Annotated in this window: 406 protein-coding genes, 12 tRNA genes, 1 other RNA gene and 1 pseudogene (2 of these 420 only partly in view); 161 read left to right on the forward strand and 259 right to left on the reverse strand. The window is 44.2% G+C overall.

Features of this window, described 5'->3' with window-relative positions; all coding sequences use genetic code 11:
* The 9 genes from AQUSIP_RS04275 to AQUSIP_RS04315 all read left to right on the forward strand — a co-directional run.
* Window positions 1-454, forward strand: the 3' end of a protein-coding gene (locus AQUSIP_RS04275; RefSeq protein ID WP_114835205.1) for a DUF2066 domain-containing protein. Its footprint begins 590 nt before the window's first position; only the last 454 of its 1,044 coding nucleotides appear in the window; the start codon falls outside the window, past its left edge; the stop codon is at window positions 452-454.
* A 19-nt stretch (window positions 455-473) separates the two neighbouring features.
* Window positions 474-1,178 (forward strand): DnaA regulatory inactivator Hda, encoded by a 705-nt coding sequence (gene hda / locus AQUSIP_RS04280; RefSeq protein ID WP_114835204.1) that lies wholly within the window; start codon window positions 474-476, stop codon window positions 1,176-1,178.
* A 94-nt stretch (window positions 1,179-1,272) separates the two neighbouring features.
* The gene (gene eno / locus AQUSIP_RS04285) at window positions 1,273-2,583 is read left to right on the forward strand and encodes a phosphopyruvate hydratase (RefSeq protein WP_114835203.1); all 1,311 of its coding nucleotides are present in this window, start codon (window positions 1,273-1,275) and stop codon (window positions 2,581-2,583) included.
* Window positions 2,583-2,867, forward strand: a complete 285-nt coding sequence (locus AQUSIP_RS04290; protein ID WP_114835202.1) for a septum formation initiator family protein — start codon at window positions 2,583-2,585, stop codon at window positions 2,865-2,867. Before eno ends, AQUSIP_RS04290 begins: the two co-directional genes overlap by 1 nt.
* 17 nt (window positions 2,868-2,884) lie before the next feature.
* Complete coding sequence (gene surE / locus AQUSIP_RS04295) at window positions 2,885-3,640, forward strand: 5'/3'-nucleotidase SurE (protein WP_114835212.1); 756 nt, start codon at window positions 2,885-2,887, stop codon at window positions 3,638-3,640.
* Between the two features lie 18 nt (window positions 3,641-3,658).
* Window positions 3,659-4,459, forward strand: coding sequence for a peptidoglycan DD-metalloendopeptidase family protein (locus tag AQUSIP_RS04300; protein WP_197737825.1), 801 nt, complete (start codon window positions 3,659-3,661; stop codon window positions 4,457-4,459).
* 73 nt (window positions 4,460-4,532) lie between these two features.
* Window positions 4,533-5,582 carry an RNA polymerase sigma factor RpoS gene (gene rpoS, locus AQUSIP_RS04305; RefSeq protein WP_114835201.1) on the forward strand — a complete coding sequence of 350 codons (1,050 nt, stop codon included), beginning with the start codon at window positions 4,533-4,535 and terminating at the stop codon, window positions 5,580-5,582.
* Window positions 5,583-5,730: 148 nt separating this feature from the next.
* Complete coding sequence (locus AQUSIP_RS04310) at window positions 5,731-7,509, forward strand: hypothetical protein (RefSeq protein WP_114835200.1); 1,779 nt, start codon at window positions 5,731-5,733, stop codon at window positions 7,507-7,509.
* 43 nt (window positions 7,510-7,552) lie between these two features.
* The gene (locus AQUSIP_RS04315; protein ID WP_114835199.1) at window positions 7,553-8,089 is read left to right on the forward strand and encodes a hypothetical protein; all 537 of its coding nucleotides are present in this window, start codon (window positions 7,553-7,555) and stop codon (window positions 8,087-8,089) included.
* 147 nt (window positions 8,090-8,236) lie between these two features.
* Here the strand turns inward: AQUSIP_RS04315 and AQUSIP_RS04320 are convergent, their stop codons facing one another.
* Window positions 8,237-9,502: a 6-phosphofructokinase gene (locus tag AQUSIP_RS04320; protein WP_114835198.1), complete on the reverse strand. Its 1,266-nt coding sequence runs from the start codon at window positions 9,500-9,502 to the stop codon at window positions 8,237-8,239.
* A 359-nt stretch (window positions 9,503-9,861) separates the two neighbouring features.
* Here AQUSIP_RS04320 and AQUSIP_RS04325 point away from each other — a divergent pair, with 359 nt between their 5' ends.
* The gene (locus AQUSIP_RS04325) at window positions 9,862-10,932 is read left to right on the forward strand and encodes a glycosyl hydrolase family 18 protein (protein WP_147277505.1); all 1,071 of its coding nucleotides are present in this window, start codon (window positions 9,862-9,864) and stop codon (window positions 10,930-10,932) included.
* Between the two features lie 199 nt (window positions 10,933-11,131).
* On the opposite strand, the gene AQUSIP_RS04330 is transcribed toward AQUSIP_RS04325, so the two are convergent.
* The 3 genes from AQUSIP_RS04330 to AQUSIP_RS04340 form a co-directional block, all read right to left on the reverse strand.
* The gene (locus AQUSIP_RS04330; RefSeq protein ID WP_114835196.1) at window positions 11,132-11,560 is read right to left on the reverse strand and encodes a hypothetical protein; all 429 of its coding nucleotides are present in this window, start codon (window positions 11,558-11,560) and stop codon (window positions 11,132-11,134) included.
* Between the two features lie 192 nt (window positions 11,561-11,752).
* The gene (locus AQUSIP_RS04335; protein WP_114835195.1) at window positions 11,753-12,391 is read right to left on the reverse strand and encodes a response regulator transcription factor; all 639 of its coding nucleotides are present in this window, start codon (window positions 12,389-12,391) and stop codon (window positions 11,753-11,755) included.
* A gap of 63 nt (window positions 12,392-12,454) precedes the next feature.
* Window positions 12,455-14,026, reverse strand: a complete 1,572-nt coding sequence (locus AQUSIP_RS04340) for a PAS domain-containing sensor histidine kinase (protein ID WP_170131871.1) — start codon at window positions 14,024-14,026, stop codon at window positions 12,455-12,457.
* Window positions 14,027-14,276: 250 nt separating this feature from the next.
* Between AQUSIP_RS04340 and mpl the strand changes: the two genes are divergently transcribed.
* From mpl to AQUSIP_RS04360, 4 genes are all read left to right on the forward strand, one after another.
* Complete coding sequence (gene mpl, locus AQUSIP_RS04345) at window positions 14,277-15,635, forward strand: UDP-N-acetylmuramate:L-alanyl-gamma-D-glutamyl-meso-diaminopimelate ligase (RefSeq protein ID WP_114835193.1); 1,359 nt, start codon at window positions 14,277-14,279, stop codon at window positions 15,633-15,635.
* A 261-nt stretch (window positions 15,636-15,896) separates the two neighbouring features.
* On the forward strand, window positions 15,897-16,298 hold the full coding sequence (gene apaG, locus AQUSIP_RS04350; protein ID WP_114835192.1) for a Co2+/Mg2+ efflux protein ApaG: 402 nt from the start codon (window positions 15,897-15,899) through the stop codon (window positions 16,296-16,298).
* Entirely contained in the window at window positions 16,298-17,212 is a 915-nt protein-coding gene (locus AQUSIP_RS04355) for a hydrogen peroxide-inducible genes activator (RefSeq protein WP_114835191.1), read from the forward strand. Before apaG ends, AQUSIP_RS04355 begins: the two co-directional genes overlap by 1 nt.
* A 146-nt stretch (window positions 17,213-17,358) precedes the next feature.
* Window positions 17,359-18,240, forward strand: coding sequence for a hypothetical protein (locus AQUSIP_RS04360; RefSeq protein ID WP_114835190.1), 882 nt, complete (start codon window positions 17,359-17,361; stop codon window positions 18,238-18,240).
* Between the two features lie 98 nt (window positions 18,241-18,338).
* On the opposite strand, the gene AQUSIP_RS04365 is transcribed toward AQUSIP_RS04360, so the two are convergent.
* Window positions 18,339-20,351 carry a thioredoxin domain-containing protein gene (locus tag AQUSIP_RS04365; protein ID WP_114835189.1) on the reverse strand — a complete coding sequence of 671 codons (2,013 nt, stop codon included), beginning with the start codon at window positions 20,349-20,351 and terminating at the stop codon, window positions 18,339-18,341.
* Window positions 20,352-20,540: 189 nt separating this feature from the next.
* Here AQUSIP_RS04365 and AQUSIP_RS04370 point away from each other — a divergent pair, with 189 nt between their 5' ends.
* Window positions 20,541-21,626 carry an IS110 family RNA-guided transposase gene (locus AQUSIP_RS04370; protein ID WP_197737807.1) on the forward strand — a complete coding sequence of 362 codons (1,086 nt, stop codon included), beginning with the start codon at window positions 20,541-20,543 and terminating at the stop codon, window positions 21,624-21,626.
* A 490-nt stretch (window positions 21,627-22,116) separates the two neighbouring features.
* Window positions 22,117-22,521: a hypothetical protein gene (locus AQUSIP_RS04375; RefSeq protein ID WP_114833243.1), complete on the forward strand. Its 405-nt coding sequence runs from the start codon at window positions 22,117-22,119 to the stop codon at window positions 22,519-22,521.
* A gap of 3 nt (window positions 22,522-22,524) precedes the next feature.
* Here AQUSIP_RS04375 and AQUSIP_RS04380 read toward each other — a convergent pair whose 3' ends face one another.
* Window positions 22,525-23,451 carry a M20/M25/M40 family metallo-hydrolase gene (locus AQUSIP_RS04380; protein WP_114833378.1) on the reverse strand — a complete coding sequence of 309 codons (927 nt, stop codon included), beginning with the start codon at window positions 23,449-23,451 and terminating at the stop codon, window positions 22,525-22,527.
* Window positions 23,452-23,642: 191 nt separating this feature from the next.
* On the opposite strand from AQUSIP_RS04380, the gene rtcA reads away from it, so the two are divergent.
* Complete coding sequence (gene rtcA / locus AQUSIP_RS04385) at window positions 23,643-24,614, forward strand: RNA 3'-terminal phosphate cyclase (protein WP_114833244.1); 972 nt, start codon at window positions 23,643-23,645, stop codon at window positions 24,612-24,614.
* 82 nt (window positions 24,615-24,696) lie between these two features.
* Here the strand turns inward: rtcA and AQUSIP_RS04390 are convergent, their stop codons facing one another.
* Together AQUSIP_RS04390 and recR are read right to left on the reverse strand one after the other, a co-directional pair.
* Window positions 24,697-25,629, reverse strand: a complete 933-nt coding sequence (locus AQUSIP_RS04390; RefSeq protein ID WP_170131708.1) for a phospholipase D-like domain-containing protein — start codon at window positions 25,627-25,629, stop codon at window positions 24,697-24,699.
* A gap of 95 nt (window positions 25,630-25,724) precedes the next feature.
* Window positions 25,725-26,321 carry a recombination mediator RecR gene (gene recR / locus AQUSIP_RS04395; RefSeq protein ID WP_114833246.1) on the reverse strand — a complete coding sequence of 199 codons (597 nt, stop codon included), beginning with the start codon at window positions 26,319-26,321 and terminating at the stop codon, window positions 25,725-25,727.
* A 31-nt stretch (window positions 26,322-26,352) separates the two neighbouring features.
* Here recR and AQUSIP_RS12555 point away from each other — a divergent pair, with 31 nt between their 5' ends.
* The gene (locus AQUSIP_RS12555; protein ID WP_267896337.1) at window positions 26,353-26,475 is read left to right on the forward strand and encodes a hypothetical protein; all 123 of its coding nucleotides are present in this window, start codon (window positions 26,353-26,355) and stop codon (window positions 26,473-26,475) included.
* Here AQUSIP_RS12555 and AQUSIP_RS04400 read toward each other — a convergent pair.
* The 8 genes from AQUSIP_RS04400 to dapD form a co-directional block, all read right to left on the reverse strand.
* Window positions 26,468-26,809 carry a YbaB/EbfC family nucleoid-associated protein gene (locus AQUSIP_RS04400; RefSeq protein ID WP_114833247.1) on the reverse strand — a complete coding sequence of 114 codons (342 nt, stop codon included), beginning with the start codon at window positions 26,807-26,809 and terminating at the stop codon, window positions 26,468-26,470. The two genes, AQUSIP_RS12555 and AQUSIP_RS04400, sit on opposite strands and share 8 nt — an antisense overlap.
* Window positions 26,810-26,867: 58 nt before the next feature.
* Window positions 26,868-28,433 carry a DNA polymerase III subunit gamma/tau gene (gene dnaX, locus AQUSIP_RS04405; RefSeq protein ID WP_114833248.1) on the reverse strand — a complete coding sequence of 522 codons (1,566 nt, stop codon included), beginning with the start codon at window positions 28,431-28,433 and terminating at the stop codon, window positions 26,868-26,870.
* Window positions 28,434-28,564: 131 nt separating this feature from the next.
* An RNA gene (gene ffs, locus AQUSIP_RS04410) (signal recognition particle sRNA small type) lies at window positions 28,565-28,661 on the reverse strand.
* A 33-nt stretch (window positions 28,662-28,694) separates the two neighbouring features.
* Window positions 28,695-28,783 (reverse strand) — tRNA-Ser (locus AQUSIP_RS04415).
* 69 nt (window positions 28,784-28,852) lie between these two features.
* Entirely contained in the window at window positions 28,853-30,697 is a 1,845-nt protein-coding gene (locus AQUSIP_RS04420) for a glycosyltransferase family 2 protein (RefSeq protein ID WP_114833249.1), read from the reverse strand.
* A gap of 9 nt (window positions 30,698-30,706) precedes the next feature.
* On the reverse strand, window positions 30,707-31,492 hold the full coding sequence (locus AQUSIP_RS04425; RefSeq protein ID WP_114833250.1) for a hypothetical protein: 786 nt from the start codon (window positions 31,490-31,492) through the stop codon (window positions 30,707-30,709).
* A 123-nt stretch (window positions 31,493-31,615) separates the two neighbouring features.
* Entirely contained in the window at window positions 31,616-32,743 is a 1,128-nt protein-coding gene (gene dapE, locus AQUSIP_RS04430) for a succinyl-diaminopimelate desuccinylase (RefSeq protein ID WP_197737826.1), read from the reverse strand.
* Window positions 32,744-32,747: 4 nt separating this feature from the next.
* On the reverse strand, window positions 32,748-33,572 hold the full coding sequence (gene dapD / locus AQUSIP_RS04435) for a 2,3,4,5-tetrahydropyridine-2,6-dicarboxylate N-succinyltransferase (RefSeq protein WP_114833252.1): 825 nt from the start codon (window positions 33,570-33,572) through the stop codon (window positions 32,748-32,750).
* A gap of 109 nt (window positions 33,573-33,681) precedes the next feature.
* Here dapD and msbA point away from each other — a divergent pair, with 109 nt between their 5' ends.
* The 6 genes from msbA to AQUSIP_RS04465 all read left to right on the forward strand — a co-directional run bounded on the left by msbA (window position 33,682) and on the right by AQUSIP_RS04465 (window position 39,607).
* Window positions 33,682-35,484, forward strand: a complete 1,803-nt coding sequence (gene msbA, locus AQUSIP_RS04440) for a lipid A export permease/ATP-binding protein MsbA (RefSeq protein ID WP_114833253.1) — start codon at window positions 33,682-33,684, stop codon at window positions 35,482-35,484.
* Entirely contained in the window at window positions 35,474-36,541 is a 1,068-nt protein-coding gene (gene lpxK, locus AQUSIP_RS04445) for a tetraacyldisaccharide 4'-kinase (protein WP_114833254.1), read from the forward strand. The genes msbA and lpxK overlap by 11 nt, the downstream gene beginning before the upstream one ends.
* Window positions 36,465-36,902 (forward strand): protease inhibitor I42 family protein, encoded by a 438-nt coding sequence (locus tag AQUSIP_RS04450; RefSeq protein WP_114833255.1) that lies wholly within the window; start codon window positions 36,465-36,467, stop codon window positions 36,900-36,902. Before lpxK ends, AQUSIP_RS04450 begins: the two co-directional genes overlap by 77 nt.
* A gap of 207 nt (window positions 36,903-37,109) precedes the next feature.
* Complete coding sequence (locus tag AQUSIP_RS04455) at window positions 37,110-37,391, forward strand: IQ calmodulin-binding motif-containing protein (protein WP_114833256.1); 282 nt, start codon at window positions 37,110-37,112, stop codon at window positions 37,389-37,391.
* A 34-nt stretch (window positions 37,392-37,425) separates the two neighbouring features.
* A complete protein-coding gene (locus tag AQUSIP_RS04460) occupies window positions 37,426-38,076 on the forward strand; it encodes a hypothetical protein (RefSeq protein ID WP_114833257.1) in 651 nt (216 codons plus the stop codon).
* A gap of 226 nt (window positions 38,077-38,302) precedes the next feature.
* Entirely contained in the window at window positions 38,303-39,607 is a 1,305-nt protein-coding gene (locus AQUSIP_RS04465; RefSeq protein ID WP_114833258.1) for a hypothetical protein, read from the forward strand.
* A gap of 32 nt (window positions 39,608-39,639) precedes the next feature.
* On the opposite strand, the gene AQUSIP_RS04470 is transcribed toward AQUSIP_RS04465, so the two are convergent.
* The 5 genes from AQUSIP_RS04470 to AQUSIP_RS04490 all read right to left on the reverse strand — a co-directional run bounded on the left by AQUSIP_RS04470 (window position 39,640) and on the right by AQUSIP_RS04490 (window position 44,414).
* Window positions 39,640-40,173 carry a DUF2845 domain-containing protein gene (locus AQUSIP_RS04470; RefSeq protein ID WP_114833259.1) on the reverse strand — a complete coding sequence of 178 codons (534 nt, stop codon included), beginning with the start codon at window positions 40,171-40,173 and terminating at the stop codon, window positions 39,640-39,642.
* A 3-nt stretch (window positions 40,174-40,176) separates the two neighbouring features.
* A complete protein-coding gene (locus tag AQUSIP_RS04475; protein WP_114833260.1) occupies window positions 40,177-41,118 on the reverse strand; it encodes a C40 family peptidase in 942 nt (313 codons plus the stop codon).
* A gap of 167 nt (window positions 41,119-41,285) precedes the next feature.
* Window positions 41,286-42,653, reverse strand: a complete 1,368-nt coding sequence (purB, locus tag AQUSIP_RS04480) for an adenylosuccinate lyase (protein ID WP_114833261.1) — start codon at window positions 42,651-42,653, stop codon at window positions 41,286-41,288.
* Window positions 42,654-42,707: 54 nt separating this feature from the next.
* Complete coding sequence (gene mnmA, locus AQUSIP_RS04485; protein ID WP_114833262.1) at window positions 42,708-43,796, reverse strand: tRNA 2-thiouridine(34) synthase MnmA; 1,089 nt, start codon at window positions 43,794-43,796, stop codon at window positions 42,708-42,710.
* A 60-nt stretch (window positions 43,797-43,856) separates the two neighbouring features.
* Window positions 43,857-44,414, reverse strand: coding sequence for a hypothetical protein (locus AQUSIP_RS04490; RefSeq protein ID WP_114833263.1), 558 nt, complete (start codon window positions 44,412-44,414; stop codon window positions 43,857-43,859).
* A gap of 153 nt (window positions 44,415-44,567) precedes the next feature.
* Here AQUSIP_RS04490 and icd point away from each other — a divergent pair, with 153 nt between their 5' ends.
* The 3 genes from icd (at window position 44,568) to clpA (ending at window position 48,835) form a co-directional block, all read left to right on the forward strand.
* Window positions 44,568-45,857 (forward strand): NADP-dependent isocitrate dehydrogenase, encoded by a 1,290-nt coding sequence (gene icd / locus AQUSIP_RS04495; RefSeq protein ID WP_114833264.1) that lies wholly within the window; start codon window positions 44,568-44,570, stop codon window positions 45,855-45,857.
* Window positions 45,858-46,210: 353 nt separating this feature from the next.
* Window positions 46,211-46,522, forward strand: a complete 312-nt coding sequence (locus tag AQUSIP_RS04500; RefSeq protein WP_114833265.1) for an ATP-dependent Clp protease adaptor ClpS — start codon at window positions 46,211-46,213, stop codon at window positions 46,520-46,522.
* Between the two features lie 27 nt (window positions 46,523-46,549).
* Window positions 46,550-48,835 carry an ATP-dependent Clp protease ATP-binding subunit ClpA gene (gene clpA / locus AQUSIP_RS04505; protein WP_114833266.1) on the forward strand — a complete coding sequence of 762 codons (2,286 nt, stop codon included), beginning with the start codon at window positions 46,550-46,552 and terminating at the stop codon, window positions 48,833-48,835.
* Between the two features lie 170 nt (window positions 48,836-49,005).
* Here clpA and infA read toward each other — a convergent pair whose 3' ends face one another.
* Window positions 49,006-49,260: a translation initiation factor IF-1 gene (gene infA / locus AQUSIP_RS04510; RefSeq protein WP_114833267.1), complete on the reverse strand. Its 255-nt coding sequence runs from the start codon at window positions 49,258-49,260 to the stop codon at window positions 49,006-49,008.
* A 33-nt stretch (window positions 49,261-49,293) separates the two neighbouring features.
* Window positions 49,294-50,268, reverse strand: coding sequence for a thioredoxin-disulfide reductase (trxB, locus tag AQUSIP_RS04515; RefSeq protein ID WP_114833268.1), 975 nt, complete (start codon window positions 50,266-50,268; stop codon window positions 49,294-49,296).
* 157 nt (window positions 50,269-50,425) lie between these two features.
* Here trxB and AQUSIP_RS04520 point away from each other — a divergent pair, with 157 nt between their 5' ends.
* The 5 genes from AQUSIP_RS04520 to AQUSIP_RS04540 all read left to right on the forward strand — a co-directional run bounded on the left by AQUSIP_RS04520 (window position 50,426) and on the right by AQUSIP_RS04540 (window position 56,717).
* On the forward strand, window positions 50,426-52,693 hold the full coding sequence (locus AQUSIP_RS04520; protein ID WP_232058634.1) for a DNA translocase FtsK: 2,268 nt from the start codon (window positions 50,426-50,428) through the stop codon (window positions 52,691-52,693).
* A 58-nt stretch (window positions 52,694-52,751) separates the two neighbouring features.
* Window positions 52,752-53,396, forward strand: a complete 645-nt coding sequence (gene lolA / locus AQUSIP_RS04525; RefSeq protein WP_170131709.1) for an outer membrane lipoprotein periplasmic chaperone LolA — start codon at window positions 52,752-52,754, stop codon at window positions 53,394-53,396.
* A complete protein-coding gene (locus tag AQUSIP_RS04530) occupies window positions 53,374-54,708 on the forward strand; it encodes a replication-associated recombination protein A (protein ID WP_114833270.1) in 1,335 nt (444 codons plus the stop codon). The genes lolA and AQUSIP_RS04530 overlap by 23 nt, the downstream gene beginning before the upstream one ends.
* A 134-nt stretch (window positions 54,709-54,842) precedes the next feature.
* Window positions 54,843-55,859: a hypothetical protein gene (locus tag AQUSIP_RS04535; RefSeq protein ID WP_114833271.1), complete on the forward strand. Its 1,017-nt coding sequence runs from the start codon at window positions 54,843-54,845 to the stop codon at window positions 55,857-55,859.
* Between the two features lie 63 nt (window positions 55,860-55,922).
* Window positions 55,923-56,717: a hypothetical protein gene (locus AQUSIP_RS04540; protein ID WP_114833272.1), complete on the forward strand. Its 795-nt coding sequence runs from the start codon at window positions 55,923-55,925 to the stop codon at window positions 56,715-56,717.
* Window positions 56,718-56,752: 35 nt separating this feature from the next.
* On the opposite strand, the gene AQUSIP_RS04545 is transcribed toward AQUSIP_RS04540, so the two are convergent.
* Both AQUSIP_RS04545 and AQUSIP_RS04550 read right to left on the reverse strand, forming a co-directional pair.
* The gene (locus tag AQUSIP_RS04545; RefSeq protein WP_170131711.1) at window positions 56,753-57,598 is read right to left on the reverse strand and encodes an F-box-like domain-containing protein; all 846 of its coding nucleotides are present in this window, start codon (window positions 57,596-57,598) and stop codon (window positions 56,753-56,755) included.
* Between the two features lie 117 nt (window positions 57,599-57,715).
* Entirely contained in the window at window positions 57,716-59,905 is a 2,190-nt protein-coding gene (locus tag AQUSIP_RS04550; RefSeq protein ID WP_114833274.1) for a RelA/SpoT family protein, read from the reverse strand.
* Window positions 59,906-60,086: 181 nt separating this feature from the next.
* Here AQUSIP_RS04550 and AQUSIP_RS04555 point away from each other — a divergent pair, with 181 nt between their 5' ends.
* Together AQUSIP_RS04555 and AQUSIP_RS04560 are read left to right on the forward strand one after the other, a co-directional pair.
* Entirely contained in the window at window positions 60,087-61,187 is a 1,101-nt protein-coding gene (locus AQUSIP_RS04555) for a hypothetical protein (protein WP_114833275.1), read from the forward strand.
* 72 nt (window positions 61,188-61,259) lie between these two features.
* Entirely contained in the window at window positions 61,260-62,597 is a 1,338-nt protein-coding gene (locus AQUSIP_RS04560) for a hypothetical protein (protein WP_148326085.1), read from the forward strand.
* Window positions 62,598-62,610: 13 nt separating this feature from the next.
* On the opposite strand, the gene AQUSIP_RS04565 is transcribed toward AQUSIP_RS04560, so the two are convergent.
* The 5 genes from AQUSIP_RS04565 to AQUSIP_RS04585 form a co-directional block, all read right to left on the reverse strand.
* Window positions 62,611-63,657 (reverse strand): inorganic phosphate transporter, encoded by a 1,047-nt coding sequence (locus AQUSIP_RS04565; protein ID WP_114833277.1) that lies wholly within the window; start codon window positions 63,655-63,657, stop codon window positions 62,611-62,613.
* A 1-nt stretch (window position 63,658) separates the two neighbouring features.
* Window positions 63,659-64,285, reverse strand: a complete 627-nt coding sequence (locus AQUSIP_RS04570; RefSeq protein ID WP_114833278.1) for a DUF47 domain-containing protein — start codon at window positions 64,283-64,285, stop codon at window positions 63,659-63,661.
* Between the two features lie 104 nt (window positions 64,286-64,389).
* Window positions 64,390-65,748, reverse strand: a complete 1,359-nt coding sequence (locus tag AQUSIP_RS04575) for an ATP-binding protein (RefSeq protein ID WP_114833279.1) — start codon at window positions 65,746-65,748, stop codon at window positions 64,390-64,392.
* Window positions 65,745-66,416 carry a response regulator gene (locus AQUSIP_RS04580; RefSeq protein WP_114833280.1) on the reverse strand — a complete coding sequence of 224 codons (672 nt, stop codon included), beginning with the start codon at window positions 66,414-66,416 and terminating at the stop codon, window positions 65,745-65,747. The genes AQUSIP_RS04575 and AQUSIP_RS04580 overlap by 4 nt, the downstream gene beginning before the upstream one ends.
* Before the next feature lie 96 nt (window positions 66,417-66,512).
* Complete coding sequence (locus AQUSIP_RS04585; protein WP_114833281.1) at window positions 66,513-67,253, reverse strand: uracil-DNA glycosylase family protein; 741 nt, start codon at window positions 67,251-67,253, stop codon at window positions 66,513-66,515.
* Between the two features lie 60 nt (window positions 67,254-67,313).
* Here AQUSIP_RS04585 and AQUSIP_RS04590 point away from each other — a divergent pair, with 60 nt between their 5' ends.
* Entirely contained in the window at window positions 67,314-67,490 is a 177-nt protein-coding gene (locus AQUSIP_RS04590) for a Trm112 family protein (protein WP_197737828.1), read from the forward strand.
* Between the two features lie 251 nt (window positions 67,491-67,741).
* Here the strand turns inward: AQUSIP_RS04590 and AQUSIP_RS04595 are convergent, their stop codons facing one another.
* Entirely contained in the window at window positions 67,742-70,090 is a 2,349-nt protein-coding gene (locus tag AQUSIP_RS04595; protein ID WP_114833283.1) for an Rne/Rng family ribonuclease, read from the reverse strand.
* A gap of 424 nt (window positions 70,091-70,514) precedes the next feature.
* On the opposite strand from AQUSIP_RS04595, the gene AQUSIP_RS04600 reads away from it, so the two are divergent.
* Window positions 70,515-71,483 carry an RluA family pseudouridine synthase gene (locus AQUSIP_RS04600; protein WP_114833284.1) on the forward strand — a complete coding sequence of 323 codons (969 nt, stop codon included), beginning with the start codon at window positions 70,515-70,517 and terminating at the stop codon, window positions 71,481-71,483.
* Window positions 71,484-71,492: 9 nt separating this feature from the next.
* The gene (gene pssA / locus AQUSIP_RS04605; RefSeq protein WP_114833285.1) at window positions 71,493-72,272 is read left to right on the forward strand and encodes a CDP-diacylglycerol--serine O-phosphatidyltransferase; all 780 of its coding nucleotides are present in this window, start codon (window positions 71,493-71,495) and stop codon (window positions 72,270-72,272) included.
* Window positions 72,273-72,304: 32 nt separating this feature from the next.
* Here pssA and AQUSIP_RS04610 read toward each other — a convergent pair whose 3' ends face one another.
* The 3 genes from AQUSIP_RS04610 to AQUSIP_RS04620 all read right to left on the reverse strand — a co-directional run bounded on the left by AQUSIP_RS04610 (window position 72,305) and on the right by AQUSIP_RS04620 (window position 75,243).
* Complete coding sequence (locus tag AQUSIP_RS04610) at window positions 72,305-73,057, reverse strand: F-box-like domain-containing protein (RefSeq protein WP_114833286.1); 753 nt, start codon at window positions 73,055-73,057, stop codon at window positions 72,305-72,307.
* Between the two features lie 15 nt (window positions 73,058-73,072).
* Window positions 73,073-73,789 (reverse strand): F-box protein, encoded by a 717-nt coding sequence (locus AQUSIP_RS04615; RefSeq protein ID WP_114833287.1) that lies wholly within the window; start codon window positions 73,787-73,789, stop codon window positions 73,073-73,075.
* A 77-nt stretch (window positions 73,790-73,866) separates the two neighbouring features.
* Window positions 73,867-75,243, reverse strand: coding sequence for an L-serine ammonia-lyase (locus tag AQUSIP_RS04620; RefSeq protein ID WP_114833288.1), 1,377 nt, complete (start codon window positions 75,241-75,243; stop codon window positions 73,867-73,869).
* A 189-nt stretch (window positions 75,244-75,432) separates the two neighbouring features.
* Between AQUSIP_RS04620 and AQUSIP_RS04625 the strand changes: the two genes are divergently transcribed.
* Both AQUSIP_RS04625 and AQUSIP_RS04630 read left to right on the forward strand, forming a co-directional pair.
* On the forward strand, window positions 75,433-76,674 hold the full coding sequence (locus AQUSIP_RS04625; RefSeq protein WP_114833289.1) for an AmpG family muropeptide MFS transporter: 1,242 nt from the start codon (window positions 75,433-75,435) through the stop codon (window positions 76,672-76,674).
* Entirely contained in the window at window positions 76,658-79,705 is a 3,048-nt protein-coding gene (locus AQUSIP_RS04630) for a mechanosensitive ion channel domain-containing protein (protein ID WP_170131712.1), read from the forward strand. The genes AQUSIP_RS04625 and AQUSIP_RS04630 overlap by 17 nt, the downstream gene beginning before the upstream one ends.
* Window positions 79,706-79,931: 226 nt before the next feature.
* On the opposite strand, the gene AQUSIP_RS04635 is transcribed toward AQUSIP_RS04630, so the two are convergent.
* Window positions 79,932-80,327 carry a YajG family lipoprotein gene (locus tag AQUSIP_RS04635; protein WP_114833291.1) on the reverse strand — a complete coding sequence of 132 codons (396 nt, stop codon included), beginning with the start codon at window positions 80,325-80,327 and terminating at the stop codon, window positions 79,932-79,934.
* 226 nt (window positions 80,328-80,553) lie between these two features.
* Between AQUSIP_RS04635 and tldD the strand changes: the two genes are divergently transcribed.
* Both tldD and pmbA read left to right on the forward strand, forming a co-directional pair.
* Window positions 80,554-81,996, forward strand: a complete 1,443-nt coding sequence (gene tldD, locus AQUSIP_RS04640) for a metalloprotease TldD (protein ID WP_114833292.1) — start codon at window positions 80,554-80,556, stop codon at window positions 81,994-81,996.
* Between the two features lie 53 nt (window positions 81,997-82,049).
* Window positions 82,050-83,393 (forward strand): metalloprotease PmbA, encoded by a 1,344-nt coding sequence (pmbA, locus tag AQUSIP_RS04645; RefSeq protein WP_232058635.1) that lies wholly within the window; start codon window positions 82,050-82,052, stop codon window positions 83,391-83,393.
* A 144-nt stretch (window positions 83,394-83,537) separates the two neighbouring features.
* On the opposite strand, the gene AQUSIP_RS04650 is transcribed toward pmbA, so the two are convergent.
* The 7 genes from AQUSIP_RS04650 to AQUSIP_RS04680 form a co-directional block, all read right to left on the reverse strand.
* A complete protein-coding gene (locus AQUSIP_RS04650; protein ID WP_114833380.1) occupies window positions 83,538-83,804 on the reverse strand; it encodes an HPr family phosphocarrier protein in 267 nt (88 codons plus the stop codon).
* A gap of 4 nt (window positions 83,805-83,808) precedes the next feature.
* Window positions 83,809-84,099, reverse strand: coding sequence for a ribosome hibernation-promoting factor, HPF/YfiA family (gene hpf, locus AQUSIP_RS04655; protein WP_114833294.1), 291 nt, complete (start codon window positions 84,097-84,099; stop codon window positions 83,809-83,811).
* 63 nt (window positions 84,100-84,162) lie between these two features.
* Entirely contained in the window at window positions 84,163-84,891 is a 729-nt protein-coding gene (lptB, locus tag AQUSIP_RS04660) for an LPS export ABC transporter ATP-binding protein (RefSeq protein ID WP_114833295.1), read from the reverse strand.
* 3 nt (window positions 84,892-84,894) lie between these two features.
* Entirely contained in the window at window positions 84,895-85,431 is a 537-nt protein-coding gene (gene lptA / locus AQUSIP_RS04665; protein WP_170131713.1) for a lipopolysaccharide transport periplasmic protein LptA, read from the reverse strand.
* 220 nt (window positions 85,432-85,651) lie between these two features.
* Window positions 85,652-86,221, reverse strand: coding sequence for an LPS export ABC transporter periplasmic protein LptC (gene lptC, locus AQUSIP_RS04670; RefSeq protein WP_114833297.1), 570 nt, complete (start codon window positions 86,219-86,221; stop codon window positions 85,652-85,654).
* A 15-nt stretch (window positions 86,222-86,236) separates the two neighbouring features.
* A complete protein-coding gene (locus tag AQUSIP_RS04675; protein WP_114833298.1) occupies window positions 86,237-86,761 on the reverse strand; it encodes a KdsC family phosphatase in 525 nt (174 codons plus the stop codon).
* Window positions 86,761-87,732, reverse strand: coding sequence for a KpsF/GutQ family sugar-phosphate isomerase (locus AQUSIP_RS04680; RefSeq protein ID WP_197737829.1), 972 nt, complete (start codon window positions 87,730-87,732; stop codon window positions 86,761-86,763). The genes AQUSIP_RS04675 and AQUSIP_RS04680 overlap by 1 nt, the downstream gene beginning before the upstream one ends.
* Window positions 87,733-87,913: 181 nt before the next feature.
* Here AQUSIP_RS04680 and AQUSIP_RS04685 point away from each other — a divergent pair, with 181 nt between their 5' ends.
* Genes AQUSIP_RS04685 through AQUSIP_RS04710 form a run of 6 tightly spaced genes read left to right on the forward strand, consistent with a single transcriptional unit; the run spans window position 87,914 to window position 91,286 of the window.
* Window positions 87,914-88,723 carry an ABC transporter ATP-binding protein gene (locus AQUSIP_RS04685; RefSeq protein ID WP_114833300.1) on the forward strand — a complete coding sequence of 270 codons (810 nt, stop codon included), beginning with the start codon at window positions 87,914-87,916 and terminating at the stop codon, window positions 88,721-88,723.
* Entirely contained in the window at window positions 88,720-89,502 is a 783-nt protein-coding gene (gene mlaE / locus AQUSIP_RS04690; protein ID WP_114833301.1) for a lipid asymmetry maintenance ABC transporter permease subunit MlaE, read from the forward strand. Before AQUSIP_RS04685 ends, mlaE begins: the two co-directional genes overlap by 4 nt.
* 2 nt (window positions 89,503-89,504) lie before the next feature.
* On the forward strand, window positions 89,505-90,023 hold the full coding sequence (gene mlaD / locus AQUSIP_RS04695) for an outer membrane lipid asymmetry maintenance protein MlaD (RefSeq protein ID WP_114833302.1): 519 nt from the start codon (window positions 89,505-89,507) through the stop codon (window positions 90,021-90,023).
* A complete protein-coding gene (locus tag AQUSIP_RS04700; RefSeq protein ID WP_170131714.1) occupies window positions 90,010-90,642 on the forward strand; it encodes an MlaC/ttg2D family ABC transporter substrate-binding protein in 633 nt (210 codons plus the stop codon). The genes mlaD and AQUSIP_RS04700 overlap by 14 nt, the downstream gene beginning before the upstream one ends.
* Window positions 90,643-90,647: 5 nt before the next feature.
* Window positions 90,648-90,962 carry an STAS domain-containing protein gene (locus AQUSIP_RS04705; protein WP_114833304.1) on the forward strand — a complete coding sequence of 105 codons (315 nt, stop codon included), beginning with the start codon at window positions 90,648-90,650 and terminating at the stop codon, window positions 90,960-90,962.
* A 33-nt stretch (window positions 90,963-90,995) separates the two neighbouring features.
* A complete protein-coding gene (locus AQUSIP_RS04710; RefSeq protein ID WP_114833305.1) occupies window positions 90,996-91,286 on the forward strand; it encodes a hypothetical protein in 291 nt (96 codons plus the stop codon).
* Between the two features lie 51 nt (window positions 91,287-91,337).
* Here the strand turns inward: AQUSIP_RS04710 and AQUSIP_RS04715 are convergent, their stop codons facing one another.
* From AQUSIP_RS04715 to rluD, 5 genes are all read right to left on the reverse strand, one after another.
* A complete protein-coding gene (locus AQUSIP_RS04715; protein ID WP_114833306.1) occupies window positions 91,338-92,876 on the reverse strand; it encodes an MFS transporter in 1,539 nt (512 codons plus the stop codon).
* 180 nt (window positions 92,877-93,056) lie between these two features.
* Window positions 93,057-94,484: an amino acid permease gene (locus AQUSIP_RS04720; protein ID WP_114833307.1), complete on the reverse strand. Its 1,428-nt coding sequence runs from the start codon at window positions 94,482-94,484 to the stop codon at window positions 93,057-93,059.
* Window positions 94,485-94,761: 277 nt separating this feature from the next.
* The gene (locus tag AQUSIP_RS04725; RefSeq protein ID WP_114833308.1) at window positions 94,762-96,138 is read right to left on the reverse strand and encodes a Do family serine endopeptidase; all 1,377 of its coding nucleotides are present in this window, start codon (window positions 96,136-96,138) and stop codon (window positions 94,762-94,764) included.
* A gap of 168 nt (window positions 96,139-96,306) precedes the next feature.
* Window positions 96,307-97,023, reverse strand: a complete 717-nt coding sequence (pgeF, locus tag AQUSIP_RS04730) for a peptidoglycan editing factor PgeF (RefSeq protein ID WP_114833309.1) — start codon at window positions 97,021-97,023, stop codon at window positions 96,307-96,309.
* Window positions 97,020-97,970: a 23S rRNA pseudouridine(1911/1915/1917) synthase RluD gene (rluD, locus tag AQUSIP_RS04735; RefSeq protein ID WP_114833310.1), complete on the reverse strand. Its 951-nt coding sequence runs from the start codon at window positions 97,968-97,970 to the stop codon at window positions 97,020-97,022. Before rluD ends, pgeF begins: the two co-directional genes overlap by 4 nt.
* Window positions 97,971-98,090: 120 nt before the next feature.
* Here rluD and AQUSIP_RS04740 point away from each other — a divergent pair, with 120 nt between their 5' ends.
* On the forward strand, window positions 98,091-98,858 hold the full coding sequence (locus AQUSIP_RS04740; RefSeq protein ID WP_114833311.1) for an outer membrane protein assembly factor BamD: 768 nt from the start codon (window positions 98,091-98,093) through the stop codon (window positions 98,856-98,858).
* Between the two features lie 115 nt (window positions 98,859-98,973).
* Here the strand turns inward: AQUSIP_RS04740 and AQUSIP_RS04745 are convergent, their stop codons facing one another.
* From AQUSIP_RS04745 to ygfZ, 3 genes are read right to left on the reverse strand one after another with little or no spacing between them, the layout of a single operon-like run.
* Window positions 98,974-100,101 carry a phosphotransferase gene (locus AQUSIP_RS04745; protein ID WP_114833312.1) on the reverse strand — a complete coding sequence of 376 codons (1,128 nt, stop codon included), beginning with the start codon at window positions 100,099-100,101 and terminating at the stop codon, window positions 98,974-98,976.
* 6 nt (window positions 100,102-100,107) lie between these two features.
* On the reverse strand, window positions 100,108-101,727 hold the full coding sequence (locus AQUSIP_RS04750; RefSeq protein WP_114833313.1) for an NAD+ synthase: 1,620 nt from the start codon (window positions 101,725-101,727) through the stop codon (window positions 100,108-100,110).
* A 15-nt stretch (window positions 101,728-101,742) separates the two neighbouring features.
* On the reverse strand, window positions 101,743-102,627 hold the full coding sequence (ygfZ, locus tag AQUSIP_RS04755) for a CAF17-like 4Fe-4S cluster assembly/insertion protein YgfZ (RefSeq protein ID WP_114833314.1): 885 nt from the start codon (window positions 102,625-102,627) through the stop codon (window positions 101,743-101,745).
* A 346-nt stretch (window positions 102,628-102,973) separates the two neighbouring features.
* On the opposite strand from ygfZ, the gene pncA reads away from it, so the two are divergent.
* Window positions 102,974-103,627 carry a bifunctional nicotinamidase/pyrazinamidase gene (gene pncA, locus AQUSIP_RS04760; RefSeq protein ID WP_114833315.1) on the forward strand — a complete coding sequence of 218 codons (654 nt, stop codon included), beginning with the start codon at window positions 102,974-102,976 and terminating at the stop codon, window positions 103,625-103,627.
* Here pncA and AQUSIP_RS04765 read toward each other — a convergent pair.
* Together AQUSIP_RS04765 and ubiG are read right to left on the reverse strand one after the other, a co-directional pair.
* Window positions 103,624-104,283, reverse strand: coding sequence for an HAD family hydrolase (locus AQUSIP_RS04765; RefSeq protein ID WP_114833316.1), 660 nt, complete (start codon window positions 104,281-104,283; stop codon window positions 103,624-103,626). The genes pncA and AQUSIP_RS04765 overlap by 4 nt on opposite strands.
* A complete protein-coding gene (gene ubiG, locus AQUSIP_RS04770; RefSeq protein WP_114833317.1) occupies window positions 104,280-104,981 on the reverse strand; it encodes a bifunctional 2-polyprenyl-6-hydroxyphenol methylase/3-demethylubiquinol 3-O-methyltransferase UbiG in 702 nt (233 codons plus the stop codon). Before ubiG ends, AQUSIP_RS04765 begins: the two co-directional genes overlap by 4 nt.
* A gap of 227 nt (window positions 104,982-105,208) precedes the next feature.
* Between ubiG and AQUSIP_RS12560 the strand changes: the two genes are divergently transcribed.
* The 3 genes from AQUSIP_RS12560 (at window position 105,209) to fumC (ending at window position 109,973) form a co-directional block, all read left to right on the forward strand.
* On the forward strand, window positions 105,209-105,805 hold the full coding sequence (locus AQUSIP_RS12560) for a hypothetical protein (protein ID WP_114833318.1): 597 nt from the start codon (window positions 105,209-105,211) through the stop codon (window positions 105,803-105,805).
* Window positions 105,806-105,893: 88 nt separating this feature from the next.
* Complete coding sequence (gene pepN / locus AQUSIP_RS04780; RefSeq protein ID WP_114833319.1) at window positions 105,894-108,560, forward strand: aminopeptidase N; 2,667 nt, start codon at window positions 105,894-105,896, stop codon at window positions 108,558-108,560.
* A 9-nt stretch (window positions 108,561-108,569) separates the two neighbouring features.
* Complete coding sequence (gene fumC, locus AQUSIP_RS04785) at window positions 108,570-109,973, forward strand: class II fumarate hydratase (protein ID WP_114833320.1); 1,404 nt, start codon at window positions 108,570-108,572, stop codon at window positions 109,971-109,973.
* Window positions 109,974-110,047: 74 nt separating this feature from the next.
* On the opposite strand, the gene AQUSIP_RS04790 is transcribed toward fumC, so the two are convergent.
* Complete coding sequence (locus AQUSIP_RS04790; RefSeq protein WP_114833321.1) at window positions 110,048-110,677, reverse strand: MarC family protein; 630 nt, start codon at window positions 110,675-110,677, stop codon at window positions 110,048-110,050.
* Window positions 110,678-110,930: 253 nt separating this feature from the next.
* Here AQUSIP_RS04790 and serC point away from each other — a divergent pair, with 253 nt between their 5' ends.
* From serC to AQUSIP_RS04825, 7 genes are all read left to right on the forward strand, one after another.
* Complete coding sequence (gene serC, locus AQUSIP_RS04795; RefSeq protein WP_114833322.1) at window positions 110,931-112,034, forward strand: 3-phosphoserine/phosphohydroxythreonine transaminase; 1,104 nt, start codon at window positions 110,931-110,933, stop codon at window positions 112,032-112,034.
* 65 nt (window positions 112,035-112,099) lie between these two features.
* Window positions 112,100-112,591, forward strand: coding sequence for a hypothetical protein (locus AQUSIP_RS04800; RefSeq protein ID WP_114833323.1), 492 nt, complete (start codon window positions 112,100-112,102; stop codon window positions 112,589-112,591).
* 267 nt (window positions 112,592-112,858) lie between these two features.
* A complete protein-coding gene (locus AQUSIP_RS04805; RefSeq protein WP_170131715.1) occupies window positions 112,859-113,227 on the forward strand; it encodes a type IV pilus modification PilV family protein in 369 nt (122 codons plus the stop codon).
* Window positions 113,206-114,057, forward strand: a complete 852-nt coding sequence (locus AQUSIP_RS04810) for a PilW family protein (RefSeq protein ID WP_114833325.1) — start codon at window positions 113,206-113,208, stop codon at window positions 114,055-114,057. The genes AQUSIP_RS04805 and AQUSIP_RS04810 overlap by 22 nt, the downstream gene beginning before the upstream one ends.
* Window positions 114,054-114,593, forward strand: a complete 540-nt coding sequence (locus AQUSIP_RS04815; protein WP_114833326.1) for a hypothetical protein — start codon at window positions 114,054-114,056, stop codon at window positions 114,591-114,593. The genes AQUSIP_RS04810 and AQUSIP_RS04815 overlap by 4 nt, the downstream gene beginning before the upstream one ends.
* Before the next feature lie 12 nt (window positions 114,594-114,605).
* Complete coding sequence (locus AQUSIP_RS04820; RefSeq protein WP_170131716.1) at window positions 114,606-115,391, forward strand: enoyl-CoA hydratase/isomerase family protein; 786 nt, start codon at window positions 114,606-114,608, stop codon at window positions 115,389-115,391.
* 2 nt (window positions 115,392-115,393) lie between these two features.
* Window positions 115,394-116,221, forward strand: coding sequence for an SDR family oxidoreductase (locus tag AQUSIP_RS04825; protein WP_172621968.1), 828 nt, complete (start codon window positions 115,394-115,396; stop codon window positions 116,219-116,221).
* A 111-nt stretch (window positions 116,222-116,332) separates the two neighbouring features.
* Here AQUSIP_RS04825 and AQUSIP_RS04830 read toward each other — a convergent pair whose 3' ends face one another.
* The 3 genes from AQUSIP_RS04830 to AQUSIP_RS04840 all read right to left on the reverse strand — a co-directional run bounded on the left by AQUSIP_RS04830 (window position 116,333) and on the right by AQUSIP_RS04840 (window position 123,437).
* On the reverse strand, window positions 116,333-119,725 hold the full coding sequence (locus tag AQUSIP_RS04830; protein WP_170131717.1) for a UvrD-helicase domain-containing protein: 3,393 nt from the start codon (window positions 119,723-119,725) through the stop codon (window positions 116,333-116,335).
* Entirely contained in the window at window positions 119,706-122,426 is a 2,721-nt protein-coding gene (locus AQUSIP_RS04835; protein WP_170131718.1) for a PD-(D/E)XK nuclease family protein, read from the reverse strand. The genes AQUSIP_RS04830 and AQUSIP_RS04835 overlap by 20 nt, the downstream gene beginning before the upstream one ends.
* A 69-nt stretch (window positions 122,427-122,495) precedes the next feature.
* Window positions 122,496-123,437, reverse strand: coding sequence for a DMT family transporter (locus AQUSIP_RS04840; RefSeq protein WP_170131719.1), 942 nt, complete (start codon window positions 123,435-123,437; stop codon window positions 122,496-122,498).
* 325 nt (window positions 123,438-123,762) lie between these two features.
* Here AQUSIP_RS04840 and AQUSIP_RS04845 point away from each other — a divergent pair, with 325 nt between their 5' ends.
* The 3 genes from AQUSIP_RS04845 (at window position 123,763) to AQUSIP_RS04855 (ending at window position 129,959) form a co-directional block, all read left to right on the forward strand.
* Window positions 123,763-126,069: a phospholipase D-like domain-containing protein gene (locus AQUSIP_RS04845; RefSeq protein WP_147277446.1), complete on the forward strand. Its 2,307-nt coding sequence runs from the start codon at window positions 123,763-123,765 to the stop codon at window positions 126,067-126,069.
* 293 nt (window positions 126,070-126,362) lie between these two features.
* Window positions 126,363-129,095, forward strand: coding sequence for a hypothetical protein (locus tag AQUSIP_RS04850; protein WP_114833332.1), 2,733 nt, complete (start codon window positions 126,363-126,365; stop codon window positions 129,093-129,095).
* 66 nt (window positions 129,096-129,161) lie between these two features.
* Window positions 129,162-129,959, forward strand: a complete 798-nt coding sequence (locus tag AQUSIP_RS04855; RefSeq protein WP_114833333.1) for a hypothetical protein — start codon at window positions 129,162-129,164, stop codon at window positions 129,957-129,959.
* 196 nt (window positions 129,960-130,155) lie between these two features.
* Here AQUSIP_RS04855 and mfd read toward each other — a convergent pair whose 3' ends face one another.
* Entirely contained in the window at window positions 130,156-133,599 is a 3,444-nt protein-coding gene (mfd, locus tag AQUSIP_RS04860; RefSeq protein WP_114833334.1) for a transcription-repair coupling factor, read from the reverse strand.
* Between the two features lie 215 nt (window positions 133,600-133,814).
* Here mfd and AQUSIP_RS04865 point away from each other — a divergent pair, with 215 nt between their 5' ends.
* The 6 genes from AQUSIP_RS04865 to AQUSIP_RS04890 all read left to right on the forward strand — a co-directional run bounded on the left by AQUSIP_RS04865 (window position 133,815) and on the right by AQUSIP_RS04890 (window position 138,620).
* Window positions 133,815-135,677, forward strand: a complete 1,863-nt coding sequence (locus AQUSIP_RS04865; RefSeq protein WP_114833335.1) for a hypothetical protein — start codon at window positions 133,815-133,817, stop codon at window positions 135,675-135,677.
* An 88-nt stretch (window positions 135,678-135,765) separates the two neighbouring features.
* A complete protein-coding gene (locus AQUSIP_RS04870; RefSeq protein WP_114833336.1) occupies window positions 135,766-136,485 on the forward strand; it encodes a hypothetical protein in 720 nt (239 codons plus the stop codon).
* Window positions 136,486-136,489: 4 nt separating this feature from the next.
* A complete protein-coding gene (locus AQUSIP_RS04875; RefSeq protein WP_114833337.1) occupies window positions 136,490-136,813 on the forward strand; it encodes a DMT family transporter in 324 nt (107 codons plus the stop codon).
* Window positions 136,810-137,151, forward strand: a complete 342-nt coding sequence (locus AQUSIP_RS04880; RefSeq protein WP_114833338.1) for a DMT family transporter — start codon at window positions 136,810-136,812, stop codon at window positions 137,149-137,151. The genes AQUSIP_RS04875 and AQUSIP_RS04880 overlap by 4 nt, the downstream gene beginning before the upstream one ends.
* Complete coding sequence (locus AQUSIP_RS04885; RefSeq protein ID WP_170131720.1) at window positions 137,135-137,893, forward strand: glycerophosphoryl diester phosphodiesterase; 759 nt, start codon at window positions 137,135-137,137, stop codon at window positions 137,891-137,893. Before AQUSIP_RS04880 ends, AQUSIP_RS04885 begins: the two co-directional genes overlap by 17 nt.
* Before the next feature lie 106 nt (window positions 137,894-137,999).
* A complete protein-coding gene (locus AQUSIP_RS04890) occupies window positions 138,000-138,620 on the forward strand; it encodes a CvpA family protein (protein WP_114833340.1) in 621 nt (206 codons plus the stop codon).
* Window positions 138,621-138,652: 32 nt separating this feature from the next.
* On the opposite strand, the gene AQUSIP_RS04895 is transcribed toward AQUSIP_RS04890, so the two are convergent.
* The 6 genes from AQUSIP_RS04895 to AQUSIP_RS04915 all read right to left on the reverse strand — a co-directional run bounded on the left by AQUSIP_RS04895 (window position 138,653) and on the right by AQUSIP_RS04915 (window position 143,946).
* Window positions 138,653-140,101 (reverse strand): bifunctional 2-methylcitrate dehydratase/aconitate hydratase, encoded by a 1,449-nt coding sequence (locus AQUSIP_RS04895; protein WP_114833341.1) that lies wholly within the window; start codon window positions 140,099-140,101, stop codon window positions 138,653-138,655.
* Between the two features lie 3 nt (window positions 140,102-140,104).
* The gene (prpC, locus tag AQUSIP_RS04900) at window positions 140,105-141,229 is read right to left on the reverse strand and encodes a bifunctional 2-methylcitrate synthase/citrate synthase (RefSeq protein WP_114833342.1); all 1,125 of its coding nucleotides are present in this window, start codon (window positions 141,227-141,229) and stop codon (window positions 140,105-140,107) included.
* Window positions 141,226-142,101, reverse strand: a complete 876-nt coding sequence (gene prpB / locus AQUSIP_RS04905) for a methylisocitrate lyase (RefSeq protein ID WP_114833343.1) — start codon at window positions 142,099-142,101, stop codon at window positions 141,226-141,228. The genes prpC and prpB overlap by 4 nt, the downstream gene beginning before the upstream one ends.
* A gap of 83 nt (window positions 142,102-142,184) precedes the next feature.
* A tRNA-Asn gene (locus AQUSIP_RS04910) sits at window positions 142,185-142,257 on the reverse strand.
* Between the two features lie 98 nt (window positions 142,258-142,355).
* A complete protein-coding gene (locus tag AQUSIP_RS12325) occupies window positions 142,356-142,523 on the reverse strand; it encodes a hypothetical protein (RefSeq protein WP_170131721.1) in 168 nt (55 codons plus the stop codon).
* Between the two features lie 181 nt (window positions 142,524-142,704).
* Window positions 142,705-143,946, reverse strand: a complete 1,242-nt coding sequence (locus AQUSIP_RS04915; RefSeq protein WP_232058636.1) for a pyridoxal phosphate-dependent aminotransferase — start codon at window positions 143,944-143,946, stop codon at window positions 142,705-142,707.
* Window positions 143,947-144,060: 114 nt separating this feature from the next.
* Between AQUSIP_RS04915 and uvrB the strand changes: the two genes are divergently transcribed.
* The 18 genes from uvrB to AQUSIP_RS05005 all read left to right on the forward strand — a co-directional run bounded on the left by uvrB (window position 144,061) and on the right by AQUSIP_RS05005 (window position 163,856).
* On the forward strand, window positions 144,061-146,073 hold the full coding sequence (uvrB, locus tag AQUSIP_RS04920; protein ID WP_114833344.1) for an excinuclease ABC subunit UvrB: 2,013 nt from the start codon (window positions 144,061-144,063) through the stop codon (window positions 146,071-146,073).
* A 168-nt stretch (window positions 146,074-146,241) separates the two neighbouring features.
* Window positions 146,242-146,316 (forward strand) — tRNA-Val (locus AQUSIP_RS04925).
* Window positions 146,317-146,408: 92 nt separating this feature from the next.
* Window positions 146,409-148,331 (forward strand): threonine--tRNA ligase, encoded by a 1,923-nt coding sequence (gene thrS / locus AQUSIP_RS04930; protein WP_114833345.1) that lies wholly within the window; start codon window positions 146,409-146,411, stop codon window positions 148,329-148,331.
* A 27-nt stretch (window positions 148,332-148,358) separates the two neighbouring features.
* Complete coding sequence (infC, locus tag AQUSIP_RS04935; protein ID WP_197737865.1) at window positions 148,359-148,892, forward strand: translation initiation factor IF-3; 534 nt, start codon at window positions 148,359-148,361, stop codon at window positions 148,890-148,892.
* Between the two features lie 35 nt (window positions 148,893-148,927).
* Window positions 148,928-149,152 carry a 50S ribosomal protein L35 gene (rpmI, locus tag AQUSIP_RS04940; protein ID WP_114833347.1) on the forward strand — a complete coding sequence of 75 codons (225 nt, stop codon included), beginning with the start codon at window positions 148,928-148,930 and terminating at the stop codon, window positions 149,150-149,152.
* Between the two features lie 89 nt (window positions 149,153-149,241).
* Window positions 149,242-149,607 carry a 50S ribosomal protein L20 gene (gene rplT, locus AQUSIP_RS04945; RefSeq protein WP_114833348.1) on the forward strand — a complete coding sequence of 122 codons (366 nt, stop codon included), beginning with the start codon at window positions 149,242-149,244 and terminating at the stop codon, window positions 149,605-149,607.
* Between the two features lie 189 nt (window positions 149,608-149,796).
* The gene (pheS, locus tag AQUSIP_RS04950) at window positions 149,797-150,810 is read left to right on the forward strand and encodes a phenylalanine--tRNA ligase subunit alpha (RefSeq protein ID WP_114833349.1); all 1,014 of its coding nucleotides are present in this window, start codon (window positions 149,797-149,799) and stop codon (window positions 150,808-150,810) included.
* 92 nt (window positions 150,811-150,902) lie between these two features.
* Window positions 150,903-153,281, forward strand: a complete 2,379-nt coding sequence (pheT, locus tag AQUSIP_RS04955; protein ID WP_114833350.1) for a phenylalanine--tRNA ligase subunit beta — start codon at window positions 150,903-150,905, stop codon at window positions 153,279-153,281.
* A 1-nt stretch (window position 153,282) separates the two neighbouring features.
* Window positions 153,283-153,615 (forward strand): integration host factor subunit alpha, encoded by a 333-nt coding sequence (locus AQUSIP_RS04960; RefSeq protein ID WP_114833351.1) that lies wholly within the window; start codon window positions 153,283-153,285, stop codon window positions 153,613-153,615.
* Complete coding sequence (locus tag AQUSIP_RS04965; protein ID WP_114833352.1) at window positions 153,605-153,985, forward strand: MerR family transcriptional regulator; 381 nt, start codon at window positions 153,605-153,607, stop codon at window positions 153,983-153,985. Before AQUSIP_RS04960 ends, AQUSIP_RS04965 begins: the two co-directional genes overlap by 11 nt.
* 125 nt (window positions 153,986-154,110) lie before the next feature.
* Window positions 154,111-154,184: transfer RNA gene (locus AQUSIP_RS04970), tRNA-Pro, on the forward strand.
* A gap of 82 nt (window positions 154,185-154,266) precedes the next feature.
* The gene (locus tag AQUSIP_RS04975; protein WP_147277450.1) at window positions 154,267-155,943 is read left to right on the forward strand and encodes an AMP-binding protein; all 1,677 of its coding nucleotides are present in this window, start codon (window positions 154,267-154,269) and stop codon (window positions 155,941-155,943) included.
* A 205-nt stretch (window positions 155,944-156,148) separates the two neighbouring features.
* On the forward strand, window positions 156,149-158,695 hold the full coding sequence (gene gyrA / locus AQUSIP_RS04980; protein WP_114833354.1) for a DNA gyrase subunit A: 2,547 nt from the start codon (window positions 156,149-156,151) through the stop codon (window positions 158,693-158,695).
* Window positions 158,692-159,429: a (d)CMP kinase gene (gene cmk / locus AQUSIP_RS04985; RefSeq protein ID WP_114833355.1), complete on the forward strand. Its 738-nt coding sequence runs from the start codon at window positions 158,692-158,694 to the stop codon at window positions 159,427-159,429. Before gyrA ends, cmk begins: the two co-directional genes overlap by 4 nt.
* An 89-nt stretch (window positions 159,430-159,518) precedes the next feature.
* Window positions 159,519-161,258, forward strand: a complete 1,740-nt coding sequence (rpsA, locus tag AQUSIP_RS04990) for a 30S ribosomal protein S1 (RefSeq protein WP_114833356.1) — start codon at window positions 159,519-159,521, stop codon at window positions 161,256-161,258.
* Between the two features lie 206 nt (window positions 161,259-161,464).
* Window positions 161,465-162,355 (forward strand): hypothetical protein, encoded by an 891-nt coding sequence (locus AQUSIP_RS04995; protein ID WP_114833357.1) that lies wholly within the window; start codon window positions 161,465-161,467, stop codon window positions 162,353-162,355.
* A 20-nt stretch (window positions 162,356-162,375) separates the two neighbouring features.
* A complete protein-coding gene (locus AQUSIP_RS05000; protein WP_114833358.1) occupies window positions 162,376-162,882 on the forward strand; it encodes a GNAT family N-acetyltransferase in 507 nt (168 codons plus the stop codon).
* Window positions 162,882-163,856, forward strand: coding sequence for a tRNA dihydrouridine synthase (locus AQUSIP_RS05005; RefSeq protein ID WP_170131722.1), 975 nt, complete (start codon window positions 162,882-162,884; stop codon window positions 163,854-163,856). Before AQUSIP_RS05000 ends, AQUSIP_RS05005 begins: the two co-directional genes overlap by 1 nt.
* On the opposite strand, the gene AQUSIP_RS05010 is transcribed toward AQUSIP_RS05005, so the two are convergent.
* The 3 genes from AQUSIP_RS05010 to AQUSIP_RS05015 all read right to left on the reverse strand — a co-directional run bounded on the left by AQUSIP_RS05010 (window position 163,824) and on the right by AQUSIP_RS05015 (window position 166,824).
* Window positions 163,824-165,518, reverse strand: coding sequence for a glycosyltransferase family 39 protein (locus AQUSIP_RS05010; RefSeq protein WP_114833360.1), 1,695 nt, complete (start codon window positions 165,516-165,518; stop codon window positions 163,824-163,826). The two genes, AQUSIP_RS05005 and AQUSIP_RS05010, sit on opposite strands and share 33 nt — an antisense overlap.
* On the reverse strand, window positions 165,518-165,757 hold the full coding sequence (locus AQUSIP_RS12480) for a hypothetical protein (RefSeq protein ID WP_232058637.1): 240 nt from the start codon (window positions 165,755-165,757) through the stop codon (window positions 165,518-165,520). Before AQUSIP_RS12480 ends, AQUSIP_RS05010 begins: the two co-directional genes overlap by 1 nt.
* A 92-nt stretch (window positions 165,758-165,849) precedes the next feature.
* Complete coding sequence (locus AQUSIP_RS05015) at window positions 165,850-166,824, reverse strand: MFS transporter (RefSeq protein ID WP_232058638.1); 975 nt, start codon at window positions 166,822-166,824, stop codon at window positions 165,850-165,852.
* A 182-nt stretch (window positions 166,825-167,006) separates the two neighbouring features.
* Here AQUSIP_RS05015 and AQUSIP_RS05020 point away from each other — a divergent pair, with 182 nt between their 5' ends.
* Window positions 167,007-169,001 carry a hypothetical protein gene (locus tag AQUSIP_RS05020; protein WP_114833361.1) on the forward strand — a complete coding sequence of 665 codons (1,995 nt, stop codon included), beginning with the start codon at window positions 167,007-167,009 and terminating at the stop codon, window positions 168,999-169,001.
* A gap of 201 nt (window positions 169,002-169,202) precedes the next feature.
* A complete protein-coding gene (locus AQUSIP_RS05025; RefSeq protein ID WP_114833362.1) occupies window positions 169,203-169,847 on the forward strand; it encodes a hypothetical protein in 645 nt (214 codons plus the stop codon).
* Between the two features lie 21 nt (window positions 169,848-169,868).
* Here AQUSIP_RS05025 and AQUSIP_RS05030 read toward each other — a convergent pair whose 3' ends face one another.
* The 4 genes from AQUSIP_RS05030 to AQUSIP_RS05040 all read right to left on the reverse strand — a co-directional run bounded on the left by AQUSIP_RS05030 (window position 169,869) and on the right by AQUSIP_RS05040 (window position 172,904).
* Window positions 169,869-171,143, reverse strand: a complete 1,275-nt coding sequence (locus tag AQUSIP_RS05030; RefSeq protein ID WP_114833363.1) for an acetyl-CoA C-acetyltransferase — start codon at window positions 171,141-171,143, stop codon at window positions 169,869-169,871.
* 28 nt (window positions 171,144-171,171) lie between these two features.
* A complete protein-coding gene (locus AQUSIP_RS05035; RefSeq protein ID WP_114833364.1) occupies window positions 171,172-171,744 on the reverse strand; it encodes a disulfide bond formation protein B in 573 nt (190 codons plus the stop codon).
* Between the two features lie 20 nt (window positions 171,745-171,764).
* Window positions 171,765-171,920: a DUF5993 family protein gene (locus AQUSIP_RS12330; protein WP_170131723.1), complete on the reverse strand. Its 156-nt coding sequence runs from the start codon at window positions 171,918-171,920 to the stop codon at window positions 171,765-171,767.
* 90 nt (window positions 171,921-172,010) lie between these two features.
* A complete protein-coding gene (locus tag AQUSIP_RS05040; protein ID WP_170131724.1) occupies window positions 172,011-172,904 on the reverse strand; it encodes a transglycosylase SLT domain-containing protein in 894 nt (297 codons plus the stop codon).
* Window positions 172,905-173,349: 445 nt separating this feature from the next.
* Between AQUSIP_RS05040 and AQUSIP_RS05045 the strand changes: the two genes are divergently transcribed.
* The gene (locus tag AQUSIP_RS05045) at window positions 173,350-174,654 is read left to right on the forward strand and encodes an APC family permease (protein WP_114833366.1); all 1,305 of its coding nucleotides are present in this window, start codon (window positions 173,350-173,352) and stop codon (window positions 174,652-174,654) included.
* A 29-nt stretch (window positions 174,655-174,683) separates the two neighbouring features.
* Here AQUSIP_RS05045 and AQUSIP_RS05050 read toward each other — a convergent pair whose 3' ends face one another.
* From AQUSIP_RS05050 to AQUSIP_RS05065, 4 genes are all read right to left on the reverse strand, one after another.
* Complete coding sequence (locus AQUSIP_RS05050) at window positions 174,684-175,844, reverse strand: CapA family protein (RefSeq protein ID WP_232058684.1); 1,161 nt, start codon at window positions 175,842-175,844, stop codon at window positions 174,684-174,686.
* Window positions 175,845-175,873: 29 nt separating this feature from the next.
* Window positions 175,874-176,140: a hypothetical protein gene (locus AQUSIP_RS05055; RefSeq protein ID WP_114833368.1), complete on the reverse strand. Its 267-nt coding sequence runs from the start codon at window positions 176,138-176,140 to the stop codon at window positions 175,874-175,876.
* Between the two features lie 407 nt (window positions 176,141-176,547).
* Complete coding sequence (locus tag AQUSIP_RS05060; protein WP_114833369.1) at window positions 176,548-178,599, reverse strand: spermidine synthase; 2,052 nt, start codon at window positions 178,597-178,599, stop codon at window positions 176,548-176,550.
* 101 nt (window positions 178,600-178,700) lie between these two features.
* Complete coding sequence (locus tag AQUSIP_RS05065) at window positions 178,701-180,227, reverse strand: FAD-dependent monooxygenase (RefSeq protein ID WP_114833370.1); 1,527 nt, start codon at window positions 180,225-180,227, stop codon at window positions 178,701-178,703.
* A 188-nt stretch (window positions 180,228-180,415) separates the two neighbouring features.
* Between AQUSIP_RS05065 and AQUSIP_RS05070 the strand changes: the two genes are divergently transcribed.
* On the forward strand, window positions 180,416-181,714 hold the full coding sequence (locus tag AQUSIP_RS05070) for an MFS transporter (RefSeq protein WP_114833371.1): 1,299 nt from the start codon (window positions 180,416-180,418) through the stop codon (window positions 181,712-181,714).
* Window positions 181,715-181,813: 99 nt separating this feature from the next.
* Here AQUSIP_RS05070 and AQUSIP_RS05075 read toward each other — a convergent pair whose 3' ends face one another.
* From AQUSIP_RS05075 to AQUSIP_RS05105, 7 genes and pseudogenes are all read right to left on the reverse strand, one after another.
* Window positions 181,814-183,064, reverse strand: coding sequence for a tyrosine-type recombinase/integrase (locus AQUSIP_RS05075; protein WP_114833372.1), 1,251 nt, complete (start codon window positions 183,062-183,064; stop codon window positions 181,814-181,816).
* Window positions 183,065-183,274: 210 nt separating this feature from the next.
* Window positions 183,275-185,293, reverse strand: a complete 2,019-nt coding sequence (locus AQUSIP_RS05080) for a thaumatin family protein (RefSeq protein WP_114833373.1) — start codon at window positions 185,291-185,293, stop codon at window positions 183,275-183,277.
* A gap of 6 nt (window positions 185,294-185,299) precedes the next feature.
* Complete coding sequence (locus AQUSIP_RS05085; RefSeq protein WP_147277449.1) at window positions 185,300-186,004, reverse strand: outer membrane protein; 705 nt, start codon at window positions 186,002-186,004, stop codon at window positions 185,300-185,302.
* 355 nt (window positions 186,005-186,359) lie between these two features.
* Window positions 186,360-187,658 (reverse strand): metal-dependent hydrolase family protein, encoded by a 1,299-nt coding sequence (locus tag AQUSIP_RS05090; protein ID WP_197737830.1) that lies wholly within the window; start codon window positions 187,656-187,658, stop codon window positions 186,360-186,362.
* A pseudogene (locus AQUSIP_RS12485) lies at window positions 187,655-188,216 on the reverse strand (DNA alkylation repair protein). Before AQUSIP_RS12485 ends, AQUSIP_RS05090 begins: the two are co-directional and overlap by 4 nt.
* 34 nt (window positions 188,217-188,250) lie before the next feature.
* On the reverse strand, window positions 188,251-188,619 hold the full coding sequence (locus AQUSIP_RS05100; protein WP_170131725.1) for a nuclear transport factor 2 family protein: 369 nt from the start codon (window positions 188,617-188,619) through the stop codon (window positions 188,251-188,253).
* On the reverse strand, window positions 188,606-189,229 hold the full coding sequence (locus AQUSIP_RS05105) for a cysteine hydrolase family protein (RefSeq protein WP_114833376.1): 624 nt from the start codon (window positions 189,227-189,229) through the stop codon (window positions 188,606-188,608). The genes AQUSIP_RS05100 and AQUSIP_RS05105 overlap by 14 nt, the downstream gene beginning before the upstream one ends.
* A 140-nt stretch (window positions 189,230-189,369) precedes the next feature.
* On the opposite strand from AQUSIP_RS05105, the gene AQUSIP_RS05110 reads away from it, so the two are divergent.
* The 3 genes from AQUSIP_RS05110 (at window position 189,370) to istB (ending at window position 192,329) form a co-directional block, all read left to right on the forward strand.
* Window positions 189,370-189,708, forward strand: a complete 339-nt coding sequence (locus AQUSIP_RS05110) for a MerR family transcriptional regulator (protein ID WP_114833377.1) — start codon at window positions 189,370-189,372, stop codon at window positions 189,706-189,708.
* A 340-nt stretch (window positions 189,709-190,048) separates the two neighbouring features.
* The gene (gene istA, locus AQUSIP_RS05115) at window positions 190,049-191,566 is read left to right on the forward strand and encodes an IS21 family transposase (RefSeq protein ID WP_170131899.1); all 1,518 of its coding nucleotides are present in this window, start codon (window positions 190,049-190,051) and stop codon (window positions 191,564-191,566) included.
* A gap of 16 nt (window positions 191,567-191,582) precedes the next feature.
* Complete coding sequence (gene istB, locus AQUSIP_RS05120) at window positions 191,583-192,329, forward strand: IS21-like element helper ATPase IstB (protein ID WP_114835531.1); 747 nt, start codon at window positions 191,583-191,585, stop codon at window positions 192,327-192,329.
* Window positions 192,330-192,386: 57 nt separating this feature from the next.
* Here the strand turns inward: istB and AQUSIP_RS05125 are convergent, their stop codons facing one another.
* Window positions 192,387-193,493, reverse strand: a complete 1,107-nt coding sequence (locus AQUSIP_RS05125; protein ID WP_114833995.1) for an MFS transporter — start codon at window positions 193,491-193,493, stop codon at window positions 192,387-192,389.
* Between the two features lie 110 nt (window positions 193,494-193,603).
* On the opposite strand from AQUSIP_RS05125, the gene AQUSIP_RS05130 reads away from it, so the two are divergent.
* Complete coding sequence (locus AQUSIP_RS05130) at window positions 193,604-194,467, forward strand: LysR family transcriptional regulator (protein WP_114833994.1); 864 nt, start codon at window positions 193,604-193,606, stop codon at window positions 194,465-194,467.
* A gap of 441 nt (window positions 194,468-194,908) precedes the next feature.
* Here AQUSIP_RS05130 and AQUSIP_RS05135 read toward each other — a convergent pair whose 3' ends face one another.
* The 3 genes from AQUSIP_RS05135 to AQUSIP_RS05145 form a co-directional block, all read right to left on the reverse strand.
* Window positions 194,909-196,081, reverse strand: coding sequence for an ankyrin repeat domain-containing protein (locus tag AQUSIP_RS05135; RefSeq protein ID WP_114833993.1), 1,173 nt, complete (start codon window positions 196,079-196,081; stop codon window positions 194,909-194,911).
* Window positions 196,082-196,274: 193 nt separating this feature from the next.
* On the reverse strand, window positions 196,275-196,859 hold the full coding sequence (locus tag AQUSIP_RS05140; RefSeq protein WP_147277469.1) for a hypothetical protein: 585 nt from the start codon (window positions 196,857-196,859) through the stop codon (window positions 196,275-196,277).
* Between the two features lie 52 nt (window positions 196,860-196,911).
* Window positions 196,912-197,418: a cupin domain-containing protein gene (locus AQUSIP_RS05145; protein ID WP_170131767.1), complete on the reverse strand. Its 507-nt coding sequence runs from the start codon at window positions 197,416-197,418 to the stop codon at window positions 196,912-196,914.
* Between the two features lie 228 nt (window positions 197,419-197,646).
* Here AQUSIP_RS05145 and zapE point away from each other — a divergent pair, with 228 nt between their 5' ends.
* The gene (gene zapE, locus AQUSIP_RS05150) at window positions 197,647-198,720 is read left to right on the forward strand and encodes a cell division protein ZapE (RefSeq protein ID WP_170131766.1); all 1,074 of its coding nucleotides are present in this window, start codon (window positions 197,647-197,649) and stop codon (window positions 198,718-198,720) included.
* 20 nt (window positions 198,721-198,740) lie between these two features.
* Here zapE and AQUSIP_RS05155 read toward each other — a convergent pair whose 3' ends face one another.
* Window positions 198,741-199,787: a type IV pilus twitching motility protein PilT gene (locus tag AQUSIP_RS05155; protein WP_114833989.1), complete on the reverse strand. Its 1,047-nt coding sequence runs from the start codon at window positions 199,785-199,787 to the stop codon at window positions 198,741-198,743.
* Window positions 199,788-199,926: 139 nt separating this feature from the next.
* Complete coding sequence (locus tag AQUSIP_RS12335) at window positions 199,927-200,127, reverse strand: hypothetical protein (protein WP_170131756.1); 201 nt, start codon at window positions 200,125-200,127, stop codon at window positions 199,927-199,929.
* Between AQUSIP_RS12335 and AQUSIP_RS05160 the strand changes: the two genes are divergently transcribed.
* Window positions 200,073-201,176, forward strand: a complete 1,104-nt coding sequence (locus tag AQUSIP_RS05160) for a PQQ-dependent sugar dehydrogenase (protein WP_114833988.1) — start codon at window positions 200,073-200,075, stop codon at window positions 201,174-201,176. The genes AQUSIP_RS12335 and AQUSIP_RS05160 overlap by 55 nt on opposite strands.
* Here the strand turns inward: AQUSIP_RS05160 and speD are convergent.
* The 12 genes from speD to AQUSIP_RS05220 form a co-directional block, all read right to left on the reverse strand.
* Window positions 201,168-202,196, reverse strand: coding sequence for an adenosylmethionine decarboxylase (gene speD / locus AQUSIP_RS05165; protein ID WP_114833987.1), 1,029 nt, complete (start codon window positions 202,194-202,196; stop codon window positions 201,168-201,170). The two genes, AQUSIP_RS05160 and speD, sit on opposite strands and share 9 nt — an antisense overlap.
* Before the next feature lie 210 nt (window positions 202,197-202,406).
* The gene (locus tag AQUSIP_RS05170; RefSeq protein WP_114833986.1) at window positions 202,407-203,207 is read right to left on the reverse strand and encodes a sulfurtransferase; all 801 of its coding nucleotides are present in this window, start codon (window positions 203,205-203,207) and stop codon (window positions 202,407-202,409) included.
* Window positions 203,208-203,360: 153 nt separating this feature from the next.
* Complete coding sequence (locus tag AQUSIP_RS05175) at window positions 203,361-203,762, reverse strand: hypothetical protein (RefSeq protein WP_114833985.1); 402 nt, start codon at window positions 203,760-203,762, stop codon at window positions 203,361-203,363.
* 74 nt (window positions 203,763-203,836) lie between these two features.
* The gene (locus AQUSIP_RS05180; protein WP_114833984.1) at window positions 203,837-204,448 is read right to left on the reverse strand and encodes an ABC-type transport auxiliary lipoprotein family protein; all 612 of its coding nucleotides are present in this window, start codon (window positions 204,446-204,448) and stop codon (window positions 203,837-203,839) included.
* Window positions 204,445-205,269, reverse strand: coding sequence for an MlaD family protein (locus AQUSIP_RS05185; RefSeq protein ID WP_170131765.1), 825 nt, complete (start codon window positions 205,267-205,269; stop codon window positions 204,445-204,447). Before AQUSIP_RS05185 ends, AQUSIP_RS05180 begins: the two co-directional genes overlap by 4 nt.
* A complete protein-coding gene (locus AQUSIP_RS05190) occupies window positions 205,253-206,005 on the reverse strand; it encodes an ABC transporter ATP-binding protein (RefSeq protein ID WP_232058640.1) in 753 nt (250 codons plus the stop codon). The genes AQUSIP_RS05185 and AQUSIP_RS05190 overlap by 17 nt, the downstream gene beginning before the upstream one ends.
* Before the next feature lie 32 nt (window positions 206,006-206,037).
* On the reverse strand, window positions 206,038-207,156 hold the full coding sequence (locus AQUSIP_RS05195) for an ABC transporter permease (RefSeq protein ID WP_114833981.1): 1,119 nt from the start codon (window positions 207,154-207,156) through the stop codon (window positions 206,038-206,040).
* A 204-nt stretch (window positions 207,157-207,360) separates the two neighbouring features.
* A complete protein-coding gene (locus AQUSIP_RS05200) occupies window positions 207,361-207,618 on the reverse strand; it encodes a peptidase associated/transthyretin-like domain-containing protein (RefSeq protein WP_114833980.1) in 258 nt (85 codons plus the stop codon).
* Window positions 207,619-207,841: 223 nt separating this feature from the next.
* A complete protein-coding gene (locus tag AQUSIP_RS05205; protein ID WP_197737833.1) occupies window positions 207,842-208,336 on the reverse strand; it encodes a DUF2147 domain-containing protein in 495 nt (164 codons plus the stop codon).
* Window positions 208,337-208,354: 18 nt separating this feature from the next.
* A complete protein-coding gene (adk, locus tag AQUSIP_RS05210) occupies window positions 208,355-209,026 on the reverse strand; it encodes an adenylate kinase (RefSeq protein ID WP_114833979.1) in 672 nt (223 codons plus the stop codon).
* Between the two features lie 110 nt (window positions 209,027-209,136).
* On the reverse strand, window positions 209,137-209,901 hold the full coding sequence (locus AQUSIP_RS05215; protein ID WP_114833978.1) for a hypothetical protein: 765 nt from the start codon (window positions 209,899-209,901) through the stop codon (window positions 209,137-209,139).
* Window positions 209,902-209,997: 96 nt separating this feature from the next.
* Window positions 209,998-210,534 (reverse strand): hypothetical protein, encoded by a 537-nt coding sequence (locus AQUSIP_RS05220; protein WP_114833977.1) that lies wholly within the window; start codon window positions 210,532-210,534, stop codon window positions 209,998-210,000.
* A 99-nt stretch (window positions 210,535-210,633) separates the two neighbouring features.
* On the opposite strand from AQUSIP_RS05220, the gene lpxH reads away from it, so the two are divergent.
* The gene (lpxH, locus tag AQUSIP_RS05225) at window positions 210,634-211,392 is read left to right on the forward strand and encodes a UDP-2,3-diacylglucosamine diphosphatase (RefSeq protein WP_114833976.1); all 759 of its coding nucleotides are present in this window, start codon (window positions 210,634-210,636) and stop codon (window positions 211,390-211,392) included.
* A gap of 71 nt (window positions 211,393-211,463) precedes the next feature.
* Here lpxH and AQUSIP_RS05230 read toward each other — a convergent pair whose 3' ends face one another.
* Entirely contained in the window at window positions 211,464-212,207 is a 744-nt protein-coding gene (locus AQUSIP_RS05230) for a murein L,D-transpeptidase catalytic domain family protein (protein WP_114833975.1), read from the reverse strand.
* Window positions 212,208-212,549: 342 nt separating this feature from the next.
* On the opposite strand from AQUSIP_RS05230, the gene AQUSIP_RS05235 reads away from it, so the two are divergent.
* Window positions 212,550-213,722 (forward strand): hypothetical protein, encoded by a 1,173-nt coding sequence (locus AQUSIP_RS05235; protein ID WP_114833974.1) that lies wholly within the window; start codon window positions 212,550-212,552, stop codon window positions 213,720-213,722.
* Window position 213,723: 1 nt separating this feature from the next.
* On the opposite strand, the gene AQUSIP_RS05240 is transcribed toward AQUSIP_RS05235, so the two are convergent.
* The 20 genes from AQUSIP_RS05240 to AQUSIP_RS05335 all read right to left on the reverse strand — a co-directional run bounded on the left by AQUSIP_RS05240 (window position 213,724) and on the right by AQUSIP_RS05335 (window position 231,777).
* Window positions 213,724-214,140, reverse strand: a complete 417-nt coding sequence (locus AQUSIP_RS05240; protein ID WP_114833973.1) for a secondary thiamine-phosphate synthase enzyme YjbQ — start codon at window positions 214,138-214,140, stop codon at window positions 213,724-213,726.
* 10 nt (window positions 214,141-214,150) lie between these two features.
* Window positions 214,151-215,089: an SPOR domain-containing protein gene (locus tag AQUSIP_RS05245; protein ID WP_114833972.1), complete on the reverse strand. Its 939-nt coding sequence runs from the start codon at window positions 215,087-215,089 to the stop codon at window positions 214,151-214,153.
* Between the two features lie 65 nt (window positions 215,090-215,154).
* Window positions 215,155-216,021 (reverse strand): acetyl-CoA carboxylase, carboxyltransferase subunit beta, encoded by an 867-nt coding sequence (gene accD, locus AQUSIP_RS05250; protein ID WP_114833971.1) that lies wholly within the window; start codon window positions 216,019-216,021, stop codon window positions 215,155-215,157.
* Between the two features lie 176 nt (window positions 216,022-216,197).
* Entirely contained in the window at window positions 216,198-216,974 is a 777-nt protein-coding gene (gene truA, locus AQUSIP_RS05255) for a tRNA pseudouridine(38-40) synthase TruA (protein WP_114833970.1), read from the reverse strand.
* Between the two features lie 3 nt (window positions 216,975-216,977).
* The gene (locus AQUSIP_RS05260; protein WP_114833969.1) at window positions 216,978-217,391 is read right to left on the reverse strand and encodes a FimV/HubP family polar landmark protein; all 414 of its coding nucleotides are present in this window, start codon (window positions 217,389-217,391) and stop codon (window positions 216,978-216,980) included.
* On the reverse strand, window positions 217,388-218,407 hold the full coding sequence (locus AQUSIP_RS05265; RefSeq protein WP_114833968.1) for an aspartate-semialdehyde dehydrogenase: 1,020 nt from the start codon (window positions 218,405-218,407) through the stop codon (window positions 217,388-217,390). The genes AQUSIP_RS05260 and AQUSIP_RS05265 overlap by 4 nt, the downstream gene beginning before the upstream one ends.
* A 49-nt stretch (window positions 218,408-218,456) precedes the next feature.
* On the reverse strand, window positions 218,457-219,353 hold the full coding sequence (locus AQUSIP_RS05270; protein WP_114833967.1) for a haloalkane dehalogenase: 897 nt from the start codon (window positions 219,351-219,353) through the stop codon (window positions 218,457-218,459).
* 12 nt (window positions 219,354-219,365) lie between these two features.
* Window positions 219,366-224,210, reverse strand: a complete 4,845-nt coding sequence (locus tag AQUSIP_RS05275) for an NAD-glutamate dehydrogenase (RefSeq protein ID WP_114833966.1) — start codon at window positions 224,208-224,210, stop codon at window positions 219,366-219,368.
* A 216-nt stretch (window positions 224,211-224,426) separates the two neighbouring features.
* Window positions 224,427-225,089: a tRNA (adenosine(37)-N6)-threonylcarbamoyltransferase complex dimerization subunit type 1 TsaB gene (gene tsaB, locus AQUSIP_RS05280; RefSeq protein ID WP_170131764.1), complete on the reverse strand. Its 663-nt coding sequence runs from the start codon at window positions 225,087-225,089 to the stop codon at window positions 224,427-224,429.
* A 75-nt stretch (window positions 225,090-225,164) separates the two neighbouring features.
* Window positions 225,165-225,503: a ferredoxin FdxA gene (gene fdxA, locus AQUSIP_RS05285; protein ID WP_114833964.1), complete on the reverse strand. Its 339-nt coding sequence runs from the start codon at window positions 225,501-225,503 to the stop codon at window positions 225,165-225,167.
* A 115-nt stretch (window positions 225,504-225,618) separates the two neighbouring features.
* A tRNA-Leu gene (locus AQUSIP_RS05290) sits at window positions 225,619-225,703 on the reverse strand.
* A 70-nt stretch (window positions 225,704-225,773) separates the two neighbouring features.
* Window positions 225,774-225,844, reverse strand: a tRNA-Cys gene (locus AQUSIP_RS05295).
* Window positions 225,845-225,889: 45 nt separating this feature from the next.
* Window positions 225,890-225,965: transfer RNA gene (locus tag AQUSIP_RS05300), tRNA-Gly, on the reverse strand.
* A gap of 281 nt (window positions 225,966-226,246) precedes the next feature.
* Complete coding sequence (gene pgsA, locus AQUSIP_RS05305; protein WP_232058641.1) at window positions 226,247-226,864, reverse strand: CDP-diacylglycerol--glycerol-3-phosphate 3-phosphatidyltransferase; 618 nt, start codon at window positions 226,862-226,864, stop codon at window positions 226,247-226,249.
* The gene (uvrC, locus tag AQUSIP_RS05310) at window positions 226,848-228,671 is read right to left on the reverse strand and encodes an excinuclease ABC subunit UvrC (protein ID WP_114833962.1); all 1,824 of its coding nucleotides are present in this window, start codon (window positions 228,669-228,671) and stop codon (window positions 226,848-226,850) included. The genes pgsA and uvrC overlap by 17 nt, the downstream gene beginning before the upstream one ends.
* A gap of 173 nt (window positions 228,672-228,844) precedes the next feature.
* Complete coding sequence (gene uvrY / locus AQUSIP_RS05315) at window positions 228,845-229,498, reverse strand: UvrY/SirA/GacA family response regulator transcription factor (RefSeq protein ID WP_114833961.1); 654 nt, start codon at window positions 229,496-229,498, stop codon at window positions 228,845-228,847.
* Window positions 229,499-229,532: 34 nt separating this feature from the next.
* A tRNA-Ser gene (locus AQUSIP_RS05320) sits at window positions 229,533-229,622 on the reverse strand.
* 244 nt (window positions 229,623-229,866) lie between these two features.
* Entirely contained in the window at window positions 229,867-230,574 is a 708-nt protein-coding gene (gene dnaQ, locus AQUSIP_RS05325; protein WP_114833960.1) for a DNA polymerase III subunit epsilon, read from the reverse strand.
* A 1-nt stretch (window position 230,575) separates the two neighbouring features.
* Entirely contained in the window at window positions 230,576-231,025 is a 450-nt protein-coding gene (gene rnhA, locus AQUSIP_RS05330; protein ID WP_114833959.1) for a ribonuclease HI, read from the reverse strand.
* Entirely contained in the window at window positions 231,022-231,777 is a 756-nt protein-coding gene (locus AQUSIP_RS05335) for a class I SAM-dependent methyltransferase (protein ID WP_114833958.1), read from the reverse strand. The genes rnhA and AQUSIP_RS05335 overlap by 4 nt, the downstream gene beginning before the upstream one ends.
* Window positions 231,778-232,024: 247 nt before the next feature.
* Between AQUSIP_RS05335 and AQUSIP_RS05340 the strand changes: the two genes are divergently transcribed.
* The 3 genes from AQUSIP_RS05340 (at window position 232,025) to AQUSIP_RS05350 (ending at window position 234,825) form a co-directional block, all read left to right on the forward strand.
* The gene (locus AQUSIP_RS05340) at window positions 232,025-233,743 is read left to right on the forward strand and encodes a lytic transglycosylase (RefSeq protein ID WP_114833957.1); all 1,719 of its coding nucleotides are present in this window, start codon (window positions 232,025-232,027) and stop codon (window positions 233,741-233,743) included.
* 47 nt (window positions 233,744-233,790) lie between these two features.
* On the forward strand, window positions 233,791-234,210 hold the full coding sequence (locus AQUSIP_RS05345; protein WP_114833956.1) for a hypothetical protein: 420 nt from the start codon (window positions 233,791-233,793) through the stop codon (window positions 234,208-234,210).
* 207 nt (window positions 234,211-234,417) lie between these two features.
* Window positions 234,418-234,825: a hypothetical protein gene (locus AQUSIP_RS05350; RefSeq protein WP_114833955.1), complete on the forward strand. Its 408-nt coding sequence runs from the start codon at window positions 234,418-234,420 to the stop codon at window positions 234,823-234,825.
* Window positions 234,826-234,902: 77 nt separating this feature from the next.
* Here the strand turns inward: AQUSIP_RS05350 and AQUSIP_RS05355 are convergent, their stop codons facing one another.
* Complete coding sequence (locus tag AQUSIP_RS05355; protein WP_114833954.1) at window positions 234,903-236,231, reverse strand: OmpP1/FadL family transporter; 1,329 nt, start codon at window positions 236,229-236,231, stop codon at window positions 234,903-234,905.
* Between the two features lie 188 nt (window positions 236,232-236,419).
* Between AQUSIP_RS05355 and AQUSIP_RS05360 the strand changes: the two genes are divergently transcribed.
* Window positions 236,420-236,980: a thioredoxin family protein gene (locus tag AQUSIP_RS05360; RefSeq protein ID WP_114833953.1), complete on the forward strand. Its 561-nt coding sequence runs from the start codon at window positions 236,420-236,422 to the stop codon at window positions 236,978-236,980.
* 298 nt (window positions 236,981-237,278) lie between these two features.
* Window positions 237,279-238,550, forward strand: coding sequence for an MFS transporter (locus tag AQUSIP_RS05365; protein WP_114833952.1), 1,272 nt, complete (start codon window positions 237,279-237,281; stop codon window positions 238,548-238,550).
* A gap of 40 nt (window positions 238,551-238,590) precedes the next feature.
* On the opposite strand, the gene AQUSIP_RS05370 is transcribed toward AQUSIP_RS05365, so the two are convergent.
* The 4 genes from AQUSIP_RS05370 to AQUSIP_RS05385 form a co-directional block, all read right to left on the reverse strand.
* Complete coding sequence (locus tag AQUSIP_RS05370; protein ID WP_114833951.1) at window positions 238,591-239,541, reverse strand: protein kinase; 951 nt, start codon at window positions 239,539-239,541, stop codon at window positions 238,591-238,593.
* Window positions 239,542-240,132: 591 nt separating this feature from the next.
* Entirely contained in the window at window positions 240,133-242,181 is a 2,049-nt protein-coding gene (locus AQUSIP_RS05375) for a 3-hydroxyacyl-CoA dehydrogenase NAD-binding domain-containing protein (RefSeq protein ID WP_114833949.1), read from the reverse strand.
* A 1-nt stretch (window position 242,182) separates the two neighbouring features.
* A complete protein-coding gene (locus AQUSIP_RS05380; RefSeq protein WP_114833948.1) occupies window positions 242,183-243,499 on the reverse strand; it encodes an acetyl-CoA C-acetyltransferase in 1,317 nt (438 codons plus the stop codon).
* Window positions 243,500-243,581: 82 nt separating this feature from the next.
* Window positions 243,582-246,023 (reverse strand): acyl-CoA dehydrogenase, encoded by a 2,442-nt coding sequence (locus AQUSIP_RS05385; protein ID WP_114833947.1) that lies wholly within the window; start codon window positions 246,021-246,023, stop codon window positions 243,582-243,584.
* A gap of 185 nt (window positions 246,024-246,208) precedes the next feature.
* Between AQUSIP_RS05385 and AQUSIP_RS05390 the strand changes: the two genes are divergently transcribed.
* On the forward strand, window positions 246,209-246,652 hold the full coding sequence (locus tag AQUSIP_RS05390; protein WP_114833946.1) for a SecDF P1 head subdomain-containing protein: 444 nt from the start codon (window positions 246,209-246,211) through the stop codon (window positions 246,650-246,652).
* A gap of 7 nt (window positions 246,653-246,659) precedes the next feature.
* On the opposite strand, the gene AQUSIP_RS05395 is transcribed toward AQUSIP_RS05390, so the two are convergent.
* On the reverse strand, window positions 246,660-247,055 hold the full coding sequence (locus tag AQUSIP_RS05395) for a hypothetical protein (RefSeq protein ID WP_114833945.1): 396 nt from the start codon (window positions 247,053-247,055) through the stop codon (window positions 246,660-246,662).
* A 469-nt stretch (window positions 247,056-247,524) separates the two neighbouring features.
* Window positions 247,525-248,349, reverse strand: a complete 825-nt coding sequence (locus AQUSIP_RS05400; RefSeq protein WP_114833944.1) for a carbon-nitrogen hydrolase family protein — start codon at window positions 248,347-248,349, stop codon at window positions 247,525-247,527.
* Between the two features lie 188 nt (window positions 248,350-248,537).
* On the opposite strand from AQUSIP_RS05400, the gene AQUSIP_RS05405 reads away from it, so the two are divergent.
* A complete protein-coding gene (locus AQUSIP_RS05405; protein WP_114833943.1) occupies window positions 248,538-249,509 on the forward strand; it encodes a hypothetical protein in 972 nt (323 codons plus the stop codon).
* A gap of 312 nt (window positions 249,510-249,821) precedes the next feature.
* Here AQUSIP_RS05405 and AQUSIP_RS05410 read toward each other — a convergent pair whose 3' ends face one another.
* The 5 genes from AQUSIP_RS05410 to nagZ all read right to left on the reverse strand — a co-directional run bounded on the left by AQUSIP_RS05410 (window position 249,822) and on the right by nagZ (window position 256,912).
* The gene (locus AQUSIP_RS05410) at window positions 249,822-251,939 is read right to left on the reverse strand and encodes a sulfatase-like hydrolase/transferase (protein ID WP_114833942.1); all 2,118 of its coding nucleotides are present in this window, start codon (window positions 251,937-251,939) and stop codon (window positions 249,822-249,824) included.
* Window positions 251,911-254,391, reverse strand: a complete 2,481-nt coding sequence (locus AQUSIP_RS05415; protein ID WP_114833941.1) for an acyl-CoA dehydrogenase — start codon at window positions 254,389-254,391, stop codon at window positions 251,911-251,913. Before AQUSIP_RS05415 ends, AQUSIP_RS05410 begins: the two co-directional genes overlap by 29 nt.
* A gap of 44 nt (window positions 254,392-254,435) precedes the next feature.
* Window positions 254,436-255,200, reverse strand: coding sequence for a DUF1189 domain-containing protein (locus AQUSIP_RS05420; RefSeq protein WP_114833940.1), 765 nt, complete (start codon window positions 255,198-255,200; stop codon window positions 254,436-254,438).
* A gap of 23 nt (window positions 255,201-255,223) precedes the next feature.
* Window positions 255,224-255,781: a hypoxanthine-guanine phosphoribosyltransferase gene (locus AQUSIP_RS05425; RefSeq protein ID WP_114833939.1), complete on the reverse strand. Its 558-nt coding sequence runs from the start codon at window positions 255,779-255,781 to the stop codon at window positions 255,224-255,226.
* 84 nt (window positions 255,782-255,865) lie between these two features.
* Complete coding sequence (nagZ, locus tag AQUSIP_RS05430) at window positions 255,866-256,912, reverse strand: beta-N-acetylhexosaminidase (protein ID WP_114833938.1); 1,047 nt, start codon at window positions 256,910-256,912, stop codon at window positions 255,866-255,868.
* Between the two features lie 119 nt (window positions 256,913-257,031).
* Here nagZ and prmB point away from each other — a divergent pair, with 119 nt between their 5' ends.
* The gene (gene prmB, locus AQUSIP_RS05435; RefSeq protein ID WP_114833937.1) at window positions 257,032-257,958 is read left to right on the forward strand and encodes a 50S ribosomal protein L3 N(5)-glutamine methyltransferase; all 927 of its coding nucleotides are present in this window, start codon (window positions 257,032-257,034) and stop codon (window positions 257,956-257,958) included.
* 24 nt (window positions 257,959-257,982) lie between these two features.
* Here the strand turns inward: prmB and AQUSIP_RS05440 are convergent, their stop codons facing one another.
* From AQUSIP_RS05440 to hslO, 5 genes are read right to left on the reverse strand one after another with little or no spacing between them, the layout of a single operon-like run.
* Entirely contained in the window at window positions 257,983-258,240 is a 258-nt protein-coding gene (locus AQUSIP_RS05440; protein ID WP_114833936.1) for a BolA family protein, read from the reverse strand.
* A 4-nt stretch (window positions 258,241-258,244) separates the two neighbouring features.
* Window positions 258,245-258,796: a septation protein A gene (locus AQUSIP_RS05445; RefSeq protein WP_114833935.1), complete on the reverse strand. Its 552-nt coding sequence runs from the start codon at window positions 258,794-258,796 to the stop codon at window positions 258,245-258,247.
* Window positions 258,780-261,854, reverse strand: coding sequence for an efflux RND transporter permease subunit (locus AQUSIP_RS05450; RefSeq protein WP_170131762.1), 3,075 nt, complete (start codon window positions 261,852-261,854; stop codon window positions 258,780-258,782). The genes AQUSIP_RS05445 and AQUSIP_RS05450 overlap by 17 nt, the downstream gene beginning before the upstream one ends.
* A 14-nt stretch (window positions 261,855-261,868) precedes the next feature.
* Window positions 261,869-262,903, reverse strand: a complete 1,035-nt coding sequence (locus AQUSIP_RS05455; protein ID WP_170131761.1) for an efflux RND transporter periplasmic adaptor subunit — start codon at window positions 262,901-262,903, stop codon at window positions 261,869-261,871.
* Between the two features lie 8 nt (window positions 262,904-262,911).
* A complete protein-coding gene (gene hslO, locus AQUSIP_RS05460) occupies window positions 262,912-263,811 on the reverse strand; it encodes an Hsp33 family molecular chaperone HslO (RefSeq protein WP_114833932.1) in 900 nt (299 codons plus the stop codon).
* 224 nt (window positions 263,812-264,035) lie between these two features.
* On the opposite strand from hslO, the gene AQUSIP_RS05465 reads away from it, so the two are divergent.
* The 5 genes from AQUSIP_RS05465 (at window position 264,036) to AQUSIP_RS05485 (ending at window position 272,952) form a co-directional block, all read left to right on the forward strand.
* Window positions 264,036-264,566 carry a Smr/MutS family protein gene (locus AQUSIP_RS05465; RefSeq protein ID WP_114833931.1) on the forward strand — a complete coding sequence of 177 codons (531 nt, stop codon included), beginning with the start codon at window positions 264,036-264,038 and terminating at the stop codon, window positions 264,564-264,566.
* A 10-nt stretch (window positions 264,567-264,576) separates the two neighbouring features.
* A complete protein-coding gene (udk, locus tag AQUSIP_RS05470; protein ID WP_267896346.1) occupies window positions 264,577-265,215 on the forward strand; it encodes a uridine kinase in 639 nt (212 codons plus the stop codon).
* A gap of 155 nt (window positions 265,216-265,370) precedes the next feature.
* Window positions 265,371-267,869 carry a bifunctional diguanylate cyclase/phosphodiesterase gene (locus AQUSIP_RS05475; protein ID WP_170131760.1) on the forward strand — a complete coding sequence of 833 codons (2,499 nt, stop codon included), beginning with the start codon at window positions 265,371-265,373 and terminating at the stop codon, window positions 267,867-267,869.
* Window positions 267,870-267,906: 37 nt separating this feature from the next.
* On the forward strand, window positions 267,907-268,755 hold the full coding sequence (locus tag AQUSIP_RS05480) for a TorF family putative porin (protein WP_114833929.1): 849 nt from the start codon (window positions 267,907-267,909) through the stop codon (window positions 268,753-268,755).
* A 138-nt stretch (window positions 268,756-268,893) separates the two neighbouring features.
* Window positions 268,894-272,952 (forward strand): non-ribosomal peptide synthetase, encoded by a 4,059-nt coding sequence (locus tag AQUSIP_RS05485; protein ID WP_114833928.1) that lies wholly within the window; start codon window positions 268,894-268,896, stop codon window positions 272,950-272,952.
* Window position 272,953: 1 nt separating this feature from the next.
* Here the strand turns inward: AQUSIP_RS05485 and AQUSIP_RS05490 are convergent, their stop codons facing one another.
* The 3 genes from AQUSIP_RS05490 to smc form a co-directional block, all read right to left on the reverse strand.
* Window positions 272,954-273,361, reverse strand: coding sequence for an SET domain-containing protein (locus AQUSIP_RS05490; RefSeq protein ID WP_114833927.1), 408 nt, complete (start codon window positions 273,359-273,361; stop codon window positions 272,954-272,956).
* A 228-nt stretch (window positions 273,362-273,589) separates the two neighbouring features.
* Window positions 273,590-275,617, reverse strand: coding sequence for an NAD-dependent DNA ligase LigA (gene ligA / locus AQUSIP_RS05495; RefSeq protein ID WP_407641500.1), 2,028 nt, complete (start codon window positions 275,615-275,617; stop codon window positions 273,590-273,592).
* Between the two features lie 16 nt (window positions 275,618-275,633).
* The gene (smc, locus tag AQUSIP_RS05500; RefSeq protein WP_114833925.1) at window positions 275,634-279,146 is read right to left on the reverse strand and encodes a chromosome segregation protein SMC; all 3,513 of its coding nucleotides are present in this window, start codon (window positions 279,144-279,146) and stop codon (window positions 275,634-275,636) included.
* Between the two features lie 218 nt (window positions 279,147-279,364).
* On the opposite strand from smc, the gene AQUSIP_RS05505 reads away from it, so the two are divergent.
* Window positions 279,365-280,402 carry a sensor histidine kinase gene (locus AQUSIP_RS05505; RefSeq protein WP_170131759.1) on the forward strand — a complete coding sequence of 346 codons (1,038 nt, stop codon included), beginning with the start codon at window positions 279,365-279,367 and terminating at the stop codon, window positions 280,400-280,402.
* 9 nt (window positions 280,403-280,411) lie between these two features.
* On the forward strand, window positions 280,412-280,813 hold the full coding sequence (locus tag AQUSIP_RS05510) for a response regulator (RefSeq protein WP_114833923.1): 402 nt from the start codon (window positions 280,412-280,414) through the stop codon (window positions 280,811-280,813).
* Window positions 280,814-280,821: 8 nt separating this feature from the next.
* Here the strand turns inward: AQUSIP_RS05510 and AQUSIP_RS05515 are convergent, their stop codons facing one another.
* From AQUSIP_RS05515 to AQUSIP_RS05600, 18 genes are all read right to left on the reverse strand, one after another.
* Window positions 280,822-283,155 (reverse strand): DNA internalization-related competence protein ComEC/Rec2, encoded by a 2,334-nt coding sequence (locus tag AQUSIP_RS05515; protein ID WP_170131758.1) that lies wholly within the window; start codon window positions 283,153-283,155, stop codon window positions 280,822-280,824.
* 201 nt (window positions 283,156-283,356) lie between these two features.
* Window positions 283,357-283,722: a hypothetical protein gene (locus tag AQUSIP_RS05520; RefSeq protein ID WP_114833921.1), complete on the reverse strand. Its 366-nt coding sequence runs from the start codon at window positions 283,720-283,722 to the stop codon at window positions 283,357-283,359.
* A 10-nt stretch (window positions 283,723-283,732) separates the two neighbouring features.
* Entirely contained in the window at window positions 283,733-284,413 is a 681-nt protein-coding gene (gene lolD, locus AQUSIP_RS05525) for a lipoprotein-releasing ABC transporter ATP-binding protein LolD (RefSeq protein ID WP_114833920.1), read from the reverse strand.
* Window positions 284,406-285,659 (reverse strand): lipoprotein-releasing ABC transporter permease subunit, encoded by a 1,254-nt coding sequence (locus tag AQUSIP_RS05530; protein WP_114833919.1) that lies wholly within the window; start codon window positions 285,657-285,659, stop codon window positions 284,406-284,408. Before AQUSIP_RS05530 ends, lolD begins: the two co-directional genes overlap by 8 nt.
* Complete coding sequence (locus tag AQUSIP_RS05535; protein ID WP_114833918.1) at window positions 285,652-286,461, reverse strand: TatD family hydrolase; 810 nt, start codon at window positions 286,459-286,461, stop codon at window positions 285,652-285,654. The genes AQUSIP_RS05530 and AQUSIP_RS05535 overlap by 8 nt, the downstream gene beginning before the upstream one ends.
* Before the next feature lie 10 nt (window positions 286,462-286,471).
* A complete protein-coding gene (locus AQUSIP_RS05540; protein ID WP_114833917.1) occupies window positions 286,472-287,341 on the reverse strand; it encodes a phosphosulfolactate synthase in 870 nt (289 codons plus the stop codon).
* A gap of 14 nt (window positions 287,342-287,355) precedes the next feature.
* Window positions 287,356-288,360 carry a DNA polymerase III subunit delta' gene (locus AQUSIP_RS05545; protein WP_114833916.1) on the reverse strand — a complete coding sequence of 335 codons (1,005 nt, stop codon included), beginning with the start codon at window positions 288,358-288,360 and terminating at the stop codon, window positions 287,356-287,358.
* A complete protein-coding gene (gene tmk, locus AQUSIP_RS05550; RefSeq protein ID WP_114833915.1) occupies window positions 288,338-288,973 on the reverse strand; it encodes a dTMP kinase in 636 nt (211 codons plus the stop codon). The genes AQUSIP_RS05545 and tmk overlap by 23 nt, the downstream gene beginning before the upstream one ends.
* Window positions 288,970-290,094: an endolytic transglycosylase MltG gene (gene mltG / locus AQUSIP_RS05555; protein ID WP_114833914.1), complete on the reverse strand. Its 1,125-nt coding sequence runs from the start codon at window positions 290,092-290,094 to the stop codon at window positions 288,970-288,972. The genes tmk and mltG overlap by 4 nt, the downstream gene beginning before the upstream one ends.
* Before the next feature lie 194 nt (window positions 290,095-290,288).
* Entirely contained in the window at window positions 290,289-290,681 is a 393-nt protein-coding gene (locus AQUSIP_RS05560) for a hypothetical protein (RefSeq protein WP_147277468.1), read from the reverse strand.
* Window positions 290,682-290,764: 83 nt separating this feature from the next.
* Window positions 290,765-292,006, reverse strand: a complete 1,242-nt coding sequence (fabF, locus tag AQUSIP_RS05565; RefSeq protein WP_114833912.1) for a beta-ketoacyl-ACP synthase II — start codon at window positions 292,004-292,006, stop codon at window positions 290,765-290,767.
* 56 nt (window positions 292,007-292,062) lie between these two features.
* Window positions 292,063-292,323, reverse strand: a complete 261-nt coding sequence (gene acpP / locus AQUSIP_RS05570; protein WP_114833996.1) for an acyl carrier protein — start codon at window positions 292,321-292,323, stop codon at window positions 292,063-292,065.
* 199 nt (window positions 292,324-292,522) lie between these two features.
* The gene (fabG, locus tag AQUSIP_RS05575; RefSeq protein WP_114833911.1) at window positions 292,523-293,278 is read right to left on the reverse strand and encodes a 3-oxoacyl-ACP reductase FabG; all 756 of its coding nucleotides are present in this window, start codon (window positions 293,276-293,278) and stop codon (window positions 292,523-292,525) included.
* A 9-nt stretch (window positions 293,279-293,287) separates the two neighbouring features.
* Window positions 293,288-294,238, reverse strand: coding sequence for an ACP S-malonyltransferase (fabD, locus tag AQUSIP_RS05580; RefSeq protein ID WP_114833910.1), 951 nt, complete (start codon window positions 294,236-294,238; stop codon window positions 293,288-293,290).
* 22 nt (window positions 294,239-294,260) lie between these two features.
* Complete coding sequence (locus tag AQUSIP_RS05585) at window positions 294,261-295,217, reverse strand: beta-ketoacyl-ACP synthase III (protein ID WP_114833909.1); 957 nt, start codon at window positions 295,215-295,217, stop codon at window positions 294,261-294,263.
* A gap of 5 nt (window positions 295,218-295,222) precedes the next feature.
* Complete coding sequence (plsX, locus tag AQUSIP_RS05590) at window positions 295,223-296,266, reverse strand: phosphate acyltransferase PlsX (RefSeq protein ID WP_114833908.1); 1,044 nt, start codon at window positions 296,264-296,266, stop codon at window positions 295,223-295,225.
* Window positions 296,267-296,271: 5 nt separating this feature from the next.
* Window positions 296,272-296,475 carry a 50S ribosomal protein L32 gene (gene rpmF / locus AQUSIP_RS05595; RefSeq protein WP_114833907.1) on the reverse strand — a complete coding sequence of 68 codons (204 nt, stop codon included), beginning with the start codon at window positions 296,473-296,475 and terminating at the stop codon, window positions 296,272-296,274.
* Between the two features lie 151 nt (window positions 296,476-296,626).
* Window positions 296,627-297,145 carry a YceD family protein gene (locus AQUSIP_RS05600; RefSeq protein WP_114833906.1) on the reverse strand — a complete coding sequence of 173 codons (519 nt, stop codon included), beginning with the start codon at window positions 297,143-297,145 and terminating at the stop codon, window positions 296,627-296,629.
* Between the two features lie 234 nt (window positions 297,146-297,379).
* Between AQUSIP_RS05600 and AQUSIP_RS05605 the strand changes: the two genes are divergently transcribed.
* The 5 genes from AQUSIP_RS05605 (at window position 297,380) to AQUSIP_RS05625 (ending at window position 306,234) form a co-directional block, all read left to right on the forward strand.
* A complete protein-coding gene (locus AQUSIP_RS05605; RefSeq protein WP_114833905.1) occupies window positions 297,380-298,933 on the forward strand; it encodes a hypothetical protein in 1,554 nt (517 codons plus the stop codon).
* 383 nt (window positions 298,934-299,316) lie between these two features.
* Window positions 299,317-302,154 carry a ribonucleoside-diphosphate reductase subunit alpha gene (locus AQUSIP_RS05610; RefSeq protein ID WP_114833904.1) on the forward strand — a complete coding sequence of 946 codons (2,838 nt, stop codon included), beginning with the start codon at window positions 299,317-299,319 and terminating at the stop codon, window positions 302,152-302,154.
* A gap of 118 nt (window positions 302,155-302,272) precedes the next feature.
* A complete protein-coding gene (locus tag AQUSIP_RS05615; RefSeq protein WP_114833903.1) occupies window positions 302,273-303,349 on the forward strand; it encodes a ribonucleotide-diphosphate reductase subunit beta in 1,077 nt (358 codons plus the stop codon).
* Between the two features lie 96 nt (window positions 303,350-303,445).
* Entirely contained in the window at window positions 303,446-304,246 is an 801-nt protein-coding gene (locus tag AQUSIP_RS05620) for a DUF5630 domain-containing protein (RefSeq protein ID WP_147277467.1), read from the forward strand.
* Between the two features lie 122 nt (window positions 304,247-304,368).
* The gene (locus tag AQUSIP_RS05625; RefSeq protein ID WP_114833901.1) at window positions 304,369-306,234 is read left to right on the forward strand and encodes a hypothetical protein; all 1,866 of its coding nucleotides are present in this window, start codon (window positions 304,369-304,371) and stop codon (window positions 306,232-306,234) included.
* 50 nt (window positions 306,235-306,284) lie between these two features.
* Here AQUSIP_RS05625 and AQUSIP_RS05630 read toward each other — a convergent pair whose 3' ends face one another.
* A complete protein-coding gene (locus tag AQUSIP_RS05630) occupies window positions 306,285-306,590 on the reverse strand; it encodes a CBU_0592 family membrane protein (RefSeq protein WP_114833900.1) in 306 nt (101 codons plus the stop codon).
* 18 nt (window positions 306,591-306,608) lie between these two features.
* The gene (gene dusA / locus AQUSIP_RS05635) at window positions 306,609-307,604 is read right to left on the reverse strand and encodes a tRNA dihydrouridine(20/20a) synthase DusA (RefSeq protein ID WP_114833899.1); all 996 of its coding nucleotides are present in this window, start codon (window positions 307,602-307,604) and stop codon (window positions 306,609-306,611) included.
* Between the two features lie 114 nt (window positions 307,605-307,718).
* On the opposite strand from dusA, the gene AQUSIP_RS05640 reads away from it, so the two are divergent.
* Entirely contained in the window at window positions 307,719-308,969 is a 1,251-nt protein-coding gene (locus AQUSIP_RS05640; protein WP_114833898.1) for a hypothetical protein, read from the forward strand.
* A 169-nt stretch (window positions 308,970-309,138) separates the two neighbouring features.
* On the opposite strand, the gene AQUSIP_RS12340 is transcribed toward AQUSIP_RS05640, so the two are convergent.
* The gene (locus tag AQUSIP_RS12340) at window positions 309,139-309,312 is read right to left on the reverse strand and encodes a hypothetical protein (RefSeq protein WP_170131757.1); all 174 of its coding nucleotides are present in this window, start codon (window positions 309,310-309,312) and stop codon (window positions 309,139-309,141) included.
* Window positions 309,313-309,413: 101 nt separating this feature from the next.
* Here AQUSIP_RS12340 and AQUSIP_RS05645 point away from each other — a divergent pair, with 101 nt between their 5' ends.
* Both AQUSIP_RS05645 and AQUSIP_RS05650 read left to right on the forward strand, forming a co-directional pair.
* Complete coding sequence (locus AQUSIP_RS05645) at window positions 309,414-311,651, forward strand: bifunctional SulP family inorganic anion transporter/carbonic anhydrase (protein ID WP_114833897.1); 2,238 nt, start codon at window positions 309,414-309,416, stop codon at window positions 311,649-311,651.
* A gap of 287 nt (window positions 311,652-311,938) precedes the next feature.
* Window positions 311,939-312,985 carry an IS481 family transposase gene (locus AQUSIP_RS05650; RefSeq protein WP_114835537.1) on the forward strand — a complete coding sequence of 349 codons (1,047 nt, stop codon included), beginning with the start codon at window positions 311,939-311,941 and terminating at the stop codon, window positions 312,983-312,985.
* Window positions 312,986-313,102: 117 nt separating this feature from the next.
* Here the strand turns inward: AQUSIP_RS05650 and AQUSIP_RS05655 are convergent, their stop codons facing one another.
* From AQUSIP_RS05655 to sdhC, 12 genes are all read right to left on the reverse strand, one after another.
* Window positions 313,103-313,792: a hypothetical protein gene (locus AQUSIP_RS05655; RefSeq protein WP_114834598.1), complete on the reverse strand. Its 690-nt coding sequence runs from the start codon at window positions 313,790-313,792 to the stop codon at window positions 313,103-313,105.
* Between the two features lie 235 nt (window positions 313,793-314,027).
* Window positions 314,028-315,200 (reverse strand): lipopolysaccharide assembly protein LapB, encoded by a 1,173-nt coding sequence (gene lapB, locus AQUSIP_RS05660; RefSeq protein ID WP_114834597.1) that lies wholly within the window; start codon window positions 315,198-315,200, stop codon window positions 314,028-314,030.
* Complete coding sequence (locus tag AQUSIP_RS05665; protein WP_114834596.1) at window positions 315,200-315,490, reverse strand: lipopolysaccharide assembly protein LapA domain-containing protein; 291 nt, start codon at window positions 315,488-315,490, stop codon at window positions 315,200-315,202. Before AQUSIP_RS05665 ends, lapB begins: the two co-directional genes overlap by 1 nt.
* 254 nt (window positions 315,491-315,744) lie before the next feature.
* Entirely contained in the window at window positions 315,745-317,016 is a 1,272-nt protein-coding gene (gene serS, locus AQUSIP_RS05670; RefSeq protein WP_114834595.1) for a serine--tRNA ligase, read from the reverse strand.
* Between the two features lie 3 nt (window positions 317,017-317,019).
* Complete coding sequence (gene sucD / locus AQUSIP_RS05675) at window positions 317,020-317,904, reverse strand: succinate--CoA ligase subunit alpha (RefSeq protein ID WP_114834594.1); 885 nt, start codon at window positions 317,902-317,904, stop codon at window positions 317,020-317,022.
* A gap of 5 nt (window positions 317,905-317,909) precedes the next feature.
* On the reverse strand, window positions 317,910-319,094 hold the full coding sequence (gene sucC / locus AQUSIP_RS05680) for an ADP-forming succinate--CoA ligase subunit beta (RefSeq protein WP_114834593.1): 1,185 nt from the start codon (window positions 319,092-319,094) through the stop codon (window positions 317,910-317,912).
* A gap of 6 nt (window positions 319,095-319,100) precedes the next feature.
* On the reverse strand, window positions 319,101-320,297 hold the full coding sequence (odhB, locus tag AQUSIP_RS05685) for a 2-oxoglutarate dehydrogenase complex dihydrolipoyllysine-residue succinyltransferase (protein WP_114834592.1): 1,197 nt from the start codon (window positions 320,295-320,297) through the stop codon (window positions 319,101-319,103).
* 10 nt (window positions 320,298-320,307) lie between these two features.
* On the reverse strand, window positions 320,308-323,136 hold the full coding sequence (locus tag AQUSIP_RS05690) for a 2-oxoglutarate dehydrogenase E1 component (RefSeq protein ID WP_114834591.1): 2,829 nt from the start codon (window positions 323,134-323,136) through the stop codon (window positions 320,308-320,310).
* A gap of 37 nt (window positions 323,137-323,173) precedes the next feature.
* Window positions 323,174-323,875, reverse strand: coding sequence for a succinate dehydrogenase iron-sulfur subunit (locus AQUSIP_RS05695; protein ID WP_114834590.1), 702 nt, complete (start codon window positions 323,873-323,875; stop codon window positions 323,174-323,176).
* A gap of 21 nt (window positions 323,876-323,896) precedes the next feature.
* Window positions 323,897-325,660 (reverse strand): succinate dehydrogenase flavoprotein subunit, encoded by a 1,764-nt coding sequence (gene sdhA / locus AQUSIP_RS05700; protein ID WP_114834589.1) that lies wholly within the window; start codon window positions 325,658-325,660, stop codon window positions 323,897-323,899.
* 3 nt (window positions 325,661-325,663) lie between these two features.
* Window positions 325,664-326,011: a succinate dehydrogenase, hydrophobic membrane anchor protein gene (sdhD, locus tag AQUSIP_RS05705; protein ID WP_114834588.1), complete on the reverse strand. Its 348-nt coding sequence runs from the start codon at window positions 326,009-326,011 to the stop codon at window positions 325,664-325,666.
* On the reverse strand, window positions 326,005-326,376 hold the full coding sequence (sdhC, locus tag AQUSIP_RS05710; protein WP_197737835.1) for a succinate dehydrogenase, cytochrome b556 subunit: 372 nt from the start codon (window positions 326,374-326,376) through the stop codon (window positions 326,005-326,007). Before sdhC ends, sdhD begins: the two co-directional genes overlap by 7 nt.
* Window positions 326,377-326,627: 251 nt before the next feature.
* Here sdhC and gltA point away from each other — a divergent pair, with 251 nt between their 5' ends.
* Entirely contained in the window at window positions 326,628-327,911 is a 1,284-nt protein-coding gene (gene gltA, locus AQUSIP_RS05715; RefSeq protein ID WP_114834586.1) for a citrate synthase, read from the forward strand.
* A gap of 831 nt (window positions 327,912-328,742) precedes the next feature.
* Here the strand turns inward: gltA and AQUSIP_RS05720 are convergent.
* The 7 genes from AQUSIP_RS05720 to AQUSIP_RS05750 all read right to left on the reverse strand — a co-directional run bounded on the left by AQUSIP_RS05720 (window position 328,743) and on the right by AQUSIP_RS05750 (window position 335,399).
* On the reverse strand, window positions 328,743-329,288 hold the full coding sequence (locus tag AQUSIP_RS05720; protein WP_114834585.1) for an OmpA family protein: 546 nt from the start codon (window positions 329,286-329,288) through the stop codon (window positions 328,743-328,745).
* A 123-nt stretch (window positions 329,289-329,411) separates the two neighbouring features.
* A complete protein-coding gene (locus AQUSIP_RS05725) occupies window positions 329,412-330,836 on the reverse strand; it encodes a hypothetical protein (protein ID WP_147277492.1) in 1,425 nt (474 codons plus the stop codon).
* 141 nt (window positions 330,837-330,977) lie between these two features.
* Window positions 330,978-331,050: transfer RNA gene (locus AQUSIP_RS05730), tRNA-Ala, on the reverse strand.
* 32 nt (window positions 331,051-331,082) lie between these two features.
* Window positions 331,083-331,673: a DUF924 family protein gene (locus AQUSIP_RS05735; RefSeq protein ID WP_170131818.1), complete on the reverse strand. Its 591-nt coding sequence runs from the start codon at window positions 331,671-331,673 to the stop codon at window positions 331,083-331,085.
* 112 nt (window positions 331,674-331,785) lie between these two features.
* Complete coding sequence (locus tag AQUSIP_RS05740) at window positions 331,786-332,265, reverse strand: L,D-transpeptidase (RefSeq protein WP_114834582.1); 480 nt, start codon at window positions 332,263-332,265, stop codon at window positions 331,786-331,788.
* A 6-nt stretch (window positions 332,266-332,271) separates the two neighbouring features.
* Window positions 332,272-333,165 (reverse strand): arginase, encoded by an 894-nt coding sequence (locus AQUSIP_RS05745; protein ID WP_170131817.1) that lies wholly within the window; start codon window positions 333,163-333,165, stop codon window positions 332,272-332,274.
* 95 nt (window positions 333,166-333,260) lie between these two features.
* Window positions 333,261-335,399: a hypothetical protein gene (locus AQUSIP_RS05750; RefSeq protein WP_147277491.1), complete on the reverse strand. Its 2,139-nt coding sequence runs from the start codon at window positions 335,397-335,399 to the stop codon at window positions 333,261-333,263.
* Between the two features lie 100 nt (window positions 335,400-335,499).
* Between AQUSIP_RS05750 and AQUSIP_RS05755 the strand changes: the two genes are divergently transcribed.
* Entirely contained in the window at window positions 335,500-336,918 is a 1,419-nt protein-coding gene (locus AQUSIP_RS05755; protein WP_114834579.1) for a M20 family metallopeptidase, read from the forward strand.
* A 37-nt stretch (window positions 336,919-336,955) separates the two neighbouring features.
* Here AQUSIP_RS05755 and AQUSIP_RS05760 read toward each other — a convergent pair whose 3' ends face one another.
* The 3 genes from AQUSIP_RS05760 to AQUSIP_RS05770 form a co-directional block, all read right to left on the reverse strand.
* On the reverse strand, window positions 336,956-337,837 hold the full coding sequence (locus tag AQUSIP_RS05760; RefSeq protein ID WP_114834578.1) for a DMT family transporter: 882 nt from the start codon (window positions 337,835-337,837) through the stop codon (window positions 336,956-336,958).
* Window positions 337,838-337,851: 14 nt separating this feature from the next.
* Window positions 337,852-338,649 carry a putative bifunctional diguanylate cyclase/phosphodiesterase gene (locus AQUSIP_RS05765; RefSeq protein ID WP_114834577.1) on the reverse strand — a complete coding sequence of 266 codons (798 nt, stop codon included), beginning with the start codon at window positions 338,647-338,649 and terminating at the stop codon, window positions 337,852-337,854.
* A 238-nt stretch (window positions 338,650-338,887) separates the two neighbouring features.
* Window positions 338,888-339,130 (reverse strand): hypothetical protein, encoded by a 243-nt coding sequence (locus AQUSIP_RS05770; protein WP_114834576.1) that lies wholly within the window; start codon window positions 339,128-339,130, stop codon window positions 338,888-338,890.
* Window positions 339,131-339,553: 423 nt separating this feature from the next.
* Here AQUSIP_RS05770 and AQUSIP_RS05775 point away from each other — a divergent pair, with 423 nt between their 5' ends.
* Window positions 339,554-340,921 carry an MFS transporter gene (locus AQUSIP_RS05775; protein WP_114834575.1) on the forward strand — a complete coding sequence of 456 codons (1,368 nt, stop codon included), beginning with the start codon at window positions 339,554-339,556 and terminating at the stop codon, window positions 340,919-340,921.
* 71 nt (window positions 340,922-340,992) lie between these two features.
* Here the strand turns inward: AQUSIP_RS05775 and AQUSIP_RS05780 are convergent, their stop codons facing one another.
* The 5 genes from AQUSIP_RS05780 to AQUSIP_RS05800 form a co-directional block, all read right to left on the reverse strand.
* The gene (locus AQUSIP_RS05780; protein WP_114834574.1) at window positions 340,993-342,165 is read right to left on the reverse strand and encodes a hypothetical protein; all 1,173 of its coding nucleotides are present in this window, start codon (window positions 342,163-342,165) and stop codon (window positions 340,993-340,995) included.
* Window positions 342,166-342,220: 55 nt separating this feature from the next.
* Window positions 342,221-343,162: an oxygen-dependent coproporphyrinogen oxidase gene (hemF, locus tag AQUSIP_RS05785; protein ID WP_170131816.1), complete on the reverse strand. Its 942-nt coding sequence runs from the start codon at window positions 343,160-343,162 to the stop codon at window positions 342,221-342,223.
* Entirely contained in the window at window positions 343,140-343,247 is a 108-nt protein-coding gene (cydX, locus tag AQUSIP_RS05790) for a cytochrome bd-I oxidase subunit CydX (protein WP_114834572.1), read from the reverse strand. Before cydX ends, hemF begins: the two co-directional genes overlap by 23 nt.
* A 62-nt stretch (window positions 343,248-343,309) precedes the next feature.
* On the reverse strand, window positions 343,310-344,455 hold the full coding sequence (gene cydB, locus AQUSIP_RS05795; protein WP_114834571.1) for a cytochrome d ubiquinol oxidase subunit II: 1,146 nt from the start codon (window positions 344,453-344,455) through the stop codon (window positions 343,310-343,312).
* Between the two features lies 1 nt (window position 344,456).
* On the reverse strand, window positions 344,457-346,055 hold the full coding sequence (locus tag AQUSIP_RS05800; RefSeq protein WP_114834570.1) for a cytochrome ubiquinol oxidase subunit I: 1,599 nt from the start codon (window positions 346,053-346,055) through the stop codon (window positions 344,457-344,459).
* A 205-nt stretch (window positions 346,056-346,260) separates the two neighbouring features.
* Here AQUSIP_RS05800 and acnA point away from each other — a divergent pair, with 205 nt between their 5' ends.
* A complete protein-coding gene (gene acnA, locus AQUSIP_RS05805; RefSeq protein ID WP_114834569.1) occupies window positions 346,261-348,942 on the forward strand; it encodes an aconitate hydratase AcnA in 2,682 nt (893 codons plus the stop codon).
* A gap of 71 nt (window positions 348,943-349,013) precedes the next feature.
* On the opposite strand, the gene AQUSIP_RS05810 is transcribed toward acnA, so the two are convergent.
* Window positions 349,014-349,427 carry a hypothetical protein gene (locus tag AQUSIP_RS05810; protein WP_114834568.1) on the reverse strand — a complete coding sequence of 138 codons (414 nt, stop codon included), beginning with the start codon at window positions 349,425-349,427 and terminating at the stop codon, window positions 349,014-349,016.
* Window positions 349,428-349,748: 321 nt separating this feature from the next.
* On the opposite strand from AQUSIP_RS05810, the gene AQUSIP_RS05815 reads away from it, so the two are divergent.
* Window positions 349,749-350,252 (forward strand): hypothetical protein, encoded by a 504-nt coding sequence (locus AQUSIP_RS05815; RefSeq protein ID WP_114834567.1) that lies wholly within the window; start codon window positions 349,749-349,751, stop codon window positions 350,250-350,252.
* An 86-nt stretch (window positions 350,253-350,338) separates the two neighbouring features.
* Here AQUSIP_RS05815 and AQUSIP_RS05820 read toward each other — a convergent pair whose 3' ends face one another.
* The 5 genes from AQUSIP_RS05820 to pdxJ all read right to left on the reverse strand — a co-directional run bounded on the left by AQUSIP_RS05820 (window position 350,339) and on the right by pdxJ (window position 355,101).
* Window positions 350,339-350,785, reverse strand: a complete 447-nt coding sequence (locus tag AQUSIP_RS05820) for a hypothetical protein (protein ID WP_147277490.1) — start codon at window positions 350,783-350,785, stop codon at window positions 350,339-350,341.
* A 25-nt stretch (window positions 350,786-350,810) separates the two neighbouring features.
* Window positions 350,811-351,410, reverse strand: coding sequence for a hypothetical protein (locus tag AQUSIP_RS05825; protein ID WP_232058643.1), 600 nt, complete (start codon window positions 351,408-351,410; stop codon window positions 350,811-350,813).
* Between the two features lie 22 nt (window positions 351,411-351,432).
* Window positions 351,433-352,809, reverse strand: coding sequence for a cysteine--tRNA ligase (gene cysS / locus AQUSIP_RS05830; protein WP_114834565.1), 1,377 nt, complete (start codon window positions 352,807-352,809; stop codon window positions 351,433-351,435).
* 59 nt (window positions 352,810-352,868) lie between these two features.
* Window positions 352,869-354,287 carry a glutamate--tRNA ligase gene (gene gltX / locus AQUSIP_RS05835; protein WP_114834564.1) on the reverse strand — a complete coding sequence of 473 codons (1,419 nt, stop codon included), beginning with the start codon at window positions 354,285-354,287 and terminating at the stop codon, window positions 352,869-352,871.
* 67 nt (window positions 354,288-354,354) lie between these two features.
* Window positions 354,355-355,101: a pyridoxine 5'-phosphate synthase gene (pdxJ, locus tag AQUSIP_RS05840; protein WP_114834563.1), complete on the reverse strand. Its 747-nt coding sequence runs from the start codon at window positions 355,099-355,101 to the stop codon at window positions 354,355-354,357.
* A gap of 283 nt (window positions 355,102-355,384) precedes the next feature.
* Between pdxJ and AQUSIP_RS05845 the strand changes: the two genes are divergently transcribed.
* Complete coding sequence (locus AQUSIP_RS05845; RefSeq protein ID WP_114834562.1) at window positions 355,385-355,771, forward strand: hypothetical protein; 387 nt, start codon at window positions 355,385-355,387, stop codon at window positions 355,769-355,771.
* 251 nt (window positions 355,772-356,022) lie between these two features.
* On the opposite strand, the gene recO is transcribed toward AQUSIP_RS05845, so the two are convergent.
* Genes recO through lepA form a run of 5 tightly spaced genes read right to left on the reverse strand, consistent with a single transcriptional unit; the run spans window position 356,023 to window position 360,973 of the window.
* Window positions 356,023-356,757, reverse strand: coding sequence for a DNA repair protein RecO (recO, locus tag AQUSIP_RS05850; RefSeq protein ID WP_114834561.1), 735 nt, complete (start codon window positions 356,755-356,757; stop codon window positions 356,023-356,025).
* A gap of 15 nt (window positions 356,758-356,772) precedes the next feature.
* A complete protein-coding gene (gene era / locus AQUSIP_RS05855; protein WP_114834560.1) occupies window positions 356,773-357,666 on the reverse strand; it encodes a GTPase Era in 894 nt (297 codons plus the stop codon).
* A 16-nt stretch (window positions 357,667-357,682) separates the two neighbouring features.
* Window positions 357,683-358,348 carry a ribonuclease III gene (rnc, locus tag AQUSIP_RS05860; RefSeq protein ID WP_114834559.1) on the reverse strand — a complete coding sequence of 222 codons (666 nt, stop codon included), beginning with the start codon at window positions 358,346-358,348 and terminating at the stop codon, window positions 357,683-357,685.
* 10 nt (window positions 358,349-358,358) lie between these two features.
* Window positions 358,359-359,150: a signal peptidase I gene (lepB, locus tag AQUSIP_RS05865; RefSeq protein WP_114834558.1), complete on the reverse strand. Its 792-nt coding sequence runs from the start codon at window positions 359,148-359,150 to the stop codon at window positions 358,359-358,361.
* Window positions 359,151-359,170: 20 nt separating this feature from the next.
* Window positions 359,171-360,973 (reverse strand): translation elongation factor 4, encoded by a 1,803-nt coding sequence (gene lepA / locus AQUSIP_RS05870; protein WP_407641508.1) that lies wholly within the window; start codon window positions 360,971-360,973, stop codon window positions 359,171-359,173.
* A 214-nt stretch (window positions 360,974-361,187) separates the two neighbouring features.
* Between lepA and AQUSIP_RS05875 the strand changes: the two genes are divergently transcribed.
* Complete coding sequence (locus AQUSIP_RS05875; RefSeq protein WP_114834557.1) at window positions 361,188-361,577, forward strand: acyl-CoA thioesterase; 390 nt, start codon at window positions 361,188-361,190, stop codon at window positions 361,575-361,577.
* Here AQUSIP_RS05875 and AQUSIP_RS05880 read toward each other — a convergent pair whose 3' ends face one another.
* Window positions 361,578-362,021 carry a protein YgfX gene (locus tag AQUSIP_RS05880; protein WP_114834556.1) on the reverse strand — a complete coding sequence of 148 codons (444 nt, stop codon included), beginning with the start codon at window positions 362,019-362,021 and terminating at the stop codon, window positions 361,578-361,580. It lies immediately after the preceding gene.
* On the reverse strand, window positions 362,002-362,277 hold the full coding sequence (locus AQUSIP_RS05885; protein ID WP_114834555.1) for an FAD assembly factor SdhE: 276 nt from the start codon (window positions 362,275-362,277) through the stop codon (window positions 362,002-362,004). The genes AQUSIP_RS05880 and AQUSIP_RS05885 overlap by 20 nt, the downstream gene beginning before the upstream one ends.
* 65 nt (window positions 362,278-362,342) lie before the next feature.
* Between AQUSIP_RS05885 and AQUSIP_RS05890 the strand changes: the two genes are divergently transcribed.
* Complete coding sequence (locus AQUSIP_RS05890; protein ID WP_114834554.1) at window positions 362,343-362,585, forward strand: hypothetical protein; 243 nt, start codon at window positions 362,343-362,345, stop codon at window positions 362,583-362,585.
* A 51-nt stretch (window positions 362,586-362,636) separates the two neighbouring features.
* Here the strand turns inward: AQUSIP_RS05890 and AQUSIP_RS05895 are convergent, their stop codons facing one another.
* Window positions 362,637-363,128 carry a VirK family protein gene (locus tag AQUSIP_RS05895; protein ID WP_170131815.1) on the reverse strand — a complete coding sequence of 164 codons (492 nt, stop codon included), beginning with the start codon at window positions 363,126-363,128 and terminating at the stop codon, window positions 362,637-362,639.
* Window positions 363,129-363,247: 119 nt separating this feature from the next.
* Here AQUSIP_RS05895 and AQUSIP_RS05900 point away from each other — a divergent pair, with 119 nt between their 5' ends.
* From AQUSIP_RS05900 to tdh, 3 genes are all read left to right on the forward strand, one after another.
* A complete protein-coding gene (locus tag AQUSIP_RS05900; RefSeq protein WP_170131814.1) occupies window positions 363,248-363,964 on the forward strand; it encodes a ferredoxin--NADP reductase in 717 nt (238 codons plus the stop codon).
* Window positions 363,965-364,116: 152 nt separating this feature from the next.
* Window positions 364,117-365,310 (forward strand): glycine C-acetyltransferase, encoded by a 1,194-nt coding sequence (locus AQUSIP_RS05905; protein WP_114834551.1) that lies wholly within the window; start codon window positions 364,117-364,119, stop codon window positions 365,308-365,310.
* A 91-nt stretch (window positions 365,311-365,401) separates the two neighbouring features.
* Complete coding sequence (tdh, locus tag AQUSIP_RS05910) at window positions 365,402-366,430, forward strand: L-threonine 3-dehydrogenase (protein WP_114834550.1); 1,029 nt, start codon at window positions 365,402-365,404, stop codon at window positions 366,428-366,430.
* Window positions 366,431-366,472: 42 nt separating this feature from the next.
* On the opposite strand, the gene AQUSIP_RS05915 is transcribed toward tdh, so the two are convergent.
* Window positions 366,473-367,516, reverse strand: a complete 1,044-nt coding sequence (locus tag AQUSIP_RS05915; protein WP_114834549.1) for a hypothetical protein — start codon at window positions 367,514-367,516, stop codon at window positions 366,473-366,475.
* 313 nt (window positions 367,517-367,829) lie between these two features.
* Here AQUSIP_RS05915 and AQUSIP_RS05920 point away from each other — a divergent pair, with 313 nt between their 5' ends.
* Window positions 367,830-369,071: a hypothetical protein gene (locus AQUSIP_RS05920; RefSeq protein ID WP_114834548.1), complete on the forward strand. Its 1,242-nt coding sequence runs from the start codon at window positions 367,830-367,832 to the stop codon at window positions 369,069-369,071.
* Window positions 369,072-369,085: 14 nt separating this feature from the next.
* A complete protein-coding gene (locus tag AQUSIP_RS05925) occupies window positions 369,086-370,132 on the forward strand; it encodes a hypothetical protein (protein WP_114834547.1) in 1,047 nt (348 codons plus the stop codon).
* 52 nt (window positions 370,133-370,184) lie between these two features.
* Here the strand turns inward: AQUSIP_RS05925 and AQUSIP_RS05930 are convergent, their stop codons facing one another.
* From AQUSIP_RS05930 to htpG, 3 genes are all read right to left on the reverse strand, one after another.
* Window positions 370,185-371,552, reverse strand: coding sequence for a leucyl aminopeptidase family protein (locus tag AQUSIP_RS05930; RefSeq protein ID WP_114834546.1), 1,368 nt, complete (start codon window positions 371,550-371,552; stop codon window positions 370,185-370,187).
* Window position 371,553: 1 nt separating this feature from the next.
* Window positions 371,554-372,672, reverse strand: coding sequence for an alanine dehydrogenase (ald, locus tag AQUSIP_RS05935; RefSeq protein ID WP_114834545.1), 1,119 nt, complete (start codon window positions 372,670-372,672; stop codon window positions 371,554-371,556).
* An 81-nt stretch (window positions 372,673-372,753) separates the two neighbouring features.
* On the reverse strand, window positions 372,754-374,670 hold the full coding sequence (htpG, locus tag AQUSIP_RS05940; RefSeq protein ID WP_114834544.1) for a molecular chaperone HtpG: 1,917 nt from the start codon (window positions 374,668-374,670) through the stop codon (window positions 372,754-372,756).
* Between the two features lie 221 nt (window positions 374,671-374,891).
* Between htpG and AQUSIP_RS05945 the strand changes: the two genes are divergently transcribed.
* Complete coding sequence (locus AQUSIP_RS05945) at window positions 374,892-375,101, forward strand: hypothetical protein (RefSeq protein WP_114834543.1); 210 nt, start codon at window positions 374,892-374,894, stop codon at window positions 375,099-375,101.
* Window positions 375,102-375,209: 108 nt separating this feature from the next.
* Here the strand turns inward: AQUSIP_RS05945 and AQUSIP_RS05950 are convergent, their stop codons facing one another.
* The 3 genes from AQUSIP_RS05950 to lptF all read right to left on the reverse strand — a co-directional run bounded on the left by AQUSIP_RS05950 (window position 375,210) and on the right by lptF (window position 378,877).
* Entirely contained in the window at window positions 375,210-376,595 is a 1,386-nt protein-coding gene (locus AQUSIP_RS05950; RefSeq protein ID WP_114834542.1) for a hypothetical protein, read from the reverse strand.
* A 99-nt stretch (window positions 376,596-376,694) separates the two neighbouring features.
* The gene (lptG, locus tag AQUSIP_RS05955) at window positions 376,695-377,768 is read right to left on the reverse strand and encodes an LPS export ABC transporter permease LptG (protein ID WP_114834541.1); all 1,074 of its coding nucleotides are present in this window, start codon (window positions 377,766-377,768) and stop codon (window positions 376,695-376,697) included.
* A gap of 2 nt (window positions 377,769-377,770) precedes the next feature.
* Window positions 377,771-378,877 carry an LPS export ABC transporter permease LptF gene (gene lptF, locus AQUSIP_RS05960; protein ID WP_114834540.1) on the reverse strand — a complete coding sequence of 369 codons (1,107 nt, stop codon included), beginning with the start codon at window positions 378,875-378,877 and terminating at the stop codon, window positions 377,771-377,773.
* A 178-nt stretch (window positions 378,878-379,055) separates the two neighbouring features.
* On the opposite strand from lptF, the gene AQUSIP_RS05965 reads away from it, so the two are divergent.
* The 4 genes from AQUSIP_RS05965 to AQUSIP_RS05980 all read left to right on the forward strand — a co-directional run bounded on the left by AQUSIP_RS05965 (window position 379,056) and on the right by AQUSIP_RS05980 (window position 386,184).
* The gene (locus AQUSIP_RS05965; protein WP_114834539.1) at window positions 379,056-380,549 is read left to right on the forward strand and encodes a leucyl aminopeptidase; all 1,494 of its coding nucleotides are present in this window, start codon (window positions 379,056-379,058) and stop codon (window positions 380,547-380,549) included.
* Window positions 380,550-380,552: 3 nt separating this feature from the next.
* Complete coding sequence (locus AQUSIP_RS05970; protein WP_114834538.1) at window positions 380,553-380,999, forward strand: DNA polymerase III subunit chi; 447 nt, start codon at window positions 380,553-380,555, stop codon at window positions 380,997-380,999.
* 2 nt (window positions 381,000-381,001) lie between these two features.
* Window positions 381,002-383,770 (forward strand): valine--tRNA ligase, encoded by a 2,769-nt coding sequence (locus tag AQUSIP_RS05975; RefSeq protein WP_114834599.1) that lies wholly within the window; start codon window positions 381,002-381,004, stop codon window positions 383,768-383,770.
* 203 nt (window positions 383,771-383,973) lie between these two features.
* On the forward strand, window positions 383,974-386,184 hold the full coding sequence (locus AQUSIP_RS05980; protein WP_114834537.1) for a hypothetical protein: 2,211 nt from the start codon (window positions 383,974-383,976) through the stop codon (window positions 386,182-386,184).
* Between the two features lie 110 nt (window positions 386,185-386,294).
* On the opposite strand, the gene AQUSIP_RS05985 is transcribed toward AQUSIP_RS05980, so the two are convergent.
* The 4 genes from AQUSIP_RS05985 to AQUSIP_RS06000 form a co-directional block, all read right to left on the reverse strand.
* Window positions 386,295-387,341, reverse strand: a complete 1,047-nt coding sequence (locus AQUSIP_RS05985) for an IS481 family transposase (protein WP_114835537.1) — start codon at window positions 387,339-387,341, stop codon at window positions 386,295-386,297.
* A gap of 396 nt (window positions 387,342-387,737) precedes the next feature.
* The gene (locus AQUSIP_RS05990) at window positions 387,738-389,729 is read right to left on the reverse strand and encodes a RasGEF domain-containing protein (RefSeq protein ID WP_170131874.1); all 1,992 of its coding nucleotides are present in this window, start codon (window positions 389,727-389,729) and stop codon (window positions 387,738-387,740) included.
* Window positions 389,730-389,964: 235 nt separating this feature from the next.
* Window positions 389,965-390,795 carry a 3-deoxy-8-phosphooctulonate synthase gene (gene kdsA / locus AQUSIP_RS05995; RefSeq protein WP_114835235.1) on the reverse strand — a complete coding sequence of 277 codons (831 nt, stop codon included), beginning with the start codon at window positions 390,793-390,795 and terminating at the stop codon, window positions 389,965-389,967.
* A complete protein-coding gene (locus AQUSIP_RS06000; RefSeq protein ID WP_114835236.1) occupies window positions 390,792-392,447 on the reverse strand; it encodes a CTP synthase in 1,656 nt (551 codons plus the stop codon). Before AQUSIP_RS06000 ends, kdsA begins: the two co-directional genes overlap by 4 nt.
* 211 nt (window positions 392,448-392,658) lie before the next feature.
* On the opposite strand from AQUSIP_RS06000, the gene AQUSIP_RS06005 reads away from it, so the two are divergent.
* Window positions 392,659-392,871, forward strand: coding sequence for a hypothetical protein (locus AQUSIP_RS06005; RefSeq protein ID WP_114835237.1), 213 nt, complete (start codon window positions 392,659-392,661; stop codon window positions 392,869-392,871).
* A gap of 88 nt (window positions 392,872-392,959) precedes the next feature.
* Here AQUSIP_RS06005 and tilS read toward each other — a convergent pair whose 3' ends face one another.
* From tilS to AQUSIP_RS06020, 3 genes are all read right to left on the reverse strand, one after another.
* Complete coding sequence (gene tilS, locus AQUSIP_RS06010; RefSeq protein ID WP_114835238.1) at window positions 392,960-394,270, reverse strand: tRNA lysidine(34) synthetase TilS; 1,311 nt, start codon at window positions 394,268-394,270, stop codon at window positions 392,960-392,962.
* Window positions 394,267-395,220, reverse strand: a complete 954-nt coding sequence (locus tag AQUSIP_RS06015; RefSeq protein WP_114835239.1) for an acetyl-CoA carboxylase carboxyltransferase subunit alpha — start codon at window positions 395,218-395,220, stop codon at window positions 394,267-394,269. Before AQUSIP_RS06015 ends, tilS begins: the two co-directional genes overlap by 4 nt.
* 286 nt (window positions 395,221-395,506) lie before the next feature.
* A complete protein-coding gene (locus AQUSIP_RS06020) occupies window positions 395,507-396,424 on the reverse strand; it encodes a hypothetical protein (RefSeq protein WP_114835240.1) in 918 nt (305 codons plus the stop codon).
* A 154-nt stretch (window positions 396,425-396,578) separates the two neighbouring features.
* On the opposite strand from AQUSIP_RS06020, the gene dnaE reads away from it, so the two are divergent.
* The 4 genes from dnaE (at window position 396,579) to AQUSIP_RS06040 (ending at window position 403,020) form a co-directional block, all read left to right on the forward strand.
* Window positions 396,579-400,028, forward strand: a complete 3,450-nt coding sequence (dnaE, locus tag AQUSIP_RS06025; protein ID WP_114835241.1) for a DNA polymerase III subunit alpha — start codon at window positions 396,579-396,581, stop codon at window positions 400,026-400,028.
* A 115-nt stretch (window positions 400,029-400,143) separates the two neighbouring features.
* Complete coding sequence (locus AQUSIP_RS06030) at window positions 400,144-401,922, forward strand: zeta toxin family protein (protein ID WP_114835242.1); 1,779 nt, start codon at window positions 400,144-400,146, stop codon at window positions 401,920-401,922.
* Between the two features lie 70 nt (window positions 401,923-401,992).
* Entirely contained in the window at window positions 401,993-402,244 is a 252-nt protein-coding gene (locus AQUSIP_RS06035) for a hypothetical protein (RefSeq protein ID WP_114835243.1), read from the forward strand.
* A 92-nt stretch (window positions 402,245-402,336) separates the two neighbouring features.
* Complete coding sequence (locus AQUSIP_RS06040) at window positions 402,337-403,020, forward strand: F-box protein (protein ID WP_147277506.1); 684 nt, start codon at window positions 402,337-402,339, stop codon at window positions 403,018-403,020.
* 127 nt (window positions 403,021-403,147) lie between these two features.
* Here AQUSIP_RS06040 and AQUSIP_RS06045 read toward each other — a convergent pair whose 3' ends face one another.
* The 9 genes from AQUSIP_RS06045 to AQUSIP_RS06085 form a co-directional block, all read right to left on the reverse strand.
* The gene (locus AQUSIP_RS06045) at window positions 403,148-405,028 is read right to left on the reverse strand and encodes a SurA N-terminal domain-containing protein (RefSeq protein WP_114835245.1); all 1,881 of its coding nucleotides are present in this window, start codon (window positions 405,026-405,028) and stop codon (window positions 403,148-403,150) included.
* A gap of 80 nt (window positions 405,029-405,108) precedes the next feature.
* A tRNA-Asp gene (locus AQUSIP_RS06050) sits at window positions 405,109-405,182 on the reverse strand.
* A gap of 43 nt (window positions 405,183-405,225) precedes the next feature.
* Window positions 405,226-405,298 (reverse strand) — tRNA-Val (locus AQUSIP_RS06055).
* A 42-nt stretch (window positions 405,299-405,340) separates the two neighbouring features.
* Window positions 405,341-405,628, reverse strand: coding sequence for an HU family DNA-binding protein (locus AQUSIP_RS06060; protein WP_114835246.1), 288 nt, complete (start codon window positions 405,626-405,628; stop codon window positions 405,341-405,343).
* 471 nt (window positions 405,629-406,099) lie between these two features.
* Entirely contained in the window at window positions 406,100-408,538 is a 2,439-nt protein-coding gene (lon, locus tag AQUSIP_RS06065; RefSeq protein ID WP_114835247.1) for an endopeptidase La, read from the reverse strand.
* A gap of 99 nt (window positions 408,539-408,637) precedes the next feature.
* On the reverse strand, window positions 408,638-409,921 hold the full coding sequence (gene clpX / locus AQUSIP_RS06070; protein WP_114835248.1) for an ATP-dependent Clp protease ATP-binding subunit ClpX: 1,284 nt from the start codon (window positions 409,919-409,921) through the stop codon (window positions 408,638-408,640).
* A gap of 75 nt (window positions 409,922-409,996) precedes the next feature.
* Window positions 409,997-410,620 carry an ATP-dependent Clp endopeptidase proteolytic subunit ClpP gene (clpP, locus tag AQUSIP_RS06075; protein ID WP_114835249.1) on the reverse strand — a complete coding sequence of 208 codons (624 nt, stop codon included), beginning with the start codon at window positions 410,618-410,620 and terminating at the stop codon, window positions 409,997-409,999.
* Between the two features lie 22 nt (window positions 410,621-410,642).
* The gene (gene tig, locus AQUSIP_RS06080; RefSeq protein ID WP_170131875.1) at window positions 410,643-411,941 is read right to left on the reverse strand and encodes a trigger factor; all 1,299 of its coding nucleotides are present in this window, start codon (window positions 411,939-411,941) and stop codon (window positions 410,643-410,645) included.
* Between the two features lie 139 nt (window positions 411,942-412,080).
* Window positions 412,081-412,162 (reverse strand) — tRNA-Leu (locus tag AQUSIP_RS06085).
* A 221-nt stretch (window positions 412,163-412,383) separates the two neighbouring features.
* Here AQUSIP_RS06085 and AQUSIP_RS06090 point away from each other — a divergent pair.
* A complete protein-coding gene (locus AQUSIP_RS06090) occupies window positions 412,384-413,739 on the forward strand; it encodes a phosphatidylinositol-specific phospholipase C domain-containing protein (protein WP_114835251.1) in 1,356 nt (451 codons plus the stop codon).
* Between the two features lie 92 nt (window positions 413,740-413,831).
* Window positions 413,832-415,439, forward strand: coding sequence for a RasGEF domain-containing protein (locus tag AQUSIP_RS06095; RefSeq protein WP_114835252.1), 1,608 nt, complete (start codon window positions 413,832-413,834; stop codon window positions 415,437-415,439).
* 77 nt (window positions 415,440-415,516) lie between these two features.
* Here AQUSIP_RS06095 and AQUSIP_RS06100 read toward each other — a convergent pair whose 3' ends face one another.
* The 5 genes from AQUSIP_RS06100 to AQUSIP_RS06120 all read right to left on the reverse strand — a co-directional run bounded on the left by AQUSIP_RS06100 (window position 415,517) and on the right by AQUSIP_RS06120 (window position 420,793).
* Complete coding sequence (locus AQUSIP_RS06100; RefSeq protein WP_114835537.1) at window positions 415,517-416,563, reverse strand: IS481 family transposase; 1,047 nt, start codon at window positions 416,561-416,563, stop codon at window positions 415,517-415,519.
* A gap of 218 nt (window positions 416,564-416,781) precedes the next feature.
* Window positions 416,782-417,369, reverse strand: a complete 588-nt coding sequence (locus AQUSIP_RS06105; RefSeq protein WP_114834381.1) for a peptide deformylase — start codon at window positions 417,367-417,369, stop codon at window positions 416,782-416,784.
* On the reverse strand, window positions 417,366-418,814 hold the full coding sequence (locus AQUSIP_RS06110) for a glycoside hydrolase family 15 protein (RefSeq protein ID WP_170131798.1): 1,449 nt from the start codon (window positions 418,812-418,814) through the stop codon (window positions 417,366-417,368). The genes AQUSIP_RS06105 and AQUSIP_RS06110 overlap by 4 nt, the downstream gene beginning before the upstream one ends.
* A 268-nt stretch (window positions 418,815-419,082) precedes the next feature.
* Window positions 419,083-420,222, reverse strand: coding sequence for an SGNH/GDSL hydrolase family protein (locus tag AQUSIP_RS06115; RefSeq protein ID WP_170131799.1), 1,140 nt, complete (start codon window positions 420,220-420,222; stop codon window positions 419,083-419,085).
* 82 nt (window positions 420,223-420,304) lie between these two features.
* The gene (locus tag AQUSIP_RS06120; protein ID WP_114834384.1) at window positions 420,305-420,793 is read right to left on the reverse strand and encodes a hypothetical protein; all 489 of its coding nucleotides are present in this window, start codon (window positions 420,791-420,793) and stop codon (window positions 420,305-420,307) included.
* Between the two features lie 146 nt (window positions 420,794-420,939).
* Between AQUSIP_RS06120 and AQUSIP_RS06125 the strand changes: the two genes are divergently transcribed.
* Window positions 420,940-421,515 carry an HdeD family acid-resistance protein gene (locus AQUSIP_RS06125; RefSeq protein WP_114834385.1) on the forward strand — a complete coding sequence of 192 codons (576 nt, stop codon included), beginning with the start codon at window positions 420,940-420,942 and terminating at the stop codon, window positions 421,513-421,515.
* Between the two features lie 105 nt (window positions 421,516-421,620).
* Here the strand turns inward: AQUSIP_RS06125 and AQUSIP_RS06130 are convergent, their stop codons facing one another.
* The gene (locus AQUSIP_RS06130) at window positions 421,621-422,568 is read right to left on the reverse strand and encodes an alkaline phosphatase family protein (RefSeq protein ID WP_170131800.1); all 948 of its coding nucleotides are present in this window, start codon (window positions 422,566-422,568) and stop codon (window positions 421,621-421,623) included.
* 114 nt (window positions 422,569-422,682) lie between these two features.
* Here AQUSIP_RS06130 and AQUSIP_RS06135 point away from each other — a divergent pair, with 114 nt between their 5' ends.
* On the forward strand, window positions 422,683-423,387 hold the full coding sequence (locus AQUSIP_RS06135) for a DJ-1/PfpI family protein (protein ID WP_114834387.1): 705 nt from the start codon (window positions 422,683-422,685) through the stop codon (window positions 423,385-423,387).
* A 38-nt stretch (window positions 423,388-423,425) separates the two neighbouring features.
* On the opposite strand, the gene AQUSIP_RS06140 is transcribed toward AQUSIP_RS06135, so the two are convergent.
* Window positions 423,426-423,866 (reverse strand): RT0821/Lpp0805 family surface protein, encoded by a 441-nt coding sequence (locus AQUSIP_RS06140; RefSeq protein WP_114834388.1) that lies wholly within the window; start codon window positions 423,864-423,866, stop codon window positions 423,426-423,428.
* 255 nt (window positions 423,867-424,121) lie between these two features.
* Here AQUSIP_RS06140 and AQUSIP_RS06145 point away from each other — a divergent pair, with 255 nt between their 5' ends.
* The gene (locus AQUSIP_RS06145) at window positions 424,122-424,664 is read left to right on the forward strand and encodes a hypothetical protein (protein ID WP_114834389.1); all 543 of its coding nucleotides are present in this window, start codon (window positions 424,122-424,124) and stop codon (window positions 424,662-424,664) included.
* Between the two features lie 15 nt (window positions 424,665-424,679).
* Here AQUSIP_RS06145 and AQUSIP_RS06150 read toward each other — a convergent pair whose 3' ends face one another.
* Entirely contained in the window at window positions 424,680-425,045 is a 366-nt protein-coding gene (locus AQUSIP_RS06150; RefSeq protein ID WP_114834390.1) for an RT0821/Lpp0805 family surface protein, read from the reverse strand.
* 287 nt (window positions 425,046-425,332) lie between these two features.
* On the opposite strand from AQUSIP_RS06150, the gene coxB reads away from it, so the two are divergent.
* The 3 genes from coxB to AQUSIP_RS06165 all read left to right on the forward strand — a co-directional run bounded on the left by coxB (window position 425,333) and on the right by AQUSIP_RS06165 (window position 429,745).
* A complete protein-coding gene (coxB, locus tag AQUSIP_RS06155) occupies window positions 425,333-426,490 on the forward strand; it encodes a cytochrome c oxidase subunit II (protein ID WP_114834391.1) in 1,158 nt (385 codons plus the stop codon).
* A 16-nt stretch (window positions 426,491-426,506) separates the two neighbouring features.
* A complete protein-coding gene (ctaD, locus tag AQUSIP_RS06160) occupies window positions 426,507-428,093 on the forward strand; it encodes a cytochrome c oxidase subunit I (RefSeq protein ID WP_114834467.1) in 1,587 nt (528 codons plus the stop codon).
* A gap of 83 nt (window positions 428,094-428,176) precedes the next feature.
* A complete protein-coding gene (locus AQUSIP_RS06165) occupies window positions 428,177-429,745 on the forward strand; it encodes a c-type cytochrome (protein ID WP_114834392.1) in 1,569 nt (522 codons plus the stop codon).
* Window positions 429,746-429,748: 3 nt separating this feature from the next.
* Here the strand turns inward: AQUSIP_RS06165 and AQUSIP_RS06170 are convergent, their stop codons facing one another.
* From AQUSIP_RS06170 to AQUSIP_RS06180, 3 genes are read right to left on the reverse strand one after another with little or no spacing between them, the layout of a single operon-like run.
* Window positions 429,749-430,177 carry a c-type cytochrome gene (locus AQUSIP_RS06170; RefSeq protein ID WP_114834393.1) on the reverse strand — a complete coding sequence of 143 codons (429 nt, stop codon included), beginning with the start codon at window positions 430,175-430,177 and terminating at the stop codon, window positions 429,749-429,751.
* Window positions 430,161-430,706, reverse strand: a complete 546-nt coding sequence (locus AQUSIP_RS06175; RefSeq protein ID WP_114834394.1) for a TlpA disulfide reductase family protein — start codon at window positions 430,704-430,706, stop codon at window positions 430,161-430,163. The genes AQUSIP_RS06170 and AQUSIP_RS06175 overlap by 17 nt, the downstream gene beginning before the upstream one ends.
* Before the next feature lie 38 nt (window positions 430,707-430,744).
* Window positions 430,745-431,227 (reverse strand): SCO family protein, encoded by a 483-nt coding sequence (locus tag AQUSIP_RS06180; protein ID WP_325048282.1) that lies wholly within the window; start codon window positions 431,225-431,227, stop codon window positions 430,745-430,747.
* Between AQUSIP_RS06180 and AQUSIP_RS06185 the strand changes: the two genes are divergently transcribed.
* Window positions 431,210-431,389, forward strand: a complete 180-nt coding sequence (locus AQUSIP_RS06185; protein WP_114834396.1) for a hypothetical protein — start codon at window positions 431,210-431,212, stop codon at window positions 431,387-431,389. The two genes, AQUSIP_RS06180 and AQUSIP_RS06185, sit on opposite strands and share 18 nt — an antisense overlap.
* Here AQUSIP_RS06185 and AQUSIP_RS06190 read toward each other — a convergent pair.
* Window positions 431,386-431,943, reverse strand: a complete 558-nt coding sequence (locus AQUSIP_RS06190; protein ID WP_147277486.1) for a hypothetical protein — start codon at window positions 431,941-431,943, stop codon at window positions 431,386-431,388. The two genes, AQUSIP_RS06185 and AQUSIP_RS06190, sit on opposite strands and share 4 nt — an antisense overlap.
* Window positions 431,944-431,958: 15 nt before the next feature.
* Window positions 431,959-432,552, reverse strand: a complete 594-nt coding sequence (locus tag AQUSIP_RS06195; protein ID WP_114834398.1) for a cytochrome c oxidase assembly protein — start codon at window positions 432,550-432,552, stop codon at window positions 431,959-431,961.
* 179 nt (window positions 432,553-432,731) lie between these two features.
* Between AQUSIP_RS06195 and AQUSIP_RS06200 the strand changes: the two genes are divergently transcribed.
* Window positions 432,732-433,604: a cytochrome c oxidase subunit 3 gene (locus AQUSIP_RS06200; protein ID WP_114834399.1), complete on the forward strand. Its 873-nt coding sequence runs from the start codon at window positions 432,732-432,734 to the stop codon at window positions 433,602-433,604.
* 15 nt (window positions 433,605-433,619) lie between these two features.
* On the opposite strand, the gene AQUSIP_RS06205 is transcribed toward AQUSIP_RS06200, so the two are convergent.
* From AQUSIP_RS06205 to AQUSIP_RS06245, 11 genes are all read right to left on the reverse strand, one after another.
* Window positions 433,620-433,808 (reverse strand): DUF6496 domain-containing protein, encoded by a 189-nt coding sequence (locus tag AQUSIP_RS06205; RefSeq protein ID WP_114834400.1) that lies wholly within the window; start codon window positions 433,806-433,808, stop codon window positions 433,620-433,622.
* Between the two features lie 105 nt (window positions 433,809-433,913).
* Entirely contained in the window at window positions 433,914-434,453 is a 540-nt protein-coding gene (locus AQUSIP_RS06210) for a type 1 glutamine amidotransferase domain-containing protein (RefSeq protein ID WP_114834401.1), read from the reverse strand.
* A gap of 154 nt (window positions 434,454-434,607) precedes the next feature.
* Complete coding sequence (locus AQUSIP_RS12345) at window positions 434,608-434,754, reverse strand: hypothetical protein (RefSeq protein WP_170131803.1); 147 nt, start codon at window positions 434,752-434,754, stop codon at window positions 434,608-434,610.
* Window positions 434,755-434,846: 92 nt separating this feature from the next.
* Window positions 434,847-435,062: a hypothetical protein gene (locus tag AQUSIP_RS06215; protein WP_114834402.1), complete on the reverse strand. Its 216-nt coding sequence runs from the start codon at window positions 435,060-435,062 to the stop codon at window positions 434,847-434,849.
* Between the two features lie 149 nt (window positions 435,063-435,211).
* Window positions 435,212-436,648, reverse strand: coding sequence for a protein-glutamine glutaminase family protein (locus tag AQUSIP_RS06220; RefSeq protein ID WP_114834403.1), 1,437 nt, complete (start codon window positions 436,646-436,648; stop codon window positions 435,212-435,214).
* Between the two features lie 220 nt (window positions 436,649-436,868).
* Complete coding sequence (locus AQUSIP_RS06225) at window positions 436,869-437,957, reverse strand: choline/ethanolamine kinase family protein (RefSeq protein ID WP_114834404.1); 1,089 nt, start codon at window positions 437,955-437,957, stop codon at window positions 436,869-436,871.
* A 255-nt stretch (window positions 437,958-438,212) separates the two neighbouring features.
* On the reverse strand, window positions 438,213-439,793 hold the full coding sequence (locus AQUSIP_RS06230) for an FAD-dependent monooxygenase (RefSeq protein WP_114834405.1): 1,581 nt from the start codon (window positions 439,791-439,793) through the stop codon (window positions 438,213-438,215).
* 123 nt (window positions 439,794-439,916) lie between these two features.
* The gene (locus AQUSIP_RS06235; RefSeq protein WP_114834406.1) at window positions 439,917-442,613 is read right to left on the reverse strand and encodes a cation-translocating P-type ATPase; all 2,697 of its coding nucleotides are present in this window, start codon (window positions 442,611-442,613) and stop codon (window positions 439,917-439,919) included.
* Window positions 442,614-442,632: 19 nt separating this feature from the next.
* Window positions 442,633-443,469 carry a universal stress protein gene (locus AQUSIP_RS06240; protein WP_170131804.1) on the reverse strand — a complete coding sequence of 279 codons (837 nt, stop codon included), beginning with the start codon at window positions 443,467-443,469 and terminating at the stop codon, window positions 442,633-442,635.
* Window positions 443,470-443,862: 393 nt separating this feature from the next.
* Window positions 443,863-444,021 carry a hypothetical protein gene (locus AQUSIP_RS12350; protein ID WP_170131805.1) on the reverse strand — a complete coding sequence of 53 codons (159 nt, stop codon included), beginning with the start codon at window positions 444,019-444,021 and terminating at the stop codon, window positions 443,863-443,865.
* Between the two features lie 195 nt (window positions 444,022-444,216).
* Window positions 444,217-445,128: a DUF5996 family protein gene (locus AQUSIP_RS06245; RefSeq protein ID WP_114834408.1), complete on the reverse strand. Its 912-nt coding sequence runs from the start codon at window positions 445,126-445,128 to the stop codon at window positions 444,217-444,219.
* A 177-nt stretch (window positions 445,129-445,305) separates the two neighbouring features.
* On the opposite strand from AQUSIP_RS06245, the gene AQUSIP_RS06250 reads away from it, so the two are divergent.
* Window positions 445,306-446,922, forward strand: coding sequence for a Na+/H+ antiporter (locus AQUSIP_RS06250; RefSeq protein ID WP_114834409.1), 1,617 nt, complete (start codon window positions 445,306-445,308; stop codon window positions 446,920-446,922).
* 48 nt (window positions 446,923-446,970) lie between these two features.
* On the opposite strand, the gene AQUSIP_RS06255 is transcribed toward AQUSIP_RS06250, so the two are convergent.
* Together AQUSIP_RS06255 and AQUSIP_RS06260 are read right to left on the reverse strand one after the other, a co-directional pair.
* Window positions 446,971-447,264: a putative signal transducing protein gene (locus AQUSIP_RS06255; RefSeq protein WP_114834410.1), complete on the reverse strand. Its 294-nt coding sequence runs from the start codon at window positions 447,262-447,264 to the stop codon at window positions 446,971-446,973.
* A 65-nt stretch (window positions 447,265-447,329) separates the two neighbouring features.
* Window positions 447,330-448,724 carry a M64 family metallopeptidase gene (locus AQUSIP_RS06260; protein ID WP_232058645.1) on the reverse strand — a complete coding sequence of 465 codons (1,395 nt, stop codon included), beginning with the start codon at window positions 448,722-448,724 and terminating at the stop codon, window positions 447,330-447,332.
* 152 nt (window positions 448,725-448,876) lie between these two features.
* Here AQUSIP_RS06260 and ligD point away from each other — a divergent pair, with 152 nt between their 5' ends.
* Entirely contained in the window at window positions 448,877-451,408 is a 2,532-nt protein-coding gene (gene ligD / locus AQUSIP_RS06265) for a DNA ligase D (RefSeq protein WP_232058646.1), read from the forward strand.
* Window positions 451,409-451,481: 73 nt separating this feature from the next.
* On the opposite strand, the gene ku is transcribed toward ligD, so the two are convergent.
* The 3 genes from ku to AQUSIP_RS06280 all read right to left on the reverse strand — a co-directional run bounded on the left by ku (window position 451,482) and on the right by AQUSIP_RS06280 (window position 453,207).
* Window positions 451,482-452,327, reverse strand: a complete 846-nt coding sequence (ku, locus tag AQUSIP_RS06270; RefSeq protein ID WP_170131806.1) for a non-homologous end joining protein Ku — start codon at window positions 452,325-452,327, stop codon at window positions 451,482-451,484.
* A gap of 182 nt (window positions 452,328-452,509) precedes the next feature.
* Window positions 452,510-452,794, reverse strand: coding sequence for a DUF3175 domain-containing protein (locus AQUSIP_RS06275; RefSeq protein WP_114834412.1), 285 nt, complete (start codon window positions 452,792-452,794; stop codon window positions 452,510-452,512).
* Between the two features lie 8 nt (window positions 452,795-452,802).
* Window positions 452,803-453,207: a DUF3775 domain-containing protein gene (locus AQUSIP_RS06280; protein WP_114834413.1), complete on the reverse strand. Its 405-nt coding sequence runs from the start codon at window positions 453,205-453,207 to the stop codon at window positions 452,803-452,805.
* Between the two features lie 224 nt (window positions 453,208-453,431).
* On the opposite strand from AQUSIP_RS06280, the gene AQUSIP_RS06285 reads away from it, so the two are divergent.
* From AQUSIP_RS06285 to AQUSIP_RS06300, 4 genes are all read left to right on the forward strand, one after another.
* Window positions 453,432-454,667 carry an MgtC/SapB family protein gene (locus tag AQUSIP_RS06285; protein ID WP_114834414.1) on the forward strand — a complete coding sequence of 412 codons (1,236 nt, stop codon included), beginning with the start codon at window positions 453,432-453,434 and terminating at the stop codon, window positions 454,665-454,667.
* An 87-nt stretch (window positions 454,668-454,754) separates the two neighbouring features.
* The gene (locus tag AQUSIP_RS06290) at window positions 454,755-455,168 is read left to right on the forward strand and encodes an acyl-CoA thioesterase (protein WP_114834415.1); all 414 of its coding nucleotides are present in this window, start codon (window positions 454,755-454,757) and stop codon (window positions 455,166-455,168) included.
* Between the two features lie 89 nt (window positions 455,169-455,257).
* Window positions 455,258-456,124, forward strand: a complete 867-nt coding sequence (locus AQUSIP_RS06295) for a nucleoside phosphorylase (protein ID WP_114834416.1) — start codon at window positions 455,258-455,260, stop codon at window positions 456,122-456,124.
* Window positions 456,125-456,409: 285 nt separating this feature from the next.
* Window positions 456,410-457,825, forward strand: coding sequence for a hypothetical protein (locus AQUSIP_RS06300; protein ID WP_114834417.1), 1,416 nt, complete (start codon window positions 456,410-456,412; stop codon window positions 457,823-457,825).
* Between the two features lie 11 nt (window positions 457,826-457,836).
* Here AQUSIP_RS06300 and AQUSIP_RS06305 read toward each other — a convergent pair whose 3' ends face one another.
* From AQUSIP_RS06305 to AQUSIP_RS06325, 5 genes are all read right to left on the reverse strand, one after another.
* Entirely contained in the window at window positions 457,837-458,592 is a 756-nt protein-coding gene (locus AQUSIP_RS06305) for a hypothetical protein (RefSeq protein WP_325048281.1), read from the reverse strand.
* A gap of 2 nt (window positions 458,593-458,594) precedes the next feature.
* Entirely contained in the window at window positions 458,595-459,260 is a 666-nt protein-coding gene (locus AQUSIP_RS06310; RefSeq protein WP_114834419.1) for a hypothetical protein, read from the reverse strand.
* Window positions 459,261-459,379: 119 nt separating this feature from the next.
* Window positions 459,380-459,910, reverse strand: coding sequence for a DUF488 domain-containing protein (locus AQUSIP_RS06315; RefSeq protein WP_114834420.1), 531 nt, complete (start codon window positions 459,908-459,910; stop codon window positions 459,380-459,382).
* Between the two features lie 4 nt (window positions 459,911-459,914).
* Entirely contained in the window at window positions 459,915-460,274 is a 360-nt protein-coding gene (locus tag AQUSIP_RS06320) for a hypothetical protein (protein WP_114834421.1), read from the reverse strand.
* Window positions 460,275-460,307: 33 nt separating this feature from the next.
* Entirely contained in the window at window positions 460,308-460,499 is a 192-nt protein-coding gene (locus AQUSIP_RS06325) for a hypothetical protein (RefSeq protein ID WP_114834422.1), read from the reverse strand.
* 561 nt (window positions 460,500-461,060) lie between these two features.
* Here AQUSIP_RS06325 and AQUSIP_RS06330 point away from each other — a divergent pair.
* Window positions 461,061-461,373: the 5' portion of an SGNH/GDSL hydrolase family protein gene (locus AQUSIP_RS06330; protein WP_114834423.1), read on the forward strand. The gene runs 890 nt beyond the window's last position; only the first 313 of its 1,203 coding nucleotides appear in the window; the start codon lies at window positions 461,061-461,063; its stop codon lies off the right edge, out of view.

A 461,373-nucleotide genomic window follows, 5' to 3' on the forward strand; every position in this document is an offset into this window, starting at 1 on the left:
TTCGCCGGATGCATTGCTCATTGGCAATCTCGAACAGTCAGAGACAGGAGCAAAAAGCCAGTGGCAGCTGGTGTTGGGAGAAGATCAGTGGAACTGGACGATTACCGGTAAAACCAGCCATGACATGATTGCCGAGCTGTTTAATCAGATTAGCCAAACCCTTGCCAAACGCTATGTCGTGAAGAGCGCGAATGCGTCACAGCGCTGGGTGAAGCTGGAAATTTCCAACGTGAATCGCCGCAACGATCTTTCACAACTGATGCAATACCTCAAACAGCTAACGCCAGTGCAGCAAGTGCAACTTTCACAGGTATCGGGGGATAGGGTGGAATTATCTGTTTTAATCACAGGATCCCTTTCCGCTTTTCAACAAAATGCTTCTATAGGCCAGCGTCTCATTCTTAAAGAACAGGACGAAACCGATAGCAAGTTAATTTACGAGTGGCTGCACTAAGATTTTCGTAGGGTTTCGCATGATACACAAATCATCCGCGCAATTAACGCTGGGTCTCAGCTTAAAAGATGAAGCCACATTTGATAATTTTTATGCGGGTAAAAACGCAGAAATGATTTCAGCGCTAAAAAAAACATCTGTGGGTGAAGGGGAGCGTGTTGTTTATTTATGCGGGAGTCGTGGCCAGGGATTGAGCCACCTTTTGCAGGCTTGTTGCCACTATGCCCACCAGCAACAGCGTAGTTCAGTTTATCTTCCCTTGGCACAGTTATTACCGCTTTCACCTGAAGTATTAAGCGGCCTTGAAATGCTCTCTCTTATTTGCCTGGACGATGTTCACGTCGTGGCGGGATTGCCTGAATGGGAAGAGGCTATTTTTCATCTTTATAATCGAATTTATGACGCGGGCGGCAGTGTGGTGATTACGGGGAATGAATTACCCAAATCCATTCCAATGCGTTTGCCGGATCTGGTTTCACGCTTATCATGGGGAGTAGTTTATCAGCTTTATCCATTGTCGGATGAAGAAAAACGTATTGTGTTAACGATGAGTGCCATGAGACGCGGTATTAGTTTGCCGGAAGAAGTAGGCAAATATATTTTAACCCATTGTCCGCGGCACATGGGCACCTTGGTGGCGGCGCTGGATGCTTTGGATAAAGCGTCATTGGCAGCGCAGCGTCGGCTGACCATTCCATTTGTGAAAGAAGTACTGGAAATTTAGTAGAGTATTAAGAAATGGCTGTGATCCTGAGTGCGCGCTTTGCGTTCGGGATCACAAGTTCGTGAGTACCTGTTTGACCGTTTAAGGAGTAAGCATGTCACAGATTAGAGAAATCAAGGCGCGTGAAATTCTTGATTCGCGCGGCAATCCCACGGTGGAAGCGGAAGTTATGTTGACGAGCGGTGAGATCGGCCGCGCAGCTGTTCCGTCCGGTGCGTCGACGGGATCGCGTGAAGCAATTGAGCGGCGCGACCAGGATGCAAAACGCTATCTGGGAAAAGGCGTACGTCAGGCGGTTTCATTTATACAGCAGGATTTGAATAAGGCGCTGAAGGGCTTTGATGTCACCCGCCAACAAGAATTGGATGATGCCATGATCGCACTGGATGGAACGGCTAATAAGGCAAAATTGGGCGCAAACGCATTGCTGGCTGTTTCACTGGCGGCGGCAAAGGCAGCAGCAAAAAGCCGGCGGGAACCCCTTTATCAATATTTGGGTGGTCATGCCCATTATGTATTGCCCGTGCCGATGATGAACATTATCAATGGTGGTGCGCATGCGGATAATAACATTGATTTCCAGGAATTTATGATTTTGCCGGCGGGTTTTGCTACTTTCTCTGATGCGCTGCGCGCAGGCACGGAAGTTTTTCATCATTTAAAACAGTTGCTGAAAACAAAAAACTTCAACACCAATGTGGGTGATGAAGGTGGGTTTGCGCCTGATTTGCCGAGCCAGGAAGCGGCGCTGGAATTCATTCTCGAGGCGATTACGCGCGCCGGTTATCAACCTGAAAAAGAAATTTATCTGGGACTGGATGTAGCCAGCAACGAATTATACCGCGATGGACAATACCATTTGCAGGGGGAAAAGCGCACACTCTCAGCGGAGGGCTTTATCGATTATCTCGCTCGTTTAGTAGATCAGTATCCCATTATCAGTATTGAAGACGGCATGGCTGAAGATGACTGGAAGGGCTGGCAAGCATTAACGAAGCAGTTAGGTCAGCGCGTTCAACTGGTCGGGGACGATCTTTTTGTGACAAACACGAGCCTCTTGCAGAAAGGCATTGAGCAGCATGTCGCGAACGCCATTCTGATTAAGCCTAACCAGATTGGTACGCTCACTGAAACGCTTGCTGCCATCGAGCTGGCCAAAAACGCGCAATATAACACGGTGATTTCGCATCGTTCCGGCGAAACAGAAGACACAACCATTGCGGATCTTGCGGTGGCGACCAATGCGGGACAGATCAAGACGGGTTCATTATGTCGCACGGATCGCGTTGCCAAGTATAACCAGCTGCTGCGCATTGAAGAACAGCTCGGCAGCAAAGGCCAGTACGCCGCTCGCCGCGTTTTTGACAGATTAACCCAGGGATCCAGAAGCAGAGTGCCGGGCTGATGTCACGTTTACATTGGAACATATTATTTGCGACACTGACCATTCTATTGATTTTTCTTCAATACCGACTATGGTTCGAATCGGGTGGTATTCGCGACATGCTGCGTCTTAGGCAAACACTGGCTTCACAAACCATGGAGAATGAAAAATTAAAAAAGCGCAATGAGGAACTTTTATTTCAGATCCAGCGTCTTCAGAATAGCAAAGATGCAACGGAATCACGTGCGCGCAATGAATTGGGCATGATCAAGAAAGGCGAAAAATTTTATCAGATCATAAAATGACGATGCTAGGAAAACGTATGAAAATTTTAATTAGCAATGATGATGGTGTGCATGCGCCTGGCTTGGCTTATCTTGCCAATGCATTAGGTAAAATCGCAGATATTACAGTGGTTGCGCCTGACCGCAATCGAAGCGGTGTTAGCAATTCGTTGACACTGGAGCATCCTTTGCGTGTTGTCACCGCTGCAAATGGTTTTTATAGCGTGAATGGCACACCTACTGATTGTGTCCACCTTGCTGTGACAGGGCTGCTGAAAGAAATGCCGGATATGGTGGTATCCGGTATCAACGAAGGATCGAATCTGTCTGATGACGTACTTTACTCTGGCACCGTTGCGGCTGCTACCGAAGGGCGTTTTCTTGGATTGCCTTCCATCGCCATTTCGTTGGCGGGACCCCGCTGCGAACATTATGATACAGCGGCGAAAATTGCGAAAATTCTGGTTGAGCGTTTGCGCGAAACGCCGCTGACTTCAGATACCATCATGAATGTAAACGTGCCCGATATGCCGTTTTCTGAATTGCGGGGCATCCAGGTGACACGACTCGGTACACGTCATAAAGCGGAACCCACGATCAAGGCCGTAGATCCACGCGGCAGAAAAATTTATTGGGTAGGTGCGCCGGGACCTGAACAGGATGCTGGGCCAGGCACAGATTTCTATGCGGTGAATACCGGTTATGTATCGATCACTCCTCTGCATCTTGATCTGACACATTATAAGGTTCTGGATGAATTATCAGGTTGGGTTCAACCTTTAGCGATAGGATAAGAGAAAGGGATTTTGATAATGTCTGTATTTTGCCGATTACGGATCATGCTCGTGTTTTGTTTTTTACTGGCTGCCTGTGATAGCGGAAACCATTATGCTCCCGTTACCGAAATTAATACGATTGAATCTATTCCCAAAACGGGCCAGTACCATGTCAGGCATGAGGAGACCTTATATGAAATTGCCTGGCGTTATGGACTGGATTATCGTTACCTCGCGGCGCGCAATCGTATTAAGGTTCCGTATCGAGTTCATCCAGGCCAGATCATTTATTTGCGTGATGCCGAAGCAGCGGTTGTCACGCCTGTGAAAATTAAAACACCGATTGCAGAACCTGTCAGTATGACCGCAGCGATAGAGGACAGTGCTGGCGAACCGGAAGAAAAACCACAACCTGTGCTTGTTTCATTGCCAGCATCTAAGCAAGTCGTCCAAAAGAAGAAAGAGCCCGACTTTTCCGTTTCAGTTTGGCAGTGGCCTGCCCGAGGAAAAATCATCAGAAGTTTTTCTGGCTTAAATAAAGGGATAGGGATTGCTGGCCAGAAGGGTGATCCTGTTTATGCAACCGCGCCAGGAAAAGTAGTATATGCAGGTGATGGATTACGGGGTTACGGTAATTTGCTTATTATTAAACACAACAGTACTTATTTGTCAGCTTATGCACACAACCAGCGGCTGCTGGTAAAAGAAGGCGATTGGGTCAGTCAGGGGCAAAAAATTGCCGAAATGGGAAATACAGGCACGGATCGAGTCATGCTGCATTTTGAAATCCGCCGTGCAGGCAAACCAGTGAATCCCGCTTCATTATTGCGTTCTTAAGGGCTGTCCTTAGGTATAATAGGAAGAAAGGCAGCTAATTTGTTATAATGAGCTTCTTCTGCTGAGGTTAGTTATGCCAAGGAAGAAAAAAGACAAAGCGCATCCATCAAAAGAAATCCTTGATGATAAGGAAAAAGATATTGCGCTAGAAGAAAATGAGCCTACCGAAGAAGACCTTCATGAAGATATCAAAGTAGAAGATTCTGATCAAACTGAACCAGCGTCGGAAGAGCCAGAAGTACCAGCGGAAGCAAGCCGTCCTGTCTTCGCAAAATCCAGGGAACGTGAGCAGGCATTGGATGCAACACAGTTATACCTGAAGGAGATCGGTTTTTCGCCTTTGTTAACCGCAGAAGAAGAAGTCTACTACGGCCGGCGTGCGCTAAAGGGGGATCCGCAGGCACGCCGTAAAATGATAGAAAGCAATTTACGATTGGTCGTTAAAATAGCGCGCCGTTATTATAATCGCGGTCTGGAATTTTCAGACCTGATTGAAGAAGGCAATCTGGGTTTATTGCGTGCGGTCGAAAAATTTGATCCTGAACGAGGCTTTCGCTTTTCAACCTATGCTACCTGGTGGATTCGCCAAACCATCGAGCGCGCTATCATGAATCAGACACGTACGATCCGTCTACCTATTCATGTACTGCGCGAATTAAATTTGTATTTGTCGACTGCGCGCGAATTAATGAAAAAACAGGATCACGAACCAACTTATCATGAGATTGCAGAGGCGCTGGATAAATCCATTGATGATGTTAAAAGCATGATGGAGCTCAATGAGCACATGATTTCGTTGGACATGCAGGTGCCCAGCGAAAATGCTGCGGGCAAACCATTGATTGAAGCGCTGCCGGATAAAAGCGCAACTGATCCGGCAGATGTACTTGAGACCGAGCGGCTTCATGAAAGCCTCACAGCATGTCTCAACGAATTAAATGACAAACAGCGTGAAGTATTATGCCGCCGATTTGGATTGGAAGGTTATGATCGCCAGACATTGGAAGAGGTTGGAAAAGCGGTGGGTCTGACACGCGAACGCGTGCGCCAAATTCAAATGACTGCCTTAAAAGCGCTGCGTGAAATCATGGTAAAACATGGTGTGGAAGGGGATATTTTTTAATCGCGCCAACAATTCCCTTATCTTAATAATCGAATGATTTTATGCATAAATTACATTGAATGCAGGCTGTTCTTTTGCTAATAAAAAATTATTTCATGATATTATAAATTAAAATAGATCAATTTCCTTCTTGATCGAAGGGGGAAATATGAAAAGTGATCATGAAGATATTCTTGATAAAAAGATCCTGGACCAAGAATCGATTAATCTTGTATATGAAGCCTATCAGAAAAACACTGATAAAATTGCACGAATTTTAAAAGAAAATATCCAATATGAAAATTTTAATGGATTAGTCAGTGCTGCTGTTAGTCGCATATTAAATATGCCTTATAATAGGCTATTCCAGGGTGAAGCTTCGCTTGATTTTTTAAGCCTGAAATTAAAAGCGCTTACAGTTTTTCTGGCAGAAGTCAGTTGTAATTATTCAACACCAGAGATAGTTGAAATGGTTCGAAGTGCATTTAGTCAATTCGTAAATCAGCTTTATACAGAGAGAAACAAGCTTGATCCAAATGATGAAAACTATATAGAGTGTAAAAATTATTTAAACAACCTTATTCGTGCAGCAGAGCCTGCCCAAGCTTATGTTTTATTGAAAAACAAAAAATTAATAGTCAAAAATAATTTTTTAATTTTCGATGGCCCTCCGAGTGAAATTGAAAAGCTGCGCAAATGTGTATCATGTGTTGGCGCATTTTGTAAAAACAATGACATCGAATTCAAGGAAGAAAAGCTTTCTCTATTCAAGATTACAACGAAGTCGACAAATATAGAAAATTACACAAAAAATCACAATGTGTTTAAGGGGTTGGATATAATTTATACTGGAATTATGGTGGATCCATTCATTAACCAATCATCCTTGATTAAAAAATTCAAGCAAGCTTTAAGGTTGGGATTAGTTAATTTGGATATAGAGATAGATGAGAAAGGTATTTGTAACTTTATAGCAATGCTGGATATTGCTTACGTTGCACAAAATAATTTTGGCTATCTTAGGGATATTTACAATAATCTCCTTATGACCGATTTAGATAATTTATCACTGCAGGAGCGGGAGAAGATTGCTAATTCTCTTTCTGAACTGCTAACCAAATTTAACCAATATGAATCCTTGACCAATAAAAATCACCCTGGTTATGGTTATGCTTCCTACCGCTATAATGATCTTAAAAAATTGTATCTTGCCATGGGTCTGGGTGAAGTTAAGAGTTTAGGCGGGCTGACATTTAGGTTTGATGTTGATCGAATCGCAAGATTAATTGACAGATTCCCAAGGGAAAATATTATTCTTCACTGCACTTGCTTTAATCATGCCATGTCGATATATATTAATGGAGATGTTATATCCATGCGTGATCCGAACGACGGTACACTCAAAGAATTTACACGAGAACAATTGAGTGAATCATCCAAATATATTTATGCAATTATGGGAGAAATTTTATCGTTTGATGCGTTTTCCTATGACATGAATATGACTTCATGCCAGTTAAACTTAAATGATTTTATAGTCGAAGAATTAAATTTATTAAATCCAGAAAATAGATCTGTATTTCTGAATGCACCACCTCAAAGATGTGCTTACGGCTATCCTATTGCTAAAGGATCTCTGGTTAACATGGCTTCAGATGCTGGCCACATGGACATTATTTATTTATTGAGCGACTATGGGCTGGATGAGAATGAAATTAGAACTAATTTAATTCAGTATAATAAGAATGTCATATTGAATTTAATTAATAGTGACGATGAAAATAAGCTTTCTGCCATTTTGCGCGACAATTCCAATCATGGCTACATTCAGGATGTGATGGCTTTATCGGGCGATGAAATTTTACAAGCGTGTACCGAACATAACATGCAAAGCGTGCTTTCTATACTTAATGAAAGCTACAAAGGTACGTTATTTCTTACCAAATAACAGCTTATAATAATAGAGTAGGCCATATAGGGGGGTAATAGTCATGGCATTTGAACGTGGAAAAATGGATAAAGAAACTCAAGAATACATTGAGCAGAGAATAGGTTATTTTAATGCCATACTGGAAGAATTAATCAAGCAGAACACCAAGTTGGCGAAACAAACGGCGCAAGTTTATGTTGATAATTTTCAGCGCATTAATTCCGTCCTGGATGGAAAAACAAAACCAGACAATCCTCATCAGGTCATCCTTGAGAACTTTAAAATATGCCTTTCAAAGCTTGCAGAAATATTTACCAAGCATGGAAAAGAGGCAGATAAAAAAGATCCTATCACTTTCCTAAATAAGAAACCGAATAAAAATCAAGACTTGCGTTTATTGGGTTTTCTGTTGAAAGAAGCGTTAGATGATACCAAACTTTGTCTGTTGCTTGAGTTGCATACATTGAGAGGGTTTGATTTTTTAAAATTCAAAACGGAGCACTTAACGCTGCCCAAGCAGCAATTTTATATGGATCTTGCTGCGCTTCAGGCGCCCGATGATTTGGAAAAAAATGATTTGTTTAAGTATAAAAAATAATGAGCAGTGCCCATTTCCATGCCGGCATGGAATATTCTTTTTGATACGATAAGAGGGTTCCGATTCAATAAGAGATTTATTAGCCTTCATTAGAAGGATAAGGCAAGCAAGGGCGAGCGGTTGAAGCATGCCCACCCTTGCTGTCATTTATGCTACCTGAAAAATGGTATCCAGCTTCTTTTGCACGGGCAGATTTTTCAGTTTTACATATACCGGCAATCCATGACGATAAGGTGGATAATCTTCGCCTTGAATGAGCGGGGACAGATAGCGTTTGCACGCTTCGGTAATGCCAAAGCCATCTTCCGTGATATAGTCGCGCGGCATTTTCACTTCAACATTGGCTATTTTTTCCAGTGGTGCTTCACCAATGGACCAGCGATAAGTGTCGCCTTTTTCCCGCACAATAATGGGCATCACCGCATTTTTGCCAGCGAGCGCCATTTCAACCGCTGCCTTGCCCACGGCGTAAGCCTGCTCAACATCGGTTTTTGATGCGATGTGTCTCGCAGCGCGCTGCAAGTAATCAGCGAGCGCCCAGTGATATTTATAGCCGAGATTTTCCTTGATTAATTTTGCAATGACAGGCGCCACGCCGCCTAATTGTTTGTGTCCAAATGCATCGACCAGCCCTTGTTCTGAAATGAAAGCGCCTTCCGGATTTTTCACGCCTTCGGAAACGACAATAGAGCAATGATCATATTTTTTTACGCATTCCTGTACGCGTTTTAAAAACGCTTCGGTATGGAGCGGAATTTCGGGAAAAAGAATAATGTGAGGTGAATCGCCTTCTTTTTCGGCGGCAAGGCCACCGGCAGCAGCAATCCAGCCGGCATGACGACCCATTACTTCCAGAATAAATACTTTTGTCGAAGTCAGTGCCATGGAGGCGACATCCATGCCTGCTTCCCGAATGGAAACGGCAACATATTTTGCAACCGAGCCAAATCCGGGAGAGTTATCAGTAAAGGGAAGATCATTGTCCACGGTTTTTGGAATACCGATACAGGTAATAGGATAGCCGAGTTCTTTACTGATTAATGACACTTTATGCGCCGTATCCTGCGAATCGCCGCCGCCGTTATAAAAGAAATAGCGGATATTGTGCGCAGAGAATACTTCCACCAGCCGTTCATACTGTTTTCGGTGTTTTTCAATGGTGCCCAATTTATGACGGCAGGAACCGAATGCACCCGCAGGCGTATAACGTAGAGCAGCAATATCTTCATCCGATTCGAAACTGGTATCAATCAGATCTTCCGTGAGCGCGCCGATAATTCCGTTACGGGCAGCATAAACTTTAGCGATTTTATCGCTATGTTTGCGTGCAGTTTCAATTACACCGCAGGCGGAGGCGTTAATCACCGAAGTAACGCCGCCCGATTGTGCATAAAGGGCATTGAATTTTTCCATTGACGATTGCTCCAATTTTAAAGTCATAAAATGGTTTAAAAGTATACTGATTCTGAAGCGAGATCAACAGATACTATATTCTTACTTTTTACTCTCTTACTGTCTTATCGCTCCGTCTTGTTTTCCCACGAGGGCAAGGAAGATGATTTTGATGATTGTTCCCTCTGTACACAACAAAATTTCTAACCGTTCACCCTTCGGGCCGGCCGCTTCGCGGCCTCCTCAGGGCGAACGGTTAGAAATTTTGTCGTGTACAGAGGATTGTTCCATATGATTGTCCATAACTTGAACTTTACTTTCTAAGAGGGCATAATGGTGCAAATTTTATACATTAATTGCTTTTTTTTATAAATTATCTTATGAATTATACGCTTCGAATTCTGATTGCCACTTTGCTATGCGGTTTTTTTCCCTTGTCATATGGCATGGAGAATGTCTTTTATACCTTGCGCAGCAAAGACCAATTGCAAAATACGCTTAACCACATTCGCCAGCATCCGCAGGCAATTCAAATTATTGTAACCCAGGCATTTCAGGTGAATGAAAAGGGCACCGTAGCAGGTTTTGTCTACCATGAAATGGTGGATGCCGCTAAATCAAAATCTGTGAAGTTAATGGCAATGATTACCAACGCAGGATTTGATCAGGCCAGAATTCATCAATTCTTGTCATCCGCTGAGGCGCAAAACAAGGCGCTGGATTTCATCCTGTCAGCTTGCCGGGAAAATCATCTGTATGGCGTGCAATTTGATTTTGAAATGGTATCAGTCAAAGACAAAGATGCCCTCACGCATTTTTTTAAGCTGGCGTCAGAAAAGCTGCACAAGGCGGGATTCTCTGTCAGTTTTGCAGTCGTGCCGGCACTCTCCGATGATCCGGGACCTTCGGCTTTTTTGAAAAAAACATATCAAAACTGGTCCGGCGCCTATGATTTAAAAGCGCTTGGTAAGATCAGTGATTTTATTACCATCATGTCCTATAACCAGCACCCTGAAGGCACAACTCCCGGACCAGTTGCGAGCGTACCCTGGGTGGAAAAAACCATTGTGCATGCGTTGAAATATGTCCCTGCGCGTAAAATTTCATTGGGCGTACCCGCTTATTCATTGTATTGGTATACCGGAACGAACCCTGCTGCTCACTCAACACGTATTACAACGCGGCGGCTTGAAATCAGTTATAAACATGCACGCGATATCGTTCAGCAGTCGCAGACGCATTTAAAGTGGGATGCTAGAGAAAAGATGAATTATTCCGTTTATGAACGAAACTGGCTCAATGAATACGTCTATGTCGAGGACGCTGCTTCCTTTAAGGCGAAATTGCAGCTTGCCAAAAAATATCATCTGCGTGGTATCTCAGTTTTCCGTATTGGCACAGAGGATGAACGCATCTGGGCGCTGTTAAATAAAAAGTCAGCGCATGGTTAATAGCTAGGCCTAGTGTGGGATGATATGGAAGGGGACACATTAAGAGCCAGTGGCGTCTGCACGAATGCGGAACACACTGCGCATGGTCTTTTTAGTGAAGCATAAAAAGAACCCGTATTGATGGGAGGTTTCAATACGGGTGAGTCTCAAGTTCGTCCGGTTTTCTCTCGAGGAGATAGTAACTTGAGTATGACACTTATTATTGTTTTAACTGGTTAATATTCTTGATCACTGCGTATTGGTGAATATTTTTGAAAAACAGGGAGCGCTGCAATTCCTGAATTTGTTCAGCACTTGCCAAGATGAAACTGGCACCCAGCTTGTTAGCTAAACGCAGCACTTCAGTGCGTATTTTGCCAGAGATGAGCCATTGGTCTTTTTTGGCAATGCCAAGATGCTTGCCCACCTGGAACAGCGATTGTTTGGCTTCGTCGTAATATTTTTCAATCAGCAGGCCCATGGAAGGGATATTAAAATAGCATGTAGGGAGGCGTGGAATAACATGAACAAGACTAAGCTTAATGTCCATTTTTGATTCGTTTTCGGCGTTGAAAGCTTTTCTTATCTGTAAAACTTCATCATCCGTAATCGCATTCGTCACAATCAGAACCTGCTTTCTTTTATTCATGGCTGCATTCTCCTTAACGCTTTTTTATCCATATAATTTAGTGAGGGATACCAATCATCTCACTAAATTACGCTAATAAAAATTAGGACAAAGCCATAAGAAACTACTTGAATGTACCTAGCTAACTCAGGGTTACTACCATCAGGAAAGCCCTAATTTGACTGCGATATACCCTTATTCAGATAATGTGGTTTATTCTTCTTCAGTTACCTCTTCCTGGATACTATTGGTGAGAACCAGTTTGACCAGCTCGGGAACCGACTTGACCCCCATTTTTTTCATGACCGAGGCGCGATGTGCCTCAACAGTTTTAAGAGAAATTTTCAATTCCGCGGAAATGACCTTGTTCGGTTTGCCAGCGACAATTCCCTGCAGTACCTGAACCTCGCGGGGGGAAAGCAGGGCGAATTTGGCACGGGCCTGTGCGTTTTCCTGGCGCTTTTCCCGGTTGGCTTTATCAAGCCGCAGGGCTTTATTGATGCTTTCCAGCAGTACCTGGTCATTAAATGGTTTGGCCAGAAAATCAATGGCGCCTGCTTTCATGACACGGACGGCGAGGGGTACGTCCCCGTGGCCGCTAATAAAAATGATGGGCAAGGTGGGTAACCCCTGTTCATTCAGCTTGAGCTGCAGCTCGGGCCCGCTCATCCCCGGCATGCGCACGTCCAGCAATAGGCAGCCATGTTGCTGAGGATCGTACTCATCCAGAAAATCCTGCGCGCGCAAATAGGTTTTGACTTTTAGCCCGATGGATTCAATGATCCATGTCAGTGATTCAACCATGGCCTGATCATCATCAATGATATACACAATTGGCTCAAGCGTTGACATATCTCTCTCCCTTCTTCCTTTTCCATTTTCCCTTTATTGTCTCACACTACATGTAAACCTTGCTCAAATCGAAATAGGTAAAGAAAAACGTATCCAGCTGCTCGATGTGGTATTCGGATTAATCATAAACTGACCGCCGTGTGCCTCAATAATCGAGCGGCAGATAGCGAGTCCCATTCCGCGTCCATGTGCCTTCGTCGTGAAGAAGGGCATAAAGGCTTTATGCATGATTTCCTTGGGAAAGCCCGGGCCTGTATCCATAATAGTGATTTCGATCATTTCCGGATTGGCCTGCTTGGTCTGGATGTAAATGCGTTTTTCCTTGGTATGGCTTTGCTGCATGGCTTCAATGGCGTTTTGAATTAAGTTCAGCAGTACTTGTTGTATTTGGATTTTATCTATAAAAATATAGGGAATGTCCTTGTCGAATTCAAAATCGATCTTTGTCTTCGAGGACGAAAGCTCACTCTTTATAAAGCTGACAGTTTCCCGAATGACATTGTTAATCTTGCAGGACGTTTTTACCAACTGGCCCTTGCAGAAAAAGTTTTTTAGCCGGTGCACAATCTCGCCAGCGCGCTCCGCCTGCGCCACAGCTTTTTCCATGACATGACGCAGCTGATCACGGTCGTGTGTGCCGTTTTCCAAGTGACGCACGCAGCCGCGCGTATAATTGACAATAGCGGCAAGCGGCTGGCTGATTTCATGCGCCATGCCGGAAGCCATTTCTTCCATTGTGCTCAAGCGAAACACATGCGCCAACTGTTGTCCGCGCAGGCGTGCTTTTTTATCCAGTACACGGTCGGTGATGTCACGTGAAGACAATTGTATTTCACTGATGATGCGTGATGGCTCATCAATGATTAAACGAATCGTACTCTCAAACCAGCGAAATTCACCTTCCTTTTTTTTGAGGCGGTAAATAATCGGCTTGTTATGGGCATCTTCACGCCGACGAGTGAAGGCTTTTCTGACTTTGGGCTGATCATCGTGATGGATTAATTTATAAATATTTTTACCGATCAAATCATCTGGATTGTACCCAATGGCGCTTTTGGAAGCAGGCGATACATAAAGGTAAGTGCCATCAGGGGTGTGCCGGGAAATAATATCCGTTGCATTTTCGGCAAGCAAATGAAAACGCAGCTCGCTCTCCCGAAGTTTTTTTTCCGTCTGATCGAGGTTGTTAAGCGTTTCAACCAGTAGCGTGCTAGCGTTCCAGAATCCTTTCAGCGAAAGCTGTAATTGATCAAGAATAGTATTACGCAATTTGTGCAGCTCATCTTCCGCTTTTTTGTATGTAGAAATGTTTTGATGAATAAGCAGCGCGATAGCCTTGTTTTGCTCGTTGGGCTGCAACGGGCACAGATGGGATTTGCAATGCCCCTTGATGCCATTTTTACGAATAAAAATGGTGTCTTCCTGCCATTTTTTCTGATGCGTAAGGATTTCCTGTATCAGTTTGGGGAAGGGATAATTGCGGTCATAAATGGTATTAATAGACCGGCCCAGCACTTCTCGTTTGGCGTAACCAAAAAGCGAGGAAGCGCCTGAATTCCAGTTTATGATGCGGCCTGCCTTGTCCAGCAGTACGGCACTATCCGTGATTGTTTCAAATAATCCTTGATGGTCCATCCTGGCATTATCCTTTGCGGGATTCCCTAATTTTGATAATAATATCACATCCATAAACGAAAGGGATGTGGTTCGCTGCAAGGACATTTCCCCAGATGAAATTCAATTTAATTTCGTCACGTGGGGAATGAATTCCCGTGTGACGACCAAAAGGGGAGAATCGCGACTCTCTCCTTTGGAAACCCCATCGCGTAAGGACCCGTGGCTTGCCACGGGTATTCAGGTTTAATAATGAGGTGAGGTTGTAAGAATGCGTTTACATATTTTAGGTATCTGCGGGACGTTCATGAGCGGGCTTGCCGTGCTTGCCAAACAATGCGGTCATGAAGTGACAGGATCAGACATGAATGTCTATCCACCCATGAGTACACAATTAAGAGAGCAGGGCATTGAGTTAAGAGAAGGTTATGACCCGTCGCATATTGATGCCCGTGTTGATGCCGTGATCGTAGGTAACGTGATTAAACGGGGTAACCCGGCGATTGAACATGTCCTTTCACAAGGCATTCCTTATTTTTCAGGCCCGGCCTGGCTCGCCGAAAATATCCTTCAGAAGCGCTGGGTGCTGGCTGTTTCGGGGACGCACGGTAAAACAACGACCACAAGTCTTTTAACATGGATTCTGGAACAGGCGGGCTTGTCGCCTGGATTCCTGATTGGCGGGGTGCCGGAAAATTTTGGTGTCTCCGCGCGTCTTGGTAAAGACCCTTATTTTGTGATTGAAGCGGATGAGTATGATAGTGCGTTTTTCGATAAGCGTCCCAAGTTTATTCATTACCGCCCCAAAACCGTTATCCTGAATAACCTCGAATACGATCACGCTGATATTTTTCCTGATCTTGCCACGATTAAACAGCAATTCCAGTATCTGGTACGTACCATTCCAGGGAATGGGCGTATTGTTCGCCATGCGCAGGATGCGAATCTGACCGAGGTGCTGGGCATGGGCTGCTGGACGCCAGTGACAACTTTTAGCGAATCAGGCGGCGACTGGCAGGCTGATTTGATAGAGCAGGATGGTAGCGCGTTTACCGTACTCCACCACCAAGTGCCGGTTGGTGAAGTGCGCTGGTCATTGCTTGGCAAACACAATGTGGAAAATGCGCTTGCTGCCATTGCGGCTGCGCACCATGCACAGGTAGCGCCGGCACTTGCCGTGCAAGCTTTGTCTACTTTCAAAAATGTGAAACGCCGCCTTGAAGTCAAAGGGAAAGTGAATGAAATCGTTGTTTATGACGATTTCGCGCACCATCCCACAGCCATTGCAACGACACTAGCGGGCCTGCGCGCCAGAATAGGAAAAAAAGCGCGGATGGTGGCTGTGGTCGAGTTTGGTTCCTACACCATGCGTTCTGGCGTGCATAAAGACCATATCCAGGCTGCTTTTAGCGATGCAGACATGGTCATTTGTAAAAATACCGAGACAGACTGGGGACTAAAAGCGACCTTAGCTCAGTTCACACAGCCTACCGCTCTCTATGATGATGTTGACACACTGGTATCGCAGCTGGCGCCGCAGCTACGTGCGGGAGATCATGTTATCATTATGAGTAATTCCGGTTTTGGCGGTATTCATAAAAAACTGCTGGACGCCATAGAAAGAGGTTGAAAATCCGCATGGAACATGATGATAATCAAAATAAATTAATTTTTACTGCGGCAGGTGCATGGCTGGGTGTCGGCGCCTATCTCACGCTCAGCCTCATTATAGCCGCGATTTACTTATTTGGATAAAATTCAATTTAATTTCGTCACACGGGAATGAATCCCTGTGTGATAACCAAAAGGGGAAAATCGCGATTCTCCCCTTTGGAAACCCATTGCGTAAGGACCCCGTGCTTGTCACGGGGTATTGAGGTTTAATAACGTTATGAAGAAGACAGATAAAATAAAAGTTAAAGCAGTTACCAGTTATATCGCAGCCCAGTCCGATCCAGCTCATCACAAATTTGTCTGGTCATATGATATTACGATTACCAACGAGGGCAGTGAAATCGTGCAATTGCTGCACCGTTATTGGCGTATTACAGACATGACGGGCAAGGTGGAAGAAGTGCATGGTGCGGGCGTGGTAGGACTACAGCCGCTGATTAAACCAGGTAGGGAGTTTACCTATACCAGTTACTGTCAATTGACTACGCCGCAGGGGACCATGGAAGGCCATTATGAAATTCAGAATCTGGAAGAAGAGCATTTTAGCGTTGCCATACCCAAATTCATTTTGAGTGCGCCGTCGTCTATCACCAAAACTTTTCGCTCAAGGCTGCATTGATGACCCTCACTGAGTTGCGTTATGCAATCATGCTGGCACAGGAAAAACATTTCGGAAAGGCAGCCAAGGCATGTCATGTGAGCCAGCCTACGCTCAGCGTTGCCATTAATAAACTGGAATCTGAACTGGGTGTTGCTCTATTTGAACGTGACCGCAATGACGTTCGCGTGACGGAAATAGGCAAGCAGATCATCGCGCAGGCCCAGCGCGTACTGGATGAAGCAAGTCAGATCCGCGATTTGGCGCAGGGAGGCAAATCGCAACTCAATACGCCGCTCAAAGTCGGTGCCATTTACACGCTGGGGCCTTATCTTTTTCCCAGTCTGATTCCACAGCTCAAAAAAATTGCGCCTGATATGCCGCTTTTAATCCAGGAAGACTTTACGGCTAATTTGCGAGTCAAATTGCAGCGCGGCGAACTGGATGCGATTTTTGTTTCCCTTCCCTTTTCCGAGCCCGGTGTGGTAACGCAGGGTTTGTATGATGAGCCTTTTGTGGTGCTGATGCGCAAAGATCATCCTTTAAGCAAAAAAGATAGTATCAAAACGAGCGAGCTTAAAGCAGAGGAGATATTATTATTGGGTGAAGGTCACTGCTTCCGCAATCAGGTGATCGAAGCCTGTCCCAACTGTTATATCGAAGGCGCTATCCAGAAAACCGTTGAAGGCACTTCACTTGAAACCTTGAGGCATATGGTTGCATCCGGCATGGGCATGACGGTCCTGCCGAGTACGGCGACGCAGATTCAATATTACAAGTCGATATTATGCACACGGCCATTTGCTGGCAAAATTCCTCAACGCCGTATCGCGCTTGCCTGGCGTGTCAGCTTTACGCGGCCGAAGGCGATAGGTGCGCTGATTCATGCTTTGCATGCTAGCACGATGCAGGGAATTTGCCTGCTGCCGGAATAAGCGCGGAACTTTCCTTAAGATTTCCTTAAGTATTTATCCATACAATGTTATTCCGAAGTTCATTTAGCGATGCCTCACTGTAGAATCAATCTACATGAAATGAATTTTCAAATGGATCTACTTAATTAACAAGGGAGTAACCTTTCATGCCATTTCAATTTTTGTCCTTTCAAAAAATTCAGGAAAATTATATTGCCTTAGGATCAGCGGTTTTAAAGAAGCACGGTGCCGAGGAAGATCTTTCGAAGTTGCCAAAGGCGCGGCTGGATCAGTTAAAGATGCTTGATGCTATTTTTAAAGTGCTTGAAGAAGCAAACGCGAATACGCTGAAAGATGAGGAAAAAGCTAAAATCGCAACGGGTGCGTTGCTTTATGTAAGAAAACAAGTGAGAAATGAACACAGCCGGTTAAGACCTGAGCTATTAATTACAAGTGCTTTATTTAACGGCTTACATCCTGCGATCGGCGTTAGCACTAATAATGCGCTGGACAAGGAAGCAGAAAAAGATGCTCTGATTGCATTTCAACGTTTCGCTGTCGCACAACAGTTTAAAGAATTCAACTTCCCACACCTTAAGGAAGGTCATACTAAAAAGCGTTTGGTTGCGGATATCGAAGAGTTTGACCGTAGTAAATTGAAGAAAACTAAACTTGAGGAAAAACCAGTCAAACTTAAACATCGAGACATTGAGGCCCCGGAACATTATCTGGATGAAGAGGCAAAGAAAAAATTTCAGACATACAGCAAGCTTGCTCAATCATTCACAGCGATCCAAGGATCTACTCAGCTAGGCCTTAAAGAGACAGAAACTGTAGTAAAACAAGCTGATCTGGAATTATCCCCTGAAAATGCAGCGGATATGACCCCAGCAGGAAAGCAAATGTATGCTGACGTTGTCCAAAAGAGAGAAGCGGCTAAAACAAGTGTAAGGAATATTTTTAATTCTCAGGTACGGCCGCAAATTGAAGCGCGTCGCAAGCTCGATGAAGAAGAGGTTAAACATACTGTTTCCATGATGAAAGCTTAAAATACTTTAATATGTAATTGAATATTTTTCTGAATCGATAGACTGAGGACACGCAAAGTGTCCTCTTTTTTTTGAGCTGGATTAAGCGCCTTAAGTTTTCAAGTTTGATGAATCTGAGATAACAACAGGTCCAAGCTCTCAATTGGTTTTTGACATTGCATCCCCTGGCAAATATAGGCGCGGGTTTTTTCCTGATTCCTTTTCTCAGCCAAGGCATCAGGCAGTTGCTGTGCATCTGAAGGAATGGCAAATACCTGATGATGCGGATTTCTACATGCTACCCGCCATCTCTCAATGTCCGATTCTGGTCCGCGAATGATAATGATTTTTGGCGGGTCGAGCAGTGTTCGCAGCGCTGACAGGAGTGTACAGTGCTCGGCTGGAAATTGTGATAAAACAGGCCAGGCTGAGCGCAGCGTCTTTTCTGCGGCATCAATATAACGCGGTTCTGCCAGCAGCCAGCCTAAACGCAGCAGCACCTGCGCAGCAATGCCGTTGCCGGAGGGTGTCGCTTCATCCATCATGGTTTTGGGTCGATACAGTAATTGCTCATGATCGTCAGCTGTAAAAAAGAACCCGCCTTGTTCGTCCATGAAGTGTTCCAGGAGAGTATCGGCCAGTTCCACAGCGAAGTGCAATTGCTTTGAATCCCACGAGGTTTCAAGTGCACAGAGCAGCGCATCAATCAGGAACGCGTAATCGTCCAGGTAACCGGCAAGATGGGTGTTGTAGCTTGCCAGCAAGCGGTTATTTTGCCAAAGATGCTCGCGTATAAATGACAGAGCTCGCTCGGCAGCATCAATCAATGTTTTTTTCTGCAAAATTGTCCCGGCTGTCAGCATGCCTTTAATCATTAAACTGTTCCAGGAAGTTAACATTTTTTGATCCAGGGCTGGTGGCACGCGGGTATTGCGGGCGGATAATAATTTTGTTTTAGCAGCGAGTAATAGTGCATCCGCGGCGGTGAGTGATAATCCTAGCTCCTCTGCGACGACACTTAATGGTTTGGCTTGATATAAGTGCCAGTGCTTTTCAAAATTCGGCGGGTGATCCAGTCCAAGATACTGTTGTGCAACTGCATATTCATCCTGATTTAGGATGGATTGAACTTCAGTTTTGTCCCATATATAAAATTTACCTTCATGGCCTTCCGAATCCGCATCAATACTGGCGAAATAACCGCCTTCCTCAGATTGCATTCTGCCTAATGTCCACTGGGCAATTTCATGGGCAATCAAGGCGAAAGAAGATTCTGAATAACGCTCCGATGCGAGAGCGTAAATTGTTAATAGCTGTGCATTGTCATATAACATTTTTTCGAAGTGAGGAATGTGCCAGTGATTGTCGACAGAATACCGATAGAATCCACTCTCCAGTTGATCATAAATGCCACCTGCCATCATATGGTGCAAAGTATTTGCAACGATGATGGGATTCTCGTCCAGTAAGAACGCAAGCTTAGGTGCCTGGGGAAATTTGGGCGCACCATTGAAACCACCATGCTGCGGATCATAATGCTGTTCCAGGATTTTGAGCGCAGCACGTACCGGCGCATGATCAAGGCAAATGGTCTCATCAGCCGATATGCGTTCAGATTGATGAAGGATGTTTCGTAGCGAAGTATTTTGCTGTTGTATATCTTCTCGCCGTTGTTGATAAAGCTGGGCAATTGCACGTAATACGTCTTTAAAAGCAGGCAATTGATACCGCTGTTCGCGCGGGAAATAAGTGCCGCTGAAAAAAGGGGTGAGATCACCTGGCGTTAAAAAAATAGTAAGCGGCCAGCCGCCGTTCTGTTGTGTTAGCAAATAATGAGCGGTTTGATAAATTTTATCGAGGTCAGGACGTTCTTCACGATCCACTTTGATATTAATGAATAATTGATTCATGAGATCTGCAGTCACCGGGTCTTCAAAGGATTCATGCGCCATCACATGGCACCAATGACAAGCAGCGTAACCAATGGAAAGCAAGATAGGTTTATTTTCGCGTCGCGCTGTTTCGAGTGCTTCCTCTCCCCAGGGATACCACTCAACCGGATTCTGTGCGTGCTGCCTAAGATAAGGACTGGATGCTTGCGCAAGCCGATTGATTTTAATAATGTTAGTCATGATGTGTACGTCCCTTTACTAAATTATTAGTATATTCCGATTGCACTTCGAAATGCGAAGGCGTCATTTCTCGCCGCCTCGCGGCGTCTTGGATCCCGCTGACAAGCAGCGAGTTGCTATGCTGTATTAAGAAAGACCCCACCAGTTAAAATAGTTTGCGACCAACAAACTAAACAACGGAGGGGTCTCATGAAACAGTACGATTATACAGGGAAAGAGGTATACGTTGGTATAGATGTTCATAAAAAGACCTATTCTTGCGTTATTATTTGCGAAGGAGAAGTAGTGAAACGAGATACAATGCCAGCCAAAGCTGAGATATTGGTAAGTTATCTAAAAAATACGTTTTCTGGAGCGGTCATCAAAACTGCTTACGAAGCTGGATTTTCTGGATTTCATCTGCATCGCTATTTGGTCTCCCATGGAATAAATAACATAGTGGTCCATCCTGGTTCTATTGAAGTAGCCTCCCGAGATCGGGTCAAGACAGATAAACGCGATGCATTAAAAATAGCCCTACAATTATCTGCTGGGCGATTGCATGGGATCTTTGTGCCAAGCCAAGAGCGAGAAGAGAAACGTAGCATGACGCGATTACGGACAAATATATTGAAACTACGGCATCAAGTTGGTCAGCAATTTAAAGGACTATTATTTACTCAAGGATTAATAGAAGTAGAAGATGATACGGTGATTTGTCCAAGATGGTTATCTCAAAAGTTAAGTGAAGTGGAACAGGGGAATTATTCAAACGATTTTTGTTATAGCGTTCATCAATATGCTGAGCAATGGATGCAATTGACGAAACGAATGAAAGAAATAGAAGCAAGGCTTGAAATTCAGGCAAATGATGAAAAAAGTCTGCAAATGATTTATGAAAGCGTCCCAGGGATTGGCCCAATTCATGCAAGACAATTAGCCAATGAGCTGGGTAATATGATTCAGTTTAAAAATGAAAAACAGTTATTTAGTTTTACAGGACTAACGCCGAGTGAGCATTCATCGGGTGAGCATACTCGACAGGGTCATATTACACGACAAGGAAATTCAGTATTACGCAGAATTTTTATAGAAGCAGCATGGATAGCCATTACAAAAGACCCGAGCCTGAAAGAAATATTTAATCGTCTCTCGAATAATCGAGGAAAAAAGCGTGCAATCGTTGGTGTTGCACGACGATTAGCAGGCCGTATTCGATCTTGTGTATTAACAGGAGCATTATATGAAATAAAACCAACTCAAGAAGCTTGTTCGCTTCAGGAAAAGGTTGCCTGACCTCGTTCAGTCATCCTGTGAGTCTGTAATTTTTAGGGACCACGTTCGCGAGTTTGGGGCAGGCATTATAAGACCGAATGAACAACTTGTGCGCGTTTTTACGGAAACGACCACGAATAGCAGATTGGCCTACAAGGTCTAGTGATAGGATCGGTATAAGAGCTGGCTTCTGAGTTGGTTTTAAATTGAAAAATAAGTGCTTTTATTAGCAGGAGATGCCGCTATGCGCAAACTTGAAAATACACATAGCGGACGACGACGGGCGGAAATTCAGCGAACAGTAGTGGAGCGAAGCATCTTAGGAATGTTTAAGCGATCCTTCACTTCGTTCAGGATGACAAAATCGCATCTTGAGGTGCAATACGTATATAACATAATGCCACTAACTTTATGAAAAAATATAATAATCTTTTTAACTTGCAATGGAGTAAAATAAACGTTTAAATTTACTCATACCTACAACTTACATCAGTGCTAAACGAGGCAGTCTATGCTAACCCGATTAATGAACCAGTTTTTTTCTGCCGGTGCAATAATATTAAGCATGATATTAGTAAATGCAGTTTATGCAAGTGATTCAACTCAACTGGTGGTTCCTCGACTTGCTGCGCAAACACTAAAACCTACTACTACGGATCAGTCAGCACCTGTCACCATGGATCCTTCATCGAATGCTTCACTGTCATGTCCTCAAGGCTATGCACTGACTAATATCAGTGCTACTGCGCAAACAAAAGAATCCGTCAAGGTTTACCGTGAGTGTAACGGCGTATCAGCAGCGGGCTATGTCCATACATGGTGTAAAAATAATCTTCAAACGTATAATCCCGTAAAAAGCGCTCCCAAGGGCACCTACGTTTGCCGTAAAATTATAAACAAGTGGGAACCTGTATAAGCTTTATTTTTGATTCGCCAAATCCTGGATAACATGCATTAAACCATTGACGACCCGCGCCATACGATCATAATCAAGCGTCTCAGGTGTATCGTATTCTGTGTGATAGTGAGGATTACGAAAAAGCGCTGTCCCTGTTACCATGACGGCGCGGTATCCTTGTTTCCAGAAAGACCATTGATCTGACCAGCCCACGCCCATAATCCAACTGGGTGCCGCAATGCCTTCCGAAGGAAATGACGCATGTTGTCTGAATGATGCCACAATGGCCCGTGTTAATGTGCGTGAGGAGAGGTTTCCTACGAAGCCGATAAAGTTCGCTGTATGCGGATAGAAAAAACTGAAAGGGAAGGGATAATACTGACTGTGTGGTTTATCGGAATAATAACCGATACTTTCGATGGAAAGCATGGCGACGATATTTTCCTGCTTTTGTTTCGCCGCTTGTGCATAGCGATAGCTACCCATTTGATCAGTGTAAAAAAAAGGCGGTTCTTCATTTACAAAAGCAATAAAACGCACCGTGCGTTTTGGTTCTATCGTTGCCAGTAACCTTGCACATTCGAGAATGGTGGCGACACCTGAAGCATTATCATCAGCGCCGGGTGAGCCGATGATGCTGTCATAATGAGCGCCAATCACGATAATTTCTTCTGGATGTAAGACGCCGCGGCGTTCGGCAATAATATTTTTTACAGAAGAATCATGGACGCGATAATCCTGTTCTGAAACAGAATAACCGAGTTTTTTAAATGCTGAAGTAATGTATTCTGCTGCCAGCTGTAGATTGCGATCATGCCATATATTGCGCTCGCCAATCTTGCCGGCAAGATGATTGACATGCACGACAAGCCGATCGCGTATTCTTATTTCTTCCTGTGATAAGGGCGGTAAAGCACCACGATAAGAATGACCTGGCATGTTAAACATATACCAACCGGCTCCTGCGGCAATAAAGAGGATTAATAAAAGTTGAAAAACAAAACTAGTCCATCTTTTTTTTAACAATTGAAGCTGCATCCTAATTTTTTTGCCTACTAAAATCATATCATAACTTGAATTCGAACAAGGTTAGTGATGAGTGATATAATGAATAAACACAGGGGCAGGCCAAGGAAATAATGGGAAAATTAATCACGATCGACGGTTCATATGGAGAAGGCGGGGGACAAATGGTCAGGACATCGCTGACGCTCTCTGCTATCACCGGCCAGCCGTTTATCTTGAAAGCCGTTCGATCCAAACGCGGAAAGCCGGGTTTGTTGCCACAACACATGATGGCTTGTGTTGCAGTCAATACGATTAGCCAGGGAAGACTGGAGGGCGCTGCTTTAGGAAGTGATGCGTTTCGTTTTGAACCAGGCACGATCAAAGGCGGAACGTATCATTTTGATATAGGAACAGCCGGATCACTCATTCTGCTAGCCCAGGCGATTATACCTATCTGCTTACATGCAACAGATTCAAGCCGTATTTGCCTCACGGGCGGCACGCATGTACTTCAATCACCCGGCTATGATTATTTTGCGCAGGTGTTCCTTCCTGCGTTGCAACGGTTTGGAGCTAACGTACAAATACGGCAATATAAAACCGGTTATTATCCCAAGGGCGGCGGCCTGCTCGAGTTTGAAATCCAGCCACAGGTGTTACAGGGATGTACTAATTGGTCATCGTCAAACGAGACACATGCGGTTATTCGCTTATCACGATTGGCGCATCATATCGCAGAAAGAGAAAAACAGGTTTTAATGCAACAGGGCATTGAAGATATTCAGCTTTATGAAGAAGCCGCATTTTCGCCGGGGAATGCTGTCACACTGTGGCAAGGATTTAGGGGAGCTTATGTGCTTGGCAAGGTAGGCAAAAAAGCGGAACAGGTAGCAGAGGAAGCTTTCTTGTTGTTGCAACAGGAGGAGGGAGAAGTAGATCGTTATCTCAGCGATCAATTACTCATTTATGCAGCACTGGCAAGGGGTGAAACGCGTTATATAACGAGTGAAATAACCGGTCATTTACGTACCAATGCGTTTGTGATTTCAAAGTTTGTTCAAAGAGATATTGATTTCTCTGATCATTGTATCCGTATTCGTTAGTTTCACTCCTGATTCCCCATTACAATGTTTTAGTGCCTGTCACAAGTAATTGAGGCTCGCTCAATATGCATTGCTAGTGAAATCAGAGAGATTTGAGGGAGTGGTGGATGAATCGAATGACTTGCCGAACCACGGCTTTATTCAGCGAAAGCCCTGAGTGATTTTGCGTGTGTGTTTTCTCCGTATCGCGAAAATCCTGATCAAAGGTAGCCGTTAATTGTTGAATCACCGCGCTATCTTTGGTAATAACAGCCAGTTCACGGTTATCATCCAATGATGCACGTGTCAGATTGACTGAGCCTAACACGGCTTTTTGATTGTCAACAATCATGACCTTGGCATGAATATAATAGCGATTACTGCGACGCACCACCACGCCAGCGCGCGCTAAATAATCAGCCTGTTTGTCACGCAATCGATTGGAGGTTAGTATCTGAACGTTGACACCTTTGCGCGCTGCTTTGGCCAATGCACCAACGATTTTGTAATCACTGATGGTTTGCGCATAGATTTTAAGCGACTGTTTGGCGCCACTGATTATTTTTAGAAATTGCTTGCGACTATTATCAGGACTCCACACCAGTTGATCAGCATGATTCGCTGTGGGTTGATGGTTCCAATCAGAAGTAAATGTGGCCGCAATTTCATTTACACGCTGCGGATCGTCAATGATTAAGGCGAAATTACGGTCATTCTTGAAGGCCGAGCGTGTAAAGTTAAATGTCATCACAATCGCTTTATTGCCATCGATCACTAGCGTTTTTTGATGAATCAGACGAAAAGGGGGAATGTGGCCTTGCCAGGCAACCTCATTCTGGTTGAATGTCCGTATCGTTTTATTATTTTCGTTTTCAGCTTTATAAGGTTGTTCCTCGAGAATGACTTTTACGGTTTTGCCTTGTTTCTGCTGTCTGATGAGTGCATCCAGCAAGCTTTCGTCGGTGAAGCCATACATCACAAGACTCAGGGTATGGCGGGTATTTTTAATCGCATTGATGATCGGCTTACGTCCCATGTCAGGCTCCACAATGAGTTGGTCTGCCAAAGCTGGGAACGCTGTGAGGAGGAAAATCAGGAAGCTAAAACAGACATGAGCAAAACGTATAGACATTAAATCACGTCTCTACCAGCTAACGCATGCGCGAGCGTGCTGCTGTCTATGTATTCCAGTTCACTGCCAATAGGTACGCCATGCGCGATGCGTGTGACCTTGATACGGTATTGTTTGGCCAGTTCGGAAATATAATGCGCAGTTGCTTCTCCTTCCACTGTTGGGTTAGTGGCGAGAATGACTTCGCGGATATCGCCACGCTCAAAATGTGTTCTTAACTGGGCAATCCCGATTTCCTCAGGTCCAATCCCATCCAACGGTGATAAATGACCAAGCAGCACAAAATATTTTCCTCTGTAACTGCTGGTTTGTTCAATCGCACTGACATCAATAGGGTTTTCGACAATACAGAGCGATGTAGCATCACGATGCGTGGAGGCGCAAATTTCACAGAGTTCTGTCTCGCTGAAAATACGACAGGATTGGCAATGACGTATTTGTTCCATGGCTTCAGTCAGGCTTTTTGCCAGTCGTTTGCCATTTTCGCGTCCGCGGGTCAACAGTTGCAGGGCCATGCGCTGCGCAGTTTTGGGGCCGACGCCAGGAAGGCAGCGAAATGCTTCAATTAACTGATCAAGTAGCGGACTAAAGCGCATAGGGTCCAAATGTTTTTGCTAGGAATATTGAGTGTTATCTAGCCCCGGTTTAAAACGCCCCGCGGCGAATGATACGAGTGCGTTAGATACGGTTGTCATGCCAGCTTTCGCTGGCATGATGGTTTCCATGATACAGTTAGCCATTGTTATTTAGGCAAATCACCCAACCCTTCGGGCAGCTTAATGCCTGCCAGTCCACCCATCTTGTCACGCAAATTTCGCTCAATCTTATCTGTCGCGTCATTAATCGCCGCTGCGATTAAATCTTCAATGATGGATTTTTCTTCTTTCAATAAATTGGGATCCAGGGTGACTTTTTTAGCATAGTGCTGACCGGTCATGACGATTTTGACGACGCCGCCACCAGATTGGCCGGTGACTTCCATTTCAGCAACCTGTTTTTGAATATCCTGAAGTTTCTTCTGCATTTCCTGGGCACGTTTCATGATCTCATTGAGACCAATTTTGTCATTGGATGATTTGTTCATTAAAAAAACTCCATAAAATGAATGGTTGCATTTTAGCAAATCTAACAGTTTGAATCCATCATGAGACGAGTGATACTTCTACCGTCGCATCATACATTTCAATTAATTGTTTCACTTTTGGATCCTGCAGTAACGCCTCTTTAGCACTTGCGAGCTGCTCGGATTGTTCCTGCTGCTGCTGTTTGTGCGGTGTCACAAGCGGGGCGGATGTGACTTTAATCTCCAATTGAATTTCCTGCTTAAGCAGTCTGCTCAAGGCCTCTGCGATGCGCTCTTTGAGCTTGAGATTCAGCATGGGCTTATGATTTTCCGATAGGAGCAGTTCTATCTTGTTACCCGTCATGCTTTCCAGTACGCAATTGGAAGCGAGAGCAAGGGCCATGCCAGCGAGCTCCAGCTTGGGAACCATGTCGCGCCACGCCGGCAGTGAGTTCAGGGTGGGGGCGGGTTCAGTTTTTTTTTCAAGAGCAGGGGCTGGAGCTGTCTTTGGTTGGACGGCAGATATCACCGCTGTTGCGCCGGGCGCAGGCTCGGTCTGACGGTCACCGCTCAAGACAGGTTTGAAGGCCAGCATGCGAAGCAGCGTCATTTCAAATCCCTGCTGGGGCGTCGGTGCGAGTGGCAAATCACGTTTACCCAATAGGGCGATTTGATAATAAAGTTGTATGTCTTCCGGGGTGAAACGCCCGGCGAGCTGCATAATCGCCTCTTCTGTCGCGATGGCTTCAGGCACAATTTGTACCAAGGCTATTTGATGAAAAATACGGGTGAGTTCTTCCAGCATTTGCTGAAAATCGGGCGCACGTTCAGCCAGATGCTGTATCACGTCAAAAACTTGCTTCCCATTCCGCGCAGCAAGCGCATCGAGGAGTGGCAGCAGATCATCATAAGCCATGCTGCCCAGCATCGTGTTGACATCCAGGCTGGTGACGCTGCCCTGCCCGTAAGCGATTGCCTGGTCAAGCAGACTCAGGGCATCACGCATACTGCCATCTGCTGCTTTGGCCAGTTTATCCAGCGCAGGTAGCTCATGGGTAATGGTTTCCTTTTCGCAGATGTGCTGCAAATGTTTGGCGATCTGCTGCGGCGTAATCTGTTTTAGGTGAAATTGCAAACAGCGCGAGAGGATCGTAATGGGCAGGCGTTTGGGATCAGTCGTCGCCAACAGGAATTTAACGTGTTCCGGGGGCTCTTCCAGTGTTTTAAGCAGGGCATTAAAGCTGTGGTTGGAGAGCATATGGACTTCATCGATCAGATAAATTTTATACCGGCCCTGGGTTGGCGGGTAGAGCACATTGTCGAGCAGTTCACGTGTATCTTCTACTTTAGTACGAGAAGCGGCGTCTACTTCGTATAAATCCAGAAACTGGCCCGCGTCAATGGCGCGGCATGCATGGCAGGTGCCGCAAGGCTGAGCTGTCACGCCGGTTTCGCAATTCAGGCATTTGGCAAGAATACGGCCCAGGGTGGTTTTGCCGACACCGCGGGTGCCAGTGAACAAATAAGCATGATGGATGCGTTTCTGCTCAAGTGCATTGGATAACATGCGCAAGATAGGCGTTTGTCCTACCATGTCTTGAAACGTTTTGGGGCGCCATTTGCGGGCAAGTACTTGATAGCTCATATCCGTGATCACTTTTTATCTGATAAAACCAGAAGTGATTATCATACGATTTTTTTTATGTGTCACTTGTTTATAAGGAGGATCGGATGGGAAAATGAGTCACAGCAGGAAGGGTCTAAACCCATTGTAGCGAGCACCAGCCTGACTCCGGCACCCGAATCAGCCGCTACCGTTGCTTCCTTCCGGACCTGGCGGGGTTCACGGCCTATCGTCGCGGAGAGACCAATACTCGCTACGATGGGTTCACAAAAACCTTAACTACGGAGAGAGAGGGATTCGAACCCTCGATACGTCGTTAAACGTATACACGCTTTCCAGGCGTGCTCCTTCGACCGCTCGGACATCTCTCCCAATCTGCGCGCGTAAGAGTAAACCAGATTGGAAAAGAGTGCAAACGGTTTTTAACTCTATGAAAATTCTTACTTATTTGACCGGCGCTCACCATATTTCAATACTTGACTGATGCCATGTTCCGTTTTGTCCCAATAGCTGGGATAAAAGAACAATTGATAAAGCGCCCGATAACTCGCGAGAGAAATCAATAACCAGTAAAAAGGAGAAGTGAGGGATGCCAGAAGGAGTGAATATTGACGCCGTTGTAAAACGCCAAGAAAATTTAATATGACAATGCCGACTGAGCCGGCCAAGAAATTAAAGCAGGAAATTTTTATAAGGCTTTGAGGAAAAAAATATTGGTTTTGCTCGGGTGTTAATAAAAGAGAAATCAAAAAGATTAGCCATAAAACAAGATAGCATAAATTGCTTAATACTGTTCCGCCTACAAATAGCTGAAATCCAATAAAACCACGTGTTCCCGTTGCCTGCCATAACTTGAAAGGGTTACGCATGTGCACGATATAGGTTTGCATATACCCTTTGATCCATCGGGTCCGCTGTTTTATCCAGTTTATCAGGCGGCAATTGGCTTCTTCATATGTCGTTGACGGGATAACTTTGGTGGTATATCCCAATCGTTCCAAACGTATACCAATATCAGCATCTTCAGCAACATTATAAGGATCCCAGGCGTCAATTTTTCTCAAGATGGCGGTTTTAAAATGATTGCTGGTGCCGCCTAAGGGGATGGGCGTGTCTAAATATTCGAGGGCTGGCAACAATAAATTAAACCAGTAGGTATATTCGATAGTGAACATGCGCGTGAGCCAATTTTCATTGCTATTGTAAAAATTCAGCCTGCCTTGTACGCACCCAAGGTTGGCGCTTTTAGCATTTAAAAAAGTATGAAGCGCTATCTTTAGCTGATAAGGATCAGGTTTGTCTTCCGCGTCATACAAAGTGAGATATTCTCCTCTCGCAAACCTGAGACCATAGTTACAGGCTTTTGCTTTTGTTCGCGGTAGACCGGGCGGTACATAAATAAATTCATAATAGCTGGGTAAATTCAGTTTCTTCAAAATGGCAATAGTGGGTGTATCATCTTCTTCCAGCAGAATCTTGATATCCAGTTTATGCTTTGGGTAGTGAATTTTTTTTAGATTGATAAAAAGATTGTTGAGCGTTATTTCATTTTCTTTATAAAGTGGAACAAGAATAGTATAAATGGGCAGGTTTTTTTTAGGAAGTTCGTGCAGGTTGATTTTTTTATACTTGCGATTAATCAAAAGAGCGATAACGGAAAGCGTGATCTTATAGAAAAGAATAATTGACACGGATAGGGTCAATAAGGCGTTTAGAAGAATAAAAAACCAGTGAGGGTGAAATATTAATAAATAGGTGCTCATGCCAAAAATGAAGGCCATGAAAATAATCTGCCAGGTACAAAATGTTTTTTTTGCGCTGAAGGCAGCATTGTTATCAACCAGGTGATTGATGGAGTCATGCAAATAATCATCATGGAATCTTGTTTGCAGCGTGAAGAGAATATCAGATTTTGCTGTGCATACGATATCTGTCTCTTCACCCCAATGTTGTTTAATAAACGCAATCATTTCCCAGGAAGGATTGGCTGTTGCCACGGTAAAACCGGCATTTTCTTTTTTGATAGGCAAGGTTAATTTGGATAAATAAAGATCCTTATCTTTATCCGTCAGTAGCGTGATATCCGGCTTGCTTGCCAGTAGATCAACAAATGCCATGCCATGATGTTCTGCCAATGCTTTATAATAGTCGAGTGAGCGGATAGTAGTCGTGGTTAATAAAATTTCGCCTAAAAGGCCACCCGTCCGTTGCTGCAGTTGCAATGCTTTTTTAATCTGCTGAGCTTGCGCTAGCTCGTTTTTAATAAATCGTTCGCCCAATTTCATTGCTCATCCTTAAAATTGAATCCAGCCAGCCATAAACGGAGCCCTTCCTTTACCAACATTCTGTCCATAAATGTCTTGCGCAATGCCCAATTGTAGACCAAGGGTTTTAGTGACCCAATAAACCACACTGGGTGCAATCGTTATCAAATTATAGCCTGTGCCTTGTGGGTAGGTGGGGTGGTCAAGATTGAAGGTGTTGTAGTTCTGCAATAAGAGCACAACATTGCTATCCGGAAACTTCAACCCACCTTCCAGATTGAACTGAATCTGATTGCCCGCACTATAACGTTGTACAAGTCCCAGTAGTGTACCGATAAACCAATATCGATTTTCGGCGCGACCCAGCCTTCCGCCAGTGCCAAACAAGATCGCTTCACCCGTATTAAATCTGTTGTTGGGAGGAATATTAAATTTAGCAGCCCTGCCCAATGCATCTGCAAAAAACTGTGCCGAAAAAGCACTCCAGTTGCTTTTCCATAATAAATACCGTCCAAAAAACTGATTGTTGTTGCTACCGCCCTGGGTGCCGGCTGCGGCTGTATGACTGCGTAATGCGGAAAGGTATAAGCCAAGGGTGAGTTTTTCAGTTAATCCGTATTCAATATAATCATCCATTTCATTTTTAGCGTAAGTAGGGCTGCCTTGCAGCCTGCCGCCGCTTGTCCAAAACTGTGTGCTGATATAACGCCGAACAGTAAAAATGTTGAGACCATGCCCTTTTTCTTGTACCCAGGCACCAGCATGCGCGATTACGCAATAAAAAATTGAAATGATAATGAGAGCTATCCTGGCCATGCTTTTAAATCCATTTAAATAAGCATTCTTCTACCGTGTCTGCTAGAAAGATAGGTTCATTATCCAATAAAAGCCAGGAAGATAATAGAACTAAGGTAGGGCAAAGAGAGTAAAAACTTTCCGTTATCGCAGCAGAATCTTCAATAAACGCTCATAAATTTTCACTAATATTTTGACATCTTCCACTCGTACACATTCATTGACTTGATGAGCAGTGGCGTGAGATACGCCGAGTTCGACAACTTTTGCGCCGGTTGGCGCGATAAAACGGCCATCGGATGTGCCGCCGCCGGTAGAGAGGCGGGTATCGAGGCCTGCTACTTCCTGGATGGCAAGCTGTGTCGCTGCAATCAACACCCCTTTTTGTGTCAGAAAAGGCTCACCACCAACGTTCCATTTGAGGTCAAAGGTAAGGCCATGTTTATGCAGAATGTCTTGTGTGCGTTGCTGTAATTCTTGAACAGTCACTGCTGTCGAAAAGCGGAAGTTGAACATTACCTCCAGATGGCCTGGAATCACATTGGCAGCGCCTGTACCGCTGTGAATATTGGTTATTTGAAAAGTAGTAAATGGAAAACTTTCATTGCCTTTATCCCATTCAGTCTGGGCGATTTCATGAAGCGCGGGAAGGCACAGGTGAATGGGATTTTTTGCAAGATGAGGATGCGCTACGTGGCCTTGCTTACCATGTATGGTCAAATGGCCATGCAGGGAACCACGGCGGCCAATACGAATCTGATCACCGACATGCGTTTCACTGCTGGGCTCACCTACAATGCAATAATCTATTTTCTCGCCACGCGCTTGTAGTACTTCGATGACTTTCCGCGTGCCATGAATGGCGGCTGCTTCTTCGTCGCTGGTGATGAGAAAAGCCAGCGAGCCGGTAAAACGAGGGTTCTGTTGCACAAATTTTTCGGCGGCTATGACCATTGCTGCCACCGCACTTTTCATATCGCAGGCACCGCGGCCATATAAAAAGCCTTCGCGTATGTCAGGTTGAAAGGGTAGAGAAGTCCAGTCTTCTATTGGACCAGGAGGAACCACATCAGTGTGACCTGCGAATACCACTAGTGGAGCATGCTTGCCATAACGTGCCCAAAGGTTGTCCACGTCGCCAAAGCGCATGGATTCACACTCAAATCCCAGGCGTGCTAACCGTTCGGCGATGATCTTTTGACAGTCTGCATCGTCAGGACTGACAGAAGGGCAGGCAATCAGTTCTTTTAATAAATGAATTAGGTCGCTCATGGCGTTATTCAATATTCCGTAACAATTCATTCAGCGTGACTTTACTGCGCGTTTTTGCATCTACTTGTTTGACGATCACCGCACAATAAAGGCTATATTTGCCATCGGCGCTGGGTAGATTACCGGGGACGACAACGGAACCGGCGGGCACGCGTCCGTATAGGATTTCACCCGTTTCACGGTGGTAAATGCGGGTGCTTTGACCGATAAAAACTCCCATAGAAATCACAGAGCCTTCTTCAATGATGACACCTTCCACGATTTCGGAACGAGCGCCGATAAAGCAATTGTCTTCAATAATGGTGGGGCTCGCCTGTAGTGGTTCCAATACGCCGCCTATACCCGCGCCGCCTGAAAGGTGGACATGCTTGCCAATCTGAGCACAGGAACCGACAGTTGCCCAGGTATCAATCATGGTTCCACTGTCGATATAGGCGCCAATATTGACATACGAAGGCATGAGAATGGTATTGGGGGCGATATAAGCACCTTTGCGGGCTACGGCAGGCGGCACGACGCGAACGCCCGCGCTCATAAAGTCCTCTTGGTGTAATTGGTTGAATTTTAATGGAACTTTATCAAAAAACTGAGTGAAACCTGCCTGCATCACTTCATTGTCGTGAATGCGAAAATAGAGAAGGACGGCTTTTTTAAGCCATTGATGAATATGCCATTCACCGCCTTTTTTTTCAGCTACGCGGACTTTTCCCGCATCCAGCAGATTAATGACTTCATGGATGGCATTTTGGATTTCGGCGCTAACGTGCTGGGGAGTCAGCGCAGTGCGTTCTTCGTAGGCGCCGTTTATGATTGATTGCAATTTTTCCATGAAGTGAATCCTGTTTATTGTTTTTTCTGGCTGGGGTGTCAATTTGTGACTTTACAGCTTCTATGGTAGGATACATGCCCTTGAAAATTCAATAGAAATAAGACCCTTTATGGCAAAAGCAAAATTAAAATCCCAGCCTAAACAAGTCGCTAACGCATATTTAATTTACAAACGGCTGCTCGCTTATGTACGCCGCTACTGGCTTGCATTGGTGGTGGCGGGTGCGGCAAGTATGTTTTATTCGGGGATTGATGCCTGGTTTGTGTATTTTCTGAAACCCTTGCTTAATCAGGGCCTGGTTGCAAGAGACCACCATTTTCTTTCTTGGGCGCCGATACTGGTAATGGTTGTCTTCATGATGCGTGGTGTCATGAGCTTCTTTTCGAATTATTACATTGCATCCGCTTCGCGCGGCGTGATCATGAACCTGAGGCAGGATCTTTTTGCGCATTTACAGCGGTTGCCTGCACGATTTTATGACCACACCACCTCAGGGCAGGTGCTGTCCGTTATTTTGTATGGCGTCGACCAGGTGGCGAATGCCAGCGCCGATGTCCTGACCACAGCAATTCAAGCCTCTTTTCTGATCATCGGATTGATTATTGTGATGCTAACCATTAGCTGGAAGCTCACGCTGCTTTATTTTGTCATGCTGCCGATGGTAATGGCGATCATGCGTTTTTCAAGCGTACGTATTCGACGCCTAAGCCTCAGCATTCAAGACTCCATTGCAGAATTAAGTCACCGTGCGGAAGAAAATATCGAAGGGTACAAAGTAGTGCGCGCCTTTGAAGGCCAGGAATACGAAGCGGAGCAATTCAACAAGGCCACGCGTGTTAACCGTCAGCGTGAAATGAAAGTCGTTGTAACGCGCTCCGTCAGTGTTTCAGCCGTGCAGTTTATTACAGCCGCAGCGCTTGCCTTCACGCTTTACATCGCCACGCTGGATATTGCCGATTCGCTTTTATCACCTGGCGGATTTGTGGCCATGATTGCAGCCATGCTGGCTTTATTAAAGCCCATGAAAGACTTGGCCTTCGTGCAAAACAAATTATATCGCGGTCTTGCCGGTGCGCAGAAGGTCTTTGAACTGATGGATCAGAAACCGGAAGAAGATACCGGCACACGGACATTGACGCGTGCCAAAGGTAAAATTCAATTTTCGCACGTTCACTTTACTTACGATGATAATAAAAAGGTATTACACGATATTTCGCTCACCATTGAGCCCGGACAAGTTATTGCCTTGGTAGGCCGTTCAGGCAGCGGCAAATCAACTTTGGTTAGTCTTCTGCCGCGTTTTTATAATAATTACACCGGCGATATTTACCTGGATGACGTATCCGTTCGTGATTATCAGCTCAAAGATTTACGACGGCAGTTTGCGCTGGTTTCGCAACATGTTACTTTGTTTCACGACACCATTGCGAACAATATCGCCTATGGCCGATTTGATAAAGTAAGTGAAGCAGAAATTATTTCTGCGGCACGTGCCTCTCATGCCATGGAGTTTATTGAACGGTTGCCGAATGGATTGAACACCCTGATCGGTGAAAACGGCGTGCTGCTTTCTGGTGGCCAGCGCCAGCGCTTGGCGATTGCCCGTGCTATTTTAAAAGATGCGCCCATTTTAATTTTGGACGAGGCGACGTCCGCATTGGATACCGAATCAGAGCGTTATATACAGGCGGCGTTGGAAGAACTTATGAAGAGTCGAACGACTTTGGTGATTGCACACCGGTTATCGACGATTGAACATGCCGATAAAATTATTGTCATGGAAGAAGGCAAGGTTATGGAAGTGGGTCATCATAATGAATTGCTAGCGCACGATGGTCACTATGCCAAGCTTTATCGAATGCAATTCAAGGATTCGGCACCTTTAGTGGAAGTCTCCGCCAATGCCGTTTGATTTGGCACGTTACTGGTATCGCGAATCACTGCACCCGATCACGTTTTTTTTGTGGCCGTTTTCAAAATTGTTTGGCTTATGCGTGGCGGTGCGGCGCAGTTTATATCGTTTACGTATACTCAAAACACATCATTTTGCGACACCGGTTATTGTGGTAGGAAATATCACCGTAGGTGGTACTGGTAAAACGCCCTTTGTGCTTTGGCTCGTGGATTTTTTGCGTGCGAATGGTTTTAAGCCTGGTATTGTCAGCCGTGGTGTGGGCGGAAAAAAACACGTTAAACCTTATCGGGTAAAGCAGCATGATTCAGCGGAAATAGTGGGTGATGAAGCCATTCTGTTATTGCAATCTGGCTGTCCCGTGGTGATCAGTGTTGATCGGGTTGCAGCAGTGCGCGATTTGTTGGAGCACAATCAATGCAATATTGTGATCAGTGATGACGGATTGCAGCACTATCGTTTGGGACGTGATATCGAGATTGCAATAGTGGACGGGGTGCGCCGTTTTGGTAATCGTCTTTTGCTGCCTGCAGGCCCCCTGCGGGAACCAGTGGCTCGTCTGAATAGCGTGGATTTTACCGTGGAGAATGGCAGCAAGACAGATCATGGCGCCTATGGCATGATGCTGGAACCGGTTGAGTTCGTGTCACTTGTGGATGAGAAGAAAAGTATGCCATTTGAAGCCTTTGTTCAAAGGCAAGTGCACGCAGTTGCGGGAATTGGCCATCCCGAGCGTTTTTTTCTTTTACTGAAGAACGCCGGTTTTAATGTAATTGCACATTCTTTTCCTGACCACCATCCTTATCAACCCCATGAGCTTGATTTTAATGATACTCTTCCCATTCTGATGACAGAAAAAGACGCTGTTAAATGCAGATCTTTCGCTGATGAGCGCTATTGGTATTTACGTATTACTGCTAAAATAAATAATATATTCGAACAAAAATTATTAGAAAAAATCGCATTACTGGAGGTGCATCATGTGGTTGAAGAGGATTTTTCAAAGCATTCTTGTCGCTTGTCTCGTGATGGGAAGCGCGACAATATTTGCGAGTAATAACAACAAAACGGATCAAAAAAATACGGTTTATACAGAAGATAAACAGAATATAACAGTTGATCGCGCACATCCTGAATTTACCATCAAATTAAAATCCAATCCAACAACTGGCTATGCATGGTTCTTGCGTGAATACGATGCGAATCTAATTTCGCCAGTTAAACACAGTTTTCAAAAACCTGAACAGAATTTAATGGGTGCGCCGGGTTATGAAATCTGGACTTTTCGCGTGAAGCCGCAAGGCTTTCTCGTCCCGCAACAAACTACCATACGCATGATTTATGCGCGACCCTGGCAAGGCGCCGATAGTTCTACGCAATTAGTGTTTAGGGTGACGACGCAGGGTAAAACAGAGTAATGCGCGTAAAGCAGGATTGAGCTGCTTATGTCCAGCACATAGGCAGGTAAATTTAACCAAAAATTAATGTATGTTTTTAATTCTAATCAAAATTACCTTCGTCGATTTTTTTATCAAAATTAATACTAATTTAATGTTTTTAATTTATATTAGAAATAAATTATTTTTAATGAAATATAAAATACATACAAGACGAGGCGGTTTATTATGTTGCGCATTACACCTGAACAGGCTGCTACTACCATTCAGAAAAATGTTCGCGGCTTTTTAGCGAGGAGAAAATATGGAATTAAGCATCTCAGCAAAGATCAGCAAGATTCCTACCCTGCATTTGTTGTTGGTAATGATCCAGTTATGCCAGCTTCTTTGGATAAATATAATGAGCCGACTAAGAAAATAGCTCTCATTGGAACGTCTGGTATGAGAGTAGTATCAATTGCGTGCAAACTAGGTAACCCAAAAAAACATACCAAAAATTATCTTAATTGACAATAGTAAAGAAGTATATGAATTTTGGTATGCGATGAGAGAATTTGTAAAAGACGATATTAAAGCTGCAACAGAACAATTATTTTTGAAAAATCTACCATCATTTCTAGGGTCACATATCCATTTATACAGGGATTTACCAGATGATTGTTATGCTTCGGAAGCGCCTCCAGGGGTTAAATATCTCAATCAAAATGTACATACCTACTTTATCGCATTAATTAAAAAATATGGATATGATTATGTGCGCTCAGTTATATGTCATACCTCTTTAATAAAGCAATCATGGGCAGATTCCAGCGTTTTTGTTAAAGTAAAAAATATATTAAGCTATTTAGGAATAGATAAAATATATATGTATCCTTCAAATATTGCTGCATGCATCGACAATGCTCAAATAAGAACACAAGTTTTAGAAAATATATCAAAAACAAACCCTATACTTTCTATCCATACGGATTGTTGCAGTGTTCATGGCTTTCCAGAAAAAGTATATTTGCTGGAAAATAACAACCCTGCATATGTATCAAATACTATTTTTTCACCGAGTACATGTAAGCCAAAACATAATCATGTTGATCTAAATGAATTTATATTTCTATTAAGAATGTTGCAAAATTCCTTAAATACTGAACAGGACATTGATGTAAAATTTTTGTCAGAAAAAATTATTAAAAAGTTTTAAGTGGATCGGGCTCACGAATTTTTTTGGCTGATCAGAGATACCCATGGATAACAATATCAAGATCGTTTCTGGATCTTTTTGTCTCCGGCGCAATATTTGCCTGCGATCTTGTCAAAAACATGGGCGCCTCCGCAAGATGACGACGACGGTAAAATGATATTGATTTTATTAACGTCTAAATCCATTGCGAATGCTATAATGAAAGGAGAAATAGGGGAATATTCCGATGGTATTTGAATTATTATCCCTTAAGGAATTAAAAGAAAAACTGGATGATTCAAATATTGACCCCGATGCCAAGTCTCAATTAGTTGAGGCCTTGAGCGCTGTTTATGCAGCTAAGACGCTGGCAGACCGATTTGATCAATTAACAAAACTTTATTTTATCTGTGAGCATCTTTCAAAAAAAAGCGATGATGAATTGACGCATTCGCTTCAAGCGCAGGCTTTGAATTTTATTAAGGGAATGTCTAACGCATCTGATACATCTGAAGCATTAAAAGCAGTAGAACAACGAAAAAAACGGCAAGCAATAAATCCTGATTATATTCCAAATAAATATTTAACCGATGCTGTTCCCGATTCACGTAACGCCTACTTGATCAATGTATTTAAAAAAGGTGCAAAAGGCATAGCAAGTAAAAAAATAAAACCGATGGGGAAGGCTTACCAACACGAAGCGGAGACTACGGAAGTAGAGTATCTAGACCCTGTAGAGCGCGAACGATACCGCGTGTTTCCTGTAGGTTCCAAATTATGCCACTTTGTCCAAACCGGCACAGGAGAGAGCGCCAAGCTCGCTCTGAATGAATTTTCATCCAGCGGGAAATATATTTACGTAATTAATTCAAAAGGAGAAATGTTTGTTGGTGAGCCTGAAATATTTAAATTTCACCATTCCAGCTTTACATCAGGCGGGTTTGTTTTGTGTGCGGGTGAGATTAAAGTTAATAATGGCACGATTGAGCTTATAAACAATAATAGCGGCCATTACAAGCCAACATTGCCTAATTTATTGCAAGCCATGAAATTTATTCTGCAGAATGGACTAATGCATGACAAAATAAAAGTTACGATGGTGAATCCTGAGAGCCCTCTTTTGCCACAAATAGAACTGAATGTTCAAACATTTTTAAAGCAGGCAGAAAAAAATTTGCAATTACAATCAAAGCAGTTGAAGGAGGATACAGGCGAGCTTATCTATAAACAGGGAAAACAAAAAATTATTTTAGAAAAAATAGCAATTGCACCTAAAAAGTTTTTTAATTTTTTTACAAGGCCAAAGCCAATTAAATCATATTCTGATGCTGAGTTAAGTAAGATGAGTTATAAGGAATTGTCAAAATTGAATATAAAATTGAGGGAATTTGCATCTAAATGCCAAGAAAAAGTGGAAATGCTAAAGGGAACAGATCAGATCCTGGAAAAAGCGCGTTATGTGGATCATTATCAACGTGCGCTTTATGACATTCAAAGGATTGAAGCAGTCCAGAAGGGGCAGGCAAATCTTGTTGTGCCGAAGAAAAAATGATAATGAAATCCTCGCTGTTTATTTACCGGGCATTATTGTTTTTCCTTTAAAATGCCATCTTCAAAAATCAATTTGACGGGCGGCTGTGTGTTATAAGTAAATTCAGTAATTTTTTTGCTGACTTGTGGTGCACCGGATGGGCTTGGCGGCGGATCACCTTTGGTAATAAAAGTGGGTTCGCCGCAGGCGGCTTTGACTTTGTCCTGGCTGTCGCCGAGATTGACCGTGGTGCCACAAAGCGAGGTAGAACCTACCCCGATCCCATTCACGCTGATATTAATCAGTTTCCCGCTGCTATCGAATGCAACTTGTGTCTTGAGTGTGCCTTTTGCCTGGGAAGAAATTCCTTGTGTACCCACTGTTTGCGGGACGTAATAACTCCATTCCTGAGGCCCTTCAGGTTTTTTTTCACGGGTTTCTTCTTTATCGGGCGCGCCGCATGCTTCAGTAACCTGCTCGATGGTGTAACCAAAATCAATTTGTTTAAAATTCGTGGGACAGAAGAAAGCGAAACTTGTGCTGGGGGTAAGGATAAGTGCGAGCAACCATAGTTTGGTGTGGTTCATATTTTATTCCTTTTCATGATGCGTTTCATCATTTGCGGAGGGTTCATCTCTATTATTTTCTTTTTTTTGCCCGGCTTCGTCCAGCGTGCTTCTACCAAAAATTTTCAATTTCCTTTTCTGCTTTGGTGCAGTCAGGATGCCGTTATCCTGATGCAGGAATCCGGTTTTGGTCCAGGGCAACCGACGATAATAAGGCAGCGGTTCATCCGGATTAAACAACGGATATTTTATAATTTCAAAATAGGGTGAATAATCGAAATCCTTTGGCGTATAAAGATAGGGATTGCGATGAAATACTTCCACGCCTTCTTCTTCATGGGGCTTAACAAACGGTAAAATGGGGAATTGTACAGAAGAAAACGCTTCTGCAATTAGTGAGGAACAAATACCGCTTTCGGGTTCGCCGGATGAAGTGCGAAATAAAGATGATCCCCATCGGCGCGGCAGAATAGTCCATGGCAAGAGAAAGCGGGCAAGGTCCAGTAATTGGCGCACATTATAAGGCTGACCCAGCGATTTCGCGGCATAATGAATGACCAGATAAACATCAGCGGGCGTAATGCCAATCGGCCGACAAATGCGGATGTGATGATGACGATAGGTGCTAAGTGGTGCTACCACCGTACCTTTATTCAGCAGGTCTTCAATAATGAGTCGGGCATTATCTTTCACGTCGGCATGCTGGCGGATGAGGTTAGGGATCTCATCGTCTTCGAAGTCAATAAGACGGCCAATATAGAGGGCAGCGTGCGTCCAGGGACTTTGGGTGAGCGTGCGAGTCACTACGCTGATGCGGCTGCGTCCTTCAATAAGCAGAACATCGCCAGGGCGGATTTCATACTTGAGCCGGTTGTAATCATAGGGTATAAAATCCGTCGATGGCGGCTCATAAGTTAGCCATTTGTAAAGTTTTTGCCGTATTTTTCGATAAATCGATTTGAACATGAAGGTATTTCCCTGATTCTCTCTTGAGTATATAACATTCTGTGTCGGGCTGGCTTGAAACAGGGGAAAGATGGAAGTTTTAATTCAATAAGATGGTACGCGCTTTGATACATTTATGTCGTTCCCGCTCAAGGCGGGAACCCATTCATTCCTTCGCTGCAGTTTTCTCAAATCCGTTTAGCGAGCTCCTCTGCGAAACCAGTATAATTTTCAGGCGTTAAATTAAGCAGCTGCTGCTTTACTTCATCGGGAAGTGGCAAGTCGGTAATGAACTGATGCAGCATGGCTTTATCTATCTGCTTGCCGCGCGTAAATGATTTTAATTTTTCGTATGGTTGTTCCAGCTTGTAACGACGCATGACGGTTTGTACCGCTTCTGCCAATACTTCCCAATGCCGGTCAAGATCCGCATGGATAATCGCATGATTCGGTTCCAGCTTTTCGATGCCTTTGCTGGTTGATTGATAAGCGAGAATAGAATGTCCGATGGCCACGCCCACATTGCGCAAAACAGTGGAATCAGAAAGGTCACGCTGCCAGCGTGAAATGGGAAGCTTCATTATCATGTGTTCAAACAAGGTGTTCGCAATACCCAAATTTCCTTCCGAATTTTCGAAGTCAATGGGGTTCACTTTATGCGGCATGGTTGAGGAACCCACTTCATTGGAGAAAGAGCGCTGTTTAAAATAATTGAGTGCGATATAACCCCATGTGTCGCGATTAAAATCGATCAGGATGGTATTGATGCGAATCATGACCGCAAAAAACTCAGCCATGGCGTCATGCGGTTCGATCTGTGTGGTATAGGGGTTCCAGGTGAGACCCAGTTTGGTAACAAAGTTTTTGCTAAACGTCTGCCAGTCTATATCCGGATAAGCAGCGGCCAAGGCATTATAATTGCCGGAAGCGCCATTCATTTTTCCCAGAATGTGCGTGTTGACCAACTGCTCAATTTGTCTTTGGAGGCGTGCGATCACATTCGCCATTTCTTTACCCACCGTAGTCGGTGTGGCAGGCTGGCCGTGTGTACGTGACAGCATGGCTAAATCTGCGTTTTGATGGGCCAGTTGTTTTAGCAGCGACAGGATGTCGTCAATGGCAGGCAGAATACATTGGTGGCGCGCGGTTAGCAGCATTAAACCATAAGCCAGGTTATTAATATCTTCCGATGTGCAGCCAAAATGAATGAATTCACTGACTACGGCTAATTCCTGATTGCCGGCAATGCGCTCTTTAATGAAGTACTCCACCGCTTTGACGTCATGGTTGATTCCGGATTCAATGTGTTTGATGCGCATCGCATCCTGCAACGAAAAGTTTTCAATCATCTCATCCAGAATTTTTTTGGCGTGCGGGCTTAAACGGGGAATTTCAGGCAGATTGGCAAATTCTGCCAGCATTTGCAGCCAGCGGATTTCGACAGTAACGCGAAATTTAATTAAACCGTATTCGCTGAAGATAGCACGTAATTGATTCATTTTATCTTGATAACGGCCATCCAGCGGGGAAATGGCCATTAAAGCTGACGTATCCATTCATGACTCCTGGCTAAATTAAACGTTTTTTTACGCACATATTGTTAAGGCGTATTAGCCCTCAATGATACCACCACCGAGGCAAATCGCATCCTGATAAAATACCACCGACTGGCCGGGCGTGACGGCTCGTTGCGGTGTGTCAAATGTGATCTCATAATGGCCTTGATCAATTTCCTCAATGAGGCAGGGCTGATCAGGCTGCCGATATCGGGTTTTGGCGGCCGCTCTGAGCGGCAGGCGTGGTGGTGGGGAATTAATCCAGTGCAGCGCTGTGGTGCGCAGTACTTGTTTGAAAAGCGCAGGATGTTGTTCACCCTGAACCACCACGAGCACATTTCGCCGGATGTCCTTGGCCGCTACATACCAAGGCAATTCTGCCTTGTTTTTTTTGCCGCCGATCTGCAACCCCTGGCGCTGGCCAATAGTATAGAACATCAAGCCGTCATGGGTCCCGATCGCTTCGCCTTCGAGTGTTTCGATGAAGCCCGGTTGCGCTGGCAGATAGTCGTTCAAAAAAGTCTTGAACTTGCGCTCGCCTATAAAACAGATACCCGTACTATCTTTTTTTGCATGGTTTTGGAGCCCTAATTCCCGGGCGATAGTACGCACGTTTGTTTTGGGCAAATCACCGACAGGAAAGAGGCTTTGTGCGAGCTGCGTTTCATCCAGCGCGTATAGAAAATAACTTTGGTCTTTCTGGCTATCGCTTCCTTTCAGCAAGCGGACGTTGCCATTCTCGTCTCGGGCGGAACGCACATAGTGCCCAGTCGCAATATAGTCGGCGCCGCGCTGTTTTGCGTAATCCAGAAATGCCTTAAATTTGATTTCTCGATTACACAGAATATCTGGGTTGGGCGTACGGCCAGCGCGATATTCCTGCAGAAAATGGCTAAATACACTTTCCCAATATCGATCGGCAAAATTCACCATGTGCAAATCAATCTTAAGCTGATCGCAAACAGCCTGCGCATCTGCCATATCTTGAGCCGCAGGACAGAAAGCATCCGTGTCATCGCCTTCCCAGTTTTTCATGAAAATGGCTTCGACGTGATGTCCCTCCGCTTTCAGCAGATAAGCAGTAACAGAGGAATCCACACCGCCTGACAGGCCAACGATAATATGTTTAGGGGACTGGGCCATCTTTTGAATAATATTTGCAATGCGTTCTTATATTGGTTTGAGAGAGTATACCAGAATTTATTATCTTGTTGGTCCCGATTTTATATCCGGTTTTTTTGTTTCAGTGAAATTAAATTCATCATAACCCGGTCTTTTGGGGACATTAAGCTGGCAAAGTGTTTCGTAGAGTGCTTCGCTGACGGGGAAGTATTGAACAAGAGCTTTATGCTGGTAATTTTCCCTTAAAATGAGTCCCAGCATGCGGGTGTAGTGGTGTTTTTTCAGTTTGGTATTGAGTTCTTCATAAAAAGGAATGATTTGAGTATTCGACGAGTTCGAAGTACGCAGCAAATTGGTAAAAGAGGAAGACGCATTATCTTTTTGTTTCTTTATCTTATAAATCGCCTCTTGGGCAGTAAATAAATTTGCTAAAAGTTGAATCATTTGTCGGAATTTTTCTTCCGGACTTAGTTGAAGTGACGCTATCTCGCCTATCTTTGTATTTAACGTGCTTATATCATCCTGATAGTTTTTTTTGGAAATAGACCCTGACAAGGTTAAATAACTCTTTTTCATTTGGCGAATATCATTCATTAATTTCTGTATGGCAACGTTCAAAAGATTGGCTCGTGAGTCCATGGTGCTCCTCGTTTTTTATGAAATGCTTTTAATGGGTAAATTATAACAGAGATAAGGTCCGGTTTGAAAAATATCAGATTACTCATGTTGTTTCGCCTATGCCGGCCTGTTACTATGGCGGCCATCTTGAGGTGAAAATAAAGGAGTATGAGTATGGCCTACCAACATATTAAAACCCCCGCAAACGGTAAAAAAATAACAGTCAATCAAGACCTTAGTTTAAACGTCCCTGATCATCCCATTATTCCCTTCATCGAAGGCGACGGTATTGGTGTAGATATCACGCCTGTCATGAAAAAAGTGGTGGATGCGGCTGTGAAAAAAGCTTATGGGGGCAAGCGGGAAATCCAGTGGATGGAGATTTATGCCGGTGAAAAAGCGACCAATATCTACGGCAAGGACACCTGGCTGCCAGAGGAGAGCATTGAGGCGGTTCGCGAATTTGTAGTATCCATCAAGGGCCCCCTGACAACGCCCGTAGGCGGTGGTATACGCTCGCTTAACGTGACGCTGAGGCAGACACTTGATCTCTATGTCTGTTTGCGTCCTGTCCGTTATTTTAAAGGCGTGCCGAGCCCGGTGAAAGAACCCTGGCATACCGATATGGTGATATTTCGTGAAAATTCAGAAGATATCTATGCAGGTATCGAGTGGCAGGCGGATAGTGCGGAAGCCAAAAAAGTTATCCAGTTTTTACAAAATGAGATGAAGGTGAAAAAAATCCGCTTTCCCGAACATTGCGGGATTGGGGTCAAACCGGTTTCCAAAGAAGGCACTTCCCGTCTTGTAAAACGGGCTATCCAATACGCGATCGATCATGAACGGGATTCCGTCACATTGGTGCACAAAGGCAATATCATGAAATTTACCGAAGGTGCTTTCCGTGACTGGGGATATGAAGTGGCGCGCAACGAATTTGGTGCAGTGCTCCTGGATGGTGGTCCCTGGCAGGTCATGAAGAACCCTAAAACCGGTAAGGAAATTATCATCAAGGATGTGATTGCAGACGCCTTCCTCCAGCAGATATTGCTGCGTCCGGCTGACTACAGCGTCATTGCAACATTAAATCTGAATGGCGACTACATTTCGGATGCGCTGGCCGCACAGGTAGGCGGTATTGGCATTGCGCCGGGTGCGAACATGAGCGATACCGTTGCTATGTTTGAAGCAACGCACGGTACTGCGCCTAAATATGCGGGTAAGGACAAAGTGAATCCCGGTTCTATTATTCTCTCTGCCGAAATGATGTTACGGCATATGGGCTGGAATGAAGCGGCAGATTTGATTGTCATGGGTATGGAAGGAGCGATTTCCGCCAAGACAGTAACATACGATTTTGCCCGCCTTATGGCTGACGCAAAAGAAGTCAGTTGCTCTGGCTTTGGTGAAGCCCTGATTAATCATATGGATAACAGGGTGTTTGCAAAGAGCCAAGCCATGTAAATGAAACAGCCATGCCTGTAAACACGGGCATGGCTTTTTCAAAGGAGCAGCACGGCATCACCTGATGATTGAAGATTCGTTTTTAACTAATTTATTAATATAGATTTTTTCCCTCTGAAGCTGGCGGTTTCTTCATTTTTTCATCGAAAGCAGAAATTGATTTTCTGTTGCTTCAAGCACACTTTTGTATAATAATTGCCCATCAAACATGTATCTAGTGGAATTTCTATCAAAATTTAAGCGGGTTTATCTTTTCAGTATAGATGTATTTTTCCTTTTTAGGTCATACTTTAAAAAAAATTTTTAAAGATAAGGAAAATCTAAATTTCATAGACTATAAGTAGGGTAAGAACATGAAAAATGAGGTGAATAAAGAATATACAATCGGTCTGGGAGCGGAAGTTGAAACAACCGAACCCGCATTATACCAGGTGGTTGTACATAACGATGATTTTACACCAATGGAGTTTGTAGTGAATTTGCTGGAGAAACTTTTTTATATGGATAGACGCAGAGCAATAGAGATTATGTTGGAAGCACATACAAAAGGAATGGCTGCATTCGGTCGTTATACGAAGGATGTAGCGGAAACCAAAGTCTCTGAAGTGCTTGAACACGCGAGGATGCACGAGCATCCATTCATTTGCAGCATGGAGGCCGCATAATGAAAAAGAGAAGAGGAGGGGGTTGCAATGTTAGACAAAGAATTGGAGTACACATTAAATGTAGCCTTTAAAGAGGCGCGTAACAAACGCCATGAGTTTGTTACGGTCGAACATCTGTTGCTGGCTTTATTAGACAACACGTCGGCCTTGGAAGTCTTGAAAGCCTGCGGTGCTAATATTAATCGGCTACGCAGCAACCTGACTGAATTCATTGATCGCACAACTCCTGTCATCCCGCTGAATATTCATGATAGGGATACCCAACCTACTTTAGGTTTCCAACGCGTGATTCAACGCGCCGTCTTTCAAGTACAGTCTTCGGGCAAAACTGAAGTATCCGGCGCCAATATTCTGGCAGCCATTTTTAGCGAACAGGAAAGCCAGAGTGTCTATTTTATACGGCAAGAAAATATCAGTCGGCTCGATGTGATCAATTTCATCGCTCACGGCATTGCAAAACCGAAAACGCCGGCGAGAGAAGATCATCCTTTTACAAGCTATTCAGAAGAATCAGAAGGTGGTGGCGAGGAAGGCGGCACCAGTCCGCTAGAACTTTATACGACGAATCTGAATGCGCGTTCAAAAATGGGATTAATTGATCCGCTGATTGGCCGTGAAGAAGAGATTGAGCGGACGATTCAAGTCCTGTGCCGCCGGCGCAAAAATAATCCACTGTTGGTAGGTGAAGCAGGCGTGGGTAAAACCGCTATCGCCGAAGGATTGGCAAAACTCATTGTTGATAAAAAAGTACCGACTGTGCTGCATGACAGCGTTATCTACTCCCTTGATTTGGGCAGTTTGCTTGCCGGAACCAAATACCGCGGCGATTTTGAAAAACGATTAAAGAGCGTACTCCATCAATTGAAGGAACAAAAAGGCGCTATCCTTTTTATCGATGAAATTCATACCATTATCGGTGCAGGTGCCGCATCCGGTGGATTGATGGATGTTTCCAACTTAATCAAGCCGCTACTTGCTTCAGGTGAATTGACTTGTATTGGGTCAACAACATACAAGGAGTACCGCAGCATCTTTGAAAAAGATCATGCGCTCGATAGACGATTCCAGAAGATCGATATTAAAGAGCCGTCTATTGAGCAGACAATTGAAGTGTTGAAAGGATTGCGTACACGATTTGAGGCACACCATAATGTGAAATATTCTGATGCAGCACTGGAAGCTTCCGCACGCTTGTCCGCGCGCTATATCAGTGACCGTCATCTGCCTGACAAGGCCATTGATCTTGTTGATGAAGTCGGTGCGTATCAGTATCTGCTTCCCGAGGAAGAACGCAAAAAAACCATTGAAGTCACTGATATTGAAAAAATGGTTGCCAAGATTGCACGTGTACCGGAAAGAAATGTTTCTGCTTCTGACCGCGAAGTCTTGAAGAATTTAGTACGCGATCTCAAGATGATGATCTACGGACAAGATGAATCCATTGAAACATTAGGGGCAGCCGTGAAGCTGGCACGCTCCGGTTTGCGTGATCCCAATAAACCCATAGGTTCATTCCTTTTTGTGGGCCCCACTGGTGTCGGTAAAACTGAAGTCAGTAAACAGCTTGCGCGGGTCCTCGGTGTGGAATTAATTCGTTTCGATATGTCCGAATATATGGAGCGGCATTCCGTGTCCCGATTAATTGGCGCGCCGCCTGGCTATGTTGGTTATGATGAAGGCGGGCTGTTAACGGAAGCAGTGAATAAAACACCGCATTCCATCGTTCTACTGGATGAAATCGAGAAAGCACATCCAGATGTATATAATCTGTTGTTGCAGATTATGGACCACGGGACATTGACGGACATGAATGGACGAAAAACCGATTTTCGCCATACGATCCTTATTATGACCTCTAACGCAGGCGCGGATATTATTGATAAAGCGAACATTGGCTTTACAACGCAGGACAATGCAAGCGATGTGATGTCAGCCGTCAATCGGGTGTTTTCACCCGAGTTCCGTAATCGCCTGGATGCCATTATTCAATTCAAGGCACTGGATTCCAAAACCATCCTGTCCGTGGTCAACAAGTTTGTCGCAGAACTGGAAGGTCAATTGGAAATGCGCAATGTCATATTGGAAGTCGACGAAGAAGCGCGCGCATGGCTTGCCAAAAACGGCTACGATAAAAAAATGGGCGCACGCCCTATGGCCCGATTGATTCAGGAGCAGCTTAAGAAACCACTGGCTGAAGAATTACTCTTTGGAAAATTGAGCGCAGGCGGTCACGTTAAAGTGACGACAGAAAAGGGTAAGATCAAGTTTCTTATTGAAGACACGTTTGATACAGCTGTGACTAAAGTTAATTAAATACAATTCAGTCTGCCGAAAAACAGTACTGCTAAGTCTATTGTGAGCCAATCCTTGCATTCACGTTCTGTTTGCTCATTTGAGCAAAGATAAATCCATCTATTCCCCTGGTGGAGAATAGATGGGATGTAATCTTCAGGAACAGATAAAGAGAAAGAAAAGAGTGAATCTTATTCCGCTTCTGCCGCTGGTTTGCTCGGTCCACCTTCTTTATGACGGAAAGTGATACGGCCTTTGGTTAAATCATAAGGCGTCATTTCAACAGTGACACGGTCGCCTTTCAGAATGCGGATATAATTTTTACGCATTTTACCGGATATATGCGCTAATACGACATGACCATTATCGAGTTCAACCCGAAACATTGTGTTAGGTAAGGCATCAATAACCGTGCCTTCCATTTCTATTTGTTCTTCTTTCGCCATTTGACTCCGCTCAATTTAATAAAATGATGTAAATTATACCCGTTTCTTTTCCATTTCCAAACTATCCAAATATTTCTCTGCATCAAGGGCAGCCATACAGCCGGTGCCAGCAGAAGTGATTGCCTGCCGGTAAATGGGGTCAGAGACATCGCCTGCCGCAAACACGCCCGGTATGTTCGTAGCGGTTGCGCTGGCGCCTGTGCCGTTTTTTATTTTGATATAGCCAGTTTCATCCATATCGATCTGGCCGGCAAAAATATCGGTATTGGGTTTATGGCCAATCGCGATAAACACGCCAGTTACATCCAGGACCTTCGTTTCGCCACTTAAGACATCTTTGATGCGTACAGCAGTAACACCCTGGTCATTGCCAATGATTTCATCTACTACACTGTTCCAGGCGAAATCAATTTTTCCGGTTTGTTCTTTTTTCTGCATCAGCTGCTCGGTGAGCATTTTTTCCGCACGCAGTTTGTCGCGTCGATGAATCAGCGTGACATGATTCACCAGATTGGAAAGGTACATGGTTTCTTCCACCGCGGTATTGCCGCCGCCTATGACAACGACATCGTGGCCCCGATAGAAAAATCCGTCACAAGTGGCGCAGGCGGAAACGCCTTTGCCTTTGAATTTTTCTTCGGAAGCAAGTCCCAGGTATTTTGCGCTTGCACCGGTTGCAATAATCAGTGCATCACAAGAGTAGGTTGACTCGCCTTTGAGAATAAAGGGTTTTTGCGAGAGATCGGCAGAAGTGATTTCATCAAAAATAACTTCGGTATTAAGCCGTTCTGCATGGTTTTTCAAGTTTTCCATTAACTCCGGGCCTTGCAAGCCTTCTTTGCCGCCTGGCCAGTTGTCTACATCGGTTGTCAGGCTAAGCTGCCCGCCAGGCACGAGCCCCGTAATCAGAAGAGGCTTTAAATTTGCACGCGCGGCATAAATAGCCGCAGTCCATCCTGCGGGGCCTGAGCCCAGAATAATTAATCGATGATGTTGTGCAGTTGTCATATCACTTTGATTCTCATTTGTTTTGTAAGGTATTGTCTCTATTTCTCATTCAGAGTAGGTGGTATATAGTACGAGAAGGACTAATTCAGGTAAACCATTACTTACAATTATGAAAAATCGTTATAAACAGGCCGTAGACAATAAAAAGCGGCGACCCATGTCTGTTCAGATGCGCCACCGTCTGCGTGAGGGCTTGTTTCTTGTCCTTGTAGCCTGTGCGGTGTTTTTGTTAATTTCGCTTGCGACTTATCATGCAGGTGACCCTGGCTGGTCAAGCACAGGCGTAGGTAGCCGCGTGGTGAATTGGGGAGGCCGTGTGGGCGCATGGCTGGCCGATGTTTTCCTCTCCCTGTTTGGAATGGTAGCCTATCTTTTTCCTTTTCTGATTGTCTTGTCGAGCTGGCTGGGTCTGCAGGAGCAGAATGAGGACAACCAGAAGAAGTCGCGCGAATGGATATTTAAAACGGGCGGTTGGTTATTGCTCATCGGCAGCAGCTGTGGATTAGTCAGTTTTTATTTGCAGGCCAAGGGCCGCTTGCCAGCGGATGCGGGCGGTATTTTCGGTGATTTATTGGGCAGTGGGCTCTCGCTGCTCTTTAATCAGACAGGCAGCACGCTTTTATTTATTACCTTTCTCCTTTGCGGTATCACGTTGGTCACAGGATTGTCATGGCTTGGCGTGATAGACAGGGTCGGAGAGCGTGCTTACCAGGGTTGGCAGTATTTACGTGCACGTCAACAAGCCGCTGCGGCAGAAACGGGAAAAACGTCTTTGCGTGCCGAGCCGGTGATTGAAAAACTGAAGCCATCTCGGCGCGAAGAACCCAAACTGATCGATAACGTCATGCCACCGCCCGTCGCACCTAAGACGGTAGTGCCTAAAGTGGAAGCGCCCTCGCGTGAAAAAAAGAAGATCGATACGAATCCAGGTATCAAGCTGGCGCCGGGTGCATTGCCGCCTTATACCTTGTTAAATCCGCCAGCACCGGCGGCAGAAAAAGCCTTTGCGAATATTTCTTTTGAAGAACTTTCCATACTGGTTGAGCACCGCCTTTCTGATTTTGGCGTGGAAGCCAAAGTAGTTGCCGTTCATCCTGGTCCGGTCATCACGCGATTTGAGCTTGAATTAGCACCAGGTATTAAAGTGAGCAAAATTACCGGACTTGCCAAGGATATTGCACGTTCTTTATCCACTATTAGTGTACGGGTGGTTGAAGTGATTCCAGGCAAATCCGTTATCGGACTTGAAATACCCAATGAGAACCGTGAACTGGTGAGCTTGCGCGATATCCTGGAATCGCAGCGATATTCCCAGTCGCGTTCGCCGGTCAGTCTGGTGCTGGGTAAGGATATCTCCGGTAATCCAGTGGTGGTTGATCTCACAAAGATGCCGCATCTGTTAGTTGCAGGGACAACTGGCTCAGGTAAGTCAGTCAGTTTGAATGCCATGTTACTCAGCATGCTGTTTAAGGCAACGCCTGAGCAATTGCGCTTTATTCTGATTGACCCCAAGATGCTGGAACTTTCTGTTTACGACGGTATTCCCCATTTGTTGACGCCAGTCATTACTGACATGAAAGATGCGGCGAATGCGCTGCGTTGGTGTGTGGCAGAGATGGATAAGCGTTACCGACTGATGGCTTCGCTCGGCGTGCGTAATATTGCTAACTACAATCAGAAAGTGAATGACGCCATTAAGCAGGGACAGCCTATTCCCCTGCCAGGGACACTGGTAACGGATGAAGAGTCGGCAAAGATTACCCTTGAGCCTTTACCGCTGATTGTAGTGATTGTAGATGAGCTGGCGGACATGATGATGGTTGTGGGCAAAAAAGTCGAAGACTTGATTGCCCGTATTGCCCAGAAGGCGAGGGCAGCGGGTATTCATCTTATTCTGGCTACGCAGCGTCCCTCTGTCGATGTGATTACAGGCTTAATCAAGGCGAATATTCCCACTCGGGTTGCCTTTCAGGTATCGTCGCGTATCGATTCACGCACTATTCTGGACCAGCAGGGCGCAGAACAGCTGCTGGGGCATGGCGATATGCTTTATCTGCCGCCAGGCGCAGGCGTGCCTATACGCGTCCATGGCGCTTATGTGGCAGATGAAGAAGTTCACCGGGTCGTAGCAGCCTGGCGTTCTAGCGGCCAGCCTACGTATCTACAGGAAGTCACAGATGATGCAGTGGGTAGCGGCGGGGGTGATCAGGCCGGGAGCGGTGAACAGGATCCTTTATATGACGAAGCGGTGCGCATTGTAACGGAAAGCCGCCGCGCTTCTATTTCGCTGGTACAACGCCGTCTGCGTATCGGGTATAATCGGGCGGCGCGCATGATGGAAGAGATGGAGCTGGCTGGTGTGGTCAGCTCAATGGACAATAGTGGTTCGCGTGAAGTGCTGGCGGCAGCACCGCCGGGCGATTGAGAATAAACAATCTCCTTTGCTTAACCGAATGTCAAATTCTTTACTCATCGAGGTTGATATGAAAACCGTATTTTTGCGTTTCTTCTTTCTCACTCTTTTTTTGATGGCGGGCGCTGCTCGGGCGCAAACGGCTGCAGCTGAATTAAGTGCACTTCTCAGTGGAACACAATCCATGCGGGCCGATTTTTCGCAGGTTGTTTATGATAACCGCGGCAAAGGCGGTCAGCGTTCCTACGGACGAATGGCTTTGCAGCGGCCGGGTAAATTTCGCTGGGAAGTGACAAGGCCCATACCGCAAGTGATTATTGCCAATGGCAAAAGATTATGGATTTATGATCCCGATCTTGAGCAGGTGACCATTCGCGCACTGAATCAAACAGCGGGGGAAACACCTGCTCTTTTGTTAAGTCATGTCGGGGGTGTGCTGGAAAAAGACTATGTCGTTAAATCTCTATCTAAAAAATCATCCGGTTTGCAGTGGTATCAGCTGACGCCGCGAAGCGGAGATAATATGTTTGCTTCTGTCCAAATGGGGTTTATGAATAATCAAATCCGCGAAATGCTGCTGCGTGACCACTTGGGGCATACAACTGGCATTCAATTTAAAAATATCAAAACCAATGTTTCTCTTTCCGCCTCTTTATTTACATTCAGGCCGCCTGCGAACGTAGATGTCATTGATGAAACGCGAAGAAACAGATAATCACTTACAGGAATCATTCCAGCCGCTTGCAACGCGCATGCGGCCGCGATTACTGGACGAGTTTATAGGCCAACCGCATTTACTGGGGCCAGGCAAACCGCTGCGACGCGCGATTGAACAAGGTATTTTGCATTCCATGATTTTGTGGGGGCCGCCTGGTACAGGCAAAACGACCCTCGCGCAGCTGATGGCCGAAAAAACCCATGCCCGATTTGAGCGCTTGTCTGCTATTTTTTCGGGTGTAAAAGACATTCGCAAAGCTGTGGAAGAAGCAAAGGCTGCAAGACTTGAAAACCAGCAATCGACGATTTTATTTATTGATGAAGTGCATCGATTTAATAAAGCGCAGCAGGATGTTTTTCTTCCTTTTATCGAAGATGGTAGCTTTATTTTTATTGGCGCAACCACTGAAAATCCTTCATTTGAATTAAACAGTGCATTGTTGTCACGCACCCGTGTCTATATTTTAAAAGCATTGACTGAAGCAGAACTGCTTCAGGTCTTGCAATCAGCATTAAAAGACAAGGCGAGGGGGCTTGGAAAAATCGCCTTGACCTTTCCCGAGGAATTGCAGCGTACGCTGGTACAGGCGGCAGATGGCGATGCGCGGCAGTTATTGAATCTGCTCGCCATTATTGCTGATCTCGCGCAAGCGCAGGGCGGTAAACTCGAAGTGACACCCGCTCTATTGGCAGAAGTAGTGCAGGTGAATTTGCGGCGTTTCGACAAACAAGGAGAGGCGTTTTACGATCAGATTTCTGCTCTGCACAAAGCCGTGCGGGGATCCTCGCCTGATGCTGCTTTATACTGGCTGTGCCGCATGCTGGATGGCGGATGTGATCCACTTTATATCGCCCGCCGTGCAGTTCGCATGGCGAACGAAGACATTGGCCTTGCGGATCCACGGGCGCTTGAAATGACTTTGCAAGCCTGCGCCGTGTATGAACGCCTAGGATCTCCTGAAGGAGAACTCGCTATCGCACAAGCAGTGGTATATCTCGCCTGCGCGCCTAAAAGTAATGCGCTTTACACCGCCTTTGGAGAGGCGATGCGTGATGCAAAAGCGCAAGGATCATTGGAAGTGCCGCTACATTTACGCAATGCGCCTACTCGGCTAATGAAAGAACTGGGTTATGGCAAGGCTTATCGTTACGCACATGATGAACCGGAAGCTTACGCGGCGGGTGAAAATTATTTTCCTGAAGCGATCGCTCCCCGCGTTTATTATTACCCTACACCGCGTGGGCTTGAAGCTAAAATCGCTGAACGGCTGGCCTATTTTCGGGAATTGGATAAACGCAATAAAAAGTAATCCCCTTTTACCACCTTCCTGCACGGTAACTTTTCTTTCCCGTTGATTCAGCGTAGTAATGCTATAATCTGAATAATAAGATTTTGTTCACTATTGCGTCCCTATCCTGTTGAATAAGAAACAAAAGAGGTACCATGCTAGAACGCTCTGAAGGAAGCCTGGAATCATTATTTGAAAATGACGAGGTATATAATACTTTCCTTCTTCTTGGTGAAGATAGAGAGGCAGCACTTAACTATTTATATGATCTATATAACATCAAATCAAAAGAAAAACCTCTCTCTATTAAAGATCAATTAAAAGAGTTGGCCCAGTTATCGGATCCGTTGCTTTTATATCTCGTAGTGGAAATACAGCTCGTCCGAAAAGAGAACGGCTGTTTTAAATTTGAAAAGCGCGAACCAGGTTGTATTGAGGCCGAGTTCCAGGCTTTTGCAGAAGCGTTTAAAATGATACTGGAAGCGTCTTCCAATCAGCTAAAAGAACTCGATGAGGAAGATGCTTTTCTGCCCGCGTCTCATTCCTTATTTCAGATGCTTCACAAGATCGTGACTGATACGAAAAAAGTAAAGATGGAGACTGTCAAGGCTGAAACATCAGGCAAATACCGCAGCAATAATGAAGAATGTCTTGTTTTGCCAACGAATGAAGTGTCTGACGGCGGAGTCGCTCACCTTGTTGAATTAATCCAGAATAAAAAAATTCAAACAATAATGCTGTGCGGGAATAAAGATTATAAAAATTATCAGAATTTTATTAATAAGAGCAGAATCCTCAAGGAACTGGCGGATATTTTTCAAGCTATTCAAAAAATTGAAGGCGCAGACGAAAATACTATTCTTGGGTCTATTAATGCGCTTCATCATAAAGCTTATACCAAAGAGCAGCTTAACCAGTATTTTAAGTATTTTTTGATCGTTGTAATGATCAAAAATCAGTTAAGATCAAAACTAGATCAATCTGTTGAATTAAAAGATCGGGCGATTATTGAGACCGCATTAAAAGAGTTAGCGCTTGGCGATGATTTTCATACCGTTATTGCTTTAATCAGAAAAAACGCTGAAAACAGCGTGTTTCAATCCGTGATACATTCCTTTACCAGCGAATTGTTAATGAAAGCTGAAGAAATGACTAGCGATGCGGCAGAGTAAAAAAAATATCTGGTTTGCCTTGACTGCCTGGATAAAAACAAGCTGGCCTTCAATGCGACCGATATGGCTACGCTTGCTAAAGAATTAATGATCCATATTGAAGGAACAGACCAGGAGTTTCTGATTCAATTCCCTGATGTGGCTGAGATGAATGATTTATTGACAGAAACAATCAGGCAGTTTCATTTGGGCGCGAAAGGGATTTTGAATAAAAGTTTGGATGAAAGATATACCTTTTTATATGAACATTTACAGTTATTTTTGCTTATTCATCCTTTTATTGATGCCAATAATCGTGTTTTTTTGAATACATTGACACCCCTTTGGCATATTATGCTGAAGCTTCCTGATATGCCGCTGTTTTATAATCCATTTGTATTCTATGGACACACGATTCCCGAGATAGTTGCGACAGCAAAGCTTTCGACGGCAAATATGATGGCTATAAAGGAGTATAGCAACATGCGTAAATCAAGTTATTTTAATTTCTTGGATCAAACTCTAACAGAAGATCAATTAACCCTGCTTGCGCAATGGGTCATGCCTTTTAGGAAATTGATGAATAAAGTGTTATTGCAGGAATGGATCGATGTCATAGAGAAAAATATCACTTCAAAGTTATCTGCTCCCGCATCTGTATCTCCAACGGTTTTGTTTGGGCCAATTTCACCGGAGCAGATTGCGCTTGGCAACGACCTCGCTCAAATGAAACAATGCCAAGGCGTGCCCGAGCTTTCGCAATTTTTGGAAACTAAAGCGCAGGAATACCAGTCAATACATTCGCGGATTGCCAATTTATATAACGGCATCCTTGCCGAAATGAAAATGAAAAATCAAAAAAATGTAAAACCTTTTTAATGGCGAGTGTTCTGATAACGGTAATTCAGCAGTTATTAAAATCCTTTTTTATGCGTTGGCTGTTGTTTAATAGTGGCAGCCAAAGCCATCAAGTCACTTGCTCTGGCTGGTCCTGCATCGATCTGATTGAGCCGCTGAATCATCAGATCAATGATGTCAGGCAGTTGAGCATGCCTTGCCAAATCAGTCGTGACGAGAACATTAAGTAGCGTTTTGATTTGTTCCAGGCTGGCAGCTGATTGTAAATAATGGTTTATTTTACGTAAGCATTCTGGCTTGATAAGCGTAATACTATTACCATGTTTTTCGAACGTCTCAAGTAGCGCACTATAAAATAAATGCATTGGTCTGCCATCGCTAAAAATGCTTTTGCATTTCGACAATATCGAAAAAAATTGATTAAGCTCAGTTAAAGTTCCGTAAATTTCTAGCGTTAAAACAGGTGATTTGTTTTTTTCTATTTTTTCCAATTGTTTTTTGAGATATGTTGCAAGTACCGTTTTCTTTTTGTTATAAAATTTAATTTCGTTTGTTTCCAATTGGGCGAGCAAATTTCCTAAACGATTCATTTTTGCGAATAAACTGAACTGGGCATATTCGTCACGAATAAGCTGAGGTTTGACGATAAATGCATTTTTATACGAAGAGTCTCCTAGACCCAGGCCTACCCCTTCTTTAAAAAACAATCGCCACAAATCGTTATTATTCGCCAGCTCATAAAACACTTTTGAAAGCTTGCTGACGATGCACAGTTCCTTTGGATTTAAAAAGCTGAGGACATAAAGCATTAATTCATTCGGAAAAGATGCAAAATTACCTAATTGCATTTCCGTTGACGGGATAATTGAAATCTTGTTCGGTGTTTTATTTTTGCGAAACATGCCAGCCCTCATTATAACTTTATAATTAGAATGGGGGAAATTGTATACAATAAATATTAAGAGAATATTAGGTTTTAAGGCCTGAACCCTCACGAATGTTTTTAGCATGCTGTCCGGCTATTTCATTCGTGTTACCTCAATAACGCCGGGCAATTGTTGTATACGGTTCAATAGGTTATGCAATTGCTGCAGGTCCTGGACTTGTACGGTGACCCGAATGAATATTTTGTTCTGGTTTTTATTAAACGTGGAATGAAAGCTCAGCAGGCTGATTTTTTCATTGGCAAACAGCGAAGTTAAATCCGATAAAATATCATCCTGATCTTGCGACACGATTTTTAAATCCGTGCTAAACACGCCTATTTTTTGCTTATCCCAGTCTATGTGGATAAAACGCCTGGGATCGGATAACTGTTTGGCGTTTTGGCAGGTTTTTTTGTGAATAGAAATGCCGCGACCATGGGTAATATAGCCAATAATCGCATCACCCGGAATAGGTTTGCAGCATTTGGCAAAGCGGGTGAGCAAATCGGCTGCGCCCGCAATGGCGTTGCTACTTTCGCGCACCGGTTTGACAAGTGTTGCCGCCATGCTTGTCGGTGCGGCTTTCTCATGCTCTTTAGGTTGTATTAATTGCATGATTTGGCCTATGCGCACATTGCCGCGTCCCAGCGAAGCTAATAAGGCATTTTCATCTTTTAGATTAAAATAACGCGCAATTGTGCTAAGCGAAGTTGTTTTGGCTAACCCGTGCCTTGCAAGCTCCCGCTCAAAGACCTGCCTCCCTGATGCGATATCTTCATTTAATGCCTGCTGTTTAAACCAGTGAGAAATTTTACTTCGAGCACGTGAAGTTTTGACGTAATTTAGTTCCGGATTCAGCCAGTCGCGGCTGGGATTGCCTTGCAACACAGTGATGATTTCCACCTTATCGCCCGTATGTAGTGAATAGGTCAAAGGCACAATTTGTCCATTAATTTTGGCGCCGCGGCAACGGTGTCCCAATTCACTGTGAATGTGATAGGCAAAATCAAGCGGTGTTGCGCCGTGAGGCAAATCCAAAATATCACCTGCAGGTGTAATCACATATACCCGATCATCCGTATGGGTTGCTTGTGCAACATCCGCTATTTGATCTGATTGGGCGATTTCCTTGTGCCAATCAAGCAATTGGCGCAGATACGAGATTTTGGTTGAATCGTCTAAAGGATTCGCTTTATTTTCCTTATATAACCAGTGCGCAGCAACGCCGCGTTCTGCTTCTTCATGCATGGTATAAGTGCGAATCTGAATTTCAAAGTGCTTGCCATTTTCACCCAACACGGCGGTATGAATAGAACGATAACCGTTGGGTTTGGGATGAGCGATGTAATCGTCAAATTCTTCCATGATGGGTGGCCACGAGCTATGAACGATGCTTAAGGCTTCATAGCAATCTTGAATGGTAGGAACAAGAATACGCACGGCACTTTGGTCGTAAATATCCTGGTAATCCACATGCTTGCGCTGCGCTTTTAAATAAATGCTATAAATGTGTTTAGCGCGGCCATTAACATCGGCCCGGATGTGTGCAGCTTGCAATTTATCCTGCAGGCGATGAATGATTTCGTTAATACGTTTTTCACGATCAATGCGCCGTTCGGCGAGAAAGCTTGCAATCGTCTTATAAGTTACCGGATCGAGATAATGAAAGGCTAAATCTTCCAGCTCCCATTTGACTTGACCGATACCTAAGCGGTTGGCGAGCGGAGCATAAATATCAAGTACTTCCTGAGCGAACTGTTTGCGTTCCTCAGGTGCAATGGCTTTGATTCCACGCATGAAACTCAAACGATCAGCCAATTTGATGATGACGGCACGTATATCTTTGGCCATGCCCAGCAGCATTTTCCGTATTTTATCTACTTGTAATTGATTGCGTGTCTGCTGCTGTTTTTGTATGGCGGGAATGATATCCATTTGCTGAACACTCAGCATCAGCGACGCAATCTCATCTCCCATTGCTTTTTTAATTTGCTCGATCACCTGTGGTGTCAATGACAAAGCGCTGCTGATAATGCCGGCAGCCGCTGTTTCCTGGTCCAATTTAAGGTCCAGTATCACTTCCGCAACATCAAGTCCATGTTCAAGGCGGGGTTGGCCATAGAAAGTAGTGAGTCCCTGCGTCAGTTTTTGCGTCATTTCGCAGGCATTTTGTAACTGTGTTACCTGGCTTAGCGCATGTTTGTTTTGAATGGATGCTAACCATAATGGGATATCCAGTGTTCCGTCTGGCAGATAGTGGAATTTTTGCTTGGCTTTAACCATGTTTAATCTCAATCTTATTTTATAATTATAGTTATGATTTTTTACGCAGCTGAATTCGCTCGATCAAGCAAAATTTTACCATATTATCCTGCCATTGGAACAATTTAAGAAAACCTTAAGAAATAATCTTTATCTTGATGTGGATGGTTTCAACTAACCTTTCTCAAGGAGGAGACAAGTTATGGGCAAAAATAGCAAATCAACGAAGCAAGTAGTCAATCATCCTATACATCCAGTGCCTGATATAGATAGATTACCACCCGATGATAACCAACCCAAGCACCGGCGTAAAAACCAAGTTAGGCTCCAGTTAAAAGATTATTTACAATCCAGTGAAGCGCAAATTTTAAAAATGATGCAGGCTAAATCGGGTATGAAAGCTGGCAAGCCCGATCTCTCGTCGCAGGTGATGCACAGCGTCCCGGAAACGGAAATGCCTAAAGCGGATTGGGAATTCGCCACGTTTCCAATGGTGGAAGAGTCCTCACCCAAAAAAACTGCTTTTGACAAGGCGCAGAAACTGGTGGATTACTATAATGCGCTTACGCCGCGGCTTGCAAAAGAAGTGGGCGAAACCGAGCAGGTAATGGCTTCGGTGGAAAAGACTCAGCGTGAAATAGATGAAACCGAAGTCAGCAAGCGGCCGACGACTCCCGTAGAAAATACAAAGATTGAATCAGATCTCACTGAAACCTGGAAAGGCGTCGAGACACAGCAACACTTTATTGAAAAATTTTTATCATTTAAATCCCGATACGAGGATGATCAGCAGGGGTTGAAAGCCTTAAAAGATTCGCTTGTCAATGTCAGTACGGCGGAGATAGTGAAATGGGTTACCAATGGCGATATAAAACTCGATACGCTTTTTAAAGATAAAAGTCAGTATCCTGCCGATGATGAATATAAAAAGGCGGTTTTAATTGCTGTGTTGGAAATATATTGCAAAGAGCGAGCAAAGGGCAGTCATATCAAATCCTGGACAGGCACGTTGCTAAACTTTTTTGTCAGTGCTATTTATATGAATAACGCAGACGAGTCTAAAATTGTTTTTACAGGTGAATTTAAAATCAAGAGTGCAGCGGCATTGCAGCTGTGGCTAATGGGACCAGGAAAGTTGGCTGATTTAAGAGAAGTGTTTAAAAATCCGCAGTCAAAATTAAGTCCTTTTAGCGGAGCCTTGTTAGAAAACAAAAGTGACTTAAAGATGTTTGCAGAGCAGGCATTGCAGTTTTCAACCCCGGATGTGGAGTTGAATTCGACTGTACGAAAGACAATGGTTTGAAATGAATGTTTCATTGTACCTCGTGATGAGCGAGGTACAATGACTAAATCTGAATCCTTACTGAGGGCGAATATGCATACACGGATTAAGGAGGTGGTAGAAGATGTTTTAAAAGCATTCCAGCTGTTAGAAGAATGTCCTCATCTTAAACCGTTGGTTCGTATTGAATCGGATCTGGCTTTCCGGGAATTAAACCTAGTTTTGGAACAGTTTGTGCGGTCGGAAGCGCAGATTAATCAGATTTTGAAAAATTATCCCGGTCCTGAAATGGGTGCAATCCAGTGCTGTCTTGAAACCATTCTGATTTTTTTGAATGATCGCTGGGAGTGCATACAGGGTACTGATGCTGTTTATTTCCATTATCCTAATAGCCGTATCAATCGTGCCTGTCTGTTGCTTGCGCAGCATCTGGCGACTTTGTTAGAAACGCATCCTTATCTGTTGCTGATGCCATCGATAAAAAATCTCTATAAAGGGGAATTGCTGGAGCGGCTGCTTTCACTCAACTTTAATGAGTTTATCATGAGCGATGATACACACACATTCATCGAAGTAGGGCCTTGCTTAAATGCGGCTGATAAATCCCGAACAACAACGCTGTTTCATACGGATGGAAGTGAAAAAAAATTAACTGAAAATGAAACCCAGCGAATTATTAATCATTCGCTTGAAGCGCTTTATTATTATGATGTGATTGAATATTCGACCCAGAGACTCCAGATGCCTATTCCGCCTAATTCGAGTAATGAATTATTCAAAGCGCTTAAAGAACAAAAGTGTCATATGAAAGTGAGTTATGGCAGGAAGGGGAATCAAAAACTCGCGGAAACTATTTTAAGGAAAATCAAGGATCCCCATGAGCTCGTTGATATCATGACAAGTGTTCTGTCTAAAAATGAATGGAGAGATTTTATTGGTTGCATCAGCACTGAGACGCTTGCCCGCATTATGCTGGAAGGTGATGCGTTGGCTTACTGTATCCAGAAATCGAAAAATTACACAGGAGATGCAGATCACGACAGGGCAATTTTATTCTGTTTTAGTGAAATTTACTGGCGTCAGCGTGAGAAAGAAGGTGAACATACGACATCAGCAGGCTGGTTGCCGAATTACAGCAAAAAATGGCTGAGTTATAATTATACCCATTCATTAGTGGATTATGGTAAAAAATGGATGGGGGGGTATAACAAAGATGAGAAAAAAGCGGCAGTGGAAGTGCTGCAGTCGTTTCTTATCAGTGATGTGGAGCTCGGCGGGTTGCCTGATTATCTTAAAATAAAGAAAAAAGAAGCCGTAGAAGGAGCGCTATTTGAAGGAGATCTGGGCATGATCGCTTCCCAAGCCGGCTTGATTGCGGATCCGGCTTATTTTCAGAAGCGCACAACAGGATTACTGAGCTATTTCAATTAGGGTCAACCGTCAATTATCCTCTCATTAACAAATTCGCTGCATACATCGGGATCCCATTATCTGAATTGAAAAATTGGGCGATGCCCCAAACTGCTGCGGCAACGCAGCCTGAAGCCGGGATAGTTAATACCCAGGCCCAAACGATACTTCTTGCCACTCCCCAGCGTACTGCTGAAAACCCGTTTAATGAGCCGACGCCAATAATCGCACCAGTTACTGTATGCGTGGTCGATACGGGAATGCCCAGGGTGGTTGCAAGTGCGAGAGTAGTTGCACTGGCGGTATCAGAGCAAAATCCACTGAGCGGCCTTAGTTTGGTAATTTTCATGCCCATGGTTTTGACAATACGCCAGCCCCCGCAGACAGTACCAAATGCAATAACGAAATTACAAAGTATGACGACCCACGCTGGCACGTAAAAATGGCTGCCTAGCATACCCGAGGAATAGAGCAGAATGGCGATAATACCCATGGTTTTTTGTGCATCGTTGCTCCCATGGCCAAGACTGATGAAAGCGGAAGATAAAAATTGAAAGTGTCGAAACCAGCCTTCAACGCGCTGCGGATTAGTATAAAAAAAGATGCGCGCGGTCAGGACGATGAGGATCATGCTTATCACCATGCCGAGCAGGGGCGAGATGACAATGGCTGCTAACACTTTGGAAATGCCCACCCATTTAAGCGGGTGTATGCCGGCATAAGCAACTGATGCACCCAGTAATCCACCAATCAGTGCGTGCGAAGAGCTGGATGGCAAGCCATAAAACCAGGTAAAAATATTCCAGAAAATGGCGCCCAGCAGAGCGGAAAAAATCACCTGTGTGGTAATCACATGTGGATCAACCAGTCCTGTACCGATGGTCGTTGCCACGTGTACGCCAAAGAATAAAAAAGCAATAAAGTTAAAAAAAGCAGCCCAAAGAACAGCCCAGTGAGGTTTCATGACGCGGGTTGAGACAATTGCGGCAATGGAGTTGGCAGCGTCATGAAAACCATTCAGAAAATCAAACAGAAGCGCGAAACCAATAGTGATAATAACGATAGACATGGATGATTCCATATTATGAATACTCGAGTACGATGCCTTTTAGGATGTTGGCAACGTCCTGGCAGCGGTTAATAACTAATTTGGAGTGAGCATAGATTTCTTTCAGTTTGAAAAAGGTTTTAAAGTCTTCCTCATCCATAAATAGTTTTTTTTCACCGGCTAAAACGACTTGATGAGCTCTGCTTTCGACACGTTCTATTTCATTGCAATGGTGAAATATTTCAGCGGAATTTTTAAGAGAATGCAGGCAGTAAATAGCTTTTTTAAGATGCTCTGTTGCTTCTGCGCTAAGCCGCGATAACTGGATTGTTTCTTCAGGAACGCTGCTCAGTTGATAAAATGGAAAGCGCTGCGCAATGCGATTAATGAGATCAATAATGTCATCCAGTGCGCTTGTCAGCTGATGGATATCGTTACGGTCAAAAGGGGTAATAAATGTTTTATGCAGCAATTCAAAATTAGTATATGCGATCTGATCCGCTTCTTCTTCATGTTTTGCGATGGCATCGACATAATATTGCTGGTTGTCCAGATGCTGTAAGAGGTTTGAAAATTCAGTGGTAGCCAAAAGTAGTTTGTCCGCTGCCTGTTGAAAGAGTTGAAAAAAAGCATCCTGACGTGGCAATAAACGTTTTAGCATAGGCTGGTCTACTATTCCTGTTGATGTTAACAAAAAGGCTGCGTCACACTACCAAAGCCTGGCGGTACAGCCAAAGATTCATGGATCTGCATGGCATGCTAATTTTAAGCATGATATTTAGGAAATGCTACATCGAATTGCAGTCCTATCCCATTTGGAGGCGTTGCAAGGTTAATTTCCGCATGGTGCAGCGAGGTGATTTGGCTCACAATGGCAAGCCCAAGACCGCTTCCCGAGGCTTTAGTGCCTAAAACCCGATAAAAGCGCTCAAATACACGTTCCCTCAGTTCTGGCGGTATGCCTGACCCTGTGTCGGTCACGCGGAAAATAACCTTTGTGCCTGTGTCAATGATGGCAACCTTAATTTCGCCGCCCGACGGGGTATAGCGAATAGCATTGTCTACAATATTGCGTATGAGAATACCTAGAGCGGTGTCATTTCCGAGGATGATGCCCTCCCTGGGCGCAGGCGCAAGTTCAAGCTCAATATTTTTTTCCAGCGCGTGGGGGGCCAGAAAAGCAATAATTTCGATGGCTAGCTTGTGAAGGTCCACGGGCTTGATATCTGTCAAAGCTTCTTCTTCACCCAGGCGGCTTAGTGTGAGTAGCTGGGCCACCACGTGTGAACTACGATCCACGCTTTCAATGACTTTTTTTAAGGCTTTTGTGCGGTCTGCGTCGTTGTCTGCCTTGAGGGCAACCTGTACATGGGTTTTGAGCGCAGCGAGCGGCGTGCGCAATTCGTGGGCCGCATCAGCAGCAAAACGTTTATTACGTTCAAAAGCGAGCTTAAGCCGGATGAATAGCTGATTTAATTCGGCGACCAGCGGTTTGATTTCGTTAGGAATCTCCGTTAACTGAACAGGCTCAAGGAAGGTGGAGGCACGATTCGAGATTTCAGTCGTCACTCGGGTGATAGAGCGGAGTGCAACACTGATAATGAACCAGACCAGGATACCAAACACTGGATAAGTGATAAGCAGGATATTGGCGTTGCTTCGGGCAATATCATCAGCAAGCTCACGGCGCAGATTATAGAGTTCCGCTACCACGATTTTCACGCCCTGGTTTTTGTCATAGGTCCCGTATATACGCCAGTCGTTGCCCTGTATTTCGCGGTCACTAAAGCCAATGGGGGCGTCTTTGAGGGATATTTCAGGATAGTTGGGCGAGTGCATGAGCCGCTTCCCGTCTTTGTCCCAGACTTGAAAAAGGAATTTCTGTCCGGTAATGGACTGGGTGCGAAGCAGATAAGCAATAATTTCATTTTTAATTTTTTCAGTTGATGTCGTGGAGCGGTTGAGTATGCCGATCAGGTCAGAAGCCCTGATAAGTTGCGCGTCAAGATAGGGTTGAATGACTTGTTCATCGAGCAGATAGTTACCAATCCCATTAATCGCTGAGGCAACAGTGATGCTCAGCAGTAGACTGATTAATAAGAAGTATCTGATCGATCGGATCATTTTTGATCTTTGCTTTTTTCTATAGTGTAACCGATGCCGCGCACGGTTCGAATAAAGTCTTGACCAAAACGTTTGCGAAGATTATGGACATGTACTTCAAGCGCGTTGCTATCCACTTCTTCACCCCAGCCGTAGAGGGATTGGGTCAGATGCTCGCGAGATAATACCCGGCCTGCATTTTCAAGCAAGACATGCAGCAAGGCAAACTCTCTGCGTGACAGGTTAACCGGCTCGCCCTTATACGAGACAGTATGGGAAGCGGGATCCAGAATAATTTCGTTGTGTACCAGAAGGGGTGCGGCACGGGACGCAAAGCGTCTTTGTAAGGAACGCAGGCGAGCAAGCAGCTCGTCCAGATTAAAGGGCTTGGTTAGGTAATCGTCTGCGCCGGTGTCCAGTCCCTTAACTCGGTCTTCGACGGATTCTCGTGCAGTCAGGATCAGCACAGGGGTAGTATCGCCGCGATCGCGTAAATTTTGCAAAACCGTAATGCCCGGCATTTTGGGCAAGCCTAAATCAAGAACGACCAGATCAAATTTTTCTGTTTTTAAAGCCTGGTCTGCAAGGGCGCCATCTTTTACCCAGTCAACGGTATAACCGTCTTGAATCAACCCCTTACGCGTCCCTTCGCCCAGCAGTTCATCGTCCTCGACCAGAAGTATGCGCATAAATTATCCCCTTACGGTTTATGTATATAACTTTATCTTTTTTAACAAAGTATAGCAAATGTTCAGGCTTTTCATTTATCTGCCAAGCACTCCTGCCTATGCGGAGGTGACATTTTTTCTCAGCAATTGCAGCGGCTTGAAAAAAGCCAATACTTTAGGGTTAGCAATAAAGGAATAGTTATAAGGGTGCTCTGCATACAATTTGTTTATATGATTATCGGGGATTAACGCATCAATGGTATTAGCAATGCGGCCAAATAGAATAAACGTGGCTTGCGGTCGCTTTTCCAGCAGACAGGCCAAGAGCTCTTTGACGAACGGATGCCAGGCGCGCGCATCTTTTTGAGGTGACCCTGATTGTAGTACGGGTGTCGCATTTAATAATAAAAAACCATGGCGGAGAAAATTATTGAATAACTCTTCATTCGTCTGCACGAAAGCATCTTTATTGATCTGTGCTATTTTTTCCTGAGCCGGATTACGTTTATCAAGTGACCCTTCCGCGATGAGCAGCATTTTTAAAATATTTCTTAATGAAGTGGCCCGATTGACTTTCTTGCTTAATCCAGTCGGCGACCATAACTCCTTCACACTTGCATCCCAGAAGGCATAACCATTTGCCGATTCACGTCGAGGATAAGGGGATTCGCCAAATAATACATGATTGACTTTATCAAGCGGCAGAGAGAACGCGTTAAAAATTTTTTCATGACCCGGAAGCCAGTCAGCAGAGTGATCCAATTTTTTCAGATAATCAGGATCAATTTTTGCTAGGCCTCTTTGCAGGCATTCTTTCCAGGAAGGATGAACAACGTCAAGATTAAGATGTCGCGTCATTATTTTTTTCCAGCCATGATGCGTGTATGATAGCTTTGTTAATTTAATTGATGAATTGCCATGGATAAAACATTACTCGAAATACTAGCATGCCCCGTATGTAAAGGGGAATTGTTGTATGACCAGCCTGGCCAGGAACTTGTTTGCCGCTTTGACCGCCTTGCTTTTCCCATTATCCATGATATTCCCGTGATGCTTGAATCCCGAGCCCGTCGACTGGGCAGTGATGAAGAATAGTGAGAGTGTTCATTGCACCTGTCATTGCGAGCGTAGCGAAGCAATCCAGAATGTTGTCATCCTGAGCGAAGCGAAGGATCTTCCGATGTACAAAAGGAGATCCTTCGCTTCGCTCAGGATGACAGCATTGTGAAGTGTGTCCATAAGGAGGTCTGAATTGCTTTGCTACGCTCGCAATGACAAGTGCAGTTTCTTAGATTAACAGAGGTTCTGGGTTTTTATCAGCCCAGAACCTCTGCTAGTAAAATGGATTAATCCTCTCCTTCCGTACGGCCGCCACTGCCACCCGTTTTATAAATGTCTTCGCCTTCGAGGTTATGTCGAGGTGATTCTCCTTGATCATGTTTCGCCGCGTGACCCTTATGATGATGCTTATGGCGATGCGGTTTGAAACGTGGTCTTGGTCTTCTTTCAGCTCTTTCGCCCGGCTGGGTTGAACCTTCTTTTGCTACAGGTTCAAAAGGTCTGATATTGGAAGATTCAGTAGGGATATCATTTTTTGGCGTTTTGGCACGCTGTTCTTCCGGTAAATGCTGCTGCGGTTCGATAACCTGTGGCAGGTTAGTGCTGCTGTCTGGTCTTGTATCCGGCGTGCGGGAGAATTCACGTGTTTCCCGGCTGCCCTGATCACGGGTGTCGCGGAAATCCTGATGATCTTTGGTTTCCCGTTGATCCTTGTGTTCATGAGTTTCCCGGTCTTTGTGTCTGGTTTCACCGCGCTGCTCATAATTTCTGTAGCCACCGCCACCTTGTCTTCCACGGTCACGATGGTCTCTGCGTCCTCCTCGATGATGGTGACGTCCGCCTTTGCGTTTCCCAGTTGGACGCATGGGTCTGCCGTGTTTCTTGAATCGATCTTCTTGAACCGGCGCTTCAGGTTCTTCCTCTTTTTTCTCAAAGAGGTAGGTGAACAGTTTTTTCAATAAACCGGGCTCGCCCTTTTCTTTGGAAGCTGCGGCAGAAGGCGGGAAGTGGCCAGAGGGTGCTGGCATTTCTTCCATCGGCATGCTTTTGATAGCCGGTTCCTGATGGGTTTTTTGTACCGGGGCTGTGATCTGGCTGGAAATTTCTGGCTTGATGGCAAGCTTGTAGCTTGCCAGTTTTTCATCTTTCTCAGTGATGTCAGAAAGCCGAATCCGTTCCACCTCATATTGAGGCGTTAACAGATGGTTGCTGGGTACAACGATGATGGATACACCCTGGCGCTTTTCAATATCGATAATCGCCTGGCGCTTTTCATTCAAAAGATAGGCAGCAATCTCAGTAGGCAGAATAGTGCGGACCTGCGCCGTATTTTCCTTGAGTGCTTCCTCTTCGATAATGCGTATCACAGATAAGCCTAATGACTCGATACCGCGTATGGTTCCCTGACCCAGGCAGCGCGGGCAGGTAACACGGCTGGATTCACCCAGCGATGGCCGAAGCCGCTGGCGTGACATTTCGAGCAAGCCGAAGCGGGATATCCTGCCCACTTGGACGCGTGCACGGTCCATGATTAGCGCCTTACGTAACCGGTCTTCTACTTCGCGTTGATTGCGAATAGGCGTCATGTCAATAAAGTCGATAACAATGAGTCCGCCAATATCGCGCAAGCGTAATTGCCGGGCGATTTCGTTGGCAGCTTCCAGATTAGTCATGAGAGCTGTTTCTTCAATATCTCCACCCTTGGTCGATTTTGCCGAGTTGATATCAATCGAAACCAGCGCTTCAGTATGGTCAATGATAATAGAGCCGCCAGAAGGCAGACGCACATCACGCTGGAAAGCTGATTCAATCTGGCTTTCGATCTGGAACCGGGTAAAGAGCGGTGTGGGATCCTTATAAAGCTTCACGCGGTTGACGAAGTCGGGGCGGATCAGTTTAAGGTGATTGACCACGTCTTCATAGACATCAGGATGGTCAATAAGGATTTCATCAATATCTTTGCGCAAGTAGTCCCGCAGGGCCCGGATAACGGCATTCCCTTCCTGATAAATAAGGAAAGGCGCGGGGCGGTCTTGGGCAGCTTTCTGTACCACGTCCCAGAGGCGAAACAGGATTTCCAAATCCCACTGTAATTCTTCTAGCGACCTACCGCCCCCCGCAGTGCGGATGATAAGACCCATGCCTTCCGGCACTTGCAGCGAGCTCAGGATACCGTGCAGTTCATCTCGCTCATCCCCTTCGATGCGGCGGGAAACGCCGCCTGCGCGTGGGTTATTGGGCATGAGAACGAGGTAGCAGCCTGGGAGGGTAATGAAGGTGGTGAGCGCAGCGCCTTTGTTGCCGCGCTCTTCTTTTTCGACCTGGACAACGAGCTCCTGGCCTTCTTCCAACACTTCTGTAATGGAAGGGCGTCTGCCGCTGTCGACAAAGCTTTTCTTGAAACAGGCCCTGGCCACTTCTTTGAGGGGCAGGAAGCCATGGCGTTCCTCTCCGTAGTCTACAAAAGCTGCCTCGAGGCTGGGCTCGATGCGTGTCACTTTACCCTTGTAAATATTGGATTGTTTCTGTTCTCGGGAGGTGGATTCAATAATCAGATCATACAGATACTGGCCACTTGCAAGCGCGATTCGCAACTCTTCTTCTTTATGAGTTGCATTAATTAACATTCTATTCATTTATAAATCATCCACTTAGTATAATTATGTGCTTCTTGTCATGGATGAGAATCAGTCGTTTCTTCTAGAGTAGAACGGATAAGGTACTGTTCACAATATAAAGAGCTTATCTTATCGCTGTCATTCATGCATCGATATCAGGTTTTTGGATAACCTAGCCAGCCTTTTATCTGTTTTAGCTTCAATATTTCAGTCAATCCCAAAGAATTCATCGCTCTCTAATGCGTAAACTCTATAAAAAACTCTTATTCTCGCCATCAGTGCTTCAAAGCACGCTTAAATTCAACTTTAACGTTCTCAAAACGTTGTCAACTTTAGTATATATGACTGTAGAATATCAGTCGGCGTCAGAATACCTATATAGGCTAGATGAATATTATCAATTTCCTAATTTTATATCAATTAAAAACCAAGGCGGCGAGGCATGAGTCAGTCAAATCAATCAGATAAGAAAAAATCTAGCGTCAAGTACATCATAGTGTCAGGCGAGGAGGAAGGTCAGCGTATCGATAATTTTTTAATTAGCCGTCTTAAGGGAGTGCCGAAATCGCATGTATATCGGATAGTAAGAAAAGGCGAAGTTCGTGTAAATAAGAAACGAATATCGCCATTTTATCGTTTGATCGCAGGAGATAGCGTAAGATTGCCACCTGTTTTTTTGGCAGAGAAGGCTAAAGAAGCTCCTCCCAGCCAGCGTACGGAAGATCTCTTGTCCGGTCGAATACTCTATGAAGACGATAATTTACTAATTATTAATAAGCCCTCAGGGATGTCTGTGCACGCGGGCAGTACTGTCAGGGTGGGCGTAGTTGAAGCGTTGCGCCATATGTATCCCAAGCTGGTCAATCTGGAGCTCGCTCATCGCCTCGACTCGGAAACATCGGGCTGTTTGATCCTGGCCAAGCGTAAACGTATTTTGCGGGAAGTCCACGCCTTATTGCGGGAAGGTCAGGTGACTAAGCTTTATTGGGCCTTGACCAGAGGGCAGTGGAAAAAAAATGAACTGCGAGTCGATCTACCTCTACAGAAGGATTATCGGGATGGCGGTAAACACGTTGTGGAGGTGCACCATGAAGGTAAATCGGCACTGACGCTTTTTCAGCCTTTACAGACTTTTGAGGATGCTACACTGATGGAGGTAAAATTATTTACAGGGCGTACCCACCAAATACGCGTACATGCAGCACATCAGGGACACCCTATTGCTGGCGATGATCGCTATGGGGAGGCGGAGTTTAACAAACTGACGCGAAAGCGCGGGTTAAAACGCATGTTCTTGCATGCCCGATCCGTTGATTTTATTTTGCCTTCATTAAAACAACGTATTACAGTAGTAGCCCCCCTGGACCCGGAACTGGAAGCTTGTATTAAGGCTTTCGAAACAAAACGCTAGGAGAACCGAATGAAAGATAAACAGGAACTATCCGGACCTGAGCAATCTGAAAACATAACACGTGGTATTTATCTATTGCCGAACTTATTAACGACGGCCGCCCTGTTTGCAGGATTTTATTCCATCGTAGCGGCCATGAAAGGACATTTTGAGACCGCGGCTATTGCTATCTTTGTAGCCATGATCGCAGATGGTCTGGATGGCCGGGTGGCTCGTTTAACTAACACTCAAACCGCATTTGGTGCGCAATATGACAGCTTGTCTGATATGGTGGCATTTGGGCTCGCGCCTTCCTTGGTCTGTTTTAGCTGGTCATTATTTTATTTGGGTAAACTCGGCTGGCTGGCAGCTTTTATCTATACCGCAGCTACCGCGCTTCGGTTGGCACGCTTCAATACCCAAGTTAGCGATAAACGCTATTTTCAGGGCTTGCCCAGTCCTTCCGCTGCAGGTGTTCTAGCGAGTCTCGTCTGGATGGTCAGCGGTTACGAAATTGACGGTACAGCAATTGCTTTCCCCGTTGCGGCGCTCACTATCTTTGTTGCTGCGTTGATGGTAAGCCAGGTTCGCTATTCCAGTTTCAAGCATGTTGATTTCAAAGGTCGTGTGCCATTTTTTACGGTAGTGATCATGGTGTTCATTATTGCCGCTGTTGCATTGGAGCCGCCTGAAGTCTTGTTTACTGTCTTCATGATTTATCTTGTTTCAGGTCCCGTGATTACCTTATGGCAGCTTCGTAAAATGCGTAAACAGCGCATTGCAGAGCATAAAGACAATAAAACGAAATGAAAGCACGGCCGCTTCAGGCGGCCGTTTACTTTTTAAATAATCCGGCAGAAACTGTTTGAATTGAGCAGCTTGGTTTCCTGCGCTGCGATTTCTTCCACTGTATTCATGACCCGCTTGCAAAATGCTTCCAGCGAATCTCCCTCTTCGACTGGAACCGTATAAAGAGGATGAAGATGCAGGTTTTTGGCGGATTCTTCTTTTTTCACAGCAAAAAGGTAGAAAAGATCAGAACGGCTGCATTGTTCTATCATCGACAAAAACCGGCAGTATTCATTCTGGGTGGATGCAAAAATAATCGCAATATCAGCCAGGCGACCCATGCTGGCTTGGACATTCGGTCTTAATTTTGCCGGAGTGGCGGCGTTGGTAAGACGTAATGCGTAGCCATTAACATTCAACCATTTTTCTATATTTACGCCAAACATGGTTGGGCCAGGGTGATGTTCTCTGCCTGAATTATAAAGCGCAGTGGAGAATGCTTTTTCATTGCCAAGCAGGTAAATTTTGATATGCTTGCCTGGCTGATTTTTCCGTTGACAGAAAAGAGTGGCAGCATAATCTTGAGATGAATTTATTTGCTGCAGTCTTTTTTCACGTTCGGGATCATAACCCAGTTTTTTAATATAGGCTTCGCGTGAAGCTGCTTCAAATGGTTTCCACAAGGTTGATGTCTCAGATATCCTTTTTGACGTCTTAGACACTTGCGCAATCATCAGCAGACTTTGGATGTCCAAAAAGGAAAAAATATACAACTGTAACTCTTCTGGTAAATCGTTTAAGCGCATAAACTCCTCGCGATTTTATAATGGTTTGTGTTGGTTTGCTGGAGCGATTGCTTGAATTCGTTGTATGACGCGTTCGAAAAAGGTGGATAAACTATCATCCGCTTTGATTGCGATCTTATTGAGTGCACTCAGCTTCAGGCTATCAAAATCCTTTTCTTTGATGGCAAAGAGAAAGCAAGTGCGTGGGAATTTTTCTTTTATCATCGTGAGATATTCATTACATTTTTCTAGACCCGACGCGCAAATAATGGTGATATCAGCTTTATTCATATTGTGAAGGGCAAGCCCACTGATTTTTGCAGACCCTGAATTGTTAATGCGTAACTTGCATTTGCTCAGTTGCAACGTTTTTTCAATACTCGCACCCAGTCGATTGGGATGGAATAATGTTCCCGAGGGTAGGTTTGTTGCCGGTCTCCTATAAATATCAAGGGAAAGTGCAGGATCTCCAATGAGGTGGATTTGAATGACCAAACCATCGTTTATCTTATCGCAAACGAGATCAGCGGCGGCTTTTTGGAGGGATTCCATTTCTTGCAGCCCGATTTTAACTTTACGATAAATTCTAATATAGTCTTCGCGTGAAGCTGCCTCAAAAGGTTTCCACAACGCGGGAGCAAGCGATATTTGCTTGGTCTTCTTGCATACGGCCGCAACCATTAATAAGCTTTTAATATCCAAAAAGGAAAAAATATAAAGCTGTAATTCGATAGGAAAATCGATAAAATTCATACACTCCCCGCGATTTATTTATAAATTATGGTGGTGGTATTTTAAACAAATACACGGGGTGATTTATTAAAGCCAGATTAACACTCAGGCAAATTGGCGGCGAGACCGCCCAGCGATGTTTCCTTATAAATAGCCATCATGTCCTTGCCAGTCTGTTTCATGGTGGCGATGACCTTATCCAGTGAAACATAGTGCTGGCCGTCACCCAGCAGGGCGAGCCTTGCGGCATTGACGGCTTTAACAGCGCCCATGGCATTGCGCTCTATGCAGGGGATTTGCACCAATCCGTTAATAGGATCGCAGGTGAGGCCCAGATGATGCTCCATGGCGATTTCTGCTGCGTTTTCAATCTGATAGAGGCTGCCGCCTAGCACGGCTGTTAAAGCGCCAGCGGCCATTGAGCAGGCGACGCCGACTTCTCCTTGACAGCCTACTTCAGCGCCTGAAATCGACGCGCCTTTTTTGTAGAGCACGGCGATCGCGCCCGCTGTTAACAGGAAAGCAATGATGTCTTCTGTTTTGGCCTGGGGATAGAAGTTCAGGTAATAATGCAGCACGGCAGGAATGATACCGGCAGCACCATTTGTCGGGGCAGTGACCACGCGTCCGCCACCTGCGTTTTCTTCATTGACGGCGATTGCATATAAATTCAGCCATTCCATGCTGTCTGTATGATCATATCCGCGCGGTTTCCCTTTTGTCAGTAGCTTTTGATAAAGCAGGGGAGCGCGACGTTTAATGTTTAAACCACCGGGTAAAATGCCCGGCGTGCTACATCCCTTGTCGATGCATTCGCGCATCACATTTGCAATCTGCAACAGTTGTGCGCTGACTTCTGAGGCCGGGCGCAGGGTCGATTCATTCGCCATCATCAGTTCATGAATACTGAGTTGGTGTTTTTCACACTGGGCCAATAGTGTTTTGGCAGAAGTGAAAGAATAAGGGATATCTGTCGTATCGATGGGTTGGGGGTGCGCAGCCTGGTCTTCGTCTAAAATAAATCCTCCGCCTATCGAGTAATAAATGGCGGAGTAAATAACTGTTTCATCCTGGGCATGGGCCGTAAAACGCATGCCGTTGGTATGTGCAGGCAGGAGGTCATTTATATTAAAAATAAAGTCGGTTTGATAGTCAAAAGGAACGGCGTGAGAGCCTAATAGACAAATCAGCCTGGTTTCAATGATTTCCTGGGCGCGTGGCAGCAGAGAGTCGGGGATAACGGTATCGGGTGACTTGCCTTCCAAACCTGACAGGATAGCATTATCGGTTCCGTGGCCTTTGCCTGTAAAAGCGAGCGAGCCAAATAGTTCAACCTTGATTTGTTTAACCTGTCGAAGGCGGCTTTGATCTTCCAGTTTATCGACGAATGCTTTTGCTGCCTTCATTGGGCCAACCGTATGAGAGCTTGAAGGGCCTATGCCGATGGAAAAAAGATTGAAAACGCTAATTGTCATTGTATGAATCCTCAGATTCAGATCTTGTGTGTGGCGCCTATTAAAGTACTTTCACTCTGTTTTAACAAGCATTTTATCCATTGTACCATCATCACCAATCAGCCAGTCTCGCGGCAAAATTTACTATCAAAAACAGCCTGCCAATGATAAAATTTCAACCAGTTTTGGCCCTCACCGGGATTTTTTGCCATGCCGCCAACAAAAACAAACATATTTATTAACTCCCGTCTCATTGCTATGCTGGCACTTGGATTTTCTTCAGGCTTGCCGTTTGCGCTAACCAGTTCCACACTGCAGACCTGGTTTACTGATGCAAATGTCAGCCTTATTATCATTGGTTCACTTTCTCTGCTTGGTATTCCTTATACGTTGAAATTTCTCTGGGCGCCGCTGATGGATTACTACGGGTTTAACCGCCTGGGAAAGCGTCAGGGCTGGATATTACTGACCCAGTTAGGACTTGCCATTACACTATTTTCCCTGGCGCGAATGGACCCTGTGTCGCAGACGACCAGCATGTGTATCATTGCGCTGCTGGTGGCATTTTTTTCGGCTTCACAGGATGTGGCGGTGGATGCTTACAGGACCGATATACTCGCACCGGAAGAACGCGGTCTGGGCTCGGCGTATTTTGTTTTTGCTTATCGTGTTGCGGCACTCCTCTCGGGTGGTTTTGCACTGGTTTGTGCGGATTATTTCGGGTGGCAAGTCACCTATAATTTAATGGCCGTTCTGTTGCTGCTTTGCATGATTCCTGCCTATAAAGCGCCGCATGCAGTTGAATATGCTCCTGCTGCTTCGAGTCTGTTCCGAAGCATCCTCGCGGGCATACTTGACCTGATGCAGCGAGACCGTATTCTGTTGCTGGTCTTGTTTGTGATTTTTTACAAATTTGGTACGGCGCTTGCCATGTCATTAATGTCCAATTTTTTGTTACACGGACTGGGTTTTTCCAAGACGGAAATTGGTCTTGCTTATAAGGTCGTCAGCTTCATCGCAACGGTGCTGGGCGCTTTGGTGGGCGGCGCGCTTTTAATAAGGTGGCAGGTTTATCGCGCATTGCTTGTTTTTGGCCTGGCACAAGCCTTTTCCAATCTCACGTTTGTTGCACTTGCCATGGCAGGCAAACAATTTTGGTTAATGACGGTTTCCATTTTCGTTGAAAATTTTTGCACCGGATTAAGCACAGCTGCATTTTTGGCGTTTCTGATGTCGCTTTGCAATCACCGTTATTCAGCGAGCCAATTTGCCTTATTGTCCGCTATTGATTCGCTGGGCAGAGTCCTGCTGGGACCTGCTGCCGCGCTGATTGTTGAGGGAGTAGGGTGGGTCCAGTTTTATTTCTGGTCATTTGTTTTATGCTTCCCCGGTATTATTTTTTTGCTGCTATTAAAAGAAAAGGTGTCTTATGCGCATGCTGCAGCCGATTAAAAAAGTGTGGGTGGTTTTCTCACTGGTACTGCTTGTTTGCGTTTTTTCTTGCGGAGCCTTTGCTGAAAACTCTGATTCGGATGAAACGATTGATCGTATTCAACTCGTCACGCAACAAATCAATTTGCTAAAAGAACGTCTGGCGCAGCAGGAACATGAGTTTGCAGATCTGCAGCAACAGCATGATAAGCAAATTTCACAATTGATCATTGAAAAAGCCAGTAAAAACCTGCTGGATAAGGCGTCACTGGATATTTCGGTTTCGAAGTCCAATCTGGACAGTATTACAATTGAGCTGGCAGATACTCAGCAAACCATTAACTGGCTGGAAAAAAATATTCAGGAGATTGAAAATCAGCTGAATGTGTTAAATATCTTTGGCCTTAAAGTTGCTGCGAATGATTTCTCCAACAGCCAGGAATTACGATCTGACCTTAATTATCAGCAAAAACTTCTGCAACTGGAAAAAGTACGCGTGAAGTATCTGCAGGATATGCAGTCCACGGCAAGTAACCTCTTACAGCTAAAAAAAGAAAATTACAATTGGCTTAACACTCTGTTGAAATCTCGTAAAATGCTGCATGTAAAGCAGCAGCAAGTCAAAGACGAACTTGCTTTCCAGGAGCAGCAAAATCGCTGGTTGCAGCAGCTGAATGTGCTGTATGACCGATTGGCGAAGGTGGATCCTACCAAATCCCGTGACACTTATTCCGGGCTTGAGCGGGATATTTTTTACGCGAACGAAAGTGCGAATTTTGCTTATGTGCAGTCGTTAATTGCGCGCTATAAAGACCAAATTCAGCAAATGAAATTGGGCGTGCTAAAGAGCAATTCGATCAGTCTCCTGACTGAAACTAGCAATCAGGTGCAATTGCTTAATAAGCAAATCAACCGGCTTGATACTGTTTTAAAATCAAGAATGAGTGTTCTGCAAAAGCATATCAGCTATCTGTATCCTAAGCGAAGAAGCAGCCAATCCATGCAGATTTATCTCAAAAGGCTGGCGACGCTGGATGGCCAATATAAGACGGCAAGCGCTGCACTCAGTAAGCTGAATGAGAATCTGGCTGCTTTTCGTAAGACGCTCGACCAAGCGTTACAGAACGAATTATCTTCCCGCCAAGGTTTCCCCAGTTTCGGATTGAAGACGCTGATGGATCTTGGCAAGGAAATGCTGTTGGTGCCGGCGCTCGCCTTTCAGGTAGGAAAGAGTCTTTCTTCCAACCTGGTTAAGGCTTTTCATTCAACCAGCATGTTGGCCTGGACCCTGTTTGCGCTTATAGAATGCATGTTCTTATTTTCTCTTTTCTTTGTTTATAAATTACTGGGCAGACTGCTTGAACGCCCATCGCAATGGCGTGATCAGATTAATTCCAAATGGCTGAGTTTGCAGTGGCTTTACCGCAATTTTATTGACCTTGCACTCGTTGGTAACATGCTGGGTATTTTGTCTTTCTTTAAAATACCGTTGCAGAATTATATCTTTATTGTTTACTTAGCGTTGGTCTGGTTTATTTTTAAGGCGATACTGACTCTTTCCCGTTTGTGTCTGGTGGAAACGACGCACCACACAGCAGGGCATGATGTTAAATTGTATCGCCGTCTGAAGTGGATAAGCCTGATTGGCGGTACCATCATTGCTCTGACTGTTTTTGTGCACCAGTTGCCTTTGATTTATGAATTGAAAACATTATGTGACCGATTGTTTCTGCTTTTCCTGATGGTTGTTTCTTTGCTGCTGCTGCGTTCCTGGGATGTCGTCCCCAGCCTTATTCTTTCACATATGGAAGGGCGTCATCCTTATTTCCAAAACAGTATACGGCTGATAGGTATTCTGATTCCGCTACTGATGTTTGGCAACTCCCTGATCGGCCTAGTAGGTTATATGAATTTGGTCATGACTATTTCCTGGTATGAAGGCGTGTTTTTGATTGTGCTGATCGGTTACCTGATATTGCGCGGCTTATTATCAGACGGCATGGAGCAGCTTTCTCAGCTGATGATTCAATATGTGAATAATGGATGGTTATGGACAGAGGCTTTTCTGAAACCTATCGATAAAGTTTTGCGTATTACTTTGTTTTTAATAGCATGGGCTGTGTTGTTTTTATTGTACGGGTGGGACAAGCAATCACCTATCGTCGAACGCCTCACAGGCTTGCTGCATTATCAGTTGGCGCACGTACTCAATACCACGATTACGCCTATACGCATTATTGCGCTTTTTGTGGTGATTTCCGTATTCTACTGGACGGCAAAATGGACGCGTGAGTTTATTTATCGCTTGTTGTTATCCCGTACTAAAGACATGGGTATACGAAACAGCATCGCAATCCTAAGCCAATACAGCGTGGTGGTTCTGGGTATTTTTATCTGCTTACGGGTATTGGGCATCGACATGCAAGCGCTTGCTGTGGTTGCGGGTATGTTTGCCTTCGGTATCGGCCTGGGACTCCGGGATCTTGCCAACAATTTTGCCTGTGGATTTCTGATCTTGCTGGAACGCCCTCTGCGTGTGGGTGACATTGTCAATATCAATGGAACCGAAGGAGATGTCATTCATATTGGCAGCCGTGCGGTGACCATCAGGACATGGGACCATATGGAATTGATGGTGCCCAATACTGAAATATTTAATAAATCCTTTACCAATTTAACGGCCAGAGACAATATCGTGCGTTCCATTCTGCATATCAAGATCCATCGTCATGATAATCCGCATGAAGTGCAAATCATCATCCAAAATGTGCTGGCTGGACAAAAGGATATTCTCAAAGATCCCGCGCCGGAAGTGTTTCTGAAGGAGATGCGCGATACAGTCATGGATTTTGAAGTGCGCTACTACGTTAATATTCGCCAGATCAAATCCAGGGTGGGGGTCATGTCTGTTGTGCACATGGCGGTCTGGGATGAATTCAGGCGGCAAGGGATTAAACCTGCATACGCGCAGCATGAAATATTTTTGCGAAATGAAACGCCGTCATTGCCTATATTGAGTTCAGAAGAATTAAGTGATCAGAGGCTAAGTTAACTGCGTTATTTCCGGCAGATAAGCCGGCGTTGTTGGATAAAAATATTTCGTCGTCTCAAGCGAAGGTGTGGAATCCAGACGCCGCGTAGCGGCGGAAAGAAACTGTTATGCACAAAAGGCTTGTTGAATACTGGCAGGATCCCACGCCTTCGCGTGGGACAACGATAGCTGGAGCTAAATCTACAACAACACCGGACAAGCCGCGAGGTGACAGTTAAATCCGGTGCTAGATTAAAATCTTTTGAAACGCAATGATATTGGCTTTCATTGATTCGTGGTTACTGCTTACATCGATAATGCCATCGCCACCGATGGAGGCAGCAAGGTTTTTCATCATTGTATGGATGGTTTCATCTTCGCGCTTCATGCCCAAGATATTGTATTTGGATACGGTCGCAACACCAATGACACGATAAGGGGCGTGCGGTGTTTTATGTTCTGAAAAAAGCGCCACGTTCTTTGCGTTTTTTGCAGGATAAGTGTCCTTTGTTGTGGCGACAACATGTTGCCGGTTGATAAAATTGGATGCGACCTGGGTGGGATCCGTTGTCTGTCCCTTTGTCGCACAGCCACCGAGAAAAGCAACAGCAATTACGGCCATGATCGGATATGACATTTTCATTGCTTTATCCTTTATATGATTGTCCTTAAACTGATTTATCGTATTCGATTAGCCCGTTTAAAACAAGATTGACAATGGACTTTATTATCACGCCACGATCTGCCGCTTGTGGCGGAGTTTTTATCTAAAATCTTTATTGCCATTCTTCTGCTATCCGGCATAATTGAAAGCATTATTCAGGCTCAGACATTCTGTTGCTAAATTACTTTAAACAGGTTTTTTTATTATGACCGATGTGCTCAAGATAGTTCGCCATGATTTGTTGGATCCTGCCGGGCTGACTGACAGGGAATTGCAAAATGTTATCCATCAGCTGGCAGGGCGTAATGTGGATTACGCAGACCTTTATTTTCAATCAACTTATTCGGAATCCTGGATGCTGGAAGACGGCATTATTAAAGGCGGCAGCTTCGACATTGATCGAGGCGTAGGCGTGCGCGCCATGAGCGGTGAAAAAACAGGGTTTGCCTATGCTGATGATATCGTGATGCCTGCCCTTTTGCAGGCGGCATCCGCGGCGCGTAGTATCGTCAAGCAAGGCGGCGAGCAGGCAGTTCAGGCATTTCATAAATTACCCGGCCATCAGCTTTATCAGCCTGTCAATCCCCTTCATTCGCTTTCTGAAAATGAAAAAGTGAATCTGCTGCAGCGAGTTGATCGTTACATACGCCAGAAAGATCCCCGCATCGTTCGAGTGAGCGTGAGTCTTGCAGGTGAATATGAAACCATTCTAGTGATGGCAAGCGACGGTCATCTGGCTGCGGATGTGAGACCGCTGGTCCGTCTGAACATCAGTCTGGTAGTTGAGCAAGAAGGCCGACGTGAATCAGGTTATGCGGGCGGTGGCGGGCGTTTTAATTATCAGCATTTTCTTGAAGGCGATTTGGCTTTTCAATATGCGGATGAAGCATTGCGTCAGGCGCTGGTTAATCTGGAAGCTGTCGATGCACCAGCGGGTCCTATGACGGTCGTGCTTGGCCCGGGTTGGCCGGGTGTGCTGCTGCATGAAGCAGTGGGCCATGGCTTAGAAGGTGACTTTAACCGTAAAGGTATTTCAGCTTACAGCGGCAGTATGGGGAAAAAAGTAGCGAGTGATTTATGCACTATCGTGGATAACGGCACACTGGAACATCGCCGCGGCTCGCTCAATGTAGATGATGAGGGCATACCCACCCAGAATAATGTACTCATTGAAAACGGTATCTTACGCAATTATATGATGGATAAGCGTAATGCGCGTCTGATGGGTGTGAAGTCAACTGGTAATGGCAGGCGCGAGTCTTATGCGCACCTACCGCTGCCGCGCATGACAAACACTTATATGCTGCCAGGTAAGTCAGCGCCGGAAGAAATTATTGCTTCCGTCAAAAAAGGTATCTATGCCGTTAATTTTGGCGGTGGTCAGGTGGATATTACCTCCGGAAAATTTGTGTTTTCAGCGAGTGAGGCTTATCTCATTGAAAACGGCAAGCTGGGTGCGCCGGTTAAAGGCGCAACCTTGATAGGAAACGGTCCGGATGCGCTAACAAAGGTTTCTATGGTAGGTAATGACCTTAAACTGGATACGGGCGTTGGCGTTTGCGGAAAGGATGGGCAAAGCGTGCCTGTCGGTGTAGGTCAGCCAACCTTACGTGTGGATGAGCTGACAGTGGGCGGGACGAAAGCATAAGGTCATCAGATTTTAGGAATACCCGAATCAGTTTTGTTTAAATGGAAAATACGATGAAAGAAGTTGCACGATCAGGATTAACGCTGGATCAGTTACAATCCATTTCTCAGGAAATTCTTCAACAAGCTGCGCGACTTGGCGCTCACGAAGCAGAAGTGGCTATTACGGCCAATAAAGGATTTTCTGTCAACGCGCGTCAGGGCGACGTGGAGACAGTTGAGTATAATCAGGACAAAGCAATTGAAATTACCGTGTTTTTCGGGAAGCGCTCCGGCTCGTCCAGTTTATCGGATATACGCAGTGAAGCTGTGCGCGCAGCGGTGGAAGCGGCTTGCCATATTGCCAAATTTACCGATGAAGATCCGGCCGCTGGCCTTGCGGATAAAGAAGAGCTGGCCTTGCAATATCCCCAGCTGGACCTTGCTCATCCGTGGTCTCTTACCGTTGAACAGGCCATTGAGCTTGCCTGCCAATGTGAACGCGAAGCGGTTGCTTACGATAAACGTATTATGAGCGCAGAAGAAGTAACAGTCGCGACGGTGGATGCATTTAACCTGTACGCTAACAGCTTGGGTTTTACTGGCTATTTTCCACTGAGCCGCCACGATATTAGCTGTGTGCTGGTTGCAAAAGAAGGGGATGAGATGCAGCGTGATTTTAGCTACACCCTCGCTGTTGATCCCGCGCAGCTGGAATCCGTATCGCAAGTAGCAAGACATGCTGCAGAGCGAACCATCAATCGCCTGGGAGCAAGACGTTTGCGTACAACCAAAGCGCCTATCGTTTTTCTGGCGGAGGAAGCGCGAGGATTGCTAGGTTCATTTACGGCAGCCATACAAGGCGGAAATATTTATCGTAAATCATCTTTCCTGCTGGATCAGCTGGACAAACAGATTTTCCCTTCGTTTATTTCTATCCAGGAACAGCCACATCTGCCACGCGCATTAGGCAGTGCGCCTTTTGACGATGATGGTGTTATTACTCGACCTAATGTATTTATCGAAAACGGTATCCTTCGTACTTATGCGCTGGGAACTTACGCAGCACGCAAATTAGGCATGAAAACCACGGGAAATGCGGGTGGGGTACATAACTTGACAATACAGCCCGGCGGTCTTGACTTGCCTGCCTTATTGAAAAAAATGGGTACAGGCTTGTTAATTACGGAATTAATGGGGCAAGGCGTTAATCTGGTAACAGGCGATTACTCACGTGGGGCCAGCGGTTTCTGGGTGGAAAACGGCGAGATTCAATATCCGGTCCATGAGATTACTGTAGCAGGCCGTTTGCAGGATATGTATGCACATATTGTGGAAGTCGGTAATGATGTGGATGTGCGTGGGAATATTCGTACGGGCTCTATTTTAATCGAAGAAATGATGATTGCAGGAAGCTGATCAATGAAAATAGTGCAATGATCGAAGCTGGCTCGAGCGTGGCTTATGAAGGCTTGGTAGTGATTGAGAGCGGCAGCAAGCGGCAGCGAGAGAAGTCGATTGCTGTGTTTGTATTATCATTTAATATCAATAATAAGCCTAGATTTATTCTTCACCAAATTTATCGTTAATCAATTTTAAAATCGCCTCCAGCGCTTCTTTTTCATCTTCACCGGTAATCACCACGTCAAGCACATTATCCTTTTGTGCGCCCAAAGTGATAACGCCCATGATGCTTTTGCAATCCACAACACGGTCACGGTAAACCAGTTCAATGCGGCTTTGGAATTGTTTGGCGATGTCTACCAGCTTGGCGGCTGCACGTGTGTGCAGGCCAAGCTTGTTTTGTATGGTGACTTGTTGTCTTATCATTTTATCAATGCTGCTCACTGATTTTCTCTTTATGTTTAGTCAATTGAGTTGATAATTTATCGATCATGGCTTCGATGGCCTTGTACATATCTTCATTTTCTGCCCGTGCGTGAATTTCGGCGCCTTTGATGTGAGCGGTTGCTTCTGCAATATGAGTGATGTTTTCGATATGCAGAACCAAATTGATTTGCATGATAAAGTCGAAGCGCTTTTGAAGCGGTTGTAATTTTTCAGTGGCAAACGCTTTGAGGGCAGGGGTGATGTCTATGTTTTTGCCTACGAATTGTAATTGCATTGCTGTTTTCCTCTTTTCTTTAACTTGAAATTTATTCTCTCCGCGGCTTGCCATGGGGACTTTCTATAAATCAAAATCTTCGCCCAGGTAAACGGTGCGGACTTCGTTATTTGTCAGGATGGCTTCGGGATTACCTTCACAAATGATTTTGCCCTGATTGACGATATAGGCGCGTTCACAAATCGTCAATGTATCACGCACATTGTGATCGGTGATTAAAATGCCAATCCCGCGTTTGCGCAAATGATTAATGATGCGTTTGACATCCAGTACGGAAATAGGATCAATTCCCGCAAAGGGCTCGTCCAGCAGGATAAATTTGGGCTCTGTTGCCAGCGCTCTTGCTATTTCCGTGCGTCGCCGTTCACCGCCGGATAAACTCATGCCCAGGGTGTCACGAATATGCGAAATGCGAAACTCTTCCAGTAACTGATCGAGCTTCATCCTGCGTTCTGATCTGGTTAAATCAGAACGCAATTCAAGAATAGCCATAATATTTTGCGCGACCGTTAATTTGCGGAAGATAGAAGCCTCCTGCGGCAGATAACTGATGCCCAATTGCGCGCGTAAATGCACAGGCAGCTTTGTGATGTCTTTATCACCCAGCATGATGCTGCCGCCGTCCGTAGGGATCAGGCCAACAATCATGTAGAAAGACGTGGTTTTGCCGGCGCCATTTGGTCCCAGCAAGCCGACGACTTCACCTTGGTGAATGCGCAGCGAAACGTCTTTCACCACGTCACGTGATTTATATTTTTTTCTCAGATGTTCAGCGTTTAGTATATGTGACATAAATTAATTATCTGGATTATACACAAGCACAGCGCGTGCGTTTTTAGAGGCGGGCACCGTGACTGTTTGATCGTTCATATTATAGAGAATAACCTGGCCTTGAAAACTATTTTCTCCCTGCGTAACAACCGCATCCTTTTCCAATACCACATTAGCGGTAGTGGGATAATATTTAATGATCTTTGCATAAGCGTGCATGACAGCGTCGCCTTCCTTGGGAATGGTCCAGTAATGTGCCTGTTTCGTAAAACCATAGGCGATAGCTTCCTGGATTTTGTGTTTGATATTGTCTTTTGTCACGAGCTTGTCTGCCGTGAGATGTGTTGTTCCCTGGTCGACTTTCACATTGCCTTCAAATATCTTAATGCCGGTTTTGTAATTATAAGAAGAACGTTCGGAGACAATGTAAACTTTTTCCAGTTTATCTTCTGGTAGCGCCATGGCCTGCGAGTTGATTAAGAGTGCCAGCAATATCAGGCCGGACAATGACTTTGTGATGGAGCCTGTTTGAAAGGCTTGGTTAAATTTCGTGGGTGTCATCCCGCACTTGTTGCGGGGTCTGGTGTATAAAAATAATGTATTTATGATTTTTTTGATACCGGATTCCGCAACAAGTGCGGGATGACAAAATCCAAGCACAGGATGACAAAGCCTTGCAGGATGACAAAACCTCAGTACGGGGTGACAAAACTTAAGTATGAGTTGACAAAACCGTATTGCAATTTTGTTACACTGCCGATTAACTTTCATCATTATCCATTTAAGAAGTAGGTACATATTCCCCTCTTGCCTGCGATAATAGATTAATATTGCCAGTATTCATATCTGCGTGCATGCCCACCGCTTTAACGATGGTGTTCGGTTGTATCATGGTAATGTGATCTTTGGTGTCGGCGGTCTGTTCATTGGGATGCACGGTTAGTGTGGGCGTTTTGATGAGTGTTGCAGGATTATCGGTGTCCGCGGAATGGTGAATAACAACATCTTCCCAAAAATCCACCGTATCAATTCCCTGTGTTGATTTGGCGTATTTGGAAGTGATATACCAGGGTTGCGGCGATTTGCGGTAAAGCGTTAATTGCGGCGCCAATAATTGCGTTGTGTCATTTTCAGAATAGTGGACCATCTTGGGCGTGACGATCTTCATTTTGGGTTTGCCCTGTTTGCCCATGATAACAGCCACCACATCTTCCATAAAAGCATCAGGAATATGCCGGCTTTGTGTGGGCGTGATTGTTTGTGGGCGGTAATAGGATAAAAGCGCGGTCCAGGCAGCAAAACCCATGGCGGCGATAAAGCCAAGACTGATAATCGTATTTTTATATCGCATGAAGAATGCCAGCCATTATTTTGTGAGATAGGATTGTATCACAGATTGATACTGGCCCTGCGCTTCCATAATGAATTCGCAAATTTCCCGTACTGCGCCTTTTCCGGCTTTTGTTTTAGTAATTAAATCAGCATGTTGCTTGATGATAGTGGGCGCCTTGGGCACAGTGATTGCGAATCCCGCCCGGCGCAGCAAAGGGAGATCCGGTAAGTCATCGCCCATGTAGGCAATTTCTTGGTCATTTAGCTGTAATTTTTCTTTTAGTTCTTCATAAGCGGGTAATTTGTCATCTTGGCCGAGATAAGCATATTCGATATTTAGTTCCCGCATCCGACGCAGGACCGCTTCGGATGTCTTGCCAGAAATCACTGCAACCTGAACGCCCGTTTTCTGCAGCAGTTTGATACCCAGGCCATCATAAATGCTAAAGCCTTTTACCTCGATGCCCTGATTGCCATAATAAAGGATACCCGTGGTTAATATACCGTCAATATCCAGAATTAAAAGGCGAATACTCTTCGCTTTTTCAACCAGCTCCATTAAACGACTCCTGCCCGAAGAATATCGTGAATATGAATAATGCCATCTGGTTTATTCTGCTCATCAACAACGACCAGCGAAGTGATTTTGTAAGTTTCCATGATGTTGAGTGCTTCGGCTGCAAGAAAATGGCGTGTAATGGTTTTAGGATTTCTGGACATGACTTGTTGAATTTGTGTATTGTGAATATCCGCATTTTTGTCAAAAGCGCGGCGCACGTCGCCATCCGTGAAGATACCGATCAGCTCGCCCGCGTCATTAATGACGGTTGTCATACCCAGTTTTTTGCGTGTCATTTCCACGAGTGCTTCTTTGAGCGAATGATGCTGGCTGACAAGGGGAATTTCATCGCCTTGGTGCATGATTTCATCTACGCGCAGCAATAACCGGCGGCCGAGTGTGCCGCCAGGATGAGATAGGGCAAAATCAGTTTCTGTAAAGCCGCGCTTTTCCAAGAGCGCCATCGCAAGCGCATCACCCATGACGAGTGCTGCGGTGGTACTGGAGGTGGGAGCGAGTCCCAAGGGGCAGGCTTCTTTTTCTACGCTGACATCGATGTTGATCGTTGCGGCCCTGGCCAGAGTGGAATGGGGTTTGCCTGTCAGGGTAATTAGCGGAATATTAAGCCGCTTTACAAAAGGAAGAATGGAGATAATTTCTTCCGATTCGCCCGAATTGGATAACGCTAGCAAGACATCACGCTTGGTAATCATGCCAATATCACCATGCTTTGCTTCACTGGGGTGAATGAAAAAAGCCGGGCTTCCTGTGCTAGCAAAGGTGGCAGCGATTTTTTTGCTGATATGACCGGACTTTCCCACGCCGGTTACGGCAATGCGGCCTTCGCAGCTATGCAGGAACTGGCAGGCTTTGGCAAAGTTCTGATCAATGCGGTCCATCAGTGAGCTGATCATTTTTGCTTCAGTCTCAACGACGGCTCGGCCGAGGTTACAAATTCTTTCAATATCCATCAGCAAATCCTGAATTGACATTTAGTTAGGATGCATTATCTTAGCGTTGCTTGAGGAAGGGGACAAGCTTATTGTCTCCGGCTCCGCAGCCGATGGGGATGAGAAAAATAAGATAGGTTTAGGATGGCTGCTGGGACTTTACCTACTAGCTATTTAAACGTTCATTTGCGAAACTTAGGGTATGCCAGAAAATATAGTTGAAATCAGCAAGATGTCTTTTGCACATGAAAACGGCAATGTCGTTTTCCAAGATGTGGACATCGTCATTCCCCGCGGGAAAATAACGGCCATTATGGGACCGAGCGGAACAGGAAAAACCACTTTATTGCGGCTGATTGGTGGGCAGCTGACCCCTACTAAAGGTGAAATTACTGTTGCGGGCAAAAAAATCCACCAATTATCCTGGAAAGAGTTATACCGACTGCGAAAGCGGATGGGTATGCTGTTCCAGAGCGGCGGTCTTTTTACCCATCTCAATGTCTTTGAGAATGTGGCCTTTCCTCTCCGTGAACATACCAAGTTATCAGAGTCCATGGTGCACACATTAGTGCTAATGAAATTGCAGATGGTGGGTTTACGCGGTGCCGCCTATCTGATGCCAAGTGAACTATCGGGCGGTATGGCAAGACGTGTTGCACTTGCCCGCGCAATTGCACTCGATCCCGAGATTATCATGTATGACGAACCTTTTACCGGCCAAGATCCTATCTCCATGGGTGTGCTGGTAAAACTGATACGTACCCTAAACGGTGCTCTCAATATGACTAGCATTATCGTTTCCCATGATGTGCAGGAAACCTTGAGTATTTCAGACTATGTCTATGTTATTTCAGGCAATAAAATAATAGGGCAGGGTACGCCAGAGGAAATCACACACAAACCTTCAGCGCAGTTGCAGCAGTTTATCCAGGGACTGCCGGATGGTCCTGTGCCTTTTGATTACCCCGCCAAACCATTGCAGCAGGATTTTCTGGAAGGATTAGCCACATGATAAATAAACTCGCCCTGGTTGGGGCATGGGGGATTGATAACCTCCGCCAGCTTGGGAAAGCAGGTATATTGCTTCAGCGCGTGCTTTTTTTTCCGCCCAATTTTAGAAAAGGGTTCCCGCTGGTGATTCAGCAGATTTATGCGGAAGGGGTCTTATCACTGGTCATTATTGTGGTTTCAAGCTTGTTCATCGGCATGGTGCTTGCTTTGCAGGGCTACCATACCCTTTCCAAGTTTGGTGCAGCGCAACAATTGGGGCCCCTGGTGGCCTTGAGCGTAGTGCGTGAATTGGGCCCAGTAGTGACGGCGATCTTATTCGCAGGACGTGCAGGCTCAGCCGTGACAGCCGAGATTGGCCTGATGAAGGCGACCGCGCAGTTGTCCAGTATGGAAATGATGGCAGTTGATCCGCTGCGACGTGTGATCTCTCCCCGTTTTTGGGGTGGTTTTATTTCAATGCCCTTGTTGACCATCATCTTTAATGTCACTGCCATTTATGGTGCTTATCTTGTGGGGGTTAAATGGCTTGGCCTGGACGCCGGGGTCTTCTGGTCAAATATGCAGTCTTCTGTGGATTTTCGTTCAGATGTTGTAAACGGTCTCATCAAAAGCCTCGTCTTTGGCGTAGCCGTAATATGGATAGCTGTCTCTCAAGGTTATGAGTCTCAACCCACGTCAGCGGGCATTGCCAGTGCAACGACCCGTTCCGTTGTTTATTCTTCACTTGCCGTATTAGGGCTTGATTTTGTATTAACCGCCATGATGATAGGGGAATGGTAATCATGTTGCCTCAACGTTTAATTGAAAGTTTAGTCGGTTTGTTTTTATTGTTTGCTATCATTGCATTGACGGTACTGGCTTTTAAAGTCAGTGGTCTGACCAGTCTTTTTCCTTCAAAAACCTATACTGTTATCGCTTCTTTTGACGATATTGGCGGCCTTAAAGTTCGTTCTTCTGTTAAAATAGGTGGAGTACAGATAGGTGAAGTTTCTGACATTACCCTTGATCCTGTTACTTTCAGGGCGATAGTGAAGATGCGCATTGAAGACCAGTTCAATGATATTCCGGATGATTCCTCTGCAGGTATTTTTACTGCTGGATTATTAGGCGACAATTATATTTCCATCACGCCAATGTATAGTAAAACTTTCCTGAAAGAGGGCAGTCAGATCGAAATAACACGCTCTGCGATGGTGCTCGAAAAACTGATCGGCCAGCTTATCTACAAGATCGGAAACAGCGGAACCGATGGAACCAAACAAAATACTACAGGAAACGGAGACCAACATGCGAATCAATAAACTTGTTGCCACTTTTTTACTCGTTTCATTGGGATGGCTAGTCTCGATGAATGCTTATGCGCAGTCGCGTGCAGTTCAAAGCGATCCCGTGGCGCTGCTGCAATACATTGCAAATAACATGATTGCAGGTTTAAAAGCGAATAAGGCTACGCTTAAGACCAAACCGCAAATCGTTTTTCGTCTGGCCAACCGCTATGTCGTGCCTTACGCAGACCTGCCCGAAATGTCAAGGCGTGTGCTGCCTCCGCAAATATGGAACAGTGCAACACCGTCTCAACGCATGCAGTTCCAAAAAGAGTTTACTACCACACTGATTCGTACTTACGCTTCTGCCTTAACGTCTTATCAAGACCAGACGGTACAGTTTTACCCTATTCGCGGCGGTTATCAGGGATTGCGTACTGTGGAAGTGAGAAGTGAAATTACCGGTTCTGAAACACAACCCATCCAGGTAACTTATCGTCTGATGCGTGTCGGCAGTGTATGGCGTTTGTATGATCTTTCCGTGGAAGGAGTTAGTATGCTTGAAAGCTTTAGATCTCAATATGCCGAGATTTTATCAAGCGGCTCGATGGAACAGCTTTTACAACGCATGTCGCAGCACAATCGCGGACGCTAATCGTTATGGAAAAAAAAATCGCTGACATTCGCATGCAAGGTAACGAGGTTCTCGTTTTGGGAAACCTTAGCTTTTATAATGTTATGTCAGTGTATGAAAAGAGTTTATCTCAACTGGATGCCTGCCCTGAGCTGAATTTTAATTTTTCAGAGCTTAAATCAAGTGATAGCTCAGGGCTTGCGTTAATCATGGAATGGATCAGGCTCGCCAAACAGCGCAATAAGCCTATACGGTTTTCGCATCTTTCCGATGATTTACTATCAATCGCAAGCGTTTCTGGCCTCATCAAACTGATTCCCAAGGCGGAAACAAAAGCTTGATCGTTATGCATACACTCTTTGAGGGAAAATAGCATGATAGAAAAATCTCAAGATGAATCCATTGCTGATGCAATTAATACGATTACCGAGAAACTGGGTTCACTCCTATTGCAGGAATTTTTGAAGTTACCCCAAGACTTGCAGATCAATCTTGTTTTAATAAAATCAGCACAACTGTTGTTAGCAAATATTCTTTGTCAGGTCGCGGCTAATAACGAGGAGCTGGAGAAAATCGCCGATGATCAGGGTGCTGAAATGAAAGAACTTACCTATACCTGTGCGGTGACAGGGTTTTCGAATAAGTTCGACATTAACAAGCATTAAAAAATTCTATTGCACAAGGTTTGATATCGTATACAAGTAAATAAACAAATCCTATATTTCTGGCAAGTAGTTGTCGTTTTTCTTCGTTGAAAGTCGAATGTTTTTCAGAGAGAAGGCGGCGATAAACATCGCGCTCACGGCTAATGATATACAAATAACGATTATCCAGGTGAACCCAAAAACGAATGCTTTTTGCGTAACGAAAGCCATTTGCTTTGCAACGGCTGTGGGGAATGCGTCAAATAATGAAGTTAAAGCTTGTGCTCCTGATGCGGTGTTGTGGACAAGATTGGCTTGTATTGGCGTTAATGTTAGTTTTGATGCGGCGAGTAATTGCGTCAATTTAAGTTTGCTCAAAGTGTTTAACAATGCGCTCGAGAGGGTGATGCCAGCTGAAGCGCCTGCAAATGCCATCGTGAACAGCATACCGGTTACCAGGGCGGATTGATCAGGCGGTGCTATTTGCAAGACGGCGAAATTGGTGGTGGGGAAATGAATAGCATAAGCAATCCCGAATAACATGAGTGAGACAATCAAAAAGACCATGGAGTGGGCTTGAGCTGCACCGATTAATCCTATTAATGACAAGGCAAGAATAAAACAACTGCTAATGATTAAAGATCTTAGGGAAAAATAATTCATTAAGTGTCCGGAAAATGGCGAGAATATTCCCAGAAGAATGGTTGCGGTTAATAATAAGAATCCAGCCTTGTCTGCGCTGAATCCCAAGATATTTTGCATATATAAGCTGATAAAAAACATAAAGACAAAGAACACGTATTGAGCGCAGGTTCTAAGCGAAATGATGCCTATCAAGGCTTTGTGTGTTAATAAATCCAGATGAATCAGAGGATGCTGGCTTCTGGTTTCAATGATAATAAAAATGCTTAATAAAATGAGAGTGAGAAGGAATAATCCCCAAAATTCAACCGACACTATTCCCCATTGAGGAATTTTGTTCAATGTCATTAACAGACAGAATAAGCCTGCAGAAAGCGTAATAATGCCTGGAAAATCAATTCGTACTGATTTTTTTTCGGTCGTTTCGGGGACTAAGATAAGCGCCATCAGGATGGCGAATAATCCGATTGGGATGTTTATGAAAAAAACCCATCGCCAGTTGAGGGAGGAGATTAATAGCCCGCCGACTGTGGGGCCAATGGCCATGGATACCCCTGTTGTTCCTGTTAAAAATCCCAGTGCTAATCCCTTTTGTCTTTGATCAAAGATTAAATAAACCAGCGCCGTTGTAATAGGCACAACCATCGCTATGCCTATCCCTTGACCTACTCGGCTCATGATTAATAATAGGGCGGTTGAAGCAAGTCCTGCGAGAGCAGAAGAAATAACGAAAATGAGTGTGCCAATAATAAATAGGCGGCGATGTCCATACATATCACCCAGGCGGCCGCCAATGGCCATCAATGAAGCCGAGCATAATGTATAGGCGGTGATCACCCACTGTAATGTTCCCAAATTAGTATTAAGATCATTCGCAATGGGTGCCAAGGCCACGTTAACAGCGGTAAAATCAATCCACATCAGCGACCAATCCAGGCAGATCGTAAAAAGAATTAACCATTTTTTCATAAGATATTTATCTGTTATTAAAGGCTAGATAACAATTTATCCCATGCGCTCTCTATAGTGCAAAGGAAAAGATTCGCTTAATGGAAATACGTGCTGGAGATGTTGCTTAGAGAAACCTTATTGACCGAAGTGGCACAGAACGAGCGCTTCAAATTGATAGGTTAACTGGCACTCCCTTATTTAACCCGTTTCCTTTTTCAAGGTGTATTGGCGAAAAAAAACTTTAATTTTCGCTGGGAGATCAAGTTTCTTAATAAGGTAAAAAAACAAAAATAACCAGATAGAAGAATAGACAACAAAAAAGTCAGTCACATGGTGGCTTCCCTCGCTGACGAGAGGTATACACTGCGCGATAATGACAAAGCCCAGAACGAACATCGACAGAATCTGCGCATACGGATAGAATTTTGCCTGGTAGCGCAGAATGCTTGTTCCGCCATGCTGTGGCAAATATTTCCTGCGGAATTGGTAATGACTTAAGGCGATACCAAACCAAGCAATAAAACCGGAAAGTGAGGATATCTGTACTAGATAACCAAAAAGCACACCATTGCCAACGATAGAGGAAACAAAAACCAGCGAGCCGATCAGTGCTGTTGCTATCAGTGCGGCCGTGGGGATCGCATACGGATTGACTTTACTGAAAACGTTGGGCGCTTGCTTGGTTTTCCCGAGATACCACAAAATGCGGGTTGCTGAATACATGCTAGCATTCGCTGCGGAAAGTACAGCGACGAGAATAACAAAATTAATCAGGTCTGCTGCATAGCGTGAAGTGTAGCGGCTAAATATCAGTGTATAAGGACTCATACTGACATTATCCTGATAGCTTAAACGTGGATCGTTGTAAGCGATCAACAGGGTGATAATGCCAATGGATAATACGTAAAACAAGGTTAAGCGCCAGAACACATATTTGATCGAGCGGGGAATAGATGTTTCGGGATTTTGCGCTTCACCCGATGCAACGCCAATCAACTCCGTTCCCTGGAAGGAAAATCCTGCAAAAAGAAACACAGCAATAAACCCGAATGCACCTTGATGGAAAGGAGCATCACCAACTTTCCAGTGCTGAATGCCAAATTGAGGCTGCTGAAATAAGGTAAATAAACCAAGAACAATAAAAATAAGAATGACAGATACTTTGACAAATGACATCAGATATTCAATTTCGCCGAATAACCGGACTGAAAAAATATTACAAAGAAAAATACCGGCAAAGAATACAATGGAGAAGAGGATGCTATTTACTTGGGGAAACCAATATCCCATGATTAACGAAGCGGCGGAAATTTCAGCGGCAATCGTGATGGCCCAATTTAGCCAGTAATTATAGCCCATTGCCGTACCAAAGGATCTGCCTACGTATTGAGAGGAATACTCACAAAAAGTACCTGAAGTCGGTTTGAATACACTCATTTCAGCAAGGCTGGTCATTAAAAAGTAAACGATAATGGCCATCAAACTATAAGCGAGCAGGGCGCCGCCGGGGCCACCAATGGAAATGGCATACCCACTTGCTAAAAAAATCCCGGTGCCAATCGATCCGCCTATGGCAATCATATTAAGATGCCGGGTTTGCAACCCGCGTGAAAGCTCAGTACTCATAGTGTGAATCCATACGCGCTGTGTCGGTATTTAAGTATTAGATTAGTTATACCGTTGAAATATTAAGGATCTATTAATATGCGGCCATTGCTTCTTGGCCATCAAACCTTTATCGACTCTACTTCAGATTGATGTCAGTCGCAATCGAAAAATGGGTAGTAAAAACAGTGTTTACTATTTATGATCCAATGGCTCTACCCTAAGGAAAATAATTTTTAAAAATTCATTCGCAGATATCATTTCTGCAACTTGGTGCCATCCCTATGAACTGACAAATTTAAGCCTCTTCTTTGTTGATTACCAAAAAGATCGCACTGGGTCCGCGCAATACATTCAGCAATAATGGCTTGTCTGTCTTGGCAACAGCCATTTTAAGTTCGTCAATATTTTTGACTTTCTGCTGATTCACGGAGGTGATCACATCACCAGCTCGTAAGTCGGAATGCCAGGCATTACTGTCTTGTTCAACGGACACAACCAATACGCCAAGCACATTGCCATGAATGGGGCTTAACAGGCTGAAATCCTTTAATCCCACGCCATATAAAAAGGGATTGGCGCGTTCAATGAACTGTTTGCGTTTTTTAGGATCGGAAAGCTGTACGTTTATCGTCATATGTTTTTTGTGACGAATGATGTCAATATTCGTTTTGGAATCCACACGCAAAAATCCGATGGTGTTCACCACATCGCTCGCGTTTTTGATAGGACTGCCATTGACGGCTGTGATGATATCACCGATCTCAATGCCTGCTTGCTGGGCGGGGGAATCCGGTAAAACTTGCGTGACGGCGGCGCCTTTTTCAATCTCAAGATTGAATGCATTGGCGAGTTCCGGCGTGATATCCTGTGCGCCAATACCCAATACACCGCGTTTAACATTGCCGTATTCGATCAGCTGATCCATCACACTTTTGGCCATGTTGACCGGGATGGCAAAGCCAATGCCGATACTGCCGCGATCTGGCGAAAGAATAGCTGTGTTGATGCCGACCAGCTCACCTTGCATATTAATCAGCGCGCCACCCGAATTGCCCGGGTTGATAGGCGCATCCGTTTGAATAAAGTTTTCATAACCTTCTATGCCTAGGGTGGTACGACCCAGCGCACTGACAATGCCGGAGGTAACGGTTTGATTGAGCAGGCCAAAAGGGTTACCGATCGCAGCAACAAAATCACCTACTTTCAGCTTGTTTGAATCCGCGATAGGTACTGCTATCAGGTTTTTGGCTTTTATCTGCAGCAAAGCGATATCGGAAGGCTTGTCGAGCCCGATGATTTTGCCGGTATAGTGGCGGCCATCGCTTAACGTCACTGTGACAGACTGGGCATCGTTAATAACGTGGGCATTGGTAAGAATATATCCTTTTTGTGCATCAACAATGACTCCGGACGCAACCGAAGTAAACGTGCCAGGCAACGCCTGTTCACCTTCCGCGCCTTTGCTGCGCCGCTGTTTTTGAATCTCGCGTAGTGTTTCAAAATCTGTGACCTTGATAAGCGCTTTAACGCTCACCACGGCGGGCAGGACTTTTTGCAGCATTGGTGCAAGGCTGGTATCGATTGGCGTAGCCGAAAAGCTGGCCGTGCTCATGACCGGAACACAGGCAAGGAAAAAGAAGAAACTCAAGATAGCATGTCCAAGTCTTTTCATACGACGTTCTCTCTCAATGATGCGGTTTTATTAAAGATCGCCAGTTAACTTGATCTTTTTTCTAGGATTTCCACAACCCGTTATACTAGCATGTCTTATGGAGTATGTGTCGATTTTTTTCTCTTGGCAACCCTGCAGATGAATGGGTTGTCGCAGCGTAAAAGCAGTTTACAGACGCCATATCAGGCTGGCCATGCGGCCTGTTTTGCCTTTGTCTCGGCGGTAGGAAAAGAATAAATCCGCCTGCGTGTAAGTGCAAAAGTCTCCCCCATAAATCTGGGTAACGCCCTGATGGCGAAGCCGTATCCGGGCGAGTGTATAGAGATCAGCCAGCCATTTTCCCGGCCGTTGGGGCAGGAAGGCCGCCGCTGACTCAGGGTGTTTTTGTACAAAGGCATCATACACGTCCTGACCCACTTCAAATTTTTGAGGGCCAATAGCGGGGCCAAGCCAAACTAGCAGGTCGGCCGCTGGCTGCCGCATGGCTTTCAGGGTCGCCTCGATGATACCGCTTGCAAGGCCTCGCCAACCGGCATGAATTGCGGCGACATGCGAGCCCTGTTTATTACAGACAAGCACAGGCAGACAATCCGCAGTCAGAATAGCGCATACCTGTCCTGGTTGGTCGGTGAAAGTAGCATCAGCCTCTTTTTTACTGTTTTCTGGCGTTGCCGCAATAGCGACATTGCTGTGCGTCTGCGTTATCCAGACAGGTTCACTGGGCAATTGTAATAAGGTTTTTAACCGTTGATTTTCATTCTCGCTGCCGGCATAAAAACCAGGATGCATATCATGATAAGGTTGGCGCTCGCCCCAGCTGTCACGTACTGTTGTATAAGCTTTTACAGAGGCAGGAACAGGCCAGTCGGGCTGTATAAACTTCATTGGCGACTCCTCTTCATATCTTCTCTCAATGCGCTGATTAACGCCTTCATATCACTCGGTAACTCAATTTCCCACCGTATAAATTCACCTGTTTCCGGGTGGGTCAGGCCTAATGCGTAAGCATGGAGTGCCTGGCGCTTAAATTGACGTAGTTGTTGAATGAGTTCGGGCTGCATGCCTTTGGCTAGTTGCACACGTCCGCCATAAGTGGCATCACCTACAATGGGATGATGAATATGCGCCATGTGAACTCGAATCTGGTGGGTGCGACCGGTTTCCAGTCGCAGCTTAAGGCGGGTGTGTGCGCGGAATTTTTCAGCGACCCGATAATGGGTAACGGATTGCTTCCCTGACTCTGTCACCGCCATGCGTTTACGCTGGAGGCCGTGGCGGCCAATAGGTGCATCTACCGTCCCGCCGCTGATCAATGTGCCCCATACGATCGCCTGGTATTCTCTTAGCAGCGTACGTTTTTTGAGCTGATGTGACAAATCTTTTAACGCTGCAGGCGTTTTAGCGATTACCAGTAGACCTGATGTATCCTTGTCCAGACGATGCAAGATACCCGCGCGCGGCAAGGCCTGTAAGGCAGGGGCATGATGCAGTAGCGCATTTAAGAGCGTACGATCTGCGTTCCCCGCGCCGGGATGAACGACGAGTCCGGCAGGTTTGTTAATCACAATGAGTGCTTCATCTTCATAAACAATGGAGAGTGGGATTGCCTGAGCTTCCCATACGGGTTGTGGCTTGATCACCACTTCTACCGATATCATTTCACCGCCTTTCACGCGTGTTTTGGCTTTGACAGGCTGGCCATTCATCAGGATGGTCCCTGCCTCAATCCATTCTTTTATTTGTGTGCGCGAAAAATCAGGCAGCAACTTGGCTAAAGTCTGATCGAGTCTCTCATCTTTATGTGTTTCTGGAATAATAAGGGTCTGTTTCATAACTTCGTGAATGATGACAGAATTTAGTTTACAATGCACCTCTTTAAGGAGACAGTGGCCGATATACCGTGGTCATAAGATACCAGAATAAAAAATTTTAGTGTCGTAGGTGCTTTATTCATGAAAAGAATTCTCAGTTTGCTATGCTTGACAGGCGTAACAGTGGCCTTGCTTGCTTCGTGCTCGACGGCGACCGATCCTTCCGAAGCTTATAAAGACGAAACCCCGCAGCAAATTTTTCAATATGGCAAATCCGCTTTGCAAAATAAAAGCTATGGCGAAGCGATCAAGCGTTTTGAAGCGCTGGATGTGCAGTATCCTTTTGGCCCGCAAACAGAGCAGGCGCAGCTTTATCTTATCTATGCCTATTACATGAAAGAAGAATATGCGCTAGCACAAGCGGAGGCGGATCGCTTTATACGCATACATCCTGCCAATCCGAATGTTGATTATGCTTACTACATGAGAGGACTCTCAAGTTATTATCAGAACATGGGTTTTCTTGAGCGCTTTTTCTCTGTTGATCTTGCGACACGCGATTTGACCCAAATTCAGAAATCATATAATGATTTTAATGAACTGGTCACGCGATTCCCCAATAGCAGATACACACCCGCTGCCTATCAATATCTAATTTATCTGCGCAATGTGATGGCGAATCATGAGCTGCAGATTGCGCAATATTATTATAGCCGTAAGGCTTATGTGGCTGCAGTCAATCGCGCAAGCAGTGTGGTTGCCCACTATCAGGGCGCGCCTGCCGTAGTAGATGCGCTTATCGTGATGGCGAAAGCCTATAACAAACTGGGGATGACTAAACTCGAGCAAGATACGCTGACTGTGCTGCGGTATAATTACCCGAATGTTACGGTAGACATGGGTTCATAACGTAAGAAGATCAAAAAAAAAACAGTTATCAATCGTTAAGCGGTTTTAAATCGTTTCCTCATGCCGTCGTCCCGCTGCTAGTCAGCGGGAGCGATGCTTACAAGCTTACAATAAGTCAGCATATTGGCTGAATGGTTATCACGTTATTCTCAGAATGATGGATGGTTGGCGCAGTGAGTTTGCTTACATAATCATATGCGTTTTTAAACATAGCCTCATTTAATAATTTTTTACAATTTTCAAAGCGTCTTTGCTCATATTGCCGCAAATTTTCAAGGCTATCCTGCATATTGTTGTTGGCAATCTGTACCCATGTCCACAAGGCGGCCCAAAGTTCAACGACTGGTTTGTAGAGTAGGAAACGTTGATAAGCTTCATTTGCCCAGGTACCAAAATAGTAGAGAAATAACTGGTGATCCTGAGATTCAGTAAACTCGCCTTCACATGAAGTATTGGCAAGGTCCCACACGGGATCGTTATTGCCGGAATATTCCCAGTCAATCAACTTCATTTCACCGTTAGATTTGATAAAATTACCCGGTGTGGTGTCATTATGACAGGGAACTTTCTTGATATTCAGTGCACAAAAAAGTCTTTCCAGTTTGTTCATGGTCTCCATGACTATTTCGTATGCCGGGGGAAGGGCAACTTGTTTTTCTTTGAGCAGCGCGAGCATTTTTCTGTTTCTCGCAAAGACGTCGATATCATTGCTGAATTGCTTACTGCACCCGTGAACGATCTTAAGGACATGCGCTGCTTTTTGGAGATTTTTGGCATCCTTGAATAACTCAGGCGTCATGGGTTTAGGATTGGGAAGGTAGTGCGTAATCTGATTACCTTTTTTACCTGCATAGGCGACTGGCGCTGCAATGCCTAAGCGTACAGCGATGGCAACATTATATGCTTCAGCCTCGCGATCAATAAAACGATCAGAATGGATGCCTGGCCGTCTCCCGACGAAAGCCTTTCCTGCTGTTGCAAAAAAAATGGAGGTATTCGTCAGGCCACCACCGAGTTTTTTAATTTCCATGATTTGATTGGGCGCTTTATTAGCAAAATCACTCGCCTGGCTTAGTACACTGAACAGCGTTTTTTTGATTGGGTCTTGATTGATAACTCTGTTCCAGTCTTTATTCACAGCGGGCGCGACTGTGATGAATGTCTTGATATCAATATAGCTGAATAATTTAACAGCAAGATCATCAGGAAAATCAGGATTTAGTTTGCCAAAGAAATTAGCCATGCTAGTTCAACCTTTAAAGCCACTTGTTATTGGATAGCGCCAGTCTTTACCAAATGATTTATGATTAATGCGGGGTCCGATGGCGGCTTGTCGTCGTTTATATTCATTTTTATGAATCAGGTTAACTACCTTTTTTACCGTTCCGGGGTTGAAGCCCTGACCTATGATTTCGTCAATGCTCTGTCCCTGATTGAGATAACATTCGAGTATTTTGTCTAAAAGCGGATAGGGCGGAAGGCTGTCCTCATCTTTCTGATTGGGTGCCAATTCGGCTGTGGGCGCTCGCACAATGGTACGTTCAGGAATCACCGGATGAAGCGTATTGCGGTATTTCGCCAGATCATACACGCGGGTTTTGGGAATGTCTTTTAGCACTGCAAAGCCGCCTGCCATATCACCATAGAGCGTGCAGTAACCAACCGCGATTTCACTGCGGTTGCCAGTGGTAAGGACCATGTGACCGTATTTATTGGAAAGCGCCATAAGAATAATGGCACGGCAGCGCGCCTGAATATTTTCTTCTGTCACATCTGGGTTCCGTCCTGTAAATGCAGGGGCAAGCGATGTCAAAAAACTTTTATAAACAGGCTCGATGGAAATGGTTTCAAGCTTAACGCCTAAATGTTGTGCCACATTTTCTGCATCTTCCCGGCTGATGTCGGCAGAAAAACGGGACGGCATAAAAATGGCTCGGACCCGATCTTTGCCCAATGCGTCTACTGCAATTGCTAATGTAAGCGCTGAATCAATACCACCGGAGACGCCTACCAGCACGCCGGGAAAATAATTTTTTTCAATATAATCGCGTAATCCCAGCACGAGTGCCTGATAAATTTTTTCATTCTGCTCCGAAAGAGTGATGGCTGCGGAAGCCATGCGCGATTGGTCACTTGTAAAATCAATATCGACAGGTAAAAGCGTTTCATTGAAAAAGCCTGCAAATTGGCATAGCTTGCCTTCCTGATCTATTGTCATGGAGCCGCCGTCAAATATGAGTTCATCCTGTCCGCCCGTATTATTAACATAAATAATCGGTATCCTGTTTTCTTTAGCGCGTCCGGATAAAACAGCCATGCGCTGTTCGTGTTTATTGACTTCAAAGGGTGATGCGTTGGGAGAAAGAATCAGTCGGGCACCTTTTGCGGCGGCGAGCTGTACAGGTTCCGGGAACCAGATGTCTTCGCAAATAACCAAGCCGGTTGGAATACCTTTTATGGGTACCACGCAAGGTGTATCACCAGGCGTAAAATAACGGTACTCGTCAAATACGCCATAATTGGGAAGGTGTCTTTTTGCATAGGTTCCTAATATTTCGCCATTATAAATTAACGTGCAAGCATTATATAAACCTCGGGCAGTGGATTGCGGATGACTAACAAGACAATAGATGCCGCGGATTTCTGCAATGAAAGTTTGCAGGGCTGTCTCGGCTTGTTGAATAAATGCTTTTCGTAGCAACAAATCTTCGGGTGGATAACCCGTGATACTTAATTCAGGAAAGACGATGATGTCGGCCGACAGTGCATCGCGTGCAGTTACTGCTGCTTTGATATGTTTTTGCAGGTTTCCCTCTATATCGCCGACCTTCAAATTAAGCTGAGCAAGCACAATACGTAATTTAGCCATTTTATTCTCGCTTTTTTAGTCTTGTATTACAAAATAATGGTGATGATTATGATCCAGAAAAAGATGATTATTTTTGGCATTGGATTCATCTGTCACAATCAAGACACTGCAATGATTATAGTCCTTTAGGCAACTATCAACGATTATGCCACAAGGTTTTATGTCATTCTGGTGCTGGTAATAAATAGTTGCGCCGGGTTTGGGAGGATCCTGGCTGATCAGCTCGGCATGGTAAAGATGATTCTTGAGCTTTCCTTTGTAGTGCATACGGGCGATGATTTCTTGCCCTGTATAACAGCCCTTTTCAAAGCTGACAGCTTGTAACGCGGGCAGGTTAATTTCGTGCGGAAGCAATTTGGCTGTCGTTTCAGGATAAATCGCAGGAAGATGGTCAGCAATATCAAGACATTTCCAGGCATTGGCTGAGGCAGGTTCCGCTTGGCTGCTTAAAAATGCGAGATGTGTTTTTATCGCTTCAGCCGGGCCAAAGATAATATGTCTTAAAGGTGAAGAAGGCATGTTTATACACATCAGATCGTTGAAAGAAGCAATGGTTTTTATCGAGCCTGCATAACCGTTTATGAGGTAGTTGTCACTCACATCGGCTAACGTGGCTTTGTAAAAAATAGCGTATTTTTTTAATGCTGCAAGTGCGACGGGAACATGATCGTGCGGCATGAGTAGATAATAAGCGTCCTTTGACCGATAGAGCCAAAACAGGCTAATAATCCGGCCCTGGGGGTTACAATGTGCGCCTAGTCTGCTTTGTGTTGGTGATATTTTTTCAACGTCGCAGGTAAGTTGGCCTTGTAATAATCGGGTTACATCGGGACCGCTTGCTTTTAATACACCATAAGTATGCAAGTTAAACAGGCGACTTGGGGCAACGGCTGTGTTCATCGGTCAGTCAATTTCCTCGTCAAAAATGTTATGTGCAAAATGGTCTTATCTGTTTTTTTCTGCCAGCCAAAAAGCTTCTGGCGACAGCTTTTAATTCCAATATCAGTATCGCTTAAGGAAATACAACACTGTCATCCTGAGATCCTTCGCTTCGCTCAGGATGACAAATTATGAACATCCCTGAAAAATGGCCAAAGTCCAATTAAAAAAGAGCGCCATTGAATTCCAATATGATAAATAAAATAGCATCATTCTTCTACGAAGTTGTTGCCATCTCTCATCAACCCCTATAAATTCCCTCTTAAACTTGCCGCTTGCTATAGTTATAAAAGGAGGTGGAGATAAGATGGCGAAGAAAAAAGCATTAATTATGGTTGACTTACAAAATGACTTTTGTGAGGGCGGTCATTTGGCTGTTCCAGGGGGAGATGAAGTGATTCCCCTCGCTAATCAGCTGCAGGATTATTTTGACTTGGTAGTGGCGACGCAGGATTGGCATCCCCAGGATCATATGAGCTTTGCAAGCAACCATCCCGCTTATGGTATTGGTGATGTCATCGTTGTGGATGAGATTCCTCAAGTGCTCTGGCCTGATCATTGTGTGCAGCATAGCAAGGGTGCGGAATTCCATCCTGATCTCAACACGCAAAAAATTGAGAAGATTTTTCATAAAGGAACAGATAAAAAAATTGATAGCTACAGTGCGTTTTTTGACAATGCGCATCGCCGCTCCACAGGGCTCGGCGAATACTTGCGAAGCAAGGAAATTGAGGATGTATACATCATGGGGCTGGCGACAGATTATTGCGTCAAATATTCATCACTTGATGCAGCTCATCTTGGTTTTAATGTGTATGTCATTGAAGATGCATGTCGGGGCGTTGAACTGAATCCGGGCGATGTTGCCCGCTCATGGGAAGAAATGCGCGAGTCAGGTGCCCATGTTGTTCACTCAAGTGATATTCTCAAGGCCGACGAAGGCACGCCCGCCCGCCTCTAAAGCCATTTAATAATCTCAGCAGGTTGATGAATATACCCATCAGCCTGCCACTCAAATGGATTCTCCTTTTCACCAATGTAACCATACAAAGCCACCAGTGAGCGGGTACCCGCTGCCTTACTGGCAATCATGTCATTCATGGCATCGCCTATGTATATGCATTCTTGAGGATCTTGATTTAGCAGCTCGCAAGCGTAACGGATGGGTGCCGGATCCGGTTTGGCAGCTGGCAAGGAATCACCGCAAATGACACATTGCGGGCGTTTTTCGAAGTTCAAAGCCTTAAGCAATGCGAAGGTTTGTCTGCTGAGTTTGTTTGTTACGATACCCCAGGAAATCCGGTGTTGATCCAGGTGATTTAATACATGATCAATGTCAGGAAATAACCGTGTTGAGTCTGCCAAGTGGTTCTGGTAAAGCTCAAGAAAACGTTCACGCAAGGCAGGGAAGGCAGGATCGTTTTCTTCAATACCAAGTACCTTCTTCACCATGGCTTTGGAGCCATGGCTAATAATAGGGCGTATTTCTGACAAGGGCATATCTGTAAAACCCTGTTCCTGGCGCAGCCGGTTTAATGCATAAACGAGGTCCGGTGCGGTATCAAGCAGGGTACCATCCAGATCAAATAAAACCGCGCGTGTGGTGATTGTCGTCATAATGATTTTCTGGCGTAAAAAAGATAGTTAACGGAAATATCATCTGTGAGTTTAAATTGCTGCGAGAAAGGTTGATAAGAAATGCCTTTCACTTCTTGCGGCATTAATCCTGCTTCTCTTGTCCATGCAGAGAGCTCAGAAGGGCGAATGAATTTAGCATAATCATGTGTATTTTTTGGCAGCAGTTTCAGAATATATTCTGCTCCTAAGATGGCAAAAAGATAGGCTTTAGGATTGCGGTTCAGTGTGGAAAAAAAGAGGTGGCCGCCAGGTTTTACAAGTGCTGCGCATGCGCGTACGATGGAGGCGGGATCCGGTACATGTTCCAACATTTCAAGGCAGGTCACGGCATCATAATAAGCAGGACGTTCGGTAGCAATGGTTTCTGCTTGGGTATGCAGATATTCTACCCGCATGCCGGATTCCAGTTGGTGCAGCTTTGCCACTTCAATTAACGATTTATTCATGTCAACGCCGGTTACTTGCGCGCCTTTTGCGGCCATGCTTTCCGAAAGGATGCCTCCGCCACAGCCTATATCAATGACAGTTTTTCCATTCAGATCAATTTTTTCCGATATATAACCTAATCTTATAGGGTTTATCTCATGCAATGTCTTAAGATCCCCGGTGGGATCCCACCAGTGTGCTGCCAGCGAAGCAAATTTTGCTAATTCCTGCTGGTCGTAATTTTCATTCATATCATCTATCCTGGCATTAAAAAATGGTGCGGTTTTTTTTGAGAAAATGTTGTGTCAAATGCATGCCGTCTTTGTTTATTTTACGCTGGCGGGCTTGCGTTCTATCCATTCGATTTCAAAAAAAATTTAATTTTCTCAAGTATTAATCTTGCCTGTGCAAGGAGTATAAGTTTATCATTTATTGCGCGGGCCAATCAAAGCACTTCAACTGGTAAAGGGAATTTGATATGAAACAGAAATATTTCGCAATAGCCGTTTTGACTGCCTTTCTGCCGTTCGGTGCGAGCGCACAGGACCAACAGGGAACCATGCCATCAGGCCCACCGCCCGGCCAAATGCCCCAAGGTCAAAACCAATCTTCCCCCTCTGAGCAAATTTCCCCTGCTCAGGGCGATACACCCCCGGGCACTCCAATTGAAAGCAAAAGCGCGGGCGGCGAGAGCCAGATGACGATTATTGATGCCTCAGGGAACTTGAAAATAGTCGAAAAACCTAAGCAGGATGGACAGGATGCCCAACCCCAACCGGATCAAGGCCCTTCCTCAGTCTCTACGCCCCCGGATGCATCGGCTACGCCGATTACTCCTTCTTCGCCGCCCTCTGCTCCATCAGACATTTCGCCGTCGGTGCCAGCACAGCCTGCTCAACCCCCGCAGCCGCCTTCGCCGCCAGCAGATGAGCTTCCGCCGGGCATGCCTACGCCCCCTGCTGGTGCGCCCCAGCCGAGTCCTCAGCCGTTTGGGCCTACCGCGCCTGCTCAATCGCCGATGCCGCAACCTATGCCGGGATCGGGCCCCACAGGAAGTCAGCCAGCAGGATCTTAGTCGTTGAAAGTTTGTGTCGGGCTGTGTAAATGTTATTTTTCAGAAAACCCTGTTATGGCAGGGTTTTTTTCTTTATCGGGAGAATACGATGTCAGAATCATTAGTCATACAAAAATCCAGACAGGAACCGCAAACCATCTACCTTAAGGATTACCAGGTGCCCCCTTATCTGGTTGATGAAATCAATCTTGATTTTGAACTTCATGAAGATGAAACATTGGTTAAATCAATACTGAAAATACGGCACAACCGTCATAGCCCGGATAAAACAAGAAAATTAATATTGAACGGCGAGGAATTAATACTGGTTTCAGTTTTGTTAAATGGCGAAGCACTTTCAAGCGATCAATATGAAGTAACAGACCAGAACTTGATTATTCCTGATGTGCCCGATAGTTTTGATTTGACGATTACCACGAAAATTTATCCGCGCAAAAATACTGCGCTAAGCGGCCTTTATAGCTCTGCAAACGCATTCTGTACTCAGTGTGAAGCGGAAGGATTCAGGCGCATTACCTATTTTCCGGACCATCCAGATGTGCTGGCGCGTTACACGACAACAATTACAGCTGATGCTGCACGTTATCCTTATCTGCTGTCTAATGGCAATTTAGTGGATTCAGGAAAACGGAGCGATGGTCGTCACTGGGCAAAATGGGAAGACCCGTTTAAAAAACCCAGTTACCTGTTTGCGCTGGTGGCAGGCGATTTTGACCTGATTGAAGATCAATTCACGACACAATCAGGACGCAATATTTTATTACATATTTATGTCGAAAAAGGATACGCAGATCAAGCTCATCATGCCATGTATGCGCTTAAAGAAGCCATGCGCTGGGATGAGAAAGCCTATGGCCGCGAGTACGATCTTGATATTTATATGATCGTAGCCATTAGCGATTTCAACATGGGGGCGATGGAAAATAAAGGTCTGAATATCTTTAATACCAAATATGTTTTAGCCAAACCGGAAACAGCTACCGATGATGATTACATCCATATCATGTCTGTTGTGGGTCATGAGTACTTTCATAACTGGACAGGAAACCGTGTAACTTGTCGTGACTGGTTTCAATTAAGCCTGAAAGAAGGCCTGACTATTTTCCGCGATCAGAGTTTTACAGAAGACGTGCTCTCGCGTGCAGTGATGCGTATACGCGATGTAAACCATTTGCGTGAAATCCAGTTTCCTGAAGATGCAGGTCCCCTGGCGCATCCTGTGCGTCCAGAGTCTTATATTGAGATTAATAATTTTTATACTTCCACCGTGTATAACAAAGGCGCAGAAGTATTGCGCATGTTGCAAACCATTCTAGGTCCTGCTTTGTTTCGCAAAGGCATGGATTTGTATTTTGCCCGTCATGATGGACAGGCTGTCACCATCGAAGATTATGTTAAAACGATGGAAGATGTTTCAGGCATTAACCTTGCACAATTCAGGCTTTGGTACAGTCAGGCAGGTACACCGATCGTCACCGTACAAGGTGATTATGATTTCAAGAAGCAGCAGTATACATTGACACTTCAACAAACCTGTCCGCCGACACCGGACCAGGCTTATAAAAAACCTATGCATATACCAGTCAAAATGGGATTGCTGGATCAAAAAGGTCATGCGATTCCACTGCAATTAAACGACGAGCCGTTTGAGACGGAAAAAGTATTGCATCTGACAACGCCTTCGCAAACTTTTCGATTTAATAATGTGCCTTCGCAACCCATTCCTTCGCTGCTGCGCAATTTTTCCGCGCCAGTCAAGTTGAAGTATGCTTATTCCGATGAGGAATTGTTATTTTTATTCAAGCATGACACGGATGCGTTTAATCGTTGGGAAGCAGGCCAGCAGTATATGCTAAGGCTTATTTTGCAACTGGTTCAGGATTACACGCAGGAAAAAACACTGCATTTACCGCAAGACATGTTGGATATCTTTGCTTTTATTCTTAAGCAGGATACAAATGACAAGCTGATGATTGCAGAAATGCTGGTTTTACCGTCGGAGCGATATATAGGCGAGCAGATGAATGTCATTGATGTCGATTCTATTCATGCAGTGCGTGAATTTATTTTGGCGCAAACAGCTTATCAGCTGCATGCGTTACTGCTCGAGACTTATCATCAGTACCATGATCCGGCGGGAGAATACCGCTTCAACATGGAAGCGGTAGGCAAACGTCAGCTTAAAAACCTCTGTCTTTCTTATTTAATGCATCTGCCTCAATACGATGAGCTAGGCATGCAGCAATTCGAAGCTTCGCTCAAGTCAAACATGACAGACACGCTGGCTGCTTTAACGGCTTTATCTAATATTGATTCGCCACTGCGTACAAAAGCCCTGGATCAATTTTATGCGGTATGGCAGCAGGATGCGCTGGTGGTTGATAAATGGTTTGCGATACAGGCTGCGACCAAGCTGCCGATCGCGTTGCCGCAAGTAAGAAAGCTCATGCAGCACGAGGCGTTTGATATTAAAAATCCCAACAAAGTCTATTCCTTGATTGGTACATTTGGACATCGCAATGCCATCCGTTTCCATTCACTGGACGGAGAAGGCTACGCTTATCTACGCGAAGCTGTGCACCAGTTAGACAAGCTGAATCCGCAGGTCGCTGCGCGCATGGTAAAACCTTTGACTACCTGGAAGCGGTATGATAAAGAACGGCAAGAGTTAATGCGGGAACAATTGGAATTGCTCCTGCACGATAAGAAACTATCCACGGATTTATATGAACTGGTTACTAAAAGCCTTGAATAGGGGTGCGTTATGACACTTAAAAATACCCGTCTTGAATCAGATAGTATGGGGACCATTGAAGTTCCTGCAGATAAATATTGGGGCGCTCAAACCCAGCGCTCCATCGAACATTTTGCGATTGGGCGTGATGTCATGCCCAGGGAATTAATTCGCGCATTTGGCATTTTGAAAAAAGCGGCGGCGATAACCAATCATGAGCTGGGATTGATGAAAAAAGAGACGATGGAACTCATCGTCAAGGCTGCAGATGAAGTGATCGCAGGCCGGTTCGATGACCAATTTCCGTTAAAGGTTTGGCAAACGGGAAGTGGCACGCAGACCAACATGAATGTGAACGAAGTGATTAGCAATCGCGCGATTGAAATAGCGACAGGCAAAATAGGGGGCAAAGATCCCGTTCACCCGAATGATCATGTTAATCAATCCCAATCTTCAAATGATACGTTTCCCACCGCTATGCATATTGCGGCGGCTGAAGCAGTAGTACACATTTTATTGCCGGCTATTCAGGAACTACGCGATGGTTTGGCCGAAAAACAAAAACAGTTTTCACATATTATTAAAGTAGGACGAACTCATTTACAGGATGCCGTACCGCTTACCCTGGGACAGGAATTTTCCGGTTACGTGGCACAACTGGATGCAGCCATGGCAAACATTAAAGCGACACTGCCGGGTCTTTTCGAGCTTGCGATTGGTGGTACTGCCGTTGGCACCGGATTAAATGCCCATCCGCAATTTGCCGAGAAAGCGGCGGCGGCAATTGCTAAGCTGACCGGGTTGCCTTTTGTGTCTGCTCCCAACAAGTTTGCTGCCCTGGCTGCACACGATGCGTTTGTGTTTGCGCATGGCGCGCTTAAAACTCTGGCTTGCGCGCTCATGAAAATAGCCAATGATGTTCGCTGGCTGGGCTCGGGCCCGCGTTGCGGCTTGGGAGAGTTGATTTTACCTGCCAATGAGCCAGGTTCTTCGATCATGCCAGGCAAGGTGAATCCAACACAGTCAGAAGCCATGACAATGGTTTGTGTTCAAGTCATGGGCCATGATGCCGCTATTGGATTTGCAGATTCGCAAGGTAATTTTGAACTGAATGTTTTCAAGCCAGTCATTATCCATAACTTCATGAATTCAATACGACTGTTGTCTGACTCTGCACGGATGTTTAATAAATATTGCGTAAAGGGTCTGGAAGCAGATGAACGTGCCATAAATGAATCGGTGCATAATTCTCTGATGCTAGTGACAGCACTCGCGCCTAAGATCGGTTATGACAAAGCGGCCCAGATTGCGCATAAAGCCTGGCACGATGGTACATCGTTGCTGGATGCTTGTCTGGCCCTCGGTTATTTGAGCGAGAAAGAGTTTAAAGAACTGGTGCGCCCCGAGGACATGGTAGGACCTAAAAAGGGATAAATAACAATGTCTTGCCAGCAAAAGCTGGCAAGACAACAGTGGTAGTAGTGGCGGGGTGGGACGATGGTGAGGGGTTATCGCAATGCCGGTATCAGACCTGCCAGGCCATTTGCCAGCATACCCACGGCAATTGCCATAATAATCATCCCCATGATACGGGTAATCATTTTTATCACGGATTCACCCACAAATCTTGCAATCGTGCTTCCGTAATACAAAATCAAGAACATGCCGAGCGCGAGAACAATACAAAGCAGGGATAGCCAGACTTTAAAGAAAAGATTCGGATAGTCATTTGAGGCGATTACCAGCGTACTGATTGCACCAGGGCCTATAATGATGGGCAGGGCAAGGGGAACAATAGCAATAGAGCTGCGTTCCTCGGCCGCAATATCATCTTCCGGTGTGTGGTTGATAGGGCTTTCTTTTGATTGCAACATCGAAAGACCGGTCAACAGAAGAATAATACCGCCAGCAAAACGAAAAGAATCAATCGTAATGCCTAATATATCCAGCAGCTGGCTGCCAATCCAGATACTTATCACCATGATGATGGTAATGGCCAGGCCGCATTTAATAGCGGTTTTTCGTTGATGGATAACGGGATAACGGTGGGTTAATTGAAGGAAAATGGATAAAGAACCCAGCGGGTTCATCATGATGATCATGGCCACCAGAAATTTCACTGTGTCAGCGTATGTCACAAAACTCACTCTCTTTGTGTTTTAATTTTTGCCCCGCACCTGATGCAGGGAGCCTATGCACATTTCTTCAAGGGCAGCCTTGAAGAAGCGCGCTAAAACTTATGGAATCATCATAGCGAAGGAGAATAAGAATTGCTAGGATAGGCATCATTTGATAGAAAAAGAGAGGGATAACCAGTTTTGCTGGTCCAAGGGTGTAGTGGATTAAAACTACGGTATTTAGGCGCAATTAATAAAGACGAAGGTTAATGCTATGCGTAAGGTATTCAATTTTAGCGCTGGTCCGGGCGTGCTGCCAGAAGAAGTCCTGCTCCAGGCTCAGGCAGAAATGCTGGACTGGCAGGGGCTCGGCATGTCGATTATGGAGATTGGCCACCGGGGGCACGAGTTTGAGGAAGTGGCAAAAAAGGCTGAAGCGAGTTTGCGGGAGCTGATGTCCATTCCCGAAAATTATCAGGTTCTCTTTTTGCCGGGCGGGGCAACGAGCCAGTTTGCCATGGTGCCTTTAAACTTGTTTAACGAGAAAAAAACAGCTGACTACGTTGAAACCGGGCTCTGGTCCCGAAAAGCGGTAACTGAAGCGAAGCGTTATGGTAAAGTCAATATTGCTGCCCATGCTGAATACCAAGGCCAGCTTGCTTATATTCCCTCGCAAGAAAGCTGGACGTTGAGCGAAGAGGCGGCCTATGTGCATTACACACCTAACGAGACCATTGACGGGCTAGAGTTTCAGTGGGTGCCCAAAACAGGCGCTGTACCGCTGGTTGCAGATATGACCTCCATGATTTTATCGCGGCCTGTTGATGTGAAGCAGTTTGGGGTGATCTATGCTGGAGCACAGAAGAACATTGGCCAAGCAGGTTTGACAGTAGTGATTGTCCGGTCTGATTTGATTAAGGAACCCTTGCCGTTTACTCCCACGCTTTATAGCTATAAAACCATGTCGGAACATCACTCCCTCTACAATACGCCGCCTACCTACAGCTGGTACATTGCGGGGCTGGTGCTCGACTGGTTGAAACGTAAAGGCGGTGTTTCAGCGATTTATGAGATTAATAAGCGTAAGGCGAAGAAGATCTATACCATCATTGATAATCATCCGGATTTTTACATTAATAAAGTCCGTCCAGATTGCCGGTCGATCATGAATGTCACTTTTTATCTGCGCGATGAACAACTGACTTCACTTTTCCTTGAGCAGGCAGAAAAAGCAAACTTGACCAACCTGCGTGGACACAGGGCAAGTGGCGGCGTGCGGGCCAGCATTTATAATGCCATGCCTGAAGAAGGCGTTGATTTGTTGGTTGCATTCATGGCGGATTTTGCAAAGAAGCATGAACGCAGGTTGGCCTCCTAATCTTTGGATAAGAGATAGAAGTATTATCTTGTCAGCTAGATAAAATTTTTTTAAAGGAAGAAAGCATGTCGAAATTTTTTGATACCTGGTTTACAGCAAGGTTAGGAAATAATGCGGTGAGTACGGGTTGCACCCTGGCGCTTGCCTGTTGCTGCTGCGCTGGTGACAATATTGCCAATGCACTGGAACAGGATGGTGAGAATAATAGTCCTGTCAATTTCACTACTGTGCTAAAAGGGGGCCTTATGCTCGCCGGGTTGGGGATAGGCATTTATTGTGACTATCTTGCGACACCTGCGGTTTTCAATGCCATTGTTGCGCACATGACGGAGCATACAGAAGCAGCAAACTGGAGCATTCAATTTCTTGCGGGTACAGTAAATGGAATGGTAGATATCCTGTTGCCTTTATCAGGGTTTAATCTGGGCGGTTGGGGTGCTCGGGGAATGATAGCGGGATTTGGCCAATTATCGCCTGCTTTATTTAGGCCAAAAGATCAAACAGCAACGTCAGTTGAAGAATCCCATCCTCAAGAAAGACCCGTTTATACCGTGTAGTTTGTAAATACTGCAGGCTGGCATGATCCAGCCTGCAGTATGCCTCGTTGTCTCACCCAATTTTATCTCACGCTTCAACATTCTCTCTTTCATTCTTTTTTTTCGAGAATTTTATTTTTTAAGCGTTCACATAGCTGTCATCCTGACCGAAGCGAAGGATCTCTTCTTGTACGTCGGGAGATCCTTCGAGCAAAAACGCTCTCAGGATGACGGCTTTATCGAACATTTTGTAAGAATGGCCAAAGTCCAGTTTAAGGAATGCTTTTTATGCGTAAATTTTCAGGCGTTAGCCTCATTGAGGTATTAATCAGTTTTTTAATTTTATCAGCCATGTTGTTAGGGTTGGACGCGCTACAGGTGACTGCTTTGCGGGAAACCAAAAATGCTTATTATTTCAGCGTTGCCGCTCAGCAGCTTAACAATATGGTCGAGCGTTTTGCCACATTCGGTGACAAACAGCTTGATGAACAATTAGCAGGCTGGAATCAGCAAAATCAGGCAGTTTTGCCACAAGGTCGCGGACGCCTGGAGTGGGGGTCGCACACAGTGTTAACCATTTATTGGGGACGTGCGGATCAACAAAGATGTGATAAAAATAAAACTGGGATGACCGGATGTCTGCATATTTTACTCTAAGATTCAAGTTCAATCACGCAGGTGTTACCTTGGTTGAGCTCTTGGTGGTCATGACGTTGGGCATGTTGCTAATTAGCTTTTTACTAAGCATTTATCTCGCTAGTCAGCGCAGCTATCACATACAAACCGCGCTCGGACAAATCCAGGATAATGCGAAAACAGCAGTAGCGATTTTGCAAACTGATATTCGTAAGGCAGGATATATAGGCTGTGCGCGTCTTAGCAAAGATTTCAATGCGATTTATTCATCTTATTCCATTACACCTCAAACCCGATTAACGGGCCATACAGCGGAAATAACCGTGCGCTATATGGGAACACCGATTGTGACTGTTAAAAAATCAAAAGACTCTTCTACTCTAGTTGCCAGCAACGAATCAAATTTTTCATCTGGAGATGTATTAATGATCTCTGATTGTAATCATGTAGAAATGTTCCGTGTAAAAGCCGTAAGTCGCTCCAATGCATCCCAGACAATTATGACGGCACAGCCATTACAAAATCACTACGACGGTAATGCCGAAATAGGGCGGGTAGAAATCAACCGTTATTTTATTGCGAGGACGAACAGAAAAAATCCAGATGGTTCTTTTATTTATGCCTTATTTTTGACAGATGTAAAACAGCACAAAATAGAACTGGTGGAAAATATAAGGGACATGCGCGTTTTATATTCAATTTTACAGGGCAACAAGATCACTGAAGTGTCATCAGAAAAAATTGAAGACTGGTCGAAAGTGACGGGTGTCGCAATTGAGCTGGATGTTACCGCTCCGCCTGTTAAAGTGACTTGGCATCTCTATGTGTCATTAAAGGAGGAAGCGGTATGAAAGCAGGAGTAACAAAAGGATTTGTATTGCTGACGGTACTGTTTTTTCTGCAGTTACTTGCCTTCATGAGCTTGCAGAGTTTAATGAATATTTCCTTGACGACCCGAATAAACGGAGACGCATGGCTGCACGAATTAAACTTGCGTACCGCAGGTAAAATCCTGCGCGAAGTGGAATCTAATTTCTTACAGCGAGAACATTGTTCTATTCCTGTTACTCCGGCTGAAGAGCTTGCCAAAAATCCCTTATCATGGTGGATGGCGCATTCTTGTAGTGGAAATTTGGCGGGGATTCAGTATCATTATGTCGTTGAATTCCTGGGTGAAGCCATTTGCACGCTTATCCGGAAAAATGAAAATAATCATTTAGTAATGGCGGAATATTACCGTATTACTTTGTTGTACTGGCCTGAAAGGGATCGTGAAGCTGCCATATTGCTGCAAAGCACATGGGTGAGGGCGGGGAGAGAAGCTTCGCCTTGCCAGCCGTATCATCTCGTTTTATCAGGACGCCAAATGTGGCGCCAAATCAGATAAGGAGGATTGTATTTGAAGGATTCCATTGTACTTACCCGCCAAAGCCATATAGCGGTGCTCACCTTTAATCGGCCTGATAAACTCAATACCTTTGACCAGGACATGACAGATCATTTTGAGGCGTTATGCCAGGAAATCAATGAAGACCAGACGATTCGCGCCGTGCTGCTGCGCGGCGAGGGCGAGGTATTTTCAGCCGGGTCAGATCTTCATGAGCTTTATCGAAAGCTCGACAGTTTTCCTGCCGAAGCGTTATCTGGTATCCGTCAATTTAACGCATGTATTTTATTGCTTCGCGAAATGGAAAAGCTGGTGATCGCTTCCGTTCACGGCATGGTCATGGGAATTGGCATGAGTTTGCTGCTCGCGGCTGATCTCGCTATTGCTAGTGAAAATACCAAGCTTGCGCTTAGCTATAATCGCATTGCACTTTCACCGGCGGGTGCCAGCAGTTATCTTTTGCCGCGTATTGTCGGGACTAAAAAAGCGCTGGAGTTACTCGTGATGCCAGAAATGATCGATGCGAAAGAGGCATTAAACCTGGGTCTGGTGAATTGGATTGTTCCCCATGAAGAGCTTGCTTCTCGTACCCAGCTGATATTGGATACCATTGCAAACGGACCTATGGTGGCTTTAGTGCAAACCAAACAGTTAATGAATTCTGCCTGGCAGAATAAGCTGACTTCACAACTTGAATTCGAAGCGGAAGCTTTTGTGAGATGTGTTAATACCCGGGATTTTAAAACAGCGGTACGCGCTTTTGTAAACAAACGCGAACCTGAATTTGAAGGAAGATAGGCATGATTAAAAGTTTAAAAGACAAAGTCATTTTTATTACCGGTGCAAGCCGTGGTATTGGCCGGGAAATCGCTTTGCGCTGTGCGCAAGACGGTGCCAAAATAGCGATTGTTGCCAAAACAGCTGAACCTCATCCCACGTTGGAAGGAACGATTTATACCGTTGCCGAGGAAATTGAAAAGGCTGGCGGACAGGCGTTGCCACTCGCTGTTGATGTGCGAGATGAGGAAAAAACGGCGGAAGCGGTAGCCAAAACCATCGAAGCCTTTGGCGGTATTGATATTCTGATAAATAACGCGAGCGCAATTAATCTTGGGTCAACGGAAGAAATACCCATGAAGCGTTTTGACCTTATTTTCTCAGTCAATGTGCGCGCTACGTTCATGTGCTCAAAATTATGTGTCCCCCATCTTAAAAAAGCCAGTAATCCTCACATCCTCAATCTTTCTCCACCGCTTAGCATGAAGTCCAAATGGTTTAAAAAGCATGTTGCTTACACCATGTCTAAATATGGTATGAGCATGTGCACGCTTGGCATGTCAGAAGAATTTAAAAAGGATGGCATTGCAGTTAATTCGCTTTGGCCAAAAACCATTATTGCTACCGCTGCTATTTCCAATAATTTTCCTAAAGTGGTTTATCATGCAAGCCGAAAACCAGCCATCGTGGCTGATGCAGCTTATGAAATTCTGACAAGTGATAGCCGGCAAGTAACGGGTAATTTTTTTATAGACGAGCATTTGCTGAAAGAGCGCGGCGTTAGCGATTTTAAACATTATGCCATGCATCGGTTTGTTCCGTTATATCCGGATATTTTCGTGGATGATTAAAAGAAGGGCTGGATACGAATTGCTTGCATGACTTTATCCTGAGCCTGTCATCTCCCTCGTCTGCTTTTCCGCTCTCGGCAGGGTGGTTGTTTTGTCCACCCTGCGAATGCGTTAAAGAAGCGGATCCACTGCTTCCCACTCTTTCCAGGAGGGTAGTGCGGGAAAGTAGAGGCCAAGCCGTATAGGCCGTTTTTCAATGAGGCGCATGGCTTGACAATATTGATGCATTTTTTCCAGGTATTTTTTCTGCTCTTTTTCCAGAAACGCGGCAAGATCCGCCTGTGAAAATGCAGTGGTTTTATAATCAATAATCCACCGTATTCCAGATTCGTCAATGAAGGTCCGGTCAATGACTAAGTTTTCAGGTTTGCCATTAATTATCGCAGTAAGGGCATATTCAGATTGAGCTTCGTCATGGGCGTGCAGGATCCAGCATCCCTTCGGATCATTGATGGCTTGATTAATTAAATTATGCGTCGTTGCAATAGCAGCATTAAGTTGAGCGGGTAGCACACCTATCTGCAGAAGCTGATGTTTCAGGTAAGTTTTTTGCTGATTTTTTTCTTGCCACCAGTTAATTCCCCGCTCTGAAATCAATTGCAGCAGGCGATGGGCAACAATACCAATTAATTTTGGCATAGAGTCGGTCAACCGAAATCCATTTTGCTGCTGATGAAACGCGATGTGAACGTTTTGTTGCTGCTGGATGGGATTATTCCATGTGGAAGTAAGACGCATTAACGAACGTTGCGATAGAGCAGTCTCTGTCTGTTTGTTTCGGGTCTCCTGATTGTAGCGAATCATCTTCTCTTTTTCTTTTTCAATCAAGGGCCAGATTTTTTCTAAAAAACTGCCGGATTCAATCTTGATATTTTCTTTTTCTGTGTGCTGTACATTAAAATAAAGATATAAATTCTTCTTGGCGCGTGTGGCCGCAACATAAAACAGGCGTTCGATTTCATAATTTGACTTGATACGCTGTTGACGGCCGATATAGTCGTAAATCTTGTCTTTGTCTCCGCCTGTTGCATGAATAGGAGCGAGCAGCAGAGCGATTTGATCTGTTGTCAAAGGTTGTTCCATCCAGACCAATAACGACTTGTCATCCACTGGCATTTTTCGCTCAAGATGTGGCAGGATGACCGTATCAAATTCCAATCCTTTCGCTGCATGGATCGTCATGATTTGCAGATTGGCATCATCATAATGTGCCGATGCAAATAATTGCGCAGTTTTTTCTTTTAGTTTGTCCAGGCTTAAGACAGGGTGATTGCGGCTGAATTCTTCCAGTAATTCAAAATAAGCCAGCACATCATGTATCTCCGTATAATCTTGAAGGCAAGCCGGTCCTCCAAGCAGCAGCCATGTACTTTCTACCCAGAATCGCAGTGAATACCGTTCTCGCTCCACTATTTTTGATTTTAACAAAGGCAGAATTCTTTTAAGACGCTGTTGTCCATCGGGGCTTAAGCGTTTGATGACTGCAGGGTTTTCGAGCTGTTCCCAGATAGCAGCATGCGGGCGTTCCCCGGCTATCACGAGCAGATCAGCAAGGGTTAATCCACACCAAGGAGCACGGAGTACACTTAGCCAGGATATGCGGTCGGCTGGATGCAGCAGCGCTGCCGTGAGTGATAGCAAGTCCTGAGTGATTTGCTGCGCGGCAAGTGAGTCAATATCAACTGCCCTAAAAGGAAGACCCGCCTTTTTGAGCGCGGGAATAATAGCGGACAAGTGTGTGCGTGATCTCACCAAGATGGCAATTTTTTCATTGGGATCGGCTGTCTGCCGATCTCTGATCAAATTCACGATTTGATCAGCCTGCATATGTTCATCTGGATCCACAAAGCCTTTAATAACGATCGCAGAATCAGACTCGAGTGCTGTTGAAGCCTGATGAGAAACGCTGGGACTATAATTGACCGCACCTGTTGCCATATCATTGAAAGGGGGGAAGATTTTTTGAAAGTGCGTATTATTCCATTCGACTACTTTGGAAGTTGACCGGAAATTAACGGACAGGGTAAGGGGAATAAGAGGTATGTTGCCAATGCCGTTTTTACGCATGCGAATAAATAAGCCGACCTCGGCTTCGCGAAACCGATAAATGGATTGCATGGGATCGCCAACCACAAATAACGTTCGGCCGTCGTGGGGTTCCCAACCGCTAATTAATTTTTCCAGCAACAGATATTGAGAAAAGGACGTATCCTGAAATTCATCAATAAGAATATGCTGGATTTGATAATCCAGCGCGAGTGCAAGGTCAGTAGGATGATCGTCACTCCCTAGCGCAGAAAGTGCTGCCTGGGCGTTTTCAATAAAATCAATTTCACCATGCTGCTGAAAGGTGACGCGTAACTGGGCGGCAACAATTTTTAGAATATATAACAGCGCCTTAAGTATTTCCCATTGACTATCCTGATAGCAGGGATCGGGGAGATAGAAAAGCTCCTCCAGACTGGTGCGCAGGTTTTCATCGTCGGCCAGCTGGGTGATCAGAGCAGTGAGACGTTGTCTATATGTTTGATGCAGCATTTTTTCTTGGGGATTTTTTAAGCTGGTGAGGGATGGAAACCCTATTTCTTCATCCACGCGCTTTCGCCACGAAAAGCTTTTGGTTAACAGCAATCTAGCAAGCCCTAGCCATGCAGTTTTGTCGGTGCTTTTAACGCCAGGGAGCGAATGCAAGTCTCTGCACGCTGAGATATCAGATGCTTTATTGGCAAGCGCAAGATTGTCGGCTGCAAAACGGGCAATTACCATTAACTCTGCGATCAGTTGTGAAGGTAATCTATCGCGCACACTTATCAGACAATCTGTAATGACACCAGCAAGATGGGCTTCAAGCCGGTGCCGGATTTCTTCGTCACTGGTATTAAATTGAATGTAAGGAAGCCATTGGTCCCGTTTCGCCAGCAAGTGGATCAGTAAATCGTGCAGTTTATTTAGATCATTATCCAGATGCAGCAGCAGTTGAGAAAGTGCCTGCGACCATTCATATTGTTCTTCGATATGGGTCAGTACTTCCTGCACAGCTTCACGGTAGAGAAATACGGGACTGTCTGCAATAGCAGGCTGTGAACCAAAATGGGATAGCAATGGCAGCTGTTTTGTAAGATAAGCGCAAAGGGAATCGATAGTCTGAATGCGTAACTGATTGGGATTTTGAATCAGGTTCCAGTGAAATTGCCTGTCACGCTCTAATGCTTGTTTGGCCAGCATCCACGTTAATTTTGCATGGCTGGATTCGGGTTCTTGTGCGCTTTGTGCGTGCTTTAATGCCTTGATGATGCGTAAACGCATTTCATTGGCTGCTTTTTTAGTGAAGGTAATCGCTAAGATTTCTTCCGGTTTATTGACAGTATGCAGTAGCGTCAAAAACCGCTGAATCAGTAATTCAGTTTTGCCTGAACCTGCGGGCGCTTGCACAATAAAAGATGCATGCGGGTCTAAAGCTTGTTGACGCTGTGCCTTATCCTGTTCAATTAAGTTCATTGTCATTCGCAGAGATATCCTGGTCTGATACTGATAGCGGAATTTTTTCATTGATACGGCACAATGGTTTTAATCCGCACCAAATGCATGTTTTGTTGGGGTCTTTGGGGTTCACACTTGCTACCCCCTGACAAAAATCGTCGCTTAATTGGGTTAGAACAGCGTGCCATTGTGCACGCTGTTCCTGCCATGAGAGAGCGGTGGTTTTTTTTATTTCCGAAATCAGTTTAATGCCTTTTATTTCCAGTGAGTATTGGCTTAACCCCTTGAAACCGTGTTCGCCGGAAGCCACCTGGGCGAATGTAATACCGACCGTATTTTCACTATCCAGCAAGGTATATAACGGCAATTGCGGTTCTTCAGGGCGGTCCCCAAACCAGCTGTTGATTTCATTGTGCTTACCTGTTTTGTAGTCAATAATCAGTTTTTTGCCGTCTGGCAATTCATCAACGCGATCGATACGAATGGAAAAAACTAATTGGTTGAGCCGAATTTCCGCGGCTTTTTCACTCATGATGACTTTGAATGGCGGGCGTTCGCGCTCAAGCAGTAGCCATTCCTGAATCAGCTTGTGCAGACGCTGTTTCTCCAGCGAAATATATTGCGAGTGATCACGATGAGAAGGCGGAAAAAAGGTTTGCGCTTCAAGGATGCTGTCATGGATAAAGGTATTTAGCGTTGCGTCATCCATACTCATTAAAGTAGCTTGATCCTGAAGTTTACTCCAGATGATTTCCAATATTTTATGGATGATTGTGCCGCGATCTTTTGTGCGCAACCCGGGCAAAGGTTTTTCCAGTTCATGTGCATGCAGGCGCCATTCCGCAAAGGCTTTGAAGGGGCACAGGGCTTGTTGTTTAAGAATGCTCATGCCACCCAATGTTTTTTCATTGGCTGAGTGCGGAGGCGCCATTTCATCCTCAATGACTTCATTTTTTTTGGCGGCATATATCCGTTCGCTGGGTGTGGCAATGCGTTCGATTCCTAATTCGTCGATTTTTATTTCGGAAAAATCACGGATAAGCGGGCTTGCTTGCAACTCTAATTCTTCATTTTTTTCAGCATGACTAAAAATAACCCGCTTTGCGCTTTCCCTGAATTGTTGCGTGAGTATTTGACAAAACATGAGTTCACGTTCTGCAGTTGCATGCGGCATGTTCCGTTCGCGTTGCAGGCTTTTAGGTATAAACGGGTTGGGTTTAGGCTGGGGAGGCCAAGACATGTCGTCCATGCCACTTACCCATAAGTAGTCAAACGGCAGTGCTGCAGCTTCCAGTAAACCCAATATCTGTATGGGCGCTTCAGGTGTTTTAGGCTGGAATAAGGTTTTGGAAGCCATTTTATGTAAGGTTTGTAATGCTTGATGCAGGTTGACCGGCGTTGCGACTTGATCAAGTGTTGAATATTCAGCGATCAAGCCTAGCCAAGCTTCTATGACTTGGTACTCATCGCTGCTGACACTGCGTTCCCCTGGCCAACCGAGGGTGGCTAGAAGCTGGATAAAACGTTTTCCCCACGCGCTATAGGTGTCGGTTTGGGGAAATGCACTGAGTTGAGATAAAAATTGCTGAATGCGTTTGGTAAGCTGCGGGCAATGGACGGCAAGTGAAACCTGTTTTTTGTCTTCTGATTTTTGTACTAATTTGCTGATAGCTAGATAATTGTTATTGCTTTGTCTTAGTAGCTTGTCAAAGTGAGCACGTTTGATGCGTTCACCTTCCGCTTCGCCGAGGAAAGGTGAAAGAAGGAGGTAGCCAATGGTTTCGGCAGAAAGCGATTTTTTATGCAGGGCCAGTAATTGCAGTGCGGCATGAATAACGGGATAATGGGATAAAGTTTTTCCTGCAGAGATATTAAAAGGGCAATCCTGCGGCTCGACAACGTGCGCATTTTCATTGGCGAATACTTCAGAAAAAATTTGCATCACGCGGTCACGTTTTTTATCCAGTAACGGAATCACGCAGCCAATCAGCGTATCAGGGCAATGTTCAAGCGTTGCTTTAGCCCAGCAGGCCATCGTTATTAATTCATTTTCCTGATCAGTCAAACTGACACGCGCGCAGGTCGTCTGCGATTGAGTGAGCGAGATCGTTTCGATTTGACATCCTGACTGCTGACAGGCGGCCAGTAATTGTTTTAATTGCGGCGAGAGTTCCGTGAATCCGGTTAGGATAATTTTTTTAGGCAGTTGAATGGTTTTTGCTTTAATTTGCTGAGTGACCCTGTCTGGCAAGGTTCCCCTATCAATCCAGTTGTTTTTCTGACACAGCGAACGAAATTCAAATGCCCATGTTTGCAATGCAGCATAATCGTCGGCGCTTTTAAAAACAGGATGTTCTATATCAATTTGCCACTGTTTTAGTAATTGCCAGGCGCTTTTTGCTATATCGGCTGTTTCAGAAAGCTGTAATAAGGCATCGTTTTCTTTGGCGCGACTTAGAATACATTCCCAAAGAAACTGCTCTTGGGCTGAATTTAAGAGCAGGGGAGGCGGTGTAAATACTTCACTGGTGCAATGATCCCAAAGCCGTTCGATCCAACTAGAGATAGGAAGAATATCAGGTGTCTGCCAGCATTGATCGCCTTGATCGAGACGATATTTTTGATAGTGCTGATGCAATGTAGCAGACAAGCGGCGATTAGGCGTTAAGACCGTTGTCTGTAAATTAATAAGAGGAAAAAATGCAGTATACGCGTATGAATGCACAGTTCTTTTTACTCCCTTTTCCTCGATGCGGAAGATATTTTTGTGTACCCGCCGCTCGCCTTTGGCAAACTAGGCGTTATTTTCATGCGCCGCGTCAATTGCGGAAAGTGTTGCGGCGCGTTGCTGTTGGGTAACCAGTAACAAGGCAAATACAATCATTAATACCGAGCTGGCTGTCCACTGGTTAAGATGTTCACCAAAAATGAAGTATCCCCACATGAGGCCCGTCAACACGACGATGGTATCAACCATGCTGAAATAAACCGGCCCTGCGACCTTGATGAGTTGAAAGTAAAGGATGTAACCGATACTGGACAGGATAATTTCCAGCAGGACAATCCAGTCAGGCGAGGTGAAGGGGAAATGAAAACCGTAAAAACTATGCGTGAAAAAGACCATGGGCGTTAAGAGCAGGCTTGAAAAAGCAAGCATACCCGCAGCGAGATCAAGTGAATCACAATCAGCCGGGCGGTATCGGGATACAAAAATCGAACAAGCTGCAAATGAAACCGGCGTGATTAGGGTAGAAAGTGCCCAGGGAACCATCCCGGCAGAGGGGAGACTGGAAGCGGGAAGAATGATCAGCACCAGGCCGCAAAGGGCAAAAAGAATGCCGCCTATACGCTGCCAATTAAAAGTTTCAAGCCCGGCGAGCAGAGCCATTGGATAGGCAACAATGGGCACAATATTGACAATCATGGCGACAATGCCGGCGGGCAAATGCGGGGCGGCAAGATACATGGTGGTGTTAGGAATGACGATGCCAGTCAAGCCGCAAATGAAATAAAAACCTGCACGGGAAAAGTTCAGCTTCAGTGACCTGGCGCGCAAAAGCGCGATGCTGCCGATGGTGATAGCAGGGCCGAGCGACTGCCAGAAGCTGTAGCCTACCGGAGGCACGCCGTTGGTGGTAGCGAATCGGGCAATGGAAAAGCCCGTGCCCCAGTTAAAACCGAGTAGAATCAAAAGGAATAGACCGAGTAACGGTCTGGACAAGGATGATTTTTGCATAAATAAAGGTTCATTATCGTGCATTGAAATAGGCTGAATTTTAACAAAAAAAAGCTAAAGCCGCATCTTCGTTGCTTACTCAATCGGGGCATATGGAGCCACGGGATGGAGGTGTTGTTTTTAATGATTATTGTTGAGTTTATTGATAATAAAGAGCCAATTGGCTATAATTTGCCCCAATCACTAAAAACGAGAATTATTAAAAGTGAATTCAATTCTGGTCCTGGTCCGCGGATTAATTGTTGCTCAAACGATCTCTCATGTTGATAAATGCATAGCACTTTTTTTCAAAACAGAGCCAGCATCAGAGGCTGTGCTGTGCGCAATGAAAAATTTTGAGCTTGAAGAAAATGACATAGACAGTTTGCTTTTTAAGATCTATCTGGCGAAATCGAGACCTTGCAATAAAGCTTATTGTGATGTCCTTTTTGATGCACTAGTTAAAAAGAAAGCCTCCTTGCGCTTGCCTGGTGTGCCAGAAGATTCGGATCTCTTTAAAAATGAAATACGATCCATACAAGAGCAAGTTGAAGAAAAATACCAAAAACATCTCAATAACATAGCCATATTAACCAAGCTATTGCACGGCTTGCAACTGGGTGCTTCCATTCTTGAAAGCAAAATTACGCAATTAGATAAAAATAAATTAGCGAATAGAAAAAAAATAAGGCTTCTACAAAATGTGCTTGGCGTAGCTGAGCCTACATGGGGAAGTGCACCTGGCCATTCCCTGGATACTTTTTATGGACTCATATCGCTTATATCTAATGCGACACAATCAACTAATTTGCTTGATCAACAGATGAATGAAATCTTTCATTACGCAAGGTCTATGCAGATAAACAGGGTAATCAATCCTGTTGAGCGCTACAAAAATGAACAAGGGGTTTTGCGCCGACTGAAGCAGTGGACTAGCGATTCTATTAAAAGTATTTTGGGTGTCGGCAGTCAGAGTACGCCGCAAATATTAAGAAACGTTATTGCGAACGAGGCGTTACTTTTCCAAAGAGCAGAAAAAAAAGCGAGTTTATCTCGAAGCCAACGGTTTTTGTTTCCAACGAGAGCGGAAAATCAAGTCAAGTTTTATAGTAATGCCTATGCTGATGCTGCTCATCGTGACGGCGCATTTGCTGATATTTTTGATGATATGGAAACAGCGAAGGAAAATATTTTTATTGTTGGGTGGGCGCTATCGCCTACAGAGCAATTTGGGAAAAATAATCGCCGCTTGCCGGAATTGTTAGTTGAAAAGGCCAGGCAAGGCATAAAAATTGTGATTCTAGTGTGGGATAATATTGCGCCCGTTCACAGAGAGCAAGTTAAAAATTTTGCTTTGGCGATGAATCATGAAATATCCAAGTTATCACCAGTCGACGCGGAAAAGGTAAGAGAAAATCTGCACCTGAAATGTTCAACCAGAAAGTTAGGCATTTCAGACCATCAAAAAATGGTTGTGGCAGACTCAACACTTTACTTGGGCGGGTTGGATTTAACGGTTGGCCGTTCGAATCCTGACGAATGGCATGATTGTCACGCTCAAATCAAAGGTCCTATTGTGGAAGATGCGATTAGTCTTATTCAGAATCGGTGGGATGCTAAAAAGTGCAAAATGAAAATAGGATCGCACGAGAAAGCAAGCAAGATATTGGAAGAAAAAAAACAACAATGCGAAAAGGTTAACGCTAGAATATCCATGGACGTGCTGAATCAAAAATCAACCATACAGCTTGTTTGCTCCATGCGTAAAGAATATTTTCATGCCAGAAATTGGCATAGCATAAAAAAAGACAAACAGCATCATACTGATGAAATTCAAAGTGTCTATGTGGAGGCTATTAGAAAATCTGATAAATTTATATACATGGAAAATCAGTTTTTTATCGGCCCGCGTTTTCATAAAGACGGCAAGCGCACAGTTGAAGGTTCAAATCAGGTTATTTTAGAGATTGCAAAAAAAATCAAAGATAAAATTTCTAAAGGGGAAGATTTTCATTTTTATTGCCAGTTACCTTTTCGTCCGGAAGGGAATGATCCTGGCGCATTGGACGTTAAAGTTATTTTGCGCAAGCAATGGAAGACATTAGAGTGGCTGATCAAAACTGTCGATGCTTGCGCAAGACTGCACGGAAAATCAGCGAAAGATTATCTAACTTTTTATAACCTTGGTCAAATGGAAGGCGATCAATATAAAATGAAGTATACACATTCCAAATTGATGATTGTGGATGACCAAGAGTTGATCCTTGGCTCTGCTAATTGTAATGAGCGCAGCATGCTAGGCGCTCGTGATAGTGAAGTGGGGATTCATATGAAAAATCAAAAGGAAATAAGAGTGTATCGCGAAAAGTTAATGTGCGAACATTTCGGGGATGAATTTATTGATCAAAATTATAGCTTGATTACCCAACCGAATGCTAGGAATGCCCATGCTGCATTGCACCAACACCTTGATAACGCATGCGCTGCAATGCGGGGCCGCGACAGAAGAAAAATTGTCGCAACACCTTGGGGGAATCAGCCTATCGCAACACTATTAGCAGGTGAAAAACCTCAACACGTGTTGGAGAGTTCTCCTCTCCTTTTCCGTATTGGTGCGTTTGTTTCAAAGCGCATAAGCAAATTAGTGCGATAGTTTACATTGCAACAATACGTTGGGTATTCTAGCCGTTCTTAATGTCGTATTAATCAAATAGTTCATCAAGCAGTTTCTCCACTCGGCCTATGCGTTCCTTAGGTTCATGGGGATCCAGCGTAAATCGCAGTCGAGTGGGACCGTCGAGGCGGTACCAAGTCATGGAAGCTTGGCTAGGCTTGATCGCTGAAAGCCCACTATTGTCTCAGTATGCATTTGATCAATAATCAAAAAAATTTCTTATAAAAACTAAGCTATACTAAAAAAAATAGTATTTTTTGAATTTCTTAATTATGCCAAGACTGACGACTACAGAACTTGCAAACCTAGTTATTGAAAGTATTCCAGACGATATTGTTAACGATAAAAAATTTCGTCAATTGAATAGCGAAATACTTTTAATATTAGCTAGCAAAGATGTGGAGCAATTATCTTATTGGTTATTATTCAATTCATTCACAAAACATAAATTGGATCAGTTGGTTAGTCGACAAAATAGTGGCGAAATAAAAAATCCAAGTGTTAATTTAAAAAGCGAGATTAGGAAAATCTTTCTTGCTTACCTGGAAGAGCTACTAGTTAAACAAAATAATATACCAAAATATGAAACGGAAGATTTTAGTCCGCAGGAATATTCGGAATTTGCCGAGAGATTGGAATCTATTAAAAATGTCCTTTCCCGCGAGAAGCCTGCGACCTTAGACACGATGCAATATTTAATTGCTGCTAAAAATCGCCGCAATAAAGCGTTAGGTCGACATTTGAATGTTGAGGGGATTAGTGCTTCAAAATATGCGAGTGAATTTACCGTTAAAAGACTCGCAAAAGAAATAATAAAATTAAAACCTGGCGATCGAAAGCAATTTCTTTATTACCATCGTGGTCAGAATCATGCGTTTGGTTTAGATGTAGAAGTAGATGATAATGGCAAATTTAAAATTTTTAGTATAGAGCCAGCAGCTGATAAAAATCATTTGGTTGCAATTGATTTTCTAGTCCAATTTTTACAAGACCAACACGTAGATTTTGAATTTAAAGCTTGTGTTTCGGATTTGCAATGGGACCCTCATAATTGTGCTTTTTATGTGTATTCTATACTTAACGAATTAGCTAAATATGATCATGTTTATGATTATTTACCAGAAAGCATTCCTGAAGATAACATTGCCGAGCAAAACAAAAATGTTTCTATTATTATTAATCCAATTTTAAAAGAAGTTAAAAATTATGAGCTTAAACACTTAGATCGAATTACTTTCGTAAAACCATCAGGATTACCTACTAGATTAATTAGCATGGGGCAATCGTACACCGTTATGTTGGAGCAGTTACAATCTCATCATGAATTTTCAACTGATAAACAACTTTCGCCAGAAAAATTTATTGAAATTCAAAAGAAAAGATATTCATTTGATGAAAAACTTGATCGAAAAACAAAATATATTCACCAAAGAAGAAAAAAAATTGCTGACCGATTTAATAATAGCATAAATAATTTACTTGGACCCGTTTACGCGGGTACAGTTAAGCAATTTCCGTTATTAGGAAAAATAATTAATCGTGAAAATATTAATTTTTTTAATGAATTCATTGATAATGATGCTTACTTAATAGATGAAAAATTAAATTCATTACAAAAATTAGTAGCATTTATTTTTTCGACCAAAAAAATATTAGGCGAAATGGATAACTATGAATTATCTATTCTCGCGCAAATACGAGAAACATATATACGTTTGTTACAAAAAAAAGGGTTTGCATTTTTTCAGCAAAAAATTGATGATCGAGAGCGCATCTTGACATTAAGTTTAGGCAAAAAAATAGCTGAAGAAAGTATACAAGATCCTGTAGAAATTCTAAAAAGTATATTTCCTATGTCAGAAATCATTCGATTTTACCGGGACACACCGGTGATTCTTGGGGATTTTAAATTAAATAATCCTGTCACTGATTTTTATGAAAATAATGAAACAGAATTCAATGATGCTAGTTTAGAAAATTTACTCGAAAAAGTAAAAGAAGATTTCTATGATAAAGAAAATAATGATTTTCTTTATGATGAAGTAAGAATCATAGAGACATTGTTGGATGCTGCTAGTTCTATTACTTACCCTTCTCGTTACCTGGATGAAGATACTCCTAATGAAACAATATCTGCCATTTACATAATTAAAAAAGAATGTTTTAAGCAAATAGCTAAGTTATATGCGCAAAACAAAACTGAAATCGCAGATAAATTATTTGAAGAAGTTGTTACTCGAAAATATATGAAAGTCGATGCATTACTTTCAGCGCATGATTTAGACGCATTAAAATTAGTTGTTGAGCGTAGCTTTGATTATAAAACAATGGTTCATGTTACTCAGCTTGGGATTAGAGGTTTACCTGATTACTTTCGTGCTCCAAATCCACTCTTAAGTTTAATTAAACAAGAAAATATTACAGCTAAATCTATTCTTTCAGCATTGGATGAAGAAAATTTAGGCGTGTTAATCAGCCTTGAAAAAAAGATTGAATACTTAAAAAGTATTTTTGATATTTTTGATCAAGAAGATGATCAAATAAAACTTAATGAAGTATGTATAGCTCATGCTTTATTACTGACAAAATATTCTGATGGTTTTCAATATATTAAAGAAGATGATTTTTTTAGTAATACTTTGTTTTGGACTTTAATTAATTCTCCAGATGATAAATCCATGACAGAAAAAAATATATTAATAAAATTAGATGATATCCCGAATTTGTTTTCTAGATTAAAATATCTTGAAGCGGCTTATTTTGTTATTTCAAACGACATTTATGGTAATTATTCTAATCCATCTGATAAGGATAATAATCAGAAATTAAACTCTAGACAAATTAAACATATAAAAATATTGCAGCAAACTTATAAAAGTTTAATTAGAAATTTAGATGTAAGCAATGATGACAAATATAATCAGCAATTATTAAAGCTCATTAATAGTAGTAAATTGTTAGATTTTCATATTTCGCCAAATTTAAAACAGCGAATCGGTTATTAACTATTTTTTAAAAATTTTAAAAGTATTAGATATGAAGTCTATGAATTGGTTGCTAACATAACAGAAATGAATAAATTAGCAGATCCTGCTAATAAACGAGGACCAGCTGCAATTCAAATAATTTCTCCTTTAGACCAAAATAATGATGCTGGCGAAGAAATTCAAGTAAGCGCTGTGCCAAATAATTCTCAGAATCTAAGCATTAGAGAAATTATTACCAATTATTATGAGTCAGGTAAAACAAATGAGGAATGCTATGAAGATTACAATTTTAAACTATCTACTTTTTCATTTAGTAGGCTATTTCCTAGGCTAAGTAGCTGGATCGGTTACGAGCGTCTTAATCCAGAGGTTAATATTAATGATGATGATTGGAAGATTAATTTAGCCATTCATTATGAAGATTTGGGATTAGCATTTGCTATTTTGTCAGAGTGCGCACAAACGCATCAAATTGCACTTTTTAAAGTTATGTCAATTGAGACGGCCAGACATAATTCTCAAAATAAAGATATGACCGGCCGAGAAATTGTTTTATATCGCAATGGGAACCCTGAGTTCACAGCAGAGAAATGGATAGAAATTTTAAAAGAAATTGAAGAAAAATTTCGTGCTGCAAACATTAGGCCGTCAACAGAAACATCCCCTATTACGAACCGCCGTTTGGGAAAATATGTCAGTTACACACACCCAGCTTGGATACCTGAAGAAGCTGGCAAAAGTCGTTATAATATTCCTTTTTCACAAGGGATTAGAGAAACAGTTAAAGAAGATGAAGATATTTTTACTAATTATTTCTACGATAATAATAATGAGTGTATTTCGACTGCTGCTTCTATAACCCGATTATCTTCTGGAAAATGAACCTTTTTTATATGTCTAATTTTTACATATGCAAGCTTAGGCATGACTTAAATGAGGAATAGGCGCATCGAAAAATGGCCAGAGTCCAGTGAAAGCGAATTCAATTCTGATCAGTGGGCTCATAGCAAATTAGTGCGATAGCTACCGAGCTTAATTAGAACAGTTTGTATGAGAGTGAGCGATTCTTAATGCCGTATTAATCAAATAGTTCATCAAGCAGTTTCTCCACCCGGCCTATGCGTTCTTTAGGTTCATGGGTATCCAGCGTAAATCGCAGTCGAGTGGGGCCGTCGAGGCGATACTGCTGCGGTTTGGTTTGGATGAGGCGAATAATGGTTTCCGGTTTAACCTGTGGCCTTTCAGAAAACTCAAATTTGCCGCCTTTTTCACCAGCTTCTAGTTTGATAATGCCCAGTTTTTCGGCTTTCAATTTGAGTTCAGTCAGAGCAAAAAGATTTTTGAGCTGATCGGGCAGCAGTCCAAAACGGTCAATCATTTCAACCTGAATTTCATCCAGCTCCGCTGTTTCTTTTGCGGTGGCGATGCGTTTGTAGAATTGCAGGCGTAGTTGAACATCACCCAGATAATTTTCCGGTATGAGCGCGGTTAGATGTAAATCAATTTCGGAGCCTTGATGCAACAATGATTTGTCAAAATCGGGCTCTTTACCCGCTTTCAATGCATCCACAGCCCGGGATAGTAAATCCATATAAAGCGTAAAGCCGATTTCCTGCATTTCGCCGCTTTGTTCTTCGCCTAGTAATTCACCTGCGCCGCGAATTTCAAGATCATGCGTGGCCAGTGTAAACCCGATGCCCAAATCGTCCAGGGCGGCAATGGCATCGAGCCGTTTGGCAGCGTGATCGGTGATATGCTCCCGGGAAGGAATTAAGAGATAAGCATAAGCCTGATGATGCGAACGTCCCACGCGGCCACGCAATTGATGCAATTGAGCCAGGCCAAATTTGTCAGCACGATTAATAATAATCGTGTTAGCGGTAGGAACATCGATACCGCTTTCAATGATGGTGGAGCAGACAAGTACATTGAAATGACGATGATAAAATTCAGACATCACGCGTTCCAGCTCACGTTCATGCATTTGTCCATGTGCGACAGTAGGTCGCGCTTCATGTACCAATGTTGAAATTTCCTCGGCTTTTTTATTGATCGTGGTGATGTCGTTATGCAAAAAGTAAACTTGCCCGCCGCGCATGATTTCGCGCTGGATCGCTTCCTGTATAATGGCATCGTTGTATTCATGGACAAATGTTTTAACGGATAACCGGCGGGCAGGTGGTGTGGCTATCACAGACAAGTCGCGAATGCCGGACAAAGCCATGTTCATGGTGCGCGGAATAGGTGTAGCCGTAAGAGTAAGCATGTCAATGGTCGTGCGTAGCGCCTTCAATTTTTCTTTTTGCTTTACGCCAAACCGATGTTCCTCGTCAATAATGACAAGGCCCAGGGATTTAAATTTAATATCTTGCTGTAATAGCTTGTGTGTGCCAATGATAATATCGATTTTTCCATTTTCCATGCGCTGCAAAATATTTTTCTGTTCCTTGCCGGTTCGAAACCGCGACAACATCTCAACCTGGATAGGCCAGTCAGCAAAGCGGTCTTGGAAATTCTGGAAATGCTGCTGTGCTAGCAGTGTGGTGGGTACCAATAAGGCTACCTGCTTGCCGTTTTGCACGGCGAGGAACGCGGCGCGCAGGGCGACTTCCGTTTTGCCGAAACCCACATCGCCGCAAATGACTCTGTCCATGGGCTTATCAGAGGTCATATCGTTAAACACTTGCTCGATGGCTTGCAGCTGATCGGGTGTTTCTTCAAAAGGAAATGCTGCAGCAAAAGCAGCATATTGTTCATCCGGAAGCGTATATTTATGTCCTGGCCGGGCTGCGCGTTTGGCATACAAGTCGAGCAGCTCGGCCGCTACATCTCGTACTTTTTCTGCCGCTTTACGTTTGGCACGCTGCCAGTTTTCTGTACCCAATTTATTAATAGGCGTATGTTCTAGGTCTGTGCCGGTGTAGCGGCTAATCAGGTGCAGTGATGCAACTGGCACATATAATTTGTCGCCACCTTGATATTCTAGGCATAAGAACTCCGCGACTTGGTCGCCCACTTTTAATGTTTGCAGGCCGCGGTAACGGCCAACGCCATGATCAATGTGTACGACGGGGTCATCGATTTGTAATTCCGTGAGATCGCGGATAAGAGCGTCAGGATCTTGCACTGATTTTTTTCGCAGACGCCGTTGCATAACGCGTTTGCCATACAGCTGCGTCTCTGTGAGCAGGGTCAGTGCGAGATCGCTAAGACAAAAGCCTTCTTCTAGCGGCGCGACGACAATGCCGCGAGTTTTGTCACTTGCTAAAAATTCCCGCCAGGAATGAAAATAAGTAGGTGAGAGTGAAATTGTCCGGAAAAGCTGTAAAAGAACCTCGCGTCTTCCCGCAGTTTCTGCACAAAATAGCAGGCGGCCTGGGTAGTCCGCAGCAAATTTTTGCAGTGCAGCAAGCGGTTGAGTCGCTTTGTGATCAATATCGAGAGAGGGCGCAGCCTCGGTCGCGAAGGTATAAGTGTCCTTTATTTCATGATGATTGATACTGATTTGTGGATAATCACGCAGCGACAATTTAAGCGATTGTGCAGAAACAAAAAGAGACTTGGGTGAAAGCAGCGGTCTTGATGTATCATGTCGGCCCTGCTCATATCGCATTTCAATTTCTTGCCAGAACTCAACCGCCTTTGCTTCTAAATCGCCTATGCTGACAACGCAGGTGTTATCAGGGAGATAATCAAAAAGCGTGGCTGTTTTATCAAAAAATAGCGGTAAATAATATTCGATGCCGGGTGAGCATATTCCTTCACTGATATCCTGATAAATGGGCGATTTGAGCGGATTGCCGCCAAACTGGCTGCGCCAAGCCTGTCTGAAATGCTCGATGGCGTTCTCGGTTAGCGGAAATTCCTTAGCGGGCAATAAGCGTATTTCAGTCAATTTTTCCAGGGAGCGCTGCGTGTCTGGTGAAAACACGCGTATGGAATCGACTTCATTATCGAAGAGATCAATACGAAAAGGGGTTCTGCTGCCCATGGGAAAGAGATCAATAATTGATCCCCGGATAGCAAATTCGCCGTGTTCCCTCACCTGGCTGACAGCATGATAACCTGCCTTCGTCAGCCGTGTTCTGAGAATATCAATATTCAAGAGATCGCCCAGTTTGAGGAGAAAGCTGTGCCCTTCGAGGAAATCGCTGGGCGGCAGGCTGTGCATGAGCGTTGAGACGGTGGTGATGATGGCGCCTGTACCAAGCGTCGGAATACGGTAGAGTGCAGATAACCGCTCGGAAATGATGTCCTGATGGGGAGAAAAATGATCATAAGGCAGTGTTTCCCAATCAGGGAACGTAAGCAATGTTTCCGCTGCGTTTCCAAAAAATTGCAATTCATCAATAAGATGCGAAACAGCCAGGCTATCTTGCGCAATGATGAGAAAAGGTTGCTTGCGCTCAGCAATAACCTGGGCGAGCGCAAGGCCGGTGCTTGCACCATAAAGGTTTTTCCAATGCAGTCGCTCGCCGGCTTGTTGAGGCAGCGGCGGATGAAATAGGTTGGCGTTAGACATGGTTTATCATAGTTATTAAAAAGTGGAGGTATTGTAATACAGTCGGTGCCTTTATTAAATCATAGCTGTAATCGAAAATATAAGACGTAATCCCACAAACCCTGCCGCTTGCGTCGAATTTTTATAAAGCTTGAAACGGGGAGAGATTGTGGATATAAAATAAATTATCAATTTACTATTCCAATTGGCCAGCATAACCCATCACGAGGTGCAGGATGGCTATTGATCGAAATAACCTTGTCTCCAATGTAAACCCCTTTCCCTGGCTTATTCATATCAGTCGTATTAACCAAATGCTTCGCGAGTTTCATCAGGCTTTTTCTGCTGCTTTTGCAGAAGGTGGGGAGGAACACCCGCAAGAAAACGCCCTTCACCATGTCACTGTATTCAACGAAATATGGAATCAATTGGACAAACAATCGGCTAATGCAAACTCCTTAGATGATTTATATCAAATCTATTTTCCAATTGACCAAAACCTTGAGCGATACATTGAGGAATACTGCCGGGATTTTAGTCTAAAGATGGATATTTTTACAGCAGATAAGCGAAAAATGCTGGAACAGATAGTGTGTTTACATTATGCACTGGTCAGGCAACGATTTTTACTGTTGCCATTTGAGGAAAAAGATACCAACGAGAAGCTCTTAGCCGCGATTCATAAGATTAATTATGATATTAGGCTCTTTGAAAAAGAGCATGCGCCCATTTTATTGCGCGAATTAACTAAATCCATCTCATCATTCCGTTATCTGGTTTGTGATCTGATCAGGACGCTTCGCTACAAAGGAGGATATGGTCCGCTTGAAATGGATTTGGATATGCCCAATTTTTATGATGTGGATGATCTGCATGAAATTCGAAAATATCTGACTGAACTTCCTCATTGTCAGGAAGCTAATTTGCAAATAGATCGTTTGCAAACAGCAGTAAAGGAATCAAATAAAAAAAATATCGCGATTTGCAAGTCTGCGTTGATGAGCTATGTGCATGCGATTGAGAAAGTTAAAATGAACACGCGTTCCTTTATTTCCAAAAAATTTCATCTACTAAATGGTGATCTGGAGCGTTATCTTGAGTATTGTGAAACACAAGAAATTAAATTAAAGAGCTTCGACAAGAGGCGCAGAAAAGTGGCAAATGCTATCATTCGTGTATTAACTATGGATGGAAAAATGCATAAGGAAAGCCATGTTGCTCTTGAAGAAGTAGGGCGGCGTGTAGTAGAGGCTTGCGAAATGCAGAATCATACTGAATGGTTCGCGTTGAATTTTAAAGCCAGTGCATGGCATCTTGCCGCAAAAAAAATAAATATCAGCCTGTCCGAACTCGCAAAGGATTTGAAATTATTTGTATCTCAATATGCCACTTCTTTAAATGAAATACAGCTTTTAAAGAACAGGATAGAGCAGCATGAACAGAATTTGCAGGACATGCATTTGCAACGAACCATCGTGGCGTCCCAATTAGCAAAAGCGGTGCAGACATGGGAAATGGGTTACAAGGCTTTTAGCCATTTTCAACTGGCATTACTCACGCATTGCAATGTCATTCCGGAAAGTACCATACAATTTATTAACACGTTTCTTTCCCAGCATTGGGGTAAAATTTCCATCGGTGGGTCCGGTGGCGGCAGTTTGAGCACACTTTTGTCTATTTTAATATCGGGTGTTCATCCCATACCATTGGTCATTTCAGGGATATTGGGCGTACTCTTTGGCGGCAGTGCAGGTGCCTTAACAGGTGTATGCATGGACCATTATTCCCCTCAGTCTAAAGACGACACGAGTGAAGTGGTGGAAGTTCCTTTGCTTGATGAAAAAGCATTATTGATGTTAGACGATAAGGTCGATGATCAACACCGGTCATTGCAGGAGTTGGCTGCTTCTAATTCGCCACCTCAGCTTCCTGATAGCGAAGAGACTCAAATTAACTATTCAGCGCCTGCATCACCATCTTCCCCTTTGCTTGGGTTACCCCGATTGCCGCGTTGGAATTATGGTTCACTTTGGCAGTCAGCGCTTTCGATAGTGGATAATAATCGCATTACTTCCGCCATCCATAAAATTCGTCATTGAGTGTGACTTAATAAAATAGATGGCAGTCTTGATTTAACTTGCATAAAATAAAAGGTATTTGCAGGAATATAAGGCAGGGATCTTAGCTATGAAAATGAAAAAAATGGGTTTGTTTTTTTTGGCCGCTTCTTTCTCTTTACCTGTTTGCGCCGATGTTAATCTTGAGCCGCTGCTTAACAAGGTAACGTTACAATTACGCGCAGAACAGTGGGTGACGACTAAAACCGCGCTGGTGAACGTGGGCGTGAACGCTGCTGTTACAGACCAGGGCATCGAAAAAATCCAAAATGATGTGATGCAAAAATTAAACAAATTATCCGACAAGGGTGAATGGCACATTGTTTCCTATAACCGCCAGCTGGACCGGTCCGGCTTGGAAAGTATCCAGATGACGGCGCAGGCTCGTTTACCGCAATCTGAATTGGCTAATTTGCGCGACAAGGCGAAATCGCTGAGCAAACCGGGGGAGACATTCACGATTGATGCGGTTCAGTTTACCCCAAGCGATGAAGAATTCCGTGAAGCGAATAATACACTCAGAAACAGTATTTACCAGCAGGCTAAAATGGAAATTGATACACTGAATAAACAATACGCCGATCAAAAATATTATTTGCATCAGATTGACTTTATTTCACCACCCATTGTTCCGATGCCCATCGCGCGCAATGAAGTTTTTATGGCAAAAGCAGCCGGTGCGGCTGCTGCCCAGCCCCTGTCTGTAGGAAATAAGCAAGAGTTACAAGCGACGGTAGTGTTGGCCTCTATGCCAGACCAGGTTGCACAAAAACTGGCCCGTAATAATTGAATCCATGTCTAATTCAATTACCTGGTTTTATCTAGTGCTCGCTATTTTTACCGAAGTGGCGGGCACTACTGCCATGAAATTATCTAATGGTTTTGCCCGTTTCGAACCTTCTCTTTTAATATTCTTTTTTTATGCGCTGTCGTTATTATTTTTAACGCTTTCTTTAAAGCGACTTGAGATCGGATTTGCTTATGCAATCTGGTCGGGTTTGGGCACATTCTTGATTTTTTTAGTTAGCGTCGCCTTTTTTCATGAGCCGATGACAGTGTTAAAAACACTTTCACTGGGTTGTATTATTATTGGTGTGACAGGGTTAAAACAAACATGAACCTTCTACTCGCAGATAGCTGGATTTCATTGGGTATTGCCATCGTATTCGGCGTGTTAGGCACTATTTCGATGAAATTATCGAATGGGATGCAAAAACTGAAGCCTTCTGTCTACCTCACTATTTTTTATACTATCTCTTTTGTGGCTTTGACCTTTGCCATGAAATATATAGAATTAAGCGTTGTCTATGCTGTCTGGTCAGGCATAGGCACAATACTGGTAGCTGTTATCGGAATTTTTCATTTCAATGAATCAGTTTCAGCTAAAAAAATTTTCTTTTTGTCATTGATTGTGATCGGCATAATAGGGATGCATTTTGGTGACTACCTCTCTTGAATTTTATCCACCTGTGATCGCGCACCGCGGCGCAAGCGCATATGCGCCTGAAAATACCCTGGCTGCTTTTATTAAGGCAGCGCAGTTAGGAATAAAATGGGTTGAATTTGATGTGATGCAGGCCGCCTCTGGCGAGCCCATTATATTTCATGATGATTTGCTGGATCGGACGACGGACGGCAAAGGTGAGGTTAGCCATTATTCGTATACTTATCTGCAAACATTGGATGCGGGCAGATGGTTTGATTCGCGTTTTTCTGGTGAGCGTATCCCGACGCTATTGCAGACAATAAAATTTCTTCAGGAAGCTAAGTTATCAGCCAATGTGGAAATAAAAGCACAGTCGGGCCACGAAGAGAAGCTAGTGATTCGTGTTTTGGATGAATTAGCACCTTATTTGCATGCCGCGCAGCCTGCTATTTTATTTTCAAGTTTTTCACTCGATGCCTTGCATTTTTTACGTCAACATTCACCCCACTGTTTGATGGGATTGTTATTGCATGAATGGGAACCAGACTGGCAATACGTCTGTACTTCATTGCAATGTATTTCTGTGCATGTTAATCATGAAATCATGACCCGCGAAGCTGCGCAAAAAATTAAAAGCATGGATAAGATATTATTGTGCTACACCGTCAATGATCCGGCACGTGCAGCCGAATTATATAGCTGGGGTGTGGATGCGGTATTTAGCGATATACCGGATAGAATCGTGGATGGTAATTGGAACATACCTAAATAAGAGCGCGACTGCATAAGAGCGCGACTGCTGCTTGTGTACCTTTTCCATTACCTTCTATACTATTATTCCATTGGAAATCATCACGTAATTTACAGAGGGATAGACTATGGCTGCAAATCTGAATTGGGTTGATTACATCATTCTTGCCATTTTTTTTCTCTCCATATTGGCTGGTTTCTGGCGAGGGTTTATCAGGGAAGTAGTGTCATTGATCACTTGGATTTTGGCCTTCGTGGTAGCGGCTACTTTTTCTCATCCCGTGGCATCCGCCTTTACCAGTTCTCCTGCTGTACAAGGTGCCCTGACACAAGCATCAAGTAGTGCAGATCAACCTGTTTCCTATGCAGCTATTGCTATTAGTTTTGCCCTTTTGTTTGCGGGTACAATCATCGTTGGCTCTATTCTGGGTTATGTGCTGAATATGGCATTCCAGGCGGGTGTGCTGGGTATAGGAAACCGCATACTAGGCGGTGTTTTTGGTTTCTGCCGTGGTTTTATTATCAATCTGGTTTTAATTTTTCTCGTACAGCTAACGCCTTTTTCTCAGCAAGAAATTTGGACACAATCCAGTCTGGTAGCCACCTATCAACCCACTGTGCAATGGCTGGATAGCGTTGTGTCACCGGGCCTTGCTGATCTTAAAGCCCGGTTTGGTGGTACCGTGGAAGAAGTAGGGACGAAATTTCAGGGTATCTCAAATAGCTTTAAACCAGATACAGAAGAATAGAGATTCATTCATGATGCTGGCTAATGTACTATCTAGCTGGCAAACATATCCATCAATTCGTTCACTGCCAGGTTTTCTAAGCTAGGCTGATCCTTAAAGAGGGCCGTGAGCTCCTTCACTTTATCTTTAGAAAAATGCGTTAACAGGTTTGCTTCGAATTTCTGATACAAAAGGGGTATCCCTTCTTCGCGACGCTTGCGGTGACCAATAGGATATTCAACCGTGACTTTATCTGTCTCAGAACCATCTTTAAAATAAATTTGAATGGCATTAGCGATGGAACGTTTTTCTGGATCCAAATAATCGCGGGAAAATTGTTTATCTTCTTCAACTATCATTTTTTCACGCAACTGATCAATGCGCGGGTCTTTGGCAAAGGTATTTTCATAATAGTCGGCTTTAAGATCACCATGCAGCAGGGCGACTGCCACCATATATTGCAGGCAATGATCCCGATCAGCCGGATTATGTAATGGTCCTGATTTGCTAATAATGCGGACAGCTGATTCCTGTGTTGTCAGCACGATTTTTTCAATCTGATCCAACTTGTCTTTAATAAGCGGATAGAGTTTTATTGCGCATTCAACAGCTGTCTGAGCGTGGAATTCTGCCGGGAAAGAAATCTTGAATAACACATTTTCCATAACATAGGAACCAAAAGGCCTGGGAAGGCGCAGTGGTTCGCCGCGTGTTACGACGTCATAAAAGCCCCATTTTTTTGCAGTGAGTGCGCTGGGATAACCCATTTCACCTTGCAGGGTCATCCAGGCAAGCCGTACAGCACGGCTGGTTGCATCTCCAGCAGCCCAGGATTTGCGCGAGCCTGTATTGGGTGCGTGCCTATAAGTGCGCAAACAGGCGCCATCAATCCAGGCTTGTGACAGGGCATCAGCAATCTGCTCGGATGTGCCACCTAAAAGATGGGTGGCGACAGCCGTGGAAGCAATTTTAACTAAAAGCACGTGATCCAATCCCAGCCGGTTAAAGCCATTTTCGAGTGCGAGTATTCCCTGAACTTCATGGGCTTTAATCATGGCTGAAAAAACTGTTTTTACTGATAAAGGCTCTGATCCTTCCGCTAATCGCTTTCGGCTGAGATAATCGGCTACAGCAAGGATGGCGCCAAGATTATCCGAGGGATGACCCCATTCGGCAGCAAGCCAGGTATCATTGAAATCCAACCAACGTACCAACGTGCCAATGTTAAAGGCACCTAGAATAGGATCCAGCATGAAATTCGTACCCGGTACACGTGTGCCGACGGGGACAAATGTGCCTGGAATAATCGGCCCCAGCAATTTGGTGCATGCTGGATATTGCAGAGCAAGGATGGCACAACCAAGCGCATCCATTAAACAGTAACGGGCGGTAGTGTAGGCGAGTTCACTTGAAACTTCGTGATGCGAAACGTAGTCAGCGATGGTGACAAGTTCGGTATCCTGAGTCGGTTTAATATTTACATCAACGGTATGTAATGCCATTGCTTAGCCTCGTTCTTGTATGGGTGTAAAAGGCCGCGGTGCTGGCCCAATATAATTAGCTTCCGGGCGAATTAAGCGATTGTCTGCTCGTTGTTCAAATATATGTGCACTCCAGCCGCTTAAGCGCGACATCACAAAAATCGGTGTGAATAACGGAGTAGGGATGCCGCAGAAATGATAGGCCGTGGCACTATAAAAATCCAAGTTTGGGAAGAGTTTCTTTTCATTCATCATGACTTTTTCTATTGCTTCTGATACTGCATAGAGGTAGCCATCACGTGCGTGTGCAGATAATTTTTGTGACCAGCTTTTAATAATATCTGAACGCGGATCAGATTTTTTATAAACGCGATGGCCAAAGCCCATGATTTTCGTTTTCTTGGCCAGCATGTCTTTAATGCCGGTTTCAGCTTGCTCGGGTGTTTTAAACATACTGATCAACCGCATGGCTTCTTCGTTGGCACCACCGTGCAAAGCACCACGCAAGGTTCCGATCGCAGTGACAATGGCTGAATAAAAATCGGATTCCGTGGAAGCTGTCACACGCGCAGCAAAGGTGGAAGCATTGAATTCATGTTCTGCATAAAGAATAAGTGAGACATCCATGCAACGGCGTATTTCATCATCAGGTTTTTTGCCATGGAGCAGGTGAAGAAAATAACCCGCAATAGTTTGTTCTTCACTATTCCATGTTTCAATACGTTGACTGTTACGATGATATTGATACCAGTAGAGCAGCATACTAGGTGTACAGGCAATCAAGCGATCAGCAATATTGTGTTCTGTATATTGCGCCGATTCAGATTCCAGTGTTCCGAGCATGGAAACACTAGTACGCAGCACTTCCATGGGATGGGCAGAGGCTGGAATGGTTTCAAGCATTAACTTTAATTCATTGGGAAGCCTGCGCAACTTGATGAGTCTGTCCCTGTAATTCTGTAATTCCGCAAGCGTGGGCAGCCGGCCGTATAAAAGAAGAAAGGCGACTTCTTCAAAAGTGGAATAAGCAGCTAGATCATGAATATCATAACCGCGATAGGTCAAGCCAACACCTTCCTTGCCTACAGTCGATATGGCTGTATCGCCAACGATGACTTTCTCGAGTCCTCTGGTAGTCACTGCCGTCATTTCACTTTTCCTTTTGCAAAAAGTTCATCTAGTTTTTGTTCATATTGATGATAATGCAAAACATCATACAACTGTTCGCGTGTTTGCATTTCAGGCAGCACGGTTTTTTGTGTGCCTTTGGAACGAATGGTTTCGTATACATGGATGGCTGCCTTGCTCATTGCTCTAAAGGCGCTCAGCGGGTAAAGAATTAATTGTACACCTGTCTGCTGTAATTCTTCTTTAGTAAAAAGAGGTGTGACGCCAAACTCAGTGATATTGGCAAGCACGGGCACAGGACAAGCACGCACTACCGCCTGATATTGAGATAACGCTGTCGCTCCTTCAAAAAAGATCATTTCTGCGCCCGCTTCCACATAGTGTTGAATACGTTCAATGGATTTATCCAATCCTTCAATGGCGAGTGCGTCTGTGCGCGCAATAAAAACGAAATGATCATTATCCTTGGCGTCCATGGCCGCCTTGATGCGGTCACACATTTCCTCTGTAGAAACCAATTCTTTTTTAGGCCGGTGGCCACAACGCTTGGCTTGCACCTGGTCTTCCATATGCACAGCGGCCGCTCCTGCGCGGATCATGGACTTGATTGCGCGGGCGATATTAAATGCATTGCCCCAGCCGGTATCGATATCTACTAAAAGGGGTAAGTCGCAAGCATATGTAATACGGCATACATCTTCAATCACATCATTGAGCGTTGTGATACCCAAATCAGGCAAGCCGTATGAAGCGGCTGCAACGCCGCCACCTGAAAGATAAATGGCACGGAACCCGCTTTGTTTGGCAAGCATGGCTGAATAGGCGTTGATTGTACCTACGATTTGCAGTGGGGATTCTTGAGCTAGTGCTTGCCGCAATCCAGGGTGTTCCATCCATTAACACTCCATTTATTATCCTGACATGATATGGGCGTAAGCCGTTAGTGCTTATTAAGATGCTGGTGATGCGTTATTCACTCCCCGGGACGGGCTCGAACCGCCGACCCAGTGGTTAACAGCCACTTGCTCTACCGACTGAGCTACCGGGGAATAGGTTTAATCTTGTTCAATATGATGGAATCACGTTGAACCGTCTTAAGTGACGAGAATACTAATATCGCTTTTCAGAATCGTCAATAATTTTTTGTTTATTTTTTATATGTGTTACGGCTTGCCTCCGTTTCGTTCTGTTCCTGCTGATCTGGATTTGTTTTTGAGCCATAAACCGTCACGATTTTGAGCGGATTCTTTTTGATTTTGACGGGTTGTTCTTGTTTGAGATGGGAAGTCAGGCGATTAAATAATTTCAATAACATGAAATTTTTCCTTGAGTCATGAACCTTTTAAGCTAATTGATTTCTCGGTGTCATGCCAGTCTTCACTCATTATGTCCGGTAAATTTCCGTTCTCTCATCGTCCCGCTGACAAGCAGCAGGACGACGGCGAGTAGAAAATTACCGGACAGCGATGCGCCTTCACAGGTATGACACATGGCTGCTAAGCAAGTAGTTTCGCAATGGCCTTATGCATTCTTTGCATCGCATCCACTAATTTTTCCATGCTCGTCGTGAAGCACAAGCGAATATGGCCTGGTGCGCCAAAAGCGGACCCCGGAATGACGGCAATTTCAGCTTCATTTAAAAGATACTCTGAAAATGCCATGTCATCTGCCATGCCGGTTTGTTTATTCAGTAATCCTTCCACAGACGGTAGCGTATAGAAGGTTCCGTCCGAAGGAATGCAGTGTATGCCCTGCATTTTTTGCAGTTCGCTCACAACAAAATCGTGACGTTCCTTGTAGGCTTTGGTCATCATCGAGACACAGCTTTGATCTCCTTCCAGCGCAGCGAGCGCGGCGTATTGGGAAACACTGGTGGGATTGGAAGTGCTTTGGGATTGGGCTTTCTTCATCGCGCCAATAATGTTGGCAGGACCTGCGGCATAGCCGATACGCCAGCCTGTCATGGCATAAGTCTTTGACACGCCATTAATTACAAAGCAGCGGTCATAAAGCTCAGGGCACACATTCAAAATATTCGTAAAAGGAGTGTGATTCCAGAGGTGATGCTCATAAATATCATCGCTTGCAACGATAATACCTGGATGACGCAAAATAACTTCACCCAGTGCTTTTAATTCCTCCGCCGTATAAGCAATCCCAGTCGGATTGGACGGGCTGTTGAGAATCACAATACGCGTTTTGGGCGTGATGGCAGACTCAAGTTGTGCGGGGGTCATTTTGAAAAGATGGGAAAAATCGGTGTTCACAATGACAGGTTGCCCGTCAGCCAGCATGACCATATCCGGATAAGATACCCAATAAGGAGCCGGGATAATCACTTCATCGCCTGGGTTTAAGATGGCGGAAAATAGGTTAAAAAGGCTGTGTTTCGCGCCGCAGGAGACAAGAATCTGGTTGAGCTCATATTTTAAACGGTTATCACGGGTAAACTTGTTGATGACAGCCTGTTTTAAACTTTTAATACCGTCCACGGCTGTATATTTAGTATGGCCATCGCGGATCGCTTTGATAGCGGCTTCCTTGATGTGCTCAGGTGTATCAAAATCGGGCTCGCCTATACTTAGACTAATCATATTCTTGCCCTGTGCAGCCAATTCTTCCGCACGGGCGGAAATGGCCAGGGTCGGGGAAGGTTTGATGCGTCCTACGCGCTCTGCTAATACGAGAGAAGAATGGTTTGCCATGGTTAATTCGCTCAGTTTTCGGGTTGGTGTCATGATAATATCTCGTTATGAGCCTAAAAATAGATTAAGATTCAGAAAGTAGGGACCATGCCCTTTAAGAAATACTGAGTATAATTAATTTAATCAGCCAGTTCTACCGAAACCCTCATGAAGCAAGCATTCGAATTATATGCCGAATTTAAACCCGCTGGAGATCAGCCTGCGGCCATCAAGCAGCTAGTGGAAGGTATAGAGCAGGGGCTTGCCCACCAAACACTGTTGGGTGTGACGGGCTCAGGCAAAACTTTTACCATGGCCAATGTTATCATGGCCGTTCAGCGTCCCACGCTGGTTCTCGCGCCCAATAAGACATTGGCAGCCCAGCTATATGGTGAGATGAAAGAGTTTTTTCCCCATAATGCAGTGGAATATTTCGTTTCCTATTACGATTATTACCAGCCGGAAGCTTATGTGCCTTCTTCAGATACGTATATTGCAAAAGACGCGTCTATCAACGAGCACATTGAGCAAATGCGATTATCGGCGACCAAAGCGCTGCTGGAGCGGCGCGATGCCATTATTGTTGCAACGGTGTCTGCCATTTATGGCTTGGGCGATCCGCGCATGTATCTCAGCATGGTCATGCATCTGGACCGTGGCGACAAGGTTGACCAGCGTCATATTCTGCGTCGTCTCGCTGAGCTGCAATACACGCGAAACGATATGGATTTGCATCGCGCAACATACCGGGTGCGGGGTGATGTGATTGATGTGTACCCGGCAGAGTCAGACAGTGAAGCCGTGCGCATAGAATTATTTGGCGATGAAATTGAAAACTTGTCCTACTTCGATCCGTTGACAGGCGAAGTACTGCGACGGGTGCCGCGCCTTACTATTTATCCGAAAACGCATTATGTTACCCAGCGCGATACCATCGTCAATGCCATTGACCAGATTAAAGCGGATCTGCGTATCCGCCTGGAAGAGTTATACAAGCTGAATAAATTGGTTGAGGCCCAGCGTCTTGAGCAGCGAACGCTCTATGATCTGGAGCTTATGCGAGAGCTCGGGTACTGTCAGGGCATTGAAAATTATTCACGCTATTTATCGGGGCGCGCGCCTGGCGAACCGCCGCCAACCCTGTTCGACTATTTGCCGTCGGGTGCGCTACTCATCATTGATGAATCGCACGTCACCATTCCCCAGCTAAATGGCATGTATCGTGGCGACCGATCGCGCAAGGAAACCCTAGTGGAATATGGATTTCGCCTGCCTTCTGCGCTGGATAATCGTCCTTTGCGTTTTGATGAATTTGTTATCCGTGCGCCACAAACGATTTACGTTTCAGCTACTCCCAGCCGTTATGAGCTGGAGCATTCCGATGCCATCGCAGAGCAGGTTGTGCGTCCAACCGGCTTGCTGGACCCTGAAATCGAAGTGCGGCCCGCCACTACCCAAGTGGATGATTTGCTGTCCGAGATTAACAAGCGCGTGAAAGTGAACGAACGTGTACTGGTCACCACGCTTACCAAGCGGCTGGCAGAAGATTTGACCGAATATTTGGAAGAACATCAGGTACGAGTGCGCTATCTTCACTCGGACGTGGGGACGGTAGAGCGGGTCGAGATTATCCGCGATTTACGTTTAGGCGCTTTTGATGTGCTGGTAGGCATCAATCTGTTGCGCGAAGGTCTCGATTTACCTGAAGTATCGCTTGTTGCTATCTTGGATGCAGATAAAGAAGGTTTTTTACGCTCAGAAACCTCACTCATTCAAACCATTGGCCGTGTAGCCAGAAATTTTAATGGCAAGGCGATCTTGTATGCGGACAACATGACAGGCTCCATGCAGCGTGCGATACAGGAAACGGAAAGACGCCGAGCGAAGCAGCATGCGTATAACGAGGCCCATGGTATTACGCCCCACAGTGTTAAAAGAGCGGTACACGATGTCATGGAAGGCGCTTACGCGGATGACAGCGTAAGAGGTCGCCTTTTCCCCAAAGGTAAAGTGCGTGAAAAGGCAGATGAATATTCAACTTTGTCGCCTGAAGCCTTGTCCGCCAAAATTGCAAAATTGGAAAACCAGATGCATGAACATGCCCATCATCTTGAATTTGAAGAAGCTGCGCGATTGCGTGATCTGATTCATGAGATAAGGCAGCGTTCGCTGGGGAGATAAAGGGTAATTTTAAGATCACGCCTATATCCGTTCTTGTCCCTTACAAATCTCTTAATGCCTACTTACAACCCCATACGGGAGTCAGAAGCTCCTCAATTTTAATGCATTTTCTATTGTCTTATACCTTGCTTCTTTTCGCATGACAGGGTATCTTTAGCACCCTAATTTAGGCACGTAGCTCAGTGGTAGAGCATCACCTTGACATGGTGGTGGTCGGTGGTTCGATCCCACTCGTGCCTACCAGTTATAAATAAATCCCTTGCAAACTACCCGTGCAAGGGATTTTGTTTTATGGTTACAATGAACTTTTACTGATATAACCCAATAGTGAATTTATGCCTGTGATTACACTACCGGATGGAACCCAAAAGCACTTTGATGCAGCGGTGACAGTGCAAGAGATAGCCGCAAGTATTGGCAGCGGGCTTGCAAAAGCCGCGATTGCCGGCAAGGTCAATGGAAAACTGGTCGACACTTTCTATTCTGTGGGAGAGGACGCCGAGGTGCGGATCATTACTGACCGTGACCCCGAAGGGCTCGAAATTATCCGCCATTCTACGGCTCACCTGCTGGCTCATGCCGTGAAATCCTTATTCCCGTCAGCGCAGGTAACGATCGGCCCGGTAATTGAAAACGGGTTTTATTATGATTTTGCTTTTGACCGGCCTTTTTCGCCGGAAGACTTGGAGCTGATCGAAGCCAAGATGCAAGAGCTCGCAGAAAAAAATTACCCGGTTTCGCGCAGGGTCGTGAGTAGGGATGAGGCTATTCAATTTTTTAGCAGTTTAGGTGAAGACTATAAAGTAAAAATTATCGAAGCAATCCCGGAAGAAGAGATTTTAACCATTTATCAGCAGGGTGATTTTGCTGATTTATGCCGCGGGCCGCATGTACCTAGCACGGGCATGCTAAAGGCATTCAAGCTGACTAAACTATCGGGCGCCTACTGGCGCGGTGATTCAAATAATGAAATGCTGCAGCGTATTTACGGGACAGCATGGAAAGATAAAAAAGCGCTGGATGAGTATCTTAAAAACCTGGAAGAGGCGGAAAAGCGCGACCATCGAAAACTTGCCAAAAGCATGGATCTTTTCCACATGCAAGAAGAAGCGCCAGGCATGGTATTTTGGCATCCCAATGGCTGGACTATTTATCAGGCCATTAAAAGTTATATCAGTAGCCGAATAGCCGAGCAGGGCTATGAAGAAGTGGTTACTCCTCAAATTGTTGACGTGGACTTGTGGAAGAAATCCGGGCACCTTGCCAATTTCAGCGAGGAAATGTTCACTGTCGAAGTGGATGAAAAAGAGTATGCCATTAAACCCATGAACTGTCCGTGTCATGTGCAGATCTTCAAGCAGGGATTGAAAAGTTATCGAGATTTACCGCTTAGATTGGCTGAATTTGGCTGCGTCCATAGAAATGAAATGACGGGTGCCATGCATGGTCTTATGCGTGTACGGCAATTAGTGCAAGATGATGCCCATATTTTTTGTAGCGAGAGCCAGATACAGGATGAAGCCTCTAAATTTATCAGGCTGGTTATCGATGTTTATAAAGATTTTGGTTTTAATGAGGTCGTGGTTAGGCTGGCGACCCGTCCAGAGAAACGTATAGGCACTGATGAGTCATGGGACAGGGCGGAACATGCATTGGCTGAATCGCTGCGCAGCACCGGGTTGTCTTTCGAAATACGCCCGGGGGAAGGTGGTTTTTATGGGCCCAAGATTGAGTTTCACCTGAAAGATTGTTTGGGACGGATGTGGCAATGCGGTACCCTGCAGCTCGATTATAATATGCCGGAGCGTCTGGAAGCCTACTATATCGCCGAAGATGGCAGCAAAAAGACGCCAGTCATGCTTCATCGTGCTATTCTAGGTTCTCTGGAGCGGTTTATAGGCATTTTGCTGGAACATTATGCTGGTAAGCTGCCCGTATGGCTCACGCCAGTACAGGCTATGGTAATGAATATTACGGATAAACAGGCTGATTATGTGGAAGAAATTACCCGTGAGCTGAAAAAACATGGGGTTAGAGCAAAATCAGACTTGAGAAATGAGAAGATCGGCTTTAAAATTCGCGAGCACACTATTAAACATGTTCCCTACCTTTTAGTCGTAGGGGATCGTGAGGTAGAATTACGAACTGTCTCGGTTAGGGCGCAAGGCGGCGCTGACCTGGGTTCGATGCCTTTAGGCAAATTTATAGCGATGCTGGATGCCGAGGTTGCGCAACGAGGTCGAATTGAACACTCATGACCCTATGCGCAGGCGGTTTGAATTTGAATAGGAGGATGTCGAATTAGTACAGAAAAAAAACCTCGGGTTAATGATGAGATAAGGTCTCATGAGGTGCGTTTGATTGATGCAGAAGGCCAACAACTTGGCGTTGTATCAATTCATGAAGCGAAAAAAATAAGCGAAGAAGCTGGGTTAGATTTGGTTGAGGTTTCGCCAGAAGCAAAGCCTCCGGTTTGCCGTATCATGGATTATGGCAAATATAAGTTTCAAATGAGCAAGCGAAAAGCGGCTGCCAAAAAGAAACAAAAACAAATCCAGATCAAGGAAATTAAGATTCGTCCAGGAACCGAAGAAGCAGATTACCAGGTCAAGCTGCGCAACATTATGAAGTTTTTGGAGAATGGAGATAAAGCAAAAGTAACAGTGCGTTTTCGGGGTCGTGAAATGTCGCACCCTGAATTAGGGATGCAGTTGCTGGAAAGAATGATTAACGAATTAGCGGATTATGGGGCAATAGAGCAGCATCCAAAATTTGAAGGCCGCCAGATTGTGATGGTGATGGGGCCAAAGAAAAAATAAATTTTTATATTATTTTGCTATGTGCGGAGTCAGAAATGCCAAGAGCTTATAAAGGTAAGAAGGTAGTTAAACTAAAGTCGAATCGCGGCGCTGCCAAGCGTTTCCGCGCAACGGCAAATGGTGGGTTTAAATGTAAGAGTGCAAACCGCAACCATATTTTGACTAAAAAAACAACCAAGCGTAAGCGTCATTTGCGTGCAGGCGTGCGAGTCCGGGATGAAGACCTGGGTCATGTAGAGCAAATGCTGCCCTATGCTTAAGTATAGGCCTTCATGGCTTTTCTTCTTTAGGCGAAGAAAAGACTGAAAGTAGTTGAGTAAGAAGATGAAATAAGTAAGAGGAAAGAGATATGCCAAGAGTGAAACGTGGTGTTACTGCCAGAGCCAAGCATAAAAAGGTTCTTGCTAAAGCAAAAGGTTATTATGGCGCTCGCAGCCGCGTTTTTCGTGTTGCCAAGCAAGCTGTCATTAAAGCGGCACAATATGCGTTCCGTGATCGTCGCCAGAAAAAACGCGAGTTCCGCGCTCTCTGGATTATTCGCGTGAATGCAGCAGCTCGTTCTCATGGCATGAGCTATAGCGCCTTCATGAATGGTCTTAAAAAAGCTTCTATCAAAATTGATCGTAAAGTGCTTGCTGATATTGCTGTTCATGATAAGGCAGCGTTTGAAGTATTGGTCCAGCAGGCAAAAGCTAGCCTGTCTGTGGCTGCGTAATTGAGTAGTATAGTATAAAAACTCGACCGCAAGCGGCAGCGTTTATGCGATCAACGGTTATATCCTATTCCCGTGAAAGGGGAATTTGTTAAGCAAGAAGTTATTTTCTTGGCATCCCCGCTGCTTTGCGGGGATGGTTTTTTTTGCTGGTATTGCCAGGTAGATGATAGGAGCGAATGGAGATGCTAGATGGAAGTTTTAGAAGAAATCTTACGAAACGCCGAATCAGCGATACAAGCCGCAGCTGATTTAAAATCACTGGATCATTGCCGCGTTCAATATCTTGGAAAAAAAGGTCAATTAACAGAATACCTGAAAACCGTTGGCCAACTCCCTCCTGAACAACGTCCTCTTATCGGCCAAAAAGTAAATATTGCCAAAGATAAAATCCAGACGCTGATTGAGCAGCGCGATGCTGAGTTAAAGCAGGCTCAAATTGCGGATCAGCTTGCATCCGAGTCTGTTGATGTGACCTTGCCGGGGCGATCGCAACACTTTGGTAGCATCCATCCGCTTGTTAAATCATTTGAAGCAATACGCAGCATCTTCACTCAAATGGGTTTTGCATTTGTAGAAGGGCCGGAAATTGAAGATGATTTCCATAACTTTACCGCACTTAATATTCCACTTTTACATCCAGCTCGCGCGATGCAGGATACTTTCTATTTCCCTGATGGGTTGCTGCTGCGCACACACACATCTACCGTGCAAATCCGCGCGATGAAAAAAATGTCCGTGCCTTTGCGTATAGTGGCAATGGGAAGAGTATACCGCCGAGATTTTGATATGACACATACGCCCATGTTTCATCAAATGGAATGCCTGATGGTGGATGAAGCGATTTCCTTTGCGGATTTGAAAGGATTAATGACGCAATTTCTTCGTGAATTTTTTTCTGCCGACGTTCCTATTCGTTTCCGTCCGTCCTATTTTCCTTTTACTGAACCTTCAGCGGAAGTGGATATCGGCTGCTTAAACTGTAATGCTAAAGGGTGTCGCATTTGCAAAAAAACAGGCTGGTTGGAAGTATTGGGCTGTGGGATGGTGCATCCTAATGTGCTTAAAGGTGCAGGAATCGATAGCGAGCGTTATCGAGGATTTGCTTGTGGCGTTGGGGTGGATCGTTTAACCCTGTTGCGGTATGGCATCAGTGATTTGCGCGCATTATTTGAGAATGACTTGCGATTCTTGAAGCAGTTTTGAGAAGTGTCATGCAAGCGTAAGCTGATCTCCAGCAGTGTTAGCGGAAGACTGTTTTTCGCTGGCATGACAGTTTTTACACGAAGAAATATCCTATGAAGTTGAGCGAATCATGGTTGCGAGAATGGGTTAATCCGCGATTAACCCATGAAGAATTATGTCATACCCTGACAATGGCGGGTCTCGAAGTTGAAGAACTGGTGCCGGCTGCCGAATATTTTACCGGTATTGTAATAGGCGAAGTGCTGACGGTAGAAAAGCATCCTGAAGCAGACCGATTGCATGTATGCGAAGTAGATATCGGGGAGCCTGACACCCTGAAAATTGTTTGCGGTGCATCTAATGTGAAAGCGGGCATGAAAGTGCCAGTTGCCAGGGTAAATGCGATTCTGCCAGATAAGACAATTATCAACCTTACTCCTATTCGTGGCATAACATCCCAGGGCATGCTTTGCTCCGCTCGTGAACTCGGCCTTGCTGAGGAAAGCCAGGGCCTATGGGAATTTCCACACGATGCACCCATCGGTCAGGACATAAGAGTTTACTTGAACCTTGATGATTATGTCATTGATATTTCAATAACTCCCAATCGTGGAGATTGCTTAAGCGTACGTGGCATGGCGCGTGAGATAGCAGCGCTGACAGGTTCACCTTTAAATGAAGTCACTTTTAAAAAGCCAGTGCCTAGCACAGAGGAAAGGTTGCCTATAGCCATCGAGGCCAAATCCGCATGCCCACACTATGTCGGTCGTGTTATTCACGGTGTAAAAGCAGACGCGCCCACACCAACATGGTTAAAAGAACGTTTGCGCCGAAGTGGCATCCGTTCTATTAGCCCCATTGTAGATGTCACCAACTATGTCATGCTTGAATTGGGACAGCCCATGCATGCCTTTGATTTGGATACCATCAAGCAGGGCATTGTTGTACGGCAATCCAGGTCAGGCGAAAAAATAGCTTTGCTTGATGGCAGCGAAAAAGACTTGGATAGCGAGACGCTCATTATTGCGGATCATGAAAGGCCGCTAGCCATCGCAGGCGTGATGGGCGGCATGGATTCAAGTGTTACTTTATTAACTCGTTCTATCTTGTTGGAAAGCGCATATTTTTCCCCTCAAGTAATAGCACGTCAGCGGCAATATTATAATTTGAACTCGGATTCAGCTTACCGGTTTGAGCGCGGTGTGGATCCCGCCATACAGCAGGAAGCCATTGAACGCGCGACACAACTTATACTGGAGATCGCCGGTGGGAACGCGGGTCCGCTTATTAACGAAATGAGCAAGGCATACTTGCCCAAGGAACGTATGATTACCCTTGCGCCTGAAAAAATCGCGCGGGTATTAGGCATCACGATTTCAGAGAAAGAAATTGAAAACATTTTTAATTTGCTTTCGTTCACATGGAAACGGGAAAAAGAAAACTGGCTGGTACATGTGCCTTCCTACCGTTTTGACCTTTCCATTCCGGAAGATCTGATTGAAGAAGTCGCACGCTTGTATGGCTACGATAACATTCCTACTCATACCATGAAGACTGAATTACGTGTCATTTCGGCAGCTGAAAATACGCCAGACAGCCATGAACTCCGCCAGGCGTTGAGCGACCAGGGCTTCCATGAAATTATTTCTTACAGCTTCGTAGAAAAGCGGTTGCAGGCTTTACTGGATCCTCAAGAAACCCCGCGTGAGATTGCCAATCCGATCACAGCCGATATGACAGTCATGCGTACCAATTTGTGGCCGGGCCTAGTGAGTGCCTTTCTCTATAATAAAAGCCGCCAGCAGCACCGGGTGCGATTATTTGAACTGGGTACCTGCTTTGTGACCCGAGGTAAGGAGATTCTGCAGCAGCCACGGCTAGGCGGGTTGTTAGCCGGCTTTGCCTGCCCAGAACAATGGGGCGAGCCTGCAAGAGCTGCCGATTTTTATGATTTGAAAGGCCATATTGAAAATCTTATCAGCCTCTGTTATCCCCACGCTGAAGTGACATTTACGTCAGAAACCCATCCAGCCCTGCATCCTGGCCAGACAGCCGGCATTTATTACCAGGAACAACAAATAGGAATAATGGGTGCGTTTCATCCCTCTGTGCTGCAAGCGCTTGATGTGTCCGAATCGGTTTTTGTGTTCGAATTGGATCTAAATTTGCTCAATAAGCCCGTTTTGTCTCGCTTTCATGAGATTTCCAAATATCCGGAAATCCGCCGGGATCTTGCCATCCTGGTAAATCAGACTATACCATCGAAAGATATTCAGGATACAATAAAGGGAGTCGCAGGTGATTGGTTAAAAGACGTTTTTATTTTTGACGTCTATCAGGGGAAAGGTATCCCCCCTGGCCTGAAGAGTATCGCGTTGGCGTTAATTTTGCAGCACTCTACACGAACACTGGTCGACGATGAGGTAAGTGCGTTAATGGAACGGGTGATCATGGCGTTAAAAGGACAATTAGGAGCTGAATTAAGGAGCTGATATGGCGACGTTAACGAAAGCAGATCTTGCAAAGCATCTGGACGAGGAAATCGGATTAACCAATCGCGAAGCCAAGGAAATTGTTGAATTGTTTTTTAAATTCGTTAGCGATTCCCTGATTAAGGGAATGCAGGTAAAGATATCAGGCTTTGGCAATTTTACCCTGCATGATAAAAAAGAACGTCCGGGCCGAAATCCCAGAACAGGTGAAGAAGTGCCCGTTACCGCAAGGCGTGTTGTTACTTTTCATTGCGGACAGAAATTGAAGGCGCGGGTAGAAAAATTTGCAGGCAAAGAAACTCAAGGGCAGCAGGGTGGTCAAGGTGAAGCGTAAACAAACTCGATCTCAAGGCTTGCCTCCCATTCCTGATAAACTGTACTTTACGATTAGCGAGGTGAGTCATTTGTGCGCGGTGAAAGCTTATGTGCTGCGCTATTGGGAGCAGGAGTTCCCGCAGTTAAAACCAGTCAAACGCCGTGGCAACAGGCGTTATTATCAGCAACAGGATATTCTTCTTGTCCGTCAGATCAGGAAATTGCTCTACGAAGACGGTTTTACCATCGAAGGCGCGCGGACCCAACTGTCTAATACCGACGATGCGGCCGGCCGTTCGGTAAAAGTTGATGCAATGATGAAAAAAGTTATTGCAGAACTCGAAAGTGTTTTGCAAAATCTGCAAGCGGAATTGACGACAAGCCATTAGAAATTTAGAGCCGATCGATTCTTCAAAACTTTTCCGTATTTTTTATTAAAAAAAAACAGGAAAAGTGTTGAAGAATAAGATATCCTCTCGCTTTCTCTAGCTTAGACGGAAATTTGTCTGTTAAACGGGGCGTGGCGCAGCCTGGTAGCGCACTTGCATGGGGCGCAAGTGGTCGCCGGTTCAAATCCGGCCGTCCCGATTTAAAACTTCATTATTAACCCCATTGGTTTACGGAATATCGCTACATGCAGTTAAAGGAATACAAAAAGGAACTATTGAGTGTGGAAAAAATCTGGTTGAAGAGTTATCCGCAAGGGGTGCCTGCCGAGATTAACCCTGATGCTTACCAGTCGCTTGCGGAAGTTATTGAACAAAGCTGCCAGCAATTCAGAGATCGGCCCGCTTTTTATAACATGGGTGTTTCACTTACCTATGCCCAACTTGATGAATACAGCCGTGAATTTGCCGCTTATTTACAGCATGAACTGAAGCTGAAAAAAGGCGATCGACTTGCAATCATGCTGCCTAATATCCTGCAATATCCCATCGTCTTGTTTGGTGCGCTGCGTGCAGGTCTAGTAGTGGTTAATGTTAATCCGCTTTATACCGCAGATGAACTGGCTTATCAGCTAAATAATTCGGGCGCTGCCACCATTGTGGCATTGACGAATTTTGCTTCTACTGTGCAGAAAGCGCTGCCGCGGGTGTCTGCACTCAAAAATGTCATTATCACTGATCTAGGCGATCTCTTTTCTCCCTTTAAGCGGTGGATGACGCATCTAGTATTGAAATATATTTATAAAAAGATTCCGCAATGGGATATTCCCGGTGCTATTCCCTTTAGGAAAGCGCTCGCAAGAGGTAAAGAGCTGCCTTTTATTAAAGTTCCTCTGACAAATAATGATACCGCTTTTTTACAATATACTGGCGGGACGACGGGAGTTTCCAAAGGGGCGATATTGACGCATCGCAACGTCATTGCCAACCTGCAGCAAGCGGATGCCTGGTTTAGAAGCTTGTTATCAGAAGGCCAGGAAACGATCATCACAGCGCTTCCGCTTTATCACATCTTTTCACTGACTGCGAACGCCTTGTTTTTTAGCAAGATAGGCGGGCTAAATGTCTTGATCACCAATCCCCGAGATATACCCGGTTCTATTAGGGAAATGAAAAAGTTTAAATTTACAGCGATTACCGGCGTTAACACCTTGTTTAATGCACTAATGAAAGATCCCGCCTTTGCAACACTGGATTTTAGCCGTTTGCGGCTTACCTTAGGTGGTGGTATGGCTGTGCAAAGAGCTGTAGCAGAAAAGTGGCAGAAACTAACAGGTGCACCGCTGCTGGAAGCTTATGGCCTGACTGAAACTTCCCCCTGCGTGACCATCAATCCTGCTAACCTGGATGCTTACAATGGGACAATCGGACTGCCAGTTTCTTCAACGGATGTTTGTATTCTAGACGAAAACGGCCATGAAGTGCCTATAGGCCAGCCGGGCGAATTAGCGGTTAAAGGCCCTCAAGTAATGAAAGGCTATTGGCAAAACCCTGCAGAAACCGAGAAAGTGTTTACGAAAGACGGCTGGCTGCTAACCGGGGATATTGCCAAAATTGATGAGCAAGGCTTCATCCGGTTGCTGGAACGCAAAAAGGACATGATTCTGATCTCAGGATTTAATGTTTATCCCAATGAGGTGGAAGATGTACTGGCGAAATTACCGGGTATTCGTGAAGTCGCGGTGGTAGGGCTGCCAGATGAGTACTCAGGTGAAATCGCGAAAGCCTTTATTGTGAAAGATGATCCCAATTTGACAAAAGACGATATTTTCAAGTATGCCCATGAGCATCTGACGCCTTATAAAGTGCCCAAACAGATTGAGTTTTGCGACGAACTTCCCAAGACCAATGTTGGGAAGATATTAAGACGCGCGCTTAGGGATGCTGCTGTAAATAAGTAGAAATTGTTTTGTTTCTGCTCCCTATTATCGGGGCGCAGCCATATTGGGCGGGTAAGCGCAGCTTGCCCGCCTTCCGGGCTGATCGCTAGACCTGGAATCCATCTCCGCCATTAAAAATCAAACATTCCCATTCGTAAAAGCTATAGAAAAACCATTATTCGTGATATAATTCAGCGGTTAAAATTCACATAAAATGCAACCCGCTATGGATAATGTAATCGCTAAAGAAGTCCAGAAAGTCAGTGTAGAAAACGAGCTTAAAAAATCCTATCTTGACTATGCCATGAGTGTGATCGTGGGGCGCGCGCTCCCCGATGTTCGCGATGGTTTAAAGCCTGTTCACCGCCGTGTTTTATTTGCCATGCACGAGCTCAGCAATGACTGGAACAAGCCTTATAAAAAATCAGCGCGAATCGTTGGTGACGTCATTGGTAAATACCATCCTCATGGTGATACAGCCGTTTATGACACCATTGTGCGTATGGCGCAGCCTTTTTCCTTACGTTATTTGCTGGTCGATGGCCAAGGAAACTTTGGCTCGATTGATGGCGACGCTGCTGCCGCAATGCGTTATACCGAAATCAGGATGTCCAAGCTCGCTCACGCATTATTAGCAGACATCGAAAAAGAAACCGTCGATTTTGTTCCCAATTACGATGAGAATGAAATGATGCCTTCGGTTTTGCCCACCCGCATTCCTAATCTGCTGGTGAATGGGTCTTCCGGTATCGCGGTGGGTATGGCGACTAATATACCACCGCATAACCTGACTGAAGTGATTAATGCCTGCCTTGCTTCTATCGACAAGCCTGACATCACTATCAGTGACTTAATGGCGCATATTCCGGGTCCAGATTTTCCAACAGGCGGCATCATCCAGGGTAAAAATGGCATTATCGAGGCTTATCTGACGGGTCGCGGACGGGTTGTTGTCCGAGCCAAAACCCACATTGAAACCGATGAAAAAGGCAGCAAGGACCGCATCATTGTCACTGAGCTGCCCTATATGGTCAATAAAGCGCGATTGGTCGAACGTATCGCAGAACTGGTAAAGGAAAAGAAAATCGAAGGTATCACGGCATTGCGTGATGAATCCGACAAGCAGGGCATGCGGGTTGTCATTGAAGTTCGCCGTGGTGAAAATGCTGATGTCATCATGAATAACTTATTCGTGCATACGCAACTGCAAAGTGTGTATGGGATTAACATGGTGGCCTTGGCAGATGGACAACCAAGAGTTCTGAATCTTAAAGAATTGATTGACGCTTTCATCGGCCACCGTCGTGAAGTAGTGACACGACGCACGGTGTTTGATTTACAAAAAGCACGGGATCGCGTCCATATTTTAGAAGGCCTCGCTGTTGCACTTTCCAACATTGATGCAATGATTATCCTGATCAAACAGGCAAAAGATGCGGGTGAAGCAAAAGCCAGCTTGATGAAACAAGTTTGGCAGGCTGCGCAAACAATTGAAATCCTGACGCGCGCAGGCAGCCAGGATACGATTACTCGCACGACCGAGTTATATGGTCTATCGGAAGAGGGTTATCGTCTTTCTCCAGAGCAGGCGCAAGCTATTTTAGATATGCGCTTGAATCGCTTGACCGGGCTTGAGCAGGACAAAATTATTGGCGAGCACAAGGAACTGAAAGAAGAAATCAAACAGCTGACTGAGATTCTGCAGAATCCGGCTCGTCTGATGCAAGTTATTCGTGAAGAATTGAACGCTGTAAAAGAAGAGTTTGGTGATCAGCGTCGTACTGAAATCGCCGCCACTGAAGAAGGCGATGTCTTGATCGAAGACCTGATCCCAGATGAAGAGGTGGTAGTAACACTCTCTCACGAAGGTTATGTCAAAACCCAGCCCATTGATATCTATCAGGCTCAGCATCGTGGTGGACGCGGTAAATCTGCAACCACTATGAAGGAAGAAGATTTTGTCGAACACCTGATCATTGCCAGGACGCATGACACAGTTTTGTGTTTTACTAACCATGGCAAAGTTTACTGGCTCAAGGTTTATCAATTACCCCAAGCAAATCGCGCCGCACGCGGCCGTCCCATTATTAATCTACTGCCTTTGGCGGAAGGTGAAAAAATAAATGCCTTCCTGCGCGTCCGTGAATACGGGGAGCAGCAGTATGTCGTCATGGCAACCGCCATGGGTCTGGTTAAAAAGGTTTCACTGGTTGATTTCTCGCGCCCACGTTCATCAGGCATTATTGCCATTGCCCTGAATGAGGGAGACTGTCTAGTCAATGCTGAAATCACCGATGGCAATCACGATATCATGTTATTCACTGATGCCGGCAAAGTCGTGCGCTTTCCCGAAAACAAGGTACGCTGTATGGGACGACAGGCAGTGGGTGTGCGCGGCGTGAAATTACAGGAAAACCAGCGGGTCGTTTCCCTCATTGTTGCGCAGCTGGGCGATATTCTCACTGTAACAGAGAACGGATACGGCAAACGCACTGCGTTGGATGAGTACCGGCTAAGCGGACGTGGCGGCCAGGGGGTCATTTCTATCCAGGTTAACGAACGAAATGGCAAAGTAGTGGGTGCCATTCAAGTGAATCCGGAAGACGAAGTGATGCTGATTAGCAACAAGGGCACCCTCGTTCGTGTACCCGTCGCTGAAATTTCCTTAATCGGCCGTAACACCCAGGGAGTCAGGCTGATTCAATTGGGCGAGGGCGAAGCTTTGGTGAGCCTCGAACGTATTGCAAACATTAAAGGAGAAGAGAAAGAATGATCCACCAAAAGGAACCTGTCATTACCATTGACGGAGCAAGCGGCACTGGCAAGGGCACGGTCAGTCAGCTGCTGGCAAAACGTCTTGGATGGAAGTTTCTGGATAGCGGCGCCCTCTACAGGGTGCTGGCGCTGGCGGCTCAAAAGCATAGCGTGGCGCTTGATAATGAAAAAGCGCTTGAAGTACTGGCAGAGCACCTGGATGTTCAATTTATAGCCCAAGAGAGTACTGCATCACAGATTATTCTTGAGGGAGAAGATGTAACTGAAACCATTCGTACCGAGAAGATGGGCAATGCGGCTTCCATTGTTGCCGCTTTATCGGGAGTTCGGGCAGCCTTATTGAGTCGGCAGCGTGCTTTTCGCGAAGCCCCGGGTCTGGTGGCGGATGGGCGGGACATGGGGACAGTGGTTTTCCCTGATGCCGAGCTTAAAATCTTCCTGACGGCAAGCCCCGAAGAGAGGGCCTTAAGGCGCTATAACCAGTTGAAGGAACGGGGTATTAGTGTTACCCTAGGCGACCTCATCGAAGAGCTGCGAGAGCGGGATAAACGTGATAAGGAACGCGCGGTTGCCCCCCTGAAACCAGCCGAAGATGCAATCAGTGTCAACACAGACCATCTGTCGATCGAGCAAGTAGTCGAACGAATTTTGTTCGAGATTAAGCAAAAAAAGGCCTTTCCTGCTACCTTGACCCCCGCGATTGAATTCGCTGGAACTTGGATAGCAGAGTAAAGATTATAAACGATTAACCTCCTTGGTATTGTGCGCAAGTTATTCGAGTGAACAAGACAAGGTATAAAATTGAGTTGAGAAGTACATTTATGGGCGACACTTTTGCGCAATTGTTTGAAAAAAGTCTATCTGAAACCCCGATGCTGCCGGGTGCAATTATTTCGGCGACGGTTGAGCGTATCGAAGATAAATATGTTGTTGTTGATGCGGGTTTAAAATCCGAATCCTATATTCCCATTGAACAGTTTTATGATGAAAGCGGTCAGCTGGAAGTCAAAGTCGGCGATGAAGTTAAAGTTGCATTGGAAGTTTTGGAAGATGGATTTGGCAGTACCCGTCTTTCCCGTGAACGCGCAAAACGACTGGAATCCTGGTCGCATCTCGAACATGCTTACGAATCTAAAGAAACTATCCGCGGTGTCATTGTTGGCCGCGTCAAAGGTGGTTTCACTGTTGAGATTAACAAAGTCCGCGCTTTCTTGCCTGGCTCTTTAGTGGATGTCAAACCTATACGTGATCCTGAAAGTTTTGAAGGCAAGGAATTTGAATTCAAAGTTATCAAGGTTGATCCCAAGCGAAATAACATCGTTGTTTCCCGCCGTGCTGTACTCGAAGCCGAATCCAACGTGGAACGTGCAGCCGTACTTGAAAATATTAACGAAGGTGATGAAGTCAAAGGGATCGTCAAGAACCTGACCGATTATGGCGCGTTTATTGATTTAGGCGGTGTAGACGGTTTGCTTCATATTACCGACATGTCATGGAAACGCATCAAGCATCCGAGTGAAATTTTAGCGATCGGCGATGAAATCAAGGTGAAAGTCCTGAAGATTGACCGCGACAATGTGCGTGTTTCATTAGGCCTCAAACAATTGGGCGGCGATCCGTGGCAGGATATCAGCCACCGCTATCCAGTGGGATCAAAAATCTCAGGCCGCGTGACCAACATCACCGACTACGGCTGCTTCGTTGAAATCGAAGAAGGCATCGAAGGTCTTGTTCACGTTTCAGAAATGGATTGGACAAACAAAAACGTTAATCCAAATAAAGTTGTTCACCTAGGTCAAGAAGTTGAAGTCATGGTGCTGGATGTGGATGCTGATCGTCGACGTATTTCCTTGGGTATCAAACAGTGCACCTCCAATCCATGGGCTGCCTTTGCTGAGAACCATGAAAAAAGCGAGCATGTTAAAGGTAAAATCAAATCGATCACTGACTTTGGTATTTTCCTTGAACTGGAAGGCGGCATTGACGGATTGATTTATCTGTCCGACATCGCCTGGAGTGAAGCTGAAGCACAGGAAACCCTGCGCAAATATCAGAAAGGTGACGAGCTGGAAGCGGTTATTCTAGCGATTGATGTCGAACGTGAGCGTATTGCGCTGGGCTTAAAACAGCTGGCAGAAGATCCGCTGGCTAATTACCTGATGGAAAATGAAAAAGGCACCGTTGTAGCTGGTAAAGTAGTAGAAGTTGACCAGAAGCAAGCCGTTGTTGAACTTGCTGAAGGAATACGCGGTATATTGCGTGCTTCTGAAATCGCTGCCGAGAAGGTAGACGATGTCCGTACCAAGCTGCAAGTGGGTGATGAAGTGGAAGCTAAAATCATGGGCACCGATAGAAAAGTCCATGCGATTACGCTTTCCATTAAAGCAAAGGATGGAAAAGCACCTGCTAAAAAATCGACAAAAGCAACGGGTAAGACTGCTGCTTCTACTGCTGCCGCTGGCAAGAAGAAAAAGTCAGCTGATACGTTGAAAACCACGCTGGGTGATTTGTTTAAAGATCATATTAGCAATGGTAATGAAAGCGAAGGTGAAGATAAATAAACTTATTTGCACTCTCGTTTCATTAAGCCTGTTACGTAACGCTACGTAACAGGCTTTTTTTTTAGAACACCTATGGGTCGCTACTGAAATTAGTTGAAGCCCCTATGTTGCAGTCAGAACCATGCAGGCTAGGACATTTGTTTAATTCTTTCTTAATATGAAGAAATTATAATGATTTCCCAATTAATTAAAATCGTGGATAGGCTATGTTACCTCAGCGAAAAGATAAACTGTGTCAGGAACTGAGTGAGTGCTTTAATAAATTTAATAATGCATCGCTGCAAAAAAATGGTGGCGTTCATCATAGCTATGATATTACGCAACGATTTTACCCCTTTTCAAATGAATACGATTTTAATCTAACACTTGAAAAAATGGATGCCTTGAAGCCGCATCAAACTTCAAAATTGCGCATTGCCATTCTGACTGGCGAATCAAATATTCTTTCAATCCTACCGGAATTGAGTCAACATGCAGATCTGGTGATTTGCAATGATATAGATTATAGAGTACACGAACATATCTCCTATATGCGGCAATGTATGATGAAAGCTGATTCACGAAGCCAATTTAACGAACTTTATTTTGACGGAACACCGCTACTGCCAGCGCGAAATTTTAATAGACAACTAATTCAGAGAGACTTGGATTATTATGCCGAGAGATTGGGAGAGAGATATTTTTTGTATTCTGACCAACGATTTGTTAATGCCAAATCAGTTCTTGCACAATTAAATTTCGCTTATACGAATATTGATATGTTTGATGTTGAGCAAGTTAGTCTGCTTGTCAATTTTATGAAGGATAAGAATGCCTGCGTGACGCTTTTAAATGTAACTAACCTACATGAATATAACAGTGAAAACAGGCTGCAAAACACAATCGAAATGCTTTTTGCAGATAATCCTGACCCCATTCTTTTGTATTCAACTTCCTTGCTACAAAGCCAATTTACTACTCAATTGGCTGCCTATTTTGAGTTTATGAAGAAGAATCCGCCTATTATGCTTCGGCCGAGTATGACTTTTTTTAATCCGCCTGACAGAAAAAGTCCGCCAGGAAATCTTGGCAAAGAGCATAGGTGCACCCTTTTATAGGCAATATTTAAGGCAAGGCCATGACTATTTTTATTCGAGCACCCGAACTTGCAGACGAAACCGCTTTTATCCAAGCTAGCTTGCGTAGTGAAACATTGCATCATCCATGGACCAGCGCGCCTAAAACGCATGAAGCGTATCAAGCGTATCTCAGCAGCTTCAGCCAGCCGAGTAATAAAAGCTTTCTTGTAATGAGTCGTACGAATGAAATACTGGGCGTATTTAATCTCAGTGAAATCGTACGTGGCTGCTTTCAAAATTCCTATCTGGGTTATTATGCTTTTTCAGGTCAGGAAGGCAAAGGATACATGAGCCAGGGCATGAAATTGGTGCTGGATTATGCCTTTAATGTATTAGCCTTGCATCGCGTTGAAGCGAATATACAACCAGGCAACGTACGCTCCATTTATTTGGTACAGAAAAATGGTTTTCGTAAAGAGGGATATTCACTGCGCTATTTAAAAATTAATGATGAATGGCGTGATCACGAACGCTGGGCGCTGACAGCAGAAGAGTGGAAGAGGTAGTGACGTTGTTTAAACCATTGCGAATTGGGAACAAGACGTTTGCTATCAATTTAATTCAAGGACCGCTGGCTGGTGTCAGCCTCGCGCCTTTCCGTGAGTTGACTTGGCGGTACAGTCAACCGGCTTTTTCCTGCAGCGAAATGATTTCCTGTAAGACATTACTTCATCGCTCCATGGCGTCACTTCAACGTTTTACAGCCAAACACCCTCAAGAAGGGCCAGTCTGTTTTCAGTTATCCGGTAGCGATCCAGTCGAATTAGCAGCAGCGACAAAAAAAATAACCGATTTAGGCGCAGATTTGATCGATTTAAACTGCGGGTGTCCAGTTAAAAAAATTCGTAGCCGGGGCGCTGGCTCAAGCTTGTTAATGAATGCACCGAAACTTTATCAGCTAATCACAGCAATGAAATCCCATACGCATGTGCCTGTGGGCATTAAAATTCGCGTGGAAGGCGGTAATGAAAAATTTAATCAGGAAATTGCGCAGGTAGTGTGTGATGCCGGAGCCGACTTTTTGGTAGTGCATGGACGTCACTGGACGGAGCACTATGAAACGCCATGCCGTCATGAAGCAATTCAATTTTTCGTTGAACAGCTTTCTATCCCGGTGATCGGTAACGGCGATATTGCTTGCATTGATTCATTGAAGGTAATGTTTGCAACGGGTTGCGCGGGCGCGATGATTTCGCGTGCCGGTGTGGGCCAGCCTTGGCTGATTCAACAACTCATGGCAGAAATGTGCCAACAAAAATTTACTTTTCCTTCTCTCAATGAAATTAGTGTGATCTATCTTGAACATATTGAATCGCTTATTCCATTGTTGGGCAGTGAGAAATTTTCTATGCTGCATGCGAGGAAGCTCGCTAAATATTATGCCCGTCCCTTAGCCAATCGAACTGATTTTTGTGCCGCCGTTAATGCTTGTGAAACGCTGGCGGATTTAAAATCGCTTTGCGCTCGGTACTTTATTTAAATCAGAGAGCATTACAGTTTTTAGCCTGACCAGTGTGTAATCGCCCATGGAGAATTTAACTTGATAATTTCCCAACAAGGGATAATTTCCAACCATTAATACCCAAGTTTTATCAGCAGGTATGTTGGCAAATTCAAGTGGTGTACCAAGCGGCAATTCACTCACGGCAGTCTTCGGATTATCAATGTAGAAAAGCGCCTTGAATAATCCTCCCAGTTCTGGGCCAACTACCGCCAACCGTGCAGCTTCCCGATTTAGCCAAATATGGGCAAATTGTCCAACGCGATCGTAAACATCGGTATGAAAAAGCCGTTCCTCTTTTAATTCCAAGCGAACATAGTGATTTGTTGTAAGCAGCATGATAGGTAAGAAGATTGAAACATAAAATATTGCGCCATATTTTTGATGAACCGTCCATAGCCACAGACTGACTAAAGCAAGAATGCATAGCCATTTAAAAAGGGTTGAATTATATAACAAGCCAAATAGCTCAGGGCAGTCAATAAAGGAAATCACGTATCGGGTCGGTAAGTAAAAAAATCCATACAGTATGCCCAGATTGAGTAGGCTGACAACAAGCAGTTTCCAGTAGAAAGAAGCTGTGTTTGACGTTGAATGGGTTTCAGCAAATGCGATTATTACAAATAAAGGGAAGATGAAATTGTAATAACGCAGATGAAGACGGCCAATGACATCATATGGATTCCATCCGGTGACCTCTACAGTTGTTATGGCGGTGATAAATAACAGCGAGATAAGGCAGGCGATGGCGAGCAGTTGCAAACTGTGCTGGCTTGTCACTTTCTGCTTGTGCCTGAAATTGAGCATAGTAGCGAGTGGCACGCCAAAGAGCAAAGCTAGCGCTGCAGAATGACCCGCCAAGGGGATGCTAAGCAGCCGTAAATAGGATAGATGATTGATGTTTAATAACGAATAGAAATTACGCTGGTATTTGCTGCCAATTAAGCTCAACCCAGCTGAGCCAGCGAGGATGAATCCTAATGACGCGCGTATCAAAATAAAAGCCATCCCCATCCAGCAGATAGTCCAGGCTGCTTTTCGCAGATTCATTTGATCTGACTTGAAATGGCTTAATAGGAGCAAGAAAAGAATGAAGGCTGGAATAAGAAACAGGGCATGCATTTTTATTAAAGCCATGATGCCTAACAGGAATCCACTTCCGCTCCCTAACAAAGCCGCGCTTTGATGCAGCCGGCTCAGCACGAACCATGCCCAAACCCAAAATGAAAAGAAATACAGGGCCTCTGGCATAAAATAAGCGGTGTATGAATTAACGGGCGCTGCGAGGGAAAGTAGGGCTACTAAAATAGCTGTGCCACGGGAAGAAATCACCTGGCGTGAAATCAAATAAATAAACAGGGATGAAAGCGAAAAAAAACAAGTGTTAATCCAACGGGCACAGATCAAAAAATCAGGTCCACAATAATTTGTGGTTTTAAATAATAGTAGAAATAAATAAGAAGGCGTAATGGATGTAGAGAGCGGCTGAAGCCTCGCAGAGCTGCTATATAACCACTCGTCTGCAAATACCGTGGGATATAAGCCTGCATGTGTTGTCATCAGCAAGAGGATGAACAAAATACTGACGAGCAATATTATGAGTCCATCAAATAACAAAGCTCGTCCTGAGGCATTGTTCATTAATGCAAATGTCCTTCCTTCGGGTAGTGAGAAAATGCCTGCTGGCAATAAGTTTCCTTAATAAAGTACAGGCTGATAAAGGTGGCAAGTACATAACTGACAGGAATAATAAACAGGGCAAACCGATAATCGTTCAGGGTGTAAAAAGGTGAGCCGTCCGCCATGGTGCCGCTCCAATTCTTATGCAGGATAATGCCGATGATAGGTTGCAGAATGGCGCCGCCTGCGACCGTTGCCATATTATTTAATCCTATGGCAGCACCGATGAGGGATGGATGGTTGGAGTCGCGTACCACACTAAAAGCAAGAGATTGTCCACTGCCCGCGCAGCCTAGCATGAAAAGGGAAAGATAAAGAAGGGGCGTAGGCAGGATAAAAAAATGGTCAAAATGGAACCAATGATACCTAGCACCCCGCAAGTGGTGAGAACAACCAGACGTCGCCGAATGCGCTCTGATAGCCATCCTATAAAAGGACAGCCAAAGCCAATCCCGATCCAGATAGCAGCGCAGGCCATTGAAGCGTTGGCGATGGTAATGTGGTAGGCCGCAGACAGAAAAGGCACGCCCCAGAGGCCAGCAAAGGCGGCAATGGGCGCCCAAATCAGGAAGGAATAAAGGGCAACCCACCATGACTGCATTCGGCCAAACACCCGGCTAAGGCGAATAGCATCGCCCTGATGGGCAGGTCGGTGGCGGTCACCTGGGGAATATGGGGTGGCAGCATGTCCAGGCGGAAAATCCCGCACAATGAGCCATACGAGGCAGGCAAGACCTATCCCCAGCAGGGCAAGATAGAGCATCGTAGGCCGCCATTCCCAGCGGTGAATCGCGATTGCAAGCGGCAATTCTCCAGTGATGGCGCCGATGGAGCTCATTAACTGCACAACTCCTGTCATCACGGGAAAATACCCGGCGGGGAACCAGCGGGCAATTAACATCAGGGCGCCGCTAAATGAAAAAGCTGCCCCCATGCCCATCATGAACCGACCGGCGGATGCCAGCCACATGCTGTAACTGAAGCTGAAAAAAAGTGCGCCAAAGGCGCAAACCAGAATGGCAAACGTCAGAATGCGACGGGGGCCAAAACGGTCGTGTAACAGACCAGCGGGTATTTGCATAGGCATATAAGCGTAATAAAAAAAGGCAGACACGATACCGAGACTCGCGGCATTCAGACTCAGGTCACGCATTAATTCATTGGTCATGACACCCAGCGAAACCTGGAGAATAAACTCATACATGTAAAATGATGCACCTAAAAGGCAAACCACCACGGCCAAGGCACTAAATTTGGAAGAAGACATGCCAGACGCACCTTTATCGTTATTTTTTAACGAGCGTATTTTACAAGATATTTTGGACAGTGTCAGAAGAATTGCGCAAGGGGTGAATTTATAAAATAACATTATTTTTCATATGGTAATACTGTACACTGCGCCTTTTTGGAAATATCTCATACTATAATGAATAATAATGAGGTGCGCCTATGCCGTTATATGTCGTTATCAAATATTTGCCTACCAAATATAGCGAGAAAAATAGCCTGCAGTGGATAGGCAATAAGCTATTGAATGCAAATTCGTACGATACTGAATTTAAAATTTATCCTTCCCTGGAAGAAGCGCAACAAGCCATTAACAAGGCATTGCCAGTTATGCAGCCAGTGCTGGGTCTTGCTGAAATAGAAATGGATAAGGAAAAACTGGAAGCAATGCGTACAAAAAAAGAAAAAGCGGATGAGCAGGTCATTGCTGATTCGATTAAAGCGATACACATAAGAGGCGTGCGTTTTCCGGCCGAACAAATTGATTTAGCGAAACATGAAGAAAATCACATTAAAAAACTTCAATATGATCCTAATAATGTCGAAGCGTTACAGTTATCTACACCACCTCTGCTTTATTTAAGCCAACTTGATCCGAGGTTATATTTTCTGCTGTTCATGGATCATAAATTGTTTGATTACCTGCTAGAGATCTGGCGCGAATACCATGACCGCGAACCAGGGTGTGTATCTGATTTGTTTCAAGCCGTCACAAATGTTGTCTGTGAATATCTCACCTCAACTAGTATTAAAAAGCCGCTGGTACAAATGCAAGATATAACGCGCCTGCATGATGTATTAAGTCAAAGTGTATTTAAACATCATAAAGATAAAAAAAGCGGTGTATTCAGGGAAGGATATAACTGTTTTCCCTTGGCGCCCGATACAGTCAGCAAAAAAGGAATCAAAAGACTTTTGCTGCGCATCAAAAAAGACAACAAAGAAAACGGTTTTGTGCTAGGCGAGATGAGTGAGATAAATATCGTCTCAAGATTTTGCATGGAAATGTCAACTTCACTTCCTTACAATATGGGACCTTTCAACGCTTCCTATCCTGACAAATTCGTCAATACTGTTGCATTGGCAATAGAAAATACCTGTAAAAAAATCCAACAAGAATATAAAGACATCAAAAGAAGTGATATAGAAAAGATCATAACCGAATTCATAAAAGACTATAAACCAATGGAGCAGGTTGAGCCACATAGCCAGATGTTTTGGAGCAATTTAAGAAATTTTTTTAGCGATATGTCGAAAAAAACGCGCTTCCAGTCAACAAAAGCCGAATATCAGTTTAAGGTAAAATATGCGAGGGATCATGCAGTAGGACATAGCCATTATTTTAAGGAAAAGGATATTGATTCGCTTGCAGACGATATTTTTAATAAAATAACAAAAGAAGGTAAAACATTTTATATTTTTCCCCCTGAGGCAAAGTTGGCGCAAAAATATGCTCAGGATGCGATCGCTGAATATAATAATGCTATCGTAAAAGCTAAAACCGTAGATGAGTGCATTCACCTAATTGATGATTTGGCGCATGAGTTGGAAATCCTTCATCTATTTCACGACGTGAATTGCCGCACCTGTTATGTTACAAAAAATATGCTCTTACTTGCTGTTGGGTTGGGCTGGGACATGGAATATAACCCTAATCGAATGGATTGCCTGGATAGCGATGAGCAGCATGAGCAAACCAAAATAGGAATTTGTCGAACAGCTTACATCATGACTCATCAGCAAGAATTGCTAGAACGGTTGGCGCTTTTAGAAAAGAAATATGCGATGCGTACCGACTTGCTTGATGAGTATAAAGAGATAGCGCGGCCCTTGATAGAAAAACTGATCAGTTATCAGCAATCGTTTAATAAACAATTAACCGAATTAGTAAAAGAATATGAAATTCTCGCTTTGGATTCGCAAAAAATATTTGCGAATAGTGATAAAAAGATCCCCTATAGTCTGATGCATAAGGCTCTAATACAATTGCAAACGTCAAAAAATATTTTGCATTTTATCCAATCCATTTCGATGCTTGATAAACATCATATACCAAAAAAAATGAATAAGGATATTGAGTGTGTACTTCAGCTGGCTGGCTATAATAAATATTGGGCTTTGATGCCAATCAATCCCAAGGCTGATTTCCACTTTTAAAAATGGCTGATAGGTGATTTCCTGCGATCAATGCCCCCTGTATTTTTTGTGCGCGCTGCTGCCACTTCAGATTGCCGGCCATGGTACGTTCCCTTGGTAAAAATTGACAAAATGGGTAATATTACGCATACCCACATTGGCCAACAACTTAATATAGTGTGCAAATTTAATAAAATTTTTAATTCTTGCGAGGACTAAACAATGGAAACGAGATGGAACCAGAAAACTGAACTGTCAGCTATCGAATTGCAGAAAGGGTATGTCGAAAATCAATTGTACGACAATCTGGATGCCATAGCGCGCTTTTTTCGAGATTTGCTGAGGGAGCAAAAAATAATTGCCACGCTGAAAAAAACAGGAAGTGAAAAAATAACACTTGGCCTTGATGATCAGGAAATAAAAGTGCTAGATAATTTTGTGCGCATGATCGAGCATCTTCAGACTCATTTGGATCAAAAAGAAATAGAATATCATTTGCATTTCTTTATAGATATTCAACGTTTCTCATTTGTTAATGAGGAATTCAAGTCGCTATTAAACAAGACCTATCATTTGCTCGCCAAAAACGGTCATTTATTTGCGACTGCTTCAAAAGCCGAAATCGATTTTCCTAAAGAAGATGAGTTTGTTGACGCTGTGGAAATTCAGGCTCAGCTGGAATCTTTCTATAAAAAACGCAAGCGTGAGATGGATGAACTTCAAGAGGATTTCACGTTTTTTTCTATCTCAAAAGATAAAGAAGATACATTGGCTGATTCGCTCAATAGAATCAAATTTTCTCCAAAAGAAGATGAGAAAGAAGATAAGAAAAAGGATAACGAACAAAGCAAGCGAAGAAAATTTTAATTGCCTAGGATTTGAGGCGCTTCATACGGCTTCAAGAATGGCTGCCACTCCCATACCCCCAGCAGTGCAGATGGAAATGAGGCCTCGTCCTTGACCTCGTTGGTGTAGTAATTTGGCAAGGTTAACCACAATTCGGGCACCGGTGGCTGCAAATGGGTGGCCTAAAGCGACACTGCCGCCTTTTACATTTAACTTGGATCTGTCAATGGGCCCTAGCGGTTCGTTGCGTTTTAGCACGCGCTGGCAGTAATCGGGTGATTCCCAGGCCTTTAAAGTGCATAAGACCTGGCCTGAAAAAGCTTCATGAATTTCATAAAAATCGAAATCCTGAAGCGATAAATGATGGCGCTTTAACAGTTCGCTAACGGCGATGGTAGGCGCCATCAGTAATCCTTCACCATGAACAAAATCAACCGCTGCAACTTGCGCATCCACAAACCGTGCAAGCAAGGGTGAATCAAATTCTTTTGCATATTCCTCACAAACAAGAAAAACGGCCGCGGCGCCGTCTGAAAGCGGGCTGCTATTTCCCGCAGTAAGTGTCCCTTTTTCGGTGGTGTCAAAAACAGTTTTGAGTTTTGCCAATTTTTCAAGCGAAGTATCTTTGCGGGGCGTGGTGTCCCGCTTTAAGCCCATGAATTCAAATACCAGATCATCATAAAATCCCTCTTCAATGGCGGCGACTCCGCGTTGATGACTCATGAGCGCCAATTCATCTTGTTCTTTACGGGAGATGTGCCATTCTTGCACCATTTTTTCACAATGCTCTCCCATGGAAAGGCGGGTGCGGGGTTCTACTACGGCTGGTAATTCAGGCTTGAAATCAGCAGGCCTGAACGACGCTACTATTTTAAGTCGCTCTTTGAAGTCTTTTGCTTTTCGCAAAGCCAACATCTTTTGCGCAAAGGACCTGCGAAATGACAGAGGCACATCACTATTCGTATCCACGCCGCCAGCAATGGCAGTATCAATTTGATAATTTGAAATCTTAAGCGCGAGTTGCAGCGTGGTTTCAAGACTCGTTCCGCAAGCACGTTGCAATGTATAAGCAGGCGTGTGGGGATCGAGTGTGGTTCCCAATACACATTCGCGGGCGAGATCCCAATTTAAAGCACTATTGATGACGGCGCCCAAGCCTACATCTCCCACTATTTTCCCTTCCAGATGCATTTGAGTCACCAACGCCTGCAAAGTCGCTGTCATGAGTTCCTGAGTGGTGATACCTGCGTAATGTGTCATGGATTTAACAAACGGTGATCGTACACCGCCTGATATGTAAACTGGACGTGTTTTCATACGGGCTGGCTATCCTAGGATTCGAGTTTTACACCTTGCCTGAAGTTTCAAGAAGTTCATAGCGCACGGGATCATCAGGACAAGTTTTGAACCCGCATTCCAGAATAACAGAAACAATGTTAGCGGCAATGATGATAGAAACAATGGCAAATAAGCTATGTGTCAGAAAGAGCCACCCTTTACCGCGATTTTGAGTGGGCTGGAATTGGTGATCCACGCCAAGCAGCAAAGAGGTAATAACGACGATGGCCATAGCAGCGATGAATGACCATGTGTATAGGTGAAAACCTAAAATGGCGCTGCCGTAAGCACCGGTGCCGGGAATGACATGCAAGGCAATTTGGCGAAGTGCAACAAAACAGGTATAAAGACCGCTAACCAGTACAATCGAATAGTGGCTTGGGCGGAATCCAAAGCGGAAATTCATTAAAAAACCATATGCCATGCACAGAAATCCAACGCGTTGTAGTAAACATAACGGGCAGGGCAATTCGTGCACAATTAATTGGATGCAAAGCGCAAGGATAATAATAACGATGACAGCGGAAAGTTCAAAAAAGTTGACTAATGGTATGATATTTTTTCTTAAGAGGGCGATCATAAGGCTATCCTTTTCTTAATTTAAAGTGATAATCCAAGGGTTGACGTAACGTGGTGAAAAAACCAGGCAATGGATATAACAAAGGTCACAATAAAAAAATAAGAGGAGAGTCGCCGCGCGCCAAACCAGGCGAGTACAACTGCCAGGAAGAGCAATATAAAAATCACAGCCATCATGGTGAAAGTCCTTTTTCGATAATTTTCTATGCCGATAGCATAGCATACCGATTTTGAAATTCGAATAACAAAAGGTGTGCCGTTCAGCGTTTAAGCGGTTTGTGCTTTGGGTTTACCCAATTGGGCTTGTACAACAGATGCTTTTTTAATAGGTACTAGCAAGGTAGAGTCTTTTCCTTTTGGGACAGTTCCCTGTTTATAGTCAGGATTTAATGTATTGAGTGTTTTAATATTGATACCAGAAGATTTGGCAAGCTTTGTCAAGTTTACGGCTTTGTCTACTTTTACCGCCGTGAAGTAGGGCTGGTTTGTAATGGCTGGCAACGCTACACCATATTTCTGTGGATTTTCCACGATTTCCGCTACTGCCAACAATTTAGGAACATAATATTTTGTTTCTTTGGGTAGGGGTAAATTCCAGAAGCTTTTGCTGCCTGTGCGGCGCACAGCGGATTCTACTTTGACCTGGCCGCAATTATAAGCAGCGATAGCAAGGTACCAGTTACCGTTAAAGTTATTACCAAGGTCTTTAAAGTACGCAAGCGCAGCTTTCGTTGAAGCAACCACGTTGCGGCGTCCATCATAACCCGCTTTCACTTTTACACCTAATTCGCGCGCTGTGCCTGACATTAGTTGCCAAAGTCCTGTCGCGCCTTTATTAGAGTGATCATTAGGATTGAATTCGCTTTCAATAAACGGAATAAGCGCCAGCTCACCAGGTAAACCACGTGCCTGTGTTTGTTGCTGAATGAAATAAATATAAGGCGCCGCTGCTGTTAGAATTTGATAGAGCTTATTCTGGTCAGCCAATAATTTACGAATCTCAGCCTGAACCTGTGCCGTTTGCACTTTATGATCCAGTTTGAATTCGCGGCTTAAACTATCCCAGACAGTCTCATCAGGATTGCTAGCTGCACTCTCATCAATATTTGTATTAGTCGAAGTGATATCCATGATAGTCGTGTTGCGGGGATCCATAACCATTAAGAGGCTGCAACTTAAAACAACTAATATCAAATACTTTGATAAATATTTTGTTATATTCGTTAATGCTTGCATGGAGGTATAGTACACAAAAAATCTGATGGAGACAAATTTTTTTGTTCATTTTTTTATTCTAAACATATTAAGTGCTTAATATTTATAAATTATTAACACTTAATTAACGTGATATTTACACGCTAAATTAGCCAAAATTCGCTACTAATATGAAAGTATTTTGCGCCATATAATGCGCATTTATCTGTGAGTGGATAATTGGAACAGAAGAGAGAGATGGCTTGCGCTTTTACTTCAAAGAAAAAATTAGGAATGCTTAATAGAGAATTTATTTGCAACGATGCATGGATCGGTTATTGTTTTTCTGTGGAGAATTTAGTTTAGGAATAAGATTCTCAGAAAAATTTTATTGCATAAAACTAAGGGAATTATGAATAGAAAATCACAACAAATGTTGAGGCGCGAGTTAGGAATAGTTGGCGCTACCATGATGGGTCTGGGTTCTATTGTAGGGACAGGCATTTTTGTCAGCATTGGCGTAGCTGCGGGCGCAGCGGGACCTGCTGTCATTTTAGCTATTGCTTTGGCAGCCGTCGTTGCAACATGCAATGCCTTTTCCAGTGCTCAGCTTGCTGCTTCACATGCTGTCAGCGGGGGCACATACGAGTATGGTTATCGTTATCTTCATCCTTGGCTTGGTTTTACGGCCGGATGGATGTTTTTATGCGCTAAAACTGCATCAGCTGCTACAGCTGCGCTTGGATTTGCAGGTTATCTAATACATTTACTTAATCTGAATACAGCACTCATTGTTCCAGTCGCTGTCGGCATCACTGTGGCGCTAACCATTTTGGTGTTAAGCGGCATTAGGAAGGCAAATTGGGTAAACATCGTTATCGTTATGGTGACATTGCTAACACTCGTACTATTTGTAGTATTTGGTTTGCCGGATGTATTTAAACAGGGCGCGGTGAATCTGAAACCATTCTTTCCTGCTTCAGATAAAAGCGTCAGTGGTTTTTTCTATGCAACCGCATTGATGTTCGTGGCTTACACAGGCTACGGCCGTATTGCAACATTAGGTGAAGAAGTAAAGAATCCGCAAACTTTAATTCCTCGCGCGATAGTCACTACGTTAATCGTCAGTGCGATTCTTTATATTGTGGTTGGTTTGGTTGCTGTGGGTACTGTCGGTGCCGATCATCTTGCGCAAGTAACACAAAGCCGTGTAACACCGCTGGAAATGGCAGCGCGAAATATTGGAACACCCGGACTTGGCATTGTTGTTGCACTCGGAGCATGCACATCCATGTTAGGTGTATTATTAAATTTAATTCTCGGTCTTTCTCGAGTCGCTTTGGCGATGGGCAGGAAAGGTGATTTACCTCCGCTGTTTGGTCATGTTTCTGATGCAGGGCGCGCTCCGTCATCAGCAGTTATTGGCGTTGGCATTATTATTACGGGTCTTGCTTTAATTGGCAGTGTTGAAACAACTTGGGCATTCAGTGCTTTTACCGTTTTGGTCTATTATTCCATCACGAACCTCGCAGCCTTACAGTTGCCAAAAAAAGACCGACTTTATCCGCAAAGCTATGCAATCGGCGGATTAATCGCTTGTCTGTTTCTGGCTTTTTGGGTGCCCATAAAAATTTGGATGACCGGATTAGGATTGATTGTACTTGGTCTTGTCTGGCACGGGATAGCTAATCGATTATGGCGCCACCGTGCAAACTGATAACGCATATCAACCTTGAAGCGGCTCGCTTAATGGCATTGTGGATTGGTAATGATAGGCTGAGAATAAGCGATATTACCAACAGGCAATATACGCGAAATAATTTGATAAGCGATTGAATACCGATCATTGCTTGGTAAAACCGTCAAATGAAGTTGATTTAAACCGCTACGATTTTGCATATATAAAGGTACAAAGCGAATACCATTAATAATGGTGTGTTGCGAATTTTTTGTTAACCCTAAAAATAAAATAGCCGATGTTCGATTCTTGGGTGTGCCCTGGTAGCTGACAAAATTACCCAATGAATAAGCGATGAATGTAGCGCGCCCATCTTTAGTGATATATTTTTCCATTGTCTGCAGCACATGCGGATGCGAGCCAATCACGGCAGTTGCACCTGCTTCTGCCAGTTGGTGTGCAAACTGGGTTTGCCTGCTATTAGGATAATGTTGATACTGTTCGCCCCAGTGCGGGAATACGATAATCGCATCGACCTGGTTTTTCATTGTTTGTATGGATTGCAAAAGCCACTGGCGGTCTTTGTTTTTAAAACAGTGCAATACTTGCTGATAGTGATCCGTCATGCCATTGGTATGTTCCGCGCAAGCTATCCAGGCAATACGAAATCCATTTCGTGTTAGTATCGTAAATTTAAAGCCGTTATCGTCTTTTTTACGCGTTCCCGTGTAAGATAATCCAGCCTGATTTAATGCATCAATTGTCTTGTCAATGCCAATGGAAAAACGATCGAGTGCATGGTTGTTTGCTGTTGAGACAAGGTCGAATCCGCTTGTTTTCAAAGCTGTTGCTAAATTCGGGTGATAATTGAATAAAGGAAAACTGGAGTAAATTTTATTATCCCAATGAAATCGGCCTTGCTTCACTTCATTACCATCACGTGTAATACCCGCAGCCATGGGACCTTCAAGGTTTGCATAAGCAATATCTGCTTTTTGAATATAGGGTATCGCTGCTTGCCAAATACTTTCAAAACCTGATTGTGATGCTTTAACTTGAAGCGGTTGATGTAGCAAAACATCACCCACAGCCGCAATCAGTAGCGTATTGCCTTGAGAACAGGCGCTCGGAAAAATTAAGGTATTGTTACTAGCAAACGCAACTTGATTTGCAAACGGCAGAGCGGCTGCAATGAGAACCAGCTTGGCGAAAGAATGCATGCTATGCACTGACAAGCGATTCTCCTTATGTTAAGCCATCATGCCCTTGTTTGAGCCGGTGGTGCTGCTGCGGGCGGCGCAGCAGGTGCTGTAGCGGGCGGTGGCGTAGGTACGATGGTTTGCGTTTGTAGTGGCCCGGCGGGCGGGGTTGCGTATAAGTAATAGAAAAACACTAAAATCAAGACAATCGCCACAATAATGACGACCAGAATGGCAATCATTCTTATATATAGAGCGCGCTCAACATTGATGGGATTATTCGGATTATTGGGATCATTGAAATCGGGGTTTTGTCTTTGTGTCATAGCCTCTCCGTGGGATGAAATTGCTTTATTACTTATATGATAAACCAATTTGGAGGGTATTTTTTAAACCAGAAATAGAAGGAGCAAAAAAAGAGCAATTATAGCTTAATGATCTCTGTACACGACAAAACTTCTAACCGTTCGCCCTACAGAAACAGCTGTCATCCTGATCACAGACTGACAAATTTATGAACACCTGTCAAAATGACCAAAGCCCAGATATTAAAAAAGCAGGCTTGATCGAAGGCCCGAATAGAATAGGTGGATGTCTCGGTAATGCTTAAGGCTGCCTTTTAAGGTATGCGCACCACATTATCTCTCTGACTTCCTCAGGCTCTGCTTGTAGGGCTTCGATCAATACCTGCTTTGCGGAGAAGTATACACGGTTAATCTACTTTTTCAATATTCTATGCTTCGCTTGTTTGTTGTGCCTTCTCAGATGGCATGAAGATAATCGCAATTGTATAAAGGACCAAAATCAAAATTAATAAATTTTTGTAGCCGACCACGAGTGATGCGTATTCCAATATGCCGCCGGTCATTGCGCCGAGTAGATTGGCCCCAAACGCCTCGGTAGAATCTATTGCATAACGGAAACGTTTGGCAAAAATAAGATTGGCGATGAAGATGGGCCCGAATGCCAGCGCAGCTGCGATAGCAAATCGTGCGAGTTTGGGCAGCATCAGCAGTATACTATTAGGTATAAGCCAGTTTGAGCACAGGAATAGCAATAAGGCGATGTATAAAAAAGAGAGCGAGAGAGTCTTGACCCGGCTTGTTACTTCCACGGCAAGATAGACCGCGAATAAAATTCCCATAAACACTAGCGCGTTTACGAACCAGGTCGTGCCAAAAAGTAGTGCAAAATGGATAACGCTTTTGGTTTCCAGCAGTAAAAATGCAGCACCCATTAAAAAAAGATCCGGATAGTTTCTGATGGGACTTAATGACCCATTTGTTATGCGGATAAGGGACAGCGAGAAAAGCAAAATAAATCCAAGTGTTATTAAATAGGGAAAGGGAAGCGTATTTTCCATGAGATAAAGAAAGGGGTGGTTGTCGGTAGCAGGTGCTGAATAATCATGTAGCACGGGCTGCCATCGGGTAGGACACTGCAAGGTAGATGATTGGGGACTGATGGTGAGCACAGTGGCCCAATAATCACGCACGCCAAACGTGTCAAGGCAGGGTGGTTGTTTAAAAACTTGAGCTAGCGTATTCGCCAATCTATCTATCAGCCAGGGCGCGTGATAATAATTGTAAATAGTAAACAAGCCATCCGGTTTGAGAAGCTGATAAACACGGGAAATGGATTCAAGCGTGTAAAGATAATTTTCCAGACGCAATGATGACTGTCCAGGTATCAGCATCAGCGAATCAGTCAGTGCAAAGATGATCATGTCATACTGGCGGGAAGTTTGCTGTAAGAAAGCTCTGCCGTCGTTAATATGAATAGTGACGCGAGGATCCTGGTAGGGGCGATCAGGATTAAACTGTTTGCCTAAACGGTAGAGCATGGGATCGATTTCGACAGCATCAATATGCCGCGCACCTTCAGCAAGCGCAATCGCAACATCGCCACCGGTACCGGAGCCGATGATAAGCACATTATCAAGCGCGTTTTGCTTCAATCTATGTTGATAAGGAAGAAAATAAAACGGCTTAACTGTTTGACGTTGACGCACGGTTTCAATCACTTGCTGGGCAAGTCCGTTCACATTGACTACGTATTGATTATTAGAATAAGGTTGAACTTCAATTTTATAATACGCGGACCAGAAGTGATTAGATGTGATGGATTCCTTGCCAAAGGTTGCCAGCATCACAACCAGCGCACCCAGTTGAACTGTTAATAAAATCGGGTGGTGCAGTTTTTTTTTAAGGAAAGGTAAAAAAATTAGTGTAATGATAATACCCCACCAGATCGGTGTTGCATGAAAAAAGGATAGAATAGAGAAAGTGACAATGCCGGTTAGCGAGCCTATCACTTCAAGTCGATAGGCTTGAAGTGGCTTGAATAGCTGAAATGTGCGGGCGACGCCATCAGCAAGTGAAGCCATCACTGCGGTGACGGAAATAAAAATAAGCGGCAGGCTAAACCACTGGGGGTAAATATTGTCTTTAAAATAGCTGCCGTAATAATTCAAATTGCCAGTTTCACTATTAAGACGCGGCTGATACTGATAGCTGTAGCGATAGCAGCAGAAAACCACAATAGCAAGAAAAATAGGTGAAAGATAAAAGAAGCGTCTATGCGATTTTGAACGAATAAAGCCGATTCCTATTCCTAAAAAACTAGCCAGCAGAACATAATTTGAAAAGAAAAAAAGATAATAAATGTTTGATCCAGACCAGCGGACGAGAGTCAATTCAACGAATAGCATAAGAAAACTGAGCAGAACGAGACGGCATTTGTCATTAAAAATAAAGCAATGCCCATTATTACTTCTACCTCTCATCCCTTTAACCCTTTTATCGTACGCGGCTGTTCATAAGCATAATACCGCTATATAAAATTTAAAAGGGCAATTTAATCCAAATAGAAACAAATTTTATGCTGTTAGAAGAATTGCGATTGTAAATAATTTTCAAATTCGTTGATCTGGTCTCCTAAATAAGCGATATATTGATCAGGCCGAATAAGACAAAATGTGAATTGTTTAAATGGATAAGTTTCAAGCAGCTTGGTATGAGATAGATCATAAAAGCTGATGGATAATACATCACTGTATTTATTTTGCAATGAGGTGAGTCTATTTTTATTTTCATCATCCGCATGGAAAACCAGTAAATAATATTGCTGAGAGCGTTTCAGAATATCATAAAGATAAATATTCTGTCCCTCAGTAATGAGCGTATCTAATGCGCGAAAGCCAGGCGAGAAAGGAGCGATAGTTCTGCCTTTAATAATATGGCTAGGGTGATAGTGCAGCGATAATTCAGACATCCTGCCTAGTAATATTTTCTGGAAAAGCTGGCGACCAGAAAAGAGTGGCATTATAAAATTGCGTATGGCAACTAAAAAAGGCATGCGCATATTGGCAACCCTGATCATTTTGGATGTCATTTCGACGACTTGCTGAGCAATAGAATGGCGTTCTGCCCCATAACTGTCGAGGAGGGACACGGGTGATTTACGATTGATTACATAAGCAAGCTTCCACGCCAGATTATACGCATCCTGTATGCCGGTATTCATGCCTTGTCCGCCAGCCGGTGAGTGCACGTGGGCAGCATCTCCTGCAAGAAAAATCCGGCCGACGCTGAACTGCTGAGCCAGGCGCTCATGAATCCAGAAATGGCTTTGCCATCGAATTGCATTTAGGGTGAATTGGAGCGATGTGCGTTGTTTGATAATTTCACTCATCACTTCCAGAGTCGGTTCTTTGACGTTTTTAAAATCAGGATCATGGCCAACACCGACTATAATGCGAGTGGATTCCTGCATGGGAAAAAATGCAGAAATACCTTTTGGGCTAAGGTAAAGATGGAATGCATTTGGCTCATAATCAGCTGCAAAATCCGCATCAATCAGCAAAAAGCGTTCTTCAATATCAGTACCCTCAAAAGCAATGCCTGCCTGTTCACGTACGGTGCTATGGTAACCATCACAGCCAACAACCCAATCCGCTGACACTGAGAGTTCACCTTCAGGCGTGGCAATACGTGCAGTCACGTTGTCTTCTTTTGCTGATAACTCAAGCAGGGTTGCATTTCTTTTTATTTGAACGCCCACGCTTGTTAAATAACGATCTAACACGGCTTCGGTATGGCTTTGCGGTACAGAAAGCACAAAATCGTATTGTGTATGTTGCACTTGCTCAAAATCAAGCCTGGCTAGCCGGCATTTTTTTTCATTTATACTGGCGCTTTTTATTTTTAATCCATGCTCAAGCAGGCTGGAAAGCCAGGGCCGCTCGTGCCAGCATTCCATCGTGCGGGCATGAATGGCACAGGCATTGGATGTCGTGACACAATTTGGGCGCTTATCAATGATTAAAAAATTAATGCCATATCGATGAAGTTCAGCAGCTAGCTCCATGCCAGTAGGGCCCGCACCAACGATGAGTACAGGGTAATCAGCCATGAAAATTCCCCTTTGATTTCAAGACCAGTTTACCATAGTAGGGTAGATTAAATGGAACAGCATAAATGAACAAATTTTTTATTCGTGTGTATTTTTAATTGCCTTAAGGAAAGCGCGATTAGATATAGCAATATAATAAAAATCCTATTATCATGGTAAGTGCTTAAATGTAATGAAGTTACATTCATATGACTCCTGTTAAAGAGCACCGATCCCGCGTATTTACCTCCATTGCTGTTATTCTTGGCAATACCATTGCCTGGGGAGATTTCGCCTTATATGCCTATTTTTCTCCGGTACTCTCTAAGGTTTTTTTTAGCTTTGCGACAGAATCAACCGCTCTCATACTCTATTTTATTGTCTTTGCACTTAGTTTTTTATTTCGCCCAATCGGCTCTGCTATTGCGGGCGCTTATGCAGACAAATATGGGCGTAAGAATACTCTCATGTATGTTGTCGTTATCTCGAGTATTCTGACTACTCTCATTGGAATTTTACCCAGCTACACTGCTGTTGGTTTTATCGCTCCTCTGAGCTTGACTATATTGCGAATTCTGCAGACGATGGCCGTTGCAGCAGAACCCACTAATTCAGGTGCATTATTGGTAGAACACGCTAGCAAATATAATAAAGGATTGTTAACCAGCTTTGTGATGGTAGGTATCTATTTAGGTTTTTTGCTTAGTATTGGTTCGTTTTTAGTTATCACCAGCTGTTTAACAACTGACGAGATTGAAGGCTGGGGTTGGCGTTTGCCGTATCTGGGCGCTTTCCCGATTGGATTGATTTCCGCGCTATTGCTGCTTAATGCCAGTGAATCTCCGGTATTTTTGCAACACAAAAAAAGCCTCGATATTATCAAAAATCCCATACGTGAATCTTTTATGAAATACCCAAAAGCACTTTGGTTTGCTTTTGGCTTATCCATTATGATGGGTGTGGGAAATTACTTCCTGCTTGGCACCATCCCTGATTACTTAGTAAATATCGTCCATTTACCGCTATTCGAAACCAACTTGGCCATTACGATCGGTTTAATATTCACAGTATTGTTTATCCCTGTGATGGGCGCACTCTCAGATAGGTTTGGCAGAAAACCGATCGCAGCCTTTGGAACGGTGGGATTCTTGCTATTAGTATTTCCAATGCTTGCACTGATCCTGACAGGAAAATTATTTTATGTAGTATTTAGTTTGATTATTTATTGTTTCTTTCTTGCCCCTATCGCGGCTATTTTGCCTGTTATGATTGCAGAAATATTTCCAACTGTAGTGCGATGTACAGCCGGCGCATTAGGCTATAATATAGCGTTGGTACTGGTCGGTGGTCCAACACCCATGATTATTCAAATTATTCTGAACATTAAGGTGCATACTTATTTCAACGTGCTATTTTATCCTGGCCTTTATCTTACTTTAATTGCCATCATGCATATTTTGTTTATCTTTTTTGTTAAAGAATCCAAGTTTAATGATGTGGCTAATTAGCTTCTTGTCCGCAAGAGCACAGATAGAGCGTATCAGTTGGATAGTCAGTCAAGCTTCTAATAAATCAAAATGTTGGTCTGAACCTTTCAAGCCAGTAAGTCAGAGCTTAATCGGCTTTTTCTTCGCTGACGCATGCCTTGCACGTAATTCAATATCAATGTATTGATCCGTAATCGCGCTTGAGCTATGCCCGGCATCATCTCTCACGTGTTCGCGCGGACGGATTTTTACATCTTCCGAGATGCCGGTATGACGCAGCCAATGTACGGTCGCTGCCATTAGCATTTCGGCATCATCGTTAAATCCATCGGATTTTAATCGTTCAACCGTTTTATCAAAACAATATTGAACGATTTTGCGTATATGTCTTGTTCCTTCAATCGGTCCTTTGCCAAGGGCTTTAGGAATAAGAGGAACTGCTTCGCCTGGAGAGGGTAGGGAAGATAATCCTAGGCTAATACGGTAGCGTTTTAATGCTTCAAGCATAGCATTACTTACGCTTATGTCGCGTTCTTTATTGCCTTTACCTACCGTTTTAAACCACCAATTGCTATCCATGTCTTTATAAAAATGCCCCATTTGTGGTATCCAGCGCTCACTGGCCGCTAATTCCGAGATACGTAAGTACATGGCGAAAAGCGCGTTCATAATAAAAAGCGTTCGTTCATGTAATGCAGGATTTTCATTGGCCATTAATTCGGCTGTTTCTATAATATAAGCCCATTGCAGCTCCGATAAGCGGCGGATGGCTTTCTTGCCGTGATGTTTACGTAAAAATTTGCTTTTTTGCCGTATTTGGGCAATGGGATTGCCGAAGGTATATTCTTCCTGCTCCAGATAGTTAAAGAAACTGCTTAAAATGGCAAAAATAGCTTGCAGGGCGCTTTGCGATAGCGTGTAGGATTTGGCATTGGGAAGATCGCCGTCCCGATGAGCTTTTTTACTGATAACAGCTATAAACGGCCGCCAGGCAGGATTAGCTGCGCGCAGACCATTCAAGTCAACAAAACGAGGAACATGTTTAACGCCAATCCAGGCTTTGGGTGGTGACTGACAGAATTCCAGGAATGCTTCCATATCGCTTCTGCGTAATTCTTTTAATGTCTTGGTTCGCATGAACCATGACCATTGCAGGAGTCGTTCGATTTCACGGCGATAGGACTTGAACGTTTCAGCGCTTCCTCGATAAGCATGGAGAAAACTGTGCGCCTGTTTGTAGTCAGATATAACATCATTTACCGAAATGCCATCGGGAAGCTGTGATTTGACATGAGGCAGTTGTATATCGAAAGACGCATCAAGATGTTCTAAAGCATCAAACAGCGGTATCGGCATGTATTCATTAGCCATAAATCGTTACTTCCCGTTATCAATAAAATTTTAGTAATTATAACAGGTAGTTGCAAAGGGGAGTACAAGCAGCGTGGCTTCTGCGTTGAATAAAGTTATGTAAAGCGCTCGGATAGGTCAGCTAAGGTTTGCAAGGGGGAGGTGGGAGGGCTTAAGTCTAGCCAGCATAGTTACATTCTGCTTAACTGCTGCACTTAGCCCTCTTTGGCCTTAACTCTGAATGGTTCCAGATGGTGCGCCGCTGCGACCATCGGGACAAAAGGTAATTCTATAACTCACACTGTTCGCACTCGCACTGTTGGAACAGGTAAAGCTACTGCTTTTATCATCAAAAGGATACACATAGTTTGGCGGACATGCAGTTTTATACCAAATCAATGTGTTTAAGGCATTAGCAACCCAGGTGGCATTAGAGGATCCGTTCCCTGACGCTGCGCACTGTTGCACAATACTATTGTTAGACGGAATTAAAAGACTAGATGGCGCCTCCTGCCAATTTTGGCAGCCGCAGCAACCCGTTTGCCCGCCAGTGGTATAACATGAGTTTACGTAAACGCCCGCATTGCATTGATACATGCTGGAAAAAGTCGTACCTCCGTCGGCTGGTGCATTACAAGTATAAGGTGCGTGTGAATAATTGCTATTGATCCCGCACACTTGATCCGCTGTCCAGTAGCCTAAAAATTTTCCGCACATGGTTGCTGCTGAATTTGCACTAATGGCAGACCTTTTCAAACCACAGGCCTCTCCATTTGCCTGGTTACAATCGCTATTAGCCGCACAAGGGGTGGAACCTGCATCCGCAACCCATACGTAGGCTAGACTAGGCGGCGAGAAATTCCATGAACAACCGCCTATCGTTCCTCCGGAAGCGGTTTGATTAGCTGTCACTCCTGTTGAGCCGCATGTATAAGGATTAAATGAGTCGCGCGTAGCATTAAGCGGTTCAATTGACATTGGTACGTTGATACCATTAATACTAGTGATGTCATAAAAATCAATATCTGTTTGAAATGTCGGTTCAGCTTGCATAGCTGGTTGATTAAAGCTGACCCCAACATTGCATGCTCCTGTCCCGCCACCGCCACAATCAGCTGTTTCACATACGCCGCTGGAACATCCTGTACGGCCGGCAATATTGCCGCTCCATACGATGGGTTGTGTTGGTGTCGGTTTATAGACCCGCTCCGTTAACAATACTACGTTTGTGCCTGTCTTGGCGGCTAACTCATAATTTCCATTTGCCGGAGCTGGATTGACCCAAAAACAAATGCCGGCTCCTGCATTCGCACTCGGATTACAAGCAAAAGTGCCCGGTTGAACGCCAGGTTTTGCATCGCAATCTGCATTGGTTGCGCAGCCATTAATTTGTCCACCGCCATTAAACGCAAACCAAACTTTATAGGGGCATTTGTTAACAAAAGTAAAAGTGCGTTTACCAGCGCTTGAACCCGAAATAGTAAAATTGGTTGGCGTGTCAACAATTAACTTAGATGAAGTGTTATAAGTCACGGATAAATACTGACTGATATGACCAGGCGTGGACAGTGATTCGATTGTTGCTTGAATATGGCATTCCCCATTAGCCGGGACACTATTGTTGCAATCGTTAGTAAAAGTTGGTGTACCAATCAATGACGAGGCTATCGTAAAATTAATGCCCGCAGGAGTAAGTGAGATTGCATTACTTGAACTATTTGATAAAGTCCAAATTAAATCTTGATAACTATTGGTTGGCATATTTTGCCCAGTGGGCGCATTAGTAAACGCTAAGCTAGCTCCGCCACCGCTAGAAATTACATTAAAATTCAGTGTTGGTGCAGGCGAGATTGTTTGGAAAGTAGGACCATAATTAATCATAACATTCTGCTGAACTTTGCCAGTAGTTCCTCCTGCCGAAATAGTAACAGAAACATGACACTGCCCATTCGGCGAAACATAATGCGCCTTCCCATTATATTGGCAGTCGTCGCTAAATTGCCATGCGGTGAGGGGAGAGACTGGCGTTAACTGTGTTTTATTGGCAGCCATATTTAATTGGATAGGTGCGGTAGGAACGTTATTTTTAATTGTATAAGTGACTGTTTGTGTTGTATTGATCGCCATATTTTGCACCGTTTCTGCTGAAACAATCACTAATGGTGCTTTACTGCCCGCATGAGCCGATATAGTAAAAAAGACACTTAAAGCGTAGAGGCAAAATAATTTTTGTAAAAAAGTATTTTTCATAGCGACTTATCCAAATAAATAACTGAGACCGACTAAAACCGACTGAGACTCTATTTTAACTTTGATCGGTTTTCCCAATGTCACACCTGTACTGTAATCATATTTACTGCTTTCAGCATTGCCCGAGTTAGCATATAGGTAGCGTGCTGATAAGACTAAATTGTGGCAAATTGGCACTTTGATGCCGGCGCCCGCTTCATAAGCAAATTGAATTTGAGGATTTTTTGATAAGGAATAAAAGCCCCCATCTGCGCCGACATTCGGTAATGGATTATTTTCAAAACTAAGCGTATTTCTTGCGGCGCCAGCTCCCACTTCAATAAAAAGCATAATGCCTTCCCACAGGGGGCGAAAATCCAATTCCGTATCCAGCATTAAACGGCTGCTGCTTACTTTCATGTTATAGGTTGAATTGGCAAAATCAGGTAGACCGTATTGCAAAACGATACCATCACGCGAGGTTTGATTGTAATAAGCATTAATACCAAGCGAGACGCTGTGAAATAGATAGCGAATATCGCGATAAGCAGAGTCAATATCAACATCGTAAGAGATACCTATTGCTGGTGCAAAGTCGATGGGATGGCCGCTTACGTTAAAGCTGTCGGTTCTAAAGCTTTCAGGAGGAAATACAATATGCTTTTCATTATCTCCAAATTCAATAACGCTGCCGCCCGCTAATAAATTAATAGCAGTCTTGCCTGCTGCCACGGGTGAGCAAACGCCTATTCCCAAGCAAAAAACCAGGCTGGCTTTAATAAAGAGAGGAGAAATTTTTTTTGTTGCAATCATTCCTTTCATTCTTTGAAAAATCATTTAAACATCCTTGCCCAAAGCTGCATTACAATAGAGAAGAAGTTGAAAGATACTATGACATTAACTGTATTTTAAAATCAAAGAATATGTTTTAGGGGGTAAAATAAAGGCTTAGCAGGGGAAATGATGCATTTATTTTTTGAATCCATGGCCTCTGGTATCCAAGCATAATGGCCGGTAATAAGAGTTACCGGCCATGGTGGTTGTCATGGAGACGGCGGATTCAAACAATCAATGCAACTCAGCTTTTTTACCCTTTAAATACTTCCCCATCCTTCATCACGAAATGAACATGTTCAAGCGCATGAATATTAGTCAAAGGATTTTCTAGCACCCCTATTATGTCTGCGTGATACCCAACCCTGATTTGGCCACGATCTTGTAATCTTAATAAATCAGCAGCATTGATTGTCGCTGTGCGTATGGCATCAATTGGTTGCATACCTCGCCTGACGAGTGCTGCAAATTCTTTTGCATTTTCACCGTGGGGAATAACTGGGGAATCTGTTCCAAACGCAATTTTGACACCCGACTTAATTGCTTTTTGCAGATTTTTCTTAGCTATTGGCATCAAGTATTCAGCTTTTTTTCGTGTAATTGGACTTAGAATGTCGAGGTTAATAGCGTCTGTTACATAAGTAGTAGGAATTAAAAATGTTCCATGCTGTTTCATTAAACGGATGCTTTCATCATCTAGCAAAGAACCATGCTCAATGGAACGTACACCTGCTTTCACTGCAGCATTTATTCCTTCTGTGCCGTGAGCATGAACGGCAACCGGTATATCATGTCGGCCGGCTTCATCCACCATCGCTTTTAATTCTTCATAACTATATTGTTGATTGCCAACTCCATCCTCTTCTGAAAGCACACCAGCTGTAGCCGCCGCCTTTATGACTTTAGCGCCGTGCTTAATTTGGTAACGAACCGATTTAATGACCTCATCAACTCCATCCGCGATCCCGGTGCGATAACTAACGGGTAGAACATTCGGTGCATATGGACCGAACATATCAGGATCCATGTGCCCACCTGTAATACTTAATCCGTGGCCGGCAGGTATGATATGAGGCGCTACAATCCAACCCGCTTCGCTTGCTTTGGCCAAGGCCACATCAACAAATCCTTCGCCGGGGGTCAGGCCTAGATTTCTTACTGTCGTAAATCCGGCCATTAACAATATTCTGGCATTTTTAACTCCGCGTACCGTCGACATGGCATCATCATCCTGTACCAGCTGAAGCTTGAATTGTTGATTAAAATCGTTAGGAAGATGAACGTGCATATCCATCAAACCAGGCAATAAAGTAAGATTGGATTTTTTGATTATTATTGCTGTTGCTGGAACATTTGCTGGATTAATTGCTACAATTTTTTTTCCATCTATTAGCAAATTTGCTGGTTTTATGAGTTTTCCTGTCTTTATATCTAGATATTGTTTGGCTTGAAGATAAATAGTCGCAGAAATTGCTTGCGTCGTAGAAAAAACCAAAGCGAGAAATATAAACGTTTTAAAAGCCGACTTAATCTGTGTTTTCTTAATGTTCAATATCTTGTTTCTCTTGATTTTAATAAATATTTATTTCGTTCCTCAGCGGGGAATCTTTCAATAGCATACCTTAACATAGTACGAGGCATAATTTTATAATGCTTTTTTAAAAATTTTTTAAGTGCCGTGATATTCCTTTTACCCACTTCACGCAGGATCCATCCCGTTGCCTTGTGAATGAGATCTTCATCGTCGTTTAAAAGAATTTCAGCAATTTTCAGCGCATCAACCACGTTCTTGCAACGTACAAAATGTAGCGTTGAGACTATCGCAATTCGCCTATCCCATATACGCTTTGAACGCGCCAGCTTGTAAAGAATTTCCTTATATTGCATGAGCAATAGATCGTTCATCATGCGTGTTTGATTTCATTAATTTTAAAACATCCTGAAGATGCAGATCATAAAAATCCTTTGCAAGATTACGTATACGTGCAGCAGTTACTCCTAGAAAAATATCCGATTGACTATTCTTGAAAAATTTACGAATATTTTCTGCCTTTGCTCTGTCACCTTTTTTTCTTAATTCACTTTTTAGTTTGATTAATTCAGTCGTCATATTAAGTCAATTTTATAAATTCCGCATATGATATTTAGTTGGTAAAGATTTTGTTCCTAATCATCCATTGATTATTTATTTTTAACAGCGTAATGTAATCTGTGAAAACCAAATCACCCACAGCAACTCGTGCTTTCACTATGGCAGCGTCGTTTGTTTTATCTATTAAGAGAATTTCTTTATCGTATTTCTCACCTTTATTTGCGGAAGTTGGCATAGTCGTGACTCTTGCCATGAATTCAGTGCATGTCCAATCACAAATCTTACCATTTAAACTACCGGTGACATGAGCCTCGGGATGAAAAGCCTGCTTTAGTTGCTCGGTATTGCCATAATAACTTCCCTTAAAATATAAGTTAATAATTTCTGTAATACGTTGAGTGTCAGCATCAGTTGCAATCATTATCTTCACCATTTTTGTTTAAAAATTGTATAAATTCATTTGAGTTAATGCTTCTACCAAAATGGTGAACAACATTAGTCAAAAAATAATTTTTCTGTTCCTGGGTAAAGGCAGATGAAGCATCTTCGATTACTATGGCTTCATAACCCAGATCATGCGCAGCTCGCATGGTTGATTCTACACACACATGCAAGGCATATCCCATAATGTATAAGGTATTGATGCGATTATTGCGCAAATAAGCATCCAGATTGGATCCTGAAAAAGCACTGCTTCCCACTCTGCCTTGTAGAACGAATTCTTGTCCTTCAGGTTTAAATGGCGCTGGAAATCGGCTGGCCATTGAGCCTGCTAAAAAAGTCCTCTTTATTGGAATGGCTGCGCGCAATCCGTGATTTGCCTGCCCTAGTTCTTTATATGTTTTGGTATAACTTAGCCCCGAATGAATGATGTGCATATGAGAGCTGCGCGCATGATGCAGAACTTTTTCTGCACTCCTTAATGAAGTTGTAAATTGTTCCTTATCAACCAAAGGATTAAGCTTGCCTTTTTCACTTAGCCATTCATTCTGAAATTCAATTAACAATAGTGCGCTATGATCTAGCCTCATGGTCCCACCCTCTTCTAATGATGTTATATTACATTAATTGTAATTTAATAGCAATAAATGTAATATAATAGCTTAGAACAAAAAATACCGCCAATTTATTATGGTTGTAATGCATTAATCTGAAAGGAAAATGGACCAATATGGCAAAGAAAAACCAAAAAATTCAATCTGTTAAAGAGAAGAGCGTATTATCTGATTATGATTTCTTAAGTAAGTTAATAGTAGGGATCGGTGAAGTATCGAAAATCACCGGTATTCCGCAAAGGCAATTACGATATTGGCAGGAAAAAGGGTTAATTCAAACAGCCGATGAGGCTGGATCAACAATCAGGCGGTTCGATTACTTGGAAATCAAAAAAATCCTACTTATAAAAGAGCTATTAGAGGAAGGTTACACCCTCGAGGCGGCAGCAAAAAAAATAGAAAAGCGAATGGAATCAATTAATTCAGCATTTAAAAAATTAAAAAAACTTTCATAACGTTCTTGCATTAGTAAATTGATAAAGTCCAACCATTACTAAACATAAAGCTATATAAATAAGTGGCAACATTAGCAACGTTGTTTTGAACATTCCAAGGCTTAATACTGAAAGGGTTGTGTATTCCGACCTTATTAGACCACCTATTCCGGTAACATTGGGCCATCCATTCTGATTTTTCTGGGCCACTGGTTCTGGCCGTATTGGATCATCTGTTACGGGACATTGGGCCAGTGATTACGGCGTCATTGGGCTACTTACCAGCTCACGATAGTTTATTTTTTATACAATATCCTCTTGTTTTCAAAGCGAGGGGGTAGTAATCGTGAGATATATAAGTATGCGTAAAATCAGTGAAGTTTTAAGGCAATACCATGAGTTAAAATGCAGCCATCGAGTTATTGCAAGAAGTTTAAATATTGGAAAGACAACCGTTACAAGATACTTAGAACGGGCGAAAGCAGCAGGAATTAATTGGCCTTTGCCGCAATCGATGACAGAAGAAGATTTATACAATCGTCTTTTTCCATCTGCTGTAAAGGTCTCAAGACAGAAGGCATTTCCTGATTGGGAACGGGTCTATAAAGAGCTACGCAAAAAGGGCGTGACCTTACAACTACTCTGGCGAGAATATCGCGATGTTCAGCCGGAGGGCCTGGGTTATTCCCAATTTTGTACCCACTATCGAGCTTATCTCAAGGCGACATCACCCATCATGCGGCAAGTACACAAAGGTGGTGAAAAAACATTTGTAGACTATGCGGGCATGACAGTACCTTGGATTGATCCAGGGACAGGCGAAATTCATGAAGCACAAATTTTTGTAGGCTGTTTAGGCGCATCACAATTTACTTTTGCTGAAGCAACTGCCACGCAGCAAATACCTGATTGGATTCAATCACACGTCAGAATGTGGGAATATTTTGGCGGGGTCAGTGAAATCGTTGTACCAGACAATTTAAAAGCGGGTGTAAAAAAATCTCACCGCTATGATCCCGACATCAATGCAAACTATCAGCATGTGGGCGAGCATTATGGTTTTGCCATTGTTCCTGCGCGTGTTTATGAAGCAAAAGACAAAGCAAAAGTTGAAAATGCGGTTGGTATAGTTGAAAGACAAATTCTTGCGCCAATGCGGCATATCACTTTTACGAGTATTGCTGAAATTAACGCAGCCATCAAACCTCGTCTTGCTGTCCTTAACAATCAATCCTTTCAAAAAATGAAAACATCAAGACGGGCATTATTTGAAGAAATAGATAAATCAGCGCTAAAGCCACTGCCACCCGAAAAATACCAATACGCCGAATGGCAACACGCAAAAGTTCATATCGATTATCATTTTGTATTTGACGATCATTATTACAGCGTGCCGTATAAATATATTCATCATGAAGTTGAGATCCGTGCTACAGCTAACACGGTGGAGTGTTTTTATGAGAGAAAACGTATTGCTTCACATCCACGCAGTTATCATCGGTATAAACACAGCACCATCAAGGAACACATGCCGCCTGCACATCGTGCACATGCGGAATGGTCGCCAGACCGCATGAAGCGATGGGCAAATAAAATTGGCCCGCATACGATGAAGTTTATTGATCGCTTAATCGCCTCGCGCGCGTTTCCAGAACAAGCTTATCGCGCTTGCCTTGGTGTGCTTCGCCTAGGCTCAAGATATGGCGAAAACCGTCTTGAAAAAGCCTGCGCTATCGCCAATGAATCTGGTGCAACACGTTACAGCCAAGTCGAAGCAATATTAAAAAACAAACTTGATACTGTTCCCAATTCTCATTCGACGAATACGCCTGTTATTTCGTCGCATGGAAATATCCGTGGTTCTGACTATTACAAATAAAACTGGAGATAAAAAGATGTTAACTCAACCAACGTTAGAAAAACTAAGAGCGCTAAAATTATCTGGAATGGCAGAAGCTTTTTGTGAACAATTACAAAAACCCATGCCTGATCTGGATTTTGAAGCTCGCTTAGGGTTGTTGATCGATCGTGAATGGTATTTGAGAGAAAACCGCCGCTTAAACAGACGGCTTGCACAAGCAAAACTTAAAGCTCAGGCTTGCATCGAGGACATTGATTTTAAACATACCCGCAATTTAAACAAAACTGTCGTACAAGAACTTGCCCGAGGGCAATGGATTCAACAACACTTGAACTTACTGATTACTGGGCCAACGGGTTGCGGCAAAACTTATATTGCCTGCGCGCTTGCACATAAGACTTGCTTGATTGGCATGTCTGCGCGTTATTATCGACTCCCACGTCTTTGGCATGAATTAAAAATCGCAAAAGCAAATGGTAGCTATGCTAATTGGCTCGCACAACTAGCAAAAATTGATGTTCTTATCTTAGATGATTGGGGATTAGCAACTCCTGACGATGACCAACGCCGCGATCTGTTAGAAATACTTGATGATCGCTACCAACGAAAATCAACTATCATCACCAGTCAGTTACCAATCACACATTGGCATGAACATTTGAATGATGCCACTCTTGCAGACGCTATCCTTGATAGATTAATTCACAACTCAATCAGATTGGAATTAGATGGCGATTCACTTAGAAAAAAACAAAAATCTTTACAGACCGATGAAGTTTAACAGATAATGCCGTCGTGACTGGTAAAGTTGTCCCAATAAACCGGAATCATTGTCCCCTTACGGACTGGAATTAATGGTCCTTTCGATCGGAATACACAAAAGGGTCGCCATCCCCATATTAATAAAATTCATGACGGCTGAACCGTGTGATTTATCGTTAACATGAATCATTGCCGCGGTTGAAGCATTGGCAATGATAAAAGCTAATCCGAAATAAACTATAATCATTGGCAAAAATATGGAATAGATGGCTGATAGTCGTGCCAGTGCGGCAGCGATCATCAACCCCACCCCGCTCCCGGTAATTAAGATGCCTTTGCCTATAATAGCTTGTAGGCCATGTTTCTTTGCCAGCTTGGCAGAACACAAAGATCCAAAGATAAGTCCGATGGCAGGCAAAATATTTGCCATACCATATTCCGCACTTTTCATTCCTAATAAATTCATTGCGGCAAAGGGTGACAAAGCCGCAAAAACATAGACAAATGAAGTAGCGCTTCCCATTAATAAACTACCAACAATTAACTCGCTTTTTTTAAGATGAGAAATATATCCATGAAACAAATTTTTCAGTTTAAGTGCGTCATAATTTAAATTAGTTTGTGTTTCAGGTAACTGAAACGTGAGAAGCAAAAGAATAAATCCGTAGATGGCTCCAGCGTAAAAGCAGCTCATCCAGCCAAAATTAGCATTGAGCTCTCCACTCACGGCAACACTAAGCGCCGGGGTAACGGCAAATGCTAACATCAAATAGGATATTTTTTGGCTTGCAATTTGAGGTTCGTAGCATTCATTCACTAAAGTAAATGCCATTTTCAAACCGACGCCCGATCCTAGGGCTAATAAAAATCGGCCTATAATTAGCAGCGTAAATTGATGAATGAATCCAGCAAATACACAAAGCAAGCTGCTCGCGATTTGTAACCCGACGCCTAAATAGAGAGCTGGTTTTCTTCCGTAACGATTTGCAATGGGCCCATATATGAGCTGTCCTGACGCGTAGCCTATTAAAAACCAGGTGATAGTCCGTTGCGCACTTTCGGTTGATTGTGAGAAAAAATCAGCGATGTTGGGCAAGGCTGGCGTAAACAAAACTGCATTGACAGAGGCAAATGAAATCATCAGTAGTAATGTAAAAAATGGCAGGGTTCTTTGGTTTGACATCTTGGGTTGCTCTCTTATTAACTGGCTTTTTGAGTATAAATATTGACTTTTTATTAAACAATAGGCTAAATAATCAATTATTATTAACTTATATGCAATAATAAGGCCTTATGAGTAAATTTGACCGAATCGCCATTTTCCTTTCAGTGGTGGAGGAAAATGGTTTTGCTGCGGCAGCAAGAAAAAGAGGCTTATCAACCGCAGCTGTCAGCAGACAGATAACAACGCTTGAAAGTGAGTTGGGAACACAATTGTTACACCGTACGACGCGTCATGTTTCATTAACCGAAGTTGGGGAAAAGTATTATCAACAATGTAAAAAGGCTCTATACGAACTTCGCGATGCTGAAATGGCAATTACAGAAAGTAAAAATGAGGCAACAGGATTGCTGAGTGTGATGGCTAACCGGTATTTTGCCATAACCCATCTATTGCCAACACTGCCTGAATTTATGCGTCTCAATCCCCTCTTGCGTATCCACTTTCAATTAGCGGAACGATTTCCAAATCTGGAGCAAGAAGGAATTGATATTTTGTTTGGTGTTTCAATTGAGGGAGCTCCTGATTTGGTGCGTCGCCGTATTACAACAACACGCTATGTTCTTTGTGCTTCTCCTGCTTATTTAAAAAAACACGGCACTCCTGAAACACCATTTGATTTAACTAAGCACCGTTATATTACTCATAGCATTCGCAACCCAAATGATGTAATTACATTTAAAGATAACCTTGAAGTCCACGTAAATCCTATACTCTTATTGAACGATAGCTATGCCATGCGTGAATGCGCTATTGGCGCCATGGGAATTATTAACCTACATGATTATATGGTGGCTGACGCATTAGCAAATGGAAAACTAGTCGAAATATTAAGTGATTTCCAGGAACAACAGAAAAATATCTATCTGTATTATCGTAAAAGTCGCTATTTACAGCCGAAGATTAGAAAATTCATTGATTTCTACGTAAAATAAATCGCGGTAGAGAATCTTTGATGATGAATAAGAGTGTTCATCAAGCTGTACCAGCATAAAATCATCCTAACTCTAAATTTAAGCGCCCGTCAAAATAAGTTTTGACTGGGACATCAGCGCTTAATTATGCATAGGGTTGATACCTTTTTCATGACATTCTGACACGTGCAATAAATCAATTTCATCAACACATTTTGACACGACTATCTTCATACTCATAAAGCTTATCGAGTAGGCAACACGTTCTAATGCTTGAGCCATGAGTAGGTATCAGGATCAGATTGCCAGAAAAAATTACGTGTGTTTAAATCGGGGAAAAAGCATGCTGTCACCAGTGCAATTAAAAGTGAATTAAAACGTCGCAGCGTTATTGAGCCTGTTATTGTTCATTTTCTATTTTTTGGGTTCGAAAGAGCCCCAATTTGAAATGAATTTCTAAAATTAGGGCTTCTTAACGAGCGACAATTCTAAGTATTTACAAATATCATCATATTTAAGTTTCCTTGCATAATCGAGAGGCGTTTCTCCATTACGATCTTTTGCACCTATATCAGCTCCATACTCGACTAACAATTTAACTACATCGACATTGCCGCTTTTTACGGCGGCGTGTAGAACATGTTCATAAGGATGATTGCTGATAGTATTGAGAAGATAGTATTGCAGAGATGATTTTTCTTCAGGCGCCATCACTCTCTGAAAGAAAGGAGAATTTTTATTTTTCACGATATTGAATTCTTTGGAAAATTCAAAAATATCCTTAATCATGCGAATATCACCATTTTGAGCGGCTTGAAATAATAAAGGATAGCCAGCTAAAAACACCGGCTTTTTCGTGTCAGGATAAAATGCATTCTCACAATCATAGCGATCTCTTTGCTGGCAACCATATATTTCCAAATAGTTTTGCATAAAACTTTTTTTGTTTGATGGAAACTCATTTAAAAGTTTTGTAACCGCATAATTTCCACTTCGAATAGCCAGGTGAATCGGAGTCCAATTTTCGCCAACATCTCTATTCTTCATGTGTACTTTAAGTGGATCAGCATGAAATTCAAGTAAGTAACGAACCGTTTCAGCATAACCATTTGGTACAGGAGTCATGGTGCGCGGATTATATATTGTATCTCTTGTATAGGGGCTACCTTCAAGAGCCTTGGCGGCATTAAGGCAGGCCAAATAGAGGGGCGTTCTTCCATTGACATTAATATCATCTATTTTATTTTGCAATTCAGGACATGTTTTATTACGTTGTTCTTCAGTAAATTCGCCGCCTTTATCTAGCTCATCAGATTTAACACCTTCCTTTAGCAATTGTTTTACTTTTTCATAATCCCCATTAAATGCGGCAACGTGCAGCGGAAATTGTGTACTGTCAGGAGGAAGTCCGCTTTTGGCAAGAATAATATCCTCTTCAGTAAAGAATTTATATCTAGATTCCACACTATCTACTTCATCCCATGTATCTACTTCATCCCATGTATCTTCTTCGGAAGGGTAACCACTGAGTGATTCGTCTTCTGATGGATAATCTGATAAATGTTCCTCGTCCTTTTTTAAATCACCTACATTTTCCTTATATTTACTATCTTTTTCTTTATCTCTATCTTGCATAAAAAAATGCCTTAAAGTGATTTTATTCAATATTAATTATAGATCATTGTGCCTCTTCTGCAAAAGCAGGCATAAGGCGTTAGGTGAAATCGTATATGTGTTTGACCTAATTCAGCCCTGATTATTATTAAATAGATTTTTTTTGCGCGTCAAAGCGACTTCTATAATATAATTCCAGTAACGTCAGTATTTTTTAATCCTTCCCAGTTTTGTTATTCGGGTTGATAGAACAAGCCGCATGATCGAGGTTGGTTTTATCATTAACCTTCGTCAATTCTCTCATTAATTGCTGATTGCCAGCAATCGTCGCGCCTGACCAGATTGTTTTCGTGCAGTTTTTTGTGTCGCATTCTCCCGCAAAAGTAACAAATGCCTGATCGCGAATGACATCACAAGTGCAATTCGCCTTGCGGGTATCTGGCGCCTGCTTATTAATGAGGCAGGGTTTGTCAAGGCAAGTGGCCCAGGGCGCGCCAATGGGGCAAGTCATATAGCGATAATGACTACCGCCAAACGAAAAAGTTGAAACGAGAGCTGTCTCACCATCCTGTGTCTGCTTTTCCTTTCTTTCCTCGCAAGTGGAAAAGCCTATGTTTTTCCCCTTCCAAATTGAACATGAACAAAGCACTTTGTCAGGCATGCCTGGGATGGATTGACAGCTGGCAGCATTGCAGAGCGCATAAGTATTAGTGCAAACAACGGGCTGCTTGTCAGCTGCGTTTACAGTGTGAATCATTAAAATTAATATTAGGCATCCAATGATTATTATCCGTCTCATTCCGCTTTGCCCTTCCATAGAAAATATTCAAGGATCCGCTGACTCCGTTTGATTATTTTTTCGTAAAATCTTGGATTTCTTTTTTAAAGTGGGGATAGCGATTGCAAAGTTCTTCTGGGTTGCCTAATTCCACATCTTCGGTCTCTACACCTATCCATTCGGACGTGCCTAACAGTGAATAACTGCCTTCCTCATGCAATCTACTAACATGATAGGTATTCCCAGGTATAAATAACTGCGGAGCCATACCTGCCTTAATGTCATCGCCCGCCACTTTGATTTCTGCATTACCATCAGGATAAAGTAGCAGTACTTCGAGTGGTGTACCAAAATAAAAATGGTACATTTGGTCAGAACGTATTTTATGCAATTTTATTTGGGTTTCTTGCGTTACCATAAAATAAAGAATAGACCCAGCAGGTCTATCACTTCCAAATTGGTCAGGCAAAGCGCTCTTGGGCAATATTGTTTTACTGAGATAGGTTTGCTTGACTAATCCGCAAGTAGGATGCGGTTCCAGGTGGAGTAAATCGATGATTTCCTTGCTAGACAGCTTCATAAAATCCTTCCCTTTCATTGAGCTAATCGCCCGGATTGTTGCCAAAAGCTCATATTAAATTCATTCAACCTGCTCTGACAATCTATCTTACCATGTAAGATGTCCGATCAGGATGACGTGGCTCGTGGGATAGGTTAAAATAGATGCGGCTTAAAAATATTAAAGTTAATCTAATCAATTAGATATATAAAAAATGTCATTTAAAACATGATGAGCAGTGTGTATCGCATGACGCCTATTGAGTACTATCAAGAACAATGTAAAAACAGTCTGGTTGTGAATGACCCGGAACAATTAAAGGCACTCGTGCATTTTCAGTCTGTTTATAACGCTTTGTTGCAGGAACACAAGCAGCGATTCAGGCTGATGGCTGTTTTGCGCAAACCTCGCTTAGTAAAAGGCCTTTATCTGTGGGGGGGCGTAGGAATTGGTAAAACCTTTTTAATGGATTGTTTTTACCATTGCATCCCTTTCCCCTATAAAATGCGCATGCATTTTCATCAGTTCATGCAATTCATCCATCAGGAATTGAAAAAGCTACAGGGAGAAAAAGAGCCATTACAAAAAATTGCTAAAACCATCGCGCAAAAAAATCTACTGCTATGTTTTGATGAACTGTTTGTATCCGATATTACCGATGCCATGATCCTGGCGCGCTTATTCGAAGCCTTATTTTCTCATGGCGTTTGTCTGGTCGCGACGTCGAATGTGGAACCAGATGAATTATACAAAAATGGATTGCAGCGCCCGCTTTTTTTACCTGCTATCGCACTATTAAAACTGAACACGACAGTGGCGCATATTCCAACCCAGATAGACTATCGTCTTCGGCATTTAAAAAGTGCGGGTGTTTTTTTTCTGTCAAATGATCGTTTGGCTCAACAAAACATGGAAAAAAGTTTTGACTTGCTAACTCAGGGACTAACGATAAGCCATGAACCACTAGACGTTTGTGGCCGCTCAATTCAAATCTATAAACAGGCTGGCAGGGTTGTTTGGTTTGATTTTGAGCGCTTTTGTGCTATACCGCGCAGCCAGCAGGATTATCTTGCTATTGCTAAAAATTTTGATACCATCTTTATCAGCAACATTCCTGTTATTCCTCCTCATGCAAAAAACACGATCGCTCTCTTTATTCGCATGGTGGACGTATTTTATGACGCACGCGTACGATTAGTTATTTCTGCTGCCGAAGTGATTGACAAAATTTACAGTCAGGGCAGCATGTTATTTGAATACACGCGCACACGATCGCGATTATTGGAAATGCAGTCCGAGTCATATTTTCTATCCGAACGCTAGAGGCTGTTACATCGACAGAATTAAATTTCTCTGAATGTTCCCCGATAAAGGGCAACATTTCGCGCTTCAACGGAAGTGATAATCCGTCTTGATACCAGTTGCTGTAAATATTGGTCCATTGTACACATGCCCACATCGCCGCTGGTTTGAATGGTTGTTTGCATATGCGCCGTCATGTCCTGGCGCACAAGATGGCGGATGGCGGGTGTGGCGAGCATAATCTCGAATGCGGCCGCTCTCCCGCCGGAAATTTTCTTAACCAGCGTTTGGCAAATTACAGCCTGCAATGTCTCGGACAACAGGTTTCGTACCCTGTTTTTTTCCGCTGCCGGAAATATATCAACCATACGGCTGATAGCAAGCGGCGCTGAGCTGGCATGTAAGGTGGACATAACAAGATGGCCTGTTTCTGCTGCTGTAAGAGCAAGCCGGATAGTTTCTAGATCGCGTATTTCGCCCAATAGAATCACGTCCGGATCCTGGCGCAAGGAAGCGCGCAAGGCTGTATTGATATCCGGCGTGTCACGTCCCACTTGCAGTTGATTGATGGCACTTTTTTTGGTTTCATAAATAAATTCAATCGGATCTTCGATGGTAATGATATGACAAGCGCGTATGGTGTTAATATAATCCACCATCGCTGCCAAAGTTGTGCTTTTACCAGAACCTGTCGGCCCAGTGACCAGAACCAGACCATGCGACAATCCTAAAAGTGTCTTTAAGATAGGTGGCAGATCCAGTTCTTCGAAGGAAGGAACTTTTTCAGGAATGACACGAAAAACCGCAGCAAGCCCGCGCAGTTGATGAAAAACACTGACCCTGAAATTACCAATATCTCTAAGCGAAATAGCCATTTCGCACAACAGATTCGATTCAAATATCTGCTGTTGTTCAACGGTCATAACAGAATAGACTAGCTGCTGGATAAGATCACTGGTCAGCCTTGGACTATCCTTGATCGGATGAAGTTCGCCATTAACGCGCAATAGAGGCTGCAATCCGGGCAACAGGTGCAAGTCCGATGCACGCTGTTTTACGCTAAGGCCCAGCAAGTCTTCAATGTCCATTATGGTCTCCCGATTGGCGAATAGTGATGAAAAAAAGGCGTATGGAATGCTTTTTTATTTCTCACGTTTTAAATATGATTATAGCAATATTTTCGTATCTATCTGATAATTTTATTTATTTATTTGTTTATTCTATAGATTAACCAGTCTTGCGCATACCAGCTGAGTGTTTAATACCGTAAAACCAGCGTAGAGACAAGACAAACGAATGCAAATTTGCTGTGCGGAACAAGATGGAATAGCCTAGAATAAGTAATTCAAAAATGGAATGGACGATGGAATGGAATGCGCCTGATCCTTCTACCTTTAATTTTTTTCGCGACATCTTTTTGCTTTGCACAACAGCTTCCTTTGCATTTATTGCAACTTCCAGAAGGTTTCACTGTCGACATTTATGCCATGGTGCCCAACGCTCGTTCCATGACCTTGGGTTCTAAAGGTACACTTTTTGTAGGCACCATGGGTGACAAAGTTTATGCAGTTGTACCAGATGCAAAAAGTGCGCAAGGAACACGGGTATTGACGATTGCGTCGGATTTAAATACGCCAAACGGGGTGGCCTTTCACGATGGCGCACTCTATGTGGCCGAAATAGGACGTGTCCTGCGATTCGCTGATATCGAAAACCATCTTAACCACCCTCCTAAGCCCACTGTCATTACTGATGCGCTTCCTACCAATACACACCACGGATGGCGTTTTATTGACTTTGGCCCTGATGGAAAACTCTATATTGCAATCGGTATGCCCTGCAATACCTGTCTTAGAAAAGATCCTCGCTTTGGAACAATCATGCGGATGAATCCAGACGGCAGCCAGGTTGAGATATATGCAGCTGGTATTCGCAACAGCGTAGGATTTGACTGGGACCCACGTACCCAAAAGCTCTGGTTTACAGAAAATGGCCGCGACTGGATGGGTGATAACCTGCCGCCGGATAAACTTAATTATGCGCCGCAGCCAGGAATCCATTTCGGCTTTCCCTACTATGACGGGAAAGATCTGCCCAATCCTGCGTTTGGGCAATATCCTTTTTCAACTTACACTCCGCCCACGTATAATTTGCCCGCTCATGTTGCACCGCTTGGAATGGCTTTTTACACAGGCAATCTCTTTCCTGCCGAATATCGCAATCAAGTATTTATTGCGGAACACGGCTCATGGAACCGAAGTAAAAAAGTTGGTTATCGGGTAATAGTTGTGAAGATAAATGACAACAATCAAGTAGTGTCCGCCAAGCCTTTCATCACTGGCTGGCTGCAAGGCGAACAGGCCTGGGGCCGACCTGTTGATGTGCTGGTTAAGCCGGATGGTTCCTTACTGGTTTCAGATGATGAAGCAGGTGTGATATACCGGGTTACCTATACTCGCTATAAAGCTTTACTTTAACTGAGGCCCATAGTAAATGGGTTCTGCCTGTTGTCTTGCTTCAAGCAGCGGAAAAACGGGCTGCAATTGACGATGATGTCCTTCATAACTGCCCCGGGGGAATTGATAGCAGACAGCCTTTTGAGACTGGAATTCTTCTGCTAATGACAGCATGATTTTCTGGGGTTCCACTTTATCATCAAACATGCATAAATCCATGGCTGCATAAGCATGTTCAGGCCAGTCATGCACAGTCAGATGATAGCCATTGCCGATAATGACCGCACTGATGCCTTGCGGCTGGAATTGATGTACATAATTGAACTTAATTGGGAGCGCGTTAGCTTCAAGTGATTCGCGAAAATGGTTCAATACAAATTCACTACTGTTAATTCGACCTGGATCACAATAGTAAAATTCCGCGACCACATGTTGGCCTAAGCTGGCGTTATTCAATTGCTTGCCCGGTGAAAAAAATCCCAGTGTTGAGCCACGCAGCAAGGCAATACCAGGAATAAAAGCATCTTCATCTTTTTTTCGTATACCACGTTTAAATTCAATTTTATCATAAGGACTTTCGCGAAGTTTTAGTTTGATGTGCTCCACGGCAGCATTCAAGTTAATATGTCCACAGGTATAAGCATCCAGAGCAATAAAATGCTGGTCACGCAGATAGTGCACGCTAAAATGAGATTCTTCGATTACAACAATGCCGGAAATATTGCCGTTAATCTTGTTTTGAAAAAAACGAGAACAAAGAATGGTTGCACCTGATAGGATAGCCGCATCACGGATCAATTTTTCAAATTGATTCGAATTTAATTGCACAGACCGGACAGTAAATTCAGCTAGTAAATGCTGGCCCAGATACATACTCTTATCCAGATGAGTACGGTTTGTCTCCGTCATTTGTTGCGCCTGGAAATGCCTGATTGCTGCACTGGCAAGCTGGTTTTCACGTAGTAATGCTTCAAACAAAAATGGATTACGAGTAGGCAAAGAAACCGCGCGGTTTCCAACTGCCTGAGTTTCGATAGGCATGTTATCCTCGTTTTATGCGATTCTTGTAATAATTATTTAGAAAAGCGAAGGCGTATCATATCATGAGGATTATTAAGGGCGGCTTAAGCCATTATTTTTTACCAGCGATTCTTCACGTAACTTAAGCAATAAAGATGCAAATACTGTGCCAGTAAGCCAGCTCATCCTGTGTCTTTTAGAATAACAGGTGTTTGCTCGTTAATACTTACATTAAGCGCACGAGGGGCAGGAAACACCAGGCACATAGGCAGGAAGCGCTTGTTCTGTTTCTGTAACAGGTGCCTGACAGATGGCACATTGCTTGGTTGTGGCCATGGTTAAATTAGGTTTTAATGCGATACGCTCGTCAAATACATAACAATCGCCTGCGTAATGCGCACCGCCTACTTTAGCAAAGTAATTCAATATCCCGCCTTCAAGCTGATAAACATCCTTGTAGCCCTGGTTTAACAGATAAAGCGCTGCCTTTTCGCAGCGGATGCCGCCTGTACAAAACATCACGACAGGTTTATCACGTTCAATCTTTTCTATCGCGGAAGGAAATTCACAAAAATGCTCGAGGTTTAAATTAAGTGCGTTAACGAAGGTACCAAACCGCACTTCATAATCATTACGCGTATCCAATAACGTGATCTCGCGGTTTTCATCCAGCCATCTTTTTAATGTTTCAGGTTCAATGCTGGGCGCACGGCTGTCCGCTGCCTGAATGTCCGGTTGACGCAGAGTAATGATTTCGCCTTTGATTTTAACCTTGAGTCTTTGATAGGGGAAGTTTTCGGTGCGGCTCTCTCTAAATGTCATATCTGCAAAGCGTTCATCCTGCTCAAGCCAGGTTTTGAATGAATGAATGGCATCCGTTGGACCTGCCAGATTGATATTAACACCTTCTTCGCTGAGTAAAATCGTGCCTTTAAGCTCAAGCGAACGACAATGGTCAAGAAAAACTCCGCCTAGAATATTCAATTCATTCAATGGGATAAACTTATAACCGGCTATATGTTCGATAGGCATGGCACTTTGCTTGTCTAGACTGAATGGGGCTCAAAATTTACTGCACAAATGGGTTGTCGTCAATAACTTAATAGGCGTATTCTGCCATTACGATTTATCCTCAAATTGCTTAAAAAAATGCTTTGGGCAATCTTCGAAATAATCCAGGTATAATCAGTGTGAATGGTGCCGTTCAGAACGACACTCTTTTTCAATTTCATCTCTAGCTGATATTAAGATACTTTGACTGGTTGATTGAAAATAAGGATGTAAATTGTGAGCAGGTCCTTCACCGCCACTGAATAATGAATTTAAACCTCTTTTTAAAGCACCCAATTTTCTACTAGCAAAAGCATAATGCACAATTGCTGCATTTAAAAAAGAAACTTTATCCGTTGGTGCTTTCTTATCATCGGTTTTTATTTTTTCAACAAGCTCTTTTGCAATTTCGCTGCGTCTTTGATTTTCTTCACTATCAATTTCCTTTCGCTGAAGAGCTAACTCTGCAAGGGCGTCCTGTAATTTTTCAACTGAAGCCAAATCATTTTCTTTAAAATAAATAGTTCTGCCTATCATAATTACTTCTTCCATTAAGAGAAAAATTTTAATTAGCTAACAAGCGAACATTTTCTTGACGCGAACAACAGTAATTAGGTGCGATTGATTGCAAATTGTGTCAGCTGTGCCAACATTTCCTCTGTTGCCCTGTTCGCCGCAATGACACCACCATAGGGCGTGTATTGCCGTAATGGTACAAATACAGCAAAATTCTTTGTTGCGATCACACGGTTTGTCATAGCCCTACTGAGCTGGGCGCGCATCCTTAGACGCAACAAAGGCGGCCTATGCGTATAATCCTGCTGCAGCTCCAGAAGTTGTGTATTGAGCACATAATCATACTGACCTACTACAAAGGATGGAATACCAACATTGCGGAAATAATGAGAATTTTGCAATGACTGCACGATCAGCGGCTGCAGCATTTTAGGCGGTGTCTCTGCCCAACGATTGTGACTGTAATAAGCAACCTGATAAGGTAGAACGGAATACGCCATCTGTGTTGTATTATATACAGGTACGGCTTCGGGGGGCATAACAAGAATCGTAACAGGCCGGGTGCGTCGAACAGCGACGTCGGGTACAGATTTCAGCATGTATGTTTCTTCGGGTTTTATTTTGACGGGGGAAAAGCAGCCCGTGAGTGACAACATGATAATGGCAATGATATTTTTTATAATGTAATTCTTGATAGATAATCTCATCTTGTTTCACCTGGTCCTAATACCTGGCGGTCAACACCGCGTAAAATGACGGAAGGATTTTGTTTGACTTCAGCTGATACTTCGGCAAGGGTACGTGCAACGTCATCAAGATTGGAAAGCACCTGATAAGCTGCAGGCAGTGTCTGGGTTTCAATAACACGCATAGCGCTAGTACTTGACCGCATCAACGGCGTAAGCTGCTGAGTAGCTTTTGCCGTGTTCGCCAGAATGGCTTCCAGTTTGCGATTATTAATGGCCAACGTACCGGTGACACGATCCAGATTAGAAAGGATTCCTTTGATTGATTGCAGGTTTTCCTTGTCAAAAACTGACTGAAATGCCTGACTGATTTCACCAAAATTCTCGCTTAATTTTGACAAGGCAGCATCAAGGCGCATAAAAATCGAAGGAACCGTTTTGATGACAGGATAGGTTTGGCCCTGCTTTATTTCCAGCGGTCTTAAATCGGTGCTTTTATCCTGCAGGGCAATGAAACTGACACCTGTGACACCTCGCGTACTTAGCATAGCCGTCGTGCCCATGGTGATTGGCGTGGCGCTTTTAATATTTATTAGTACTTCAACCATCTGGGGATTTTTATGATTAATTTCGATACTTTTGACGGAGCCTACATCCACCCCATTATACTCAACAGGAGAATCAATATTGAGGCCTGTGACCGATTCCTTCATGTAAACCATATAAATTGAATAACGCTCAAAAGAAAATCCCGATGACAGCCAGATAACGCTCAGTGTAATTGCGCCTACCAAAGCAATAACAAACGCGCCAACAATCGTATAATTAACCTTGGTTTCCATGAGCATGCGCTTCCATTGCTATCCGTCCACGAGGACCATTAAAAAACGCCTGAATTAAGGGATTCGGGTTCTTTATCAAATTCGGCATCGTATCGACGCTTAACACGACCCCTTCTCCTAAAAATGCAACACGGTTGGCTATCTTCCATAAACTGTCAAGATCATGCGTTATCATTACAATAGTCAAACCCATGGTGCTCTGCAAGTTTAATATCAATTCGTCAAATCCGGCCGCCGTGGTGGGATCAAGCCCGGAAGTTGGCTCATCTAGAAAAAGCAGCTCGGGGTCCATGACGATTGCACGGGCAAGTCCTGCCCGCTTTTGCATGCCACCGCTTAGTTCGGATGGATATTTTATCGCATCCTTTTCTGATAGACCTGCCATCAGAATTTTTAGTAAAGCCAGTTTTTTAATGGTTTCGGCATCTAGATTTGTATGTTCATGCAAAGGAAAAGCAACATTTTCGAGTAGTGTGAGTGAGCTAAACAAAGCATTCTGCTGGAAAAGAACCCCCCAACGGTGCTGGATAGCAAGAATTTTTTCAGGAGAAGCATGAATCACGTCCTCTCCAAAAACACGAATGGTGCCTGAAGTAGGCTGTGTTAAACCCAATATCTCACGCAATAAAGTTGTTTTGCCGGAACCGCTTCCTCCCACAATACCCAGAATTTCACCCCGCTCAACGGTGAGATTAATATCTTTGTGCACCCAGGTATTTCCCAGACGGGTTTTCATATTTTTAATTTCAATTACCGGGCGCTCGTTTGTCATAATTTTAATTTACTGAATATCACCGAGAAAATGGCATCAGCAACAATAATAAAAAAGATGGATAATACGACACTTTTGGTAGTGTTTTGTCCAACGCTATCCGCGCTTCCTCTTACTTGCATCCCCTGAAAGCAGCCAACGCTTGCAATAATGAGCGCAAAGACTGGCGCTTTGCCTAAACCAATTAATAACGATTTTAAGGGAATAACGCGCGGAAAACGCTGAAGGAAATCATACCAGGTAATTTTTAGCATATTATTGGACATGATCATACCGCCAATTACACCAAAAATATCAGACCATATCGTCAGTAATGGGAGTGCAATAAAAAGGCCCACAATGCGGGGTAACAGCAATAATTCCCCAGGTGTGACGCCTATCGTGTCAAGCGCATCAATCTCTTGATTGATTTTCATAATGCCAATTTGCGCTGTAAAAGAAGAGCCGGTTCTCCCTGCTACCATAATGGCTGTCAGCAAGGGGCCAAATTCGCGTAACACTGATAAACCCAATAAATCGACGATGTAAACATTAGCGCCATAATTGCGTAACTGCAAACCCATCTGGTAAGTAATTACAACGCCAATCATGAGTGATAATAAGGCTATGATCGGCAGCGCTTCATATCCGGTTCTATAAATAACACCCGCCACTTCATTCCAGCGCCAATGCCGGGGCTTTGGAACAATCCGCAGCCATTCCATTGTCAGCCTGCCTACAAAGGCAAGATAGTCCTGTAGATGGTCCAGCTGCGCAATAGTATATTTTCCAACTCTAGGCACCCATCCCATGTACGGCAAGGCGGGTGGTTTTTTTTCCTCTTTTAATTCTTTTTCTATGAGTGAAAGCAGGGCTTCGTGGGCTTTGCTAAAGTGGCTAAAATGCAGGGTGATACCACGCTGCATCAATTTATTGCGCCAGCTATTCAACAGCCAGGCGCCTGCGCTATCCATCTTTGTAATGCCTTGACCATCAATGATCAGTTCACCTTCTTTGGGCCAAGCGATCTTTTCAAGTAAAACTTTAAGATACAGAAGTGAGGCAAGATCCCAGTTACCTCGGCATAAGAGTTGCCGGGTTTGAGGATCATAGTGTATGGCGTCCTGTGAAGTCATAATCCTTTACAGCTTTAGCGTATAAAGATTAGACAAGTATCGCCTGAATTCGCATGGATTGCAAATTTCTTAGACGATGCGTGCGTACATCGCAGTGATTGTCAATCGCCAACCGGCCTAATAGTAAGTAGGTTGAAATGCGCTCAAATAAAAATAGACCACGCAGTGTGGTCTTTATTATGTGTATAAATAGAGTTTACGTTTTTATTTCATTTTTTCCATGACACTTTGTCTGCTTGCGATTTGAATAGTCGCATTTTCACTGATCGTGGTCCATTGGCTCTGCATACCATTCACTGAAGCTGTCATTTGCTGGTTTTTATATTTATCATCCAAAGTGAACTCGCCTTTTGGGTCCGTTGTTAAAGTAAGAAAGCCACTGTTTTTTCCTTTGATTTGCAGCTGCATCCTGGTATTGGCGAGCGGTTTTTTTGAGTTGGAGTCGACGAGTTTCATCTTCATGGCACCCTCCTTCTTGGGATAATGTTAAAAGCTTATTCTTTTTTCATTATACTCCAGACACTAAGCCGGTTTTCTTAAGAAGGGATTGTTAGAAAAATTCTGCTAGAATAATGGATAGATAAGAGGATTAAGGTCTTTTTTTAAACAGAATGCGCCTGAATAAGGCGGGCTTGTTCGCCCGCTTTATAAACTTCTCTGTACACGACAAAACTTATAAATATGTTTATGCTTTTTCCAGGTCTGCCACACGTACCCATGTCTGAGTGCGTCCGAATAACGGCGTACCAATATAACCTTTTACATCCAGTTTACGTCCGTTATCAACTAACCGGATATTGGACTGATAGGTTTTTCCATTCTTTGGATCCAGAATTTTTCCACCCGTCCAGCTGGCGCGATCGTCCGTACTTTGTTTAAGATTTTCAAGAATGACCATGCCCACGACGCGCTTGTTATGTTTATCGCCGTCGCATGCTACGCATACTTCATTTTGATCATGGCCGGGTCGGGGAAAAATTTTTAATACGCGACCAAAAACTATTTTGTCCGGTGTTTCCCAAAGCTGCACAATCGCTTTGGGCTTGCCCGTTACATCGTCAATCGTTTTCCAAAACCCCGCTGGGGTTAACGCCGCTGCTTGACTATCGGAAGCAGCAAATGCCGTTGATTGCATAAAAAATACGGCGATAGCAACAAGAAATAGATTCAATTTCCGCATGATTTACTTTTCCTTAAATTATTTAGAAGTTACTGTTGAAGGCGTCAGGGCTGAAAAGATCTTTTTCTTTATCTCGTCCACTGAGCCCGTTCCATCCACTTTAACATAGTACGGCTTTTGCACGCCTGGCTGTGCCTGGAAGTTTGAATAATACTCTCTGAGGGGACTGGTTTGGGCTTGATAAACGGCGAGGCGTTTTCGCACCGTTTCTTCGCTATCATCAGGACGCTGAACCAGTGGTTCGCCTGTCACGTCATCTTTGCCAGCCTCTTTAGGGGGCTGGTAAAGCACATGGTAGGTTCTGCCTGAGTCAGGATGAATACGCCTGCCCGTCAGCCGGCGGAGTATTTCTTCTTCTGGCACATCTATATCAATGACATAATCGATATCAGTGTGCTTGTGCAATGCTTCAGCTTGGGTGACGGTACGTGGGAAACCATCCAAGAGGAAACCATTTTGAGCGTCCGGCTGTTTGATCCGCTCCTGTACAAGCTGAATCACGATTTCATCCGGTACCAGGCGGCCACTTTCCACAATCTCTTTCACCTGTTTACCCAAAGCTGAGTCCTGTTGGATGGCAGACCGCAGGATATCCCCAGTCGAGATCTGTGGTATTTGAAATTTTTCGGTTATTAGTTTGGCTTGTGTCCCCTTTCCTGCCCCAGGGCATCCTAGCAATATTAAGCGCATTGAATCACCGCTCCCATAGTAAAGATCTGGTTATTCTAGTGAGGATGGCTCACTAACTCAATCTCTGTGGTTAGTTTTTGCGTTAATATTGACCAATCTTGGTCACAAGATTATCGCGGACCGCGTTTTGGCCCGGAATAGTCGGAATCATCACCTGAATTCTTTGGTTCCTCAGGCTTGGGTCCTTTGGAAAAATCATGTGGTTTGGCGTCAAAAATTTGCTTAAATCTTTTTGTTTCCTGCAAATGGTCTATTACTTCGCCTTTAACATGCACACTGGAAACCTTATTGTCTTTTGCAAACCGATCCATCTCCTTGGAAGCATTAGCCCACCCTGTTTTTATCACCAAGTCGCTAAATCTTTCGAGGTCTTCCTTAGCCATCACTATCTTGGTTGTTGGCGTGAGCGGCATGGAAGCAATAAGCGGATCAAAAGTAGGCGCAGCTGCCGATTGGGACAAGTGTTGCTGTGTTTCTATCGTTTTTGATAACTCCAAGAGTTTGTCACTTCTTTCTTTTAGTGCTTTCAATCCTGGATGCTTTTCAAGTTCTATGTTGGGATTTTCTGCGCGTAGACGATGGAATTCTCGGGCAACCGCGAAACGTTCCTGCCGTAGCAGATCCTGCATCAAGGCAAAATTTCTTCGAATTTCAATTTTAAGCGGACTGGAATTTTGACGCTTGATGCTATCAGATAGATTTTCATTTTGTTCAATTCTGCTGACACGCTTCATCAATTCGGCAGTTTTATCCATCAGATGATTTACTCTATTAATAGTAACATCAGCGTGGCTAGCTTTAGGATTGAGCAGAGCCGATTTTGATTTTGGCATTTGTAAATCGAGGTAATCAAGGCGGCTCTTTTTTTCTGGCATAAAATCCTCGTTGTTTGATTATTTTATTATTTAATTATAGACATAATTGCTTATTAATATAATGAAAAAGGCAGGTTTTATAACTCCTTGTTTGAACTATTTTTTTCGAGCACTCACCGGCAGGCTATCGGTATACATCTGCAGAATATTAAGCGCGCGGCGGCTACCCAGTTCGTTCCACTGTTCATAGGCTTCCAGGGGTAGCAAGTCGTGATAGGGTCGAATGGATTGCAAGACATCCATCAACAAGACAAATTGCATCGCCAAGGAGCCATATAAATCATTTGCCTGTTGTGAAATGGTCGCATAGGCAGTCTTACCAATATCAACAAAATAGCTGATTTTTACATGTCTTCTTTCCGCTGCGCGAGGGAACAGACCGGCAAACAGCAGGCATTGATCACCTACTTCCTGCAAGGCAGTATTGCGCTCTCTTTCCAGCATTTGCTGGGCTTCCAGAATGGCTCTGGCAAAAACTTGTTTGGCAATTTCAGGTTGATTCATATAACGAAGCAAGAGTGAAACAAGATAGGTTTCCAACTCTCTTTCAAGCCGAATGGCGCAGCGTTTTTCAGCATCCCTTACCGTATCACGCCACAGTACCAGTGAATCAGAAGATGTAAGTAAATTCATGATACCACCTCCATATACTATTATTATAGAATAGTGGTGTTAAGATAACCTGATGTAAAATTTCTAAAAATCATTTATAATAAATGGGCAATTAAAAATATGACTCCCCGTCGCAAAACTTTATTTATATCAGACTTGCACTTACAAGCATCTCAACCCGAAATTACCCGCCAGTTTCTAGCACTATTGAATCGATGCGATGCCTCAGTTGATGCGCTCTATATTTTGGGCGATCTGTTTGAAGCCTGGATTGGCGATGATGATGACACCCCTTTTCATCGAGAGATTATTGATGCACTTCGTTCAGCAACCGCTCACGGATTGCCTATTTATTTTCTCCCCGGCAATCGAGATTTTCTTATCGGAAAAAAATTCTTGCGTGAGACCGGCTGTCGTGTATTAGCGGATGAAACAAAAATTAGGCTATATGATACACATGCGTTACTTATGCATGGCGATACGTTATGCACACGCGACACGGCTTATCTTAGATGGCGTAAATTGTCACACAATCCTGTTTTGCATACGCTCTTTTTTTTAATATTGCCCTTGCGTCTGCGCAGACATATCGCAAACAAAATGCGCGTGAAAAGTGAACATTACACAAAAAATACTTTGCCGGAAATCATGGATGTCACTCAAGCAGAAGTAGAACGCGTGATGGTAAAGCATGGTGTAACAGTGCTTATTCATGGCCATACACATCGGCCTGGTATGCACAGTTTCACCATTAATGGTACGCCTGCAACTCGCCTTGTGTTGGGAGCGTGGCACCATCAAGGCAGTGTATTAGTATGGGATGAAGCAGGAAGAAATGAATTAAAGGCGATTGAATTTAATCGTAACATTGTCTTATAACGACCACTTGTGATTAGGTGGAGCTTCAATCCCGCTGCTGGCGCAGCGGGATGATGATAGCCCTGTAGTCGTTAAATATTTTTTATATTGGGATCATTCTTTTCTTGCGGCGCGTAGGCAAATACAACAGTGCCATTTTTAGTGATATCAATTAACTTATTGCTCACAGCCGGATCAATAGCAAAACAACCCCAGCTTCGACCTGCTCTTTTATTTGATTTAACATACTGAGGTGTTGCGTAATCAGCAGGATGAATCACAATAGAGCGCTGATAAGCCTTGTCATTGATACCCTTTTCAAGTCCTTGCAAACGCAGGGAAGGACCATGTTTGCCTTCGTAAACATCCAAGGTCTTATAGACGCCAAGACTGGTCTGATCGCTGCTTGGCGTGTTTGAAAAGGATGTAGCATACAACAAACCGCTGTTCTTGCCTTGTGTGGTATAGATATTCATCAATACTTTGTTTGTCTTAAGATCAATAACCCAAAGTCGTTTCTCATTTGAAGGTTTGCTGAAATCAATGATGGTAAGAATAGTTGGATTTTCGATGATGCCCTTATTGAGTGACCATTTATATCCTTTGACAGCAACTTTCAGTGCGTCGGGATTGAGGCCAGGCGCATTTTTTAAAATACTTTTTTCATCGATCATAGAAGTATTTTCAGATGACTCGACAGCTTGATTAAAATCCGTATTTTTATTTTCTGAAACTTGAACGACCTGACGTGTGTATTCACTTTTATTAGATAAATACACGTAACCCAGACCAATCGCTAATGACACAGTCAAACTCAGCAAATATATCTTTTTCATAAACGAACTCCTGCAGCATGTGTGTTTTGAATAATTACTTGATGAAATTATTTGGCTTAACTAGCGGGTTTTTTTTATCGGGTTTAGAGTACTATACTTGGTCAATATTAAGTCAACATTAACGTATAGTTTAAACTTATTCGTCCAACATTATGATATAATTATAAAATAATTAATCGAACAGATCTGGGGCTAATTTTAAGAGATAAAATCGCCTATCCTTTTTTGATTCGACCAGAGCGATATCACCGTAATTTGCTTTTTGAACAACTATTAAATTTAAGATTGACTTAAGATTAATCTGTAAAAATTTAGACCACATTAATTTAAATGAGGTGTGATGTGGATACGAGAACGACTCCTAATAACATTGAACAAGGAAAAATAATAATTCAAAGAATAGCTCAACCTGAAACTGCTTACATACTATCGCCCTATTTTCTGGCTATTCTTCTCAATGTCGTTATCGATGACCTTTCCATTAAAGATCAAGTGAACTTAGCTAAAACCTGTTTTGGCTTATACACCACTTTCAAACCCAACCTCGATAAACTTGCCTTTAAACAGCTTCTACAATCTGTAGTAGATAACGAAAACGATATTGTGAAAAAAATATTGGATAAAAAACCATCCCTTTTATTACAAGATCCAATGAAAATATTTTCGCCAAAAGAAATAAAAGAAGGGATAGAAAGCCAATTAACCTGGCAACGATTCCTTGCAAAACCGCTTGAAATCGCCACCTTTAGAGGTCAGCTCGAAATGACCAAGTTGTTACTCCCTTATTTTAAAGAGCTTGAGAATGGCCAGGCAGAAGCGCTTCTCCAGTGGAAAGTGCACGAACTAAGTGAAGAAGAAAAGAAAGAAAAAGAGATTGCCTATGCGCTTAAAATGAAAGCACTCATTGATGTAATTGCCAAAGAAACTTTTCCTAATGGCACGAAAAAAGACAGACTCATTGACAGAATAAGTGAAGAAACAAAGGCAGCTCTCAGCGCATTTAGAAAAGAGTTGCTGCCTGATGGAGCTGTTACGTTAGAAAATTACCCTGATGTAGAGCAATTACTGATTGCTAGCTATAAAGCTTATGCCGATTACTTTAGTGTATTTCAGAATTGGGATCAGCGAGATCTGTATTGTATCGCAGGACTTGGTTTAATACAGAGTGTTCTTACCCCGGAGCTAGGTAAGGTGTACTGTGAAGGCCTTTGGGATGTTGTAGAGAGTAATAAGCAAATAAGTAGACGCGCGGACGAGCTTAAGTTAAATGATGATGAGACTTCATTTTATCGTTCTGGTCGGGATGTTCATTCTGGGTTGAGTTTCGATTTTTTTGTAGGAATAAGCTACCAACACCGCATGCGGCGCGGGCCGAATGGCTCTTTCGGGGTGCGGACGGCTGCTGACGCAGTCGAACTTTTGAAAAACTATGTCGAGCAAGAACAATCGAGTTTGGCGAACTTAAGAGAGAACTTAAGTCAGGAAATTTACCCCAACATAAGCCCAAGAAAATAAATTATTCGCCTTGTACTGTTACAGTCAATTTCCGCTGATGGGAACGCAGACGGTGTTCCCATAAGTAAATGCCCTGCCATGTACCCAAACCAAGCTGATTAGCGGTAATCGGTATGGTTAAAAAACTACTGGTCAGGACTGTGCGTACGTGAGCAGGCATGTCATCCGGGCCTTCATAGGTATGCTGATATAAATCATCTCCGTCTGGAACGAGACGAGACATAAAAGCTTCCAGATCGCGCTGTACCAGATGATCTGCATTTTCGCACAAAATTAATGAGGCGCTGGTATGGTGCAAAAAAACATGGCAAAGGCCGGTAGTGACATTTGCTTGGGCAACCAGCGCGGCCACTTCATCTGTAATATTGAGTATGCCGCGCCCTGGCGTTGAGACGCTAAAATGACATTGAACCAGCATGGGCAATTTATCACAGCGCCAATGGTTTATAGCTGAGTACAATACCTCGCAACCGCATTTCACTTTCTAATTGGTTAGCTAATGCGCGCGCATTCGATTGATTTGTTTCGGGACCAACGAAAACACGTGTGCTGCTGCCCAGCGTAGTCGAAACCTGCTGGATAAATGCAGGATAACCTTTAGCGCGCAACTGATTTACCAAGCGCAGTGCATTAGCCTTATTTTTGAAGCTGCCTATCTGAATGATCCATACAGCGCTTTTTAGTTTGATCAGACCATCACGCTCCACCGGTCCCTGAATGGCGGGTACGGATTTCACTGTTTTAGAGACAGCAGCGTGCCTAACAACAGCCGCGTTTTTTTTCACTGAAGGCGCCTTAATAACGGCTGGCTTGACTTCGATCACTCGCGCTTTTTTATCTTGTTGAGCTTCTTCTCTGACATTCAAGTTTGCTTCCATTTTAGGAAGGTTAACTTTAACAGGTTCGTCCTGTTTGACTGTCTGGGTTGTATTTTGCGCTTTTAATTCTTCTTCCCAGATATCCGCAGATGAGGCCGCGGCAATTTTATCTTTTTGTTCAGGCTGCACTCGTGGCTGGTTGATTTCCGAATCCGTTTTAGCCGTGCCTTCCGTTAGGGCATTGGGCTCACTGTCTACGGTACCGTCATTGAGTACATTGTCGGCTGTGGAATTGACAACCCCTTCATTTGCTTGAGGGTTGGTTGTACTTTGCTGCTGTGCATGCTGGTCCTGGTCTTGGAGCACGGGTGATTGTTGAGGAGGCGCATTCGTGGTTACCTGAACGGATTGATCTGGAAAAGGCGGCGCTTTAACCACCGTTGTTTCTGTGGGTATTTCCTTTCCGCTTTGAAGCAGCGGCAATAAAAGAATAATCAGCCCTACCACAACCAGAATGCCAAGAATTCTATGTTTTGTTTTTCGCTCCATATTTCACCCCAAACAGTAATAACACGATTATTGTATACTTAGAGCCTGCATTAACTCTACTTTTTTCAGGCAACTACAATTTTCTGCTTTGTTAATTTAGCCAGCAATCGCGCAATTCCCTGACGCATTTCGCTACGGTGTAGAATCATGTCTATCGCACCGTGTTTTAATAAAAACTCGCTACGCTGAAAACCTTCCGGTAATTTTTCACGTACGGTTTGCTCAATCACGCGTGGGCCTGCAAAACCAATCAGCGCGTTAGGTTCTGCAATAATGATATCGCCCAACATGGCAAGACTTGCAGAGACACCACCCATGGTGGGATCAGTCAGTACAGAAATGTAAGGAATGCCCTGTTCAGACAATTGTGCCAGCGCAGCGCTAACCTTCGCCATTTGCATTAACGAAATTAAAGCTTCCTGCATACGCGCGCCACCGCTTGCCGAAAAACAGACGAGCGGCACATGCTGCTCAATACATGTATTAACAGCACGCACAAAGCGCTCACCTACTGCAGCACCCATGGAACCGCCAATAAAGCCATATTCAAAAGCAACAGCTACCACAGGCAAGGCATATAATTCACCACGCATGGCGATCAGGGCTTCTTTTTCACCCGTCTCTTTTTGTGCTGCGGCCAGACGGTCTTTGTATTTTTTTAAATCCCTGAATTTCAGCCGGTCTTCTGGGCCGACATCGGCAGCGATTTCAATACCTGAGTCCGGATCTAAAAAATATTGCAGACGTGTACGGGCAGCAATACGAATGTGATAATCACACTTCGGGCAGACTTCCAGATTTCTTTCAAGCTCGGACCGGTAAAGAATGGAGTTGCAATTATCACATTTAGACCACAAGCCTTCCGGCACGCCTTTTTTGGAACTTGCACCGGTGCGTATGCGGGAGGGCAATAATTTTTTGAACCAATTCATAGGGTTACCTTTCGCTCTTGTAAATAAACATTAATTTTATCGTTAAAGCCTACCGATGAGCGACGCTTCTAGTCGCTCTTCCCTTAAGTCGCGAGCGCGAATTGGTTCGCGCAGAGCGGTATAAATTTAAAAAACCAGGTCGCAAGCGGCCGAGTTTTTTAAAAGTAAACCAGGCATTATAGCAAAAATGGCTCATGAGATAAGGGGAAAATATAAGGTTCAGGGTAACGCACCCGGGTCAGATAAAGCCCGTCTGGCGGCGCGGTTTCCGCAGCTGCCCGTCTATTTTTCGCCTGAAGAACCTCCTGCATCCAGCCTGGCTGCTGAATACCTGCCCCGATTTTCATTAGCACGCCTGCGATGTTTCGCACCATGTGATGCAAAAAAGCATTTGCTTCAATATCAAAAATAATAAAGTCTCCGCGTCGTTCAATCGAAAACTCCGTGACACAGCGCATAGGTGACTTTGAATTGCATTGTGATGAGCGAAACGAGCTAAAGTCTTGCTCACCAATCAAATACTTGCCCGCTTCGCGCATGCGCTCAGCATCCAGCGGATAATAATGCCATGTGGCTCGGGATGACAAAACGGCTGAGCGAATAGGATGATTGAAAATAACATATCGATAACGTCGGGCGACTGCCGTAAATCGCGCATGGAAACTGTAATCGGTTTGACGCGCCCAGCGTACCACAATGGAGGGTGGCAAATGGGCATTCGTTCCCCATATCCATGCATCGATATGGCGCTTTGCGTGTGTATCAAAATGCACGACTTGTCCCGTTGCATGCACATTCGCATCAGTACGGCCTGCACAAAAAAGAAAGACGGATTCGTTGGCGACCTTGGCAAGGGCCTCCTGCAATGTACCCTGGATTGTCGCAAGATTTCGTTGGGCCTGCCATCCAAAAAAACCATACCCGTTATATTCGACACCCAGTGCGATACGCATATCTTAGATAGTACCTAACAGTTTCCTAGCTTCTGTCTGTTGCGTATCGTTTCCCTGCTCTGCAACGTATTCAAGAATTTTTTTGGCCAATTGTTTTCTTCCTGCTTCAAGGTACGCTTGAGCCAAATCGAGCTGCGTGGACAGCACATCCTCACCTGCAATTGCTGCGATATCACTGGAAGTTATCGTCAGAGAAGATTTAGCCTGCTTGGCGTTTGAAGAAGTTCTTCTTTCCTCTTCCTGATTGGGCTGCGTCTCTTGAATAATCGCAACGGTTTTCGCGGGCGACGGCTCTTTGGGCGAAAGTTGTCTGCGTGGTTTTAAGATTAGATATAATCCGCCCAACAGAATAAAAAGCGAAGCCATACCTATGGAAAGGAAAATGACTAAATAACTTTGGATAATATGATAAATCATGGCGATAAATAATGTTTAATTAAGTGTTCAGCAATCTGCACAGCGTTTAATGCAGCCCCTTTGCGCAAATTATCTGCCACAATCCACAGATTTAATCCTTTCCCGCAAGAAATGTCTTCACGAATCCGGCCAACACAAACGTAATCTTTCCCAGCCGCATCCTGTACAGGCGTAGGATAAGGATATTCGCCGGTAATTAGTTTGACGCTGGGCGCGCCCGCGAGTAATTGTAAAGCACGCTCCACGGTTATTTTATCTTTGGTTTCGATATGAACGGCGGCCGCATGACCACAAAAGACGGGAACACGCACTGCAGTTGGATTAACAGCCAGCGATGGATCGTCAAATATTTTTTGCAATTCCGAAACAATTTTCATTTCCTCACCGGTGTAACCATTTACCTGAAAGTCATCAATGTGCGGTAAGACGTTAAACGCTATTTGCTGTGAGTATACTTTTGACCGTACCGGCTGGTCACTTAACAGTTGCGCAGTTTGTTGTGTTAATTCAGAAACCGCTTCCTTCCCTGTGCCGGAAACGGATTGATAGGTTGCAACATTGATTCTTTCAATGCCGACAGCGTCATAAATGGGTTTCAGTGCGACTGCAATGGGTAAGGCCATGCAGTTAGGGTTGGCAATTAAATTCTTTTGTTGATAGCGGTCAAGAATGTGGATATTCACTTCTGGTACTAGCAAGGGAATGTCTGCCTGATTGCGGAAATAGGAACTTTTATCAATAACAATGTTCCCACATGAGATCGCCTGAGGCACATACTGGGCAGACAGATGATTGCCTACGCAGAAAAAAGTGATGTCGGTTTGCCGAAAATCGAACGTGGCCAGATCGTGAATAGGATGGGTTTCCTGGCGAAAAGTTAATGCTTTGCCAGCTGATTGCTGGCTTGCAATGAGATATAGTTTTTTTGCTGGAAAACCTCTCTCTTCCAGAAGAGAGAGCAAAGTCGTTCCAACAAGTCCGGTTGCTCCTACAATTGCTACGGAATAGCCTGTCATGAATGTTGCTCCGAAATAATTTTCTGGTTCCTGAGAAGAATGAATGTGATCATCCTCTCCGCATTTGCTCCACACCCTGCAACCACACACTAATGGATTCGCCAATCAGCTGCGGGTAGCTTTCCTGCGCAAGATGTAGTTCTTCACCAATATCGACAATTTCCAGATTAGGTAAATGTTCTTTCGCCCACATGGCGGTTGCGATAGTCGTCACGAATCCGGGCACGGAATAGAGCATTAACTTTGGTAACTGGGATTTTGTCAGCTTTTTCGAATAGCTTGCAATTAACTGCTCAACTTCGTTCTTCTCGTTACCCCTTGGCAACTCCTTCAGATATTGCGCAATAGGTTTGCCTGAACCTTCCTGTACAAAAGGCTCACGATAATGGTTCATTTCTTTCTCTGTCAACTGGCGCATGACCATTTGAGGAATAATTCTGTCCACAAAAGCAGAACCATCCACGATGAAATCATCCACAGGCTGGTTTTGCAGCGAAATCAATTGCTCCTGAAAAGGAAGCGAAATGTCATCACCATTGGATGACCGTAAAAAAGCCTCATAAAAGACCAGACCAACGCAATTTTCTTCGTGACGCATGGCATAATCCAGTCCAATGACCGATCCCCATCCATGCATAATCAAGGTAATATGCTTAAGACCCAGCGTTTCAATAAATTTCTCTACATATTTAATATGATCTACCACTGTGTACTTGATGTCGGGCTTATCTGATTTTCCGAATCCGATCAAATCCGGCGCAATGCAGCGACCCAATGATGAAAGGTGCGGAATAATATTGCGCCACAAATAACAAGAAGTGGGAATACCGTGTAAAAACAGGATTGGATTGCCCGATCCTGCTTCAATATAATGCATCCTTGAGCCGTAGACCTCCACATATTTGGAGGGATAAGGCAATTTTTCTGAAATCCTTTCGTCTATCATTTTAAATATTCCTCATGCAGCTTGTGCAAAATCAAATAATTCACGCAATACCACGGAATAAGTAACAAATCCGACAATATCGCTCGACTTAACATCAGTAAGCAGTTTTTGCCAGCGTTCCATTAAAAACTGATATCGATTAATCCAGATATTAATGCGCTCCTCGATCGTTTTAGTTTTAGCGTCTTTTATTTTCATTGTGAGCACTCGCGCGCTTAGTTTTCGCTGCACACGATCAAGATCATCACGGAACCCGGCTCGAGCCAGCTCATCCCACTGATTTTCGACGACATAGGAATTCATCAGTTCTCTTAACCAGTTTAATTCCAGCCTATTACCCAACAGATAATAGGTTTTTGCGACTTCAAATAAATCGAGCTCATACTTTTGCGCTGATTCTACAATATCGAGCGAGGTGAACAGCGTGTTGCAGCACGCAACACTTCTGGCCAGTTTTTCTGGCACACCCTGTTCCGTGAGATAACCCATTGCCGCATCAAACGCTTCTTTGTCAGAGGCATCCAACAGTTGCGGCAAGTGCTTGATAAGCTCATTAATAGAAGGCGAAAAACTATCGATGGTCTTTTGAATGTCAAGATTAGGCTTGCGATTGCGCAAAAACCACCGTGTCGCCCTGCGAATCAGGTAATAAATCTGCAGCATCATTCTATATTGAATGTGCGTACTCACCTTGTAATCTAGCGCGGTAATCTGATGCCAGAGGTCTTCCATATGGAAGAGACTGTCAGCAATCGTAAACGCACGGATAATAAATGCGGTGGAGGCACCGGTTTCCCGCTGCAGTCGTTCAACGAAGTTGATGCCCATACGGTCTGCAATCGCTTTGCAAAGTTGCGTGGCAACAATTTCACGCCGCAGGCTGTGTTCTTTCATTTCCGGCAAATATTTTTCTCGCAGTGGTTTTGGAAAAGCAGCCAGCAGGTATTTGTCGAAATAAGGTTCTTCAGGGACATCGCTCGCCAAGATATCCTGTTTTAGATACATCTTGCTATAAGCTAGCAGAATGGCTATTTCCGGACGAGTCAATGGCTTATTGCTGGCTTTGCGCTCGATCAGCGTTTTATCATCGGGCAAATATTCAAGCCGCCTATTAAGCCTACCCTCTTTTTCCAGATCATTCATATACTGCCTGAATAAATCCATAGTTTGCTGTGAGACTGACGCTTCAAGACTTAGCATTTGCGTCTGCTCGTAATTATCCAGCAGTACCAGTTCGGCTACTTCATCCGTCATTTTTTCCAGCAGTTTATTGCGCTGCTCACGTGTCATATCGCCCTGAAGCATCAGGCGGTTTAGCAGAATCTTGATATTGACTTCGTGGTCGGAGCAGTCGACACCCGCGGAATTATCAATGAAATCTGTATTCACAATGCCGCCTTGCAGAGAATATTCTATACGAGCAAGCTGCGTTAAACCCAGGTTGCCGCCCTCTGCGATAACTTTGGCATTCAGCTCAACAGCATCAATGCGGATACCGTCATTCGTGCGGTCACCCACATCAGCGTGATTCTCCTGCGCTGATTTAACAAAAGTACCGATACCACCATTCCAGATAAGATCGACAGGCGCCTTAAGCATGGTGCGAATCAACTCATTGGGCACCATGCTGTCTTTTTTGGTATTCAGTACGCGTTTAAGTTCAGGTGTCAGTTTGATTGATTTGGCAGAACGGTTAAATACCCCGCCGCCTTTAGAAATCAAGTCCGGATTATAATCCGACCAGGAGGAACGCGGTAAACCGAAAAGGCGTTTTCTTTCTTCGTAGCTTGCTTCAGGATCCGGATCCGGATCGAGGAAAATGTGCATATGGTTAAATGCACCGATCAATTTAATGTGTCGTGAAAGCAGCATGCCGTTGCCAAATACATCTCCGCTCATGTCGCCGATGCCCACCACAGTAAAATTATCTTTCTCTGGATCAATCTCAAGTTCGCGGAAATGCCGTTTAACAGAAACCCACACCCCACGAGAGGTAATCCCCATTTTTTTATGGTCATACCCTGCCGAGCCACCAGATGCAAAAGCATCATCCAGCCAAAACCCGTAACTTTGCGCGATGCCATTAGCGATATCAGAAAAAGTAGCGGTTCCTTTATCCGCAGCCACGACAAGATACGGATCATCCTCATCATAACGCACAACGTTTGCAGGTGGTATAATGACACCCTCCTTGATATTGTCCGTGATATCCAGAAGGCCTTTGATAAACGTTGAATAACAATAAATGACTTCTTTCATGTATTCATCACGGCTCATGGTGGATGTCTGAGCGGTTTTTACAAAAAATCCGCCCTTCGCACCTTCGGGTACAATAACCGTGTTTTTCACTTGTTGTGCCTTCATCAGACCGAGCACTTCTGTGCGGAAATCTTCACGCCGGTCTGACCACCTGAGACCGCCGCGAGCTACCTTGCCTGCGCGCAAATGTACGCCTTCCACCCTCGGCGAATAAACGAAAATTTCATACTTGGGCTTGGGCAGCGGTAAATCGGAAATAGCAGATGGATCGAATTTGAAAGAAATATAGGGTTTTTCCGTACCTTCGTTATTTTTTTGAAAATAATTCGTACGTATGGTTGCTTGTATCACTTCGAGCAAACGCCGTAGAATACGGTCCTCGTCCAGACTGGATACGGCATCCAGAGACTGCTCGATAGCTGTTATCAGCTCGCTTGGATCAGGGTGTTTGTGTCTCTGAATAACGGGATCGAAACGAAGGATAAAAAGCTGCACGAGCAGTTTGGTTATTTCTACATTATTAATTAATGCCTGTTCGATGTAACTCTGGCTGAAGGTAAAACCAGTCTGACGCAAATATTTTGTATAAGCGCGTAACATGGCTGTTTCCTGCCATGTCAGGTTGGCGTCCAGTACCAGCCGGTTGAAGCCATCGTTTTCCGCTTCCTGAAACCAGATGCGGGTAAATGCTTCCTGAAAAACATCTTTGACACTCTTGATGTCAATGGCTTTATTTGTGGAGTAAGATACGTCAAAGTCATTTACCCAGATACGTTTTCCATCCTTGAACTTCACCTCATGCGGCCGCTCGCCGATAATACGTAAGCCCATGTTCTCAAGTATGGGCAACACGTCAGACAATACGACGGTTTCTTCCACATGAAAAAGTTTTAGGCTTAATGTATGGCCGCCGTTGGTTTTGCTAAACAGCATGCCCAGGGCATTTTCTTTCGACAAACCTTCAATTTTTTCAATATCGCCTAACGCTTCAGCAGCTGAATAATATTCCGTGTAACTGGCAGGAAAAGCCCTATGGTATTTAATGTAATATTTTAACCCTTCCGACTCGCCATATTTTTCAATTAACTGTTCTTTTAATTCATCTGACCAGGAACGGGAAACAGTAATCAGTTTCTTTTCAATCTCTGCGATATCATAGTCAACTGGCGCCCGGGGATTAACACGGACAAGGAAGTGAATACGAGCAAGCACAGAGTCAGAAAAATAAGTCGTATACGTACATTCGATGCCTTTAAATGCTTCCATTAATATGTCTTGCATGGAATAGACGAGCTCGGTATTAAATATCTCACGCGGCACAAAAACCAGGCAGGAAAAATAGCGATAAAACGCATCACGGCGGACAAGCAACCGAATACGTTTTCGCTCTTTAAGTTGCAGGATACCAAGCGTCAGTGCCAACAATTCTTCGTGCGAAGCCTGGAACAAGTCATCGCGCGGCAGCGTCTCAATAATGTGCACCGCCTCTTTGCCATCATGGCTGTCTGGTGGAAAACCCAGGTCTTCAAGTACCTTATCCACTTTATGACGTAAAAATGGAATTTGGCGTGGGCTGCTATGATAGGCGGTTGAAGTGTAAAGGCCAATAAATCGGCGTTCGCCTATTAGCTCTCCTTTTTCATTAAAACGTTTTACACCAATATAATCGGTATAGGCACGGCGATGGACAGTGGATGTGGTGTTTGTTTTGGCAATAATCAAAATATTTTTTGAAAGCGCCATTTTTCTTGCCTGCGGCGGAAGTTCAGCATAACTCTTGGATGTTGTGCTAAACGTTTCATCCCGGAGGACACCGAGCCCTGAGCCGGGAATAATTTGCAGCGCGCGGTTCGTACCATTGCCGATCAGTTTATAATCGCGGGCACCCAAAAAAGTGAAGTTGTTATTTACCAGCCAGCGCAAAAAGTCCCGCGATTCAGCCAGTTCGGCAAGATCAAGACTGGGTGGATTGCTTTCAAGATCTTTGAGACAATCTTCCACGCGTGACACCATTTTGCGCCAGTCAGCGACCGCTACACGCACATCAGCTAATACGCGTTCAATATCGGCTTGCAACGCTGACATTTCTCTTTCGTCAGCAATACGGTCAATTTCAATATAGATGGGCGCTTCCGAGGTGGCATCTTTCTCAATGATACCAGGCGGTAAAAAGCCGGTAATACGATGGCGGTTATCGCGCATTACTTTAAGGCCGCCAAAGTGGATAATGAAATGGATCTGGTAATCATAGCGATTAATAGCCATGCGCGTAGAGTCAACAAGAAAAGGAATATCATCGTGTGAGATTTGAATGATGGTATGAGTTGACTTCCAGCCATCTTTTGCTTTTTCAGGATTAAAAATTCGGACTTTCGCTTCGCCCGGCGAGCGTTGATAGATAAATTTCCAGTGCGATAGCAGTATACCGTATAAGTCAGAAATCGTACGTTCTTTTAAATCATCCAGTGCGATCGATGAAAAATAGCGCTCTGCAAATGCTTCAAGCAAGTCTGCTTCTTTCGCAGGAGCATGATTTTTGACATATGTTTTAATCTGGTTAATTATATTTTGGCTTTCTCTATTATTGACACCAGCCATACTGACTCCTGCTTTGTAATAAATGTTCTAGAATCACTATTCGCGAGCTCATCCTGGCATGATAGCCAGGGTAATGCTTACCGCCGACGCTACGTCCCCTGACCCCGTCACCGATATTCAGAGAACCCCTTGGATGACCTACTTGGCACCCCTACCCGTATTTTTCTACCGCCCCCATAGGATTATGCAAATTTTAGCCTTTATGGGTATAAAATCTCAACGAAGATAAGCAGGAAGCGCCTGCCCTGCCGTCACATATTCGCCTCGCTGCAGTTTTATTTCAGCTAATTCTAGCATGGCTCTCGCTGAGGGAAGCTGTGATTCCACAACAGCGGGCTCAAATTTCAGTGCTGTTGACATTATTTTCCCATATTTTTCCCAGCCATCGCCCACCCCATACCACTGCTCAGTGTGTAACTGAGTGGGCAGATCCACTTCATCAGGTGCACAAAGCTGTTCCTGATGGATCAGTTGAACACGGCCCTCTTGGCCTGCTTCATAGGCGGCCCAATAGACTTGCCCCATTCGGGCATCCAGCGCGACCAGTAATTTTCTAAAACCCTGCTCCATAAATACGGTTTGGGCAAGCGCTGCCAGGGAAGAAATAGAAACGAGAGGGACAGCCGACGCAAAACCCAGCCCCTGTGCCGTACAGCTTGCGATACGAATACCGGTAAAACTGCCCGGCCCGCATCCGTAGGCAATGGCATCAAGCTGATGAAGCGTAAGGGAAAAAGAATCGAGTGCAGCCTGAATCATTGGCAAAATCAGCCGGGCCTGTTGCATAGGAGCAATTTCATGCAACACAGTTATTTCCCCGCCTTTGCGCAAGGCAATAGAACAGGCAGATGAGGAAGTATCAAAGGCAAGTATGTTCACTGATACATCATTCCAGCCAGAAGCCACTCAAGTGAAGCTAAAAAGTTGCTTAACAAAAATGTCCAAAACATAAGCCTACTCTTTTGGCCATTCTTTTTCTAAATATTGGATTTTATCTTCAACTTCAGCCCATTGATCTGCATCCGCCGGTGCCTCCTTTAGCCTGTTGATATTGGGCCATTTTTCTGACAGCTCGGCGTTCAACTCTAAAAATGACTGATATTTTTCTGGCAAGTCGTCTTCGGAATAAATAGCATTGACCGGACATTCCGGTTCGCAAAGCGCGCAATCGATACATTCATTAGGATTGATAACAAGAAAATTGGGGCCTTCGTAAAAACAATCAACCGGACAAACTTCTACACAGTCTGTATATTTACAGCGTATGCATTTCTCTGTTACAACAAATGTCATATTCAGATATTTCCCGAAACTGGGTAAAAAAGCGATATGCTCCTTCAGTGTACATAAATCGCGGTCAGGTGACCATGCGATTTGGCTTCCAGTTTCTCGTTTCTGGTCTCTAGTATGCCCGGGGCCGGAATCGAACCGGCACGGGATCAGATCCCGAGGGATTTTAAGTCCCTTGCGTCTACCAGTTCCGCCACCCGGGCATGCTAAAAACCAGATACCAAAGACCAGAAATTTTTTAACAGTCGAAATCGCTTATTCTGTTTTATTAACAGGCTGGGGTCGGAATCGAACCGGCGTCCACGGCTTTGCAGGCCGCTGCATAACCACTCTGCCACCCAGCCAAAACAAAAAACCTCAGATAATTTCTGAGGCTTTATTTTTAAACTTGGAGCGGGAAACGAGACTCGAACTCGCGACCCCAACCTTGGCAAGGTTGTGCTCTACCAACTGAGCTATTCCCGCTTAACTATTTAAGAAAACTTATTTTTTCGCTTTCAGAATAAGTTCTCATTTGCGGTGTAATTCTATCTACGCACTCACTTATGTCAAGTAATTTATACGAAAAAATCTTAATTAGTTAATCGGTTAAAAGTAAACCATCACCTTCTGCTCTGGACAACGGAAGCGGCTGATCACATCTTTTGCACTGACTTGTTTGAAGGCATCAAGGCATGAGAGATTACTTCTAAATTCCTGTAAAAACAGGTTGAAATCACTGACCGTTGATTAAGGGTGAATAAGGATCATTCAGCAGTGAGTTGACTCCATGCCGCTTTGAGATAAATCAGCATGGACCAGATAGTAAGAACCGCTGCGACATAGAGCAATACATAACCCGTAAATACCAAAACAGCATTCGTCGTATTATCACAAAGCAGCAAAATGACCAAAGCCAGCATTTGTACGGCGGTTTTAATCTTGCCTAGACCCGATACAGCAACCCGCGCCCGCTGGCCTATTTCAGCCATCCATTCGCGAAGTGCAGAAACAATAATTTCACGCGCCACAATCACGGCTGCTGGAATCGTAATTACCGCTGCCGGAATCGTGATAACAGCCGAAGGAACGCTGACAAATTGAAAGGTTTGCTCGGCAACGATGAGTACTAAGGCAATCGAAACCATCAATTTATCGGCAACAGGATCCAGGAAAGCACCAAGCCGGGTTGACTGTTTCAGATAGCGCGCCAAATAGCCGTCCAACCAGTCGGTAATAGATGCGGCGGCAAAGATAATGGCTGCTGCTAAATGTCCCCACCATACAGGCAGGTAGAAAAAAATGACGAGGAGAGGAATCACCAAAATGCGAAGGAGTGTCAGCAGATTCGGCCAGTTAAACATTTGATCATATGGTCGCGTCATGTAGTGTTGCAAATATTCGCTCAGCTAATGGTTTGCTAATACCCGGGACTTTTATTAATTCATCAAGACTAGCATGAGCAAGCCCCTGAATACCACCAAAATAACGCAATAATTCTCGCCGGCGTTTAGCGCCTATACCAGGGATTGATTCAAGCGATGATTGGCGTCTCGCTTTATCGCGGCGTTGCCGGTGGCCAGTAATGGCAAAGCGGTGAGCCTCGTCCCGGATTTGCTGAATAAAGTGCAGCGCCAGTGAATCGGCAGGCAAATGGATAGGCGCCTTGTTGATGAAATGCAAGGTTTCATAGCCAGGCTTACGATCAGGGCCTTTTGACACACCCACCAGTAATGTATTCGTGATATGGAGGCCTGTTAATACCTCAGCGGCGGCGTTTAGCTGCGCTGTTCCCCCGTCTATCAAGACAACATCGGGCAATTTCGCCGCATCTTTTTGCAGTCGTTTGAAGCGTCGCAACAGCACCTGCCGCATGGCGGCAATATCATCGCCCGGCGTAATATCCTGGATATTGAAGCGCCGATAATCACTCTTTAAGGGACCATGCTGATCAAACACAACACAGGATGCAACCGTTGCTTCCCCCATACTGTGACTGATATCAAAACATTCAATGCGGTGCGGCAACGCATTCAATTCAAGCAGCGTTTGTAAGGCCGCTGCCCGCTCACGCATATTGGTTTTGGCAAAAAGATGTGCCGCAAGCGACTGTTTCGCGCTGTTTGTTGCCATCGCCAACCACTTCTTTTTTTCGCCACGAGTGGGAAAAAGAATCTCAACTTTATGCCCAGCTTGATCCGCCAATACTTTTTCAATCCAATGCTGTTCAGAAAAAGCAGTCTCAAGGATAATTTGTTTGGGTATATTTTCAATGTGCGAAGGATGGCCCAGATAATGCTGGGTCAGAAAAGCGGTAATAATTTCCTGCGAGGTTGAGTAGACGGGAACGGTAGGAAAATAAGCTCGGCTTCCCAATATTTGCCCGCCGCGAAGAGACAGGAGCTGGATGCAGATAATCCCCGCCTGCATCGCAAGCCCGATGATATCTGCATTTCCCTCATCCACGTGCACGTATTGGCGCTCTTGAATTTGCCTCAACCGCGTAATCTGGTCTCTATAATGTGCAGCCGCTTCAAAATTCAAACCCTGTGCTGCTTTTTCCATTCGGTGTTGTAATTCCTCCACTACTATATGACTTTTGCCTTCCAGAAATAGAATAGCCATACGCACATTTTCTGCATATTCTTCTTTGGAAATCAGCCCCACACATGGGCCGGCGCATCGGCCAATTTGGTAAAGCAAACAGGGACGATCACGGCCTTCACAAAAACTGTCTTTCTGGGTACGCAGCTGAAATAATTTTTGCAGCAGGCTGATTGTTTCGCGTACTGCATGCGCACTGGGGTAAGGCCCAAAGTAAAAACCTTTCTTCTTGCGCGGCCCCCGATACAAGTCAATACGCGGAAAATCCTGCTGGGTAATCAAAATATAGGGATAGCTTTTATCATCGCGCAATAACACATTATATCGAGGACGGTGCTGCTTGATTAAATTACACTCCAGCAAAACGGCTTCCGTTTCACTGCTTGTCACGGTGATATCAATATCTTTGATTTGTTTAACTAATAACAATGTTTTAGGGTCTTTGGCTCGGCTGCTGAAGTAGCTACCTACCCTTTTTTTTAAGTCTTTTGCCTTTCCAACATATAAAATCTCGCCGTTTTCACCCAGCATCTGATAGACCCCGGGGTGATGGGTAAGATTGGCCAGAAAGGTTTTTATATCGCGCATGTGCTTTTAAGATGTTAGTAAATAATATTAATTATAATGCTAGTTGATTTGTTCTGCTTGGTTTTGTGTTTTTGAGATAAGGATTTGATGATTATACCTTTAATGCTTCACCAATTATTTATGCCAGCGAAAACTGTCGTGATACAACATGAAAAATAGACAAGCTATGGGCGCTATTCTGTCTCGGTTTTTGTACCTTCAATCATGCCGAGCCGCATGGCCATGAGGGTTAACTCTACGTCGCTATCGATGTTGAGCTTCTCAAATATGCGATAACGGTAACTATTAACCGTCTTTGGGCTTAAGCAAAGCTTTTTGGAGATATCTTGTACTTTTTGTCCCTGTGTAATCATCAGCATAATCTGAAGTTCGCGTTCTGATAATAAATCCAGCGGTGACTCATCTCCTTTGGTGAAACGCTTGATGGCGATTTGCTGGGCTATTTCAGGGCTAATATAGCGTTGGCCTGAATGTATCGTGCGAATGGCCCGGATCATTTCTTCAGGATCACATCCTTTGGTAATATAACCCGATGCCCCTGCCTGAAGCAGCCGGGATGGATAAGGTTCGTCTTCGTAAATCGTCAGAGCGAGGATCTTGATATCGGGGTTATGGCGTATCATTTTGCGTGTCGCTTCCATGCCGCCTATACCGGGCATGTGTACATCCATCACCACAACATCGGGAACCAGTTCTTTTGCCAGCAATACTGCTTCTTCGCCCGTGCCTGCCTCACCAACCACTTTAATGCCTTGTACGTCTTGCAATAAACGCTTGATCCCCATTCGTACAAGCTCATGATCATCGACTAACAGAACTTTTATCAAGGCTGTCCCCTAAGTGTGTCAGTAGAAATTGAATTGGCGGAGAGAGAGGGATTCGAACCCCCGGAGCCCGTAAGGACTCAACGGTTTTCAAGACCGCCGCTTTCGACCGCTCAGCCATCTCTCCAAGACAATATATAACAAACTACCTATTGGTCAAATCGCAAGCAGAGAATCTTAACGTTATTTTAGTAACACGTCCATATATCTTTGTTATTGAAAGGATATATTGTGGAGAGCCTTTAACGATGACACAGTTAAAATTAACACTCTCATATTGTGTCCCTGTCTTTCAGACTTCAAATATCAGCTCATCGGCTTGCTCGGGGCTTCACAATAATGCGCCGGGGACAATGATGCAAACGGAGATGTTAATTGTCAAGCCAAAGACACTTACCTTTTTGTTTCATATTTTGTAAATACGCTTCATGCCTTGTTAATTCATCCGCTGTTGCCGCCAAAACGACAAGGTTATGCTTTTCAATGGATTTCACCGTCGCATCCGTCTGTTTGGCGACCATCATGGATTGGTTTGGATTTAGAGCATCAAAGAAGCTGCCCTGCCCGCCTGTCATGGCTAAATAGACTTGTGCCAGCAAATGCGCATCAAGCAAGGCGCCATGCAAGTTCCGCTTGGAATTGTCGATGCTATACCGTTTGCACAGGGCATCCAGGCTGTTGCGCTGCCCAACATGAAGCTGTCTTGCAAGCTGCAGCGTATCAATTACACGGCAGTAATCGGACAGCTTCTTCCAGCCCTGGCGTGTCAGCGTCAACTCATGGTTGAGGAATGACAGATCAAAAGGCGCATTATGGATAATCAGTTCTGCGCCTGAAATAAAATCCATCAGTTCATTCGCGATCTGCTGAAATAACGGTTTATCGATCAAAAATTCATTGGTTATTCCGTGAACTGCCAGCGCCCCCGCTTCCACTTCGCGCTCTGGATTAATATAACGATGAAAATGATTGCCCGTGAGTTTACGATCAATCATTTCAACACAGCCAATTTCAATAACACGGTGGCCTTCTTCTACCTTAATACCTGTTGTTTCAGTATCCAATACGATTTGTCGCATTTTATTTACCCTTTCCTGTCAGATCATCGATTGCCTGATTCGCGATACTGTCTGCCAATTCGTTTTCAGGATGCCCGCTATGGCCTTTTACCCAATGCCAGCTAATTTGATGACGACTGACTTCGTGATCAAGGGCCTGCCATAGATCTGCGTTTTTCACTGGTTTTTTATCCGCTTTTTTCCATTTGTTTTTTTTCCACCCAGCAAGCCATTCGGATATGCCTTTTTGTACGTATTGAGAATCAGTGTATAAATCGATAACACAAGCCTCTTTCAGTGCAGCAAGCGCAGCAATAGCAGCCATCAGTTCCATCCGATTATTGGTGGTATTGGTTTCAGCGCCGGACAGAATTTTCTCATGGCGTCCGTAGCGTAAAATAGCGCCCCAACCGCCTGGCCCCGGGTTACCTCGGCAAGCGCCGTCCGTAAAAATTGAAACATGTTTTTTCATTTTGATTGTCGCGCAATATGACCAGAAATAGAGGTTGAGATACGGATGCTGCTAGGCTGCTGTTTCCATTTTAACCGTATTGGTGTTAATGGTATCACCTTGGCCCTCGCAAGCAATATATAAATACCTCCCAGGACAGGAAAACAGATGCTACCAATTTGTTCGAGAAAATGTAGTTTATTATAGAGTGTCTGATGCATGGTAGGCGGCCTGAACAGGGCGGCAACCTGCTTTTCCATTGCAAATTCGGCTAATTTCAGCCAGCCTTTTACTTTGCTGGCTTGAATAAAATTGCCTGACCAAGGCCCGGTAGGATGCTTAGTAAATCGTTTACGCAATCCCCATGCACTATAAGGGTTAAAACCGCAAATCACGATAAGGCCTTCGGGCTTGATGATCCTGCAGGTTTCAGATAATAACTGGCGGGGATTATCCACAAACTCCAGCGTATGAGGCAGCATAACGAGATCTATGCTTCCGGTTAATATGGGCAATTCATGCAGATCACCCTCTACATAGCTGTCATTTTTTTCTCTACTTATTAAAGGACTGATCAGTGTTTGACATGGAATTTTGGTTGAACTTAACAAGGCATGCTGATGCGGCACACCAATCAATAAAGCATGGCGCCCGAAATGCTGGGCAAGCATGCGGGACAATAATGCCTGCTCCGCATTTAACAGATCCGCTCCCAGAAATTGTTGGGTGAGCCATTGATTCCAGTGTTGAAGGGTGCGATAGCCGTGTGCCAAAGCTTTTCCATCTCCCGACTAATTTTGGTACTATAGCATACCTGACATTGACGTACAGTAATGACAGCATTATGTTAACAATAACAAGTATTACAATAAACGGTCGACTCATCTGGTCACGAACAAAAAACTTGTTCACAGGTTTCGTTTGTTGCCATCTTTGTCTCTGCATGCTTTTGGGCGAGGGTCCCCGCTTCTAAAATTATCTTTTTAATTTCACTTTTAATGCTGTTTTGAGGACGAATGTGTGTCTAAAAATAAATTACAATGCAGTGAAATGCCACCCTGGATCAGATTGCTGATTCATTTCGCACTGGTGAGTATAAGCTGCCTTTTAATTGAAGGCGCCTCGTTCGCTTCTCCCAGTGCAGAAGGCATTCAGATCTATCAAAAAAATGTGCATTTATCCCCAGAACATAAACAGAAATTGGCTGATGATATCATTCGCTACCGCAATGCCGACAATCTTTGGGACGTGCTGCGTGAAGAATTTACCCTTCCCCATTATGAGGACAATCCTGCGGTTCAAGCAAAAATAGAATGGTTTATGAATAACCAGGATTTCCTGCTACGTTCAGCTTCTCGAGCGGCACCTTATCTCTACTATATTTTACAGCAGGTGAGAAAGCGTCATCTGCCGGCTGAACTCGTTTTACTGCCTATTATTGAAAGCGGTTATAATCCCTTTAATCGTTCACCGGTGGGCGCTGTGGGTATTTGGCAACTGATGCCCGATACGGCAAGCGGCTACGGTATCAAACAGGATGGTTGGTATGACGGTAGGCGTGATGTCATTGCATCCACCCGTGGCGCCTTGAACTATCTAGCTTATCTGCAGAGTTTCTTTGACGGTACCTGGTTATATGCCATTGCAGCTTATAATACCGGCGAAGGAAATGTGCTTGCCGCTATCAAGCGCAATATTCGCGAAGGGCGCGATACCGATTTTTGGTCTTTACCACTCTCTCAACAGACTAAAGATTACGTTCCCAGCTTGCTTGCTCTGGCAACTATCATTAGTAACCCTGAACAATATCCTATCTACCTGCCACCTGTACGGAATGCGCCTTATCTTGCCCAAGTAGATCTTGGGACAGCTATCGATTTAAAATATGCAGCGTCGCTCGCAGGCATTAGCTATAAAAAAATCATTCAACTTAATCCCGCTTTCAACCGAACTTCTACGTCTACTTCTTCCAAGGGACCCAGAAAGCTTGTACTGCCTATTGAAAATGTTGAGCAATTTACGGAAAACCTGGGAAGGTCGCCGCTGAATCGACCCATTAACTGGATACATTACAAAATCCGTACGGGTGATACGCTAGCATCCATTGCGAAAAAATTTGATACTTCGCCCAGCGCCATACGCAAATTAAATAGGCTCAGCAAAAACAGTTTAAAACATGGAACCAACCTACTCATTCCCAATAATGGAAAATTCATACCGCCGGAAGAAGACTTTCTTGATGAAATATCCTCATCCAAATCACTCGAAAAGGAAAAAGGCTCCCGCTCAGGAACGTTGGCACTCGCGGCTGACGAACGCAAAACTTCGCTCGACAGGAATTTATCTTTACCTGCCAATTATACCCTGCAACCCGGAGATACCATTTATATGATACGTCCAAAAGATACATTGGAAAATATTGCAAAACGCTTTCATGTAAGTAGTAAAAACTTGCGTGTGGCCAATCAGCTTAAGAGCGACAATGTTAAAGCAGGCAAGCAATTGATCATTCCTACACATTTAGCCAATGTAATATCGAGCGACGCAGCTACAAATGAACAGATGCAAAAACTGTTGCCGGGCGATACGCTTTATATGGTAAGACATGGTGACACGATAGATAAAATTGCACGTAAATTTCACACTTCTTCGTCTGCCATCCGGCTTGCGAATCTGATCGATGACCGGTCTTTGGTTGTCGGTGAAAAAATAGTGGTGCCGACGCATTTACGTGGTTAGAATGTTTTTTAGTTTTAGTTAGTTTATTTATCAAGGAGAAGTAAAGTATGTTAGTTAAGAAAACAATATTGAAAGGTTTATTAGCTATTGGAATCGGTATCCCTGCGTTTGCTCAGGCTGCAGATTTAGTTATCACCAACAATACTAATCAGGATTCTACCGTCATTGCCAATAAAGGTGCTTGCTCTTATCCAGCACTCGGCGAAGTTGGTATCACTCGCGCTCATAAATCTAATACGGTACCCGAATCCAAACTTAAATTAGCTTGTATGGCCAACAAATCCGATTGTAAAGCTGACGTTTATATGACCAGCAATTGCAGCGGACCTATTATTGCTACTGCCTCATTTGAAGTGGTAACCAAGGATGGCAAACCTGGTCAGGGTTTAAAAAGCATCCAGATAAAAGACTCTGCTTATGCGGTTACTGGTGGTGGATTTAATATCACCATATCCGGCGGCCATTAACTCTGATGAGTATCAATTTCCTGGGAGGCACAAAGCTTCCCAGGAAACCATATCGACTCTTGCAATTTTTCTTTTCCTTCTTTTCGAAAGAGCAATAAAAATCTTTCTTGCTGTCATTTCCTTTCTTCTTTATTCTCATCCATGAAACTTTATATTTTATGGTTTGCTTTTTCTTTAAATGGAAATTCATATACGGAGTCTTATCTTATGAAAATCAAGAAACCCCTCTTTCTTCTAGCAGCTGCAGCGGGCATTCTGCCTGCAATAGCTCATGCTGATATCTCGGTTGCAAATAACACAAATTCTTATGCTACCGCGCATGTTGGCTTTATCTGTTCATCCATAGTTAATGACGGCGTCATCAAGCCGCACTCGAGCTTAAATATATCGCAGAGTATCATTGACCTCTATTGTGTAGGAAGCTGTAAGACAGATATCTACATGTCGAAGAACTGTTCAGGCAAATCCGTTGCAACTGTATCAGTGGATCAGCATAAAGGTGTGACAGGTATCTCTAATCATAATGTGAACGGTTACTATGTTGCGGGCGGCGGGTATTCTGCTTCCGTAAATGGCGGCTCAAGAAAGGCTGGCCTTTTTGACTGGCTTTTTTAACAGATCTGATGAGATTCCCTCCCCCTCTTATGAGGGTGAGGGAATCTATTCGATATGATTTCTCGAAAGCAGCCTTCTTAAGCAATATCCCAAGTTACTTGCCCGCCAAATACATCTGCACCGCCGGTGACACTGCCGTTTGTCTGACCTTCTTGATCGCCAGTAACCTGTGTTGGCGGAATAACATGAGCCTTGTTCATGAAGAAGTGGCTCCAGTTTAAGTCGATACCAATCGCTTTTGTAGCCTGATAGTGTCCGCCTAGTGCGATGACAATACGGTTATTGTCAGGCAACTGAACCGTACGGTAGGCGTTTCGCACAGGCGTCTGGTCGTAACCCACACCTCCTTTTAAGGTCATCTGATCAGTCACAAAATAATCCGCACCCATACTAAAGTTCCAGCTATTCCTAAAACTTTGGGGCGCCACCACAGTGATATCACCACTGAGTTCTGACTGATCAATGCCTGCCAGGTTTTTCATGATGATATTTTTAACGGTGGTCCATTGGGTGAAGATAGCGCTCGCCATGAGTGCTACTTTAGGATTGAGGCGATGATAAAAGCTGAGTGCAGTATAAGGCGGCAAAGTAATATTTGAAGTTGCGCGCGAAACAAAATCCTCGCCGTTATTAAGCTCGTTAGCAAGCGGCCCACTGAATGTGCTTTTTTTACTTAGATGGTGCACTACCTGGGAATGGTAGCTTAATCCTACCCGAGTGTCTGGTGTAAATTGGTACAAACCGCCTAGATGATAGCCCCATGCTGTATCGCTCGCTCTGTTAATACTTTTGGTATCGGTAGGATCGCCTATTGTAGGGTCGCTCAGTACAGCAACCTGGTCAAATTCAAGATCCATTTTTTGGAAGTCTGGACCAAGCCCTACAGAGGCCTTATCGGTCACCTGGAAGCCGAGAGAGGGACTGACATCCACCACTTTAATTGTTGCCAGTGTTGATATATACCGCAGATAAGTATCACTTCCATAATTGACTTCCGCTCCGAAAGGCACGTCTACACTGAAGCCAAAGCCCATCCTGTCGGTAAGCGGCGCGACATAATGTAAACTTGGCACAAACGCAAAGGTACCACCCTGAGCCGTTACGTAATAAGGCATAAAGTTATTTATAGTGTTGATTGCAACAGTGCCTTTATATTGAATATCTGGTAAAACAGCTGCGCCGCCAATTACAATCTGTTGATTTTTTATCAACGTGATTCCAGCGGGATTATAGAACGCGGTACTTGCATCCGCAGCAGCTGCAGCATAACCAGCATGGTAGTTGCCGATACTGGCACCATCCTGCTCCCAAATTTGAAACGCAGATGCCATGACCTGTTCTGACGCACTCAGCAATCCCGATGCACACAGGATTGAAATCAGGCGGCGTCTCATCAGTTGATTCATTGTGCACTCTCCATTGACATTATTATGTATGATCCCTAAACACAGGCATGGCAGCCGATGCGATATATCTTTCCGTGCCCTAAGGTTTTACCAGCAAAGTTAGCTATTGTTAACTTGAATTAAAAAGTCTATAAGGATACCGTATTTGCGTAACAAAACAACCAGTTTATAACCCGAGGATTAAGTGTATGGCTGAGACACCTTCTACCATGATTCCTTTAGGAACCACAGCGCCTGATTTTTATTTAATGGATGTGCGGTCGGGCAAATATTTTTCACTTCACGAATTAAAGTCTGATATTGCGACAGTCATAATGTTCATTTGCAACCATTGTCCTTATGTTAAGCACATACAATCCCAGCTAGCTGAGCTTGCGAGAACCTACCAAGACAAAGGAATCAAATTCATCGCCATCAGCTCGAATGACGTTGAATACTATCCGGAAGACGGCCCCGACAAAATGCGCGCACAAGCACAAGACTTTCATTTCACTTTTCCCTATTTGTATGATGAAACCCAGGAAACAGCAAAAGCTTATTACGCTGCCTGCACGCCCGATTTTTACGTTTTTGATAAAGATCTCGCCTGCGTTTACCGTGGTCGATTCGATGATGCGACTCCCGGCAGCGGACGAATACCCACGGGTGCTGATTTGCGCCATGCCCTGGACAATATTCTGGCAGGCAAACCAGTGAGCACAGACCAGAAGCCGAGCGTAGGATGCAATATCAAATGGAAGAAACGATAGAACAGTGAGCATTGCATCCTGTTAAAACAAATTTTTTTTCACAGCTTCGCGATTGTGTTTTGTAATTTTATTCTGTTACCAGCTCTACCGCGACTTGTTCGCACCCTGTCCAATAATAAAACCATTATCCTTCTCCCCTTGTGGGAGAAGGATAATGCATGTAACCATGACAATTTACATTTAATATTGCATACTGTCGGTTCAACCAGTTGCTCTGCATATGTAAGGATAACTACATGGTTCCGGTAATATTATTGCGGATAATACAAAATAGCGTAACAACCTCATTGGTGCCCACATGAACCGATATTCTTCGCTCATGAGCAGCAGCCTGGGCAACATTCTTGAATGGTATGATTTTGGCTTGTTCACTATTTTTTCTTCGCTGTTCAGCCGGCTCTTCTTTCCTACTGAAGATCCGCAGACAGCCATGATCACGACAGTCAGCATTTTTGCAGTAGGGTTTCTTTGCCGGCCGCTTGGCGCTATTCTCTTTGGTTATTTAGGTGATCGTGTTGGCCGGGCCACTACCCTGCGCTGGTCCATACTAATGATTTCGCTGCCCACGCTTTTTATCAGCTTTTTGCCTACTTATCAGCAAATCGGCCTTTTCGCTCCTCTTCTTTTGACATTGATCCGTATGTGGCAAGGCGTAAGCATAGGCGGTGAATATAGCGGCAATCTGATTTATCTGGCAGAAACCGCGCCAGAAAAATACCGTGCAACATTCACTGCCTTTGCCAGCATGGGAGCAAATGTTGGAATCCTGCTGGCCGCTTTTGTTGGTATTTTGACTAGCCAAGTTCTTTTAGAATCCACCTTGCAATCTTGGGGCTGGCGGGTTCCTTATTTAGTCAGCGGCTTGTTTTGTTTAATTATTTACGCATTCCGTTTGCGAATCAATGAGACTGCTGTATTTGACTATTTAAAACAAAAAAACTTGCTGACGAAAAACCCGGTCAAAACGGTTTTTAAACATAATCGCAAGCAGTTATTACGCACCCTGGGTCTGGTTTGCATGGGCAGTACCTTTTATTATTTTAGTTTTATTTATCTGCCTATTTTTCTTACTGGACATTTGCAGTTTTCCATTCAGCATATTTCCTTGTTAATGTCGGCACTGATTGGTTTAATGATTTTTCTCATTCCGCTAGCTGGATTTATCTGTGACCGCCTGGGAAGAAGAAAGATGTTACTCTTTAACGCGACACTGATTACGCTTTCTGTTGTACCTGGTTTTTATTTTTTACAGCTCGACAATTTTATGATTCTACTTTCTGTGCTCTTTGTATTCACCATCTCCAGCTCCCTGGAACAAGGCACGACAGCAGTTGCGATCGTAGAAAATTTTCCACCGCCTGCGCGTTATACTGGCCTTTCCTTGGGTTATAACATTGGCAATGGTTTTCTCGGTGGCACAGTACCAATGATTTGTGAATGGCTGACAGCAAAAACACATATTTTGCTCGCGCCAGCATTCTATATCGCCTTGTGCGCAGCAATTACCGGCCTGGTTGTTTTCTTTTTTGTGCCTGAAACCCTGGGCGAAAACTTAAACGGCATTGAATAACATGCGCGCGTTAACCGATACCACCTACTCAAAGCTAGCCTCAAAGAGACAATGCAGCAAGCTTGTCATCAATCGAAGTAATATCAGAATCAAATTGAGCTCTGTATTCTTCCGCAGTCGGACGTTTAACGGGATTTTGTTGCCAACCCCATGTAATCAGCAACGCCATTTTTTTAGGGCAGTTCGATGGGATAACTTCTCTCGTACCTTTGAGAATTTCTTGCATAAACCAACTCAAATCATGGCCAAATTGAGCAGGTTTATATGGTTCAGCATCCCATGCCGTAACTTCCCACATTGTCATACTAAGAGCATATATATCAGTTTTTTCTGAATGAGGCTCATCTTGAAATAATTCTGGCGCCATCCAGGGAGGAGTACCGACGCATCGTGCTTTTCCATTATTCCTTTTGGCTAACCCAAAGTCACCTAGCTTAACTTGGTTTTTATCATCTAATAAAATATTTGCACTCTTGATGTCGCAATGCAAAATCATATTTTTATGCAAAAAAGTAATTGCATAAGTGATTTTTTTAAGAATTTCATAACGAACAGACCAATCGAAAGGTTGTGAATGATTTAGGATTGCATCTTCTAAAGTACCTTTATTCATGTATTCCATAACGATGCAATATCCTGCGGAATTTAACGAGTATCCGCAAAATTGAACCACATAAGGTGCGTTTAGCTCTCTCAACTGCTGCATGATATTTTTTTCATTTTCACACTTCATGTATTCAATATCATCTTTGGGGGTTAACGTCTTGATAGCAACCTGTTGGCCATTCCATTGGCCTAAATAAACAGTAGCGAATGAACCGCTTCCTAATCTATTCGAAAAAATTAGCTCTTTGGTGCCAATTTTATAAGGACCGGGAAAATCCGCTTGTTTCTTTGCTTTTTCCAAACGTATTGAAAATAAAGTTGGGCTATGGTTAAGACGGCTTAAACTCACAAGGTCACCTGCACACAAATAAGTAAATTTCGCCATCTTAACGATTAAGTCTTAATAAAACCTTAAATAAAAATATTACCTGGCATATCCCTGATTCATGAATAAAATTCATATTAAATCAAAAGATAAAAAATAAATACGAAGCATTACATTCTTTGCAGGGGTTAAGTTACTTTAAGGTGAAGTACCCGGATTGATTTGGGCTAAAGCAGTAAAAGTGAATCATGAATATTTTATCTACCTGAAGAACAGTACCTCGGCAGGGATTATACCAGGGAGCATCTTTTCGCAGGGATAAATAAGCTTCCTTTGCGCTTACAGGCAAGCATTTACCCTGTAAGGTGCCAGCGCTTCCATCAGACAATGTAAATTGCCCGTCGAAATGCATATGGTCGCCCTGACGGCGGAGTTCAAGCTGTGCATTGAATAGTCTATGCTGTTGATCCTCCCATTGTCCTTCCCAGGAACCTGGGAGCTGCGTGCAAATATTCGCGAGACAGAATCCTGGGAAAAATATCATGATTAAAAATGCGGCAAATAAACTACGCATAAAATGATAAGAATCCATTTTACAACACCGAAAACCCCGCAACGAGTGCGGGGCTCGCAGAACTTGAGTGATACAAACTATGCTGTCATCGCTTCCCAAGATTCAAGCACATCCGTTTTTTCACCCTTGGCTTGACGCTGTTTGAGGTATTGCTGATAGAGTTCGCTAATGCCTTGTGATTTAGCATAATGGATGGGACCACCGCGAAAAGGCGCAAAACCAGTGCCAAATATCATACCGGCATCCAGCAAATCGCCATCTGCAACGACGCCTTCACGCAAACAGGCAAAAGATTCATTCAACATACGCAAGACCAGCCGATTGGAAATTTCATCTAATGGTCTATCATATGCGGCTTCTTCAGGCTTGATCTGTTTTCCGCGTTTATCATATTTATAAAAACCCTCGCCGGTTTTTCTGCCCAGCTTGCGTTTTTCCACCAGTTCAATCAATCCCTGGGGCACGGACGTATGGAAATATTTGCCTAAATATTTTGCCACAGAAAGACAAACATCCAGACCAACTGTGTCTGCCAGTGTAATGGGCCCCATTGGCATACCAAAGTTCGTCATAGCTTTATCAATGGCGGTTGCCGGCACACCTTCTTTTAAAAGCTCGACGCTTTCGAGCAAGTAGGGCATCAGGATGCGATTGACCAGAAATCCAGGACTACTCTTCACGGGCAGCGGCAGGCGATCAATTTTACGTACAAAACTAATTGCCTTGTCCACCACTTCCTGACTGGTACGATCACCCTTCACCACTTCAACAAGTAACATTTTGGCAACAGGGTTAAAGAAATGAATGCCAACCAGCCGCTCAGGTGATTGCAGGACCGTATTAATTTCATCAAGCGGGATACTGGATGTATTGGTTGCCAAGATCGCGCTGGGTTTTGCCTTGGATTCAATTTGCCTGAAGAGATTTTGTTTTATAGAGAGATCTTCAAGTACTGCTTCAATAATAATATCTGCTTTGGCAACACCGTTCCCATTCACGTCTGGGATAAGCCTATCCATGGCTGCCTGTATGAGATAACGTTCCTTTAATTTTTCTTTAAACAAGGCATAAGCACGTTTGATAGCAGGCGCAACCAGCCGAGGTTCAAGATCTTGCAGTGTCACGGTATAGCCGCGCAAAGCACACCATGCAGCAATATCGCCACCCATGGTACCTGCTCCGATGACATGGATATGTTTAGGTTCAAAAGTAACTTCTTTTGCCAACCCCTTCATTCTTTCCTGCAAAAAGAAAACACGTACAAGGTTTTGACAAGTATCGCTGAAGAACAACTTTGCACAGCTTTTAGCTTCACGTGCATAAGCTGCGTCACTGTCTTCTACGCCAATGTGCTCCCAGTTATCCAGCGCATGGAAAGGAGCAGGATAATGTAATGGATTTATTTTTTCTTTTACTTTTTTTCGTAAAAAACTGCCAATAATCTGCCGTGCTATTTTTTTATTGGATAATGCTTGTAAAGTCGTTGGCTTATGTGGGGCCGGTCGTTCAAGAACATAATATTTCGCTGCATGGACTAATTGCCGTTTAGGCACAGCCGCGTCTACAAAGCCTATTTTGGCTGCTGCCTTGCCGCTTACCGTTGCTCCCGTCAGGACCATATTCATGCCCTGTAACGCACCCACCAGGCGAGGCATGCGGACTGTTCCTCCCCAGCCGGGGTGAATACCCAATTTTACTTCAGGCAAGCCTAGACGTGTCTTTGAGCTTTCTTCTGCTACACGATAGGTACAAGCTAGTGCCAGCTCCATACCGCCGCCAAGACAGAATCCATCAATCATCGCAACTGAGGGCATTTTTAATGCCTCAAGTTTATTTAAAATATTTTGCCCTTGGGTCAAAGCAAAAAGCGCTTCGTCAAGGTCCTTAAAGCGTGTGAATTGGGCAATATCAGCACCCGCGATAAAACCTGTTTTCTTTCCTGAAGCAATAATGACACCCTTATGTGTTTTATCGGTTGCTAATGTATCAACAATAGCAGCGAGCTCTTCCATGACGCCACGATCAATGGTATTGACTGAAGCGTTCTCCTTGTCAAAATAAAGCCATAAGATTTGATCCGCGTCCGTTTCTAGCCGCCAGTTTTTGTAAGTTTGTGTCATGCTCATATTACACCTCGGAAACGTTTTCAATTAACACCGCACCGCCCTGACCACCGCCAATACAAATTGTGGCGATTCCTTTTTTGGCGTTTTTACGCCGTAAAACTTGCGCAAGATGCAATACAATACGCGCTCCGCTTGCTCCAACCGGATGGCCTACTGCAATTGCACCGCCATCAATATTTAACTTGGATCTGTCCAGTTTACCCAACGCCCTGTCCAAACCGAGATATCGACGGCAATAATCATCACTTTCCCACGCAGCGAGACAACCCAGAACCTGCGCAGCAAATGCTTCATTAATTTCCCAGAAATCGATGTCATCCATCGCGAGATTATAACGTTGCAAGAGATTATTGACGGCATACACGGGGCCAAGACCCATCTCCGCCGGTTCCACACCTGCCCATTCCACATTCACAATACGAGCTAACACAGGTAATTGATATTTCTTAATGGCTTCTTTGCTGGCTAACAACATGAGTGTTGCTCCATCTGACACTTGGGAACTGTTACCCGGTGTCACACTGCCAAATTTTTTATCGAAGAAGGGTTTTAATGCTCCAAGCTTTTCCATGGAGCTATCGCGTCTTACCCCATCGTCGGAAACATAAAAATCGCCACTATTAGCGAATGTGTTTATGACTTCATTTTGAAAAACATGTTCATCTTGAGCTGCTGCAGTAAGGTGATGGCTTTCAAAAGAGAATTGATCCATTTGCTCACGTGTGATGTTGAAACGGTAGGCAAGGTTTTCAGCTGTTTGGCCCATTGAAAGATTGACCAACGGATCGGTTAAACCTTTTAAAAGCGCCACAACAGGATTAAAAAGGTTGCCGGGCTTTAACTGTGTCCACTGTTTGAGCTTGGCATTCCATCCCTTTGCACTGGCAAGACCGGCAAACCAGTTTGTCATATTATCATTGTATAATAGTGGTGCACGGCTCATCGCTTCAGTACCACCTGCCAACACCAGATCATGCCGGCCGGTTGCGATATCTTTTGCTGCACTATCCAGTGACTGCATACCAGAGGCGCAATTACGCTGTACGGTCCACGCAGGAACTGACTTGCCGCATCCCAGTCGCAATGAGACAACACGTCCAATATTTGCTTCATCCGTATTGGGCATTACACAGCCAATAACAACCTCATCAATTTCCTCGGGAGAGAAAGGTTGTCTTCCTAATAATTCTTTTCCTGCGCTAACAGCAAGATCCGCGGCAGAAAATGGCCCGGGTTTCCCTTTTGCTTTTAAAAAAGGTGTGCGTGCACCATCAACAATATAAACATCCCGCATGAAAGAAGTGGTGTTGCCTGTCATGTTTTCTCTTCCTTATTGTTATGCGTTACCTGCTATTCCAAAAGCGCCTTGATAGCGCAGATCCCCTAGTCCGGAATAAACCTCACGCTATCACTTTACTTAAATCAAATGAAAACTCATTTACTTTAATGATTTCGTTTCGCAATGACTCAAACTCATTAAGCGTGTGTGCTTCATCTGCAGATAAGACTCCCGCCTGCTCTGCAGCCCTGACACGCTCGGCGAAATTATACCGATTCAATATTACGCCACTTTGCACAGCTTTTTGCAGCTTTTTCCAGAGGGGATCAATCGTCGATACCTTGGCTAAGGCTTTTTCCAGGCGATAACTCAATTCATCCTCCTGCTTGCTAACATAGCAATATTGCGTGAGCCGATCCCGAATTTCAGAAGGAGAGAGCATGGAGAGAACAATATTCTTATGCAGCTCATCCTTCGGGTTTTTATAGGCGGAACCAAAAGGAAAAATAATCCAGTTTAATAATTTGCCTACAAAAGGATGAGGAAAATTTTCAAACCAGTCGTCGCATGCTACTTGAATTTTTTGCAGGCATTGTTGCAATGACCAGCAGACATAATCCACATCCGTTTCAGGTTTATTATTGTCATGAAAATATTTCAATACCGTTGAAGCCAAATAAAGTTGGCTCAGGATATCACCCAGCCGCGCCGAAATACGTTCGCGCCGCTTGAGGCTGCCGCCAAGCAGCATCAGACTAGTATCAGACATGAGCGCAAGCGCTGCACTCATACGTGTTAGCTGACGCTGATAACGTTTGATCCGTTTTTGTTTGATCGTAGCGAAAATAAATTTGCCACCTGTTAATCCATACGCCAGATTCCGCAAAAGATTGCTGACAAAAAATCCAATATGAGACATTAAAACGCGGTCAAGCGCTTCTATTTTAGTGTCTTTGGCGGTAATTAACTCTACTTCCTTAAGCAAATAAGGATGACAGCGAATAGCGCCCTGGCCAAAAATAATAAGATTACGGGTCAGGATATTTGCACCTTCCACCGTGATACTAATGGGAATAGCAAAATGCAAATTAGCCAGAAAATTCCTGGGGCCCACTTGAATCATGTGGCCTGCATGTACATCCATGGCATGTGCAATAACCGTACGTGATATCTCGGTCATGTGATATTTAGCAATCGCAGACGCAATGGAGGGTTTGACTTTCAGATCCACAGCGCCTGCTGTCATCATGCGGGAAGCTTCAAGTATGTACGTGTAACCTGCGATATTGCCTAATGCTTCTTCGATGCCTTCAAACGAAGCAATAGGCGTGTTGAATTGTCGGCGCAGCCTTGCGTAAGCGCCTGTGTAACGATACGAAATTTTTCCGCAAGCAGTAGCAAGCGCTGGCAGTGAAATGGATCGACCGATGGAAAGGCACTCCATTAACATTCGCCATCCCTGTCCTGCCATTTTGGGTCCGCCAATAATCCAGTCAAGAGGAATAAAAACGTCTCTTCCACGTGTAGGGCCATTCATAAATGCCAGCTGAAGTGGGAAATGACGGCTGCCAATTTCCACACCGGGGTGGCTGGTGGGAATTAAACAAAGTGTAATGCCCATATTTTCCTCACCGCCCAACAGGCGATCAGGATCATATAATTGGAAGGCAAGTCCCAGAACTGTTGCAACCGGAGCGAGTGTAATATAACGCTTGTCCCAATTCAGACGGATACCGACCGTTTCTTTGCCATCATACTCGCCTCGACACACAATACCTGTATCAGGGATAGAACCCGCATCACTCCCCGCTCCCGGGGCTGTAAGCGCGAAACAGGGTATTTCCATGCCGGACGCAAGCCGCGGCAGATAATAATTTTTTTGCTCGTCTGTACCATAATGCAGCAGCAATTCCGCAGGACCAAGCGAATTGGGTACCATGGTATTCACAGCAGCACTGAGACTGCGGGTGGCTATTTTCATTACCACTGTTGAATGTGCAAGCGCTGAAAATCCCAAACCGCCATATTGCTTGGGGATGACCATGCCAAAGAATTTTTCTTTCTTGAGATAGCCCCAGACATCTTCAGGCAAGTCACGGTTTTCATAAGTAATCTGCCAATCGTTCAACATGGCGCACAACTGCTCAACCTGATTATCGAGAAAAGACTGTTCTTCCTGCGTCAGGCTAGGTCGTGGAATGCTGAACAATTTTTTCCAATGCGGGCTGCCGCTGAATAATTCTTTCTCCCACCAGGTATTCCCTGCCTCAATCGCTTCACGCTCTGTATTACTGATTGTAGGCATGCGTTTTTGCAAATTTTTTAATGCCGGCTGCACCAGATAGCGCTGCCTCAGTTTATGCAAATTCGCGAAAGCAGCGGCGACAAGATAACAGAACCAAGCCATCACAAATGGAAATCCTGTAAGGGAACCTGAAAAGCTGAGAGCGACTAAACCTGCGCCAATGAGGGATGTCCATAGAATGATCGAAAGTTGAAAAAACGCCGAGGTCAGAACAAGACCAATTAGAATAACTAGGCTAATAAAATTAGCTAATTCCATATTCCTACCGTCCTTTTTCCTTATAGTCTTTGGTTGGGCAATTACTATGTGTATTGCTGGGGGATCATGCAATTATGACGCAAAAGTATATCCAGTTCTCGGTCGCAGCGGTAGTATTTTTTTATGGCTGATTTGAGATACACTTTAGCGGTATTGAGCACAAAATAGGATAAGGTCATATTGCCATGCGTATTTTTTCCTTACTTTTTATTTGTACTACTCTTTTATTTTCCACACCCGCGCTCTCGCTCCCGCATGATAATACGCAGGGTTTTTTAATGTTTCAGGTCATTCAGGATCAAATCATTTTCGACAATTCCAATATCAAAAGCGCAATGCTCATTGAACGGGAAGGAAATTTTATTGGCCTTGAAATTGAATTAAAAGCCCCCGCTATCGATGAAATAAGCCGAATCAGCAAGGCAGGCTTGGGAAAGCAGCTTAATATTGTTTTGGATAAAAAAATTATTACAACAGCTATCATTCAAACACCGTTGGGTGGGAAATTGCTCATCAAAGGAATAACACGGCAGGAAGCGCAAGAATTTCTTGATTCGCTCAACCATCATAAGCAACCGTTAGCTAAGCGGGAGAATCTGCAGGAAGATCCGCTTGATGAATTATTATAGCGCAGCCTTAGTATTTTCTCAGACAATACCCTACTTCACAACTGCCCGGAAACAGAGAATTGTTGAGACAATTGGCATAAGAGTTTCGTAAACCTTCCGTACGGGTCATGCCCATTCCATGCCAGCGCCCGCCTAGGAAGCCGACAGCATAGCACTCCCAGATACCGCGATAATGACTGGATTGATAAGATTTACAATAATCAAGATCACAGCTGCGCGGATTATCCGAACTTTGACGACAGAATCGCAGGGCACCCGAAGCCGCTGCGCCTCGCGAAGAGGCAACTGCATACCAGGCATCCCCAAATTTATCGCTCGCTTCACATCGCCAGGCAGCAGATGCCGATGAAGAAAATCCCGCATACCCGGCCATTAAAATGATTAACCACAAAAATGTTCTCATGACCACCACTCCCTTTCTTTATATTATAAAACTAAATAAGATGTTCAGTAATGTGTTTAATAAAAAGTTTTAACGCATTGTATGTATTATTTATTCTGTGAGTAGTAAATCCCTATTATTTTTATCTTATACAAAGATCAATGGGTGGTGATTCATTAATGCAAGGATTGTATTGCAACTTTTTCTTAAATAGGGACTGATGCCCAACGATAGGGAATGCAATGCATTTACCTTTTAATGTTTCGTTATTTTTCTTTTTGATGCAATCCAATATTAGATTGGATGACCTGCTTTGTGCAGATGCTGCTGGCACTTTTTACGATGGACAGTCAATCTGAACAAATTGGCTTGTATGATTCAAAAGGATTGTCAATTTATGCAAAAAGGCGAAAGAAATTTGATTAAAAATGCCCTTCAAGACGGCCGCTTCGCGGCCTCTTCTTTATAAGATTTTATTGTCCGTAAGCAACTAGCGTATAAGCGGGATAGATTTTCTACATTGCGCCACCCAATTTAAATCCATTTCGGCATGGACCACACCCGATCCTGTGTTTGTTTGCTCAGCCAATAACCTTCCCCAGGGATCAGCAATCAGGGAATGCCCATACGTTTTGCGCCCATTGGCATGCTCACCACCCTGCCCTGCAGCAATCAAATAGGAAAACGTATCAATCGCTCGCGCGCGGGTTAATATTTTCCAGTGGGCTTCGCCTGTGGGTACAGTAAAAGCTGATGGGAGAGCGATAATCTCGACACCTTGCCTCGCCATCTGCATAAACAATGCCGGGAAGCGCACATCAAAACAAACGGCTAATCCCAATTTTCCAAACGGGGTATCCACCACCACAACATCATGACCAGGCTCAACTATTTTTGATTCTTGATAACACTCTTTGTTCGATATAACGGCATCAAACAAATGCACTTTGTCATAACGTGCTATTACTGAACCTTTATCATTATAAAGAAGACAAGCTGCCCTGACTTTATTTGGATGCTGGCCAGCAATAGGAATGGTGCCGCCTACTATCCATATCTGTTTTTCTTTGGCAATCGTTGCCAGAAACTGCTGAATCTTACCTTCACCAAACGTTTCCTTGTGAATCAACCGATCATCATCCTGCATGCCCATATAGGCAAAATTCTCTGGCAACACAATTAATTCTGCACCCTGTGCTACCGCTTCACGGATCAAACGATTTGCATTTTCCAAATTCTCATCCACTTCTGGACTGGAACACATTTGAATGGCAGCAATTTTTGGCAACTTGTTTTTACGTTTTTCGCTGGTCATGGCACATTCCTGTTCTCAAAATGAATCTGATTTTATCAGTTAACTTTCTGATTGTTTAACATATCCATCTTAAACGCAGCCAGCTGCTATAGGGGGTTATCGCCAAGAAGAGTCATAAATCAGTGCTATAATTTAAGGGTGGTTAGCTCAAATAGATTCTATCCTAATGATAAATGAGGAGTATCAACATGCAGCGTCCGCCACTTCCTGAAACCCGCCTTAATGGTTATTACCCTTATCAATTTGTCCAGGAGTTTGGCGGCGAATGGATTCCATTTAATCAAAATGTTACTGGTCATGTCGCCACTTTGCGTCTTTTTCAGACCCTCCAAAAAAAACATGGATTGCCTGGCCCCGTTGAAGATGCAGCTGCCTGCCAGGGCATCAGCCTGCTGTATGTAGAAAATGGTTGCTCCATGAAAGGATTATCGACCGGCACACCCGATGAGCAGAGTGTTAATCCAAGACTGTTGGCTAAGGCCGTCAACTATCAAGCAAAATATAGCGGCACACAAGGAAGCCGCAAGGCAATGACTGAACCCTCAGGGATCAATTGCACCGCCATTCAACTTGATCCACGCCCGCTTGAAATGAAGCTGGATAAAATACTTCAACGTATTGAAGATGCCGCCAAGCAGCTAAATGGAGGCGTTTTTTATTTAACCGGTTATTGCGAAGGCATGGTTAACCGCAGACACTATGAGGCAGCGCATGCTTTCATTATTGCGTTTGATGGAAACAGATGGAAATTTTTTGAAGCACAGCGCGGTGAAGTTTCATTTAAAACATTCGAAGATTTTAGAAAGTGGATAGATAAGGAATCCCGTTACGGAACGTTAAGAGAACTAAGAGAAAGAATTCCCATTCAAGTAAGAGGTGACGGCCTGACAAGAAAATATACCGATTATACGCTGGATATTTATTCTCCTAATCTTGCCCCCGAGAAGGAACAAAATCTTGATGCTTTTATAAACATTGTTGATTCCTTTTTAAAACAAAAAAAGATCACCAGCGATCACCCGCATTTTTTTATTGCGATCCAGAATTTTGCAAACTTTCTTCATAGCAAGGACAAACGGTTCGTGGAATTTACAGCAGAAACGTATCTGAAAGCTAAAGGTTATCAACTGCCAGCTCCTCAGCATCGCGCGAAATTATAGGTTTAATATTTATTGCGCACATCCTTGTCAGGCACAAAGATGTTATATCTTAAATTTGTTTTATTTCGCGACACCCTCCATCTATCCACAGAATCTGTGGATAACTCTGTGAGTAAGCTATCGAAAACTGCCGTGAAACGCCATAGATCAAGACCTTGAGATAAAAGAACAAGAACTGAACACAAGTAAATATTATATTTAAATCAATAGGTTAGTGAAAAATATCAGGCAAGTGATGATAATTGCTCCACATTTTGCATTGAAGAAGCAGTCGGGATGGCGTTTGTGAACAATTACTACGCTGGCTGTGAATTAAACAGTGCTTATTTCATCACCATAAAAAGCTTTTAATTCACGCAGCATCATGGCCGCTGGTGAATGGCGTGCAAACGAGGACTGTAAATCATTTGTCCACTGCCCATTCACAAGATTAACCAGAATAGGCATGCGAAGATCCTTGTGTTGGGGATAAAGCGCCAGCATCCAGTCGCCATAAATATCTGCGTATTGTTTGCTATGGATAATCATTTGCCCCATAGAAGCCTTCACCGTAAGACGAGTGGTGACAGGATCAATCTGGAACAGTTGGATACCTTCGAGCAAGACTTTACGTGTCTCTGGATAAACAGTTCGGATGGCTTCGGGCGAAAAATCGCTTTCCAGGAAAATGTGTCTAGACGAAGGTAACTTCCCGCCTCCTTTGATCACCGACACCAGAGAAGTACAGGACGAGCAGGAAAGAGGATTATCCAACGGAACATGAGCAGAATCCGTAATGCCCAGTAATGCCAGCAGGGTAGGCTTAATGTCCAGTAACGAAACAGCACCCGGCACGACATTCTTTTGCTGATCCCCTGCCCCATAAAGCCTGAAGGCAAGCAACGTATGGTATTGAGGAAGCCCCAGCACATCCGTTCCATGCCCTGCTGATTGATTAATAGCTTCATCATCAAGGCTTGGAGGATAAAACCGCGGGATTGCCTCCCTCTTCCTCGCTGGCAGGAATAAATCCTTTTCCGTAATGCGGTCACCAGCCAATTCCAATGCTTCGCCATGGTCAGATAATAAGACCACAATGGCATGATCCAGCAGATGATTTTTTTTTAGCAGCGTAAAGAAATCCCGTAACTGTCTGTCCACGCGCTGTATACTTTTCTGATAGCGTTCGCGAATAGAATAATCTTCGCCTGATAGACTAGCCCAAAGATAAGGGTGATGAGGGAGACAAAAGTGCACTGCCAACATCATAGGCTTTGTTCGGTGAGCTTCCAGTGTGGAATCCAGCAAATGTAAAAAACTGTCTGGTTCATAATTGAAATAAACCGCCCGGTTGGCATAACTATAAGGAAACAACCATTTACCCAAAGACGTATTCACCAGCAGATTAGATAAGGGAAAATCATTGAAGGTACCCAATAAAAAATCATTTAGACCCATTGGCGGTGTGATAACTTGATTAAAGCCAAAGTTTTTGTCTAGGTTGCTAAACCGAACTTCATCCGTTGCAAAAACCGTTTCATAACCATTGCGTCTTAAAATAGCAGGCAAGGCTTGGGCAAAATTCAGCTTATCCTGCTGGGCCAGGTTAAAACGAATACCTGTTTGCCTGGGATATTGTCCAGTTAAAATACCGGCCCAGGAAGGAAATGTGCGGGCAAGCGGCGTGACTGCTTCCGCAAACACGGTAGCCTGGTTTAGAAAAGCATCCATAAATGGCGTTCTGTTGTCGTGCCCGAAAAAGCCTAAAAAATCAGGGCGAAGCGAATCCACACCGACTAAAATAATATTTGGACGCTCCCGGGTCGCAGCGTCATGGACCACAGGTAAAGCAGGTTTTAAAAATGAAAAACCTAAAGCTGCGATAACTGCACATAGGGTGATCGCACCCGGCCAAAGCCCCCAGCTTTTATAGAGCAAATGCAAGCAGCCGAGACCGGCAAAAATAATAAAAAAAAGGCAGCAAATAGATAAAATAGACAAGAGATAACTGGCTGCAGCAGGGCTAAAAAGTATAAAACCTGTAAGACCTGCAAATTTGGAATTAGGAAAGTAGACCTGATTCGCCACTAGCAGTGTAACGATACCTATTACCCAAATCCCGATGCCAAGTGGAATTTGTCGGTGCGGTGGAGCGTGAAAAAAACGCGCAATACTACTGGCTGCTCCCCACACGATCATGCAAAACATAAAATGAATGAGCAAATGCGCGAAAATAAAATAGAGGATACCAGGCAAGATCGACAGTGGGATTTGCAATTGGCTAGATACGAAACTGAAATCAGAAAGATAGGCTTTGTTGCATTGAATAAAAAAGCTTATCTCTAGTAAAAAAAAGAAAGCGGTTAATAAAAGAAGATAAAAAAACAGGCTCATCGCAGCGGATGAGCCTGTTTTATTTACATTAGCCGTTGGTGCCGTCTGATTGTGCATAAAGACTTTGATAGGACTCGCTTAATATATTTCTGGCCAGGTCTTCAGTTAAAAAGTCATCGACTGCGATCACTTTCTTGCGCGCTTCTTCAGCCTGCATGAAAATATCAAATTGTTCGACAGTAATAATTTTTCTCTCCAATGCAGACTGCGCTTGCTCAAACAAGGTATAGCCATGGACTGCCTCATCCTGTTTTGCCGTCTTAATCAGTTTTTCTATCGGCTCGGCTGCAATGGTTTTAATCAAGGCATCCTGAATATCAGCCAGCACATTTTCCTTTACAGGCGATAAAAATGCACCTGCTGCGATGCGTTGGCGCGTTTCAGTGGGTGCCATCAGGAGCCCGGCGATTTTATGATTTAATCTGTCTTTGGGTTTTGAAAAATGCTTTCCAAGCGGGAAAATAAATAGGCGTAATAACGCAGCCATCCAACGATTCGGGAAATTTTTTATAATTTCGTCAAACCGTTCCTGAATGTTAAACAGGCAATACTGGCTGATAAAATGTACCACTGGAAGATCATCATTATTCTCGCCCTGATCGTGATATTGTTTAAGTGTAGAGGACAATAAATAAAGATAGCTTAAAATATCACCCAGTCTCGCGGAAATACTTTCCTTGCGCTTTAAGTTACTACCTAGGCTCAGCATGGAAACATCGGTAATGAGGGCAAAAGCAGAGGCAAAACGCGTGGCTTGCTGGAAATAGCGCTTTAACTTGCCTTTGGGTGCATGCACGATATAACTGCCCGTCAGCCCTAGCACTAGACTGCGTATGACATTACTGATGCCAAACGCCATATGCCGGATAACAGCCTTGTCAAAAGCCGCCAACGCTGCTTTGTTATCTGTTAGCTGGGCAGCTTCCAGCTCGGCCAAGACATAAGGATGACAACGAATCGCACCCTGACCAAAGATAATCATGTTGCGCGTTAAAATATTCGCACCTTCTACTGTGATTGCAATGGGTGATGACTCGTAACCTCTGCCTATGTAATTTTTGGGACCCAGACAAATTCCCTTACCGCCATGAATATCCATGCCATCGCAAGCAATCGTTCGGCCAAGTTCTGTCACGTGGTATTTCACAATGGCTGAAGCAACCGAAGGCTTTTCACCCATATCGACTGCCCCCGCTGCCAACGTACGGGCAGCATCCATGAGGTAAGTATATGCACCGATACGGGCGAGCGGTTCTTCAATCCCCTCAAAGCGGCCAATGGGTATATTAAACTGCTTGCGTATACGGGAATATGCTCCGGTTGCATAAGAAAGCACTTTTGCACCACCAACAGTGCTAGCAGGCAAGGTAATCGCCCTGCCCGCTGCTAGACATTCCATCAACATGCGCCAGCCTTTTCCTGCCTGCGCTGCACCGCCAATAATCCAGTCCATGGGAATAAACACATTTTTTCCCTGGATAGGCCCGTTTTGGAAGGGTGTATTAAGCGGAAAATGACGGCGTCCAATGGTGACACCGGGTGTATTGCGCGGAATAAGTGCACAGGTAATGCCTATATCTTCTTTATCACCCAGCAAATGATCAGGATCATACAATTTAAAGGCAAGACCAATGACAGTGGCAACAGGGGCCAAGGTAATATAACGCTTGTCCCAATTAAGCCGTATCCCCAATACTCTTTTGCCCTGTTGCTCTTCATAGCAGACAATTCCATGATCAGACATAGCTCCTGCATCGGAACCTGCTTCAGGAGAAGTTAGGGCAAAACAGGGCATTTCTTCTCCTCTGGCAAGCCGTGGCAAATAATATTCTTTTTGTTCCTCTGTCCCATAATGCAGTAATAATTCTGCAGGGCCCAATGAATTGGGAACCGCCACGGTAGATGACACGGTAATGCTGCGGCCGCTGATTTTGACCAGAATCTGTGAATGTGCAAAAGCTGAAAACTGTTTACCGCCATATTGTTTGGGAATGATCAAACCAAAAAAACCTTCTTTTTTAAGAAATTCCCACATCGCCGGCGGCAGATCAGCACGATTATGCGTAATATCCCAGTCATTAATCATGCGGCATAAGGTTTCAACCGGACCGTCAATAAAAGCCTGCTCTTCTTCTGTCAGCTTAGGTCTGGGGAAAGATAGTAGTTTTTGCCAGTCTGGATTACCACGAAAGAGATCAGCTTCCCAGGTCACCGTTCCTGCCGTGATGGCTTCACGTTCCGTACGTGACATCTTTGGCATGACCTTGCGATAAAAATTAAAGAGGGGCTGGCTAATAAAACGGCGGCGCCACATCGAAATATTAAGCGGTAAAAACACAGCTAAAAACGCAATCCAGCCAAGCGTAACACCCGCTGTCAATCCATTAAATTTTGTGGCCAAAATAAGCAGCAAAGCAAAACTGATTGTCCATATTATCAGTGCGGCACGATGATAAGCCAACGCAATCAAAGCAGCCAAAGATGCAAGAAACCAACCTAACCCTATCATATTTTTTCCCTTAAATTATAAAAACCGAAATGATATCCGTAACCTTAACGCCTGTTTGCAACGATGCCGTAGAATAAATAAATCATGGCCAGAATGAAATAGAAAAGTAGTTGATATGCAAACTGGATGGCAAAAAAGTCAAAAATAGTGGCTACGACAATAACGGGTGTAATGGCCACCATGGCAATTTGCAAAATCTGACCGTAAGACAACGGCACCTTCGCGATGACACCAAAAATCTTGCCAATAATGCTGTATATTAATGCCTGAATAAGACGATAAGCATAGCCAGCGACAACAAAAATCACAAAAAAGAAAATCCAGGCAAAGTTCAAATAACGTTTGACAATCGCATTGACGGTTTCCGGCACAATGACCATATTAAGTGTGTTTGGTAAAGAAGTGGTGCGGATTTGATTTTCATTATGCCGGGAAATAATTTGCGTTTGCGTGACTAAAACTTCTGCCTTCGCCTCATCCAGACTGGTGTACTTGCCTGTGGTATCGATAACAGCAAATACTTGCTTTGTTTCAGGATCATGAATGACATAAGGACGCTCTTCTGGCGTAGAAATTTTGCCATCCTTGATGGTAACCACCGGCATTTGCGCAACCAGCTTATCTGCATTGGCTGCATAAATCATATTGAGACTATGCTGAAACTGGTAAGTGAATAAGACCCATGACAAGGCAACGATCATGAGCAAATACAAAAATGCCTTGCCACCCCAGTTTGTCGCAACATCCCTGTACAAATTTTTAGAATAAAATGATAGATAGATAGCTTGAAAAATATTGTACTGTCGCATGACACATTCTCCTTATAGGACAATCAGTCACTGCTATTTACCGCATAAATTCCCGGAACATTGCGCAAGTATTCCTCATAATCCAATCCAAAACCAAATAGATATTTATCTTCTGTGGTGACGCCTACAAAGTTAGGCTCAAAATCCACACCGGGCTCTCGTGTACGCTTTTTGCTGACCATCACAGCTGAGTAAATAGCATTTGCTTTAGCTTGCTTGCAATAATCAATGATGGCCGCGAGCGTCAAGCCGCCATCCATAATGTCATCAATAATAAGTACTGTGCGATCTTTTAAACTTTGTCGCGGTTCAACCAGCCAATGTAAATCACCGCCACGAGTGGTACCGCGGTAGCGTGTAGCATGAATATAATCAATCTCTAAAGGAAAATGCAGTCGTGTCAGCAGGTGTCCTGTGGTAATCAGGGCACCCGTCATGACACACAAGATAATGGGATTCTTGTCTTTCAGCGCGTGTGTTATTTCCTTGGCCATTCGATCGAGCGCTTCATTGATTTCATCAAAGCTATAGAGACACTCAGCTTCCTCAAGTATTGATTGAATTTTAGTTATCGTTTCCATATGCCTATTATATCTTATTAAGAATTAACACTACCCCAGTAAAAAACCAGGGGCCTTTGCTTTCGCCTTGCATACGACAAGGTCTTAAACTTTAACAGTTTTTTGCGCGAGACTCAGCAAAAAACGCCGTGCATCCTGCCATCGCTGATTTTCTTTAATGGATTCCTGAGCATACGAAAAGTGTCGAGCGAGAACCCCGCGCCACTTTGGTTCGCTCACCTGACATAAGGCGGCTGAAAGTTCATTAAGCACCTGAATAACCCCCTTGCGCTGATTACAGAGTAAAACAAAGTCGCAACCCGCCTCCCGGGCCGCCGCTACACGGTCAGCATAATTAGCCGAGATATTCGCACCTTCCATGTTGAGGTCGTCGCTAAAAATAACACCCGAAAAGCGCAGCTGCTCGCGCAAAATAACCTGCAACCATTGACGCGAAAAACTTACCGGGCGCTCATCCACCGCAGGAAATATAATATGGGCGGCCATGATGGCGTTAAGTCCGGACGCGATTAAAGCAGCAAAGGGAATTAAATCACCCTGCTCGATTTCATTTAACGTTCTCGGATCAACAGGAACCGCAACATGCGAGTCCAAAGACACTGAACCATGACCTGGAAAGTGCTTGCCCGTTGCCGCCATTCCCGCCTCAGCCATCCCCTGGATAAAAGCACCTGCCAGGCGAATGATAGCTTGGGGCGCCGTATGGAAGGCTCGATCTCCAATGACGGAACTCAGTCCTTTATCCACATCCAGCACCGGCGCGAAACTCAGATCTATGCCAACGGACAACAATTCAGCTGCCATCAACCAACCTGTCTGCCTTGCTTGTGTACAAGCTTCATGCGGCTGATCGTCATACATTTGGCCGAAGGTGCGCATAGCGGGCAGTCGAGTAAATTCAGGGATAAAACGTTGTACCCTGCCGCCCTCCTGGTCAACCATGATAAGCAACGGCTGTTTTCGGCATGCGCGTATGTGCTGACAAAGCGTTTGCAACTGGGCGCGGGAATCATAATTGCGCGTGAACAAAATTACACCACCTACCAGAGGATGCGCTAACAACTCCTGCTCTTCCTGAGACAGTGTTTTACTTTCTAAATCGATAATTAATGCGCCGAGCGTATTTGCCATTGTATGAAATTCATTCCTGACTGACGCGAGTCATTATAATGTTGTTTTCAGCAATCATCCACCTTGGTAACATGAGGGTTGTCCGCGTGCTTAGCAAAATAACCGAATGGAAAAAGGCCATGAGTAATTATTCAGAACTTAAAACGATACGTGATTTTATCCGTTACGCCACCAGCCGATTTAATGAAACCGGGCTTTATTATGGTCATGGTACAGACAATGCTTGGGATGAAGCAGTTGCGCTTGTTTTACACACATTACATTTGCCGCATTCGATTAATCCCGCCGTGCTCGATGCCCACCTTACCCAGAAAGAACAAACGCTGCTGTTTGAGCTCATTGAAGAACGTGTTATCAAACGTATTCCCGTGCCTTATTTAACGCATGAAGCCTGGTTCGCAAATTTGTCTTTTTACGTGGACGAACGCGTGCTGATTCCCCGCTCGCCGATTGCGGAACTCATTGAAAACCATTTTGAACCCTGGGTCATCGCTGAAGATGTACACCATATTCTGGATTTATGCACAGGCAGCGGCTGTATTGCTATTGCCTGCGCTAAAGCTTTTCCAGCGGCAGAAATAGACGCCAGTGACATTTCCCCTGACGCACTCGCCGTCGCTAAAATTAATGTGTTAAGACATGATGTGGAAGATCAGGTCAAATTGTACGAATCCGATCTTTTCGCCTCACTACCCAAACAAAAATACGACATTATTGTCAGCAACCCGCCTTATGTCAGCGCTGAAGAAATGACAACATTGCCACCAGAATATTTGCATGAACCTAAAGAAGGTTTATTAGGCGGCAACGAGGGGCTGGATTTTGCTGTGCGTATCCTGCGTCATGCGCTTGAATATCTCAATCCTAATGGCATCCTGGTCGTTGAAGTGGGCAATAGTGAATTTGCGCTAGCAGAAAGATTTCCGGATGTTCCTTTTACCTGGCTCGAATTCGAACGTGGCGGTGGCGGTGTTTTTCTATTAACAGCGGAACAGTTGCAAACGCATCAGAAACTATTCACAGCCAGTGAACCAGCAGCGCAATGATAGTCGTTTTCAGACATTGCAAGTCTAGGACAGGATTTTAATCTTCAGCGCATGAATCTGATCAGGCATCATGTCCTCGAACAAGGCGTAAATCTGGCGATGTGCATCAACGCGTGAAATGCCCTTAAAACAATCGGCCCTGATGATAACAGCAAAATGTCGTCCGCCGCCCTGATGACCAGCATGGCCAACATGCTGGTCACTTTCATCAATGACTTCAAGGTGCGAGGGTGAGAAAGTCTTTTTTATGCGGGTTTCGATAATGGCTCGTCGGTTCTGCATAATTTTAATGCTCAATTTTGTCCGATAAATAACGCATCAGATAGAAGGCCTGGAAGATACTGAATAGAAAAAGAGCGCCTGTTACGCCGTAAAATTTAAAGTTTACCCAAGCATCATTACTGAAATAGTAAGCAATATAAAGATTCATGCAACCTAATCCCGAGAAAAACAGTGCCCAGATAAAATCCAATCGTTTCCAAACCTTGATGGGGATCGCGCCTTTATCCTGCAGCATATTTTGCATTAAACGCTGCATCAATGATCGGCGGGCAATCAATTGATAGCCGACAATCACCAGCGCAAACACCCAAAAAACAATAGTAGGCTTCCACTTTACAAAAATGGGATTATGAAAATAGAGCGTCATGCCGCCAAAAAATACAAACACACCCAATGTAATCAGCTGCTTGTTATCCCATTTTCCCGCCAAAAAACGGCTCAGGAGCACTTGTGCCAGGGTTGCCACAATACCGACCACCGTCGCGACATAAATATCATAAAATTTAAAAGCCAGAAAAAACAGAAATACTGGAAAAATCTCATAAAACAGTTGCATAGTCACTTTCCTGATCCAATGTGGATTGAGTTAATTTTCGAAATGGCGCCAAATAAGTATAGGTGATGGGAACAACGATGAGTGAAAAAAATGTCCCGAATAACACCCCGCCCGTGATGACCAAGCCTATCTGTTGCCGGCTTTCCGCCCCAGGACCAAATGCAAACGCCAAAGGCAACGCACCGAGCGCCATGGCTGCCGTCGTCATCAAAATGGGTCGTAAGCGTAACATGGAAGCCTGAATCACTGCCTCCTGAATGGATTTGCCCGAGCGCCGAAGCTGGTTTGCAAATTCCGTAATCAGGATACCGTGTTTCGCTATGAGTCCGATTAAGGTAATCAAGCCAATATTACTATAAATATTCAGACTACCGCCAAAAAGCTTCAGGGTTATCATCGCGCCCACCATTGCAAAAGGAACCGTCAGCATGATAATTAAGGGATCAATAAAACTTTCAAATTGCGCAACTAAAACCAGATAAATGAAAACCAGCGCAAGGAAAAAGGTAAAAAATGTTTTACCGCTTGAATCAAGAAAACTTTTAGCCTCGCCCGCAAAAGTATACTTCATATCATCCGGCAAGTTTGCTTTTACGATGGTCTGCAAGGTGCTTACTGCATCGGATAGCTTGAAATTCGGTGCCAACGTAATATAAATCGTATCAGAGCGCAAACGTTCATAGCGATGAAACACTTCGGGCGTCGTAATTTCACGCACGCTTAACAACTGAGACAAAGGTACGATATTACCGTCATTATTGCGAATATATAATTGATTGAAGATGTTTGGATTGGCAAGTGATGCCTGATTCATCTGTACAATCACATTTGCATCATCCGCTTTTCCTATTTTTCTGCCCGCTAATAATGTTGAAAGCGTATCTGCAATATTGGGAATAGAAACCTTCAGGTCTGCCGCCCTATTTCTATCAATATTGATCTGAAACTGTTCGCTGTCCCATTTCAATCCGTTTTCAACATGCACAAAGCCGGGAATCTGTTTGATGACCTCAATCATCTGCTGCGCAACCTGCTGCAATTTTCGGTAATCACTTGTTGTCATCAGCACAACGCCGATATTATCGCCCTGGTCGCTGCCGGCAAATTCAGCGAGCGCTGGTGGAGGTATAGAAACGTTCACTCTTACGCCGGTCAATGCGTTTGTTTGAGCCGCGAGAGAAGCCTGCACTTCCTCGGTTGAGTGCTTGCGTTCATTTTTGGGTTTCAACTTAATAATCTGCCAGGCTCGAGAGGATGCATGCCCGCCTGAAATGCTAAAATAGGATGCGATATCCGGGTTGGATTGGTAAAGCGATTCAAGCTGTTTTACATAGGTATCCGTATATTGAAAGCTGGCGCTGCGCGGCGCGGCTACGAATACATTCACCTCATCCATGTCTTCAGCAGGCGCGAGTTCAGAAGGAAGGAATTTATAAATACCCAAGCCTAGCAGCCCAACAAGCAAGAGAAAACCCACTACCCATGTTCGTTTCCTCAGTAAAAAAACCAGCATCCTTTGGTACAAATGCTGTAGCCGACTCAGCCGGATGGATAACCATTCGCTATAACGATTGGTATGGTGCGCGGATTTTAAAAAACGTGCGCACATCATAGGTGTCAGGGTTAATGCCACAATGCCTGAAATGAGCACGGCGCCTGCAAGCGTAAAAGTGAACTCACGGAACAGGACGCCTAAAAGCCCTGGTGTAAATGCGATAGGCGCATAAACAGCGGTTAACGTCAGCGTCATGGCAATAACAGGAAAAATCATTTCCCGACTGCCTTTAAGCGCCGCGGCAAAAGGCGTCAATCCGCTCTCCATATGCCGGCTGATGTTTTCAAGCATGACAATAGCATCATCTACGACCAGCCCGATAGCGAGTACAAAAGCCATCAGCGTGATGGTATTAATCGAAAAGCCCAGAAAATATAAAATCGCAAAGGTACTGATCAAACAGACTGGTATAGTAATAACAGGAATCAGCGTTGCACGAAAACTGCAGAGAAAGGCAAGAATGACCAACCAAACGAAGATAACGGCTTCAATAAAGGATTCATACACACTGTTCATTGACGCCCGTATATAATCCGCAACATTGTAATCCAGACTCACATGCATACCCGCGGGCAGTGTACGTTTAAGATCAGCCAATACTTTTTGTACGTTTCGTTCCACATCCAATGGGTTCGCCGTCGATTGCGGAATGATTCCAAGCGCAATGGCTGATTTTCCATTGACACGAAAAGCAGAATCATTGTCTTCAGCATCCAGTTTTGCCTCACCCACATCTTTCAGCCGTATCGCTTGGTTTTGGTTATCCCGGATAATCAAATCATTGAACTGTTCCGGTGTTTTTAATGTCGTATCCGTGACCACACCATAATAACGGTCAAGGCTGCGGATTTGACCGCTAGGGATAGAGACATTCTGATCCCGCAACAGTTGCGTGATTTCATCTACAGTAATATTGGCGCCGGCCATTTTTGCGGGATCCAGCGATACGCGCATAGCGGAAACACGCTTGCCATAAACCCACACACTGCCAACTCCATCGATCGTTTCAAAAGCAGGCACAACGTACTTATCAATATAATCGCTGATTTCCCGTGCGCTATGATGCGTATCGTAAAAGGAAAGAAAAAGGATAGGCATGCCGTTGGGATCGGCTTTCATCACAACCGGGTTATCTACGTCCTTGGGCAGTGCGCCCCGGATGCGCTCAACGCCGCTTCGCACATCCTCTACAGCAGCATCCATATTTCGCCCCAGCTTGAAGGTAATGGAAATCTGGCTTTCGCCCTGACGGCTCGTCGACGTCAGCATTTCAATTCCATTAATGCCCGAGAGCGAGTCTTCGATCACTTTCGTCACATCATGTTCTACCAGACGCGCGCTTGCACCCGGGTAAGTGGTCATGATGGTGACCTGCGGCAGGCTAACGTTGGGTATCCAGCGCACGGGCAGATTTATAAAGCCAATGATGCCAATGATGGTCATCACCAGGCTGATGACAATGGTAAATGCGGGCCGACGGATACAAAATGCAGGTAGATTCACGTTATATATACCCTTTAGCCTTTAACCTTGACAGGGACGCCATTTTTTATTTTAAGCTGGCCGTCTGTAATCACCCTATCGCCCACAGACAAACCTTGTAATACCTGAACATTTTTTTCAGTCCGCCTGCCGATGACAACCGTTACCGCATAAGCTTTATTATCCACCACCTTATAAACTTGCTCACCATCCATTACGGGAACCAGACTGCGTGCCGGAATCATCAGCGCACGCTCTTCAGTGCCTAATGAATGCGTCACGTTCACAAACATACCTGGCGCGAGTTTATTATCTTCATTCGGAATTTCTGCATACAATGAAACAGAACGATTATCCGCATTGATTGTGGGCGAAATAAAGGCCACTTTTCCATAAAAAGTTTTTCCAGGATAAGCTGCTGTAGTAATGCTAACAGCCTGTCCCAGCTTTAATAGCGGCATATATCTTTCCGGTACATTATAGTCGATGCGCAAATGCTTTGTGTCAGTCAACGTCACCATGCTTTGCCCCACTGTTACATAATCGCCCGGGTTTACCTTGCTTTTGCCTACCCTGCCGTCAAAAGCGGCGGTCAGCAGCATCTTATTCAGCATGACTTCATTTTCTCTCGCTTCGGCTCTTCTCTCTTTAAGATCTGACTCAGCCTGATCAATCGCCTGCTTTGCAATCGCGCCCTTTTTACCCAAAAAGATCATGCGCCGGAAATTAGTCTCACTGAAAGCCAATTTAGCCTTAGCAGATTCGTACTTCGCTTTATAAATAGCGTCATCCAGTTGAATCAGCGGTGTATCTTTACTAACAGCTGCGCCATCCTGAAAATAGATTTTTTCCACATGCCCTGCCATTTCAGATGTAATTTCAATACTGCGTGCAATTAACGTTCCAATAGCATGCATTTCTACAGGAAGTTTTTCTTCCCTCACCTTGCTTGCCTGTACCCAAACCGCATCCATCTCGGCAGTCGTTGAGTGAAAATAATGCTTGACGGCATACCAGACAGGAATGGTTAACATAATTAGCGCAACAAGATAAATTTTTTTCTTTTTCATAATCATCTTCAATGTAATTGAATATCAGAAGGAGGTCTGTCTTTGTTTTCAAAAATTCTCGCCACGTCCACCGCGTCAAATACATATTCCTGATTGCAAAAATCGCACGTCACCACAATTGTACGGTTATTCTGCAATTCCGCTTCAGCTTCCTCCCGACCTAACAGCAAAATAGCATCTTCTCCCCGCTTGCGTGAGCACGAACAATGAAAAGAAGCCGGAATAGAAGGAAAAATACGAATTTCTTCCTCTGGAAACAAATTCTGCAACAGAAGTGGATAATCATTATAAAGTAGCGTGCTCGAATCCAGTTGGGCTGCCTGTTTGGTAATACGGTCCCAGTTCGGGCTGATGACTGCTTTTTCAATGCTCGTTGCATCTTTATCCGCCGCAGGCACTACCTGTAACAAAAAGCCGGTTGCTCTTCTCTCATCCACGGCGAGCCATATCTTGGTAGCCAGCTGCTCCGATTCTCGAAAGTAGCCTTCTATGGATTCAGCGAGGGAATTGCCACGCCAGGCAACAATGCCCTGATAGCGATTTTTATTCAGTCCCGAGTCTAGCATAATGACAAGCACGCCCTCATTAAAGGCTTCCATCAGATCTTCATACGACAAATCGCCGTCCCATTTTGCTAGCGCACGCATCCGAAATTGGTTATCGCACTGGGCCAATAAGAGTTTAAGCTTCCCTTTTCCGCGAAATTGCACAGTCAACCGACCGTTAAACTTGATAATCGCGCTCAACAGACCTGCAACGCAGAGGGCTTCGCCCAAAAGGTGGCGAATCGGCTGAGGGTAAGCGTGCTGATGGATAATGGTTCTAAAGCTTTCCTCAAGGCAAATAAATTCGCCGCGAACGGGGGCTTTGTCAAAAATGAAACGATGTAATAAGTCTTTAGTGCTCATGAGATTCCCTGTTACTCCAGGATTATATAACAGAAAGATCTGTTTGTATAATATTTGAACGGACGGATGATTTTTTTCCTTGTCGGTATTTAACCTATATTCATTTTAATAGCAACCCTCTCTGCTCCGTCTTATTTTAAGAATAATTGTCGTTGTTAATTTGCACTTGCTGGCGTTTAATTCCTGTAAAATAAAACCCAACCAACAGCAGGCAATTCTAAATAATGTCCAAAAAGAGTAAAATCAGCCAGGAAGATATCGATGCTTTTCTGCAGGCGATGAAAGGTACAAAACCGCTTACTCAAAATAAAATACGCCTCGTTTCCTCCCCTCCGAAGCGCACAATACGGCTTCCAGCTGCAGAAGATGAACCCCTTATCATCAGAGAATCCCAGGCGCTTGCAGCAGTGGAAGGCGAAGACTTTATTGGCTATAAACACCCAAGCATATCGAACAAAATGCTTCGCAAATTACGCAAAGGCCAATATAATGTCGAAGCCATTTTAGACCTGCATGGTATGTCTATAGAAGAAGCCAAAATAGCGACTGACCGCTTCCTGCAACAGTGTTTACACGAGGGGATACGGGTTGGGCTTATCATTCATGGCAAAGGGCGCCACAGCCAGACGCCCATTTTAAAAAATAAACTCAATCATTGGCTGCGTGAATTAGATGTGGTATTAGCATTTTGCTCCGCAGCGCCTAGCCATGGCAGCCGCGGCGCAATTTACATTTTATTAAAACGCACTCGATAGAGGTAACCTTGTGGATAAAAAAAGCACTATCATAATCGGCATATCAGGCGCATCTGCTTCAGGCAAGAGCCTGCTCGCAAATACTATTGTGAATGAGTTGGGATCAGACCAGGTCGTTGTCATTTCAGAAGATGCTTACTATAAAGATCATAGCAACATCCCTTTTGAAGAAAGAGCAAAAATAAATTATGACCACCCTGACTCGATTGACCACGAGCTTCTCTACAAACATTTAAATATGCTGCAGCAAGGCAAGAGCGTTGAAGTTCCTATTTATAACCATTCCATGCATATACGGGAAGAAGAAACACGCCGCATCGGCCAGCATGCCATTATTGTCCTGGAAGGGATTTTGCTATTCGTTGAATCTAAATTACGCGAACTCATGGATATTCGCATCTTTATGGATACCGCACTGGATATCTGCCTGATGCGCCGCTTAAAACGCGATATCAAGGAAAGAGGACGGTCACTGGATTCCGTACTAAAACAATATGAAGATACAGTACGCCCTATGTATCTCCAATTTATTGATCCCTCAAAGCGCTATGCAGATTTGATTGTGCCGCGCGGCGGCGGCAACCGCATTGCTATCGATATGATTAAAGCCAAGATGCGGGAATTATTAAAAAGCTTACAAGAAAGCTAGCAATCATTTTGTCCTCTATATACAATTAGTTATATAACTAGAGCAAAATTAGTACCAAGCTTGGCCCTCGCTATCGGGACGGGCAGCTAATTGTCATCCGGGTTGTGCCAGCGAGACAATGAATTTGCTTTAGAATGGAATGCCATGGAGGGCAAATGAAATTAAGAAATAAAGTACTTATTGCAATCAGCCTGGCATGGCTGGTCTTCCTGGGCTTAACCTATGTAGGCTCAAAAGTATTCCTGTTACAAAGCTTTCTTTCCCTCGAACATAATCGTGCTGATGAAAATCTGGGCCGCGTCGACCAGGCGCTTGACCAAGTCAACTATGCTCTTTATACCTTCACCTCTGACTGGTCACACTGGACAGACTTGTATGAATTCATGCAAGGCAAAAAACCCGAATTTATCCCCAATAACATTAACATGACGGCTTTTGTCAACTCACATATCAACCTGATTGGTTATTGGGACAACGATGGCAAGATGGTCGTCGGCTCGGCAGTGGACACGGATAATGAAAAACTCGTGGCCTTTCCTAAAGGGCTGGAAAAATACCTTTATCCTGGCAGCCCGCTCCTTAAACGTGTGGATATAAACAAGGATATTCGAGGTTACATCCTCATCTCAACCGGCATCATGTTAGTAGCAGCAAGTGCTGTCACCGATGGCGATAAAGCCTTGCCCATTATTGGCGCCATGGTAACGGGACGCTACTTGAATGAAGATTTGGTAAAACAGATTGAAGAAAGAACCAAAGTGGACTTAAATTTGTTTATCCTTAGCCAAATCCAGCAATCTCCCCAGTTACAGAAATATCTAGATATTATTGCCAATAATAAAAGTGGTCATTACAACGGGCCGATCAATGAAGATCTGCTGCAAGGCTATACGCTGATCAAAGATATTAACAGCGAACCTATTGGCATGTTCCAAATGACAATGCCGCGTTCGATCTATAAAACAGGATTGCAGGCCATTAATTACTACCTGACCGCCTTCGTGGCCCTTGCAATCATCTTCTCAGTGCTCATGTTATGGCTGCTGCGTATCCTGATCGTCAAACGCCTGGAACGGCTTGATAGGCAAGTCGCGGCTATTGGGGAAAAAGGTGCAATCACAGAACGTGTAGATGCAACGGGCAAGGATGAACTATCCTCAGTGTCATCAGAGATCAATCACATGCTGGATATCATCCAGGCTTCGCATGAACAACTGGAACAGCGTGTTCAAGAAAGAACACAGGAATTACAAAAAACCAATATTCAACTGCAGCAGGAAATCACTGAGCGCAAGTCCGTAGAGCGTGAACTGATCATCCATAAAGAACACCTCGTCCGACTCGCCCATTACGACAGTCTGACTTCCCTGCCAAACCGGGTTTTCTTCAATGAAATCCTGAATAAAGCGCTCAATCACGCTAAACGAAACAACAAAACACTCGCCGTTTTATTTGTTGATCTTGACCGCTTCAAAAACATCAACGATGCGCTTGGACATCCAACAGGTGATCTTGTATTAAAAGAAATGGGCGGCCGTTTTGCCGGCATAATGCGCGCTGGAGATATTCTTGCCCGACTGGGCGGTGATGAATTTATCATTCTTCTAAACGACATCAGCAATGCAAAATTCGCTGGTGTTGTGGCAGAAAAAATACTAGCTGCCTGCTCCCAGGTTGTCAGAGTGGATTCGCATGAATTTTATATTACAGCCAGTATTGGTGTCTGCATCTTCCCCAATGACGGTCAGTCGCTTGAGGATTTGATGAAGAATGCCGATATGGCCATGTATAAGGCAAAACGCTCGGGCGGTGATATTTACCAGTATTACACACAGGAAATGAATATCGCAGCGCATGAGTATATTAAACTGGAATCCGAGCTGCGCAAAGCAATCCAGAACAATGAATTTGTATTACATTATCAACCTCAATTAAATTTAAAAGACGGCACTATCCGTCACGTAGAAGCGCTCATTCGTTGGGAACATCCTAAACTTGGCATGATTAGTCCTGCAAAATTTATTCCGCTCGCCGAGGAAACCGGACTTATTTTACCCATCGGCGAATGGGCGCTGCGCGAAGCTTGCCGCACGTGTAAAGCCTGGCAAGACGAGGGGTACGATCCCATCACCGTCTCGGTAAATATCTCGCCAAAACAGTTCAGGCATCAGGATGTCGCGCAAGTCATCGCTACAGTATTAAAAGAAACAGGTCTTGAAGCCAAATATCTTGAGGTAGAAATCACTGAAACGGCCGTCATGGATAATGTTGATATCGCCATCAGCCGTTTAAATAGTATCAAATCAATGGGAATTCGTATTTCAGTCGATGATTTCGGTACAGGTTATACTTCTATCAGCTATCTCAAGCAATTCCCGATCAGTGTATTAAAAATCGATCAGCACTTTATTAAAGGGATTCCACACAATCAAGACGACATTGCCATTACGAGCGCTGTCATTGCACTTGGGCATAATCTTGGATTAGAAGTTGTTGCTGAAGGGGTTGAAACTGCTGAACAAATGCAATATCTCGCTGAACATAACTGTGACTTGATACAGGGTTATTTCTTAAGCCGTCCTCTTCCCGCGAGCAAAATTATTTTACAATTCAGCAAACGTGGCATAACGAAGGATACCATTATTCAAAGCTGATTCCATATCAAAAAGAAAAGCGAAAAGGAGCAACAAAATGAAAAAGGCGTTTGTTTTATTATCTGCGTGCGTAATGATTAACTCGTTTTTGCCAGCCCAAGCCGAGACAGAATCGAACGAAACAAAGCAAACTGAAAATAAAACCACGCAAAAGCAAAATGTCAAACAGGATGCTAAAAAAGAATTTGTTCCCACTCCCCTCGCCGAATCGAACGATACTGCTGCAAAAGACAAGGAAGATAAAACATATCATTTTCTCGATGGAATAAGTGGTACGATGGCCTTGACAACAAATTATATGTTCCGAGGAATCAGCCAGACAGAAAATTATCCTGCTGTGCAAGGTTCGTTAACTTATACATCACCGATTGGCATTTACCTCAATCTCTGGGGATCCAATGTTAAATTCGAGGACACAAACGCCTCTGTGGAAATTGATACAGTCGTCGGATATAGCAACGGCATTGGCGAAAATTTTACTTATGACATCAATTATGGCCGCTACAATTATCCCGGCGCGACCAATCTTGAATACAACGAATTGAATACACTTTTTAACTTTTATTTCCTACAGGCTGGCATCAGTTATTCAGGGAATGTTTATAATTCTCACAAAAGTGGAACTTATTACAATGGCGGTATTAATTATGCGATACCACCTCACTATCTGTTTAATATTGAAGACGTGACTTTTCAGGCATTAATAGGGCACTATAGTTTACCCAGGGCAGCTGGCAATAGCTATAACGACTATAATGTCGGGTTAAGCAAAAAGCTCAATAAAACCTATACGGTCGCAGGCCAATGGATTTCCACCAATGGTCGGGCAAAAAATCCGCCGTATGATGACAGCCAGATAGTGGGTACAGTTACAGCTGAATTTTAAACTTTATTATAGAGGGATCATTTTCGCGGCAGTCCGTGCAAAGCCTGGCAAGAAAATGGACGTAGCTTGCCGGGAGCCCATCCCTAACTCCACGGTAACCCGCAGTAAATAAGTTTCATCAGGAACAGGGATCAGAATATGGAATTAGACGAGGGACTTGCAACAAAATTATGGCTGGAAGAATATGAAAATCAGGGAGCCGTCATACCATCGGATCATTTTCATTACCACTCTCATCTATCCAAGTTACATAAAAATGAATTAGAATCGATAGCTCTTTTTCTCAAGCAAAAACATATTCGCTGGGATATTCTGATTCACACAGCCTGGGGATTATTACTCAATCGTTTTAGCTCATCTGATTTTATTATTTATGCAACCAGTCAGCTTCATAGTCATCGCTCTAATATGTTGAAGATTCATCAGCCTATTACGCCAGTTAAAAGTATCGTTAATGAAAAAACCTCAATCAAGACTCTTCTAAACCGCGTAAAATTACAACTACAGAAAAAAAACCACGCCAAACAACGTGCGCCCGAGGAATGCCGTTATTTACTTTTATTCAAGCCGGACAAAAAAAATTCGAAATTCTCTCCTGATCATCCCTTGTTGATAAGCGAAGCCGACCTAAATCAGTTTCCACTTATTCTTTGTGCTGAGAAAAAACCATCTGGTCAACTTACCTTTTTCTATCATCCTTCCCTGTTTTCGCAAAAAAGTATCGACAGTATTGCCAGGCACCTTATCATTATCTTGCGAGAAATAAGCAATGATATTCATCAAAAAGCGGTTAAAATGAATATCTTGACCAATGAAGAGAAAAAAACAATTTTACATTGGGGTAAACCTCAATATCAATTTCCTTTTCCCGACGTTCAGGGCTGCGCTCACACGCTATTTATGCAACAAGCCAAACAAAACCCTGACGCATTGGCCGTTAAGCATAATACTGTTCAGGTCACGTATGGTGAACTGGATACGGTTTCAACCAACCTTGCAGCGTATTTGCTGGGAAAAGGCCTTGAACCAGGCGACCCAGTATGTGTATTAATGGACAGAACCCCGACGCTGTTGATGACAATGCTTGCTATCTTCAAAGCGGGTGCTATTTACGTGCCCATCAATCCTAAATATCCGCCCGAACGAATTGATTATGTGCTCGATGATTCACAAGCCAAATGTATTCTGGTGAATGATCAGGAAAAATTACATGAAAAATATCGATCCAAATCCATCACTGTTTCTCAAAGCTGGCAACCGCTTCATTGGGAAATTAAAAATAAACCGCCCTTGCCCCCTGAGAATCCTGAGCAGCTGGCCTATATTATCTATACATCAGGGACAACCGGCAAACCCAAAGGCGTCATGATCCGGCACAAAAGTTTAACCAATCTAGTGACCTGGTATCGCGGTTGTTTCAATGTCACAAAGAATGATCGATCTGCTCAATTTGCTTCTCAAGGATTTGATACTTTTCTGTGTGAAACAATTCCTTATCTTACTACCGGTGCTAGTGTACATATTGTTGATGACAACACCAAATTAACGCCTTCTTTATTTTTTTCCTGGCTTGAACAACATCAAATTACTATTTGCGACTTGCCTACAGCCTACGCGCTTATGCTTTTCACGATGAAATGGCCTAAAACCGTAAATCTCAGAATAGTAAAAATTGGCGGTGAAAGCGTGACACATTATCCAACGCAGACACTACCTTTTGATATATGGAACGGCTATGGTCCAACAGAAACCACCATCGAATGCACTTACGTAAAAATTTATGAAGCTCATTCTTCTGCGCAAAATACACACAAGCATTTTCCACCGCCCATAGGCAAACCGATTATTCACACTGAAGCCTACATTGTAGACAAATACTTGCAACCTGTTCCTATTGGCGTATGTGGTGAATTGCTTATCGGCGGTGTTGGCATTTCAGCAGGCTATCTGAATCGTCATCAGCTAACAGAAGAAAAATTCATACCGCATATTTTGAGTGACGATAAAACGAAAAAATTATATCGCACGGGCGACCTTGTTCGCTGGTTATCAGACGGCAAGCTTGAATTTATTGGCCGCATTGATCATCAAGTCAAAATTCGAGGGTATCGAATTGAATTGGGTGATATTGAATATGCACTCAGCCAGCATACGGATGTGAACGAAGTTGTCGTGCTCGCAAAAGAAAATTTAAACGGAGAAAAATCGTTAATTGCTTATGTCGTACCGAACCTGGACAAAGAAAGATATCTTTATCAGGAAAGATGCCTTCTATCAACGAATAACAACAAATTTATTGAAGCCGTTACTGAAGATATTTCCAAGGAAGGGCTTGCTTTATCAGGCGTGACGGAACCAATTAATATTGGCAGCCTCGTTCAGATACACTTAAAATTGCCTGGCATGGCAGAAGGGAAATTATTTTCAGGCCATATTATTTGGCAGCAGGATAACCGATGCGGAATTGCGTTTGATCTAAATGATGAAGAAAGAAAAATAGTCTCCAAAAGCATCGATTACTATCTGTCTACCCATAATGTCATGGAACTGGTATTAAGTACATCGGCAAAACGTAGTTTGCGCAAAGCGTTAAAAAACCAATTGCCCGAGTATATGGTACCTTCAGTTTTTGTAACGCTTCTGCAATTTCCCTTAACTTTTAGCGGAAAAATTGACGTAAAAGCACTGCCGCCACCACAAGATTATGAACAAATACTACAAAAAGAATATGTACCGCCCAAAACTGAAACAGAAAAAAAATTGGCAGAAATCTGGAGCAAAGTACTGCATAAAAACCGCATCAGTATGACGGACGATTTTTTTGACCTTGGCGCTAATTCATTAAAGGCGGCTGAATTATCTGTATGCATCTTAAACGAATTCAACCAGTCCATTCCTGCAAAGATTTTATTTGATTTGCCCTACATCCCTGTTCTTGCTAATTATATTGATACCAAAGGCAAACTATATGCTAGCCCTTCGCTTATTCAGGAAGAAATCCGCCGCGACTGTACATTGCACGAAAATATCCTGCCTTCCAAACAACTATCGCCCTCTCTGACTAAACCCCAAAATATATTATTGACAGGGGGGGGCGGCTTTCTTGGAATTTATTTATTAAGAGAACTACTGAAACAATCAGAAGCAAAAATTTATTGCTTGATACGTAAAGGAGAATTTGAGACGGCGGCTAAGCGTCTCATATCCACTATTGACAAATTTAATTTATCAGCCGAAATTTCCCTGGCCAATCGACGCATTGTGGCTATAGCGAGCGATTTAAGTTTTGATAATTTCGGCCTTCCTCTGGAACAATATAATAGTCTGATTGATAAAGTTGACCTGATTTATCACTGCGGCGCACAAGTAAATATCATGTCAGCTTATCACAAATTACGCGGCAGTAACGTACAAGGTACGCTGGAAGTGATCAAGTTTGCGACCAGTCATATCGATAAACCGATACATTATATTTCATCGCTTTCTGCTGCATGCCGCAGGGATGCAACTAACGCATTGGCAGAAGATTTTCCCAGTGACAATTATGATGAGTTATTTGGCGGTTATGCCATCAGCAAGTGGGTTTCAGAAAGACTGCTGACCGAGATTAACAAGCGAGGCCTCCCCACCACCATCTATCGTTCTGGCTATATTTCAGGTCAATCCGATACGGGCATCACAAGTTTGAATGACGCCTTGCTAATGCTGATCAAAGGCTGTATTCAGCTGGGCTTGGCCCCCGACATGAACGAAAAGATCACGATTTTACCTGTCGATTTCGTTAGTGAGGCCATCGTTAAAATTGCATTGGCAGAGCCGGCTGCTTCAACTGTTTATCATATTGACCATCCTACAGGTATTTTATGGACAGACTTAGTTTCCTGGCTGAATGATTATGGATATAAAATCAAAATCATTCCCATGTCTAAGTGGCAAAGCATGCTGATTAATATTTCCCATGACAATGCTTTATTTCCCTTTTTACCTTATTATCTTGCCATGCGAGAAGGTGAAATCGCGCCAGAAGTAAGCACACAAAAAGCCAGTGCTAAATTGAAAGAACTGGGACTTACATACCCTAAAATTGATGAGAAGCTATTAACTATTTATTTTGATTACTTATGCCAAGTTAGCTTTCTGCCGCCGCCTAAGGAATCAGATAAAACGTCTTTTTCAACATCCATCAAAATGGATTAATCTACTCGGATTTTACCAGGCTGCGTTTTTGGTAAGGCATACCTTTTTTTCCCATAATGTATTTACCACAACATTGGCATACAAACGGGCTGGCCATTGCTTCTTCGTTTTCATTATAATCAAATGTAATTTCTTCACCCTTACGAATATTTCTGATGCTCACAAGTGAGTGATTTTTTTTATCGATCCTTGCCGTAGGTTGACAGCTATGATTAATCAGCCCGCCCATTTCATCTTCAATATGCTTATTTTTCCCTATCTGTATGGATGTCCGGGTTGGATGATCGAGCATTTCGCCTGTTAATTCTCGCAGAATTTCCCCTTTTTTTATATCCGCCGCGGCAAACACGCCTACGCCATGGATACCCTTCTTGACAAGAAAATAAGGCGCGAAGTGACGGTATTTCATACCTTTCTCCTTCTTTATTGTTCAATTTTATCAAATTATAGACGTTGTTAGGTTCTTGAAATTGATTGAACTTTGTGATTCGACATTAAAATTGCCTGCTATGAAGCAGATTTCAGCGTGATTTTATTTAACGGAAATTAAGGGCTGTTGACATTTATCTTAGGACGATGAGAACAGGAATTTACCGGACATAATGGAGCGCAGCGAAAGGTCTTTTTGCAATATCCTCTATTCATATTTCTGTAAAAAAACATGAAAATCCTTGTCATCAAGAATCTCTATTTCCAGTTTTTTGGCGGCATCCAATTTGGACCCAGGATCTGTCCCTGCCACTACATAATCTGTCTTTTTTGAGACACTGCCTGCAACTTTTGCACCAAGTCTTTCCAATCGTTCCTTGGCTTCATCGCGCGTCATGTCACGCAGGGTGCCCGTCAGGACAAAGGTTTTGCCTGCAAGGGGCGCGTGGCTGGCAGAACGGATCGCAGGCCAGTGCACGCCTGCCCTGATCAATTTGTCGATGACGGTGCGATTATGCTTTTCACGGAAAAAGTGCGCAATGTGTTCGGCGACAACAGGGCCAACATCTGCCACGGCCTGTAAATCATCGATTGACGCAGATTGCAGGGCTTCTAACGTTTTAAAATGCATGGCTAATTGCTTAGCTGTCGCCTCACCTACTTCGCGAATCCCGAGAGCATAGAGAAATCGCGGCAAGGTGGTTGTTTTACTTTTTTCAATCTCTTCCAGCAAGTTTTGTGCTGATTTTTTTCCCATCCGTTCGAGATCTTCTAGCTGCTCCTGTGTTAGATCATATATATCAGCAACAGATGATATCAATTTTGTATTCACCAATTGATCTACAAGCTTGTCACCTAATCCTTCAATATTCATTGCCCGACGTGAAGCAAAATGTTTGATACTTTCTTTTTGCTGGGCTGGACAAATTAATCCGCCGGTGCAGCGCGCTACTGCCTCGCCTTCCACTTGTTCGATGCCGGAATGGCAGACAGGACAATGCTTGGGCAAGGTAATTTTTTTGATGTGTTTAGGCCTGCGATCTTTAACAACGCCGACCACTTCTGGAATCACATCCCCTGCGCGGCGCACAATGACAATATCACCTATATGAATATCCTTGCGCCTGATTTCATCCATGTTGTGGAGCGTTGCGTTGCTTACCGTCACGCCGCGAACGTGAACCGGCTTCAACCTCGCGACCGGCGTCAAGGCACCGGTACGGCCGACCTGAAATTCAACTTCTTCAATGCTTGTCGTTACTTCTTCAGCAGGAAATTTATGCGCCACTGCCCAACGCGGAGCACGCGTGACATAGCCTAATTTTTCTTGCTGAGCAATTTCGTTAACTTTATAAACGACACCATCAATTTCATAGCTTAATTTGTCCCGCTGTTTACCCATCTTCTGATAGTAGGCAAGGCAACCCGCAACGCCTTGCTTCACTTCGATAAGCGGGTTTGTACGCAAGCCCAGCTCTTCCAGCCATTTTAGCATTTCACTGTGTTTAGCTGGCAGTTTGTGGCCTTCCACCCCGCCTACGCCATAGAAAAATATTTCGAGCGGACGCGTCGCCGTAATGCGCGGATCCAGTTGACGCAAGCTGCCCGCTGCCGCATTTCTTGGATTCGCGAATATTTTTAAGCCTTTTTCTTCTGCCTGCGCATTCAGTTTTTCAAAACCTTTTTTTGACATATACACTTCCCCGCGCACGTCCAAAATACGAGGAAATTTATCGCCACGAAGCTTAAGCGGCACCATCTGTATCGTCTTGACATTTTCAGTCACGTCTTCGCCTGTTTCACCGTCACCGCGAGTAGCGGCCTGAGAAAGCAGACCTTTCTCGTAACGAATATTAATGGCAAGTCCATCTAGCTTGGGTTCACAGCAGTATTCAATCGCGCCTTCTTGTTGCAAACGCTCTCGAATACGTTTATCAAAAGCGTGAATATCTTCATCAGTAAACGCATTTTCCAGTGAACGCATAGGTACAGCATGTTTGACTTCTGCAAATGCTTTAAGAGGTGCTCCACCTACACGCTGCGTGGGCGAATCAGCCGTAATGAGATCCGGATGCGATTTTTCAAGCTGCTTTAACCGTTCAAACAGTTCATCAAATTCCGCATCCGAAATGATGGGATTATCCAGTACGTAATAGCGGTAATTATGCTCATTGATCTGCTCACGCAATCTTTCAATTTGCTTTTTGACGTTATCTTTGCTGGTCACTGTTTCTATCCCAAATTTTCCACGATCAAGTGCCGGCCAGACTCATCGCCTTTTCAATATCCACACTGACCAGCCGTGACACACCCGGCTCGTTCATGGTCACACCGATCAAATGTTCCGCCATTTCGATGGTAATTTTGTTATGGCTAATAAAAAGAAACTGTGTTCTTTCCGTCATTGTCTTAACCAGCCGCGTAAATCGCAGGACATTGGCATCATCCAGCGCCGCATCAACTTCGTCTAGCAAACAAAATGGCGCAGGATTAAGATGGAAGATGGAGAAAATCAATGCGATGGCTGTCAACGATTTTTCACCACCAGATAACAAATAAATAGAACTGTTTCGTTTGCCAGGCGGACAGGCCATCATCGTTACGCCTGCTTCAAGCAGGTTATCGCTGTTCAATTCAAGATAGGCTTTGCCACCGCCAAATACCGTAGGGAATAATTCTTGAAAGCGGCCATTCACTTTATCAAAGGTTTCCTTGAAACGCGTTCGTGTTTCCCTGTCAATTTTAGCAATTGCATCTTCCAGTGTTGCAAGCCCCGCCTGTAAATCTTCCAGCTGTTTATCCAGATATTGTTTGCGTTCCAGACATGTCGCATACTCATCAATCGCCACCAAGTTGATGGGTCCCAGGCGGTTAATACGTTGTACCAGTTGATCCAGTTTGGTTTGACAATCCTCTGTCGTCAATTCCTGGGGAAGGTCTTTTAACGTATCTTCCAGCGTAAATTCAGTTTCTTTCAGTTGTTCGACCAGTGTATCGGCCTTGACTTTCCATCCCTGCCATTGTACACGCAGTGACTCAAGCGAAGTGCGAATTTTATTAATATCACGTTCAATGATCTGCCGCTTTTCCTCCAGGTGACGGAACTCCTGGTCGAGTGATTCAACAGCAACGCGCGCCGTATTGAGTTCAACCTCTACACTTACATGTTTATCCAGCGCACGTGACAAGGATTTCTTGATACTGTCTAACGGCGGCATGGAAGTTAATTCACTTTGCAGGGTAATTTTGCGTTCGTTCAGTGTGGTAAGCTGTCCCTGCAACCGGCCAACGGCCTGGTGTAGTGAGGCTTTTTGCGAACGGGATGTCTGCAAACGGATTTCCAATTCATGCATCAGTTCTTTCTTTGCATTGTTTTGTTCACGCATGCTTTGTAATTGCAGACGCGCTTTATCTCGCTCCTTGATTAAACCCTCACGCGCAGCAGCATGCTGTTCCAGTTCACTCATGGCTTGCTGCCATAATGAACGGGCCTGCACCAGTTCTGCATCGGCTTTTTTTAATTGATCCGTGCATTCAAGCAATTCTTTAACATATCGCTCTGATTGTGATTTTAGTTCAGCCAGACGCTCCTGCTTCATTTTCTGCTGTGTATTAAATTGCGCAGCCTGTGCTTGTTTCTGATTACACGACTGCTGCAATTGATCGCGTTGCTGTTCCAGTTTCTGGATCGTTTCACGGCGATCATTAATGTTCTTCTCAAGCTCTTTCTGCGTTTCCTGTAACTGGCTAATGCGCGCAGCCAGTTTTTTTAATTCCTGTTCGCGCTGGAATACACCCGCAGCGGGATCTTCTTCTCGCAGAATTTTAAGCCAGGAACGGTTAAGCCATACACCATCGCGGGTAATGACAGATTCGTTTACATCCAGCGATTCGCACAAGGCAAGCGCCTCATCCATTGAATCAGCGACATAAATCCCGCCAATAAGAGAATCCAGCGACCAGGGTGACTTCACCTTTTGTAAGAGCGCTGTGCCTTTTGTACTGTTTTCCTTTCCTGGCGAAGCCGGCTGCACAGGCGTGAAGACACAGATATTGCCTTTTTTAAGATCTTCAACATGCGGCGCGATCTCGCTCACTTGATCAACGCAAATAGCTTGTAGGCAAAAGCCAAGCACTTTTTCAACCGCAAATTCCCATCCACTTTCCACTTCAATGTTTTGCGCCAACCGAGGCTTTGATCCTAGCTGATGTTTGGCAGCCCAAGACGCAGCCGGATTACCGCGTTGTCCCAACGCAGTCTGCTGCAACGCTTCCAGCGACGCCTGCTGTCCTCGAAGTTTTTGCAACTCACTGCGTACATTGTCGAGACTCGTATTGGAATCCTGTTGCGTGGATTGCAATGTGCTAATTTCTTTTCGCACATCGGCCAATTGTTTATTCTGGAATTCCAACGCATCCGTCACTTCATAAGCTTTCTTGGTAAATTCCTCAATTTCTTTGGTTAATTCAGAAAAATTCAACCGATGCTGATCCTGCTGCAATTGCTCCTGCCGCTTTTGCAGAAACGCGATTTTTTGCTCAAGGTGCTGAATATGCGTTTTTTCAACTTGCGCCGTTTGGGTAGTTTTTGCCGAAACCTGATTGAATTCGTCCCAACGGGTTTGCCAGGTTTGCATTTCTTCTTCTGCCGCCTCAAGACTCCCCTGCAAATGCACCATCTCATCTTTTATCGCGGCGAGTTCTGGTTCGATGCGGTGAATATCCTGTTCGATTTCACGCAAATTATCTTCTGATTCAGCCATCTGGTCTTTGACGGTCTGCCAATCGCTCTCCGTCTGTTTGAGATCATGTTCCCATTGCTGCTGCCGCTCCTGGTGATGCAAAATATCCTGCTCAATGCGGGTAATTTCGTTTCCAACCGCATAATAACGACGCTGCACTTCCTGAAACGCATCATGGGCGGCACGCTGTTCATGACGCATTTGTTCTATTTCACGATCCGTGCCGCTTAATTCGCTATGACGCGCTTCCAACGCAGTTTCCTCGCGTTGAATCTGCAGCGTATGTTCGACCATACGGCTGTCCAGCTGGCGCCACTGTACGCCATATAATTGGGCCCGAAGCACACGTTCCTGCTGCTTCAAGACCTTGAATTTCTCCGCTACGTTTGCCTGATGCTTGAGATGGCTGAGCTGCTTTTCAAGTTCCGCACGCAAATCATTAATGCGTGCGAGATTTTCCTTGGTATGGTGAATACGAAGCTCGGTTTCATGCCGGCGCTCCTTGTATTTTGAAATGCCCGCTGCCTCTTCGAGGTAAGTCCGCAACTCATCAGGTTTAGCTTCAATAATCCGACTGATCATGTTTTGGCCAATAATAGAGTAGCTTCGGGGGCCTAATCCGGTGCCCAGGAAAAGATCGACTACATCACGCTTGCGGCAACGAACTCCGTTTAGATAATAAGTAGAATCCGATTCCCGGTTAATGACACGCTTGACTGAAATTTCAGCAAATTTGGCATACTCTCCACCAATAGCACCATCCGAGTTATCAAAAATCAACTCTACAGAAGCCTGCCCCACCGGCTTTCGGCTGCTCGAGCCATTAAAAATAACGTCGGTGAGCGATTCACCGCGCAAATATTTAGGCGAGCTTTCGCCCATGACCCAGGTAACGGCATCAATAATATTCGATTTTCCGCATCCGTTCGGGCCAACAATGGCAACGAGCTTGCTCGGGAGGGAAATAACGGTTGGGTCTACAAATGATTTAAAACCAGCGATTTTAATCTTCGAAAGCTGCATGTTTTACCAATCCTAAAATAGTGAAGCAAATTCAACGGCATATTATGCCAGTTCCCTTGGCATGGATTCCATATTCTAAATCGATTAAGCTAAAGTTATGTACAAAATATTTAACAATTTATGCTAAATTCATCGCCAAACGGAAAATTGGAGAATGCAATCATAACGCGGCATACTGAAATGGCTAAATGCTGGCTTTAAGGAGTACAAGGAAGAAAATGCGGCCCCATCCTCTACATGTCCCCTGGCTGCCTTATCTCGTTACTTCGATCGGGGTCCTGTTTTCCCTGCTTATCTGGTATCTGCTTAAATACGATGTCCCCGCTTATCTTGCCCTGCATCCTGTGCTTGAGTCATACCATCCCTGGATTATCCTGATATTTGGGGTAGGCCTTTCTGTTTTGGTAGGCGTCACCATTCATATTGCTCAGGTAGCCCGTCATCAGGCCATTTCCCTCAAAAAGATCAACGAAGATCTGAAAAAGGAAATAGGTGAACGCATCAATGCGGAAGATATTAAACAGAAATTGGAAGTCGCCCTGCTCCAGGGCCAAAAGCTGCAGGCCATGGGCACACTGGCTGGCGGTATCGCGCATGATTTTAATAATATTCTCTATGCAATCATTGGTTATGTGGAAATGGCCCGAGAAGATGTGGAAAAAGACAGCCTGATTCATAAAAATCTGGGCAAAGTACTCGACGCTGCCCACCGCGGACAGGAACTGGTGTCGCGCATTCTTTCGTTTAGCCGCAGACAGCATCATGAATTCAGTACGCTTAATTTGAAAAAAACCATTGAAGCTGCGCTGGCCCTGCTGCGGCCTACCATCCCTGCCAGCGTCATCATTCATTTTGAAGCAGAAGCCGATCCTGCTATTCTTGGCAATCAAACGCAGCTTCATCAGGTACTGGTTAACCTGATTAATAATGCGGTTGATGCCATGGATGGGGAAGGAACCATCACCATTCATCTCAGCCACCTACCTGCGGCTGATCCCTATTTAAAACAATTTCCCGCAACAGCCGCGCAAAATTATTGTAAAATTGAAATCGCCGACACGGGGCATGGAATGGATAAAAATACGATGGGACGCATTTTTGAACCTTTCTATACGACCAAGGAAGTCGGCAAAGGAACAGGGCTCGGGCTTTCCATTGTGCACTCGATCATCAAGGAACATCAGGGTGAAATCACCGTAACAAGCCGCCTGGGACACGGCACCACCTTTGTGATACTGCTACCGGAACATTCATAGGGAGGAAACATGGCAAAAATATTACTGGTTGAAGACGATGAGCTTGTCAGGGATATGTTGATGCAAGTGTTGCAGCGCGCATCCCACACTGTGCTGTGCGCAGCGAATGGTGAAGAAGCAACGGAATATCTGCAAAAAGACAAACCGGACATTATGGTCACCGATATCATCATGCCCAAGAAAAGCGGTATCACGCTGATTTCCGAAGTTAAAAACCGACATCCCAATCTGGAAATTATTGCCATTTCCGGTGGCGGACGATTAGATCCCACCGGCTATTTGGATCTCTCCGAATCGCTGGGCGCATCAGTTTCATTTGAAAAACCCATCGACAATACCGCGCTGCTGATGGCGATTGATCTGCTCCTGCATGGGAAAAAGGAGAAAACGGGCAGCACGACCAATCACTAGCGCTGAGGTCAATCTGCTTTTATTCCATCCTCCATCAAGGCTGCATGCCAGTAATGATGATGGGTTTTACGGTAAATTTCTGGTGATAGCACTGCATTTTTCTCTTTCAGCCTGAACTGAATCGCCCCGGTTTCTGCTGTATTTAATTGTCTCGCCTGTATAGCTTCATAAAAAGACACTATTTGCGGATGAGGAAAATGGTAGCGATTGCGATAACCTGTTGCATACAGCACAAATTGCGGGCGCACAGCCACAATAAATTTTGCAAGACCCGATGTTTTGCTACCATGGTGCGGTGCGACCAGAATCGTCGATTGTAAATGATGCGAAGCCTGCTCAAGCAAATTCTCTTCAGCGTATTTTTCGATATCCCCCGTCAATAAAATAGATTGTCCATGAGCTGTAATACGCAACACACACGAACTGTCATTACCCAAGCTTAACTGATTTTTGTCCGGATAAATGAACGTAAACAGCACCTTGTCCCACTGCCATGTATCACCCGCGAAACAGGTACGTGCGATAGGTTGCAACCATTTTTCAGGTACGCTGGTTTTTATCATGCCAACAGACAACGCTTTCACTAATGCACCTGCTCCGCCAATATGATCATTATCGCCGTGGCTTATCACCAGCAGATCAATCTGCCGCGCCCCTATTTTGTGTAAGAAAGGTAAAACCACGCTTTCTCCCATATCCATACCTGCATAGCGAGGCCCGGCATCATAAACCAGCAGATGTGTTTTAGTTTGCACCACAACAGATAATCCCTGGCCTACATCCAGCAAGGTCAACCACACATCGCCCTCTGCTGGTGCAGCAGGCTTGTAAAGCAAAAGCGGCAAAACCCAGAGAATACCCGCCCATTTTCCGGGAAAACCGGCGGGCAACAGCAGAAGCAGGAAGCCTGTCATTGTTATAAAAAACAGTATAGGATCGGGCATCGCGTGGTACCAGGCAGAAAAAGGAAGCGCAGAAAACCATGCTAGTAGCGTCCATAACACCGCGAGACTTTTATCAGCGATCAGTAAACATAATCCTCCCACCGAAGGTAATATCAGCAGGCATATCCCACTTAAAAAGCAGAAAGGAAGGATCAAGCAGCCAAGCCAAGGTATGGCGATACTGTTAGCAAGAAAGGAAACCAGCGAGCATTGCTGAAATAATACTAAAGTGATGGGTGTCAAGCCCAGACCTACTACCCATTGTACCCTGCCCCACTTCCACCATAATCCACGCGGTGCGAGACGGCCGCCCATACCGTAAATAATCAATGCAAGCGTACCAAAAGATAGCCAGAAGCTTTCTGTCAGGACACATAGCGGGTTTAGCATTAAAACCAGCAGCAGCGCAAGAGACCAGCCATACCATGCGTTAAGTTTGCGCCTGGAAAGCAGACTGAAAATAAAAGCAGCAAGCATAAGACAGGCGCGTTGGGTAGGAACAGAAAATCCGGCCAAGGCACTATAAAGCACGGCGACGATTAAAGCAGCACAAGCACCTGCTTGTTGCGCAGGCAGCCATAAAGTTAATCGCTCAAATCGCCGCCAACTCCAGGCAATGAGCATATGCGTAAAACCCGCCATGATGCCGATATGTAAGCCTGCGATTGCCATCAGATGATTGGTGCCAGTCTGACGCAGCACTTGCCAATCTTCCTGTGCAATGCCTTCACGCTCGCCCATGATCAACGCCATCAACCAGGGTGCGGTCCTTGATTGCGGCAAATGCGCTCTGATCTTTTCCTGCAGATTTTGCCTGAATTGGGCAATAGGATAATGGTACCAGTGATGTGATATCACCTTATTTAAAGGACTCGTTAAAATATAGCCGGACGCACGTAATCCCTTCTGCAGGCTCCAGGCTTCGTAATCAAACGTACCTGGGTTTTGCGTACCATGAATGCGTTTCAACCGCACCAAGAATTGACGTTTTTCACCGGCTTTTATCGGTTGCTGATGATCTCGCCACGCAAGACGCACTAAGGCTTTACCAGGCTGAAGATCACCGCCAACCTGCATGGTTTGCAGTGCGAAAAAAAAATAAGTCTGCCACTTATTTCTGACCGGCAAAGACGCTACATAACCTGTAATGGTAACTGGACGCCCTTCCCATGATTTTGGCAGCGACCAGGAAAGGATGCCTTGTGCATACCATGCGCTCCACGCAAAGCCAAGCACAAAAGCAAAGAGCAGATAAACGAGACGTATTCTATTTTTTAAACTAAAATAAATTAAAAAATTAATTGTTGTCAGCAAAACAAGCATTATTTGCGACGGCAGGCTGGAAAATAATTGTAAAAATAAATCGCCTGACAAAAAGGCGAGCACAAAAAAAGGCATGGGTGAGAACTCTCTGAAAGAATGGATTCGGGTTCGGATACAGAACGATTTGGTTTTATCGCATAAGTAATGAAAAGAAATATAGTTCACCGGATAGTAGTGCGCTGCGCTCAGGATGACAGCCATTTAAATGGCCAATCCAGTTAAAGTTAGTAGTATTAACTACGAAACTGAATTCCGTGCAGATATCTGAAAAACCTTCTAAAACCAATTAAAATTGAATAAATAATAGAATATTCTTTTAAAAAATAAATTACCCTTGATGGATTCTATTCTGGTTAATAAAGATAAATAATCTTTCTTGCTTAATAACCCGCTTAAATTATTAAGGTAAAAATTGATTGACGTTATATTATTATCGATATCACGGAACTTAATTTTTGCAAGAGATTTTATATTTAATTCCAGCATTCTTAACTCACCACCCAGCTTGATAAGCTCTTTAGCGACAGATGAACCTTCAGGCTGATTGACTAGCAAATCAGCAATTATTTTTTCTATTTCATCAACTTTAGAAACGATTTTTCCAACGAGCATCGTTTGACCTTTATTAAAATTAGCTGTCAATGGCACTGCCTTACACTTCGACCAGCTTTCCGTCTTCAATTCTCAGTACCCGCTGGGCTTGACTTGCGATATCGGGATCGTGTGTCACCATCACTACGCTGGTTTTATGTACACTTTGCAGATCAAAAAATAATTTTAGAACCTTCTCAGCATTATGTGGATCCAGATTACCGGTAGGCTCATCCGCAAGTACGCACAAGGGTTCAGCGACGAGTGCGCGAGCGATAGCAACGCGCTGACGTTCACCGCCAGAAAGCTGACCCAGACGGTGCTGCATGCGATGCTGCAAGCCCACCTGCTCCAGCAGATGCGCTGCTCTTTCACGAACCTGCGCCGGCTCATCTCCACGAATTAATAAAGGCATGCCTACGTTTTCGAGCGCGGAAAACTCAGGTAATAAATGATGAAATTGATAAACAAAACCCAGGTATCGATTACGCATTTTGCATTTTTCAGTTTCTGAAATGGCATGCAGATTTTTTCCGTTCAGCATAACACGGCCATGCGTAGGACGATCCAGCCCTCCCAGTAAATGCAAAAAAGTGCTTTTACCTGATCCCGATGTACCCACAATCGCCACCATTTCAGACATACCGATTTCAAGATCCATATGGTGTAATACTTCGATTTTCGATGCACCATCCAAGTAAGTTTTTCCCAAATTATAACAAGCAAGAACAGGATTATTCATAGCGAAGCGACTCCACTGGATCCATTTTTGACGCACGCCAGGCGGGATAAATGGTTGCAATCAGGCTCAGAAACAAAGCTGCTACACTGATCTTGACAACGTCCATCCATTCGATTTCAGAAGGCAGATAATTAACGAAATACACATTCGAAGAAAGAAACTGAACACGAAATACATGCTCAATCCAGTTTACAATATCCGTCACATTCCATGCCAGCAGTACGCCTAGCACGACGCCCAACAACGTACCAAATACACCGATCAAACCGCCTTGCACAATGAAAATATTCATAATCATGTTGGGCGTTGCGCCGAATGTTCGCAGGATAGCAATGTCGGACTGCTTTTCATTGACCACCATCACCAGTGTCGCGACCAGATTAAACGCGGCCACTGCGATAATCAGCAACAGGATAAAAAACATCATGGTTTTTTCCAATTGAACGGCGTGGAAAAACTCGCCAAACTGATCCGCCCAGGTCGTGATACTTGCAGTAGGCGATAATTGGGTCATGAGATCACGCGCAATACTGGGTGCAGCATAAACATCTTTGATATTCAAATGCAGGCCGGTAACATTATCGCCCAGACCCATCAATTTTTGCGCATCATTCAAATGAATAAAGCCTAATCCGCGGTCAAAACCAAACCCTCCGCCCGCTTTAAAAATACCTACCACTGTGAAACGTTTCGCGCGAGGAATAACGCCAGCAGGTGAGATTGTTACCTGGGGAACAAAAACCGTCACTTTATCACCCGGGCTCACATCAAGCAGGCTGGCCAGGTTTTCTCCTAGCACGATGCCGAATTTTCCTGCCTGCAAGTCCGAGAGCCGTCCTTGCACCATTTTTTCGGCTACCGCAGACACTTTCTTCGCTTCCGCGGGCAGCACGCCTGTTAGCAGCGCAGGCTGGGCGGCCCCTCCTCCGCTGCTTAACAATACTTCGCCCGTTGCGAAAGGCGCCGAAGCCGTAATAGCTGGAAATTCAGTCATTGTCTTTTGCAAATCCTGCCACCCGGCGATATAGCCTGTCACACTGCTGATGGTCATGGGCGGCACCATCGTGAATACCCGTTTCTTTATTTCACGATCAAATCCATTCATGACGGACAAAACGGTAATCAGCACCATCACGCCCAATGCAATTCCAATCATGGAAACCAAGGAAATAAAAGAAATAAAATGATTGCGGCGTTTGGCACGCGTATAACGCAATCCTACAAACAGTGAAACCGGTCTAAACATGCAGCTCATTCCTATTAAAATGACAGCTACTGAATAATGTAAAAAAGTTTTTGGTGGTTTGTTCAGCAAATGTTTCCAGAGAAATATTGCGCAGCTTGGCAATATAGTCAGCCGTGTAGCGCACATATGCAGGCTCATTGGGCTTGCCCCGATGTGGATTCGGGGCAAGATAAGGGCAATCGGTTTCGATCAGAATGCGATCCAGTGGAACTTGTCTTGCGACATCCTGAAGTGTCACAGCGCTCTTGAATGTAACAATGCCTGAAAAAGAAATATAAAAATTCATATCCAATGCTTTTTTTGCCATTGCCCAATCTTCAGTAAAACAGTGCATGACGCCCTGCACCTGATCTGCTCTTTCTTCTTTCATTATGCGTATTGTATCGTCTTTTGCATCGCGCGTATGCACAATCAATGGCTTTCCTACCTTTTTTGCCGCCTCGATATGTGTGCGGAACCGTGTTCGCTGCCATTCAAGATCGCCGGTTGAACGAAAATAATCCAGGCCCGTTTCGCCTATGGCCACCACTTTAGGATGTTGCGCTAGTCGAATTAAAGTTGTCTCGTCCACATCGGTCACGGGCGCAGGATTTTCATTGGGATGCAGCCCTACTGATGTGCTCACAAAAGGATATCGCTCTGCTGTTTTAAGCAGCGTCGGAAAACCATCCAGCGCTACGCAGACATTTAGCAAATAGTGCACGCCTTGCTCCTGTGCTCGGGCAATGACCCGGTTTAAATCGCCTTCATCCGGCGTCAGGTCCAGCAAGTCAAGGTGACAATGTGAATCCACAAGAAACATATTCACCATCCTAGAGTGTGATTTTTTTATTTTTCCAAAGCGTGCGATCCCCCCAAAGATGGGATCGCCATGCATTGAATTCAACAATATTTTTAGCATTCATCATCAAGTTGACATCAGCGCTGACTTCCTTGAGATACCACTTAAATGTTTTACGAGCCTCATCATCTTCGGGTGATATTTCAAACATTAATTTTTCATGGCCAAAGGCTTTAACCAGCGCAAAGATCACGTCTTTGCGCCAGTCCTTCGGATCAGCGATACCTTCCGTGATGCCTTCGGATTCCACCATGAGCATATGCGCACCTGCTTCAAAAAAGCGTTCGCCTTCTTCAATTAACTCCTCAGGCGTTTTCACAGATTTTGTTTTGTTTTTATAGTCGAATTCCTGCACGCCGCCGCCTACGCTGCTCATGATAGTAATTTCTGGCTTTGGTTTCATGCCCATTTTTTTAATGCGTTTTACAATTTCCACCTGATCATCAAGGCGAAAATCCTGTGGATGCTCGAACATGCCGCTTGATACTTCAACGACATCAAAACCCAGACGCTGAGTTTCCTGCAAATAGTGATCAATATTTTTAGGATCCTGAATGACAATTCTTTCAATAAAACCACCTGTGTTCACATACACCTGGTGCTCATGCGCAAGATCCGTAAAAGCTTTTACGGTATTAGCCGTCAGCAAAGCCTGCGTACCGCCAGCGAATTTAAAACCATCAATATAATAACCCCATGTCTTAAGCAAATCGTTGAGCTGCTGCACAGTGAACGCTTCATAGTAAGGACCGCGTATTTCAGTAAGCCCTGACTGACGCGGTTTAGGCGCCAATGGTTTAAGATCGACAAAATCAAAACTGCGCTGATACAAATTTTCCATGTTTGCTCTCCTTGTTACGCTGCTGCATTCATCCACTGAATCAATACGCTTTCCACCAGCAGGGTTTTATTCAGATGAATGCCTGCATAAATTTCTGCACGCAGCCGTTGTAAATCAGCCATCAATTTGACATTTCGCTGAGGGTCGGTGCGTTCACTTAATGCTGTCAACTGCTCTTTATAATCCGTATTGAGAAGATTTTCCGCGCCCACACCCAACTGCAACCGTAACAGATCCATCGTCCAGCTCAGCATGTAATCGAGCAGATGCACAGGTTCCATATTTTGCACGTTCGCAGCCGATTTAAGCGGATCACCCTGCCGCTTTGCGAGTAAAGCGAGTGCATCAAATAATATTTGCCGCCCTGCAAGCTGATTTTCCTGTACCAGCTTCAGCGCCGCGAGCGGCGCGCCGTGCGCAAGCTTTAATAAAAGGGCAGGATCCGTTGCAGGATTCGCTAATTCGCTTTGTAACCACTGAAGCGCCTGCGTCTGATGTGGTCGCGGAAAAAGAATACGTTGGCAGCGGCTTAAAATCGTAGCGGGCAGCCGTGAAAATGAATCACTGATCAAGATAATCACGGCACCGGATGAGGGTTCTTCCAGCGTCTTGAGCAGTGCGTTTGCTGCGTTGGTATTCATGCTGTTAGCTGGGTGAATGATGATAATACGATATTCACCTTGTAAGGCAGACTGATAAATAAATTCATTGGCATCGCGTATTTGATCGACTTTAATCGCATGGCCTTCTTTCTCTGGTTCGATCCATAACACATTGGGGTGCGCTCTGCCCTCAATCAACCGACAGGCATGGCAGTGATAGCAGGGCTGATTGCTAAGTGTCGGTTGTTGGCACAACAAGAGGCGGGAAAACCGATCGGCAAAGATTGCTTTACCCGTTCCCGCAATACCAGCAAACAAAAGCGCGTGCGGCAAACGGTTTTGCTGTTTTAAGCGCAGAAGATAATCCCATTGATCCGCCTGCCAGGGATACATATTATTTTTTCCTGATAAATTCATCTAAAATACGGCGTACCTGATCCTGCACTAAACCCAGCCCCAGTGTTGCATCGATCAGCCGGATTCGCTCAGGATCCGCTTTTGCCCGTTCCAGGTAAACATTACGCACGCGTACAAAAAAATCTGTTTTTTCCTGCTCGATGCGGTCTTTTTGCGTTCCGCGTTTTTCTGCACGAGCGATACCCAGATCAGCGGGTACATCGAGCAGAAATGTTAAATCAGGATAAAGACCGTCTACAATCATTTTATCCAGCAGACTAATCTTATCCATTGCTATTCCGCGACCGCCGCCTTGATAAGCATAGCTTGCATCCACATAACGATCGCTTACGACCCATTTACCAGCCGATAAGGTCGGCTCAATGCACTGGCTGATATGTTGGGCGCGGCTCGCAAACATTAACAGGAGCTCTGTTTCAGGCGCGATTCCTTCTGAAGCGGTAGAATGCAGGAGCAACTTACGAATGGCTTCTGACACGTCCGTACCGCCCGGTTCACGTGTTAACACGACTTCAACCCCAGCCTTGACGAGGTAGTCTTGGATAAATTGCAATGCTGTACTTTTTCCCGCACCTTCAATGCCTTCAATCGTGATCAGTTTGCCGCGTGTCATACGAATAATTTTGAACCTATTTTTGGATAAGCTTTAAGTAAGATAGCATTCTGCGAATAATTTTTTAATGTCCCCGGAAACAGGGTATTCAAATATTCCTGTATCCTGGACGGATTAAAATAAGATTCGCGGCGTTTAATGGATTTCGCCACAGCCGTGTTATGTTCATCCAGTGTCCTGGAAAACTGATGGCTGCCATCGCCCTTTGCTACAAAATAATAATAATCATTTTGTTGTGGATGCATCGCTGCTTCAATGGAAACGAGACTAGGCATAGCGATGGGCGTAGGCGGCAATCCTTTGTGAACATAAGTATTATAAGCCGTATCTTCCTGCAGATTTTCCTTGTGAATTTTTCCTGCATACCGATCCCCCATACCATAAATCACAGTGGGATCGAATTGCAGCGGCATATTGTGACGGATCCGATTGACCAGCACGCCCGCAATGACAGGACGTTCGGCATCTAGGTACGCTTCCTTTTCAATCAGAGAAGCAGCTGTTAAGGCCTCATATTCATTCTTATAAGGAAGATCTGGCGCACGGTTTTGCCAGGCTTCTTTCAAGCGCTTTTGCATATAATCGAAAGCGCGTTTTAAAATAACCAGATCTGGATTATTACGCGTATAGGAGTAGGTTTCCGGAAAAAACTGTCCTTCCGGTGCAAGATCGGGATAACCCAGCCGTTCCATGATCTGCTTGTCATTCAGTTCACTTGTCACATGGCGCAGACCTTCTGCTTTGTTCAGCGCCTCGCGCAATTGATGAAAAGTCCAGCCGGGCACGATAGTGAAAGGATGGTAAACATGGCCCGTACCGTTTGTCAGCTGTTTCCAGATAGATGCTGGCGTGGATCCTTTTGGGAAAAGATATTCACCCGTTTTGAGCTGTGAACTCTTTTGCGGATAAACATACAAGGAAAACAGCAACGGATGCCGGATAATTCCCTGCTGGCTTAATTCGGTAATAACGACTTTCTTGGAAATGCCTGGTCGTAAATAATAAGTTACACCATTTTCTTCAGTAACTACTTTAGAAAACAGCGCGTTTGCGCAAAAACCTAAAAAACTGCCCAGCAGCAGTACGCCAACAATAAGTGTGTAAGAAATTGATTTTTTCATAGAAAAATAGGGATTAATTAATATGGATTGATTTTAACTGTGACAAGAGGGAATGGCTATGAAAAAATGGATTGGGTCATTTATTTTGTCATCCCCATTCCGCGGCCTTGCAGTAATCTGGATCCCGCTGACTAGCAACGGGACGACAGTAATTATTTTATGAGAAGAAAGGAAAAATTAGAAATCAAAAGGGGTTATCGTGTCATTCTTGATCGTTTATCATATGCAGTATCTTCTTGCCCAGACAGGGATCGTTTACCAAATCCTTCTGTCATGGTGATGCCTTGCGCAGCCATGGATTTTAGTTTTTCAAGCTGAATTTGCTGATCCACCATCGCCACCATGTTTCTCATTTGATTATCAACAACCTGCCTTTGCTCAGCCCAGATTGTATTTTGCACGCCTGCTGTGCGGTTTTGGTAAATCTGCAACATTTTGCCGAGCATGGAGCCGATCATTTCAAGGGCATCTATGCTGGGATTTGCTTCATATTGATTAATCAGCTGCTCCATAAACTGGATGCTGACAGGTTCAAAAGAAGTGGTAATACTTTGACTTTTGATAAACTGCTTGAGATGTTCAATCATATCACTATCCTCCAGGAATATTGAAAGTTTACCTAACTGTGTCATGCCGGCAAAAGTCGGCATAACAATCTGTGGTACTGTTATTATTTCATCTTCCTGAAAACCAATGTTCCATTCGTTCCGCCAAATCCAAATGAGTTGGAAAGCGAAACATCAATCTTCATGGGCTGCGCCTGATTGGGAACGAAATTCAGATCACAACTCTCGCTGGGATTTTCCAGATTGATCGTAGGAGGCGCCACCTGGTCACGAATGGCAAGAATAGAAAAGATAGCTTCCACCGCACCCGCTGCACCCAGTAAATGGCCAGTCATGGATTTGGTAGAGCTGACAGCTAATTGATACGCATGATCACCGAAGGTACGTTTAATGCCTTTAACCTCCAGTTCATCACCTGCAGGCGTGGAAGTAGCGTGGGCATTGATATATTGCACTTCTTCGGGCTTAATACCCGCATCGATGAGCGAAGCTTTCATAGCACTGGCTGCGCCTTTGCCTTCAGGGTCAGGCGAAGTCATGTGATGTGCATCTGCACTCATGCCAAAACCAATTAATTCCGCATAAATTTTTGCACCGCGCGCTTTGGCGTGTTCATATTCCTCGAGAACAATAACCCCTGCACCGTCACCCAATACAAAACCATCACGGTCTTTATCCCAGGGGCGGCTTGCTTTTTCCGGCGCATCGTTACGTGTAGAGAGTGCACGCATGGAAGCAAAGCCGGCAAGACCCAGCTTGGTGGTCGCCATTTCTGACGCGCCTGCAATCATGACATCTGCATCACCATAAACAATAGTGCGTGCAGCAACACCGATATTATGTGTCCCCGTTGTGCATGCGGAGACCAGTGCAATATTCGGACCGCGCATACCGTATTGAATAGAGAGGTTGCCTGCGATCATATTGATCAGGGCACCTGGAATAAAAAAGGGAGAAATCCTGCGAGGTCCGGATTCCAGCATGACAGCATGCGATTTTTCAATCAAGGGCAATCCGCCAATCCCTGAACCGACAGCAAGACCAATGCGGTGTGCATTCGCCTCAGAGACTTCCAAGCCCGAATCCTGAATGGCTTGCATCGCTGCAGCCATTCCATATTGAATAAAATAATCGCGTTTTCGTGCTTCTTTTTCCGACATGTAGGGGGACGCGTCAAAGTTTTTGACACGGCTGCAAATTTGGCAGCTGAGATCAGACGCATCAAAATGATCAATTGCGGCCACACCGCTTTTACCCGCGATAATAGCCTTCCACGTACTTTCCATATCATGGCCAAGTGGTGTCACCATCCCCAGGCCTGTTACTACAACACGCCGTTTATTCAAGCTGAAAACCCTCTTCTCGATTAGGAACAAGATAGAACAATCGTAGCGCGGCTTGATTAGCTGGCTTTTGTTTCCTTTTCCATACGGTTAACAATGTAGTTAACTGCGTCTTTAATCGTGACGATTTTTTCTGCATCTTCGTCTGGAATTTCTGTTTCAAATTCTTCTTCGAGCGCCATTACTAATTCCACTGTATCCAGTGAATCTGCGCCTAAATCATCCACAAATGAAGCGTCAGTGGTAACTTCATCTTCCTTGACACCCAGTTGTTCAACCACGATTTTTTTAACTCGTGCTTCAATTTCATTCGTTTTCATAGTCATGATTACTCTATCCTCTTTTGATAAAAAACAATAATTATTAGCCTTCTCTGCAGGAGATAAAACCCGACACTCCCTATCCTTGCCTGCACCGAATTACTCCGACACCACCCTTGAAAAGCGCGGGTCGGGTTATAATTTGTGCTAGTTTATTCGAAAACCGCGAAGTTGCAAGATGGAATTTCAGGTTTGTACATTAGTTCATATACATACCGCCATTTACGTGCAGGGTCTGACCCGTGATATAACCGGCCGCCTTTGATGCCAGAAACAGTACTGCAGCAGCGATGTCCTCGATACTTCCCATACGCTGCATGGGGATACGCTGGAAAATCGCTTCGCGCTGTTCATCGGACAGGGCGTTGGTCATGTCCGTCGCAATAAATCCGGGTGATACGGTGTTCACTGTAATATCGCGTGAGCCTACTTCAAGTGCCAGCGCCTTGCTAAACCCGACCACGCCTGCTTTTGCCGCAGCATAGTTAGCCTGGCCCGGGTTTCCCATGGAACCGACTACTGAGCCGATGTTGATAATACGGCCCCATCTGGCCTTTAGCATATCTTTGATGCAAGCCTTACTAAGGCGATAGATAGAGTTCAGGTTTGTATCAATGACCTGAAACCACTCGTCATCCTTCATGCGCAAAAACAGATTATCCTGTGTCACCGCCGCGTTATTCACTAAAATATTGACGGCACCATAATGGCTCTTGATAGCGGCCATCAACGCATTGATGGAGTCAGGTGAGGTCACGTTTAATACCATGCCTGCCCCGTTCAAGCCTTCGTTTTGAAAAGCAAGTGTAATACGATCCGCGCCTTCCTGTGTCGTTGCTGTCCCTACTACGACCGCACCCGCCCGTCCTAAAGTCAGGGCGATACCGTGCCCTATGCCGCGACTTGCGCCCGTCACCAATACGACTTTATCCGCCAGTAATCCTTCGCCAAACATGATGCGCTCCTATTCTGTTTCTAACGTCAATACAGCTTCAAGACCTGCGAGATCGGATGTCGCCATGAGCTGCAGGCTTTTATCAATGCGCTTGTTCAAGCCGGTCAATACTTTGCCCGGACCACATTCAGTTATATGCGAAACCCCTGCCTGGATCATCTGCTGAATCATCTCTACCCAGCGTACCGGGCTATACAATTGCCTAACTAAGCCGTCACGAATCGAATCCGCACCGCGGTAAGGCATCACATCCACATTGCTCAGCACGGGAATCATCGGTTGTTGCAAGGTCATACCCGCCAATAATTCAACCAGCCGGACTGCTGCCGGCCGCATTAGTTCGCAATGAGAAGGTACGCTGACCGGGATAAGCGTGGCAAGTTTTGCCCCCTGCGCTTTGGCGAGCGCCACTGCCCGTATAACGGCTGCCTGATGACCAGCCACTACAATTTGGCCAATACTGTTAAAATTCGCTGGTGATAATATTTCATCTTCGGAAGTAACAGACTGTTTACAAATCGCTGCTACCTGAGTCTCATCTAGTCCGATGATAGCCGCCATGGCGCCTATACCCGGTGGAACAGCCTCCTGCATATACTGACCGCGGGCTGCCACAATGCGGACCGCATCGCTAAAAGCTAACGCACCAGCACAAACGAGAGCAGTATATTCACCCAGGCTATGGCCCGCCAGCATCGCGGGTTTTAGTGGTTTTCTTGACTGCAGGATTCGCCATATCGCATAAGAGCCCGTGAGTAAGGCTGGCTGCGTATGCGTGGTCTTGTCCAGTTCCTCGGCAGGGCCTTGGCAAACCAGCTTCCACATGTCATAACCCAAAAGATCAGACGCTTCAGTGAAGGTTTCTTTAACTTCGCCAAACTGAGCGGCTATGTCCCCCAGCATTCCCACTGATTGTGATCCTTGCCCCGGAAAAACAATAGAAAATGATTTGTTAGTCATTATGTTATCAACCATTATTCATTTAGTACTTTACCAAGGCCGAGCCCCAGGCAAGGCCGCCGCCGAATCCTTCCATCATCAGCATCTGACCGCGTTTTATGCGTCCATCACGCACAGCCTGGTCGAGCGCCAGAGGAATAGAAGCGCTTGAAGTGTTACCCTGCTTGTCCAAGGTAATGGCCACCCGCTCCATTGGCAAGTTAAGCTTTTTAGCCATGGCCTGAATAATTCGCATATTCGCCTGATGTGGAACAAGCCAATCCACATCGGATTTTTGCAATCCATTCGCAGCCAGGGTTTCATCGAAAAGGTCACCCAGAATATTAACAGCCAGTTTGAAAAGCGGGTTACCTAGCATTTTAACTGACTCAAGGTTGGGTGTTTTACGTGTTCCCAAAGGAAGGTAAAGCACGTCTTTATGGGTACCATCCGCATGCAAATGTGTCGATAAAATACCGGGCTCTTCACTTTTACCTAGCACCACTGCGCCTGCACCGTCACCGAAAAGCACACAGGTGCTGCGGTCATTCCAGTCAACCACACGCGACATTATTTCGCTGCCGATGACAAGTGCATTTTTTATTGTGCCTGTTCGAATAAATTGGTCAGCAATGCTAAAGCCATACATAAAGCCCGCACACGCCGTTGCGTTTAAATCAAAAGCGGGGCAACCCGCAATGCCAAAGCGCTCTTGCAGCAAACAGGCCGTGCTGGGAAAAACCATATAAGGTGTTGTAGAAGCAACAATAATCATTTCCACATCGTGAGGCTGAAGCCCAGCTGCTGCTAACGCAGCGCGCGCAGCCTGATCTGCCATAGTAACGGCGTTTTCATCATCCGCTGCAATATGGCGTTCCTTGATGCCGGTGCGCTCCACAATCCATTCATTTGTTGTGTCGACCATTTTTTCCATGTCGTGGTTGGTGAGCACTTTTTCAGGAAGGTAACTGCCGGTGCCTAAAATTTTGGAATATGTCATGTGTTTCACTCACTTTCAGAGTGTAATGAGGGATTTTTTAATAACCGCTCGACTTCGTGCCGAATACGTTCAGGAACATTCTTCTCAACGCCAATCATGGCTTCTTCAATGGCATGCATAAAAGCTTGACTCTTTGCACCGCCATGGCTTTTTATCACGGTTCCCTGGAGGCCAATAAAGGTGGCTCCATTATAGCGGGCCGGATCGATCCGCTTCACAAATGCTTTTAGGACGGGTTTAACCATCAAGCCGGCAAGCTTAGTAAACAGGTTGCGCATGAAAGCTTCTTTGATCAGCTTGCCAATAAAAATGGCAACCCCTTCTGTGGTTTTAAGTGTCACATTCCCTACAAAGCCGTCACACACTACTACATCCGCATCGCCCTGATAAATAACGTCGCCTTCAATATAACCGGCATAATTAATAGCGCTAAGCGTGGTTAACAGCTGCGCGGTTTGTTTAACCTGCTCATTGCCTTTAATTTCTTCTTCACCAATATTCAGCAAATAGACTTTAGGATTTTCAATATTGTCTACCGCAGAAGCCAGTACGGAACCCATGACGGCAAATTGAACCAGATGTTCAGCACTGGAATCCACATTGGCGCCCAGGTCCAGCATACGCATATTTTTAGCCGGATTCATGGTAGGAAAAGTAGAAACAATGGCAGGCCGATCAATGCCGGGCAGGGTTTTCAGGACAAAGCGGGCTGTCGCCATTAAAGCACCCGTATTGCCTGCGCTCACGCAAGCCTGGGCACGGCCTTCTTTAACCAGATTGATCGCTACCCGCATGGAAGAATCTTTTTTAGTCCGCAACGCCTGCGAAGGAAGCTCATCCATTTCAACCTGCTGCGAGGCATGCTGAATGGTCAATCGCTGGTTATCGTATGAACGTGATTGCAAGGCGCGCTGCAAAACCGCCTGGTCTCCCACCAAGATAAGGTGCAAGTCAGGGTATTTGGCCAGGGCTTCCAGCGAAGCGGGAACAGTAACGGGAGGACCGTGATCGCCTCCCATTGCATCAATTGCTATGATAATGCGAGTCAAACAGATTACTCTTCGTCGTTTTCTTCTTCAACAGTAACGGATTTATTAATCACCTGCCGGCCCTTGTAGTAACCTTCCGGGCTAATGTGGTGACGACGATGAGTTTCACCCGTAGCAGCATCAACAGACAATGTCGGTTTTGTTAAACCATCATGTGAACGACGCATGCCACGTCTTGAACGCGTTACTCGACTTTTTTGAACAGCCATTGTGGAGACTCCCCAATTTCTAATTTATAAAAACCCAGCGCAGCGCCGGATTTTTCTCTATGTTTACATCCGCTTGCACGACAATTCCTTCGTGCGCTTGGTCCTAAGGAAAAAGACCTCTCTTTTCCCCGAAAAACCTTTAGTAATGAAATTATTGCTGCTTGTGCTTTTTTAAAGATTCCAGCACACGAAAAGGATTTTCACCTTTCTCCTGCTCCCATCCTGAATCGGATAAAGGCAGTTTTACTTTGCAATCTTCAGGCTCGTGCCTAGGAATAATTGGCAAGTTTAAAATAATCTCATCTTCAATCAGGTCTCTTAATGCCAGCTGACCGTCTGTTGCCAAGGCAGGTTCATATCGCTCCGGCAACGCATTGGCTTCGTCCAGCGTGGTAACGATACCCAGGACAAAGTCCGACATTATTTCATAAACAAAGGGCTCCATACAACGCTGACATTGCAATGACAGCTTGGTTTCCAGGTGCCCTTTTAAAAATCGGATGCCCTGCTCATCAATCCCGAATTGCAAATCAACGGTAACACCCCCATCCGAGCTCACGATAGAGCTAAGACGATGCATGCTGGCAATTTTCACTATACCGTCCAGACCTAAGTTCTGTTCAGCATAGCGAAAGGGATCTATATGTTCTGGTATCAATTTTTCAGGCATGTGCGCATTTTATGGGTGCTTACCCCATGTGTCAAATAAGATTCATCATTCTTACGTAGTATAATCGGTTTTATAAAAATATAACCTTAATCAAGAGCAACCAATCTTTATTAAGTATTAAACCAGATTAAGTATTAAACCAGCTAAACATCTCTTAAGAATATCTTAAGCTTACAGGGAGTACACTTTACGCCATTCCTATATTTTAAAAATAAAGCAAAATGAGGGGACAAAATGAGTGCAAGCCGCGATTCGGTGGTAATTGATTTTTCTCAGTTAAATCAGGGAAACATGGATGAATCCTCGATTCCGGACAATTCTACGGAAATTACCCCTCTTCTTACGCGGAACCCAATAGATAAGCCCGCCTCCAAGCATGCGCAAACATTGAAATTTATTGCCGCCACTGCCATTGGTACACTGCATGCCTCCAACCTCGGCTTTAATGCTTTGGGCGCCAGAACAAATACTTCCGCTAAGGAGTACAGTCTGGAATGGTTTTCCAGTCTATCTACTTCCGAGCAGGCGAACGCCGTCATCAGCGCTTTATCTTCATTCAGTATTAATGCCGTCATGTTTAGCCGTTTTAACCTTAAAGCGGTGGAGAGTGTTTTAAATAATCTCAAAGAAAGCCGCCTCCTGAGCGTGGTGTTGGGACTGGTTGCTTCCTATGGTGGTCTTCCCATGTTTGCCATCGCTATTGCAGGCTATCTGTGGGCCCCTACCTCGGTAGGCTATTTTTTTGGCACCCTGTCATTTATTAATACGACTACCAGCCGCTTCACCGGTTTATTTGATGTCTGGCACAGTATAAAAAATCGGCTTGATGTGGAACTGAGATTACAAAAATCTGCCATTGAAAGACTGGAGCATGTGAACCCAACGTACCATGGGGAAATTTCCAACTTTCTGCAAGGAAAATCACTCGACCATGATACCTTTATCCGTTTAATGGAACACCTGGATGGACTGGATCAAGAACACCATGATGTCTTTAAGCCTGGTACCGCTTCCGAACAAGTGAAAAATGCTGGCAAGGCGCTGGTCGATGGTTCACTCGTCATCGTTTGCTCCATCTTTGCGCTTATTGCCTTCTCTCAGAAGGGCCTAGACGGTTTAATCAAGCTGGAAGAAATTTTCAGCGATCACAGCAACATCAAGACTTGGGATAAAGGCGTGCAGTTTCTCATCGGCCTGCCTGCAGGCATTATTTCTGCGATTTTTTATGGCAGAAATGCAGCAGAAACACGCGAAACAATGCTTCAAAGTTTAAAGATTATAAAAGAAGCGTTCCAGCGTTTCCCGCAAAAGCCAATGCAATCATCTGTAACTTTAGCCAACGAGGGAACGCTCGGCGTAATCAATTATTATGGCGGCGATGCCATGCGCAGCGTTGGTCAGGGTATTTTAGCCAATCCTCATAATGTCTATAAGGGAACGCTTTTTCCCTCAGATCCCGAAAGCCAAACCCCCTCTTCCTGGCTCTCAAGTTTGCAACATTTCATGAGCGATAGTTTCCCTGCTTTCACTGCCTCCATTGGCGCCATTGTAAACAGCGTTGTTACTTTCAAAGCCCTTAATACCAAAATCGCACCGCCGCCCAGTGAGGGCAAGTTATCACCGACCCTTGAAGATGTGGTGACGTATGAAAAAGCCAACACGTTTAAGCAGCAAGACAAAGGCTTTCTTGGGAATCTAAGTATTTTCCAAAAAGCAAAAGCCCCGCTTACACCATCCGTGTTGACCCCTCATCAACAACCGGATTTAATACCTTATAACAAAGTTTAATTCGTCCCGGAAAACTCAAGTGCGGCCAGCACGTTCGCGCTTGACTCCTCTGACGCGGAATCTTGCACGCATGACAGAATTCGGCATCAAAAACTTCACCCGTCATTTTGTCATGCCTCCAACAATGAAAACACCAGGTAAAGACGTTGCCATCCCATCTACGTCTGTTCTAAAAATCGACCTTCTTCTCGACAGAAATTTTCCATTTTTTTGGAAAAAGAGGCATATTAAAACGCGTATTTTTCTTTGCTTGCTATCTGCAGCGAGATACATTATCTTGTTATCTTAATACATAAAAACAACTACATATTGTGGTTTTGCGCAAGTATGAACACAACTATGTTATTAAGTAATTGATTATTTATCCGTGGAGAAAGAAGAGCATGGACACCCAACCATCATCCATCACTTATGCCCCCCATTTTGAGATTACCCAGACCGCTCCGGGACTCATCAAGGTTATACGCCGCAATGGCACCGTAACCCCCTTCGACGCCACTAAAATCGCCGTTGCCATGACGAAGGCTTTTCTGGCTGTCGAGGGAGATACGGCAGTAGGTTCTTCCCGCATTCATGAAAAAGTGGCTGGTCTGACAAAAAAAATTGCTGACACATTCGTTCGCCGGCTGGCCAGTGGCGGCACAATACACATTGAAGAAATTCAGGATCAAGTTGAACTTGAACTGATGCGCACCGCTGAATACAAAGTGGCCAAAGCTTATGTGCTTTATCGCGAAGAACGGCGCCGTGCTCGTGAACAGAAGCAAATGGAAGCAGAGAATAAAAAAGCGGCATTTGTTTTACATGTGACCTTGCCTGACGGCACAGTGAAACCGCTCGATTTCGAATCGCTACAAAAACAAGTAGAAAGTGCCTGCGCCAATTTAACCAGCGTGTCACCGACTCTCATTGTTGAAGATGTTAAACGAAACCTGTTTGACAACGTGCCCATTCGTGAAGTTAACAAAGCACTGATCATGTCGGCTCGCACCCTCATTGAGAAAGAACCCAACTATACCTATGTCGCAGCTCGCTTATTGCTGGATGATTTGCGCCGTGAAGCGCTCGGCTTTCTGGAACTGAACGACAACCTTACCGCAAGTGAAATGCAAAATGCTTACGCTTCTTATCTGGAAGCTTATCTGGAAGCAGGCATCAAGCTGGAACTGTTGGACCCCCGATTAAAGACATTTGATCTTGCACAGATCGCAGCCGCCATCAAGCCCGAACGGGATCTGCAATTCACTTATCTTGGTTTGCAGACGCTCTATGACCGATACTTCCTCCATTGGGAAGGCATGCGGTTTGAACTGCCGCAAGCCTTTTTCATGCGCGTTGCCATGGGTCTTGCCATTGAGGAAAAAGAGAAAGAAAAGCGTGCCATTGAATTTTACAACCTCCTCTCTTCATTCGATTTCATGAGTTCAACGCCTACGCTTTTTAATTCGGGCACACTGCGTCCCCAGCTGTCGAGCTGCTACCTTACCACCGTGCCGGATGATCTTGACGGTATTTATGGCGCCATCAAAGACAATGCGCTGCTGTCCAAATATGCAGGCGGCCTGGGAAATGACTGGACTAACGTGCGCGGCATGGGCGCCCGGATCAAAGGAACCAATGGCAAATCCCTGGGTGTAGTGCCCTTTTTGAATGTCGCGAATGCCACTGCTGTCGCCGTCAACCAGGGCGGTAAACGCAAAGGTGCTGTTTGTGCTTATCTTGAAACCTGGCACAAAGACATTGAAGAATTCCTGGAACTGCGTAAAAACACAGGCGATGAGCGCCGTCGCACACATGACATGAATACCGCTAACTGGATTCCAGATTTGTTCATGAAACGCGTGGCGGAAAATCAGGACTGGATATTATTTTCACCAGACGAAACGCCTGATCTGCATGATTTATACGGCAAGGCATTTGAAGAAGCGTACGCCGCTTATGAAGCCAAAGCTGCGCGCGGTGAAATCAGAAACTTCAAGAAAATTCCAGCGGTGGTGCTCTGGCGTAAAATGCTGACAATGCTGTTTGAAACTGGCCATCCCTGGGTTACGTTCAAAGATGTTTGCAATCTGCGTTCACCTCAGCAGCACGTGGGTGTGGTGCACAGCTCCAATCTCTGCACGGAAATCACGCTTAATACGTCGCGTGATGAAATCGCGGTTTGCAATTTGGGCAGCATCAACCTCATTGCACACATGACGGAGAAAGGACTGGATCAGGAAAAACTGCGTCGCACCATTCACACAGCGCTGCGCATGCTGGATAATGTCATTGACATCAATTACTACTCCGTGCCGCAAGCGCGTAATTCCAATCTGAAACACCGTCCGGTAGGGATGGGCATTATGGGCTTTCAGGATGCGCTTTATATGCTGCGCATGCCTTATGCATCGCAGGAAGCGGTAGAATTTGCTGACCGCTCCATGGAACTCATTAGTTATTTTGCCATCGAAGCCTCCACTTATCTTGCAGAAGAACGCGGTCCTTATTCCACTTTCGACGGCTCGCTATGGAGCCAAGGAATTCTTCCCATTGATTCGATTGCCCTCCTCGAGCAAAATCGCGGCGGCTATCTGGAACTGGATAAGACACAGACACTTGACTGGAGCAAGCTGCGTGAACGTGTCATGAAAGTAGGGATGCGTAATTCCAATGTGCTTGCTATCGCGCCCACCGCAACCATCTCCAATATTTGTGGTGTGTCACAATCCATTGAGCCGACTTACCAAAACTTGTTCGTCAAATCGAATCTCTCTGGCGAATTTACAGTGATTAATCTTTATCTGGTTGCCGACCTGAAAGCAGAAGGATTATGGGATGAAGTCATGGTCAACGATCTCAAATATTTCAATGGCAGCGTCGCCAAGATCAGTCGCATGCCTGAGAAATTAAAACAGATTTACGCGACAGCGTTCGAAGTGGATCCGATCTGGCTGGTAGAAGCAGGATCACGCCGCCAGAAATGGATTGATCAATCGCAATCGCTTAATCTTTACATGGCGCAGCCTTCTGGTAAAAAACTGGATCAGCTTTATCGTCATGCCTGGATACGCGGTTTGAAAACAACCTATTACCTGCGCAGCATGGGTGCAACGAATGCCGAAAAAGCCACCATTGACGATCGGTCGCTGAATGCGGTGCAAGTTGAACCCGCTTCCACTGCAGAAGCAGCGCCTAAAGCCTGTTTGATCACCGATCCGACATGCGAGGCATGTCAATAACTGGAACGCCCGCTCGGCTCATCGTGCGGGCTGTTTTTAAAACCTTATTGCTAAAACTCCGTCTCAAGGACGGAGTTTCTGCACAGTGTGCAGCGAATAAAAAGATGGAGGACTGTATATGTCAACAGCAGTGAATATTGGCGGAGCTACTGGCCTGGAATTTGAAATGGGCGCGGCACGTTTGCAAGTCGATGACAAAAAAATTATTAATTGCCGCGCCGACCTTAATCAATTAGTCCCTTTTAAATATCAATGGGCATGGAAAAAATACCTGGATGCTTGCGCCAATCACTGGATGCCAAATGAAATTAATATGGCGGCAGACGTGGCACTCTGGAAAGACCCGCATGGTCTAACAGAAGATGAACGCATTATTATTAAGCGCAACCTTGGTTTTTTCTCAACGGCCGACTCACTGGTAGCAAACAATCTGGTATTGGCAGTGTATAGACACATTACCAATCCAGAATGCCGTCAATACCTGTTGCGGCAAGCATTTGAAGAAGCACTCCACACGCATGCTTATCAATATGTTATTGAAAGTTTAGGCATGGATGAAGCAGAAGTTTTCAATATGTACCGCGAAGTACCTTCGGTCGCTCGCAAGGCAGCCTGGTCATTGAAATATACACAAAGCCTGGGGGATCCCAATTTCCGCACCGGCACACTTGAAAATGACCAACGCCTGCTGCGTGATCTAATTGCTTTCTATGTGGTTTTTGAGGGTATTTTCTTTTACGTAGGCTTTACCCAAGTGCTATCCATGGGCCGCCGTAACAAGATGACAGGAACAGCCGAGCAGTTTCAGTATATTTTACGAGATGAATCCATGCATCTCAATTTTGGTATTGATGTCATCAACCAAATTAAAATAGAAAATCCACATCTATGGACGGATGAATTTAAACAGGAAATCATCGCCATGATCCGTGAAGGTGTAGACCTAGAATATGCTTATGCAGTAGATACCATGCCTCGTGGCATCCTGGGTTTGAATGCCGAAATGTTCAAGGATTACCTGCAATTCATCGCCAACCGCCGCTGCGCTCAAATTGGATTACCGCAGCAGTTTGCAGGCAGCACTAATCCTTTCCCATGGATGAGTGAAATCATGGACCTCAAAAAAGAGAAAAACTTCTTTGAAACGCGTGTTATCGAATATCAAACCGGCGGCGCATTGAGTTGGGATGATTGATTCGTATAGAATGACTCGTCTAAAAGGCAGGGAAGCTTCCCTGCCTTTTTTATTTATGCAAATAGAGAACTGCTAGAACATGTGAGAAAAAATAGGATGATGTTCAGAAACTCTCTGAATAATAGCGAAATTCAAAAAGCGGTATTGCGCGAAAAGCCTTCCATCAGGCTTTTTAATGTGCTTTGTAAAAGCAATTTACACGATAGCGAGTACCAGAACCTGCTCGTTTGCCATCATCTTAAAACACAGCCCCTTATTTCAGCCCATGACTTATTCATCGGATCTTATTTGTATCTCTGCGCTCTGGGATGTGAAGATGTAAGCAAAAAAACGACTATGTTAAAAAAAGCAGCTAACGCTTATGCCTCCTTCCACGCGCTCCAATATCTATTTTTTTCCATCCTGCTTCCCAGCCTAAAGGAACAGCCTAAAGAAAAATCCAGAATTACACAGGCAGAAAGAGAAATAATAGACTATGCCGAAAAGGCAAAAAAACATTTAACGCCAGGGTATCTTTTGTCCGCCCATGCTTACATCTGGTTGGCAGATTTATATCATCATGATGGAAATGCGGAGATCGAAGCTGCTCAAGCTTATAATCTAGCTCTGATTTATCTCTATTGTGCGCTTGAGCTTGAACCCTACTCAAAAGAAGCGATATATAATGCTTACGGACCGGAAGGACTCAGTAAAAGTAATGTCTTTGGGAACCGGGACATTCAAAGCATGATTAGCTATGCTTATGAAAAATATGCCATCTATTATGGCTCTGCCGAACGTCCTCACTTGTCATATTTTCATAAAGAAGCGAAAAAAATTATTAACGAAATAAAGCAGAACATCTCTGATCAATCCACTTCTCCGAGCCTAGTAATCCCCTCCATCTCGCGCAGCTAATCTGCCTAACTATTGCAGCAAAAAACGTCTTTTCTGCTAATAAATTCTTAAGCTGCCTCCTGTATGATTTTTACTTCAAAATAATAATTAAATCAGATAAATAAACACATAACGAGATAGGTATGATAAACAGATCCCATCCCGCCCATCCAAAGAAATCCAATTACATCCCCCCATTAAGGGCAAAGGGCCCCGTTGTTAGCGATCGGATGGTAATGCACCTTATCTTAAAAGAAGAAGATAAGGTGAACCATTTGCCAAACTATATAAATTTCTGCCAAGACATGCAAAAGGCTTTCGATAATATGCTTACTTCGCTGACAGAATTGGGTCAGGCTGCCGATTTTGTCAATCCTGGAAATTTTCCGGTTAACAAACAAGGATTATTAATTTTAAGAGACAGTATACGGCAATCAATTGAACCCTTATTTAAAGTCATTGAAATAGCATCGCTTGTAAAAGACACAGATAATCACATCAGACTGGCGCATCACATCTTTTCCTACACTCAAGTATTCAATATATGCCGCGAGCAATTTATACACTTTGCCATGCGGTTAGTATCCGATAAATTTATACCCCCCATTGTGCCGGATAAGACTACACAACTCTTCTGGTCAACCGATCTAGGACAAAGCAAAGCAAATGCCTATGCTTTGACGCACGATGCTATTACCGATACGCAAGCGTTAAAACATTTTGGTAGGATCGTAGCCGGATGGCGTCCGGGTGAAATGTCACTGACATATCAAAATAAGCACGGTAAATACCTTAACGTGTTTTATGATATGCTAAATTTAAAGACTAAGAATTCGCCTTTTGAAGATCTTCGAACTTTTTTTTGGGATGCCTACTCGGAAGTGTATGGTTCCCAGATAAGAAAAAACAGTCAAGTAAAAATATTCTTTCAGGGCTCGCTAACTCAAGATAATTTTTTCTGGCGCACAGAATTACCGCAAATCAGGAAGACGGAAAGCGCGATTTCCGCCATGGTCGCAACCAAAAAATTAGAGGGCGCTAAAATCAACCTGCCCGGTTCAATAGGCCAAACTATTTCAGATAGTGAAGTGATTTCGGTGAGTGCAGACGCTGCATCCATCACTATTTTTCTTAAAGGCGATACCCAGCTTCGCCTGCCAAAAAAAGAAAAAAATCAATACCTGTGTGAGTTATCCAACGAAAAACTCAATCTCAAAGAAATTTTTCAGTTAAGTGCAAGCGAGTGTCTGAACCTGATTAACCCATCCTGGAATGCTGTTTGGGCAGAAATTGAAGACGTAGATATTAATTTTACGCAATTAAGAAAAAGATTACCCCTCTATTCTGACAAGGCAAAAGCAGTTAAGGTTGAAATTCCGCAGACAGGTGAGGTGAGTGAGCAACTGGCTCAAGTAAGCAATGCCGGCCATGATTTATTTATCGCGTCCCAGCGCCATTTGAAACATACCTGGTTAAGCGCTTATAAAGCAGCCCGAAAAAAAAATGAAGTGCCTTTATTTGGTCCCAAATACATGATCAAAGTTTTCCTGCGCAAACACCCCGATATGCAACCCCATCATATACGCACTTTACTGCAGCAATTAAATGAACATTTGCATTCAGCATGGAAAATAGTTAGAGCAGAAAAACCAGGTAAAAGTGATCTCAGATTAGCATGGGATCAAATCTTGATAGACATTAAAAATGAACTACGCAACATTTTGGTCAGCAAAATAGCAGCGGGCGTCAAGCTTGAATACATCAAAAGCTTATCGGAAAAATATCCTTTTTCATGTCGGCTTATTCTAACTGTTGAAAAAGAAATTCATCAGTTACTCATGATACAAAACGCGTGGAAAAGCAGAAACCCAGCTCCCATGGCATTCAATTTGTGGAACAGCTTGCAGCAACCCGTTTTGCCATCCAGCTCAAGTTTGACCATAGGGACAAATAATATCAGTCCTAAAATAAACGGCACCAACCCATCAACATTAAAAGTACAATTATAACCGGCGGTCTATCAGGGCGGAAGCTTTGTTCTGTCCGCCCTGTTCAACCCTTATTTAGCGTTATTAAGAATATGGATCTGAGCGGATTTTTCTTTTTGCTGGCCACGCAGTATGCGGTACATGCCGATCAGACTAATGACTATCCACGCCAGTTCAATCACCACCGCGGATGTATTCCAGGCATAGAAAAGGGAAAACAGGATACCGGCTGCGCCAAGAAAATTAAGCAGCTGATAACCCATACTGTGTGCGGATAATTTATTGGTGCTTAATGCATAGTATGCTATCAGCAATAAAACAACCCCTGTCATGCCTACAGCGTCAGCTGATTTAGCAAGCATATCTGCGAATATCATTTCTTTTTACCTCGTTAATTAAGTAGACCCTTTGACGAATGCCAGGGCTTGTTGCAGCACCTCTACACCCGCATTGGTTTTATGAGCATGCTGGCTAAGATATCGACGCCAGGCCGCCGCCCCACGCTGACCCTGAAAAAGGCCCAGGATATGGCGCGTGATCGCTGTCAATTTTATCTTATTTTGAAGCTGTTCGTGAATATAGGGAATCAAATTTTGAATCACCTCAAACCGGCTTAAAACCTGTTTATCCGGGTAATATCGCGCCTGAATCTCGGCTAATAAATAGGGGTTGGCATACGCCGCGCGACCAATCATCACCCCATCAACATGGCTTAAATGGTCGTCTATTTCAGCCACAGTTTTAATCCCTCCATTCATAATGATGGTCAGCTGTGGGAAATCCTGCTTAAGCTGTCTCACCACGTCGTAACGTAGCGGCGGTATCTCCCTGTTTTGCTTGGGGCTTAATCCTGAAAGCCACGCCTTTCGGGCATGGACAATGAAAAGACGGCACCCTGCACTGGCAATGGTACGGATAAAATGACAAAGCGCCTCATACGAATCCTGGTAATCTACCCCAATGCGACACTTGACGCTAACGGGAATCTGTACAGCATGCTGCATGGCTGAAATGCATTCGGCAACAAGTTGGGGCGCCTGCATCAGGCAGGCACCAAACTGGCCTGAACTTACCCGAGGGCTGGGGCAGCCAACATTGAGGTTCACTTCATCGTAACCGGCTTCCTCTCCCATCACCGCACAACGCGCCAGCAGCGCTGGGTCGCTGCCGCCTAATTGCAATGCCAGAGGATGTTCGTCTGGATGAAAAGCGAGAAGATACCGCGGGTCACCATGTATCAAGGCCTGGGTGGTGATCATTTCAGTATAAAGCCGAACGTTCGGCGCAATCAGGCGCAAAAAATACCGATCATGGCGATCAGTATAATCCATCATGGGTGCCACAGAAACGAGGTGGGACAGTAGATTCATCGAATTTATATTTTTAATCATAAAGTTATAACAACAAATGGCTGCACTTTCTTTTAGACTGTTAATGGTCTATTAAGATACAGTAATTAGAATAACACTTCAAAAAAACGATTGAAATTTAAAAAAGGTATCATTATGGCGAAGTGGCGAGACATTCCCTCTACTAACGATTGGCAAACCCTGTGCGGGGTGTGCACATTACCCACTGATTCGGCAGCCAGCGCATTATTGGATAAAATAACGGGCCAAATTGCAAGTTACCATAGGCTGGTTAAAACCGATTTTGGCGCGGTCGAGGAACGTATTACCCAACTTATTGCTATCGGCCAAGCTGCCCAGAATTATTTGGATTTGTATGCTCGAGAAAACGATGATCCGACTAATATAAAAAAATCCTTGTCTGGCAGTATCGATCCCTGGATCCGTTATCTATTAAACCAAAGTCTTAAAAAAGCGCGTTACCTGGAAGCGATCAAGCCTTTCTCGCAAAAATATCCTTCGCAGAAGGACTTGAGAGCCAAACTGCAAGCGCGCGATGTCAAACGGAAGATGGGAAAGGCAAACAAATTTTTGTCCCTAGATGGCGGAACTTTTCTTGAGCGGGAAGACCCCTGTCATCGTGATTTCGAATTTCGTTATAATAATATGAAGCTATGGACCAATCCTTCTTCTTCCTTGTCTAATTCATTATTTTTTACTTATATGCAAGACAGCCATGAAAGTTCCTTTTTTCTCTGGTTGGAAGATCATCCAGCCACTGTTCTAACACCTGCCGTTAGTAAAGACTGGGATGAAATATATCGCAGCAAAATCAAAAAAATTGATTATGCGCCTAAGGACATGATCACTATCACGGTTGATAAAACAGCGTATCAATTAGTGGATACAAATGCCTCGGCACCTACGCCGCTTGAAACCAGAAAAATGAAAAATCTCGCTTTGAAAGTTGGCTCTCCCTGGGGAGCTGCTGCATTTGTGTGGTCAAAAGAAGACAAAAATAAATTTATTACCCATCCACATCGAGCAGGCAAATTCCATCATTCTTCATTAGCGAAAGGAAAAAAAGTCAGATGTTCCGGCATGTGGCTAGTTAGCAATGGTAAAGTTCTTCAAATCAATAATAGCAGCGGCCATTACAAACCGGATTCATTGCAATTTTATAAATTGATTCGCTTTCTGAATAAAAATCATTTACTGACAGAGGATACGTTAATTGCTGATATGACCCGTCCGCCTGAGCTAAAGGATGAAAACCAGCTTTTTGCCGGTGTCAAAAGCCAATACTATCGTTTAGCCGAATATTTAAAATGGGCAGAGGAACTACCTGATGTGAAAGAGTATCTGGCAAAAAAAATGGAAATACCAAGCTCCCCTATTCATGAATAATGGCCGATTAAATCATCACGCCATTCCGACAGTAACAGTACTAAAAAAACGCTAGAACTCCCGTCTGCGCAGGATGCCAAGACATAGTATAATTTTATGATTTATATGATAAAACTTTATACCTAAGCAAACCATTCCTGTTTTTTTTGCACAGATAAAAGCTTAGATTTTATGCATCTTGTTTTAATTCAGTTTGATGATGAGCATCTGTGCGATCTAATTTTTTTTCATTTTTTGCTTGGACTGCTTTCGTTTTGGGCGATCGCGGTGAATGGCCTTTAGCATAAACAAGCTGACTACCCGCTATAGCAAATATACTCATTATAATAACCAGTGCCTTCATTATTTTCTCTCCATGAAATATGCTTTCCAAATAATATAAGAGTTGCGAAAAAATTTCTACTCATCTAACGTTAGGATAAATAAATAATGGAGCAATAAGTCATGGTTGGAAGGAATGATTTTAAATTTAATTTAGGGTTACCTACCTTATTAGGCGAATGGAGAAAAATCTTTTCGCGTGATTATTTCATCGCAGATGCGACTGCTGGCATGACAGTAGCATGCGTTGCCATCCCCCTGTCTTTAGCCATTGCATTGGCATCCGGGGTCCCTCCTGCTACAGGGTTGATTACTGCCATCATTGCTGGCCTCGTATGTGCTTTTTTTGGTGGCACACCACTTGCCGTGAGTGGTCCAGCGGCAGCAATGTCTATTTTGATTGCAGACATCGTGGAAAAATTTGGTATCCCATCGTTAATATTGATTGGTTGTATTGCTGGATGCATGCAATTATTAAGTGGCATTGTGGGCATCGGTAAATTAGGCAGATTTGTTCCCTTACCTGTGATATCTGGTTTTACTGCAGGCATCGGTGTCATTATTATTATTGGACAATTACCGCGTGCATTTGGAATTGCACCACCGCCAGAAACACATATTTTTTCTGTATTAACCCATCTTAATAATTATTTGCATACGATCGATGGAACTTCCCTCTTTCTAGTGGCAATTACTATAGGTATCATTCAAGGAATACCTAAAATCACGAATAAGATACCAGCCATTTTATGTGCCGTGGTAATTTCAACATTAGTGACTTATTTTTTTCAGCTGAATACCGTTGAGTTGATTGGCGCCATTCCCAACCGCTTGCCTGCGCCAGTTTTTCCCAGCCTAACTGATATTTCTCTCTCTGAGTTAATTTTTAATGCTCTGGTCATTTATTTATTGGCCTCTCTCGAAACCCTGTTATCGTCCAGCTCCGCCGATAAAATTTCGGGTGGCAAGAAACATGATCCAGACCAAGAACTCATTGGCCAAGGACTTGGAAATATTGTCGTAAGTTTGTTTGGGGGCATTCCGATTACGGGTGTTATTGCCCGTACGGCTATTAATATTAGAGCAGGCGCGAGAACAAGGCGTGCCAGCATTATTCATTCATTTATCATCCTGGCCGCTGTTTTATTTATTTCACCAATTATTAGCGCTATTCCTATAGCTGCACTAGCCGGCGTATTATTCTGTGTTGCATTCTCAATGATAAATTATCGAGAATTTCGTAATTTATGGAAAACAGCTCGTTCAGATGCCATCATTTACGCCGTAACATTTTTTACGATTGTCTTCGTAGATTTGCTAGCTGGCATTCAAGCGGGTATTGTGGCTGCTTGCTTAATCGTATTATGGCGGTCAAGCAAAACCCATTTACACATTTCAACGACATCACAAGATGATGTGCTGCGCATTTCATTAGTCGGCGCTTTGACCTTTTTATCAACGGGCAAAATCGCCGGCTTGCAAAAACAACTTGCAACAAAACAGAAAAAAACAATTATTATGGACCTTGCCAGCATTCGCAATCTTGATATTTCTGGCACGACTTGTATCGTGGATTTATATAACTATTGCAAATCAAATAATATTCAATTTTATATCAAAGGCTTGCCAAAACGTTTTGAATTATTATTTAAATTATGCGAAGGAGAGGAGTTATTAAGCGAATATTATGTGGTTTATGAGCATGAACTACGTAAAAAAGGCACACAATCTGTACCTGTAAGTACTTATGGCCGATTAGTGCATGGCATTAATCGTTTTTATCTCGAGCGGAAACACAACGATAAACGTTTATTTGAATTTATCACGCAGTCGCAAGATCCACATACATTATTCATTACCTGTTCTGATAGCCGTATTATTCCATCCATGATTACGTCTGCTGATCCGGGTGAATTATTTATCGTTCGAAATATAGGCAATTTCATTCCACCTTATCAAGAAGAAAGTCCATTTAGTGAAGGTGCCGCTTTGCAATTCGCGCTTAGCACTTTTGACATCACCGACATTGTTATATGTGGTCACGCCAATTGCGGGGCTATCAATGCTTGTGACAAAATTGATGCCTCCGCACCCTCTATCCTCTTTTCCTGGATTAATCGTATCAAGAACCAATTAGGCCATCATTCTCACGCTTCGCTGAATGAAAAAGTGCGTATAAATGTATTAAATCAAATCGGAAACTTGAAAACTTATCCTATTATTCAGCAAAAATTACAGGATAAATGCTTAAACATTCATGGATGGTTTTTTGATTTCGATGAAAGCCTGGTCTATGAATGGCGTCAACATGAGAATGAATTCAAGTCCATCGTGTTGCAAGAAGAACCACAAGCTGTTTAACGGAAATAAGTGACTAGGCCGCTCACTTGATATCATGCGAGCGGCTCGGCCGCTTCGCAGCCCTCCTCAGAGCGAACGGTTAGAAATTTTGTCGTGTACAGAGTCCAAATACGAATTAATAGATAAATTTTATTTCAAAAAATAAAATATCGCACAAGAATGTTCGTTGCCATGACTTTATATGCATTAGTTCCGATCTAATCTGACACTTGCTACTTGAAAAAAGTAAGGTTACCCGTTTTGATAGTTATGTCGAGTAAAAATCAAAACATTAAAGAGGTAACCTTATGTACGAGTGTACGCAAAAAATCATTAAAAACAAGGTCGGTCTGTTAAATTTGGCAGAAGAGCTAGGGAATGTATCAAGAGCCTGCAAGGTAATGGGCTTCTCCAGAGATACGTTTTATCGTTATAAATCAGCAGTTGAGCAAGGAGGCATTGAGACCTTGTTCGACAAGAGCAGACGGCAGCCAAACATCAAGAACCGCACCGATGAAGCTACAGAGAATGCTGTATTGGACTATGCCATTGAGTACCCCGCGCATGGTCAATTAAGAGTCAGTAATGAGCTTAGGAAAAGAGGTGTTTTTGTTTCTCCTAGCGGTGTTCGTTGCATCTGGCTAAGGCATGATTTGGCATCATTTAAACAGCGTCTAACCGCACTGGAAAAGAAATCTGCCGAGGAGAACTTAATTCTAACTGAAGCACAACTGGCCGCGCTAGAACGCAAAAAAGACGATGATATGGCCTGCGGTGAAATTGAAACAGCACATCCTGGCTATCTTGGTTCACAAGATACCTTTTATGTTGGCAATCTCAAGGGTGTTGGGCGCATTTATCAGCAAACATTTGTTGATACCTACTCCAAAGTGGCTCATTGCAAGCTATATACCACAAAAACACCGATTACATCTGCTGACCTGTTAAATGATCGTGTGTTGCCATTCTTTGAAGAACAAGGCTTGGGCTTGCTGCGCGTATTAACGGATCGTGGCACTGAGTTTTGCGGCAAGGTAGAGCAACACGATTACGAGTTGTATTTGGCGCTCAATGATATTGAGCACACCAAAACGAAAGCTCAATCACCCCAGACCAATGGCATCTGTGAACGCTTTCATAGGACGATTCTGAATGAGTTTTATCAGGTTGCTTTCCGAAAGAAAGTTTACACAACTATTGACGAGTTGCAAAAAGATCTGGATGATTGGCTCGGTTATTACAACAATGAACGCACACATCAGGGTAAAATGTGTTGTGGCCGAACTCCGATGGCGACATTGATTGATGGTAAAAGAATCTGGAAGGAAAAAGTTGATAATCTCAACTTGAACTGACAGTAAAACCGTAACTGAAAAACGGGTAACTGTCAGATCAAGTCGGAACTTTTACACTTTATAGTTAATAAAAAAGCCTGGATGTTGTTACCATCCAGGCTTCGCAAACAATGATGTTTAGGACTTGTTAGACCTGGTTTTTACTTTAAACTCACCAGTTTTTTCCAGCATTTGTGCGAATTCAGTAGGTGTAGTCAAAGCGTTTGGTTTGGGAATTTTACTGTTTCCGCCAAACAAAGTGTCTACCACTGAATACCCTGTGGAAACACAATTCTCTAACTTTGGCTCAGGAATGTTATGGTGATCATCTTCGGCTACCGATACTTCAGCAAAGTGATCGCCAACCGTAGGATCAAAACCTAGGTTTTTCCTGTGTGCCATTGTTGATTTTCTCGCTATTGAAGGAGAGTGATGCAGAAAACTAGCCATGAACCTTGAAAAGCCATTCTCTCCCATAAATGAATACAGTACTTCCTTTTTCTCTATCTTTTTTTCAAGCTCTTTTTGATGATTAACAACACGTCTATATTCTTCCGGAGATAACTGTTTTTTAAAAATATAGTCTGCTTGTTTTTTATCTTCTTTGGGATCAGTAGCATTTGCGCCGGGGACAGGTATGGAAAAAATATTAAGCATACCCAGGGTGCTAGGCTCAAAGCTGGTCACCGTTTTTTCTTTCCCATGCTTAGATACAGCAGACACGTGACCACAGATTCCTTCGCTAGGATTGGTTCCTTTCACTAAAACTTTCAACACCGGCCCTTTATCAGGCTTTTGGATCTCATTTGGGTTTCTAGTATTTGACATTTTAGTCCTCGTTTTATGCTAGTAAGTCAAAATTTTATGACCATCATTATATTCCAGGCGTCTTAACAAGATCTTAACTGGATAGGAAATTAGAGAGTGCTGACAAAGAAGAGAATGGTTAGCGGTGGGAGATTTACAATTTTATTCGCTTTATTAAAACATTATTAAATTCCAGAAAAATCTTAATGGAACGTTAAGATAATCAGCATTGAATCGAGGATGATTACAGCGTAACTTAAGCAATTCCTGCTTCCAGACTATGAATGGGCATCATGGTGCTCCACTGTCTGCACCCTGGACATTGCCAGTGGAGAGTTTTACCTGAAAAGCCACAGGAGGTGCACTGATAGTCCGGCTTGTTTGCAAGGATTTTTTTCATAAGCTTTTGCACAATATGCAAATCTTCTTTCGCCTGTCCCTGCACGCCTGAAATATAGAGATTAATAAATAGATTTAACCCGCCTAAAGAAGGATAACGGCGCACATAGTCCGCTACAAATTGGGCAGCCACCTTGTCGCCTTTCCATTTGCGAATACGCTCGGCAAGAATCAACACAACCGGTGTGCGGGGATATTCTTCTACCAAATTCTTAAGGTAAGTCACGAGCTCGTCTTCCTGTCCCAGCCTCTCGTAGCAGGATGCCAATAAATCGATAGCTTCTGATAAATAATGCGGGTTCTGATCCTTTATCCGTTTTAGATTGCGTAACGCCGATTTAAAATCGCCCTGTTCCATATCAATTTTGGCTTTAAGCAAACTGGCTCGCACACAGGATGAATCGACTGCAGAAGCTTCTTCCAGATGCCGCGCCGCCACTTCATAGTCACCTTTATTAAATGAAGCTTCAGCCAGTTCACAATAATAGTGCGCGATAACAGGCTGCATATTTTGACGTGTCACTGATTCGTATCGTGTCGCGATTTGGACTGCATTTTCCCAATCCTTTTCCTGCTGGTAGATGTCAATCAATGTGCGCAGCGCTTGCGCTGAATGGGACTTCGCATTTACCAACTCAAGAAAAATTCGCTCCGCACGATCAAGCATGCCGGCGCTTAAATAATCCTGGCCCAACTCAAACAGGGATTGTTCGCGGTAAATTCTTTCCAGTTGCGGACGTGCAATGAGGTTTTGATGAATGCGGATAGCACGATCCACTTCGCCGCGACGGCGAAATAATTTTCCGACAGCAAGATGCGTCTCGACTGTATCGCTATCTACTTCAAGCATTTTAATGAATATGTCCACAGCCTTATCGGTTTCTTCATTGAGCAAAAAATTCAAGCCAATGAGATAATCACGTGGCAAATTTACTTTTCGTGGCGATTCTTCCCTCGGACGCGCTCGATAACCGAGCAGCCAGGCTGCACCTACGCAAATAAAAAAAAGTAGTATCCATACAATTTTCATCAAACTTTATCCTGTAAAGGGATAGCGCGTAAATTTTCAATTTCTTTTTCTGCTAAATTTAATCGCTGTCGCAAACGATAATTAGACATTTTGGCCTTGATCAGCAGCCAAAACCCAACAATCATGCCAATCAAACAGCCAAAGGCAAAAACTAGAACCAATAATAAGGAAAGAGGAAGTGAGCTCTGGTCAAAATAATAATTAATAGTAACAGACTCTGAATTTAAAGCAGCAAAGGTGATGCCAAAGATAATGATAATGAGTAAAAAAAAGTAACTGATGATGCGCACAATAGGGCTCCTAATCTGTACTTCCAACCGTATGCATGGGCACAAGACATGGAGAAATAGAGCATCAATCGCCGTCTGATGGGCGTATCGGTGCGCTCCTTGCCCGCCCTGCAAATTATTAAAAAACTTAACTCAGGAAACTTAAATTCTGAGCATGAACTACCCGCGATATCTCGCGCAAGTTGTCATTCCTGCATAGTACAGGAATGACATGCCGCGTCCATTTTTGAATAGTAAGTTTTAGCTGGCACTCGCTATTCAATTACCTCTAACCCACCCATATAGGGTTGTAATGCAGGCGGAATATGAATTCTACCCAACTCATCCTGATAGTTTTCCACTACTGCGATAAGCGTGCGACCAATGGCTAAACCCGACCCATTCAGGGTATGGACCAAGTCAATCTTACCTGATTCATCCCGCCAGCGCGCTTTCATGCGTCTTGCCTGGAAGCTTTCTGTATTACTACAGGATGAAATTTCCCGATAACGGTTCTGCCCTGGCAGCCATACTTCCAAATCGTACGTTTTAGCTGCACTAAAACCGATGTCCGCTGTGCAGAGTGCGACAACGCGATAAGGCAGTTCAAGGCGTTGTAAAACGGTTTCTGCATGCCGGGTTAATTCTTCCAGCGCTTCATAGGAAAATGCAGGCTGCACAATTTGCACCAATTCCACTTTTTCAAACTGGTGTTGACGCAGCATGCCGCGAATATCCTTACCATATGACCCTGCTTCACTGCGAAAACAGGAACTATAACAAGCATATTTAATGGGTAACTGATCTGCGTTGACAATCGAATCACGCACTGTGTTGGTGACGGGAATTTCCGACGTGGAAATTAGATATCGCTCGCCTTCGCCATTGACTGCAAATAAATCCTCCTTGAACTTGGGCAATTGTCCCGTCCCAAACAGACAGTCTGCATTCACAATGTAAGGTACCAGAATTTCCTGATAACCATGCTCGTTAATATGCAGATCCAGCATGAATTGGATAAGTGCACGCTGCAACCGGGCCATTGGCCCACGTAATACTACAAAACGCGAGCCTGAGAGCGCAGCCGCCGTTTCAAAATCAATCCAGCCCTGATTGGCGCCCAATTCAACATGATCTTTTGGTTTAAACGAAAACTGTCTGGGTTCGCCCCAAACACGAACGACTTCATTATCGTCTTCGCTCTTGCCGAATGGAACGGATGCATGCGGAATGTTAGGCAGCCCAGCAAGAAAATCATCGAGTTCCGTTTGTGTCTGTGCAAACTTGGCTTCAAGCGATTTGATTGCCTCACTTACATCCTTAAGTTTTGCCAATACTTCATCGACATTTTTCCCTGCTGCTTTCGCCATGCCCACTTCTTTGGAGCGTACATTGCGTTCGTTTTGCATTTCCTGCAGCTTGACTTGTAAATGTTTACGTTGTTCTTCCAGTGTATTGAACTTGGTTGTATCAACAACAAAGCCGCGCTTTTTTAACTGCGCGGCTACTTCGTTGATATCATTACGAACGAGTTTAGGATCCAGCATAAATCAGCTTGCCACCTTTGCCAAAACTTGAGCTGCCATTTTGCCGATTTCAGCAGGTGAGCGAACCGTATGCACACCAGCAGCTTCGAGCGCCTTGAATTTTTCCGCAGCCGTTCCTTTACCGCCTGCAATGATAGCACCCGCATGACCCATGCGTTTGCCGGGCGGTGCAGTAACACCAGCGATGTAGGCTACCACAGGCTTCGAAACATGAGACTTGATAAATTCTGCAGCTTCTTCTTCAGCGCTGCCGCCAATCTCACCCACCATCACAATGATTTCAGTCTGCGGATCTTTCTCAAACATGGCGAGCACATCGATAAAATTGGTGCCCGGGATAGGATCACCGCCAATGCCGACACAAGTGCTCTGGCCTAAATCAAGATGCGAAGTCTGATGAACAGCTTCATAGGTTAATGTACCAGAACGTGAAACAATACCTACCTTGCCGGGCTTGTGAATATAGCCTGGCATGATGCCAATCTTGCATTCGCCCGGTGTAATGACGCCTGGACAATTAGGACCGATCAGGCGCACACCTGGATGCTGGTCAAGACAAGCTTTCACTTCCAGCATATCGAGTACAGGAATACCTTCCGTAATACAGACAATCAACTTAATACCCGCATCAACGGCTTCCAAAATGGAGTCCTTGCAGAATGGCGCGGGTACATAAATCACAGAAGCGTCTGCTTTGGTTTCTTCATAAGCTTCTTTAACTGTATTAAAAACAGGTAAACCCAGATGGGTTTGACCACCCTTTTCCGGTGTCACGCCGCCTACCATCTTGGTGCCGTACGCGATAGCCTGTTCAGAATGAAATGTACCTTGTTTGCCGGTGAACCCCTGACAAATTACTTTTGTTTGTTTGTTAACTAGAATACTCATTGCGTTTATACCTTTACGTTAGCTGCTGCATTAACAACTTTTTTTGCAGCATCCGTGAAGCTCTCTGCAGCAATAATATTAAGTCCCTTGGTTTTACTTGTATCGCTCAGCATTTTCGCGCCCAATTCCGCATTGTTGCCTTCCAGCCGTACGACCACAGGCAGAGAAGTACCCACTTCAGAAACAGCGCCGATAATGCCTTCTGCAATTAAATCGCAGCGAACGATACCGCCAAAAATATTGATCAGAATGGCTTTGACTTTTTTATCCGACAAAATAATCTTGAAGGCTTCAGCAACACGCTCTTTAGTCGCGCCACCGCCTACATCCAGAAAGTTGGCCGGATTGCCACCATGCAGCTTGATCATGTCCATCGTCGCCATGGCAAGGCCTGCGCCATTGACCATGCAACCGATATCACCGTCGAGGGCAATATAATTAAGCTCCCAATCACGGGCACGATTCTCGCGCTCATCTTCCTGTGAAGGATCACGCATGGTGCGGAGCTTGGGTTGACGATAAAGTGCATTGTCATCAATATTGATTTTGGCATCGAGACACAACAGATTACCTTGCTTGGTAATGACAAGTGGATTGATTTCAAGCAGGCTGAAATCACATTCTTTAAACATTTTGCCTAATCCCATGACAAGATGGACAAATTGTTTAATCTGTTCGCCTTTTAAACCCAATCCAAACGCTAACTGACGCCCCTGATAAGGCATAATGCCCACCGTCGGATCCACTGTGACTGTCAGGATTTTTTCCGGGGTTTTTTCTGCCACTTTTTCAATTTCCACACCACCTTCCGTTGATGCCATGAAAACAATTCGCTGCGTTGAACGATCGATCACGGCACCCAGATAAAGTTCCTGTGCAATGTCACAGGGTTCTTCGATAAGCACCTGATTAACCGGCTGGCCTTCCGCTGTCGTTTGATAGGTCACCAGATTCGTGCCTAAGAGCGAGCGCGCGACATCAGCAAGTTCATCTTTGGTTGAAACCAGTTTCACACCGCCAGCCTTGCCTCTGCCGCCAGCATGAACCTGCGCCTTCACGACCCAGCGTGGTGTCGCCATTTTATTTGCAATATGAATAGCTTCTTCTACATTTGCAGCAACCTCGCCGCGGGAAACAGGTAATCCATAGTCTGCCAATAATTGTTTGGCTTGGTATTCATGGAGATTCATTGATGGTTATACCTCTAGAATTAAGCGTGATGGATCTTCAAGTAGTTCTTTAATGGTTACAAGAAATGTTACGGATTCTTTACCATCAATTAAGCGATGATCATAAGAAAGAGCAACATACATCATCGGCCGAATGACAATCTGGCCGTTTTCAACCACAGGACGTTCCTGAATTTTATGCATTCCTAAAATTGCACACTGTGGAGAATTCAAAATCGGTGTTGCCATCAGTGAGCCAAACACGCCACCATTGGTGATCGTGAAAGTTCCACCCTGCATTTCTTCTAGCGTTAATTTGCCAGATCGTGCCTTTTCAGCTGATTCGGCAATTTTCGCTTCGATTTCAGCCATGCTCATCTGATCCGCATCGCGAAGCACTGGCACAATCAAACCGCGTTCCGTTGAAACGGCAACACCAATATCATAAAAGCCGTGATAGACAATATCATTGCCGTCAATAGAAGCATTCACAACTGGAAAACGTCTCAATGCTTCCACACAGGCTTTCACAAAGAAAGACATAAAACCTAAACGGACTTTATGCGTTTTTTCAAATTTTTCTTTATAGCGATTACGAAGCTCCATCACGTGCTGCATGTTAATCTCATTGAATGTAGTCAACATGGCTGTGTTCTGGGTAACTTCCAGCAAACGTTCAGCAATACGTGTACGGATGCGCGTCATGGGAACCCGCTTTTCCGGACGTGCACCAGTGGGTATGCGCTCTTCCAAACCCAATGTTTGGCTGCTGATAGCCGACATCACATTTTCTTTGGTGATTCGACCACCCTTACCTGTGCCTTCGACGCGAGAAACATCCACATCATGCTCCGCTGCAGCACGACGGGCGGACGGCCCTGCCGGAGGCATTTTTTGAGGTGCTGAAGACGCATAAGCCTCCGCTTTTTTAGGAGCGGCTTCTTTCTTTTCCTCTTTTACTTCCTTCGGTTCGGCACGGGCAGAAGCGCCTTCCTCAATAATCGCGAGGATTTCCTGCGCCTGGACTGTGCTACCAGTCTGCTTGACAATTTTCTTTATTACACCATCAACTGGCGCAGGAACTTCAAGCATTACTTTATCTGTTTCCAGGTCGACAATATTTTCATCACGCGAAACGCTGTCGCCTTCTTTTTTATGCCAGGTAGAAACCGTTGCATCCGAAATGGATTCAGGTAACTGTGGAACTTTAATTTCAATGGACATCGTTGTTTCCTTATTTCGTTAATGCCTGAGTAACTATTTCTTTTTGTTCTTTCTCATGTACAGAATGATAACCTACGGCGGGTGATGCAGAAGAAGCTCTTCCCACATAACGCAATGTCTGGTCTTTTCCTAACACATCAGTAAGACTGGGTTCCATGGTAATCCACGCGCCTTGGTTTTGGGGTTCTTCCTGGCACCATATAACATCTTTCACATGATGATAAGGTTTTAAGACTTTCCTGCATACTTCTTCAGGGAAGGGGTATAACTGCTCAACACGCAAGATGGCCACATTATTGAGTTTCTTTTCGCGTCTTTGCTCAAGTAATTCGTAATATATTTTACCCGAACAGAAAATGACACGATCGACCTTTTTCGCATCAATTTTATCAATTTCAGGCATCACCAGCTGGAATTCGCCTTCGGCTAATTCACGAATGTCTGACGTCGCAAGCGGATTGCGTAACAGGCTCTTGGGCGTCATGACAATCAGCGGCTTGCGATAAGGCCGCAGCATTTGCCGGCGCAGCAGGTGGAAAATTTGTGCTGGTGTTGAGGGAACACACACTTGCATGTTTTCCTGCGCGCAAAGTTGTAAATACCGTTCAAGGCGCGCAGATGAGTGTTCAGGACCCTGGCCTTCATAGCCATGCGGCAGGAAGAGGACTAGCCCACACAAACGGCCCCACTTCTGTTCGCCCGAGCTAATAAATTGATCAATCACTACTTGCGCACCATTTGCAAAATCACCAAACTGCGCTTCCCAGATAACTAAAAAGTTAGGCTCTGCCGTGGCATAACCATATTCAAATGCCATCACCGCTTCTTCAGACAATAGTGAATCGACGAGATTGATATGCGCCTGTTTTTCAGAAATATGGCCTAGTGGTATATAAATTTCACCTGTTTTTTGATCATGCAGGATAGCATGACGATGCGCGAACGTGCCGCGGGCTGCATCCTGCCCGCATAGACGAATGGGGTAGCCTTCATCCAGTAGCGTAGCGTATGCCATCGTTTCAGCATAGCCCCAGTAAACCGGCATTTCACCCTGCGTCATTTTCTTTTGCGCATCCAGTCCTTTTTTAACCTGGGTCTGTACAGTGAACCCTTCAGGCAATTTTTCCAGTTTGCTGCCAATCTCCTGTAACCGTTTGAGCGGCACAGCGGTTTTCGTTTTTTCATCCCAATGCGTGCCTGCGAACGGTTCCCAGTTCACTGCATATTCATATACTGATTTGTCTTCTGCCATCTCAACAACGGTTTTGCCTTGATCCAGCGCACTACGATAAGCTTCCGCTATTTTTTTCTCTGCATTTTCCTCAATGAGCCCTTCTTCTCTCAGTTTTTTGGCATAGGAAAGATAAGGTACTTCCATCGCTTTGATGGTTTTATACATGATGGGTTGTGTTGCAGAAGGTTCATCCGCTTCATTGTGACCATGACGGCGATAGCATACGAGGTCAATCACGACATCGCGTTTGAAAGTATGTCTGTAATCAATCGCAAACAAGGCTGCAAAATAGACAGCTTCGGGATCGTTTGCATTCACATGTAAAATAGGGGCCTCGACCATTTTTGCAATATCGGTGCAATAAATAGTGGAGCGCGCATCTTTTGGATTGCTGATCGTAAATCCAACCTGGTTATTGACAACAATATGAATAGAACCACCCACTGTAAACCAGCGTGCCTGCGACATATTAAAGGTTTCCATCACAACGCCCTGGCCCGCAAAAGCGGCATCGCCATGGATCTGAATGGGCACCACGCGACGCTGGTCTGTATCACGACGGCGGCGCTGTCTGGCTCGCACAGAGCCTTGCACCACTGGAGAAACGATTTCCAGATGGGAAGGATTAAAGGCCAGTGCAATATGCATCGGGCCATATTTCGTTTTGACATCCGAGGAAGCGCCCAAATGGTACTTCACATCGCCTGAGTGAGTCGTTGAGATGCCCTTGCCTTCAAAAGCGGCAAAAATATCGTTCGGCGCCTTGCCGACCACATTCACAAGCACATTCAGCCGACCACGATGTGCCATGCCCAGAATAATTTCTTTTAGACCGTGCTGTGCGCTGCGATTCACGATGGCATCAAGCAAAGGAATTAAACTGTCGCCACCTTCCAGTGAAAATCGCTTTTGACCAACGTATTTGAAACCCAGGTATTTTTCCAGTCCATCCGCGACTACCAGCCTATCGAGAATACGCAGTTTTTCTTCCTGTGTGGGAACAAAACTCGCCCAGCCCCGCTCAATGCGCTCACGTATCCACTCCACTTCATCTGAACGGTTAATGTGCATGTATTCGAATCCGATCGATCCGCAATACACCTTACGCAAGCCTTGATAAATTTCATTCAAAGTGGCTGTTGCTTTATTCAGGCTCGTAAACGAACCGACATTGAATGTTTTTTTCAGGTCCTGATCGGAAAAATCATAATAGCCCAGCTCCAGGATGGGATTATAAACACCGCTATAAAGCCCAAGTGGATCAATGTTGGCCTGCAAATGTCCCAGACGCCGGAACGCTGCGATCAGTTCAATGACGCGTTCCTGCTGCTGCATTTGATAGGATTCGATAGCCGGCGCTGCCGCGACGCCAGCACGCTGTCGAGCAAGGCGAAGAAATTCATCCCGCACAGCCGAATGGGAAATATCCGGCGCGGAACGCGACATATGTTTCAACAAATTATCGAAATAATGACGCCACTCCGGCGCTACTTCATGGGGATTGGTCAAATAAGTTTCGTAAAGACCTTCTAAATAACTTTCGTTTCCTGCAGCAAGATAGGAATCTTGCCAGAGTTCCTGCATGGTTTTAGATTGAGTTGACATTTTAACACTACTCGTATCAATAAGTTATATTGTTTAGTTAAACCGATTCTTTGAGTATTTCATCTTTAATATGGTTAATAGCTTCTAATGGATTAAGATCCTTAGGACAGACATCAACACAATTCATGATGCCGCGGCAACGATACAAGCTGAAGGGATCGGTCAAATCAGCCAACCGTTCCTCTTTGTGCGTATCACGGCTGTCTGCGATGAAGCGATAAGCCTGGAGCAAGGCAGCCGGTCCCATATATTTATCAGGATTCCACCAGAAAGACGGACAGGATGTGCTGCAACAGGCACAGAGAATACATTCATAAAGTCCATCTAATTTGGCACGCTCTTCGGGTGACTGCAAACGCTCGGTAGCAGGTGCGGGTTCATCATTTTGCAGATAAGGTTTCGCTTTCCCGTACTGATCATAAAACTGGGTCATATCCACAACCAAGTCCCGGATCACGGGCAGTCCAGGCAGTGGACGAATCACAATCGGCTCGTTTAGTGAGCTTAAATGTGTTGTACAAGCCAGGCGATTCTTGCCGTTAATATTCATACCATCCGAGCCGCAAACACCCTCACGGCAGGAGCGCCGCAATGTCAGCGACTCATCTACCTTATTTTTAATGGTCAGCAGGGCATCGAGTACCATAACGCAATTATGCTCTTTGATATCAATATCAAAGTCCTGCATATAAGGTTTCTCATCTGTTTCTGGATTATAGCGGTAGATGGAAAAACGCATAGTTAAGCTCCCATTCGTTCGTTAATGCTTTTCTTCTCTGTTAACCAGCTTGATCGGTTCCATTCCTTCAGGCTTCATATTCACAGCACGGAATGCAACGCGGCCATCTTCAAAATAGAGTGAATGTTTAAGCCAGTTTTTATCGTCGCGATCCGGATAATCGTAACGCGCGTGCGCGCCGCGGCTTTCTTTACGCGTGTCTGCGCAATGTGCGGTGGCTATCGCAGTCGCCATAAGATTATCCAGTTCAAGCGCTTCAATGCGAGCGGTATTAAAACATTCGCTCTTGTCTTTGATGGAAGCATAATTCAACCTGTCCTTGAGTTCTTCCAGCTTGATAAAACCTTCTTTCATGTGTTCTTCCGTACGGAACACGCCAAAATCATCCTGCATCACCTTTTGCAATGCCGAGCGTATTTCATCCACACTTTCGCCTTTCTGATTGCCATTCCAACGATACAGACGAGCCAGTGCCTGTTCAATTTCGCTATCGCTCGCATCTTTAAACTCGAGCCCCTGATCAATGCTCTCCTTGACGTGCTTGCCTGCTGCGCGGCCGAAAATAACCAGATCCAGCAATGAGTTTGCACCCAGTCGGTTAGCGCCATGGACCGATACGCAGGCACATTCACCCGCTGCGTATAATCCTTCAATGATTTGATCCTCGCCTTTTGCATTTTGGGTAATCACTTGCGCGTGATAATTGGTAGGTATGCCGCCCATGGAATAATGACAGGTAGGGACAACCGGAATAGGTTCTTTAACCGGATCAACGCCTGCAAAGGTGATAGCTAACTCCCGTATGCCTGGCAAGCGCTCGCTTATTAATTTTTCACCCAGATGATCTGCTTTCAATAGTACAAAATCGCCCTTGGGACCTGCTCCACGGCCTTCGCGAATTTCAATGGCCGATGAGCGGGAAACAATGTCACGGCAGGACAAATCTTTCATGTGAGGCGCATAGCGTTCCATGTACCGCTCGCCATTTTTATTAATGAGATATCCGCCTTCCCCGCGCACGCTTTCACTGATCAAAGAGCCGGAGCCGTAAATGCCGGTAGGATGAAATTGCCAGAATTCCATATCCTGCAGCGGATAGCCCGCTCTTAACACCATACCAAAGCCATCGCCAGTATTGATGTGGGCATTAGTCGTTGACTGATAGATTCGGCCAGCACCGCCTGTTGCCAGAATAGTGGCGCGCGCATGAATGAACACCACCTCCCCGGTTTCAATACTGAGCGCTGTTACCCCTGCAATGCCGGATGACGTTTTAACAAGATCAATGGCAAACCATTCATTAAAAAATCGTGCTTTTGCCTGCACATTCTTTTGATATAAGGTGTGCAACATGGCGTGGCCGGTGCGGTCTGCCGCTGCCGCCGTGCGGTGCGCCTGTTCTTTGCCGTATTCCCGCGTAGCGCCGCCGAATGCGCGCTGATAAATTTTGCCGTTTTCCAGACGCGAAAAAGGCAAGCCCATATGCTCAAGCTCATAAATGGATTGTGGTGCATTTTTGCACATGTACTCAATTGCATCCTGATCACCTAAAAAGTCAGAGCCGACTACAGTGTCATACATATGCCAGCGCCAGTCATCAGGCTCGATATTACCCAGTGCTGCGTTAATGCCGCCCTGTGCAGAAACCGTATGTGAACGGGTAGGGAAAACTTTGGATATGACCGCGACGTTCAAGCCGGACTGGGAAAGTTCGATAGCTGCCCGCAAACCAGCGCCGCCTCCGCCTACAATAACCGCATCAAATGTGTGTGTGGCCACTTTCATTGATTAAACACTCCATAAAATCAAAATGCCCCAGATAAAACAGGCAGCTAACAAGAGAAGAACAAGTGCATGCAAAATAGTACGCAAGGGAAATGAATGAACATAATCAGTAAAAATGGTCCACATGCCTACCCACGCGTGAAACAGGATGCTCACCAGAAACAGTATCGTCGCTACTTTCATCCATGTGTGTGAAAACAAGGTATGCCATTCAGCAAAAGACAAGCCCGGATTGCATAAAAGATAAGCAACCAAGCCGATTGAATAAATTGCCATCAGAATCGCGGAAGCACGCTGAATTGCCCAGTCCCGCAGGCCCTGATGATTAACGCCGAGTACTGATTTTACCATAACCAAATTCCTGCCAAGATAACGAGTAAGAGAGAAAGAAGAAAAGTGATCATGCCCGACAATCTCCCGCCCTGGAGAGATGTCCCAACATGCACGTCCATCAACAGGTGACGAAGGCCAGCGACCAGATGGTAGCAGAAAGGAATAAGCAATAACCAGATGATCAATTTCACATAAAAGGCGCTCAGCCATTCCTGAATGCTTTCAAATCCGGGCTGCGTCAGTGAGTAAGACAATGCCCACAACACAAAGGGTATGAGCAAAAAAAGAGCAAAGCCAGAAATGCGGTGCAGGATGGAAATAATAGCAGGTATAGGAAACTTGATCGTAAACAGATTTAAGTTTTTTGGTCTCGATTTGTACACGTTTATATTTTCCTTTTGCAAAAGAGTACACTTCAAACGCATAAAGATTATATATTGAGATCACTGTAAATCAAAATAAATGCACCGAATTTTTATAATCCCCTCGTTTTTGCACACGCTTCTCGTCTGTTACAAAGAAATTATGCACAGAAGAACGTGTTACCCCATTTATCTTATGGTACGATTCGCCGCAATTATGTTTAAATAACAGACGTAACTGACTGAAAAAAGATTGCATGGAGACCATCTATATGGCGGATAGAAAGGCAAAACTAATCATAGATGACAAAACGATCGAGCTGGATATTCTTTCAGGCACATTGGGGCCTGATGTGGTCGATGTGAGCTCACTTTTTAAATATGGTTATTTCACTTATGATTCTGGTTTTAACTCTACAGCCGCCTGCGAATCCAAGATTACTTATATAGATGGTGACAAAGGCATTCTCCTCTATCGGGGTTATCCCATCGAACAGCTTGCAAGCCATTCCAACTTTCTTGAAGTGTGCTATCTGCTATTAAATGGGGAACTACCTGATAAACCAGAATATGATGATTTCTGCAAACAAATTACCCATCACACGATGGTACATGAACAAATTCGCAATTTCTTTAATGGTTTCAGACGGGATGCGCACCCCATGGCCATCATGGTGGGTGTCGTGGGCGCCTTGTCCGCGTTCTACCATGACACGCTGGACATCAAAAACCCGGAACATCGCACCATTTCAGCACTCAGGCTTATTGCAAAAATGCCGACCATTGCGGCCATGTGCTATAAATACTCTATCGGCCAACCTTTTATGCCACCGCAAAACCGGCTTTCCTATGCCGAAAATTTCCTGCACATGATGTTTGGCACGCCATGTGAAGATACCAAGCCTAATCCGACCCTGGCACGCGCGCTTGATCGTATATTTACTTTGCATGCAGATCATGAACAAAACGCTTCTACTTCGACGGTCAGGTTAGCCGGCTCGACGGGGGCTAATCCTTTTGCCTGTATTTCCGCCGGCATCGGCGCGCTCTGGGGTCCTGCTCATGGCGGTGCCAATGAGGCCGTGCTTAACATGTTGCACGAAATTGGCGACGTATCCCGCATTACCAAATATATTGCGCGGGCCAAGGACCCCAATGATTCCTTCCGCCTGATGGGCTTTGGCCATCGCGTTTATAAAAATTATGATCCTCGTGCAAAAGTCATGCGTGAAACCTGCCACGAAGTGCTGGAAGCGGTTGGCGCGCACAATGATCCCGTATTCAAGCTGGCTATGGAATTGGAAAAAATTGCCCTGCAGGACGATTATTTTGTTGAGAAAAAACTGTATCCAAATGTGGATTTTTATTCCGGCATCACTTTAAGTGCGATAGGCATCCCAACCAACATGTTTACCGTCATTTTTGCGCTAGCCCGTACAGTAGGCTGGGTTGCGCAATGGAATGAAATGATCAGTAATCCTTATCGCTTAGGCCGCCCACGACAGCTTTATACTGGCCCGAAGGAACGTGATTACGTGGAAATGGACAAGCGTTAACTCCTGTACCGAAATTTACCAAACTGTGTCATCCTCTGCGCAGGAATGACGGAGGAGCTAACGCGAGGGATGACACAGTTAAATCAACACCCTCTCTTTAGCGTCATGGCTGTAAGGTCACTTGTTTCATTGATGAAACAGCCCTGTCATTGCGAGCGTAGCGAAGCAATCCAGGTTTTTCGGCGCTGGTTGTCGGGAAATATTGTAATAACATCTCATAAACTGGGCTTTGGCTGTTTACAAAATGCTCGATAATGCTGTCATCCTGAGAGCGTTTTTTTGCTCGAAGGATCTCCCGATGTACAAAAGGAGATCCTTCGCTTCGCTCAGGATGACAGCATTGTGAAGTGTGTCCATTTTGTTTGTTGGCTCCGATACATTACTGATTTAAGCATAATCATTTTATGATTTTTTATTTTTTGCGTTTATATCGAAGAGAGTCTAGATTGCTTCGCTACGCTCGCAATGACTGGTTTTTCGGCGCTGGTTGTCGGGAAATATTGTAATAACATCTCATAAACTGGGCTTTGGCTGTTTACAAAATGCTCGATAATGCTGTCATCCTGAGAGCGTTTTTTTGCTCGAAGGATCTCCCGATGTACAAAAGGAGATCCTTCGCTTCGCTCAGGATGACAGCATTGTAAAGCGTGTCCATTTTGTTTGTTGGCTCCGATATACATTACTGATTTAAGCATAATCATTTTATGATTTTTTATTTTTTTGGGGTTAATATCGAAGAGAGTCTAGATTGCTTCGCTACGCTCGCAATGACAGGTTTTCGGCGCTGGTTGTCGGGAAGTATGTAGTGCTGAAAAGCTTTCCCTGAACAGGCTAGCAAATATCAAGCAAAAAGGTAACGCCCGCATCTAGAAATACATCATTTTTGCCGCCAACAATGGTATAAAAATCCCTGGCTTCAATGCGGAAGGCCACTGACTCGTTCGCAAAAAATTGCGCGCCTACGCCCGCGTTGATATTACCCTGGTTATCCGCATCAGTACCATTAGGATTAAGACCCAACGCTCCTACACCGGCAAGTACAAAGGGCTGCATTATTCTATAGGGCGAAAAATGATAAATAGCATCCAGTGCAAATAACGCGCCTTTCACCTGTTTGCCATTATCTTCCGGCCGATTAGAATCCGTGTTAAACACAGCGAACAAACCTTCCAATCCCCACTGGTCAGTAAAATTATACCCTAGCGCGGCAAAGGGGAAGCCCGTATTGTCTATGTGGCGCCTAGATGAAAAATAATAGTTCCCGGCACCGAGTGTAAATGTCGCGCTTCCTGCCCGATTGGCAGCATGGGCCATCGGCAGAGAAATCAAACAGAGAAGACCGGCAAAAGCCAGCACAGTGAAATCCAGTTTTTTCATTTGTTCTTTCCTTAATAAACTGTGCAAGAACCTATTACAAAATAAATGAGTCCAATTTTGCTATAGTGTTACAAGAAATGCTAGTGCAATGATGGAGCCAGATACAAGATTTTCAGCAACAGATTAAACAGATGGTTTTAATCGCGGTAACGCTTGATCCAGTTTTGCTTTTTCCAACACCTCGTCTGCGTAGGAAGGGTGTAAAAACGATCGATAGTCACCAATCACGTAGTAAGGCATTTTCTTTTCTACCATGTCTTGTGATTTACCATAAGGTCCCGCCGAAGGCAAAGCAGGCATCATCCATTTTGGCAGCAGTTCAGGATGTTCAATGGCCACGTAATCCAATACTCTATTGTAAACTTCAGCTACCTCAAGATAAGAATGATGTCCGGCTTGTAGAAAAAAGCCCATAATGCAATTCGCAAGTATCTGCGCCTTGTCAAAATCAAAACCCTTACCCGTTATTAATGCGCTGACATCAAGCAGCGTAATCATAGGGCGCGCTGTTGACCCTGAAACACTCGCAATTAAAGGCAACGTAGTATGCTGGTTTAGCGGATCCATTTTCGCCAATTTTTCAATAGCAGTTTGATAGCGCGCCGCATATTCGGACAGTGGCTGCCTTGCATGCGGCAACAGAGGAATGCCATAGAATTGCATTTTTTTCAGCCTGGGAAGAAGTTTGTTTTTCTCCGTTTCTGCAAGCGCCTTTTTTAGGTCGTCACACTGGTCACTTAATGTTTTTATTATTTTTTCATCAGCAGGCGGCTCATTTTCTTTTCCTGCAAGCGCCAGGTTCTCTTCAGCCCGCGTCAATTCAAGCTTAAGTTTATCATAGCTTTTCTTCGCCTCATCATATTGCTGAACAATCAGTTCAATGCGTTTTTGCATGCTAAGTCCGGCAAAGACAGCCTTGCCCGCGATACGCCCGCCAGATTGAATACCCATATTTTCTGCTACGATGTCTTTATCTTGCTGAGTGCCAATGCCATATGAAATAGCCAATTGCGGTTTTTCGCCGAGCTCTGTTCTGCGCAGCCGCACATCATATTCCTCGCGCGAGGGATTCAACATAGTGAAAATCTTTTTGAATTCCGAGCCATGTAAATCATCGGGAAAATATTCGGCATAACAGTTTCCTAAATCCACGATAAGCTTGAGAACTTTCACAATATCATCCACTGTTTCGATCCGCTGGACCGCCAAGAGTCTATTATTAATTTCCCCGAGCAGTATTTTTATATTTTCGATGGAACACGTGATATCGCTCGCTTTTGCAAACTGGTCCGCCAGAATAGCGCCGTATTGTTTTTCTTCCGCTGAATGGCGTTCAGCCAGGCTTTGGACCGACTGTTTCATATAAACAGGCAGCGCGTCAAAATTGTTTATTTTACTAACAGCTATTTCAATCGGCTTCATGACGCTTTGTTGAAAGACGACACATAACTCGCTCAATACTTTTTTAATCCGAGGATCGTCTGCTGCCTGCCTCAACATGGCTTCTGAAAGACGGTTTTCTATTTCAATATAACCGGACAAGGACATTTTTTTACCCTCTTTTTTTAAATTATACCGCAGCCACGACTGCCTGGCCTGCTTCACATCCTTGGCGTATAGACTAAATTAGGTTTAGAATTCAATGGGCTGCTGTATAGCTGCCTTGAAAAGAAAGGGGTCCATCAGAATTGGAGTCGATGGGAGTCGAACCCACGACCTTCGCATTGCGAACGCGACGCTCTCCCAACTGAGCTACGACCCCAAAGCATGACAGATCGAAACGCGCAAATAATATTATGTATTTTTAAGAAATGCCAGCTCGGCTTCGGTAGAATCGCGACCAAGCACCTTATTCCGCTGGGGGAAGCGGCCGAATTCTTTTATCACGCGAAAATGAGCATAGGCATAAGCAAGGAATAATTGATAAATCTGGGTCGTTTCCGTCATGGAAAGTGTTACCAGGTCCTGATAGAGGCGAATGGATTTTTCCTGGCTTTCCGAGCTTTCCGCGTGAACCAACGGCATATAAAAAAAGACGCGCTCAATGAGCGTCAGGGAGTGGTCCATTTTCTCATGCAATCCTTCTATACATAATTTTTGCGCCTCGGCATCATAGGCAAAGGCTTGAGGCGAATGGCGATAAATATAGCGGGGAAACTGATCTAACAGGATAATAAGCGCGAGACGTCCGCGCGGTGTTTTGGCCCAGTCGTTTAATTTTCCAGAGATCGCCGCATCAAATTCCTTACCAAATAATTCCAGCAGCTGTTGTCTTACCACTTCACTGTCGCCAAACCATAAGTTCGTGCGGTCACTGGTCGGCAAATCGGCAGAACCCAGAGTGCCGAACCAGAAATTCAATAATTCATGAATTTTATCCGTCATCACCGCCCCTACTATTTTTATGTCATTTCTGCATACAGAATAACATATTTCACGCTGGCCAATCCTCATTATTAACTTCACGATTAGCTAATAATGCATTGATAGAACATCATTATTTAATAAAAATTCGTGTACCGACCGGTATCGCCTCAAAAAGTTCGATAATATTTTCATTACGCATGCGTATACATCCTCTTGAGCCTGGTATGCCCATAGGCACCTCATCTGGCGTGCCATGGATGTAAATATAACGCCGCATGGTATCGACTGAACCCAGACGATTTTTACCCACTTCCAGACCGCTCAACCAAAAAATACGCGTCAGAATCCAGTCACGGTTGGGAAACTGCGCTCGCAAAGCGGGCACATACATTTCACCTGTAGGCCGCCGGCCGACGAAAACCGCATTAGCTGGGCTATTTGCGCCAATCTTTGCTCGAATGACGTGCCATCCGCGCGGTGTTTGTTCACTGCCCCATTGCTCTCCAGGGCCATTTTTGGCTGTTGAAATGGAGTAAGTTTTAATTTTCTTTCCATTCTCCAAAACATGCAGTGTTTGCGATGCTATCTCTACTTCAAGTGTCTTCATCATTTTGTCTTACTTTTTAGCCTTAACCAGTATTTCCAGAAAACGAATGATCAGTTTTTCAGTGATCTGGTCCCTGTCACGCTCAGGATCAAATTCCACTATTTCCATCGCAGCGAGTTTAGGATCAGCCACGAGAGAAGACAAGCTAGACAGCAGGTCTCCCCCATGAATCCCATCAGGCTCGGGCACGCCCACGCCCGGTGCTTCCTTGGGATCAATACTATCCAGATCCAGGCTAAGCCCATAAGCCACTGTTTGGCTTCTTATTCTATCCGCCGCTTCCTGTATGACTATGCTCAATCCCCGCTCTTTGATTTCCTCCATCAGATAGACACGGACGTTCAGCCGCTTTAATAATTCCGCTTCTCCACGCTCAAAACTGCGCACGCCGATAAGACAAATATTTTCCGGTTTCAGTTTAGGGCCATAATGCAAAATAGAGGTCAATGTTGGATAACCGTAACCCATCAGGCTTGCAAGCGGCATGCCATGGAGGCGGCCAGACTCCGACGTTTCTGGCGTATGACTGTCCATATGCGCATCGATCCAGATCAACCCGATATCCCCTTCCTGGTGGACCGCGTCATACACGCCGCTCCATGTACCAATAGCGCAGGTATGGTCTCCGCCTATTACCACCAAGAACTGCTTTTGGCTGACCAGCACTGATACTTTTTTCGCAAGCGCTTCACAGAGCTGCTGGACTATTTCATCTATGCGCAATACCGAAGTGCTAAGAACGGCTGGATGAATCATTGCTTCCCATTGGATTGCCATGCCTGCATTTGTTAAAGCGGATAAAAAAGAAGATTGCTGAATTACCAATGGACCTTCGCCACAATGCGGATTTGCGCCCGCGGCACCTGAAGCATAACCAATGAGATGCAATTTATCGCCTGCCATGCCGAGCCTCAATGAATTCAGAAAGCCGTTCATTTAACACTATTAGGATTAACGTCCAGCGTCAACCATCACGAGCATGAAAAAATGATCGGTTCTCAGGGGCTGAACGGTACAACAGATGACAAATGCGTATTGTATTGCATTTTCTTTTCCATCCCCGCCAGCTTTTTCATCCGCTCCGCATCGCTACGCACCTTGGCATTGTACTCCAAAAAAGATACGTGTTGAAAAAAGCTGGCAAAATCCTGCGTCTTGCCCAGTTTTTTTAAAGCTTCGCGCATTTGGGCATAGACGCATTTTCCGGCATTAAAAAACTTTGTCTTGAGCGAGCATAAAAGATCATATTCCTTTACCAACTTGTCAATCATCGTACTGAATGCGTGACGCTCTCTTTCCAGGACCCCATTGAATGGCATAGAAATGCCATCATACTCATCGCTGAATTTCACTGCTTTAAGTTGCTCAGGTGAAAAATAAGCATGCAAATCGTTACAAGCCATGTTTTTTAATAAAAATACCTTATCGATTTGCTCGTTTCTCTTTATCAACAAATCCGGATTCGCAATAATATAATCGGTACGACAAATTCCCTGCTTATGCTGTTCCATCCGTTCATCGCTCCCCAGGGCATCCAGCCGGTTTGGATTGTATTCTGTTGACCATTTAATACCGCAAGCAAGGAATAATTCATTCATTAAAAAATAAGCAGTGCGGCAGTTGACATCATGGAAAAGGTGAAGTATTTCCAGCTCATGAGCAAGACAGTCAATAATTTTCATTCTTGTTTCAAGTTGCCCTGCACGCACAATTTCCTTGTTATAACTATCGACCGCTTCTAAAGCCCATTGCTTTGCAAGCCCCGCTTCCGGCGGGAACAAGTGAAGCGATCCCTCTTCTTTTATTTTGCTGTAAATTTCATTAGCGAGCGATTCAATATCATCATCAGAATATTGACTGATATCCACGCCACCTGTTCCGTCATCGCCGGCGCGCGCATAAGCGCGATTACGTGCATAAGTGATTTCAAAATCCAATTCAAATCGGGTGGGCGAATGCAACGTTTTACTGCTCATATCTTGCAGGTAATAACGAAGATTCCCCCAAAAATATTCGCCTTTAGCTACGCGTAGATAGGGTGCAAAATCGTCGAGAAACTGATTAACCGCTTTTTCTATGTCCTGTTTTGTTATCGTCACCTCATCCTTTAACGAATGATAAACGTCATCAATCGCAGCGGCTTTCATTAACTCTAGCTCACGAAAAATATCAGCGCGTTTTAGAGCATCATTTGATTGAGGTATGGGTAATTTCTTTTTGGCGATCAACCCATCAAACAGCCAGTTAACCATCCCCGCACAGGCTAACGATATAATCGGAATTCTCTTATAGGATCCAATCATGAACCCTTGCGGATTCTTGTCCTTCCGTATACGGATGAGCAATTCCTTGATGCCCGCCACCGTTGCTGTATCAGGATAAATAGGGAAGGCATTGTAATGCTGGCGAATTACACCACTTCTTTTTTCGGATGACGATTTGAACAGCGCCGTGCTTAACGTCTTCTGCAATTCGATAACATCTTCCAGCTCGATTAAGGGTTTTTTACTATTCGAGGCGCTAACATAATTGTAAACATGGGTCGCCGCGGCAAGAAATAAATCCGCCACACACCCCGGTTCCCTTGCATTATAATGGCGCCAATTTTCCAAAATAAATAACTTATGATCGATCATTAATAAAAAACGTAATGACGGATGAACCTGACTCAGATAGAGCAACGGAGGCTGATTAAGTGCGAATGAAGTAGTATCAGAATGATAACAGATAGATTGTAAATGTTCTTTCTCATATTTTGCATCATCCAATATGCTCAAGGGAAATTGAAATCCATCGATATACAAAGCTTTAAGAAACAGCTTTAATCTCTCCTCTTTTTCTTCGTTTGTTTTTGCAGAAATGATCGGATCAAGCAAATCTACCAGGCTGGAAGGGAGCGCTTTGAATGCATCACTGTCTAATTCGAATTCAGCAATGCCAACATAGCGTATTTTATCTTTAAGCGGGTATTTTCTAGTCTCCTGTGCGTCACTAAGGGATGGGTAAGCGTCAAAGTATTTCCCCTTGATCGAATTCTTGATTGCATTCGCAATCCAATCATAACGGTTTTTCTCAGTGAGAATACGGCTTAACATATTTACTGGAACATAGAAACGCTCTTTATTCCTTGCCCGCATGTGTGTGTCGCCCCGCTTTTTTTATCTCAATTGCCCACGCCTATATGCCCATGTTAATCTTCGCAAAAATATCCTCCATCATCAATAAGGATTCCTGACCATGCACCAGCAGCAAAACATTGGCTTTATCAATCAACTTTGGGATGACAGTATTATCCCTGCATTAATGGAATATATAAAGATTCCTAATAAATCCCCGCAGTTTGACCGCGACTGGCGTACGCATGGCTATATGGATCAGGCGGTCACACTCATATCAGACTGGTGCAGGCAACAGGTGGTGAAGGGGATGACGTTGGATGTCGTGCAGCTCGATGATCGAACACCCGTGATCTTTATTGATATTCCAGGCAACAACACTGATACCATTCTTCTTTATGGCCATCTTGATAAACAGCCCGAAATGTCAGGCTGGGACCCGGACCTTCATCCGTGGAAACCCGTCCTGCGCGGCGACAAACTTTATGGACGCGGATCTGCTGATGATGGTTATGCCGCATTTGCTTCGCTCACTGCCATCAAATCCTTACAGGAACAACAACTTCCTCATGCGCGTTGTATTATTTTAATTGAAGCCTGTGAAGAAAGCGGCAGCTTTGACCTTCCCTTTTATATTGATGCGCTAAAAGATCGCATTGGTAATCCCAGCCTCGTTATTTGTCTTGATTCAGGATGCGGGAATTACAACCAGCTCTGGACCACAACCTCCTTACGCGGACTAGTCACCGCCATATTAAAAATTGATGTATTAAAACAAGGGGTACACTCCGGATCCGGCAGCGGCATCGTTCCATCGTGTTTTCAAGTTCTGCGCCAGCTGCTTACCCGCCTCGAAGACGAAATGACAGGTGATGTGGTTTTAAAAGATTTGTATGTGGATATTCCGCAACAGCGACTTCAGCAGGCAGAACAGGCCGCGAATGTATTGGGTTCTTCTATTTTTAATGACTTGCCCTTTGCTGACAGTGTACAACCCCGCACTCATACACTGACGGATCTTATTCTGAATCGCACCTGGAAACCGGCACTCTCCGTCATCGGCTGTAATGGCATGCCAACAATAGAAAACGCAGGCAATGTGACCTTGCCCTCTCTGACCGTCAAGCTTTCCATGCGATTGCCGCCTACCTGCGATCCCCAAAAAGCCGCGTTGGCCATCAAAACCACCCTGGAAAAAGATCCGCCCTACCAGGCCGTGATCAGCTGCGAAATACCAGAAATGGCACCAGGCTGGAACGCACCTGCTGAAGCCCCCTGGCTTATCCAAGCTGCCAACCAAGCGTCACTCAATTACTTTGGCAAACCCTCTGTCTATATGGGTGAAGGCGGTTCTATTCCCTTCATGGGCATGCTCGGAAAAAAATTCCCGCAGGCGCAATTTCTCATTACCGGATTATTGGGACCCGGCTCGAACGCGCATGGGCCAAATGAATTTTTACATATTCCTACAGGCAAAAAATTGACTGCCTGTGTTGCTCACGTGATTGCCGAACATTATAAAAATAGCAAGAACGCGTAAGTATCCGGGTCATGCCAGTTCAAGCTGGCATGACTTTTTAACTTTTGCTAAATACAGGCGCCCGATAAGATTGATTCACCAACCATACGCCTAATATCGCGCACACTCCCCCAACAATGGACAGGCCTACCGGGATTTCGTGCAGCCAGACCCAGCCCAAAAGTGTGGCCACAAATGGCGTAAAATAAAGAAAGCTGACAGCGCGTGAAGCAGGAATAGCCGACAGCGCATAGCTCCAGGCAATATAGCCTACTGCCGCTGGAAATACGCCAAGATAGGCAACGGTCAGCGTTGTTTTAAAGGAAGCATTTAAAAGATCGTGTCGAAGCGCAGGCACATAAATCGCCAAAAACAAGGTGCCGCCCCAGATAACATAGGTCGTTGTCTCCACGGCATGATACTTTTTAAGAAAGGGCTTTTGCAGCACGGAATACATACTGCCTGCAAATGTCGCAATTAAAATATAAAAAATACTGCTATCCCATTTAATGCCGCCCTTCTCCCCCATGGTAATCAAGGCAACGCCAACAATACTGACAGTAAATCCGATAATGCTCGACAAATTTAATCGCTCACCCAGAAAAATAATCGCAAACACGGCCGTAATGACAGGTGCCTGACTGATGATAAAACTCGCCATGCCTGATGAAATTGAAAGCTCCCCATAATTCAAAGTGAGATTATAGAGACCAATACCCACTGCTCCCACCAACAGCAGCGCGCACTTGTCGCGAAACTGTATTTTGCTGCGTTGTGGCAGGCCATAGTAAAAAATGCCCATGCAAATAGAAGCAATCATATAGCGCAGTAAGGCAAGGCCTTCCGGTGAATAACCCTGCAGACCTGCGCGGATACCGACAAAAGCAGACGCCCATAAAAAAATCGCCACAGCGAGTGCGATTTTGGTTTTAAACGACATGTTTGTTACCCATTCTAAAGGAATGGGTTATTCTGATAAAAGATGAGAAATTTTTCCACTTCTTCCGCTGGTAATGGCTTAGAAAAATAAAATCCCTGGGCTTCCTTGCAGTCCTGGGAGATCAGCATTTCCAGTTGCCGGAGAGATTCTACGCCTTCTGCCAACACCTCCAGGTTCAAGGTAGTGGCAAGTGCGATAATGGCACGCACAATTGCAGCATCATCACTATTTGCGTTGATATTCTGTATATACGTTCTGTCAATTTTTATGCGATCAATCGGTATTTTTTTCAAATAGCTGATACTCGAATACCCCGTCCCGAAATCGTCCAGCGCTATTTGCACACCGAGTTTTTTCAGGCGATGAATTGTATGAATAATTTTTTCATCATCATCGTGAATAATAATATTTTCAGTGAGTTCAAGTTCAAGGTATTGCGGTTTTAGCTGGAATTTCTGCAGCGTCTGCATGACAAACTCAACAAATTCATTTTGCTGAAATTGTTTGCCGGATACATTCACGGCAACCCGTATAAATGGCAAGCCCTTTTTTTGCCACGCTTTATTTTGCTTGCACGCCGTCTTCACTACCCATTCACCGATACGCACGATCAGACCACTTTCTTCCGCCACAGAAATAAAATCTGCCGGCAATAAAATACCTCTTTCGGGATGTTGCCAGCGAATCAGCGCTTCAACGCCATCAAATTTTGCAGTGGTTAAATTAAATTGCGGCTGATAATACAAAACAAACTCCTGGCTTTTAATGGCCCGAAGCAATTCTTTTTTTAATTTCTCTTTGCCGCTATCCATTCCTTATCCCTAAAATTTTCATTAATTCATGCAGTTGTATTTAGTATAGATGAAAAACCTGTATATGATTTTTGCTTATTAAACAGAGGATTAGGTGAGAGATACATGGGCTTTATTCAAGGCAGGAATGACACAGATAAGTGAGCAACTCTGATTTTCTTTGAGAAACAGCAAGGATAGACTTGAAAAAATAAACCCGGCCTAATGCCGGGTTTATTGAATCAATAACGGCAGACCATTAATAATCATCATCGCCAGTTGCTGTATCGGGTGTTCCCTCATCGCTGCCAGAACTGCTTCCGTTTGCGCTCATGTCATTTTGAGATGAACCCTGGTTTTGCATCGCGCTGTCCGAAGGAGCAGATTGTAGAGATCCCACATTGGTATCGCTGGAATCATCTGCCATTGCAGGCGCGACGTAGGCGACAGATGCGGCCAACAATCCAGACATCGCTAGCATCGCAAATGACTTCATTTTCATGTTGCTCTCCTGTTAAGAAATTGATATTTCACGCCCTAATTTAATACTAAATCACCGTTTTTTCTATTGTTTTTTAATAAAGCTCCCTTACCTAACCTATTCAGTCCGCCCGTGCTTAAGCCTTCATTCCTTGTCATATTGATTGCTTACTTACCTTAAACCCCTGTCGTTTGGATTGACTTTAATCAAGCTAATTTGTTATAAAGACTTTCTTTAAGGTAATGGAAAGTGAACATTTTTACAGATTATTAATCCTATATTGTTCACAAAACGAGCTGTTCGATATTCAACTTATCACTACTAAATTTAATATCTGCTCTGACAGCCCGGACCAGGAAGTTAATATGGAATGAGGCTAGCGTAAACAGTCTGCATACTGCTAAACAAAATTATTAATGTTAACTGAGTTAAAGGAAACCTCGCATGATGGCAAAAAACCGCGCTATGACGTTTTCCTTTTTGAAATCCGCTTACCCGTGGTTGATCGTTTGTTGTGGCATGTTATTTTATTGCTACAATTATTTTCTCCGCGTCTCTCCAAGCGTCATGCAAAACGAACTCTCCCAGGCTTTTCATATGAAAGCCGTGCAATTTGGAACACTTGCAGCATTTTATTACTATGCTTATACGCCCATGCAAGTACCCGCCGGCATGATTTACGACAAATTTGGAGTGCGTTTTGTTTTATGTTTGGCATCATTAATGGCCGTAGCCGGGCTAGCTGTATTTATTAGCGCTGACAGCTATTTTGTTGCAGGATGCGGGCGATTCATGATTGGACTTGGCTGCGCATTTGCCTACATAGGAACCTTAAAACTGGCGTCTATCTGGTTGCCACCTAACCGCTTTGCAACAGTTGCAGGACTGACCACTGCCATCGGCATGACTTCTGGCGCGCTGGCGCAAACCTATCTGACGCATGTAGTCGAAGCAATTGGCTATCAGCATGCGCTGCGCGGTGCACTTGTTGCAGGTGTAATATTAAGCCTCATTGTGCTTTTTCTAGTAAGAAACCGGCCTAAATCTGAAAATGCAATTGCCGAAATGCAAGCGCCGCTCGACATAAAGCAGTTATTCAGCGCCTTGCGCATCATTTTTACCAATCCACAAATGTGGTTAATCGGATTAATCGGCTGTTTACTTTACTTACCCTCCTCTGTTTTTCTTGATCTCTGGGGCATTCCCTATCTTGAAGCCGTTTATCAATTGACTCCTGAACAAGCTGTCACTATCTCCAGTTATACTTTTTATGGCTGGATTATTTCCGGCCCGATCATTGGTGCTTTTTCAGATAAAATCAAACGCCGAAAAATGCCTTTAACAGCCACCGGCTTTTTCGCAGCATTGCTGCTTTGTGTTGTATTTTATATACCGGGCCTCAATGTTTCGGGACTCTACATGATTTTCTTTATTATTGGTTTCTGTTGCGGCGCACACCCACTTTGCTTTGCACTAGGTAAAGAAAGTAATCCCATTCAAATATCTGGAACATCCGTTGCCGTCACAAACATGCTCATCATGGCAGGTGGAGCAATCTTTCAGCCTGTCGTAGGCGAACTGCTGGATTTACACACATCCAGCCCTGTGGGCGTCAACGGCCTGCCCGTTTACACGGCCAGCGATTATACTTTCGCTCTTAGCGTTATACCGCTGGGTGTTGCGTTAGGTATTTTTCTTTCCCTATTTGTCAAAGAAACTTACTGCGAATCACAAGCCAAAGAATCTGATGAGCAAATCTTTATAAACAAACCCCTCTCTGATCTGGAAGCGGAAGCAGAGGCAGCTAAATAAATTTTCATTTCTCGCCGTCGTCCCGCTGACAAGCAGCGGGACGACGGTGCGGACAGTAATGTGCGCTACGCTCAGGATGACGGCCCTTTCTGTAGCGCCTTTGGCAAGAGGCTATCCAATGCAGATTCGCTCGAATTTCTGCGCAATTTGGACCTAAAAAAAACAATCCCATCCTGGCTTGCCGGTTTTTTTTGAAACTCAACAACAGATTGAATGATTTTTTGCTTTGTCATCGCTTGAGCGTCAAAGCTAGAAAAACTTTGGCTTCTAAAAAAACGCTGTTGATGCAATAACGGATCCTGTTTTAGATGGTGCACAATCGGGAGGGCAGTTTCACATTCATCGAGATTTAGATCATCAAAATTATCCAACGCCATCACGTTATCTTCACTTTTCGCTTCATGCTTCGGCGCATACTGCGACTTCCACTCGGGAATAAATTTTCTAATATAAGTCGATTTGTCTTCGTTGCCTACATAGACAATAGCAGAACATTCATCTTGCTCTTTTGGCTTTTCGCCTATCCTGACCTGAATCTCATGAAAGTGAGCGGCATTACCGTGGTGATGAAAAGACAACAGATATTGATGGTTAAAAGGACCGCAGAGAATATTATCATGCTGTTTACCATAAAATATCCGCTGATACTGAAATGAATATCCAAGCAGTTGCAATTCCTCCAATATGGATGCCATTTTGTCAGGATACAGGCTTAAACGGGTTACGCCGGATAAGTAATTCAACAAAGGACCGAAATCGGCTTGCGGATCATGCATCGTGATTTGACAACTCGCTAAATCAATTTCCATTAAAACAATATGACGTTTTTGAACCCATTTTTGTATCCAGGTTGGCAAGGCAACATTCACCGGCAATTCCAGAACCCCCCTGCATTGTCGCACAGGCACAAGAAGAACCGCATCGCTAGTCTGGTTCGGCTTTAAAAACATCTGCAAAAATTGCTTCAGTAAATCGCCTATAAAAGGCAACTCCATCTGATTGCCCAAGGTGCCTGAATCTTTAGAGGGAGGAAAAGTGATTATTTTTTTATGACGATGCGGCTGTTCAATCACATAATAAGTAATCGAGCTGCCGCTGGAACTTGCGCTCTTTTGCATTTCCAACGTCATTTCAGTAACGAGCGACCCTTTGGCTTTTTCATTCCGTGCCAATTGAGCAATAAGATCGCGAATGTCTGAAGGAGCAAAACGAAACCGTGTCCCCAATGTTCTGGTATCACTCACAGGCTATCCCTAGTGTTTATGTCTATCGCTGCTTAAAATTGTGAACGATTTAACTTCAAATCCATTCCCGCTCTCGTAAAAAAGCCTCGTAGAGACTTGCTTCACTCGAACCTGGTTCGGGTTGATAATCATAATGCCAGGCAACGAGTGGCGGCAAGGACATCAGAATAGACTCGGTGCGGCCGCCCGATTGCAGACCAAACAGCGTACCGCGATCATATAATAAGTTAAATTCCACATAGCGTCCGCGGCGATAAACCTGAAAATCCCGCTCTTTCTGGCCAAAGTGATGATCTTTGCGTCTGGATAAAATGGGCTGATAGGCTTTTATAAAATGGTCACCAACACGCTGCATAAAAGCAAATGAGCGTTCAAAACCCCATTCATTGAGATCATCAAAAAAAATCCCGCCAATGCCCCGGGGTTCATTACGATGCTTGAGAAAAAAGTACTGGTCACACCATTTTTTAAATGCAGCATACACATCGGGGCCAAAAGGATCACACGCTGCTTTGGCTGTTTTATGCCAATGCACACAATCTTCAACAAAACCATAGTAAGGCGTCAGATCAAAGCCGCCACCGAACCACCAGACTGGAAGTTGACCTGGTTTCTCGACCAGAATAAAACGCACGTTCATATGGCAAGTTGGCACATAAGGATTGGATGGATGAATCACGACTGACACACCAATTGCCTGAAAAGTAGAATCAGCTAACTCAGGTCGCCTTGCAGTTGCCGCCTGCGGTAACTGTAATCCGTGCACATGCGAAAAATTCACCCCTGCTTTTTCAATAACCTCACCCGCCAGCACACGCGTTAAACCACCGCCGCCTTCCTTATGGGACCATTTGTCTTTCAGAAAGTTTTTACCATCTTCCTCTTCCAGAAAATGGCAAATGCGGTTTTGCAGATCTAGTAAATAGGATTTAACAAGCGGAATCACACTCGCAGATTCAACTTGTTCAAGTGTGTTAGAAGCCATCTTCAGTGCCATTTGTTTCTAATTCCAGCCATAAAGCATTAAAAACCGCGAAACTGCATGCAAATGCAGTACCTAAAATCCAAGCAAAATACCACATATTGTCATCTCCCAATATCTTAATCGCATCAACTTCCTTGCTGCCAAGCTTACAATAAGCCTTTAGTAAGCGGAATGATTTACATCATGTTCGATGGATTCCTTGTCCACTTTGCCACGCAGCGCATAGTACACCCAGGACGTATACAGCAAAATAATAGGCATAAAGATAACTACGGCAAATAACATCATTAACAGCGTCAGCCGGCTTGAAGAAGCGTCCCATACTAACAGGCTGGATGACACATGGGTGGATGAAGGCAGAATAAACGGAAACATGCTTACACCCACTGTCGCAATAATACCGATGATGCTGAGACTGCTGCATATAAATGCGAAACGGCTGCTTCCCCATCGGGCAGTTAACAAAGCGCCCAATGCACCGATGAACCCCAACAGAGGAGCGACCATTGCAAAAGGATACCGGGTGTAATTATCGAGCCAGGCACCCACTTTAGGTATCACTGCCTTATGGATGGGATTGGAATCGCCAAAAGGATCAATGCTACCTGACGTTTCATAACCATATAATCCATAGGCAACCCATATTCCGCCGATCGCAAACAAAATAATCAGCGCGAGGGCAGCAATACGCGACCAAAAAATAGCTCTGTCGCGAATTGCATTCTCCGTTTTAATGCCCAGATACAGGCCGCCATGCATCACGAGCATGGCGAGACTTGTTATTCCGCATAGCCAAGTGAAGGGATGAAAAAGATCGATGAACGTGCCTGAATACGTAATACGCAACTCTTCATCAAAATAAAAGGGCACGCCGCTTAACACATTTCCGACCAGAATACCGAAAATCAACGCAGGGCATAATCCGCCAGCAAACACGACCCAATCCCAGAAGCGCCGCCAAAATTGATTCGGTAACTTACTGCGATATTTAAAGCTGACCGGGCGAGAGATTCCCATGGTTAACAAGAGCAGCAATATTAGAAAATAAAACCCGGAAAAAGCAACTGCATACACAAAAGGCCACGCAGCGAACAACGCGCCTGCACCCAATATAATCCAGACTTGATTGCCTTCCCAGAAAGGCCCGATGGAATTTAAAACAATGCGCTTTTCTGTTTCATTTCGGGCCACTAGCGGCAAAAGTACGGCTGCACCAAAATCAAAACCGTCCGTCACCGCAAAGCCTGTTAGTAACACACCGATTAAGAGCCACCAAATCAAACGCAAGATTTCGATATCCAGCATATTATCGCTCCGCTTTTATCAGATTTTTTGCAGAAGGCTCGGTTTGTTTAGGATGTACGCTGAAATCTTCAGGCTTAAAGATATTCTCCGGGCCTAGACGTATATATTTCACCATCAAATACAGTTCCACCACCGCGAGTGCCGAATAAAACAAAATAAAGCCGGCTAGCGAAAGCCACACGTCACCCGCTGTCAAACTGGAAGCGCCCATAAAGGTAGGCAACAATCCATCCACGACCCATGGCTGTCGGCCATATTCAGCAACGACCCACCCCATTTCAGCGGCAAGCCAGGGAAGTGGCAAACTAAGCAAGGCAATCCATAAAAACCATTTATGGTTAGCAATACGGCGGCGTACAGCCAGATAAAATGCTACAGCAAAGAGCAGAATAAAATATAAACCGCATGCAACCATCACGCGAAAAGTCCAAAACAGGGTAAACACATCAGGGACTGTATACCAGGCAGCCTGTTCAATCTGCTCAGGTGTCGCGCGGATCACGTCATCGGTGAAACGTTTCAATAAAAAGCCATAACCAATATTTTGCTCGTTTGCAGCCAAGATATCTTCTGCCCGCCTGTCAGCCGGATCGATTCGCAGCGTATCCAGAGCATGGTAAGCAAGAATCCCACTCCGTATTCTGTCGCGCGCTTCCTCAACCAGATCAAAAATACCATACACCGGCTGGCTGATTGAGCGTGTCGCGATCAACCCCAAAAGGTAAGGAATCTTCAGGGTGTATTTTGTAATGCGTTCCTTTTGATCCGGTATACCCACGACAGTGAGCGGAGCGGGCGCAGGCTCTGTATCCCACATGCCTTCGATAGCAGCTACTTTCATTTTCTGGTTGAGACCAGCGAGATAACCACTTTCATCTCCAAGCACCACCACGCACAGGGCGGAAGCGAGTCCAAAAGCAGCCGCTATCGTCATTGAGCGCTTGGCGAGAGCCACATTGCGTCCGCGCAAGAGGAAATAAGCGCTGATCGAAAGCACGAACATCGCACCCGTCACATAACCTGCACTGATAGTGTGTACAAATTTGGCTTGGGCCACTTCGCTAAATATGACACTGTAAAAATCATACAGCTCCATGCGCATGGTTCTGAAATTAAAATGAGCGCCCACCGGATCTTGCATCCAGGCGTTCGCGATCAGAATCCACAGTGCAGAAAAACTCGCGCCGGCCGCCATCATCCAGGTCACGATCAAGTGTGCCCCTTTGGAAATGCGGTCCCAGCCAAAAAAGAAAATGCCAATGAAAGTCGCTTCCAGAAAAAAAGCCATCAGGCCTTCGATTGCAAGTGGGGCGCCAAACACATCACCAACGTAATGCGAATAGTAGGCCCAGTTCGTTCCAAATTGAAATTCAAGCGTCACGCCTGTCGCCACACCCATCGCGACATTGATACCGAAAAGGAGGCCCCAGTATTGTGTCATCGTGCGCCAGATAGGACGATTGGTCATGAAATAAACGGTTTCCATGATACCAAGCATGGTGGATAAGCCGAGCGTCAAAGGAACAAACAAGAAGTGATAGAGGGCGGTCATGCCAAACTGAAAACGAGAAAGAAGTACCACATCGCTTGCAGGTAACATAGTTTTAATCCTTTTGAAGGATGTAACAAGAACCAAAAACATGTATATAATACGCGATAATTTATGACTATTCACTTATTAATGCAGAGCAGCCGTGTTTTTATTTTTGTTTGCGGACATGCTGCCTTAGTTGGGTATTGCTCTGCTCAATGATAGTAAAAGTTCAGCTTCTCTTGATCATAACTAGATAAATTGGAGACCATTCGTGACTGCCATTGATTCTTTCAAAACACAGCGTCAATTAACTGTAAACGGCACATCATATCATTATTTTAGCCTCCCGGCGCTGGAAGAGGCGGGTCTAAAAGGAATTTCCCGTCTGCCTTATTCCATGAAAATTCTTTTAGAAAATCTGCTGCGCCATGAAGATAACCTCACCGTTAAACAGGATGATATAGAAGCCCTGCGTGCCTGGCTGGATACCAAAAAATCCGATCGTGAAATCGCTTACCGCCCTGCCCGCGTCCTCATGCAGGATTTTACCGGCGTGCCAGCCGTGGTTGACTTGGGCGCTATGCGCGATGCCATCAAAAAAATGGGCGGCAATCCCGACCAGATTAATCCACTTTCCCCTGTTGATCTGGTCATCGATCATTCCATTCAGGTCGATGCTTTTGGCACTAAAAATGCCATTGATATAAATGCGCGGATGGAAATGGAAAGAAACAGCGAACGGTATTCTTTTTTACGCTGGGGCCAGACTGCCTTTGATAACTTTCGCGTCGTTCCGCCTGATACCGGCATTTGTCATCAGGTCAATCTCGAATTTTTAGCCAAAACCGTCTGGCATGATGAGAAAGATGGGCACAAAGTCGCTTATCCCGATACGCTGGTCGGCACTGACAGCCATACCACTATGGTCAACGGCCTCGGTGTACTCGGTTGGGGTGTAGGCGGCATTGAAGCCGAAGCCGCCATGCTGGGCCAGCCTATTTCCATGCTTATCCCGGAAGTCATCGGTGTCAGATTGACTGGTAGGTTGCGTGACGGGGTCACCGCTACTGATCTCGTATTGACGCTAACACAAATGCTGCGTCAGAAAGGCGTTGTCGGCAAGTTCGTTGAATATTTTGGCACAGGATTAGCAGATCTGCCCGTTGCAGATCGCGCCACCATTGCGAACATGGCACCCGAATACGGCGCAACGTGCGGCTTTTTCCCTATCGATCAAGCCACGCTCGATTATCTGCGGCTGACTGGAAGGGATGAACAAACCATCGCGCTGGCTGAAGCGTATGCCAAAGCGCAAGGGTTATGGTATGGAAAAGACAGTGCAGAACCCCAGTTTACGGATGTGCTGGATCTGGATCTCGCCAGTGTAGAACCGAGCCTTGCTGGACCCAAGCGGCCGCAAGACCGCGTGGAATTATCGCAATTAAAACAAGCCTTCGAAAAACTGCTGATGGATGCCAATCGCGCAGGGGAAAAAGACAAGACATTCAAAACCGATGACAACCTGGACTTGCAGCATGGGAACGTTGTCATTGCTGCCATCACCAGCTGCACTAATACATCCAATCCAAGCGTACTCATGGCGGCAGGACTGGTAGCCAAAAAAGCTGTAGAGAAAGGCCTGAATCGCAAGCCTTGGGTCAAAACCTCCCTTGCACCGGGATCGCAAGTGGTTACACGCTATCTGGAAGTCTCCGGTCTGCAACCGTACCTCAATCGGCTTGGCTTTGACCTGGTTGGTTATGGCTGCACGACTTGCATTGGCAATTCAGGGCCACTGCCCGACCCCATTGCAAAAACCGTTTCTGAGCAGGATTTGCTGGTTTCCGCTGTACTCTCTGGCAATCGGAACTTTGAAGGGCGCATTCATCCGCAAGTTAAAGCAAACTGGCTCGCATCGCCGCCACTGGTGGTTATCTTTGCCTTGGCTGGAACCACTTCCATTGACCTAACAAAGGAACCCATCGGCCATGATAAGCAGGGGCAGCCGGTTTATCTCAAGGATATCTGGCCATCTAATGCAGAAGTGGCTGAAGAAGTGGCAAAGGTCAGCAGTAAAATGTTTAGTGAACAATACGCGGATGTGTTCGCGGGCAACCAGGACTGGCAATCCATGGCCGTGCCAGCGGGTGAAACCTATACCTGGCAAAGCGAATCGACTTATATCCAGCATCCGCCTTTTTTCATGGACATGAGCAAAGAACCTCGTCCCATACAGTCTATTGAAGGTGCACGCCTGCTGGCCTTATTGGGTGACAGCATTACCACAGACCATATTTCACCAGCCGGTTCCATTAAAGCAGACAGTCCGGCTGGCAAATACCTGCAGTCCAAAGGCGTCCAGGTCAAAGACTTTAATTCCTACGGCGCACGCCGCGGTAACCATGAAGTCATGATGCGCGGCACGTTTGCGAATATCCGCATTCGCAATGAAATGGTGCCGGGTATTGAAGGCGGTATGACAAAGCATTATCCCAGCCAGGAAGTCATGTCCATTTATGACGCTGCCATGCGCTACAAGCGGGAACAGGTTCCTCTGGTGATTGTTGCCGGAAAAGAATACGGCACGGGTTCATCACGTGACTGGGCAGCCAAAGGGCCAAAATTACAAGGCGTGTGCGCTGTTATCGCTGAGAGTTTTGAACGAATTCACCGTTCAAACCTCATTGGCATGGGCATTTTACCTCTGCAGTTCCAGGGCGAGATGACACGCAAGACACTTAAATTAAACGGTACAGAAATCATCAGCATTGTCGGCATCGATGGTACGATGAAGCCCAACGCTGAAATTAAAGCCATTATTCAACGCGAAGACGGAAGCAAAACGGAGATTGCACTCTTGAGCCGCATTGATACGCAAAATGAGATTGAATACTACCGCCACGGCGGCATTTTGCAGTATGTGTTGCGGAACATGTTGAAAAACTCGCAATAAGCATTTCACAACGAAAAGCGGCAGAGTGATGATTAGTTTTCACTCTGCCCGCTCTCTCAATCAAGGGATATTTATTTAAAGAAACCCAAAAATCGATCCCATGCAGACCGGAAAAATCCTTTATCTTCCCAGCCACGTTTTTCACCTTCAGACCATCCTGGCGGCACTTTGTCTTTTTTAGCCAAGCCGGGCGGTTGGCCTTTGTTTTTCAGGCCTGGAGGAGCATCGGTTGGAAGAAGAGGATCTCTTGAGATCACTTTTTCGCGCTTACTTTTATTACTTTTTACGGGCATTTTATCTTTCTTTTGCACTACGACTATTTTCTTGCTATTTTTCTTTTGCCCTACAACTACTTGTTTATTTTCTTTCTTTTGCACCACAACTACTTTCTTGGTGTGAGCTTTATCTTTATCTGCTGGGGGTTTTGCTACGACAATTGGTGATATAAATAAGGATAAGACTACCAAGGCAATAAGCTTTTTCATGGCCTTCTCCATTGCAAATAACTTCCTATTTCAATTGTAATACGATCCGAAACTTACTGCTATCTAGCCGACTTTTTTACAAAAAACATCCAACCATAGAATTCAATAACTTCTTGATTTCAAAATAAATAAGTTAAGAGCGAATCCTTAATCCAGAGTCGCATTTAAATTTTCCTTTCTTCAGTTTGTTTGACGAAATAAATCATGAAAGGTAAAATAATAAACAAATTATTAAAATTGTTTACTTAAAATCCCATTTAAGTAAGTTCTTCCATCTCTAAAAATAACTATGCTTTTATCTAACAAACGAGGCAAAAACCAATGTTCTTCAGAAAAAAAGAAAACTCAACCAGACTTCATATACCTGAGGATTCAATCACACCAGCAGATATTCATAAGTTCTTGATAAGATCAGCCATCATTGTTACGCCACATCTTTGGCGAAAATATGAAAGTGTCATACACCCTCTGATTCTGGAAGGCGAGCAGTCTTTTTCTCTTGAATCAATCTGGAAAAGTTTGAGTAAGACGAAGGAGGAAACGCTTTTCGACAACTTTGTCAATCAAGTTTGTAAACTCAAAGCAAAATTTGATTCTGAAAATGCTAGAAATAATTTATCCCTCACTGCTGCAGAACAATATCGCGATGAAGCGGTTGCACTGGCTCGATCATTTTGCGACAGAGCGGAAAAACAAGGAATTAGCAGTCAAATCTTTCCCCAACTCGAAACGATTGCGGGAAATATCGCTTTAAGAAACGTAGTCAACACTTATTCTGAGACTAAACAATTCAGAAAGGGCTACGGCACAATACAGCATATATAAAATTCCACTTTTCAGTCAGTATAAACCGGAAAATGTCGTCATGTCCGTCCAGGGGCCATGACGACATGTTTCTATACATCGGCAGCCTAGATATTCTTTTTGAATTGCTTTTCTCGCCCTAAATGAAGTTGTTGATCCCGCTCACTTGAATTGGATGGAGATTGAATAAAACCAAGCGTCAGGATTTTATTTTTTAATGCCTTTGCAATGACCCTTTTTGCATATATTTTCTTTTCCTTAAGCGTTTCAGCCTCGCTTTTACCAAGTTTTTGTTTAAGCTCTTCAATTTCCGTTTGCGCTCGAATGTTTTCATCCATCAGCTCATGAGCGATTTTTTCCAGCTCGTTGAACTTTGTCTTAAGCCGCTTGATTTTACTTGCCTGATTCAGGGCATTCTGGGAGATTTCGGGGTCTTTTCGTTTGTTAGATTGGTCGTTAACGTCTGTTAAATTTAAAAATTGGTTAATATCAAACTCTGCTTCTTGTGGGGTCTCCGAATTATTTGTCAAATCAATACGTCCAGATTTCATCATCTCATCTCCTTCATTTTTTGCTTTTTTAAAAACTTGTCTTCAGTAAACTGTGCAAAGGCCAGAATAGAAAAAGCGGTGACCCGATTAATAGAATAGCAAGCCAAAATTGGGGTAAAAGCCAGCGCCAGCCCTGAGTCTGGGGCATAAAAACCCAGTTAATATTTTCTTTGGGATCCGTCAGCAAATAAGTCAGGATGATAACGACCCAGAATAATGCGGTTTGATAATAGAACGCACGTACATCGTATCCCCAGTAGATCAGACATACTATCCAAATCACTGGCATCACGATATGAAAAAGCGAAAGACCGCGCAAAAATGCCGAATAATGTGAGTCGAACATATAATCACTCACACCCAACCATTTGCTTCCCCTCAGTAGCTGGTAGCAAAAATCAATCACCCACATAACTTCAAACGGCAGGATACCAATAATAGCCATGCTAACTAGGAGCGGAGATTGAAACCAAAGCGCCAAGCAGGTCAGAAACAAACCGATGTCAGATAGCCACAGAAAATTTTGCGGCCCGTAGTGTTTCCAATAAACTGGAACCAACACGGCCACAAACAACGTCACCAATATTTTTGTTGTAAACAGCAGGCTGATGGGTTCCATGAGCGTCATCTTCCGCCCTGCTCTACCAATATCACTTCACATATTTCCATGTCGTACCGCTAGCACTGTCTTCGATAACAATGGACATTGCAGCTAATTCCTTGCGAATACGATCAGCTTCAGCCCAATTTTTTTCATGACGCGCCTGATTGCGCGCTGCGATGAGCGCTTCAATTTTAGTGCTGTCGACAGTTGCGCCAGATTTGAAAAAAACTTCCGGATCAGACGTCAGCACACCCAGCACATTGCCAAGATAGCGCAAGAGCGCGCCATGCGCAGCAGCGCTATCCTTATCCTTTTCGCGTAAACGCTGAATTTCATGCGCAAGCTCAAATAAGACAGATAACGCAACGGGTGTATTAAAATCATCATCCATTGCTTCAATAAATGCGGCTTCAAACGATGTGTTTGCCGCGCGTGCCGCATTCGGCAGAAAACGCAGCGCCGTATAGAATCGGGCCAGGGCTTGCCGCGATTGGTTTAATGTATCCGGCGTATACACGAGCGGGCTGCGATAATGGCTGGCCATCAACAGATAACGCAGAACTTCAGGTTCATGTTCACGCAGCACTTCGCGGATGGTAACGAAATTACCCAGTGATTTGGACATTTTTTCTTTTTCAATTTGTAAAAAGCCGCCGTGTATCCAGACATTGGCAAATTTTTTATGTGTAGCCGCCTGAGATTGCGCTATTTCATTTTCGTGATGGGGGAAGATAAGATCGCGCCCGCCGCCGTGTATATCGAAATGCTCGCCGAGTAGCTCCATTGACATAGCAGAACACTCAATATGCCAACCGGGCCGTCCAGGGCCCCAGGGAGAATCCCAAAAGGGCTCGTTGGGCTTGGCCAGTTTCCACAAAACAAAATCCAGTGGATCGCGCTTTACTTCCGTTACTTCCACGCGCGCACCGCTTTCAAGCTGCTCTATATTATGATGGGAAAGGCAACCGTAATCAGCAAAACTTCGCACGTCAAAATACACATCGCCGTTAGCGCCCACATAGGCGTGGCCGTTTGCAATAATTTTTTCGATGAGCGTAATCATTTGTGGAATATATTTTGTGGCACGCGGCTCATGATCCGGCTGCGCCAAACCGAGCGCGGCAAAATCTTCATGCATGGCTTGAATAAAACGTTTTGTAACCGTGTTCACGTCTTCTTTGGTTTCATTTGCCCGCTTGATAATCTTGTCATCTATATCAGTGATATTGCGGACGTAATTAACTTCATAACCGCGAAAACGCAAATAGCGGAGGACCACATCTGCGGAAACATAGGTACGCGCATGACCGATGTGACAATAATCATAAACAGTGACACCACAAACATACATGCCTACCTTGCCAGGTTGCAGGGGTTTGAATTTTTCTTTTTGGCGTGTCAATGTATTGTAAATTTTTAACATCTTATCACTCCGTTTGTTCTTGAGAGTGTTTGAATAACGCATGGCGACTTGTCGTGCACTCATTCATTTCCACTGGCATACTGGACTGCGCGCCCAAATCGGTGCTTCATCTTCTCCTTGCCCAAAATGCCGGCGATCTGCGCAAGTTCAGGGCCATAACTTTTGCCAGTCAATGCGACACGCAAAGGCATGAAAAGCTTTTTACCGCTTATCCCTAGTGTCTGTTTCATTTCTGCCAGCAATGGAGCAAGATCAATACCATATTTGTCAACGGCCTGCTCTGCTTCAACAAAAAACTGCTCGCCTGCGTCGCGCAATAGTTTTAATTCTTCCGGCCCCATCTCAACCTTTTCATGAAAAAATATTTTCGCCCACATTAGCGCATCATGAGGAAAAGCAATATTGGCCTTAATCGTTTCTGCAAATAGTGATTGCAAGTTTAAGGGTACCTGGCTTGCCACACTTTCACCCAGCCAATGCCATAGTGCAGCTACATCCAGCATTTGTACCGCCATCTTTTGCCAGTACATCAGCTGACTTTTATCAAATTTTGCCGGCGAGCGGCTTAATTTTTCCAGATAGAAATGGTTTGCCAATTCATCAAAATCAAGCAATGCCTGCGCATCGCAAGCGTGGCCTAAACGGGCCAGATAATTCATGACAGCGACAGGTAAAAAACCCTGTTCGCGCATTTCATGCAAGCTAAAACTGCCATGACGTTTAGAGAGTGGCGCGCCATCATCACCCACGATCAGGGACAAATGGCCGTAATGCGGTACCTTCAATCCAAGTATATTAAGTAGCAGAATCTGCCGGGGTGTATTTGCCAGATGATCTTCACCACGCAGCACATGAGAAACCTTCATCTCTGCGTCATCAATGGCATTGCAAAATAAAAAAGGCGCTGTGCCATCGGCGCGCCGCACGATAAAATCACCGATATCATCGCTTTTGAATTGCTGCTGCCCTTTTACCACATCTGTAAACTCAATCAGCGTATTAGCTGGCACGGCAAAGCGCCAGGCTGGCTTTTTACCGGCAGCCAAACGCGATGCCACTTCATCCGGCGATAAGCGCAGGCATGTGCCAGCATAACGTGGCGCCTGTCCCCTTGAGAGTTGAATTTTGCGCGCGAGATTGAGTTCCTGATCAGTACAAAAACAAGGATAAATCAGCTTTTTTTCTTCCAATATCCGGTAATATTTTTCATAAATAGGCTGACGCTGTGACTGCCAATAAGGGCCGTAATCACCGTCTTTGCCTGGGCCTTCTTGCCAATACACGCCCAGCCATTGCAGATCATTTTCCAGCGCTTCAACGAAGCGCTCCTCTGAACGAACCGCGTCTGTGTCTTCAATCCGAAGAATAAAAACACCTTCATTTTTTTTTGCGAATAAAGCGCTGAATAACGCCGCGCGTGCATTACCAAGGTGAATCATGCCTGTGGGGCTAGGTGAAAAGCGTGTTCTGATATTCATTTTCTGTCAACTCTACTTGCTCAATTTAATAATGGCAGTCCGTGTTATCGTGCGATGCGTGCGTCTTCTATTTGCTATGTGCGCTCGCTTCCAGCATTAATCGTTTCATTTCGCGGACCGCAGCTTCAAGCCCCATAAACAGGGATCGTGCAATAATACCATGGCCAATATTTAATTCATTCACTTGCGGTATGCGCGCAATCGCCTGTACATTCTGATAATTTAGACCATGTCCGGCATTGACAATCAATCCTGCCTCGTGCGCAAATTGCGCAGCCTTGATGATGCGGTGCAGTTCCTGTTTCTGCTCAAGCTCCGTTTTCGCGTCTGCGTAAGCGCCTGTGTGAATTTCAATGGCGGGTGCCTCACAGCGGAGCGAGGCTTCAATCTGTTTAATCTCGGGATCAATAAACAGGGACACTTCAATTCCCGCGTGCTTCAAACGTGCGGTGGCTTCTCGTATTTTGCTCTCTTGAGACAAGACATCAAGGCCGCCTTCGGTCGTCAATTCTTCACGTTTCTCAGGCACCAGGCAGCAATGCTCAGGTTTCAATTTTTCTGCATAGGCGATCATCGCCTCTGTAACTGCCATTTCGAGATTGAGGCGCGTTAAAAGTACCGATTGAATCAGCGCGACATCACGCTCCTGAATATGGCGACGATCTTCGCGCAGATGCACTGTAATGCCATCTGCCCCCCCATTTTCAGCTGCGTAGACGGCTTCAACCGGATCAGGGTAGCGCGTCCGCCTCGCCTGGCGCAATGTTGCAACATGATCAATATTAACGCCCAATAAAATCGGTGTATCCTTCATGTTTATCCTCTATTCATGACTTGCGTCGTCTGTGCATAGATATACTGGCAAACAGACCGTTTTCGTTATCATTAACCTGCTGGCAATTGTACATTAGCCGCTTGTCTGGAAGCTAAAATAATTTTTTATTCTTCTGCCTGCAACCATTTGAACTGGTTGCCGTTATACACTATAAACGTTATGCTGATGAGGTCTAGCACTGCTATTCAGACTTTAGAAACGGCAGGACAATGCGCATCGTAACTAACGGAATAAACTAGAATTTAGCAAAATGGAGGCTGCTATGTCGCGTTTTAATAAAGGACTATTTACTTTTCTTTGTAGTTTATTGTCGCTTGTTATTTACACTCATGCTGAAGCACAGACAACCACGCCCACAGCCACTACGCAGGTGGTGGTGGAAAAACCGGTTATTGTCACGGCTGTACCCGCGCCTAAAGAAGTCATCGCCACACCCGCCGGCTATATGAATTGCTTCACTGTCATGGCTGGTTGGTATAAAGATGTCTGGGTCGCTGAACACCGCGTTTGCCAGTATGCAGATTCCACCAGTGGTGTAGCCTGGATTGAGGGTTACTGGATGTGTAACAAATACGATCTTGGCGAAGGCAAGTGTACCAACTGGGAATGGAAGGCTCCACGCTGGGAAAAAACACTGGCTGTTTATTAATAAGCTATTGCTCTCTTCCAGAAAAGCCCGGTCATTATTACCGGGCTTTTTTTTGACTATGCCATATTAGCTAGAGGACTTTGGCCATTTTACAAAATGCTCGATAATGCTGTCATCCTGAGCAAAGCGAAGGATCTCCCGATATACAAAAGGAGATCTTTCGCTTCGCTCAGGATGACCGTTTTGTGAACGCTTTTCAAAAATGGCCAAAGTCCAGATAAATAAACACGTTGAAAATAGCCACACACATGCTATTTATCGCTCTCTTCCCCATTGAGCTGCAGGAAAAGTTTACGACTATGAATGGGGCGCGCACCCAGTAAGGGAGCCAAAATAAAGCGGGTTAGCCGTTTCGCATCCTGCAAGCAACTTTCATCTCGCCAATCTTCTCTGGCAATGGCCAACAGATTTTTTCCAGAAAAAATATGTGTCTTTGCCTGTGACGGATTGCCCAGCGTGCTGATAACAAAACCCTGTTCAGGCACAAAACGGTAATAGTGATCAGGCTGTAGAGCATGTTGAAGCTCAGTGTCTGATTTGGGAAACAATCCATAGCCCAGCTCTTCCAGTAGGGCTTTTTCGAATGAGCGCAAAACACCTTGTTCCAGTACGCTTGCCTGCAGCATCGCAACTGCTTTTTCATATGCCGTGTACAATACCGGATGGGCATCCCACTTCTGCAACAAACACATCAGTAGTTCATTCAGGTAAAAACCGGCAAACAAGCATTCCCCGCGTAGAGAAACCGCGGCGCCGTTTGGTTCAACTTGTGAGAGCGTCATCAACTCGCCATTCCCTGACCAGGAAACCAGTAAAGGAATAAAAGGCTGCAACAAGCCCTGCGTGGGTGAACGGGCCTTTCGCACACCCCGCGCCACGACAGTAAGGCGACCATGTTCAGACGTAAATAACTCTACTAGAAAACTGCTTTCTCGATACAAACGACGGTGAAGAACATAAGCGGGCTGAAGTAAAACACGCTTCATAGGCAAACGCCGATCTTATTCGTAGCCCAGACTGCGGAGTGCTTTCTCATTATCGGTCCAGTCTTCCTTTACTTTCACCCACAGGCGCAAAAACACTTTGCGGTCCAAATATTTTTCAATTTCACGGCGAGCCTGAATGCCTATTTTTTTCAGCTTGGCGCCTTTCTTGCCAATGATAATGACTTTTTGACCCTGACGTTCTACCCAGATCACCGCCCCGATTTCAACTAGCTTGTCGCTTTCCTCAAATTGCTCTATCTCGATCGTCGTCGCATACGGCAGCTCTTCTTCTGTGGCCTGGATTAATTTTTCACGGATCACTTCCGCAATATGAAAGCGCACGCCCTTGTCCGTGATTTGATCTTCAGGATAGAGCTGCGGGCCTTCCGGTAATAATTTAATAATTTCGTCTTCGAGTGCGGGAATATTTTGTACTTCCAGCGCAGAGATAGGAACAATCTGCGCGAATGTCAGCTTGTCTTTGAGTTTTTCAATCAGCGGCAAAAGCAGGGCTTTATCCTTGAGACGATCAATTTTATTGATGGCGAGAATAACGGGCTTGGATAAACTGGCGAGTTTTTTTAACACCAGCTCATCTTCACTGTGCCATTTGGTTGCGTCTATCATGAAGACAATCACGTCCGCATCGATTAGGACAGCATTGGCAATTCGATTCATATAGCGGTTCATGGCGCGCTTTTCGCTTTTGTGCACGCCGGGTGTGTCCATATAAATAATTTGTGCCTGCGGCAACGTTTTAATACCTAAAATTTGCCATCGCGTAGTTTGTGGCTTGGGCGAAGTAATACTCAATTTTTCACCCAGCAGGCAATTCAGGAGCGTTGATTTTCCTACGTTGGGGCGACCAATAATGGCTACATATCCGCTTTTTTCTATCGCTTCATTCATGAGTATAGTGACCTATTTATTTTTTCAGCACGCCTAGCATGGCGAGAGCAGCGTCCTGCTCGGCGCGACGCCGGCTGGTGCCCTTACCCCGGGTTTTTTGTTCCACGCCTTCCACCTGACAGCTTACTGTAAAGCGCTGTTGATGGGCTTCGCCTTCAATGGCTTCAACGGTATAAACAGGTAGAGGCATGCGGCGGCTTTGCAGATATTCCTGTAAAAGTGTCTTCGGATCTTTATGACTGGCCGCTGTGGATAACGACTGAAGCCAAGGCTCATACCACGCCATGATGCACGCACGGGCAGCGTCAAAACCGCCATCCAGATAAACCGCGCCAATTATCGCTTCCATTGCGCAGGACAGGATAGACTGCCTTTCGCTGCCGCCGCTTCGCAATTCGCCGGGACCCAGAAATAAATAACGTCCCAGTTCAAATTCTTTCGCCAGTTCAGCCAGGGTATCCCGGTTAACCAATGTCGCACGCCAGCGGCTTAATTCCCCTTCTGTGGCTTTGGGAAATTGGTGATACAGGATTTCTGCAATGACGAAGTTAACCACCGCATCGCCTAAAAATTCCAGGCGTTCATTATGATCACCGCCCTTGCTCCGGTGGGTCAAGGCGACCTTGAGCAATTTAGGTTGTTGAAATACATAATTTAGTTTGCTGGTTAATTCATCACTCATGGCATTTTCACTAATGAATCGCTTTTCCTATTCTACCCCACCGGATACCTGTTTTGCTGCTGTCCCAGCTCATCCAGACCAGCACCGCCTTGCCTACAATATTCTTGTCTGGCACAAACCCCCAATATCGGCTGTCAGCACTATCGTCACGATTATCACCCATGACAAAATACATGTCTTCAGGGACGACGATATTATAGTAATCGCGGCTGGACTTTTTCGGGTCGATGAAAATTTTGTGCTTCACCCCCAGCAAATTTTCCTGTTTTTCTTGTGCTTCGCGAGCTTCGCCATTCTCGTCTTCGAAGATACTGCTTGTGAGCATTTCTTGCGGAACTTTTTCGCCATTAACAAATAATTCTTTGTTAATGTAACTGATTTTATCGCCCGGCAATCCGATCACGCGTTTAATAAAGTCAACCGATGGATTCGGCGGCCAGCGAAACACAATGATGTCACCGCGCGCCGGTTTACCTTCTCCAAACAGTTTTTTGTGTACGACCGGCAGGCGCACGCCGTAATCGTATTTATTAACAAGAATAAAATCGCCCATCAGCAACGTGGGTTCAAGCGAACCGGAAGGAATGCGAAAAGGCTCAAATAAAAAAGAACGCAATAAAAACACCACCAACAGAATAGGAAAAAAAGACCGTGCATAGTCGATGATGATAGGCAGTTTGGCTTTTGCTTCAGCACCTGCTTTGCGCTTGCGTCGCGGCGCAAGAAAAAGAATATCAAACAGCGCAATCAGGCCGGTAATAACCGTGGCATAAAATAAAATTAATTCGAAGTTAAAGTTCATAGGTAAGACCTCTCTGCTCTTTATTTCTTTTCATCAATCTTCAACACTGCCAGAAACGCTTCTTGTGGTACTTCCACATTGCCCAATTGTTTCATGCGTTTCTTACCTTCTTTTTGCTTTTCCAGCAGTTTGCGTTTGCGGGAAATGTCACCGCCATAACATTTTGCCGTTACGTTTTTACGCATCGCTTTCACCGTCTGTCGTGAAATAATATGGCCGCCGATCGCTGCCTGCACAGCCACGTCAAACATTTGTCTTGGAATCAGTTCGCGCAGCTTTTCAGTAACAAGCCGTCCACGGGATTGAGCCTGTTCACGGTGAACAATCGTGGCGAGTGCATCAACGCGCTCGCCATTGATCATGATATCGAGCTTAACCAGATCTGCTGTCTGGAAATGGGAAAAACTGTAATCGAGCGAAGCATAGCCACGGCTTACCGATTTTAGTCGGTCAAAGAAATCCAGCACGATTTCACTCATGGGCAATTCATATACCAGCGCGACCTGGTTGCCATGAAATAACATGCTCTTTTGCGCGCCGCGCCGTTCTACGCACAATGTGATGACGTTGCCCAAATGAGATTGCGGCACCAATATATTGGCCTTCGCAACAGGTTCGCGTATTTCTTCAATCTGATTGACCGGCGGTAGTTTGGATGGATTATCCACATACAGGATATCGCCTTTCGTGCTCACGACTTCATACACCACGGTAGGCGCTGTTGTAATTAATTCAAGATTATATTCGCGCTCCAGCCGTTCTTGCACAATCTCCATATGCAACATGCCAAGGAATCCGCAACGAAAACCAAAGCCCAAGGCTTCGGAGGATTCCGGTTCAAAAAAGAGCGCGGCGTCATTCAGGCGGAGCTTGCCAAGCGCTTCGCGCAAGGCAGGAAAATCATCCGAATGAATAGGAAACAAGCCTGCGTAGACTTGCGGCTTCACTTTTTTAAACCCGGGCAGCATGGTCGTTGCCGGACGATGCGCATGCGTCAGCGTATCGCCTACGGGCGCACCATTAATATCTTTAATGCCAGCGATCACATAGCCCACTTCGCCTGCGCGCAAAATATCGGTTGACACCCGCTTGGGTGTAAAAACACCCAGGCCAGTCACTTCATAGGCTTTGCCGGTCGACATGACCTGCATCTTTTCGCCCGTTTTTAATACGCCATTTTTGACCCGAACCAGTGACACCACCCCCAGATAGGAGTCAAACCAGGAATCAATAATCAATGCCTGCAGGGGTGCCTCCAAATCGCCTACTGGAGGGGGGATATCCCGAATCAACCGCTCAAGCAGCTCCTCAATGCCCACACCTTGTTTGGCGCTGATTCGCACAGCGTCTCCTGCTTCCAGGCCAATAATATCTTCAATCTCATGAATTACCCGGTCAGGATCGGCCTGGGGTAAATCAATTTTGTTAAGCACAGGGACTACTTCGAGGCCCTGGTCAATCGCTGTATAACAAACGGCCACCGTTTGTGCCTCAACGCCCTGTCCAGCGTCCACGACCAGCAGCGCTCCTTCACAGGCCGCCAACGAACGAGAAACTTCGTATGAAAAGTCCACGTGGCCCGGTGTATCAATAAAATTCAGCTGATAGGTTTCGCCGTTATGCGCCTTGTAGTACAGCGTTACGCTGTGCGCTTTAATCGTAATGCCCCGCTCCCGTTCAAGATCCATGGAGTCCAGTACTTGGGCCTGCATTTCACGCTCGCTTAAGCCTCCACAACGCTGGATCAGGCGATCAGCAAGGGTAGACTTGCCGTGATCAATATGGGCAATAATTGAAAAATTCCGAATATTTTGCATAGACATGTAGATAACCCTGATAAGGGGCATGATAGTAACGCATTTTTTAGCAATATACCAATATGGAATAAGTGCTTTATAACTAAAGAGAAAGTGTTTAATTGTCGCCCCGTTTGAGGAGACGAGCCAGAGCAAACGCTGGCTTATTCTGGTTACTTTGCAGCCTCAGGCTGTTATATCATGGTATGTAACGATTTTGTTAAACATCAGGATATAACATATGTCCCAACATGAAGACATTCACCCCAAAGGCCAGTTAGTGATCCAGACGGTTGCCATGCCTGCGGATACCAACGCACATGGCGATATTTTTGGTGGCTGGCTGGTTTCGCATATGGATATGGGTGCAGGCATTGCTGCGCGGCATCGTGCACGCAGTCGTTGCGTGACTGTCGCCATCGACTCCATGACATTTATCAAGCGTGTCCTCGTGGGAGATACGGTATGCTGTTATGCTGATATTCTGAAGGTGGGACGTACTTCCATGCAAATCCAGATTGAAGTGTGGACGAATGGACTGGTGGAAGATAAACATAAAAAAGTGGCTGAAGGCGTGTTTACGTTTGTCGCCATTGATGATCACGGCAAGCCACATCCCGTGGATCGTTAATCAGCTCATGCGCAAGTGTATTAACAGTTTTCTGTAGTCATCCTGCTTGAGTGAATCACGAAAAACAATGCAGACGCCAGGCTTAAAGCAAGCAGGCACCAGCATGGACCAGCCTTGTTTTGGCAGACGAAAACGCAAGATAGAAACAAACGGTGTCACGGTGCTGTCACCACACAATTCTGCCTCATAAACTTTCAGGGACGTACGCAGCAGCCATTTGCCATGCTGATTTTGCCGGAGACTTATAACAGCGTGCGGACTGCGCAGTAAAGCAAATTGCCAGAGCACACCCCCTGCATAAATAAAAAGAAGCAGACAGATCAGGATTTTTATCCACGCTTCAATGGGCAGTAACAACACCATTCCCAGACTACCCAGAAAAACGGTCCCTATTAAAGCAAGGTATTGTCGTGAGGGTCTAAGTTTAAATTCTGGACCTGGCATGGCGGCGGATCGCTTCCGTGATATTCACCAATTCCTTGTCGGCCGGCTGCTCGCGGCCTAATAACCACTTATAAAGATCTTGGTCCGATTGACCGAGCAGCGCTATAAATCGCTGTTTATCCGCCAAAGACAAATCCGGATACGCCTCCTCTAAAAAATTCCCCAATAAAACATCCAGTTCCAGCATACCTCGGCGGCAGGCCCATTTCAGCCTGGAAAAATTCTCTAATATATTGTGTTCATTATCCAGTTTCATTTAAGCTTCTCTTTAGCTTTGCTTGCTATACTAAAAAATGAAAAAACTGCAAAAAGAGTAACCCAATGGCAGATATAAAAAAAGAGCTAATCCAATTAATAGATCAGGTTGATTCCGCAGCGCTACCTGTTGAGCTGAGAATAGACCTGGCAAAGACCAAGTTATTCCTGCGGCAACCGGAGTGCATCATTGATATTAAAGATGAAAAAAACAGACTGGCAATCGCTGGCTTTATTGATCTGTTAGAAAAAAAGTTAAAATCAGCTCGTCTCGAACACCCGCACACACCTAAAAAGCGCTCACCCTAAATGAAATAGAAAGACTGGCGGAGGCAAACGCCCGCCAGTCCGGTATGACTGCTACACACTTGCATCAAACAATACGATACTGTTCTGATCGGCTCCATTGCCAAGATGGCAATTATAATTTACAGCTCCCTTTAACTCGTAAGTTTTGGGATCATAATACGCCGCATGAAATTCGGCGGAGTTATCTTCAAATACACGCAAACGTCCATAAGCATAAACAGGGCCAAATGCTCGGTGTTCAGTGAAAAGCGTTTGTGAAGTGGCAACAGTATATTTTTCCTGGCCATTTACTGGCACTTTATAATGTGAAAAAAGCGTAAAGTTAATGCGCGTACTGGATCCGCCTATATCAGCAGCACCTTTTACATCCGCTTTGTTAACAGTGCACTTATCCATATGAATGATAGCACGCACTTCATCGCCCTGTTCCAGCGCTTGTAAAAGCTGTTCATAGTTGGTCAATGTTTTAGGTGCCGCATAAGCTGCGCTGACAGCCATCGTCAATGAAGTGATGACAGTCAGCCATCTATTGAAGCCTTTCATATTAATTCTCCCTATGGAAATGCCACAATATATACTAAGATGTCGCATGGTAAAAGTGCATGCACAAGTGCCATGAGCGTGCCATAAACGCAAGACAGCCAATACACAGAGACCGGATTATGCCCATTCATATCATTAAATTAATTGAACGCCGTGAAGTTGCACGGGGAACCCATGTTTTCGTATTTGAAAAACCTGAGGGACTGACTTTCAAGCCAGGTCAATATGCAGGCTTTACACTGATCAATCCTGCTGAAACCGACGCAGGCGGTATCACTCGGCGTTTTTCACTGCTTTCAACCCCTGACGATGCGCATCTCGCTATCGTCACACGTATACAAAATTCTGCGTATAAACGTGTACTCAACGCACTGCCTATAGACAGTGAAATAAAATTCGCCGGGCCTACTGGGAATTTTGTTTTGCATGAGGAGACTTCTATCCCTGCCGTTCTCATTGCCGGCGGTATTGGTATTGCGCCATTTTACAGCATGATCAGATATGCGACACATCATCATTCACCGCAACAGATTTATTTATTTTATGGCAACCAGCAGCCGAGCGATACGGCATTTTTGGATGAACTTATGCAACTACAGCAAAAAAATCCGCATTTTAAGCTCATCGCCGCCATGGACCGGCCAGATAATACATGGGCAGGCGAAACCGGTTTCATTACTGATAAGATGATAAAAAAATACCTTCCTGACATCAGCGCACCGATTTATTACATTTGCGGCTCGCCCGCGATGGTAACTGCTTTACAGGAAACACTCGCTGAAATGGGCATTGAAGAGGAAGAACACATTCGCACTGAAGACTTCCCAGGGTATTAAACTTTATTAGACCAGAATATCCCATGAGAGGGAGAATCGCGATTCTCCCTCTTTATTAATATCCCCGGCCAAGTGAAGCGATGAAATACCCTTGTCATGGATTTCCGATCTGGTCCATAATTTCCGCCAATTTAAGCAAAAGGAAATAAAGCATGACCAGACATGAATATTTGCAATCGCTCAACACTGAACTGAGCCGTTTAAAGGAAATGGGCCTTTATAAGGCAGAACGCGTTATTACTTCGCCACAGCAGGCCGTTATTCGCTTGCAGGATGGCTCGGAGGTCATTAATCTTTGCGCAAATAATTACCTGGGGCTTGCTGATCACCCAGCGTTGATTGAAGCGGCCAAAACTTCCCTGGATCAATACGGCTATGGCATGTCGTCGGTACGTTTTATTTGCGGCACGCAATCAGTACATAAAAATCTGGAACAACAGATCAGTCATTTTCTTGGGACTGAAGATACAATTCTTTATTCATCCTGCTTCGATGCGAATGGCGGTCTCTTTGAAACGCTATTAGGCCCTGAAGACGCGGTCATTAGTGATGCGTTAAATCATGCCAGCATCATTGACGGCATCAGGCTATGCAAAGCAAAACGCTTCCGTTATAACAATAATGACATGCATGACCTTGAAGCCAAATTAAAAGAAGCCAAAGACTGCCGCGTCAAACTCATTGCAACGGATGGTGTTTTTTCCATGGATGGCATCATTGCCAACCTGCCTGCGATTTGTGATCTCGCAGACCAATATAATGCCCTGGTCATGGTGGATGATTCTCACGCCGTCGGTTTCATGGGGCAGCACGGACGCGGTACGCATGAATATCATGGCGTCATGAACCGTATTGATATCATTACCGGCACGCTCGGGAAAGCACTCGGCGGTGCTTCAGGCGGTTACACCAGTGGCCGCAGGGAAATGGTTGAATGGCTGCGGCAGCGTTCCCGCCCTTATCTCTTTTCCAATACGCTCGCGCCCACCATTGCGTCGGTTTCCATTAAAGTACTCGAAATGCTGGAAGCCAGTCAGCATCTGATTGAGAAACTCCATGCGAATACCGCACATTTCCGACAGGGAATGGAGAAACTGGGCTTCAAACTGGCGGGCAAAGATCACCCTATTATTCCGGTGATGCTGGGTGATGCCAGGCTCGCTACAGCCATGGCGGATGATTTGCTGCATGAAGGTGTTTATGTGATTGGTTTTTCCTTTCCGGTCGTCCCCCAGGAGCAGGCACGTATCCGCACGCAGATTTCAGCTGGGCATGAAAAATCCCATCTCGACAAGGCGATCGAGGCTTTCGCCAAAATTGGTCGCAAATTGGGTGTGATTCACTGATCTGTTTACTTGGAAGAAGCGGCACAGTTATTTTAATTTGCCAAATAAAAACACATTTGCTTCACTTACCCCACTACATGATGAGGAAAACATGAAAGCGCTCGTTAAAGCAAAAGCACAAACCGGCATTTGGATGGAAGACGTTGCCATGCCCGCCGTCGGCCCAAATGATGTTCTGATCAAAATAAAAAAAACCGCGATCTGCGGCACGGATATTCATATTTATAACTGGGACGAATGGGCGCAGGAGCACATTCAAGTTCCGCTGGTCATTGGCCATGAGTTCGTAGGCGAGGTTGTAGAAATAGGCAAGGAAGTAACCAGCTATTTCAATCCGGGCGATCGTGTTTCAGGCGAAGGACACATTGCTTGCGGGCATTGCCGCAACTGCCGCGCAGGGCGCTCACATCTTTGTCGTCGTAACGTCAGCGTGGGCGTCACCCGCAACGGGTGTTTTGCTGAATACCTGAGCATTCCCGCCACCAACGCCTACCCCATCCCTCCTTCCATACCAGATAGCCAAGCCGCCATCCTGGATCCTTTTGGCAATGCAACGCATTCCGCTCTGTCGTTTGACCTGGTAGGTGAAGATGTGCTGATTACGGGCGCGGGACCAGTCGGCATCATGGCTGCAGCCATTGCGCGACATGTAGGCGCGCGCCATGTGGTCATTACCGATGTGAATGCGTACCGGCTTGAATTAGCGAAAAAAATGGGTGCCACACTGGCTGTCAATCCAGCAAAAACCAGCCTCAGAGAAGTCATGGACCAACTGAACATGAAAGAGGGTTTTGATGTAGGCCTTGAAATGTCAGGCAACGCCAAGGCATTTAATGACATGATTACCTACATGAACCATGCGGGCAAAATTGCGCTGCTGGGTTTCCTGCCGCATGGCACAGGCATTGACTGGAGCCAGATTATTATGAAAGGCATCATTATCAAAGGCATTTATGGCCGTGAAATGTATGATACCTGGTATAAAATGATTACCATGCTGCAGAGTGGACTCGATATTGCCCCTGTGATTACCCACGAATTTTCCATTGACGAATACCAGCAGGCGTTCGAAACCATGCGCAGCGGCCAGTCGGGCAAAGTCATCATGAATTGGGAATAATAAAAGAACCACTAATTTTACTACTGCATCAGTCAAAAATGTCTATTTTTTCCCTCGGGAAGGTTGTCTTGTGGGCAAAATATCCCTCTTCTTATTTTCCGGCCCTGAACCTGAAGGATCGCTCGGTGCTCTAAACAGGCCTCTAAAACGTTGAACCAAATTGGGAGACGCTCTCCCAATTTGGTCTTTTTTAGCAGCAGCATCAACATGTTTAGCAACATGTTTAGCAACCTGTTCAGCAATAGCAAGATGATGATGTTGATCAGCCTTTTTTTCTTTTATTTTTTCTTCTTTAAATGCCTGCTTAATAGTGCTAGACCTTTCAAGTACCTCTCTAACGCCGTCTTGTTCTAAAAATTCGCTAAAATCCGGGTAACGAGATTTTACAAAAGTTTTAATATGTTCCAGCATCAACAGCAAACGTTTGTTAGTAGATTCTGTAGTTTCACGTCTCGCCAAGTCAAAAAACTGGGCTTTGAATGCTACCAATAATTCTGCAATTTGCTTTGGAGAAAATAGTTCTGCAAAATTTTTATTCTGAAATACTTTTCTTGCAGCTTCAAATTTCGCTTCTCTGTCATTAGCATCCGTTAACCAGCCTATAATTTCATCTGTCTTTTTTGCAATTTCAGCTTTTGTTTCATCTATCTTTTTTGCAATCTCCGCTGGATCACCAGTCCTCTTAAAGAGTAATTCTATAATTTGGCTGGTTTCCTGCGCTGCCATGTTTTGTGTATTTGGATCACTACTCAATCCAACCTCCTCATAGGGTGGTTTTTCTCTGATCTGAGTAGGCATGATTTGTAAATACTGTGCTTTTTTTTCTAGCAGTTTAGCGATTTGATCCAACAAGTCCTGCTTGTCCGTTTTGGAAACACCATGACGAACCGCTCGAAGCTTTTTTTCAATGAGGGAATAATCGAATTTATTATCCTGAACTGCCTGAATAAAATCATCCAGCTCTCGAGCCAGCTCGAGATTTGGCAATGCTACTTGAGTTAGCTCGGTAACAATTTTATCTAGTTTCTTATTGATTTCCTGTTCTTTCTCTTTTATTTCTTCGGCTAACTGTTCATGGCTAAACATAAAAAAACTCCTCGCGTATTTTTTTATAGTATAGCGTATTCTTTAAAAGAGAAAACAACGAGGTAATTTTAACTTATTGTATTTAAAAAAATGTTTTTTTATCAACACCCCGATGGAGGCTAGGACATAAAAGAAAACCAGACTCTTAAGTTTTTCTTAAGCCTTGATTGATAGGATCGGGTAATAGGCTTGTTTTAGCGGGAGCGTCCAGAAAAACGCCCCCGTTTAGCTGACAGTTGAGTTTGAAATAATAATTATTCTAAACATCAACCAAACGCAAATAATCACAAACTCTTGTCAGGAGTAAAACATCATGTTGCGTATTGACCCGAACACAGCCCTGCAATCAAAGCAACTTATCCGCGATACACTCTCTCAACTGGATCAAGCCTTCACACGGCTTAGTTCTCAGGAAATCAGCACCATTCACCTCAACGCACTTTTTCACATGTCGGACATTGCCTCTTATGACAAAAGGGCCCGTCAACTAGACAGGGAAATTTTAACCCTGCTCACCAAGCTTGGTTCGCGGGGGATACCACCCAGTCTGACAGATGACTATATTAAAAAGGCTTATGTGCTCACATTGGAAAAAGTGTTAGCCAAACTGAAATTACTTGATTTGCCAAAACAGAACATATTGAAGTTACTAGCCTCCACTGGCACTCAAATTAATCATTGCTGGGCACAGCTGCAGTCAGCTAGTGATATGGAAACCTTGATGGCCGAAATAAATGATGACCTCGTTAACTCGCTGGATAAATTCATTAAAGATGAATTCATGCTCAAGGCTTTCGCTGGGGATTATGCCTGGTTTGAAAGCATGGCGGTGGAAAAAATAATGAAGAAAAAAGAATCCAGAGACCCTGTCTTCAGTGATTATCGACATCTGCTCCTGAATAGCACGCCCACCTATCTCATGATTTCGCAGCCGGCGCATTTTCTTCTGTTTGACCAGATGGTCAAGCTGCTGGACGCCCTGAAAGCCTGCAAGGGGGAAACTCATAAAGCTCGTTTTCGTGCCATGATGAAGATACTTTCTTCTTTTTCATCCCCTGACTGGGCAATTGAAACTGATGTGACAAAGCTTCTTTCATCCCAGGTCATGACAGCGCTGCCTCATTTGGTCAAGCAGCAAATAGAAAATATTGCGCAACAATATCAAGCAAACGGATCGCTGCATTCTGCACGTTTTTTGTCTGTGTTGGAAAATTATTACATTCAACTCGAGCTCGGGATAAGCAAGCGAAATACATTTATAAAAAGTGCACGGCAAGATTTTACCGCGGGTTCAGTTGAAGATCGAGGCCATGCCGTTAAAAATTCTCCCCAACTGTTTTATTCAGCGCCGGAAAAACTCCAGCATACGTGTCAAGATGAAAGCTGGACTATGATTAATGAAACTTCTGCCACATTAAACAGAGTTTACACTAAAGCGACACAATGGATATTTGGCTGGATGGACAACACAGCAAGTGTTTCATCCGCTGGAAACACACATCGTAAAGCAACTTCACTGCATCACCATGCAACGACACCTAATCGATTTAAATAAAGGAAATAGATTTCATGCTATATCTTACAGACTCCCAGGCTATCGAGCTGCAGCGACAAATTGGCTCGTACAGATTCCAGCAGATTGGCATTACGACCGTACAGGTACCCTTGCTCAGCGATGAGGAATTTGCTGTTGTAGCCACTCTGCTTGCGATAGGTGAAGACGATTTTTCTATTTCAGAAGATCTTTTACTGGCTGCGATTCAATTCAATGACATAGATGGCCTCTGGGTAAACTATCCGTTCATCCGCCCCTCCCTTATTACAAAGGGATTAATTCAGCATGACGAACAGACCGGCAAGCTGATTTTTTTGAACGCGCAATTAACGTTGGATGCTGATTGGCCGCTTTTTAATGAAGAGAGTGAGAATAAAATAACCGAAACAGGCCGTGAGGAAACATCCCTTCTCTCACAACCGTTGCCGCAGCTTCAGGAACAATTGCACCAGATCATGCAGCATCTAAAAGCCATTCAATACCTCTGCCAAACTTCTTCCATCTCCTACAAATTTACGGAGGGGGCGAAATTATTAAACCAGCTCAATCCATCTTCTGAACTGCAAAAACAGTATCAATTAGATTCAAATGGAGACTTGGAATCCGATAGAGTGGTAAATAAAAAACAGAAAAATGACGCGAAAAATGATAAATTGACCGCAGCCGAACGCAAAAGAAAATACAACATGAATTCATCGCGAATATCGCGGGAAAAAAGAAAACACTACGATTCGGTTATTCTGCCCGCCTTGCTAAACGAAATACATTCCCAGATATCGAGCGTGACTGAAAACATGGCACAGTTATCCTCCTTTGCCGACAGAAACCATGAAGAGACTACCCGAACAAATTTCGCCGATACAATACAAGCAACTCAAGACACAAGCCTGCCTGTATCTTCGGAAGCAGCCACAATTGACACCGGTACTGAAGACTTGCGCAGAGCAGATTCAGCAGCTTCCGTGCTGCCTTTTTCACTTTTTAAAAGGTCATCTGTTTCACAAAATCCCGTTCACTCCCCCTCGATTCCATTCTCACTCTCTCCAACCAAAAAAACGTGAACAAAGGAAATGGATATCAGGGAACAAGAATGGAGCGTACATGCGCTCCATTTTATTTTCCAAACCGCTTTTGCAGATAACCCCATAACGCTCGCAGCGCCATTGCTTCACCGCCTTGCGGGCGTCCGGGTCGGGCACGTAAATTCCATGCCATCATGTCAAAGTGCAGCCAGGGGACATCATCGGGGACAAATTCTTTTAAGAATAAGGCCGCTGTGATAGCGCCGGCATAAGGCTCAGTTGAGTTATTATTGATATCTGCGATCGGGCTGTTTAAGTATTCTCTATATTGCGCAAACAACGGCAAGCGCCAGACAGGATCTTTCTGCTTTTCACCTTCTTGGATAACTTCATTCACCACTGCATCGTGGTTGGAAAAAACGGCAGGCAATTCTGTGCCAAGCGCAACACGCGCTGCGCCCGTTAACGTGGCGATGTCTATTAACAAGTCCGGTCTTTCATCCGCCGCTTCCGCCAGGGCATCTGCTAAAACAACCCGGCCTTCAGCATCTGTATTGCCGACTTCGATTGTCAATCCTTTACGGCTTTTTATAATATCGCCTGGGCGATAAGCGTTGCCGGATATGACATTTTCAACTGCCGGGATGAGAACGCGCAAGCGCACCGGCAATTTCGCTTCCATGATCATGCGTGCAAGGCCCAGTACGTGTGCCGCGCCCGCCATGTCCTTTTTCATCAGTAGCATGTACGCGGAAGGTTTGATATCCAGACCGCCTGTATCGAAACAAACACCCTTACCCACCAGCGTCACTTTAGGGTGTTCCGGCTGACCCCATCGCAAATCCAGCAAACGGGGTGGATCATCACTTGCCCTGCCTACCGTATAAATAGATGCATAATTATGCTGCAGCAGTTCTTCACCAATCAGTTGTGTCAATTTGGCGTTATATTGGTTCGCCAACTTTTCGGCAACACCTGCCAACTCAGCAGGACCCATATCATCAGTCGGTATGTTAATCCAGTCGCGCACGGAATAAAGGGATTCAACAATAGAACGAACGGGACCTGCTATTTTATTTTCTAAAACCAATTGTGCAGGCTGTCTTTTGGGATTTTTATAGCGTGTAAACTGATAAGCGCCGAGTCCCCAGCCAATGGCATAAGAGGCATAATATGCATCTGCGTTTTCAAGGACATAAACACCTTCAGGCAGCGTAAAGGGCAAGTGCCCTGCACACCATATGTTTTCCGGTTGATCTATGCAGCAAACGACACGAGCGATACGACCCGCTGCATCCGGTATGAGACGCACCGCACCCGCCTCCGCAATAAACTGTGTCGTTGCCAGCCAGTTTGATATCGCATCCGCTTGCGCCGCCAGCCATTTAGGGTAATCCGTTACTGGCACGAGAATAATGGGAACCGCCTGATGATTCGTTTCCGTAAAACATGCTAGCATTTTATTCTCCTATCATTTGTTCAGGCGGTGTGTAGGGCTGATGTAATGCTTCAGCAACAGCCTGGTAAGTGACTTTGCCGCGGCATACATTCAAGCCATGCATTAAATGACGATCGCGCCGCATGGCTTCCTTATAACCAAGATTGGCCAGGGCTATCACAAAAGGCAGTGTGGCATTATTCAGCGCAAAAGTAGAAGTACGGGGCACAGCGCCAGGCATATTCGCTACACAGTAATGTACCACTTCATCAACGACATAAGTCGGTTCCTGATGCGTTGTCGGCTTGCTGGTTTCAAAACAGCCGCCCTGGTCAATGGATACATCCACCACCACGGCGCCATGACGCATGCGGCTTAGCATATTCCGGGTCACGAGTCTTGGGGCTGACGCACCCGGAATGAGTACGGCGCCCACGACAAGGTCTGCACTCTGAACATGTTCTTCAATGGAATCCGCCGTTGAAAAAATAGTCATGATTTTTGAGCCAAACTGCAAATCAAGCATATAAAGCCGTTCCAGCGACTTATCAATGACGACGACTTGTGCACCCATTCCCATGGCGACACGCACTGCATTGGTACCAACCACCCCGCCGCCAATGACAACGACTTTGGCAGGCACAACACCTGGCACGCCGCCTAACAGCATTCCACGTCCGCCGTTTTTAATCTCCAAACTGGTCGCGCCCGCTTGTATGGCCATTCGGCCGGCTACTTCACTCATGGGCGCCAATAAGGGCAAGCCGCCATGAGGGCCTGTTACGGTTTCATACGCAATCGCGACGCAGCCTGATTCCAGCAGCAATTTTGCCTGCTCCGGATCAGGGGCAAGGTGCAGATAGGTAAAGATAACCTGATTTTCACGCAGCATTCGGCATTCCTGGGGCTGGGGTTCCTTGACTTTAATGATCATGTCCGCTTGCTGAAACACTTCCTCCGCATGCTCAACAATGCGTGCACCTACGCGCTCATACATTTCATCTTCAAATCCGATTTTTTCTCCCGCGCCTTTTTGAATAATGACCTGGTGTCCCCTTGCGGTTAATTCCCTGACGCTACTTGGCACTAATCCAACCCTGTATTCAAAATTTTTTATTTCCTTTGGAACGCCGACTAACATATTTATTCTCCAATTGATGTCACGTGACCACTCAGGGACATTTTCAATGAACGCCGCTTACCCGCTCTTTGGTAATGCTCTTTATTTAAAAATCTCCATCCATAATTTATTGATTCGTTGAACAAAGGCAGCAGGATCGGGCAATGCGCCGCCCTCTGCCAATAACGCCTCCTCATACAAAATATGAATCCACTCATTTAGCTGTCCTTCTGCTACGTCTTCTCGCAATCGGCGTACCAGCAGATGGTCCGGATTCAATTCTAGTATGGGTTTGGTTTCAGTGACAGGCTGCCCGACTGCCTTTAGTAACCGCTCCATTTGCGGCCCCAATGCATTTTGATCGCGCACTAAACAAACAGGTGAGGTAGTCAAACGATGCGACAAGCGAACATCTTTCACTTTATCATCCAACAGGGTTTTGATTTTTTTAATTAGTGCATCAAACTCCTGCTGCTGCATTTCCTCTTTTTTTTCTTCTTCCGGCCTTTTCGAGGCAGCTTCTTCGGTAACAATTTCATCCAGCGGTAAATCGCCTTTAGCAACCGATTGTAATGGCTTGCCGTCAAATTCCGGCAAATGACTGACTACCCATTCGTCAATGCGATCCGCTAGCAGCAAGACTTCAATATTGTTCTTGCGGAAAATTTCCAGATGCGGGCTTGCCTTGGCTGCGTTAAAGTTATCCGCTGTGATATAGTAAATTTTTTTCTGGTTAGGCTTCATGCGCTTGACATAGTCTTCAAATGAAACCGTTTGCTCCGCCGTATCCGCGTGCGTAGAAGCAAATCGCAGCAGCTTGCCAATACGTTCTCGATTAGCAAAGTCTTCCGCGGGCCCCTCCTTCAGCACATTGCCAAATTCCTTCCAGAAGGTCGCATATTTTTCCGGTTCATCCTGCGCGATGCGGTCAAGCAAATCCAGCACGTGCCGAATCAGTGCGGAGCGCAGTTTAGGTATAGCGGGATGGTCCTGCAATATCTCGCGCGAAACGTTCAACGGCAGCGCGGTTGTATCTATTACCCCGCGCACAAACCGCAGATAATTCGGCATGAATTGTTCGACCTGATCCAGAATAAACACACGCTGCACATATAACTTGAGGCCATGATGCTTTTCATGTTGCCAAAGATCAAAAGGTGCGTGCGCGGGCAAATATAAAATGCTGGTATATTCAATATTCCCGCCCTCTATTCGGTGATGGGTCCAGGTGAGCGGATCTTCAAAATCATGGGAAATATGCTTGTAAAACTCTTTATATTGCTCGGGAGTAATGGCGTTTTTAGGCAATGCCCACAAGGCAGTCGCGCGATTAATGGTTTCCCATTCCTCCGTAGGCTTTTTATCATCAGTATATTTAGGCATCAGAATGGGAAGATTCAAATGGTCCGAATATTTGGTTACGATATTGCGCAAACGCCAGCTGTCTAGAAATTCCTGCTCGTCTTCCTTAAGATGCAGAATAACATCGGTACCCCGAGCGGGTTTTTCCACATTCGCTACGGTGTATTCACCATCCCCCCGAGATTCCCAGCGCACGCCGTGTTCGGCACTCAGCCCTGCCCGCCGCGTCAGCACAGTGACTTTATCCGCCACGATGAAAGCAGAGTAAAAGCCCACGCCAAACTGGCCGATCAGGTGCGCATCTTTTTTCTGGTCCCCCGTGAGCCGGGCAAGAAACTCTCGCGTACCGGATTTGGCAATCGTCCCCAGGTTCTCAACGACCTCATCACAGCTCATGCCGATCCCGTTATCACTGATCGTAATAGTGCGTGCATCTTTGTCAAAATGGATGCGTATTGCCAGATTGGAGTCCGATTCATATAAAGCCGGATCCGATAATGATTCAAAGCGCAGTTTGTCGGTTGCATCTGAAGCGTTTGAGATAAGTTCACGCAGAAATATTTCTTTATTGCTGTAAAGGGAATGAACAACAATATCGAGTAATTGTTTGACTTCAGCCTGGAAATTCAGCTTTTCCTGATGCGCGTCAATAGGCATAAATGTATCCTCCACCATCTTTTGGAGGATACTATATAGGCGAAAGGAAAATATTCAAGGGCTTATCACCGAACCATCCGGGAAGGACCGCTTGATTTACTTGTTAACATCTGTTACAGGTAGAAAATAAACTGAGAAAAAAAGCCAGAATCTCCGCTTAAGAACAATTGCATTGGCTATTTTATTAGCTTGAATACATTCAATAATGGGAGGTGCCATTTATGAGCTTTTCAATGAAACTTTTCAAACCCAAAACAGAAACCATTGTTCTCGGCATCAATATGGCAGCTCAACTTGGCCTGATGACTTATCTAAATATGACCTTGGGATCGTCTACTTCCGAAAGCCGCGAAGGGACTAAAAAACGCGAGAACGCGAACCAAGACCCAGCCACAACGGGCATAACCAGCCAGGGTTGCAAGCTTCGATAAGTTGTGTTATCCCATAAAAAAACCACCTGCGGAAAAATCTGGAGGTGGTTTAATTTTTGTAGTTATTATTATTATTTATTTTTATAGTTATTCACTCCATCCTTAATTTTAATTACCCTTCTTCGCTGCAACAGAGCTGACTGGTTGCTCGTCTTGAGCAGCCTTTTTACCTTCAGTGGCTTCGACGCTCTGGTTATCAACTGATTGCGGCACGGGTTTGAAAACACCCATCGGTTTAGCCGATGAGACAACTGAGACAGGTTTTTCTGACTTCACCTCAGTGACAGCTGCTTTTTCTTCTTTCACAGTAACTTCTTCGACCTTGACTGAAGATGGATTGGCTGACTGGCTAACTGGTAACGATTTCATTTTTTCAGTCAAGTCTGCCGTTGTTCCAACGACGGGCGGTTGTTTCACTTCAGCCTGGGCACGTTTTCGAGAATTCATTTCAAACTCATCCCGCTCAATCTTCGCTCTGCCCTGCTCAAAGAAAGAATTGATGGTTTCTGAAGCTGCTTTAATAGCCCCGTAAGCGATAATGGTAATCAGGCTGGTTAATGAGGCACCGCGCATAAACGCTTTATTGCCGCCGGTGTTTTTCAAATCCGTTACCGCCTGCCGCATGGTTTTAGTCGTCATGGTTTTTAAATCAGCCTGCGATACCATGTTTTTGTAAACGACTTCAAAACCATTCAGCGTGATCCCGCTCATGGTGCCCGTCAGCAGCACTGACATGAATGGGCTCACCAAAGGATGGTACTGGCTGGCAGGAAATAGTCTGTCCATCGGTTCCTTAACGAGCGTATCCATGCCGATGCAGAAAAAAGCATTTAAAGAATTTTTATACCAACGTGGGCCCATACCCATTTTTGCGAACTTGAGCATGTCTAAATAAGTACTAAAAAGAGGACGCACCCCTTTTGCCGCCAGGACTTTTTGATTAGCAAAATACTGGGTAGCCGCAGTGTCCATGCCGCCTATCATTTGAGCAGCAAGCGCAGTCGAAAAGGTTCTCGCTAAAAAAGAAGGATAATAGGTTTGTCCTTCCTTGAATTCCGCCTCTTGTGATTCATGCGTAAACTCTTCTCGAGGCAGTTCTTTTGGCCCCACAACGGTATCAATGCGTGTACGAACGGCTTCCTTGTTCGAAATAACAATATTTTTCGCGTAAGAACCTTTGGTAGCCGCTTTCAAACCATCAAAAAAAGATTTTAAGCCCGCCATGGACATCATATTGACCGCCACGGTTCCTTTCGATTTGCCAAAAATCTGGAGCCGTGCCTGGATTAATTCAAGAGGATAAACAGAAACCGCAACGAAAGCGGGTGTTGATAACATGAGGGTAGTATTTTTAGCGAAATCGCTGTTATAAAATCTTTTCTGCATATTCAGGTAGTTTTCAGGCGAAAACATGGGAAACAAGAAGCTTGTTTTTATATTTGGATTGGTATCAGGTGCCTGAGAACCTTGTTGAGACTTGTCACGATTATTCATTTCCTACTCCTAAGCCAAATGTGTTATTGCATGCATTTATAGTTATGGCAGGAGAGTATATAGCGCTAATATTAAAAGAGCCTTAAGCAAATCAAGCTGTTAACGTTTCACCAACCGGTTAAAAAGAAAAAGACCGAAAACAAGAAAGGCGGCCAGAGGAAGGAAGGCGGCGAGGACAGCAGGAACCTGAAAAACGATGCAAAGCTGCCCCAAAAAGGCATTTGAGATAAAGAAAACAAACCCGACCAGAATACCGATCACAATACGCCATCCCAGCGTTGATGTGCTAAACGCCCCCAGCACGAACGGAATAGCGAGAAAAATCATAACCAGCGAAATAAAGGGCTGGAAAATCCGCTGCCAGAATTCATATTGATATTCGCTTGATTGCAGTCCATTCTGGTGCAGATAGCGGGCAAATTTCACTAACTTTGGCAATGACATGTCACTCGGTTCCACCAGCCCCACATTCAGCAGATTCGAATTGAATTTAAGATCCCATGCAGCTTCAGTGAAGAGCTGGCTTTTGGTGCGTTCAGGGTAAAAACTGGTTTTGACCACATCGCTCATACGCCATTGATTATCCCGATAAGACAGCTTCTTAGCAAAATAAGCTGCTTGTAATTGGTGCTTGTCATTAAACTGATAACGCGTGACGCCTTCCAGCAATTGGCGCCCCACTACCTGCTGTACATGAATAAAATTATTATCGACATGAAACCAGACCCCGGCTCCTGTCACTACCACCTGGCCTCCGTTTTTCGCACTCTCTTTATGCATTTCCGCCTTATAGCTCAGGCTCGGAGCAATCCACTCACCCACGATGCTGATTGCAAGAACCAGCGCCAATGCGGCGAGCAATACGCTATAGACAATCCGGCGGATGGAAAATCCGGCGGCCCGCATCACAGCTAATTCACGGTGCGAAGATAAGATACTCAATCCCACAATACTGCCCAACAACAGCAGCATGGGTGAGAAATGATAGAACTCATTTGGCAGACGCATCAGCACATAAAAAAAGGCCTGTGCAATTGAATAATCGCCTTCGCCAATATTTTTTAATTCGCCGAGCAAGGTTATCAGAAACAAGATACTCGTAATAATGAGCGCCACCAGCATTGTTGAAATGATGGTCGTTTTAGCAATATAACGTTCCAGAACCTTGATCATTTTTATTTAGTACCTGCACTCGTCCAGCGTTTTGAACCCATCAGCATCACCATAAGAATAAACAGCATGACCACGCCGTGCACCCACCACATACCGATAGAAATGGGCACGGTGCCTTGTTCCACCCAGTGTCGTGCAATAAAAAGCAGGTTGATATAGATAATGTAAATCAACACGGCTGGTAAAAGCATTAGATACCTTCCCTGTCGTGGTCGCACAGCGCTCATGGGTACAGCAAGCAAGGCCAGCAGAAAAGCAGAGAGTGCTATTGAAAAGCGCCACTGAAATTCAGCAGCACGCTTGGGGTTGTCGTAATCATGCCATAATTGCAGCGTTGGCAGTGTTTCGTCCTCTTCATGGGTTGCACGCATTTCATTTTGAGGAATATGCACGGCGTATTTTTTGAATTGCACAATTTTATAATCATTCTGTCCAGGCGTACCTTCATAACGATAACCGCCTGCGGTCACAAAATAAGACTCTTGTGTTCCCTTGTCTTTTATCTGATAGCCCTCATCTGCCAGCACCAGCATCCATGCGCTGCGATTAGGATCGGCAGCGTTTTTTTTCTCCTGCGCCAGAAAAACATTTTCGGCACGCTTACGGTCACGCGAGAGACTTTCCACATACATCACGAAACGGCCATCCGGGCTCGCCTGGAACCGACCAGGTATCAAGGTCTGCACCATGTGTACAGTGGCCTCATCACTCTTCATTAACTGCTGTCGTTTCGCCGAAACCAGCGGATTAATCCATAGCATCAATACAAGAATAATGACAGTCACCACTGCCGCCACAAACAAGGTTAATTGCATGAGTCTTCGGTTACCAAACCCGCACATTTGCAGAATGGACATCTCCTGGTCCGCATAAAGCCGGCCATACGCAAGCAGGATACCCAGATAGAGACCCAAGGGAAGCAAGACGGCCAACAAATAAGGCACTTCGAAACTGACCAGCGTCAGCAAAATGCCAGTCGGTATTTTACCAACGGCCACATAATTCAAATACCGTACCATCTGCTGGCTAAGAAAAGCGAGCAAGAGTACGATAGTAATCGCGAATAATGTGTTGACTACTTCGCGGGTCAAGTAGCGGGAAATAATCACTTAGGGTTACCTTTCTTTCTTATCCGGGCAATTATAGCCTTAATTCACCCCCGAGAACAAAAAAGTTATCGTTGAGGGACCGCGATGAGGCACCGGATTGAGCGGTTTTTAGGGTGACAAATCATTTTTTTTGAATAAACTTGGGTCTTATTCTTTATAAAAACCAGGTGGAGCAAAAATGAAGTTACAGATCAAGGTCACCCAACCCGAAAAACAGGCAAAAACCTGTCTTATCATTGGTCTTTTTGAAGATGGCGCATTAACCGGTACGGCAAAGATCATTGATAAAGCAAGTCATGGTTTTCTGACCCAACTAATTGAGCAGGGTGCATTTGAGGGAAAAATGGGACAAATCCTTCCACTCTATCGCCTGGCTCACACTCAATTTGAACACATCCTGCTCGTTGGCTGCGGCAAAGCGAAAAAGTTCTCCCCCACTGGCTTTCGCAAAGCTGTCATCGCAGCCATGAAAGCGCTCGCGACTTCCAAGACTACGCAGGCAACATGCTATCTGACCGAACTTGAGGTAGATGATAAAACACTTGCCTGGAAGGTACGACAGATTGCCGAAGCAGCGCGGGATGGACTCTATCGTTTTGATTTATTTAAAAGTGAAAAAGAACCTGTCCCTGCTCTGAAAGAATTCATTATTCCACTCAGCGACGTAAAAGAACAGAAAATCTGCGAAGAAGCCCTGAGACAAGGACTTGCGGTTGCCGATGGCGTGCTACTTGCTAAAAATCTTGGCAACACACCAAGCAATGTCTGTACCCCTTCTTTTCTTGCTGAACAGGCTAAAGACCTGGCAAAAGCTTACCCTGCCCTTTCTGTTAAGATTCTCGGTGAAAAAGAAATGCAAAAATTAGGCATGGGTGCGCTGCTCGCCGTTTCACAAGGCAGCGCTGAAGAAGCGAAACTCATCTCCCTTGAGTATAAAGGAACTGCTAAAAAAGAAGCCCCCGTTGCCCTGGTAGGAAAAGGTGTTACTTTCGATACGGGCGGTAACTCATTGAAACCAGCGGATAGTATGGTGGGGATGAAATATGACATGTGCGGCGCCGCCGCTGTTTTGGGGACAATGAAAGCCGTTGCTGAACTTGCATTGCCGCTACACGTCATTGGAGTTGTGGCTGCTGTCGAAAACATGCCTGGCGGAACGGCATACAAACCGGAAGACATTTTAACCAGCATGTCGGGCCAGACCATTGAAGTCATTAGCACAGATGCAGAAGGCAGGTTGGCCTTGGCAGATGCCCTGACCTATTGCGAGCAATTCCACCCTGATGTCGTCATTGATATCGCTACTTTAACGGGTGCCGTCGTCATTGCCTTGGGTACGCATGCAACGGGTTTACTGTCCAACCATGAACCTCTGGCCAAAGCTTTGTTGAAAGCCGGCGAGGAAAGCCATGATCGTGCCTGGCAGTTACCCCTCTGGGAAGAATATCAGGAACAGATCAAAAGTCCTTTTGCTGATATGGCTAATGTAGGTGGACGCACGGCAGGCACCATCACCGCAGGTTGTTTTCTGGCACGATTTGCCAAAAAATTCCATTGGGCACACCTAGATGTCGCCGGCACTGCCGCCATGATGATGGGCGCAAGCGAACGTCAAGCAACAGGGCGGCCTGTTCCCCTGCTGACCCAGTTTTTAATCGATCGTTGCAAATAAGCCATGGCAACAGTCGACTTTTATGTGTTAGAAACACAGAGCGGGCAACAGTCACTGCGCTTTGCCTGCTCTCTGATTGAGAAAGCCTATCAACAGAAACAATCTGTCTACGTGCACACTGTCTCACGGGCAGAAGCAGAGCGAATGGACAAGCTGCTTTGGACGTATCGTGAAGACAGCTTCCTCCCTCATTGTCTTTATCTTGGGAACCAACCCGAGAATGAGCAGCCCGTTCCGATTCAAATCGGCTTTGACACGGCACCGCCCAATCAAAGATTATTGTTGAATTTGACTCAGCAAGTCCCTGTTTTTTATCATCAATTTCAGCATATAATGGAAATTGTTTTTGCTGATCCCGCGATACAGCAGCTAGCGCGGGAACGGTTTCGATATTACCGTGATCAGGGCTGCGAAATGAATACTTATAAAATAAAGGCGAATGAAGCGTGACAATCGATAAGACTTATCACCCCCAATCCATCGAACAGCATTGGTATCAGACCTGGGAAAATAGCGGCTATTTTGCACCTTCAGGTCATGGCGAACCTTATTGCATCATGCTGCCGCCACCCAATGTCACCGGCAGTTTGCACATGGGACACGGATTTGGATTCACGCTTATTGATGTACTCATTCGTTACCAGCGCATGTGCGGCAAAAATACCTTGTGGCAGACGGGAACGGATCATGCCGGCATCGCTACTCAAATGGTAGTAGAAAGAAAACTCAATGCTCAACACAAGACTCGTCATGACCTGGGTCGCGAAGCCTTTGTGAAAAAAATATGGGAATGGAAAGAAGAATCCGGTGGTCAGATTACTCGACAGCTTCGCCGCCTGGGCGCTTCCATGGACTGGCAGCGCGAGCGCTTCACCATGGATCCCGAGCTATCTTACGCAGTACGTGAAGTCTTCATTCGGCTGTACGAGGAAGGACTGATTTACCGTGGTAAACGACTGGTCAACTGGGATCCCGTTCTCCTGACGGCCATCTCCGATCTGGAAGTCATTAATGAGGAAGAAGACGGCAAGCTCTGGCATATCCGCTACCCGCTTGCCAATGGCAAGGATCATATTATCGTCGCCACGACGCGGCCTGAAACCCTGCTGGGTGACGTTGCGATCGCCGTGCACCCTGATGATGAACGCTACAAGCACCTTGTAGGCAAACAGGTACAATTGCCTTTAACAGACCGCACCATTCCCGTGATTGCCGATAACTATGTCGATCCCCTGTTTGGTACCGGCTGTGTAAAAATCACGCCTGCCCATGATTTCAATGACTATGCAGTAGGCGCTCGCCATGGTTTTGAACCGATCAACATCTTCACTCCCACTGCCCATCTGAATGAAAATACACCACCGGCTTACCAGGGCATGGAACGGTTTAAAGCACGCGAGCAAATCGTCAAAGACCTGGAAGCGCATGGCCTTATTGAAAAAGTAGACAAACATAAACTGAAAGTCCCGCGCGGCGATCGATCTCACACGGTGATCGAGCCTTATCTTACGTATCAATGGTATGTGCAATCCAAACCACTCGCTGAGCCTGCGATACGCGCAGTGGAAAACGGCGATATCCGCTTTGTGCCTGATAACTGGAATAAAACTTATTTCCAGTGGATGCACAATATCGAAGATTGGTGTATTAGCCGCCAGCTGTGGTGGGGCCATCGTATTCCTGTCTGGTATGATGAGTCTGGCAAGAGTTACGTAGGGCATGATGAAAGCGATGTGCGTCAGCGTTATCAGCTAGCAGAAGACCTTCCTCTCAAGCAAGATGAAGATGTGCTGGATACTTGGTTTTCTTCCGCGCTCTGGCCCTTTTCTTCGTTGGGTTGGCCCGAGCAGACAGCGGATTTTAAAACTTTCTTTCCTACCAATGTCCTGGTCACCGGTTTTGACATTATCTTTTTCTGGGTCGCCCGCATGATCATGATGAGCCTTAAATTTACCGGACGAGTTCCTTTCCAACAGGTTTACATCACAGGTCTCATTCGTGATGCGGAAGGGCACAAGATGTCAAAATCCAAAGGCAATGTGCTGGATCCCATTGACCTCATTGACGGCATTTCGCTGGATGAGCTGGTGCAAAAGCGCACCTACGGATTGATGCAGCCTGTCATGGCACAGAAAATCACCAAAGCGACGCAAAAAGAGTTTCCGGAAGGCATTCCCGGCTATGGCACCGACGCATTACGTTTTACTTTCTGCTCAGTTGCTTCGTACACACGCGAAATCCGTTTTGATATTAACCGGCTTGCGGGTTATCGCAATTTTTGCAATAAACTCTGGAATGCATCGCGTTATGTTCTGATGAATACGGAAGGTCACGACACAGGCTCGGATCCGACCGCTGCGATGGCTTTTTCATTGCCCGATCGCTGGATTCTGTCACGACTGCAAAATACAATCGAGGAAGCGCATGCGGCGCTTCAACAATACCGGTTCGATCTGCTTGCGCAAGCCCTCTACGATTTTACCTGGAATGAGTTTTGCGACTGGTATCTGGAATTATCAAAACCTATCCTGACTTCCCAGGAGAGCACTACCGAACAGTTGCGCGGCACGCGCCATACGCTCGTCAATGTACTTGAAACTTTATTACGCCTCCTGCATCCACTTATGCCTTTTATCACAGAAGAAATCTGGCAGCGTATTGCGCCACTCACCGGTAAAGAAGGCAAAACAATCATGCTTCAATCCTATCCGCAGCCGGATTCACGTTTCATTAATGAAACCGCTGTCAGGGAGCTGGAATGGATCAAGCAGGTAGTAATAGCTATTCGCACCATTCGCAGTGAAATGAACATTTCCCCTGGCAAACAACTCTCTGTACTCTTTCGCAAGGGTACGGAATCAGACAAGCATAATACTGAACAGCACCAGCATCTACTGATGACATTGGCAAAGCTCGCGTCCATCAACTGGTTATTGGCTGATGAAACACCTCCACAGGCTGCCACCGCCTTTGTCAGTGAACTGGAAATTTTTATTCCGCTTGCTGGCTTTATCAATAAAGAAGAAGAATCCGCACGGCTCAACAAGGAAATAGGGAAACTCCAAAAGGATCTTTCGCTGATTGAAAACAAACTTAATAATCCGCAGTTTGTTGATAAAGCACCCGCTGAAGTTGTTGCAAAAGAACGCGCACGGCAGGAGGAGTTAACATCCACTCTTTTTAAACTCAGGAAACGGCTGGAACAAGTCATGGCGTTTTAATGCGGATATTGATCTAATCGTCATTGCTGCGAAGGTTACCTATTTCGCTGATGAAACTTCACCCGTCATTGCGAGCGTAGCGAAGCAATGATGATATCTTTTTGTTTTTAAATTAATTTTTAAAAGCAAAATTAAAAAAACAACCCTCTGCTCAAATGAATTATAATTTAACTATGATCTACATGGCCGTCAGGAGTCTCGGTATGTTATTACATCAGCGACTCATCAAACAGATAAAAAATCCAGCCCCACAAAGAGCGATAAAAACAGCCGCGATGCTGGATGTGGATCGCACTGTTACCGACCCGGGCGGTGAGTACCTTAATCGGGCAATGATGGATGCCTTGAAAGCACAAGGCATTACTGACATATTCTTTTTTACCACCATGACAGGATTTAATTTTACGCAAGAATTAGCGGGCAAAATTCCAGGCATCGAAAAGTCAAGTGAAGAAAATAGAATTTATACCCGCATGAGAATCATAGAAGAATACAAAAAAGCTGGCTTCAATGTGCGGGCTGTCGTTACTCCAATGGATTGTGTCGGAGATCATCCTGTTGGCTACTGGTATGATGAATATGCAAAAAAATATCAGGCCATACTGGAAAAAAGTAAAACCGCAGAAGATCCGGAACAGCTCGTAAAGGAAGCGAATGGATTTAGTGAGATGCTAAGAAATCAGGATCGGAAAGCATCATTAGTCGCGCATTATCTTTACAATGAGGGTAAATCCCCGAAAGATCGGGAAGATACAAAGGGATTCATGTATGAAAAGCTCATTGAGCACCTTCCTGCTGATATTGATTCGCTTATCTACTTTGATGACTCAGAAAAATGCCAGCAATCTGTACAAAAAGCACATGATAGAATAATGAGTGGTGACGAATCTACTCGTTCCACATTGACAACACAGCCTGAAATACAACAAAACGTTCCGGTAAGTGAAATTAGCATACCCCAATTAAGTGATTTACAAAAAAGAGTTGTACCTACAACCGTGGCTGGTTTTACCTATTTTGATCCGAAGGAAAATGAGGACGAGACTTATAGTGTCGATTATGGCAATTATACCCAGATGATTCATAATCACCATAATCAAGTCGTTCAAGATAAAAAGATGGAATTAGCCATCCAAGGAGAACTCTTTAGAATATTATCCGATCCAGAATTGATGGATGACGCTGTTTATGCTAGAGGTTCAGCGAAAATCAAGGGTATTCCTGTTTCTTTCTCCAAGTTGCCACAGGATTTGTTTGATCAGAATGGAGAAGTTAAAAAGGACGTAGCCGACCAAAATGGTATTTTCATTGATAAGGAACGAATTCAAGAAAGCGCCTTAAGAGATCACTTAGGAATTACAATTCAGGGATTAAGTACCAGAGAAAGACTGATTTTGGAGGCTGCTGTTATGACAGCCAAAAAAAATGTAATTGACATGCTTTATGTCAAACAAACACCGGTTGATACACCTGATGATGAAAAAGGTATCATACATACGACACTAACAAAAAACGCAAATCGGATCGTAAAATACACAATGCAGAAAATGGGTGCCTTGCACTTCAAACCGGATCAGCAACTTCAATTAACAAATGAATCAAAAGGCAAATTGCAAACGATGCTCGATAGCCAATGGGACATTAAAGCCTCTCTCCTACTTCACCGCATCAAATCATTACAAGATATGTATTATGGGTTAGGAAGATCTCGCCATAGCAATGATATAAATAAATTACTTTCAGGCGTGACAAACTTGAAGGCGGACAATGCAAAGGACAAATTTGCCGGCCTGGTTGGACTCTTAGAAACCGAATTTCAAAGGTGTGAAAATGAATTTTGCAAGCCTTTTTTAGGCATAGGAAAAGCAAAAACGACCGATGATTTCATCAAAAGAATAAACAGCGACAGAAATGATTACCACTACCCCCGTCTGTTAGCACTGATATTACAAAGCGCGGAAAATGACCATCCAGGCTGCCTTGCAAAATATCCACCTGATGATAATAAAATATCAAGAATCAAACCTGGCCATCAAACCGAATACGTAAAAATACTTCCCGACTTAATGGATAGTGAAAGCTTAAGAGGAAACGACTTCAAAGAATTTAAGGAATTTGAAAAAGCATTGAATAAAGCCGGCTTTTCCCGCATTCAAATATATAGACTGTATTATAATTATGATCCGGTAGGCATTCCAATGATCAAAGAAACGTGGCCCATATTAAAATCGCTAGATGAGACTACCTTTTCGCAATTCGTTAACGGCGACAAAGAGATTGCTGTAGGAATTGCAAAAATATTAAAACAACCCATTGAAGACATTAAAAACATTAAAGGCGCCATTGATGCCTTAAACAAACGTCACCCTATCGATATGACGCAACAAAAAAAAGTGGCCGCGTCGAAAACCTGAACGGCTCGTTCGTAATAACAGGTACAATCTCATCAACAAATCCGCAACCTTAAGTGTAAAAGTTCCGACTTGATCTGACAGTTACCCGTTTTTCAGTTACGGTTTTACTGTCAGTTCAAGTTGAGATTATCAACTTTTTCCTTCCAGATTCTTTTACCATCAATCAATGTCGCCATCGGAGTTCGGCCACAACACATTTTACCCTGATGTGTGCGTTCATTGTTGTAATAACCGAGCCAATCATCCAGATCTTTTTGCAACTCGTCAATAGTTGTGTAAACTTTCTTTCGGAAAGCAACCTGATAAAACTCATTCAGAATCGTCCTATGAAAGCGTTCACAGATGCCATTGGTCTGGGGTGATTGAGCTTTCGTTTTGGTGTGCTCAATATCATTGAGCGCCAAATACAACTCGTAATCGTGTTGCTCTACCTTGCCGCAAAACTCAGTGCCACGATCCGTTAATACGCGCAGCAAGCCCAAGCCTTGTTCTTCAAAGAATGGCAACACACGATCATTTAACAGGTCAGCAGATGTAATCGGTGTTTTTGTGGTATATAGCTTGCAATGAGCCACTTTGGAGTAGGTATCAACAAATGTTTGCTGATAAATGCGCCCAACACCCTTGAGATTGCCAACATAAAAGGTATCTTGTGAACCAAGATAGCCAGGATGTGCTGTTTCAATTTCACCGCAGGCCATATCATCGTCTTTTTTGCGTTCTAGCGCGGCCAGTTGTGCTTCAGTTAGAATTAAGTTCTCCTCGGCAGATTTCTTTTCCAGTGCGGTTAGACGCTGTTTAAATGATGCCAAATCATGCCTTAGCCAGATGCAACGAACACCGCTAGGAGAAACAAAAACACCTCTTTTCCTAAGCTCATTACTGACTCTTAATTGACCATGCGCGGGGTACTCAATGGCATAGTCCAATACAGCATTCTCTGTAGCTTCATCGGTGCGGTTCTTGATGTTTGGCTGCCGTCTGCTCTTGTCGAACAAGGTCTCAATGCCTCCTTGCTCAACTGCTGATTTATAACGATAAAACGTATCTCTGGAGAAGCCCATTACCTTGCAGGCTCTTGATACATTCCCTAGCTCTTCTGCCAAATTTAACAGACCGACCTTGTTTTTAATGATTTTTTGCGTACACTCGTACATAAGGTTACCTCTTTAATGTTTTGATTTTTACTCGACATAACTATCAAAACGGGTAACCTTACTTTTTTCAAGTAGCAAGTGTCAGATTAGATCGGAACTAATGCACCTTAAGCAATGACGAGAAAAAACATACTGAACGAGCCTGTAAATAAAATTTTGTGACTGCCTATTCTCAGCTAACCCATCGAAATAAGCGATAATAATAAACAGGAATAGGCAAGCATTCAAAATATGCATTAGCTTATTTTAGAAATGAATAAGCTTAAGCTTGTTTTCAGAAAAACCGCCACAACTCCTGATAGAAAGAGTTTGCTGAAGTTGTAACTTTACTTTTTTCAAGCAGCAAGTGTCAGATCAGATCCGAACCGGTTCATGTTAACTATACCAGCTTAACCACTATCTTTTTTGTTTCACCGTATTTTGTGGTTCCTCTATACCCTCTTCAAGCTTCCGGCTATCGATTGATTTCTTTTTCTGACTTTTCTCATACAGCGTAATTAGGGATGAAACATCTGCCAATTTGACAAAATCCCCGCTTGTGGAATTATTTCTCACCAAGCCGTCGCCCGCCAAACCAGCCGAGCTATCTGAATCTGGATTTTCAAAGATCAAAGAGAGCCTTTCGATTTTCTTGCTGATCTGCCGGCGCATGACGGGGTGTTTATTTTTTTCAGGGGCTGGCACAAGCGGCGCACTGGCTGATGGAACCACTACTGTCCGCGCTAACTCTTCCACAATTTTCCTTGTAGACAGTTCAACATTTTTTTCCTGGCTCGCATTCTCAGCTTTAATGATTGGCTTATCCTCACTCATCAGGGAAGGCGGCAGTGCTTCTGTCGCTTTTCCCTTCTCAGCATCCTCAAGCTTAACTGGTTCAACCCGCTCGGGTGTTTTTTCTTCAATCGTTTTTTCAATTTTCTTATCAACCGCCTTCGTCTGCTGCGCTCCCTTCTTTCGCCTGCGGTTTGCACCATCCAGTGCTTGCTGTAACGCTGCTCTTTCTGATTCCAATTTTTCAGCTTTTTCTAAAAGGGTTTTTAAGGTTTTCAATTGAACTACCAGGGTTGTATCAACGCCCTTTTGCTTTTTAATAAAATTAAAATGCGTATGTTTGTGATTGTTATCGTCACGCAATGCGTTTTCTATTATCGCAATATACTGTTTGATTTCAGGAATACTGCCTTTTCCAATCGGATTTTGAACATACTTTTCAAGGGGCTCCAGCTCCTTTCTTATTTGTTCAATCCGTTTTCGTTTGTCATTACCCGATCTTGTATCTGCCTGTGCGGCGGAATAATCCTGCAATTGCCTTAACGCGCCCTTGATTTCACTGTTATGATTTTCAATTGCTTTTTTTGCTGCATCGATTTTGATAATCTGCCTGCATCGCTTGTTAATGATAACACGCTTATTTTGATTCAAAGAAAGTTCCGGCGTTTGACTCAGCTGGTTTGCAGGTACAACTTTCGTGCCTCGCGGTTCGTGTTGAAGCGATTTTTCATACAATCTTTCACCTTTTCTCATCTCTTCCAAATCGATAGCCGCGGTCATTTTTTCATAAAGAAAATAATTTAATTTGGTTTGATCTTTTTCCAGTTTTTGTTCCAGTTCTCTTTGAATAACCTGCAGTTCCTTTACATATCGTTGCAGTGCATATTCGTTTTCAGCTATTTGCTGTCGAAGCTGGCTTCGCTCATACGAATCACCCGTTTCCTCAAACCTTTTTTTATCCACACTAATGCGATCAAGCAACTTGGTAAAATGACCTGTGTAATAGACGAAACGTGGAATAATGACTTTGTTTTTATTTTCAATCAGGACAGCCTGCTTAGCCATTAAACTTTCAATCTCGGCTTTCAACTGCTTTGCTTCGGGCGTCAATCCTTCTTTTGTGCTATTTAAACGGCTGATCGAATCAAAGTTTAAAGCGGACAAAATCGCATTCGCTGTCTGATAATCGCGCCTGTTAAACTGCCTTCTCATAATGGCGATCCATCGCTCCATTGCAATAGTACGTTCATCTTTTGTTTCTTTGGAAAGCAAATCTTTTGCCGCTTCCAGGGCCAGTTGATCAGTAAAATTAAAACAGCGTTGATGGCTCAGCGGTGCTTTGGATTTATCGGCGGGAACTTGGGTAAGATCCGTCAGCTCCTTAACAAGATGCATGCTGATGCATTCCTGTATGTCCGCATACTTATTCACTGCCTTGCGATAGAGTTTTTTTAATTTTTTAAATCGCTTTGGCTCATTTTTAAGAGACGCGGCATTCGCCAGCAAATATGCTTCCATCTCTCCTATCAAACCCAAAAGAGTAGGCCTTTCGCCCTGAATTGCTATACTAATTTTATTAACTAACTCGCTTTCTCTCGCTGACCTTGTTGATGACATTTTGGGGCCTCCCATTGGCCTTGGTTATTATTCAAACACTGCTCTTTTCTTTAACACTATGAGAATAAATAAAAAAATCTTTAAAAGCGTAACACCTGAAGCTTAAGGAAAACTTAAGAATGAAGAATCAATGTATGAGAAAAAACTTGCTTGAACAATCTGAAAAGCTGGGTCATTGCTCATTGTTGCGATGCCAGTGAAACCTGACATCGCCACGCCAAGTCAAGACCGCTTCTTATTCCGCTTCCAACAGCCGGGCTTGTTTCACGACCGCATCAAGCGCCTTCAGCGTTTCAAGTAATTCGCGCATTTTCTGCAAAGGCCACATATTGGGACCGTCAGAAGGCGCTTGATCAGGATTTGGATGGGTTTCCATAAAAATACCGGCAACCCCCGCTGCAATTGCCGCGCGTGCAAGCACGGGTACAAATTGACGCTGGCCGCTGGATTTGGTTCCACCGCCGCCGGGCAGTTGCACGGAGTGGGTAGCATCAAAAACAACCGGACAGCCGGTTTCACGCATAACGGCGAGTGAACGCATATCCGACACGAGATTATTGTAGCCAAAGGATGCGCCACGCTCGCAAACCATAATCTGCGCATTGCCTGTTTCACGCGCTTTATCCACTACATGTTTCATTTCCCAGGGAGAAAGAAACTGGCCTTTTTTAATGTTAACCGGCAAGCCCTGCTCGGCGACACGCCGGATATAATTGGTTTGTCTGCACAAAAAAGCGGGCGTCTGCAGAACGTCGACCACGCTTGCCACTTCTTCGATGGGTGTATCTTCATGCACATCCGTTAATACAGGCACCCCCAGCTGCTTTTTAACTGCATCGAGTATACGCAAACCTGCTTCCATACCCGGACCGCGATAGCTGTGCTGCGAAGTGCGGTTCGCCTTATCAAATGAAGATTTATAAATAAATGGAATACCCAGGGCTTGTGTGATCGCTTTTAGCTCGCCGGCCGTATCGATAGCAAACTGTTCACTTTCAATAACGCAGGGGCCTGCGATTAAAAAGAAAGGTTGATCCAAGCCCGTTTTAAAGCTGCATAATTTCATTTTGTCATGACCTCTGCTTTTTCTTTGCTCTCATGATAGGCTTTGGCAGCGCGTATAAAACCAATAAACAGGGGATGGCCATCGCGCGGCGTGGAGGTAAATTCCGGATGAAACTGGCAGCCAATAAACCAGGGATGATCCGGCAACTCAACCAGCTCCACCAGTTTGTCCTTTACTGATCGTCCCGATACTTTCATGCCCGCTTTTTCAATAGCGGGCAGCAGATTATTATTCACTTCGTAACGGTGGCGATGACGTTCAACAATCACATCTTTGCCATACAGGCGATGTGCCAATGAGCCGGGTACCAGATCACAAGCCTGGCCACCTAGACGCATGGTGCCGCCTACGTCCGATTTTTCACTGCGAAGTTCTCGCGTACCTTTTTGATCAATCCATTCTGTTACCAGTGCAACAACAGGATAAGGTGTATCGGCATTAAATTCCGTGCTGCAGGCACCCGGCATGTTTGCCTTGTGGCGAGCGTATTCGATCATTGCAATTTGCATACCCAGGCAGATGCCAAAATAGGGAATCTTGTTTTCGCGTGCATACTGAGCAGCCAGAATTTTGCCTTCCGTGCCACGCTTCCCAAAACCCGGTGCCACCAGAATAGCGTCCAACAACGTCAGCATTTTCGCCGCGCCCTTTTGTTCCAGCTCTTCTGAATCAATGTATTCAATATTTACGCGGGTACGTGTCTGTATGCCTGCGTGCTTCAACGCTTCAGACAGGGATTTATAAGAATCGGTCAAATCCACATATTTCCCAACCATGCCGATGGTGACTTCTACATCGGGATGGCGATAAGCATCAACCACACGCTCCCACTCGCTGAGATCAGCCGGCTTGGCTTTCAGCCCCAGATGCTGCACCACAATCCTGTCCAAACCTTGCTCATGCAAAGAAATAGGTAGTTGGTATATAAAATCCACATCCAGCAGTGGAATAACCGCTTCTTTTTCCACGTTGGTAAAGAGAGCAATTTTGGAGCGCGCACTATCGGAAATGGGTCTATCGCTACGGCAGAGTAAGATGTCGGGCTGAATACCAATGGAGCGTAATTCTTTAACAGAGTGCTGTGTAGGTTTGGTCTTGATTTCGCCGGCAGTGGGAATAAAAGGCAACAGAGTCAAATGGATAAACAGGGTATTCTGACGGCCTAATTCCATACGCATTTGACGAATAGCTTCCAGGAAAGGCAGTGACTCAATATCGCCCACGGTACCGCCAATTTCAATCAGCGCAACATCCACATCGCCTGCGCCCTGGGCAATACATTGCTTGATCTCATCCGTAATATGGGGAATGACTTGTACGGTGCCACCCAGGTAATCTCCCTTGCGCTCTTTGCGGATCACGTTGGCATAAATACGGCCTGTAGTAAAATTGTTCGCCTTGGTCATTTTGACCCGTACAAAGCGCTCATAATGACCCAGATCCAGGTCTGTTTCTGCCCCGTCTTCGGTGACAAACACTTCGCCATGCTGGAAGGGATTCATGGTACCCGGATCCACATTGATATAGGGATCCAGCTTCATTAAATTGACGCGAAGACCGCGTGCTTCAAGGATGGTGCCTAACGACGCTGCGGCAACGCCTTTGCCCAAAGAAGAAACCACGCCGCCTGTAATAAATATGTATTTTGTCATGGTGATGAATTATATCTGAATGATGAACAATATTGAAAAAATTTTGCTTGGAGAGTAACAAAAAGCCTTTTCCACCGCAACGCCACCTGATAAATTAATCAGATGTTAGCTTTATTTTCATCACCTTGCTTAATTCTTGACTCCCACCCCATATCATTTTAGGCTGTACAGGTTAAATGGATAAGCGTTCCCAAACTAGGAGATGATTTCAATGCTAATGCGAATCTTTGTAGCCCTGATTATTATCATCGCAATTGCAGTCGGTATTTTTGCTCTTGTGCTTCCCCGCGACCAACTGGTCAAATTGATTGTATTCCGTGATTTCTTTGATGTGACCCTGCCCATCCTTGCCTTTGGCGCACTCGTCAAATATCTCTGCACCTGCTGCCATCACCATAACCATTGTCACGATAAGAAAGACTGATTTATCTTGCTGAAAGAAGTTGTGATTGGAGAGTGCTAGAATACGCGTCTAGACTTGTTATCCCCGCGCAGAGCGGGGATAACAAAAGTCATGCAACTGGCACGACTTGTATTGCCAAGCCCTTCTCTCCCTTTCTTGCCTCGAAATCAGGATGAATAAAATATCCTGGAATCATTGCCAGAACACCCCCCGCAAAGATGAGCGGAAGCCTGTCCCGCTCCCATGGCAAAACATCCCATTCCTGTAAAAGATTTTTTAATGTACGCCGGCCCCGTCCCGGTATAGGTATTTTCTCACCCCCCTGACGAAACCTGACTGAAACCTGTTGTATATCAGCGCGCAATCCGGCACCCTCAAGCATCGAGACATGCAATGCCCCAAGAAATGGCAGGGGCAGCGGGCCGGTTAAGTCCCATTCAAATTGCTGTTTTGGATCATGAGGTAAGAGGCTGGACATTAAATAAAGCTTGTCCCTATGCCTTCTCAATTCCGTATTTCCCCATTTCACAACAGGCAAGCGATCCCAATTTGCACTCAGCACATTGAGGCGGATAGTTTCCATTTTTCGGGTATCGGGCACCGGGAACCCTGACCGCTCGATCCAGGTGCGCAGCATCCAGCGCTGCTTAGGCGCATCAAGCGGCAACAGTTTTTCAATCGAAAGCGGCTGCGTATCCGCATTCTCCAGATTAAACGCTGGCGTGGTTAATTCAGCCAGCAGAGTGTGGGCTTCTGCGCAATGCCCTGCGCTGCGGGAAATGGCGCTTACTATTGTAGGCCAGCGTGCTTTTAACGGACCCAGAATAGTATGACGAATAAAGTTCCGCGTCAGCCTGAGATCCTGATTAGACTCATCCTCCATCCATTCAAGATGATGAGCATCTGCATAATGCCTGAGTTCAGCACGGGGAAAGGCCAGAAGAGGTCTGCCATGAAAACCGCGCGCAAATGGCTTGAAAGAAGGCATGGCTGCCAGTCCTTTCAACCCTGCACCGCGAAATAATTGCAGCAAGAGCGTTTCAGCCTGGTCATCCTGTTGGTGCGCGGTAAGCAGTATATCGCCTTCTCCAAGACATTCCGCCAATACCGCATAGCGCCTGGTTCTGGCTATTTCTTCCAGGCTATCACCCGGCGCCAGATCCAGTTGAATGGCATGTTCGATATAAACAATGTCATATTCACGACAAACACGCGCGCAATGTTTTGCCCATTTATCCGCCTGAGCACTCAGGCCGTGATGAATATGGATTGCTTTTAACTTGAGAGGAAAAACAGTGCGCAATTCAGCGCAAAGCGACAATAACACGTGTGAATCCAGACCGCCGCTATATGCTAGCCAATACGTTTTGTCAAATCCATGTCGAGCGCAGAAAGCAGAGACTGCCTCAAACAGGGTCATGCACTCAACCCGTAAGACATAATACGTTTGTGACGCTCTTCAAGTAAGGTAGAAAGCGGATAGGATTGCAGCTCAGTCAGTTGTTCTATTAATTTCTTTTTCAGTGTTTGTGCCATGAGATCATAATTACGGTGTGCGCCGCCCAATGGCTCCGGGATAATATCATCCACCAGCCCCAGCTTTAAAATTTTATCAGCTGTCAGGTTCATGGCGTCCGCCGCTTCTGGCGCTTTTTCCGCACTCTTCCACAGAATGGATGCACATCCTTCAGGTGAAATCACGGAGTAAACAGCATGCTGCAGCATGAATACACGGTCACCTACGCCAATAGCCAGTGCACCGCCGGAACCGCCTTCGCCAATTACCGTACAAATGATAGGTGTTTTAAGGCGTGACATGGCAAAGAGATTGCGGGCAATGGCTTCACTCTGGTTGCGCTCTTCCGCACCGATGCCGGGATACGCGCCCGGCGTATCTATAAAAGTAATAATGGGGAGCTTGAAACGCTCAGCCATTTTCATGATACGCAGCGCCTTGCGATAATCTTCAGGGTTAGGCATGCCAAAATTACGCTCTATTTTTTCCTGGGTTTTGCGCCCCTTTTCATGGCCGATGACCACCACCGGCTGGCCTTCCAAACGGGCCAATCCCGCGATAATGGGTGCGCCGGCGGACAGCGCTCTATCCCCCGAAAGTTCATCAAATTCGGTAAAGACACGGGAAAGATAATCAATGGTATGGGGTCGTTGCGGATGTCGCGCGAGCTGTGTGACCTGCCAAGGGGTCAGCCTGCTAAATGTCTCTTTTATCAATTGGTTACATTTAGTTTCTAAACGGGTAATTTCCTCGCTCAAATTAATATCCGCATCGGTTCCCACCATGCGTAATTCCTGAATCTTGGCTTCAAGTTCAGCAATGGGCTGCTCAAAATCGAGAAAATTGATGTTCATGTTTTAAACCTATGCTAAAGCGAAAAACCGATATAATACCTAATCTTTGTGATTAAAACTAATACCACGGTGCTTTTTTGAGCATCTTATTGGCTTAAACCTCTGTACAGAGGGCTTAAACTGGACTCTGGCCATTTTTGAAAAACGTTCACAAAAACTGTCATCCTGAGGGAAGCGCATTACTGTCCAGTAAATTTCTGTTCTCGCCGTCCCGCTGACAAGCAGCAGGACGCCGGCGGAAGGGAGTAATGGAATTTAATGCGAGGACTATCCAGTAGGTGAGCCTTCAGGTAGCCTTCCTTTCCATTCCCACTTTTTTATCAAAAGAAACAGCAAAGCACTTTGAGAGGTAAGCCATGACTTCCTTGGGAATACCGTCCGGTTGAGACCTGTCTACCCATTTTGTGGCTTCTTCCAGCTGTTTCTGCAACATTTTAAGCTCGGGCTCTTCCTGCTCTGAAGCATGTCTGATGAGGGTTTTTATATATTCGTGAATACCATTGGTGTTTCTGTCCGTGTCATCGATCAACGCAAAAGGAATGGCTTTCAATAGGTCCTTATAATAGATTTCGTAATTTGCGAGACCTTCGTCAGGTAATTCTTTTCTGTTTGTCATTTCCTCCAGCTCATGATGCAGCTTTGCTTCATTTTCCAACGTATCACTGAATGGCGTACCGCGCGGGATCTCACCTTTTTCCTGCCTCAGCACATGAAAGACGTGCATGTTTTTATTGTCTTCCTTGCTGGGAAGACAGGATAAAACCTGGATAGCGTCCAATTCTGGTTTTGATAATCCCAAGCCAAATTCTTCATCCTGCAAAAAACGTTCAATTAAAAACTTGAAGCTGCTAAACGAAGCAATATAAACAGGATAATTTGCCTCTATCAGTGTCTTGAAAATAGCCCGCCATTCTTCTTTATTCCCCGTCGGTTCCAGCAAGCCCGCCGCTTTGAGTTTGTCCCAAATAAAGGCTTGCTGCTCAGGTGACCATTTTTCTTCTACATTTACCTCAAGCTTTATCTTATTCGTCTTCGCATTAATTTTATCTTTGAAGAGGGCTGCCGCTTCTTGGTTACCTTCAGCAAGCAGCTGATTAATGATATTTCTGGCGGAAATATGCAAATGATGGCGGCTGATAGTGTAATCAAAATCAAAAATGCAAACGGGTTTGCTTTCTTTTGCCATAAAGAATCGATTTTCCACTCTTGTTCTCCTTGCTCCGCTGCCTCTATCAATAAATCATAACACAGTAACTGCTGAGGCAAAATTAACCAGCCTATGACCGGGCGAAAGCATGGCAAAATTCGATAACTGCTGTTAATGTATAGGCCAGTCAAGTCAGGGACCCGTACAGATCATGGATCTCAATTTTGTTCATTTACGTATACATACAGAATATTCTTTGCGCGATGGTTTAATTACCATCCCCTCACTGATGGAAAAGGCTGCTGCCTTTGGGATGCCAGCCATTGCCATTACAGACCTGGGCAATTTGTACGCTATTGTCAAATTCTATCAGGCGGCTATCAGCGCAGGTATTAAGCCGATTATCGGTATAGATATTCAGGTTGCCGTTAACAGTGATTTAAAAGAACTCTCCCGCCTGACTCTCCTTTGCCAGACACACGAAGGTTATCAAAACCTGTTAAAACTGGTTTCAAAAAGTTATCTGGAAGGGCAAGCCAATGGACAGCCTGTGGTCCAGAAAGCCTGGCTTTCCTCTTCCTTAACAGAAGGATTGATCGCCCTCTCCGGCGCCCAGGAAGGCGATATCGGGCAAGCTTTGCTCCGTCATGAGCAAGAAAAAGCTCAAGATTGCCTGGCTTTCTGGCAATCGCTTTTTTCCAACCGTTTTTATATTGAAGTCAGCCGAACGGGCAAGGCGCAGGAGCATGAATATATTCAATCGGTAGTGAAACTGGCTGAATCAGCTTCCGTACCTGTCGTTGCGACCAATGACGTACGATTTCTGACCCGGGATGATTTTGAAGCCCATGAAGCCCGCGTCTGCATCCAGGAAGGTGTGACGTTGAATGATCCGCATCGGCCAAGACTTTATACAGACCAGCAGTACTTACGCAGCCAGGCGGAAATGCAAAAGCTGTTCGCTGACATACCAGAAGCCCTTGCCAATTCCGTTGAAATCGCAAAACGCTGTAATGTCACCTTTACCCTGGGCAAAAGCCAACTGCCCCACTTCCCAGTGCCAGCTGGCTATACGACTGAAAGCTATCTTTCTGAAGTTGTTAAAGAAGGCCTGGAAGAACGTCTGAAAAATCTTTTTGATACCCAAGCTGAAGACTTTGCAACTCAACGCAAGATTTATGATGAGCGGCTTGAACAGGAACTACAGGTCATCAACAAAATGGGTTTTGCGGGTTATTTTCTCATCGTGGCTGACTTCACTAAATGGGCCAAGGAAAATGGCATCCCTGTAGGCCCAGGTCGTGGTTCCGGACCCGGATCGCTGGTTGCCTACGCGCTAAAAATAACCGACCTGGATCCGCTTGCGCTCGAACTTCTCTTCGAACGATTTCTGAACCCTGAGCGTGTATCCATGCCCGATTTTGATATCGACTTCTGCATGGAAGGCCGCGACCGCGTCATTGAATATGTCATGAATAAACATGGGCATGACAGTGTTTCCCAGATCATCACTTACGGTACGATGGCAGCCAAGGCAGTCGTACGTGATGTGGGACGTGTATTGGGACTGGGCTATGGCTTCGTCGACAAAATAGCCAAACTGATCCCCTTTGAACTGGGCATCACTTTGGATAAAGCCATGGAACAGGAGCCGCTGCTGCGTGAACGCTATGAACAGGAAGAAGAAGTTCGCACACTGATTGACCTCGCGCGAAAATTGGAAGGCATCACTCGTAATGTGGGCAAACACGCGGGCGGTATTGTCATTGCGCCGGGGAAATTGACTGACTTTGTGCCGCTTTATTGCGAACCCAACGAAGCCTCACATCCTGTCACCCAATTTGACAAAGATGACGTGGAGGCGGTCGGCCTTGTCAAATTCGATTTTCTGGGATTAAAAACACTCACCATCATTGATCGCGCATTAAAAGTCATTAACCTTAATCGTGCAAGAAAAAACGAAGCGCCCATCGATATCAGCCTGATTCCACTAAATGATCCTGAATCATTCCGTTTGCTGAAAGCCTGTCAATCCACCGCTGTCTTTCAACTTGAATCACACGGCATGCGTGATCTTATCAAACGTTTGCAGCCGGATTGCTTTGAAGATTTGGTTGCGCTCGTCGCCTTGTTTCGGCCCGGACCACTACAGTCCGGCATGGTGGAAGACTTTATCAATCGCAAACACGGACGCGCCAAAGTCATTTACCCCCATCCCAAACTGGAACCCATTTTACGGCCTACTTACGGTACCATTGTCTATCAGGAACAGGTGATGCAGATCGCACAGGTACTGGCTGGCTACACCCTGGGCGCTGCAGATATTTTACGCCGCGCCATGGGTAAGAAAAAACCGGAGGAAATGGCTAAACAACGTGAGATCTTCTGCCAGGGTGCTGTTGAACGCGGAGTGAATGCGGATGTTGCCACCCATATTTTTGATCTGATGGAAAAATTTGCGGGTTATGGATTTAATAAATCCCATTCCGCTTCGTATGCCCTCATTGCTTATCAGACTGCGTGGCTGAAAACGCATTATCCTGCAGCCTTTATGGCCGCCGTGCTGTCTTCGGATATGGACCGCACAGAAAAAGTGATTGTGCTGCTGGATGAATGCAAATCACTCAAATTGCACGTTTCCCCGCCAGACATCAATCATAGTGATTACTTTTTTAAAGTAGAGGATGACAAAAACCTCGTCTATGGATTAGGCGCCATCAAGGGCGTTGGTGAAGCAGCGATTGAAAATATTATTGCCGCGCGCGAACAAAATGGGCCTTTCACGGATTTATTTGATTTCTGCCAACGTATAGATTTGCGCAAGGTCAATCGGCGTGTACTCGAAGCGCTGATCAAATCAGGTTGTTTTGATACGTTTGGCAAACATCGGGCTTCACTGATGGCTTCATTGAATAATGCCTTACAGCAGGCTGAACAGGCCTTGCACAATGAAACGTACGGTCAGCATGATTTGTTAGGCATGACAATGAACACCGCACAGCCGCAGTATATTGAGGCTCTGCCCTGGCCGTCTGATCTGCAATTGCAAGGAGAAAAAGAAACCCTTGGATTTTATCTGACAGGTCATCCTCTGCATCAATATCTTGAAGAACTTGCTCACTTTACAACATGCCGTATAGCCGAACTCCATCCCGCGGAACATCAATCCGCCTGCGTTGCGGGGATCATTTCTCTCGTTCGTACCCGCCAAACTAAACGCGGCGATCGCATTGCAATCGTCACGCTGGATGATGGAACCACACAAATTGAAATGGTCTGTTTTGCCGATGCTTACCAGAAATACCGCGAATGGCTCAACGAAGACCAGCTGGTCGTTATCGAAGGGGATGTCAGCCTGGATGAATTCAACAACCTTCCGCGCCTGGTTTGCCGTGATTTGTACACCATCGACCAGGCCCGGGCACGATTTTCTAAGTGTCTGCAAATTCATGTCTCAGAAATGGCATTTGATATGCAGCAGCTAAAATCCCTATTGATTTCGCATCGCGGTGGCAACTGCCCAGTCGTGTTTCGTTATGAAAACAACGGTATTAAAGCGGATATCACGCTTGGGAAAGAATGGCTGATTAAACCCGCCGAAACATTATTAAGCTTGCTTCAAAGTGCACTACCGGAAGCTCAAGTGCAGTTTGTTTATTAATGCGGGAAAATACAACATAAAGGAACTTCCTCCTTTCTAATACTTTCTTAAGGTAGCTCGAGTAGGATACGCTGCTAAAAATCTTATTATTATAAAATAGAATGAGGAAAGAGGAATGTTCAGGTATCAAAGCATTCCTGGCTGGAAAGTATTTTCAACTTCGAAGGTAAGCCACCAGGGCAAAAAGCAGTCGTCTTGTCTTTTTTTTAAACGTCACTATTCCACCGGCAAACCGAATGCATGGTCATACGTCACTTCTCCCTATCGGGTATCGGATGTTTTAATGGGCAAAAAAAGCTTGCCGACGGGATTGCATTTTACTATTACCAATCCTAATTATATCACCCGCTCACTGGACGATTTAAAAACAATCTTTGCAGCCATCGGCAGCACTGGGCATAATGAGCATCCTTATCGTTATCCCAGAAAAATCATCGTATTCAAACCACAGCGAAAAGCAAAACAGCAGCTTGCCGCCATTGTTGCAGGTGAAATAAAGATTGAAGATGACCATCATTTTGTTCATGTCTGCAGCCGATTGAATCATGTCGTTCAACAGGCTGTTGCCGATCATCATAAAACTTATAAAGAAATGGAGCGAGAAATTGAGAATTCCGTTTATGAAGCCATCCATTCATCCAGCGCCAGCAGGAATAAAATCAGGGAACAGTATTTAGAAATCATTGATGCTATCCATTCACGCACATTAAGTTTTTCGCCTGCTATCATTACTTCGACAGCAACAAAAATCATCATGGATGATTTATTACGTGATTCAATAGAATCCACGACTTATTCTATCGTCGTCGATGTCGTTTCCGATCAGGTTAAAAAACAGCACCTAACTTCGCTGAATAGCGTTTCTGAGCAGGATCGTCAGCAAATCATGTTGATGCTGCCTCAATTTAGTGCAGACAAGCGCTTAATGCAGGTCATGGCTGGCGGACCTGCTTCAGGCAAATCCATGACGACCAAGCAGTTCGCTGCCAAAATGAAAACGGAGTACGAACTTAACCTGTCCGACTTTGCTTTCATTTCAACCGACCGTTTCAGGCTCTTCCTACTCAAAGATGACGAATCCATTGGCACAGATATTGCGCTGCGCAGCCTGCACACGCAGGATGAAGCGCGTATGATAACCGAGGAAACGCTGAGGTTAATTACGAAAAAACTAACTTTGACGGGCTATGCACCTAATATCTTTATGGAAACGGTATGCCCCATTGATGAGGAAATTCAAATGGGTACACAAGCCGGCTGTAAATTGCGAGTGTCGCTGACTTCTTACCCGCCGGAAAAAGCTGTGGAAGGCAATTACCAGCGGTATTTATCGACTCAGGAAAGACTCCCGCCTGTTTCCGCGGTATTGGGGGGGCAGCAACTGGTCAGCAGGGAAACGCCTAAAATTCTGGCCAAGCATAGCGGCAAGGATATTGTCATGACGCTATATAACACCTATGCATTACTTCATGAATCAGGCGAAAAGAATGCCCTCATTGCTGCATTTCACTGCGAGCAGGACAAAATTATTATTCGTGATATTAAAGGGATGTTAGATTTCATTAAAAAATCCCATATCAATCCTGTCGCAACGAGTACCGAAGCGATTTATTTGTCACCCCGGAAAATTACACAGGATGCACTCATAACGGATTTTCTAAAAGAATATGGAAATAAAGAAATACTGTTTATCGATCCGTCTGCCAAAGACATCGATTATGATACGGTTTCACACCACCTCTATGCTATTTATTCCCATAAGAAGGGTTTAGTGATTAAAAATAAAGAGCTTTTTAATAGCTTGGTGACGCGTGACCCGGTAAGCAAACTGCTTTTTGATCAATTAAAATTCAAACAGGAGATGTTGGAATCTTATAGAATGAGTAAAGTCTAAGTAAAAAGGACTTTACTCTTTTTCAGATAGCGCTAAGATCAAAGAAAGGGTCGAGAATAAGGATATCTTTATGTTCTGTCGATTTTTTTTACCGAGAGCGCAATTAGGCAAACTTCCTTTAAGAGAAGGTGTTAATCCAATGAAATTTGTTAACAGTACAAAATCAAACAATCATCTGTTCAGCAAAAAGCCTTACAAGGATTCGCTAAAATCAATTCCAGCAGCTGAAGCAAACTCGTTAAGTAAAACGGAACTCGGTACAGCTGACGCACTGGAGCAAAGCGGCGAGAGTGACCATCCCCTATTTAACTTCCACAATTAAGCTTTTAGCCAGTTTAAACGGGCAAGCTGTGACTTATGCCGGGCCTAAGGTTTAATACTTAATTTCGCCTTAATAAAATAATTGTATAATTTTTGCCTATAAAACCAGGTATTATTACTCAGGCCATCCCTATGCTAGATCTATTACCAAAAGAAATTTTTTTGCATGTTCTATCCTATTTACCGTTACGCGATAAAATGCGCGTATTTTTCATCAACATCAGCAGCTATAAGCTTCTTGGAGAGGATGAAACATGGAAATTTTTTTGTTTAGCCGAGCAAGTGAAAGTATCAAAAGATAAAACAGCAAAAGAAGTTTATTTAAAAGCAAACGGTTTTATTACAACCCATACTGCTGAGACATATTACACAACAGGCAATTTGATTAGATTGTACCATCAGCCGACATCAGCGTATCCTTATCCCAGAAAATCGGATGATATTACATTAAAAGTCATTACCGAATCATTTCCCTCATCAAGAATGGTGTCACTTTACCCTTCCTTGTCTGATGCGCTTCATTACGCAAAATTCCGGCAAAAACTTTTCCAGCTAATTCCAATGGAATGTCCAGCTGTGTTTAGTGTTAAAGTAAATACGGAAGCTGTTTTTAAACAAAAAACGCGTCGGTTGGCAATCGCTTCTGAGGTTTATTATAAAAAAGAACAGCATTTATTATATTTTTTCTCTGCCAAGCAGGAACAAATAAAAAGTTTTCAAATTGAAAGTTTAAATGAGCGAAAGTATCAGTCGATACAAATTCCCAATAATCAATAACGTATTTTCAACGCTTAAGCATTGATTTCTTGCTTTGTAACGCTCAAGATCACCTGACTGGAGTAATAATCCAGCCAGAAGCAATGACATAAGAAAAAGAGGTACCTTGTATCCAACGTTACCGGGACTAGACTTCAATCTTGGCGTTTGCCTTCTGGCTTTGCTTATATAATTCGTATTCAAGCAGCCCTTCACTATTTTGTACCTGCTCGGCAAAAACGGCATATTGCTTTTTATCAAGCGAGCCCTGCTTGACGGATTTCAATGCCACAATGCCATAGCCATTTGGCAGTTTCGTTACACCATATGTGGCTTTGCCCGAATTGGGGATAGGCGCAGGCAAACTGAAGGCCGTATCTAAAATAGCCGAATCCACTTGCTTGGAATAACGGCCAATGTTGCCTGTTTTATTCCATGTCAAATTAAAAGACGCAGCCAAGGTGACAGGATCACTACCAGCCTGCAATTTCGCCTTAAAATCTTCAGCAAACTTGGCTGCACGCGCTTCCGCTTCTTCTGTTTTGAGTTTGTCTTCAATTTGCCTTGAAATATCTTTCAGCGGTATCAGCGTTGAAGGAATGTGCGACTTCATTCGCAGCACAATCACAGTTTCAGGGTTCAGCTGAATAACATCGCTATTGTTTTGCAGATTCATCACATCATTGCTGAAGGCCACATCCCTTACCTTTTTATGCTGTGAAATATCGCTGCCAGATTTATCTTTGCTAAACAGCTCGCTGGTTTTAATAGGTAAATTCAGCGTTTTTGCCGCGGTTTGCAAACTATCCGGGTGTTCATAAGTCAGATCGGCCAGCTGCTCCCGCAACTCGGCAAACTTTTCTTCAGCATGCTGACGGATATAGGCTTCTTTTACCTTGTCCCTGACCGCATCCAAAGGTTGTATTTTAGGTTCCTTGATATCTATTACCTTAACAAGGACAATGCCTTTTGGCGTGGTGATGGGCTCAGAAATCTGGCCGGGCTTGGTCAAGCCTGCCACAGCTTTTTGCCATTCAGCTGGGATCTGGGTCAGCACCATCCAGTCTTGTCCTTTGAGATTGGCGTCACTGGGATATTGCTGCGCAATCTGGGAAAAATCATTGCCCTGCGCGATAGCCTGCAACGCCGCCTCAGCCTTGCGTTGGGCCGTAGCAAAGTCTTCCTGCGAAGCTGTTGCTGGCACAGGAATTTCTATACTGGCAAGCTTCCAAGAAGTTGGTTGGGTATAGGAGTTAATATTTTCATTATAAAAGCTCTTTAACACTGCCTCAGTTGGATGAATGCGACTTGATAATTCCTTGAGCGACAATTCAATATAATCCACATTCATCTGTTCGGGCGTCATGAAATCATTTTTATGCTGTTCGTAGTACGCTTTGATTTTTTCAGGCGCAATGACAATAGGCTGCGAAAGGAAATAATGTAAGGGAATATTGATATATTCAATATCGCGTTCCTGATTAACCAAGGCAATGGTGTAATTCGTTTCGTCAGGCAGGGAAAAAGAAGTCAGAATAATACCCAATTTAGGCTGATCGATCAGCAGACTGGTTTTGATCAACTCAAGAAACTCGCCAGTGGATAAGAGGGAAGAAGATAAAATTTCCTGGAAACGGTCAACTGAAAATTGCCCATCTACCTGGAATTCCGGCATGCTTTGCAAATAACTGTCAATCTGGCGATCAGAGACATGGAACCCTTCTTCAACGGAAGCTTGCTTCAGCACTTCGATTTCGATTAATGTCTGCAAGGCTCGATCTTTTAACGCTGTCTCATCCTTCGCAGCATTCAAGCCGTACTGAACTTGTGCCTGACGGCGAAGACGCTCATATGCAACAGTCAATTGCTCTCTGGTGATCTCGGTACCATTTACCTGAGCAACAACGCTATTATTGGTGCCGCCTGTGAAATAGCTATGAATCCCCCACAGGGCAAATGACAGAATGATGATTGTAACAATGACGCCTGCTATCCAACCTTGTGTATAGTCACGAATGGTTTGAAGCATTGTTGTGCTCTCTATTTGCAAAAAAGGCGCGTCTTTGTCACCAAGACACACCTTATTTTTGATCGATGGACATAATTTAACGGAGTGGACGGGACTCGAACCCGCGACCCCCGGCGTGACAGGCCGGTATTCTAACCAACTGAACTACCACTCCTTGGAACACTTTTTATAGCAGTCTTTCGACTTTTAAACACTTTTGGGTGCTGAGGGGATCGAACCCGCGACCTTCGCCTTGTAAGGGCGACGCTCTCCCAGCTGAGCTAAGCACCCAGCAAATCCGCACTGCTTAAGACCCAGTAACGGAATCAAATCTTAGGATTTTGCATCCTCTTTTACAGCTTCTTTAAGTGCTTTGCCAGCTTTAAAGCCAACCACTTTTGCTGCATTAATTTTAATCTTTTCGCCAGTTGAAGGATTTCGTCCTTCACGAGCTGCGCGTTGTTTGACCGTAAACGTACCAAAGTTAACGATCACAACTGGATCACCCTTTTGTAATGAGATAGTTACACCTTCAAGCAGCGCATCAAGCGCACGGGATGCAGATGACTTCGTCAGCTCTGCCTTCTCAGCAATCAGGTCGATCAATTCTGCTCTATTCATACTTTTTTCTCTCTATCCATAATTAAACGAGTGTGTTTCATTCGCCTGCCTGCCATAAACATTCCGTGTAAATTAATGACTTGCAACGAAGTGTGATTTATACCAATAGGGTGAAACTTATGTCAAGCAAGTTAATGTGTTTTTATTAGATTTTTACGGAATACGCTCAAGGCTGCTTCAAACCTGTGCAAGGGCGAGTGACTGGCCCATGGCCTCTGCTTAAATTATGAGCTTAATGGTGGTGTTAATCATCTTCCATCCGCGTAGACGGGAAATCTATTCATCCCTGGCAATAATAGTGTCATAAAAGCGATGAATCCGCTTGCGTGGGAAGACAGAGGATAACGCAGGAATAAGACAGCTTGGTCAATACTACCAGGCACAGTAAAAGTTAAACTTTTTTATTGGGTAAGGATTGGAAATTCTCTGGATGACAACCCCGCGATCTGGTCGCGGGGTGACAATGACAGATTAATGCGCTCTAATGCGTTCCGGTTTTTCATTTTTACGCAGTTTTACTTTCTTACCCACACTGACCAGCGATGACTTGCCCTTTTTGCCTTTGCGGGCTAACCGCTCGGGGTAACCGCTGACAGCGGCGCTTAACACTTCGTCAATCCAGCGCACGGGTTTGATGTTTAAATCCTGCTTAATGTTGTCAGGAATTTCTTTCAGATCCTTGACGTTTTCCAAAGGAATAATAACGTTTTTAATGCCGCTTCGGTGTGCAGCCAACAGTTTTTCTTTTACGCCGCCTATGGGCAATACCTCACCTCGCAAGGTAATTTCACCCGTCATGGCATAATCCGCTCGTACAGGCAATTGTGTTATCACTGAAACCAGTGCCGTGCACATGCTGATACCCGCGCTAGGCCCATCTTTAGGTGTGGCACCTTCGGGAACATGGATATGAATATCGTGTTTATCAAAGAAGTTCTTGGGCACGTTTAACAGGTCTGAGCGAGCCCTGACAACGGATAGCGCTGCCTGGATGGACTCTTGCATAATCTCACCCAACTGGCCGGTATAAATGGTTTTGCCCTTACCCGGCAAGATGACTGCTTCAATGCTGAGTAACTCGCCACCCACTTCAGTCCACGCAAGACCTTTGACCTGACCGATCTGATCCTGCTGTTCTGCGATGTCATAACGAAAACGCCTGACGCCCAGATAATGTTCAAGATCATCCGGCTCAATGCGTGCATTTTCGCCTTTCGTTTTCAGTAACACTTCCTTCACGACTTTTCGGCAAATTTTAGAAATCTCTCTTTCAAGATTACGTACGCCCGCCTCTCTTGTGTAATACCGGATGATGTGCGATACGGTTTCAGCCGGAATTTCGATTTCCGAGGGCTTTAATCCAGCCGCTTCAATCTGTTTTGGAATCAGATGGCGGATGGCAATATTCACTTTTTCATCTTCGGTATAACCTGGAATACGGATGATTTCCATACGGTCACGTAAAGCCGGCGGAATATCGAGGGTATTGGCTGTCGCCACAAACATCACATGAGAAAGATCATAATCCACTTCCAGATAATGATCGTTGAATGCGTGATTTTGTTCAGGGTCTAGCACTTCCAGCAAAGCTGAAGCGGGATCGCCGCGAAAATCCATCGACATTTTATCAATTTCATCCAACATAAAGAGTGGATTATTGACATTTACCTTACCGAGTTTCTGGATAATCTTGCCTGGCATCGCCCCAATATAAGTGCGTCGATGACCACGAATTTCGGCTTCATCACGCACGCCGCCCAAAGACATACGCACAAATTTACGGCCTGTTGCATTGGCAATAGACTGACCTAATGATGTCTTGCCTACACCAGGGGGACCAACCAAACAGAGAATCGGGCCCTTCAGTTTCTTCACGCGTTTTTGTACAGCAAGATATTCAATGATGCGTTCTTTAACTTCCTTAAGACCATAATGCTCGGTTTCAAGGATTTTTTCCGCGCTCGCGAGATTAACACGCGCGGAGCTACGTTTGCTCCAGGGCAGTGACAACATGACATCCAAATAGTTACGGGACACGGTTGCTTCAGCTGATTGCATAGGCATGCTTTTGAGCTTGGCTAGTTCCGCTTCCGCTTTTTCACGTGCTTCATTTGACATGCCCGCCTGTTCAATTTTCTTGGCCAAGGCTTCGAACTCATTGGGCACGTTCTCAATTTCACTTAGCTCTTTCTGTATCGCTTTAATCTGTTCATTTAAATAATATTCACGCTGGGTTTTTTCCATTTGACGCTTGACACGTCCGCGAATTTTCTTTTCCACCTGAAGCAAATCAATTTCGCTTTCAAGCAACGCCATCAGTTTTTCAAGCCGCTTTGGCAAACTCTCCTGTTCCAGCAGCTTCTGCTTTTCATCCAGCTTGATATTGAGATGCGCAGCGATGGTATCACCCAGGCGACTGCCGTCTTCGATGGCAAGAATAGAAGCCATGATTTCAGCAGGAATTTTCCTATTGAGTTTGACGTATTGTTCAAACTGGGACTTCAATGACCGTACAAAAATTTCGACCTCACGGTCATTAATATTTTTATCATCAATCAATTCTATATCAGCAAGAAAGTACTCCTGATTTTCGACGAAGCGCGTAATACTGCCGCGCTTTACACCTTCAACCAGGACTTTTACCGTGCCGTCAGGGAGCTTGAGCAATTGCAGAACGGTTGCCAGTGTGCCAACACGATGAATGGCCTGTTCGCCAGGCTGATCATCCGTCGCATTTTTTTGCGTGGATAACAGGATTTGTTTGTCCGCGGCCATCGCCACATCCAAAGCCTTGATGGATCGTTCGCGTCCAACAAATAAAGGTACAACCATATAGGGATAAACCACTACATCCCGCAATGGTAAAACTGGAACACTTAAGGTGTTTGCATCACTTGGAATGGACGCCATTGTGACCCCTCCATATAATTCTTCAATTAGCTCACTATCCCTGCATTCTGCCCATGGGCAATTGCGCTGGATATCTATTTATTAAGTATAAGCCATTCGCTACTCAGCTGCCGTGGATGATGACTGGTCATGGTTTTCGTAAATAACGATAGGCTTTGTTTCACCATGAATGGCAGCTTCATCAATAATTACTTTAGAGACATGATTTAAGGAAGGAAGTTCATACATTATGTCTAATAAGGTTTTTTCCAGAATGGAACGCAATCCCCTGGCGCCGGTTTTCTTTTCCACACATCGCTCAGCGATGGTATGGAGTGCGGCATCACGAAACTCCAGCGTGACACCTTCCATCTCAAAAAGCTTACGATATTGTTTAATCAGGGCATTCTTAGGTTCTGTCAGAATGCTGACTAATGCATCTTTATCCAGCTCTTCGAGTGTGGCAACAACAGGTAAACGTCCGATCAGTTCAGGAATTAACCCGTATTTGATCAGATCAGCAGGCTCCGCTTCACGCAGAAGACTACTAACCGTTTTTGAGTCATCTTTACCATGAATTTCAGCGGAAAAACCAATGCCCGATTTTTCAGATCGGTCACGGATCAGCTTTTCCAGTCCCGCAAACGCCCCACCGCAGACAAACAGGATGTTGCGTGTATCAACTTGGATAAATTCCTGCTGCGGATGCTTTCTTCCGCCTTGTGGAGGAACAGAGGCAATGGTTCCTTCAATCAGCTTAAGCAATGCCTGCTGCACACCCTCGCCTGATACATCGCGGGTAATGGATGGATTTTCTGATTTACGGGAAATTTTATCAATTTCATCAATGTAAACGATCCCCATTTGCGCTTTTGACACATCATAGTCACAACGTTGAAGAAGCTTTTGTATAATGCTTTCAACGTCTTCACCCACGTAGCCGGCTTCTGTAAGGGTAGTCGCATCAGCGATGACAAAGGGCACATTTAAAAGGCGCGCCAAGGTTTCAGCCAAGAGCGTTTTACCGCTGCCTGTAGGACCGATGAGCAGAATATTACTTTTATTCAGCTCGACTTCATCCTGTTTTGAATGATTGCGCAAACGCTTATAGTGGTTGTAAACCGCCACCGATAGAACTTTTTTAGCCTGCGTTTGCCCAATGACATACTCGTCCAGCGTTTTGCAAATTTCTACCGGGGTAGGCAGCTTGGGTAAGGTATCCGAAGGGGTGGCGGACTTATCATCCCGCGCCTCTTCATTGATGATGTCATTACAAAGCGAAACACATTCATCACAAACATAAACAGACGGCCCTGCTATCAGCTTGCGTACTTCATGCTGGCTTTTGCCACAAAATGAGCAGTGAAATACCTTATCTCTATTGCCGCGCTGGTCATTACTCATAAGATAAGCCTCTTCAGTTTATATTCCTATAAATAGGGATGATTTAGCTAAAATCAACCGCCCTTATTTATATTATTACTTTTTATTGCTGCGATAATCGAGAATCTTATCAACGATCCCGTAATCGCGGGCTCGTTCGGCGGCCATAAAATAATCCCTATCCGTATCCTTCGCGATAATTTCTATAGGCTGGCCAGTATGCTTGGCCAGAATTTCATTCAATCGAGCACGCACTTTTAATGTTTCTTCAGCATGAATGGCAATATCCGACGCTTGTCCCTGAACGCCACCCAGCGGCTGATGAATCATGACTCGCGCATTCGGCAGACAATAGCGCTTATTCTTTGATCCACCAGCAAGTAGTAAGGCGCCCATGCTGGCAGCCTGCCCTACGCACATCGTGCTCACATCAGGCTTGATGAATTGCATGGTGTCGTAGATAGCAAGACCCGCGGTGACAACGCCACCGGGAGAATTGATATAAACGGAAATGTCCTTGTCCGGATTTTCAGATTCTAAAAACAACAACTGCGCCACAATCAAGTTGGCGACGTGGTCATCAATGGCTCCGCCAATAAAGATGACACGGTCTTTGAGCAACCTGGAATAAATATCAAACGCTCTTTCGCCTCTCGCGGTTTGCTCAACGACCATAGGCACCAATTGACTTCTGGTCGGATGATTCAGTATGTCAGACATAACATTTCCCTTCATAAATATATTATATACGAATACCTTTGAGTTCTGCATAACTCATGGTTTTCTCAGTCACGGACACATCTTCCATCAATTTGTCCAGGACTTGATCTTCCATGACTTGCGCTTCAATACCATTGCGGCGTTCAGGAGATGAAAGCCAGGCAATCACCTCTTGCGGATGCTCGTACGCTGCAGCAATTTCCTGTATGCGCTGATTCACACGGTCTTTATTGACTTGCAAATTCGCCTTTTTAGCATATTCTGCGATCAATAATCCCAAGCTTACCCGTTTTTTTGCCACATCATTGAAAGCAGCCATTTCTTCATTGGAATGCTGATGATGATCATGGTGCTGATGCTGTGGATAAATCTCGTCATGGATGTTGTGCGCTTCGCGTTCCACTAATGATCGGGGCACATCGATTGGATTTTGTTCGAGCAATTGACGGAAAACCTGCTCTTTTAACTTTTCTTTCACCAAACGGTCACGTTCCTGTTCGAGTGATTGCTTGATCTGGTCTTTCAAATCATCTACTTTCCCGCTTTTCACGCCTAATTTTTGCACAAAATCATCGTCTAATTCGGGCACATCTGCTTCAAAAACTTGCTTTATTTTTACCACAAAATCAACTGGTTTTCCCGCTCTTTCAGCTGCCGGAAAATCAGCCGGAAAGCTTAAGTTCAAGGTACGCTCTTCTTCTGCCTTAGCACCCTTCAGGCCTTCTTCAAACCCAGGCAGCATGACCTTACTGCTGAGTTCCAGGGGAAAATTCTCGATTTTATTTTCTATATCAGACTTGCCTTCAAAAATCGCATAATAATCGATAACAACCCGATCCTTTTCCTGTGCCGGCCTGTTTACCAATTTCCATTTAGCATATTGTTTGCGCAATTGTTCAACAACACGGTCTACATCGTCTGACGTCACTTCCGTCACGGGCTTTTCAATCGTGCTCATCGAAAATTGAATATTTTCTATGTCTGGCAAGACTTCAAATGAAGCAATAAATTCCAAGGGTTGATTAGGCATCATCAACTTCGGTTCTACCTGTGGCTGGCTGACAGGCTTTAGATCCTGCTCAGTAATCGCCTCATAGAGTGATTTTTGCATCACTTCAGCCAGTGCTTCTTTGCGGGCGTCATCACCGAACCGCTGCTCGATATAGGAAACAGGCGCCTTGCCCGGGCGAAAACCCTTGATATTGGCTTTTTTGGCCAGCTTGTCGAGTTGTCTTGCATAAGCTTCTTCGACTTGGTTGGCTGGCACCACGATAGTCAGGCGGCGCTCGACGTTGTTCACTTTTTCAACTGATACTTGCATGGTCATGACCCCAATGAATCAAAAAATTTTGCCCTATAAAACAAAGGCTTCTCCTCTTTAGGAGTCCATTTTTAAAGGGCGTTATTATAGTAGGAATTTTTAAGTCTGTCTCTGTCTTTCATCTTGCTACAATTTGCTATGCGAAAGGAGAGACTCGAACTCTCACGGGTTACCCCACTGGAACCTAAATCCAGCGCGTCTACCAGTTCCGCCACTTTCGCAATTCTCTTACCTTTAAGGATAGAACAGAACTGCCATTTTTACTGGAGTTTAAGATGACAATCAAGCGGTTAGTCGTATTTTTTATTTGAGGAAGAATTGCCTGCACTGTCAGCACGCTCGCAGAGCATCAGAGCGCAGCGTTAAGAGAGGGCTTTGCGATAGTATTTTATCTCCAACTAATATATAACCTTGATTTTATCTCGCCTGGAGAAAACAAGGAATGTTTCAGTCACATCATAAAAAAATGCTACCACTCGCAATGTTATTATATGGTTGCACTGTTTACGCCGGTCCGATCAGTCCCTCATCCCAAGATGCAAACATTTACAAAAATAGCTGGCTTGCTACCGCGCTCAAATTACAAAGTGAAATCGATCTTTATGTCCCACTGAATGAAGCGACATTCATCGGCACACATAATTCTTATAATGCCAGCCACTATGCCACCCCACTGCGCTATCTTGACCCCAATCAGACACTTTCGATTTACGACCAGCTGGAAGCGGGCGTGCGCAGCATCGAGCTGGATGCGCACTGGACGATGAATAGCCGCGCGGCTAAAGCGATTTTATTGTGTCACGGTCAGGATAATCATTTAGGCTGCAGCATTTTCGATCGTTCCATGTCAGAAGGACTGGAAGAAATTCGAAACTGGTTAAAAGCCAATCCGAAGGAAATTGTCCTGCTTTATATCGAGCGACATCTTGACAAGCATGAACCAAGACTTGCCGCCATGCTTGAAGAATACCTGGGTCCATTTATTTATAAAGCAAGTCTCGCTAGAAAAAATGGCGATAAACCCAAAGGATGTGTTGCACTTCCGAGCGCGCTTACCAAGGACGCCATTTTAAAAGCGGGAAAACAGTTGATTATTGTCACCAAAAATTGTGACGGATCCTCGGTTCGCTACGAAGAAGAAGATAAATTCAGCCAACACTGGAATGACTATGTCTTTGCCGGCATTGGCGATATACCTTCACGTCCTTATACATTTATAGACTCCACTATGAACGCATTCACTGCCTACCCTGATTGCGGAAAATCGACTGTGTTTCAGGATGACAATAACCATGTAAGCATGTGGCGCATATTTGAAGACCGAACGCGGTTATCAAGCATTGAGCGCCCACAAAGAAAATTACAGCCAGAAGACATGCAAGAATTGATGCGCTGCGGTATCAATTGGCCAACGATGGATATGCTTACAACTGCGGATCCTCGCCTTGTTGCGGCTATCTGGAGCTGGGCGCCCTTTTATCCTCAGGAGAGCAAGGGACAATGTGCGATTTATAAAAAAGATTCAGGAATTCAAAATATTCCTTGCGAACAAATGGTAGCAGGCTATGCGTGCAGAGAGAAAAATACGAACGAGCTTAAAGCCGTTTCATTGATCGGTCCCTGGTCCAGCGGCGAGTCCACCTGCCAGCTTAGTGCCGGTAAAAACTGGCACTTTGCGACCCCTATTAATGGTTATCAAATGAATAGTCTAAAAGAATCAATGGGGACGCTGATGCTAACCGAAGTAGGGTTAAATTATTCGGCAGACAAGAATGGGCATTGGGTAGCAAAAAATTAATTAATTTAACCAGTTACAAATAATCGGCACGTCATCTGCTTCCGCCAAAGTGTATTATACTTTTTAAATAATACACGAGGCCTGGAGCAGATATGACTAGCCCACGACATCTACAACAAATTACCGATGAAGAAGTCGATTTTCTTACCCATGCGCTCACAGATGAGTTAGTTGCTTTTGAAATCAAGATCAAAACCGGTAAAAGATTTAATAAGCATCAGTATGAAAAAGCCATTGAAAAACTCGCTGAAACACTTCACAAGCTAAGCGAAAAATCGTTTTTACAGCTTGACAATCTATCAAGTATACAAATAAGCGAAAACGAATCGCCACCTAGTCACCAGCGGTTTGCCAATGTTATAAACAATATATCGGAGCTAATCGTAAAAGAAACCATCTCTCAGAAAAACTTCAAAGACATGACACTTATAATGGAAAGGTGGATTGAAGTCATGAATAAGTGTTTACAAAAAAATGATTTCAATAGTGTTCAAACCATTCATTCGGCTATTAATAAAATTATTGAGCGGATTAATCCCAGGCTAAAAGAAGAATTATCTTCAAAAGCAGTGTCCACCTTAAACAAGGTGGAAAATTTGCATCTCGGCATTTATAAAAATGATCGACCCCTGTATCTGGATTTGGTGCTCAAGAAAAAGAAAGTCGTCCCTTATTTTGGCTCTTATAAAGGAAGAATAACGCTCCTCTCAGAGACATTAACTCAAGAAAAAAAAGGTGTACAGGCGCTAATGAAGCTTGAAAATTTTGATGAAATAATGGAATTCATCCGCAAAGCGATTAATCAAAAAAAACATAATGAACCGTCACTATCGCCCACTGACTTTGAAAAGTTAACCAGCTTACTTGAGAAAAATGACGAATCGATACCGCAAGAAAAAATTCAGGATATAATTGGCCATCTTGGCGTTATCGCCAATGTACAGAGGGAAATAAATACCCTGGAAAAGGAAATTGCAGGATTTCAGTCGAAGATAGGACAGCGCCATGTGAATGATGACATAATACTTCATATGCTCGTGCAAAAAAATATCGGCGATGAAGGGATGTTTTTTAACAGTGATCAAATACTGGATACGCTTAAATTAAATTATTACGATAATTTATTCGCAAAACAAAAGCGGTTATTTGAGAGATATGCCAGCCATTATCGCACTTACGCCGAAGGATTTCTGCTCTATCCCGACGAAAAAGCGGCTCAGGCTTACCAATACCGCGGCGAAAATGAAACCCATCTAGGTAAATTCAGGTTTAACGCAGCGCAGGAAATATTCAAGCAATTAAATCGTCTTCCGACGCTTGAAAGCATAAGGGATGATACCAGGCAGATCAATAAATGGATTGAGCAAATAGACGCTCTTCTTGCGACCGTTGACATATTTAGTAAGAATGAACTTACTCACAAACACAGACACGCACACAGCGTTAAAGTATACCTGCACAAGTTTGACTCATTCGGATTTCCTTTTCATTTTGAAGATTTGTTGGATAATTTGCATGAATTACTCAACGCCACCAAAAATCAGGCGAAAGCTTTAATCAGCAAAAAAGAGGAAGAGGCAGCCGCACAGGATAATAGCTTGATAAAAGAAAGCAAAAAATCACCTTATGCTTTTTTTGAGCAGAAGCCCGAAAAAAGAGAAAAGGGTCACGCCCCTCCTCCCCGCAAACCTCATTTATAAAATAATACTTATCTCATTATTTGTAAAAGTTCCGACTTGATCTGACAGTTACCCGTTTTTCAGTTACGGTTTTACTGTCAGTTCAAGTTGAGATTATCAACTTTTTCCTTCCAGATTCTTTTACCATCAATCAATGTCGCCATCGGAGTTCGGCCACAACACATTTTACCCTGATGTGTGCGTTCATTGTTGTAATAACCGAGCCAATCATCCAGATCTTTTTGCAACTCGTCAATAGTTGTGTAAACTTTCTTTCGGAAAGCAACCTGATAAAACTCATTCAGAATCGTCCTATGAAAGCGTTCACAGATGCCATTGGTCTGGGGTGATTGAGCTTTCGTTTTGGTGTGCTCAATATCATTGAGCGCCAAATACAACTCGTAATCGTGTTGCTCTACCTTGCCGCAAAACTCAGTGCCACGATCCGTTAATACGCGCAGCAAGCCCAAGCCTTGTTCTTCAAAGAATGGCAACACACGATCATTTAACAGGTCAGCAGATGTAATCGGTGTTTTTGTGGTATATAGCTTGCAATGAGCCACTTTGGAGTAGGTATCAACAAATGTTTGCTGATAAATGCGCCCAACACCCTTGAGATTGCCAACATAAAAGGTATCTTGTGAACCAAGATAGCCAGGATGTGCTGTTTCAATTTCACCGCAGGCCATATCATCGTCTTTTTTGCGTTCTAGCGCGGCCAGTTGTGCTTCAGTTAGAATTAAGTTCTCCTCGGCAGATTTCTTTTCCAGTGCGGTTAGACGCTGTTTAAATGATGCCAAATCATGCCTTAGCCAGATGCAACGAACACCGCTAGGAGAAACAAAAACACCTCTTTTCCTAAGCTCATTACTGACTCTTAATTGACCATGCGCGGGGTACTCAATGGCATAGTCCAATACAGCATTCTCTGTAGCTTCATCGGTGCGGTTCTTGATGTTTGGCTGCCGTCTGCTCTTGTCGAACAAGGTCTCAATGCCTCCTTGCTCAACTGCTGATTTATAACGATAAAACGTATCTCTGGAGAAGCCCATTACCTTGCAGGCTCTTGATACATTCCCTAGCTCTTCTGCCAAATTTAACAGACCGACCTTGTTTTTAATGATTTTTTGCGTACACTCGTACATAAGGTTACCTCTTTAATGTTTTGATTTTTACTCGACATAACTATCAAAACGGGTAACCTTACTTTTTTCAAGTAGCAAGTGTCAGATTAGATCGGAACTAATGCACATTATTAAATTGGATTGAAAAATCTGGTTAAGATAAAGCTGCCAATGCAGATTTATTTACTTCATTATATTTTTCTTTACATCCGTTTAATAAATCCGCAAATGTCAAATCATCATTTCTTGTTTAGCTTATTATTGCCCATTTCTTCTCGCCGGATAGCCAGCATTTTCTCAAGCGAGCCAAACCGGCAATCTTCGCTCAGTAAATCAATATAGAGTTCTCCATTCAAATGGCCGACCTCATGTTGAATGAGCCTTGCCAAAAATCCGCGTGCGGTGCCCGTTATGGTTTTCCCATTCCCATCGCAGGCCTCATAATGAATTGCAGTGTATCGATATACTTCACCCATCTTGTCTGTAACTGAATAACACCCCTCCCAATCCTTATTTTTTCCTTCTTCCAGAATAGGAAAATAAACCGGGTTAATCAACACCGTTGGCGGAAGCGTATCGTATACCTCCTTGCGTATCCTTTTCGCTTCGGGTGGTACTTGAATAATGGCTATGCGCAGCGGCATGCCCACCTGAGTTGCTGCGAGACCAGCAGGTTTGCCAAGAGGACTTTCAAGATCAGAAAAGAACACTCGCAATTCTTCTATAAACTGACGTATTTCTTCATCCAGGGGAAAGCTTACTTCTCGCGCGGGTTCTCGCAATACTCGATGGTCCGCCAGATCGTGCGTGACTAATTGCAATTTCATACTACAACCTCACCCAAAGCTGCACGCGTCCGCATTGCATCCAATAGACTGGCATAATTCCAGGTTAAATCGCGTGCGCTACGGGGCTTGCCGCTTGCCCGGTCAATTTGTTCTGACAAATGGTAACAAGTACGATCTGCGTAACAGGTTGCATAGCGTTTCACGCTTTTCAGGCTATTATCCCCTTCCTCAATTAAGCGGTTAACGAGGCCAAAGAATTTATCCGGTTGTTCTGAGGCAAGAATAACCTCTTCTTTATCAAGATTGGTATAAAACTGTTGGAAAAAGAAAATATTATTATGCGTTATCCTCACGCTTCCTTCACCTAAATAGTTTTTTGCCAGCGCATAATAATATTGCGCCAGCGCATTAGTGGTTAAAACCCAGGGATTGCCGTAGCTTGAATGGTTGCCATCATAAATATCGCCAGGATAGCGGCCAATAAGCGGCGCTGCCGTCTTATTGGTGATATTTATTTTATAAAGCGGTGCAAACGCATTTCGTAGAAAATAGGCTGAACTCAACACACTGTCGCTAGTTAATGCAAAGGGATCATTGGGATCATGAATATCTCCGTACAAGGCTCCTAAAATGATGGAGATATTCATGCCGCCACCTTTATAGTATTGCTGATTCACTGTCTCGCTCGCATAACCTACGTTGGGATTCCAGTGCTTTTGCAATGAAGAAGTTATTTGTCTTGCGGTATTGGTATAATAATCCGCCTGTTGCACCTTGCCAAATTGACGGGCTAACGCGGCGCCTTCCAATAAAGCTTTGCGCTGCACCATTTTCGTGAAAAAATGGTCCGGGTCATTGACTTCCTCCCACAAATCAAATGTTGTGTTTTGCCACCGCGACGCAACATAGTCTAAGTCAAGCAATACCATTTCAAGCAGTTTTTCGCGCACGCGCTTTTGCTCGCCTTCCTGCATGGCTAATTTTGCAATCGCAGTGATTGCTATTGCCCGCAAGGCGGGACCGTCATTTTGCGGCCTGCCCCAATCGCCTTCCCAGATTGTTGCATCAATATTATATTTGGGCTGGCCCAGTGTCTCCTCACCTGCTTTTGAAACCTGCTTTTGAGCGATAGATTCAAAGTCAACATAGTTCAACAGGTATTGCTTCAGCTTTTTCTTGTCCTCAACGGCAGCCTGCGCATAAAGCTGAACAACCGTATTCATAGTAATGGCTGCGTCTCTTACCCAGTGAAACTGGTAATCCTGTGAAAATATCTGATCCTGTTTGGAAGGCGAAGCAAGCACAGCACCCGGTTTGGAATGTATTAAACGTCCATCCACTTCCTTCGTTAAAGTATGCTCTTCCGTTGTGATGTTATCGAACAAATACTGTTTGATATAGCCCAGCTCCTCCAAAGTGAAAGGAGGATTCGCCACTACTAAAAGTGGATGGCTTGAAGCAAAAACGCTTGTTGTCAAGCTCATCAGAATGACTGCCCTTACCATTATAAATTTCAATCCATGAACGAGCATGATCGCCATCCCATAAAATAGAGTCAATAAAATAAATGAGTCTAATAAGCTCACTAACCATTTTCAATGACGGTAAGCATAAAAAATTTCGGAAAGGTTGTTCAAGGATGTTATGCGGCTTCTGGTATAACATCGGTTCCCAGCGCTGACTCCATTTTCTTTTGGCGCAAATAAAAAAGCCGCTCAGGGGGAGCGGCTTTTAAAGATAGACAATCTGCCTTTAAACACGCGGGTAATTTTGATCGATAAAACCAATAATATCCTTGGCTAATACGGAATGCATCACAGCGGTGGGATGGATATGGTCCCAGAAAACATATTCATCCGGACTCCTGCAGGGTAATTCACCCTCAGCAGCCTTCTCACTTGTTTTATAAGCTTCCGCCAAAGCTGGTGTGGTAGCAATCTGGTGTGCAAAAGCTGCTGGGTCTAATTTGGGTTGTTCAGCTCCCGAATCCGTAAAAGACGCGGATTTTATTTTCATTCGCATTTGCTCCTGCAGCTGCTGGGCAATCGCTTCTTCCGTCAGTGACGCCTGTTTTTGCTTTCGTGTATAACCGCCCTGCCAACAAGCCGCGCCTGTATTTTTGATATGCAGCTGATATTTTTTATTGAAAACATCAGGATTCTCGATTAACTGCGCGAACAGCGTACTCACATCATAAAGATGGATATTTATATTCTTATAACCGTCCTGAATCTGTGTCACTGCTTCAGCCAGTTTGGTATTGTGCATTGCAGTCAGTTCATGCAAATTTTGCACCATGTTATTCTCTTTCGCATAAGGCGTTAGCGACAGATCGGGTAAATTGATGATGAGGAAATTGACACCGCCGCGATAAATCAGACTTTCGATCGTCGCTTTGATATTGGCGACCACATCTGTCGTCAGCTGATCCACTTCAGTCGAACCTTTCAAATAATCATTTCCTCCAATCCAGATAACAAACAATGTCATGGAGCGATCGCCAAATGCTGAACGCAGCAAGTAGCTGTTTAATGAAGCCGTCAAACTGTAAGGAAGATAACCATTCACGGGATTATGAAAAATGGCTGTTTCACCGCCAATGGCGTAATTGTCCGAGCTGATGTAATTGCTGTCATATAAATATTTGGCGACCGCTTCGGACCAGACATAACCATTGGAAAACCTGCCTTCAAAATAAGGCGGGGATTTAGGAAGATAACCGAAATCGAAGGAATATAAATTGCCATTATCAGAAAGGCTGTCGCCAAAAAACAGAATCTTATTATAGGGATAAGCACCATCAGCCAAGCCCGAGACAGGATAGGCAGCAAAGAGAAACCATGCTAAGACAATGCAAAACACATTAAAAATCTTATGATTATTCTGCTTCATTCCTATTCCTATCATTTAGTGTTATCGATCTTTTCTACCTTAAAACTACTCAGTTATCAATAAGGAAGTTTGCGGCTTTTGACTAACCAAAAAGCATATGTCTTATTCTTTTCCTGCCAACGACAAGGACAAATTCAGCCGCGACAACGTATACGGCAAAGAGCATGAGCACCCATATCTGTATCGCCCAAAAAACGGGAGAAACCAGCCTGGCGGCAATATAGCCGGAGGCAGTCTGCAGGCCACTGTAGTGAATATAAAAAGAAACAAGATCTTCACCCATGCGAAAGACCAGTGTGAAAAAGCCGTAAACACAAAACTTCCAGAGAATGTTATATATCATGGGCTTGCTGGAAAACGCGTTGAGAATAGGAAGTGAATTCACGATAATGAGTAGCTTACCCGCCAACAGTGCACCGAGGCTAGCCGCTAGATAACTTCCAAAACCCGGTTCGCTTATCCTCATCATGAGTCGCTCCGTCAGATTGATAAGATTAAACGTAATCATGAAAAAAATAATGGCGGGAACCGCGTGAATTGTTTCCTCTTTGAGCCTGCTGATGATGACCATTTTAGGTCCTTGACTGTCCCTTGATTGAATCATGCAGCACATTAAAAAGCAGGTCAAGCTAGCGGATAGTGGATAAGCGTATTCCACAAGAAGTATTAACAGTTATGCTATAGTGTCATAAGGAAAATCTACATAAGGACGGAACCATGAGCGCACTTAAGGTCAATTATCAGGAGTTACTGGTTATAACAAAAAACTGGGGCTGGTTTCTCGCCTGGGGTATCGTGTTTATTGTTCTTGGCATCGCAGCCATCAGCGCAGCTACCATTGCGACCTTTATCTCCGTTGTCTTTTTGGGCCTGCTGTTATTTTTGGGTGGCGTCGTTGTCATTGTCGACAGTTTTACTAGCTGGCGGCAAAAGTGGGGCGGCTTTTTATTACATCTTATTATGGGACTGTTATATTTAGTGGCCGGACTGATGGTCATCTATAGCCCTGTTTTAGCCACTGTTTCATTAACACTTGTGCTGGGCGTATTCTTTATTGTGCAAGGCCTCTTTCGCATTATCTACTCCCTCACCATCCAACTGCTCAATTGGGGATGGAACCTGTTTAACGGTATTATCACCCTGTTCTTAGGCATCATCATTATGGCGAATTGGCCCGAGGCAAGCCTCTATATCATTGGGCTCTTTGTGGGCATTGATTTATTATTTTGCGGCTGGACTTATGTGATGATAGCGTTGTCCGCACGATCCTTTCCGGGGCCTAAAGCAGGCTAAAGTCCCATTGGAAAATAGGTTCCCGCGCAGGCAGGAACCTATTCATCACCGGGGCGGGACAATAAATTAAACTACAAGCCTCGACTGGTACCCTCTCTTTATCGGTTATACACCCAGAGCAGCTTCTATGGTGGGGCGAATAGACAGCGTGCTATACCGAGCAAAATCACCATCTTGCGCGACAGGCTTCAATTCACCGTTCATGGCAAACCCCCATGTTTGCTTGGATTCCGGATAGCTTGGGCCATGACTGGTCCAATCAATGCCATTACCGCGGCCATGATCGGTCGTCAAGATGACCAGGGTCTCTTTATCAATGTGTAACCGGGCAAGTGTCGTAAAAAGGGTATCCAAATAATCATCATAGGCCATTAAAGCCGTATGATAGCCGGCAAGATTGTTATGGTGCGCCTGGGTATCCGCGTCCCCCAGTGATATCCACATAAAGCGGGGCTGGAATTTTTCCAGGTAATGCAGCGATTGCGCAAAGGTATATTTATCGAAACGATCCGCACCTGCGGGATGGTCTGATTTTTGTTTTTCATTTAAGTCGGCCATCACATTATCCGATTTTTGGGTTTCAGGATCTAACACGGGCACATTGCCTGAATTGGTATAGGTTGCGCCTGCAATGTGCTCAAACGATAGGTAAACCTGAGACCAAGATGAAAAAACTGCCACGTCCTTTTTGCTTAAGGCGAGTTTATGCAGAATATTTTCTCCCAGTGTTTCTACCTGAATTCGGCCGCAGCCATTCCCATCACATGGCTGCACAGCACCCGCCATCTGACTTTGATAGGAGGGAAGACTGATCGGGATCGAGGCCACTTCCATGGTTGAATGGCTGTCTGGCGCGCCATAAAACTTGCCCTTATCCGCGCGCTTCCAGAGTTTAGAAAAATAAACACGGTCAATGAACACATCCTGCCAGCGCACGCCATCCAGCGTCACATAAATGACGCGCTTGATTGGCTCCGGCTGGGATGATTCGGTAGCAGCATGCGCAACAGGCAGCAACGCGGCTAACAGGAAACATGAGACAGATCGCAGCATACAAGGATTCCTTTCCATTAGAAAAGCCCTATCATCTGCTAATTTTTTAAATACCACAACTACGTCTGCCATGGATTGTATATAATAGGGAGCATTACAGTAAGGAAGAAAGTGATGAACGAGATACTGGGTGTGCTTATTTATGAAGACGCTCAACCCATGGACATCATTGGGCCTTGGGAAATATTTGCCTTCTGGAAAAATATCATTAAGGCTTCGTTGGATATGTTCTTGGTTTCTGAAAATGGCGCTTATGTACAGTGCGTCAATGATATTGTGCTGAAAGCCCATGTCAATTTTAGCCACTGTCCGGACCTCGACTATCTCCTTGTTCCAGGCGGCCCGGGCAGACACCAACAAGTAAATAACGACAAACTCATTTCATTTATTCAACGCCAGTCCAGGCACTGCAAATATATTCTGTCTGACTGCACCGGCATGTTTCTACTCCATCAAGCAGGCCTCCTCAACAACCAATCAGCCACAACTTACTGGCAAGCACTGCCCGAATTAAAATCTTTCCCTGAAGTACAAACCGTAGAGAAACGCATCGTGAAATCTGGTCAAGTCTGGACAGCCGGTGGTGTTTCAAGCGGTATTGATTTGGCGCTAGCGCTGATCGCGACCATTGCAGGCGAAGAGGCAGCCGGGAAAGTACAATTATTATTTGAATACTTCCCCAACAACAAAGTATATTGCACTCCCGATACAGTCCAGCAGTTGCCGCCTTATCCCGGCAGCACAGATAAAAACGCACCACCATTGCCTCACTATATCAGGGATTACATTGATCGCTTTAAAACGGGTCCCACGGATTGATTGTTGGTTTCCACCTTCCGCCTTGCATTCTCATTCGCTTAACCGCTGACCGCCTTCCAATTACCGTCATCACCTACGCAAGCTGTACCTTGTAACTCACGTTTCTTTTCACCTTTAGCAGCGGTGATCGTGTATTTTCTGCAAAAGGGATTACCATTCAATGTTAGCTTTTGTGTAGGTACCACCGTGTAGCGAATGCCTGTGCTTACATTTTCCCACTCTGTTGATTTACCCAGCGGTTTGTCAAGCGCGCGTGTCATCTTGGTTTTATCGAGTACGTCCATCGCCGTTTCGAGACTGCCCCCGACGGCTCCATCACTTGCCGTTTCAGGCATTTGGTCATCGGCAGTCATGGCTTGAGCCCGTTCTGCTTGTGTCGCGCGATCTTCGGAGCTGGGTTGATAAAGTGGATTGATCGAGCAAGCCGTTAATGTTACAGCTGCAAAAAGAAGCGCGAATTTTAGTGATGATGGTTTCATATCAAAATCTTCCTTTATGAAGTTCGCTTGCAAAATCTTCTTTTACTATCTTCCTTATGATTATATTACTCCTTCCAGTTTATTTTTATAATCACTCCTCTTATGCTGCTATTTTAAGTTGCAACAATATTCGCCAAAATACATCTTTTAGCGTATTAATATACTATCAAATTCTCTCTCCGGAATAGTTTAGGTAGAGAATCCTTATGTTATTCTGATCATAACAACACCCAATCTGTTTAAGGAGATTGATCCATGTGGAAGCATGCGGCCAGCATCCTCTTTTGCTTTATTTTCATCTTGCCTCCAGCCTGGGCACAGGAAAATGGCATTCCGCTCATTCGCGCCAAGGTCAATGCTATTAACTCTCAGCTGACAGCGTACCAAATAAAAAACAAGGAGGTAGAAGGCTTGTCTGTAGAAGGTGGTAAACTGAAATTTTTTTATGACAGAAAGGAGTTGAAGAAGATTCATGCTGTTATGTATGGCGAAATGGGTTACAGCACCGAGGATGCTTATTTTGATCGCAATCAATTAATTTTTATTTACTCAGTCACCAATCATTATGACAAGCCATCAGGCATTGTCGCCCGCAGAGAGGAAAACCGTTATTATTTTCGTAATGGCAAAATGCTCCTGTGGATAAACCCTGCTAGACAACATATCACGAACAGCACGCCAGCTTTTAGGGAAGAAGAAAACCAATTGCTCCGCTTAATTGATCAATACATTGAAATAAGCCACACCACTTTTCGCTGTGTGGATGTTAGCAACAATACGATTGCGGCGTGCAGCTAATGCCATAAGATTCCATTATATTTGACCTGTTGTTCTCCATTCTCCCTTGTCCCGACAAAACAGAAAAGTATATTCGTCGGTGTCTGAACGATAATCCTCAAAAAACATTTTCAGATTGCGGCAACGCATGCCATTCTTTTTTGTGGTGCTGAGGGGTTGAAAAAAACCACCGTTACCTGTGCGGGGATTTTTCCAAACCACTTTTTTTCGGTCGGGCATGCTATCAAGCGCTTTGTCTGCGGCTGCATTCAGCAGTTTCCAGTCACTTGCATTAAAGGAGGCAACTGGCGAATCCGCCATAAAAGTAAAATTAAGGCCCAACACGGGAAAAGAAAGGCCAGTTATAGCAAAGGCTGTTAACCAACCCAGTATCCTTTTCATAGGTAAAATCTCCCTCCTTGTATGCTATTTCTATTATGACATACTCCGCCAGGCAGATCTGTACAAAAAATGATACCTTTGTCCGAATGTTGCGGCAATCGAGGCTGACAGACGGAATCAGCTTGCGGCTTTGATTTTGTTAGGAATTTTGACTATAGTGATATTCAATTGATCGCATAAATTCTGCTGCTTGCGACAGGAACGCTTAAGCAAGTGATTGTGACTTCAACGGGAACAGCTATTAACCAAGGATTAGCGGTTCCCATGAAACAAGGAATGTTTCCGTTATGCCTAACCGTATTGGTCGGTTGATCTTATTATCGTGTCTGAGCCTGCTTACTTCACCCGTATACGCCGATTATCAATTAAATATGCCTTATGGCGTTTCACCTATCAGTCATGAAATTTATGATTTGCACATGGCTGCATTTTATATTTGCTGTGTCATTGCTGTTGTTGTTTTCAGTGTGCTTATTTACTCACTTATCCGGTTTCGTAAATCAAAGGGTGCGCAGGCTGCACAATTCAAAGGAAATCTGCTGGTTGAAGTAATCTGGACAATCATCCCTTTTCTGATTCTCGTCGGACTGGCTTACCCCGCAACGGTTGTCTTGGCGCATATTCATGACACAGAAAAATCAGCATTAACAATCAAGATTACGGGGTATCAATGGAAATGGAAGTACGAATACCTTGATAACGGTATCCGCTATTTCAGTTACCTTTCCACCACCCTTGACCAAATCGAAAATAGAGCGCCAAAAAACAAATGGTTTCTGCTGGAAGTGGACAAACCCCTCGTGGTGCCGGTGAATACCAAGGTGAAATTACTCATCACATCGGATGATGTTATCCATTCATGGTGGGTCCCTGAGTTAGGTGTCAAACAGGATGCGATCCCTGGCTTCATCAATGAAAACTGGGTCTATATCACCCAACCTGGCGAATATCGCGGCCAATGCGGCGAACTCTGTGGTATTAACCATGGTTTTATGCCTATTGTAGTAAAGGCAGTATCCGAAACTGATTTCGCCGCATGGCTGCAAACGGAAGAAAAACGCATGCTGATTCAAAATCAGCAAGCTGCCCTCAAAGTATTACCTGAAACTGAATTGCTGAGCATGGGCAAAGATGAATATTTAAAAAATTGCGCCATGTGTCATCTGCCAAATGGTGAAGGAATGAAAACCAGTTTTCCAGCTTTAAAATATAGCCGCGTCGTTAATGCGCCTGTCGATGAAACGATTGCCTATGTGCTGCATGGCGTACCAGGCACACCAATGCAAGCATTTGGCAAGATACTCGATGATCAAACCATGGCTGCGATTATTACTTATATTCGACAGTCATGGGGCAATGACAGGATCAATAAAACACGAGGTTATCCAACGACAGTACAACCCAAAGAAGTGAAAGAAGTTCGACAACTGGTAGGAATACAATAAGTGGAGTTTAATGCTTATGGATGATGCAATAACGCAGCACCACGAGGGAGCACATGGTCCAGCCAAAGGCATCATGCGCTGGTTTTACACGACAAATCATAAAGACATCGGAACACTTTATCTGTTCTTTAGCATGATCATGCTCTTCGTAGGCGGAGCGCTTGCGCTCGTGATACGCCTGGAATTATTTGAGCCCGGCAACTTCATTATCAACCCGGAATTCTTCAACCAAATGGTCACCATGCACGGAATTATCATGGTTTTTGGTGTCATCATGCCTGCCATGACAGGCATTGCAAATTGGATGATCCCATTAATGATTGGTGCGCCCGACATGGCTTTGCCGCGATTAAATAACTGGAGCTTCTGGCTGCTGCCCTTCGCTTTTCTCATGCTAATTAGCACCATCTTCATGAGTGGGCCTGCCCCCGACTTTGGTTGGACTTTTTATGCGCCGCTTTCCACCCTTTATGGGCCAGCTAGCACAGACTTTTTTATTTTTACTATTCACATGCTGGGTGTTTCCTCCATTCTTTCAGCGCTTAATATTGTAGTCACCATTTTCAATATGCGCGCACCCGGCATGACGTGGATGAAATTACCGCTCTTGGTGTGGTCATGGGTAGTCACAGGTTTTCTGCTGCTTGCTGTCATGCCCATTCTTGCCGGCTGCGTGACGATGGTATTAATGGATCGGCACTTTCACACGGCCTTTTTCAATGCTGCCGGCGGCGGTGACCCCATACTTTTTCAGCATTTGTTTTGGTTTTTTGGCCACCCAGAAGTTTACATATTAATTTTGCCAGGTTTTGGCATCATTTCCGCAGTCATTCCCACGTTTGCCCGAAAACATCTCTTTGGTTACGAGTTTATGGTGTTTGCCATCATCATTATTGGCATCCTGGGCTATCTCGTCTGGATGCATCACATGTTCACGACAGGCGCGCCTTTCGCCGCACAGCTTTCCACCATGTACCTCACCATGCTGATTGCCGTGCCAACCGGCATCAAAATATTTAACTGGACAGCAACGTTATACAAAGGCTCGATTACTTTTGAAACGCCCATGCTGTTTGCGCTTGGCTTTTTATTCATGTTCACCATCGGCGGGCTGTCAGGCGTTATGTTATCGCTGGTTCCCGCGGATTATCAATACCGCGACACTTACTTTGTTGTCGGGCATTTTCATTATGTACTGGTATCAGGTTCGCTCTTCACTATTATCGCGGGCATTTACTATTGGCTGCCCAAATGGACAGGAAACAAATATAGCGAAAAGCTTGGCCAATATCATTTTTGGCTCTCGGTGATTGGCGTGAATCTGACCTTCTTCCCTATGCATTTTTTAGGACTGGCAGGCATGCCGCGCCGCATTCCTGATTACGCATTACAATTCACAGAATTCAACCAGATCAGTACTATTGGTTCATTCATTTTTGGCGTCGCACAATTAATTTTCCTATACATTGTGCTTAAAGCTTGTTTTAGCAAAAATACACAGCCTACTGAAGCAAAAACATGGGAAGGAGCAGAAGGATTAGAATGGACCCTGCCTTCGCCGCCTCCTTATCATACGTTTGAAACGGCACCGATTATTAAGTAAATGGAGGAAGCGTTACCAGTTTCTAGCAGCGAGGCGATTGGCAAATTTGCATTGATCATATCGGAAAAAAGGGATTTTTACGCGTGAAAAAATTCATTCAAAAAATTTTTGCCATGAATAAAATCGTTATGGTTATTTTGTTTCTGGCGATCTGCGCCGGTCTTTATACGTTGACAGGTATCGTTTCCAACGTAAAACAGATGGCGGCCGCTTATAGTCAGGCTTATTTTTTTCCAACTTATCCGGCTTATTCTACGCAAGGAAAAACAGCCGATGAAATCGCACTCATCAAGCGCGGCGAATATCTGGTAAAAGTGGGCGACTGTATTGCATGCCATACCAATTCGGCGAAAAAGAGCCCTGCCTTCGCTGGCGGACTCGCCATGCAGACACCCTTCGGCGTCATTTATACCCCCAATATCACGCCAGATAAGGAAACAGGCATAGGAGGCTGGAATGATGACATGTTCATTAAAGCCATGCACGAAGGCATTTCTCCCAGCGGTGAGTATTATTATCCGGCCTTCCCTTACCTTTATTTCAGCATTGTCACTTTTGATGATTTAAAAGCGATTAAAGCTTATCTGAATAGTATTCCAGCGGTACACCAGAAAAACCATCCAAACGATATGGTTTGGCCTTTTAACTGGCGGTTTTTACAACTGGGTTGGCGTTTATTATTTTTTGATACTCCTAAAAATGGCACATTTAAGCCAGATCCCAAACAATCTGAGCAATGGAATCGCGGCGCCTATTTTGTTGAAGGATTGGGTCATTGCGGTATGTGCCACACTCCCTCTTATTATATGATCAGCAAACAGCTTCCCTTAGGCGCGCCGATTCGTAAATACAACCTGACTGGAGCCAATATTCAAGGCTACGTGGCACCAAATATCACCAAGACGAATCTAAATGCCATCCCCGACGAAGAGCTCATTAAAGTCTTTACCCAGTATCAACTCATTGGCGGCGGCAAGGTAAAAGGGCCGATGTATGAAGCCGTTCATGATAGTCTGAGTCATTTAACCCGCGCTGATTTGTTAGCTATGATTACCTATTTAAAAAGCGTGGAAAGTAAAATGCCGCCTCAACCGGATGTGAGCGAAGGCGCAGTAGGCCAGTATATTTATAATAGTTATTGTTCCGCCTGTCATAATTATGGCGTAGGTGGCGCAACCAAATTTGGTGACGCCGCGAGCTGGGGACCGCTTGTCCGAAGCGGCATAGACAAACTCTACGCGGTCGCAATCAGTGGTGGAGGCAATATGCCTGCCAAGGGAACCTGTCTCACTTGCAGTGATCTTGAAATCAAATATGCGGTTGATTACATGGTTGCGGCCTCCATGAAAGGAGCCAAACCCATCAGTCCACCGACCCGATTAGGCGCAGAAAGTGGTGAACAGATTTACCAGGAATATTGCAGCAGCTGTCATACCACAGGAAAAAATAACGCGCCTAAACTCGGTGATCAACAAGCCTGGAAACCCATTGTAGATGCCGGATTCTTGAGTGCTTATAGAAATGTGGTGGCTGGTCGCAAAGGACATCCACCGCATGGTGGCTGTACACATTGCAACGACGAGGAATTACTTGCCGCCATAAAATACATCATGCAAAAGGGAGCGCCACATAAAAATTATCAGTTATGGTGAGCGCTATTTACTTTTGTCCACCATATACTGAATCGCAGCCTGCAATTGCTCATCACTGCATTCAAAACAACCGCCTCGCGCTGGCATTGCACCAGCGCCTTTAAGGGTGATGGCAAGAAGCGTCTTGGTATTTACCCGGCGCAGCGTTTGCCACCTTTTTTTATCCCCTATGCGCGGTGCGTTCACATCAACAAGCGGCGGTGCCGCATGGCAGGTAGCGCAGAATTCATTAAAAATTTTCTCGCCTGCCTGCGGATCACCCAGCAACTGCCTGACGCGGATCGCTGGATAGTGAACAGTTTGTGTGACACGAATCGCATCCACTGCGCTATTTGCGCCGGCACTGTATTGATATAAAGACAGGCTAAAACCGCACACGCCGCTCAGCGCGAAGATCAACACAATCAAATAGGATTTAGTTCGTTTTTGCATTTTGCAACGTTTTCAAGGTGTCATGTAAAGATTTTTCAGTATTAATACCTGTGATGGTTTTTACCAACTTACCTGCAGGATTAATAATAAACGTCGTAGGGACGACGGTGATTTCACCCAGTTGCATAACAGGATTGGGATCATCGATAATGACAGGAAATTGAATACCTGCTTTACTTGCTGCTTGTTGGGTTTCCTGCGCTGTTAAATGATCGTAATTAACGCCATAGAGTAAAACATTTTTGTCCTGGTTATGCTGATAAAATCGGTTTAGCTCAGGAATCTCTTCAATACAACCATCGCACCAACTCGCCCAATAGTTGATAATTACCCATTTGCCTTTCCACATCGAAAGTGGAATAGGATTGCCCTGTGTGTCAGTCCATACCTGCTCTTCGCCCTGTGAGCAACCGAATAACAAAGTACCTGCGACTAACAGAAGTGCTATTTTCAATTTTACCGCGATTATTTCGAACACACTTATTTGCCGAATGGCAATGTCTATTGATTTTGTTTTTAAAAGCTGCATAAAACCTTCCTCGTCTAGTTACGTTACTATTTTCACAATTAAGTTAAATCTGCTGACACAGTTAAAATAGACTGGTAATCCTTGACCAGCTGCTTTGCCTGGTGCGGGTAAGTCAAATAAGCCTGCAATTGGCCTGCAGGGTTAAACACAAAAATATCACTGCTATGATCGAACGAATAACGACCAGCATCATCCTCCATCTGCATTTTCATTGAGACCACCCGCAATTGTCGCATCAAGGATTCCGTTTCCTGCCGGTCTGCTCTTGCACCTATAAAACGCGGATGAAATGCACTGATATACTCATTTAAACGCTGCAGTGTATCTCTTTCAGGATCTATCGAGACAAAAACAATTTGCGGCAGTTTGGCCACTCCTAATGCCAACTGCAAGGTCTCATACATTTCTCTCAATGCAGCCAGGGTCACGGGACACACCATCGCGCAATGAGAAAATCCAAAAAAAAACCAATGTCCAATGTCCCTTAAGATTTGTGGAAGTAAATGGCTTGCCGGTATGATCCGTTAAATGAAAAACAGGCGGAGATGCTGGCAGAGACAAATAGACGCCGTGCAGACCGGCAGGATAACGCGGAACATGATGGCGTTGAGAAAATGTATAGTAAAATAGCAATACCCCCGCAGATAAGAGCGCAATCAGCAGCGTATTTTTATAATATTTAGCCAATGCGTGACACTCCTAACACAACTTTCAGATCGTTATAGATGTCCTTTGGATTTGCTTCCAGCGGATAATACATAAACAAATTTCCTAAAGGATCAATCAGATAAATTTTATTCATTCCATCCGCCTGTCGCTGCTTTAGGCGACGTTGGAGTTCATTATAGGCATTCTGTTTAAAGACAAGAATATCAAAACGCTTTGGCGCACTGATTTCACACGCCGCCAAAGTCCACACTGCTAAATTAACACGTTTTTGATCCTCGCCTAATGCCTTATGCATTTGACTTAATTTGAACGCAACCTTGCTGGTGGGAGACTGATCACAATCATATACGCTCAGCACGATTTGCCATTGCCTTGACTGTTTTTGCGGCGATACCCACTCATTTACTTGAACTGGCGGATTAAGCAGTGTGCCGTGACTAGACTGGTTAAAATGAAAATATGCAGAAAAATAATACATTATCCATCCCACCAGCACCGGCAAGAGACATACTAACAGCAGCAGGAACAATGTTTTATTTTTGTGGTTAGTGCTATTTTCCATCGGCACGAAGCAGTTTTCCAATTATAAATTAATTCGACCTTTTCTAAACTGAGGCTGTTTTTTTTCATAACCACTGGCGTCAAACAGCGTGTAAGACAAAGTGATTTCTTTGATGTTGTTGGGAATGGCGGGATCAATAAAAAAAGAAACCGGCATATCTGCTTTTTCACCCTTATAAAAATATTGTTGGGTAAAACAGAAACACTCTGTCTTCTTTAAAAAACGTGCCGCATCAGCAGGCGTCACACTGGGCACAGCTTGTATGGTTTTTCCCTTGCCGGTTAAATTCTCGGCATAAAAATAAACCAACCGGGTTTCACCAGGATGCATTTCAACGGTGCGATAAAGTGGCGTAAATTTAAAATCCAGCGCACTGTTTACGACAGTAGCGAATTCAACTTTAATGGTTCTGGACGTATCTACCCGCATATCTGCAGCCATAACAGAAGCTGAGTTTGCTCCTTTGCCATTAAAACCAATTTGTTTGCAGACGATATTATAAATAGGAACCAAAAGATAACTGAAACCAAACATAAACAGCACACCACCAGCCAGTATTAGCGTCATGCGTTTGTTCTTTTTTACAACCCCATCCTTTCTCTGGCCGTCTGTCATATTCTGAATAACGAGTCAAGTAGTTGATCCATGATAGAGAAAAATATAGCAGATTACGCAGCCGAATCCCACTTTTCTTGAAAATGATTAATGCTTTTTTTTCAATAGCTAATGGCCTGATTTCCGGTGAAATTCCGATTTGGTGCTATAGTAGAAATAAAACAATCGAGGATGAAGTAATGGATAATAAGACAAATAAATATTATCTTCCCTCGCCCAGCAGCTGGCCGCTCATAGGCTCTATTGCTCTTTTTTGCACGCTGGCAGGTATTGCTCACTGGCTACATGAAGCTTGGTATGGTCCCTATTTAACGCTGTTTGGCTTCTTCCTGCTTGTCTACACCATTCATGGCTGGTTTGGTGAAGTCATACACGAAAATCGACAAGGGCTATTAAGTAGTGAACAAGTCGAGCACTCTTTTCGCTTGGGGATGTTCTGGTTTATCTTCTCCGAAGCCATGTTCTTTGGCGCATTTTTTGGCGCACTTTTTTATATACGCGTGTTTGTTATTCCCGATCTTGGCGACCCACAAAGTGTTACGCATATTTTACTCTGGCCTGATTTCACCGGGAGTTGGCCACTTTTTGCCAATCCGGACCCAAGCACTTTCGCGGCTCCGCAATCCGTGATGAACACCTGGGGCATTCCGGCGATTAATACGTTAGTGCTATTAACGAGTGCAGTCACGATTACCATTGCGCATTGGGCTTTATTAAAAGGCCATCGTCAAACTATGCTGCTCACTCAACTCTTGACGATTCTATTGGGTATCACCTTTCTTATTCTGCAGGCGAATGAATATGGTGAGGCGTACTTTGAAAAATCACTTACACTTGCATCGGGTATTTATGGGACGACTTTTTTCATGTTAACAGGCTTCCACGGCTTGCATGTTACCATTGGTACCATCGCGCTATGTGTGATTTTTTACCGCATGTTAAAGCGTGATTTTACTCCACATAACCTGTTTGCCTTTGAAGCTATTTCCTGGTATTGGCATTTTGTCGACATTGTATGGTTATTGTTATTCGTATTTGTTTACTGGATTTAAAATCACGCTGCTTTTTTATTTTCGAGAGGATTTTTTTGGCACCTTTGCGCCTTTTTTTCGAGCCTTGGATAAGCCAATTGCAATGGCCTGCTTTCTGCTTTTCACTGGCTTATGCTTTGTGCCACTATGCGCAGTCCCCTTTTTGTATCGGCGCATTTCCCTTTTGACCTCCTTTTGTGCACTCTTTCCATATTTTCTTGGCATGACAGCGCGCTCCTTGTTAATCAATTTGACTGTCTTATTATATCATTTTCACAAAGGCCATTTCGGATTCACTGCGGCGCGCTTAAGTACCTAACAAATAATAAATTACTTGCCAAATTGCTTAAGAATAGCCTTATTGAAAGCAGGTATATCCTGGGGTTGACGGCTAGTAATGAGATTTCTATCCACAATAACCTTTTTATTTTGCCAGGTGGCGCCTGCATTTTTGAGATCTGTCTTTATTGAATGGTACGAAGTCATTTTGTACCCTTTCAATTTCCCGGTTTCTATTAACGTCTGCGGGCCATGACAAATGGCAGCAATCAATTTTTTATGCTTGAAAAACGCAATAATAAACTTAATCGCTTTCTTATAAGTTCTCAACTTATCCGGATTGATCACCCCACCCGGCAATACGACAGCATCGTAGTCTCCCGCCTTTGCTGCCTCTAGCTTGACGTGCACAGGGTATTCCCTGCTCCGCTTGTGATGCCTGAATGCTTGAACTTTATTCGTTCCGGGAGAGATCAAATGCACCGTTGCACCCGCCTTTTCCAGCGCCTTCCGAGGCTCAGTCATTTCTGATTCTTCAAATCCATCGCAAAGTAAAAAGGCGAATTTTGCTTTTTTAATCGATTTTTTCATTGGATCGCTCCAAAGAAAATTATTTTTCTGTTTTTTATCATTAAACCGCTTTTTAGGCCCTTCTTTCTTAATCTGGGCTTTGGCTATTTTTGAATAGCGAGGAATAAAAGAAAAGATACAGAAGGGAATAAATCCCTTCTGTATCTTTTAACATTTACCATGATTTATCTTTATCTTTATCTTGCGGTTGTCCAGGCATTTTTCGTTGTTGCTCTGAGCGGCCTGGTTGTTGTGGGCCTTTTTGTTCACCTTTTTGACGTGAAGGATCATGTTGTTTGCCTTTGCTTGGATCGTATGTCATTGCCTTTCTCCTTGTGACGATTTAATTAAAAATATTTAAAACACATTGCATTTCCATAACGCACATTCATTTAGTCACCGTATTACTAATCCTTATTTTCTCAGGAATAACCAAAAAGCCATACCAATCAAAGCACCGGTTCCCGCAATGATGCCAATCGTTGTATATGGCTTTTTCTTGGCAAGTGATGTCAGCTTTATATTTTTCATCCGATGATTAAAATTAGCCATACTTGCATGAGCAGAGTGTTTAATATGCCGTTTGCGATGAGGATGCAAGTGTCGAACCTTAGAAGCTGCTGTGTGCATGACCACACTCCTTTTTTTATTATTCCTATTTTACACCATTTCAAAGTCATTTATTTTTTAAAGGCGTAATCACTTGATAAATAAAAAAACCCGGCAAAACGACTCAACCGGGTTTTTATTAAAATATGATATAAAATATCAAGATTGTATTAATTATTTGCATTTATCCATGGCGGTTGATTGCCTAGTACTGCATTTGCATCACGACCTAATTCCTGCTGTCTGGAACGCTCTTCGTAACGGTAGAAGGACTGATCTAGCATGGCGTCAACTTCCGTAGTGTAGTCCACCTTGGTTGGATCATTACAGCTGTTATATGGCCCCGTACCATAACCATTACAAATATTAAAAGTGTCAATGGAACTACGCGATTTTGCGCATGCATCCGATCGTGAAGTAATAGCCGCTATCCAATTTTCCATGGTGAGCGGCACACGCGGACTGACAGCGGGGTCCAATACGTAAGTGAGGTTTGTTTCAGCATCTCTGACAATAGGCGCCGTGTGGTACCACCATGTCACTCGTCCTGAAGGAGAGTTAGATGTATTCGCGCAGAGATTACCAAATGCAAAAACCTTGGATGGCCGTGTAAAGTTATTTGCAATATTATTAAACGGTCCAAACAAATCCTTGATCACTGCCGAAGCCCTTGTCCAGCAGCCATCATCGGGATAAAGCCAGGTGACGCGGCGAGCAAATCCTGGATAATCCTCATCTTGAAAATATCTTATATCCCTTATTTTCTCAAAATTGGCTTTAATCGTCTGGAAGTTGGGCCAGCTGACTACAGTATTAAGCAATTTATTTCTTGCGTCCAGATTATTCCAGTCAATGCTTTGTTCGTAGATACTGCCACCACCCATGCCAAGCCGCTGAGCCAAACGGGATTGATCAATCCGTGATGTCCAATCCTCCTGAATGGGACGGTATGCACTCGGGATTTTTGGTTTATGAAGCAGGTTTATCCCGGAATCCCTATCCATGTCTTTGGTTTCTTCCTGATAGTTTTTCTGCTGGCAAACATCCGTGGGCAAATCACCGTAGCCATCACAAATATTAAAACGCACGGCACCAGGATAATGCTGCGCTTCACGCAGGTTATTGACCCAGTCATTTAATAGCATAGGCTTTGCCTGGCTTTTATCAAAAATATAATAATTGTTATCTGTGGTGTTATGAATAAGCGGAACCATATAAGTACTAACGGAAGGACCACTTATTTCCTGTTGTTGTGCGGATTTGTCAAAAAAAATAAAAGCTTTTACCGGCCTTGGATATTTAACAAATGGGTTAGATAAAGGGCCCCAAAAGGCGTTCAAAAATCTTATGTTATACTGTTTGTCATCCTTGACAGGCGGCAATTGGTAACGCTCGGCATGACGATAGACATCAAATAAAGCGGTCATTGCCTGATTGTCCCATTGCGGCACTGTCGCCAGCAGTTTTAATTTGCTACTTTCGTCTGCCCAGTTGATACTGGCATCAAGAATCGATGCAGCGTTATTTGCTGCGAATACTATTTGCATCAAAGCAGAAAAAAATATAAAACCAGCGCCAGCTAGCTTTATTCGTCTCTTGTCTAACATGAATGTGCCTCCATGATTGTGGATAAGAAACAGAACAAATAATTTTCCTTTATGTTCTGCGTGGCGAATTGTAATGGGTTTGGGGAATAATAGCCAGAAAAGACAGCTTCAAAATAGCGTCATCGACTCAATAGCGCCAGTGGTATTTGAGTATCAATATAAAATATCGCGTAGGCGCACCTACAAACCAGGAGCCAGATTAACTTGATAAACACTTGCTTCACTCTTTTGGTTTTAAAAGAAATTCTGTATCTAATTGCGCAACAACAGCCTGAAAATCAGGGGATTGTGTTCTTTCTATAAATTTAGCAAAACGTTCCGGACCCCATCCTTTTCTCAGTCCCTCAATTTCTTTTGACTCATTTCTCATATGTACCTGCATTAAAGCCCAAACAGAAACCTTAAGATCTATTAAGGGAATATAAAAGAGAACTTTGTCAATGTCTTCTTTTTCAGGAGTTTTATTGAAATATGATGTTAATAATTTTTCTACCTCTGTTCTTGAAGTATATCCATTTTCACTTGCAATATAAGCAAGATCAACCATACGGTCGTTCATTCCTGAGTATTCCCAATCAATAATTTGAATTTCATCCTTCTTTTCCTGGTCAGAAACAAGCATAAAATTAAAGGGCGATATATCATTATGGCAGGGAACTAAATTGGGTTGCCCAAACAAATCAGCGGCTTTCTTTTTTAAAGACTCAATGACTTCAATAATGCGATCTAGCGAGACTTGCTTTTCTCTTTTATTATAAGCTAGAAATTTTATACCGTTGGCTTTTAAAGTTTCACACATCATAATAATACGATCAAAAATATTATATTCTGTTTTAAAAATCTTTCCGCAATCATGAACTTTTTTTAAAGCGGCTAACGCTTTGTCTTGAAAAGTTTTGAAATTATCGAAATTAAGTGATTTTCCCTGCAAAAACTCCTCAACTTTAAAGCCGTTTAATTCACCTTTGTCATATGATTCCAATATGCGAGGACATAATTCTAAATCGGCAACAATATCTGTGTTATATTTTTCAGAGGCCCGATCTATCATTAATTCTGATTGTGAACCCGGCAGGCGTATTAGAAATTCTCTCTGGCTATCTTTTCCTTGAATTTTAGCACGTATTGCATGATTCGAACAGCCGCCCAAATATTCCAACGTTTCTATAGGAACATATTGCAGGGAAGATGGTGTGTTATTAAAAATACTTAACTTATTTAACAATTCAGCTTTTTCAAGGATTTTTTCTTTATTCGCTCCGGAAGGAATATTTGAAATATCAGGAACTTTTGCATTACGAGTTTTCATAAGATACTCCTCTACTCTAATTACTTTTAAATTATAGCTGAACTTTTTTAAGTGGGCAGATAACTGAAAATTGATATTTTCATTAAGATATTATGACGCAGCTTTACTAGTTTATTATTTTTAATATCCTTATCACCCTACCTGCCCCACAAACTCGCCAGTTTTCATATTCTATTTTTATAACCTGTTGATTTAAAATTCCATTGGTATTGCAATCCATTTAGATAACAGAATATTCCCAGGGAAAATAGAGGCTCATGTTGCATAAAAATTTTCAAAAAACACATTCAATGAAGAAGGGTCAAGCTGGTCTGTATAATAACTAATAACCTGGTCTGGGCGGACAATAAATAAAGCGGGTTTTTCCACTGCATATTTTTTATGAATAATGCCGTCTCGATCTATAATAGTGGCATCTACATTATCAAGCGCTGACAATGCGATGATATGTAATTTTATCAAATCTGAATATGGGCTTAATGATTGCTGGAATAACCGTATTGCTTTCTGATTTGATTCAGATAATACTGAAGTGCCCATAAATAATAATACGTTGTGTAATGGATTTTGGAAGTAATCAAAAAGATGTTCTGAGGAACTTATAAAAACATTGGGCGCTCGCTCGCCAGGCTTAGGTGAATGCTCACGCGTTCCATACTCAATAATGGGACTATCTTTATACTGAATATGAATTTGAGCTATTTGCGTAGCAATGGCTTGGGATAAAGTTGTATCTTGCTGTATTGCCTTGCTGAATTTACGTAATTTCGCCAACGTCGTTTTATCAAATAAAATCATTTTCGTAAAATCTTCTGTTTGATTTACAACCTCCTGTACGATAGGTTGCCGCTCTGCCTGATAGCTATCCAGTAATCTGGACTTGGCTTTGCCGTTAATCACCAAAGCAAGTTTCCAGGCTAAATTACAAGCATCCTGCATACCGGTATTCATTCCCTGGCCACCTACTGGGGAATGGGTGTGAGCTGCGTCGCCCAGTAAAAATATGGAATGCTTTCGCATAATTTTGGCTATTTTGCCATGGATCCAGAAAGGAGATATCCAAGACGCATTTTTAACATAATAAGCACCGTGTGCGCGTTCCTGTGCAATCTCGATAACCTCACGCTCGGTAAAAAATTTCCTGGGATAGGTAAGATGCAGATTAGCAATGATGCGATATTGATTGCCGCTTAAAGGTGAAGCGATAAATACTGTTTCCTTATCAACAAAAACATGCACTTCATCTTTTGCCATGTAAGAATCAATTTGAGCATCTGCCACCACAAATTGTTCTGTTAAATCTTCGCCTGGAAAAAAAATTCCGCATCGGGTTCGAACAGTGCTATTAGCGCCGTCACAGCCAAGCAGATATTGACACATAATCGTTTCAATCGTGCCATTCGCAAGTTTAACGGTGGCAAGGATCACATCATCGTTTTGTTGAAGGTCGATCAGTTCGGTGGAATATTCGACATGCTGATTAAATGTTTTCATGTACTCAATGAGTAAACGTTCTGTTTCACTCTGAGGCAGCATCAAAATAAATGGATAGGTTGAATTAATCCCGTTGAAGGAAATTTGCGTTAATGGTTCTCCGCCGATATAAAGATTGATAGCATGGCAGGGATGGCCTACTTTCAGAAAAGATTCTGCCAGCCCAAGCGTTCCCAATAATTCCATTGTTCCCGCCTGGATCCAGGCTGCATTAGAGGTGAGAACACGGTCAGTATTTTTATCAATGATACGAAAAGCAATACCACGACGAGCCAGCTCGCAGGCAGCCATTAATCCGGTGGGCCCTGCACCCACAATCAAGACAGGTAATAAGTCATTCATTATTTTTCCAGTATGATTCCATTCTATAATGTCATCATAACAAATTCTTTCTATTGACTGTAGAAAGACCGTCTTTTCAAAAATTCTTTTTATATTTCAATTAGATATTTTTTTAGCTGTTACCTATACCTTGTGACGCCGCCTCACAACATGTTTATCAAACTCTATCATCATAAATAAAACGATACCCACGCAAAAAATATAAAGCCAATCCACTATCCCAATTGCATGGGTGCCAAATATAGCCTGCATCCAGGGATGATAAGTAAATACTAATTGGAACAGGATCACTATTAGAATAGCGCCCAGTGCAGCTTTACTGCCGAACAGCCCGTCTTTAGTCAGAACCGAATCCTTAATTTTTCTACTATTGAGCAGGTAAAAAGTTTCATTTATAACCAACGTATTTACAGCAAGTGTGCGGGCTACGTCGAGGTTCAAGTGAGATTGAAGCGCAAACATGAACAAGCCAAAGGCGCTTGCCATCATAAATGACGCGACTAGTAAAGTACGCCACAGCAGCAGTGCAGGAAAAATAGGCGCCTTACGCTTGCGTGGCGGACGCTGCATAACCGCTTTTTCAGCAGACTCAAATGCTAATGCTAACGCGAGTGTCACTGAAGTGATCATATTGATCCAAAGGATTTGAATTGGCGTAATGGGTAACGTTAAGCCTAACAGTATGGCAACCATGATCGTTAATGCTTCGCCGCCATTGGTAGGAATAATAAACAAGATCGCTTTCCACAAATTATCATACGCTGTCCTGCCCTCTCGAATAGCGTTGTCAATAGAAGCAAAATTATCATCGGTTAATACGATTTCAGCGGCTTCTTTTGCGGCTTCTGTGCCTTTTTTCCCCATTGCTATGCCAATGTTGGCACGCTTTAATGCAGGCGCATCATTAACACCATCCCCGGTCATTGCCACAATTTGTTGATTTGCCTGCAAGGCCTCCACTAATTTTAATTTATGTAAAGGCGAAGTTCTGGCAAAGATATCCACGCGATTCACACAATCCGTCCATGCACTATCAGTTAATTGATCAAGATCATAGCCGGTTAATACTTCTTTATCATTTTTAAGACCTAATTGCGCTCCAATGAATTTTGCTGTTGCCGCATGATCACCGGTTACCATTTTTACCCGAATGCCGGCCGACAAACATTCAGCAACCGCTTTGATGGCTTCTTCGCGAGGAGGGTCCATGATGCCTAAAATAGCCAACATGGTAAACTCCTCTGTAATATCGTCGAAAGTTAACTGCCGATGCATCGTCGGCGTTAGGCGCATTGCAACAGCTATCACCCGCTGCCCTTTTTGAGCAAGCATCTCAATTTGGGTTAGCCAGTAATGCTTGTTAATGGGTTCTGATTTAGCATTGGCAAACTGGTAAGCACACATTGCTAAAATACGCTCTGGTGCGCCCTTTATATAAATATAGCCCTGCCCAGCATGATCGTGCCGAAGTGTAGCCATAAACTTATGTTCGGATTCAAAAGGGATTAAATCTGTTAACAAATATGATTCCTGCTGCAATTTGATATTGAGCTTGGCTTTCAAACCCAAACTTAATAATGCGCCATCGACCGGCGTACCGTGCAAACGCCATTCTTCATTCGTTTTACTCAATACTGCGTCATTACACAAAATTGAGGCAAGAATAGCCATTTTCAAATCCGGATAATCATCAGCGTCTATCAGTTCCCCCTCAAGGGTAAATTCTCCCTGATCGCCGTAGCCTGTCCCGGTCACATGATAGTCATTGCGAGCAGTGACCACATCCTGCACGCTCAGCTCATTTTGCGTAAGCGTACCCGTTTTGTCAGTACAAATAACTGTCACCGAGCCCAGCGTTTCAATGGCGGGTAGCCGGCGAATGATGGCATGACGTTTCGCCATTCGAGTCACACCCACCGCCAATGTAATCGTAATGATCGCGGGCAATCCTTCAGGAATAGCGGCAACAGCCAATCCCACCGCCGCCATAAACATGTCGATAACAGGATAATGGCGAACTGAAATACCAAAAATAAAGATAATGCTGGCACTCATTAAAATAAACAAAGTTAACCAGCGGCCAAAAACATTAATCTGATCTAAAAATGGCGTGGATAGACTGGAGATTTTTTCCAGCATCGTTCCAATCTTGCCAACCTCTGTATTTACTCCGGTCGCAACGACTACGCCCATCCCTTTGCCGTAAGTCACCAATGTGCCAGCATAGGACATTGAAGTACGGTCACCTAATCCCGTATCTGGTGGTACAGGTGCAACAGCTTTTTCTACCGTCAAAGATTCGCCTGTTAAAATCGCTTCCTGTAATTGAAGATTTTTACACTCAATGAGACGCAAGTCGGCTGGGACCTTATCACCGGAACGCAATAAAACAATGTCGCCAGGAACGAGCAAATCAGCCTCAATAAGGTAATGCTGATCATTACGAATAACCATTGCCTGTAAGGAGAGCATTTTACGGATAGCATCCAGGGCTTTTTCTGCTTTGCCTTCCTGTATCAAACCAATTACGGCGTTTACCAATACCACTGAGAGAATGACACCAGCATCTATCCAATGTTGTAAAAAAGCAGTAATCAGCGCTGAAGCCAAAAGGACATAAATGAGCAAATTATTAAATTGCGCAAGAAAACGCTGGAATAAAGAGCGTCTCGCTGGCTGTCTTAGTACATTATATCCATATTTTTTTAAACGCCTTCTGGCTTCCTCTTCATCTAGACCACGTTTTTGAGTATCCAGTTTTTTAAATACTTCATTTTCCGGAATGGCATGCCAATCAATAGAAGGTTGACGATGCTGCATGATATGCCATCCTCTTTAGCTACCTCACGACCAGCAGAGAACAAGGTGTATAACGCAGAATTTTCTCGGCAGTGCTACCGAGCAAAATATGCCGCAGTATGCTCTGGCCTCTTGCGCCAATAGCAATTAAATCATAGCCTTCATCTTCAGCAAGATCGAGCATCACGCTGGCAGGCATGCCAGAGCGGAAAAAGAGGTTATACTTGATGCCCTTAAAATCAAATTTTGCCAGGAATCTCTCTATTTTCTTGATATTTTCCGCTTTAAATTTTTCTTCTTCTTGCTTCATTGTACGCACAGACATGCCAAAAGCAGGTAAATAGGCCGGCATCACATGGACAATGTCCAGTTTTGCAGAAAAGCGCCAGCAAAGATCAATACAAAACTGCAATGTTTTTTGAGAATGACTCGAGCCGTCTATACCGCATAAAATTCTGGATACTTTAGGCGTCTTACATATCCATACGGGTCGTTTTGTAAACCGGACAACCGATTCAACGGTTGTGCACGATTTATACCGGCCCAATTCATCTTCGACTCTTCCTCCCAGGAGAATTAGACTAGCACGAGTTCGATTTGCAACCTGAATAATCATATCAGCAGGATTGCCAGTTTTAATATACCATTCTTCAATATTTATTTTCTTAAAAAATTTTTTTTGCCAGGATCGCAAACGTTCTAATGCTTCTTTTTCGTATTGCCTGGAGCTTAGCCAATTTTTCCAGTAAGATTCAACTACATGAATTAATCGGATTTCTGCGTCATACACTTCATCCAATCGCTCCAATGTATTAGCCGCTATTTTAGCACCTTGTGAAAAATCAGTGGCAAAGAGTATCTTGAATGGGTTTACCATGGCCAATTTCCTTTTACTATTTGCTGAACCTCCGCATTGCCACATTTAAACATGCAGAAGCTTTATATTCCTATTAATGACTAGTCGCTATTTTTGATACACTCACCGCAGATTGATTCCCTGTTGTGCGTTATCAACCGGAATGGACGTGCTTCAAAATACGGCTGCACGCACAAAGCGTGAAGGTGAAGAACGACCCCCGAGCAGGCGCAGGCAATGATAGCCGTCAGACCGAATCCTATTTGCTATTGCCGCAACCAAGCCGCTTCTAATAAGCTTGTACATTCAAAGTCCTTTTTCCTAGATAGAAAAAAAGCTTTATTGGCAAAACGATCCGCAGCAATTTCACGATCACGCCAGCAAAAACTGGCGTGATCCTTTTGAATGATGCTGTTACCTGCCTAGAAGAATAAAAATCCCCGCTACAATGGCAAGCACGCCAAAGATAAAAGCGGGGATAGCAATGCCCGGAACAAGTGTTGTAATACCTATCAGAATCAGGTAAATGGCGAGGAGAATGAATCCAATATTGCTAATAAATACGAGTCTCATATCGTCATCCTTTAAAAATATTAAAACTCATTTGGAAGTATAGGCTTAGGCTATCAGTATTACAATGTTATCCTGTTTCCTTTCCCACCTCATTTTTCTGAATAACCATGATGGTTATTCACTTGATCCGGGCGCGCTAACGGCGTTGCGACAGCAATAGAAACTAATTCATAGCAGCAGCGCCCATGCGCTTTCCTAAACAGGCTCACCTTGTGTAACCAGCTTGGGATTCCAATTTGCAGAACGGGAACCCGCCTGATAGGTGGATTCAAAAAACGCCAGTAAATCTCTGTCCGGGTTGCCCGAGTTTCGTACTGCATCGTAATCGAGAATAAACTCACCCAGCGTTTTGTCCCAACGCGCAGCGGGCGGTTCAATACTCGCCAGTTCAATTTTATCCGGTGGCGGATAGGTAAACGAATAATAGGCTGGCTGCTGATAGTCATCATTCCCATGCCACCATCCCACTTCTACTTGCGCCTCATCCATAGCGTTACGTCTAATATAACCCGCATTGATACCTGTTGCTGGAATAGCCTGGCCATTATACCGCGCATCGCGCAAGTCAAAAGTGCCCCACATGAGCCCGATCGGTGGCGTTTCGCCATTAAATTTCGCATGATAACGCTGCATGACACGATAGGAACTAAGCAAAATTCGCCACCATGCATTCGCCAGATTGTGTTCATAGGCGCGCTGCTCTGTATCTTTGTCAAAAGGAATGGGAGAAGACACTTCCTGCGGCATCAGGTTAATTTTTAAATCAATCTCCCCCTGATGCAAAAGCGAAAAAAGTCGCTGTGCAAACTGCGCGACTGACATTGTCTCAAGCGCAAACTGACCGATAGTCCCCCAACAGGTCGTGAGGATAACTTGGTGATTAATCAAATCGAGATCAATACTAAATACACCTCCTTTATAAGGAATCGGTCCCGAAGTGAATCCGCGGCTAGTCAACCACAAGATAACATTTGCCCAATGCGGTTCAAAAGGAGTATACAATTTTAATTTGCCAATCATTTGCACACCCCTGTGCAACAGATACGCGGTCGATTTAAATTCGTTATAGGGAAGCGCTGGCCAGGGTTCATAAGAAGTAAGTGTCATTGTACGACATCCTTGTCATCTACTTTATTCAGTATAACAAAATTTACTACTTCATCGTGAACCCCTTGATATACCTCTGGGTCGGATGGAACTAAATGTATTTACAACCTGGATCAGGCAGGTTAAAAAGGAACATATATTTTACTGCATCGCAAATGGACGTCACAGACTGAACAAATGAACCAGTTTGAAACCTACGTTTTACTACTCTGCGTCATTGTTTTCGTTGGCATGCTTACCCGGCGTGTTCCTGCGCCTCCTGCGTTATTAATTGTTATTGCCGGTATGCTTTTCAGTTTTGTGCCTGACTTTCCCCCGGTGAATCTTGACCCGCAACTGGTATTCACTATTTTTCTGCCTTTGCTGGTTTACGAAGCCACTGCTTACACTTCATGGCCTGACATTAAATTTAACCGCCGCTCTATCTCCCTGCTTTCCATCGGGCATGTCATTTTTATCACCGTTCTTGTCGCCATAGCCGCTCATCAGGTAATCCCTGGCATCACCTGGCCGCTTGCTTTTGTATTAGGCTCTATTATCTCGCCGCCAGATGATGTCGCCATTTTTGCGATCGCGGAAAAGGTGCGTTTTCCCCAGCGCATCCTGACCATCTTAACGGGCGAAGGACTGCTTAATGACGCGACGGCACTGATCCTGTTCCGCTTTTCATTGATTGCTGTTCTTACAAATCAATTTTCGCTGCTGCAAGCCGTCTCTGACTTTTTTGCGATTCTTGTCTGCGAAACTCTCTATGGTTTTGTCCTTGGCCATTTGCTTGGGCAAATACGTACCAAGCTGCATGAACCTATGCTGCAAATGCTGCTTTCGATTGTAACACCGTTTCTGGCTTACCTGCCTGCCGAACACCTTGGTGGCAGCGGTGTGCTTGCTGTGGTCGTGACCGGCCTGGTAATAACACATGTTTATGCTGAGCGATTCATGCCAGAAGCAAGATTGCTCTGGTCCTCTGTTTGGAAAACCATTGGCTTTACCCTGCAAAGCATCCTCTTTTTACTGGTAGGATTGAATCTCAGGTCTACGCTGAACAATATCACTTCTATTCCCACTCGTGATCTCATGCTCTATAGCATCGTCATCACCGCCGTCGTTATTGCTGGCCGTTTTATATGGGTGTACCCATCTGCCTATTTGCCCGGCCTGCTCTTTCCCTCTATCCGCAAGCAAGACCCTCACCCGCCCTGGCAATATCCTTTTGTCATCTCCTGGGCTGGAATGCGCGGTGGTATTTCGCTTGCTGCAGCACTTGCGATTCCGCATATGATGATCGTTAATACGCAAGGTAAAGAAGATATCCGGGCTATCATTATTTTTCTGGTATTTTGCGTCATTATTGCAACGCTGCTTTTACAGGGATTAACGCTTCCCTGGCTGATGAGGGTTTTGGGTGTAGACAAAATGGGCCAAAAGGAAGCAGATTCGGACCATGTTAATCAACTTACTGCTAAAGCTGACATGGCAGATGCCGCATTAAACTGGCTCTATGATTACAAACAATCAATCAAAGATGATCCGGACACGTTTGAACATGTTGAGCTGCAGATCATGGAATACCAGCGATTAAAAAAACAATTAAGCAAAATGATCATGAATCATGACCAAGCATGGTTAAGTAAGGTTTATGATACATCACCGACTATTTTTATTTTTACGCAGCTAATCGAAGTTGAAAGAGAAACACTGATGAGGCTTTGGCGCGAGAGAAAAATTTCATTTAAAGTAAAAAATAAATTACTGGAACAGCTTGATTTACGTTATAAACATTTCTCCGGCTAACAATAGTCAATTTTACAAACCATAAAGATAGCGAGTTGACTAATATTATTATTTTTTCCGAATTTTACCGCATTTCCAACATTGCACAAATTGTCCGCCATGTTTTTCGCCGCAAGCACATACCCAGGGTGTCTGCTTTTGCGTAGATAAAATAGCCATTGCTTCATCAAGCAAATCATCATCAATAACCCACAATTCAGGAACACACTCGTTCGGTGGAATATCACCCACGCCGCCTGTTAAGTAATAATTTTTAACAATAACGGCAATACCATTATCTTCCAACAATGTTTTATAAAAACTAACCAGCGTAATATTCGACGAAGTGAATACTTTTTTCATACAGCCTTATTGTTAAAAAAAGGGGGCCAACATGGCTCCCTTCATCATAATCCAACATCACTTTATTAGGAAAGTGGATTGCTGTTCATCCCAAGCCCCTGCTTGACTACCTGCTGAATTGCATTTTGACAGATATCACAGAAGCGCGCATGGGATTCCATAACACAATCAAAGCCGGGCTTGTGGCTGCGCCCTTTTGTGCTCAATGAATCAGCATAGCCTCCTCTGTATGCACCATACACGGGCGGAGATGATTTCCATACAGAATCAGGTGTAGGCAATTTGGTACGGCCATCTACAAAGGACTTCCATTTCAAATTTTCATAACTTGGCTCAGTGAGAAAAGTTATGTTCTGTGACCAAGGCTCGTTAATCCCGGGTGCAAATTCCAGTTCCGTGCGACCGCCCCCTTCATATTCCTCATTTAAGCCAAAAAAGTGGCCGAATTCGTGCAATAAAAGATAGATAAAATAGTACGTGTTCGCTCCCGGTATGGCAGTAAGGGACATGTAGTTGCCTACACCCCAATATCCACTATTGTTGATAAGAACAATAGGATAATCATAAGCAGCAGCCGCGAGACCCTGGCGGAATTTATCTTCTCGCGTAGGGTACACAATATGGTACCAACGGCCAAAATTATCCCAATAGGGATAATATAACCCCAAATAGGAATCATATTCGGGAACAGGTATTCCTAAATTTTGTGGATTGCCCAGTTTACGGTTTGACGGATGAAAAACACCGTAGAAACTCATGTATTCAACACCAGGAAATTTTTCTTTTTGCAGTGCCTGCACGGTTTTCATGGCATGTTGCCAAAATACCTGCTTCTCGTTTTTCAAATAACCTTCAGCATAAATGTTGACTCGCAACGCTGGGGTTCGGCTCGCAACAGCAATCTCTCGAATTTCCAACTCCTCATCCCTGTTTTGTTGCAGTCTGGGTAATTGCGCAGCATACACAGGCCGGGAGACTACCCTTTCCATCACACCCGTTTGAGGATTTTCGGCAAACAATTCAAAGATCATATCTTCATGCGGAACAGGAAAACGCAAACTGATCGCCCGCACAAGTTTTCGATATTCCTTACCCGTTCCGATAGCGTCATAAAAAATAGCCCGGCCAGATTGCTTATCTTTTAAAATACCCAGATAACTACCCCACCGTGGTTTCTGTTTGCTGCGTGCTAACAATGCTGATGTGCCCGATGGTTCTACAATCATTTTACTGACTTCATAATGTTCATCATTTTCATGCCAATCCACTTGTATTCGCAGCGCATCAATAGCAGCATCATTAGTCACTCGTCGCAATTTGCCGCTATCCGGCAGCTTTAAGCTGGAACTCAGGTAATTTTCATCTTTAGGCACACGCTGCGGATCCCAATATGGATTCGCAAAAGCAGGTAGATGGAACAATAGGATAAAACTGAAAATCATTTTCAATAAAACTTGCATACAATCTCCCTGTATTTTATTAAAAGCCGTATGTTAAAGGATTGTTTATGGCTAGGAAAGCAATTTACTGGCTTAAAGCCTATACACAAAATAAAATGTAAGCGAATGCTTACAGAACTTTAAATATAAAAATCGGTATAATAACTTAATCAATGCAATTAACTTATTTTGGTCGCATGAAACTAAAAAAATATCGCTCAAAAAGAAATTTTAAAAAAACAACCGAACCTTTTGGAAAAATTTCTCGCGGCAAAAAACGGCTATATGTAATACAAAAGCATGCGGCCAGCCATTTGCATTATGATTTTCGACTTGAATTAGACGGCGTGTTAGTTAGCTGGGCCATTCCAAAAGGCCCTTGCCTGGATCCCGCCATTAAACGGCTGGCGGTCCATGTTGAAGATCACCCCATTGAATATGGCAGCTTCGAAGGTATTATTCCCAAAGGACAATATGGCGGAGGCACTGTTATGTTATGGGATCGAGGTCGTTGGATTCCTAATGACAAGGATTCCGCTTTGGCATACCAGAAAGGTGACTTGAATTTTACGCTTGAAGGCAAAAAATTAAATGGACAATGGAAACTGCTTCGCATTTATCAAGATGACAAAACATGGTTATTAATTAAAAAGAAAGACAAATACGCGAAACCACTGAAACAATATGATGTCCTAACTGAAAAACCGAATAGCGTCCTCACCCAGAAAACGATTAATGAGATAGCCGAAAGCCAAAGTACCGCAAGAAAAAATACCCTCACCAAAAAAACTTGCCAGCACAAGCAACCGGCCAAGTCCGCTATAAATAAATTACTGTCAAAATTAAAATCGGCTCCCATGCCAAAAATGATTTCACCACAACTTGCTACACTCGTTGATCAGCCTCCAACAGGAAAGCAATGGCTCCATGAAATCAAATTGGATGGTTATCGCATCCTTGCTTATAAGAAAGGCGATCGCGTTCAACTATTCACTCGCAACCATAAAGACTGGACTAATAAATTCAAAATGGTAGCTGATGCCGTTAGACAATTACCGATAGAAAATGCGATTCTCGATGGTGAAATAGCTGTGCTTGATGAAAATCAGCATACTAATTTCCAATTATTGCAAAATGCGATTAAAGATCAAAATAAACCGTTTATCTATTATCTGTTCGATCTTGCTTATATTAATAAATATGATCTTAGCGCGTTGCCACTGATTAAACGAAAAAAAATGTTGCATCTACTCGTGCCATCAGCGGAAGGTGACATTCTGCGTTATAACGATCATATTGTTGGATCCGGGAAAGAAGTATTTAAAAAGAGTTGTGAATTGGCGCTAGAAGGCATTGTTTCAAAAGAAGCTAACAGCCCTTATTTGCAAAAAAGGAGTAGGAACTGGCTGAAAATTAAATGTCTTAAACGCCAGGAATTTATCATTGGCGGCTTTAAGGCACCGCAAGGCCATCGTCAGTATTTTGGCTCGCTCTTTTTGGGCGCTTATAACAAACGTCATGAGCTGATCTTCCATGGCAACGTAGGCACAGGATTTACGCAGTCATCATTAAAAACAATCCATGACCTGCTTGTTAAATATAAAACAAAGGAGATGCCTTTTAAAAAAAGACCTCCGGAAAGTAAAAATGCGACCTGGGTCAAACCCGTTCTGATCGCAGAAATTGAATTCACTGAATGGACGGAGGATGGATTGCTTCGCCAACCAAGGTTTAAAGGCTTGCGATCTGATAAACCTGCACGCGAAATCACAATTGAGCCAGAGTTGATCATTGACAATCTTTCGCCCAGCCAGCAAGCAACAGCGGAAAAAAACACCCAAAAAACATTTAAGCTAACCAATCCTAATAAAATTCTCTATCAGGAAGATAAAATTACTAAGCAAGATTTAGCTGACTATTATGACCAGATTAGCGAGTGGATGCTGCCTCATATCATTAATCGCCCGCTTACATTGGTTCGCTGCCCGGACAATTATCGTGATTGTTTTTATCAAAAACATCTGCCATCCGGTGTGCCGCCTTCACTTTATGAAGTCATCATAAAAGAGAAAAAAGGAAAAGAAAAACATTTCTATATTAAAGACAAGCAGGGATTGCTAACATTGGTTCAATTGGGCGCGCTAGAAATTCACCCCTGGGGATGCAAAGTCGACGATATTGAATATCCGGATATTATCACCTTTGATCTGGATCCTGCTCCCGATGTCCCCTGGAAAAGGGTAGTCGCGGCTGCTTTTGAAATAAAGGAACATCTGTCCAAATTCAAGTTAAAGTGCTTTGTAAAAGCCACGGGTGGTAAAGGTTTGCATATTGTCATCCCAATCAAACCTGAATATTCGTGGGAGGAAGTGAAAACTTTCTCCCAAGTATTCGCTGATTTTATGGTAATGAATGACCCCATGAACTATATCAGTAAAATGGGCAAGGCAAAACGAAAGGGCAAAATATTTATAGACTATTTGCGGAATCAACGGGGCGCAACAGCGATTGCGCCTTATTCAACACGTGCGCGAAAACATGCACCTGTCGCAGTGCCACTTGACTGGGATCATTTAACCGCAGACCGAAAAGATACAATTTATACATTAAAAACGCTGCCAGCGCACTTGCAATCCTTGCGCAAAGATCCGTGGAAAAATTTTTTAAAATTACACCAATCACTTCATTTAGATGAATTGGAATAGCAAACTAATATACTTAGGATAAGTGAATGAGGCCGGAATCTTCGTGGGCATAACACAGTTATTTAAACACTACCTAAGCCTTACGTTTTCGCTGTGTTTTATATTTTTTATCGTTTTTAGCGGCTTTTTTGGACGCAAGGCTCTTTTTTAATAAACTCACAAAGTCAATCACATTGGTCGCCGTAGCAGTGGCTTCGCCTCGTTTTTTCATTGCTTTAACCGGGAGCTTACGCATTTTCCTTTCAATTAATTTATCAACCGCTTCTTTATATTCATCTTTATACTCCTCCGGCTTCCACTTTGACGCCATGGATTGTACCAGTTGCTTAGCTATATCCATTTCTTTTTTGCTGATCTTGTATTTTTTTGTCTCTGCTGATGGGATAGGAAATTCCGATAATTTACGAATTTCGTCATCATATTTTAATGTATAAATCACTAACGCATTTTTATAGACAGCGACCGCAGCCAAATATTCCTTTGTACTGATAATCACTTTTGCAATACCAATTTTATCCGTATCAAGCAGCGCTTCACGTAAAATGACATACCCTTTTTCGCCATTTTTATCTGGCACAAGGTAATAGGTTTTATCAATCATGACAAATTCAAGGTTTTTCCTGTCTACAAATGATTCAATAGCGATGGTTTGTGCATTTTCGCCTGCTAATTTCTCAAGTTCTTCGTTATCTAAGACGATGATTTTATCTTTATCATATTCATACCCCTTCACCACATCTTCCCAAGGAACTTCTTCGCCTGTTTCAGCGTTTATACGCACGTGTTTAATGCGTGCATTATTGCGCTTATCAATTTGCCTGAAAGAAATGCTGGCGCTTTTATCTTCAGATGAATAGAGGACGATAGGAACGCTTACTAAGCCAAATGAAATGTGCCCCTTCCAGATTGCATTAGGCATACCACCCTCCATGTATAATAATCACAGCTGCGTTTGCTGGTTTAATTAAATCATAGCGTATTATTAGATAATTAATATTAAGCTCACTCGCATTGCTTGCTTTGGACAAACCAATTTTACAAGTTTTTCAGTGTGTTAAGACATGGGTCCACTTAAGCCAACGTCAAGAAGCATGCAGTGCATTAATTTTTGTTAAAAAGGTGACGCAACTCTTGTTTGGCATTTTCCAAAATAGTTTTCTGCTTTTTAGGCAGGTTCTTGCCAGCACGATTAATATAAAAATTGAGCATTGACATTGCTGACTGATAAGACGTACTTTTTTTGGCAGTACTTTCCATCGCTGATTTCTTTAGTGATTTCGCGATTTTTTTGGGATCTTGCCACGTAAATATCCCCTCTTCCAGCATAAGCGCCCGACTGTGCTCAGTCACTTTTTTAGACCATTTTTGTTTAGTTGCTTTTGGCATGGGTAACTTCACTCTTGACAGGTATAGCCCAAAGCCTCTAAACCTTTTTCCAAATAACCGGCGATCAAGGGCTTTGATAATAAATAACCCGTCAAATTAGGCGCCAAATTATTCTTTGCTTCCTTGTGCGCTGCGCTCCATTCGTTCGGGTCGAAATCGCCTCTGCCTATATACATCAACGTCAGTAAATCAACCTGTTGATCAGGCTCCAAATCTTCAATTACTTTTTTGACTTCAAGATAAGTGAGGTCGTCTTCGTGATCAGCCAGGATTTGTGACCAGTCATATTCATATTCTGAATCAGGAATTTTTTCGTTAAACGTCACTTCTTCCTTGGCCTGGAATTCTTTGGCTTTTAATATAATAAAGCAAACTGTTTCAGGATTTATATTCAATACATTCGTATTCAGCATCGTCTACTCCTCACTGTACAATGTCAACAGACCAATACCATTGATTATTTTTAAATCATATATCGCTCTTTGAACTGCATATCGAAATAAACCAAATTTATCAAGTTAATCATATCATCTTTTTTATCGCCCAGATTAACCGCTCTATAAATACTCACTTATATTTATCTTCATCAGATATAATTTAATTATAAGACAAATTTTTAAGGAGCATTACCGAGAATATGGAGCCTCTTATTTGGTTTGCCATATCCTTTCTCATTGGACTGCTACTCGGCATAGAACGTGAACGCAGCCACCCTGAAGGGACCCAGGCGATAGGTGTACGCACGCTGATTTTATTTTCGTTGCTGGGGACCATGGCTGCAACCATTGACAACCCTGCAGTGACCGTTCCTCTTTGTTTCTTAGCAGTTGGGATTATTTTGCTTAGCTATTTTCGATCTACTGAAAATGTTAAACGGAGGATTGACATTGGTATTACAACCGAACTTGCCGCAGGCATCGTATTTGCATTAGGTTATATGGTTCCTTCTTTTCCACTCACCGCGATCACTGTCAGTGCGGTTATCTTATTAGTATTGATGGAACGCAAACGCTTACATTTTTTTTCGCGCAAGACGCTCAAACCCCAGGAAATTGAAACGATTATTATCTTGATGATCTTTGCCTTGGGCGTCATACCTGTGCTACCCAATCGCACTATTGATCCCTGGCAATTTTTTAATCCCAGAAATTTTGCCATCCTCATCACCCTCATTGCTTCAATGCAATTTGCTGGGTATCTCGCTATCCGATTGTTCGGACAAAACATGGGGCAGGCCATACTTGGGTTTCTGGGTGGATTGGTTTCAAGTACAGCTGTCTTTGCAACATTAGGAGACGTGTTAAAGGAATCGCGTTTCGCTATGGCCACCATGGCCTCAGCTCTTTTTGCCGTTATTGCTATGTTAATTGAACTTGTTGTTATATTACTTGTCGCTGCTCCCGGTCTATTGGTATTTATTGCCTGGCCACTTTTCACCATGATCATCGTCAGCCTTACTATCGCATTATTGTTACTACGCTATTCCAAAAACAGTCAACGATCTCCTTCTGTCACACTCGTGCCGCTCAATTATAATTCTATATTTCGCTCAGCTGCATTGATCATGTTAATTTTATTTTTTATTGCCATCATAAAACGCTATTCAAGTATTACAGGGATATTTTACGCGGCTTTTTTAGCCGGCCTTTTTGAATTTCATGGTATTTCGTTTGCCGCCGCACTATTTTATCTTGAAAATCAGCTCAATATTCATCAAGCGGCCAGCATGCTCGCTTTAGCGCTATTAGCCAGCTTTGTCTCTAAATTTATTCTATTATGGGGACTCACTCCTCGCCATTTTGCTTTCTGGCTCACTCTTTTTCTGCTTGTCATCTTAGCAAGCGGCGGCATCGTTTATTGGGTAGCAGTTTAAAAAACCATCCGCACTGATACGCTAACAAACGCTAGGACATGCACCTTCAGAGCAGGTACAATAAACGCATTTGAGGAAAAAAGACCCATGGCATTCAAACTTTTTAGCTACCCCCTTGTCATCAAAGAAACTTATTTGGACACATTTGGACATGTTAATAATGCGGCTTATCTAACCATACTGGAAGAAGCTCGGTGGGATTTAATCACCCAAAATGGTTACGGATTAACTAAAATTCAAGAAACAGGTTTAGGGCCAACCATACTTGAAATTAAATTGTCTTTTTTAAAAGAACTTTGTTTGCGCGAAAAAGCTGTGATTGAAACCCAAATGATTTCTTATGAAAAAAAGATTGGCAAACTATCTCAAAAAATTGTTCGGGGCAGCGATATTTGCTGTGTCGCCGAATTAGTGATTGGGCTTTTCAATATGCATGAACGCAAATTAGTTATGCCTACGCCCGAGTGGTTGTATGCCGTTGGCATAGCATTTTCCCAATAAAAAAGATACATTCAACTTTGTTTTCAAATTCATTGTTTTATGCAAAAATAAAAGAATAAACCAAGCGATTATCAGAAATATCAGAGCCTATGATTAAAAATAACGAATATAAACCTTACCATCTCAATGCCAGCGCCGATGACCTGGCTGGCAACAATGGTATAGGACGTTATATTCTGCTGCCCGGTTCCGATGGACGAGCAAAAGAAATTTCGAAGCAGTTTGATCAACTCACGATTAAATCGCATGATCGGGGTCATAATTTATATTTAGGCACAATTGTACATAAAAAAAAGCCTATCGCTGTCGCTGCCGTTTCAAGCGGGATGGGATGTCCTAGTATGGAAATTATTCTTCATGAACTCTTTCACCTTGGTGGAAAACGCTTTCTTCGCCTGGGCACGGCGGGCTCATTGCAGCCTAATCTAGTCAAGTTGGGCGACCTTGTTAATGCACAAGCTGCTGTACGCGATGAAGACACAACCGACGATTATGTGCCTGCCGGTTTTCCTGCCAACGCCTCTCCTGAGTGTATAACAGCAATTTTGGAAGCTGCAAAATTGCTTGGCTTAGCAGGGTATTTGCACACTGGCCTCGTTCATTGTAAAAGCTCATTCTATGCCCGTGAATTTGGTGAAGGCCCCAAAAATCAAATCAATAAAAATTATATCAACTTACTTACCAAATGCGGCGTGCTTGCATCTGAAATGGAAACTTCGGCATTATTTATTCTTTCTCAACTGTATAATTATCAGCTTATGCAAAAAGGCAATGGGCCGGCATTTCGCGTATTATGCGGTGCCATTTTAAGTATTGTTGCCGATCCTGCTCATTCTACCGATCCTTTTGCCACTGCTGCGCAATCCGCAAAAACCATCACCAATATGACAAATCTGGCGCTGGAAACTATCAGGTTGCTGGCGGAAATGGATGAAAACAACCTCTCCACTTTATGATTGATTGCTTCAAAGTGCCTCCATTTGCTGGCATTACGGTTAGAAGTTTTGTCGTGTACAGAGTAAAATATTTAAAAAAATGAGCAAAATCTGTCAGTCAATAGGGCTATTGTGGCAGTAAAAATACACCCGTAAAGAAGACAATTTCAATGCAGATAAGCCTGCTTTAACATTCATCTCACTCCCAAACCATCTTATCCAAATTATGATATATAATCATTTAATAAGCTTTGTATTTGAGGCACGACTCATCAACTCATTTGATGAAGATGAAGAGAAATAGACATGAAATACGTCTTTATTACTTATAGCGGATTGAGCCTCCCTATTGCCTATAAACTCCAGCAGGAAGGCAATGACGTTACAGTAGGCCAGATAGAGAATATAAAAGACTACGTAATGGAAGAAGAAGTCAAAAAAGCCACCGAGAGTGATTTTAACCGTGAACGACGTATGCGGTTATTTAAAAATATGGTCAAACTGCAGCCTGCCGAACGGGTAGTTGAGCAGTTGAGACAGGTTAAAAATCCGCAGGAATATTTTATTTTTTTTGAAGAAAATAATTTGTTTCGCTGGGCTGATAAAGTGCGTGACTTAGGATTTCATGGCATTTTTCCTACCAAAGAAGATTACTTGTTTGAGATTGACCGCGATCGCGCAAAGGAATTTGTCAAGACACATTACCAGAAACTCTACACACCTGAAGTCAGAGAATTTTCTAAAGTTTCTGATGCCATCAACTTTCTGAGAGATACCCATGAAGTATGGGTATTGAAGGGAAAGCATGATCATGCCAGAACATTTGTTCCCACGATGAACGATGCCATGCGTGCCAAGACTCAGGTTATTGAAATGTTAAGTAATTTTCCGTACGAATACGAGAGATTAGGCTTTATCCTCGAATTGTTTATTCCCTCTATCATCGAGCTTACACCCGAAAAAATGTATTATGACGGCGTTCCACTGGCGACCACGATTGACTTGGAAAATAAATCCTTTGGCAGCGGCAATATCTCTATCCAAACTGGGTGCGCTGAGGATTTGGTATTTCCTACCCTGATGGAAGACCGCATCAACAAAATATGTTTTCCGCCGATCATTGATGAAATGGCCAAACAACATAAAGGTTTATTTATCTGGGATGCATCGATTTTGATTAACAAACGCGATGGTAAAATGTATTTTGGCGAATTTTGCCCAAACAGGCCGGGTTATAATTCCTTTTTTACTGAATTGGCTTTATTGGGTTCGGTGACTCAGTTTTTTGAAAAAATCGTACGCAAGGAATCACCATTTTCACTGGGCACAGTGGCAACATCTGTTCGAATATTTAACCTCAATCGTGATGAAGAAACCGAGCAGGTAGCAGCCAATATGACTATTGATTACCGTCCTGAAATTGAGAAAGATTTATGGCTGTGGGACGTGCGCAAAAACCAGCGTGGAAAACTGGTTACAGTTGGTTCGGACTGGAATCTCGCTATCATAACAGGTGCAGGAAAATCCATAGACGAAGCCGTAAGCAAAATGTACAGGAACGTTGAAGGGTTTGCCTTTGTGGGCGCTTATTACCGTTCAAAAGATGATTACTTATCACTGGATTACCCGACTTCCATTATCAACCGCCTCAATTACGGACTTGAACGCGGACTGTATCGATTGCCGTTTGATGTAAAAGTAGGTGAAATACAAGCTCGATAAAGCGTATTTACTTAAACTGCCGCTTTTTTGGATGGAAGCTCTGCGCTAGGCTCATTGTTCGGTGCAGACATTTTTTTATAGCAATCAGCTATAAAATTTTGAACAACCAGTACCGTTGTATCCATTGCATTGTACTTTGCATAGCTATTGGATTTAATCAAAAGTGATTCATATTGTTTCTTGAATGCTTTAATTTCTTTTGAAAACGCATTAAGTTTTTGTCTGAATGCTTCCATTTCATGGGATTGCGGCAGCTTCCCCTCTGCTAATCGATCTGCCAATGCATTTTTGGTTCTTAGGAGGTCATCTTCTTTATCTTTTAATTCAGCCAATCTTTTCCCCATCGCCCTTTCCCTGATGGTGGTGGCTTTTTTTACCATGGTTTTGATTTGCTTCAGACCAGCGTTCACACCGTGTTTTAGCTCGGCAAATTTACTTAAATTGTTAGCTGTGGAACTAAGTGTTTGAGCTTGCTTTGATACCTCCTGCCTCATTTGTTTAGCCTCTGCGGGCCAGCCCAGTTTGACAACTGGACCAAGGTACTGGTAGCGTTCCATCACTGTTTCCACATTTGAATCCGCCACAATGCGAATGCCCCCTAATTTTTGAGGCGTCTTTATATCCACTTGTTCCAATTGCCTTTGAAAGGCTTTGTCCGCCCATTTTAAGCCGCCGGCATTTGATATATCACTGGCATGCCCTTTAAAATTGTGATCATGTCCATGCACACTTGTTTTGCCATATTCGCAGGATTCGCCACCAATCATAATCACACCAGGTTTTTTTCTGTTGGAGGTTGATAGAAAAACAGCATATGCCCAGCAGTGCCATCCAATCCAGTGATCTTACCCGTTTCAGGATCCTTTTCGGTTTTAACACCTAAGGCAATATTCATGCCCCAATTAGGACTGGTGCCTGAAAATTTGTTACGAATAAATTTACCCCAATTCAGCGGGTTGTACCATTTAAGCTTGGTTTCTTTCACATGCCCGTCAACAACTTCAAAATCATGCGTAGAACCTGAACGGTTAAAAAAAATGGCACCTGGTTTTTCCGTACGCATGGCATCGGATGATTTTGCCGTAGACATATTATGATTTACTAAATCTCGCTCTTGTGGATTACCGGTAGTTAACCAGTTCCAGAGTTTATGTGGGTTTTGTTGTGTTTTTCCTAGCGGAGGAATTTCTATCAGAACACGGTTGCCGTGACTTAAATAGGATTCCACGGGGATGCGAGGATCCGGGTTAGAAAAGGTTTTGCCATCAGCGCTAATTTGCATTCCACCGGATTGCATCAACATAAAAACCCGCTCCATGACTGCCGCTTGGGCAGCCTGGTTTGGATCATTTAGCATTTCCTGCCAAAGCTGGGTATCGTTAGCAAATTGACTGGCCACATTGCGTTTGACTAATTCTTCTTTGTTTTTTGGCATTTTTTACCTCCTTTTTTATTTAGTATAGGAGAAATAAACTTAATAGTGATTGATTCATTTTAATGATTATCTAATTGATTTATTAAGAATTTATAAAAAATAACGGTTATTTCGACTGCCTAGGGAGAGGGATAATAGACTTTGAATGGCCTTTTTGATCTATCTACACGGGCAAAGTCTGTCAAATCGTGTTCTTTTACTGACGTCGCACCCATAATATGCAAGACTTTGATATTCCTAATCACTTCAGCATCTGCAATTAAAGAACGGTGGCAGCGCCATGGAAGAGCCTCGGCGCACATAATGACTGTCTTGCCTTTTTTAATTATTTGATTAAGTTTTTTAAGCGCCTGATAAAACGCCGACGTCTGCATATAGTCAGCAAACCCACGAAAACTGGCATTTCTCCAGCCCTCGTTAATTGAGTTTGAGTGCGGGTGGCGCAAACCTCCCAGCTCTGGCATATGGGTATAAGCAATTTTTTTCTTTTGTAATGCAGATATTAATGGCTTTTGATTACTCCATGGAACATGGCGCGATTTGGGAATAGTACGCACGTCAACCACATGGGTAATCCCATGTGCCTCAAGCTTTTCAAGAAAAGCTGAAAATAATTGATTGGAATGGCCTATCGTATAAACTGTTGGCATAGAGCTAATTAACCACTGCGCAACAGTTATTACTCACATCGGTTTTATCGTTTTTTATCGCTACAGGCACATGACTTCGGGGACAACGATAAATAGGAAAACTAGGGTTCATGGCATCTTTTCCTATTCTTTTTAGCAATACGACATTTGCGCCTTGCTGCGCGGCGGCGCATTGCAACTTATGCGAGTAAGTGCCATCCGGGCACAAATTAGGTTGAACGGTCCCCCTGTATTCACAATTAGAACAAGGCAGCCATTCAACCAGTGAGACATTGCTAGGATTTTTGCAGTAAAAAAGCTCGCCACAGCCAGCAAGAAGCAGGCTTAATATGACAATTAGAATCAATTTCGAAAGTTCCATCATTTTTTTTGCCCAATTCCTTTTACTGGATTTTGGCTATGTCTGACAGGTATTCATGAAGATGTCATTCGAACTCAGTTTATCATTCGAACTCAGTTTATCATTCGAACTCAGTTTATCATTCGAACTCAGTTTATCATTCGAACTCAGTTTATCGTTCGAACCCAGTTTGTCATTCTGAACCACCTCTGTCATCCTGAGCGCAGCGAAGGATCTGCTATTGTACATTTAGAGATCCTTCGAGCAAAAAACGCTCTCAGGATGACATCCACTTCTTTAGAATCAGCATCCTTTGTCAAAAATCGCCAAAGTCCAGTTTTAAAGACCATTTTATCATTAATCAATATCAGATTAAGGTCAATAGAGGCATCAAAAGAGAAAGCATGAGAGGAAAAAGATACAAGTTATTTTAAAACTGCCTACTAGCTCTACAAATAAAAAACTCAGCTAATAAGCTGAGTTTTTTTATAAGCAGTAAGCGCTATAACATCATCAGGATGAGCGATGCTACGAGCAGGTATCCGCTTAATTTGATTAAAGTTGATTGTTGTTTGAGCGCACGAGCCTTTAATTTTTTCATCTTGCATACTCCTAAATCAATACCTACATTGTTTATTATAGCACCTCCATCGCCAATCCACTTATAAAATTAACTTAATTAACCCCTTGAATATTCTTTATAAATCTACTTAATGCCAATTTTTGGCTCAACCATTTAACTTTTCCTTAAGGAGCCCTTACCCATAATGTAGGTGAATCTGGGAGAAATTAGCAAAAGGAGAAGCCACCATGGAACCAACGCCAATTTTCTATATCGCGATGATAGGTGACAGCCTTACTGATCGTGGAACCCTCAATAACAGATATCTATTCGGCTGTATCCCCATGAGTTTGTTAAGCGGTCTACGCGGTCTATCGCCAGGTGACAGCTTCACTAATGGTCTGCCCTGGAGCGATCATTTAATCGCGGCACTTGCTAATGAATTTAGCCTCAAAAAAATTAGCAGAGAAAAGTCGATGGATGCCGCTGATTTAGCAGACGCTATCATCACACATGATGCTAGTATCTATCCCGCTGTTAATAATTTTTATGATTTAAAAA

It is taken from the genome of Aquicella lusitana (genome assembly GCF_902459475.1).
GTDB lineage: Bacteria > Pseudomonadota > Gammaproteobacteria > DSM-16500 > DSM-16500 > Aquicella > Aquicella lusitana.

What these genes read in the sequence shown, in the direction of transcription:
- hda (WP_114835204.1), top strand. Translation starts at nt 474, where the DNA reads ATGATACACAAATCATCCGCGCAATTAACGCTGGGTCTCAGCTTAAAA.
- eno (WP_114835203.1), top strand. Translation starts at nt 1,273, where the DNA reads ATGTCACAGATTAGAGAAATCAAGGCGCGTGAAATTCTTGATTCGCGC.
- AQUSIP_RS04290 (WP_114835202.1), top strand. Translation starts at nt 2,583, where the DNA reads ATGTCACGTTTACATTGGAACATATTATTTGCGACACTGACCATTCTA.
- surE (WP_114835212.1), top strand. Translation starts at nt 2,885, where the DNA reads ATGAAAATTTTAATTAGCAATGATGATGGTGTGCATGCGCCTGGCTTG.
- AQUSIP_RS04300 (WP_197737825.1), top strand. Translation starts at nt 3,659, where the DNA reads ATGTCTGTATTTTGCCGATTACGGATCATGCTCGTGTTTTGTTTTTTA.
- rpoS (WP_114835201.1), top strand. Translation starts at nt 4,533, where the DNA reads ATGCCAAGGAAGAAAAAAGACAAAGCGCATCCATCAAAAGAAATCCTT.
- AQUSIP_RS04310 (WP_114835200.1), top strand. Translation starts at nt 5,731, where the DNA reads ATGAAAAGTGATCATGAAGATATTCTTGATAAAAAGATCCTGGACCAA.
- AQUSIP_RS04315 (WP_114835199.1), top strand. Translation starts at nt 7,553, where the DNA reads ATGGCATTTGAACGTGGAAAAATGGATAAAGAAACTCAAGAATACATT.
- AQUSIP_RS04320 (WP_114835198.1), bottom strand. Translation starts at nt 9,502, where the DNA reads ATGGAAAAATTCAATGCCCTTTATGCACAATCGGGCGGCGTTACTTCG.
- AQUSIP_RS04325 (WP_147277505.1), top strand. Translation starts at nt 9,862, where the DNA reads ATGAATTATACGCTTCGAATTCTGATTGCCACTTTGCTATGCGGTTTT.
- AQUSIP_RS04330 (WP_114835196.1), bottom strand. Translation starts at nt 11,560, where the DNA reads ATGAATAAAAGAAAGCAGGTTCTGATTGTGACGAATGCGATTACGGAT.
- AQUSIP_RS04335 (WP_114835195.1), bottom strand. Translation starts at nt 12,391, where the DNA reads ATGTCAACGCTTGAGCCAATTGTGTATATCATTGATGATGATCAGGCC.
- AQUSIP_RS04340 (WP_170131871.1), bottom strand. Translation starts at nt 14,026, where the DNA reads ATGGACCATCAAGGATTATTTGAAACAATCACGGATAGTGCCGTACTG.
- mpl (WP_114835193.1), top strand. Translation starts at nt 14,277, where the DNA reads ATGCGTTTACATATTTTAGGTATCTGCGGGACGTTCATGAGCGGGCTT.
- apaG (WP_114835192.1), top strand. Translation starts at nt 15,897, where the DNA reads ATGAAGAAGACAGATAAAATAAAAGTTAAAGCAGTTACCAGTTATATC.
- AQUSIP_RS04355 (WP_114835191.1), top strand. Translation starts at nt 16,298, where the DNA reads ATGACCCTCACTGAGTTGCGTTATGCAATCATGCTGGCACAGGAAAAA.
- AQUSIP_RS04360 (WP_114835190.1), top strand. Translation starts at nt 17,359, where the DNA reads ATGCCATTTCAATTTTTGTCCTTTCAAAAAATTCAGGAAAATTATATT.
- AQUSIP_RS04365 (WP_114835189.1), bottom strand. Translation starts at nt 20,351, where the DNA reads ATGACTAACATTATTAAAATCAATCGGCTTGCGCAAGCATCCAGTCCT.
- AQUSIP_RS04370 (WP_197737807.1), top strand. Translation starts at nt 20,541, where the DNA reads ATGAAACAGTACGATTATACAGGGAAAGAGGTATACGTTGGTATAGAT.
- AQUSIP_RS04375 (WP_114833243.1), top strand. Translation starts at nt 22,117, where the DNA reads ATGCTAACCCGATTAATGAACCAGTTTTTTTCTGCCGGTGCAATAATA.
- AQUSIP_RS04380 (WP_114833378.1), bottom strand. Translation starts at nt 23,451, where the DNA reads ATGTTTAACATGCCAGGTCATTCTTATCGTGGTGCTTTACCGCCCTTA.
- rtcA (WP_114833244.1), top strand. Translation starts at nt 23,643, where the DNA reads ATGGGAAAATTAATCACGATCGACGGTTCATATGGAGAAGGCGGGGGA.
- AQUSIP_RS04390 (WP_170131708.1), bottom strand. Translation starts at nt 25,629, where the DNA reads ATGGGACGTAAGCCGATCATCAATGCGATTAAAAATACCCGCCATACC.
- recR (WP_114833246.1), bottom strand. Translation starts at nt 26,321, where the DNA reads ATGCGCTTTAGTCCGCTACTTGATCAGTTAATTGAAGCATTTCGCTGC.
- AQUSIP_RS04400 (WP_114833247.1), bottom strand. Translation starts at nt 26,809, where the DNA reads ATGAACAAATCATCCAATGACAAAATTGGTCTCAATGAGATCATGAAA.
- dnaX (WP_114833248.1), bottom strand. Translation starts at nt 28,433, where the DNA reads ATGAGCTATCAAGTACTTGCCCGCAAATGGCGCCCCAAAACGTTTCAA.
- AQUSIP_RS04420 (WP_114833249.1), bottom strand. Translation starts at nt 30,697, where the DNA reads ATGAAATTGGGCGAACGATTTATTAAAAACGAGCTAGCGCAAGCTCAG.
- AQUSIP_RS04425 (WP_114833250.1), bottom strand. Translation starts at nt 31,492, where the DNA reads ATGGCCAGGATAGCTCTCATTATCATTTCAATTTTTTATTGCGTAATC.
- dapE (WP_197737826.1), bottom strand. Translation starts at nt 32,743, where the DNA reads ATGAGCGACCTAATTCATTTATTAAAAGAACTGATTGCCTGCCCTTCT.
- dapD (WP_114833252.1), bottom strand. Translation starts at nt 33,572, where the DNA reads ATGGAAAAATTGCAATCAATCATAAACGGCGCCTACGAAGAACGCACT.
- msbA (WP_114833253.1), top strand. Translation starts at nt 33,682, where the DNA reads ATGGCAAAAGCAAAATTAAAATCCCAGCCTAAACAAGTCGCTAACGCA.
- lpxK (WP_114833254.1), top strand. Translation starts at nt 35,474, where the DNA reads ATGCCGTTTGATTTGGCACGTTACTGGTATCGCGAATCACTGCACCCG.
- AQUSIP_RS04450 (WP_114833255.1), top strand. Translation starts at nt 36,465, where the DNA reads ATGTGGTTGAAGAGGATTTTTCAAAGCATTCTTGTCGCTTGTCTCGTG.
- AQUSIP_RS04455 (WP_114833256.1), top strand. Translation starts at nt 37,110, where the DNA reads ATGTTGCGCATTACACCTGAACAGGCTGCTACTACCATTCAGAAAAAT.
- AQUSIP_RS04460 (WP_114833257.1), top strand. Translation starts at nt 37,426, where the DNA reads ATGAGAGAATTTGTAAAAGACGATATTAAAGCTGCAACAGAACAATTA.
- AQUSIP_RS04465 (WP_114833258.1), top strand. Translation starts at nt 38,303, where the DNA reads ATGGTATTTGAATTATTATCCCTTAAGGAATTAAAAGAAAAACTGGAT.
- AQUSIP_RS04470 (WP_114833259.1), bottom strand. Translation starts at nt 40,173, where the DNA reads ATGAACCACACCAAACTATGGTTGCTCGCACTTATCCTTACCCCCAGC.
- AQUSIP_RS04475 (WP_114833260.1), bottom strand. Translation starts at nt 41,118, where the DNA reads ATGTTCAAATCGATTTATCGAAAAATACGGCAAAAACTTTACAAATGG.
- purB (WP_114833261.1), bottom strand. Translation starts at nt 42,653, where the DNA reads ATGGATACGTCAGCTTTAATGGCCATTTCCCCGCTGGATGGCCGTTAT.
- mnmA (WP_114833262.1), bottom strand. Translation starts at nt 43,796, where the DNA reads ATGGCCCAGTCCCCTAAACATATTATCGTTGGCCTGTCAGGCGGTGTG.
- AQUSIP_RS04490 (WP_114833263.1), bottom strand. Translation starts at nt 44,414, where the DNA reads ATGGACTCACGAGCCAATCTTTTGAACGTTGCCATACAGAAATTAATG.
- icd (WP_114833264.1), top strand. Translation starts at nt 44,568, where the DNA reads ATGGCCTACCAACATATTAAAACCCCCGCAAACGGTAAAAAAATAACA.
- AQUSIP_RS04500 (WP_114833265.1), top strand. Translation starts at nt 46,211, where the DNA reads ATGAAAAATGAGGTGAATAAAGAATATACAATCGGTCTGGGAGCGGAA.
- clpA (WP_114833266.1), top strand. Translation starts at nt 46,550, where the DNA reads ATGTTAGACAAAGAATTGGAGTACACATTAAATGTAGCCTTTAAAGAG.
- infA (WP_114833267.1), bottom strand. Translation starts at nt 49,260, where the DNA reads ATGGCGAAAGAAGAACAAATAGAAATGGAAGGCACGGTTATTGATGCC.
- trxB (WP_114833268.1), bottom strand. Translation starts at nt 50,268, where the DNA reads ATGACAACTGCACAACATCATCGATTAATTATTCTGGGCTCAGGCCCC.
- AQUSIP_RS04520 (WP_232058634.1), top strand. Translation starts at nt 50,426, where the DNA reads ATGTCTGTTCAGATGCGCCACCGTCTGCGTGAGGGCTTGTTTCTTGTC.
- lolA (WP_170131709.1), top strand. Translation starts at nt 52,752, where the DNA reads ATGAAAACCGTATTTTTGCGTTTCTTCTTTCTCACTCTTTTTTTGATG.
- AQUSIP_RS04530 (WP_114833270.1), top strand. Translation starts at nt 53,374, where the DNA reads ATGAAACGCGAAGAAACAGATAATCACTTACAGGAATCATTCCAGCCG.
- AQUSIP_RS04535 (WP_114833271.1), top strand. Translation starts at nt 54,843, where the DNA reads ATGCTAGAACGCTCTGAAGGAAGCCTGGAATCATTATTTGAAAATGAC.
- AQUSIP_RS04540 (WP_114833272.1), top strand. Translation starts at nt 55,923, where the DNA reads ATGGCTACGCTTGCTAAAGAATTAATGATCCATATTGAAGGAACAGAC.
- AQUSIP_RS04545 (WP_170131711.1), bottom strand. Translation starts at nt 57,598, where the DNA reads ATGTTTCGCAAAAATAAAACACCGAACAAGATTTCAATTATCCCGTCA.
- AQUSIP_RS04550 (WP_114833274.1), bottom strand. Translation starts at nt 59,905, where the DNA reads ATGGTTAAAGCCAAGCAAAAATTCCACTATCTGCCAGACGGAACACTG.
- AQUSIP_RS04555 (WP_114833275.1), top strand. Translation starts at nt 60,087, where the DNA reads ATGGGCAAAAATAGCAAATCAACGAAGCAAGTAGTCAATCATCCTATA.
- AQUSIP_RS04560 (WP_148326085.1), top strand. Translation starts at nt 61,260, where the DNA reads ATGCATACACGGATTAAGGAGGTGGTAGAAGATGTTTTAAAAGCATTC.
- AQUSIP_RS04565 (WP_114833277.1), bottom strand. Translation starts at nt 63,657, where the DNA reads ATGGAATCATCCATGTCTATCGTTATTATCACTATTGGTTTCGCGCTT.
- AQUSIP_RS04570 (WP_114833278.1), bottom strand. Translation starts at nt 64,285, where the DNA reads ATGCTAAAACGTTTATTGCCACGTCAGGATGCTTTTTTTCAACTCTTT.
- AQUSIP_RS04575 (WP_114833279.1), bottom strand. Translation starts at nt 65,748, where the DNA reads ATGATCCGATCGATCAGATACTTCTTATTAATCAGTCTACTGCTGAGC.
- AQUSIP_RS04580 (WP_114833280.1), bottom strand. Translation starts at nt 66,416, where the DNA reads ATGCGCATACTTCTGGTCGAGGACGATGAACTGCTGGGCGAAGGGACG.
- AQUSIP_RS04585 (WP_114833281.1), bottom strand. Translation starts at nt 67,253, where the DNA reads ATGACGCGACATCTTAATCTTGACGTTGTTCATCCTTCCTGGAAAGAA.
- AQUSIP_RS04590 (WP_197737828.1), top strand. Translation starts at nt 67,314, where the DNA reads ATGGATAAAACATTACTCGAAATACTAGCATGCCCCGTATGTAAAGGG.
- AQUSIP_RS04595 (WP_114833283.1), bottom strand. Translation starts at nt 70,090, where the DNA reads ATGAATAGAATGTTAATTAATGCAACTCATAAAGAAGAAGAGTTGCGA.
- AQUSIP_RS04600 (WP_114833284.1), top strand. Translation starts at nt 70,515, where the DNA reads ATGAGTCAGTCAAATCAATCAGATAAGAAAAAATCTAGCGTCAAGTAC.
- pssA (WP_114833285.1), top strand. Translation starts at nt 71,493, where the DNA reads ATGAAAGATAAACAGGAACTATCCGGACCTGAGCAATCTGAAAACATA.
- AQUSIP_RS04610 (WP_114833286.1), bottom strand. Translation starts at nt 73,057, where the DNA reads ATGCGCTTAAACGATTTACCAGAAGAGTTACAGTTGTATATTTTTTCC.
- AQUSIP_RS04615 (WP_114833287.1), bottom strand. Translation starts at nt 73,789, where the DNA reads ATGAATTTTATCGATTTTCCTATCGAATTACAGCTTTATATTTTTTCC.
- AQUSIP_RS04620 (WP_114833288.1), bottom strand. Translation starts at nt 75,243, where the DNA reads ATGACAATTAGCGTTTTCAATCTTTTTTCCATCGGCATAGGCCCTTCA.
- AQUSIP_RS04625 (WP_114833289.1), top strand. Translation starts at nt 75,433, where the DNA reads ATGCCGCCAACAAAAACAAACATATTTATTAACTCCCGTCTCATTGCT.
- AQUSIP_RS04630 (WP_170131712.1), top strand. Translation starts at nt 76,658, where the DNA reads ATGCTGCAGCCGATTAAAAAAGTGTGGGTGGTTTTCTCACTGGTACTG.
- AQUSIP_RS04635 (WP_114833291.1), bottom strand. Translation starts at nt 80,327, where the DNA reads ATGAAAATGTCATATCCGATCATGGCCGTAATTGCTGTTGCTTTTCTC.
- tldD (WP_114833292.1), top strand. Translation starts at nt 80,554, where the DNA reads ATGACCGATGTGCTCAAGATAGTTCGCCATGATTTGTTGGATCCTGCC.
- pmbA (WP_232058635.1), top strand. Translation starts at nt 82,050, where the DNA reads ATGAAAGAAGTTGCACGATCAGGATTAACGCTGGATCAGTTACAATCC.
- AQUSIP_RS04650 (WP_114833380.1), bottom strand. Translation starts at nt 83,804, where the DNA reads ATGATAAGACAACAAGTCACCATACAAAACAAGCTTGGCCTGCACACA.
- hpf (WP_114833294.1), bottom strand. Translation starts at nt 84,099, where the DNA reads ATGCAATTACAATTCGTAGGCAAAAACATAGACATCACCCCTGCCCTC.
- lptB (WP_114833295.1), bottom strand. Translation starts at nt 84,891, where the DNA reads ATGTCACATATACTAAACGCTGAACATCTGAGAAAAAAATATAAATCA.
- lptA (WP_170131713.1), bottom strand. Translation starts at nt 85,431, where the DNA reads ATGACACCCACGAAATTTAACCAAGCCTTTCAAACAGGCTCCATCACA.
- lptC (WP_114833297.1), bottom strand. Translation starts at nt 86,221, where the DNA reads ATGCGATATAAAAATACGATTATCAGTCTTGGCTTTATCGCCGCCATG.
- AQUSIP_RS04675 (WP_114833298.1), bottom strand. Translation starts at nt 86,761, where the DNA reads ATGGAGCTGGTTGAAAAAGCGAAGAGTATTCGCCTTTTAATTCTGGAT.
- AQUSIP_RS04680 (WP_197737829.1), bottom strand. Translation starts at nt 87,732, where the DNA reads ATGGATATTGAAAGAATTTGTAACCTCGGCCGAGCCGTCGTTGAGACT.
- AQUSIP_RS04685 (WP_114833300.1), top strand. Translation starts at nt 87,914, where the DNA reads ATGCCAGAAAATATAGTTGAAATCAGCAAGATGTCTTTTGCACATGAA.
- mlaE (WP_114833301.1), top strand. Translation starts at nt 88,720, where the DNA reads ATGATAAATAAACTCGCCCTGGTTGGGGCATGGGGGATTGATAACCTC.
- mlaD (WP_114833302.1), top strand. Translation starts at nt 89,505, where the DNA reads ATGTTGCCTCAACGTTTAATTGAAAGTTTAGTCGGTTTGTTTTTATTG.
- AQUSIP_RS04700 (WP_170131714.1), top strand. Translation starts at nt 90,010, where the DNA reads ATGCGAATCAATAAACTTGTTGCCACTTTTTTACTCGTTTCATTGGGA.
- AQUSIP_RS04705 (WP_114833304.1), top strand. Translation starts at nt 90,648, where the DNA reads ATGGAAAAAAAAATCGCTGACATTCGCATGCAAGGTAACGAGGTTCTC.
- AQUSIP_RS04710 (WP_114833305.1), top strand. Translation starts at nt 90,996, where the DNA reads ATGATAGAAAAATCTCAAGATGAATCCATTGCTGATGCAATTAATACG.
- AQUSIP_RS04715 (WP_114833306.1), bottom strand. Translation starts at nt 92,876, where the DNA reads ATGAAAAAATGGTTAATTCTTTTTACGATCTGCCTGGATTGGTCGCTG.
- AQUSIP_RS04720 (WP_114833307.1), bottom strand. Translation starts at nt 94,484, where the DNA reads ATGAGTACTGAGCTTTCACGCGGGTTGCAAACCCGGCATCTTAATATG.
- AQUSIP_RS04725 (WP_114833308.1), bottom strand. Translation starts at nt 96,138, where the DNA reads ATGAAAAGACTTGGACATGCTATCTTGAGTTTCTTCTTTTTCCTTGCC.
- pgeF (WP_114833309.1), bottom strand. Translation starts at nt 97,023, where the DNA reads ATGAAGTTTATACAGCCCGACTGGCCTGTTCCTGCCTCTGTAAAAGCT.
- rluD (WP_114833310.1), bottom strand. Translation starts at nt 97,970, where the DNA reads ATGAAACAGACCCTTATTATTCCAGAAACACATAAAGATGAGAGACTC.
- AQUSIP_RS04740 (WP_114833311.1), top strand. Translation starts at nt 98,091, where the DNA reads ATGAAAAGAATTCTCAGTTTGCTATGCTTGACAGGCGTAACAGTGGCC.
- AQUSIP_RS04745 (WP_114833312.1), bottom strand. Translation starts at nt 100,101, where the DNA reads ATGGCTAATTTCTTTGGCAAACTAAATCCTGATTTTCCTGATGATCTT.
- AQUSIP_RS04750 (WP_114833313.1), bottom strand. Translation starts at nt 101,727, where the DNA reads ATGGCTAAATTACGTATTGTGCTTGCTCAGCTTAATTTGAAGGTCGGC.
- ygfZ (WP_114833314.1), bottom strand. Translation starts at nt 102,627, where the DNA reads ATGAACACAGCCGTTGCCCCAAGTCGCCTGTTTAACTTGCATACTTAT.
- pncA (WP_114833315.1), top strand. Translation starts at nt 102,974, where the DNA reads ATGGCGAAGAAAAAAGCATTAATTATGGTTGACTTACAAAATGACTTT.
- AQUSIP_RS04765 (WP_114833316.1), bottom strand. Translation starts at nt 104,283, where the DNA reads ATGACGACAATCACCACACGCGCGGTTTTATTTGATCTGGATGGTACC.
- ubiG (WP_114833317.1), bottom strand. Translation starts at nt 104,981, where the DNA reads ATGAATGAAAATTACGACCAGCAGGAATTAGCAAAATTTGCTTCGCTG.
- AQUSIP_RS12560 (WP_114833318.1), top strand. Translation starts at nt 105,209, where the DNA reads ATGAAACAGAAATATTTCGCAATAGCCGTTTTGACTGCCTTTCTGCCG.
- pepN (WP_114833319.1), top strand. Translation starts at nt 105,894, where the DNA reads ATGTCAGAATCATTAGTCATACAAAAATCCAGACAGGAACCGCAAACC.
- fumC (WP_114833320.1), top strand. Translation starts at nt 108,570, where the DNA reads ATGACACTTAAAAATACCCGTCTTGAATCAGATAGTATGGGGACCATT.
- serC (WP_114833322.1), top strand. Translation starts at nt 110,931, where the DNA reads ATGCGTAAGGTATTCAATTTTAGCGCTGGTCCGGGCGTGCTGCCAGAA.
- AQUSIP_RS04800 (WP_114833323.1), top strand. Translation starts at nt 112,100, where the DNA reads ATGTCGAAATTTTTTGATACCTGGTTTACAGCAAGGTTAGGAAATAAT.
- AQUSIP_RS04805 (WP_170131715.1), top strand. Translation starts at nt 112,859, where the DNA reads ATGCGTAAATTTTCAGGCGTTAGCCTCATTGAGGTATTAATCAGTTTT.
- AQUSIP_RS04810 (WP_114833325.1), top strand. Translation starts at nt 113,206, where the DNA reads ATGTCTGCATATTTTACTCTAAGATTCAAGTTCAATCACGCAGGTGTT.
- AQUSIP_RS04815 (WP_114833326.1), top strand. Translation starts at nt 114,054, where the DNA reads ATGAAAGCAGGAGTAACAAAAGGATTTGTATTGCTGACGGTACTGTTT.
- AQUSIP_RS04825 (WP_172621968.1), top strand. Translation starts at nt 115,394, where the DNA reads ATGATTAAAAGTTTAAAAGACAAAGTCATTTTTATTACCGGTGCAAGC.
- AQUSIP_RS04830 (WP_170131717.1), bottom strand. Translation starts at nt 119,725, where the DNA reads ATGACAATGAACTTAATTGAACAGGATAAGGCACAGCGTCAACAAGCT.
- AQUSIP_RS04840 (WP_170131719.1), bottom strand. Translation starts at nt 123,437, where the DNA reads ATGCAAAAATCATCCTTGTCCAGACCGTTACTCGGTCTATTCCTTTTG.
- AQUSIP_RS04845 (WP_147277446.1), top strand. Translation starts at nt 123,763, where the DNA reads ATGAAAAATTTTGAGCTTGAAGAAAATGACATAGACAGTTTGCTTTTT.
- AQUSIP_RS04850 (WP_114833332.1), top strand. Translation starts at nt 126,363, where the DNA reads ATGCCAAGACTGACGACTACAGAACTTGCAAACCTAGTTATTGAAAGT.
- AQUSIP_RS04855 (WP_114833333.1), top strand. Translation starts at nt 129,162, where the DNA reads ATGAATAAATTAGCAGATCCTGCTAATAAACGAGGACCAGCTGCAATT.
- mfd (WP_114833334.1), bottom strand. Translation starts at nt 133,599, where the DNA reads ATGTCTAACGCCAACCTATTTCATCCGCCGCTGCCTCAACAAGCCGGC.
- AQUSIP_RS04865 (WP_114833335.1), top strand. Translation starts at nt 133,815, where the DNA reads ATGGCTATTGATCGAAATAACCTTGTCTCCAATGTAAACCCCTTTCCC.
- AQUSIP_RS04870 (WP_114833336.1), top strand. Translation starts at nt 135,766, where the DNA reads ATGAAAATGAAAAAAATGGGTTTGTTTTTTTTGGCCGCTTCTTTCTCT.
- AQUSIP_RS04875 (WP_114833337.1), top strand. Translation starts at nt 136,490, where the DNA reads ATGTCTAATTCAATTACCTGGTTTTATCTAGTGCTCGCTATTTTTACC.
- AQUSIP_RS04880 (WP_114833338.1), top strand. Translation starts at nt 136,810, where the DNA reads ATGAACCTTCTACTCGCAGATAGCTGGATTTCATTGGGTATTGCCATC.
- AQUSIP_RS04890 (WP_114833340.1), top strand. Translation starts at nt 138,000, where the DNA reads ATGGCTGCAAATCTGAATTGGGTTGATTACATCATTCTTGCCATTTTT.
- AQUSIP_RS04895 (WP_114833341.1), bottom strand. Translation starts at nt 140,101, where the DNA reads ATGGCATTACATACCGTTGATGTAAATATTAAACCGACTCAGGATACC.
- prpC (WP_114833342.1), bottom strand. Translation starts at nt 141,229, where the DNA reads ATGACGGCAGTGACTACCAGAGGACTCGAGAAAGTCATCGTTGGCGAT.
- prpB (WP_114833343.1), bottom strand. Translation starts at nt 142,101, where the DNA reads ATGGAACACCCTGGATTGCGGCAAGCACTAGCTCAAGAATCCCCACTG.
- AQUSIP_RS12325 (WP_170131721.1), bottom strand. Translation starts at nt 142,523, where the DNA reads ATGTTATTGAAATTATTTAATCGCCTGACTTCCCATCTCAAACAAGAA.
- AQUSIP_RS04915 (WP_232058636.1), bottom strand. Translation starts at nt 143,946, where the DNA reads ATGACACCAACCCGAAAACTGAGCGAATTAACCATGGCAAACCATTCT.
- uvrB (WP_114833344.1), top strand. Translation starts at nt 144,061, where the DNA reads ATGAAGCAAGCATTCGAATTATATGCCGAATTTAAACCCGCTGGAGAT.
- thrS (WP_114833345.1), top strand. Translation starts at nt 146,409, where the DNA reads ATGCCTGTGATTACACTACCGGATGGAACCCAAAAGCACTTTGATGCA.
- rpmI (WP_114833347.1), top strand. Translation starts at nt 148,928, where the DNA reads ATGCCAAGAGCTTATAAAGGTAAGAAGGTAGTTAAACTAAAGTCGAAT.
- rplT (WP_114833348.1), top strand. Translation starts at nt 149,242, where the DNA reads ATGCCAAGAGTGAAACGTGGTGTTACTGCCAGAGCCAAGCATAAAAAG.
- pheS (WP_114833349.1), top strand. Translation starts at nt 149,797, where the DNA reads ATGGAAGTTTTAGAAGAAATCTTACGAAACGCCGAATCAGCGATACAA.
- pheT (WP_114833350.1), top strand. Translation starts at nt 150,903, where the DNA reads ATGAAGTTGAGCGAATCATGGTTGCGAGAATGGGTTAATCCGCGATTA.
- AQUSIP_RS04960 (WP_114833351.1), top strand. Translation starts at nt 153,283, where the DNA reads ATGGCGACGTTAACGAAAGCAGATCTTGCAAAGCATCTGGACGAGGAA.
- gyrA (WP_114833354.1), top strand. Translation starts at nt 156,149, where the DNA reads ATGGATAATGTAATCGCTAAAGAAGTCCAGAAAGTCAGTGTAGAAAAC.
- cmk (WP_114833355.1), top strand. Translation starts at nt 158,692, where the DNA reads ATGATCCACCAAAAGGAACCTGTCATTACCATTGACGGAGCAAGCGGC.
- rpsA (WP_114833356.1), top strand. Translation starts at nt 159,519, where the DNA reads ATGGGCGACACTTTTGCGCAATTGTTTGAAAAAAGTCTATCTGAAACC.
- AQUSIP_RS04995 (WP_114833357.1), top strand. Translation starts at nt 161,465, where the DNA reads ATGTTACCTCAGCGAAAAGATAAACTGTGTCAGGAACTGAGTGAGTGC.
- AQUSIP_RS05000 (WP_114833358.1), top strand. Translation starts at nt 162,376, where the DNA reads ATGACTATTTTTATTCGAGCACCCGAACTTGCAGACGAAACCGCTTTT.
- AQUSIP_RS05010 (WP_114833360.1), bottom strand. Translation starts at nt 165,518, where the DNA reads ATGAACAATGCCTCAGGACGAGCTTTGTTATTTGATGGACTCATAATA.
- AQUSIP_RS12480 (WP_232058637.1), bottom strand. Translation starts at nt 165,757, where the DNA reads ATGGCAACGGTCGCAGGCGGCGCCATTCTGCAACCTATCATCGGCATT.
- AQUSIP_RS05015 (WP_232058638.1), bottom strand. Translation starts at nt 166,824, where the DNA reads ATGTCTTCTTCCAAATTTAGTGCCTTGGCCGTGGTGGTTTGCCTTTTA.
- AQUSIP_RS05020 (WP_114833361.1), top strand. Translation starts at nt 167,007, where the DNA reads ATGCCGTTATATGTCGTTATCAAATATTTGCCTACCAAATATAGCGAG.
- AQUSIP_RS05025 (WP_114833362.1), top strand. Translation starts at nt 169,203, where the DNA reads ATGGAAACGAGATGGAACCAGAAAACTGAACTGTCAGCTATCGAATTG.
- AQUSIP_RS05030 (WP_114833363.1), bottom strand. Translation starts at nt 171,143, where the DNA reads ATGAAAACACGTCCAGTTTACATATCAGGCGGTGTACGATCACCGTTT.
- AQUSIP_RS05035 (WP_114833364.1), bottom strand. Translation starts at nt 171,744, where the DNA reads ATGATCGCCCTCTTAAGAAAAAATATCATACCATTAGTCAACTTTTTT.
- AQUSIP_RS12330 (WP_170131723.1), bottom strand. Translation starts at nt 171,920, where the DNA reads ATGATGGCTGTGATTTTTATATTGCTCTTCCTGGCAGTTGTACTCGCC.
- AQUSIP_RS05040 (WP_170131724.1), bottom strand. Translation starts at nt 172,904, where the DNA reads ATGGTTATGGATCCCCGCAACACGACTATCATGGATATCACTTCGACT.
- AQUSIP_RS05045 (WP_114833366.1), top strand. Translation starts at nt 173,350, where the DNA reads ATGAATAGAAAATCACAACAAATGTTGAGGCGCGAGTTAGGAATAGTT.
- AQUSIP_RS05055 (WP_114833368.1), bottom strand. Translation starts at nt 176,140, where the DNA reads ATGACACAAAGACAAAACCCCGATTTCAATGATCCCAATAATCCGAAT.
- AQUSIP_RS05060 (WP_114833369.1), bottom strand. Translation starts at nt 178,599, where the DNA reads ATGAGAGGTAGAAGTAATAATGGGCATTGCTTTATTTTTAATGACAAA.
- AQUSIP_RS05065 (WP_114833370.1), bottom strand. Translation starts at nt 180,227, where the DNA reads ATGGCTGATTACCCTGTACTCATCGTTGGTGCGGGCCCTACTGGCATG.
- AQUSIP_RS05070 (WP_114833371.1), top strand. Translation starts at nt 180,416, where the DNA reads ATGACTCCTGTTAAAGAGCACCGATCCCGCGTATTTACCTCCATTGCT.
- AQUSIP_RS05075 (WP_114833372.1), bottom strand. Translation starts at nt 183,064, where the DNA reads ATGGCTAATGAATACATGCCGATACCGCTGTTTGATGCTTTAGAACAT.
- AQUSIP_RS05080 (WP_114833373.1), bottom strand. Translation starts at nt 185,293, where the DNA reads ATGAAAAATACTTTTTTACAAAAATTATTTTGCCTCTACGCTTTAAGT.
- AQUSIP_RS05100 (WP_170131725.1), bottom strand. Translation starts at nt 188,619, where the DNA reads ATGATTGCAACTGATGCTGACACTCAACGTATTACAGAAATTATTAAC.
- AQUSIP_RS05105 (WP_114833376.1), bottom strand. Translation starts at nt 189,229, where the DNA reads ATGAGGCTAGATCATAGCGCACTATTGTTAATTGAATTTCAGAATGAA.
- AQUSIP_RS05110 (WP_114833377.1), top strand. Translation starts at nt 189,370, where the DNA reads ATGGCAAAGAAAAACCAAAAAATTCAATCTGTTAAAGAGAAGAGCGTA.
- istA (WP_170131899.1), top strand. Translation starts at nt 190,049, where the DNA reads ATGCGTAAAATCAGTGAAGTTTTAAGGCAATACCATGAGTTAAAATGC.
- istB (WP_114835531.1), top strand. Translation starts at nt 191,583, where the DNA reads ATGTTAACTCAACCAACGTTAGAAAAACTAAGAGCGCTAAAATTATCT.
- AQUSIP_RS05125 (WP_114833995.1), bottom strand. Translation starts at nt 193,493, where the DNA reads ATGTCAAACCAAAGAACCCTGCCATTTTTTACATTACTACTGATGATT.
- AQUSIP_RS05130 (WP_114833994.1), top strand. Translation starts at nt 193,604, where the DNA reads ATGAGTAAATTTGACCGAATCGCCATTTTCCTTTCAGTGGTGGAGGAA.
- AQUSIP_RS05135 (WP_114833993.1), bottom strand. Translation starts at nt 196,081, where the DNA reads ATGCAAGATAGAGATAAAGAAAAAGATAGTAAATATAAGGAAAATGTA.
- AQUSIP_RS05140 (WP_147277469.1), bottom strand. Translation starts at nt 196,859, where the DNA reads ATGAGACGGATAATAATCATTGGATGCCTAATATTAATTTTAATGATT.
- AQUSIP_RS05145 (WP_170131767.1), bottom strand. Translation starts at nt 197,418, where the DNA reads ATGAAGCTGTCTAGCAAGGAAATCATCGATTTACTCCACCTGGAACCG.
- zapE (WP_170131766.1), top strand. Translation starts at nt 197,647, where the DNA reads ATGACGCCTATTGAGTACTATCAAGAACAATGTAAAAACAGTCTGGTT.
- AQUSIP_RS05155 (WP_114833989.1), bottom strand. Translation starts at nt 199,787, where the DNA reads ATGGACATTGAAGACTTGCTGGGCCTTAGCGTAAAACAGCGTGCATCG.
- AQUSIP_RS05160 (WP_114833988.1), top strand. Translation starts at nt 200,073, where the DNA reads ATGCGCCTGATCCTTCTACCTTTAATTTTTTTCGCGACATCTTTTTGC.
- speD (WP_114833987.1), bottom strand. Translation starts at nt 202,196, where the DNA reads ATGCCTATCGAAACTCAGGCAGTTGGAAACCGCGCGGTTTCTTTGCCT.
- AQUSIP_RS05170 (WP_114833986.1), bottom strand. Translation starts at nt 203,207, where the DNA reads ATGCCTATCGAACATATAGCCGGTTATAAGTTTATCCCATTGAATGAA.
- AQUSIP_RS05175 (WP_114833985.1), bottom strand. Translation starts at nt 203,762, where the DNA reads ATGATAGGCAGAACTATTTATTTTAAAGAAAATGATTTGGCTTCAGTT.
- AQUSIP_RS05180 (WP_114833984.1), bottom strand. Translation starts at nt 204,448, where the DNA reads ATGAGATTATCTATCAAGAATTACATTATAAAAAATATCATTGCCATT.
- AQUSIP_RS05185 (WP_170131765.1), bottom strand. Translation starts at nt 205,269, where the DNA reads ATGGAAACCAAGGTTAATTATACGATTGTTGGCGCGTTTGTTATTGCT.
- AQUSIP_RS05190 (WP_232058640.1), bottom strand. Translation starts at nt 206,005, where the DNA reads ATGAAAACCCGTCTGGGAAATACCTGGGTGCACAAAGATATTAATCTC.
- AQUSIP_RS05195 (WP_114833981.1), bottom strand. Translation starts at nt 207,156, where the DNA reads ATGACTTCACAGGACGCCATACACTATGATCCTCAAACCCGGCAACTC.
- AQUSIP_RS05200 (WP_114833980.1), bottom strand. Translation starts at nt 207,618, where the DNA reads ATGAAGATGAAACTCGTCGACTCCAACTCAAAAAAACCGCTCGCCAAT.
- AQUSIP_RS05205 (WP_197737833.1), bottom strand. Translation starts at nt 208,336, where the DNA reads ATGCGGAAATTGAATCTATTTCTTGTTGCTATCGCCGTATTTTTTATG.
- adk (WP_114833979.1), bottom strand. Translation starts at nt 209,026, where the DNA reads ATGCGCTTAATATTGCTAGGATGCCCTGGGGCAGGAAAGGGGACACAA.
- AQUSIP_RS05215 (WP_114833978.1), bottom strand. Translation starts at nt 209,901, where the DNA reads ATGCCAGAAAAAAAGAGCCGCCTTGATTACCTCGATTTACAAATGCCA.
- AQUSIP_RS05220 (WP_114833977.1), bottom strand. Translation starts at nt 210,534, where the DNA reads ATGAATTTACTTACATCTTCTGATTCACTGGTACTGTGGCGTGATACG.
- lpxH (WP_114833976.1), top strand. Translation starts at nt 210,634, where the DNA reads ATGACTCCCCGTCGCAAAACTTTATTTATATCAGACTTGCACTTACAA.
- AQUSIP_RS05230 (WP_114833975.1), bottom strand. Translation starts at nt 212,207, where the DNA reads ATGAAAAAGATATATTTGCTGAGTTTGACTGTGTCATTAGCGATTGGT.
- AQUSIP_RS05240 (WP_114833973.1), bottom strand. Translation starts at nt 214,140, where the DNA reads ATGCTGGTTCAATGTCATTTTAGCGTCTCAACGCCAGGGCGCGGCATA.
- AQUSIP_RS05245 (WP_114833972.1), bottom strand. Translation starts at nt 215,089, where the DNA reads ATGGAGCGAAAAACAAAACATAGAATTCTTGGCATTCTGGTTGTGGTA.
- accD (WP_114833971.1), bottom strand. Translation starts at nt 216,021, where the DNA reads ATGAATTGGTTCAAAAAATTATTGCCCTCCCGCATACGCACCGGTGCA.
- truA (WP_114833970.1), bottom strand. Translation starts at nt 216,974, where the DNA reads ATGCGTATCGCACTGGGTGTCGAATATAACGGGTATGGTTTTTTTGGA.
- AQUSIP_RS05260 (WP_114833969.1), bottom strand. Translation starts at nt 217,391, where the DNA reads ATGATTTATCATATTATCCAAAGTTATTTAGTCATTTTCCTTTCCATA.
- AQUSIP_RS05265 (WP_114833968.1), bottom strand. Translation starts at nt 218,407, where the DNA reads ATGACAGGCTATTCCGTAGCAATTGTAGGAGCAACCGGACTTGTTGGA.
- AQUSIP_RS05270 (WP_114833967.1), bottom strand. Translation starts at nt 219,353, where the DNA reads ATGATAGACGAAAGGATTTCAGAAAAATTGCCTTATCCCTCCAAATAT.
- AQUSIP_RS05275 (WP_114833966.1), bottom strand. Translation starts at nt 224,210, where the DNA reads ATGGCTGGTGTCAATAATAGAGAAAGCCAAAATATAATTAACCAGATT.
- fdxA (WP_114833964.1), bottom strand. Translation starts at nt 225,503, where the DNA reads ATGACATTTGTTGTAACAGAGAAATGCATACGCTGTAAATATACAGAC.
- pgsA (WP_232058641.1), bottom strand. Translation starts at nt 226,864, where the DNA reads ATGACGCGACCATATGATCAAATGTTTAACTGGCCGAATCTGCTGACA.
- uvrC (WP_114833962.1), bottom strand. Translation starts at nt 228,671, where the DNA reads ATGCGCGATATAAAAACCTTTCTGGCCAATCTTACCCATCACCCCGGG.
- dnaQ (WP_114833960.1), bottom strand. Translation starts at nt 230,574, where the DNA reads ATGCGACAAATCGTATTGGATACTGAAACAACAGGTATTAAGGTAGAA.
- rnhA (WP_114833959.1), bottom strand. Translation starts at nt 231,025, where the DNA reads ATGAAAAAACATGTTTCAATTTTTACGGACGGCGCTTGCCGAGGTAAC.
- AQUSIP_RS05345 (WP_114833956.1), top strand. Translation starts at nt 233,791, where the DNA reads ATGTTAGTTAAGAAAACAATATTGAAAGGTTTATTAGCTATTGGAATC.
- AQUSIP_RS05350 (WP_114833955.1), top strand. Translation starts at nt 234,418, where the DNA reads ATGAAAATCAAGAAACCCCTCTTTCTTCTAGCAGCTGCAGCGGGCATT.
- AQUSIP_RS05355 (WP_114833954.1), bottom strand. Translation starts at nt 236,231, where the DNA reads ATGAATCAACTGATGAGACGCCGCCTGATTTCAATCCTGTGTGCATCG.
- AQUSIP_RS05360 (WP_114833953.1), top strand. Translation starts at nt 236,420, where the DNA reads ATGGCTGAGACACCTTCTACCATGATTCCTTTAGGAACCACAGCGCCT.
- AQUSIP_RS05365 (WP_114833952.1), top strand. Translation starts at nt 237,279, where the DNA reads ATGAACCGATATTCTTCGCTCATGAGCAGCAGCCTGGGCAACATTCTT.
- AQUSIP_RS05370 (WP_114833951.1), bottom strand. Translation starts at nt 239,541, where the DNA reads ATGGCGAAATTTACTTATTTGTGTGCAGGTGACCTTGTGAGTTTAAGC.
- AQUSIP_RS05375 (WP_114833949.1), bottom strand. Translation starts at nt 242,181, where the DNA reads ATGAGCATGACACAAACTTACAAAAACTGGCGGCTAGAAACGGACGCG.
- AQUSIP_RS05380 (WP_114833948.1), bottom strand. Translation starts at nt 243,499, where the DNA reads ATGACAGGCAACACCACTTCTTTCATGCGGGATGTTTATATTGTTGAT.
- AQUSIP_RS05385 (WP_114833947.1), bottom strand. Translation starts at nt 246,023, where the DNA reads ATGGAATTAGCTAATTTTATTAGCCTAGTTATTCTAATTGGTCTTGTT.
- AQUSIP_RS05390 (WP_114833946.1), top strand. Translation starts at nt 246,209, where the DNA reads ATGCGTATTTTTTCCTTACTTTTTATTTGTACTACTCTTTTATTTTCC.
- AQUSIP_RS05395 (WP_114833945.1), bottom strand. Translation starts at nt 247,055, where the DNA reads ATGAGAACATTTTTGTGGTTAATCATTTTAATGGCCGGGTATGCGGGA.
- AQUSIP_RS05400 (WP_114833944.1), bottom strand. Translation starts at nt 248,349, where the DNA reads ATGACCAGCGAAAAACGTAAAAACAAGTTGCCAAAAATTGCTGCCATT.
- AQUSIP_RS05405 (WP_114833943.1), top strand. Translation starts at nt 248,538, where the DNA reads ATGCAGCGTCCGCCACTTCCTGAAACCCGCCTTAATGGTTATTACCCT.
- AQUSIP_RS05410 (WP_114833942.1), bottom strand. Translation starts at nt 251,939, where the DNA reads ATGCACAATCAGACGGCACCAACGGCTAATGTAAATAAAACAGGCTCA.
- AQUSIP_RS05415 (WP_114833941.1), bottom strand. Translation starts at nt 254,391, where the DNA reads ATGATAGGGTTAGGTTGGTTTCTTGCATCTTTGGCTGCTTTGATTGCG.
- AQUSIP_RS05420 (WP_114833940.1), bottom strand. Translation starts at nt 255,200, where the DNA reads ATGCGACAGTACAATATTTTTCAAGCTATCTATCTATCATTTTATTCT.
- AQUSIP_RS05425 (WP_114833939.1), bottom strand. Translation starts at nt 255,781, where the DNA reads ATGGAAACGATAACTAAAATTCAATCAATACTTGAGGAAGCTGAGTGT.
- nagZ (WP_114833938.1), bottom strand. Translation starts at nt 256,912, where the DNA reads ATGGCAAATACGCTCGGCGCATTAATTATCGATTTAGAAAGTAAAACA.
- prmB (WP_114833937.1), top strand. Translation starts at nt 257,032, where the DNA reads ATGAGTAATTATTCAGAACTTAAAACGATACGTGATTTTATCCGTTAC.
- AQUSIP_RS05440 (WP_114833936.1), bottom strand. Translation starts at nt 258,240, where the DNA reads ATGCAGAACCGACGAGCCATTATCGAAACCCGCATAAAAAAGACTTTC.
- AQUSIP_RS05445 (WP_114833935.1), bottom strand. Translation starts at nt 258,796, where the DNA reads ATGCAACTGTTTTATGAGATTTTTCCAGTATTTCTGTTTTTTCTGGCT.
- AQUSIP_RS05455 (WP_170131761.1), bottom strand. Translation starts at nt 262,903, where the DNA reads ATGAAAAAGAAAAAAATTTATCTTGTTGCGCTAATTATGTTAACCATT.
- hslO (WP_114833932.1), bottom strand. Translation starts at nt 263,811, where the DNA reads ATGAGCACTAAAGACTTATTACATCGTTTCATTTTTGACAAAGCCCCC.
- AQUSIP_RS05465 (WP_114833931.1), top strand. Translation starts at nt 264,036, where the DNA reads ATGTCCAAAAAGAGTAAAATCAGCCAGGAAGATATCGATGCTTTTCTG.
- AQUSIP_RS05475 (WP_170131760.1), top strand. Translation starts at nt 265,371, where the DNA reads ATGAAATTAAGAAATAAAGTACTTATTGCAATCAGCCTGGCATGGCTG.
- AQUSIP_RS05480 (WP_114833929.1), top strand. Translation starts at nt 267,907, where the DNA reads ATGAAAAAGGCGTTTGTTTTATTATCTGCGTGCGTAATGATTAACTCG.
- AQUSIP_RS05485 (WP_114833928.1), top strand. Translation starts at nt 268,894, where the DNA reads ATGGAATTAGACGAGGGACTTGCAACAAAATTATGGCTGGAAGAATAT.
- AQUSIP_RS05490 (WP_114833927.1), bottom strand. Translation starts at nt 273,361, where the DNA reads ATGAAATACCGTCACTTCGCGCCTTATTTTCTTGTCAAGAAGGGTATC.
- smc (WP_114833925.1), bottom strand. Translation starts at nt 279,146, where the DNA reads ATGCAGCTTTCGAAGATTAAAATCGCTGGTTTTAAATCATTTGTAGAC.
- AQUSIP_RS05505 (WP_170131759.1), top strand. Translation starts at nt 279,365, where the DNA reads ATGCGGCCCCATCCTCTACATGTCCCCTGGCTGCCTTATCTCGTTACT.
- AQUSIP_RS05510 (WP_114833923.1), top strand. Translation starts at nt 280,412, where the DNA reads ATGGCAAAAATATTACTGGTTGAAGACGATGAGCTTGTCAGGGATATG.
- AQUSIP_RS05515 (WP_170131758.1), bottom strand. Translation starts at nt 283,155, where the DNA reads ATGCCTTTTTTTGTGCTCGCCTTTTTGTCAGGCGATTTATTTTTACAA.
- lolD (WP_114833920.1), bottom strand. Translation starts at nt 284,413, where the DNA reads ATGAATAATCCTGTTCTTGCTTGTTATAATTTGGGAAAAACTTACTTG.
- AQUSIP_RS05530 (WP_114833919.1), bottom strand. Translation starts at nt 285,659, where the DNA reads ATGTTTAGACCGGTTTCACTGTTTGTAGGATTGCGTTATACGCGTGCC.
- AQUSIP_RS05535 (WP_114833918.1), bottom strand. Translation starts at nt 286,461, where the DNA reads ATGTTTCTTGTGGATTCACATTGTCACCTTGACTTGCTGGACCTGACG.
- AQUSIP_RS05540 (WP_114833917.1), bottom strand. Translation starts at nt 287,341, where the DNA reads ATGGAAAATTTGTATCAGCGCAGTTTTGATTTTGTCGATCTTAAACCA.
- AQUSIP_RS05545 (WP_114833916.1), bottom strand. Translation starts at nt 288,360, where the DNA reads ATGAATTTATCAGGAAAAAATAATATGTATCCCTGGCAGGCGGATCAA.
- tmk (WP_114833915.1), bottom strand. Translation starts at nt 288,973, where the DNA reads ATGACACGCGGCAAACTGATCACGATTGAAGGCATTGAAGGTGCGGGA.
- mltG (WP_114833914.1), bottom strand. Translation starts at nt 290,094, where the DNA reads ATGAAAAAATCAATTTCTTACACACTTATTGTTGGCGTACTGCTGCTG.
- AQUSIP_RS05560 (WP_147277468.1), bottom strand. Translation starts at nt 290,681, where the DNA reads ATGATTGAACATCTCAAGCAGTTTATCAAAAGTCAAAGTATTACCACT.
- acpP (WP_114833996.1), bottom strand. Translation starts at nt 292,323, where the DNA reads ATGAAAACGAATGAAATTGAAGCACGAGTTAAAAAAATCGTGGTTGAA.
- fabG (WP_114833911.1), bottom strand. Translation starts at nt 293,278, where the DNA reads ATGTTTGGCGAAGGATTACTGGCGGATAAAGTCGTATTGGTGACGGGC.
- fabD (WP_114833910.1), bottom strand. Translation starts at nt 294,238, where the DNA reads ATGACTAACAAATCATTTTCTATTGTTTTTCCGGGGCAAGGATCACAA.
- AQUSIP_RS05585 (WP_114833909.1), bottom strand. Translation starts at nt 295,217, where the DNA reads ATGACATATTCCAAAATTTTAGGCACCGGCAGTTACCTTCCTGAAAAA.
- rpmF (WP_114833907.1), bottom strand. Translation starts at nt 296,475, where the DNA reads ATGGCTGTTCAAAAAAGTCGAGTAACGCGTTCAAGACGTGGCATGCGT.
- AQUSIP_RS05600 (WP_114833906.1), bottom strand. Translation starts at nt 297,145, where the DNA reads ATGCCTGAAAAATTGATACCAGAACATATAGATCCCTTTCGCTATGCT.
- AQUSIP_RS05605 (WP_114833905.1), top strand. Translation starts at nt 297,380, where the DNA reads ATGAGTGCAAGCCGCGATTCGGTGGTAATTGATTTTTCTCAGTTAAAT.
- AQUSIP_RS05610 (WP_114833904.1), top strand. Translation starts at nt 299,317, where the DNA reads ATGGACACCCAACCATCATCCATCACTTATGCCCCCCATTTTGAGATT.
- AQUSIP_RS05615 (WP_114833903.1), top strand. Translation starts at nt 302,273, where the DNA reads ATGTCAACAGCAGTGAATATTGGCGGAGCTACTGGCCTGGAATTTGAA.
- AQUSIP_RS05620 (WP_147277467.1), top strand. Translation starts at nt 303,446, where the DNA reads ATGATGTTCAGAAACTCTCTGAATAATAGCGAAATTCAAAAAGCGGTA.
- AQUSIP_RS05625 (WP_114833901.1), top strand. Translation starts at nt 304,369, where the DNA reads ATGATAAACAGATCCCATCCCGCCCATCCAAAGAAATCCAATTACATC.
- AQUSIP_RS05630 (WP_114833900.1), bottom strand. Translation starts at nt 306,590, where the DNA reads ATGATATTCGCAGATATGCTTGCTAAATCAGCTGACGCTGTAGGCATG.
- dusA (WP_114833899.1), bottom strand. Translation starts at nt 307,604, where the DNA reads ATGATTAAAAATATAAATTCGATGAATCTACTGTCCCACCTCGTTTCT.
- AQUSIP_RS05640 (WP_114833898.1), top strand. Translation starts at nt 307,719, where the DNA reads ATGGCGAAGTGGCGAGACATTCCCTCTACTAACGATTGGCAAACCCTG.
- AQUSIP_RS12340 (WP_170131757.1), bottom strand. Translation starts at nt 309,312, where the DNA reads ATGAAGGCACTGGTTATTATAATGAGTATATTTGCTATAGCGGGTAGT.
- AQUSIP_RS05645 (WP_114833897.1), top strand. Translation starts at nt 309,414, where the DNA reads ATGGTTGGAAGGAATGATTTTAAATTTAATTTAGGGTTACCTACCTTA.
- AQUSIP_RS05650 (WP_114835537.1), top strand. Translation starts at nt 311,939, where the DNA reads ATGTACGAGTGTACGCAAAAAATCATTAAAAACAAGGTCGGTCTGTTA.
- AQUSIP_RS05655 (WP_114834598.1), bottom strand. Translation starts at nt 313,792, where the DNA reads ATGTCAAATACTAGAAACCCAAATGAGATCCAAAAGCCTGATAAAGGG.
- lapB (WP_114834597.1), bottom strand. Translation starts at nt 315,200, where the DNA reads ATGAAAATTGTATGGATACTACTTTTTTTTATTTGCGTAGGTGCAGCC.
- serS (WP_114834595.1), bottom strand. Translation starts at nt 317,016, where the DNA reads ATGCTGGATCCTAAACTCGTTCGTAATGATATCAACGAAGTAGCCGCG.
- sucD (WP_114834594.1), bottom strand. Translation starts at nt 317,904, where the DNA reads ATGAGTATTCTAGTTAACAAACAAACAAAAGTAATTTGTCAGGGGTTC.
- sucC (WP_114834593.1), bottom strand. Translation starts at nt 319,094, where the DNA reads ATGAATCTCCATGAATACCAAGCCAAACAATTATTGGCAGACTATGGA.
- odhB (WP_114834592.1), bottom strand. Translation starts at nt 320,297, where the DNA reads ATGTCCATTGAAATTAAAGTTCCACAGTTACCTGAATCCATTTCGGAT.
- AQUSIP_RS05690 (WP_114834591.1), bottom strand. Translation starts at nt 323,136, where the DNA reads ATGTCAACTCAATCTAAAACCATGCAGGAACTCTGGCAAGATTCCTAT.
- AQUSIP_RS05695 (WP_114834590.1), bottom strand. Translation starts at nt 323,875, where the DNA reads ATGCGTTTTTCCATCTACCGCTATAATCCAGAAACAGATGAGAAACCT.
- sdhA (WP_114834589.1), bottom strand. Translation starts at nt 325,660, where the DNA reads ATGAAAGTGGCCACACACACATTTGATGCGGTTATTGTAGGCGGAGGC.
- sdhD (WP_114834588.1), bottom strand. Translation starts at nt 326,011, where the DNA reads ATGGTAAAATCAGTACTCGGCGTTAATCATCAGGGCCTGCGGGACTGG.
- gltA (WP_114834586.1), top strand. Translation starts at nt 326,628, where the DNA reads ATGGCGGATAGAAAGGCAAAACTAATCATAGATGACAAAACGATCGAG.
- AQUSIP_RS05720 (WP_114834585.1), bottom strand. Translation starts at nt 329,288, where the DNA reads ATGAAAAAACTGGATTTCACTGTGCTGGCTTTTGCCGGTCTTCTCTGT.
- AQUSIP_RS05725 (WP_147277492.1), bottom strand. Translation starts at nt 330,836, where the DNA reads ATGTCCTTGTCCGGTTATATTGAAATAGAAAACCGTCTTTCAGAAGCC.
- AQUSIP_RS05735 (WP_170131818.1), bottom strand. Translation starts at nt 331,673, where the DNA reads ATGACGGATAAAATTCATGAATTATTGAATTTCTGGTTCGGCACTCTG.
- AQUSIP_RS05740 (WP_114834582.1), bottom strand. Translation starts at nt 332,265, where the DNA reads ATGATGAAGACACTTGAAGTAGAGATAGCATCGCAAACACTGCATGTT.
- AQUSIP_RS05745 (WP_170131817.1), bottom strand. Translation starts at nt 333,165, where the DNA reads ATGGCAGGCGATAAATTGCATCTCATTGGTTATGCTTCAGGTGCCGCG.
- AQUSIP_RS05750 (WP_147277491.1), bottom strand. Translation starts at nt 335,399, where the DNA reads ATGCGGGCAAGGAATAAAGAGCGTTTCTATGTTCCAGTAAATATGTTA.
- AQUSIP_RS05755 (WP_114834579.1), top strand. Translation starts at nt 335,500, where the DNA reads ATGCACCAGCAGCAAAACATTGGCTTTATCAATCAACTTTGGGATGAC.
- AQUSIP_RS05760 (WP_114834578.1), bottom strand. Translation starts at nt 337,837, where the DNA reads ATGTCGTTTAAAACCAAAATCGCACTCGCTGTGGCGATTTTTTTATGG.
- AQUSIP_RS05765 (WP_114834577.1), bottom strand. Translation starts at nt 338,649, where the DNA reads ATGGATAGCGGCAAAGAGAAATTAAAAAAAGAATTGCTTCGGGCCATT.
- AQUSIP_RS05770 (WP_114834576.1), bottom strand. Translation starts at nt 339,130, where the DNA reads ATGAAAATGAAGTCATTTGCGATGCTAGCGATGTCTGGATTGTTGGCC.
- AQUSIP_RS05775 (WP_114834575.1), top strand. Translation starts at nt 339,554, where the DNA reads ATGATGGCAAAAAACCGCGCTATGACGTTTTCCTTTTTGAAATCCGCT.
- hemF (WP_170131816.1), bottom strand. Translation starts at nt 343,162, where the DNA reads ATGGCACTGAAGATGGCTTCTAACACACTTGAACAAGTTGAATCTGCG.
- cydX (WP_114834572.1), bottom strand. Translation starts at nt 343,247, where the DNA reads ATGTGGTATTTTGCTTGGATTTTAGGTACTGCATTTGCATGCAGTTTC.
- cydB (WP_114834571.1), bottom strand. Translation starts at nt 344,455, where the DNA reads ATGCTGGATATCGAAATCTTGCGTTTGATTTGGTGGCTCTTAATCGGT.
- AQUSIP_RS05800 (WP_114834570.1), bottom strand. Translation starts at nt 346,055, where the DNA reads ATGTTACCTGCAAGCGATGTGGTACTTCTTTCTCGTTTTCAGTTTGGC.
- AQUSIP_RS05810 (WP_114834568.1), bottom strand. Translation starts at nt 349,427, where the DNA reads ATGAAAAAGCTTATTGCCTTGGTAGTCTTATCCTTATTTATATCACCA.
- AQUSIP_RS05815 (WP_114834567.1), top strand. Translation starts at nt 349,749, where the DNA reads ATGTTCTTCAGAAAAAAAGAAAACTCAACCAGACTTCATATACCTGAG.
- AQUSIP_RS05820 (WP_147277490.1), bottom strand. Translation starts at nt 350,785, where the DNA reads ATGATGAAATCTGGACGTATTGATTTGACAAATAATTCGGAGACCCCA.
- AQUSIP_RS05825 (WP_232058643.1), bottom strand. Translation starts at nt 351,410, where the DNA reads ATGACGCTCATGGAACCCATCAGCCTGCTGTTTACAACAAAAATATTG.
- cysS (WP_114834565.1), bottom strand. Translation starts at nt 352,809, where the DNA reads ATGTTAAAAATTTACAATACATTGACACGCCAAAAAGAAAAATTCAAA.
- gltX (WP_114834564.1), bottom strand. Translation starts at nt 354,287, where the DNA reads ATGAATATCAGAACACGCTTTTCACCTAGCCCCACAGGCATGATTCAC.
- pdxJ (WP_114834563.1), bottom strand. Translation starts at nt 355,101, where the DNA reads ATGAAGGATACACCGATTTTATTGGGCGTTAATATTGATCATGTTGCA.
- AQUSIP_RS05845 (WP_114834562.1), top strand. Translation starts at nt 355,385, where the DNA reads ATGTCGCGTTTTAATAAAGGACTATTTACTTTTCTTTGTAGTTTATTG.
- recO (WP_114834561.1), bottom strand. Translation starts at nt 356,757, where the DNA reads ATGAAGCGTGTTTTACTTCAGCCCGCTTATGTTCTTCACCGTCGTTTG.
- era (WP_114834560.1), bottom strand. Translation starts at nt 357,666, where the DNA reads ATGAATGAAGCGATAGAAAAAAGCGGATATGTAGCCATTATTGGTCGC.
- rnc (WP_114834559.1), bottom strand. Translation starts at nt 358,348, where the DNA reads ATGAGTGATGAATTAACCAGCAAACTAAATTATGTATTTCAACAACCT.
- lepB (WP_114834558.1), bottom strand. Translation starts at nt 359,150, where the DNA reads ATGAACTTTAACTTCGAATTAATTTTATTTTATGCCACGGTTATTACC.
- lepA (WP_407641508.1), bottom strand. Translation starts at nt 360,973, where the DNA reads ATGTCTATGCAAAATATTCGGAATTTTTCAATTATTGCCCATATTGAT.
- AQUSIP_RS05875 (WP_114834557.1), top strand. Translation starts at nt 361,188, where the DNA reads ATGTCCCAACATGAAGACATTCACCCCAAAGGCCAGTTAGTGATCCAG.
- AQUSIP_RS05880 (WP_114834556.1), bottom strand. Translation starts at nt 362,021, where the DNA reads ATGCCAGGTCCAGAATTTAAACTTAGACCCTCACGACAATACCTTGCT.
- AQUSIP_RS05885 (WP_114834555.1), bottom strand. Translation starts at nt 362,277, where the DNA reads ATGAAACTGGATAATGAACACAATATATTAGAGAATTTTTCCAGGCTG.
- AQUSIP_RS05890 (WP_114834554.1), top strand. Translation starts at nt 362,343, where the DNA reads ATGGCAGATATAAAAAAAGAGCTAATCCAATTAATAGATCAGGTTGAT.
- AQUSIP_RS05895 (WP_170131815.1), bottom strand. Translation starts at nt 363,128, where the DNA reads ATGAAAGGCTTCAATAGATGGCTGACTGTCATCACTTCATTGACGATG.
- AQUSIP_RS05900 (WP_170131814.1), top strand. Translation starts at nt 363,248, where the DNA reads ATGCCCATTCATATCATTAAATTAATTGAACGCCGTGAAGTTGCACGG.
- AQUSIP_RS05905 (WP_114834551.1), top strand. Translation starts at nt 364,117, where the DNA reads ATGACCAGACATGAATATTTGCAATCGCTCAACACTGAACTGAGCCGT.
- tdh (WP_114834550.1), top strand. Translation starts at nt 365,402, where the DNA reads ATGAAAGCGCTCGTTAAAGCAAAAGCACAAACCGGCATTTGGATGGAA.
- AQUSIP_RS05915 (WP_114834549.1), bottom strand. Translation starts at nt 367,516, where the DNA reads ATGTTTAGCCATGAACAGTTAGCCGAAGAAATAAAAGAGAAAGAACAG.
- AQUSIP_RS05920 (WP_114834548.1), top strand. Translation starts at nt 367,830, where the DNA reads ATGTTGCGTATTGACCCGAACACAGCCCTGCAATCAAAGCAACTTATC.
- AQUSIP_RS05925 (WP_114834547.1), top strand. Translation starts at nt 369,086, where the DNA reads ATGCTATATCTTACAGACTCCCAGGCTATCGAGCTGCAGCGACAAATT.
- AQUSIP_RS05930 (WP_114834546.1), bottom strand. Translation starts at nt 371,552, where the DNA reads ATGCTAGCATGTTTTACGGAAACGAATCATCAGGCGGTTCCCATTATT.
- ald (WP_114834545.1), bottom strand. Translation starts at nt 372,672, where the DNA reads ATGTTAGTCGGCGTTCCAAAGGAAATAAAAAATTTTGAATACAGGGTT.
- htpG (WP_114834544.1), bottom strand. Translation starts at nt 374,670, where the DNA reads ATGCCTATTGACGCGCATCAGGAAAAGCTGAATTTCCAGGCTGAAGTC.
- AQUSIP_RS05945 (WP_114834543.1), top strand. Translation starts at nt 374,892, where the DNA reads ATGAGCTTTTCAATGAAACTTTTCAAACCCAAAACAGAAACCATTGTT.
- AQUSIP_RS05950 (WP_114834542.1), bottom strand. Translation starts at nt 376,595, where the DNA reads ATGAATAATCGTGACAAGTCTCAACAAGGTTCTCAGGCACCTGATACC.
- lptG (WP_114834541.1), bottom strand. Translation starts at nt 377,768, where the DNA reads ATGATCAAGGTTCTGGAACGTTATATTGCTAAAACGACCATCATTTCA.
- AQUSIP_RS05965 (WP_114834539.1), top strand. Translation starts at nt 379,056, where the DNA reads ATGAAGTTACAGATCAAGGTCACCCAACCCGAAAAACAGGCAAAAACC.
- AQUSIP_RS05970 (WP_114834538.1), top strand. Translation starts at nt 380,553, where the DNA reads ATGGCAACAGTCGACTTTTATGTGTTAGAAACACAGAGCGGGCAACAG.
- AQUSIP_RS05980 (WP_114834537.1), top strand. Translation starts at nt 383,974, where the DNA reads ATGTTATTACATCAGCGACTCATCAAACAGATAAAAAATCCAGCCCCA.
- AQUSIP_RS05985 (WP_114835537.1), bottom strand. Translation starts at nt 387,341, where the DNA reads ATGTACGAGTGTACGCAAAAAATCATTAAAAACAAGGTCGGTCTGTTA.
- AQUSIP_RS05990 (WP_170131874.1), bottom strand. Translation starts at nt 389,729, where the DNA reads ATGTCATCAACAAGGTCAGCGAGAGAAAGCGAGTTAGTTAATAAAATT.
- kdsA (WP_114835235.1), bottom strand. Translation starts at nt 390,795, where the DNA reads ATGAAATTATGCAGCTTTAAAACGGGCTTGGATCAACCTTTCTTTTTA.
- AQUSIP_RS06000 (WP_114835236.1), bottom strand. Translation starts at nt 392,447, where the DNA reads ATGACAAAATACATATTTATTACAGGCGGCGTGGTTTCTTCTTTGGGC.
- AQUSIP_RS06005 (WP_114835237.1), top strand. Translation starts at nt 392,659, where the DNA reads ATGCTAATGCGAATCTTTGTAGCCCTGATTATTATCATCGCAATTGCA.
- tilS (WP_114835238.1), bottom strand. Translation starts at nt 394,270, where the DNA reads ATGACCCTGTTTGAGGCAGTCTCTGCTTTCTGCGCTCGACATGGATTT.
- AQUSIP_RS06015 (WP_114835239.1), bottom strand. Translation starts at nt 395,220, where the DNA reads ATGAACATCAATTTTCTCGATTTTGAGCAGCCCATTGCTGAACTTGAA.
- dnaE (WP_114835241.1), top strand. Translation starts at nt 396,579, where the DNA reads ATGGATCTCAATTTTGTTCATTTACGTATACATACAGAATATTCTTTG.
- AQUSIP_RS06030 (WP_114835242.1), top strand. Translation starts at nt 400,144, where the DNA reads ATGTTCAGGTATCAAAGCATTCCTGGCTGGAAAGTATTTTCAACTTCG.
- AQUSIP_RS06035 (WP_114835243.1), top strand. Translation starts at nt 401,993, where the DNA reads ATGTTCTGTCGATTTTTTTTACCGAGAGCGCAATTAGGCAAACTTCCT.
- AQUSIP_RS06045 (WP_114835245.1), bottom strand. Translation starts at nt 405,028, where the DNA reads ATGCTTCAAACCATTCGTGACTATACACAAGGTTGGATAGCAGGCGTC.
- AQUSIP_RS06060 (WP_114835246.1), bottom strand. Translation starts at nt 405,628, where the DNA reads ATGAATAGAGCAGAATTGATCGACCTGATTGCTGAGAAGGCAGAGCTG.
- lon (WP_114835247.1), bottom strand. Translation starts at nt 408,538, where the DNA reads ATGGCGTCCATTCCAAGTGATGCAAACACCTTAAGTGTTCCAGTTTTA.
- clpX (WP_114835248.1), bottom strand. Translation starts at nt 409,921, where the DNA reads ATGAGTAATGACCAGCGCGGCAATAGAGATAAGGTATTTCACTGCTCA.
- clpP (WP_114835249.1), bottom strand. Translation starts at nt 410,620, where the DNA reads ATGTCTGACATACTGAATCATCCGACCAGAAGTCAATTGGTGCCTATG.
- tig (WP_170131875.1), bottom strand. Translation starts at nt 411,941, where the DNA reads ATGCAAGTATCAGTTGAAAAAGTGAACAACGTCGAGCGCCGCCTGACT.
- AQUSIP_RS06090 (WP_114835251.1), top strand. Translation starts at nt 412,384, where the DNA reads ATGTTTCAGTCACATCATAAAAAAATGCTACCACTCGCAATGTTATTA.
- AQUSIP_RS06095 (WP_114835252.1), top strand. Translation starts at nt 413,832, where the DNA reads ATGACTAGCCCACGACATCTACAACAAATTACCGATGAAGAAGTCGAT.
- AQUSIP_RS06100 (WP_114835537.1), bottom strand. Translation starts at nt 416,563, where the DNA reads ATGTACGAGTGTACGCAAAAAATCATTAAAAACAAGGTCGGTCTGTTA.
- AQUSIP_RS06105 (WP_114834381.1), bottom strand. Translation starts at nt 417,369, where the DNA reads ATGAAATTGCAATTAGTCACGCACGATCTGGCGGACCATCGAGTATTG.
- AQUSIP_RS06110 (WP_170131798.1), bottom strand. Translation starts at nt 418,814, where the DNA reads ATGAGCTTGACAACAAGCGTTTTTGCTTCAAGCCATCCACTTTTAGTA.
- AQUSIP_RS06115 (WP_170131799.1), bottom strand. Translation starts at nt 420,222, where the DNA reads ATGAAGCAGAATAATCATAAGATTTTTAATGTGTTTTGCATTGTCTTA.
- AQUSIP_RS06120 (WP_114834384.1), bottom strand. Translation starts at nt 420,793, where the DNA reads ATGGTCATCATCAGCAGGCTCAAAGAGGAAACAATTCACGCGGTTCCC.
- AQUSIP_RS06125 (WP_114834385.1), top strand. Translation starts at nt 420,940, where the DNA reads ATGAGCGCACTTAAGGTCAATTATCAGGAGTTACTGGTTATAACAAAA.
- AQUSIP_RS06130 (WP_170131800.1), bottom strand. Translation starts at nt 422,568, where the DNA reads ATGCTGCGATCTGTCTCATGTTTCCTGTTAGCCGCGTTGCTGCCTGTT.
- AQUSIP_RS06135 (WP_114834387.1), top strand. Translation starts at nt 422,683, where the DNA reads ATGAACGAGATACTGGGTGTGCTTATTTATGAAGACGCTCAACCCATG.
- AQUSIP_RS06140 (WP_114834388.1), bottom strand. Translation starts at nt 423,866, where the DNA reads ATGAAACCATCATCACTAAAATTCGCGCTTCTTTTTGCAGCTGTAACA.
- AQUSIP_RS06145 (WP_114834389.1), top strand. Translation starts at nt 424,122, where the DNA reads ATGTGGAAGCATGCGGCCAGCATCCTCTTTTGCTTTATTTTCATCTTG.
- AQUSIP_RS06150 (WP_114834390.1), bottom strand. Translation starts at nt 425,045, where the DNA reads ATGAAAAGGATACTGGGTTGGTTAACAGCCTTTGCTATAACTGGCCTT.
- coxB (WP_114834391.1), top strand. Translation starts at nt 425,333, where the DNA reads ATGCCTAACCGTATTGGTCGGTTGATCTTATTATCGTGTCTGAGCCTG.
- ctaD (WP_114834467.1), top strand. Translation starts at nt 426,507, where the DNA reads ATGGATGATGCAATAACGCAGCACCACGAGGGAGCACATGGTCCAGCC.
- AQUSIP_RS06170 (WP_114834393.1), bottom strand. Translation starts at nt 430,177, where the DNA reads ATGCAAAAACGAACTAAATCCTATTTGATTGTGTTGATCTTCGCGCTG.
- AQUSIP_RS06175 (WP_114834394.1), bottom strand. Translation starts at nt 430,706, where the DNA reads ATGCAGCTTTTAAAAACAAAATCAATAGACATTGCCATTCGGCAAATA.
- AQUSIP_RS06185 (WP_114834396.1), top strand. Translation starts at nt 431,210, where the DNA reads ATGGCTTGCCGGTATGATCCGTTAAATGAAAAACAGGCGGAGATGCTG.
- AQUSIP_RS06195 (WP_114834398.1), bottom strand. Translation starts at nt 432,552, where the DNA reads ATGACAGACGGCCAGAGAAAGGATGGGGTTGTAAAAAAGAACAAACGC.
- AQUSIP_RS06200 (WP_114834399.1), top strand. Translation starts at nt 432,732, where the DNA reads ATGGATAATAAGACAAATAAATATTATCTTCCCTCGCCCAGCAGCTGG.
- AQUSIP_RS06205 (WP_114834400.1), bottom strand. Translation starts at nt 433,808, where the DNA reads ATGCCAAGAAAATATGGAAAGAGTGCACAAAAGGAGGTCAAAAGGGAA.
- AQUSIP_RS06210 (WP_114834401.1), bottom strand. Translation starts at nt 434,453, where the DNA reads ATGAAAAAATCGATTAAAAAAGCAAAATTCGCCTTTTTACTTTGCGAT.
- AQUSIP_RS12345 (WP_170131803.1), bottom strand. Translation starts at nt 434,754, where the DNA reads ATGACATACGATCCAAGCAAAGGCAAACAACATGATCCTTCACGTCAA.
- AQUSIP_RS06215 (WP_114834402.1), bottom strand. Translation starts at nt 435,062, where the DNA reads ATGCACACAGCAGCTTCTAAGGTTCGACACTTGCATCCTCATCGCAAA.
- AQUSIP_RS06220 (WP_114834403.1), bottom strand. Translation starts at nt 436,648, where the DNA reads ATGTTAGACAAGAGACGAATAAAGCTAGCTGGCGCTGGTTTTATATTT.
- AQUSIP_RS06225 (WP_114834404.1), bottom strand. Translation starts at nt 437,957, where the DNA reads ATGAAAACTCGTAATGCAAAAGTTCCTGATATTTCAAATATTCCTTCC.
- AQUSIP_RS06230 (WP_114834405.1), bottom strand. Translation starts at nt 439,793, where the DNA reads ATGAATGACTTATTACCTGTCTTGATTGTGGGTGCAGGGCCCACCGGA.
- AQUSIP_RS06235 (WP_114834406.1), bottom strand. Translation starts at nt 442,613, where the DNA reads ATGCAGCATCGTCAACCTTCTATTGATTGGCATGCCATTCCGGAAAAT.
- AQUSIP_RS06240 (WP_170131804.1), bottom strand. Translation starts at nt 443,469, where the DNA reads ATGGTAAACCCATTCAAGATACTCTTTGCCACTGATTTTTCACAAGGT.
- AQUSIP_RS12350 (WP_170131805.1), bottom strand. Translation starts at nt 444,021, where the DNA reads ATGAGACTCGTATTTATTAGCAATATTGGATTCATTCTCCTCGCCATT.
- AQUSIP_RS06245 (WP_114834408.1), bottom strand. Translation starts at nt 445,128, where the DNA reads ATGACACTTACTTCTTATGAACCCTGGCCAGCGCTTCCCTATAACGAA.
- AQUSIP_RS06250 (WP_114834409.1), top strand. Translation starts at nt 445,306, where the DNA reads ATGAACCAGTTTGAAACCTACGTTTTACTACTCTGCGTCATTGTTTTC.
- AQUSIP_RS06255 (WP_114834410.1), bottom strand. Translation starts at nt 447,264, where the DNA reads ATGAAAAAAGTATTCACTTCGTCGAATATTACGCTGGTTAGTTTTTAT.
- AQUSIP_RS06260 (WP_232058645.1), bottom strand. Translation starts at nt 448,724, where the DNA reads ATGCAAGTTTTATTGAAAATGATTTTCAGTTTTATCCTATTGTTCCAT.
- ligD (WP_232058646.1), top strand. Translation starts at nt 448,877, where the DNA reads ATGCAATTAACTTATTTTGGTCGCATGAAACTAAAAAAATATCGCTCA.
- ku (WP_170131806.1), bottom strand. Translation starts at nt 452,327, where the DNA reads ATGCCTAATGCAATCTGGAAGGGGCACATTTCATTTGGCTTAGTAAGC.
- AQUSIP_RS06275 (WP_114834412.1), bottom strand. Translation starts at nt 452,794, where the DNA reads ATGCCAAAAGCAACTAAACAAAAATGGTCTAAAAAAGTGACTGAGCAC.
- AQUSIP_RS06280 (WP_114834413.1), bottom strand. Translation starts at nt 453,207, where the DNA reads ATGCTGAATACGAATGTATTGAATATAAATCCTGAAACAGTTTGCTTT.
- AQUSIP_RS06285 (WP_114834414.1), top strand. Translation starts at nt 453,432, where the DNA reads ATGGAGCCTCTTATTTGGTTTGCCATATCCTTTCTCATTGGACTGCTA.
- AQUSIP_RS06290 (WP_114834415.1), top strand. Translation starts at nt 454,755, where the DNA reads ATGGCATTCAAACTTTTTAGCTACCCCCTTGTCATCAAAGAAACTTAT.
- AQUSIP_RS06295 (WP_114834416.1), top strand. Translation starts at nt 455,258, where the DNA reads ATGATTAAAAATAACGAATATAAACCTTACCATCTCAATGCCAGCGCC.
- AQUSIP_RS06300 (WP_114834417.1), top strand. Translation starts at nt 456,410, where the DNA reads ATGAAATACGTCTTTATTACTTATAGCGGATTGAGCCTCCCTATTGCC.
- AQUSIP_RS06305 (WP_325048281.1), bottom strand. Translation starts at nt 458,592, where the DNA reads ATGATTGGTGGCGAATCCTGCGAATATGGCAAAACAAGTGTGCATGGA.
- AQUSIP_RS06310 (WP_114834419.1), bottom strand. Translation starts at nt 459,260, where the DNA reads ATGCCAAAAAACAAAGAAGAATTAGTCAAACGCAATGTGGCCAGTCAA.
- AQUSIP_RS06315 (WP_114834420.1), bottom strand. Translation starts at nt 459,910, where the DNA reads ATGCCAACAGTTTATACGATAGGCCATTCCAATCAATTATTTTCAGCT.
- AQUSIP_RS06320 (WP_114834421.1), bottom strand. Translation starts at nt 460,274, where the DNA reads ATGATGGAACTTTCGAAATTGATTCTAATTGTCATATTAAGCCTGCTT.
- AQUSIP_RS06325 (WP_114834422.1), bottom strand. Translation starts at nt 460,499, where the DNA reads ATGTACAATAGCAGATCCTTCGCTGCGCTCAGGATGACAGAGGTGGTT.